Source organism: Actinocorallia populi (assembly GCF_002995495.1).
GTDB lineage: Bacteria > Actinomycetota > Actinomycetes > Streptosporangiales > Streptosporangiaceae > Actinocorallia > Actinocorallia populi.
In genome coordinates, this window is record NZ_PVZV01000009.1 from 1 (window position 1) to 355,415 (window position 355,415).

Consider the following 355,415-nt stretch of genomic DNA (forward strand, 5'->3'; position numbering starts at 1 on the left):
CGCCGCGTTCCTCACCCTCGCCGCCGCCCTGATCTGCTACAAGAGACTCTCCCGAATCACCACATAAGACGTGCTCTAAGTGATGCCTGACCGGCATGACCGTCGAAAGAGGGGACTTCGGGTGATCGGCTGGATTGTTGCTGTCGGTGGGAGTGTGGCCGCTTTTCTGGTGACCAGTGGGATCACGGCCTGGCAGACCAGGGAGACGGCGCGGCAGACGAAGATCAGCAACCGGGCGGCCTTGCAGGAGATGCGTTGGGCGTACGTCGCGGGGCTGCGTGAGGTCTCCGGGCACCTCCTGCAGTGGCCGGAGCTTCGGCAATACGTCCTCGAAGGGAAACCGTGTCCGGAAGAAGGCGATGATCGGGCCCGCGTGCTCCTGATCGCGGAGATGTACGCGGACGTTCTCCAAGTCGGGCTGAACGGGGTGGAGGAGGCGATGTCCGAAGAAGAGGCCGAGGTCTGGGTGAACTACTGCCGGGACATGCTCAAGCTCTGTCCGGCCTTGGAGGACCTCCTCCGTACGCATCCCGGCTGGTGGAAGACCCTGGACGGACTGCTCGAAGAGGTCACCGCCCTGGAGGGACCCGCGCAGGCGGCGTAGGAACGGTTCCCCGGGCGGGGTCAGGCGGTGGCGAGGCGGAGTTGTTCCTCCTCGACGATCTGGCGGGCGATGGAGGGGTCGGACAGGTCGATGGCCTCGGGGGTGGTCTCGGCTATGTCGCTGCGGCGGGCGTAGGCGTCGAAGAGGGCCTTCTTGTGGCGGAGGAGGGCGAGGACGCGTTCGTCGACGCTGTCGGGGGACAGCAGGCGGTGGACCTGGACGCGGCGGACCTGGCCCATGCGGTGGGCGCGGGCGATGGCCTGGCTCTCGACCGTCGGTTTGAGTTGCGGTTCGCAGAGGATGACGACCGAGGCGGCCTGGAGGTTCAGGCCCACGCCGCCGGCCTGGATCTGCGCCAGCAGCACGGCGTGGCCGGGGTGGGCGGCGAACAGGTCGACGATCTCCTGGCGGCGGGTGGCGGGCACGTCTCCGGCGAGCGGGCCGAACGCGTCGGGGAGTGCGGTGTGCACGGTCGTCAGCACCTCGCGGAAGAAGGAGAACACCACGACCTTGTGGCCGTTCTCCCGGGCTTCGGCGACCAGCTCCAGCAGGCGTTTCAGTTTCCCGGACGTCTTGGGGGCGGCGTAGGCGGCGCGGCGCATGGCCATGAAGTTGCCGTCCTTCACCGCTCGGCGGTAGGCGGCCAGGTCGGTGCGGCTGAACTCCTCCCATTCCTCGGTGTGCACCAGCTCGGGCAGTTCGGTGAGCACGTCGCTCTGGTTGCGCCGCAGGTAGGCGGGGCCGACGGAGCGCCGGAACGCCTGGGCTCCGGCGATCGCGTCGCTGCCGTCGATCCGCAGGCCGGGCTGGAGCATCGCGACGAGGTTCTGGAACTCCTCCACCCGGTTCTCCATGGGGGTGCCGGTCAGGAAGAGGACGTGGTCGGCGCGGTCGGCCCAGGCGGCGACGGCCTTCGCGCGGCGTGTGGCGGGGTTCTTGACGTAGTGGGCCTCGTCGACGACGAGCATCGCCACGTCGGTGACCGGCAGGGCGTGGAGGCCGTCGATGGTGGTGACGGCGACGCCGCCGGTCCGGCTCCACTCGGCGAGCGCGGCGTCGCGGTCGGGGCCGTGGGCGCGCAGGGCTCGCAGGGTGCTGCGGTGCTCGATCTCGCGGATCCAGTTGACGAGGACGCTGGCCGGGCAGGCGACGAGGAAGCGGGTGCCGCCCTCGGAGCGCAGGTGGGCGAGGGCGGCGACGGCCTGGACGGTCTTGCCCAGCCCCATCTCGTCGCCGAGGATGCAGCGGCGCTGCGCGAGCGCGAACCGGGCGCCGAACTCCTGGTAGCCGCGGAGGGAGACGCGCCGGTGGGCGTCGTCGAGGGGCTGGGCGTTGACCCGGTCGGCGATCTCGTGGGGCAGGAAGCCCTCGGCGCGGTCCCGGTCGGGGCGGGCGCCGGCGAGCTCGGTGAGCACGCCGTAGTAGGCGGGGGCCTGGAGCTCGAAATCGATCCACGCGCCGGTGCCGTCGAGGGGCGGCCGTCCCAGGTCGAGGGCGGTGTCGAAGACGAGCCGCGGGGTTTCGGGGTCGTTGCGGAGCCCGGCGAGGGCGGTGAGGGCGGCGCGGGACTCCGCGCGGCGGCGACGCCCGGCGAGGAGGCGGCGGAGCCGGCTGCGGGCGGGAGCGGCGGCGGCCAGCAGGGGTTCGAGCGTCCCGGCCACGGAACGGGCGGCGGAGATCGCCCGCGGCAGCTCGGGACCGGCGTTCACCAGCGGGTGGAGCGCGATGACCAGCGCGGTGGCCTCGGGGGTGCGGTCGTCGGCGTCGAGACGCATCGGGGCGGTCTCGGCGGCCGCGGCGGCGATCTGGCGCGCGGCGGCGTGCAGCTGGGTGGCGGTCTGGACGCCCACGCCCGGCAGCAGCTGCAGCGCGTACGGGGTGGCGTCGAGGACGTCCAGGACGGTGGCGTACCCGGCCTGCTCGACGGGGCCGAGGCGGAGCCGCCCCTCGGTGACGTCCTTGAGCCGGGCGGCCGGGATCCGGGCCAGCTCGGCACGGGCCGCGTGCTCGCGGAGGGGTTCGAGGGCGGCCCGCACGGCGGCGACGGCACGGCCGTGCTCGGCGAGGAACCCGCGGGCGATCCGATGCGTGCGGCCGGCTTTGCCGAGCAGCGCCCGTATCTCGCCCGGCGTGGGCCATTCGTCAGCCATGCGGAGATTATGACGAGGTGCACCGACACGGCGTGCGGTTCCCGCCCTGATGGGTCCCCCCCCGTCGGATCAGGGGGAAGAGGGTTCGTGGCAGGCCGCGAGGTGGTCCTGGAATTCGGCGTGGCGGAACTGGTACAGGGGCCCCACCGCACGCAGGAGGCCGAGCCGGTGGGCGTCGTCCAGGAAGGGCATCAGCCGGCGGGGGAGGCGTTCGTCGCGGGCCAGCCAGAAGGTGGCGACAAGGTAGCCCAGCCATGCGCGCTTTCCACCTATGGAGCCGGTGAGGAGGCCGCCCATCAGGCCGGTGAGGACGCCGCCCATGAGGCCGAAGGGGACGTCCACGGCGAAGCCGCTGATGAGGCCGACCACGAGGCCGAGCGCGAGGCCGAGCGAGGCCGTCTGCAGGAGGACGAGGGCGCGGTCGGCGCGCCAGACGGCGAGCGGGGAACCGGGCCGGCCGGTGCTCGCGGGCACCTCCGCCCATTGCGCGAACCCGGTCACGAGTCCCATCGTGAGGCCGAACACGAGTCCGCCCGCGATCACTTGGGGGACCCCGCCCAGGTAACTGATGACGAGCCCGATGGGGATCCCCAGCGCGACCTTGTAGGCGAGTTCGGCGAACAGCAGGGAGGTCCGGCCGCGCAGGCTCAGGTCGGCGTGGCCGGGCTCGCTGCGGAACAGGCCGGCGGCCGAGAACCAGGCGGTGGCTCCGGCGAGGAGCGTCATCACCAGGGCGACCAGGTACCCGGCGGAGACGCCGAACCGGAGGTCGCTCTTGATCGTGAAGTAGAGCCCGGCCGAGACCCCGAACGCGAGCCCGGCGGGGAGGCACACCGCGAGCCCTGCCGTGATCCTGCGGCGGGCGGGCGTGAGGGTGTCCCGGCCCAGGTGCCACCAGGTGAAGTCGCGGGTGCGGGGCCTGCCGTCGCCGGTGCGCGGGTGGGTGAGGATCCCGGCGAGATGGCCGAGCCACCGGGTGACGTCGTCGGGGTCGTGGCGTCTGCGGGGGCGGAACAGGTCGGCGGGGTCGCCGGTGGGCGGCCGGGCGGCGACGAGGACGGGGACGAGCCGGTCGAACAGGTGGGAGCGCAGTGCCGCCGCGGTGGGGTGGAGGCCGATGTCGGCGAGGGCCGCGGGGTCGGCGCCGGGCCTGTCCTGGGTGGTGCGGACCAGCCACAGCCCGAGGGGGGTGGAGCAGACCCGGGCGAGCGGTGACCTCCCGCCGGCGGCCAGGGTGTCGAGGACGACCTGCCAGGAGGGCGGGGGGACGGGCGGCAGGACGGAGACGAGGTAGGCGGCGGCGGCCTTGGGGGAGAGGGGTTCGGGCCGGATGACGGCGGCGCCGGTGAGGACGGAGGCGGCGTCGGCGATGGCGCGGTCGTACTCGCGGGTGCGGCACGTGAGGATCAGCCCGCCGGTGCCGAGCGAGGCGTTCAGGGCTTTCAGGACGGCGGCGCGGGCGGGGGCGGGCATCTCGTCCAGGCCGTCCAGGACGGGGAGCACCATCCGGTCGCGGGTCAGTTCGCGGTGGGCGTGCCCGCCGAAGTCGGGCGCCGACAGGGCCGGGTAACCGAGGTGGAGCTGCTCGGCCAGCCATTCCCACACGTCAGGCTGCGCGGCGGCGTCCCAGCCGGAGACCGACAGCAGCACCGGGACGGGTTCCCCGTCCTCGCGGACGGCCAGGAGCTCCCGTACGAGCTGGACGGCCAGCGTCGTCTTGCCCGATCCGGGTTCGCCCAGCACGACGAGCCGCGTCCGCCTCAGTCTCCGGAACCAGGCGGCGACCTCGTCGATCCGGTCGCCTCTCCCGCTCCAGTCCCGGTCCTTCGACCGGGCGACATGCCGGGGATGGTCCATCATCTCGGGTTCGGCCGACCGCCAGCGGACGGGAATCGGGTCGGGATCGTCCAGTGACCGGATCGCGGCCTCGGTCGTCCACTGCGCTTTGACCAGCCGCGCGAGCACCTCCGCCGCGCTCCTGACCGTCTCCGGTGTCACGGCCCCCGCCTGGCCGCGTGCGTCCAGATGCTCCAGCCACTGGTTCACGGCCTCCGCCGCCGCCGCGATGGCGACCGCGATCCCCAGGGCCCACAGGTTCCACTCGTCGTCGTTGAGCACCTGGTTGACCGCGATCCCGACCGCGACGGTCCCCGCCACCCCGGAGACCGTCCGCAGCAATCTCCGCCGGACCACTACAGGACCGCCCTTCTCCTTCTTGGAGCACCTGCACCCAACATCGAAGATCAAACAGCCACAAACCGCTACTTGTCCGGCGAATCGGCAATCCTCGGGAAGCCCGCCCGGGGCCCCGGCACGATCTCCCGGCCGCGGTGGAGGGGGATCGTGCCGGGGCCGCGGTCAGATCCGCAGGCGCGGCCAGGCGGCGGTGTCACGGAGCAGCTGGCGGTCGTGGGTGGCCAGGACCACCGCCGCGCTCGTGGCGGACAGGGCCTGGGTGAGTTCCTCGACCAGGGCCATGGACAAATGGTTGGTCGGCTCGTCGAGCAGGACGACCTGGGGCCGGGAGGCCAGCAGGAGGGCCAGGTCGAGCCGGCGCTGCTGGCCGATCGACAGCTCGTTCACCGGGCGGTGCGCGGCCTCGGAAGGCAGCAGGCCGAGCTGGGTGAGGCCGACGCGGTCGTTCTCGTCGAGCACACCGGAGCTGACGAGGCGGCCCACGGCGGCGTCGTAGACCTCGAAGGCCCGCCTTCGTGAGGGCGGCGGGGACTCCTGGGCGAGGAGGCCGACGCGGGCGCCTCGCCTGCGTTGCACGGTCCCCGCATCAGGCGTCAACGTCTGCGCGAGCACGGCGAGGAGGGTCGACTTGCCGGAGCCGTTGGGACCCGTCACCACGAGGCGGTCCCCGGAGCGCAGGTGCAGGGAGCAGGGTGTTTCGAGCCTGCCGTCCACCTCGACGCCGTCGGCTCGCAGGAGCGTGACCCCCGGCGTCGCCTCCAGTGCCGGCATCTGGAAGCGCAGGGGCGGCTTGGGGACGTCGAGTACGTGGGCTTCCAGGTCCTCCTGCCGCCGGTGGACGGCCCGCACCAGGGCGGGCGCCCTGGTGGCGCGGGTGTGCTTGCCGGTTCCCTTCTCCGGCCGCCATCCCGTGACCAGGCGGTTCTGGGCGGCGGACAGGTCCTGTGCGAGGCGTTGGCGTTCGTTCTGCTGGTCGCGGTACTCGGTCTCCCAGCGTTCCCGTTCGGCGCGGTGGCCTTCGCGGTAGCCGGTGTACCCGCCGCCGTAGGTGCGGGGGAGCCCGTCGCTGGTCGGGTCGAGATCGAGCACGGACGTGACGACGTCCGCCAGCAGCGCGCGGTCGTGGCTGACCAGGACGACCCCGCCCGGGTGCTCACGCAGCCGGGCGGTGAGATGGTCGAGGCCGCTCGCGTCGAGGTGGTTGGTCGGCTCGTCCAGGAGCAGCAGGTCGTGCCCGGCGCCCAGCAGGCAGGCGAGCCGGATCCGGTAGCGCTGCCCGACGGACAGGCCCCGCAGCGGCCGGTCCCGCTCGTCGACGGCGCCGAGGGCGGCGAGGGAGATGTCGACGCGGCGGTCGGCGTCCCAGGCGCCGGTGGCCTCCGCGGCCGCGAGCGCCTCGTCGTAGTCGCGTTCGGCGCCGGGACGCCCCTCGGTGAGGGCGAGCGTCGCCGACTCGAACGCGCGGAGCACGGCCCGCACCTGCGCGAGCTCGACGTCGATCAGGTCGCCGACCGTGCGGTCGTCGCCGACCGGCATCTCCTGGTCGGCGACGCCGACGGTGCCGACCCGGTTGACCGAGCCGGAGTCGGGCGGCAGGCTCCCGGCGAGCACCTGCAGCAGCGTGGTCTTGCCGCGGCCGTTCTCGCCGACCACGCCCAGCCGGTCGCCGGGGGAGACGGTGAGGTTCACGCCGGTCAGGACCGGCCGGCCGCCGCGGGCGAGGCACACGTCGACGGCGTTGAGATGGGCCCGCGCACGGGCGGGCAGGGAAATGTCGATGGACATGCTTCCTCCGAGGACCGGGCTCCCGGGCACGCCGGCGCACGCGGCGGCGTGGAGTGCGGGACACCCGTGAAAGATGAGAGACGACGTCAGAAACGTCCGGCCGCGCCCGGTGCCCGTCGATCAGGGCGGAACCGGGTCAGCATCAGCGGCCGACGTCGTCGTCCTCAGAGGAAGAAGAGGTATTGCATGTCTCCAGGCTACCGAACGGCCGCCATGGGCCGCCACGGAATATCCCTCCGCCGGGAGGGTGCGGGCGGTCCGGGACGCCGGTTCGATCATGCCGGTCTCGGGTGACTCGGGGGTGGCCGGTGTGGCGTCTCGATAGAGTTGGGGCACCGCTCGCTTGACTCCGGAAGGCCGAGATCTCCTGTGGCTGATTCGTTCGTTCACCTGCATGTCCACACCGAGTACTCCATGCTGGACGGCGCGGCGAAGATCGGGAAGATGGCCGATCGGGTGTCGCAGCTGGGGATGCCGGCGATCGCGATGTCCGACCACGGGAACATGTTCGGGTCGTACGAGTTCCACAAGAAGATCAAGGGCGCGGGGATCAAGCCGATCATCGGCATCGAGGGCTATGTCAGCCCGGAGTCCCGCTTCCACAAGAAGGCCGTCTTCTGGGGCGAGCCGCACCAGCGCAAGTTCAACGAGCAGACCGGCGTCGGCGGCGACGTGTCGGCGAGCGGGACCTACCTGCACAAGACCATGTGGGCCTACAACGCCCAGGGGCTGCGGAACCTCTTCAAGATCAGCTCGCTGGCGTCCCTCGAGGGGCACATGAAGAAGTACCCCCGCATGGACGACGAGCTGTTCGACGCCTACCACGAGGGGATCATCGCCACCACCGGCTGCCCCTCCGGCGCGGTCCAGACCCGGTTGCGGCTCGGGCAGTTCGACAAGGCGCTGGAGCACGCCGCCAAGTACCAGGAGATCTTCGGCAAGGAGAACTACTTCCTGGAGCTGATGGACCACGGCGGCATCCTGATCGAGACGGCCGTGCGCTCCCAGCTGCTGGAGATCGGCAAGAGGCTCGGCATCCCGCCGCTGGTCACCAACGACTCCCACTACGTCACCGAGGACCAGGCCTCGGCCCACGACGCGCTGCTGTGCGTCGGCACCAACTCCCAGATCGCCAACCCCGACAGGTTCCGGTTCAGCGGCAACGGCTACTACATCCGCTCCGCCGAGGAGATGCGCGAGCTCGACCACGACGAGCTGTGGAAGGCCGGCTGCGACAACACCCTGCTGATCGCCGAGCGCGTCGAGTCCTACGACGAGGTCTTCGCCCACCGCGACCTGGCGGCCAAGTTCCCGGTCCCCGAGGGGGAGACCGAGATGAGCTGGCTGCGCAAGGAGTGCCAGCGGGGGGCGGTGCGGCGGTACGGCGACCCGGTGCCCGCCGACGTGCAGGAGCGCATCGAGTACGAGCTGTCGGTCATCGAGGAGATGGGCTTCCCCGGCTACTTCCTCGTCGTCGCCGACATCTGCCAGTACGCCAGGGACAGCGGGATCTGGGTCGGTCCCGGCCGAGGGTCGGCCACCGGCTCGATGGTCGCCTACGTCACGGGGATCACCGAGCTCGACCCGATCGAGCACAGCCTGCTGTTCGAGCGCTTCCTCAACCCCGAGCGCGTCTCGATGCCCGACGTCGACCTGGACTTCGACGAGCGCCGGCGCGGTGACATGATCCGCTATGTCACCGAGAAGTACGGCGAGGACAACGTCAGCCTGATCATCACCTACATGACGATCAAGTCGAAGGCCGCCGTGAAGGACGCCGGGCGCGTCCTGGGCTACCCCTTCGCCGTCGGGGAGAAGATCACCAAGGCGTTCCCGCCCGCCGTCATGGGCAAGGAGATCCCGCTGGCGGGCATCTTCGACCCCAAGCACGAGCGGTACGCCGAGGCGACCGAGCTGCGCTCCCTGTACGAGAACGACCCCGACGTCAAGAAGATCATCGACACCGCCCTCGGCCTGGAGGGGCTGACCCGCGGCACCGGCGTGCACGCCGCCGGCGTCATCCTGTCCTCCCAGCCGCTGGTCGACGTCATGCCGATCTTCCAGCGGCCCGACGACGGCGCCCGCATCACCGGTTTCGACGGGCCCAGCTCGGAGAACATGGGCGCGCTCAAGATGGACTTCCTGGGCCTGCGCAACCTCACGGTCCTGGGCGACGCCGTGGAGAACGTCAAGCTCAACCGGGGGGTCGAGCTCGACATGCTCAAGCTCCCCCTGGACGACAAGAAGACGTACGAGGTGCTCGCCCGCGGCGAGACGCTGGGCGTCTTCCAGCTCGACTCGACGATGATGCGCGACCTCACCAAGCTCATCGCCCCGACCCGGTTCGAGGACGTCTCGTCGATCCTGGCGCTGGGCCGCCCCGGCCCGATGGGCGCCAACGCGCACGTCAACTACGCCCTGCGCAAGGAGGGCAAGCAGGAGATCAAGCCGATCCACCCCGGCCTGAAGGACGCGCTGGAGCCGATCCTGGGGACGACCTTCCACCTGGTCGTGTACCAGGAGCAGGTCATGGCCATCGCGCAGCAGCTCGCCGGGTACACCCTCGGCGGCGCCGACATCCTCCGCCGCGCGATGGGCAAGAAGAAGAAGGAGGAGATGGACAAGCAGTGGGCCACCTTCTCCTCCGGCATGGTCGACAACGGTTACACCGAAGAGATGGCCAAGGCCGTCTGGGACGTGCTGGAGCCGTTCAGCTCCTACGGCTTCAACAAGTCGCACACCGCCGGATACGGGCTGGTGTCCTACTGGACGGCCTACCTCAAGGCCAACTACCCCGCCGAGTACATGGCGGCGCTGCTCACCTCGGTCGGCAACAACAAGGACCGCATGGCGGTCTACCTCGCCGAATGCCGCCGCATGAAGATCCGCGTCCTGCCGCCCTGCGTCAACGAGTCGAACCTGCGCTTCGCCGCCGTCGGGGACGACGTGCGCTTCGGCCTGGGCGCGGTCCAGAACGTCGGCGAGGGCCCCATCCACGGGATCATCTCCGCCCGCGAGGAGCACGGGAAGTTCAACGACTTCAACGACTTCCTCACCAAGGTCCCGGCGGTGGTCTGCAACAAGCGCACCATCGAGTCCCTCATCAAGGCCGGCGCGTTCGACGGCCTGGAGCACCCCCGCTTCGGGCTGCACCAGATCCACGAGCAGGCCATCGACTCTGTCATCGACGTCAAGAAGAAGGAGGCGATGGGGCAGGACTCCCTGTTCGGCGCCTTCGAGGACAACGACGCGGGCGACGACGCCTTCACCGTCGTCGTGCCGCCCGTCGAGTGGGACAAGAAGGTCAAGCTCGCGTTCGAGCGGGAGATGCTCGGCCTGTACGTGTCCGACCACCCCCTCAACGGCGCCGAGCGCGTCCTGGAGCGCAACCGCGACTACAGCATCGCCCAGGTCCTCAACGGCGACGCCGACCGCGAACGCGGCGAGATCAGGATCGCGGGGATCATCTCCGGCGTCGACAAGAAGGTGACCAAGCAGGGCAACGTCTGGGCGATCCTCAAGATCGAGGACCACGACGGGTCGATCGAGGTGCCCTGCTTCCCCGCCACCTACCAGCTCTACGGCGACAACCTGGCGCCCGACCTCGTCGTCTCGGTCACCGGCAAGATCCGGATCCGGGACAACGGCGAGGAGTCCAGCGTCAGCTTCAACGCCGTGGCCATCGAGTTCCTCGACATCTCCAACGTCCCGCAGGACGGCGGCCGCGAGCCCATCGTCCTCGCCCTGCGCGAGGACCGGATCAACCGGGAGCTCCTCGCCGAGCTCAAGCAGATGTTCCGCACCCACCGCGGCGACACGCCCGTCCACATCCTGCTGGAGAAGCTCAACCGCCGGAAGGTCCTCCTCGACCTGCCCGACTACAAGGTCGACCTGCGCAACGGCGCCTTCGCCGGCGACCTCAAGGTCCTCCTCGGCCCGTCGGCCCTGGTCGAGCAGTGACGGGCCGCGGGGCGGCGGCGGTCTGCGCCGGCGCCCCGCGGCAGCCCGGCCGGAGGCCGGTCTCAGGCCGGTGGCGGGGCTTCGGCGAGGAGTTCGCGGACCTGGGCGGTGAGGCCGGGGGCGGTGACGATGATGGAGTCGGCGGCCAGGGTGTAGGGGGCGCCGCGGGCGTCGTGGACGCCGGCTCCGGCCTCGCGGGCGATGGCGGCGCCGGCGGTCATGTCCCACGGGTTGTTGGACAGGGTGAGGGAGGCGTCGAGCCTGCCTTCGGCCGCCCAGGCCAGGTCCAGGGCGGCCGAGCCGAGCATGCGGACGCGCTGGACGCGGGAGGCCAGGAGGCCGGTGAGCGCCAGGCGGCGGGCGTTGTCGGCGTCGGGGCCCACCGCGTAGTCGCCGATCGCGACGATGGCGTCCGTCAGGGAGGTCGCGGTGGAGGCGCGGATGCGGCGGTCGCCCAGGTAGGCGCCGGCGCCCTGCGCGGCGAAGTAGCGGGCGCCCAGGAACGGGAGGTCGATGACGCCGAGCACGGGGGTGTCGTCGCGGGCGAGGCCGAGGGAGAAGCCGCACAGCGGGATGCCGTGGACGAAGTTCGCGGTGCCGTCGACGGGGTCGGCGATCCAGGTGAGGCCGGATTCGGCGGGGCCGGTCCGTCCCTCCTCCTCGCCGAGGAAGGCGATGGACGGGGTGAGCTCCCGCAGGTGGTCGCGGACGGCGCGTTCGACGGCGTAGTCGACCTCGGACGCCATGTCCCGGTCGCCCTTGGCGGTGACGGCGCCGGGCACGCGGGTGAGGATGAGGTCGTGGGCGAGCGCGGCCGCCTCCAGCGCGACCGGCAGCAGGGAAGCCATCGAATCGGTCATGTCGGTGGTGCTCCGTTCGTCGGGGGGAGGCCTACCCATCCGGCCGCAGGGTGATCACCCGTTCGGCGGCTTGCGGCGCTGGTAGTGGCGGGCGACGCGGACGCGGTTGCCGCAACGGGCCGCGGAGCACCAGCGGCGGCGCGGGTGGGCGGGCAGGAACAGCATCACGCAGTCGTCGGCCTCGCACTGGCGGACCCTGGCGGCTGACGGGTCCGCCAGCAGCCCGGCCGCGGCTTCGGCGAGCCATGCGGCCGCCCGCGCTTCGGGCGGGCCGGTGCGGCGCCGGGTCAGGGTCACGGCTTCACCGTTCCAGCCGAGCTCGGCGACGGCGGGGGCGGCGCGTTGCGCCTGGTTGAGGGCGGCCAGGGCATCCGCCGGAGGCCGCTCGCCGTGCCGGACGCGGTCGAGGGAGCGGGCGGTGTGCTCCCTGACGGCGCGGACGGCGGCCAGGCCGGCGGCGTCCGGTCCGGCGGCGGCGAGGTCGCGCGCCTCGGGGAAACGTTCGGCCTGGAGTCCCAGCCAGATGTGCAGGTCCTGCGGGGCGGCCAGCAGGTCGCCGCCGGCCGGACGGGTGTTGACGAGGTCCAGGGCCAGGTGCTCGCCGGTCAGCGGCAGGGCGTCACTCACAACGCTAATGGTACATCGATCGGTTGACGCATTAGATCATCGCCCGCTATATCTAACGCATCAAAGCCGAAGAAAGGCATTAGTCATGTCGCTCCCCCCGGTCGCCCGCACCATCCACCGCCACCTCGACGTCGAAGGCGTCCGCGTCTTCTACCGCGAGTCGCTGCCCGCGCGCCCGGACGCCCCGGTGCTGCTCCTGCTGCACGGCTTCCCCTCGGCCTCGCACCAGTTCCGCCGCCTCATCGACGTGCTCGGCCCGTACTACCGCCTGATCGCGCCCGACTGCCCCGGCTTCGGCCGCACCGAGGCCCCGCCCGGCTTCACCTACTCGTTCGACCGCCTCGCCGACATCACCGAGGGGTTCGTCCGCCGGCTCGGCCTGACCCGCTTCGTCGCCTACCTCTTCGACTTCGGCGCACCCGTCGGCTTCCGCCTGGCCGAACGCCACCCGGAACGGATCGCCGGTCTCGTCATCCAGAACGGCAACGCCTACATCGAGGGCCTTTCCGCCGGCGCCCGCGACTTCATCGCCCTGCGCCCCGAGACGCCGGGCGCCGAGAAGACGATCCGCGACCTCTTCACCCTGGAGGGCACCCGCGGCCAGTACGAGACCGGCGTCCCCGAGCCCGCCGTGATCGCCCCCGACGGCTGGACCCTCGACCAGCACTTCCTCGACCTGCCCGGCCGCAAGGAGGCCCAGCTGGCACTGGCCTTCGACTACCGCTCCAACCTCGACCTCTACCCCCGCTGGCAGGCCTGGCTGCGCGACCGCACTCCGCCCGCCCTCCTCACCTGGGGCGCCGACGACCCGTTCTTCCCCGAGCCCGGGGCCCGCGCCTACCTCCGCGACCTCCCCGACGCCGAACTCCACCTGTTCCCCACCGGCCACTTCGCCCTGGAGACCCACCTCGCCGAGATGGCACCCCTCATCGCCGACTTCCTGGACCGCACTCACCTCTGATTCCGGGCCGCCCTCCGCACGGGAGATCCGGCACACACCGGACAGGCGTTCTCGCTGCGTGAGCAGCCGCTGCGTCGTGTCCGCGCGGTTTCTCGCGCAGCACACCCCAGATAACGGCTTTTACCTGCCAAAAAGCGGCCATAATTCTCTTATGATCTCTGGGCCCTTGCGCTTACTCGGAGTGCGAGAGGTAGTGTGATCCAAATACACAACCGGTCTTTGTGAACTTTCAATCACCTGGGAGTTGCAGGGCGCCGGGCGGACGGCGAAGAGGTCGGTCGGACGACCGTCACGTCGGGGGCCGCTGGGACGCTGGAGAGAGTGTGAAGAACGAGAGCGAAGCCGCCACGGTGACCGCCGCCGACATCGCGCGGCTCACCGGATACGGGCGGGCCGCGGTCAGCAACTGGCGGCGGCGGTATGACGATTTCCCCCAGCCTGTGGGCGGGACGGCGAGCAGTCCTCAGTTCGCGCTCTCCGAGGTCGAGGACTGGCTGGAACGGCGGGGAAAAGGGGTGCAGGTCCCGCTCGAGGAGCGGATCTGGCAGCGGCTCAGGTCGGTGGCCGACGACCTCTCGCTGGCGGAGGCCGTCGCCGACGTCGGGGATTTCCTCGCCGAGAGGAAGCGGAATGTGCGGCTCGACGGGGTCTCCGTTGACCTGTCCGAGTTGGTGAAGGACGGGAAGGCGCCGGAATTCTACGAATTCGTCGTCGACCGGTATCTGGAGGCGCATTCACGCCGGGTGGCCACCACCCGGCACGAGAGCGCGAAACTGATGGTCGCGCTCACCGGTGTGCGCGGGGCGACGGTGCTCGACCCGGCGTGCGGGACGGGGACGCTGCTGTTCGCCGCGCAGGAGGCGGGCGCGGAGCGGCTCTTCGGCCAGGAGATCGATCCGGTCGCGACGCGGATAGCCGGGACGCGGCTGGCCCTGCACGGAGGGGCGACCGACCTCCGAGCCGGCGACTCCCTGCGCGCGGACGCCTTTCCCGACCTGCGGGCGGACGTCGTCCTGTGCGATCCGCCCTTCGGGGAACGTTCCTGGGGATACGAGGAGCTGACGGGGGACGTCCGGTGGGCCTACGGGCTGCCGCCGCGCGGGGAGTCGGAACTCGCCTGGGTGCAGCACGCGCTCTGGCATACCAAGCCGGGAGGGCACGTCGCATGCCTCATGCCGGCTGCCGCGGCCGACCGGCGTTCAGGACGCCGCATCCGTTCGCAGCTGCTGCGTTCGGGCGCGTTGCGGGCGGTGTTCGAACTGCCCATGGGCATGGCGGCGGGCTCGCCCGCGGCACCGCACCTGTGGTTGCTGCGCCGCCCCGCGGAAGGCGACCCGTTGCCCACGCTGGTGCTGATGGCGGATCTGACGGAGCTCGAGGACTTCCAGGAGCCCGCTTTGGCGGCGTGGAAGGCGGTGGCACGCGAAGACCAGCCGGACGCGGAGTTCGCACGGGGCGTCCCGGTCATCGAACTGCTCGACGACACCGTCGACCTGACGCCTTCGCGGCACCTCGTCCGGCCGGTGGCGCGCGGACTGGACTTCGTGACGGCCCGCGACGGCCTCACCGGGATGATCGGCGCGGTGCGTGAGGCCGTGGACGGGCTCCGGACGCTCACCGACGACTCACGCGACCTGCCGATGACGACGATGACGGAGCTCCTGCAGAGCGGCGCGGTCTCCCTCAGGCAGCCGCCGATGCGGATGGAGACCGCTTCCGGCGAGGTCCCGGTGCTGATGGCCAAGGACGTGATGCTGGGCAGGAAGCCGTCCGGCCGCACCGCGGACGCCCCGGGGATCGTCCTGCTGGAACCGGGGGACGTGGTCGTGGCGCTGAGCCCGCACCGGCTGGAGGTCCACGTCGTCACCGAAGGCGGAACGGCGGCAGGTCCGCAGACCCAGGTGCTCCGCCCCGAACCGGACCGCTGCGACCCGTTCTTCCTGGCCTGCTTCCTGCGCGCCGCCGGTCTCGCCCGCTCCTCCACCACCACGACCTCGCGCTCGGACGTGCGGCGCGCGGCCGTCCCCCGCCTCCCCCTGGACGCGCAGCGCCCCTACGGCGCTGCGTTCCAGCGGCTCCGCGAGCTGGAGAAGGCGCTCAACGCCCTGCACGAGGCGGGCGAGACCCTCGTCAACCTGGGCTACCAGGGCCTGGCCGGAGGCGACCTGACACCCTGAGCCCGAGTTCTCCCTTGTTTTCCGTTCTGGATCTTTTCGGAGCGAGCGGAGAGCGTTACCTTCATGGGATTCGGGTGAGCTCGGGGCCGGCCGGAAGGTGCGCGGTGCAGCTGCTGTCGGGCAGGTACGAGTTGCTGGAACCGCTCGGCGAGGGCGGGATGGGGACGGTGTACCGGGCCCGGGACCGGCAGCTCGGACGGGTCGTCGCGGTCAAGACGGTGCGGGCGGAGGTGCGGCGGACCCGGGACTACCGGGTGCGCTTCGAGCGGGAGGCGCGTTCGGCGGCGGGGCTCAACCATCCCAACATCACCGTGGTGCACGACTTCGGGGAGGACGTGCTGGCGGGGGAGGCCGTTCCCTACCTGGTGATGGAGCTCCTGGAGGGCAGGACGCTCGCCGAGCTGGTCCTGCGGGAGCCGCCGGGGGCGGACGAGGCGGTGCGGATCGTCGTCGCCGTGCTGGACGCGCTGGAGCACAGCCACGGGCGCGGGCTCGTGCACCGGGACGTCAAACCCTCCAACATCATGATCCAGGACGGGGAGGGGCGGCCGGAGGTCAAGGTCATGGACTTCGGCATCGCCAAACCGGTGGGACGGGACACGACGAGGGTCACCGAACTGGGGGCGGCGGTCGGGACCCCCGCCTACATGTCGCCGGAGCAGGCCAGGGGCGAGGCCGTCGACGAGCGGTCCGACCTGTACTCCGCGGGATGCGTGCTCCACGAACTGCTCACCGGGCGGCCCCCGCCGGGTGACGGGCGGCCGTCACCGACCCGGCCGGGCCTGGACGAGAGGTGGGACGGGATCCTGGCCACCGCGCTGGCCCGCGACCCCGGGAAGCGGTACCGGACGGCGGCGGAGATGCGGACCGCGTTGCTGCGGGCCCGGACGGCTCCCGAGACGGCGCTCGACGCGACGGCGAGGAAGGGGACGTCCCGGAGGAGGTTCCTTTTCGCGGGCGGGTGCGTCGTCCTGGCCTCGGGGGGCGCCCTGGTCCCCCGGCTGCGGGACGGCCGGACCTCCCTCTCCGGCGGAGGCTGGCGGTCGTTGTTCATGGACGCGGACGTCCAGCGGATCCTTCGGGAGGAGGGTTTCGACGTGGCGGTCAACGACATCTCCGGCGGGGAGATGGCCTCCCTGCGGGGCAGGGAGCTGGACGGCTACCACTTCTTCCTCTGCCCGGACGAGGACACCGCCTCGGAGGTGGAGGGAAGTCTCCGGGCCGCCGGCCACTCGCCGCCGAAGGCCGGTCTGGTGTTCCACGACCGGATGGTGGTCCTCGTCCACCGGGCGCTGCTGGACTGCCTGGAGGAGCAGCGCCTCGTCCGGGACGACCGGGGGTACCGGATCTTCGACTCGGCCGTCTACCTGGACCGGCGGCTGGCCGAGCGGGACTGGACGTGGGGCCGGATCGGCGGGCCCGTTCAGCACACCCAGCGGGACGCCCAGGTGGAGGTGGTCTCCGGGGACCCGTGCGAGACCGGGGGCGGGAACCTCTACCTCAGCCTGCTCGCCCATGTCTACCGGACGCGGCTCGGCCTGCCCGAGGACGAGATGGCCGTCCGGTTGGAGGCGCTGTTCCGCAACGGCTGGCCGGAGAGCACCTTCAGGCTGGTGCGGGAGTTCTTCTCCGGTTTCCCGCAGTATCCGATGATCTTCGTCTACGAGCATGACGCGCTGATGTACCTCGACCGCCGGGCGAGGGAGGATCCCGGGTTCAGGCCTGGCGACTACACCCTGCTGTATCCCGATCCGGGGGTGCTCTCCCGGCACATGTTCGTGGGGCGGAAGGAGGCCGTGCGCGTCGGCGAGGTCCTCGTCAGCCCGTCCTCGGAGCTGCAGAAGGTGCTGGCGCGGTCGTTCTTCCTGCGGGGCACCGACGGGGGGACGCTGTTCGAGGAGGCGGTCCGGCGAAGGGGGCTGGCCGGGTGCATCCGGCCGGGAGGCGGTGGGTCCCTGACCGCGCCGAACCCGTCGAGCACCGCTTCGTTCCCCGGGGCGGACTCGATGGCCGGGCTGAGGAGGGCCGTCGTCGGATGCTCCGCCTGAGGAGACGGTGGGTCGGGGCGCTGTCCGCCGCGGTGCTCGTCGTGGTCGCGGCGGTCGCGGTGCTGGTGGAGAGGGCCGAACCGATCCGGATCCTGGCGGTGCCCGAGCTCGCCGACCTGCGTCCGGTGCTGGCGGATTTCACCGATGAGACGGGCATTCCGGTCGAGCTGCAGGTGGCGGAGACCGCGCGGATCACCTGGCGCGTCGCGCGGGAGCGGCCGGACGTCGACGCCGTCTGGTCGCACGCCGACCACGGGTCCGCCGGGCGCAGGCTGGCGGCCGGAGCCGTCGTCGTGTCGTCGCCCGTCCTGCTGGGGCTGCGGGAGTCGCTCGCGAAGGAGCTCGGATGGACGGGCGAGGGGGTGGGCTGGGAGGAGCTCGCCGAGGCGGCGCGGAACCGTGAGTTCACCTTCGGGATGAGCTCGCCGGAGAGCTCCTTCAGCGGGAGGGCCGTCGTGCTGGCCGCGGCGACGGGACTCGCGGGCGTCACCGACGCCCTCACCGTGCGGGACGTCCATCCGGCGGCGGGCGGGCTCGGCTCGCTCGCTTCGGCGCAGGCCTTCCGCGCGTCGACGGATGGAGGGCTGACCGGGGCCTTCCTGGCGGAACAGGGGGAGACCGCAGACGGGATCTTCACCTACGAGTCGGAGATCGCCCGGCTCAACGCCTCCGGACGGCTCGCAGAGCGGCTCGTCCCCGTCCGGCTCCGCGACGGCGTGATCGCGGCGCGGTACGCGCTCCGTCCCCTGCTGGAGCCCCGGACGGCAGGGAGCCTGAGCCGGCTCACGGAGTACCTGCTGGACGGGGAGGTGCAGGAACGGATCGCGCGGTCGACGTACCGGCGTCCGAGTTCGCCGGGCGTAGCGCTTCCCGAGGCGCTCGCCGGCCCCGTCCCCCGGCTCCGTGGCCTGCCGAAAGACGAGTATGTCGTCAACCGGCTGGTCGACGCCTATCTGGGGCGCTACCGCTATGACGTCCGCACCCTCTTCCTGCTGGACGTCTCGGGCTCCATGGGCGGGCGGGGGATGGCCGCGTTGCGCCGTGCCGCCTCGGTGCTCGCCGAGGCCCCGCTGACGGACAGTCCGCGGAGCGGGGACGTGCACTTTCTCTTCCTGCCGTTCGCGTCCCGTCCCGGCGGGGCGAAGTCGGTCCGCCTGTCGGCCGGAGAGCCGGAAAAGGGGCTGCGGGCGGTGGCGCCCCTGCTGGACGGGCTTGCTCCCGGCGGCGGGACCGCGATCTACGACGCGCTGGTGGCCGGTTACCGGGAGCTGGAGAAGCTCCCCGAGGAGGACCGCGTCGTCTCGATCGTGCTGATCACCGACGGGCGGAACGGAGAAGGGCGCGGTCCGGCGGACTTCCTGCGCTTCCACGCGGGCCTCGCACCCTGGCTCCGGGAGGTGCCGGTGTACCCGGTGCTGGTCGGCGGCTCCGGGCTGCGGGAACTCGCCGACCGCACCGGGGGGCGGGTGCTGGACGCGCGGCAGGACGACCTGGCGGCGGACTTCCTTACTTCGCTTTCTGGTCGATGAAGGCGGCGAGGGCCTCGACGGTGATGCGCTCGCTCGCCTCCTTGGTCAGGCCGGTGGAGCTGAGGGGACCGGAGCCGTTCTCGTGCTCGAGGAGCGCGAGGAGGACGTGCTCGGTGCCGATGTAGTCGTGACCCAGGCGCAGGGCCTCGCGGAAGGTGAGCTCCAGGACCTTCTTGGCGGCCGCGTCGTAGGGGGTGAGCTCGGGCGGCTCCGCGGCGGAGGGGGGCAGGGCCTCGGTCGCGGCCTGCCGGACGGCGTCCAGGAGGACGTCCTGGGCGAGGATCACGTGGGCGGCGAAGCCGTCGGACTCGTGCAGCAGGCCCAGGGCGAGGTGGGCGGGCGTCAGTTCGGCGCTGCGGGCGGCGTGCGCCTCGTTCGTCGCGGCGACGATGATGTTCTTCGCGCGGGGGGTGAAGCGCTCGAAGCTCTGGGAGGAGTCGGGGGCGAACTCGTCGGCCTTGGGCACGAAGCGCTTCTGGACCGCCTGCTTGCTGACGCCCATGCTGCGGCCGATCTCCGTCCAGGACGCGCCGGAGCGGCGGGCCTGGTCGACGAAGTGGCCGACGAGGTGGTCGGAGATCTCGCCGAGGGCGTCGGCGGCGATGACGGCGTTCGAGAGCTGGCCGAGCACGTCGGAGTCGCTCTTCCTGACCGCGTCGATGAGGTCGTCGAGCCGGAGGGGGTTGCTGAGCTTCAATGGATTCGTCATGCGTCAACCATAGGTTGACGCACTCCGATCGTCAACCCTGGGTTGACGATATTCGCCGGATGCCCCGGACGGCTCGCAAGCCGTCCGGGGCCTCGGATCACCCTTCGGCCAGCAGGGCCTCCAGTTCACGGACGGCGGTCCTGAGGTGGGCGGCGAAGTCGAACATCGCCGCGGCGACCGGTTCGGGAGTGCTGAGGTAGAGGTTGAAACGGTCGGGGAGCAGGACATAGGCGATGCCTATGCATTTGTCACTGGTGGAGCCGAAACCGAAGTACTGGATGTTGACCGAGGGCGCGGAACTGGTGCTGAGGTAGTCGTCGCGGGTGACGGTCCAGCCGGGGGTGTCGTAGAGGGCCAGGTGCTCGGTGACGCCCAGTTCGGGTCCACGGCGGCGCTGGATCCACTGCAGTTCCCACAGGTGCTGCTCGGGGGCGTCACCGGCCTGGCACTGCTTGGCGCGTTCGACGTGTTTGTCGGCGGCGGCACGGAAGGCGGCCAGACGGGTGGCCTTGTCGGCGGCGGCATCGTCCATGACGGAGACGAAGCGCAGGATCTCCGGGGTGACGACGCGCATGGCCTCGGTGCGGCCGCGACGGAAATGGCGGGTCGCGATGGACTCGTAGGTGGCGCCCGTGAGGCCCTTGGAACGCTTGTGGGCGAGCTGGTAGGCCATCTGGACGAAGGCGTCGGGGGAGATCTTCAGCTGCTTGGCACGGGTCGTGCCGAAGTCCGGGAACGACAGAGTGCTCGTCGCGGTGTCGGCGGCGTACTGGGCGAAGGCGTCGGCGGCCGCGCGCACGTCGGCGCGCAGCGTGTCGTCCAGGACGAACTCCACCGGGCGGACGGGCGGGGAGCCGAGAGAGGGCGTCTCGGGGAAGGTGGCGAGGATGTCCTCGGTGAACGACAGGATCGTGGTGCCGTCCAGGCCGCAGTGCTCGACGTTGATGCCGGCCTGACCGTCCGGGAAGACGATCAGGGAGACGGCCTTGTCGAACCAGCGGTCGCCGCTGTCGCCGTGCAGCAGCAGGTCGCAGGCCTCCAGGGAGGTGGCGGGTGCGACGTCCTCCAGGCACAGGCAGAACAGCGCCGACTCGACCTCCTCGAGCGCGGCGGGGTTCGCCGGGTCGCAGGCGATGAGGCGACGCCGGGTCCCGGCCCACTCGGCGCGGGCCATGGTCGTCAGGTGCCCGACGGACGTGTCCCGCTCCGCCCGTACCTCACCGTCCTTCAGGACGGCCTGGACGCCCGCCGCGAGGTCCTCGCGCGAGTAGGGGCGGCCCTCGGCGTCCAGGACCTCCATCCGGAACATGTTGCCCCGGTGGAACACCAGGATGTGCGTGGACTTCGAGGGGCCCGGCTCCGTCTCCGAATACGGGGCGCGGACGGTGTCCTGCTCGACGCCGGGGATGCGCGTGGTGGCGAACAGGAACTTGTTCTGGTCCATCGACAGGGCCTGCCCGCGCCGCTGGACGGGCGGGATGCGTTCGCCGTCCAGGCGCAGCTTGTAGTCGACGGCCGCCGCGACGAGCTGCGCGGCCCGCTCGACCTGCCCGAGCGGCGACTCCTCGAAGAGGAAGAAGAAGTTGGCGTTCAGCGCGATCCTGTCGCGGCGGCCCAGGTAGCGGGACGGCCAGAACAGGTCGAGCCAGCTGTGCACGTCCTCGCGGGCGTCGTACTCCTCCAGCGCCGCGTGCAGCCTGCGTCCGGGACCGTCGGGGCGCAGGAAGTCGGCGACGGCCGCCTCCGTCTCGGCGAGCTGCTCGTCGGTCAGGAGCGGCGAGCACCACTCGATGAACCGTTCGCAGGTGTGGTCGAGCGTCGGCAGAGGTACCCGCGGCAGCCCGTCCTCCAGCGCGAAGGTACGGGCGGGCGTCTCGTGGCTGCTGTTCACTTTTCCTCTATCGGAGTGGGGCGAGTTTCCTCGCGGGGACGGGAGATGAAGAGTCGCGCATGGAACCAGCCGTCGGCCTCTCTGCCACGCGGACTCAGCCCGATCGTGGCCAGCCGGTCCAGGACGAGCGTGCGCTCCTCGTCGGTGGCGAACCTGCGCTGGCGGAAGAGGCCTTCGGCGCGGACGGTCTCGTAGCCGGCGTCGGTGAGGACCTCCTCGATGGGATCGAACGGGAACATGCGCAGGACGAAATGCGCCATCCAGGGGCGCCGGTCGCCGAAGGCGTCGATCAGCCGGGAGATGCTCTTCTCGCCGACGTAGCCCAGGCAGCCGGTGGAGACGACCAGGTCGGTGTCCGCGAGCTTCGCGCGCTGGCGGTCGGTGGGGTCGGCCTCCTCGAAGTCGGCGTGGACGGCGTCGTCCAGGAACCCGGCGGCCAGGGCGTAGTCGAGCGCGGGCCGCGAGACGTCCAGCCCGACGAAACGTACGGCGCGGGGCGTGCGGGAGCCGACGAACTCCCGGTCGCGGGCGAGGACGGCCTCATGGCTCTGCGGGCCGTCGCAGTAGCGCTCGTACAGCTCGTCCATCGTCGCGTCGTACTTCACCAGCGCGGCGTTGATGCCGTACGAGCAGCCGATGTCCAGGATCCGGGGGACGGCGACTCCGGTGGCGCGGCGGTAGTCCTCGACGAGCCCTTCGAAATGGGGCTTGGCGGCCTGCGGAATCCGGTATTCCAGCCTGCGCAGGGTGCTGAAGTAGGTGAGGGGTGTGGGTTCGGTGTAGATGTGATCCAGTGAGACTTTGCCTGTGCTGTCGACGTGCACGGTCTCGTCTTCCTCCTTGAGTGGTGCGGGATGCCGGGGAGGTGAGGGCCGTCCCCCGGAGAGGCGGAGCCGGACGGACGCGGCGAACGGATCGGCCGGCCGGGGTCCGGGATCAGTCGAGCAGGAGGTCGCCCCGGACGGCGCGTCCGGCTTCCACGTGGACGGGGAGCACGCGGCCGAACAGCTGTCTCGTGCGGGAGGCGCTGCCGATCACCCCGGGGCGCCCGCTGTAGGCGAAGATCGCCGAGTGCCGTTCGGCGGCGCCCGCCACGGGACTCACGCGGTGCAGCGAGAAGCGGCCCTTGAACAGCTGGAGGTCCCTGGGCCGGAGGGCGAGGCGGCGGACGAGGTGATCACCGCGGCCGTCGATGACGGCGCGGACGTCGTCGAAGTTCTCCGACTCCGCCGATCTGATGCCGGGGCAGTACTCGAAGACGCCGCCGGATTCGGGGGCCTGCGTCAGCATGCTGACGGTGAACTCGTTGGTGTCGAAGTGCCAGGGGTGCTCCATGCCCGGACGGACGACGTTCAGGCACAGGCCCGAGAGGGGGTCGGCGAGTTCGTGCACCCGCTCCAGGCCGAAGCAGTCGGCCACGAAGCGCTGGAACACCGGGTGGGTGTAGAGCCGGTGGACGATCAGTTCCCCGGGGATGAGGTCGCGTGCGACGAAGGCGTTCCCGCGCTGGAACTCGACGCGTCCGGGATGGTCGGCGGGCAGGTCGCCGTCCACCGCGATGTTGTAGACGTTGACGGTCTCGACGTCATAGTGGGCGCGCGGGGCGACCTTGGCGCCCTCGTCCCGGAGGACCTCCTCGAGTTCCGGCCGGACGAAGTCGGTGAGCACGCAACAACCGGTATCCGCCAATTCTGCTCTGACCTGGGATATCACCGCTTTCCACTGCGGTCCGCCCGCCTCGTGGAGGGGATATCTTGCCGTGTCGACCACCTGCTCCAACATGGCAAATGATCTAACCCCGGATTCCTCCGCGGTCTCCATACCCCGCGGATGAAAAATGGCGAAAATCAACTTCCGAGAGTTTTCTCGAGAGTGTTCTCCCCGGTCGGTCCGGTCGCCGGTCACTCCAGTCCGGTGACGAGGGAGTCCCAGAAGGCCGCCTCGTACACGTGGAGCGCCTGGGCGGCCCGCAGCGCCTCGACCGGGTCCTCGCCGGCGTCCAGCCCCTCCACGACCGCCGCCTCGGCCTGCTGCGCGAACCCGGGCGGCGGTGTCGCGAAGAACCGGAAGAAGCCCACGGCCTCCTCCGCCAGGCCGTACCGGGACGTCAGGGCGTCGGCGACCCGCCCGCAGTAACCGCCCCATTCGTCGAGGTTCGCGATCATCGCCAGGGCCACCGCGCTGCGCGTTCCGTAAACGGCGCACCAGGCGAGGTAGGCCGGATAGACCTGCGCGAACGGAAGCGGCGCATACTCGTTGAGCTCCTTTTCCCCCCAGCCGAGCGCGGTGGAGAAGTCCAGCAGCAGAGAAGACGCCTGCGCCTCGCCCTGAGCGAGCCCGAGGAACAGGTCACCGGCCGATCCGTCGGGAAAACGCGACGCGAGCAGCGCGAAACTCCGCTGGTCGCTCCTGACGATCCGGAATTCCTCGCCGGCCAGCCAGTTCAGCCGTTCTCTCGGCAGTTCTCCGGATTCCAGCAGCTCGACGAAACGGTTCTCATCAGGTCGGGTGGCGATATCGTCGCGGGCCTGGCGGACCAGCTCCCCGGCGAAGAAGTCCTCACTCATCCCCCCAAGGGATCACCGCGGGGTCAACCTGTCAACGCCCCCAGATACTTCTCTATGCTCACGCGGAAGTCCGGGACGATCTCATAGCGTGACAGCTCCCCGAAGGGCACCCACCGTGCCTCCGAGATCTCCGACGGGTCGGGCGTCAGCTCCCTGCCGCGAGCCCGGAAGGCGAAGTCGAAGAAGACGAAGTGCACCGGACGGGACCTGCCGTCCGGATCGATGAGCTCGCCCCAGTGCACCAGCCGCTCCAGGGCGACCTCGAGCCCCGTCTCCTCCACGGCCTCCCGCAGCGCCGCCTCCGCGAGCGTCTCCCCGGGCTCGACGTGACCGCCGGGAGGCGTCCAGAGGTCGCCCCACTTCGGCTGCCGGATCAGCAGGACCTCGTCCTCCGGACTGACGATGAGCGCCGACACGATGACCTCGACCCCACGCGGAAAATTCACGGCACCCTCTTTCCTCCGTCGATGTCCCTCGGCGTCGTTAGTCTGGCAGCCGTGAGCCTCGTGGAGCGGATCATGAACATCCGCATGTGGCAGCAGAACGGCAGGCGCGCGCCGCACAAGCCGCTGCTCCTGCTGTACGCGCTCGCCCGCTTCCAGCGCGAGGGCGAGGGGCCGATCCTCTACTCGGCGGCCGAGAAGGAACTCGCCGAGCTCATCCGCGACTTCGGCCCGCCGGGGGCGGCCGGGCCCTACTATCCCTTCGACCGCCTCGCCAACGACGACGACCTGTGGACGGTCGCGACCGGCGACGGGCTTCCCAGCCCCGGCGACTCACCCGTCAGACTCCGCGAGACGGGCGCCGTCGGCCGTTTCACCCCCAGCGTCGTCGCCGAGCTCCGCACCCGTCCCGAGAAGCTCCTCGAGGCCGCGCGCGCCCTCCTCGACGCGAACTTCCCCGAGTCCCTCCACGAGAGCATCTGCGACGCCGTGGGCCTGGACCTCCACCGGACTCCGTACGTCCTGCGCCGGGTGACGCGCCCCCGCGACCCGGCCTTCCGCCGGGCCGTCCTGAACGCCTACGCCCACCGCTGCGCGTTCTGCGACTACGAGGGCCGCCTGGCCGGGACCACGGTCGGCCTGGACGCCGCCCACATCCGCTGGTTCGCCTTCGACGGCCCCGACACCCTCGACAACTCCCTCTGCCTCTGCTCCCTGCACCACGTCCTCTTCGACAAGGGCGTCCTCACCCTCACCCACGACCACCGCGTCCGCGTCACCGACGCCTTCACCGGCGGCACCCCCACCACCCGCGCCCAGGTCCACGCCCTGGCGGGCCGCCCCGTCGCCCCGCCCGTCCCGGCCCTCGCCTCCGCCCACCTCACCTGGCACCACGCCCAGGTCTTCCACGGCGCCGCCTGACCGGAAGGGCGGTTCCCGGACGGGCCTCGGCGGTGTGCCCGGGGCCGTGCGGGCCTCGGGTCACACGCGGGAGTACCAGGTGACGAGGACGCCGTTGTCGAAGGGGCGGCGGCGGGTGGGGGTGAAGTAGGCGGGGCTGAATCCGGTGGAGAAGAGGGGGATCCCGGTGCCGGCCACCACGGGGTAGCTCTTGATGATGAGCTCGTCGACCTCGGGGAGGAGGGAGCCGGCGAGCCTGCCGCCGCCGCACAGCCAGATGTCCAGGCCGTCCTCCTTCTTGAGGTCCCGCACCAGGGAGAGCGGGTCGCCGTCCACCAGTTCCACGGACGGGTCGGCGATCTCGCCGAGGGACGTGGAGACCACGTACTGGCGCAGGTGGGCGTAGGGGCTGGTGATGCCGATGTCGAGGGCGGGCCGGTAGGTGCCCAGGCCCATCACGAGGGTGTCGCACCGCTTGTTCGGCGCGTTCTCGAGGCCGACGGCGGCGCGGATGTGGGTCGGGACGAACTCCGGGTGCTGCTCGTTCATCCAGGCGCTGTAGTCGGCGGCCTCCTGCCCTTCGCCCTGGGGGTAGAAGTCGACCTCGCCGCCGGGCCCGGCGATGAAGCCGTCGATGGAGGCGCCGACGTAGTAGACGAGTTTGCGCATGCCTCTCCTTAGTACTGCGGTTGATGTACTCCGCTTGCAGTGGTCTGAACTTAGTACTCTGGTTGCAGTGGTGTCAACGCGCTCAAGGGAGAGGCACATGCGACAGAATCCGGCCCGCCGTACCGCGCTGCTGGACGCGGCCATCGAGGTGCTCGCACGGGAGGGCTCGCGAGGGCTGACCCTGCGGGCCATCGACGCCGAGGCCGGGGTGCCGGGCGGCACGGCGTCCAACTACTTCGCCAACCGGGGGGACCTGCTGGCCCAGGTGATGCGGCGGACCAGGGAGCGCCTCGTCCCCGATCCGGTCGTGCTGGCCAAGACGCTGCGGCGCGCGCCCGACCAGGCGCTGGCCGCGGACCTGATGCGCGACCTCCTGGCCCGGATGCGCGGCGACCGCGCGAGCAACCTCGCCATGCTGGAGCTGCGCCTGGAGGCCACCCGCCGGCCCGAACTCCACGCCGAGCTCAGCGAGTTCCTGACCGCCGAGCACCGGGAGAACATCGACTACCACGTGGAGGCGGGCCTGCCCGGCGGCCGCACCGGCGTCGCGCTCCTGTACTTCGCGATGCTCGGCATCGTCATCGACGACCTCACCGTCCCCGAGATCACGGCCGCCTACTCCACCGACGACCTGATCGGGGAACTGGCCGTCCGCCTCCTTCCCGACGGGGTCGGGACGCCCACTCCGGACGACGGACCGCCGGCCGGCACCGGGGCGTGAAACCCGGCCTCGCGGGGCTTCGTCGGCTTCGACCCTCCGGCCGGCTGCTCGCCGTGCCGGACCACTTGACCGCCGCGGTCCCGTCAGGGGTCCCGTCGACGCCTGCCGGCTGGCCGTTATGGGCCATTTCGCGGGTGGCGGCGGAGCCCCGCGCGCCGCCGGGAGGCGGCCGTCCCCGCAGGTTGCGATCCCGTCGTGGTCCGGGCCGTCGACATCCGCCACGGCGGCCGGTGTTGTTCGGCGTTATGTGGCGGCTGACGCAATACTCGTTAAATCTGTAGAGAAAGATTGGGTTAGGGTGATGCCAACGGTTAGAGTGCACATTCGCCGGAGTGATGGTGTGGAGTGGGAGGCCGTTGGCGGACGAGCCCGGAGTGGACGGGGAACATTCCCCGAACAGGGCGAATGCTAATCTTTCGGGCGGTCCTTTCGGACTTCCCCAACTGGACGTCCTGGTCGCGCGTATCCTGGCGCTCGGGGCGGGGGCATGGCGGCTCCGGACCGCGTCGTGGACGCGGCGCTCCCGGCTTGTGCGCAGGCGGGAGGGCGTGGCGCGCTTCACCCCTCCTCCCCTCCTGAGAGGGACCTTCCAGGGCTCTTCCTCCCCGGACGAAGGGGACGGCCGGAAAAGAGGAGGGGAATGACCGGGCAGTCGTCCGAGACCGAAAGAGAACGCCGGGGATTCGGGTCATTCCTGATATGGCTCTCCGGGGCCAACACCGAGATACTGCGGCTCGCCCCCTCTGAGCGCCCGAAATACCAGGGCATGGGGGGCGCGGTCCTCACCACGGCGCTGCTCGCCTCCCTCGCGATGTTCTTCGCCATGCAGATGGCGGTCAAGGCCTCCTTCCTCGGCGCGCTCGTGGTCTCCCTCGTCTGGTTCTGGGCGATCCTCAACCTGGACCGGTGGCTCGTCACCTCGCTGCAGCGCAGCTCCAGCCGCTGGGACCTGGTCAAGGTCGCCGTCCCCCGGCTCGTGCTGGCGCTGCTGCTCGGCCTCGTCATCTCCACCCCGCTCGTCCTGCAGGTCTTCGACGCGGAGATCCGGACGGAGATCAGCAAGATCCGCCAGGAGGAGAGCGAGGCGTTCCAGCGGGAGCAGTCGCAGGGGTCCATCGGCGCGCGCATCGAGGAGCTGGAGGGCCTGGAGACACGGCTGCTGGCGACCATCCGCAGCGGCGGCACGGTGCTCAACGTCGAGGACGACCCGGAGGTCAAGGCGCTGCGCGAGCGCCTGGAACCGTTCGAGAAGGAACGGTCCGAGTACGAGGACAAGGCCACCTGCGAGCTGACCGGTGACAGGTGCGAGGGCGGGAGCCGCAAGTCGGGCCCGGGACCCCGGTACGACAACTACCGCAAGAAGGCGCAGCGGGCCGCGCAGGAGATCCGGGACATCAAACAGCAGATCGACACCAAGATCGAGGCGCTGCAGGAGACGTCCCGGCAGAACAGCGGGCAGGTGCTGAACGAGGCCAAGGAGAAGCTCACCGGCGTGCAGGGCGAGCTAGGGAGGCTGAAGACCCAGCAGTCCGACCAGCAGAGCATGTTCGAGGAGAACAACGCGGCCAACACCGGCCTGCTGGTCCGCCTCGAGGCGCTCGGCCAGGCGTCCGGCGGCAACAGCACCCTGCTGTGGGCGCGGATCATGCTCTTCCTGCTGATCACCACGCTGGAATGCCTGCCGATCTTCGTCAAGGTCCTGTCGCTGGTGGGCCGCCCCAGCGCCTACGACCGGCTGCTGAAGGTCTACGAGGAGCAGTCCGTGCAGACCGGCAAGCAGACCCTGCGCACCCGGCGGGCCACCACCTTCATCCAGAACTCCGACGAGCTCTCCTACGCCAACCATCTGCGCGACGAGCGGGAGCGGACGACCCGCGCGATGGCGCAGGCGACCGCGCAGGCGGAGTACGAGATCGCCCAGCGGGCCCTGCGCCTGTGGCGGGAGCACCGGCTGCGCGAGATCGAGGAGGATCCCGGCCGGTTCGCGCAGCCGGGCAGCCCGCTCCCGCCGCCCGGCCCGTCCCCCGAGGCGCTCCCGCCGTCCCGCCCGCCGCTCCAGGCGGAACGCGCCTCCCGGGAGGAGCGGCCGGAGGAGGGCTTCGCCCACGACCCCTACTTCCTCGCCGAACCGACACGAAGGCGGCGGCGCCGTTCCAGGTGGTGGCAGCTCCGCCCCTTCTGGAGGCGGACTTGACGGTGCTGAACGTCGCGGAGACCTGCGCCGCGACGCGCGCGCTCGGGCCGGGACTGCGCGCGGTGGCCTGGGTGCAGGGCTGCCCCTTTCACTGCCGGGGGTGCCTGGCGCCCGAGTGGATCCCGCAGAGGCCCGCCCGCCGGATCACACCGCGGGAGCTCGCCGCGGAGCTGCTGCGGGACGAGGCCGTCACCGGCCTGACCTTCTCCGGCGGGGAACCGATGGCGCAGGCGGAGGGGCTCGCGGAGACCGCGCGGCTGGCGCGGCGGGAGCGCGACCTCACCCTGATCTGCTTCACGGGCTTTCGCAGGGAGGAACTCGACGGCCGGGCCGGCGCGGCCGAACTGCTGGCCGAGACCGACGTGCTCATCGACGGCCGCTACGTCGACGCCCGCAATGACGACCGGGGCCTGCGCGGCAGCGACAACCAGCGCGTCCACCACCTGACCGACAGCCTGCGCGGTTTCGACTTCGACGAGGGGCGGCGCCGGGCGGAGTTCCGGTTGCGCGGCACCGAGACGCTGCTCGTCGGCGTCCCGCCTCTGCGGGTGGCCGCAGCCTGGCAGGCCATGGAGACACCGCGGACCGTACGGGACGCGGAGGGAGAGGACGCGCAGTGAGCGGGGCGAAGCGCATCAGCGTCGACCAGGGGGCCTGGAACAGGGCCCAGAAGGCCGCGCGGCGGCTGGCCGACGTGCAACGGGACCTGCCTCGGATGCTGGAGGAGGTGCGCAGGCAGCACCAGGCCGACCTCGACCGCGCCCTGGGGGCGGTCGACCGCAGGCAGCAGCAGGTCGAGAACGACCTGGGCGGGCTCAGCCGGTACACCCGCGACCTGGAGGAGCAGACCAACCGGCGGCTGCGCGAGCAGGCATCCCGGCTGAAGAGGCTGCGCGTCGAGACGGGCGAGGAGGCCCAGCGGCTGCGCAGGGAGCTCGACGAGGAGCGCGCCGCGCGAAAGCTGCTCGACGACAAGGTCGCCGAGCTGGAGAGCGGCCGTGACCGCGCCTCCGAACGGGCGCTCGCCACCTTCTCGGACGCCGTGAAGATGAGCGAGACCGTCGGGTCCATGCCGCACGAGAAGTTCGCCCCCGGACGGCTCGACAGGATCCGGCAGCGCCTCGTCCACATCAGCGACACGCTCGAAGGGCAGGAGGCCGCCTACTCGCTGGGCCGGATACAGGAGGCCTACTTCGACCTGAGCGACCTGCGCGCCGAGGTGCAGCTCGCCGAACGGGAGTGGTGCCTGGCCCAGGCCGAGGCGCTCGGCGCGCTGCGGCTGGCCGCCGAACGCGCGGCCGCGCGCGCCGACCTGCCCGTGCCCGGCGAGGACGGCGAGCCACCGGCCGACGTCAGGCTCGTCGTCGACTTCTGGACCGACGGAGGGCTGACGGCGCTGCGCGAAGAGATCGCCGCACTGATCCGGGAGGCGGAGGTCCTCGACGGCCCGCTGACCGTCGAGGACCTCCGCCTGGCCGTCCGGGAGCACGCCCCCCGCTACGAGGCGGAACTGGACGCCCTGGTGGAGCGGGCGGCCGCGCGGCTGTACGCCTCGCAGCTGCGGGCCGAGACCGCCGACCACATCATCGACGCCCTGGAGGACCAGGGGTACGAGCTCGTCGAGGAGACCTACGAGGGAGAGGACTACCGGGAGGCCCACTACAGCAAGGTGCGCCACCTGGGGGACGGCAGCGAGGTGGTGGTGGAGGTCGCCCCCGAAGGCGACACGGGTCTGGCGATCCGGTTGTTGTCGTACGGCGACGGGCGTTCGGAGACGCGGCGCGTGCAGCGGGCCGAGAACCTCCTCGCCGCGCTGCGGCGGCAGGGCGTCCCCGTCGGGTCCCCCACCGACCTGGGCGTCGAGCCGTCCCCCGGGGAAGGAGACTTCCAGCTGATCCGCGGCCGTCGGCGGCGCCTTGACTGAGCCGATCGCGACCCGCTTGAGGCCGTTCAGCCGGGCGGCCGCGGAGGGGGAGTCGCCGCTGATCCTCTACGGGCAGGGCACGCGGGACGTGTTCGTCGACGAGGCGTACCGCCGCGCCGACCTCGGCCAGGCCGTCCACGACGCCCTGGCCGCCGCGGGTTTCCAGCGGGTGGTCTTCTTCTCGCTGAAGGGCATGCTCACCGTGCGGGACCCGGCTTCCCGCCTGCGGCCCGCGCCGGAGCCGGAGCTTGCGGAGCCGCCGCGGCGCAGGCCCAGGGTGAAGGGGCCGATGGGGGAGCACCGGATCTCCCCGCGCGCGCGGCCCCGGCACGAGCCGGCCGCCCCGCCGGGTCCGGCCATGACCGACGACGCCGCGCTGCAGATGATCGTCTCCCTGATGGGGCAGCGGGAGACGCGGACGGCGATCGTCCTGGAGAAGGTCGAGCTGATCGAGCGCTGGCTCCAGGCGGCGACGCAGCGCGACCTCGCCGTCGCGCTCGACTCCTGGCTCGGCGACCGGTCCGGCCACGGGAACGTGTGCGTGCTGGTCTTCAACAAGGACCACCTCGCGGAGGTCGAGGAGTACGCCAGGACGAGCCGGAACCTGCCGGGCCTGCTGGACTCCGCGGTCGCCGCGGAGCGCAGGCGCCCGGGGAGTCCTGGCCTCCTCGGGCCGCCGGAGGAGGGCGAGCTGGCCGGGCTCGTGCACCGGACGCGGGTGGGCCGCGGGCTGGAGATCGGCGACTGGAGCCGGCTCGCCCACCTGGTGCGGCTCATGGGGCGGGACGGGCTGCCGCTGGTCACCTGGGAGAACCGGCTGGACCGGCTCCGCGCGCGGCGGCGGCCGCTGACCCACGAGGCGCTGCGCGAGCAGGGCTGGGTGAGCGGCCCGGAGCTGCCCGAAGGGGACGTCTGGCAGCGGCTGGCACGGCTCAGGGGCCTGGACGGGGTCCGCGAGCACCTGGAGGGCCTGCGCTGGCGGCCTCCTTCGGGCCGGGAGGCGGTCACCCGCCACATGGTCTTCACCGGCAACCCCGGCACGGGCAAGACCACCGTCGCCCGCCTGGCCGGGGAGGTCTTCCTGGAGCTGGGCCTGCTGCGCCGCGGGCACGTCAAGGAGGTCGGCGCCGCGGACCTGGTCTCGCCGCACGTGGGCGAGACGGCCCTCAAGACCCACCGGGCGGTCGACGAGGCGATCGACGGGGTGCTGTTCATCGACGAGGCCTACATGCTGAGCGACCAGAGCGACGGCTTCGGCGGCGAGGCGATCGACACCCTCCTTGCCCGCATGGAGAACGACCGGTCGCGGCTCGTCGTCATCGCGGCCGGGTACCCGGCGCGGATCCGGGAGTTCCTGCGGGCCAACCCCGGCCTGAGCAGCCGCTTCCCGAAGGCCAACATCCTGGACTTCCCCGACTACCCTCCGGACGTCCTGACGGACATCGCCCGCAACGGGCTGGACGAGCTCGGCCTGACCCGGGGAGCGGGCTTCGACGCCGCCCTGGAGAAGGCCGTGCACCGCATGCACCGCCACCGGGACCCCGGTTTCGGGAACGCGCGGGCGATGCGCGAACTCGTCGAGGAGACCGGTGCGCGCTGGGCGCGCAGGGTCAAGCACCTGCGGACGGCGCCGCTGGAGCCGGAGGACCTCCCCGCTGACGCGCCGCGGGGGGAGCCTCCCGCGGCGCTGGCGGAGCTGCTCGGGCCGCTCGACGGCATGATCGGCCTGGGCCCGGTGAAGGAGGGGGTGCGGTCGCTGCTGGTGCGGCTCCAGCACAACCGCCGCCGGGGCAGGGGCGAGGTGGTCGCCCCCCACCTGCTGTTCCTCGGGCCGCCCGGCACCGGCAAGACGACGGTCGCCAGGGAGCTCGGCCGGATCCTGCGGGAGCTGGGGCTGCTCGGCCGGGGTCACGTCGTCGAGGCGGGCAGGGCGGACCTGGTCGGCGCGTACGTCGGCCACACCGCGCTCAGGACCAGGGAGCGGATCGAGGAGGCGATGGACGGGATCCTGTTCGTCGACGAGGCGTACAGCCTCTCCCGGGGCGCCGCGGAGAACGACTTCGGCCGGGAGGCCATCGACACCCTGGTGCAGGAGATGGAGAACCGGCGCGGCCGGCTCGTGGTCGTCGCCGCCGGGTACCCCGAGGAGATGTCCCGCTTCCTGGCCGCCAATCCCGGGCTTGCGTCCCGCTTCCCGGGCGTGATCGACTTCCCGCCCTACACGGTGCCCGAACTGGGGGAGATCCTGCGGACGATGGCCGAGGCCGAGGGGTACGCGCTGGGGGAGGGCGTGCCCGAGCGGGCCGCCCGGTGGCTGGAGCGGGCGAGGAGGGCACCCGACTTCGGGAACGGCCGCGGTGTGCGGGAGCTGCTCGGGCTGATGGAGGCCGGGATCGCCGAGCGCACCCAGGCCGACCCCGCAGCCGACCTCGACACCTTCCGGCCGGAGGACGTGCCCGATGCCCGTAGGTGAGGCCTCCTGCCCGGTCTGCTCGCTGCCCGCCGGGCGGCTCGACCGCTGCGCCGAGTGCGGCTGGGAGCTGCGGACGGACTGGCGGCAGGGCCGCGCCGACCGGAGCGGGTTCGCCGCCGCGCTCCAGGAGGCGGTGCTCGACCACGACCTGCGGGTGGCCGCCCGGCTGGACGAGGACTGGAAGCCGTACGCGGCCTGGCTGCGCGGCGTCCCCGACGAGGCCGCCTGGACGCGGGCGCGGACCAGGCAGGGCCCGCCCGTCCGGCCGCTGCGCCCGCTGCTGGCCAGGGTGCTGCCCGCGCTGGGCGCCGCCGACTCGCTGGCCGTGTTCGAGACGGACGCCGAAGGCGTCGCGGTGACCCTGGTCCGGGCGGGGGAGCTGGAGCAGGCCGACCGTTCGGCCCGGCACGGCGTCACCTGGCGGGAGCTCGTGCCGATGCTCGCGCAGGACCCCGCCGAGCGGAGGTTCCAGCTCGCGGGCGGGCTGGCCGGGCTCGACCGGGCCACCCTGGAGGCGGTGCTGCGCCAGCGGCTCACCCGCTGGGCCGAGGGTCTGGCCGAGGGCATGGTGCGCATCGCCGTCTGCCGCGCCCCGGGCTGGACCCTCCCGGAGCAGGCCGTGCGGTCGCTGGGTTCGATGACGGCCCGGGAGACCGGGCGGGTCCAGGACGCGCTGGACGGGATACGGGCGGAGCTGCCGCTGCGCGTGCCGTACGGGCTGCTGGTCGCCGCGGTGAACCCCGACCGGACGGTGCGCATGGCCACCAGGCCGCTGTTCGCCGCGGGGACCCGGCCCGGGACGTCCGCGCGGGCGGGCGTGCGGTGCGTCGAGGGCGGCGTGGCGCAGGACACGGTGCTCGCGGTGGTCACCGAGGAACCCGCGCGGCGGCTGGTCTCCGCCTGGTCGGGGCCGCTGGACCCGGGCGGGGCACACGAACTCGAGGTCCTGCTGGAGGCGCCCGGCCGGGTCCGCCTGGTGCGGCCGGGCGGCATGGCGGCCGACCCCCGCAGCCTCGCGGAGCTGGAACGGCTGGCGCCCGCCCGGCTCGACCTGCGGGCGGAACAGATCGAGCTGGTCTGCCTGCTCGAACTCAACGGCCGTCCGGAACCGGTCGCCCGGCGCAGGGAACTGCTGTCCGGGCTGTTCGAGCTGCTGGCGCGGGAGGCGCCCGGCCGGGTCTCCGCGGCGGTCCTCGGGTACGGGGAGCACTTCGCGGCGGGCAGGAAGCACCCGGCCGTGCTGCACGGCGACTGGCTCAGGCCGCTGCCGGAGGCCCGGGAGGTGCTCGACGCGCTGCCCGACCGTGCCACCGGCTTCTACCCGAACGCGGCGCCGCTGGAGGACGCCCTGCACGAGGTCGTGGACCGCGGCGCGCGGGACCCGTTCGCCTACTCGCGGGTCCTGCTCGTCCTGGCCGGGCGCACCGCCCACCCGCCGTCCACCCCCCTTCTCCAGGACGTGGACAGGCCCGCCCACGCCTGCCTGAACGGCCTCGACTGGCAGGACTCCGCCGCGCGCCTCGACTTCGCGGCGAAGGTGACCCGGCGCTTCGCCGTGCTCGACCGCCTGGACGAGGCCGCCCGCGCGGAACCCCTCTGGCGGGAGCTCGGCAGGGACCTGCTCGTCGAGCTCCCGAAGGCCACGCCGCGCCGGCTGGCCGTCGACATGAACCTGATCCCGGCGGATCCGGTCCGCTGCCCGTTTCCGCTCGCCGACGTCCCTGCGAGGTGACCATGTCCACGCCCCCGGCTCCCGCGACCCCCACGCCCCCGCCGCCGCCCGATCCCGCCGCGTCCCGGGGCCGGATCGGGTTGTGGGGGCCGCCCGCCAGCGGCAAGACCACCTTCCTGGCGGCGCTGGGCCTGGCCCTCGACCGCGGCGACTTCCCGTGGCTGCTCTACGGGCGGGACGAATGGTCCAACACGTTCCTGTCCTCCCACACCGACCTGCTCCGGCAGAAGACGTTCCCCCCGGCCACGACCGACCTCTCGCGGGAGCTGTCGTGGGTGTTCCGGGGCAGCCGGACGATCCGGGAGGGCAGGCTGCTGCGCAGGTCCACACGGGAGGTCGTCTCCGAGCTCGACCTCGAGCTGATCGACGCGCCGGGCGGCTACTTCATCGGCAGGTCGCAGCCGGCCGAGCCGTCCAGGGTGCGGTTCGACGACGATGACGACGAGGAGGAGAGCCAGGAGGAGCGGCTGTACCGCCACCTCGGCGCCTGCCACGGCCTCATCTACCTCTTCGACCCCACCCGGGAGCGCACCAGGAAGGACTCCTATGACTACTTCCACCACACGGTGCTGCAGATCGCGCGGCGGTCGGCGGCGCGGAGCGGGGACCGCTTCCTGCCCCAGCACCTCGCGGTGTGCATCACGAAGTTCGACCACCCGCACGTCTACGGACCGGCGTTCAAGAACGGCTTCATCGACCAGACGCTCAACCCCCAGCACTTCCCCGCGGTGCCCGACGACCTGGCCGAGGAGCTGTTCGAGTTCCTGGGCGAGGCCGACCGCGAGAGCAGCGCGGTCCTGCTCAGGAACAGCATCCGGCGGCACTTCCACCCCGACCGGACCCGCTACTTCATGACCTCGGCGGTCGGCTTCTACCTCGACCCCGACCTCGGCAGGTTCCGGCACTCCCAGTACTGGAACGTCGTCGAGGAGGAGGGCGACGAGGGGCGGACCTCCCGGATCCTGGGCGACGTCTACCCCGTCAACGTGGTGGAGCCGCTGGCATGGCTGGCCGAGACCCTGCTGCCGAGGAGCTGAGATGGTCCGCGCACGGATCGGCTGGGGACTGCGGGGCAAGCCCGCGGGCAGCCACGACGAGTACGCCGTTCTCGCCGCGGGCGGCCCGGCGTTCGGCAAGGGCGACTACGCGGGCATCTTCTCGCGGTTCTCCCCGGGCAACCCGCCGGTGGGCCGGGAGAGCCCGGGGTCGCTGCCCTGGGTGGTGCTCAGCGTGTTCCGCGACGACCACGAGCACTACCTCGGCCTGACGGTCCAGGACTGGTCGAACGACACCGACGCGGCGGGCCGCCCCATCTCGCTCAGCAGGTGCTTCGCCGTCCCGTACACGCTGGTCGCGGAGAACCGGATCTCCTACCGGGACCTCTACACGGCCCTGCACGCGGTGGACCTCCCGCCCGACGGCAGGACGCTGGACGTCGAGCTGCCCGAGACGGCGGAGGGCGCGCAGGCCGCGCTGGTGGAGCGGTTCGGCTTCGAACGGGCCGCCGCGGCGGCGGCCCTCCTCCTCGAAGGCCCGGTGACCGTCACCCGCGCGGAGGAGCTGACCCCGCGGGACAGGGTGGACTTCTTCGAGGCGGTCGCCGCCCTGCTGCCCTGCGGCTGGCGCACCCGCTTCACCGCGAGCACCTGGCACAACGACGGAAGCCGGCATCTCGGCCTGGTCTTCGCCCGGCAGCGCCGGTCCGGCTCGGTGGAACTGGACTGGCAGACGCCCCGGTTGCCGTCCGAGTCGGTGATCGCGGGCGACTACTGGGGGCAGCTCCACGAGCTGAAGGGGGTGCGGGGCATCCCTCTGTCCGTCATCGTGGCCCACCTGGCGGGCTGCGGGGAGCCGCTCGCCGGAGCCGAGCCGTCCGAGGCCGTCCACATCTTCGCGGACCTGGACAGGCCCCGCACCGTTCTGAAAGCGGCCATGGGCGGCAGGGCCTCGGCCGAGGACCTCCGCTGGGTGTTCACCTCGGGACGCTTCCGGGAACTGCGCGCCGAGGAGCGGGCCGCCCTGTTCGACCAGCTGGTCGGGCTGGGAGACGTCGAGGACATCCCGCTCGTCGAACGGCTCTGGGCGGAGGCCGGAGGCGACCTGAAGTCGCTCGTCCGGGCCGCACGGACGGATCTGCGGCGGCGGGACCCGTCGGAAGAAGGAAGCCGCTATCTGGGGGCCGCCGAGCGGCTGGGGCTCGCGGATCCCTTCCTGGCCGGGTTGGTCCGGCTTCTGGAGCCGGGAGAGGATCCCGGCGGGGAGGTCATGGTGGCGCGGCTGGTGATGGCCCGCTCCCAAAGGGACCACATTGCGACGTTCCAGGCCGTGGCCGACAACAAAGCGGTGCTGCACCAGCTGCTCTGCCACCTGGCGGTCGACAGGGGAGCGGATCTCGTCGGCTGGTTCCGGCAGCTGTCCCGTTTCGTTCCGGCGGACTTCCTCCATCCCTTCTTCCGTGTTCTCCACGGGGACGCGGAGCGGCCCCTGGACGCCGAGACCCTGTCGGGGTTCCTGGCCCACGGCTCCGCGTCGCTCCATGCGCTGCTGGTCGCGGCGGAGGTCAGGGGGCGGCTGGACCGGGTGCTTCCCGAGTTCGCGTCCCTGGTGATCACCGACGCCAGGCTCGGCCACGCCTTCTGGACCGACTGGATCTTCGAGCTCGACCCGGTCGGAGGGCACGACCGGGGAATGCTGGACGTGCTCCTCCTCTGGCGGGACCGGTCGCCTCGCCATCTGGAGAAGGCCGCGCTGGAGGACTGGCGCGGATACCGGGAGGGGTTCGTCGCGGGGTGCGCGATTCCCGGGGTGGAGGCCGGGCTCGACAGGATCCTCGCCGGGCTGGCCGCCCACCTGCGGGAATGGAACTGGTGCAAGGACCCCCGGCAGGTGGCCGTGGTGCTCGCGCTGGCCACGGCCTACCGGGAATCCCCGGTGCTGACGGCGGCGGTGCTCGCGGCCCGGGCCGCGGCACCGGAGCTGTCGGACGACGAGGGGTACCGCTCCTGGCGGGAGCAGGCGCTCCAGAGGCACGCGCCGCTGGAGGGCCAGGAGCCCGTGATCGTCCTGAAGGCGCTGCCGCGGGACGCCGCAGCGGAGAACGTGGGACGGCTCTGCGCGGAGATGCTCGGGCGCGGCGTCCTGCCGAGCAGGCTGGTGGAGTGCCTGGACCAGTCGCACTGGCGGCTCACCGGGGACCGTCTGGTCGGTCTTCTGACCGGGGCCCGGAGTTCTCTCCGCGCGAGCGGGGTGTCCGAGGCCGGAGCCAGGGAGAAGTGCCGGATCCTGACCGCCGCGATCCAGCGGAGCAGGAGCCGGCCGCATATGAGCGACGCGCATCTGAGTGATCTGCGGTACACGGCCGTCCAGAGCATCTGCACGGAGCTGGAGCACTACTCCTTCCTGCTGGAGACCATCGCGGCGGACACCGAGGACAAGAAGTCCTTCCACGTGGGCGACCAGTCCCGGCAGCGGCTGATCGAGCTCTCCGCCTGGCTGAAGGGCGTCATCGAGGCGAGCCGGTCCAGGAAGTTCTTCGGCCGATGACCGGGACCCTGGTGCTGGATCTCGACGAGTTCACGGCCACGCTCGTGCGTTCGGGCGTGCCGGAGGTGCACCGGCTGCCGCCCGGCCTCCGGCTGGACGGGCTGGCCGTGCCCGGTTGCCGTTTCGTCGTCCTCCTTCCGGACTCGGGGGACGAGCTCGGCTGGCAGGAGGCGGCGCACCGGGTGGTCGCGCCCTTCGGGCGGCCCGTCTACGCCGACCGGTTGACCGCGGTCGCCGCGGCCGCGGGGGCCGGGGGGATCTCGGGGGCGTTCCCGGTGTGCGATCTGGCGGCGGGAGGACTGCACGCGGGCTTCGCCGAGGTCGCGGAGAACCGGATCCGGGTGGACCACCGGATACGTGAACCCGAACTGGGCTGGGCGTCCTTCGTCGGCGCCGTGGTGCGCGCGCTGCCCGGCCGGAGCGGTCCTGCCGTCCACCGGGCCCTGGCCGACGGCGGGGAGCGGCTCGCGGTCACCCTGCGGCTCGCCCGGGAGGACGCCGCCTACGGGGACACGCCCGCGGTGTGGGTGGAGGGGCAGGCGGTCCCCGCGGGCCTGCTGCTGGACTGCCTCACCCCTTACGCGCAGCGGCTGCGTTCCGCGCTGGCGGAGCTGCGCGTGCCGGCCGCCGAACCGGTGCTGGCGGGGGAGTTCGTCGGTTTCCCGCTGCTGCGCGAATTCGTCTTCGACGTCTCCGGTGAGAAGCCCGGAGCGTTCTCGCCGGGGCCGCACGCGGCGGCGCACGGGGCCGTCCAGCTGGCCTCGGGCCGGTTCACCCGGCAGGAGCCCCTCCCGCTGCCGCTGAAGCTGCCTCTGCACCGGGTCAGGAACGGCCTGCTGGAGGAGGCGAACATCCCGATCCCCGTCGGGCCGGGGGAGTTCGCCTCCCTGGGGGAGCGGCCGCTGCGTCTGGGGGCGGGCCCCGGTGACGTTCCGCTGGGAGACCGCGCCGAGCTCGTCCTGGAAGCGGCGGACGGGGTGCGCAGGCTCGACCTCTCCGCGCTGCCCGCGGGCTCCTACGAGGTGGGGCTGCGCGTCTCCCGCCGGCTCGGGGCGGTGCTGGCCTTGCGCGCCGGTGACGGAGCCACTCCCGTCTTCATCCCCTTGGAGGCCAGGACATGAGCGATTCGTCCCGTACGGAGCTGCGCGCCGCGCTGGCCGCCGTGATCGAGGAGGCGCGGTCGGTCGACCTCACCGACGACACCGCCGCGCTCGTCTTCGTCACCGGTCTGCAGCGGGCGCTCGAAGACCTGCCTGAGCTGTTCGGCCTGGCCGGGACGCTCATCGAGGCGGCCATGCTGGGTTCGACCGCCCGCGAGCGCCTCGCCGGCCGGATCGCCGAGCTCGACCGGCTGCGTGCCGAGCTCGGCGAGGAGCAGCAGACCCTGCGCCGGCTGCAGCCGGTCCTCGCCGAGCTGAAGGCGGCCGCCGCCGAGCGGGAGAGGGTCGCGCAGGAGCTGGCCGAGCTCCAGCGGTTGCGGTCGTTGGCCGAGGAGCTGCCCGCACTGCGGGAGCAGCGGCTTCTGCTGGAGCGCCGGCGTGCGGAACTGGAGTCCGCCGAGGCGGCGGAAGCGGCGCTGGCCTCGGCCGCCGACGAACTCGTCCGGTCGTCCGACGCCCGGCTCGCCTTGCTGGCCCCGTTGGCCAGGGAGGCGGTCGAGCATGCGGACAGGGCCGATCGCGAACTCGCCGCCGCCAAGGCCAGGCTGCTGGAGGAACAGGTCAGGTCGAAGACCCTGACCGCTGAGCTGGCGGCGCTCACCGCGGACTTCGAGGCGCTGCGTGAGCAGAGCGAGAGGCGGATCCCCTTTCTGCAGCGCTACCGGGAGGCCGACGCAGAGCTCAGGGACGGCCTGGCCCGCGGCGCCCCGGACGGGAGAACGGGCCTGGACCAGGCCCGGACCGCCCTCGCCGAAGTCGAGGAGCGGCTCCAGGAGATCGACGGGCTGCTCCGCTCCGCCCTGCACGCGCACGACAAGTCGTATGCCGAGCTGCGGGCGGAGACGGGACTGCTCTGATTAAACTCGCTCACTGTGCGCCACTTCATGGGACTTTTGGCAACTTTGTCAATCTTGGTATGTCTATGTCCCGCCCCGGCGGTGGCCGAACCGGTGAGGAGCCGGGCGGACCTGCTGGCGGAACGGCTGAAGAAGCGGCCCGTCCAGGTGGGCGACCACGAGCTGCGGGTGGTTCCGGAGGGGGCGGCGGAGCGGATCGAGCAGACGCTCGGGGCGCTGGGGGTGCCGTTCTTCGTCGTGGTGGAGACGGCGGGCCTGTACCGGGTGGAACGGGAGGAGCCCGGAGAGCTGATCCCGCTGCTGCGAGACCGGCTCAGGAAGAAGGGCGTCTACCTGGTGACCGACCCGTCGGGAGACGGGACGGCGCGGCAGTACGGCGGGGCGTTGCCGGTGGAGCAGGCCTGGCACACGGCACGGATGGAGATGCCGTACGACGCGGACGTGACGGAGTACGTGGCGCGGTTCGTGGAGATCCTGAAGGCACCCGACGTCAACGCGCGGATCGAGGCGCGGCGGCAGGCGCCGAAGCCGGAGTACCAGGTGCGCGCCGAAGCGCGTGACCGGGCGGAGATGAAGGCTTTCACCATCGGCGCGGCGGTGGGCGGGCTGCCGCTGCTCGTGCTGCTGGCCTTCCGTTTCGTGCGGAAGGGAGCGCGGAAATGAGGGCGGCTGCGTTCTTGCTGACGGCGGTGCTGGTGCTGCTCGTCCCGGGAGGCGGCGCGTCCGCCGACGAGCCGCCGTACGCGCTCACCCGCCTGGACCGGGTGGCCACGGCGCTGGAGAAGGACCCCTTCTTCATCGACGAGGAACTCCTGGGGACGCTGGACGCCAAGGAGCGCAAACGGATCCGGACGGCGATCAGGAGGACGAGCAGGAGTCTGGGCATGCCGGTGTTCGTGCTCCTGATCCCCAACCCGTCGAGTTCGGAGGCCGACGGCCGCAACGACGTGTTCCTGCACTGGCTGCACGACGAGCTCGGCAAGGACGGCCTCTATCTGATGGCCGACCACGAGGCGGACCTGGAGGTCGTGCCGTTCGAGGTTCCGCGTGACATCGGATACATGCTCATCGGCGAGGAGCTGGTCGACTCCGCCGACCCTGGAGACCCCTTCGCCGACCTGCCCCAGCGGATCGAGGGCGCGCTCGACGAACTGGCCGGGACGCCGCCGGGAGAACCCGCCACACCCAGGCTGTACGCCACCGCCGACCCGTTCGGCCGGAAAGAGCTCCCGGTGAACGAACCGGAGACGTGGGGCTCTTTCTGGGGAGGCCTGTTCGCGGGCCTGAGCGCCGTCCTGGCGCTGTACGGGATCGCCGTGGCGATCCGGGGACGCTACCGGTCCCTGACGCGCTCTCCCCACGATTCTCCCCAGCCCCGGGTCAAGAGCCTGCGCGCGCTGGCGGACGAGGAGCTGGCAAGGCTCGCCGCGCTGATGCCGCCTCCCGACGACGCGCCGGGCCGCCTGTACGTCCAGCGGTCCTACGACGCCGCCCGGTTCCTGTCCGAAGGCGTCGGCCCCGACCCGGGCCCCCGCGACACCGGCGCGGCACTCGACCTGGTCGGGGTCATCGTGCTGGCCAGGCAGGGCCGCGAGATCCTGGAGAAGGACCTGCTCCGCCCGCTCGTCCCGTGCCGGATGAATCCGCTGCACGGTCCGGGTGTGCTGAAGCGCAAGGTGGTCGGGATGCCCACGGGCAAGGTGTGCCGGGCATGCGCGGACGTCCGGCCGAACGAGCGCGGTGACAAGGTGCTCAGGGTGCCCGGCGGCTACCGCTACCACGAGGTGGACGGCCGCTGGAAGCGCGGTTACGTCGGCCAGGACCTGGCCGAAAGGGTGCTGGAGTCCCTCAGCGCCGAACGGTTCGGAGATGAAGATCGCCCCAGGGGCTGACGTTCTCGCCGTTCGCGTTGAAGAATGGGTGGATGGACGCTGAGCGAGAACGGCCCGTGGTCGTGGTGATGGGGGTCTCGGGAAGCGGGAAGACGACCATCGGGCGGATGCTGGCGGAGCGGTTGGACGTCGAGTACGCCGAGGGCGACGAGTTCCACCCTCCGGGCAACGTCGCGAAGATGGCCGCCGGGCTGCCGCTGAACGACGAGGAGCGGTATCCGTGGCTGGCGGCCGTCGCGGAGTGGATCGGAGAACGCCTTCGGAGCGGTGAAGGCGGGGTGGTGGCCTGCTCGGCCCTGAAGCGCCGCTACCGCGACGTGCTGCGCGGGGCGGGGCCGGGGGTGAGGTTCCTGCATCTGGACGTCGACCAGGGGGCGGTCGCCGCGCGGGTCGCGGCGCGTGCCGGCCATTTCATGCCTGTTTCGCTTGTCGGGTCGCAATTCGAGGCGCTGGAGCCGCTGCATTCCGATGAGCAAGGAGCGGTGGTCGACGCGGGGCAGCCGCCGGAGGAGACAGTGGAGGACGCGGTCGAACGGCTGGAACTCGACAAGGGCTGAACCGGCGGCATGAGGCGCCTCCCGCCCTCCGGAGAATGCTCTCTTTAAACGAGCATGCTGCTGAGATCACGGCATATGATCAGCTTTGCGATATTCCATGATGCCGGGGGAGGCGTCCGTGAGCGATTCTGGATCAGAGTGGGACTTCACGTCCATCAGCAGCGACCGGGCGCCGGTGAACATCGACACCACGGTCGCGCATCCGGCGCGGATGTACGACTACTACCTCGGCGGAAAGGACAATTTCGCCGCGGACCGTGCCGCCGCCGACGCGGCGATGGCGGCCGCGCCGGGGATGGAACTGACGGCTCGGATGAACCGCGCATTTCTCGGTCGCGCTGTGCGTTTTCTGGCCGAAAGCGGCATCAAGCAGATCATTGACATCGGTACCGGCATTCCCACCGCGGGCAACACCCACCAGGTCGCCCAGGAAGTGGACCCGCAGATCCGCGTCGTCTACATCGACAACGACCCGATGGTGCTCATCCACGCGCGGGCGCTGATGGAGACGCAGAGCCAGGGCACGACCACCGTCATCCAGGCCGACCTGCGCGAACCCGAGGCGATCCTGGCGCACCCGCAGGTGCGTTCGCTCATCGACTTCACCCGGCCGATCGCCGTCAACCTCGTCGCGATCCTGCACTTCATCAAGGACGAGGAGAACCCCCGGGAGATCCTGAAGACGCTGCGGGAGGCCCTCCCGAAGGGCAGCTACCTCGTCGTCTCGCACTGCACCCTCGACTTCACCCCGCCCGAGATCGGCGCCGCCCTGCGCGAGATCTACAACAAGGCCACCGCGCCCCTGGTGCCGCGCACCCACGCCGAGATCCTCGAGTACTTCGAGGGGTTCGAGCTGGTCGAGCCGGGGCTGGTGCTGCCTCCCCTGTGGCATCCCGACCGCATCGTCTCCCAGGAGGAGGCCGAGAACGCGCACTTCTACGCGGGGGTCGGCCGCCTCCTCTGAACCGGGACGTCAGGGAGACCAGGCGAAGAGCGAGACCTTCGGCACCCTGGTCGTCCTCCCGTCGCGGGAGACGGTGAGCGTCGCGGGCACGGACAGGCCGGTGAGCCTGGCCTCGCTGCCGTCCTTGGCGAACCGGGCCGCGGAGGTGCCGCGCCCGGCGGGCGTCCAGGCTCCCGACGCCAGCCGGAACAGGGCGGGGCCGCGCGGGATGCCCGCGTCGGCGTTCGGGCACTCCTTCTCCTGCGGCAGGAAGGTGCCGTTCAGAACACCGGAGGCGTCATACCAGGTGGACTTGACGGTGACGTAGCCCGCGGGCATCTCCGGCTCGGTGACCTGCCCGGTTGCCAGGTCGCTGAGCCGGACGCTCTCGTAGTGTTCGCAGTGGCCGCCGCGCCTGGCGCCGATGTAGACGAGGGTCCGCTCGTCCGGCGAGACGGAGAACGAGTGCGGCCCGACGTTGCCCCTGCCGTCGTCGTCGAAGAGCAGGGCGGCCTGCCCGTTCTCGGAGACGCGGTAGTACGCGACCGGCCCGCCGTAGGCGCTGGTCCCCACGCCGTAGTAGACGATCAACGTGTCCCTGGTCGCGGCCTCCAGGGAGGGCCCGTTGGGTGGGAAGTCGGGGAACGGGTTCTCGGCCAGGCCGGTGATGGGGACCTTGCGGGGCGGGCCGTCCCCATGCGGGTAGAGGACCAGCTGCCGGGACGTACGTTCCGCGGTGACCAGCTGCTCGCCCCGGAAGACCGCGGTGCCGCAGGAGCCGTCCGCGCAGTCCCAGGAGTACGCCTTGCGGCCGTCGGCGGACGCGAGGTGGACCTTGTCCCCTCCTGCGTTCTTGCTCTTGGCGGTCGTCCAGGCGAGCCAGGATCCGCTCGCGGACCAGACGAGAGAGTCCCCGGGAGCCCTTCCGGACAGCGAAGCGACCTTCCTGGGCCGTCCGTCCGGACCGCTCACGATGACGGCGCTGTTCGTCATGTAGGCGAGGGACGGTTTCGTTGGAGTGGAGGCGGCCACCGCGGGCGGTGACGGCTGGTCTCCGGTGAACTTCTGCACCGCGAAGACGCTCACGCTGGCCGTGACGAGCACGCTGAGGACGGCGCTGGCGACCGTCAGGGAAGTACTGCCGAGGATGGTCGCGCTCAAGCCGGTCTTGGCGGTGGTGGCGGCGGTGGTCGCCGCGGTGCCCCCCACCATTGTGGACAGCATCGCCCCACCGAGCATTCCGGCCGCTATACCGCCGAGCACGGCACGTCCCCGGGCTTCCCAGTCCCGCCCGTACGCGGCGGTCGCGGCGGCTTCCAGTTCGATGACGAAGCTCTGCGCGGACGGGGGCCGTGCGGATGCGTCCTTGGCCATACCGCGCATGATGAGCCCGCGCAGCGGCTCGGGGACCTCTTCCACTGGGACAGGGGCGAGCCGGTGCAGGTCGGAGAGCAGCCCGTCACGGAAGGGGAGGCGTCCCGTGACGCACTCGAAGAACACGCATGTGGCGGCGTACACGTCCGTCGCGGGCGTGGCGGCTTCTCGCGTCCACTGTTCGGGCGCCATGTATGAGGGTGTCCCGGAGCCGCCGCGGCTGCCCGCGAACACCGCGACACCGAAGTCGATCAGTTTGCTCTGCCCCTCACCCGTCACGATGACGTTGGCGGGCTTGTAGTCGCGATGCACGATTCCGAGCCGGTGGGCGGCCTCCAGGCCGAGCAGCGAGCCCTTGAGCACGAGCAGCGCCGCTTCGGGAGTGAGCGCCCCGTGTTCGTCCAGGAGGGCCCGCAACGATGTTCCGTCGACCGCCTCCATGACGATCGCGGCTCCGTCGGCGAGTTCGCGGAACTCGTACAGAGCGGCCACATGCGGGCTCTCGACGCGCTGGAGCAGCACCGCCTCGTCCCGGAAGCGTGCCACGGCCGCGGCTTTTGCGCGGTGCAGGAACTTGACCGCGACGATACGCCCGGACGGGCCGTGCTGCGCCAGCACGACCCGTCCCTGGGCGCCCGAGCCCAGCTCCCGCAGTTCCCTGTATTCGGGAAGATCCCTCATGCGGGCAATTTAGCGATATCTGATCGGGTGCGGAGGATCCACACGGTCAACACGATCGCGGCCGCGGTGAGGCCCGCGCCGATGCCGAAGGCGAGCCGGAAGCCGTCGGTCAGCGCGAAGGCCTCGGACTCCCCCCGCCCGGTGAGGCTCTCGGTGCGGGAGGCCGCCAGGGTCGTCAGCACCGCGACGCCCAGGGCCGAGCCGATCTGCTGGGTGGTGTTGAACAGCCCCGAGGCCACCCCGCTGTCCTCCGGCCGTTCGACGGACATGCCCAGGCCGGTGAGGGCGGGCATGGCGAGCCCGAAACCGCCGGCCAGCAGCAGGGCCGGCAGGACGTCCACCAGGTAGGAGCCGTCGGAGGGGAGGCGGGTGAGCAGGAGGAACAGCGCGAACAGCAGGCCGAGCCCGGTCAGCAGCATCGGGCGCTGCCCGAAGCGGGTGATGAGGCGGGCGGAGAACCCGAGGGAGACGACGCTGATCGCGAGCGCGGCGGGCAGCATCGCCAGCCCGGTCTCGTAGGCCCCGTAACCCAGGACGTTCTGGAGGTACAGGGCGAGGACGACCTGGAAGCCGTACGTCGCGGCCAGCGCCAGCATCTGGACGAGGTTGGCGCCCCAGACGTTGCGGGCGCGCAGCATCCCGAGCCGCAGCAGCGGGCTGGCCGCGGTGGCCTGGCGGGCGAGGAAACCGGCGAGCAGGACGAGCGACAGGGCGGCGAGCCCCGCCGTGCGGCCGGTGGCCCAGCCGTGCTCGTCGGCCTGGACGATCGTGTACACGCCCAGCATCACGCCGCCGGTCACCAGGGCGGCGCCCAGCGCGTCGGCGCCGCCGCTCAGACCGGGGCCCCGGTCGTCCTGGAGGATCCGCAACGCGAAGAAGACGGCGGCCGCGCCGATCGGCAGGTTGATGAGGAAGACCCAGCCCCAGCCGAGCGTGTCGGTGATCACCCCGCCGAGCACCTGCCCGATCGAGGCGCCCGCCGATCCGGTGAAGGCGTAGGCGCCCAGCGCCTTGCCGCGTTCGACGGGCTCGGTGAACAGCGTCACCACCATGCCGAGGCCGACCGCCGAGACCAGCGCGCCGCCGGCGCCCTGCAGGAAGCGGGCGGCGATCAGCGCCTCGGGGCTGCCCGCGATCCCGCACAGCAGTGAGGCGAGGGTGAAGACGACCAGGCCCGCGACGAACACGCGCCGGCGTCCGAGCAGGTCGCCGAGCCGTCCGGCCAGCAGCAGGAGGCCGCCGAACGCGATCAGGTAGGCGTTGACCGTCCAGGTCAGCCCGGAGGCGGAGAAGCCCAGCTCGCGCTGGACGGCCGGCAGCGCCACGGTCACGATGCTGCCGTCCAGGATGATCATCAGCGTTCCCGCGCACAGGACGGCGAGCGCCGACCAGCGCGAGGGGGCGGTACGGGTGCGCGTCATGGTCTCTTCCGGTTCGTTGAACACGGAAGAGACTGTAACAGATAGTTCTGTTACGGACGATCCTTGATGGATCTACTTTTGGCGCTCGCGCGGCCGCCGGCTCGTGCCCGCCCCTTCCACGGGCGCGGCCAGGTGTCCCGTGGCCAGCCGTTCCAGGGCGCGCAGCAGTACCTCCCGCTCCTCCTCCGGCAGTGAGCCGAGCGCGGCCCCGTGCACGCCGTCGACGATCTCCTGGCTCCGCCGCGCCGTCTCGGCGCCCTTCTCGGTCACCGCGATGATCCGCGCCCGCCGGTCGGTGCTGGACGGCCGCCGCTCGGCCAGCCCGGCCTTCTCCAGCGCGTCGACCGTGACCACCATGGTCGTCTTGTCCATGTCCCCGAGCTCGGCGAGCTGGATCTGCGTCCGCTCCTCCTGCAGCGCGTGCACCAGCACGCAGTGCATCCGGGCCGTCAGGCCGATCTCCGCGAGCGCCGCGGCCATCCGCGTCCGGAGCACGTGGCTCGTGTGGTCCAGCAGGTAGGACAGGTCGGGCGCGGTGCGGGAGGGAACCAAGGCAGTCATGCCACCACCCTAAGTGATTCATCCAGTGCGGGATAATCCGCTAGTCATCTACCCGGCGGCGACCGGGCGCGAGCCGCGCAGGGCGGCCCACCCGCAGCCGCCGAGCAGGACGATCCCGGTGCCGACCCCGGCGGTCAGCGCGATGCCGTCGTCGGAGACCCCGGCCACGGCCATGCCCAGGCCGACCGCGCCCAGGAGCGCGACCCCGCCGCCGACCCAGCCGACCGACCGCTCGCCCCACACCCTGGCCAGCGCGACGAAGTGCACGCCGACCACGACCGCGATCCAGGCCACGACGCCCTCCGGCAGGCCGAGGGGTCCGTTGAGCAGCAGGTTGCCGCCGAAGAAGGCGATCGCCTCCACGGCCACGACCAGCCAGAAGCCCCGGCCGAAGCCGGGCCGCTGCGCCCCGCCGGCCGGCCGCGGCCCCCTGGCCCGCCACAGGGCGGCGAGTATCCCGGCGAAGACGAGGGCCCCGAGCACCCGGAGCACCAGGTCGACCGGCGACGGCGCCGCGCCCGCGTTGACCTCCACCCACACCAGCCCGAAGGTCGCGCCGATCACCAGTCCCAGACGGTCCGGGCTCATCTCTCCTCCGCTCCCCGCGGAGCGGGCCGGATCCGGTGACCCGCGCTCCCCCTGCCCGCGTGAAGTACAGCAGTATCTCCCAGCGGGGATGATCGGAAGAAATCGGGATAGGTCGCCATTTGTGCGGCCGAAGTGCACACCCTGCCCAGCCGGGGCGTGTCTTATCCCTACTTCGTGGTCTTTGTGAGCTTTTCTTGGTGTTTCATGTGGCTTGCGTGGTTAATCATTTACTTGCATATTAAAGATGTAGTGCGACTAATGACCGATTAGTCCGTATGGTGAGGGCATGGACCAGGGGCTTAGTGAACAGAGGGTCGTCGAGGTCGCCACGCGGCTGTTCGCCGGCCTCGGCTACGACATGACCTCCCTCGAACTCATCGCCGACGCCCTGGGCGTGCCGGCCGCCGAGGTGCGGGAGGTGGCCGGGAGCAAGCGCGAGCTCTACATGCTCGTGATGGAGCGCGTCTTCGAGGCCAAGCGCGTCAAGGTGCAGGAGATCGTGGACACGGTCGAGGACGGGCGGGAGGCGGCCTACCGGATCGCCGAGGCGTATCTCGACTTCTACGTCGAGCGGCCCCAGCTCCTGGCGTTGTGGACGCACCGCTGGGTGTCGGACGCGGCCGAGATCACCGATGTCGAGGACCGCTACCTGCGCCCGCTCATGCGGCTGGCGGCCCACCGGATCGACGAGGTGGTGCCGGACGACCTCGGGCCCTACGGGTTCCTCGGCGTGGTGCTGTGGTGCATCAACGGCTTCCTGGGCACGGGGCTCCTGGCCCCGGGCCGGGGCATGATGCGGGTCGACGACCCGGAGGCGGTGAAGTACTTCCGCGCCATCCTGCACACCGTCATCGAGCGGATGCTGGTCCCGCCGCCGAGCCGGGCGGCCTGACCCCGCTCAGGCGTCGGGGGCGGCGTGCACGCGCCGCCCGTCCACGTAGGTGAGCGCCACGCGGGTGCTCGCGACGGCATCGGCGGGGCCGTCGAAGGGGTCGCGGTCCAGGACGACGAGATCGGCGCGGTTCCCCGGCCGCAGGCTCCCGGTGTCGTCCAGGTGGTTCACGTAGGCGCTGCCCGCGGTGTAGGCGGCCAGCGCGGTGGCCAGGTCCAGGGACTGCCCGGGGAGGAAGGGCGGCGCGTCGTGGCCCGCCACGACCCGGTTGACCGCCACGTGGACGCCCTGCAGGGGGTCGGCGCTGCTGATGGGCCAGTCGCTGCCCGCGGCCAGGGTCGCCCCGGCGCGCAGGAGATCGCCGAAGGGGTACTGCCAGGAGGCGCGCTCGGGGTCGAGGAACGGGATCGTCAGCTCGTCCATCTGCGGCTCGTGCGCGGCCCACAGCGGCTGGATGTTGGCGGTGGCGCCCAGCTCGCGGAACCTCGGCACGTCCTCGGGGTGGACGACCTGCAGGTGCGCCAGGTGATGGCGGGTGTCGCGCCATCCGTTGGCGGCGCGGGCGGCCTGCACGGCGTCCAGCGCCTCCCGGACGGCCCGGTCGCCGAGCGCGTGGAAGTGCACCTGGAAGCCGAGCGCGTCCAGCGCGGGCACGTACTCCTTCAGCGCCTCCGGGTCGACGAAGCTGAGCCCGCTGTTGGCGGTGGCGCAACCGCAGCCGTCCAGGTACGGGCCGGTCATCGCGGCGGTGAAGTTCTCCGCGATGCCGTCCTGCATGATCTTGACGGTGTGGCAGCGCAGCCTGCCGAAGGTGAGCTGCTCGCGCAGTTTCAGCAGCTCGGGGATCTGCTCCATGCCGCGGTGGCGGGACCACCACAGCGCGCCTTCCACGCTCGCGGTGAGCAGCCCCTCGCGTGCGGCGGTCAGGTACGCGTCGGAGAAGTCGGGGTAGCCGTCCCTGCCGCCGAGCAGGGCGTCCTGCCAGGCGGTGATGCCGAGTCCGTGCAGCAGTTCCTGGGCGCGCAGCAGCCCGTCGAGCCGCTCCTGCGGCGTGGCGTCGGGGATGTGCGCGTCCACCAGGACCATGGCGCCCTCCTGGAGCGCGCCCGCGGGCTTCCCGGCGGCGTCCCGCTCGATCCGGCCGTCGGGCGGGTCGGGGGTGGCGGCGGTGATCCCGGCGATCTCCAGCGCGCGGCTGTTGACCCACGCCCCGTGGTGGTCGCGGTTGGCGAGGTAGACGGGCCGGTCGGGCACCACCGCGTCGAGCAGGTCGCGGGTGGGCACGCCGCCCTCGAAGCTCTCCATCGACCAGCCGCCCCCGGTGATCCACTCCTTCTCGGGGTGGGCGTCGGCGTAGGCGCGGATCCGGCGCAGGTACTCCCGCCGGTCGACGGTGCCGGCCAGGTTGCACTGGTTCAGCTCCATCCCGCCCATGACGGCGTGGACGTGGGCGTCCTGGAAGCCCGGCATCAGCACCCGCCCCCGCAGGCCGACGCGCTCGGTGCGCGGTCCGGCGAGCTCGGCGACCTCGCCGTGCCCCACGGCGATGATCCGCCCGCCGCGCACGGCCAGGGCGGTGGCCCGCGTGCGCGCGGAGTCCATGGTCAGGACGGGGCCACCGGTGAACAGCAGGTCGGCGGGGTGGTGCGTCATGCGTCCAAGCCTCTCAGACGAGGCGGCCGATCCCGGCGTAGACGGGCGCCTCCTCCACCGGGCGCGGCTCGGTGCCGGGCTCCGGCCGCCAGTGGACGGCGTGGACGATGCCGGGTTCGACCGGTTCGAGGCCGTCGAAGAAGGCGGCCACCTGGGCGTGGTCGCGCAGGAAGAGGCTGCTGCTCACCCGCTGGGAGTAGGCGTCGGTGAAGGTCTTGGAGTCGTCGCTGCCGATGTCGCCGGTGCCGTGGGAGAGGGCGATGTGGCCGCCGGGGGAGAGGGCGTCGCGCAGGCGGCCGACGAGCGGGTACGGGTCCTGGTCGTCGGTGAAGAAGTGCAGGACGGCGCTGAGCAGCACGGCCACCGGGCGGGTGAAGTCCAGGGTCTCGCGGGCCCGCTCCAGGACGGCGTCGACGTCCGCGAGGTCGCCCTCGAAGACGGCGACGTTCTGCGACCCGGCCAGCAGCGCCTGCCCGTGCGCCAGGACGACGGGGTCGTTGTCGACGTACACGACGCGGCAGGACGGGTCGACGGCCTGCGCGACCTGGTGCACGTTCTCCTGGGTGGGAAGCCCCGCGCCGATGTCGAGGAACTGCCGGACGCCGGCCTCCCCGGCCAGGTACCGCACGGCCCGTCCCAGCCAGGCGCGGTTCTCCCGTGCGGTGGTCGCGGCGTGCGGGTAGAGGTCGCTCAGGAGGCCCAGGACCCGGCGGTCGGACTCGTAGTTGTCCTTGCCGCCGAGCATGGCGTCGTAGATCCGGGCGGGAGAGGGAACGGTGGGGTCGACGCCCTTGGGCGCGGTTGCTTCCGTCACAGAGGTGATCTTAGGTGCGAGGCAGGCAGATCACTAGAAAATAGTGATTCTCCATTCGCGGCGCCCCGGGGCCTCCCGCCGGGCCGGTGGTAGGACGGAAGAACGAGAACGACTCTGGGGGACGAGAATGAAGATCGTGGTCATCGGCGGTACCGGGCTCATCGGCTCGAAGGTGGTGCGGGAGCTGGAGGCGCGGGGGCACGAGGCGGTGGCGGCGTCGCCGAGCTCGGGGGTGGACGTGCTCACCGGGGAGGGGCTGGCCGAGGTGCTGGAGGGGGCGTCGGCGGTCGTCGACGTGACGAACTCGCCGTCGTTCGAGCCGGACGCGGTGCTGGAGTTCTTCCGGACCTCGACCCGCAACCTGATCGCCGCGGAGAGGGCGGCCGGGGTGGGGCACCACGTGGCGCTCTCGATCGTGGGGACCAGGCGGCTGCCCGAGAACGGCTACTTCCGGGCGAAGGCCGTGCAGGAGGACATGATCCAGGAGTCGGGGATCCCCTACTCGATCGTCCACGCGACGCAGTTCTTCGAGTTCCTCCCCGGGATCGTGCAGGCGGCGGCCGACGGCGACGTCGTCCGGGTGCCGCCGGTGCTGTTCCAGCCCATCGCGGCGCAGGACGTCGCCAGGACGGTCGCCGAGGTGGCCGTCGAGGAGCCGCTGAACGGCGGGATCGAGGTGGCGGGGCCGGAGCAGTTCCGGTTCGACGAGATCATCCGGGACTTCCTGGCGGCGAACGGCGACCCGCGCGAGGTCGTCGCCGACCCGCACGCCCGCTACTTCGGCGCCGTGCCCGCCGAGCGCTCGCTCATCCCCGAGGTCGGCGCGCCGCTGGCGCAGACCCGTTACGAGGACTGGCGCAAGGCGTGACCCGACCGCGGCGGCCCCGCCTCCGGGGCCGCCGCCGGGGAAAGAGGGCTGATCAGGGAGGCCGCCGGCTGTCCTAGAGTGAACGGATGTCGACGCCACGCCGGTTGCCGAGGGGACGGAACGCGCTGCCCCCGCAGGAGGTGGCCCGCGTGCAGCGGGAGCGGCTCTGCCGGGCGATGGCCGAGGCCATGGTCGAGGAGGGCTACGTCGGCACCTCGGTGGAGGACGTCCTGAAGCGCGCCGGGGTGTCGCGGTTGAGCTTCTACCGGCTGTTCGACTCCAAGCTCGACTGCTTCATGGCCGCCCTGGAGTCCTCGACCCGGCTGCTCCTCGGACGGGTCGCGCAGGCGCTCGAGACGTCCGGCGGGGGAGGCCCGGTGGAGCGGTACGAGCGGGCCGTGACCGGCTACCTCGAGGCGCTCAAGGAGGAGTGGCCCGCCGCCCGGCTGTGCCTGGTCGAGGTCTACGCGGCCGGGCCCGAGGCCGTCGTCCGCCGCCGCGAACTCCAGGAGGCCATGACCTCCGTGCACGCCGACATCCTGGGCGCCTCAGGTGAGCGGGGCCTGCTGGCGTGCCAGATGCTCTCCGCGGCCACCGGCGCCCTCATCGCGAACCCGGTCGCGCAGAACGACCGCGACGGACTGGACGCTGTGCGGCTCCAGCTGGTCGCCCACGTCCGGGCCCTGTGGGAGTCGGGCGTCTTCGGCGCGGACACCGGCTCCGCCTGACCACCCGGGACCGTCAGAAGCGGACGGGAAGGGACTCGAGGCCGCGGACGATGGAGCCGTCGCGGTGCCACCGGAGGTCTTCGGGCGGCACGGCCAGGGCAGGAGACGGGAGGCGGGCCAGGAGGGCGCCGAGGGCGACCTGGCCTTCCAGCCGGGCCAGCGGAGCGCCGAGGCAGAAGTGCAGGCCGTGGCCGAAGGCCACATGGCGGGCGGTGGGGCGGGTGACGTCCAGGGTGTCGGGGTCGGGGAAGGCGGCGGGGTCGCGGTCGGCCGCGGCGAGGGAGACGTGCACCCAGGAGCCCCTGGGGACGGGAGTTCCGGCGATCTCCAGGTCCTCCAGGGCGACGCGCTGGCTCGCGCGCTCCAGGGGGCCGTCGTAGCGCAGAAGTTCCTCGACCGCGCCGGGGAGGAGCGAAGGGTCGCCGCGCAGCAGTTCGAGCTGGGCGGGGGAGCGCAGGAGGGCCAGGGCGCCGTTGCCGATGAGGTTCACGGTGGTGTCGTGACCGGCGATGATCAGCAGGGCGATGGTGTTGAGCAGCTCGGTCTCGGTGAGGGCGGCGTCGCCGTCGCGGGCGCGCAGGAGCGCGGTGATCAGGTCGTCGCGCGGTTCGGCGCGGCGGTCGGCGAAGACCTCGCGCAGGTAGCCGTTGAAGGCGCGGGCGGTCTCACGGCGGCGTCCGGCGGCCTCGCGGTCCAGGACGGGTGCGGTGAGGACGGACGTCCACGCGCGGAAGTCGTCGCGGTCCGCGGCGGGAACGCCCAGGAGCTCGCAGATGACCTGGACGGGCAGCGGGACGGCGAAGTCCGCGATGAGGTCGGCCTCGCCGCGCGGCGCGATCGCGTCGAGCAGCCCGTCCGCGAGTTCCCGGACGCGGGGCCGCAACGCCTCCACACGCCGTGCGGTGAACGCCTTGGCGACGAGACCGCGCAGGCGGGTGTGGTCGGGCGGGTCCACGCCCAGCATGGTGCCGCCGAAGAACAGCTCTCCCGAGACGGGCAGGGAGCTGTGCGCGGTGTCCTTGGACAGCCGGGGGTCGTTCAGCGCGGCCCGGCCGTGCTCGTGGTCGACGACGAGGAAGGCCTCGGCACCGGGCGGGAAGTCGATCCGGTGCACGGGCCCCTGTTCGCGCAGCTTCGCGTAGGCGGCGTACGGGTCGCTGCTGAACTCGCGGCTGAGCAGGAACTCCCACGACAGCATCAGGGAATCCTTCCCACGGCGGCGAGGAAGCCCGCCTTGGCCAGGTCGGGAGTGAACGGCTCGGTGTCCGGAGTCCACGCCTCCACCGGGACCAGGCCGGGCCCGAGCAGTTCGGTGCCGTCGAGGAACGCCATGATCTGCTCGGGGGTGCGGGGCACGATGTCCCCGGCGGCCGTCCCTCCGTAGGCGGAGCGGACCTGCGACTCGGCCTCCGGGGAGATCCGTCCCGCGTGGCCGTGCGAGAGGGCCACGAAGCTGCCGGACGCGAGCCGCTTCCGCAGCTGCTCGACGATCCGCGCGGGCCCGTCCTCGTCGTGGACGAAATGCAGGATGGCCAGCATCAGGAGGCCGACGGGCCGGTCGAAGTCGATCTGCGCGGCGACCTCGCGGTGGTCGAGGACGGCCTGCGGCTCGCGCAGGTCGCCCTGGACGACCGTGGTGAACGGGTCGCCGGCCAGCAGGGCCCTGCCGTGGACGAGCACGATCGGGTCGTTGTCGACGTAGACGACCCTGGCGTCGGGGACGACGCGCTGCGCCACCTGGTGCACGTTCTCCTGGGTGGGGAGCCCGGAGCCGATGTCGATGAACTGACGGACGCCCCGCCGCGCCATCAGCGTCACCGCGTGGGAGAGGAACCTCCGGTTGGCCCGGACGAACTCCGCCACGTACGGCACGGCCTCCACCGCCCGGTCCCCGGCCCTGCGGTCGGCGGCGAAGTTGTCCTTGCCGCCCAGGTAGTAGTCGTACATCCTGGCCACGCTGGGGATCTCCGGGTTGATCACCCAGGAAGGCGGCCGTTCCTCGGTGCTCATGTGCGTGGTCTCCCCCCACTCGGGTCCCGGCAACTTGATCTTAGGGACGTTCGGGTGTGCTCCGGCGGCCGCCGGCGGACCGGATGGCCGGATCCGGCCAGGCGCCGGGGAGAATTCCGCGGGAAGCCATTCGGTCTCGCTTTTCGGCTCCCTTTCACCGCACTGCCGGGGTGGCCGTAACTCGCCGGTCACCCGTCTTTCGGCAACTGTCAGAAAGGGGAGTGGATCAGTGGGGCGCCGGGGGTTAGGGTGAGAATTCATCAGGCGGTGGTTCCGGGGGCGGAGCCGAGGAGCTGAGGTGTGATCCGGGCGGAGGTGGGCTGGGCGCTGCGCGCCTGCCATGAGGAGTACACGGTCCTCGCCTCCGGCGGGCGCGTGCCCGGTCTGGCCGGGGTCTTCGCGCGTTTTCCCGCGGCGGCCCCCTCGGCCGGCCCGCGGGTGACGTTCGGCGGGGTCGTCGAGGACCGGTTCGAGGTGATGATCCAGGAGTGGTCGCGCGATATCGACGCCATAGGCCGCCCCCTTCCGCTCAGCAGATATTTCTCCGTTCCCTACGCGATTCTCTCCGAAGGGCGGATCGGTTATGGCGATCTGTATGCGGCGCTGAAGGGGAGAGAGCCTCCGCCGGACGGCAAGGAGTTGCACGTCGAACTGCCCGCGACATCGGCGCAGGAGCGGACCGCTCTGGTGGAGCGGTTCGGGCACGACCGGGCGGCCGCCGCCGCGGCGCTGCTCCTGGCCGGTCCGGTGACCGTCACCCGGGCAGGGGAGCTCTCCCTGGAGGAGCGGCTGGCGTTCTGCGACGCGGTGGGCGCGCTGCTGCCCTACGGGCTGCGGGCGGGACTCGTCGTGAGCACTGGAGAGGGCGGGGACGGCTTGTCCTTCGCCTCCCGGTGCGCCCCGGGTTCGGCGGAGCTGGACTGGCAGGAGCCCTCCCCGCCCGCCGGGAACGTGTACCTGGCACGGTTGGCCGGGCTGCCGCCGGCGAAGGTCGTGGGCCACCTCGCGGAGCAGGTGGAGCCGCTCGCCGGGCCGGGCACCGCAGCGGCACTCCAGATGCTGGACGAGCTGGACCTGCCCGGCGTGGTGTTGCGGGCGGCCAGGGAGGGGCGCCTCTCCTACGACGGGCTGCACCGGCTGTTCGCGTCCGGGCGCTTCCGGGAACTGCCCTCCGCCGAGGACCGCCGGTACCTGTTCAACGAGCTGGTGGCCCGGGGGAACGTCGAGGACCTCATGGTGGTCGAGCCGCTCTGGGCAGAGGCGGGAGGCGACTTCGAGGTGCTGGTCAAAGCAGCGCGGGCCAAGCTCTGGCAACTGGAGCCGGAGCTCGAGACGGTGCGCTACCTGTGGTCGGCCGAGCGGTTGGGTTTCGCGGACGCCTTCCTCGCCCGGCTCGTCAGATGTCCGGACCCGCAGAAGAGCCTGGAAGGAGCGCCCGGGGGAGAGAGCGCGGTGGCGCGGCTGGTGCGTACTCGCAGCAAAGGGGAGTACACGCTGACCTTCAGCGCTCTCGCGGACAACGGTCCGGTGCTGTACGAGCTGTTCCACCAGCTCGCGTGCGACCCGGAGAAGGATCTGGACGAGTGGTACGAGAGGTTGAAGCGCTTCGTACCGGCGGATCTCCTCGTGCCGTTCTCCCGCGTACTGCGTGGTGACGGGGCGTCCGTGGACACCAACGCGCTTTCCAGGATCGTGGTCCGCGGGCCCGGCTGCCTGAAGATGCTGCTGCGTACGGCGGCCGCTGCCGGGAGGCTGGAGAGCGTCCTACCCGCGTTCGCTGCGCTGCTGGCTCGCGGGACCGTGCCAGATCGTGGTTTCTGGTCCATCGAGCTGGCCGAACTGGAACCGGTCCATGCGGGTGACCAAGGCGTCGCGGACGGCCTTCTTCTGCTGCTGGACCGCCCGCCTCGGCACCTGCAGAGCGCTGCGGTGGGCGACTGGACGAGGTATCAGGAGTCTTTCGAACGGCTCTGCGCGCTTCCCGGCGTCGCGGCACCTGTCATCACGCGGCTGACCGCTCACTTGAACACCTGGTCCTGGCAGACGGATCCGCGTTGCGTGGCCGCGGTGCTCGGACTCGTCTCCGCCCGTGAGGACGTTCTGGAGCTGGCACGAGTGGTGCTCGCGGGCCGTGCCGTGGAGCCGGCGCTGATCGAGGACGAGCAGTACGCGGCCTGGCGCCACCGCGCGCTCACCCGCCTGCCGCAGCTGGCGGCCGAGGAAGTGCCGCTCACGCTGACATGCCTGCGGCCGGAAGCCGAACCCGAGCTCGTGGCGAGGCTCTGCGCCGAGGCGATCGACCGTCACGTCCCGCTGGAAGTAGTGGTGGAGCACCTCACCCGGTCCCGCTGGCACCTCACCGGCGACCGCGCCGTCCGGCTGCTGAACGGCATCCGCCACGCCTTCACGCTGCTCGGCTGGAGCAGGCGGGAGGCCGAGGAGTTCGCCCTGGCCCTCGGCCGCGCGGTCGTGCGGACGCTGCACCCCGCCCTGGTGGCGGAGATCCGCGAGCACACCGCCCGCGAGACCCTCCTGGAGATCGAGTACCAGTACCAGCTCCTGCAGAACGTCATGATGGACCCGCTGGACGACGAGGTCCTCTACCTGTCCGACCGCACCCGCGGGGAACTGGAGGAACTCGCCGCCTGGGTGCTGTCCCTCGCCCGCTCCGGCAGGTCCCGCTCCTGGTTCGGCTGAGCGCCGGTCAGTCCTTCGGTTGGGGGTTGTCCTCCAGCCACTGGTTGAACTCCGCCTTGAACTTGTCGAACTCTTCGGGGTCGTCGGTGAACTTGGTGATGCGCTTGGTCGGGTTCGTCGCCACGAAGAAGATCCACGGGCCCGGGGCGGGATTCAGGACCGCCTTGAGGGCGGTGACGCCCGGACTGCCGATCGGACCCGGCGGCAGACCCTTGTTCTGGTAGAGGTTGTAGGGCGAGTCGATCTCCAGATGCCTGTTCCGCACGTCGAGGGTGCGCTTCTGCCACGCGTAGAGGATCGCGGTGTCGAACTGGATCGGCATGTCGATCTCGAGCCGGTTGTACAGGACCCGCGAGATCTTGCGGTAGTCCCCGGGGCGCCCGGCCTCCGCCTGGATGAGGCTGGCCATGGTGACGACCTCGGAGGGGGTGAGCCCGAGCTTCGCGCCCTTGTCGAAATCGATGTCCTCGGTCTCCTCCTTGAACCGGGTGACCATCATCTTGAGCAGCTGCTGGGCGGTCGCGTCCGGCGGCAGGTCGTAGCGGCCGGGGAACAGGTAGCCCTCGACGTTGCCCTTGGCGGCGGCAGGGAGCCCGAGGGTGCGGGCATCGACCCGCTCGAACTTCCCGACGGGGATGCCGGTGGCCTTCGACAACTGCGCGTACACCTCGGCCGCCCATTTACCGGGAGGGACGTCCACGATCCCGGTACGGGACTTCGGGTCGAGCAGCAAGGCGACCGCGGCGGCCGCCGACATCTGCTTCCGCATGTCGTAGAAGCCGGGCTGGAGGCCCTTCAGCTGGTCTCCGGCGGCCTGCACGAAGGCCTTGACGGACTTGACGACGTCGGCTTCCACCAGCGTCTCGCCCACGTGGGAGGTGTACTCGCCGACCGCCACCTCGATGGTGACGCTCCCCGTGCCCTGGCCCGAGTAGTCCGGGGCGCCGAAACGGTCCCTCACCTCGAGGTAGCCGAAGTAGCCGCCTCCGCCGAGCGACGCCACGAGGATGAGCACCGCGAGCGCGGTCACCAGCCCGCTGCTCCGCCGTTTTCTTCCGGATCGCCGGGAGGCGGGCTTGGCCTGGACCGGCAGGTCGACGGTGGTCGCCTGGCTGCTGCGCCGGTCGGCACCGGGTCGTGCGGTGTCGGGCCGGTCGGCGTCGGGTCGTGTGGGGCCGGGCCGCACGGGGCCGGGCCGTGCGGGCAGGGGCCGTGCCGGGGCGGGCCGTGCGGCGGGCCGGGCGGCCGCGGATCGGGCGGCGGGCCGGGCGGGGGCGACACGTGCCGCTCCCGTCCGGGCGGGAGCGGCGGGCGGATGGGGGCTGCGGCCGGTCGCGGGCGGCGCGCCGTGGCCCCGCCGGCCGGGCCGCCTCGCTTCCTCCCCCCAGAAGCCGCCTTCCTCGTCACTCCAGAAATCCGCGTTGACCATTGCTTCCCTCGATCGGCCCTCCGGGCGGTCCCCGGTACGGCGCTCTCTCCGGTCCGCCGGCCACCGGCCCGGGACCTGGTCCCGACCGGCGACATGACCGCAGCGGCGGCTTTCTTAGCAAAAACCCCTATTGGGCCGGGAAGTATACGGCTTGTCGCGCGATCCGTCCTCTCCTCCTGCGTGACATATCAGTCGCAAATTGTTATCTGCGCCCGTCCGGCGAAAGGGGCGGCGGTGTTGACGTTCTCCGCGGCGCTGTCTAGTGTCTTCTTCGTCCGTATCGTACAGACCGGTCTGTCTGGCCGGTGAACGAACAGGAGCCCCTCCATGACCGTCCACGACTTCCAGGTGACCGCCGCCGACAACACCGTCCGCGACCTCGGGGACTTCTCCGGCAAGGTGCTGCTCATCGTGAACGTCGCGAGCAAGTGCGGCCTGACGCCCCAATATGAGGGCCTGCAGGCCCTCTACCGCGACTTCCAGGGCCGCGGCCTGGAAGTCCTCGGCTTCCCCTGCAACCAGTTCGGCGGCCAGGAGCCGGGCACCGACGCGGAAATCCAGGACTTCTGCTCCACCAATTTCGACGTCTCCTTCCCCGTCTTCGCCAAGCTCGACGTCAACGGTCCGGACGCGGCTCCGCTCTTCGCCCACCTCCGCGCCGAGGCGCCCGGTGACTTCGGCCCCGACCACGGGTTCCTCTACGAGCACGTCAAGAACACCCGTCCCGAGGCCATCGGCACCGACGAGGTCAAGTGGAACTTCACCAAGTTCCTCGTGGACGGCGCAGGCAAGGTCATCCGCCGCTACGAGCCCACCACCGCGCCCGAGGAGATCCGCGCCGACCTCGACGCCCTCCTCCCCGCCTGAAAACCCGTTTCCCGGCCGGTCGGCCGCGTGCCAGGGTCGGGCGATGAACACATCGCGACGTGACCTGATGCGCTGGCAGTTCGACCTGACCTGGTCGTTGTCCGAGTACCACCTGGAGCGGCTGGTCCCGGAGGACTTCCTGTGGGAGCCGTCCCCCCTCAGCTGGACGGTGCGCCCCGCTCCCGACGGAACGTGGGTGACAGACTGGGCCGAGACCGAACCCGACCCGGTCCCCACCCCCACCATCGCCTGGCTCACCTGGCACATCGACTGGTGGTGGTCCGTGGCCCTCGACCACGTCCGGTCCCGTGCCCCGCGCGACCGCGCCGAGATCACCTGGCCGGGCGACGGCGAAGCCGCCGTCGCCCGGCTGCGCGCCCTCCGCGAGGAGTGGCTGACGGTCCTGGAGCACCTCGACGAGCCCGCGCTGGACGCCCCCGCGACCTTCCCGTGGCAGGACGACCCCCAGTACACCGTCGCCCACACGATCGCCTGGGTGAACGCCGAACTCATGAAGAACGTCACCGAGATCGGCCAGCTCCGCCTCCTTCGCGCCGCCTCCCGCCCCGCCAGCAGTGACCGTATTGCCTAGATCGGTCAAATAGGCCTACGGTGGGGGCATGCCGAGAGCCTTCACCACCGAAGAGTCCGCACGGATACGAGAACGGCTGCTGAACGCCGGGCGGGAGGCCTTCGCGCGAAGCGGGGTCCGGGGAACGACCGTCGAGGAGCTCGCGAAGGCGGCGGCGATCTCGAAAGGCGCGTTCTACCGTTTCTTCGACGGCAAGGAGGCGCTGCTGGTGGCCCTGCTCGGCGAGCACGAGCGGGCCGAGCACGCCCGGATCGAGCAGGCGGTGCGGGCGGATCCCGCCCACGTGGTCGACGTGCTCGTCGACAGCGCCGTCTGCGCGCTCGAACGGGACCCCTTCCTCGCGGTCCTGATGAGCGAGGAAGGGCTGCGAGCGGTGCACTCCCGCCCGCTGGAGGAGCAGGAAGCGCTTCTGGAACGCGACAGCCGCCTGGTCAAACGGGTCTTCGCCGTGCTGCAGGAGGCGGGGATGGTGCTGGACGTCTCCGAGCAGGTCCTCCTCGGGTTGCTGCGCTCGCTGATCTTCACCGGATGGCACCGCACCGACATCGGGGACGAGCACGTCGAGGAACTGACGGCGTGGCTGAAAACGTCGTTGCGGCGCGACGTGCACGTAGAGGTGCGGGAATGAGCACCGCGATCCGGACACGTGGCCTGACGCACCGCTTCGGCCGGACGACGGCCGTCGACGGCGTGGACCTCACGATCGCCCCCGGTGAGATCTACGGCTTCCTCGGCCGCAACGGCGCGGGGAAGACCACCCTGATCCGCGTCCTGCTCGGCCTCATCACGCCCACCTCCGGCGAGGTCAGCCTGCTCGGCACACCCGTCCGGGGCGGCCGCACCCCCTCCGCGCTGTGGGCGCGCGTCGGATACCTCGTGGAGGGCCCCGGCCTGTACCCGGGACTCACCGTCCTGGAGCACCTGCGCATCGCGGCACGCTACCGGGGCCTGGCGGCCGCCGCGGTCGACGACGCCGTCGACCGCCTGGGCCTCCACCGGTACGCCGGTGTCCGCGCCCGCGCGCTCTCCCTGGGCAACCGGCAGCGCCTCGGCCTTGCGCTCGCCCTCCTGCACCGCCCCGACCTGCTGATCCTCGACGAACCCGTCAACGGCCTCGACCCGGCGGGCGTCGTCGACGTCCGGACGCTCCTGCACGACCTCGCCGGCGACGGCGTCACCGTCTTCATGTCCTCCCACCTCATCGACGAGGTGGCCCGCCTGGCCGACCGCATCGGCATCATCCACGACGGCGGCCTCGTCGAGGAGCTGTCGGGCGAGGACCTGGGCGCCGTCCGGCTCGTCCTGAACTTCCGCACCCCCGAACTGGCGCGCCGCGCCGCCGCCGCGCTCCGCCACCACGGCATCGACACCCGCGACGAACCGGCCGGCCTGACGGCCACCGACCCCGAGGCCGTCCGGCGCCCCGACCTCGTCGCCACCCGCCTCGTGTCCGCGGGGACCCCGCCGACCCGCCTCGCCGTCGAGGCCGAGGACCTCGAAGAACACTTCCTGCGCCTCACCGGAGGACCCCGATGACCGGCTACCGGGCCGCGCTCGCCGCCGAACTGCTGAAGGCCCGCCGTTCCAAGGCCCCGCTGCTGACGCTTCTGGCGATGACGGGGGCGGGCGCGATGGCGGCGCTGTTCATGTTCGTCCTGGCCGATCCCGTGCGGGCCCGCCGCCTCGGCATCCTCCACCAGAAAGCGCAGCTCTCCGGCCTCACCGCCGACTGGTCCGGCCTGCTGGGCCTCCTCGCCCAGATCATCGCCGTGGGCGGCCTGTTCGTCTTCGCGTTCATCACCGTCTGGATCTTCGGCCAGGAGTTCGCCACCGGCACCCTGCGCTACCTCCTGGCCCTCCCCGTCCCCCGCTCCGCCGTCGTCCTCGCCAAGTTCACCGTCGCTGCCCTGTGGTCGGCGCTCCTCACCGGCTGGCTCACCGGCGTGGTCATGATCGCCGGCCTGGCCCTGGACCTCCCCGGAGCCACCCCGGCCCTCCTGCAGGACGGCCTGGCCCGGACCGCGGCGGCCGCCGCCCTCATGCTGGCGGCCACCACCCCGGCGGCCCTGGTCACCTGCGCCACCCGCAGCCACCTGGCGGCCCTGTCCGCCGTCGTCGCGGCCCTCGTCCTGGCCCAGATCGCCGCGGCCCTCGGCCGGGGCGACCTCCTGCCGTGGTCCGTTCCGGCGGTGGCGGCGGGCCTGACCCCCGACACCCGTCTGGGCCCGGCCTCCTTCGCGATCACCCTGCTCACCGCCGCCGGCGGCGTCCTGGCCACCCTCGCCTGGTGGCGGAGCCCCCGGGCCGGCCGCTGACCGCCGCCGCCCGCGCACCGCGCCGGGAAAGGCCCGCAGGGGGAGGGGCAGGCCTATAGTGCTCGCGGGTCTCGGCTCCGATAAGGGCAGGTACGTGTGAGATATGAGGAGTACCGGCGGTTCGACGCCGTCGGACTGGCTGAGCTCGTCGCGAAGAACGAAGTGCAGCCGGACGAGGTGCTGGAAGCGGCGATCGGGCGGGCCGAGGAGGTCAACGGCCGGCTGAACGCGATCGTGTACCCGATGTACGACCTCGCCCGCGAACGGGCCCGCGCCGGGCTGTCGGGGCCGCTCGCCGGGGTGCCGTTCCTCCTCAAGGACCTGATGCAGGACTACGAGGGCTTTCCCACGGGCGGGGGCTCGCGGGCGCTGCGCGGCCACATGGCGATGGAGCACAGCGTCGTCGTGCGGCGCTGGCTGGAGGCGGGACTGGTCGTCTTCGGCAAGACGAACACACCGGAGTTCGGCACCAAGTCCGTCACCGAGCCCGAGGCGTACGGGCCGACCCGCAACCCGTGGAACCTCGACCACACGCCCGGCGGCTCGTCGGGCGGGTCGGCGGCGGCCGTCGCCGCCGGGATCGTGCCGGCCGCGGGCGCCAGCGACGGGGGAGGGTCCATCCGGATCCCCGCCGCGTGCTGCGGGCTGTTCGGCCTCAAACCCGGGCGCGGCGTGCTCTCCAGCGGCCCGCACCACGCCGAGTACTTCCACGGTGCCGCCACCGAGGGCGTCGTCACGCGGACGGTGCGGGACAGCGCGATGATGCTCGACGTGATGACGGCCGCCGACGACCTCGGCGGCCCCTACCTGCCGGCGCGCCCCGCCATGCCCTACGCGGAGCTGGCCCGGCGCGAACCGAGCAGGCTGCGCATCGGCTTCACCGCCCGCTCGCCCCTGGGCACGCCCGTCGACCCGGAGGCGGTCGCCGCCGTGGAGGGCGCGGCGAAGCTGCTCGAGGGCCTCGGCCACGCCGTCGAGCCCGCCGAACCCGACCTCGACGGCGAACAGCTCGCCCGCGACTTCCTCATGATGTGGTCCTGCGAGGCCGCCGCGACCGTCGCGCAGATCCGGCGCGACACCGGCGCGCGCCGCCGCGATTTCGAACTCGACACCCGCCTGCTCGCCGGCTCCGCCCGCTCCGTCAGGGCCGCCGACTACCTGGCCGCCCTCACCCGCTGGAACACCTACACCCGCGCCCTGGCCGCCTTCCACGAACGCTACGACCTGCTGCTCACCCCCTCCCTGGCGGGCCCTCCGGTCCGGATCGGCGCCCTGGACACCCCGCGCCCGCTCCGCGTGTTCGGCGAGCTCATGCTCCTGCTGCGCTTGGCCGGCCCCGCCGCCAGGACCCCCGTCTGGCAGGACCAGCTGATCGCCAACCTCGCCCCGGTCCCCTTCACCCAGCTCGCCAACATCACCGGCCGCCCCGCCATGTCCGTCCCCCTCCACCGCACCGCGACCGGCCTGCCCCTGGGCGTCCAGTTCGTCGCCGGCCTGGGCGGCGAACCCGCCCTCCTCTCCCTGGCCGCCCAGCTGGAGGCCGAACACCCCTGGCCCGTCCAGGACCCGCCTCTGTGACGTGCGCGCCCCGGTCACAGGAGGCGGGAGGTGTAGCCGGCGGCGACGAGCCGTTCGAAGGCGGCCTGGACCGCGGGCGGCACGACCTGGGGGACGGCGTAGCCGAGCGCGGGGTACTCGGCGATGCGCTGGGTGTCGCCCACGAGCATGTCGATGACGCGGGTGGCGTCCCCGATGTCCTGGACGTACTCGTCCAGGGGGAGGGGGCGGGAGGTGCAGACGACGTCGAGTCCGGGCCAGAGCTTCCTGGCGGTCGCGTAGGCGCGGCGCTGCTGGTAGGGGCGCGAGATCAGGACGGCGGAGCGGGCCTCGACGCCTTCGGAGGCCAGGAGGCGGCGGGTGAACTCGATGTTCTGGCCGGTGTTGGCGGCCTCGGTCTCGACGAGGACGGCCTCCGGGGGGACGCCCAGCCGCAGGGCGTGCTCCCGGTAGTGGACGGCCTCACCCCGGGGGAAGCGGGCGATCGTGGTGGGGGCGTTGGCGCCGGTGAAGACGACCAGGGGGAAGAGGCCCCGGTGGAAGAGCTCAGCGGCGCGGACGGCCACGCCCGGGTCGTGGCTGCCCAGCCCGATGCCGACGTCCACGGGGCGGAGGGGGTGGTTCAGCTGGTGGTAGTCCCACAGGGTCTCCACATCGGATCGGTAGACATCGGGCAGAGGCATGTGAATTCGGCTTCTGTGTAGAGAACGGGGCATAACGATCTTGCATCTCACGGGTGACGGTCCAGAAGAGATAGGTCCCGGACGCCGGTCGGGAAGGTAGCGTCTGCGATGCCGCCTTCCGATACCGGATGTCCCGTGCTGTTTCGGTAGGTAGTACCCCCCCCGCCCCTACCCTGACCGTGGAGAACCGTGATCCGGCGCCGCTCGTTCCCGCTTGTCGACCATGGGTGAGGGATTCTCGAGCCGCCGCCGTTTCCTGCTCGGCCTGGGGGCGCTCACCGCCGCCGCTTCGCTCCCCGGGGCCGCCCCGGTCAACGCGGACAACGCCGCCGGCCCCGGCGAGGGTCCGGGCAGGCGGACGGCACGCGCCCGCCGGGCGCCCGGCCGGCCGAACTTCGTGGTGATCGTCGCCGACGACTTCGGATACGGGCAGATCGGCGTCCAGGGGCAGAAGAAGATCAAGACCCCGCGCATCGACCGCATGGCCCGCGAGGGGCTGCGGTTCACCGACGCCTACGCGGCCGCTCCCGTCTGCGCTCCGGCGCGGGCGTCGCTGCTGACCGGGCTGCACGTGGGGCACTCCCCGGTCCGCCGCAACCCGCCCAAGGACGGCGACCTGCCGCTGCCGCCCGGCATCCCGACGATCGCGACCGTGCTCCAGGAGGCCGGCTACCGCACCGGCGTGTTCGGCAAATGGGGCTTCGGCGGGCGGATGCCCAACCCGTCCCATCCCTACCAGCACGGGTTCACCGACTTCTACGGCTACCTCACCCACTACGCGGCCAAGACCTACTACCCCGAACAGCTGTGGGACGGGGTGGAACCGGCCCGCCTGCCGGGCAACAAGGGCGACCGCGGCCCCCACTACGGCCCTGATCTCATCATGGACCGGGCCCTGGAATTCGTGCGCGACAGCGGGGACGACCCGTTCCTGCTGCTGCTCACCCTGCCGCTCCCGCACGCCCGCACCACCCCGCCGCCGAGCCTCGGCTCCTACGCGAAGAAGGACTGGCGTCGCGCCGACAAGATCCACGCCGCGCAGGTCACCCGGCTGGACACCTACGTCGGCCGCCTCCTGGACTCCCTGCGCCGGCGCGGCCTGGACGACGACACCATCGTCATCTTCACCGCCGACAACGGCCCGCACGAAGAAGGCAACGTCCGCCCCGACTTCTTCAACGCCAACGGCCCCTACCGCGGCTACAAGCGCAACCTCTACGAGGGCGGCATCCGCGTCCCCTTCGTCGTCTGGTCGCCCAAGATCATGTCCAGGACCAGGGGGAAGCGCACCGCCCACCCCACCGTCCACTACGACCTGCTCGCCACCCTCGCCGACTTCGCGGGCGTCGACACGCCCCCCGGCACCGACGGCCTGTCCCTGCGCGCGACGCTCACCGGCCGCGGAACCCAGCCCCGCCACGAGTACCTCTACTGGGCCCGCCTGCACGCAGGCGCCACCCCCTCGCACCGCGCGGAGGACGACGGCCGCGGCCGCAACGCCGCCGCCGCCGTACGGTTCGGCCACTGGAAGGCGGTCGGCTTCGCCCCCGGCCCCGCCTACACCGAGCCCGGCCCCGACTGGGACATCGAGCTCTACGACCTCAGCAAGGACCCCGGCGAAAAGCGCAACCTCGCCAAGAAGCGCCCCGACATCGCCCGCGAGGCCCAGCGCCACCTCAAGGATGCCTGGCAACCCCCGCTGGCCTGGCGCCTCATCAGCTGAATCAGTCCGTCCCTCCGGGCGAAGGTGAAGGACCCGAGCCCCGGCGGAGCCGACCACCGGGGCTCTGAACACATCACGGAAAACCTCGCCGAAGCCGTGTCCGGTGTCGGATTTTTGCGGCTCAGGGGTGCTGGGCCGCCCGGAACGGGGAGATGACGCAGGGTGGCGTGGTCGCACGCCTGCTGCGGAGGGCTTTCTTGGACACGGTCTCCGAGGCGTTTCTCGACGGCGCTGAACGTCGCCGCCCGGCCGCCGCCGAGCGCCCCGCCGTCCGCCCGCCGAAGGAGGAATCGTGGTGTCCCAGAGGCTCGACGAGCTCGACCTGAAGCTCCTGCAAGCGCTGGAACTCGACGGGCGGGCGTCGTTCAGCCGGATCGCACGCGTGCTGGGAGTCTCCGACCAGACCATCGCGCGCCGGTTCAGGCGGCTGCGCTCCACGTCCCGGCTCCGCGTGACCGGGATGACCGACGACAGCCGCCTGGGCCGCGACAACTGGATCATCCGGCTCGGCTGCATCCCCGACGTGGCCGAGCGGCTGGCCTCCACCCTCGCCGAACGCCCCGACACCCGGTACGTGGGCCTGGTCTCCGGCGGCACCGAGGTGATGTGCGCGATGGAGCCGCGCAGCCGCCGGGAACGCGACGAACCGCTCCTCGAACGCCTTCGGAGCACCCCGCGCCTCACCTCGGTCAGCGCCCACGGCATCCTGCACTCCTTCTACGGCGGCCCGTTCGGCCTGCTCCGCAAGACCGACGCCCTCGACCCGGACGAGGAAGCCGCCCTCCGCCCCCCGCCCCTCCCGCCCACCACACCCCCCACCACCCTGGACACCGTCGACGGCGCTCTCCTGTCCGCCCTGCACCACGACGGCCGCGCCACCCTCACCGAACTCCAGACCGCCACAGGCCAGTCCGAAGCCACCGTCAAACGCCGCCTGGATCGCCTACGCGCCACGGGAGTGCTCTACTTCGCCGTCGAATACGACCGCGAACACCTGGACCAGGACGTCGAAGCCATGTGCTGGCTGACCGTCGCCCCCCACGCCCTGGCCGAAGCGGGCCGAGCCCTGGCGACCCACCGCGAAGTCCGCTTCGCCGCCGCCACCACCGGCCGGACCAACCTCGTGGCCTCCGTGCTCTGCCCCACCCCCACCGACCTGTACACCTACCTGAACGAAAAGATCGGCCCCCTGCCCGGCGTCCAGACCGCAGAGACCACCCTCGTCCTCCGCCGAACCAAACCCCTCACCTACGACCGCTGACCTACGCTCGACAAGAACACCGCACAAGCCCGGACGGGAGGGAACGCATGGACGTCACGGCGGCCGACTACCAGCTTTTCGTCCTGGGAGCGATGACCAGAGCACCCGAACCAAAGGTCCGTGACGCACTCACGCGACTCGGCGCCGACCGGGCGGCCATGGTCCGGGCCGGTGAACGGATCATGGCGAAGAGATACGGGATGCGCCCGGCGTTCGAGGAACTCGACAGGCTCCTCGGTCCCGCCCGGAGCGAGGAGCCACGCGAGGCGGACGGAGAGACGTACCTGTGCCGGACCTATGCGCTTCCTCTGTGGCAGGACCTCCTTTTCGAGATCTACGGCAACGCCCAGGGAATCGTCTGGGACCGGCGTTTTGTCCGCGCCCCGGGAAGCCGACCCCCCGCGGCACCGGACGACCCTCTGGAACTGGAGCCGTGGAGCATGACGAAGACCGAGGTGGAAGCGGCCTACGGACCGCTGGCCGACGGAGAGGAATGGTCACCGTACGCGGCGTACGAACTGCGTATCGGTGCTGCCGAGTACGATGTGACCTTTTCCTGGGACCTGTTCCAGCGCATCGTCCGGCAGAGGTAACCCGAGTCCCCTCCTCAGAGATTCACCGGACATGAGGTCGAGTTGTTCGGTACTCGTGAAGCGAATGCCGATGCCCAGCGGCAGGGCTGGGAGCAGGTGCTGGTGATGCTCGCCGGGTTCGGGCGGTAGGAGCGGGGGTCTCATGATGTCTGGCGGTCGCGGACCACGAGGACCGCGGTGATGAGGGCGGTGGCCAGGGCGACGAGGAGGGCGCCTGCTCCGGCGTAGGTCTGCAGGCCCTGGGTGATGGCGTCTCGTACGGCGTTGAGGAGGGCCGGGTCGTGGGGCGCGGTCTCCTGGGCGACGGCGATGCCCTCGTGGATGCTGGTGCGTGCGGTGCGGGCGGTGGCCTCGGGGGTCTCGGGCGGCATGGTCTCGGCTAGCGACGTGCGGTAGACGAACATGCTGACCGCGCCGCCGGCCGCGATGCCGAGGGCGGTCCCCAGTTCTCCGCCGACCTCCTGCACGGCGGCCGCCGAACCCGTCTGCTCGGCCGGGGCGCTGGAGATGATCAGGTCGCTGACCAGGGCCATCGCCCCGCCGTGGCCGAGGCCGGTGACCGACGCGGCGGCCACGACGAGGGGGAGGGACGCGTCCGCGCCGGCCGCTACGACCAGCAGCACGCCGCCGAGCGCGGCGACGGCCAGGCCCGCCGCCACGACCACCGCCGGGCGGAGGCGTGCGGCGAGGGCGGGGGCGAGCATCGCCCCGGCGATGTTCACCACGATGTACGGCAGCGTCCAGAGCCCGGCCTGCAGTGCCGACAGGCCCGCGACCCACTGGAGGTACTGGGTGAACAGGTAGAACGTGCCGACGACCCCGACGCCGACGAGCAGCAGCGTCGCCAGCGAGGCGGACATGCGGCGGGCGGCCAGGAGGGAGAGGTCGAACAAGGGGTCGGGGAGCCGCAGCTGCCTGCGGACGAAGACGGCCAGGAGGACCAGTCCCCCTGCGGTGGCGGCGAGGGCGGGCCAGGCTGAGCCCGTGCCGGTCTCCTGCCCGGCGGCGAGCTCCTGCAGCCCGTAGACCGTGCCGAGCATTCCCGCCACGGAGAGCACGACGCTCGCGGGGTCGAGCCTGACGGTGGTCCGCTCGCGGCGCTCCGGGAGGAGGGCGGGCCCCGCCAGCAGGAGCAGGAACATGGGCGGCACGTTGATGAGGAAGACCGAACCCCACCAGAAGGACTCCAGCAGCGCCCCGCCCAGGAGCGGGCCGATCGCCCCGCCGACGGAGAAGGCGCTGAACATGACGGCGATGGCGAGCCGGCGCTGCCCGTCGTCGGGGAACATCGTGCGCAGCAGGGAGAAGAGCGAGGGCATCAGGGTGGCGCCGGCGATCCCCAGCAGGGCGCGGGCGATGATCAGCATCTGCGCGTCGGCGGAGAACGCCGCGACGGCGGACAGGACGGCGAACGCCGCGGAGCCGGTCAGCAGGAGCCGCCGCGGGCCGACGCGGTCGCCGAGCCGTCCCATGGTGACGAGGAAGCCGGCGATGAGGAATCCGTAGACGTGCACGATCCACAACGCCTGGGTCGCGGTGGCGTCGAGGTCCGTGCTGAGCGCGGGCAGCGCGAAGAACAGCACGGTCAGGTCGGTCGACAACATCAGCATGGGCAGCACCAGGAGGGCGAGCCCCGCCCATTCCCGCCGGGTGGCGCGTCCCGTGCCGGGCCGCGCCGTCTCGGTGTCCTCACTCATGGTGTCGCCTCCTCGGCTCGATTATGTTCCGTGCCGCAACGTAACATAACTGTAGGCTGAAGACCATGGCGAGCCGGCGCAGTTCCACCACCCGCGGGGCCGGGGGCCGCCCCCGCGACCCCCATATCGACGAAGCCGTCATAGCGGCGACGCTGGAGGTGCTCGCCGAGACGGGCTACCCCGGCCTGACGCTGGAGGAGGTCGCCCGCAGGGCCGGCACCTCGCGTCCGGCGATCTACCGCCGGTGGGCGGGCCGCGCGCGGCTCGCCCTCGCCGCGATCGCGTCACGGCTGGACGTGCCCGCGCCGCCGGACACCGGATGCACGCTGTGCGACCTGGCGGAGGGCTTCAACGTCTTCCTCGCCGCCTACCGGACGATCCGCCCGGACGTGCTCAGCTCCCTGTACGCCGAGTGCGCACCCGACCCGGAACTCCAGGCGCGCTACCTGGAGACCGTCATCGAACCGTCCCGTCGCGCGGTCGGCGAGACGCTCGACCGCGCCGTCGCCCGCGGCGACCTGCGCCCCGACACCGACCGGGAGCAGCTGCTCGACGTCTTCGGATCGCTGGTCCACTACCGAGCCCTGTTCGGCCGCCGCCACATGAGCGACACCGAGGCCGAAAAGGTCGTCGAGACCCTCCTCCACGGAGTGGCCGTGGACTACCCCGCACTCCTGGCCCGCAGCGAGGCCCTGGAGCAAGCGCATCCGGAGGCCTCGACGGCCCACCACGCCCACCCGTCGGCTTCCTGACCGCCGAAGGCCGCCCGAAGGCGCCGCCTCCTCAGCGGAGAGAGGCGAACGCGGGATGGTTCTGCAGGCCGGAGCCCGCAGACGAACCAGGCGTTCGTACTCCGCGGGTCGCGGGCGGCGGGGGTGTCGTACCGCCGTGGTCGACAGGCCGGGGAGCGGAGACAGGCCGTGCGGGGGACGCCGGGCGGGCCGGGGGTTCGTAGGCTGGCGTTCATGGTGAGCGGAGGTCTTCGGTTGCGGGGCCGGTCCTGGGGGCGGGGAGCGGATGGCGTGGTCGCGGCTCTGGTGTTCGTCCTGGTGGGGGTGGGCAGCCTGCGGTCGCTGATCGGGCCGAGGCACGAGGCCTGGGTGGTCACGATCCTGTGCTGGGTGCTGCTCGCGGCGGTGTGCGGGGCGTTGTACTTCAGCCGCCGCAGGCCCGTCGCCGTCGCCTTCTTCGTGCTGGCGGCCACGATCTGCCACTACCTCGTGAGCGCCTATGACGGGCCGCTGCTGGTCGCGTTCATCGTGGCGCTGTACTGGGTCGCGGCCGAAGGGCATCTGTGGGCGGCCATCGGGCTGGCCTCCCTGGCCGTGATCCTGACGGGCGCGGGGACGTTGTCGGGGAACGAGGACGTCAACGGCGTCGCCCTGTTCATGCTGGTCGGCTGGCTGGTGGCGGTGGTCGCGGTCGGCTGGGTGCGGTACGGCCACCAGGCGTACGCGCTGGAACGGGAGCAGCGGGCGGCCACCGAGGAGCGGCTGCGCATCGCCCGCGAGCTGCACGACGTCGTCGGCCACCACCTGTCGCTGATCAACGTCCAGTCGGCGGCGGCGCTGCGCCGGCTCACGCGGTACCCGGAACGCGGCACCGCGCAGGCCGAGGAGGCGCTGGGAGCGGTCAAGGAGGCCAGCGGGGAGGCGCTGCGCGAGCTGCGGTCCACCCTCGGCCTGCTCCGGAGGGACGGCGAGGAGGCGCCTACCGCGCCCGCCGCGGGCCTGGACAGGATCGGCGACCTGGTGGCGTCGGCACGCGTCGCGGGGCTCGAGGTGCGGACGCGCGTCACCGGCGAGCCCGTCCCGCTGCCCACCGAGGTCGACCTGGCGGCCTACCGCATCGTGCAGGAGTCCCTCACCAACGTCACCCGCCACGCCCGGGCCCGCGAGGTCGTCATCAGCGTCGAACACGCGCCCGGCCTGGTGGCGGTGGAGGTCTCCGACGACGGGCGGGGCCCTGCGGAGAACACGACCGGAACCGGCATCATGGGCATGCGTGAACGCGCCCGCGCCCTGGGCGGAGACCTGACCGCGGGCCCCCGCGAGGGCGGTGGTTTCACGGTGCGGGCCCGCTTCCCCCACGAGAACGGAGCACGTCGATGATCAGGGTGGTGCTGGCCGACGACCAGCGTCTGGTGCGTGCCGGATTCCGGTCGATCCTCGAGGACGAGGACGACGTCGAGGTGGTCGGCGAGGCCGGGGACGGCGACCAGGCGGTGGCGGCCTGCCGGGAAACGCGCCCGGACGTGGTCCTCATGGACGTGCGCATGCCCGGCACCGACGGCCTGGAGGCGACGCGGCGCATCACCGCCGACCCGCGGCTGGACGGCGTCAGGGTCGTCATCCTGACCACCTTCGACCTGGACGACTACGTCTACAGCGCGCTGCGGGCGGGCGCCAGCGGCTTCCTGCTCAAGGACACCGACCCCGACGAGCTGCTCCACGCCGTGCGGGCGGCGCACCGGGGCGACGCCCTGATCACCCCGTCGGTCACGCGCCGGCTCATCGCCGAGTTCGCCGGTCGGGTCAAGCCGCCGGCGCCCGCCCCGGCCCTCAACGCCCTCACCGCGCGGGAGCGCGAGGTCATGGAGCTCGTCGCCGCGGGGCTGACCAACGACGAGATCGCCGCCCGCCTGGTCCTCAGCCCGGCGACCGCCAAGACCCACGTCAGCCGGATCCTCACCAAGCTGGCCGTCCGCGACCGCTCCCAGCTCGTCGTCCTGGCCTACGAGTCGGGCATGGTGCGGCCCGGCTGGTTCGGCGGCTGACTCCCGGAGTACCCGCGGCCCGCGCCGTACGACCGGGGGAGTAGCGCGGGTGTCGGCTCCAGGCCGATGCCGCGGCGGGAGCCCTGCGCCGACGCTGGGCGGCATGCAGACACCACCTCATGTCCAAGTCAGGGCCGGGCTCGTCGGCCTGCTGGCCGGCGGGGCCGCCGGCTTCCTCCTGCTCGACGCGGCCGCGGCCCTCCTCGCGGTCGCCCTCGGGCGGACTCCGGCGCGGGACGGCGAACCGGTCGCCCTGATCGTCGCGGTGCCGGCGGTCTGCGCGGTGCTGGGCTGCCTGGTGTCCTTCCGCTTCGCACGGCGGAAGGGCGGCCGGTAGCCATGGCGACACGTGCGACGACGGGACTGCCGGGACGGATGGCTTCCTGGGCGCAGCGGCACCGCTGGAGCGCTCTGCTCCTGTGGGTGCTCACGGTGGCGGCGCTCACCGCCGGATCCCAGGCGGTCGGCGGCGCCTACCAGAACGACTTCTCGCTCCCGGGCACGGATTCGCAGGCGGCCCTGGAGCTGATGGAGCGGCACGGCGCGGAGCAGGCGGGCGCGAGCATCCAGATCGTCCTCCAGAACGACCGCGGGCTCGAAGGCGACCGGCCGCACGTCGAGCGGATGCTCACGGCGGTGCGCGGCCTGCCCTTCGTCACCGACGTCCGCAGCCCGTACGACGGGGCGCTGTCCGGGGACGGCACCATCGGGTACGCCTCGGTCGCCCTCGACGCCCCGTCCGAGGACGTGCCCGCGGCGGACGTCAGGGAGCTCATCGACACCGCGAGCTCGGCCGCCGGGGACGGGACGCGCGTCGAGTTCGGCGGGGGGCCCGTGCAGAACGCGGCCGAGTCGGGCGGCGGGGCGGCCGAGGGGGCGGGCATGCTCGCCGCGCTGGTCATCCTCGTCCTGCTCTTCGGTTCGCTGCTGTCGGCGGCGGTGCCGCTGATCACCGCGATCTTCGCGGTGGGCGGCGCGCTCGGCCTGATCACCCTGGCCTCGCACGTCTTCACGATCGCCGACTTCACCCCGCCGATCATGATGCTGGTGGGCCTGGGCGTCGGCGTGGACTACGCGCTGCTCATCTTCTACCGCTACCGGCACCAGCTCCTGGACGGCGACGACCCGCGGACCGCCGCCCGTACCGCCCTGGACGCCGCGGGCCGGACGGTCTTCTTCGCCGGGTGCACCGTCATCATCGCGCTGCTCGGCCTGGTCGTCCTCGGCCTCGGTTCGCTGCAGGGCGTCGCGCTGGCCGTGGCCCTGACCGTCCTGGTCACCATGGCCGCCTCGCTGACCCTGCTCCCCGCCCTGCTGGCGTTCTTCGGCGGGCGCATCGAACGCCACGTCCGCAGGAGCGCGGCCAAGGCCGAGGCCAGGGGCCGCCGGGAGGGGCGCCGCTGGCACGCGCTCGCCGGAGCCGTGCAGCGCCGCCCGCTGAGCGCACTGCTGGTCGCGGTGTCCGCGCTGCTGGCGCTGGCCGCGCCTGCGCTCGGCCTGCGCCTGGGGTTCGGGGACGCCGGCAACAACGCGCCCGAGAGCACCACGAGGCAGGCCTACGACCTGCTCGCCGAAGGCTTCGGGCCCGGCTTCAACGGCCCGCTCGTCCTGGTCGTCCAGGGCGGCGAGCCCGCGGCTCTGCGGTTGCGGACCGTGCTGGAGCGGACCGACGGCATCGCCGCGACCGTCCCGCCGTGGCCCACCGAGGACGGGAGGCTGCACACGCTGATCGCCTTCCCCGACACCGCTCCGCAGGACGAGGCCACCGCGGACCTCGTCCACCGCCTCCGCGACGACGTCCTGCCCCCGCTCGCCCGGGAGAACGGCGCCCGCTACCTCGTCGGGGGCCCGACCGCGGCCACCCAGGACTTCGCGGACGCCGTCGCGTCGCGCATGCCGCTGTTCGTGGCGGTCGTCGTCGGGCTGTCCTCGCTGCTCCTGCTGGTGGTCTTCCGGTCGCTGCTGATCCCCGTCAAGGCGGCCCTCCTCAACCTGCTCTCGGTGGCGGCCGCCCTGGGCACCATCGTCCTGGTCTTCCAGCACGGCTGGTTCGGCGTTCCCGAAGGACCCATCGAGGCCTTCCTCCCCGTCATGATCTTCGCGATCGTGTTCGGCCTCTCGATGGACTACGAGGTCTTCCTCATCTCCCGCATCCACGAGGAGTGGGAGCGCACCCGGGACCCGTCCCTGGCCGTCCGCGCCGGCCTCGCCGCCACCGGCAAGGTCATCACCGCCGCCGCGGCCATCATGATCGTGGTCTTCGCCGCCTTCGTCCTCAGCCCCGACCGCATGCTCCAGCAGTTCGGCCTGGGCCTGGCCTCCGCCGTCCTCCTGGACGCCGTGGTCATCCGCTGCCTGATCGTCCCGGCCGCGATGCAGCTCATGGGGACCCGGGCCTGGTGGCTGCCCTCCCCGCTGGCGCGCCTCCTGCCGAAGGTCGAGCTGGAGCGCCAGGAACCCGCCCCCGCCGTACGGGAGCCGGCCGCGGCCGAACCGGAGCCGAGGGCCTGAGCCCGTCGAGGCGTCCCGGCGGCGCCCGTCTCCGCGGAGACGGGCGCCGCCGGGCGGGTCAGGGCTGCTGCCAGGAGCGCTGGGCGCGGGCGACGCGCTCCAGTGCCGTCTTGAAGGTCCGGTAGGCGTCGTCGCCCAGCTCCAGGCGGTGGCGCTGCTCGATCAGGGCCAGGATGGCGCGGGCCTTGTCGATCTCGTCGAGTCCGGACTCGGTGGGGACGACGAGTTTGGCCCGCCGGTCGCGCGGATCGGGTTCGCGGCGCACGTAGCCGAGTTCGACCAGCTCGTCGACGATCACCCCGACGATCTGCTTGTGCTGGCCGGAGCGCTGGGCCAGTTCGGTGGCACGGGCGCCGTCGGGGGGCAGGAACGCCAGCACGGTGCCGTGCCGCGGCCGTACGTGGCGGTGGCCCTGCTCGGCCAGCCGCGCGAACAGCTCCTCCTGCACAGAGCGCCCGAGTTGCCCGACCAGCATGCCCAGATCCGCCTCTCGCGCGGTGTCGGCCATGGCGGCCTCCAATCTAGTCACGAAGCTTGACTATCAACAATCGTGATTATACATTGTTCTCAGTCGAACTCCCCGGACATCCCCGCCCCGAAGGAGCACCCGTGACCAGCGAAGCCGTCGACCAGTACGTCCAGGCCAAGGTCCTGCCGCAGCACCGCCCGACCGTCGAGGCGCTGCGGGCCCTGATGGCCGAATGCGCCCCGGACGCCGCGGAGGGGATCAGCTACGGATCCCCCGCCTGGCGCGGGGAGAAGATCCTGGCCATCATCAGCGCCAGCAAGACCCACATCACCTTCGCCTTCGAGCGCGGCGCCGAGTTCGCCGACGACCACGGCCACCTCCAGGGCGTGGGAAAGAAGACGCGCCACGTGAAGATCAAGACCCCCGACGCCCTCGACGCCCCCGCCCTGCGCGACTACATCGCCCAGGCCGTCGCCCTCGACCGGGCCTAGGCGCGGGCGGCGACGCCCAAGGCGTGCAGAAAGGGCCGACGGCCCTGACACGACGACAGGCCCGGCGGTCTCCGCCGGGCCCGCCGCCTGTGTCCCCCTGAAGCGCGGAGCCGCGTCACGGACCGGACCGGCGGCGCTGGTAGGAGAGCGTCCGGCCGCCCAGCAGGGGGACCCGGGACGGCACCCTCGCCGCGTTCGCCTGCGCCGCCCTCCGGCAGGACGCCCGGCCACCGGCCTGAACGGCCCGCCGCGAGCGCCCTGCGGCCCATGCGCGGCGGTGCAGGCGCTGCCGGCCCCGCGCCCGTTGTGGGGGAGGCCTCCGGGGAGCGATGTGTCCTGTGCCCGGTTCCGGGGAAGGGACAAGGCCTACAGGGGGAGAGGCACGCCGTGCCCACCGCGTTTCCTCCTGTTCCCGCGAAGGAGGAAAATGCCAGAACTGCGACAGGAAGATCGTGTTTTCGTGCTCGACCTGGGCGACGGCGAGAACCGGCTCTCCCCGGACCTGGTGAAGCACGTCAACGTCCTGCTGGACGAGGTCACCGCGCAACCGGGCCCGGTCGCGCTCGTCACCACCGCGACCGGCGAGTTCTTCTCCCAGGGGATCGACCTGGAGTGGCTCGGCGAGCACAGCGGGGAGCAGGCCTCCTACATCACCGAGATCCACGAGCTGCTGGCCCGCTTCCTCGCCCTGCCCGTCCCCACGATGGCCGCCGTCAACGGCCACGCCTTCGGTGTCGGCGCGATGCTGGCGATGGCCCACGACTTCCGGTTGATGCGGGCCGACCACGGGCACTTCTGCTTCCCCGAGGCCGACGTCAACACCCCCTTCACCCCCGGCATGGCCGCGCTCATCCAGGCCAAGATCACCCCTGCCGCGGCGATCGCCTCGATGACGACCGCACGCCGTTTCGACGGGCTCCAGGCCCGGGAGCTCGGCCTGGTCGACGGCGTCGCCGACGCGGCCGGCCTGCTCGAGACCGCCGCCGCATGGGTGCGCCCCCTGGCGGACAAGGACCGCCCCACGCTGGGCGCGATCAAGTCGACGATGTTCGCCCCCGCCCTCAACGCGCTCCGCGACCTCGGCGACATGAACCAGGCGTAGCCTCCGGAACGCGGCCCTGCGGGGCCGCGTCCGGGGCCGCCCGGGGAGGAACTCCGGGGCGGCCCCCCGTCCGGCGTGCTCGATATTTCGTTCATGCTTGCTTATGCCTGGGTTTGCAGGACTTTGGGTGCTGTTCCCACCTTGCCGAAAACTTCCTATTTCCCACGATTTCATAGGTGGGAAAGCGTCACCCCGGGGATCGGCCGAAGTGGGGAATTCGACCGTGGGGTAATTCCGGGATCCGGTATTGTGCGACAGGCGCGAAACGTCTATGGCGGCAGTTTCAGCGCCATTGTTCACCCGTGTCTCCCGCCCCCCGCCCGATTCCGCTGCTCACCCCGCTGGCGAACGCAAGGAACCCCCCGTGTCAGGCAAGAGCGTCATCCCGGACATCGACACCACGACAGCGCACTCGGCGCGCATGTACGACTACTACCTCGGCGGCAAGGACAACTACGCGGTCGACCGCAAGGCCGCCGACGGCGTCATCGCCCTGTTCCCCGACACCCCCCGGATTGCCGCGGAGAACCGGGCCTTCATGCGCAGGGCCACCGCGGCGATGGTGCGGGAGGGGGGCGTCCGCCAGTTCGTCGACCTGGGGTCCGGGCTGCCCACGGTCGACAACCTGCACGAGGTCGCCCAGCGGACGGCCCCCGGCAGCCGCGTGGTGTACGTCGACAACGACCCCATCGTGCTCGCGCACGGGCGGGCCCTGCTGGAGGGCAACGGCCTCACCCGGGTGATCACCGCGGACCTCCGCGATCCCGACGGGCTGCTCGCCGACTCCGCGCTCACCGGGCTGATCGACTTCGACCGGCCGGTCGGGCTGATGATGATCTCGGTCCTGCACTTCATCGAGGGCGACCTGGCGCCGCTCCTCGCCGGCTACCTGGACCGGCTCGCGCCGGGCTCCTACCTGGCCCTCTCCCACGTCAACGCCGAGAACGCCGACACCGGCCGCGCGGACCTCGTCAGGAACACCTACCGGAACTCGGCCTCGTCGCTGACCTACCGGACCAGAGACGAGATCGCGGGCCTGCTCGCCGGCTGCGACCTGCTGGACCCGGGGATCGTCCCCGCCTGGCGATGGCGGCCCGATTCCGCCGGCACGGCGGAGCCCGCACCGGCCGCGGGCGACGTCCGGCCGGCCAGGTCGGCGATCCTCGCCGGAGTCGGCCGCCTCGCCGGCCGGTGAGGCGGCCGCCGATCGCGGTTGCGCACGGCCCGCCTCGGCCGTGCGGCGGGTCCGCCGCACGGCCGTCGAGGCGTGCCGGTGTCCGCGGGGCCTCAGAAGCGGATGATCCCGCGGAGGATCTCGCCGTTGCGCATGTCCTCGTAGCCCTGGTTGACCTCCTCCAGGGTGTACTCCCTGGTGATCATCTCGTCGAGCTTGAGCTGGCCCGTCTTGTAGAGCTCCAGCAGGCGGGGGATCTCGTGGTGGCCGCTGGAGGAGCCGTACAGCGAGCCGCGGATCTGCTTCTCCAGCATGGTGAGCATGAAGAGGTTGCCGCTCATCTCGGCGTTGGCGAAGTTGGCGACGGCGGTGACGACGACCTTGCCGCGCTTGGTGACCAGGTCCAGGGCCGGGCCGATGTAGGCGCTCTCGGCGCGGTCGGTGGTGATGATGAACGAGTCGGCCATGTTGCCGCGGGTCAGCTCGACGACCAGGGGACCGGCCTCCTCGACGCTGGCCACGGCGTGGGTGGCGCCCAGCTCCAGGGCCTTGGTGCGCTTGAACTCCACCGGGTCGACGGCGATGATGTGGCGCGCTCCGGCGATGCGGGCGCCCTGGACGGCGCTGGCGCCGATGCCGCCGATGCCCTGCACCACGACGGTCTCGCCCGCCCGCACCTCGGCGGTCCGCACGGCGCTCCCGTAACCGGTGGGCACGCCGCAGCCGATCAGGGCCGCCTTGTCCAGCGGGGTGCCGTTGTCGACCTTGACGACCGAGGCGATCGGGACGACCGTGTACTCGGCGAAGGCGCCCAGCAGGGACATCTGCCCGATGCCCTGGCCGCGGGCGTGGAAGCGGTAGGTGCCGTCCAGCTGCGGGCCGTTGATGAGGTGCGCGCCCAGGTCGCACAGGTTCTGCATGCCCCGCGCGCAGTACGAGCAGTGGCCGCAGGACGGGATGAAGCTGAAGACGATCGAGTCGCCCTCGGCGACCTGGGTCACCCCGGGTCCGGTCTGGACGACGACGCCGGCGCCCTCGTGGCCGCCGACGACCGGGAGCGGCATCGGGATGTCACCGGTGACCAGGTGGTCGTCGGAGTGGCACAGCCCGGTGGCGACGAGCTTGACCAGGACCTCGCCCTCCTTGGGCGGGTCGAGCTCGACCTCCTCGACCTGCCACTTCTCGTTCTGTCCCCACAGGATCGCGGCCTTGGTCTTCATCGTGTTCGTCCTCTCGGGGGTGGGTCACAGCTGTCACACACCATACGAATCATGGATGATGTATGACAAGACTCGAGTCTCATTCATCCCCCGCGGACCGCGTGCGACCGCCTGCGCGGCACGCCGGAGAACGCGGCGGGCCCCGGGGAGCTACCCAGCCCCGGGGCCCTTTTGTCCGCTCTTCTGGCACGCCGGCGGCGTTTAAGGACGGGGATCATCCGTGATGACGGCGCGCTCTACGGTTGAGCTACCGCGCCATGTGGAGGCGCGGGCCGGATTTGAACCGGCAACCCGCCGTGCTCCGTCCCCGTCCGGTCGATCCGGCGATGAGCGGTGCTTGCTGAGATTGGAGCGAGAGCCTGAGATTGACCGGGCTGCCTCTACCGATTGGGCCACCCCGGCAGGAGTGCCGGGGGCAGGACTCGAACCTGCACTGTCACCACCGTTCAGACTGAGCCTCATCCTCAGCTTTCCGGGCCCTTCGGCCCGGACCCCCGCGCTCCAGCGGGGGAGTCCTCGATCAGGCGAAGAGGTAGCGGAACACCGCGTCCCCGACCTGCCGGTCGGCGACCTCGATCCCGTTCGCCTCCTCGCGGGCGTACTTCACCGCCGCCATGAGCTTCTCGACGCGCTCGCGCAGCTCGTTGACGCGCCTGGCCGGCATGGCGCCGGAGAAGCCGACCTTGGTCCAGGTGCCGACGACGATGTCCTCGGTGTAGGTCTCGACCTGGGCGGGGTGCTTGTCCGTCGCCTCGTACAGGACGTGGGCCCGCGGGACCTTCTTCGTCCGGGTCGTGCGGACCGGTTCCGTGCGCCACACGTCCGCGGACTCGTCGAAGGTCCAGGTCTCGGCGGCGTCCAGGACCGGCAGTTTCCCGATGAGGGTCTGCAGATCGGTGAGCTGCTTCTCGAGGAACAGCAGGTAGGTGACCGGAACGTCGGACAGGAGGGTCCGGCCGTCCACGGTGACGTCCGCGCGCGCCTCGCAGTTCGCCCAGTCCTTGGTGGCGACCACGTCGAACAGCCGCGACAGGGCGACACCGGCCTCCCGCAGGACGTCCTCCGCCCGGACCTGGACCCTGGCCGACTCCGGGGGCAGGGTCTCGCCCTCGTCGTCGTTGGGCTGGTAAGTCCGCGAGATTCCGGACAGGAGGGCGGGTTTCTGGAGCCGGTGGTAGGCGTCGGTCAGGTCACGCTGAGTTCGGGACTTGGTCCCCTTTTCTACCGCGATGATCTGGTTCAACTTGGACACCCGGCGAGCATACTGCCCGGCATCCGGGATTTCCTTTGAATAAAAAGACGGAAGGCGCAGGCTCCCGGAATTCAGTACAGAACGCCGAGGAAGTCCAGACCGCCCATCGTGACTCCAGGCGACCCCGGCGTGACGCCGAGGGCGCCGCGGGGTCAGAGTCGCGCTTCGGGAACGGGGGGCGCTGGGGGCATGGCGAGCCCCTCCCCGGTGCGGTGTCCCGTGGCGGATTTGCGACATCACCCCGTGCCGCGAGGGTGATGTCGCGGATCGGCCAGCTTCGGCTGTGCGGAGCCTGTTGAACTGATCGCGCAACGGCAGGCTCCCCACAGGACGGAATCCATGACCTCGACGAACACCGCCACCGCGCACCCGCCGGACGGAGCCGGCCCGCCCGCCCGAACCCCGCGCTCCGGCCGGCTCGCCGTGGTCGCGGTGATGCTGGGCATCTTCTCGATCGTCACCACCGAGATCCTGCCGATCGGCCTGCTCACCCGGATCGGTGCCGACTTCACCGTCTCCGACGGGATGGCGGGGCTGATGATGACGATGCCCGGACTCCTGGCGGCGGTCTCCGCACCGGTGGTCACCGTGGCGACCGCGCGCGCGGACCGCCGGCTGATGCTGTGCGTGTTCATGTTCCTGCTCGCGTCGGCGAACCTCCTGGCCGCGGTGGCGCAGGACTACTGGCTCGTCCTGGTCTCCCGCGTCGTCGTCGGCGTCGTCATCGGCGGCTTCTGGTCGATCGGCGCCGGGCTGGCCGAACGCCTGGTGCCCGCGGAGTCGGCGGGCCGCGCCACAGCGGTGATCTTCTCCGCGGTGCCGCTGGGCTCCGTGCTCGGCGTGCCGGCCGGCACCCTCATCGGCGACCTGGCCGGCTGGCGTGCGGCGTTCGCCGTCATGGGCGTCCTGGCGTTCGGGGTGCTGGCCATGCTGCTCCTGGTCATGCCGCCGCTGCCGCCGGTCCGTGCCACCCGCCTGAGCGTGCTGCGCGGCATGCTCCGCGGCACCGGCACGCGCTTCGCGCTGCTGCTGACCTTCCTGATCGTGCTGGCGCACTTCGGGGCCTACACCTACGTGGCCCCGTTCCTGGAGCAGGTCACCGGCGCCGGTCCCGGGTCGATCACCGTCTTCCTGCTGGTCTACGGTGCCGCGGGGATCGCCGGAAACTTCCTGGGCGGGGCGGCGGTGGCCCGCCGCCCGCGGGCCGTCTTCGGCCTCGCCGCCGGTCTGATCGCGTCCGCCGCCCTGCTGCTGCCGGTCCTGGGACGCTGGGAGGTCGGGGCCGCCGTCCTGCTGGTCGTCTGGGGCGTCGCCTACGGCGCCGTCCCCGTCTCCTCCCAGACCTGGTTCGCCAAGGCGGCCCCGGGCTCACCCGAAGCGGCCTCGGTGCTGTTCACCGCCTCCTTCCAAGCGACGATCTCGCTCGGCGCGCTGGCCGGAGGCCTGGCCGTGGACCGCGCCTCCCCGTCGGCGGTCATGGTCCTGGGCGGTGCCACCGCCGCGCTCACGGTCCTGGCCGTGTGGCTCACCGGGGCGCCGCTACGACGTCACGGGTGGGCATCTCGTTGATCGGGTGGCCGCCCGCGGCCCAGAGGTGCTGCGCCGCGTAGCCGCGCCACGGCCGCCAGGCGGCGGCGCGGTGGACCAGGGCCGCGGGGGTGGCCGGCAGGGCCAGCTCGCCGGCCGCCCGCCTGATGCCGAGGTCGGTGGCGGGAAAGGCGTCCGGATCGCCCAGCGCGCGCATCGCGATGGTCTCCACCGTCCACGGCCCCACGCCGGGCAGGTCCTCCAGTCTGGCGCGGGCTTCCCGCCAGTCGCCGCCCGCGCCCAGGTCGATGTCGTCCGAAGCCAGGGAGGCGATCAACGCGACGAGGGTGCTCCTGCGCTTTTGCGGCAGCGCCAGAGCGGCCGGATCGAGGTCGGCCAGGTCGGACGGAGCGGGGAACACGCGGGTGAGCCCGCCACCGGCGTCCGTGACGGGAACGCCGTGCGCGGCCGCCAGGCGTGCGGCGTGCGTACGAGCGGCCGCCGTGGAGACCTGCTGCCCGAGCACGGCCCGGATGGCGAACTCCGCACCGTCGACGGTCTGCGGGATGCGGCGGCCGGGGTTCTCGCGGACCAGCGGGCCGAGGACCGGGTCGCGTCCCAGCAGCTCGTCGATGGCCACCGGGTCGGCGTCCAGGTCCAGCAGGCGGCGGCAGCGGTTGATGGCGGTGGTCAGGTCGCGCAGGTCGGACAGGGCCAGCGAGCACTGGACGTACGGGGCGCCGGTGGGCCGGAGCTCGGCGATGCCGTGTCCGTGCGGCAGGCGCAGGGTGCGCCGGTAGGTCCCCGAACGCCACTCCTCCACGCCCGGCACCGAGGTGGCCACCAGGTGCCCGAACAGGTTGTCCGGGCACAGGGGGGCACGAAACGGCAACCGCAGGGAGACCGTGCCGGTGACGTCCGCCGGGCGGCCGCGGTGACGCAGCCCGGTGGGGGACAGGCCGAACACCGCGCGCACGGTGTCGTTGAAGGTGCGGACGGAGGAGAATCCCGCCATGAAGGCCACGTCGGCCATGGGCAGCGCGGTGGTCTCGATGAGCAGCCGCGCCGCCTGGGCGCGTTGCGCCCGTGCCAGCGCGGCGGGCCCGGCGCCGACCTCGTCCTGCAGCCGGCGTTCGACCTGGCGCAGGGAGTAACCCAGCCGGGCCGCCAGGCCGGTCACGCCCTCCCGGTCGACGATCCCGTCCTTGATCAGGCGCATCGCGCGGCCCGCCAGGTCCGCCCGCTCGTTCCACTGCGGCGAACCGGGAACCGCGTCGGGCCGGCACCGCTTGCAGGCCCGGAATCCGGCCCGCTGGGCGGCCGCCGCACTGGGGTAGAAGCTCATGTTCTCCGGCTTGGGCGGCATCACGGGGCAACTGGGCCGGCAGTAGATGCCGGTCGTCAGCACCGCGGTGAAGAACCATCCGTCGAACCGCGTGTCCCTGGACCGCACCGCTCGGACGCACCGCTCCACGTCTTCATGCATGCGCCCAGCATGCCCCGGCCCCCCGGCCCGGGCTGGCGGTCCCGCGACATCACCCTCACACCCCCGGGGCCCCGCACGCGATCGGCCCGCACCGCCGGCGTCAGCGGTCGCGCGGGGCGACCAGGCCGGATTCGTAGGCGAAGACCACGAGCTGGGCGCGGTCACGGGCGTGGAGCTTGGCCATGGCCCGGTTGACGTGTGTCTTCGCGGTCAGCGGGCTGATCACCATGCGTTCGGCGATCTGGTCGTTGGACAGGCCCCGGGCGACCAGGGCGACGGCCTCGCGTTCACGGTTGGTCAGCTCCTGCAGCCCGGTGCCGATGCCGGCGCAGGGCGGCTGGGAGACGTACCTGTTGATGAGCTTGCGGGTGATCGAGGGCGAGAGCAGGGCGTCCCCGCGCGCGGCGACGCGGACGGCGTGCAGGAAGTCCTCCGGCAGGACGTCCTTGACGAGGAATCCGGCGGCGCCGGCGCGCAGCGCGTCGAAGACGTACTCGTCCATGCCGTAGTTGGTCAGGATGACGACGTGCACCCGGGCCAGCGCCGGGTCCGCGGCGATGCGCCGTGTCGCCTCGATGCCGTCCATGACCGGCATCCGGATGTCGATGAGCACGATGTCGGGCAGGTGCTCCCGGACGAGGGCCAGCGCCTCCTGCCCGTCGGCGCCCTCGGCCACCACCTCGATGTCGTCCTCGAGGTCCAGGAGCGCGCGGAAGCCGCTGCGCAGGAGAGGCTGGTCGTCGACCAGCAGGACACGGATCACGACGTCCGGTCCACGGGGAGCTCGGCCTGGACGGTGAAGCCGCCCTCGCCGCGCGGTTCGGCGCGCAGCCTGCCGCCGAGGGCGGTGACCCGCTCACGCATCCCGAGCAGCCCGACGCCGGGCGCGGGGGCGGCGCCCGGCACGGCCCTGCCGTCGTCGTCGACGCGTATCGCCAGGACGTCCGGACGCCAGTCGATGCGGACCGAAGCCGTCGCCGCGTCCGCGTGGCGGGCGACGTTGGTGAGCGACTCCTGAACGATCCGGTAGGCGGTCCGGCCCACCGCGGCCGGCACGTCGTGCCGCCGCCCTTCGATCGTCAGCGTCGCGTCCAGGCCGATGGCACGGGCCTGCTCCACCAGCTCAGGGACATGATCGAGCCCGCGCGGCGCGGCGGTGTCGTCGTCGCGCAGCGCCTCCAGGGTCGCACGCAGCTCCCGGGTCGCCTCGCGTCCGGCCGCCTGGATCGCCAGCAGGGCCTCCGGCACCTGTTCGCCGCGCTTGCGGGCCACGTGGACGGCGACCTCGGCCTGCACCTTGATGATCGAGATCTGGTGGGTGAGCGAATCGTGCAGCTCCCGCGCGATGCGCAGCCGCTCCTCGGCGGCGCGGTGCCGCGCGGTCTCCTCCCGGGTGCGCTCGGCCTCGTCGGCCCGCTGCTCGGCCTGCCGCAGCGCCTCACCTGCGGCGCCGGCGGCGATCAGCCAGGCGATTTCGAGGGCGCTCCGTGCCTGCGCGAACGCCTCGCCCGTGTCGTGCAGGCCCGATGCCAGGGCCGCGAGGGGGAGGGCGGCCAGCACGGCCACGCTCACCGCCACCGTGATGGTGCGGTGCCCCGCCCGTACGGCCGCGTACACCGCGAACAGGTACGCGACGGCGGGCACGTCGAACCCGACGGCCTGGTAACCCACCGCGCACAGCCCCGCGACGGCCAGAACGAGGACCGGGGCACGGCGGCGCGCGGCCAACGCCAGCCCGCCCACCGCCAGCAGAGCAGGGCCGAGCAGGTCGAGACCCGCGACGGCGCGCTGCCCGGACAGTCCGGTGACCAGCAGGACCACCGCCACGCCGACGGCGACCGACCAGTCCCCGGCGCTGACCCGTCCCCTGTCCATGCGTGCACCCTAACCGGGCCGCCCGCCCGGGCGGCTCCTGCGCGCAGACGATCATCCGACTACCGCACACGCCGTACTTCCGCGGACCGTGCGGCACCCGCGGTAGCCCGATGCGGTACCGGCGGCAGCACGAAATGTCTGCGCTCGCCGGACGACCGGAGGGGGGCCGGGCGGGCACGATCGGGCGACGTCCAGCCGCAAGAGGAAAAGGAGCACCTCCATGCCAGTCCGATCCGCGCTCGCCGCGCACGTCCTGGCCCGACCGGCCGCCGCCGACGCCTTCGCCATGAGCGCCGGACGCCTCGGGTCCATCGTGGCCGGGCTGCTGGGGCTGGCCGGCGTGGCCGTCGCCGGACTGGCCCTGGCCCGCGCCACCGGCCGTATCGGCACCGGCCCCGGCCGGGGAGGAGCCCGCGCGGCCCTGGTGGCGGGACCCGTCGGCGCGGCCATCGGCGTGCTGGTCGTGGCCACCGCCGAAGGCGGCCTCGGCACCGGCAACGGCCTGGGCGGGGGCATCGTGGCCGCGATGCTGGGACTGGCCGGCACGCTCCTCGGCGCCCTGGCCCTGGCCCGTTTCCGCCGGACCGGCTGACCGCGGCGGCGATCCGGCAGGGGCTCACCTTCGGGTCATGAGCGGCGCTTGGACCTGGTGACCTGGAAGCGGTCGAGGTCGTTGCCCAGGGTGATGCGCCCGCGGTAGCGCGCCTTCCTGGCGCTGCGGTCGGCGGCGGCCTGCCAGGCGGCGTCGGACAGGACCGACGGGTCGGCCGGCGAGATGTGGCTGATCACGATGCGCCGGGCCCCGGACTCGGCGCCGATCGCGCCCAGCTCTCCCACCTCGGTGTGCACCGCGCCGATGTGCTCGACGACCGCGGGCGGGTAGCCGGTCGCGGCGACCGCGTCGCGGTGGTAGGCCTCGTGGACGAGGAGGTCGGCGTCGGCGGCCAGGCGCGGGATGTTGGGGGTGCGGGCGGTGTCCCCGGAGAAGGCGATCACGCCGTCCTCGGTCTCGATCCGGTAGGCGAGCGCGGGGAAGACCGGGCCGTGCGGGACGAGGACCGCGGTGACCTTGACGTCGTCGTTCTCCATCACCGGGAACGGCTCCATGTCCGGTGCGGTGTGCTGGGCGTCGGCCCCCGCGGACGCGGGCGGCTGGAGCTCGTGGACCCGGGTGTGGTCGGCCGGGTCGCTGCCCATGTGCTCGGCGATGAACCCGTTCGTGGAGTAGGCGAACGCCTGGTTCGACAGGCGCAGCAGGCCCGCCACGCCGGGCACGGGGTCGTCGGCGTCGACCCAGTGCGAACCGGGGGGCGGGCCCGGCGGCAGCTGCCCGGCCGAGCCGGGTCCGTACACGTCGATCGGCTGCGTGAAGCCCTGCTTGCCCGGCACCCCGCCGCTGAGCAGCGGGAAGGAGAACAGGTCGACGGTGTGGTCGGCGTGCAGGTGGGTGACGAAGATCGCGGCCAGGGACGGCATGGCGAGTCCGGCCCGCATGAACTGCGTGACGGCGCCGCGTCCGGCGTCGATCACATACGTGCGGCCGTTGACGACCACGGCGGAGGAGATTCCGGTGCGCGCCGCCAGGGGCGGGGGACCGCCGGCGGTGCCGAGCAGGAAGAGCTCGGTGCCCCGGTGGCCGGGCCGCCGCCCGCCGGGTGCCGCCTGCGCGGCGGCGGCCGGGGCGAGCCCGGCCAGGGCCGCCGTGCCGCCGCCGAGAACGGCGGCCTTGAGAAGTGTGCGGCGGGCCGCCCCGGATCCGGAGGCGGGGGTTTCGGAGCGGTGCGGTTCAGCGGGGTGGGAAACGCAGGTGCACACGGAACAATCCTTCGATCGCTTGATTCCTGGAATTCACTCGGACCAGGTGGCACGTCCAAGGAATCAGAACCGCCTCCGCCGGAACAGGCGTTCCGTCATCGGTATTTCGCATATCTGCCATCAATGGAATGGATCGGAGGTCGGCTTCCGCGCCCGGCCGGCACCGCGGACCGCCGCGGCGGACGGCTCGGTGACCCCCACTTGTGTGGCTAGCCACCTACCTGTAGGGTCCTTCATGTGGCTAGCCACATAATCGGATCGGAGTTCCCATGACCCTCCTCTGGAGTCCCGTCGAGCTCGGCGGCATCCCGCTCGCGCACCGTCTCGCGATGGCGCCCATGACACGCGACCGCTCCACGCCCGAAGGCGTGCCGACGGCGATGAACGCCGAGTACTACGCCCAGCGCGCGTCGATGGCGCTGATCATCACGGAGGGCGCACAGCCCTCCGAGGACGGGCAGGGCTACCTGCTGACGCCCGGCGTCCACACCGCCGAGCACGTCGAGGGCTGGCGCCGGGTCACCGACGCCGTCCACGCGGAGGGCGGGCGCATCGTCATCCAGCTGATGCACGTCGGCCGCGTCTCGCACCCCTCCAACACCCCGCACGGCCGCCGGCCGGTCGCGCCGTCGCCGGTGCGCCCCGCGGCGAGCATGTTCACCGCCACCGGCATGGAGCCGATGCCCGAGCCGCGCGAGCTGTCACCGGCGGAGATCGCGGAGACGGTCGAGGACTTCCGCCGTGCGGCGGCCGCGGCGATGCGGGCGGGTGCCGACGGCGTGGAGATCCACGGTGCCAACGGCTACCTGCTGCACCAGTTCCTGTCCGGCAACGCCAACCGGCGCACCGACCGGTACGGGGGCTCCATCGAGAACCGCATCCGCTTCGCGGTGGAGGTCGCCACCGCGGTCGCCGAGGAGATCGGGGCCGAGCGAACCGGGTTCCGCATCTCGCCCGGCAATCCCTTCAACGACATCGTCGAGGACGACGCGCCGCAGCTCTACAGAGCTCTGGTGACCGCCCTGGCGCCGCTCGGCCTCGCCTACCTCCATGTGGCACACGGCGGAGACGAGGCGCTGCTGAAGAGCATCCGCAGCGACTGGCCGGGCCCCCTGCTGCTCAACCGCGGCGGCTCCGACCTCCAGGCCCGGGTGAAGGACCTGGAGGAGGGCCTCGCCGATGTGATCACGGTGGGGACCATGGCCCTGGCCAACCCCGACCTCGTGGCCCGCATCAAGGCCGGCGCGCCTCTGAACGAACCCGACCGTGCCACGTTCTACGGGGGAGGCGAACGCGGCTACACCGACTACCCGACCCTCGCCGAGACCGCGCGAGCGCTGACCTGAGACCGGACCGCCGCCATCACGGGCGCCGTGTCCCGCTCGTAGGGCCGCGTGGCGGCGCGGCCCTACGATGAACCTGCCATGACTTCTTCCACCAGCGGTTCGCCCGAGGTCGCGGGCGACGGTCCGCTCAGCTTCGCCATCTTCAACCTCGCCCGCGTCCACCGCGCTCATGCCGCCGGGCTGCTGCGCGAACTGGGCCTGCACCCCGGCCAGGAACTGCTGCTGATGCAGCTGCTGGACCGCGACGAACAAACCCAGTCCGAACTGCTGGAAGCCGTCGGCCTGGACCACTCCACCGTCTCCAAGTCGCTGCGCCGCATGCAGGAGGCCGGACTGCTCATCCGACGCCCGGCCGAACACGACCGCCGCGTCCAGCTCGTCACCCTCACCGACGCCGGCCGCGCCCTGCGCCAACCCCTCGAACGCATGTGGGCCGACCTCGAACGCATCTCCACCCAGGGCCTGTCCCCCCAGGAGATCACCGCCTTCATCCACACCGCCGAGACCATCCGCCACTCCATGCTGAACTCCTCTTCACCCAAGAAACCCACCACTTAGCCCCCCGCAACGGGGCGGACCTACGCCGTTCACCGGAGTTCCGGCGCCATGCCGCGTGAGTTGTCGGCCCGGCTCACCGCAGGTGGCGTGCTCCGGAGGGTCTCCTTGTTCGGTGGTCAGCGGCGGGTGGCGCGTAGGAGCAGCAGGCCCGAGGCGAGTACTGCTGCGGACGTGGTGCCGTGGATGCCGAATGCCGCGGCCTTCGAGCCGTGGTGGGCGAGGATCGTCAGCATGTCGCCGGCGGCGATCGTCGCGAACGCGAGCATCACCCAGCCGAGTGCTTCGCGCTTGCCTGCGGCCAGCAGGGCGAAGACGGCGAGGCCGGTGCCGAGGTCGCGGACGCCCTTGATGTTCAGCCATGCGGTCTCGTCGCCGGTCGGCCAGGCCGGAAGGCCGAAGCCCGACGCGGTGCCCACCGGGTCGAGGAGGTAGCTGAGCCCGACGTAGGTGATGCCGACTCCGGTGAGGGCGGCGATGGCGGTGCCGGTGCGGGAGGTGCGGACGTCCTCGCGGAGCCTCCTCATCCGTGCCGCGTGGTGGCGCTCCCCGTAGAGCCGCCAGAACACACGGGCCGGGGCGGGCAGCCCGGCGAGGAACTCGGTGCGCTCCTGCGGGGTCGCGTCCTCCAGGACGACGCCGAGGAGCGTCAGGATCTTGGACTTGGGGGTGTGCTGGACGAAGTGTTCGCCCTGGGCACCCCATTCGGCCTCGGTGAGGTGGCGTTCGGCGAGCGGCAGCAGGTGCGCCTCCTCGTCGTCCAGGTGCTCGATCAGGACGGCGCGGTGTTCGGCGAGGGCGGCGGCCAGGGCGTCGCGGACGGCGGCGTCGGCCGTCCGCGTCCACGGCCCGATGAGTTCGCGGAGCCGCTCGATGGTCGCGGCGACCTTGCCGTGCTGGGCTTCCATCCGCAGGACGACGTCGGCGTCCAGGTCCACCCGCGACAGCAGGAGCGGCCAGATCAGCTCGTCCTCGCCGTGGTGGTGGTTGTGCAGGCCGAGCAGGTAGTCCGAGAGGTGCGCGGCGAGCGCGCGGGCGCGGCGGCGGTCGCCGGGCCGGGTCGCGCCGACCAGCTCGGCCAGCAGGCGCGACTCGCGGCGGAGGCCGCGGTGGATGACGACCATGGAGTGGGTGAAGGGGCGGGCGGCGCGGATCTTGTCGGTGTTCATGTCGCCAAGGTTGCTCGGGGCGTCCTGGAACCGACTTGGAGCGCGACTTGGAGACCGGGAAGGACATTACGATGAGTCCTCGATGGTGCGAATTCGGGTGTTCGGGGCGTTCGAGGTCGAGGTTTCGGGCGCGCGGGTGGCGCTGGGCGGGCCGAGGCAGCGTGCCGTGCTGGCGCTGCTGGTCGCCGCGCACGGCCGGGTCGTCTCGGTGGACCGCATGATCGAGGACCTGTGGCACGGCGAGCCCCCCGCCCAGGCCGTCACCTCCCTGCAGGCCTACATCTCCAACCTGCGCAGGCTGCTGGAGCCCGAGCGCCCGCCGCGCGCCCCGGCGAAAGTGCTCGTCTCCGTCGCGCCCGGCTACGCGCTGCGCCTTCCCGACGACGCCGTGGATGTCTGGCATTTCGGCGCGCTCGTCCAGAATCCCGGACAGGTGGCGGAGGCGTTGGCGCTGTGGCGCGGTCCGGCGTTCGCGGAGTTCGCCGACGAGCCGTGGGCGCAGGCCGAGGTCGGCCGTCTCAACGAACTGCGCCTGGCCGCCCGCGAGCAGCACGTCGCAGCCCTGTTGCGTGCGGGCGAAGCCGCCGGGGCCGTGCTCGAGGCCGAACGCCTCACCGACGACGAGCCGCTCCGCGAGGAGGGCTGGCGCATGCTGGCACTGGCGTTGTGGAATTCGGGCCGCCAGGCCGACGCCCTCGCCGCTCTCCGCAAGGCCCGCGCCACGCTCGCCGACGAACTCGGCCTCGATCCAGGCCCCGCGCTGGCCGACCTGGAGACGGCGATCCTCCAGCAGCGCACCGACGTCTTCGGACCGCCCTCGCCCGTCCCCTTGCCGACCCCCGTGCCCGTTCCCGACCGTGAACTCTTCCTCGGCCGCGACGACGAACTGGCCGCGCTGACCGGGCTGGCGGGTGAAGGCGGCCTGCGCGTGGCACTCGTCACCGGTGAGGCCGGACTGGGCAAGACCGCGCTGCTGACCCGCCTGGCCGACGCCCTGGAACGGAACGGCCGGCTCGTCGCGACCGGCCGCTGCCCGGAGAGCGAGAGCGCACCCGCGGCATGGGCGTGGACGGAGGCCCTCACCGACCTCGCCCGGCACGTCCCGGCCCCCGAGGAGGTCGCGCCGTTGCTGCGGGCCGCGTCCGCCGCCGGACCCCGCGACACCACGGCCGGCCGGTTCCGCCTCCACCGGGCCGTCTGGACCTGGCTGAACGACGCGGCCCGGCAACGCCCTCTGGCCGTCATGCTCGACGACCTGCACTGGGCCGATGCCGAGACCCTCGCGCTGCTGGCCGCCCTCTCCGGTGACGCGCCCCTGCTCCTGGTCGCCGCGTTCCGGGCCGACGAGGTCGGCACGCGCCTCACCGACACGCTGGCCGTCCTGGCCCGCCGTTCCCCGCTGCGCCTGCCCCTGCGCGGGCTGCCCGAGCAGGCGGTCGCCCGGCTCATCGCCGTCGAATGCGCCACCGGTGTGGACGCCGCCACGGTCACCGCGCTCGCAGAACGCACCGGCGGCAACCCCTTCTATGTCCGGGAGAGCGCGAGGCTGCTCAGCAGCGAGGGCGCGCTCGTGGCGACGTCGGAGGTCCCCGAGGGCGTGCGCGACGTGCTGCGCCGCCGTCTCGCACGGCTGCCCGAGTCCGCCGTCGCCGTTCTGCGCCTGGCCGCGCTCGCGGGCCGCGAGGCCGACGCGGACACGCTCGTCATGGCGGCCGACACCGACGAGAACGGGGTGCTGGACGCACTCGACGCCGGGCTCGTCGCCGGACTGCTCACCGAGCGGACGCCCGGCAGGGTCCGGTTCGCGCACGCGCTCGTCCAGGACACGATGATCGCCGATCTCAGCGCACTGCGCCGTACCCGCATGCACGCGAGGCTGGGCGCGGCCCTGGAACGCCTCACCCCCGACGACGCGCCCGCGCTGGCGTACCACTTCCACCGCGCCGCCTCCGCCGGGACCGCGGCCAAGGCGATCGAGTATGCCGTCCGGGCCGCCGACCTGGCCGAGAACCGCTATGCGCACGAAACGGCGGTCGAGCTGCTCGCCCAGGCCCTGGAGTCCTTCGAACGCCTCCCGAACCGGGACGACGCCGCCCGCATCGACCTGCTCGGCCGTCTGCTCCGTGCCCAGGCACGAGCGGGCGCCGTCCAGGACGCCCGCGCGACCCGCCAGAACGCCATCGATCTGGCGGAGAAGGCCGAGCGCGACGACCTGCTGCTGGCCGCCTTCACCGCGTGGACCGAACCCGCCCCCTGGCAACTTCGCCCCTACGGAGTCGTCGACCACCGCCTCGTCGGGCTGCTCTCCCGCCTCCTGGAGCACGACGATCTGGCTCCGGACGTCCGGTGCCGCCTCCTCGACGCCTACGCCGCCGAACTGTCGGGCACCGGAGCCGCACGTGCACGAGCCGCCGCCGAAGAGGCCGTGGAAATCGCACGGAGTCTGGGCGACCCGAAACTGCGCGTACTGACGCTCTTCACACTCTGCCGCGAACACGACCACCGCGAGACCGACCACCAGACGGAGTGCGCCCACGAGCTGCGCGCCCTGGGCGACGAACACGACATCCCCGCCGCTTCGTGGTCGGGCACGTTCAACCTCGCCGGGGTCGCCGCGCGAAGGGGGCACCCCGACCAGGCGCGCGCCATGGTCGCCGAGGCGGCGGAACTGGCCCGCCGCTACCGGATGCCCGAGGCGGCCGCCATCTGCGAGATCGCCCGAGCCGCCCTCGCCCACATCGAGGGACGCCCGGACGACGCGGAACGCCACTACGCCGTGGCGACCGGGGCGATGGCCGTGCAGGGTTCCCTGCACGCCGCCGGATTCGACCTGCTCGCGCGCGCCACGCTGGCGGTGTCACGTGGTGCGCTGGCCGCCTTCACCACCGAGATCGAGACCGTTCCGCCCGGACTGCTCCCCCTGGTCGCCGACGTCTTCGCCGCCGCGAACGCCGCCGCGGGCCGGATCGACGAGGCACGCCGTCTCCACGAGTCCGCCGCACCGATCCAGCCGGACTTCCTCTTCACGGTGTTCTGCACCTTCCGCGCCATGACCGTGATCGCGTTGGGCGACGAACGGGAGGCCGCGGAACTGTACGAGGCGCTGCTCCCGCACCGGGACGGCCCGCCCGCCGGGTTGGAGAGCCTTTCGCTCGCCCTGCAGCCGCCCGCCCGCACCCTGGGCGAACTCGCCCGCCTCCTCGGTGAGGACCCGGCCCCGCACTTCCGGCGAGCCGCCGAGATCGACGCCCTGTGGGACGCGCCCCGCTGAACGCGCGTCGCCTTGTCCTCCGCCTCGGGGCCGGGAGGGACCTCAGGTCGCCAGGCCGTTGCGGTAGGCGTAGACCACCGCCTGCACGCGGTCGCGCAGGTCGAGCTTGGTGAGGATGCGCGACACGTACGTCTTGACGGTCTCCTGGCTGATCACCAAGGTCGCGGCGATCTCGCTGTTGGACTGCCCGTCGGCGATGAGGCGCAGCACCTCCAGTTCGCGCGGGGACAGGGCGGTGCCGTCCGGCATGCCCTCGGTGGGACGGATCCGCGCCGCGTACCTGCCGACGAGCTGCCGCGTCACCTCGGGGGCCAGGAGCGCGGCGCCCGTCGCGACGGTGCGGATGCCGTGCAGCAGCTGCGCCGGCGGGGCGTCCTTGAGCAGGAACCCGCTCGCCCCCGCCCGCAGCGCCTCGTACACGTACTCGTCCAGGTTGAACGTCGTCACCACGAGCACCTTGACGGGACGCTCCACCCCGGCGCCGGCCAGCAGGCGGGTCGCCTCGATGCCGTCGAGCACCGGCATGCGCACGTCCATCACCACGATGTCCGGTTCGAGCCGGCGGGCGAGGTCGACCGCGGCGCGGCCGTCCCCGCACTCGCCCACCACCTCCAGGTCGGGCTGCGCGCCGATGATCGTGGCGAAACCGGTGCGGATCAGCGCCTGGTCGTCGCAGATCAGGACCCGGACCGGAGCGTTCACGACGGGCTCCCAGCGGGGACGCGCGCCCGCACGGCGAAGCCGCCGTCCGCCTGCCGTCCGGCGCTGAACTCGCCGCCCAGGGTCTCGACCCGTTCGCGGAGCCCGGCGAGGCCCCGCCCGCTCCCGCCGGGCGAGCCGGCCCGCGAACCGGAGCCGTCGTTGTCGACCTCCACGAGGATCTCCTTCTCGCCGTAGCGCACGCGGACCGCGGTACGGCTGCCATAGGCGTACTTGAGGGTGTTCGTCAGGGATTCCTGCACGACCCTATAGGCCACGAATTCGGCGCTGCCCGCTGATTCCGCGGGGCTTCCCTCTTCGGTGAACTCCACCGGCTGCCCGGCCTGGCGCGTCTGCTCCACGAGCGTGTGGAGGTCGCCGATGGACGGTGTCCTGACGTCGGCGTCATGGCCGGGGTTGAGCAGGTCGAGCAGGTGCCGCAGGTCGGCGATGGCCCTCCTGCCGGTGTCGGTGACGGCGCTCAGGGTCTCGTCGAGGCGGTCGGGCGCGGCGGTCAGGTAGCGTGCCGCCTCGGCCTGGACGACCATCGCCGTCACGTGGTGGGTCACGACGTCGTGGAGCTCGCGGGCGATGCGGGTGCGTTCCGCGGTGCGGGTGGCCTCGGCGATGTGGCGGCGGCGTTCGGCCTCGACGGCCCGGGAGGAGCGCAGCCAGGCTCCGACGCTCCAGGAGAGGACCAGCGCCAGGTAGAACAGCACATACCCCTCCAGCGCCTCGGTCGCGCCGAGCCGCTCCAGCGCGACCACCAGCGGCAGGTACGCCGCGGAGAGGAGGGCGGCGGTGAGGCGGCGGTGGCGTTCCAGGTGGGCGCCGGCGCTGATGAGCGCGATGGGCAGCGCGGTGCCCGCCACAGCGTGGTAGGCCTGCAGCTGGTCGAGGACGAAACCCAGTGACACCAGGACGAGGCAGACGGCCGGCCACCGCCGTCGCACGGCGAGCGGGAGGCACTGGAGGGCGACCGCCACGACGGCGAACTCGTCGAAGGGACGAGGCGGCAGGCCGCCGATCTCGGTCCCGGTGCCCTGGAGGGAGGGCAGGAACGACACGGCGGCCAGCAGCAGTGCGAACGGGGCGTCCCGGACCGTGACATCGCACCGCTGCCACAGGTCCGGGACCCGACGGAGGTCGATCACCGGGCGAGCCTGGCGACCGCTTCGACGCGGGCGGCGCGCCGGAACGGGACCAGGTTGCCGCGGCGGCGGGCCATCCGCATGAACACGACCGTCAGCAGCAGGCCGAACCCGACCGCGTACAAGCTTCCCTCCGGTCCGAAGTCGCCGCCGGTGAGCAGGGCCGAACCCGAGGTCGTCCCGGACAGCAGCCCCTGCGAGTCACCGTTGCCGGAGACCACGGTACTGAAGATGCCGGCCGCGGCGAAGTTCCAGCCGAAGTGCAGGCCGATCGGCACCCACAGGGTGCGGGTGGCGGCGTAGGCGGCGGCGAGCATGCCGCCGGCCTCGATCGCGATCGCGATCGCGCCCCACAGGCTGGCGTCCGGGTTGGCCAGGTGAATCAGGCCGAACAGCAGGCTGGTCAGCACCAGCGACACCCACGTGCCGATGCGCTCCTCGATGATCCGGAACAGGATGCCGCGGAAGAGCAGCTCCTCCGTCACCGCGGCGGCGGCCATGAAGCCGAGCAACGCGATCGCGCCCGTCATGGAGCCCAGGCCGTCGACCTGGTAGCCGCCCATGAGCATGATGTTCACGATGACGGCCGTGAACATCCCGACGCCGATCAGCGTTCCCAGGCCGATGGAGGCGGCGGAGCCCTTCGCGGCCACCTCCACCGGCTCCCGGCGCTCGGACCACCGCACGGCCCACGCGTACACGAACACCGCGAGAACGGCCGCCCCGGTCCCGAGCACCAGGGTGAAGAACGAATTCCCCCCCACCGCGTTCACAGCCGCGTTGCCGACGAAGGCGACCGCCGAGACGGCCAAGAGTTGCTTCAACAGTCGCACGACGACTCCCTTGTGAAACCCCGCGGCCAGAGCGCCGCGGCTACAACAAGAACGCTATGGAAGCGGCACTCCGGAAACATCACCGCACAGTGGACACTCGCGTGTAGCTCGCCCGGGGGACGGGCCCTGGAGGAAATCTCGCGGGAGCGCGTAAGCGAGGGGCGCCGGACGACTCCTTGAAGGCGAGAGGAGTGCCAGATGAGAGTTGTCGTGCTGGTGGCCGCCGTCATGGCGCTGGTCGCCGGGGGTGTCGTCGGCTGGGCGTCGTGGGATGGGGGAGCGGGTGTGCGGCCGGTCGCGGCCGCCACCTCCGTGCCGTCGAGTCCGGCGCGGTTCGCCTGCGACCGGAAGGACACCGCCAAGAAGGGATGGGTGCTGCCCGTCCATGTTCATCTGCCGGGGAAGAAGGCCTCGGCGGCGGACGTGCGGGAGATCCGCAGGGTGCTGTGGGAGACGGACCAGACGTTCGACGCGAGCGCGCGCCGGTTCGGGACGTCGCGGCGGATCCGGTTCATCCCGGGTTCCGGGTGCCGTCCGATGGTGGCGTCGATGGCGTTCCCCCAGGGAAGGAACCGGGCGGAGATCGGCGGAGAGTTCATCCGTGACCACTCCGGCAAGCTGCCTGCTCCGGTGCGGAAGGCGATCGCCCAGAACCGGGTGAAGCTGTTGCTGTTCGTCGCCGACGACGAGATCACCACGTCGTGCACGGGCGGCGGCGCCGACGCGGGACTCAGCAACGGCGGCGCCATCCTGCCGCGCTGGTGCTGGAGCGAGGCCGGGCTGACGCACGAGTTCGGGCATTCGTTCGGCCTGTCGCACTGCGGCCAGAACGGCAAGGGGCGGAACGGCAACGACCCGCTGTGCCGGAACCTGGGCACGCGGCCCGAGTGCGTCCGGGACGCGGCGTCGAACTACCTGCTGGACTCCTGCCGGACCGACGAGTTCCGGTACTTCGAGCCCGAGCCGCTGAAGGGCAGGAAGAAGCTGCCCCGCAACCGAAACGTCGCGTTCAGCCCGTACCTGATCTCCGGGAAGCCCACCGCCACGGTCCACACGCGGTTGAGGGTGGCGAAGACGAAGCAGTGCCTTGACGGCGGGAGGACCGCCCTGATCCTGCTTCCCTGCCGGTCGGTGGCCGTCCAGACGTGGCAGCGGCGCATCGACGGGGCCGGTTACGTGACGCTGCGCAACCTCGGCACCGGAAGGTGCCTGCAGATGGCCACCAAGCCGGACGCGCGCGTCGCGCCGGTCGTGTCCGCCGCGTGCGTCCCGGGGAAGCGGGCCCAGCAGTGGGTGCCGAGCAACGGTACGAACTTCGCCAACCGAACGGGCGGGATGAAGGGTGCGACTCTCGCCGTCCAGAACGGCGAGACGCGCGCCGGAACCCTGGTCGTGCGCGGCGGCGGCACCGAACTCGTCCAGGACTTCGCGGTTCGGAAGGGGTCGGCGGTCCGGCCCGCGCTGCGCCGGACGGCGCTGCGGAGCGTCCCGTATGACAAGTGCCTCACCGTGAAGGGCGGCAAGGTCACGCTCGGGGCGTGCTCGGCGCGCTGGCGGCGGGTGCCGACGGCGCGGCTCGGCACCGGGCTGCTGCTCGACGGGAGGTGCCTCGCGCTCGGCGCGGTCCGCAACGGGGTCAGGGCCCTGGAGATGCGGACGTGCGACGGCGGGAACCGGGACCAGCTGTGGATGTTCCGGACGGCCTCCGACGGGAGCGTGACGATCGAGAACGCGAGCCTCACGGCGGTGCGCGGCGAGGCGTCGCAGAGCGAGCAGGTCGTCGTCTACGCCGGGAATCCCGCGAAGAAGATCGCCGTCCACGCGGGGGTGCCCTATCCGGAAGAGACCCGGCAATTCCGGTTGGCCTGATAGGAAGGCGAGGTGATCGAGGACGCTGAGCTCACCGGCAGGGTCCGCGACGGTGACGAGCGGGCGGTCGAGGAGCTGTACCGGCGGCACCACGCGGCCGTCCTCGCCTTCGCCGGAAGGCTGTGCCGCCAGCCGCAGACCGCCGAGGACCTCGCCAGCGAGGCGTTCGCGCGCACCCTCCGGACGGTCCGCTCGGGAACGGGCGGACCGACCGGGGGATGGCGCCCCTACCTGTACGCGGTCGCGCGGAACACGGCGATGGCCTGGTCGCAGGCCGACGGCCGGGCGGTGCTGACCGCCGAGTTCGAGGACCTGCCCGGAGGGGACGAACTCGAGCCCGCGTCGGAAGAGGCGGCACTGGTCGTCGAAGCCTACGAATCGCTGCCCGAGCGGTGGAAGACCGTCCTGTGGCACACGCTCATCGAGAACGAAAGCCCCGACCGGGTCGCCGGCCTGCTCGGCACGACCGCCAACAACGTCAACGTGCTCGCGTTCCGCGCCCGTGAGGGGCTGCGCCGGGCCTTCCTGACCGCGCACGCCGCACGCGCGTCCGCCCCCGAGTGCCGTACGTACGCCGACCACCTCGCCAAGGCCGTCCGCAAGCCCGGCGCCCGCCGCCCCCGAGCCCTCCAGCAGCACCTGGACGTGTGCCCCTCCTGCGCCCGTACCCACGCCGGCCTGCTCGACCTCAACACGACGCTGCGGGCGTCCCTCCCGATGGCGTTGTTCCTTCCCCAGAGCTCCGCCGCACCCGTCGTCGCCGTCAAGACCACGGCGGCGATGGGGCTGACGGCGAAGCTGACGTTGGCGGGAGGCGCCCTGGCCGCCACGGGGGCCGTGACCGCCGGGCTGATCATCGGTGCGGGGGAGCCGACGAAGGCACCCCCGCCCGCGGCGTCCACCGTTCGTCCCGCGGCCACGCAGTCCCTGCCCGTACCGGAACTCCAGCCCAAGCAGGCGCTGGACGGGATCCGCATCCGGAAATCAGGCGCCGCGTGCGTCGGCGTGACCGGCCGAGCGGCCGTCCCCCTCCCGTGCGCCGACCCTCGAACGGCCTGGCGCCGCGACGGCGGAGAGCACTTCCGCCTCGTCCACGCGGCGAGTGACCGCTGCCTCGTCGTGGCCGAGCACTACAACCGCACGTCGTTCAACGGCGGCGGCATCCACGCCCTGCGCACCGGCCCGTGCTCCACCGCCGGGACCTGGTCCACCCCCCGCTTCAGCGACGGCGTCCCCCGCCTGATCGACGACGCCACCCGCGCCGCCCTCTCCATCGGCAAGTCCTTCGGCGGCACCCCCAATCCCACCGCCTACATCCTCTACGGCCCCTACACGGACTCCGAAGACCAGCACTTCACCCTCAGCTGATCCCGCCCTCCTCCGCCGAGGCCCGGGCGGGTCCACGGACCGGACCGGCCGCGTCGGACGCTCAGGCGGCGGGCCGGCCGGTGTAGTCCAGGTCGAGGGCGCTGGCCAGGTCGCGCAGGCATTCCTCGAAGACGGGTTCCAGGTCGGTGTAGGCGAAGTCCAGTTGGTGGAGGACCTCCATGCACAGCAGGCCGTACAGGCGGATCCAGCAGGACAGGAAGACGTGTGCGGCCGCGGGCGGCAGCAGGCCGTCGATGGTGGCGGAGTAGGCGGTCAGCTGCTCGAGCATGGACGCGGGCAGGTCGGCCGGGTCGGGGACGGGGAACGGGCGGGTCCGCCACAGTTCGGCGGTCAGGTCCAGCAGGACGTGTTCGAAGCGCTGTGCGGCCCGGTGGCGTGCCGAGTCCGGTCGCCGGTTCGACGGGTCGATCGGGCTGGCGAAGATCCAGCCGAACTCGGCGGGGTGGGCGACGGCCCAGGCGCGCATGGCGCGGCAGGACGCCAGGATGCGCTCGCCGACCGGCGCGCCCGCGCGGGCGTCGCGGGCCTGCTCCATCGCGGCGGCCAGCTCCTGGAAGAAGCCGGCGGTCACCGCGCCGACCAGCTCGTCGTGGCCCGAGTAGTAGTGGTACAGGGCGGGGCCGCTCATGCCGACCTGTCTGGCGACCGCGTTGATGGTCACCGCGGCCGTCCCCTGTTCGACCAGGAGCCTGCGCGCGGCCGCGTGGATCTCCTCCAGGGTGGCCTGGCGCAGTTTCTCCCGTCTGCTGGGCATACGTGCGGTCATCCTCGCCCCTCTCCTTCGCGTCGCCTCGCCGCCGTTGACATCCTAGAGCATCTATGTTTCCTTAATAGCTCTAAGCAAATTTAGAGGCATTAAGGAGGTTCGGCATGCCGCGCAACCCGCTCAACGCGGTCTTCGGCAAGTACACGATGGAGGCGGACGTCACCGTCGCCGAGCAGGTCACCCCCGCCATGCAAAGGATCCGGTTGGAGACCGACGAGCCCATCGCGTTCCCCTACACCCCCGGTCAGCACGTCAGGGTCCAGCTGAAGGACCCGCTGTCGGTGTCGGGCATCCTGCGTCCGGCCGAGACGCTGCGCACCTACACGATCTGGGACTTCGAGGAGCGGGCTCTGGAGTTGCGGATCCACCTCTACGAAGGCGATGGCATCGGCCTGAAGTGGGCGCGTACGGCCCGCCCCGGCGACCGGGTGACCTTCTGGTGGCCGCAGGGCGACTTCTTCACCCGTGAGGCGGACTTCCACGTGTTCGTCGGGGAGGAGACCGCCAGCGCCGCCTTCGGCCCGATGATCCGGGCGCTGGGTGCTTCGGCCGAGGTGTACGGGGTCCTGGAGAGCGAAGCACCCGAGCACGACCTGCCCGTCCCGGCGCCCCGCCCCCTGCTCCGCGTCCACCGCCACGGCGCCTCGGCCGCCACCTCGAAGGTGCTGCTCGAAGCCGTCGCCGGGCTCGACCTGCCGACCGGCTCCGGAGCCGCCTACGTCGCCGGTGAGGCCAGGACCTGCCAGAAGGTCCGCGACCTCCTGGTCCGCGAACGCGGCTGGCCCCGCACCTCCGTCAAGGTCAAGCCCTTCTGGACCCCCGGCAAACGCGGCCTGCACTGACGAGGCGATCCCCGGCCCCAGGTCCCCGGAAAGGCACACCCATGCCCCTCGCGCGCATCTCGATCATCACCGTCGGAGTGATCACGACGATCGGATCCGGGGAGCCGCCCGCGCCCGCCGGGAGGGTGACGTTCCTCCCCGCACGCACAGGGTGTTCTACGACTGCGTGGAGGGGCAGGACCTCTTCGGTATGACCGGCCCGGGTCAGTAGACCCGGATGCCGCCGTGGTCGACGGCTCGGGCGCTGAGCTCTGCCAGGTCGCGGATGTTGCCGAGGAGGCCGTCGGAGACTCCGTCGACGAAGTTGCAGTACTCGGAGACGACGTATTCACCCTCGCGGCCGCCGAGCAGGCGGGCGATCTCGCGGCACTCCTCGGGAGTGACGATCCAACTGTCGTTGGATTCGAACTTGTGCATCTGGATGATGTCCTCGCTCTCCGCCAGGGAGACCGCCAAACGGAGAACCTCGCGCACGTCCACCATCTCGCCGCCCGTGATGGACAGGTTGTGCCCGCTGTCATCCGCGCACCTGAACGCGTACCCCATCATGTCCCCCTTCGTCGGTGCGGAGATTCTCCCGGGGCGGGGACCCGGCCCCCAGGGACCGTGGTCCCGATCCGACCCGGGTCCTCGAACCGCCGTTTCTGCCGGTCATGCGATGATGCGCTTCTGGATGCCGCGCGCCGGTCGACGCCTCGAAGGCGAACCGTGATGGGGCAGGGCGCGTCTCATCAAGAGTGAGACTCTGGAAGCGTAAGCACCGCGCCAAGAAGCGCAAGAAGAGCCGCGGCGACCTGGGCGAGGCCGTCGCCGAAGGGATCGTCGAAGGCGGTGCCGAGCTGGCAGGGCAGGCTGCTGGCGGGTTCCTGCGGGGCCTGTTCCGCGGGATCGGAAGCCTGCTCGACGGGATTTAGCACTCCGTTCGGTTCTCGCCCGCCGATGGTGCTCCCGTCGGACGGCGGTCCATCGCCGACGGCAGGCGGTTCGGCCGTCGGGGCGGATCGCCTCACGAGGATCCCCGGCGGCAGATCAACGTGTCTAGCGGCCGATCTCGTCCAGTTCGGCGAGATCCTCGTCGGAGAGTGAGAGTCCTGCGCCGGTGACGTTCTCGCGCAGGTGCGCCACCGACGAGGTGCCGGGAATGAGCAGGATGTTCGGTGACCGCCGCAGCAGCCAGGCCAGGGCGACCGACATCGGCGTCGCGTCCAGCCGGGAGGCCACGGCCGAGAGCGCCGAGGACTGCAGCGGGGTGAAGCCGCCGAGCGGGAAGAAGGGCACGTAGGCGATGCCCTGCCCGGCGAGTTCGTCGATCAGCTCGTCGTCCCGGCGGTGGGCGAGGTTGTACATGTTCTGCACGCACACGATCGGCGCGATCGCCTGCGCCTCGGCGACCTGCTCCGCCGTCGCGTTGCTCACGCCGAGGTGCCGGATCAGGCCCTGCCGCCGGAGCTCGACGAGGGCCTCGAAGGGCTCGGCGAGCGAGCCGGGCCGCGGCCCCTGGGCGTCGCCGAGCCGGAGGTTCACCACGTCGAGCGTCTCGAGGCCGAGGTCCTGGAGGTTCTCGTGGACGGCGCGGCGCACGTCCTCGGGCCGCCGGGCGGGGGGCCAGCCGCCCTGCTGATCGCGGACCGCGCCGACCTTGGTCACGATGCGCAGCGTGCCGGGATAGGGGTGCAGCGCCTCGCGGATCAGCCGGTTGGTGACCCGCGGCCCGTAGGCGCCGGCGGTGTCGATGTGGGTGATCCCGAGCTCGGCGGCCTCGCGGAGGACGGCGAGCGCGCCGTCGTGGTCGGCGGGCGGCCCCATGACGCCGGGACCGGCGAGCTGCATGGCGCCGTAGCCGAAGCGGGTGACGGTCAGATCGCCCAGGGTCCAGGTGCCGCCGGGAAGGGAAACGGAGGGTGTGCTCATGCCTCTGTCTTTCATGAACGCGCTGGTGGTGGTGCTTTCCGGTGTTGTGTGCCAGCGTAGGCAGGGCGCTTCCCAACGGGAAGTAGGCACCTGAAAGTGCGTAAGGTACCCATGGGAGAGGGGATCGATCGATGACCACGACGGCGGCAGGGAAACGCGCCCGGGCCAAGGCGGAGTACGACGCTTTCCTGGCGGTCTGTCCAAGCCGCAGGCTGCTCGACCGCATCTCCGGCAAATGGGTCACGCTGATCCTGGCCGCCCTGGGCGGCGGCTCACCCCGGCCGGACGCCGACTGCGCCGGTGACCCCCGGCCGATGCGCTACTCGGAACTGTCGCGCCTGCTGGCCGGCGTCAGCCAGAAAATGCTCACGCAGACCCTGCGCTCCCTCGAACGCGACGGCCTGGTCACCCGCACCGTGACGCCCACCGTCCCCGTCACGGTCACCTACGAGCTGACCGAGCTCGGCCTCTCCCTGCACCACATGATGCGCGGCCTCAAAACCTGGGCCGAGACGCACATGGACGACGTCCTCGCCCACCGCGCGACATACGACACCCCCACCGACTGACCAGGGGAACCTCAAAAGGAACGATCTCGCCGCCTGATCTGGCAAGGCGCTGAATCGCTGCTTCCGGCATTCTGCCCGTGATTGATCACATGCGGCCTTTCGTTCGGGCATGCGACGGTCACGCGCAAGGGTGGGGCCGTCTGACCGGGCCGGGCGGTTCGGTCCGGTCCGGTGATCAGAGAACTGCCGGCGGTCAGGGGGATAGATTGGTCGGCATGGCTGTTCAGCCTTTGGTGTCCGTGGGGTCGCGTGATCCGGGTGAGGACCCGGCTTCGATCTTTGACGCGCTTCCGTCGTCGCATCGCGCCCGGTTCCGCGCGGAGTATGACGCGGCTTTGGATGCGGCTCATGATCGGGCGCGCTTGAAGCAGATGCAGGCGCTGTTGCGTCAGTGGCGTCTGCGGGCGATCGCCTACGCTCGTCCAGACTACGAAGAGGCTGTTCAGGACGCCGTCGAAGGCCGTACGGAAATGTTCACGCGCTACACCCCACCGGAGTGGGAAGGCCGGGTGTGAGCTACAAGTTCGACGGTTTCCCCGGACGGAACGGCCTGCCGGAGGACGTGGGGACGGTCCGTTGCTGGAGCGTCTGATCGAGCTCCTTCACGCTCCTTGGGACGCGGTGGCAGAGCGCCCTGGCCAATCCATGGTGAGGCACGCCTTCTTCGGAGAGACCAGCCAGGGGATGATGACGTTCATCCTCAATGAGGGGATACACACCTTGTGCGTCATCGACATTCTCTGGGTCGACTGATCTCGTTCGATCTGGAGGGATCGTCAGCCTGCTCCCATCCGGGCTCGCGGTCGGCGGCAGGGATGGACCGACCGCCACGCTCCCGCTCATCACGTGACGGTGTGGGGACCGAAGACGAGGGCGACAGCCGGTTGTGGTGAACGTTTCAAGGTCTTGAAGGAATGACCTTGGACGTTTTTGGAGGTCGGGGGTGCAGGGGGCGGAGCCCCTTGCCGGGGTTCGGGGGCTCGGCCCCCGATGGGCACGGCCCCGAGCGGAGCGAGGGACCACGCCGTTGAGGGGGGCTGGCGCCTGCGAAGGCCTGGGCCCTGAGCGGAGTACAGAGAGAAACGCAAAGAGCCGGGGCCTTTCGGCCTCGGCTCTTTTGATCTGCGCTGTACCCCCAACGGGAAGCGCTCCACACGGCTGCACGATCGCGGTGTCGGTTGTGTTCCCATCCGCTGCGTGACGGCGTGGGAGCCCATGCCTGAGCGCGTTGCGCAACATCCCTCTGCTCCGAGTGCCGGCATGCGGCGTTCGTGTTCGTGCTCCAGGATCACCGACGCACCGGCGTCGGAGTCTGTGAGGATCCGGTAAGTGATCGGCCGTCTCTCCAGCCGATGATCTCGGGCTCAGTCTTCGAGGGTTCCGAGGAGCGCGCCCTGGCCGGACTGCAGGATGTGCGCGGCCCGTAGAGGGATCCAGAAGCATTCGAAGCGGATCGGCTCCTGCTCTCCGTCGTGGTCTTCCTGGCCGGCCCAGCGCTCAGGGGTCTCCTCGGTGAGTTCCATGTGGAACACGTGGCGATTCTGGATCTCGTAGCGGTAGGGCGTGATGTCATAGGTCGCCTCGCCGAGCTTCCGCACGATCTTGAGGTCGGACCGGCCGGTCTCTTCGCGGGCCTCGCGGAGCGCCGCTTCTTCCGGTGTCTCATCAGGGCGGATGCTGCCGGCCGGGACCTGGATTCCGACTTCTTCGCAGGAGTGGTCGGTGTGTCGGAGGACGAGGAGCCTGCCGTCCCGCACGACGTAGCAGAGCACTTTCTCCTTGACGACCTTTTCGGACATGGCGTTCTTTCGTGGTTCGAGTGGCGGTCGTCCAAGCCTAGATTCCGCACCCTAGCCGTCCGGTCGCGGAGGCACCTCGGCGGCGGTCGGCCACACCCCTTGGCGCGGTCCGGGAAGCGACGATTGCCAAGGCATACCGGCTGCTCAAGGTGATCATGAACACTGCTGTCGGGGACGGCCTGGTCAAGCGGAACCCGTGCCAGATCAAGGGCGGCGGGACGGAGAACGCCGCTGAGCGACCAATCCTGAGCATCGCTGAGGTCTACACCCTGGCGAATGCGATCGAACCGCGGTTCCGGGCGCTGGTGCTGCTGACGGTGTTCGCCAACCTCCGGTGGGGTGAGGCCGTCGCACTGCGCCGTAAGGATCTGGACCTCGACGCTCGGATGGTGCGGATCGAACGGACGCTGGTCGAGGTCGCCGGTAGCCCGCTGCACTTCGGGCCACCGAAGACCGACGCGGATACGCGCAGACTCCCCATCCCTGAGGTGATCGCGGATGAGCTGCAAGCACATGTGGACCAGTACGCCCAGGACGGCGAGGAAGGGCTGATTTTCGTCGGGGCTAAAGGGGCGATGCTGCGGCGCGGTGGATTCCGTCGGATCTGGGCCAAGGCACTGGCAGAAGTCGGCTTGAAAGGCATCCGCTTTCACGACCTCCGGCACACGGGAAGCACCTTGGCGGCCATCGTCGGCGCCACCCTCCCAGAGCTCAAAGAACGGATGAGGCACTCCAGTGATCGCGCGGAGATGATCTACCTTCACGCCACCCAGGAGCGTCACCAGGAGATCGCCGACACCCTCAGCACCATGACCCAGGCCCAGCTCGAGGGCACGCAGGAAAAGCCAACGGGCACGCGGCGGGCACGCAGGGGAAGAAAGCAGTCCTGACATGAGAAAGGCCCAGGCAGAGTTTCGGACTCTGACCTGGGCCTTTGTTGGCTGTACCCCCAACGGGATCGCAGCCAAATGGCTGCATTTCCACTTGCGGTTCGGCCCGCCGCCAACTGGCGATGGCGCATCGATTCGGGATTGCCCGTGGCTCGCAAGAGTTTTCGTAACGGTGGGACGATCACAACCATCGACACTTGTGCCCGCCTACCCGATCGGCGACATCTGCTATATCCGTGTACACTGAACCATGTTGGTTGGTACTCAGCACCCAGGGCAGGCATCAGCCACATGAGTTTAGATCTCTAACGGGAGCGATATGTAACGGAGCGGGAAGCGTCCAAGGCGCACAAGCCATTGCCTGTTCCCTTATCGCGAGGAGGCCAGTTTGCAGAAGGACAGGCCTAGCGTCTTAGTGCTTCTATCGGTTCTATCCGGCTGGCGCGTAGTGCCGGATAGAGTCCGGCGAGAACGCCCGTCGCTGCTCCTATGAACGGTGCGGGCAGTACTGCGGCGGGTTCGAGAATCGGGGTCCAGTTCTGGAGGACTGCAGTGGCTACTACCACGATGACACCCAAGCCCGTGCCGACGAACCCGCCCAACAGCCCTAGAGTCGCCGACTCAGTGAGGAATTGTGCGGCGATATGCTGGCCTCGAGCGCCAAGACTGCGTCTGAGGCCGATTTCAGCCGTGCGTTCCATGACAGCCACGAGCGTGGTGTTGGCGATGCCTACAGCACCGATGACGAGACAGATACCAGCCAGGGCAAGGAAGAGAGTGTCGAGGTCCGTTCCCACCTCCTCTCTGAGCTGTCGAGGGTCCGGCGGAACGGTGACCTTGAACTGTTCGGGTCGTTCGGGGCGGAGCGCTAGGGCAGCCTGCGAGCCGATGAGTTGCGCCGCTCCCAGTTTGGTATCGACTAGCATCTTGGGTGGATCGCCCGCGCCGGGATCGGGACGCTCCCAGAGTTCGGCCGCCGTGGCGTCAGGGACGATAACGGAGAGCAAGGTCTCGGGATGGCGATCGACGTCGTCAATGATACCTATGACGGTCAGGGCCGTTGATCCGACGAAGATTGCAGATCGGCCGTCTACCGTGGTGATGCCCAACCGCGCAGCAGCCGCTCGACCCAGAACGCAGACCCGCTGGCGGTTGCGCTGGTGGAAGGCGTCGTAGAGCCGCCCCTGCCCCAGTCGAGCGTGGATCGCGGTGAGATAGCCGGGACTAGCCGCCAGTACGGTCAGTGGCTCGCCCTCTATTTCTTCTGCCAAATGAGGTGGGCGGGCCGACACTAGGGTGCCACCGTCGCCTGTCCGCGGTGACCAGAACACCCCGGCTGCGCGTACCCCGTTCAGCGCGGTGAGGCGCTGTTCGGCGTCGGAAGGGAATGAGGTATTACCCTTTGCCGGATCGGAGGAGACATCCTGAACCAGCACCTCGGTCGCGGCCAATGCCGTGAACCGTTTGGAGATCTGTCCAGAGGTCGTTGCGGTTAGGCCCAGTACCGCGACGAAAGCTGCCACACCGAGTAGGGTTCCCAAGACCGTCAGCGCGCATCGGGCAGGCCGGGCCAACATTGCGGCCACGGCCTCGAAGAGAGCATCCAGGACCAGAAGCCGGGTTGGTTCGACCATGCGGTTTCGGTTGCGGCGCCAAGGCATCCGGATCGTCATGGTGATTCCTTCCCCGCTGTCTGCTGCGTGGCCTCGGCTCGGAGCGCGGCAGGATTTGCCTCATGCAAGTGCCCGTCCCTGATCACCACGGCACGCTGTCCTCTGGCGGCGACTCCTGGATCATGTGTGACGACGACCAGCGTGAAGCCGTCCCGGTGTAGTGTGTCCAACAGTTCGAGAACGGTTTGAGCGGTCCGGCTGTCCAGGTTTCCAGTCGGTTCATCGCACAGCAGCAGCGAGGGCCGGTTCACCAGCGCCCGAGCGATGGCGACTCGCTGACGTTCTCCACCGGACAGCAGCCCGGCGAGAGAGTCCGCCCGGTGAGCGAGGGCGACCCGCTCCAGCATTTCGCCGGCCAAAGACCTCCTTCTCCGTCTGGGTATTCCGGTGTAGAGGAGGGACAGCATGACGTTCTCCACCGCGCTGAGGCGGGGCAGCAAATGGAACGACTGGAAGACGAATCCGATCCTGCGACCTCTGAGAGCGGTCCGGTCACGTTCGTTGAGCGATGCGGTGTCGATCCCGTCGAGTCGGTAGATTCCCGAGGAAGGACGGTCCAGCAGTCCCGCGACGTTGAGGAAAGTGGATTTTCCCGATCCAGACGGCCCGACGACTGTCACGTACTCGCCCGGCATGATCGTTAGATTGGCTGGTGACAGTGCTATCACCGGTGGCGGCCCGGGGTAAGTGCGACTTATTTCTTCGAACCGGATAACCGGGGTCACTTCGCACCTACGACGACTTGGTCGCCCTCGGCGAGCCCGGTTCCCGATATCTCCACGTATCCGGTGCCGGTAGCCCCGGTGGTCACGGTGACGCGGGTCTGCCTGCCATCCGGTGCCATCTTGATCACCTGGGTTGACCCGTCGGCCGCCGCGTAGATCGCGGATGCAGGAACCACCAGCACTGGTCCATCGGTGGGCGTCCCGTCTATCGACACCTGGACTTCCTGTCCCGTGAGCCGCGTGCTTAGCGGTTTGAGGCTCCGCACGGTGATCGGATGGCCTGGTTCTTGTTGTGGTTCTGTTTGCTCTTCGGAACCCTCCGGTGAGGTGGGCTCGGGAACGGAGTACGGGCCGATGGACCGTACTGAGGCTTTGATGGGTGTGCCGGATGCCGGTGAGGCGATCTTTGCCTGACTGCCGGCCTTGACCAACCGACGATCGGAGGGCTGTAGTGAGCCGGTTACAACCAGCTCTCCGGTGGCCAACCTCAACAAAGTTCCCTTCACTTCCGAGCCGAGAGTCGCTTTCACTTCGAGGACCCGTGCGGGGAACTCTGGTACGAACACGACCTCACTCGATCGCAGCACGACGACTTTCCGGGGTCCAATGGGTTTGCGGGTGCCCGTCGTGTGAGGGCCGTTTGGGCTTTCAAGGGCGTCAGCGGCTTCGAGGGCTGGTTCGAAGTCTTTGTCGATGAACAGCTGCTTCACCGCAGCTTGGGTCGAGGCACCGTAGACTCCGGTGGAGTCAGCTACCGAATATCCGGCTTCACGCAACCCCTGTTGCAACTGCTCGACGTCAGCCCCCTTGTAACCGTTCTTAAGGTCCCGATACGCGGGCACAGAGCCCCTCAGCGCAATGACGGGACGGCCGGAGATGACCGCCACAACGTCTCCAGGACGTATTCGTTGTCCTGAGCGGGGCGGGGGGGCCGAGACCACGAGCTTCTGCACTGAATCTGGTGCCACCGGTGAGACTTCGACGGTTCGTCCGGGGGTCACCGTCCCCCTGAAAGATACGGTCTCCCGCAGTACACGTTTTTCGACAGGAGCGGAGATGATTGAGGGATCCGGCGGCCTTGCCTCAGCTGCCACCTGTTCGGATGATTTTACCCAGGTCGCAGACCCAAGGCCAGCGATGGATATGCTCGCTGAGGCAAGCAGAACGGCTATGAGAGGCCATCGACGCTTCCGATTCGTTGGCTTATTCAATCTTGTGACACCCACATTCACCTCAGTCTAGAAAGCGGTGAGAGCAAAGGAGTACCACATGGTGGCGAGTTCAGTAGTCGCAGGTGGAGCATGCCCTCCTGTGGCGCAGGTCACATTTTAAGATTTAGGCTGGAGCTCTGCATGGATGAGCTGGGATTTTGTTCTGAGCACCATGGCTGACCTGTTGATCTACAGTTATTGACCCGAGAAAAAATCGAGTGATAATTTCGCTGCGTACTTCCTGTACCCGCTCCGGCTGAGGCCACCGATGCTTCCGACGGCTCTCTGCGGCCCCAGCCGGAGCAAAGCGAAGGGATTCTACACATGTTCTTCAAGAGGTGTGCTGCGGTCGGCGCCCTTGCCCTGGCCGGATTCGGCATCACCGCCGGAACCGCACAGGCGCTGATGACCTACCACGGCGACGACTTCACCAACGGCTCCAACTCCTCCACCATCATCCCGCGTGACATGGAGTGCGACGGTAACGGCGTCTACTCCAACACTCACAGCAAGAACTTCGGCTGGATCAAGGAGTGGGACGGGAACGGAAGCCCGTGCAACGGTGGTGATGGTGGCAACGTGCACCTCCACCCGGCAGGGGTCTACTCCTTCAACACCTGTGAGGACCACGTCGGCTGCAGCGGCCGAGCTTACTGGTAAGCAAGTCACATGTCCTTCCTTATGCGCCTTATGGCTCTCCTTGTCTTGGCTATGGGCTTGGGGTGGGCCACCGCTGCCGCAGTAGCCGTCTCTTCCGAGCAGGAACGTATTTCTACTCGGATACCCGTCCAGATAGATCATGGGGGAACGGGGCGGATCGTCATGCGTCAGGAGGTAGCGGAAGGACGTAGATTCACTATCGTGCTCACAGAGTCCCGGGGGGCGGCGTCCCCGCCCCCCGGGCTTCGAAAATGGCCTGCTGACGGCGAGGTGTTCGTGTCGCCGGCACTTCAGTCGGCAGTTCCCGGAATAGCAAAGCGTTACGGAAATCCGGCGGGGATGATCGATCCTCACGGTTTGGCGCACCCCGGAGAATGGCTTGTCTATGTGGGTGCTTCGCTTGAACGGCATGACGTGATTCGGGTGGATGGATTCGGTGGACCTTCGGGGAAGGCTTTTCCGATGGAGCTTGATTCGCAAGACGGTAGCCTCGGGTCCGAGATCTATTTTGTGATGATCATTCTATTTCTTGCCTTGGTTATCTGCTCCTTGCGGCTTATTCGTAAAAATTCGAGCCGAGGTCTGCTTGCTTCGGTGCTGGTCGCCGGTTATGCGGTACCGCTGCTGATGGCTGCGGCAGGAACCAGGATCCCTCTACCCCTGGTTGATTACGTTGTCTTCTGGAGTTGATGTGCGTAAGATTTCCGCGGTTCTGCTGGCCGGAGCGTTGGTGACGGGTTGTGCGGACTCGGAGGCGATGAAGGGTGAGAGTTCAGGAGAAGTGCGCTCTATCTCCTCGATCGATGAGATTCGGTTGCCACTGGACGCTTATCAGCCCGAACACCAGAAGATTGTGACCTTCTTGAGGGCGCAGGAACTGCTGGAGCGAGATTGCTTGAAGAGGTTCGGCATTAATCGCGTACCGCGCAGCGATGCATATTATGAGACCTTGGCTGCGAGCGCTTCCCCTTCGCTCTCTCTCTGGCTGGGAGTAACCAGTGAAGAACTGGCCGGCAGAGACGGCTACGGAGTAGATCCTGTAGAGGTTCTGGTGCAGGAGGATAGTGGAGCACCTCCAGCAGAGCAGAGGGACGTTCTTGAAGGGAGGATCGCCGAATACTCGGGACAGCCTGTGCCGGAGAGAGGCTGTACCGGAGAGGCGGTGGACAGGCTCGGATTGACCGGTACGAGCGTCGCACCGACTTCAGTGGACAATCTAGGAGAGGGGAGCCTTAGAACGCTGGCGAACACCTCGGCCCGATCAGATCCCCAAATGGAGAAGCTGAACAAAGCCTGGAATGACTGCATGAACGAGGCTGGCTATGAGGATCTCCGTGCTCCGGGGCCAAGATATCAGCGTTCTCTTGGAGAGTCGATATCGACCAAAGAGCAACAAATGGCTTTGGCGGATGTGAAATGCAAGAATAAATTGAATTATATGGGGGTCTGGTCGGCGGTTCAAGGGCGATATGAGCAGCAACTAGTAGACAAAAATTTTGAGGTGCTGGAGCAGCGTAAAAAGGTGGTCGATGACCAGATTCGACGTGCTACGCAAATTCTCGGCACTGGCTCGTGAGCGGAAGGGAAAAAACCGGGGCTTTTCTGGGCGCAGTGGGTCTGCTGGCGCTGAGTTGGACCCTACAGGGCAGGGGGTGGGCGGATGCCGTAGCGGCGGCTGCTGGAGGGCTGTTGTTGCTCAGCGGAGCCCTTCTGTGGTCGCTTCCGAACCGGATTCGTCTGCAAGCCTGGGCTTGCGGAGTCCTGGCTGCGGCGTCCATGGTGCTGCCGATCTACGCCGCACCGATTACGAAAGGGGAAGTGGCAGCCCGCGAGGCCGCGCGGATTGTTGGGGATGGCCTTGTGATGGTTCGGCCTCTTAGGACAGTGGACGGCACGGTGGACAGTGAATGGCGCCGAATGCTTGCAGAACGTCACCCGATGATCATTATTGGTGTAGGTGAATACTGGTATGCGGACTGCGACGTTCTGGAGTACCTGGGCCCCTTTCAAGAGGGATGCCCCAAGGAGCCGACGCCGTTCGAAGCTGCCTATCGGCAGACTGCGCTGGTCAGGACAGCGGTAGCCTGGCTGGGGAGAGGTGGGATGACTGTCGGCTCTGAGTATTCCCCTGATGAGATCGTTGGTTACCTCGTTTTCAACCAAACAGGAGTAGACGGATACCGAGAGATCTCGGCTGCGGCTTATGCGGCCTTCTCCGCTCCTTGGATCCAGCGTCCCGGTGATCTGTGGCTTGGCGCAGGTTATGAAAAAGACCAGTGGGCCCAGCGATTCCGGTTGTTGGGCTTGGTGACGTTGTGGAGTTTCGCTTTGGTGGCTGCAGTCTTCGGCGCGAGATGGTTGATCGTCGGCGGAACCGCAGCGGGTGTGGCGATCGGTGGCTGGGCCTGGTATTTGGCACAGACAGGACGCCCTACCGCCGACACCGGCCCCTGGACCTTTGCACTCTGGGCACTCAGCGGGGTTCTGATTCTCCAAGTGATAGTCGCCGGACTCCGAACGAACCAGCACACATGAATATTTAGCAGGGGCGAGATGAAGCGCTTCGGGTCTGATGGAGACTGGTCTGCCCCGAGATATATGGAGTCGGGTTGCTGGACTTCATGCCACGGTGGGTATTTTCTCGAACTGTATCGGGGTGGACATGTCCAGGGCGCTGTGGCGGCGTCGGCGGTTGTGCCAGATCTCCAGGTACTCGAAGATCGCGTTGGCGAGCTCCACCCAGGTGTGCCAGCACTGCCGGTCGAGGAGTTCGACCTGCATGCAGGACCAGAACGACTGACTCCATCATCGCGTTGAATCGCTTCAGGCAGCGCATGATCTCGAGTTTGACTTTCTTTCCGCGGTGCGTCGCGCGGCGTATTCGCTGGTCGGTTGGTGGAACCGCATCCGGCTGAAGGCGATGCGATGCAAAGCAGCAGCCTCGATCTTTCATAGGGTCGGTCAAGTCGCGTAGCGACCTGACCGACCGCTGTTTCCAGCGGTAGTTCAGCTTGGTTGCCCGGCTGTCGACTTGGGTGGGCGGGGTTCCATGGGCTCGGGTGGTCTCCTTCCTGATGTTGCAGGGACGGTTGGTGCTGGTCAGTGGGCCGGTAAAGCCTGTAGTCGGGTGATCGCGCTGATGATCAAGTCGGTCCAGGGTCAGGTCCGCCGCGGACGAAGCGTGCGGCGCAGGAGAGCAGCCGCAGGCGCAGGCGTTTGGCCTTCCAGCGGCAGGCCGGGTGCTCGGGCAGGGCGAGTAGTTGCGCCCGGGCCAGGAGTTTGCAGGCCAGTGCGACGAGCTCGCACCAGATCTAGTTTTGGGTGAAGTCGTGCAGGGGCAGGTTCCGCAGCCCGGTGTCCTTCGCGCATCGGATGCGGTCCTCACAACGTGCCCGCCGCCGGTGCCTCAGTTCGAGGTCGGCGAGCTGAGGCACCGGCGGGCGTTGGTGACGAACACGGTGAAACGGTGCCCGTCCACGTTGGTGAACCGCAGCTGGGCTCCGGGCGCGGGCGTTCCCGGCAGACGATGACCCGCATCCCCTGCGGTCAGCCGGACGAGTCGAGTAAGCCGGTGAACTCCGCGACCCACGCACCCTCCCAGACTTGGCGGCCGGCGTCGTAGGCGGCCTGCCACTCGGCCTAGGGGAAGGCCCCAATCGCGTTCTGGAGGTCTTCGCCGAGCGTGAACCCGACCGAGTAATCCAGACGCCGGGCGGCCAACCACGCCAGGAACTCGTGCGTGCCGCTGCCGGAATCGGCGCGCACCAGCACCCGCCGCCTGCGCGCATTCGGCAGCTGGGCGAGCGCGAGTCTCGTGGTCTCGATGTGGTCGGCGGTGTTCGGCCCCGTCCTTCCTTCGCGCAGCAACACCGCCAGAGCCTCGCTCTCGCCTGCCGGGCCGTGGTCGGCGAACGCCGTCAACGGGTGAAAACCGAACGTCTTCTTCCAGGTCGGGGTGGCCTGCTCTTTCTCCGGGTGGACGATCACGATCGTCGCGTCGGGTCGACCGGGACCAGATCGCCGTCGGTTCCGGAGTCAAGGACTATCTAATCTTTGGCCAAGACTTGCACTCTGCTCCCTCAAGGGATGGCTACTCGCCGGGCGTGATCTTCAAAGCTTGACTTTGATTCGCCCCAAGATCGACAAAAAGGAGTACCCCCAACGGGATTCGAACCCGTGCTACCGCCTTGAAAGGGCGGCGTCCTAGGCCACTAGACGATGAGGGCGCATGAGTGTGCTCAAGACCAGCATAGGGGACGGGGGCCGGAGACGTGTAATCGGTTTGGGGGTCATGGGGTGGGTGGGGGGTTTGTGGGGGTTGAGGCTGGAGTGGTGGCGGGGGCGGTGGGGGTGGCGGCGGTGGGCGGGGTGGAGGTGAGGTGGCGTTCGACCTGGACGGACTGTTCGCCGAGGCCGCCGAGGGTGAAGTCGTCCCAGGCCTGGAGGGTGAGGGTCTCGCGGTTGAAGTAGAGGAGGCTCAGTTCGATGTTGGTGGGGGTCTCGTGTTCGAGGGAGCGCAGGCCGGCGCCGCCGGTGCTGCCCTGGACGAAGAGGCGGGTGCCCTGGGGGAGGAGTTCGGTGGCGCGGCGGTGGGAGTGGCCGGAGAGGACGAGGGGGGTGGCGCCGTCGAAGGCCTTGGCCTGGTTGCCGTCGTGGATCACGGCGACGTGCGGGGGCTCGGGGGCGGTGCGCAGGGGGGCGGCGAGTTCGGTGCCCTCGGCGAAGAGGGCCTCGGGGGTGAGGGAGTCGTCGGCGGTGGTCTTGTCGGGGGTGAAGCGGGGGTCGCCGGCGCCGTAGATGCGCAGGCCCTCGACGGTCTTGGTCTCGTTGTCGAGGACGACGGCGTTCTTGTTGCGGGCGACGGCCTCCTGGGTGCCGGGGGAGTCGTGGTTGCCGCGGACGAAGACGTAGGGGACGTCGCCGAGGGTCTCGATGTTGTCGGTGAAGCGGTCTTCGGCGCGGGAGCCGTGGTCGGTGAGGTCGCCGCTGTCGATGATGACCTCGACCTTGAACTGGGTGGTGATGGAGCGGATCACGTCCCAGGCGATGGGGTTGAGGTGGATGTCGGAGACGTGCAGGACGCGCAGGGTGGACGGGTCGGGTTCGTAGATCGGCAGGGTCGAGGTGGTGGCGTACAGCTCGGAGACGTTGCCGACGAGTTTGGCGAGCATGCCGCGGTACTCGTCGAAGCGCTGGACGACGGTCTGGACGTCGCCGACGAGCTGGGGGGCGTTGGCGAGCAGGCCGGTGTAGCGGGGTTCGGCGACCGAGGACGGGCGGAACGTCAGCCACGCGGCGGCGCCGAAGGCCGAGAGGGTGACGGCGGCGGCGGTCAGGGCGGCGAGGGCGGGGCGCCAGGCCCGGTGGACGAGCAGGGCCAGGACGAAGGCCAGGACGAAGGCGGTGAGGGCGCCGCGGACGGCCATCCACACCAGGCCGTGCCGGAGCTGGTCGGTGATCTTCTGGGAGAGGGCGTCGATGGCGGACGGGTCGTTGATGAACGACTCGGTGTCGGCGGGGCGGAGCTGGCTGATCTGCGCCTTCAGGACGACCGGGCCGCTGTGGGAGTCGAGGCGGATCGAGCCGAGCGGCGGGACGTCCACGACGGTGCCGCCGTCCCAGGCCAGGGTGAAGGACAGGGAGGCGTCGGCGGGGCCCACGGGGGTCTGGATGCGGCCGCCGAGCAGCAGTCCCGCCAGGGCGCCCGCGACGCCGATGAGGACGAGGGAACTCCAGCGGGCGGTCCGGCGGTTGAAGAGGCGGTGGAGGAGGCGTTTCATGGTCGAGGTTTCCGCGGTGGAGTTCGAGGGGCTGGTGTCGGAGGCACTGGACACGATCCCTCCGGATCTGACGAGGTTGATGAAGAACGTCGTGGTCGTGGTGGTCGATCAGGCCCCCGAGGAGGGGTTGCTGGGCCTCTACACCGGTGTCCCCCTGACGGAGCGCGGCGACTGGTACGCAGGAGTCCTGCCCGACCGGATCGAGATCTACCGTGAGGAACATCTCGCTTTCTGTACGGATAGGGACCATCTGCGCGAAGAGATCGCCGTGACGGTCGTGCACGAGATCGCGCACCACTTCGGAATCGACGATAGGCGACTTCACGAACTGGGATGGTGACTCCCAGTCCAGAGAAAAGTACGTTAGGTCATCGCAAGGCGACGCTACGTGATTTGATGAGGGGGTCGGGCGACCTAGAGAGCGGGGTATGGGCAGGCACAGACGGCCGCCGGAACGGCAGGCGACATACCGCGAGGTCTTCGCCGTCGTGGAGTTCCGCCGGTTGTGGTCCGCCCAGACGCTCAGCTCGGTGGGCGACCAGTTCGCCCAGGTCGCGCTGGCCGTCCTGGTCTACGACCGCACGCAGAGCCCGCTGCTGACGGGCCTGGTCTACGCGCTGACGTACCTGCCGCCGATCATGGGCGGCCCGGTGCTCAGCGGGCTGGCCGACCACTTCCCGCGCCGCCGCGTGATGATCGTCTGCGATCTGCTGCGCGCGCTGCTCATGGGCCTGATGGCGCTGGGCGAGATGCCGTTCGCCGGCCTGTGCGTCCTGGTCTTCCTGACGGTCCTGCTGGGCTCGCCGTTCACCGCGGCCCGCGCCGCCCTGCTCCCGGACATCCTCCAGGGCGACCGCTACGTGCTGGGCGCGGCGGTCAACAACATCACCCACCAGGGGACGCAGATGCTCGGCTTCGTCGCGGGCGGCGCGCTGGTGGCGGTCGTGGGGACGCGCGAGGCGCTGGGACTCAACGCGCTCACGTTCCTGTTGTCGGCGCTCGTCCTCACCGGCATCGCGCGGCGTCCCGCGCCGGAGCGCAGGCACGGGGAGCTCCGGTTGTGGCGGAGCACGCGGGAGGGCGCGGCGCTCGTCTTCGGCGACCCCGCCCTGCGGAGCCTGGTGGGCTTCGCCTGGTTGTGCTCCTTCTCGACGATCCCCGAGGGGCTGGCCGCGCCGTACGCGGCGACGTACGGCAAGGACGCGATGTACGTCGGGGTGTTGATGGCCGCGATGCCGGCGGGGACGGTCGCGGGCAGCTTCGTCTTCTCCCGGTTCGTCCGGCCGTCCAGCCGGGTCCGCTCGATGGGCTGGATGTCGCTGCTCTCGTGCGCGCCGCTGATCGGCTGCGCGCTGGAGCCGCCGTTCGCGGCGACGGTGCTGCTGTGGGCGCTGGCGGGCGCCGGCGCCGCCTACCAGCTGGCGGCCAACACCGCGTTCGTGGCCGCCGTGCCGCCGGACGGCAGGGGGCAGGCGTTCGGGCTGGTGCAGTCGGGCATCCTCGCCGGGCAGGGCCTGGGCATCCTGGTGGGCGGCGCGCTCGCCCAGGTGATCGGCCCGCAGAAGGTGGTGGCGCTGGCGGGCGCGGTGGGGCTGGCCGCGGCGACGGTGCTGACGATGACGTGGACGAACGTCCGCGTCGGCGTGATGAAGGCGATGTTCACGCCCGCGAAGAACGGGCGGGTCGAAGCCTCTCTGTGAGGTCGCGTTCCGTTTCCCCGGCCTTCACGCCACGGCCCTTTCCGCCCAGCACGATCACGTCCGGAACTTCGAGTTTTGGAGCGTGCCATGACCCTCGACCGACGTGACCTCCTGCGGGCGGGCCTGCTGGCGGGCGGCGCCCTCGCGCTGCCGGCCGGCGTCGCCGCCCCCGCCTTCGCCCGCGCCCGGCCCGCGATCACCCACGGGGTGCAGGCCGGCGAGGTGACCGGCGGCGGGGCGCTGGTGTGGACGCGGGCGGACCGCCCGTCCCGGATGCTGGTGGACTACGGCACCCGCCCGGACTTCAGGGGGCACCGGACGGTCCGCGGCCCCTGGCTGAGTCCCGGCACCGACCTGACCGGCAAGGTCGCCCTGCGCGGGCTGCCCGACGGCCGCCGGATCCACTACCGGGTCCGGCTCGACGACGGGCGCGTCACGTCCGCCCCCGAGACCGGCTCGTTCGCCACCGCCCCGCGGCGCGGCCAGGACGTGCGGTTCGTCTGGGGCGGCGACCTCGCGGGCCAGGGCTGGGGCATCAACGAGGACTTCGGCGGCTACCGCATCTTCAACGCGATGGCCGACGTGAACCCCGACTTCTTCCTGTGCAGCGGCGACTGGGTGTACGCCGACGGCCCGCTCGCCGAGACCGTCGCGCTCCCGGACGGGACCGTCTGGAAGAACGTGCTGATCGACGAGAAGGCGAAGGTCGCTGAGACGCTCGCCGAGTACCGCGGGCAGTTCCGCTACAACCTCATGGACGCCAACCTGCGCGCGTTCAACGCCCGCGTGCCGATCGTCTACCAGTGGGACGACCACGAGGTGACCAACAACTGGTACCCGGGGGAGATCCTCGACGACGCCCGGTACACCGAGAAGAACGTCGACGTCCTGACGGCCCGCGCGCGCCGCGCCATCGACGAGTACCTGCCGATCGACCTGGACAAGCCGCTCTACCGGAAGGTCTCCTACGGGCCGCTGCTGGACGTCTTCGTCCTCGACATGCGCTCGTACAAGAACAAGAACACCCCGAACCTCGAGACGGACGGCCGCGGCCTGCTCGGAGCGGAGCAGAAGCGCTGGCTGACACGTGAGCTGCGGCGTTCCAAGGCCACCTGGAAGGTCATCGCCAACGACCTTCCGGTCGGCCTGATCGTGCCCGACGGCACCGCTCAGGAGGGCGTCGGAAACACGGACAGCGGCCTTCCGCTGGGCCGCGAACGGGAGATCGCCGAGGTCCTGCGCGACGCGTACCGCAACGACGTGACGGGCATCGTCTTCCTCACGGCGGACGTCCACTACACGGCCGCGCACTACTACGACCCCGCGAAGGCCTCCTTCAAGGACTTCGCGCCGTTCTGGGAGTTCGTGGCGGGCCCGCTCAACGCCGGTACGTTCGGCCCCAACACTCTGGACGGCACGTTCGGGCCCACTCAGGAGTTCTTCAAGGCCGGTCCTCGCGCCAACGCCAGCCCCGCCGAGGGCGCGCAGTTCTTCGGCGAGGTGGAGATCGACAGCCGGTCGAAGGCGTTCACCGTGCGGTTGCGCGACCTCGACAACAAGGTGCTCTACACCAAGACGCTGACGGCCTGAGGCCGCGCCCGGCCTCCCGCGAGGGGCCGGGCAAAGCCTTCCCTTTCTCCCGCTTGTCGCGTTGAGTCCCGCCCTCCGGTCCGCGATCTTGGCCGTGACCGCGAGCCTGGAGCGTGCCGATGACCCTCGACCGACGTGATCTCCTGCGGGCGGGCCTGCTGGCGGGCGGCCCTCTCGCGCTGCCCGCCGCCCCCGCGTTCGCCCGAAACCGGCCCGTGATCACCCATGGCGTGCAGAGCGGCGAGGTCGACGGCGGACGCGCCCTGGTGTGGGTGCGCGGGGACCGTCCGTCCCGGATGGTGCTGGAATACGGCACCCGTCCCGACTTCAAGGGCGGCCGGACGATCCGGGGACCCTGGCTGACCCCTGAGACGGACCTGACGGGCCGCATACGGCTCAAGGGGATTCCCGCCGGCAAGCGTGTGTACTACCGCGTCACGCTGGACGACGGGCGCGTGACGTCGGCGCCGGAACCGGGTGCCTTCTCGACGCCTCCGGGCAAGGAGCGGAACGTCCGCTTCGTGTGGGGCGGTGACATGGCGGGCCAGGGCTGGGGCATCAACGAGGACTTCGGCGGCTACCGCATCTTCAACGCGATGGGCGAGCTGAACCCCGACTTCTTCCTGTGCAGCGGCGACTGGGCGTACGCCGACAGCCCGCTGCGGGAGACCGTCACGCTGCCCGACGGCGGCGTGTGGCGGAACGTGATGACGCCGGAGAAGGCGAAGGTCGCCGAGACGCTCGACGAGTACCGCGGGCAGTTCCGCTACAACCTCATGGACGCCAACCTGCGCGCCTTCAATGCCCGCGTACCGATGCTCTACGACTGGGACGACCACGAGGTGCGCAACAACTGGTACCCCGAGATGATCGTCCACGACCGGCGCTACACCGAGAAGAACGTGCGCGTACTGGCGGAGCGCGCACGGCGCGCCATCCAGGAGTACCTGCCGATCAGCGCCCGCTCGACCATCTACCGCAAGGTCTCCTACGGGCCGCTGCTGGACGTCTTCGTCCTCGACATGCGTTCGTACCGCAACAAGAACGGCCCGAACCTGGAGACGGACGGTCCTGGGATTCTCGGAGAGGACCAGACGCGCTGGCTCATCCACGGCCTACGGCAGTCCAAAGCCGTCTGGAAGGTCATCGCGAACAGCATTCCGCTCGGCCTGACGGGTGCCAAAGGCAGGGACCAGGACGGCGTGGGCAACAGAGACGAGGGTCTGCCGCTCGGCCGGGAGCGGGAGTTCGCCACGATTCTGCGCGACGCCTGGCTGCACGGGGTGACGGGAATCGTCTTCCTCACGGCGGAGGTGCATTACGCCGCGGCCCTCTACTACGACCCCGCGCAGGCGGCTTTCAAGGACTTCGCGCCCTTCTGGGAGTTCATCGCGGGCCCCCTCAACGCGGGGACCTTCCGGCCCACCAGGTTCGACTCGACGTTCGGGCCGACCACGGTGTTCATCAAGGGGGCTCCCCGCCATGGCGCCGGCCCCCTCGACGGCGCCCAGTTCTTCGGCGAGGTGGAGATCGACCGCCACACGGAAGAGCTCACCGTGCGGCTGCGGGACCTCGACAACCGGGTTCTCCACACCCAGACGTTGTCGTCCCGGCTCTAACCGGGGCCTCCAGGGCGGGGGCCCGGAAGGCCGTCGTGCGGGTCACGGCTGCTGCTTCTTGGTGAAGGCGTCGGAGGCCTTGTCGATGGCGTCCTTCACCTCGGGCTTGCTGAACCAGCGCTGGGCGGGGGACTGGTCGGCGTCGTCGGCCGGGAGGAGGGCCCAGGCGACCAGGTACAGCAGGGGCACGGCCAGGCCGAGGCCGATGATCCCGCCGATGACGGAGACGCCGGCGACGGACAGGCGGACGATGTTGAGGTCGAGGTTGGTCCGGTCGGCGATCGTGGTGCAGATCCCGCCGAGCATCTTGCCGTTCATCTTGCGGTTCAGTGTGGTTGCCATGTCTTAAGAGTGCCCGTTCGCGGGCCCTGTCCACATCGGGGAGCATCCCTGGTCCGACCCTGACCCGGACCCCTGAGTAAATTAGCGGCGGTAACCAGAGGGAGGTTCGGAATGCACGTCCTACGGCTCGACGATCAGCTCTCCGACGAGGAGAGGATGGTCCGCGACAGCGTCCGGGCCTTCCGCACCGGCTCCGTCGACCCCTACGTGGCGGACTGGTTCGAGAGCGGCACCCTGCCCGTCCGGGACCTCGCCCGGGAGATCGGCAAGCTGGGGCTCTTCGGGATGCACCTGCAGGGGTACGGGTGCGCGGGACTGAACGCCGTCTCGTACGGGATCGCGTGCCGGGAGCTGGAGGCCGCCGACAGCGGGCTGCGCAGCTTCGTCTCCGTCCAGGGCTCCCTGGCGATGGCGGCGATCCACAAGTACGGCTCGGAGGAGCAGAAGCAGCGCTGGCTCCCCGGCATGGCGGCGGGCGAGCTGATCGGCTGTTTCGGGCTCACCGAGCCCGACCACGGCTCCGACCCCGGGTCGATGCGGACGTACGCGCGGCGTGACGGGCAGGACTGGGTGCTCAACGGCGCCAAGATGTGGATCACCAACGGGTCGGTGGCGGACGTCGCGGTCGTCTGGGCGCGCACAGAGGAGGGGATCAACGGCTTCCTCGTACCGGCTGGGACCCGCGGGTTCTCCCGTACGGACATCACGAAGAAGCTTTCGCTGCGCGCTTCTGTCACGTCGGAGCTGGCTTTCGACGAGGTAAGGCTGCCGCCGGACGCGATCCTCCCGGCCGCCAAGGGGCTCAAGGCGCCGCTCGGCTGCCTCTCGGAAGCACGCTTCGGGATCATCTTCGGCGCGATCGGCGCGGGCCGTACGTGCTACGAGACGGCTGTGGAGTACGCCAAGTCGCGTGAGCAGTTCGGAAGGCCGATCGCGGCCTTCCAGATGACGCAGGAGAAGCTCGCGCACATGGAGTTGGCCCTCGGGCAGGCCGGGCTGACGGCGCTGCACATCGGGCGGCTGAAGGACGCGGGGAAGGTGACCTCCCAGCAGATCTCCTTCGGCAAGCTCGCCAACGTCCGAGCCGCTCTGGACGTGGCCCGCTCGGCACGGACGATCCTCGGCGCGAACGGCGTCACGCTGGAGTATCCGGTGATCCGCCACGCCAACAACCTGGAGTCCGTCCTCACCTACGAGGGCACGGAGGAGATCCACACGCTCGTCCTCGGTGAGGCGATCACCGGGATCGCCGCCTACCGGGGCTGACGGCCTTCGACGTCAGCACGGCGTGCCTCCTCGTCGAAGGCGGGCGCGTAGTACGGCATGACACCGGGCGCGTTCGGACCGAAGAGCGGTGGCGTCACGGCCGGTTCGGGTGAGCCGGGCTCGGGGATCGGGTCGTGCGTGGACGTCACGTACTCGTCGAGGTTCTTGGGGATGCGTGCTATCTCGCGTTCTTCCCATGCGGCGAGGATCGCGGCGGCCACGCGCAGTTCGGACTCCGCCGTCATCGCTCCGAGTTTCCGCGAGGCCTCCTCACGTGCCTCCACGAGCGCTCGGGACTGGCTGAGCTGCGATGTCTGCTGCAGTTCCAACGCCTGCTCGTGCGTCTCGGCGCGGAGCTTGCCGGTCGTGACGCTGCGTTTGGCGTGCTCTTCGGCGAGCTGCTCGTAGGTATTCGGCGGTCCGTACAGCTGCAGTATCTTCACGAAAATCGGCAGGCATTCGATGACGGTGAAGAGCAGGAAGAGCAGGATGCGCCAGAGGCCGAGCGTGAAATCGCCTGCCGAAGCGCGGTTGAGCGCGTCCAAGCGCACGAGAAGTCCAGTGTTGCCTTCGTTGGCCTGCTCGAAGGCCATCTGCTCGTCCGACTGGATCTGCCGCAGGTTCTCCAGTTGGGTCTGGACGCCCGGCAGCGTCTCGTTGGCCTCGCGGAGAGTCTGCTCCCGGCTGGTCTTCGATGTCGCCGTGATGTCGTCCCGACGGTCCTGGATCTGCTGGTTGATCTCACGGATCTGCCGTTCGGCCTCACGCTGCTTGGCCCGGAAGTTCTCGTACCGCGGCCCCGCGCCGGACTTGCGGCTCCCGTCACGGCACTTGTCGCCCGTCAGCTCGCACGTCGCGGCGTCGGCGTTCTCGTCCCGCGTCTTCTCCAGCGGGGCGAGCCGCTCGCGGAGCGCGACGATCTGCGGGTCCTCCTCGGGGTTCACGACGGTGCCGCCGCCGGCGATCGTCTGGAGCAGCGCGGCCTCCTGCTTCTCCAGCGCGTCGATCTTCCGGCCGACCTCGCCGTCGTCGAGATTGCCCTGGAAGCGCTCGGTCTGCTCCTGCCGGATCTTGTTGATCTCCGTCTCGATCTCCGGCTGGAAGATCCGCAGCACCAGCGGCGTGGAGATGATGAACCCGAACAGCAGCGCCATCAGCAGCCGGGGCAGCGCCACCAGCCACGCCCGGTTCCCGCGCTGGATCGACACGACCAGCCACCGGTCCAGGTTCAGGATGGCCAGGAACCACACCAGCGAGATCGGCAGCGCCGCGTACCAGGGCGCACGCAGCGCCATCTCCAGCGCGAAGAACATCGACACCCCGGCGAGCGTCGCCGTGGTCAGCACCGCGCCGCCGATGCCCTGGTACTTGGCCCGGTCCCCGGGCGCCTGCTCCAGAAGCGCGGGCTGGGCGCCCGACAGCCAGATCAAGGGGTGTCGCTTCAAGGCCGTTCCCGTTTTCGTGGCGGACGCGGAAGGGCGAGCACGGCTCGGGGCAGGCGGGGAGACGGCAGCCGGACGGCCAGATCGCGCCACAGGCCGCGGGGCGCGGCCACCTCGACGGCGGCCCTGGGCACCGATGCGGCGACCCTCGGCACGTGCAGTGTGCCGACCCGCGGCAGTGGATAGTCGTCAGGAAGAGGCATAAAGCCATCCAGCGGTCATTTGCCACAGCAACGAACTTCAGCACCATAACAGGGCATGCCTCTCGCCGGGAGGTGCGAAAGGGAACGCTCACCGCGCGGAGACCCGGACCCGTCCGGAGGCCCCCGGGTCAGGGGAGGAAGATGCCGTACTCCCGGATCTCCGGGGTCAGGTGCGGCGGCAGCGCGGCGACCGCGGAGAGCTCCTCGGCGGAGCTGAAGCCCACGACCTGCGACCTGACCTGCACGATGTGCTCGGCCATCTCCGGCGTGACCCCGGTGATGGAGGTGAGGACCTGCGCCGGCGCGTGGTTGACGTCGATGAGCCCGCCGTCGTCGTAGTGGCGGGGCAGGTCGGGCCGGCCGATGCGCAGGTCGCGGGCGAGCACCACGTCCCGCGCGTGCTCGCGCGCCTGCTGGCGGAGCTGCCGCCGCATGTTGGCCATCGCGATGGCCTGCGCGTTGCCGTTGAACCGGTTGACCGGCGGCGGCGTGAACCCCTGGTAGGGCAGGCCGCCCTGGGAGAGCCGCCCGTGCTGGTCGACCGAGACCGCGGTGCGCTTCTCCTGCTCGACGACCGCCAGGACGATCCAGATCGGCAGCCAGAGCCCGCAGAGCAGGAACGTGATCAGCGCGTGCGCGGCATGGTTGGTCTGCCCGCCCCGCACGAACACGACCTGGTTGCCCAGCCGCGACTCCAGCCGCCAGCCCATCGCCACATGCTGGCTGATCACCGAGTGGAGAACCGCCTCGATCCGGTCCTGGGGCAGGGGGGCGGGCTGGTAACCGGTCATGCCTGTTGAGACGCACGAAAGCGACCTTTGGTTCCATGAGAGCAACAGTCGTAGCCGACGCCCACGTCCTCCTCACGCGCCCCGACGGTCCGGGAGGGGCGCCGCTTCAGCGCCCGCGACCGACGCTCAGGAGTCGCGGATCAGCAGGAGCACCTGGTTCTGGGGGAGGCCGTCGCCGGGGAGGGCGAGGGCGATGAGGGCGCCGGTGACGGCGGCCGTCTCCGTACCGAGTCCCGGGTCGGAGAGGAGCGTCCGGGCGGCCAGGAGGCAGGCGCACGCGACGAGGAGCGTCCGGGGCTCCCCGGGGGCGCCGCGGCTCAGGGCTTCGGAGGCCAGGCGGTGGGCGTGCTCCAGCAGGAGCGGCAGAGCGGGTTCGCCGGTCGGGAGGCGGGCGAGGAGGTTTCTCAGGGCCCGGACGGGTTCCTGAGGGGGCGGAGCGGGGGTGAGCAGGGCGCGGAGGAAGTCCTCGAAGGAGGTGCCGGAGTCCTGCCAGGCGCTGAGGAGGGTGCTGCAGGCGGTGGTCAGGGCGGGGAGGAGATCGCGGTGACGGTCGCCCAGGTCGAGGCCGAGGGCCTGGGAGAGCGTGCGGGTGAGGTGGAGGGTGGAGCCGACGTCGTGAGCGGGGCGCAGGGCCAGGGACAGGGCGGGGTCGAAGGCGTGGGCCAGATCGAGGTCCAGGTCGAGGGTGGCGGCGAAGTCGTGGGCGAGGGCCAGGTCCGGATCGTGAGGGCGGTCGGGGCGCAGGTCCCGGGCGAGGGCCCGGACGAGGGCGCGGGCCGTGTCCAGGGCGCGGTCGCGGGCCAGGGCGGGGTCGGGGGCGGGGAGGTCGGCCCGTGCCAGGGCCTCGGCGAGGGCGGGGGAGCCCGTCAGGTCCAGGGCGGCGGCGAGGGCGCGGGCGTGGGCCAGGAGGAGGGAGCGGGTGCGGACCAAAGTGTCGGCGTGAGCCTGCTCCCGCGCGAGCGTGCCGGTCAGGTCGTGGACGGCGCCGGGGACGATCTTCATGGCGAAGTCGTGGGTGAGGTCGTGTTCCAGGGCGTGGAGGCGGGAGAGGGAGAGCTCGTGGGCGCGAGCCAGGTCGAAGAAGAGGCTGACGGAGAGGAGGAGGTCGAGGGTGCGGGCGAAACGCCTGGTGGTGGCGGGTGAAGGGGAGCCCAGGAGGCGGTGGCTCTGCTCCAGGAAGGCCGACGGGTAGCGGACGAGCTGGGCGGAGGTGGGGGAGTAAGGCGAGGGGACGGGGCCGGGCCGGTGGAGGCGGAGTTCCCCTTGGTGCTCTGTCCAGAAGGTGTGGTCGGCGGTCTCCGGGACTTGCGTGAAGGCGGGGTGGGCGGCTTCGGCGGGGGTGGGCAGACGGTAGGAGGTGCCGTCCTCGAACAGGCCGTTCAACCAGGTGACGAAGCGGACGGCGTCAGCGGCCTGAACGCCCGTCATGGCGGTGCGGTCGGGGCGATCGAGGGAGATGGCGCGGTCGGCGGAGAGGCGGTAGAGGGCGACCATGACGGGGCGGACGCACAGAGCCGTCGTGTCGTCGAGCCAGACGGTCTCCTGGAGGTTCTCGGCGGCGAGGACAGCGGCCGGGTCGTGGTCGACATGTTCCGGGGCGGGCGCGAGGTGCTCCTGCAGAGAGAAATGGACGAACGCGTACCCGTGTTCGCGCCGCACGAGTAGGCCGCTTTCGCGGAGCTCCTCCAGGAACACCTGCGGGGCTGGAGCGTCACCGCGAAGCTGTGATTCCGCATCGGCAGGCGAGATGTCGTAGGTCCGGATACGGGTCATGTGCAGTGCCAGACGGCGTGTGAGGAGGTCTTTCTCCTCGATGGTCAGGCCGCTGTGGCCGTCCGTACGTTCCAGCAACAGAGCGTAGAACTCGTCGTACAGGTCGTGGCGCGTGCTGGGCAGCCTGCCTTGGCTCTGGTACACGAAGGCGATCCAGGTGAGCAGCATCGGGTTGGTGGCGCAGTCGTACAGTGCGGGCTGCTTACGGAGAAGCTCCGGGAGTTCTTCCGCGCTGTGCCGGCGGCGGAGGAAGTCGGTGATCTGCGTGGGGGTGAGCCGCTGGAGGTGCAGCTTCTGGGCACCGAAGAGGAACTCGACGGCGCGGTCGTGCGGGCGTGCGCTGACGACGAAGGTGAGCTCGGGGTGGCTTTCGGTCTGCGCGCGTATCCAGGAAACGATCCTCAGGCGCTGCTGGACGTCGGCGATCTCGTCCAGCCCGTCGAGGAAGACCGTGCACCTGCCCCAGCGCAGCCTGCGCCGCAACCGGCGGAGAGGCAGGTGCTCGGCCGCGAGCTCCGCCAGGTCGGGCGGATTCTCGTCCAGCAGGGCGGCGGCGCGGTCCCGGAGGGACAACAGCAGGGGAAGGCGACGGAACCGCCACGGGAGCGGGCGTTCCCGGCTCATCGCGAGTGCCTGCCGGCGGAGCAGCGTGCTCTTGCCCGAACCGGGCTCGCCGCTCACCACGAGCGTTCGGCCGGGGGCGAGGAACGCGGCCAGGGGGGCCCTGCCCGGCGGGTCCGGATACGCGGCGGGCGGGCGGTCGCTGAGGGCGGGGACCGGTGGAGGCGCGGCCCGCAGGGTGCGCGATGACCGTTTCATGTACCACCTCCGGGTCTTCGCTACCTCTGATGCCCGGAGAGGGGTGAAAGTGCGATTGGTCCTATTGAAAACCTTTGTCGGGAACAGCACGTCCTACGAGTATGGAGAGACGTGCGTTCTTGGGGGCGCTCGGTCTTGCCGGGATGGTGACCCCCTTCGACGGGGTGGCCGCGTACGCGGCGGGCGAGACCAGCGGGTACGGGAAGCTGCGGGCCGTCAAGGACCTGCGTGACGGCAGGGTGCGGCTGCTGCTTCCAGCGGGGTTCAAGTACCGGTCGTTCAACGCGGCGGGCTCGCGGCTCAGCGACGGGCACATCACGCCCGGCAAACACGACGGGATGGCGGCCTTCAAGACGGTCAAGGGGCAAGCCGTCCTGGTGCGCAACCACGAGGTGTTCGGGCCCGTGGGCGCGTTCGGGGACAAGAACAAGGCGTACGACCCGATGGCGGGTGGGGGCACGTGCACGCTGCGCGTCACCGACTACGGGAAAGTGCTCGCCGGAGCGGTCAGCCTGAACGGGACGATGGGCAACTGCTCCGGAGGAGCGATGCCGTGGGGCCGTTGGGTCACCTGCGAGGAGACCGTCAACGGCCCGGACGTCGGCAACGACCACACCGGGGGCGACAACTCCCTGCTGAAGGAGAAGCACGGCTACATCTTCGAAGTCGGGATCGGGGAGCCGATCCTCTCCGCGGGGCGGTTCGCACATGAGGCGGCCGTATGCAACCCGAAGACGGGCGCCATCTACCTCACCGAGGACGACTTCAACTTCGCCTCGGGCTTCTACAGGTATCTGCCTCCGCGGAGTCCGTTGAGCGCGGGACGCATCCTGGACGGCGGCCGCCTGCAGATGCTCGCCGTCAAGAAGAAGCCGCGCGCGAGGCTGTACAAGCACCAGAAGGCAGGCGTCGCCTACGACGTCACGTGGGTGGACATCGACGACCCGAATCCGACGTTCACCGGTCGGCCTTCCAACGACGAAGCCATCCAGTACGTGGCGAAACAGGGACTCGCGAAAGGCGGCGCCCAGTTCGCCCGGCTGGAAGGCGCGATCTTCCACAAGGGCGTCGTGTACTTCGTCTCGACCCAGGGCGGCGCCAAGGTCACCAAGAGTGCCCCGTCCGGGTTCGGAGACGGCCGCGGCCAGGTGTGGGCGTACGACACTCGAAGCGAACGCCTGAAACTGATCACCGAGTCCACCTCGCGGTCCCGTCTCGACCTCCCTGACAACATCGCCCACAGCCCCCGGGGCTCCCTGGTGCTGTGCGAGGACGGCGACGGCCGCAACTTCATCCGGGGGCTCACGAAGCAGGGCAAGGTCTTCCCCTTCGCCCGGCTGAAGCCGATCAAGGCCGATCCGGGCGCGGAGTTCGCCGGCGCCACGTTCAGCCCCGACGGGCACACCCTGTTCGTCAACGTCCAGTCCAGAGCGGGGATGACCTTCGCGATCTGGGGCCCCTGGAAGCGGGGGCCGTTCTGAGCGAAGGGCGATCCTGACTAATCTGGGGCTGTGAGCACTGAGACTGTTTCCGGCGCGGTAGCCGTCGGCCTTGCGACCCTTGCCGAAGACGGCACCGTGCTGGACACCTGGTTCCCCGAGCCCGCCCTGGCCGCGGAGCCCGGACTGTCCGGGACGGTCGTCCTGGAGGGGGACACCGCGGGCGAGCTGGCCGGCGCCGTGCGCGAGGACGCGCGGCGCGGCGTGCGGGTCGTCGCGGTCCGTACGACGATCTCGTCGCTGGACGAGAAGCCGGCCGACGCGCACGACGTGTACCTGCGGCTGCACCTGCTGAGCACGCGGCTGGTCAAGCCGCACGGGCTGAACCTGGAGGGCGTCTTCGGGCTGCTGGCCAACGTGGCCTGGACGTCCATCGGGCCCGTCCCGATCGAGAAGCTGGACGCGGCCCGGCTCGCGGTGCGGCTGGAGGGCGGCCAGCTGGCCGTCTACGGCATCGACAAGTTCCCCCGCATGACCGACTACGTCACCCCGGCCGGGGTGCGCATCGCCGACGCCGACCGGGTGCGGCTGGGCGCGCACCTGGCCTCCGGGACGACCGTCATGCACGAGGGCTTCGTCAACTTCAACGCCGGCACGCTCGGCTCGTCCATGGTCGAGGGCCGCATCAGCGCGGGCGTCGTCGTCGGGGACGGCAGCGACATCGGCGGCGGCGCGTCGATGATGGGCACGCTGTCCGGCGGCGGCAAGCAGGTGCTCTCGGTGGGCGAGCGCTGCCTGCTGGGCGCCAACGCCGGCATCGGGATCTCCCTCGGCGACGACTGCATCGTCGAGGCGGGCCTGTACGTGACGGCCGGTACGCGGGTCACGCTGCCCGACAACTCGATCGTCAAGGCGCTGGACCTGTCCGGCGCGAACAACCTGCTGTTCCGGCGCAACTCGCAGTCGGGCGCCGTCGAGGTCATCCCGCGTTCGGGCGGCTGGGGCGGGCTGAACGAGATGCTGCACGCCAACTGAGAACCGTCGGAGACGGGCGCGGGCCGCACGGCCCGCGCCCGTCTCGGCTTCACCGGTAGCACTCCAGGAAGATCGCCTCGGCGAGGGCGAGGTTCTCGATCTCGGACGGGTCGACGCTCTCGTCGGCCGCGTGGATGAGCGCGCGGGGCTCCTCGACGCCCATCAGCATGATTTCGGCGTCGGGGAAGTGCCGCTGGAACGCCCCGCACAGCGGGATGGAGCCGCCTTGGCCCTGCGTCACGACCTTCCTGCCGTACGCCTCGGAGAGCGCGGCGGTCATCGCGGTGTAGGCGGGGCCGCCCGTACGGGCGAGGAAGGGCCGGCCCAGCGACTCCAGCTCGATCTCGACGCGGGCGTGCCAGGGCGTGACGTCCGCCAGGTGGGCGGTGAGGGCGTCGTAGGCGTCCTCCGGGTCCATGTCCGGCGGGATCCGCAGGTTGAGGCGGGCCCGCGCGGTCGGCTGGACGGCGGCGACGGACCCGACGGCGGGCGGGCAGTCCAGGCCCAGGACGGTCAGCGCGGGCCGGGCCCAGAGCATGTCGGCGATCGTCCCGGTGCCCGTGACGGCGACCCCGTCGAGGATCCCGGCGTCCTGCCGGAACTGCTCGACCGGGTACTGCGCGCCGTCCCAGCGCTGGTCGCACGGCAGTCCCCGGATGGTCGTGTTGCCCGACGCGTCGCGGAGCGTCCCCAGCATGTGGACGAGCGCGGCGAGCGCGTCCGGAGCGGCCCCGCCGTACATGCCCGAGTGCAGGGCGCCCGCCATCGTCGTCACCGTGACCAGCACGTTGACCTGACCGCGCAGGCACGTCGTGAACGTCGGCACGCCCACCGCGAGGTTCCCGGTGTCGCCGATGATGATCGCGTCGGCCTCGAAGACGTCGGGATGCCGCTCCAGGAACCGCTCCAGCCCGTCCGTCCCCTGCTCCTCGGACCCCTCGACGACGACCTTGACGCCCACGGCCGGCTCGGGCACCGCCCGCAACGCCGTCAGGTGCATGACGATGTTGCCCTTGCAGTCGGCGGCCCCCCGCCCGAACCACCGCCCGTCCCGGTCGGCCAGCTCCCACGGCGACGAACTCCACCCCTCCCCGGGCGGCTGGACGTCGTAGTGCGAGTACAGCAGGACGGTGGGCGCCCCCTCGGGCCCCGGCCGGTGCCCCACCACGGCCTGGCTCCCGTCCGGCGTCTCGTACAGCTTGCAGGGCACCCCGGCCCCGGTGAACGCGTCCGCCGTCCACTGCGCCGCCCGCAGGCACTCCTCGGCGGGGAACCGCTCCGGGTCCGCCACCGACCGCATCGCCACCAGCTCACCCAGATCCCGCCGCGCCCGCCCCATCAACCCGGCAACCAGCCCACGATCCACGCCCGCTCCCCCCGAACCCGACGCCGTCCTCACCCCGCCCCTTCCCCCCCGAACCCACCCCGAAAATCCCCGACCCCCCGTGATCCACCAAAACCCACTGGACTCCCACCGGGCCGAACCGGCAGAATCCTGAGCTGTCCGCCCCGTACGGCGTTCTCCCGGCCGCCTGCGATTCGGACGACAGCCCGGCAGATGGCATGATGAAGGACGGGTCGCTAGCTCAATGGCAGAGCTCCGGACTTTTAATCCGTAGGTTGTGGGTTCGAGTCCCACGCGACCCACAGCACGGCCGGCCTCCCGTCCACGGACGGGGGGCCGGCCTCGTTCCGGGGGCGCTCGGCTCGGGTGACCGAAGGCGGCCGGGCCTTCGGGGAGCCGGGCGCGCGGGCGTTAATCGGTGTTATGGAAGGCCGTGGGCGGTTAGTCTCCGAGGGGCGCGCGGAGGGGCGGCCTCGGTGGCCGGGTTCAGGGCGGACAAAAGAGACATCTAAGATCGGCCTCCTGAGGGGGCGGCTACGGGATGGGCAGGGTGCGGACGGCCGAACGGCTGGTGCTGCTGAACCTTGCCTTTCTGGCGGTGCTCGGCGGGCTGGGGAACCTGATGTTCTCCGGGCGGGGGCTCGGGGAGACCGGGTGGCCCTTTTTGGTGTGGGGGGCGGCGGTCTTCCTCTCGCCGGTGCTGCAGGTGTTCATCTCCCTGCCGCGATTCGAGCGGCTGCGGAGGCGGCGCCGGTGGTGGCTGTACGGGCTCGACCTGCTGCTGTGCTTCGGGCCCGTGCTCACGCCGATGCACTTCCAGGCCAACACCGGCTATCCGATGGCGAGCACGCTGCTGCTGTTCCGGGGGCGGCTGCGGTGGGCCGTGGTCTTCGCGCTGTTCGCCGCCACGGTGTGCATCGACTTCTTCTTCTGGCCGGAGAACGCGTTCGGGCGGGCCCGCGGGGAGCACGTCGCCTACTGGCTGCTCAACAACGTGGGCGTGGGCGTCCAGGTGTACGTGGTGTCGCGGCTGGCGCGGGTCATGCACCGGCTGCACGCCACGCGGCAGGAGGTCTCCGAGGCGGTCGTGCAGGACGAACGGGGGCGGGTGCGGCGGGACGTGCACGACCTGCTCGGGTTCAGCCTGACGGTCATCATCATCCGCCTTGAGGTGGCGTTGCGGGCTCTTCGCAGGGGCAAGGCCGAGGCGGAGCTCCAGACGGCGTACGAACTCGTCGAGCAGGCGCTGGCCTCGGTGCGGACGGTGGCGGACGGGACGCCGATCACCTCGCTGGCGGCCGAGGCCGCCGCCGCGAAGGAGGCGCTGGAGTGGGCCGGGGTGGAGGCTCGGATCAACGTCATGGACGTCCCGGACGGAAAGGCGGACGAAGCGCTCGCCTACGTGTTGCGGGAAGGCGTCACCAACGTGCTGCGGCACAGCAAGGCGAGCGTCTGCCGGGTGGACGCGTCGGCGACGGGCGTGCGGATCGTCAACGACGGGGCGGCACCGTCGAAACGGCCGCCCGGCTCGGGCCTGAAAGGGCTGCAGGCGAGGCTCGCACCGCTCGAAGGAGGCGTCACCGCCCATCTGAGGGACGGCGAATTCACCCTCGACGCCACCCTGCCGGGCCAAAAGCGCCGCTGGCGGGAGGGCCTGTGGGGCAGGCTCGGGCCGCTGCTCACCATGAGCCTGTGCCTGAGCGGTCTCACCTACCTCTACCCGGTGACCTGGTGGCAGCTCGGCACCCCGCAACTGCTGGCCACCCTGGCGTTCGACGCGTCGGTCTACGGACTGCTGCTGTGGCTGGGGACGGCCCGCAGGCCGCCGCTGGCCGCGGGCCTGACCGCGCTGACCGTCCTGTCGACGCTCCCGCACCTGCTCGGCTGGACGCTGTGGAGCCAGACGTTCGTGGCGGGCGGCGCGATCCCGTTCTTCCTGCCGAACCCCGCCGGCCTGGCGCTCTCCGTCCTGTGCGCGGGGGCCGGGGTGGCGTCCGGCCCGGCCCCGGACGCGGTGATCCCCCTGCTGGGCGCCTTCCTGACCACCCTGTACGGCCAGATGCTGATCTTCGCGGCGCTGCTGCTGCCCCGCCTCGCCGAGCAACTGCGCAAGGCCCGCACCGACCTGACGGCCGTGAACATCGCCAAGGAGCGCACACGCTTCGGCCTGCACCTGCGCGACCGCCTCGGCTCCAGCCTCTTCCAGGTGCTGCGTGCCCTGGAGCAGGCCCGCCAGGGCGAGAACGCCGAGGAGGAGCTGGCCAAGGCCATCACCCACTCGCGGAGCACGTCCCAGGAGATCAGGGCCATCGCCCGCCGCGAGGACGAGGCCGAGAAGGATTCGGAGCCCGAAGGCGTCCACGGGTAGCGTGGAGCGGTGAGCGCGACGATCGTGGTGAAGGCCCTGGCCGCAGGTTACGGCGAGCGGGTGCTGTTCGAGGGACTGGATCTGGTGATCGCCCCCGGCGACGTGATCGGGCTGGTCGGTCCGAACGGCGCGGGGAAGTCCACCTTCCTGAAGGTCCTGGCGGGGCTGCTCGAGCCCGAGGAGGGCGGCGTCCGGGTCAATCCGGCCGACGCGGTGGTGGGGTACCTCCCGCAGGAGACGGAGCGGCGGCCCGGTGAGACCGTGCGGGGCTTCCTGGGGCGGCGGACGGGCGTGGCCGAGGCGCAGCGGGCGTTCGACCTGGCCGCCGAGCGGCTCGGCGAGGGGGCGCCCGGCGCGGACGAGGAGTACTCCACGGCGCTGGAGCGCTGGCTGGCGCTGGGCGGGGCGGACCTCGACGAGCGCGCCGAGGAGGTCGCCGCCGACCTGGGGCTGGAGGTCGGCCTCGACCAGGAGATGACCTCGCTCTCGGGAGGGCAGGCGGCCCGCGCCGGGCTGGCGAGCCTGCTGCTCAGCCGCTACGACGTCTTCCTGCTGGACGAGCCCACCAACAACCTCGACCTGGACGGCCTGGACAGGCTGGAGCGCTTCGTCAAGGGCCTGCGCGCGGCGACCGTCCTGGTCAGCCACGACCGCGAGTTCCTGGCCCGCACCGTCGACCGGATCGTCGAGCTCGACCTGCCGCAGCAGCGGGTCAACGTCTACGGCGGCGGCTACGAGGCCTACCTGGCCGAGCGGGAGATCGCCCGGCAGCACGCCAGGGCGGAGTACGACGAGTACGCCGAGAAGATCGACTCCCTGAAGGAGCGGGCGCGCACCCAGCGGGCGTGGATGGAGAAGGGCGTGCGGAACGCCCGCCGCAAGGCCCCCGACAACGACAAGAACATCAGGCACTTCCGCGGGGAGACGAGCGAGAAGCAGGCGGCCAAGGCGCGCCAGACGGAACGCGTGATCGAGCGCCTGGAGGAGGTGGCCGAGCCGCGCAAGGAGTGGGAGCTGCGCATGGAGATCGCCGCGGCCCCCCGGTCGGGCGCCGTGACGGCGACGATGCGCCAGGTCGTGGTGCGGCTCGGCGACTTCACGCTCGGCCCGGTGAACCTGGAGATCGGCTGGGCGGAGAAGGTCGCGATCACCGGCCCCAACGGCGCGGGCAAGTCCACCCTGCTCGCCGCGCTCCTGGGCCGGATCGAGCCGGACGAGGGCACCGTCAGCCGCGGTCCGGGCGTGGTCGTGGGCGAGGTGGACCAGGCCAGGCGGCTCTTCGAGTCGGACGAGCCGCTGCTGGACGCCTTCCAGCGGCACATCCCCGATCTGACGCCCGCGGACGTCCGCACGTTGCTGGCCAAGTTCGGCCTCAAGGCCGGGCACGTCATGCGTCCCGCGCTCACCCTGTCGCCGGGGGAGCGCACCCGGGCCGCCCTGGCCCTCCTCCAGGCGCGCGGAGTGAACCTGCTCGTGCTGGACGAGCCCACCAACCACCTGGATCTCTCCGCGATCGAGCAGCTGGAGTCGGCGCTCGCGCACTACCCGGGGACGCTGCTGCTGGTCACCCACGACCGGCGCATGCTGGAGGCGGTGCACACCACCCGGGGGTTCCACGTGGAGCAGGGGCAGGTCACCGAACTCGTCTAAGAATGAACCGAATTGACTAGGTTCACGTCTGAGGGGGCGTGAACGAGTTCCTGGACATCGTGCTCGCCCCGCCGACCGTGGTCTTCACCGTGCTGCTGGTGCTGGTCGTCGGTTACTGGGTGCTGACCATCCTGGGACTGGACCTGCTGGAGACCGACGTCGACCTGCTCGGCGCGATCGGCCTGCGCGGCCTCCCCTCGTCCGTCGTCATCTCGCTGTTCGTGGCGTTCACCTGGTTCCTCTGCCTGACCGGCTACGCGTTCCTGGACGAACTTCCCTGGGACGGCGGCCCGCTGGACCTGCTGGTCGCGCCCGTCGCGCTGACCGGCGGCTGGCTGGCCACCCGGCTGCTGGTCAACCCGCTGCGGTACCTGCTGCCGGAGCCCAAGGTGCCCTCGCGGGACGACTTCATCGGCCGCATGTGCGTGATCCGGACGGGCACCGTCACCGCCCACTTCGGCCAGGCCGAGGTGCACTCCGAGGACGGCTCCTCGGCGCTGCTGCAGGTGCGCAAGCCCGGTGACGAGGAGCTGACCGCAGGCGACACCGCGCTGATCTTCGAATACGACGCGGAGGGCGAGTTCTTCTGGGTGATGCCCTACGACGCCGCCCTCGACCCCCACAAGAAGGGCCTCTGAGTTGGAAACCGTGTCCATCGGCCTGTTGATCCTGGTAGGCGTCGGCCTGCTGGTCCTCATCGGCGTTCTCTTCGTCATCAGCCGGCTCTTCCGCAAGGTGGAACAGGGCAAGGCCCTGATCATCTCGAAGGTGAAGAAGGTCGACGTGACCTTCACCGGGGCGGTCGTGCTGCCGGTCCTCCACAAGGCCGAGTTCATGGACATCTCGGTGAAGACCATCGAGATCGCGCGGACCGGGCGTGAAGGGCTGATCTGCCAGGACAACATCCGCGCCGACATCCGCATCACGTTCTTCGTCCGGGTGAACAAGACCGTCGAGGACGTCGTGAAGGTCGCCCAGGCGATCGGCACCACGCGCGCCTCGTCCCAGGACACCCTGCAGGAGCTGTTCAACGCCAAGTTCTCCGAGGCGCTGAAGACCGTCGGCAAGCAGCTCGACTTCGTCGACCTCTACACCAAGCGCAACGAGTTCCGCGACCAGATCATCGAGGTCATCGGCACCGACCTCAACGGCTACAGCCTCGAGGACGCGGCGATCGACTACCTGGAGCAGACCCCGGTCGGCCAGCTCGACAGCCGCAACATCCTGGACGCCCAGGGCATCCGGAAGATCACCGAGCTCACCGCGATCGAGCACGTGCGCACCAACGAGTTCCAGCGCAGCGAGGAGAAGGAGATCACCCGGCAGGACGTCGACGCCCGGGAGGCGATCCTGGAGCTGGAGCGCCGCCAGGCCGACGCCGAGATCCGCCAGAAGCGCGAGATCGAGACCGTGCGGGCGCGCGAGGAGGCCGAGACCGCGCGGGTCGTGGCCGAGGAGCGGCTGCGGGCGCAGGCCGCGGAGCTGCGCACCGAGGAACAGCTGGGCATCCAGGAGGAGAACAAGGCGCGGGAGATCGGCGTCGCCGAGCTCAACAAGCGCCGGGTGATGGCCATCGAGGCCGAGCGCATCGAGAAGGACCGCCAGCTCGAGGTGATCGCCCGCGACCGGGCCACCGAACTGTCCAAGATCGCCAAGGACAAGGAGCTCGAGGCCGAGAAGCGCGACATCGCCGAGGTCGTCCGCGAGCGCGTCGCGGTCGAGAAGACCGTGGTCGAGCAGGAGGAGAACATCAAGCGCCTCCAGGTCGTGGAGGAGGCCGAGCGCAACCGCCAGGCCGTCATCATCGCCGCGGAGGCCGAGGCCCAGGAGAACCTGGTCAAGGACATCAAGGCGGCCGAGGCCGCCGAGCAGGCGGCCGGGTTCCGGGCCCGCGAGGAGCTGATCCTCGCCGAGGCGCGCCAGCAGGCCGCCGACCTCGACGCCCGCGCCATGATCCGGCTCGCCGAGGGCCAGCAGGCCGAGGCCGCCGCGGCGGGCCTGGCCGAGGTCCAGGTCCGCGAGCGCGACGCCGAGGCGATCGAGAAGCAGGGCCGCGCCGAGGCCGTCATCCTGCGGGAGAAGGCGCTGGCCGAGGCCGAGGCGCTGGAGAAGCAGGGCCGCGCGGAGGCCGTCGCCGAGCGGGAGAAGGGCCTGGCGCTGGCCGAGGCGACCGAGCAGCTGGGTCGCGCCGAGGCGATCGCCGACCGCGAGAAGGCGATGGCAGGCGCGGACGCGCTGCGCGAGAAGCTCAAGGGCGAGGCCGAGGGCCTCACCGAGAAGGCCGCCGCGATGGCGGCCCTCACCGAGGCCAGCCGCGGCCACGAGGAGTTCCGCCTCACCCTGGAGGCCGAGCGCGACCTGCGCCTGGCCGGCCTGGAGATGCAGCGCGACATCGCGCAGGCGCAGGCGAGCGTCGTCTCCAAGGGCCTGGAGAACGCCGACATCAACATCGTCGGCGGCGACAGCGTCTTCTTCGACAAGCTCGTCGGCTCGATCGCGCTCGGCAAGAGCGTGGACGCCGTCGTCGAGAACGCCCCGCTCACCGGAGAGCTGGTCGCCGGCCTCGTCGGCGACGTCCTCGGACGGGTCAACGGGACGGCCAAGTGAGCGAGCTGGACGCCGGGACCTACGAGGTACTGAGGTCCCGGCTGACGGCGCAGGCCGCCGAGCTCAAGGAGCGCGCCGAGGCGCTGAACGCCTCCCGGCTGGAGGTGTTCGGCGGCTCGGAGCTCCGCCTCGTCGGCACCGAGCGGATCCGGACGGCCAACAACTGCGTGCCGCGCGACGCCGTCGCGTTCGGCGGGCTGATGCTGTTCGGCTACAACGTCTTCATCGGCATGAAGCCGGAGACGACGGTCTCGGACGTGCTCTCGACGCACCGGTTCGTCCATGACGGGGACACCTTCAGCTTCACCGAGGAGAAGGCCCCGTTCCTGGAGGACCCCGCCTTCGTCAAGGACTTCGGGGACCTCTACCGGTACTACCGGGACACCCGCCTCATGCAGTTGCGGGTCGTGGACGGCAAGCTCCTGGCGGTCTTCCAGACCGGCACCGACCAGCGCGTCCTGCGCTGGTCGGTCGACGGGAGCTACCTGGACAACCGGGGGGAGCGGGACCACGTGTTCCCCCCGCCGTTCGACTTCACCTGGACCGAGACGACCCGCGCCGACCACGTGCTCGGCGAGCACCCGCACGTGTCGATCGAGGGGGAGGTGTTCGTCGAGACCGTCGGCGGCGACCTCACCATCAAGGTCGAGGACAACACGGCGACGGGCGAGGGCATCTACAGCGAGCCCGTCGACGAGCCGCTGCAGTCGCTGGCGGACGCCGACATCTCCTACGCCCGCGTCGGGGGGCTGATCCTGCTGCGGATCCGCCCCTACAACGAGACGGCCGTGCGGTACCTGGTCTTCAACACGCGGACCAAAGAAGTGCTGCGCCTGGACGGCATCGGGCAGGCATGTCGGCGGCTGCCGGAGGACCACGGGATCATCTTCCCCGGCGGCTACTACCTGGAGACGGGCGCCGCCAAGACCTTCGACACCGTCACCGACGACCTGGAGTACGAGCGGGTCATCCGTTCGGGCAACGGCGAGGACGTGCTGTACGTCTTCCACGCCCGCGCGGAGGGCCGCTGGCTGCTGCTGCCGTACAACGTGATCCGCAAGGAGGTCGCGACGCCGCTCGTCGGACACGGTTACTCGCTGTTCGACGACGGCACGCTCATCATCTTCCGTGCGGACTCGGACGAGCCCACCCGCTCGCACCCGATGCAGGTGTGGCAGACGCCGTTCAAGTCCGATGAGAGCGCTCCGGCGGGCACCGGGCCACTGGAGAAGATCGGCAACGCGGACCTGGTGCGCGGCATCTCGGACTGCCTTTCGGTGTCCCGCATGGTCGGGGAGATGGCACCGTCCGTGCCGGTCTTCGAGGCGCTGATAGCGGCTTGCAGCAGGACTTTCGACCACTACCACTGGCTGGGCGAGCACGGCTTGGCCGAGTCCCTGGCGGCCGTGCGGGACACCGCGGGGCAGGTTCTGGAGGAGTTCGAGTCCGTCCAGGTCCTCACCACTCAGGCGACGGAGGCGGTCGAGAAGGCCGCCACCGAGATCACCTCGCTGGTGCGCCGGGTGCGCGGCGAGATGCCCGCCTCTGCGGACGAGTGGGTACGGCAGTTGGCCGCCCTCCGTGCTCAGCAGGGGCACCTGGTGACGCTGCGGGAGATGCGTTACGCCGACCTCGAACGGCTCGACGGGCTGGCCGAGGGACTCGCCGAGGACATCGAGGCGGCCGCGCAGCGGGCTGTGGCCTTCCTGGCGCGCCCGGATGCCTTCGACGGCTACCGCACGACGGTCGAGGCGCTGGTCGAGGAAGCCGCAGGCATCCGCAAGGTGGCCGAGGCCGAGCCGGTGAGGGACAAGCTCGCCGAGCAGACCGGGGCGCTGGAGACCGTCACCGAAATCGTCGGTTCACTCGACATCGGCGACGCGACCGTGCGCACGGGCATCCTCGCCCGGATCGGTGAGGTGCTGGGCGGGGTCAACAGAGCCCGCGCCACCCTGGACGGCCGCCGCCGCGAGCTGCTGTCGGCCGAAGGCAGAGCCGCGTTCGCCGCGGAGTTCGCGCTGCTGGGCCAGGCCATCACCGCCGCGCTGGCCGCAGCCGGCACGCCCGAGCAGTGCGATGAGCAGCTCGGCAAGCTTCTGCTCCAAGTGGAGTCTCTGGAGTCGCGTTTCACCGAGTTCGACGACTACCTGGCAGAACTGGAGGCCAAGCGCGAGGACGTCTACGAGGCGTTCTCCTCGCGCAAGCAGGCGCTCCTGGACGAGCGGACGCGCCGCGCGGACCGGCTCGTGGCGTCCGCCGACCGGATTCTGGGCGGTGTGACGCGGCGGGTGGCCGGTCTGTCGTCGCTGGACGAGGTCAACACCTACTTCGCGACCGATCCGATGGTCGTGAAGCTCCGTGCTACAGCCGAAGAGCTGCGTGAACTGGGCGACCAGATCCGTGCCGAGGAGCTGGAAGGGCGGATCAAGACCGCCCGCCAAGAGGCCGGACGGTCCCTGCGCGACCGGCTGGACCTCTTCGACGGCGACACCATCAAGCTGGGACGGCACAGATTCATCGTCAACACCCAGCCTGCGGAACTCACCCTCGTCCCGTTCGAGGACCGCCTGGCGTTCACCGTCACGGGCACCGACTACCGCAGTCCCGTCCTGGACCCGGAATTCGAGTCAACGCGCCCGTATTGGTCGCAGTCGCTCATCTCGGAGAGTCGGGAGGTGTACCGGGCGGAGTACCTGGCGGCCATCCTTCTGGACGAGGTACGCACGACTGACGGTCTGCTGGAGATCGTGCAGAAGGCGGCTGCCGAGCGTTACGACGAGGGTTACGAGCGCGGCGTGCACGACCACGACGCCGCGGTGATCCTGGAGGTGCTCATCCGGCTGCGGGATGGCGCGGGGCTGCTGCGATACCCGTCTTCCGCACGGTCAGCGGCGCAGATCTTCTGGACGCACGGCACGGACGATCAGAGCCGTAACGCCTGGCGCACACGGGCGGCGTCGCTCTCGCGTGCCCGGGAGCTCTTCGGCACTCCTCCGGCTCTCACCGCGTTGTCCTCTGAGCTCGCGGAGGCGATCAAAGCCTTCGGGCACGGTGAAGACGCGGCGCTCGCAGGGGAGTATCTCGTCGCGGAACTGGCCTCGCCGGGCTTCATCACGAGCAAGTCGGCCCGGGATCTGGTGGAAGGCTTCCACCGTGCGCTGGGCTCGCGCCGCAGCGGTTACGACCAGGATCTGCGTGGTCTGAGCGGGCTGCGTGAGCGGACCCAGCTCGTTTCGGCCTGGCTCGCCGCCTACGCGGCCGCCCAAGGACTGCCGGACGACGACCTTCCCGAGGCCGTGGCGCTGGAACTGTGCCCGTCTTTGGACCGCCAGGATTCCTCGGCGTCCATCAAGGGCGTCGCGGAAGGACTGCTCGGCACCCACGCGCGCATCACGGACCGCCGGATGGACATCCGTCTGGACGAGCTGCTGGCACGTGTCGGGAAGTTCCACAAGGAGCGCGTGCCGGGCTTCCGCGCCTACCAGAAGCGGCGTAACGAACTCGTCGAGAAGGAGCGCGCACGGCTGCGTCTCCACGAGTTCCAGCCCAAGGTGATGTCGGCGTTCGTCCGCAACAGGCTGCTGGACGAGGTCTACCTCCCGTTGATCGGGGACAACCTGGCCAAGCAGCTGGGAGCGGCCGGGGACGCCAAGCGCACCGACCAGATGGGCATGCTGCTGCTCATCTCCCCGCCCGGTTACGGCAAGACGACGCTCATGGAGTACGTCGCCTCCCGGCTCGGCCTGGTGTTCGTGAAGGTCAACGGTCCCTCGCTGGGCCACCACGTGACCTCGCTCGACCCGGCCGAGGCGCCCGACGCGACGTCGCGCCAGGAGGTCGAAAAGATCAACTTCGCGCTGGAGATGGGCGGCAACGTCCTGCTCTACCTGGACGACATCCAGCACACGTCGCCGGAACTGCTGCAGAAGTTCATCTCCCTGTGCGACGCGCAGCGCCGGATCGAGGGCGTCTGGAACGGGCTTACCAAGACCTACGACATGCGCGGCAAGCGCTTCGCGATCTGCATGGCGGGCAACCCGTACACCGAGTCCGGGCAGCGTTTCCGCATCCCGGACATGCTCGCCAACCGGGCGGACGTGTGGAACCTCGGCGACGTGCTGTCCGGCAGGGAGGCGCTGTTCTCGCTCAGCTACATCGAGAACTCCCTCACCTCCAACCCGGTCCTGGCACCGCTGTCGACCCGGGACAGGAAGGACGTGGAGCTGCTCGTCCGCATGGCCTCGGGTGACGAGGACGTGCGGCCGGACCAGCTCTCGCACCCGTACGCGCGGGTGGAGCTCGACCAGATGCTGTCCGTCCTGCGCAAGCTGCTGCGCATCCAGCGGGTCGTCCTGGCCAACAACCAGGCCTACATCGCCTCGGCCGCGCAGTCCGACGGGAGCCGCACCGAGCCGCCGTTCCTGCTCCAGGGCAGCTACCGCAACATGAACAAGCTGGCCGAGAAGGTCGTCCCGGTAATGAACGACGTCGAACTCGAAGCGGTCATCGACGACCACTACCTGGGCGAGGCGCAGACGCTCACCAGCGGCGCGGAGGCCAACCTGCTGAAGCTCGCCGAGCTGCGCGGCACGCTCACCGACGAGCAGAAGGAGCGCTGGGGCGACGTCAAGGCCGCCTACCTGCGCACGCTGGCCCTCGGCGGAGCGGAGGACGACCCGGTCACCCGCGCGGTGGGCGCGCTGGGCCTGCTGGCCGACCGGCTGGCCGAGATTCAGCGCACCTTGGGCTCCCGGTGAGACGACTTGTCCAATAAGGTGATGCCCTGAGCTGAAAGGACAAGATCATGGCTGATCTGCGGAACGCCGGAATCGTGCTCGCCGTCACCGGGCTGGCGCACCTCGTCGCCCCGAAGCCGTTCGAGCTGATCACCCGTCCGCTGTTCCCCGAGGGCACCGGCGACTGGGTGCAGCGCAACGGCGTGACCGAACTCGCGCTCGGCACGGCCATCGCCGTTCCGCAGACCCGCAAGATCGGCCTGGCGGGCCTGGCCGTCTACGTCTCCTGGCTGGGCAAGCGAGGCGTGGACGCCTTCCGCAGGTGACGGTCCGTGCACGAGCCGCCGTGTTCGTGCACGGACCGTCGACGACGGACGCGGCGTGTTCCCAAACGTTCAAGACTCCGCCGGTCGCCCGACCGCACGATGGGCGGATGACATCGCACACCAGTCTTTCGCCGCGTCTCGTCGTGCCCGACCCGGACCTGGCTTCGGCGTTCTACCAGGACGTCCTCGGAGCCGAGCAGGTGTTCCGCGCGCCGCAGGGCGACGACGGCCGGCCGGCCATGATCGATCACCGCGTCGGCGGTTCGTCCTTCCAGCTCTCACCGGCCGTCTCCGCGTGGGGATGGCTCTCGCCCGGTGACCTCGGCGGCTCCGCGGTCCTCCTCGAGATCGTGGTCGACGACCCGGACGCGGTCGGCGAACGCATGACCGCCCGTGGCGGCGAGGTGGTCGTGCCGATCGAGAACCGGCCCTACGGCAAGCGCTCGGGCCGCGTCCGCGACCCCTTCGGCCATCTGTGGATCATCACCGGCGAACTTCGCTGAGCCGGTCCGCGGCCCGTCCGCCGTTCGACGGCGAGCCGCTCCGCGCATCCCGGAAGGTCTCGGGTCAGGGGTGCAGGTGAGCCAGATGCGCGGGCACGTGGCCGAACTGCCGCAGTGACAGGAGCGTCGCGAGGACGACGCCCAGCAGCGCCACCGCGCTCACGGCGACGGCCAGGGGACGGCGCGCCGCCCGTTCCGGCTCCGCGGCGACCGGACCGCCCCGGACGGTCAAGGCGTCGATCCGGGCCTCCTCGAAAGAGCAGAGGTCCGGATCGAAACCGTCCAGGAGGAGTTCTCGCACCACGGCCTGCGACAGGTCGGCGGGCGTACGGAGGTGGACCCGGTCCAGCACCGCGTGCCGCGCGGTGACGGCCGGGGCCCGCGCGGCGATTCTCAGCCGGCGCGAGGAACGCGCGGCGTCCAGCCCGACCCTGCCCCCCGCGGTGAGCGGGCCGATCCACGCGTCGTCGTGGAACGAAGCCCGGCCGAGCAGGAGGTTTCGCGAGACGTCGGCGTGCCGCAGGGAGACGACGGAGCGGAAACACGCCTCGTGGAAGACCGCGTCCCGTTGGAAGACCGCGCGGTCGAAGTCGGCGACGCTCTGGAAGAACGCCTCGGTGAAACCCGCGTCACGGCGCCAGAGTGCGTGGCCGAACAGGGCGTCACCGCGGAAACAGGCGCGGGAGAAGTCGGCGTGCCCGTGGAAGACGGATTCGTGGAAGGAGGCGTTGCCGGTGAAGACGGTCTCGCAGAAGGAGACGTTGCCCGCGAAGACCGTCCGGTAGAAGGACACGCCCTTGCCGAACTCGGCGCGGCAGAAGGAGACGTCTCTCTCGAAGAGGACGCCGTGGAAGGACACCCTTTCGAAGCGGGCATCCTCGAACCAGCACCGCCCCAGCCGGACCGTGCCGTCTGGAGCGGTGGCGGCTGCGCGGACCGCCGTCCACTCCTCAGGGCCGATGACACGGCCTCGCAGATCCACTTTGCCGCCCGGCGTCAGGTCCACGTTGAGGGGTCTACCCGCCTCGGCTCGCACGGAAGAGGGCCGCAATAGGACGTAACAGTGGTACTCGGGGATAGATCGGCGTACCTTCCGGACACCAGAAGGAGTGATCACGTGGTCAGGACCGCCGTTTCCCTCGTGTCCCTGTTCGTTTCTCTGCTCGTCGTGGTCCCCGCGAACGCCGCCACCACGACGCCCGGCCGGTTTCCGCCCGGGTTCCTATGGGGAGTGGCGACTTCGGGCTTCCAGTCCGAAGGGCACTTCCCGGACAGCAACTGGACGCGGTACGCCCGTGAGAACGAGGCGTACGGCGACTCCGTCGACTTCCGCCACCGTTACCCGCAGGACCTGGAACGCGCCTCGAAACTCGGCGTCAACGTGTTCCGCACGTCCGTCGAGTGGGCCCGTATAGAACCGCGCAAGGGCAAGTACGACTGGCGAGAGATCCGGTACTACGACGACCTGTTCCGGCACATCCGCGCGAACGGGATGCGGCCGATGATCACGCTGAACCACTGGGTCCACCCCGGCTGGGTGCACGACAGGGGCGCCTGGCAGAACGAGAGGACCGTTCGGGACTGGTTGGAGTTCGTGCGCTTCGTCGTCAAGAGGTACGGCGCCGAGGACGTCATGTGGATCACCTTCAACGAGGCGAGCCAGTACATCTTCCACGAGGTCACGGACGGGGGCATGCCCGTGTCGAAGGTGCCCGTCATGAGCCGCCACCTGATCCGCGCCCACCGTTCGGCCTACGACCTGATCCACCGGCTCCAGCCGGGCGCGATGGTCTCCACCAACGTCGCCTACGGGTCGATCGTCAACGGGCTCTTCGACGCCGCGGTCTTCAACGAGGTGACGGACAAGCTCGACTTCATCGGCGTCGACTACTACTACGGGGCCAACGCTGAGAACCTCACGGCGATCAACGCGGCCACGGGGGCGTACTGGAACGTCGAAGCGGAGCCCGAGGGCATCTACTTCGTCCTGAAGAACTACCAGAAGCGCCTGCCGAAACTGCCCCTCTACGTCGTGGAAGCCGGCATGGCCACCGAGAACGGCAAGCCGAGGAAGGACGGGTACACCCGCTCCCAGCACCTCCGCGACCACCTGTACTGGGTGCAGCGGGCCATAGCGGACGGGGTGAAGGTGATGGGCTTCAACTACTGGTCCCTCACCGACAACTACGAGTGGGGCTCCTACCGCGCCAGGTTCGGCCTCTACACGGTCGACGTGAAGAAGGACCGCGAGCTGCGCCGCGTCCCCACGGACGGCGTCGCGACCTACCGGTCCATCATCGAGCGTAGGGGCGTCCCCGCGGGGTACGTCCCCGTCAAGCGCCCCGGCTGGTGCTCCGTGGAGGATCCCGCCGCCACGTGCTTCGGGCGGGTCCCCACTCCTCCGGCGCCCTGATCCCGCCCGCGGGGAGGGCGGTTCCCGGTGGTGGGGGAGAGGATGGTTATCCTTCGTTCTGACCGGTGGGTAACTACCGGCCGAACGTCATTCGGTTTCCTCTAGTAAGGTGCTGCTTATGGAACTGAACGGAGCATCCGCTGTCATCTCCGGTGGCGCGAGCGGCCTTGGTGAGGCCTGCGCCCGCGACCTCGCGGCCAAGGGCGTCAAGGTCGTCATCGCCGACCTGAACGAGGCCAAGGGCAAGGCGCTGGCCGACGAGATCGGTGGCGTTTTCGTCAAGACCGACGTCTCGAACGAGACCGAGGTCCAGGCCGCGGTCCAGGCCGCGGTCGACACCGGCGCCCCGCTGCGCATCGTCATCAACAGCGCCGGCATCGGCTGGGCGACCCGGACCGTGGGCAAGGGCAACGTCCCGCACCCGCTGGACACCTTCGAGAAGGTCATCCAGATCAACCTGATCGGCACCTTCAACCTCATGCGCCTGGGCGCGGCCGCCATCGGCGCCACCGAGCCGGTGGACAAGGACGGCCTGCGCGGCGTGGTCATCAACACCGCGTCCGTCGCCGCCCTCGAGGGCCAGACCGGCCAGGTCGCCTACTCCGCCTCCAAGGGCGGCATCGTGGGCATGACCCTGCCGGCCGCGCGCGACCTGTCGGCCATCGGCGTCCGGGTCAACACCGTCTGCCCCGGCATCATCGACACCCCGATCTACGGTGAGGGCGAGGCCGCCGAGGCGTTCAAGGCGACGCTGTCCGCGCCGGTCCCGTTCCCCAAGCGCATGGGCACCGCGGCGGAGTTCGCCCACTTGGTCCGCGCGCTCATCGAGAACGACTACATGAACGGGGAGACCGTCCGTTTCGACGGCGGCATCCGCTTCCAGCCGAAGTAAGGTCATCATGAGCGACGCAGTTCTCACCGAGGAAGATGGCGGCGTTCTCGTCATCACGATCAACCGGCCCGAGGCCAAGAACGCGATCAACGCGGACGTGGCCAAGGGCGTCGCGGCGGCGCTGGACGTGCTCGACAGCCGCAAGGACCTGGCGGTCGGCATCATCACCGGCGCCGGCGGCACCTTCTGCTCCGGCATGGACCTCAAGGGCTTCCTCAAGGGCGAGATGCCCTTCGTCGAGGGCCGCGGCTTCGCGGGCATCGTCGAGCGGCCCCCGGCGACCCCGCTGATCGCGGCCATCGAGGGCTACGCCCTGGCCGGCGGCTGCGAGATCGCGCTGTCCGCCGACATGATCGTCGCCTCGTCCGAGGCCAGGTTCGGGCTCCCCGAGCCCAAGCGCGGCCTGGTGGCGGCGGCCGGCGGCCTGATGCGCCTGCCCAAGCGCATCCCGTTCCACATCGCCATGGAGATGTCCCTCACCGGTGACTTCTACGGCGCGGAGCAGCTGGCCGCCTACGGTCTGGTGAACCGGATCGCCGAGCCCGGCAAGGCCCTGGAGGCCGCCAAGGAGCTGGCCGCGAAGATCGCGGAGAACGCCCCGCTGGCGCTGGCCGCGACCAAGAAGATCATCGTGGAGTCCGCCAGCTGGGCGCCCGAGGAGATGTGGTCCAAGCAGAACGAGATCTCCGGACCGGTCTTCGTCTCCAAGGACGCGCAGGAGGGCCCCGCGGCCTTCGCCCAGAAGCGCAAGCCGAACTGGAGCGGAGAGTAGATCTTTTTTGCTCCGTGCGGAGGCCGTATCCCTTGTGGGATGCGGCCTCTGGCCGTTTTCGCGGGTGTTCCCCGGCATCCGCCCAGGTCTGGTTAAGGAATTCCTCACTTTTCACCAGCATTCTCTCTGGTGTCGGTCACGAACCGGCCGGACGGTTGAAACAGGAGAATCTGGGGGGATTCGATGGAGGCGCACGAGGGCGTTCCGCACTGGTACCGGGAGGGGCAGGCTCCTTACCAGCTGCGTCCGGAGCGGCCGAAGGGGCTTCCCACCGTCCGGCACAAGCTCGTGGCCCTCGCCGCGGCGGCCTCGCTGGCGTTCGCCGGCGGGGCCGCCGGGGCGGCGAGCGCGCTGCTCCTCGGCCAGGAGGGGTCGGCCGCGGCCGGTCCCGTGTCCGTGACCGGCGTGGCGCGCGGCGGCTCGATCGCCCGGATCGCCGCGGACGTCCAGCCCTCGGTGGTCTCCCTCAGCTCCACCGCGCCCGGCGTCCAGGCCGGCGGCTCGGGCGTGCTGATCTCCGCCGACGGCGTGATCGTCACCAACGCGCACGTGATCGAGGGCGCGGAGCGGATCACCGTCAAGTTCAGCGACAACGGCACCGCCGAGGCCGAGGTGGTCGGCACCAGCCCCGAGAACGACCTCGCGGTGATCAGGGCGCGCGGGGTGAGCGGCAAGGCCGCGATCACCCTGGGCGACAGCGGATCCCTGTCGGTCGGCGAGACCGTGGTCGCGGTGGGCAGCCCGCTGGGCCTGGACGGCTCGGTGACCGCGGGCATCGTCAGCGCGCTGGGCCGCACCATCGCCGAGACCGGCGGCACCACCATCCACGACGCGATCCAGACCGACGCGGCGATCAACCCCGGCAACTCCGGGGGAGCGCTGGTCGACGGGCGGGGCAGGCTGATCGGCATCAACACCGCCATCGCCACCACCGGAACGGACACCGGCAGCATCGGCGTCGGGTTCGCCATCCCCGTCCGGAACGTCAAGGACGTCACGGACCGTATCCTGGACCGTTCCGAATACTCGCCGGTCAGGTACTGACCGGTGCGAGCTGCGCCGGGTTCCGGAGTCACTGGGGGGTGGAACCCGGGACCCGGCGCACCATTTCAGGCGGTGGAACGCACCGAGATCCGGGCGCCGCGCTTTTTGACCCGCTCCACCTTCTTGCGGATGTTGCGGCTGTAGAACTCGCGCGGCAGCGTCCGGACGGACAGCGGCAGCCTCGGGTAGACGATCCGCAGTACGTTGACCAGCATCACGAAGCGCCGCTGCCGGGCCGCGTTCCACTTCCAGCCGTACTGCGTGCGCAGAGGCTCGGGCATCAGCCCCGCGGTGAGCAGCCGGATCGCGACCAGTCCCGGCCGCAGGTGCAGCGGCAGATCCCCGTACAGCAGCTGGTGGGCGACCTGCCTGGACGCCTCGGTGAGCTCGAAGGAGTCGAGCTGCTTGCGGTAGTAGACCTTGAACTCTGCGAAATCCTGCGGTTGCGCCTCGGCGGGGGCGCCCATCAACTGCGCGTAGACGCGTGTCTGCTGGTAGAACTCTTCGACCTCGTCGGGGCTGAGGCTGCCGAAGAGCGCCTGGTAGAAGCGCAACGCGATGTCGAAGAGCGTCGCGCCCACCCACACCTGGGCTTCGGCGTCCTGGGCGTCGTAGCCGGGGCCGTTGACGGTGTCGTGCATTCTCCGGGCGAAGGAACTGATGATCTCGGCCTCCTCCTCGGAGCCGAACTGCACCGCGTATAGCCACTCCATGGTGTTCTGCAGCCGGCCGAGGGGGTTCTTGAACGTGTAGCTGTGGTCGTAGACGCCCTGGCCGACGCCCGGATGGGAGGTCTGCAGGATGGAGGCGGCACCTCCGGAGGCGATGAGGATGCCCTCGCGCGTGATCTTCCGGATGATGTCGCCGTCGTGGAACAAGCCGGGTTCGGTCATGGGGACGAGTGTAAGTAAGTACTTCCGTACTGCGCGAGTGACTTGCCTCACCGGGGCTGCGAAAAGAAAACGACATCGGCCGGTTCTCTGTCGATAATGGGAGCATGTCCGCGACCGGCCAGATCCCGATCAGCGGCTCGGTCGCCATCCCCGAGGCCGAGCTCAGCTGGCGCTTCTCCCGCTCCTCCGGCCCCGGAGGCCAGCACGTCAACACCAGCGCCACCGCCGCCGAACTCTCCTTCGACGTGGCGAACTCCCCCTCCCTGCCCGACCCCCTGCGCGACCGCGCCCTCCAGCGCCTCGCCCACCGCCTGGTGAACGGCGTCCTCACCATCCGCGCCGAGGAGTACCGCTCCCAGCTGCGCAACCGCGACGCCGCCCGCGAACGCCTGGCCGCCCTCCTCCGCGACGCCATCGCCCCGCCCCCGCGTCGCCGCCGCCCCACCAAGCCCTCCAAGGGCATGATCGAACGCCGCCTGGAGAACAAGAAGCGCCGCTCCACCCTCAAAGAGGGCCGCCGCCGCGACTGGTAGCCACCCGGAGCGCGCCGCTTCGCGCTCGGGGAGGGCCGCCGCCGCGCTCGGCGGCCGTTCGGGGTGGGAAGCGCCGCTTCTTCCTCAAGGGGTGTTGCCACCGTGTCCGGTGGCCGTTCCGGGTCGCCGCGTTCGGCGGCCGTCGGGCGGGAAGCGCCGTTTCGCGCTCAAGGAGGGTCGCTGCCGCGTTCGGCGGCCGCTCGGGGGTTTCATTCTCGGGAGGGCTGTTGCCGCGCTCGGCGGTTCCGGGGGTGGGGTAAACCGAACCTGCGGGTTCCGTGGCCGCACGATCGATATGCCGGTCGTTTCCCGGAAGCATCGAGGTCATGAACGACAAGCTTCCCTTCTGCTCCACCCCCTGGCGGCGCAGTCTTTACGTCCTGCTCTCGGCTCCGCTGAACCTGATCTCCCTCCTGGACGGAGGGCGTCTGCGGCGGCGGCTGGGCGGCCGGCTGCTCGGCGGTGAGATCCCGGCCCGGCGGCTGCGCGGGCTGCCGGGGCTGCCGTTCGATCTGGCGGCGGCGCTGGTGGTCCTCTACGGCTGGTCGGTCGTCCCCATGAACCTGGCGTATCCGCTCCGTCCGCTGATCGGCTTCGACGGATCGCTGGAGAACGCCTGGGGCGGTCCCACGCTGCTCGGCGCCTGGGCCGTCCACGCCCTGGGCGGGCTGGTCTTCCTGTTCCTCATGCCCTGGGTGGTCGACGGCCTCGTGGCCGTGCAGCGCAGGATCCTGGGAGCATCTGCAGGATGAGGGGAAAGCGGGCAGGTGGGGAGCTTCTCTATATCTTGTCCGGAATCGTGTTCGGGGTGTTCGGCGCGGCCTTCACTGCGGGCGTCCTGCTGCTCGGCACGGCGCTGTCCGTCACCGCGATCGGGGTGCCTCTCCTGGCCGCGGGCCTCCTCGGCGCGAGAAGGCTCGCCGGAGCGCAGCGCCGGCTCGCCGCCGCGCTGCTGGGGGAGCGGATCGAGCAGCCCCCGCCCCGGCAGGATCTGCCCGGCTTCTACGGCAGGATGCAGTCCCGTCTCACGGACCCGTACGGGTGGCGGGCCGTCGCCTTCTTCCTGCTCCAGCCGCCCCAGGCGCTGCTCCAGGCCGCCACCGTCATTTTCACCTGGTGCTGGGGCGTGGTGGCCCTGACCTTCCCGATCCAGCAGGCACTCGGCTGGAACCGGGTGGAGGGCGGGTGGGAGCTCGCCGGATTCCCCCTGGAGCCCTTCCCCCGGACGCTCCTCGTCTCGCTGGCGGGCCTGTGTCTGCTGTGGCTCGCGCCGAAGGCCGTCCACGTCGTCCTGCTGCCGCACCGGCTGCTGCTGCGCCTGCTGCTCGGCCCCCGCCGCCCTGCCGCGCGCATCCGGGACCTCGAGGAGAGCCGCGCCCTGGTCGTCGACGATTCCGCGGCCGTGCTCCGGCGGATCGAACGCGACCTGCACGACGGCGCGCAGGCCCGGATGGTCTCCCTCATCATGCAGCTCACCCTGCTGCGGGAGAGCGTTCCCGAGGGGCCCGCCCGGGAACTGGCGGGCAAGGCGCAGGAGACCGCCAGCCTGGCGGTACGGGAACTGCGCGAGCTGGTCCGGGGCATCCACCCGCCGGTGCTGGACCAAGGGCTGGAGACCGCGCTGGCCGCGCTCGCCGACACCGTCCCGATCCGCACGGTGCTGCGGGTGGAGGTGCCGAGGCTGAGAGCGGCGGTCGAGTCCATCGCCTACTTCTGCGTCGCGGAACTGCTCACCAACGCGGCCAAGCACAGCGGCGCGGACGAGGTGCGGATCAGCGCGACCCTGGACGGCGGCCTGCTGCGCATCGAGGTGGCCGACGACGGTCACGGCGGCGCGACGGTGCTGGCAGGCTCGGGGCTGGTCGGCCTGCGGGACAGAGCCGGGACGGTCGACGGGCGGTTGCTCATCCACAGCCCCGCGGGCGGGCCCACGAGAATCACGGTTGAATTGCCCGCAGGCAGATGAGCAGGGGGGCACATGCGGGTGGTGATAGCCGACGACGCCGTCATCCTCAGAGACGGCCTCGCACAGCTGCTGGAACTGCGCGGCCACACCGTCGTGGCCGCGGTCAAGGACGCCGAGGCGCTGAGACACGCGGTGGCCGAGCACGGGCCGGACATCGCCGTCATCGACGTCCGCATGCCGCCGACCCACACGGACGAGGGCCTGCGCGCGGCCCTGCAGATGAGACGCGACCACCCGGGCGTCGGGATCATGTTGTTCTCGCAGTACGTCGAGACCCGGTACGTGAAGGACCTCGTCGCCGAATCCGCGGCGGGCGTCGGATACCTGCTCAAGGAGCGGGTGGCCGACCTGGACGACTTCGTGGACGCCCTGCGCCGGGTGGCCGGAGGCGGAACCGCCCTCGACCCCGAGGTGCTGCCGCACCTGCTCGGCGGCCCCCGCGGCACCCTGGACCGCCTGTCCCCCCGAGAACGGGAGGTCCTGGCGCTGATGGCGGAAGGCCGCACGAACGACGCCATAGCCCGCCGCCTCGTCGTCTCCGGCCGAGCCGTCGAGAAACACGTCGCGAACATCTTCACCAAGCTGGGGCTCCCGCCCTCCGGCGAGGACCACCGCCGAGTACTCGCGGTCCTGAGATACCTGGAAGGCACCTGACGCCCGTTCAGCCCCCAGAACCTCCCGAACAGCCCGACCCCGGCCTACCGCGTGGGTGAAGCCGGGGTCCGGGGTGCGCCGTCTTTCGAGGCGCGGCTTTCTGCTGTTGTTCTCAGGCCCGAGGGCCTCTCTGAATGGCCGGACACCGGCCTATCGCGTGGGTGAAGCCGGGGTCCGGGGTGCGCCGTCTTTCGAGGCGCGGCTTTCTGCTGTTGTTCTCAGATCCGGGGAGTCCCTGAGCGGTCCGGCATCGGCTCGCCGTGCAGTGAAACCGGTGACCGGGCGGGATGCGCTGTCTACGAGGCGGGCTTCTCGACCGATCCTCGCCGAACCGATGCGCGAGTCCTCGACGATGCCCAAGAGGGCGTTCCGGCGGTGGCGCAGATGTCGCCGTGGCCGGGGATCATCGGGGAGCGGCCGGTTTTCTCAGCCGGTCTTCTCGCGCGGGGCGAAGTGAGGGTTCTCGATGACGCCGAAGACGGTGCCCTGGGGAGTGAGGACGGTGGCGACGCGAATGCCGCCGCCGACGTCGCGTACCGGGCCGTGCTCGGTGGCGCCGTGCTCCAGGAGGCGGGCCAGGGCGGTGCCGATGTCGGGGACGCCCCAGTAGGTGATGGGGGTGTCGCCGCCGAGCAGGTGGGGCGGCTGCAGGGCGAGCTCGTATCCGCCGACGTCGAAACCGACGTAGTAGGGCTCCTCGAAGTAGGGGGCGAAACCGAGGAGGCGGGTGTACCACTCCGTCGCCGCCGCGAGGTCGGCGGCGGGGTAGACGATCGTGCGGAGGCCGAGGAGCACCGTGAGTTCCTTCGTCGTGCGGGTGAAGTGCGCCCAGTTTCCCAGGCCGGCGTATCCACCGTCTTGAACGAAAAAGACATGGTGAAGCCGCTGGGCGCGAGAAGCGCGATGAGGCCGGGTGGCGAAGCGGACGAGCGCGCGGGGATGCGGGGCGTAAGGCGAGGTGGCGCGCGTGTGGGGTGGTGCGAGTAAGGGGGTGGGTGCGCGGTGATGAGGCGGACGGGTGTGCGAGAAGGCGAGGTGGCGCACGTGTGGGTGCTGTGAGAAGCACGGTGGGGCGGGTGGAGCGGTGGTTTCGGTGGGTGCATGACGAAGGCGGCCTCCGGGGAGAGGCCGCCTTCGTGAGAGCGACTGATCGTCGGGTGCCGGGTGCCGGGTGCCGGGGCCGGGTCAGAGCACGGGGTCGGACGGCGGGGTGGGGGCCGGGATCTGGGCGGGGATGGGGTCGTCGTCGGTGGCGTAGGGGGACGACGGGGCGGGACTCAGGGGCTTCACCGGCTTGACGGGGTCGGTGGTGGGGCCGGAGATGCCGGAGATGCCGGAGGCGGCCAGGGAGGGGGAGGCGGGGGCCGCGGGGACCGGCGGGGTCGCGGACGCGGAGGCCACCGAGGGGGCCGAGGAGAGCGCGGAAGAGGGCGAGGAGGACGACGAGGACGACGACGGGGACGTCGGGGTGGCGGGGGTGGCGGGCGGCATCGAGGCGGAGGTGCTCGCCGCGGGGGCGGGCGCGCCAGCGGGGCGGGCGTGCTTGCGCGGCGGGAGCTTGCCGGCGGCGTCCTCGACCATCTTCTCCAGGGGGCCAGCCTCGTTCTCGGCGCGCAGCAGGGCGCTGAGGGTGTGGCTGATCTCGGTGAGGCGCTGCAGCGCGTTGGAGTGGTTCTTGGTGACGTGGTCGAGGCGTTCGGTGGCGTCCTCGTTGATGACGCTGGCGCGGCGCTCGGCCTGGGTGAGGGTGCGCTCGGCTTCCAGACGCGCCCCGGTCACGGTCTGCTCGGCTTCGTGCTTGGCGGCGGTGAGCACCTTCTCGGACTCGTTCTTGGCCGCGTTGAGCACCTGGGCCGCCTTCTCCTGCGCGGCGGCGACGTCCCGCTCGGCCTGCCCCCTGGCCTCGTCGATGATGCGCTTGGACTCGCGGTCGGCGTCACCGCGGATCTGCTGCCCGGTGCGCTCGGCGTCGGCGACCTTCTCCTTGGCCTCGTCCTCGGCCAGGTTGATGATCTGGCGGAGCCGCTCGCTGAGGTCGTCCCCGGTGGGGCGGCGCGCCTCGCGCACCTCCACCATCTCCCTGCGGGTGCGCTCCACATCGTCCAGGGCCCGCTGCAGCCGGGCCTCGAGGTCCCGGATCTGGTTCTGGTAGCGGATGATCATCTCGTCGACCTGACGGCGGTTGTAGCCGCGCATCACGATCTCGAACTGCTCTTCTTTGAGGAGGTTGGGAAGGATCTCTGCTTCGTTGCTCATGGTGCCTAAGGGGTCGGCCCCGTGACCGGGGGGCTGCTGATGGTTCAGAAGGGGCAGGGGTGGACCCCTGATTGCGGGACGTCAGACCCGACTCTGGTCCGGTCCGGCCTGATCGCGCAACCGGAACGACGGTTCTCGCGAGAATTAGGCAGGTGTCCGTTCACGTCGATCCCGGCCGAGACGCCGCCGCCTCAAAGAGACAGAATACGGTTCATGACGTTCTTGGGCGCACTTGGCGCATACCAGCCCGAAGTTCACCCCACCGCGTGGATCGCCCCGGGCGCCGTGGTGGTCGGCAAGGTCACCCTCGGCCGCGACTCCAGCGTCTGGTACGGCTCGGTCCTGCGGGCCGACGAGGAGGAGGTGATCGTCGGAGACGGGTGCAACATCCAGGACCTGTCGTGCATCCACGCCGACCCGGGCCTGCCCACCGTCCTGGAGGACGGGGTCACGCTCGGGCACAAGGCGATGGTCCACGGCGCGCACGTCGAGACCGGCTCGCTCATCGGCATCGGCGCGATCGTGCTCAACGGCGCGCGGATCGGGGCGCGCACCCTGGTGGCCGCCGGTGCCCTGGTCACCCCCGGCAAGCAGTTCCCCTCCGGGGTGCTGGTCGCCGGCGCGCCCGCGAAGATCAAGCGGGAGCTGAACGACGACGACCTGGCCGGTCTCGAACTCACCGCCGCCGCCTACGTGCAGAAGGCCAAGCAGCACGCCCAGGCCGAGTGGAGATGACCGGCCGGACCCTCGGGAGCCGGCCGGGCCGCCGGTAACGCACGCCCGACGGTGCGCTGCCGGCGGCCGAACGCACGTCGGCGTGCTGAACGGTCCACGCGAAACGCACGCCTGACGGCAGGCTGCCGGTGGCCGAACGCGTGCTGGCGCGTGCCGGTCGGTTCACCGCAGAACGCGTCTGGCGGCGTGCTGCCGGTGGCCGAACGCGCGTTGGCGCGCGCTGAACGGTCCACTGCAGAACCGGGTCAATTACCATGACCGGGTGGCATGGGGACCGAGTGACTCGCGGCAGGAAGACCTCTTCGACGCCGCCGAGCGCGAGATCAAGGCGGTGGTCTCCGCGAGCTGGTGGCCCACCGCACGGGCCGAGCAGCGCGAACACGCCGTCGCCGGACGTGTCGTCGAGCTGCCCGACGCCACCCAGTGGCTCTTCGGCGCCTGGGCGCGCTGGTACCGCAAGCACCCGGGCGACAACCAGTGGTACCTGTGCCCGCCGCCGTACGCCACGTCCGTCCGGCGGTCGGGCAAGACCGCGGCGGCCGTGTCCGGGCTGCCCCCGCACGTGATCCCGCTCGGGCCCGACTTCGAGGTCACCGCGCCCGCCGCGCTGCCGTTCTTCGGCGCCGACCTGGCGCCGCTGACCGCTCGGGTCCGCGCCACCGTCGAGTCGGCGGCGTCGCTGCCGCCCGGCGACTTCCCCCGGCCGGAGAACCCGCCGCGCTGGCTGGCCGACTTCTCCCCGGACGCGCCCAACACGGTGGCGGCCTGCTGGGGCGTGATGCTCTGGTGCGCCTCGGCCCCCGTCTTCGACGCGCAGCGGGACGCCGACCTGCTCGCCCTCTGGGAGCCCTACCGCGCCGCCGCGCTGCCCCGCATCGAGGGGCCGCGCTGGCTGACCCCGCCGACGCTGGAGGATCTCGTCTCCCTGTACGCCGAGCGGCTGCGCGCGCACAACGTCCAGTCCGCGGTGGTGATCCTGCGGACCATGTGGGCGACGGCCTCCGCGCTGCGCGACGAGCCCCGGTTCACCGCCCGCGCCGACGCGCTGCTGGCCATCCTCAACGTCACGCTCGCCGACCCGCAGCAGGACTACGGCGCGCTGCCGCACGGCGACGCGGCCGTCGCCCAGCTGTGGGTCACCCGCTGCCCGCCGAACCTCAGTCCGGGCCTGCGCGCCGAGAGCTCGCCGGGCGACGGGTTCCGGCACCTCTTCTACGACCTGGCCCGCTGCCTGGCGCCGGCGGCGGGGGAGCCGGGCGGGCCCACGTTCGTGGAGCCCCGGCTGATCGCCGCCGCGCTGCTCGCCGCCGACCTGGCGATCGTCCGCCAGGACCTGGTCGCCGAGGTCACCCGCTGGCTGGACCCGGAGATCCGGTACACCGTCCAGGCGATGATCGCCCAGCCGGGCCACCCGCTGCGCCGCCGCTTCTGGCCGATCGACCAGCGGCTGCCGCCGCAGCTGCGCGACGGGGCCTCGGGCAACGGCGAGGAACTGCTGGCCGTCCTGTACGCGGTGGCGCTGGGCTGGTGCCGGCTCGGCGGCGGCATCCCCGCCCGGCCGCGCGGCTTCCCCGCGCCGGTCGCGGTGCTGGCCGAGCTGGTCGGGCTGGAGCGGGCCACCGCCACCACCCCGGCCGCCCCGCCGCCCCCGCCCCAGCAGTGGGGGGCGCCGCCTCAGCAGGGCGCGCCCCAGCAGGGCGCGCCGTTCCAGCCGGGCGCGTCCCAGCAGGGCGCGCCGCTTCAGCCGGGTATGCCCCAGCCGGGGGCGCCCCAGCAGGGCGAACCACCTCAGCCCGGCATGCCCCAGCCGGGCACGCCGTTCCAGCAGGGCGCTCCCCAGCCGGGCGCGTCCCAGCAGGGCGCACCGCAGCAGTGGGGGCCGCCCCAGCAGCCGCACGTCCCGCCGGGCGCCCAGGGCGGGCAGCAGCCCGCTCAGGGGCAGCCGTGGGGCACCCAGCCGCACCAGCGCACCGCCCGTGCCGAGTTCGGCCCGGACGGGCAGCTCATCCTGCCCGGCCAGGACGCCCGGCCGGCCGAGCCGGGAGCACAGGGCGAGCAGGCGCAGTTCGGCCAGCCGGGCGCGCCGTACCAGACGGGCTCCCGGCGTCCGGCGGCCCAGCGGGGCCCCACCGCCGACGAGCTGGCCCAGCAGGCGGGCAAGGCGTTCGGCAAGGCCTGGGAGCGCGCCCGCAAGCTCGGCGGACGGCTGCTGGGCGGCGGGCCGCAGGCCGACGTGCACTCCACCGGGCCGCTGGGCTTCGACCAGCCGGACGGCCCCCGCCAGCCGCCGATGCCCTCACCCGCCGGAGCCGACCCCGGCCAGGGCGGGCAGCAGGCGCCCGAGCACGGCACCCGTGTCATGTCCGGGACGATGGTCGGCAACTTCCTGGACTACGCGCCGGTGCCGTCCCGGCCCGTCGACGACATCGCCCCGCCCGCGCGGTCGCCCGGCGAGGTGCCGACGGTGACCCGGCGCGGCGTCACGTTCGTGTACGGGGCCGAGGACGACGCCGCGGCCTTCCTCGACGCCCTGCCGGTCCCCGGCATCGCCCTGGACGCCACCCAGGTCGCCGCGCGGCCCGGTCCGAACCCCCGGGCGCCCCAGGCCCCGGCCACGATGCTGGACCAGAGCGCCGCGGCCCTGCTGGAGGCCTCAGGTGCCCCGGCGTCGTTCGACCCGCGCGCCACGATGCTCGATCCGGGCACGGGAGGCGCCGTCGAGGGCCCGACGCAACCCGACCAGGGCCAGGGCTTCGACCCGCGCGCCACGATGCTCGACCCGTCGGGCGGCCGCCCGGTGGACTCCAACGCCACGCGGCTCGACCAGGGCGCCGGGCAGCCGGCCGGCCAGGACGCCGCCCGCCCGGTGGATCCGGACGCCACGCTGCTGGACCAGGGCGCGGGGCGTCCGGTGGACTCCAACGCCACGCTGCTCGATCAGGGCGCGGGGCGTCCGGTGGACCCGAACGCCACGCTGCTGGACCAGGGCGGCGCCCGTCCCGCCGACCCGTACGCCACGATGCTCGACGGCGGCGCGGCGGCCGGTCCCGCCGCGGGCCCGGCGGCGGTCTCGGTGCTGCTGGTGGGCGCCCCGCACACCGGCCAGCGCCGGTTCGCCCGGATGATCGCGGGGATCGTCGGCGACGGGCAGCTGCGCGTCATCGACGCCGAGGAGCTGCGCGGCCTGGCGCTGGAGCGGCTGGCGACGCTGTTCGACGAGGGCGGCCAGGGCGCGCCCACCCTGCTGCTGGAGCGGCTGGACGCGGCGGTCCTGGACGCCGCCGACCCGCAGGTCTTCCTGCGGACGCTGCGCACGGTGCGGGCCAGGGCGCGCGTTCCGATGGTCACCACCTGCGACCCGCGCTCGTTCCGGCGCTTCGCCCAGGAGCACCCGGAGCTGGAGCGCGTCTTCCGGGTCTTCCACCTGCCGGAGCTGCGCGACGTCGAGGAGCGCGTCACCCTGCTGCGGGTGCTGGCCGACGAGCGGCGCGCCTCGCTGGACACCGTCGCCTGGGACGCGGCGCGCGAGGACCTCACCCGGCTGCGCGGCCCCGGCGACCTGACCGGCGCCCGGCTCGTCGAGGCCTACCTGGACCGGGCCTACCAGCGCGCGCTGGGCCGGGGCGGCGGCGCCAGGGACAGGGTCGTGCTCCAGTCCGCGGACTTCGCGGGCGTGCCCGAGACGATCGAGCCCGCGCTGCGGCCCGCCGGGGACGTGGACGGCTATCTGGACACCCTGCACCAGATGATCGGCCTGGTGGAGGTCAAGGCCGAGGTGGACCGGCTGGCCGCCGAGGCCGACGCACCGGTCAACCTGGTCTTCGAGGGGCCGCCGGGAACGGGCAAGGCCACCGTCGCCGGGATCGTCGGCGGCATCTTCGGCGCGCTGGGGGTGCTGCCGTCCGGGCACCTCATCCAGTGCCGTCCCGAGCACCTGCTGGGCCGCGACGGGCTGGAGACGGAGCTGCGCACCGCCGCGATGGTGCAGCAGGCCGAGGGCGGCCTGCTCCTGGTGCAGCAGGCCGAGGCGCTCACCCCCGAGGCGGTCGCGGAGCTGTTCCGCGGCTTCCGCGACCACCCGTACCAGCTGGTGCTGGCCGGCCGCGACCTCGGCGGCTTCCTGCGCGCCAACCCCGACATCGAGGCGACCTTCCTGAAGCTGGACTTCACCCCGCCGACCGACAGGGAGCTGGTGCAGCTGTTCGTCAAGCTCGCGGAGGCCAAGCTGTACGTGGTGGAGGAGGAGCTGCGGGTCGAGCTGATGACCCGGATCGCGGGGCTGCGGGAGAACGAGAACTTCGCCTACGGGCGGACGGTCCACCAGTGGTTCGACGAGACGGTGGCGCGCCAGGCCAGGCGGCTGGCCGGCCTGGTCGGCGCGGACGCCATGACGGCGGCCCGGCTGACCACCCGCGACCTGCCGGAGTCCAACCTGGAGCGCGTGCTGGGCGACCTCAACCAGACGCTGAGGGGCGGCCCGGAGCACTGACGGTTCCGGGTGGTCCCGCGACCCCCGTTCCGGGTGGCTCCGCGCCGTTCCGGATAGTCCTCAGGTAGCCCTCATGGGTCATGGGCACCTTTGCGACCGGCCAGTAGCCTGTACGCGGGTGTTGTGGGGCCGGATGAACGGAGGTTGACGCGTGCGCCTTTCGGAACTCGATCGACGTCTGCACGACGACGTGGCACTCGGTGAGATCGAACTCTACGCCGAGCTGCTGAGCGCGGTCGCGACCGCGGAGCGCTCGCTCACCGCGGCGGAGATCGACATCGTCCTCGGAGTGAGCCCTGAGCCGGTCTATGACTGACCGGCGCCGAACATGCCAGAAGCCCGTCCGGTGGACCGGACGGGCTTCTGCGTCTGGTGTCGCGCGGTGCCTCAGACCCCGAAGAGGCGGAGCACGGTGAAGACCAGCGCCGCCATCAGGCCGGCGGCCGGCAGCGTCAGCACCCACGCCATGAGGATGTTGCCCGCCACCCCCCAGCGCACCGCCGACAACCGCTTGGTCGCGCCCACGCCCATGATCGCCGAGGAGATCACGTGAGTGGTGGAGATCGGCGCGTGGAACCCGATGGCCGCGATGTAGAGGATGGACGAGGCGGTGGCCTCGGCCGCGAAGCCCTTCGGCGGGTCGAGTTCGATCACCTTGCGGCCCAGCGTGCGCATGATGCGCCAGCCGCCCGCGTAGGTGCCCAGCGACAGCGCCGAGGCGCTGACGAAGATCACCCAGGTCGGCACGTGGTCGGCGTGCGCCTGGTGCCCGGTGGAGACCAGCGCCAGCACGATCACGCCCATGGTCTTCTGCGCGTCCTGCAGGCCGTGCCCGAACGCCATGGCGGCGGCCGAGAGGGACTGCGCGATGCGGAAGCCGCGGCTGACCCGGGCGGGCTTGGCCCGCCGGAACAGCCACAGGATGATCACCATGAAGAGGTAGCCCAGCGCGAAGCCCGCGAAGGGGGAGACGATCATCGGGATGACGACCTTCTCCAGCACCCTGTCCCAGCCGACCGTGGTCGCCGCCGCCACGCCCGCGCCGACCAGCCCGCCGATCAGCGCGTGGGACGAGGAGGAGGGCAGCCCGAACCACCAGGTGATGAGGTTCCAGATGATCGCGCCGGCCAGCGCCGCGAACACCACGCCCAGGCCGTTGAGCCCCTCCAGGTCCGGCAGGATGTCGGCGATCGTCTTGGCGACCCCCACCCCGACGAACGCGCCGAGCAGGTTCATGACCGCGGCCATCAGCAGCGCCGCCCGCGGTGTCAGCGCCCGGGTGGACACCGAGGTGGCGATGGCGTTGGCCGCGTCGTGGAAGCCGTTGGTGTAGTCGAAGCCGAGCGCGATCCCGACCACGGCCACCAGGGCGAAGGTCTCCACGGAGGGGCCCAGCACCCAGATGGTGACGATGCCGGCGATCAGCGCGATCACCCCGCCGCCCGCCGAGACGTAGGTGCTCAGCCGGTTCTGCTTCTGCTGCGGCCGGTCCAGGTCGCGCTTGACCTGCACCGCCTCGATCAGCTTCTGCGGATCCTCCGCGGTCATGATTCCTTGACCGCGATGGTCTCGACGGTGTTGGCGACCTGCTCGAAAGCGTCGGCCGCGTCCTCCAGGCGGTCGATGACCTCCTTGAGCTTCATCACCTCCAGCGGCTCGTACTCACCGCCGAAGAGATGGGCCAGCAGCTTGCGGTAGATCCGGTCGCCCTGGTTCTCCAGCCGGTTGATCTCGATCCAGTACTCGTTGAGCTCGCGCATCGCCTTGAGCCGGGGCATCGCCTCGGCGGTCAGCTCGGCGGCACGTTCCAGGATCTCGACCTGCCGGACGACGTCCGGCGGCAACGTCTTGATCTTGTAGAGGACGACCAGCTCGGCGGCCTCCTCCATGTAGTCCATGACGTCGTCGAGGCGGGATGCCAGGTCGTAGATGTCCTCCCGGTCGAATGGAGTGATGAAGCTCTCGTTGAGCCGGTGCATGATCGCATGGGTGCACTCGTCGCCCGCGTGTTCGCAGGCGCGCATCTTCTCCGCGATGGCCTCTCGATCTGAACCGTCGCTGATGAGCTCCACGAGCAGCTGGGCTCCGGTGACGATGTTGTTCGCCGAATCGGCGAACAAGTCGTAGAAGCCGTCTTCACGCGGTGTGAGACGCAATCGCACGTTTCTCTCCTAGTGCGGGAACTATCCGCAGCGATCGTAGGTGCAGTTCACCCGTATGACGAACTTTCACCTGAGTTTTTCCGGCGAGTCATCACCCACACTTCTGATGGTTACCGGCGATCTACTCGTATACACCCCGCGCGTCCGGGGAGTCCCGCGGCCACGCGCAGGGCCCCCCACCGGCCGGTGGGGGGCCCTGCGCGAGCTCCGGAGGTCCGGGGGCGGCGGCCCCCGGACCGGCGGGTTCAGCCGAAACGGCCGGTGATGTAGTCCTCAGTGGCCTTCTCCGTGGGGTTGGTGAAGATCTTCGAGGTCTCGTCCAGTTCGATGAGCTTGCCCGGCTTGCCGGTGCCCGCGATGTTGAAGAAGGCGGTGCGGTCGGAGACGCGGGCCGCCTGCTGCATGTTGTGGGTCACGATGACGATCGTGTACTGCGACTTGAGCTGGGCGATGAGGTCCTCGATCGCCAGGGTGGAGATGGGGTCGAGCGCCGAGCAGGGCTCGTCCATCAGCAGCACCTGCGGCTGGACCGCGATGGCCCGCGCGATGCACAGCCGCTGCTGCTGCCCGCCCGACAGGCCCGCTCCGGGCTTGTCCAGCCGGTCCTTGACCTCGTTCCACAGGTTGGCGCCCTTCAGCGAGTTCTCGACGATGCCGTCGAGCTCGTTCTTGCGCTTGACCCCGTTGAGCTTCAGGCCCGCCGCCACGTTGTCGTAGATGGACATCGTGGGGAACGGGTTGGGCCGCTGGAAGACCATGCCGACGACGCGGCGGACGGCGACCGGGTCGATCCTCTCGCCGTAGAGGTCCTGCTGGTCGAGCATGACCCTGCCCTCGACCCGGGCGCCGGGGATGACCTCGTGCATGCGGTTGAGCGTGCGCAGGAACGTCGACTTGCCGCAGCCGGACGGGCCGATGAAGGCGGTGACCGAGCGGGGCTCGATCGTCATGGAGACGTTCTCGACGGCCAGGAAGCCGCCGTAGTAGGCGTTGAGGCCCGAGACCTCGATCCGCTTCGCCATGCTGTTGCTCCGTTCCTTCTCTACCGGATCGAGGTCCTGCGGGCCAGGAGCCTGGCGCCGAAGTTGAGGACCATGATGATGAAGATGAGGGCCAGCGCCGCGCCCCACGCGCGGTCGACGGCCACCTGGTTGGGGTCGCCCGCCTGCTCCCAGATGTAGGTGGGCAGCGAGGACTGGGCGCCGTCGAACGGGTTGAAGTTGATCACCTTGGTGACCCAGATGGTCAGCAGCAGGGGGGCGGTCTCGCCCATGACCCGGGCGACGGCCAGCATGATGCCGGTGATGATGCCGGTGAACGCGGTCGGCAGCACCACCCTGGTGATGGTGCGCCAGCGCGGGACGCCCAGCGCGTAGGAGGCCTCGCGCAGGTCGTTGGGCACCAGCTTGAGCATCTCCTCGGCCGAGCGCACCACCGTCGGGATCATCAGGACGGCCAGGGCCAGCGCGCCGGCGAAGCCGGAGACCTCGAAGCCCAGCACCAGGATCCAGAAGGCCAGGACGAACAGGCCGGCCACGATGGACGGGATGCCCGTCATGACGTCGACGAAGAAGCTGATGACCTTCGACAGCCGGTTGCCCTGGCCGTACTCCACCAGGTAGACGGCGGTGAGCACCGCGACCGGGATGGAGATGGCGCTGGCCAGCGCCACCTGCTCCAGGGTGCCGATCATCGCGTGGTAGATGCCGCCGCCGGCGTCCCGCCCGCCGATGCCGTTCATCGACCTGAGGAAGAAGTCGGCGCTGAGGACCTGCACGCCCTCGGAGATGATCTTGTACAGCACGCTCGCCAGCGGGATGACCGCCAGCGCGAAGGCGACGTAGACCGCGACGAGGACGATGTTGTCCTTGAGCCTGCGCATGCCCGAGGTGGCGGGGATGGCCTGGCCGCCGGGCAGGCCGCGCTTCGGGCTCAGGGTGGGGGCGCTCACACGAACTCCTTACGGCGCGCCACGATGGCCCGGGCCGCCATGTTGACCACCATCGTGATGACGAACAGCACCAGGCCCGAGGCGATGAGGGCGCTGCGGCCGATCTCCCCGGACTCCCCGAAGGTGCGGACGATGTTGGCGGCGAACGTGTTGCCGCCGGGCTCCAGGAGGTGCCAGTTGATGCCGGCCACCGTGGACAGCACCAGGGCGATCGCGACGGTCTCGCCCAGGGCGCGGCCGAGGCCGAGCATCATCGCGCTGATCATGCCGGACCGGCCGTAGGGCAGCACCGACAGCCGGATGGTCTCCCAGCGGGTGGCGCCCAGCGCCTGCGCCGCCTCGATGTGGGCGGTCGGCACCTGGAGGAAGACCTCGCGGGTGATGGACGAGATGATCGGAAGGATCATGATGGCCAGCACCACCGAGCCGATGAAGATCGACTGGCCGCCGACGCTGTCGCCCGCGAACAGCGGGATCCAGCCCAGCACGCCGTTGAGGAACTCCACCACGCCCTGGGAGTTGGTGACCAGGAAGTGCAGGCCCCACAGGCCGTAGATGATGCTCGGCACCGCGGCCAGCAGATCCACGACGAAGCCCAGGCCCTCGGCGAGCCTGCGCGGCGCGTAGAAGCCGATGAACAGCGCGATGCCGATCGCGACCGGCGTCGCCATGATCAGTGCCATGGCCGCCGACATGACGGTGCCGAAGGCCAGCTGCGCCACGCCGAAGCGCGGCGGGTCGCCGTTGGCGTTCCACTCGGTGGCGGTGAAGAAGTTCGCCTCGTTCTCCTGGAGGGCCGGAATCGCCTTCCAGACGAGGAACGCGGCGATCGCCGCCATGATCACCAGAACGAACACCCCGGAGCCCAGCGCCGCGCTGCGGAAGATCCGGTCGCCCCGCCGACCGGTACTCATCGCACGCCTCTGCCGCTGCGCCCCGACGGCCCGTGTCCGGACGTCGTCGATGCTGGTCACCCCAGCCCCTCCCTCGGGTTCTCGTGTATCGGGCCCGGAACCGGGCGTGGCCCCGCCGTCCGCTCGGACGACGGGGCTGTGGTGGTGCTCGCCGTTCAGGATCTCGCTCGGTTCTTACTTGACCTGGATGGCGTCCACGGAGGCGCGGACCTTGGTGGCGACGTCCTCGGGCAGCGGCGCGTAACCCAGGCCCGCGATGGCCTGCTGGCCCTGCGCGGAGGCGGTGTAGGACAGGAAGGCCTTGACGAACTTGCCCTCGGCGCCGGTCATGCCGGTCTCGCAGGCGATCTCGTAGGTCACCAGGACGATCGGGTAGGCGCCCGGGGTCTTGGTGTTGTAGTCGATCTCCATGGCGAGGTCGTTGCCGGTGCCGACGACCTTGGCGCCCGAGAGCGTCTTGGACGCGGTGTCGGTGGTCAGCTCGGTGTACTCGCCCGCGCCGTTCTGGATCTTGGCGGTGGACAGCCCGGCGTTCTCGGCGTAGGACATCTCGACGTAGCCGATGGAGCCCTTGGACTGCTTGACCAGGGTGGTCACGCCGTCGGACTTGGTGCCGCCCTGGCCGCCGGGGGCGGTCCACAGCTTGCCGCCCTCGAACTTCCAGACGTCGGGGGCCACCGCGGCGAGGTAGGTGGTGAAGTTGTCGGTGGTGCCGGACTCGTCGGCGCGGTGCACCGTGGTGATCTTGTCGCCGGGCAGCGTGGCGCCGGGGTTGTCCTTCTTGATGTCCGCGTGGTCCCAGGTGGTGATCTCGTTGGCGAAGATCTTGGCCAGGGTGGTGGGGGACAGCTGCAGGCCGTCCACGCCGTCCAGGTTGTAGGCGACCGCGACCGGGCCGACGACCATCGGCAGGTTCAGCGCGTTGCCGCCGGTGCACCGGGTCTTGGCCGCGGCGGCCTCCTCCTCGTCCAGCGCGGAGTCCGAGCCCGCGAAGACGGCCTGGCCGGAGTTGAAGGCCTCGATGCCGGCGCCCGAGCCGCTGGGGTTGTAGTTCAAGGTCGCACCGGCGCAGTTCGCGGTGTAGTTCTTGATCCACTCGTCCATCGCGTTCTTCTGCGCGCTGGAGCCCGCGGCGTTGACGGTCGCCTCGACGCAGTCCCCGGCGTTCGCGGGGGCGGCGGTACCGTCGGTGTTGTCGTCCGAGCCGCAAGCAGACAGCGTGAGGGCGCCTGCGAGGATGACGCCGCCCAGGGCGGACAACCGGATGCCGTTCTTCACGGGGTGTTCCTCCTGATCAGTGCGGTGTACCCCGTGTCAGGTCAGGGAGGTGGGGACACCGTCTGCATCCGAAGGTAGAAAGCCCAGGTGAACGGCTCGGAGCGGTCCAGGTGAACGGGCGGTGAACACCGCCGGTCGGACCACCGAAGAACACGTCGACAAGGCGTGGCCATCAGGTGAACGAGGTCACATCCGGCCCCTCAGGGACGGCCGTACATCACGTCCGCCCGGTAGCGGGTGAAGCCGAGGGACTCGTACAGGCGGACGGCCGAGGTGTTGCCGGCGTCGACGTAGAGGAGGACGGCCTTGAGGTTCAGCGACTGCAGGTGGTGCAGGCCCGCCAGGGTCAGGGCGCGGCCGAGGCCGACGCCCTGGGCGGAGGGGTCGACGCCCACGACGTAGACCTCGCCGAGGCCGTCGGGGTGGACCTTGGTCCAGTGGAAGCCGACCACGCGGTCGCCCTTGCAGGCCAGGAAGAAGCCCTTGGGGTCGAACCAGGGCTCGGCCATGCGCTGGCGCAGGTCCTCCATCGTCCACTGGCCCTGCTCGGGGTGGTCGGCGAAGGACAGGCCGTTGATGCGCAGCCACGCCTCGGCGTCCTTCGGCTCGAAGGTGCGCAGCGTGAAGCCGGCGTGGATGCGCTGGACGGGCAGCCGCCCGTCCAGGGGGCGGCGCATCTGCAGGAGGGTGCGCACCGGGGCGAGCCCCAGGCCCGCGGCGAGCGGCGCGGCTCCCGGCAGGTCGCCGTGCGCCCAGATCCGCACCCGCTCGTTCCCGGCGAGCAGGTCGGAGACCAGGGCCCCGCCCACCCCCCGGCGGCGGAAGTCCGGATCGACCACGACCTCCGCGGACTCCCCGTCGGTGTAGGCGTAGCCCGCCAGCCGCCCGGTGTCGTAGCGGAGATGGTGCTCACCCCCGCCGTGCCTGACGTCGAGCAGCGTCTGCTCGGAGAGCGGGGCCACCCCGTCGGCCTCGGTGGCCCGGGAGGCCAGGTCGAGAACGGCGGATGACTCTTCGGGGGACAACTCGTGCACTGCGGCCATAGATCCCCAGCTTATGCCGCCGGTCAACGGTAGGCGATCACAAGATGGGGGAGATCGTGAGGAAGAAGTTCTCACCTATCTCCAAGTGACACCCGCGATCACCGGTCCGCAGGGGCCCGGTCGCACCCTCCCGCCCCATCGACCCGTCAAGGACCGTGCAATGCCGCGTGAAACCGCCAAGGCCGCGCTCGCCGGCGCGCTGACCACCGCGATGCTCGCGGTGGCGGCCCAGGGAGTGACCGCCGCACCTCCGGACCGGGGGAAGAGCGTTCCCGTCCGCCTGCTCGCCCTCAACGACTTCCACGGCAACCTCGAACCGCCCGCCGGGTCGTCCGGCCGGATGGTCGACGAGAACGGCGCCACGGTGGAGGCGGGCGGAGCCGCCTACATCGCCGCCTGGATGAAGCGGATGACCGACCGCAACACCCTCAAGGTCGCCCAGGGCGACCTGATCGGCGCGACCCCGCTGATCTCGGCGGCCTACCACGACGAGCCCAGCGTCGAGTTCCTCGGCGACCTCGGGATCACCGCGTCCGCGGTGGGCAACCACGAGTTCGACGAGGGCTACGGCGAACTGAAGCGCATCATGAAGGGCGGCTCGCACCCCGTCGACGGCGCCTCCCCGGCAGGACCCTGGAAGGGGGCGGAGTTCACCTACCTGGGCGCGAACGTGCTGCTGGAGGACGCCGGGAAGCTGCCGGACCTGCCCGGCAACGAGATCCTGCGCCGGATCCCGCGCAAGCGGCTCGACGCGATGCTGCGCAGCCACGGGGTCCCGGCGGTGCCGCCGGTCGCGGTGCGGAAGGTCAACGGGCAGAAGATCGGCTTCATCGGCGCGGTGACCGAGAGCACCCCGGCGATCGTGACCGCCGCGGGCATCGAGGGCCTGCGGTTCGAGAGGGTCGTGAAGTCCGCGAGGTTCGGTTCGCGCCTGCTGAAGATGCTGGGCGTGGAGGCCCAGGTCCTGCTGGTGCACGAGGGCGACAACGTCACCGCGGGCCGCTCCCCGGACGCCTGCAGCACCGCCGGGGACCCCGGCGGCGGCGCCGGGGCGGGCACCGAGATCGCCACGAAGGTGGACGCGGAGATCGACCTCGTGCTGTCCGGGCACTCCCACCAGGCCTACGTCTGCGAGGTCGAGGACCCCGAGGACGGCACCCGCGTCTACAGCCAGGGCGGTTCGTTCGGGCGCGTCATCTCCAAGGTGGATCTGCGGATCGACGAACGCTCCAAGGACGTGGTGCGCTCCTCGGTGAAGGTCGACAACCGGATCGTCACCCGCGACATCGAGCCGGACGCCGAGACCGCGCGGTTCGTCCGGACCTGGAAGGACCGGGTGGCCGAGGTCGCCGACCGCAAGGTGGGCGAGATCACCGCGGACCTGACCCGGACCGCGTCCCGGTCCGGGGAGAGCGCGCTGGGCGACCTGATCGCCGACGCGCAGCTCGCGGCGACCAGGGAGGGCGGCGGCGCGCAGATCGCGCTGATGAACCCCGGCGGCGTGCGGGCCGACCTGCCGTACGCGCCCGACGGCGTGGTGACCTACGGCGAGGCCTTCGCCGTCCAGCCGTTCGGCAACCTCATGCAGGTGGTCACCCTGACCGGGGCCCGGCTCGACGCACTGCTGGAGCAGCAGTGGACGGCAGCGCGCACCGCGGTGCTCCAGCCGTCGGCGTCGTTGTCCTACACCGCGACCCTGGGGAACCCTTTCGGGGACCGGGTCTCGGGCATCGAGATCGACGGCGAGCCGGTGACCGGCACCGGCACCTACCGGGTGGCCGCCACCAGCTTCCTGGTGGGCGGCGGTGACGGGTTCTCCGTCTTCACCCAGGGCACGGCCCCGTGGAGCGGGCCGATGGACCTGGACGCCTTCACCGCCCACCTCGGCTCCGCCTCACCGGTGAGCCCTCCGGCGACCGGCCGCATCAAGCTCGGCTGAGATCGCCGGGACGACCGCTGACGGCCCCCGCGCGTCGATGCGCGGGGGCCGTCAGCGGTCGCCGGTGCCCTACTGCCGGGTAGGAACGTTCCAGGGCCGCGGGCGGCCGTCAGGACCGCCCGACCAGGGCCTCTTCCTGGTCGCCGGGCCGGTGGTCGGGAACGAACCGGTAGCCGACGTTGCGCACGGTGCCGATGAGCGACTCGTACTCGGCGCCGAGCTTGGCGCGCAGCCGCCGCACGTGGACGTCCACGGTGCGGGTGCCGCCGAAGTAGTCGTAGCCCCAGACCTCCTGCAGCAGCTGGGCGCGGGTGAAGACCCGTCCCGGGTGCTGCGCGAGGTACTTCAGCAGCTCGAACTCCTTGAAGGTGAGGTCGAGCACCCGGCCGCGCAGCCGGGCGGTGTAGGTCGCCTCGTCGATGGTCAGGTCGCCGCTGCGGATCTCGCCGGGCTGGTCCTCGGCCTCACCGGCCGCCGAGCGGCCGATGGCGAGCCGGAGCCGTGCCTCGACCTCCGCCGGCCCGGAGGCCTGCAGCAGGACGTCGTCCAGTCCCCACTCGGGGGTGAGCGCGGCCAGGCCGCCCTCGGTGACGACGGCCAGCAGCGGGGAGTCGAGACCCGTGGTGCGCAGCAGCCGGCACAGGCTCTTGGCCTGCACCAGGTCGCGGCGCGCGTCCACGAGGATCACGTCGGCTGGGGGTGCGTCGATCAGCGCGGATGCCTCCGCGGGAGCGACGCGAATCGAGTGCAAGAGCAAACCCAACGCGGGCAGAACCTCATCTGACGGTTCCAGCGCGTTGGTGAGCAACAACAAGCTGCTCAACGGCCGCCTCCCTCTGCTGCCCTTCGGGGTGAAACGTCCCCTTAAAGACGTCAAGGACCCGGGGGCCTCGTTGCCCGGATCCTTCGCTAGAAGCTTATACGAGGGGCCGAAAGGGGCAACGGGCGCCCGACTGATTCATTACGGCAGATACATGAATGAGATCCTTGGACAATGGCCAAGGGAGTGATCAGGTACTGGGCCGCGGCGAAGGCCGCGGCGGGAGTCCCCGAGGAGCCGTACCAGGCGGACACGCTCGCCGAGGTGCTGCGGAACGCCGGTAGGGCGCGGGGCGAGGAATTCCGGCGTGTCCTGGAACGCAGCTCGTTCCTGGTCGACGGGCGGCCGGTGGGCACCCGTCCGCATGCGGGAGTGGAGCTCTCCGATGGCGCGGTGGTGGAAGTATTGCCTCCGTTCGCGGGTGGCTGATCTCACAACGCGAACTTTGCCGGGTGGGCCGTTCGTCTCACACTCTGAACAGTTAGGGGTGACATGCGTAAATTCCTGATCGTCCTGCTCGTCCTCGTCGTGGCAGGCCTGATCGGCGCCGACAGGTTCGGCGAGGCCCGGGCGGAGAACGAGGTGGCACGGCAGGTGGCGGCCCAGTACCGGCTGCCGGAGCAGCCGTCGGTGGAGATCGGCGGGTTCCCGTTCCTCACCCAGGCGATCAGCGGCAACTACGGGCAGATCGACGTCTCCATCGGCGACTACACCCAGCAGGGCGTCACCGTCCAGGACGTGAACATCCGCCTGAACGACCTCAAGGCGCCGCTCGGGGACCTGCTGAACGGCGACCAGACGAACGTCCGCGCCGAACGGGCCACCGCCTCGGCCGTCATCCCGTACGCCGTCGTGCAGAAGGCGACGGCCGACAAGGGGGTGCAGAAGGTCTCGCGCAGCGGTGACAACGTCCTGCTGGAGGGCACCGTCTCGTTCCACGGGCTCAGTGCGCAGGTCGGCGTGAACGTCTCGATCAAGACGACGGAGCGGGGGGTCACCCTCACCCCCGAGTCGGTGCAGGCCTCCGGCATCCAGGTGCCGCTCGACCTCGTGAAGCAGAACTTCACCTCCACGGTGCCCGTCACCGGCCTGCCGATGGGATCGCGGATCACCTCGGTCGAGCCGGTGGACACCGGCCTGCGGATCACCGGCACCGCCCGGAACGTCGACCTCAGCGGCGCCGCCCAAGGGGCCGCGGGCTGAGGCGGCCGCACCGCGGCCGATGGCATAGGTTCGGGCCATGAGCGGTGCGGCGGCCGTGGCCGTCACCCTGGGTCTGGCCACGGTGTTCGGGCTGGTCCACCGGTGGCGGTCGGGACGGCTGAAGGAGCAGGACGTGCGCGCGGAGTGGGACTTCGAGCTGGGCGAGCGGGCGACGCTCGTCCAGTTCTCCAGCGCCTTCTGCGCGCCCTGCCGGGCCACCAGGCGCGTCCTCGCCGAGGTGGCCGCCATGGTGGAGGGCGTCCGCCACGTGGAGATCGACGCGGAGTCGCGGCTGGAGCTCGTCCGCGAGCTGAACATCCTCAAGACCCCCACCGTCCTGGTGCTCGACGCCTCGGGACGGATCGTGCAACGGGCCTCCGGACAACCCGGAAAGGCCGATGTCATCGCGGCCCTGGGCCGGGTGTGAGCGCTCTGACCTGCGGCTTGTGATCTTCGTCCCCGTCTCGGCAGGCGAGACGGGGGTGACAGGCGGCGAGAAGGGTCGTAACATCGTCTCCGTGCGTTACTGGACAGAGCAGATGCTGACGAAGCGACGGGCAGTCGACTACTGCCGCGTTTCGACCGCGCTCTGTCGCATGGCCTGAGAACAGCCGTAGCCGCTGTCGCGGGGGGTCTCCTCCGCACCTGCCAGGCGTCCGCACCTCCGCCCCGTAAGGGAGCGTGTTCTCCACATGGAAATCGACCCGCGAGGGCAGCGCTTCTCCGCTGCCGTCACATCGATCGTCCTGGTGGCGGTACTGCTCACCGGGAGCTGGGTACTGCTCGCCGCTCAGGCCGTGGTGTTCGCGATCGGAGTCTTCTTCGGGCTGCGTCACCATCCGTACGGGCTGCTCTACGCGGCCGTCGTACGACCGCGCTTGGGCCCTCCGGCCGAGCTCGAGGACGAGTCCCCGCCGCGTTTCGCGCAGGGGGTCGGGCTCGTGTTCGCGCTGGCGGGCGTGGCCGGATACAGCCTGGGGCTCGGGTGGCCGGCGATCACGGCCACCTCCTTCGCCCTCGGGGCCGCCTTCCTGAACGCCGTGTTCGGGTTCTGCCTCGGTTGCGAAATGTTTCTGATCATCAAGCGTGTCATCCCGAAGTCAATCTCCGAGGAGGTTCCCTAAATGAGCCGCAGTGACGTCCTGGTGGACGCCGCCTGGGTCGAAGCCAACCTGGACGCCCCCGGCGTGGTGCTGGTCGAGGTGGACGAGGACGTCTCCGCCTACGACAAGGGCCACATCCGTGGCGCCGTGAAGATCGACTGGCAGACCGAGCTGCAGGACCCGGTCCGCCGCGACTTCGTCGACCGGGTGGGCTTCGAGCAGCTCCTGTCCCGCAAGGGCATCGCCAACGACGACACCGTCATCCTCTACGGCGGCAACAACAACTGGTTCGCGGCCTACGCGTACTGGTACTTCAAGCTCTACGGCCACGAGAACGTCAAGCTCCTCGACGGCGGCCGCAAGAAGTGGGAGCTGGACTCCCGCGAGCTGGTGGTCGACGTCCCGTCCCGTCCGGAGACGAACTACCAGGCCAAGGAGCAGGACCTCGCGATCCGCGCCTTCCGCGACGAGGTCGTGGACGCGATCGGCTCCAAGGGCCTCATCGACGTGCGCTCCCCCGACGAGTTCACCGGCAAGCTGCTGGCCCCGGCCCACCTGCCGCAGGAGCAGGCGCAGCGCGCCGGCCACGTGCCGACCGCCCGCAGCATCCCGTGGTCCAAGGCCGCGAACGACGACGGCACCTTCAAGTCCGACGAGGACCTGCGCAAGCTCTACACCGAGGCCGGTGTGGACCTGAACAAGCCGATCATCGCCTACTGCCGCATCGGCGAGCGCTCCTCGCACACCTGGTTCGCCCTGCGCGAGCTGCTGGGCCTGCCCGACGTGAAGAACTACGACGGCTCCTGGACCGAGTACGGCTCGCTGGTGGGCGTGCCGATCGAGCTCGGCGAGCCCAAGTAAGACCGACCGGTACGACTCAACTCAAGGGAGAACAGCCATGTCCCAGGGATGCGCCGCCCCGGCCCAGACCGCTCACCTTCCGGCGACCGTCGACCTCGGCAACGAGGCCGTCATCCAGGGCACCGTCCTGCGCGGCGGCGACCCGGTCTCCGGTGCCTACGCCCGGCTGCTCGACGCCTCCGGTGAGTTCACCGCCGAGGTCGTCACCAGCGAGGAGGGCATCTTCCGCTTCTTCGCCGCCGACGGCGACTGGACCGTCCGCGTCCTGGCCCCCGGCGGGGTCAGCGTGGACAGCGCGGTGACCGCCAAGACCGGCGAGATCGCCGGCGTCGAGGTCGCCATCTGATCTGGTTGCACCGGAAAGGACCCTGTGGTTTAGCCCACAGGGTCCTTTTTGTTTTGTTCTTACTTCCTGGTAGCCGGGTGGGAAGAGCAGGGTAAAGTCACGCTTTATGGCTAACTGGACGCCGCCGCCTTCGCCGCAGCAGGGACCCGACCCCCAGAACGGGGCGGCCCAGCAGCCGGGCCACTACGACCCCTTCGCGCAGCAGCAGCCTCCACAGCAGCAGGGGCACTCCGACCACACCAACCTGGGCACGCCGCTGGTGCAGCCCGGCGCGGGCACCCCGCCGCCGTTCGCCCCGCCCCAGCAGGGCGAGGTCCCCGGCTGGCAGCCGTCCCCGGGTCAGGGGACGCCGCCTCCGTTCCAGCAGCCGGGCCAGTACGGCCAGCCGGGCCAGTACGGGCAGCCCGGACAGTTCGGCCAGCCCGGTTTCGGCCAGCCCGGGTACCCGATGCAGCCGGGCGCGCTGCACCAGCCCCGCAAGGGCGTGAACCCGCTGCCCGTCATCGCGGCGGTGCTCGCCCTGGTGGTCGTCGCCGGCGCCTTCGCGGCCTTCAAGGTGCTGGGCAAGCCGGAGAAGAAGCGCACGGTCGCCATTCCGTCGGTCGCGGTGGAGGTGCCGAGCGTGGACGTGCCGACGTTCTCCGCGCCGCCGGTTCCCGACCTCGACCCCTCGCCGACGCCCTCCGCGCCCTCGCCCACCGCGGACACCGCCAAGAAGGTCCCGGGCAACGTGCTGAAGGCGACGATGAAGACGTCCTTCGGGACGACGTTCCGCCGGGTCGGGGCGGCGTCCGGCCCGTGCAGCAAGGCGGCTCCGAGCGACCTGAAGAAGGTGCTCACCAAGTACCCGTGCATCGGCGACTTCCGGGGTGCGGTCTACAGCGACCCCAAGAAGAAGGCCGTCGTCACCGTCATCGTCATGCCGCTGAAGAACGCCGCCGCCGTCAAGGAGATGAAGAAGTCCGGCTCGTACCCGTACCTCATCAACCCCGACAAGGGCAGCGGCGCGCGGTCCATCGGCAACAAGCGGGTCTCCACCTGGAGCCGGGTCTACGAGCAGAGCAACCTGATCGTCTTCTCCATGGCCTACCGCAGCGACCTGGCCAGGAAGGACGCCGGGGACGTCGCGAGCACGGCCGCCCACCAGATCGGCTCGGAGGTCACCGCGGTCCTCATCTGGAGCTGATGGCGGAAAGGCCCGGGTTTCCCGGCACCAGGCCCCACCTGCGGGTTCTGCGGGTTTGTGTCATGAATTTTGTGGCTGTTCATCCCCTTCGTTCCCTTTGTCACTTTGGACCACTCCTGCCGAGCCCAGTAGGGTCGGCCGCGTCTTTTCCGCCGCACGGGGAGCGAAGATGAGCCAGGAACCGGGTTCCGCACCACAGTTCGGCCAGCGGCCACCGGGCCCGGGCTTCGGCGCGCCGCAGCCCGGGGGGCCGAACCACCCCGAGCAGCCCGCGCAGCCCGGCCCGCCGCCACAGCCCGGCCCGCCGAACCAGCAGTGGCAGCCGCCTCCGCCCGGCGGGCCGCAGCAGGGCCCGCCGCAGTTCGGTGGTCCTCCCGGACCCGGCCAGTTCGGTCCCGGTGCCCCCGGCGGATACGGAGGCCCCGGCTTCCCCGGACCTCCGGGAGGTCCCGGCGGTCCCGGCGGTCCGGGGTTCCCCCCGCCGCAGCGGCCCGGTGGCGGGCTCGACAAGAAGGTCCTGGCTATCGGCGGCGCGGTCGTCGGCGTGCTGCTGCTGGTCGGCGTGGTCTTCGCCGTCACCTCCGGCTCGGAGGAGCCGGTGGCCGGGCCTCCCCCGGTGCCCTCCCTCGACGTTCCCGGCGGTCCGGGCGGCCTCCCGACGGAGTCGGCGGCCCCCGCCGCGACCGGTCCCTACACCAAGGTGGCCAGCCCGTGCGGCTGGGTCGACAAGGGCACCGTCAACAAACTGGTGCCGGACCCCGAGGCCCACTCGGCGTCGTCCAAGGACGGCGCCAGCGAGGACAACGCCTTCGTCTCGTGCAACTGGAAGACCAAGTACCAAAAAGGCGCGGCCCTGCAGAAGACGCGCGACCTGAAGGTGATCATGCGTCTGCGCACCTCATCGGAGCACAAGGACGCCCCCACCCAGGCCGCCGACGACATGAAGTACGCGCTGAGCACGGCCAAGGAGGACGAGAACGGGACGGACGGCATCGGCAACAAGCACGGAGCCGTGACGGTCCCGCAGATCGGCGAAGAGGCGTTCACCGAATCCCACCTGTCGACCGGGAAGGCCCAGTACGCCAAGACGAAGTTCCGCATCGGGAACTACTACGTCGAGGTCACCTACTACGGCTACGACCATCCGACGAAGAACTTCCTGGACGACAGCAAGGACATCCCGCTGCCGGAGAACACCGCGCGCCAGGGGGCCGAGGAGGTCGCGACGCAGGTCGCCGCCGGCATCAAGGCCTGCACCGACCAGTGCACCGGCGCCGCCGCCCCGCCGCAGAGCGGTCCCGAGGACGCCCCGGTCCAGGCGGCGAAGCCGTCGTGGTCCAAGGGCGTGCTGAAGGGCCTGGTCGACCCGTGCGCGCTGGTGAAGCCCGAGACGCTCACCCGGCTGATCCCCACTGCGAGCATGCAGCGGATCGCCGACCAGGGCTACACCTCGGGCAAGGACCAGAGCACCGCCACCTGCGTCTGGTCCTCCGACAACTCGCCCGACGTGCCGACGCGGAAGATCTCGGTCAGGCTCTGGTACCGCACGGACGTCGACGGGGGCGAGCAGAGCTTCCGGCTGCAGAAGGAGCGGATGGAGAAGCAGGCGAACAAGACCGACACGATCGGCATCCAGTACGGTCCGCTGGAGGCGCTGACGGGGGTGGGGGACGACGCCTACGTGCAGTCGTCCGTCACCACGACCCCGCTCGGCAAGGCGCTGCTCTCGGTGAGGGTCGGCAACGTGATGGTCGATGTCGAGTTCTCCGGCGGGGACGGCGTCAACCCGATGGTCGCGGTGCCCGCCGACACGGCCATCGCCGAGGCGAAGGCCGTCACCCAGGACGTACTGGGCATCCTGCGCCCGTGACCGCACAGAACATCGAGCCCCTGCTCCCCGAGGACCCGCGCGTACTGGGCGGGTACCGGACGCTCGGCAGGCTCGGCGCGGGCGGTATGGGCGTCGTCTACCTGGGGGCCGGCCAGGACGGGCGGCAGGTCGCCATCAAGGTGATCCGCCGGGAGTTCGCGGCCGACCCCGGCTACCGGGCGAGGTTCGAGTCGGAGGTCGCGAACGCGAGCCGCGTCGCGTCCTTCTGCACCGCGGCCGTGCTGGCGTACGGGGAGCAGGACGGCATGCCGTTCCTGGTCACCGAGTTCGTGCCGGGCATGTCCCTGAAGGACTACGTCGAGGAGCGCGGCGCGTTCCCCCCGGCGCAGCTGCGCGGCCTCGTCATCGGCATCGCCACGGCGCTTCTGGCGATCCACACGGCGCGGCTCGTGCACCGCGACCTCAAACCGCACAACGTGCTGCTCGCCGAGGACGGGCCGCGCGTCATCGACTTCGGCATCGCACGGGCGACGGACGCGACGAGCCAGCACACCGCGACCGGCGTGGTGGTCGGCAGCCCCGGCTGGATCGCGCCGGAGCAGCTCTTCGAGAACATGGTCTCCACGGCGGGAGACATCTTCGCCTGGGGCAGCCTCGTGGCCTACGCCGCGACGGGGAGGCACCCGTACGGCACCGGCAACATGATGGTGCTGGCCGTGCGCGCCCAGCAGGGTGCGCACGACCTCTCGGGCGTCCCGATGGAACTGCTCCCGCTGGTGGAGGCCGCGCTCCACCCGGACCCGGCCCGCCGGCCCACCGGGGAGCAGATCCTCACCCGGCTGATGGGCGCCGCGGGCGAGCAGGAGGCGCACACCCAGATCAGCTCGGTGTGGACTCCTGGCTTCCTTCCGGAGGCTCCGCGCGCCTTCACGAACCTGGGCGGAACCCTCGCGCCGCACCAGCAGCCGCCGAGGCAGACGCTGCCGCCGCACCAGCGGCCTTCCGGGGCGACGTGGATGTCGGCCCCCAATGCCCCGCAGTACCAGGCCACCTATCCCGGTGCCCACGGCGTCCATACGCCTCCGCCCGTCCCGATGCCTCCCTCCGGGCCTCCCGCGCCGAGAAAGAACCGCTGGGTCGTTCCGGTGTCGGCTGTCGCGGCGGTCTCTCTGCTGGCGACGCTCGGCTACTTCGGCAGAGGGATGCTGGGAGAGAAGACCGACCCCCCGGGGAACGGGAACCAGACGGGTCTGGCTCCCTCAGGGCAGAACGGCGCATCTCTCGCCGTGCCGGAGGAGGCGGCCAAGGCACTGAGCGACGCCGCTCCCGCGGTGGAGAAGCTCTACAGCTACGACTACAAGGACCCGGCGTCCTTCAAGGACGAGGGCCTTCCCGTCCTCCCGTCCTTCCTGCAGCAGTGGAACCAGACGCACTGGACGGCCGAGGAGCTCAAGAACGCCAAGTTGGACAAGCGCGGGGCGGTACTCAAGCTCTCCTCGCTGGGCGTCATCTCCGCAGCCGGGGACCGGGTGGAGGCCGTGGTGTCGGGCGACCGGAGGAGTACTTCGGCGTACGGGCCGGTAGACGAGTCGATCGAGGCACGCGTACGGCTCGTCAAGGGGGGCGGTGGCTGGACGGTCCACGATGTCTCGAACGTCGACGAGAACCAGGAGCCGGTCCAGGACACGGGGGCGGCCTGGCCCGATGCGGAGGGGAAGGCCCTGGTGCAGGCGGCGTCCGCCTGCCTGGGCAAGTACCTCACCCTGACCTTCGAGACGAAGGACATCCACGGGAGCGACGTCCGGGGCTGCCTGGCGGACCGGGCGCTGACCGGTGACCTGCCCGCCTGGCAGAACGAGCTCAGCCAGCAGGAGTCCGTGCACGGCGTCATGCTGGACACCGCGTTCCAGACGGTTCCTGCCGTCTCGAACGGGCCCGTGCTGCTGGTGAGCACCAAGACCGTCAAGCGTTCCGGGGCGAGTTCGGAACGGGTGTACGGGATCGTCTGGCGGATGACCATGACGCAGACGGACGGAATCTGGCGGGCCGCACGCATCGAGCGGCTGAGCAAGTTCGAGTGAGACCGGCGTGAACATCGGAATGGGTTATTTTCTGAGCAGCGGGCGACCCCTGGGAGCGCTGGCCACGGCGCTCGTCCTTGCCCCTTTTCTTCCCCCGGCTGCCGCGCAGGCGGCTCCCGCGGGGTGTGAGATACCGCCGGGGAAGGCCAAGATGGGCGGGGAGCCGTGGGCGCAGCAGGTGCTGAACGTGACCGAGGCGCACCGGCTGACGACCGGGCGGGGGGTCGTGGTGGCCGTGGTGGACAGCGGCGTGGACTTCGGGAACCCGCAGCTGAAGGGGCAGTCCGCCGGGGCGGTCGACCTGACCCGGACGGAGCTGTCCGACTGCGCGGCGCACGGGACGGGAGTCGCGGGGATCATCGCGGCGAAGCAGTTGCCGGAGGTGCCGTTCGTGGGGGTGGCCCCGGGGGCGCGGATCCTGTCCATCAAGGTGGCCGCCGACGAGCGGAACAACTCTGATCTGCTGCTCGCCCAGGGGATCCTGCGGGCCGTCAAGCAGAAGGCGCGGGTCATCAACGTCTCGGCGCAGACGGCGGTGAACAGCAAGGTGCTGCGCCAGGCCGTCGAGTACGCGCAGAAGAAGGACGTGGTGGTCGTGGCGGCGGCGGGGAACGTCGACCCGAAGAACACAGGGACGGCCGTGCCCGCGTACCCCGCGCAGTATCCGGGGGTGCTCTCGGTGGGCGCGGTGGACAGCACGGGCAAGGTGACGGCCTTCTCGGACGTCGCGACGCGGGTCTCCGTCGTCGCCCCGGGGATCGGGATCACCAGCACGTGGCCGGGTTCGGGATGGTCGTTCGGGTACGAGGGCACCAGTTTCGCCGCGCCGTTCGTCTCGGGGGTGGCCGCGCTGGTGCGGGCGGCGTACCCGAAGATGGCGGCCGCGGAGGTCGTGCGGCGGATCGAGACGACCGCGGACGGCAGCAAGGGGCTCGGCAGCGGCGGCGGCCTGGTCAACCCGCTGCAGGCCGTCAGTGCTCAGATGGCCGCCGAGCAGGCGGGCATGGAGCCGCGCGACGTGCACATGCCCCGGATGCCCGAGGAGGACGACCGGCCCGGGAACATCGCGCTGGGCGTCATGGGCGCCGCCCTGGGGACGGCGGCCGTGGCGCTCGCCGTCGGGTCGGCGGTGCCGCACGGCCGCCGTCGCCGCTGGGCGGCCGGCCGGCCGCCCGGGTAGGCGGGTCCGGACCGGCCGGGCGGCGGGTCAGCCGCCCCGGTAGGCGGTCTGGATCAGCCGGACGCCCGCGCGCCGGTCCACCAGCCGGCCACGGCCGGGCGGCAGCGCCTCGGCGCGGACGTTGCCCAGCAGCGCGCCCTCGTCCTTGCTGCCCGACATGATCAGGCCGGGCGAGCTCATCTCGCGGATGCGCTGGACGACCGGGTCGTACATGGCGCGTCCCGCTCCGCCGCCCGCGCGGGCGAGGATGATGTGCAGGCCGATGTCGCGGGCCTGCGGCAGCAGTTCCACGATCGGGCTCAGCGGGTTGTTGGACGTGGCGACCAGTTCGTAGTCGTCGATGACCACGAACAGGTCGGCGCCCGACCACCAGGAGCGCTCCTTGAGCTGCACGGGGGTCAGGTCCGCGGGGGGCAGCCGGTTGATCAGCGCCCCGTGGATGCCCTTGAGCAGCGGCTCGGCCGCCGTCGAGGATGCGGCGTAGCCGATCTGGTGCTCGGTGCCGGCCTCCTCCAGCATGGAGCGCCGGTAGTCCAGGAAGATCAGCCGGGCCTCCGCGGGGGTGAACCGGCCGGTGATGCCCTCCACGATGAGGCGCATCAGGTTGGACTTGCCGCACTCGGTGTCGCCGAAGACCAGGAAGTGCGGGTCGGCGGTGAAGTCGAGCATGACCGGCGACAACGAGTCCTCGTCGATCCCGATGGGGATCTTCTTGCCGCCGTCCTTGGGCATCTCCTCGACCGACAGCAGGGACGGCAGCAGCCGGACCTTCGGCGCGCCGGGACCCTGCCAGGATCCGGCGAGGCGGTTGACGAGGTCGGGCACCCCTTCGGCGAGGTCGTCGGCGTTCTGCACGCCGTCCACGCGGGGGAGCGCGGTCAGGAAGTGCAGCCCTTCGCGGGTCAGGCCGCGGCCGGGCGCGTCCTCGGGGACGTTCGCGGCGAGCCTGCGGTCCACCTCGGACTCGTACGGGTCGCCCAGGCGCAGCTCCAGGCGGGTGCCGAAGAGGTCGCGGATGGACATCCGGAACTCCGACCACTTGTGGGTGGCGGCGACGACGTGGACGCCGTAGCCGAGACCGCGCGACGCCAGTTCGGTGACGGCCTCCTCCAGCGCCTCGTAGTCCTGGCGGAGGGTGAGCCAGCCGTCCACGACGAGGAAGACGTCGCCGAACGGGTCGTCTGCGAACTCCCCGGCGGCACGCCTGCGGCGGTAGGAGTCCATGGAGTCGACGCCGAGTTCGGCGAAGCGCCGCTCCCGCTGGTCCAGGAGCGTGGTGACCTCGGCGACGGTGCGGCGCACGCGGTCGGCGTCGAGCCGGGAGGCGACCCCGCCGACGTGGGGGAGCCCCGCCAGCTGCGCGAGGGAGCCGCCGCCGAAGTCCAGGCAGTAGAACTGCACCTCGCGGGGCGTGTGCTGGAGCGCCAGCGAGCAGATGAGCGTGCGCAGCGCGGTGGACTTGCCGCTGCGCGGCGCGCCCGCGACGCCGACGTGCCCGGCGGCTCCGGACAGGTCGAGCCAGAACGGGTCGCGGCGCTGGTCGAAGGGCCGGTCGACGATGCCGACGACGGTGTGCAGGGGGCGTCTGCCGCCGTCGCGGGGGATGAGGCCGTCCAGGGTGGGGGGCTCGGCCAGCGGCGGCAGCCAGATCTGGTGGGCGGCGGGGCCGAGCCCGTTCATCTGCTTGACGACGGCGTCGAACAGGGTCTCCTGCGACTCCTTGCGCTCGGGCTCCTGCTGTGCGGGCTCCTGCCGCTCCTGTGCGGCCAGGGGAGCGGGCGTCGCGGTGTAGGGGACGATCCTGCGCGCCTGCCCGGAGGAGTCCTGCATGCCGGAGGCCGCGGCGACCTCCTCGGAGACGGGGCCCGACACGTACGCGGCGCGGAACCGCGTCATCTGCTCGGTGCCGACCTTCAGGTAACCGTGGCCGGGAGCCTGCGGAAGCTCGTAGGCGTCCGGGACGCCCAGGACGACCCGCGACTCCATCGCCGAGAACGTGCGCAGACCTATCCGGTACGACAGGTGCGTGTCCAGGCCGCGCAGCTTGCCCTCCTCCAGGCGCTGCGACGCCAGCAGCAGGTGCACGCCGAGCGAACGGCCGAGCCGTCCGATCATCACGAACAGCTCGGCGAACTCGGGCTTGGCCGACAGGAGCTCGCTGAACTCGTCCAGGACGAGGAAGAGCGTGGGCATCGGCTTGAGGTCCACGCCCTGCTCGCGGGCCTTCTCGTAGTCGCGCAGCGAGGCGTAGTTGCCCGCGGCGCGCAGGAGCTCCTGTCGCCGGACCATCTCGCCGTGCAGCGCGTCGTACATGCGGTCGACGAGGGGGAGCTCGTCCTCGAGGTTGGTGATGACGGCGGACACGTGGTGCAGCCCGTCCATGCCCAGGAAGGTCGCGCCGCCCTTGAAGTCGACGAGGACGAAGTTGAGGACCTCCGACGAGTGCGTCATCGCCAGGCCCAGCACCAGGGTGCGCAGGAACTCCGACTTTCCGGCGCCGGTCGCGCCGATGCACAGGCCGTGCGGGCCGAAGCCGCCCTGCGCGGCCTCCTTGATGTCGAGTTCGACGGGGCGCCCGGAGGGGTCCACGCCGACGGGCACGCGCAGCCGGCTGCGGGGCGGGCGCGGCCGCCAGGAGGAGGCCAGGTCCACCCGGCGGGGGTCGGTGATGCCGAACAGCTGCGTGAGCGTCGTCGCGCCGGCCAGCGCGTCCTCGCCCGCCTCCTCGGCGGCGCTGGCGCGCAGCGGCGCGAGCTGGCGGGCGAGCGCCTCGGCCTGGGGGATCGACACCTGGTCGGGCACGCCGATGCGGGTCGCGGCCTCCCGGCCGGTGTGGTCGCGGGTGATCATCGCCATCTGCCGGGGCGCCGCCCGCAGCCGCAGCGTCAGGTCGTCGCTGACCGGCGGGAGCGTCTCGGCCAGGTCGAGGACGGTGACGCCCTCGATGCCCTCGGCGAGCTGGGTGTCGTAGGGCACCTGGCCGCCGTCGAGGACGACCACGTGGTAGGGCAGGTCGTCCAGGGACAGGCCGCGGCCGAACCGCGGGCGGTTCTGGATCTCCAGCATCTTCTCCAGGTCGCCCAGGCCGGTGGTGATGAGCCGGGCGGGTCCGGCGGCGTCCAGCTCGGTGGGGTGCAGGGCGTGCGGGAGCCACTTCACCCAGTCCCACGCGGCGAGCCGCTCGGGCGAGGCGCAGACGGAGATGCGCACGTCGTCGGGGGTGTGGAAGGCGGCCAGGTGCAGCAGCATCGCGCGGGTCAGGCCGTGGGCGGTGCGGGGGTCGCCGCCGGGCACGACCCGGGCGAAGGAGCGCAGCGCCACCGCGACGGGCAGGTCGGGGACGGTGGAGTGGGTGCGGGTGAAGCGGCCGAGCGCCCCGGCCGTCATCGGCTCCAGGTCCTCGACCGGTTTGCTGTCCGGCGGGATGAGCTCCAGCGCGAGCCGCTGCGGGCCGCGGGCGATGCGCACGTTGACGAAGTCGTCGTCGGTGGTGCGGCGCTCCCACAGCCGGTCGCTCATCACCAGGGTGGGCAGCGCGGCGGGGTCGGGGCTGCCCCACTCCAGCGCGTCGCGCTGCTCCTTGGCCGCGGTGCGCACCTTGGTCCTGACCTGGCCGAGGTAGCGCAGGTAGTCGCGGCGCTCGGCGTTCAGCTTCACCTTGCGCTCGCCGCTGCCGCGGCCCAGCTGGCCGACCATCATGCCCAGCATGGAGACGGCGAACAGGCCGCTGGCCACCCAGGTGAGGGGGCTGGAGCCGGGCTGGGCGACCATGAGGATCATCGCCCCGGACCCGGCCATCATCGGCAGGTACATCAGCGCCTGGCGGCCGCCTTCGGAGACCTGCTCCGGGATCTCCGGGGGAGATTCCAGGAGGATCTCTCCGCGTGGCATTTGGGGCGGTTTGCGACGTTCGCCGCGACGGACCAGCTCCGTGCTCATCGCTGTAAGTTCCCCCTCGTCGTCCACCTTTGGTATGAACGAGCATCCTAGAGACCCGTGATCTTATGAACTCCCCAGCGACTGGAGGAACCCGGTGGAGCTGTGCAGGATCACCGTCGCCGGTCCTGCCCGCCGTATCGACCTGTCCCTGCCTGCCGACGTCCCGTTCGGCTCGCTGCTTCCGGTACTGATCCGCAATTCCGGCCCTGACCTGGCCAATTCCGGATTGGCGCACGGCGGATGGGTGCTGCAACGGCTGGACGAGGCGCCGTTCGACCTCGGAATCTCGCCTCAGCAGGCGAATGTCAAAGACGGTGAGGTGCTCTACCTGCGGCCGCAGATGGCGCCGCTGCCCGAACCGGCGTTCGACGACGTCCCCGACGTCATCGCGACCGCCGTCCGGGAACGCCCCGACCGGTGGAAGCCCGCCCTGACCAGGGCCACGGGCCTGGGCGCGGGCGCCTTCATCCTCCTTTTCGGCGCGTACCTGATCGTCACCAGGGGCGGCGGGTGGGCGCCCTACCTGGCCGGAGCCGTCACCGTCCTGCTGCTCGGCGGGGCCGCCGCGGCGTCCCGGGCCAAGGGCGACGCCGGAGCGGGCGCCGTGCTCGGCCACCTCGCGCTGCTCTACGGCTTCCTGGCGGGCTTCCTCGCCCCCGGAGCCGAACTCGGCGCGGCCCAGCTGCTGGCGGGCGGCGCGGTCATGCTGCTGGTCGCCGTCCTGGCGGGCTTCGCGGTGAGCGACGGCCTGTCGGTCTTCGCCGGGTACGCGCTCGCCGGACTGATCGGCACGCTGGCGGGCGGAATCGGGCTGGGCTTCCCCGGCCTCGGCGGGGCGGGCACCGCGGCGATCATCGTCGCGCCCGTCCTGGCGCTCACCCCGCTCACCCCCGCGCTGGCCTTCCGATTGTCGCGGGTGACGCTGCCGCCCGTCCCGACCAGCGCCGAGGACCTGCGCTCGGACACCCTGATGGTGGACGGGCAGGCCGTGCTGGACCGCACGGCCGTCGCCGACCGGATCGTCACCGGCGTCAACGCCGGGATCGGGCTGGCCGCCGCCGTCGCCATGGTCCTGCTGATGTCCGGCGACGGCTGGTCCCCGCCGACCATGGCGGGCGTCGTCGCGCTCGTCCTGCTGCTGCGCGCCCGGGTCTTCGGCGGCCGCGGCCAGCGGTTGTGGCTGATCGTGCCGGGCCTGGCCGGGCTCGCCCTGCTGACGGCCGACCTCAGCGCCGGCCTCGACCCGGCCGTCTTCACCGGCGCGGCCCTGGCCCCGCTGGTCGTGGTGGCCGCCGCGGTCATCGGCATCGGGCTGTGGCTGCCCGGCGCCCACCCGTCCCCGGTGTGGGCCCGCATGCTCGACATCCTGGACCTCACGCTGATCGTCGCCCTGATCCCGCTGGCCTTCGGCGTGGTCGGGCTGCTGGACAAGGTGCGCGGCATGGCCGCGTCGGTGGGCTGATGCTGACCCGCAAGGACCTCGTCCAGGCGCACCGCCTGATGACCATGCGCGCCGGGCAGGCGCTCCTGCTCGGCGAACCCGACAACGCCGACCGGCCGCTGCGCCGCATCGGCATCGGCATCTTCAGCGGGCTGATGGTGGGCGTCCTGCTCATCGCCGGCTGGGGCATCGCCGGGCTCATCACCAAGGACGGCTCGATCCGCAACATGGACGAGGCGACGGTGCTCATCGCCAAGGGCACCGGCACCAAGTACGTCATGTGCCAGACGCAGAAGGACAGGCTGTGCACGGCGGCCAACTACGCCTCGGCGCGGCTGGCCGTCCAGGGCGGGGAGGTGAAGGTGCGCACCGTGGCGACCAAGTCCCTGTCGAAGTTCCAGCGCGGGCCGCTGATCGGCATCCCCGGTGCGCCGGACGCACTGCCGTCGTCGCTGGTCGGCGCCCCGTGGTCGGTCTGCGTCAGCACGGTTTCCCACAACGGGATGCGGATCCCGGCCTCGACCCTGGCCGTCGGACGGGAGCTGGGCGGCACCCCGCTGGAGGCGGGGACGGGCGTCATCGTCGCGGCGAACGGCCGCTACTGGCTGGTCGCGGACGGGACCAGGATGGAACTGCACAAGGCGTTCCTCCGCCCGCTCATCCGCGACTACCAGCTCGCCCGCGACTACCAGCCGCTCGAGGTGCCGCCGGTGTGGCTGAACGGGCTGGTGCCGGGAGCGCAGTTCAAGGCGCCCTCCATCCCCGGCTACGGCACCCGCGGCTCCGCCCCGGCCGGGGGAAAGGCGAAGATCGGTCAGGTCTACACGGTCGAGGACTCCGGCGTCTCGGCGCAGCAGTGGTTCGTGCTGCTGCGCGAGGGGCTGGCACCCCTGACCCGGACCGAGGCCTGGCTGCTGGAGAACACCCCGGGCGCCCCGGCGATCGTCCCGATCTCCCGCACGGTCGCCAACCGGGCGAAGGCCGCGCGGCTCGCCGCGACCGGCCTGCCCGCCGACCCGCCCCGCGTCGTGGCCTACGACGGCTCGCAGCCGCTGTGCGCCTCCTACGCCGATCCGGGCGAGCCCGAGGCGGGCCTGGCGCTGGGCGCGTCCCTGCCGGCCATCGCCGACCCGGCCGCCGTCGGCACCCGCGAGGGAGCGCTGGACCAGGTCATCATGCGCCCCGGCACCGGCGTCCTGGCCGCGGTCACCCAGAACGAGACGACCACCGCCCACGTCCTCATCACCGAGGACGGCCGGAAGTTCGCCATCCCCACCGCCCAGGACCTCACCAAGCTGGGATACACCCAGGCCCAGGCCCGTCCCGTCCTGTCCCACCTGATGCAGCTCATGCCCCAGGGGCCGGCGCTGGACGGCAGCGCGGCGGTGCGGCAGATCCCTTGAAATTTCACCTAAATAGCGAAGCCGGCGCCATGACGGAAGGGGCAGATGGGATAACGGTTACATAACGCAGCGTCTGGGTTTCCTATTGTCAAGTGGCAGGGCCGGGCCGATGTGCGTATCGTGATCGTCGCTTTGCGAAACGGAAATTCTGTCGCATATATGGAGGTGACGGGTGGCTCCCACTTCGGGTGCTGATAGGGCCAAAATGGCCCAGGCCGCCTCGCAGATCGAAGACGCTGCGAACGACATCCGGGGCATGCAGACCGGGCTCAACGGCCGTAAGGGCGCGATGATGGAGGGCTGGGTCGGCAACGCCTCCCTCGCCTTCAACAAGGTCTTCACCGAGTTCGACCAGGCCTTCCGTACCACGCTCGAGCAGCTGGACAAGATCCACGAGAAGCTCGTGGACAACCGGATCCGGTACGAGGCCAACGAAGACCAGACGCAGGCGGACATCCAGCGGCTGAACGCCCTGCTCAACAACTAGGGGACTGACGTGGCTCCCACGGACTACACAAAAGTCAACTTCGGCGCCCTCGCCGACGGTCAGGCCGACTTCCGCCGGGTCTACAACGACCTGAACAACCGGCTGAACAGCCTGGAGAAGTACCTCGAGTCCAACCTCACCGAGTGGGAGGGCGACGCGGTCCAGGCCTACTGGGAGGCCAAGCGCGTCTGGGACAAGGCCTGCCAGGACGTCGCGAACACCATCAACGCGATGAGTGCCGCGATCGGCAACGCCAACCAGAACTACCAGGACACCGAGAACGCCAACCGGCGTATCTGGGGCTGACGGACAAGACAGGCGCCGCCTCCCTCGCGGGGGCGGCGTTCTGCCGCTCACTAGCCATCCGAGGGCAGTACTTTGGGCGATCAGTACCACCCGAACGGCTCGGGCGTCGAGAACGACCTGAGCCGGCACACCCCCAGCACGGGCCCCATGTCGGTCTGGACGGCGCCGCGCGCCACCGGCGACATCGACGTGGAGCGCGACCGGCTCAACGACATCGCGGGCAAGCTGAAGCGCGACCTCGCCGCGCTGGAGGCCGACATCCAGAGCTTCGCGTCGGCCAACTCGGTCTCCGGCGCCTATCTCGGCATCTCCGAGGTCGCCCAGAAGCTCAAGGCGTCGTCGGGCCAGACGCACGGCGCGCTGCTGGAGGCCATGGTCCGGTTGCGCTTCGCCTACGTGGGCGTGATCAACGGGCTGCAGAACACCAGGACGAACTACGAGAACGCCGAGGACCAGATCGAGGCGTACATCCGTAGGCTCGGCGCGTAGAAGGGACACGCATGGCTGAGCAGAGCAGGCTCGACGAGCCCCAGGCCACTCCGACCGGCGCCCCCGCACCGACCCCGCAGAGCGTCGACATGGAGAGCGTCAAGTCCATCATCCGCAGCGTGGACATCGCGAGCGTGACGGGCACCGGCGACATGTACGTGAAGATGGCCGGCCGTCTCAACACGCACGCCGAGAACCTCGTCGCGCACGCCGAGGCGCTCGCCGCCGTCTGGCGCGGCCCCAACGCGGACCTGACCCTGCAGGTGTTCTCCCAGCTCCACACCGCCACCACGGGCATCAGCGCCAACGTCGCCGCGGCCGGGGAGACCTACAAGTGGCTGGGCACCACGATCCTGCCGTTCTACAAGGACAGCGCCCAGAGCATGACCGACGGGTTCATCCGCACCGAGGGGGACGACGACAACGCCCGCCAGCTCCTCGACCGGATGAACGACCGCGTCGCCGAGGCCAACAACGGCCTCCCCACCCAGCTCAGCGTGGTCTTCCCGGAGGTGCAGGGCGGGGAGGATCCGAAGATCTCCGGGCCGGGCGGTCCTGGCGGACCCGGCGGCTACTCGCCTTACGGGCCTTACGGGAACGGGAACGGGACCGGCAACGGGAGCACCGGTTCCTGGACACCGGACTACGACGACGGCCTGTACGCAGGCGGCCCCGGCGGGATCAACGGTCCCGGCGGTCCCGGCGGTCCAGGTGGGCCCGGCGGACCGGGTGGTCCTGGCGGTCCCGGCGGGATCAACGGTCCCGGTGGTCCCGGTGGACCGGGCGGTCCCGGCGGGATCCCGACTCCCGGGGGCCCCGGGGGCCCCGGCAACGGCACCGACCTGGCGGGGAGCCAGCCCTACCAGGGGCCGAACCAGAACCCCTTCAACCTGACCCCCACGGGACCGAACACCGGACCGCCCGCTCAGCCCCTCGGCCCGGGACAACTCCCCGGCCCCGGCGGGCCCGGACCGTTCGCCACCCCGCCCACCGGGTACGCCCCGACCGCTCCCACCGGACCGAACGGCCCCGGTCTCCGGTCTCCGGGAGGCACCCTCCCCCGGACCGCCTTGAGCCAGGGCCCCCACGGTCACGTCATCGGCGGGGCGCACGGGGAATCGGCTCTGTCCTCCCGCGCCGGTCAGCAGACGGCCATGCGCGGCGGCATGCCGATCGGCGGGGCCCGCGCCGGCGGTGCCGGCGGTGGCGAGGGCGAGGAGCACACCCGCACCACCTGGTTGTCGGAGGACGAGGAAGTCTGGGGAACCGATGCCGACGTTCCCCCTTCGGTGATCGGCTGAGATGTTCCGCAGGACGCTCGCAGCGGGGCTGGCGTTGTCCCTCGTGGCCGGCGCCGGCCCCGCTTTCGCTGTGCCGAAGCCACGTGGGGACCAGTGGTGGCTCTCCGCGATGGGCGTCCAGAAGGCCTGGGAGCAGAGCACGGGCCGCGGCGTCACCATCGCGCTCATCGACAGCAGGCCCAACCTCGACCTGCCGGAGTTCGACGGAGCCGACGTCCGCGAAGGCGACAAGTTCAACAAGCGCCAGAATCCGGCTTTGAAGGGCGGGATAGACAAACACCACGGAACGGGCATGCTCGCCGCCATCGCGGCGCAGGGCGGGGGAAGCGGCTACGTGGGGGTGGCGCCGGACGTCACCGTGCTCGCCGTTTCGATCACGGCCCTCGACCGCAGCGAGCTCGCCATCCGCTACGCGATCGACCAGGGGGCCGACGTGGTCAGCATGTCGTTCTCGTCGGTCAATCCCGTGATCAACGATCTCCGTTGCGACGCGGACCTGGAGGACGTCATCGCCTATGCGGCGGAACGCGACGTGGTACTGGTGGCCGCCGCGGGGAACAACCGCTCGGACTCCAACCTGACCTTCCAACCGGCCATGTGCCCCGGTGTCGTCGCCGTCGGCGGCCTGTCCAGAAAACTGAAGCCGCGGAAGAAAGCGCTCGAACAAGACTACATAGCGGTGGCGGCGCCTTCCGAGAAGGTGTTCGGCCTGTCCTACTCCGGCGCCGCGGCCCTGGACGACGGCGGCACCAGCACTGCTACCGCCTACACCAGTGCGGCCGTCGCCCTGCTCCGGGCCAAACACCCCGGCGAGAGCGCCCGCCAGATCGTCTCCCGCCTCCTGTACACCGCCCAGGACGTCCACACCCCCGGCCGCGACGATTTCACCGGCTACGGCCTCATCCGCCCCGACCGCGCCATGACCGCCGAGGTCCCCGCCGGCTTCGCCAACCCGGTCTACGACCGCCTCGACGCCTTCACCAAGAAGCAGGCCGAGCGGAAGGAACTCCTCGAGAACCCCCCGCCCTTCACCGTCGGCGGCGACCCCGAAGACCGCCGAGAGATCACCAGCGACCGGGAGCGCTACGGCCCCTGGCTCATCGGCGGACTCCTCTTCACTCTTGCCGCAGCCGTCTCGGGCCTCCTCGTCTTCCGCAGAAAACGCAGGACGCAGCAGCAACGCCCACAGCTCTGACCAAGAGGGGAGCCTGTGGCCGGCTCCACACCGAACGGATCTCCTCCTGGGCTCGACGCCCTCCTGAACACGAGGGCAACGGCGTCTTCGAGGCGCTCTCCGGGGTGAGGGAGTGCCGGAAGCCCGTCGAGGTCGAGGCCGTCGACTCCTGCTGGCAGGAGACCGCCGTAGGCGTCACCGTCCTGGTGAAGCTGAAGGAGACGGTCCTGCAGGTCTCCTGGCGGTCGCCGGGCTGGCGGAAGATGGGCGAGGAGCGCAAGACAGGGCTCGTGGACCGGCTCGCGCAGTCCGCGGCGCGGGGGCTTCAGGCGTCAGGTGGTGGCCCGGGTGAAGGCGGCTGTGGCCAGGTGGATGGCGGTGGCCTGGGAGGTCTCGGCCAGGAGGGCGGGGTCCACGGCGGTGCCCGCCGCCAGGTGGCGGTCGTAGGGGAGGTGGATGACGGGGACGCCTTCGGCGGCCAGGAGGGCGCGGGAGCGGTTCAGGTCGCCGTCCAGGTGAGGGGTGTGGGTGACCAGGACGACGAGGGTGCGCTGCAGCAGGTGCGAGTGGGGGCTGCGGAGGAACCAGTCGAGCGCGCTGCGGGTGCTGAGGGCGCCGTCGGCGGTGGCGGGGGCGATGAGGATCTGGGCGTGGGACGAGGCCAGGATCCCCTGGTGGAGGTCCGAGGTGAGACCGGGGCCGCAGTCGACGAGGCTGATGCCGAAGTAGCGGCTGAACTCGCCCTGGGCGGTCTGGAACTCCGCGAGGGTCAGCTCGTCGTCCAGGGAGCGTGAGGCCGAGGCGGACGCCACCCACAGGCGCTCCCCGGCCTGCGTCAGGTAGGACTGGGCGGCCTCCCAGTTCGGCAGCGTCGTCAGGCCGCGGTAGGCGCGTTCGGCGTCGACGCCCAGCCGCAGCGGCAGCGAGCCGAGACTCGGGTCGGCGTCCAGGACGAGCGTGCGGTCGCCGCGGTGCGCTGCGATGGTCCGTGCGACGAGCGCCGTCACCGTCGTCTTGCCGGCCCCGCCGCGCAGGCTGGTGACGGCAATCCTCCGGCAGGAGCTGACCACCTGCCCCAGGATCCCGGCGGCGGCCTCCTGCTCGCGCACCGTCTGCGCGGCCCGCGCGCCCACGGCCCGCCGCACCCCGCGCCCCATCCGCCGGGCCAGCGGATCCCCGTGCCGCATCCGCCGCACGAGCTCGTCCGCGATCGGCGTCCCCGACGAAGGAGAGCCCTGCGCCCAGGCCTCCTCTTCCGGGGTCGGGCCCCCCGGCATCCCGGCGCCCCCGTACAGGGCCGCTTCATGGCCGCCCGAATCCGGGTGAACGCCCGCTCCCGGGTCGTGCTGCACACCCGGGTACACGGGCGCGACCGTTCTTCCCTGCCCCGCCTCCGCGACGGGGGGCGTGCTCGGCTGCGGCACTCCGCCGTAAGGAGCCGGTTCGCTCCGGCCCTCTGGAACAGGAGCCGGGGGACGCGCGGCGAGGGGGTCCGGCGGCGCGGGAACGACCGGGCCTCCTCCGCCGTGGGGCGGCTCTCCCCGCATCGCCTGGGCCTCCGGGACCGGAGGGCGTGCGGTGAGGGGGTCGTGCGGTGCGGGGGCGGCCGGGGTCCCTCCGCCGTAGGGCGGCGGTTCGCTCTGGCCCGGCTGGGCCTCCGGAGCCGGGGCGGCGGGGGAAGGCGCGGTGTAGGGGGGCGGTTCGTTCTGGGGCGCGTGGGCGCTCGGAGCGGGTGCCGGTCCGGTCTGATGGCCGGAGGCGAGGGGGTCGTGCGGTGCGGGCGGAGGAGGGAAGGGGGGCGGGGTGAGCGGGGAGGGCTGGGCCGCGGCGGCGATGATGGGGGAGGGGGCGTCGCGGCGGGTGCCGAAGGGGGAGGCGAGGGGGTCGGTGGAGCCGGGCGGGACGCCGCCGGCGAGGCCGCGGGCGGACAGGCCGAGAGCGCGGAGCGTGGAGATCTGCCAGTCGGACACCGCGAGCCTTCCCCCTGAGACGGTGGGAGTGAGTTTAGTGGTGAGTTGTGGTGGTTGTGGGATTAGGATCGGCGGGCTGCCGGATCGGGGAGGGGGCGTCGGGTGTCCAAGGACTTGGTGGTTCTGGGGAGGCGGGAGCCCGACGTCGCGGGAGTGGCGGAGGCCTGCGGGAGCGTGTTCCGGGTGAACGGGACGGGCTGGCCGGTGCAGGTCTTCGACGACGCGGGCCGGCTGGTGCTGACCGTCGAGAGCCCGGTGCTGGTGGAGGCTCAGGGGGAGATCGAGCGGCTGCTGGGCGTGCGCGCCGACCCGCCGGTGTGGTGGGTGGACGTGCGCGCGGCCGGAGACCTGGAGGAGGCCGCGGCCGTCGCGCGCGAGCTCGCCTCCGAGCTGGCCGGGCGGTTCAGCGGCGTGGTCTGGAGCAGCAGATGAGCGTCTCCGACGTCCTCACGGCCAAGGCGTCCGTCCTGCTGCAGGACCGGGCCGTGGTGCCGCTGCTGGGCTGGATGGCGCCGGAGGGCAGGGCGCTGCAGGTGGTGACCCCGCCGACCTCGCGGCTGACACTGCCGCTCAGCCTCGCGCTGATGGGCGCGGACGACCGCTGGGTCGTCGCGGACGGCACGGTCTTCTACGACGGGCTCACCGGCCACTACCTGAGGTGGGACGGCGAGTGCTTCTCCCCGGACCCGCAGGCGCCGGGGCACGCCCCCGGATTCACCGCCAGGTCCGAGACGGCCGTCGGCGGCCAGCTGTTCCTCACCATGGAGAGCCGCGTGCCGCAGGGCGAGCCGCTCGCCGGCGCGCTCGCCCAGGTCTGCCAGGCGGTCCTGGGCTACCCGCCGACGGGCTGGGGCCGCACCGAGCCCGCCGGGATGCGCTGGGACAGGGCGCGCTTCACCGAGGAGCTGGGCAGCCGCCCCGGGCGCGCCGTCGTGGTCTGCTCGGCGGGCATGGTCGCCTCGACGTCCGTCATGCCCCTGCCGGACGGCTCCCACCTGGAGCAGTCGACGGTCGTCATCGGCTTCGCCGACCCCTCGACGGTCCCGGTGCCCCAGATGAGCGGCATCGTCGCCAAGCTGCCGGGCGTGACGGCCGCCTCCGCCCAGGTCCGCTTCGGCCGCCCCGACCTGACCGTCGAGCCGCGCTGGACCGGCGCGCCGGTCCCCATCCAGCTCTGAGCGCGGGTGGCCTGATGCGGTCGGCGGGCGAAGAAGTTCGCGCTAGAAGTGACTTTTCTGGTGACTTGTCATACTTAGCGAGGAGGGTGGTGGCATGTTCCTTGAACTTGGCGCGGGAAGACGGCAACCTTCTTACGCTGGGCAGGTAGGAAACCAACCGGGGAGCAGAGGGCGCTGACCTTGAGTGACGCGGCGAGGCGGACGACGCGGTGATGGACCGGGTCTATGTCGGCTGGCGCTACGACCAGGAGTACCCCGATCCGGGGCCCGAGCCGCGGCCTCCGCACCCGTACGTGGCGGGCACCCCCACCTGGCTGGAGGAGGCCGAGCAGTACCAGGGCGAGACGCTGCGCAACCGCCCGCTGAAGTACACCGCGGCCGGCGCGGCGATCGGCGGGCTGCTCTTCCTCGTGCTGGGCTTCGGGGACTGGCTGCAGTGGGCGTTCGCGCTGGTCGGCCTGCTGGCCTGCCTCAGCGTCATCGGCATCACCGGCTGGGCGGTCTGGCAGGGCGAGCAGGCGGCGCGCATCCGCAGGCGCGCCGACCGGCGGCGCCGCGAGCACGCCCAGGCCCGGATCGCGCAGCGCAGGGCCGAGGCCGAGAACGGCTACGCGCTGGCCCGCCGCAAGTGGGAGGCCGACCGCGCCGCCTACGAGAACCAGCGGGAGTGGCACCCGGTGACGGTCCCGCCCGGCGTCGACCGCGTCGACATCGCCGGCGGCACCCTGGCGGGCTGGGCCGCGGCCGTCACCATGATGGGCGCCGCCCGGCTGGAGGCCGGCTCCCAGGTCACCGTGCTCGACCTGTCGGAGGGCGCGGTCGCCCGCGACCTGCTGCGGCTGTCCGGCGAGGACCCGCTGGTGTGGGTGCTGCCCGACGACCTCAAACGGCTCGACCTCGGCACCCGGCTCAGCCCGGCCGAACTGGCGGACGTGTTGTCGGTGGTGGTCGGCGCCACCGAGACCCGCTCCTCGGTCCGGGACACCTCGATCGACAACTCCCTCCTGGAGCGGCTCATCCCGGTGCTCGGCGGCACCCCGCGCATCGCCCAGATCACCGCGGCGCTGCGGGCGCTGGCCCAGGTCGGCGACCCGCGGGACGACCTGCGGGCGGGCCTGCTCACCGAGGAGCAGCTCGACCGCGTCTCCACCCTCTTCGGGCGCGACGCCGCCGACCGCGTCGTGCTGGAACGCGCCTGGACGCTGGAGTCGCAGCTGCGCAAACTGGAGGACCTCGGCACCGACGCGGTCCACCTGCCGCCCGCCCCGCTGCGCGTCATCTCCCTGGACCGCAGGGCAGGCGTCCTGACCAACAAGGTCCTCGCCACCTACGTCACGACCGCGCTGACCCACCTGCTCCGGCAGACGCCCGCCCACCGGCCGTGGGGCCAGACCCTCTTCCTGTGCGGGGCGGAGAAACTCCGCGGCGACGTCCTGGACCGGCTGACGGACGCATGCGAGACCACCGGGACCGGCCTGGTCCTCATGTACCGCACGATTCCCTCCCACGTGCGCGAACGCCTCGGCCGCGGCAACAGCGCCGTCGGCTTCATGCGCCTGGGCAACGCCTCCGACGCGGCGGCCGCGGCCGACTACCTCGGCGCCGAGTCCCACCTCGTCCTCGCCGAGGCCACCGAGAAGGCCGCCCCCGAGGAGCCCATCGACCCCTACTTCAGCACCGTCGCCTTCGCCCGCCGCGCCATGGGCGAGCACGCCCTCACCGCCCCCCTGACGGCCCCCCGCCCCCGCCGCCCGGCCCTGATCGACCTCATCTCCACCGGCCCCTGGCCCGGCACCGTCGCCGACGCCCAGGCCCCCCAGCGCACCCGCGAACTGCGCCCCGAACGCCGCCAGCTCCAGGACCTCCCGCCCACCGCCATGGTCTTCACCCACGCCAACAGCACCCACCTGGTGGACGCCAACCCGGGCATCATGACGCTCCCCACCGCCCAGCCCCTCCCCGCCGAAGACCCCGCCGACCCCCCGCCCCCCGAAGACTGACCCGACCCGAAACGAAGCCCGCCCCCAGCGCCCATCCCGCCACTGCGGAGGAACGCCCGCCGGCGGTGCGCGTCCCGGGCGGGGCCTTGGTCCAGGGCGAAGCCCGCTTGCGGCATCCGGTTTTTCGCCGTGGTGGGGTGCCTGCTGACGGCGGGCGTCTTGGAGACCGGCCCCGGTCCAGGGCGAAGGATGCTTGCCGGGAGGGGACCGGCCACGGGCAGGGCGGGCTGTGGTTCGTGTCCTCCGGGAGGGAGATCGTTCGGGTCAGGGTGAAGGGCGGTCCGCGGGGCCGGGGTCGTCGGGGGGCGAGAGGAAGCGGTCGGGCCAGGTGAGGACGGACTCCAGCCACGGGGTGCGCAGCGTCTCGGAGAGGTGGCGCAGGCGGGCGTCGGGTTCCAGGCCGACCGAGACGAGCACGAGGTCGTCCTCGTACGGGTCGGGCGGGACGCCCAGCAGCGCGTCATGAGCCACGGGGCGGTTGGCGGGGAGGGCGGGGGACAGCGGATGACGGCTGAGGGCGCGCAGCCGGTGGCCGAGCTTCGCGTCGGGAGGCTGGCGGCGCAGGCCGGGCAGCACGTAGTCCAGCGGGGGCGCCGGAGAGTTCGGATCAGGGTCGGGGGCGTCCAGGGGGAAGAGCTTGTCCATCTCGTGCAGCCAGCGCAGCTGCGGGATCACGAAGCCCGGCCCCGGCGTGGCACGGGGGGCGTCCGAGGGACCTGCGGACAGCAGCGCCGCGGCGGTCTCGGCGACCGCGGACGTCAGGGCGGACGGGTCGAAGTCGGTGCGCAGCGCCAGCGCGCGGCGGCCGACCGAGCGGTCCAGGACGGTGGCGAGCATGCACTCGCGGGTGCGGGAGGCCAGCCGCGACCAGGCGCGCGCCAGGTCGGGCGGGACGGACGGCGGCGGCCGGTCGACCAGGTGCGCCAGCACCAGGACGTCGGCCCACAACCGCAACCAGGCGTGCTCGGCGTCGCCCGACAGGAGGTCGGCCTTGCGCAGCTCGCTCAGCGAGCAGGCGCGCCGGGAGCGGCACTCGGCGCCGCACGCCACCGAGCGGCGCCCCCGGACGGGCGGCGGCGGCCCCGGACGCGACTCCTCGCGGTCCTCGCCCCAGGGCACCCGCACCCGCAGCGGCCGGTCCATCCCGTCGGCGAAGACCGCCGCGTCCCCCGGGCGCAGCGACACCACCTCGCGCGACTGGTCGGGGTCGAGGTTCATCGCCGAACCCACCACATGCCGGTCGTCGTGCGCGGGAAGCCGGTGCACGATCTTCAGCGCGGTGTTCTTGACCACGTCGGGGATGAGCTTCACCGGGATCTGCTCGGCCACGACGATGCCCTCGCCGTAGGCGCGGATCTCGGCGAGCATCCCGGCGAACAGCTCGACCGCGTGCGCCGAGGAGCCCTCCCGGTGGCGCAGCAGCCGGTGCGCCTCCTCGATGACGATGACGTGCTGCAGCCCCCGCGTCCGCCCGGCGCGCGCCCGCATCCGCAGGTGCTCCACCACCCGGATGATGAGCGTGCCCATGAGGAACGCCTTGTCCTCGTCGTTGGCGACGTCCTCGATCGCCAGCACGACGTTCTCGCGCAGCAGCCCGCCGATGTCGGCGTCGTGCCCGCCCTCGAAGAACCGCCCCGCCGAGCCGATGCGCAACGAGCGCAGCCGCACGTCGACGAAGCCCTTCACGTCCGACATCAGCTCCTTGCCGTAGCCGACGTCGTCGATGACCTCCATCGCCGCCTGCTGGAGCTGCTCCAGCGTCGGGACGGCCGGGGGGACCCGCGCGCCGGGCCTGCCGCCGCCCGTCACCACGTCCCAGCCGCACGCCTCGTACACCCGCTGCAGCGCCTGCGCGATGATCTGCGGGAAGGGCTCCTCGGCGGCGAAGGACGCCTGGAACAGCGCGCGGATCATGTCGATGTGCGCCTGGACGGGGTAGCCCGGTTCGGGCGCCAGCGGGTTGACCGACAGCGGCACCGCCGACGGGTCCGACGGGTTGACCACCGTCACCGGGGCGTCGATCCGCCCCGCCATCGCCGCGTACTCGGACTTGGCCGGCTCGATGGCCAGCCACGGCACGCCCGCGTACGTCAGCTGCTCCAGCAGGTGCCGCACCGTCTGGGACTTGCCCGAACCCGTCGCGCCCGTCACGAACGCGTGCCTGTTCAGCGTCTCCAGCGGCACCGAGAACCGCCCGACCGCGCGGTCCTGCCCGTCGAGGATGGCGCCGAGCTCCAGCCCGCCCGGCGGGGTCTCGGAGGTGACGTCGAAGAACCCGCCGTCCAGCACCCGCACCCCCGGCACCTCGCGGCGCGGCAGCCCCGACAACGCGGCCAGCACCCCGGCGGACGAGGCGAACGGGAAGCCGTCCTCGGTGCCGCCGAGCGTCTCGGCGAGCGTGCCGAAGCCGCGGCCGGTGCGCAGCCGGTACGGGTGGTGGCCCAGCTCCAGCGAGCCCACCAGCACCGGGGCGACCTGGTCGAGCTCCGCGGGGGTCGCCGCGCCCGCCAGCACCCGCACGTGCCACAACCCGGCCTCCCGGTAGGCGTCGAGCTCCGCCATGCGCCGCTCGGCCCGCCCCGGGTCGTTCTGCTCGTCGCGGCGCAGAATGCGCAGCTCGTGCCGCAGCTCGCGCAGCTCGGCGTCCAGTTCCTGCTCGGGGCACGGCTCGGCCGCCACCAGCCAGCCGAACGGCCGCCCCAGCAGGGTCATCAGCATCGACTCGAACAACGAGGAGTGCTCGTGGCCCGTCCCGGCCAGGGGAGGCGCCTGCCGGCCCGGGCAGCGCCGCCACACCATGCGCGCCGCCGTGCGCAGCCACTCGTCGCCGCACACCCCGCCCCGCGCGCCGTTGGGGAACAGCAGCGAACCCTGGCCCGACCCCGCGTTCGTGACCAGCTCCAGCGGCGCACCGCCGCCCCTGGACAGCCAGCCCGCCACGAACGGGCGGCGCTGCTGCGCGGCCGACAACGCCGCGGGCAGCACCGTCACGAAATCCCACTCGGCCGAGGAGACCCGCTGCGCCGCAGGGATCGCCTCGATCCGGAACCAAGGCCCGTGCGAGGTCACCACCCCCTCATCATGCCGCCGAGAACCGCCGGCCGCTCACGTTGTCCACAGCCCCACCCGCGAGGGGGGACGGCGATCCCTTCGCGGCCCCGTTCCGTCCGTCCACGGCCCCGCAAGCGCGGAAGAAGGCCGACGAGCTCTCCCCGAAGTCCAGGATCGTCCCGCCTCCTGGCATACGCGGGAGCAAGGCCGTGAGGAGCCCTTTGCCCTCGATTCCGTCTCGCGACCCCGCGTGCGGGGGAGAGGGCCGACGAGTTCTGCCGGAAGTCCCGGATCGTCTCCGCCTCCTCATACGCGCGGGAGAAGGCCGTGGGGAGAAGCCCCGCGTCCTCGTTCCGTCCCGCATCCCGCACGAGCGGGGGAGGGCGTCAGATGGTCTCGCGGGTCCAGGTCTGCAGGCCCTGCTCGGTGGCGATCGGGTTCCACAGGTCGAGGAACTCCCGCTTGGTGTCGGTCGCCTTGTCGGTGACGTCCTTCAGCCGCGCGGCGGCGTCCTTGTCGCAGCCGTCCTCGTCCGCCAGCCAGGTGAGCGCCTCCTGGTTGGAGTCGATGGAGGCCTGGAGCGCGTCGACCAGCGCCTTCTTCACCGCTTCGCCGTTGTCCAGCGCGGAGAGCGACAGCTCGCCGGCGGTGGACAGCTGCCCCTCACGCTCCTCGATGGCGGTCTTGAAGGTGGCGATGTCCTGGTCCTTGTTCGCGCACGTGTAGGTGATGGTCGACAACTTCTTGCGGCTGGCCGACATGTCGCCCAGCAGGGTGTCGACCGCCTGTGCCTCGACCTGGGGGTCGCCCGCGGCGGGGTCGCCCTCCGCGGCGTCGTCGGGGGAGGTGGTGCTCCCGGGCTCTTGGGAGGTGCCGGGCGGGGAGGCCGTCCTGCCGGAACCGTCGTCGTCCTTGGTCCAGAAGACGTAGCCGACGACGATCGCGGCGGTCAGCAGCATGGCGATCAGACCGGCGATCAGCGGTCCCCGCCAGCGCGGCCCCTCGTCGGGAAGCCACTGCTCGCCGTCGTTGCGGGACGGCGGGTTCTGCTGCTCGGGGCCGGCCGACCAGGACTGCTGCTGCTGCGGCCCGCCGCCCCACTGCCGGGGTCCGGGGTCGGCGTCCCAGGGCCGTGCCTCGCCCGGCTGCTCGGCCCACGGCCGCTGGGGTTGCGGTTGGGGTTGCGGCTGCCCGGCCCACGGCCGGTCACCCGGCTGGTCCGACCACGGGCGCTCCTGCGGCCCGTCCGACCACGGCCGCTCCTGGGGTCCGTCCGACCACGGCCGCTCCGGGGGCTGCCCGCCCCAGGGGCGCTCCGGCGGCTGCCCGCCCCACTGCGGCTCCTGCGGCTGCTCGGCCCACGGCCGGTCGTCCTGCGGGGGCGGCCCGGCCTGCCGGTCCTGCCGGACGGGCTCGGGCTGCCAGGGCTCCGGCGGCCAGGGATCGTTCCCGGCAGGCGCCGAGCTCCACGGAGAGACCTCGTCGGCCTGCGGGAGCACGGCATCGCAGCGGGTGCATCGACCGAGCGAACCGGGGGTCTCACTACGGCATTCGGGACACTGCATCGGCGGCCTCGAGTCGGGGGAAACTTGCAGCCAGGACGTTCTTCGACCCACACACTACAGCGGTCACCCGATCACGACCCGTCGAGCACGCTGCACGGGGCGCGCGGGCGCCCGTCAGAAACTCTTGCGTTTGGGCAGCCCGTACTGGGGCGCGACCGGATTCCACAACTTGAGGAAGTTGCTCTTGGCCTGGGTCGCCTGAGCCGAGAGCGCGGCGCCGCGCTTGTAGTCCGCGCCCTTGGGCGGGGTCTTGCCCTTGCAGCCCTGGTTGCCGCGCGCCCAGGCGAGGTAGGCCAGGTCCACGTCGAGCGACAGCTTGAAGGAGCGGGCGAGGGAGTCGCGCAGCTTCGCGGCGTCGGGCAGCTCGGCTATGTCCAGCCGCCGCGCCCGCTGCCACTGCGACTGCCGCTGCTGGGCGACCTGCTGCATGGCGGAGATGGAGGAGGGAAGGCCCTTGCACTTGCGGGCCTGCACCAGCGCGCCGCCCAGCACGCCCCGGCTCTTGGCGCTGGCGTTGAGCAGCGCCTGCACCTTCCTGGCCTGCTTCGCCGCGGCGGATTCGGCGGCGGGCGCGTCCACCGGCTGCTGCGCGACGGGCGGCTGCGACGGTTGGAGCTTCTTCTTCTCGTCCTCGCCGTTGAGGAACACGAAGGCGACCGAGGCCACGGCGACGGTGACCAGCGCGGCCACCCCGATGAGGAGCGGCTTGTTCTTGGCGCGGCCGCCGGCGGCCGGGGAGGGGTGCGAGGGGGCCGTGGGCGGCCCGCCGGCCTCCCACCGCGGATTCTCCTCGCGAGGGGCGCCCCAGGCGGGCGGCTGCGGGAACCCTCCGGGCCCGCCCATCGGCGCGGGTGAGGGAACGGGAGCGAAGCCCTGCTGCGGCTGCTCGTAGGCGTTCTGCGGTGCGGACGCGACGTACGGCGGCCCGGAGGCGGGCGCGTGCGGCTGCGCGTACTCGGGTTGCGTGTATTCGGGTTGGACGTACTCCGGCTGCGTGTACTCGGGCTGGACGTACTCCGGCTGCGCGTGCGGAGGCCCGGCCGCGAGCCCGTTCTGCGGCACGGGCGGGACGTGGGGCGGCTCGGCGGCCAGGGCTCCGGGGTGGCCGGGCTGCGCGGTGTCGGGCGCGCCCATGGCCGCGAAGGTGGAGTCGGCGGGGAAGACGACGGGCGGGGCGGCCGGCTCGGGCGTCTCGTCGAACACCGGGACGAACGGACCGGTCTGCGTCTGCGGGGTCCCGTTCGGGGGACCGCCGGCGGGCTGCTCCTGCGCCGGACCGGCGAACCAGGAGTCGGGAACGACCGGCACGGCCGGCGTCTCGGGCACCTGCGGCGCCGCGGGCTGCGGGGCCCACGCCTGCTGCTGGGGCAGCGGGACGGGGCCGGAGGCCTCGTCCATGGCGGGCGTCCACCACTCGGTGGACTCCCCGGGCGCGGGCGCGGCGGGCACGGGGAGACCGGACCCGGGCGTCCCGGACACGGGCGCCACGGGCGTCTCGGCCGGGGACCCGGCGGGAGGCACGGGGGTCCAGGAGCCGGTCGGCTCCTCGGCCTGCGGCCACGGCGCCCGGTCGAACATGATCGTCTTCTCGGTGCTGCTCGTGGGCGCGGCATACGCGCCGGCGAGCGCGGACAGAGAGGTGTGGCAGCGGGCGCAGTGCGATTGCCCCTCGGACGCCGGCGCGGCGCAGGACGGACACTGCATGGCACTTACCCTTCTCGCAAAGTTCTCCGGTGATTCTGCCTTGTCGCTGCGCTGAGTAGGGGCGCAAGGAAGATTCCTCGGTACAAGTGGCATTTGGTGTGCTTGTCTAGCTGGGCCATCCCGGTTAATGCGGCGTTCATCACATTGATACGATTTGTAGGCGTGGCACAGCGGACCGTAGTACGGCCGGTGGTTCGGCCGAGATCAACACCGTAATGACCGGGTCACCCATTAGAGTCGAGTGCAGTCAGGCTTTAGGGAAAGAGATTCCATGAGTGATCTTCCGCTGCGGTCGCAGCTGGCGGTCGCGCTGGGCCGTACCGCGTCCAGGATGTCGCGGCTGGCCGGACGCGGCGACGGGTCGGTGATCGGGGGGAAGATCGGGCTCAAGCTCGACCCCGAGCTGCTGACGAGGCTCTCCGCCGACCGCAAGCTGGTGCTGGTGAGCGCCACGAACGGCAAGACGACGACGACCCGGCTGATCGCCAGCGCGATGAGCGGGCTCGGCGAGGTCGCCACCAACGCCTTCGGCGCGAACATGCCCACCGGCCACGTCAGCGCGCTGGCCGCCGCCCCCGGCGCCCGCTACGGCGTGCTGGAGTGCGACGAGAAGTACGTGCCGCTGGTGCTGAGGGAGACCGGCGCCAACGTCGTCCTGCTGATGAACCTCAGCCGCGACCAGATGGACCGCGCGGGCGAGATCTGGCAGCTGGCGGGCAAGTGGCGCAAGGCGCTGGAGGGCGTGGACACCCACGTCGTGGCCAACTGCGACGACCCGCTGGTCACCTGGGGCGCCTCCACCGCCAAGCAGGTCACCTGGGTCGCCGCCGGCCAGCACTGGCGCGAGGACTCCTGGTGCTGCCCCGAGTGCGGCGGCCCGCTGGACCGCGAGGCCAGCCACTGGGCCTGCCGCCAGTGCCCCTTCGCCCGCCCCAAGCCCGACTGGATCCTGCACGGCGACCGGGTGACCGCCCCCGGCGGCCGCACCTACGACCTGGACCTGCAGCTGCCCGGCCGGGCCAACCGCTCCAACGGCGCGATGTCGCTGGCCGTGGTCTCCCTGTTCGGCATCGCGCCCGAGCAGGCGCTGCCGCTGCTGGGCCGGGTCGCCTCGGTGGCCGGCCGCTACACCACGGTCCAGCACGAGGGCCGCGACATCCGGCTGCTGCTGGCCAAGAACCCGGCCGGCTGGCTGGAGGCCTTCGACGTGCTGGAGCCCGCGCCCGGCCCGGTCGCCCTGGCCATCAACGCCCAGGGCCCCGACGGTCGCGACACCTCCTGGTTGTGGGACGTGGACTACCGCGTGCTCAGGGGGCGCCCCGTGTGGGCCGCCGGCGAGCGCAGGCTCGACCTCGCCGCCCGGCTGGAGGCCGCCGAGGTCGACTTCCGGGTGGTCGACGACATCGAGCAGGCCGTCATGGCCGTCCCGCCCGGCAAGCTGGACGTGATCGCCAACTACACCGCCTTCCAGAACATCCGAACGAGGTACGGCCGTGCCCTCTGACGCCATCAAGATCGTCTGGATCTACCCCGACCTGCTCAGCACCTACGGCGACCGCGGCAACTGCATCGTCCTGGAGCGCAGGGCCAAGCTGCGCGGCATCGCCACCCGCACCGTCAACGTGCGCTCCGACGAACCGGTGCCGGTCGACGGCGACATCTACCTGCTGGGCGGCGGTGAGGACCGCCCGCAGATCCTGGCGGCCCAGCGGCTGCACGGCGACGGCGGCCTGCACAAGGCCGTGGGGTTCGGTGCCTCGGTGTTCGCCGTGTGCGCCGGCTACCAGCTGCTCGGCCACGAGTTCGGCGGCGAGGAGGGTCAGCCCGTCCAGGGCCTCGGCCTGCTCAACATCCGCAGCGGCCGCGGCGAGAACCGCGCGGTCGGCGAGCTGGCCGGCGAGGTCGACCCCGCCCTGGGCGTCCCGATGATCACCGGTTTCGAGAACCACCAGGGCGTCACCTTCCTGGGCGAGGGCGTCAAACCGCTGGCCCGGGTCGCGGTGGGCGTCGGCAACGGCGACGGCTACGAGGGCGCCTACAGCGGCAAGGTCATGGGCACCTACATGCACGGCCCCGCCCTGGTCCGCAACCCCGCGCTGGCCGACCTGCTGCTCGGCTGGGCGGTCGGGCGGCGGCTGGAGCCGGTGGACGACACCTGGTCGGGCAGGCTCCGCGAGGAGCGCCTGCGCGCGGTCCTGCCGGGCTGAGCGCACCCGGGCGAAGACGGGCGAGAGCCGCACGGAGGACTCCGTGCGGCTCTCGCTGTTTATCCGAGTTTCTGCTGATTCTGCTGTTTCTTCCTGCGTTGCCGCCGGATTCGGAATGTTCTCCGCCAAGCCGGGCAGATAAGGGAGGCGTCAGACCGTTGATCCAGTGAACGGTCCAGCACACGGGGGAGGACTGCACATGCCCGACAGGCACGAGCGCATCCCGGATCACGATCCGCAGATGGGCGACGACGAGCAGGAGTTCCAGGACGAACTGGTGCGCTCCTATGAGGAGGACCCGCCCCGGGACCTGGACTTCAACGTCGAGGTCGAGGATCAGGGCGAGATGGGCATCAGCCGCTGGGTGGAGCAGGAGACCCGCACCGGTGACCGCCCCGCGGACGACCTGCCCGCGGAGCAGGCGGCGGTGCACGTGCAGCGCCGCGCCCAGCGGACGGAGCCCGAGTAGGCCGTCAGTAGACCAGGGCCTGCGCGCCCTCCCGGGTGACCTCCTCGACGAAGGCCGGGGCGCCCGCGATGCGGACGCCCTCGATGAGGTCGGCCTCGGTGAGGTCGCGCCGGGCCGCGCACTGCGTGCAGAGGGTGACCCGGCCGCCGGAGAGGACCACCTGCAGCAGATCGGAGACCGGTGTCGCGTGGGGGAGGGCGGGGAACTCCGCCGCCTTCCCCGGCACCGCGAACCAGGCGGCCTCGCCGGTCAGCCACAGCGAGACGGCCACCCCGCTGGCGACCGCCGCCGCCGCGACGGTGAAGGCCTGATTGGTGCGCTCGGACGCCTCCGCACCCGCTGTTACTTTGATCACCAATGATCGAGTCATGGCGGCAGCCTACTTCCGTGGTTTTCGGTGTCTTCCCTTGCCCGTTCCGTAGGGAAATTTCCTTGATCTCACCATGAATGATTTGCCGTATGCAGATGCAGAAGGCAGTCTGTGACTGGTCGCGTGATATAGGCGCGACCCAGTGAGAACACCAGAACCCGGTGCTGTGAGGAGCCTACCGATGACCGAGCAGAACGGCCCGCAGTGGCCGTCGCCCGAAGAGCCGGCGTCGGCCGAACAGCCCGCCGTACCCGACCAGGACGATCCGCCCACCCGCCCCGCGGGCGAGCGCACGGTGGTCTTCGGTGCGCCGCAGCTTCGCACCCCCCGGCCGCCGGCCCAGCCGCCCGCCGAGCCCGCACAGCCTGCGCCGCAGCCGGAGCAGCCCTCCTGGCAGCCCCCGCAGGCGCCCCAGGGCTGGCAGCAGCAGCCCCAGCAGCCGGCCTACCAGCCGCCCGCGGAGCAGCAGCCCTTCGCCCCGCCGGCCGCCTACCAGCAGCCCCAGGCCGAGCAGCCCGGCGCCTTCGCGCCGCCCGCTCCGCAGCCCGGGGCGTTCGCACCCCCGCAGCCGGCCCAGCCGCCCGCGTTCCAGCCTCCGGCGTTCCAGGCCCCGGCGGAACAGCCGCCCGCGGAGCAGCCTCCCGCGTTCCAGGCCCCCGCGGAGCAGCCTCCGGCGTTCCAGCCGCCGCCCGCGGAGCAGCCCTCCGCGCCCTACCGTTCGGGTGACACCGGCGGTTTCCCCCCGGTCCGCTCCGGCGACACCGGTGGCTTCGCTCCGATCCGTTCCGGTGACACCGGTGGTTTCGCGCCGCTCCAGGAGCCCTCGGCCTTCCCGCCGCCGCAGCCGTTCCAGCCGCCCGCGCAGCAGGAGCAGCCCGCCCCGTCCCCGTACGAGACGGCGAAGGAGCCCGCGGGGAACGAGGACCCGTGGGGCACGGCCCCGGTGCCCCGCCCGGAGCTCGGACGGCACCGCGCTCCCGAGCCCCAGCCGGGCTCCCCCCAGGTGGAGGAGGCGGCGCCGACGGTCTTCGTCCAGCAGCCCGTCCGTCCCGACATCCCGCTGGTGACCGGCAGGCCCGCCGAGCCCGAGGCGCCGCAGGCCGGCGAGTCCTCCCCCTACGGCGCGCCCGCGCAGGGCGCCCCGTCCGCCCCGGTGGGCGGCGAGACCAGGATGGACTTCAGCGCCCGCGACTGGCAGCAGCAGCCGCAGCCGGTCCAGCCGCAGGCCCAGGACGAGGACGCCACCCAGGCGTTCACCCCCGGCCAGTTCGGCCAGGACCCGTACGCCCAGCAGGCGCAGCCGTCCTACGGCCAGCAGGCCGCGTACGGGCAGCCCCAGGAGCAGTACGGCCAGCAGCCCCAGGAACAGCCCTACGGTCAGCAGCCCCAGGAACAGCCCTACAGTCAGCAGCCCCAGGAACAGCCCTACGGGCAACAGCCGCAGGAGCAGCAGTCCTACGGGCAGCCCCAGCAGCCCTATGGCCAGGCGCAGGAGCAGTACGGCCAGCAGGCGCAGCAGCAGTCCTACGGGCAGCAGTCCCAGCAGCCCTACGGCCAGCCCGAGCAGTACGGCCAGCAGCCCTACGGCCAGCAGGCCGCCTACGGGCAGCAGCAGGATCAGCAGCCCCAGCAGCAGTACGGCCAGCAGCAGGACCAGCCCTACGGCCAGCAGCCCGCCTACGGGCAGCAGCCTTACGGCCAGCCCGAGCAGTACGGGCAGCAGAAGCCCCAGCAGGCGGAGGCGGCCGAGGAGGGCGGCTCCAACAAGATCTGGATCTGGCTCGGTCTGGTCGCCCTGGTGGCGGTCATCGTGATAGTGGCGGCGTTCCTCATCTAGCCCGGCCGACACGCCCGGCACCGGCCGTGCCGGAGGCCGAAGCGCGGGGACCCGTATGATCTTCATGACATACGGGTCTCTTCTCTTTTCCCGGACAGACGGGAACTTTCATCTCGGAGACCTGCGTTCTTCATGTCGATGGGTCCGTGTGCGAGCAGCGGGGGAACGGACCCGAGCCCTGGAACCCGTCCCGCCAAGGTTGCGCGAGAGGCCTTCCAACCGGTAATGCCCATTCGCTTTGACCTCGGGTGAGGCGTTGGGTACTCTCTTCCTTCGTGCCCGCGCTGCGCGGGCTCGCATGCGTGCTCTCGTAAGGCGGCCGGAGGCAGCCGGGAGAGCGGCGTAGATCACTCCCCCGGCTCGGTGGGCTCCTGCTATGGAGCCGGACGGGTCACGGACGGCGCGACACGCCCGACCACGGGGGTCGGTGAAGCAAGTAAACCTGCAGGTCAGAGACGTGCGAACGTGGCTGATCAGGGTTATGCGCGGACGAAAAATTCCGGGTGTGACTCGCGCATACAAAACAGAGCGTGGACCGACCATGCTCACCCGGTCGCGGAGGCCGGGCCCGGTACGACGAAGGAAGACGGAGAAGCGGTGCCCACAATCCAGCAGCTGGTCCGCAAGGGCCGCCAGGACAAGGTGACCAAGAACAAGACACCCGCGCTGAAGGGGAGCCCTCAGCGCCGCGGTGTTTGCACGCGTGTTTACACGACGACGCCCAAGAAGCCGAACTCGGCTCTGCGCAAGGTCGCCCGTGTCCGCCTGACCAGTGGCATCGAGGTCACCGCGTACATCCCCGGTGTCGGGCACAACCTGCAGGAGCACTCCATCGTGCTCGTGCGCGGCGGTCGTGTTAAGGACCTGCCCGGTGTTCGCTACAAGATCATCCGCGGTTCGCTGGACACCCAGGGCGTCCGCAACCGCAAGCAGGCGCGCAGCCGCTACGGCGCGAAGAAGGAGAAGAGCTAATGCCGCGTAAGGGCCCTGCGGGCAAGCGCGTACTGGTCGCTGACCCGGTGTACAACTCCCCGCTGGTCACCAGCCTGGTCAACAAGATCCTGCTGGACGGCAAGCGCTCCATCGCCGAGCGCATCGTCTACAACGCCCTCGAAGGCTGCCGCGAGAAGACCGGCAACGACCCGGTCGTCACGCTCAAGCGCGCTCTCGACAACGTCAAGCCGACCATCGAGGTCAAGTCCCGCCGCGTCGGTGGCGCCACCTACCAGGTCCCGGTCGAGGTCCGCCCGGCCCGCAGCACCACCCTGGCGCTGCGCTGGCTGGTCACCTACTCCCGCGCCCGCCGCGAGAAGACCATGACCGAGCGTCTGATGAACGAGCTGCTCGACGCCTCCAACGGCCTCGGCGCCTCGGTCAAGAAGCGCGAGGACACCCACAAGATGGCCGACTCCAACAAGGCCTTCGCCCACTACCGCTGGTAGCAGCGGCCGGCCGAACCCACGAGAGCAAGGACGCGAGCACCATGGCTGCTAAGACCGGTGTGGACCTCTCCAAGGTCCGCAACATCGGGATCATGGCCCACATCGATGCCGGCAAGACCACGACGACCGAGCGCATCCTGTACTACACGGGCATGAGCTACAAGATCGGCGAGGTCCACGACGGCGCTGCGACCACCGACTGGATGGAGCAGGAGCAGGAGCGCGGCATCACGATCACCTCCGCCGCGGTGACCTGCAAGTGGCCGGTCGAGAACGTCGAGCACACCATCAACATCATCGACACTCCGGGCCACGTCGACTTCACCGTCGAGGTGGAGCGCTCGCTGCGCGTCCTGGACGGCGCCGTCACCGTCTTCGACGGTGTGGCCGGTGTCGAGCCGCAGTCCGAGACCGTGTGGCGTCAGGCCGACCGCTACGGCGTTCCGCGCATCTGCTTCGTCAACAAGCTGGACCGCACCGGCGCCGACTTCCACCGCTGCGTGGACATGATCGTGAACCGCCTCAACGCGATTCCGCTGGTCATGCAGCTGCCGATCGGCGCCGAGGCGGACTTCCTGGGCGTCATCGACCTGGTCAAGATGAAGGCCCTGGTGTGGAACGCCGAGGCCAAGCTGGGCGAGATGTACAACGAGGCGGACATCCCGGCCGACATGGCCGACGCCGCCGAGGAGGCCCGCGCCCAGCTCATCGAGACGCTCTCCGAGAACGACGACGAGCTCATGGAGCTGTACCTGGAGGGCGAGGAGCCCTCCATCGAGCAGCTCATGGCCGGCATCCGCCGGGCGACCCTGGCCGCCAAGCTGACCCCCGTGTTCTGCGGCACCGCCTTCAAGAACAAGGGTGTGCAGCCGCTGCTGGACGCCATCATCCGGTACCTGCCGTCGCCGCTGGACATCGAGGCGATCGAGGGCCACAAGATGGGCGACGAGGACACCGTCATCGCCCGTCAGCCGAGCGAGGACGAGCCCTTCTCCGGCCTGGCCTTCAAGATCATGTCCGACCCGCACCTGGGCAAGCTGACCTTCGTGCGCGTCTACTCCGGCGTGCTGGAGTCCGGCTCCTCCGTCCTGAACTCCGTTCGGGACAAGAAGGAGCGCATCGGCAAGATCTACCGCATGCACGCCAACAAGCGTGAGGAGATCGACCGCGTGGGCGCCGGCGACATCGTCGCCGTCATGGGTCTCAAGCAGACCACCACGGGCGAGACGCTCTGCGACGACAAGAACCCCGTGGTCCTGGAGTCGATGAGCTTCCCGAACCCGGTCATCGACGTGGCGATCGAGCCCAAGACCAAGGCCGACCAGCAGAAGCTGGGCACCGCCATCCAGCGGCTGGCCGAGGAGGACCCGTCCTTCCGGGTCCACACCGATGAGGAGACCGGCCAGACCGTCATCTCCGGCATGGGCGAGCTCCACCTGGAGATCCTCGTCGACCGGATGAAGCGCGAGTTCAAGGTCGACGCCAACATCGGCCGTCCGCAGGTCGCCTACCGCGAGACGATCACCAAGAAGGTCGAGAAGGTCGAGTACACCCACAAGAAGCAGACGGGTGGCTCCGGCCAGTTCGGCCGAGTGATCATCACGCTGGAGCCGATCGGCGGCGGCAGCGACGGCTACGAGTTCGTCAACAAGGTCACCGGTGGCCGCATCCCCCGGGAGTACATCCCGTCGGTGGACGCCGGCTGCCAGGAGGCCGCGGAGTTCGGCGTCCTCGCGGGCTACCCGATGGTGGGCGTGAAGGTCACCCTCCTCGACGGTGCCTACCACGAGGTCGACTCCTCGGAGATGGCCTTCAAGGTCGCCGGTTCGATGGCGTTCAAGGAGGCCGCCCGCCGGGCGACCCCCGCGCTGCTCGAGCCGGTCATGGCGGTCGAGGTCACCACGCCCGAGGACAACATGGGCGACGTGATCGGCGACCTGAACAGCCGCCGCGGCCAGATCCAGGCCATGGACGAGTCGCACGGCGCCCGTATCGTCCGAGCGCTCGTACCGCTCTCGGAGATGTTCGGCTACGTGGGTGACCTGCGCAGCAAGACCCAGGGCCGGGCTGTTTTCAGCATGCAGTTCGACTCCTACGCCGAGGTTCCCTCGAACGTCGCGCAGGAGATCATCGCCAAGGCCAAGGGCGAATAGCCCGCGGCCTGGGCACCACCAAGCCAGACAGACCTGCACCCCACGCCAGTGGGGGATGGACCAAGTCAGAATCACTGAGGAGAACCTCGTGGCGAAGGCCAAGTTCGAGCGGACGAAGCCGCACGTAAACATCGGCACCATCGGTCACATCGACCACGGTAAGACCACCCTTACCGCGGCGATCACCAAGGTGCTGCACGACGCCTACCCGGACGTCAACCCGTTCACGCCGTTCGAGGACATCGACAAGGCTCCCGAGGAGCGCGAGCGCGGTATCACCATCTCGATCGCGCACGTCGAGTACCAGACCGAGTCCCGGCACTACGCCCACGTCGACTGCCCGGGTCACGCGGACTACGTCAAGAACATGATCACCGGTGCCGCCCAGATGGACGGCGCGATCCTGGTCGTGGCGGCCACCGACGGCCCGATGCCGCAGACCCGCGAGCACGTGCTGCTCGCCCGCCAGGTCGGCGTGCCCTACATCGTCGTCGCGCTGAACAAGTGCGACATGGTGGACGACGAGGAGATCCTGGAGCTCGTCGAGCTCGAGGTCCGTGAGCTGCTGAGCGACCAGGAGTTCCCGGGCGACGACCTGCCGGTCGTGCGCATCTCCGCCTACCAGGCGCTGCAGGGCGACGAGAAGTGGACCCAGTCCATCCTCGAGCTCATGAAGGCCGTGGACGAGAACGTCCCGCAGCCCGAGCGCGACACCGAGAAGCCGTTCCTGATGCCGATCGAGGACGTCTTCTCGATCACCGGCCGCGGCACCGTCGTCACCGGCCGCATCGAGCGCGGTGTCGTCAACGTCAACGAGGTCGTCGACATCATCGGCATCAAGGAGAAGAGCACCTCCACCACCGTCACCGGTGTGGAGATGTTCCGCAAGCTCCTCGACCAGGGCCAGGCGGGCGACAACGTCGGCCTCCTGCTGCGCGGCATCAAGCGCGAGGACGTCGAGCGCGGCCAGTGTGTCATCAAGCCGGGCACCAACACCCCGCACACCGAGTTCGAGGCCCAGGTCTACATCCTGGGCAAGGACGAGGGCGGCCGCCACACCCCGTTCTTCAACAACTACCGCCCGCAGTTCTACTTCCGCACCACCGACGTGACCGGTGTGGTGAACCTCCCCGAGGGCACCGAGATGGTCATGCCGGGCGACAACACCGAGATGCGCGTCGAGCTCATCCAGCCGGTCGCCATGGAAGAGGGCCTGAAGTTCGCCATCCGTGAGGGTGGCCGGACGGTCGGCGCGGGTCGCGTCACCAAGATCCTCAAGTAGGCAGCACCACATATGTGACCGCGGGGGAGTGCCCCGTTCGGCGGAAGGTACCCCCGCGGTTGCATATGATTGAACCTTGTCCCTGGACAGGGATACGCGCGAGTGCGAGAGCACTCGCTTTGACACGTCAGCCCGCCTCTCGTGAGAGCGGGAGGTATAAGCGGGGAGTCCACGCTCCTCGCTTGAGCAGCAAAGGATACCGAGGGCACCATGGCGGGACAGAAGATCCGCATCCGGCTCAAGGCCTACGACCACGAGGTCATTGACAGCTCGGCGAAGAAGATCGTTGAGACGGTGACGCGGACGGGCGCCAAGGTCGCCGGCCCGGTACCGCTGCCGACCGAGAAGAACGTGTACTGCGTCATCCGCTCGCCGCACAAGTACAAGGACAGCCGCGAGCACTTCGAGATGCGCACGCACAAGCGGCTGATCGACATCATCGACCCCACCCCCAAGACGGTCGACTCGCTCATGCGGCTCGACCTCCCCGCGGGTGTGGACATCGAGATCAAGCTCTGAGGATCACAACACCATGAGCACCAACAGGAAGGGCGTCCTGGGCGAGAAGCTCGGGATGACCCAGGTCTACGACGATGAGGGCCGGATCGTTCCGGTGACCGTCGTCCTCGCCGGACCGAACGTCGTCACGCAGGTCCGCTCGAGCGAGACGGACGGCTACAGCGCCGTTCAGCTCGGCTTCGGGCAGATCGACCCGCGTAAGGTCAACAAGCCGCTGGCAGGGCACTTCGAGAAGGCCGGCGTCACGCCGCGCCGCTACCTCGTCGAGCTGCGCACCGACGATGCCGCCGAGTACACCCTCGGTCAGGAAGTCCTCGTCTCGACCTTCGAGGCCGGGCAGAAGATCGACGTGACCGGCACGAGCAAGGGCAAGGGCTTCGCCGGCGTCATGAAGCGCCACGGCTTCGCCGGCCTGGGCGCCGGTCACGGCGTCCAGCGCAAGCACCGCTCGCCGGGCTCCATCGGCGGCTGCGCGACCCCGGGCCGCGTCTTCAAGGGCCTGCGCATGGCCGGCCGCATGGGCTCCGCGCGCAAGACCATCCAGAACCTCACCGTGCACTCCGTGGACGCCGAGAAGAACCTCATCCTGATCAAGGGTGCGGTCCCCGGCCCCAACGGCGGCCTGGTCCTGGTCCGCAACGCTGTGAAGAAGATGGAGGCCCAGTCATGACGAAGGCCAACGTCGAACTGGCTCCGGAGATCTTCGAGGCCAAGGTCAACGTCCCGCTGATCCACCAGGTCGTGGTGGCCCAGCTCGCCGCCGCCCGCCAGGGTACGCACAAGACGAAGACCCGTGGCGAGGTCCGCGGCGGCGGCAGGAAGCCGTACCGCCAGAAGGGCACCGGCCGCGCCCGCCAGGGCTCGACCCGCGCGCCGCAGTTCGCCGGCGGTGGCGTCGTCCACGGCCCGCAGCCGCGCGACTACAGCCAGAAGACGCCCAAGAAGATGAAGGCGGCCGCGCTGCGCGGCGCGCTCAGCGACCGCGCCCGCGTCGGCCAGGTCCACGTCGTCGACGCCCTGGTCGAGGGGGAGACCCCCAAGACCAGCGCCGCGCTGAAGGCCCTGCGCGAGGTCACCCAGGCCGTGCGCGTCCTGGTGGTCCTGGACCGCGAGGACGACCTCACCTGGAAGTCGCTGCGCAACGAGCCGAGCGTGCACGTCATCGTCGCCGACCAGCTGAACACCTACGACGTCATGGTCAATGACGACATCGTGTTCACCGAGAAGGGCTACGAGGAGTTCCTCGCCCACGCCAAGGGGAGTGCGAAGTGAGCAGGATCTACGACCCTCGGGACATCCTTCTCGCGCCGGTCGTGTCCGAGAAGTCCTACGGGCTGCTGGACGAGGGCAAGTACACGTTCCTCGTCGACCCCAACGCCGACAAGGTCCAGATCCGCCAGGCGGTGGAGCAGATCTTCGGCGTCAAGGTCGTCGGCGTGAACACCATCAACCGGCAGGGCAAGCGCAAGCGGACCCGCTTCGGCTACGGCAAGCGCAAGGACACCAAGCGCGCCATCGTCAGCCTGGCGGAAGGCGAGCGGATCGACATTTTCGGGCCGCAGGCGTAAGGCCGCAGGCACCGAACTGGATGGGATGAACGAAAAAGATGGGCATCCGTAAGTACAAGCCGACGACTCCGGGTCGTCGTGGCTCCAGCGTGGCCGACTTCGTCGAGGTCACGCGCAGCGAGCCGGAGAAGTCGCTGCTGCGACCGCTCCCCAAGAAGGGCGGCCGTAACAACCACGGCCGCATCACCACCCGCCACCACGGTGGCGGCCACAAGCGCGCCTACCGCCTCATCGACTTCCGTCGGGCGGACAAGGACGGCGTCCCCGCCAAGGTCGCGCACATCGAGTACGACCCCAACCGCACCGCGCGCATCGCGCTGCTGCACTACGCGGACGGTGAGAAGCGCTACATCCTCGCGCCGCAGGGCCTCGGCCAGGGCGACGTGGTGGAGAACGGCGTCGGCGCCGACATCAAGCCCGGCAACTGCCTCCCGCTGCGCAACATCCCGGCGGGTACCGTCGTGCACGCCATCGAGCTGCGTCCGGGCGGCGGGGCCAAGCTGGCCCGCTCCGCGGGTTCCGGCGCCCAGCTGCTGGCCAAGGAGGGCATGTACGCCACCCTGCGCATGCCGTCCGGCGAGATGCGCAAGGTCGACGTCCGCTGCCGCGCGACGGTGGGCGAGGTCGGCAACGCCGAGCAGTCCAACATCAACTGGGGCAAGGCCGGCCGTATGCGCTGGAAGGGCAAGCGCCCGACCGTCCGCGGTGTGGCCATGAACCCGATCGACCACCCGCACGGTGGTGGTGAGGGCAAGACCTCCGGTGGACGCCACCCGGTCAGCCCGTGGGGCCAGAAGGAAGGCCGGACCCGCAAGTCCGGCAAGCCCAGCGACAAGCTGATCGTCCGTCGTCGCAGCAACAAGAAGCGGTAGGAGTCGTCATGCCACGTAGCCTTAAGAAGGGCCCCTTCGTGGACGACCACCTGATGAAAAAGGTGGAAGCCCAGAACGAGAAGGGGACTCACAGCGTCATCAAGACGTGGTCGCGGCGCTCCATGATCGTGCCGGAGATGATCGGTCACACGATCGCCGTGCACGACGGCCGCAAGCACGTCCCGGTGTTCATCAGCGATTCGATGGTCGGGCACAAGCTGGGCGAGTTCGCGCTCACCCGCACGTTCCGCAGCCACGTCAAGGAAGACCGCCGCAGCCGCCGAGGCTGAGCGCAGCAATCAGATGAGAGGAACAGTCATGGAAGCCAGGGCCCAGGCGCGGTTCGTCCGCGTCACGCCCAGGAAGGCCCGCCGTGTGGTGGACCTCATCCGTGGCCTGCCGGCCGCGGAGGCTCAGGCTGTGCTGCGCTTCGCCCCCCAGGCAGCCAGCGAGCCGGTCGGCAAGGTGCTCAACAGCGCCGTCGCCAACGCCACCCACAACTTCAACCTCGCCGAGGACACGCTGGTCGTGGCCCGGACCTGGGTTGACGAGGGTCCGACCCTCAAGCGGTTCCGTCCGCGTGCGCAGGGTCGCGCGTACCGCATCAACAAGCGCACCAGCCACATCACCGTGGTCCTCGAATCCGTCGAGGACGGCGCGCCGGTCAAGAAGACAAGGAGGGCCCGGTAGTGGGGCAGAAGATCAACCCGCACGGGTTCCGCCTGGGCATCACGACCGACTTCAAGAGCCGTTGGTACGCCGACAAGCTCTACAAGGACTACATCAAGGAAGACGTCGCGATCCGTCGCATGCTCACCAAGGGCATGGACCGGGCCGGCATCTCCAAGGTGGAGATCGAGCGCACCCGTGACCGCGTCCGCGTGGACATCCACACCGCCCGGCCGGGCATCGTCATCGGCCGCCGCGGCGCGGAGGCCGACCGCATCCGGGGCGACCTGGAGAAGCTGACCGGCAAGCAGGTCCAGCTGAACATCCTCGAGGTCAAGAACCCCGAGATGGACGCGCAGCTGGTCGCCCAGGGCGTGGCCGAGCAGCTGTCCAGCCGTGTCGCGTTCCGTCGCGCCATGCGCAAGGCGATCCAGTCCACGATGAAGTCCGGCGCCAAGGGCATCAAGGTCCAGTGCTCCGGTCGTCTCGGCGGCGCGGAGATGTCCCGCTCGGAGTTCTACCGCGAGGGCCAGGTGCCGCTGCACACCCTGCGCGCGGACATCGACTACGGCTTCTACGAGGCCCGCACCACCTTCGGCCGCATCGGCGTGAAGGTCTGGATCTACAAGGGTGACGCCGCGCCGACCCGCGCCGAGCGCGAGCAGCGGGCCGCGGCCCAGCGCGCCGGTGCCGGCGGCGGTGGCGAGCGCCGTGGCGGCGAGCGCCGCGGCCGTGGCGGCGAGCGTCCGAGCCGTGGCGGTGCGCGCCGCGGCGGCGGCGAGCGCGCCCCCCGTCAGCAGAACGCAGAGAACACCGCGCCGGCCGCCCCCGAGGCGACCCAGGCGCCTGAGGGGAGCTGAATTCAATGCTGATCCCTCGCAGGGTCAAGCACCGTAAGCAGCACCACCCGAAGCGCCGTGGAATGGCCAAGGGCGGTACGAAGGTGACCTTCGGCGAGTACGGCATCCAGGCTGTCGAGGGTCACTACGTGACCAACCGGCAGATCGAGTCCGCCCGTATCGCCATGACGCGTCACATCAAGCGCGGTGGCAAGGTCTGGATCAACATCTTCCCGGACCGTCCGCTGACCAAGAAGCCCGCCGAGACCCGCATGGGTTCCGGTAAGGGTTCCCCCGAGTGGTGGATCGCCAACGTCAAGCCCGGCCGGGTGATGTTCGAGCTGTCCTACCCGAACGAAGAAATCGCTCGTGAGGCGCTCACCCGCGCCATCCACAAGCTGCCCATGAAGTGCCGGATCGTGAAGAGGGAGGTGGGCGAGTAATGGCGAGCAAGACCGTCGACGACCTGCGCACCCAGCCCGAGGACGAGCTGGTGACCAAGCTGAAGGAATTCAAGGAGGAGCTTTTCAACCTCCGGTTCCAGGCGGCTACCGGTCAGCTGGAGAACCACGGGCGGCTGCGGACGGTCAAGCGTGAGATCGCCCGCATCTACACCGTGATGCGGGAGCGAGAGCTCGGCATCGTCACCGTTGCCGAGGAGGACGAGAAGTGAGCGAGACGACCGAGAGCACCGAGGTGCGGGGCAACCGGAAGGTCCGTGAGGGCCTGGTCGTCAGCGACAAGATGGACAAGACCGTCGTCGTCGCCGTCGAGGACCGCGTCAAGCACCGGCTGTACGGCAAGATCATCCGCCGTACGACCAAGTACAAGGCTCACGACGAGGCCAACGCCTGCGGCGTCGGCGACCGGGTCCGCCTGATGGAGACCCGTCCGCTGTCGGCCACCAAGCGCTGGCGCGTCGTCGAGATCCTCGAGAAGGCCAAGTAACAACCGGCCACATGAAACTGGAGACCGCGGGGGGATTCCTTCCCCCCGCACTCCCCCCCGGGCCTGGCGCCCGGGGGCAAATCCACCAGGCTCCACCGCTGGGTGGAGAACCGGTGAGAACCCACAGGAGTTAGAAGTGATCCAGCAGGAGTCGCGACTCAAGGTCGCCGACAACACCGGTGCGAAGGAGATCCTTTGCATCCGTGTTCTCGGCGGCTCTGGTCGGCGCTATGCGGGCATCGGCGACATCATCGTCGCCACGGTGAAGGACGCCCTTCCCGCGGCCGGTGTGAAGAAGGGCGACGTGGTCAAGGCCGTCGTCGTCCGTACGCGTAAGGAAGTCCGTCGTCCCGACGGTTCCTACATTCGTTTCGACGAGAACGCGGCCGTACTCATCAAGGACGGCGGGGACCCGCGCGGCACCCGCATCTTCGGCCCGGTCGGCCGCGAGCTGCGTGACAAGAAGTTCATGCGCATCGTCTCGCTCGCGCCGGAGGTGCTGTGATGAAGATCAAGAAGGGCGACGAGGTCGTCGTCATCGCCGGCAAGTCCAAGGGCGCGACCGGCAAGGTCATCGCCGTCGACCTCAAGCGCGAACGCGTGACGGTCGAGGGCGCCAACCTCATCAAGAAGAACACCAAGGTGGACGCCCAGGGCAAGGGCGGCGGGATCGTCACCGTCGAGGCGCCGCTGCACGTGAGCAACGTCGCGCTGGCCGAGGACGGCAAGCCGACCCGCGTGGGCTACCGCATCGACGAAGACGGCAAGAAGGTCCGGATCTCGCGTCGCACCGGCAAGGAGATCTGAGATGACCGAGACTTCCGTCGAGATCCCGCAGCCGCGGCTCAAGCTGCGGTACCGCGAAGAGATCAAGCAGGCCATGCAGGAGCAGTTCGGTTACGCGAACGTCATGCAGATCCCCGGCCTGACCAAGATCGTGGTGAACATGGGCGTCGGCGAGGCGGCCCGTGACGCCAAGCTGATCGAGGGTGCCGTCAAGGACCTCACCGCCATCACCGGCCAGAAGCCGGCCGTGGCCCGGGCCAAGAAGTCCATCGCGCAGTTCAAGCTGCGCGAGGGCATGCCGATCGGCGCGCACGTCACGCTGCGCGGCGACCGCATGTGGGAGTTCCTGGACCGGCTGCTGACCCTGGCGCTGCCGCGTATCCGTGACTTCCGCGGCCTGTCGCCCAAGCAGTTCGACGGCAACGGCAACTACACCTTCGGTCTGACCGAGCAGGTCATGTTCCACGAGGTGGACGTCGACAAGGTCGACCGTCAGCGCGGTATGGACATCACCATCGTGACGACCGCGAAGAACGACGATGAGGGCCGGGCGCTGCTGAAGCTCCTCGGCTTCCCGTTCAAGGAGGCCTGAGAATGGCGAAGACCGCTCTGATCGCCAAGGCTGCTCGCAAGCCGAAGTTCAAGGTGCGCGGCTACACCCGCTGCTCCCGCTGCGGCCGCCCGCACTCCGTCTACCGCAAGTTCGGCCTGTGCCGTGTCTGCTTCCGGGAGATGGCGCACCGGGGCGAGCTGCCCGGCATCACCAAGTCGAGCTGGTAGAACACGCTGGTCCCGCACGGCGGCCGCCGATTCGGCGGTCGCGGTGCGGATCGCGTACCGTACGTACAACAAGTCCGGGCGCCGCTTTCTGAAGGCGCCCATGACCACGCTGAAGGTCCGTAGGGTCCCGGTACCCGCACAGGGTGCGCCGGGGCAGCTGGAAACCGCAGTGAGGAAGGGCCAGCAGGCCATGACGATGACCGACCCGATCGCAGACATGCTCACGCGTCTGCGTAACGCGAACTCGGCTTACCACGACACCGTGGGGATGCCGTACTCGAAGATCAAGGCGCACATCTCCGAGATCCTCCAGCAGGAGGGCTACATCTCGGGATGGCACGTCGAGGATGCCGAAGTGGGCAAGAAGCTCGTGATCGACCTGAAGTTCGGGCCGACCCGCGAGCGTTCCATCGCCGGCATCAAGCGCGTCTCCAAGCCCGGTCTCCGGGTTTACGCGAAGAAGGACAACCTGCCGAAGGTCCTGGGCGGACTGGGCGTCGCGATCATCTCGACGTCCTCCGGTCTGATGACCGACAAGCAGGCGGGCAAGCGCGGCGTGGGCGGCGAAGTCCTCGCCTACGTCTGGTAACGGAAGGAGGAACAGACATGTCTCGCATTGGACGTCTGCCCATCTCCGTTCCCAGCGGAGTCGAGGTCAAGATCGATGGCCAGCAGGTCACGGTCAAGGGTTCGAAGGGCACGCTCGAGCACACGATCGCAGAGCCGATCAAGGCCGAGCTGGAGAACGGCGTGATCACGGTCACCCGTCCCAACGACATCAACACCGTCCGAGGGCTGCACGGCCTGACCCGGACGCTCATCTCCAACATGGTCGAGGGTGTCACCCAGGGCTATGTCAAGACCCTCGAGATCCAGGGCGTCGGCTACCGCGTCGTGGCCAAGGGCAAGGACCTGGAGTTCTCGCTGGGCTACAGCCACCCGATCCTGGTGAAGGCGCCCGACGGCATCACCTTCACGGTCGAGAAGCCGACCCTGTTCAAGGTCGAGGGCATCGACAAGCAGAAGGTCGGCGAGGTCGCGGCGAACATTCGCAAGCTGCGCAAGCCCGACCCGTACAAGGGCAAGGGTGTGCGCTACCAGGGCGAGCACATCCGCCGCAAGGTCGGAAAGGCTGGTAAGTAGTCATGGCTGGCACCAAGGGCCTGTTCCGGAAGGGAACGAGCAAGCGGGCCTCCTCCCGCAAGCGTCGTCACCTTCGGGTCCGCAAGAAGGTCGTCGGCACGGCTACGCGCCCGCGGCTCATCGTGACCCGTTCGACCAAGCACGTCTTCGTCCAGGTCGTGGACGACACGGTCGGCAAGACCGTCGCGTCCGCCTCGACCATGGAGGCCGCGCTGCGCGCCGCCGAGGGCGACAAGACCGCCAAGTCGCATGAGGTCGGCAAGCTCGTCGCCGAGCGCGCCAAGGCCGTGGGCGTCGAGGCGGTCGTCTTCGACCGCGCCGGCAACAAGTACCACGGCCGCGTGGCCGCCGTCGCGGACGGCGCTCGCGAAGGGGGTCTCGCACTGTGACCCCCACGATCACGTCTGAGAAGAGGAACCACTAATGGCAGCTGCTCCCAGTCGCGGAGGCGGCCAGGGCGGCGAGCGTCGTCAGGGTGGCCGCGACGGACGCCGTGACGACCGCCGCGGTGGCGCCGACAAGGGCACGTCGTACATCGAGCGCGTCGTCGCGATCAACCGTGTCGCCAAGGTCGTGAAGGGCGGTCGTCGCTTCAGCTTCACCGCCCTGGTGATCGTGGGCGACGGCAACGGCACCGTCGGCGTCGGTTACGGCAAGGCGAAGGAAGTTCCGGCCGCGATCGCCAAGGGCGTCGAAGAGGCCAAGAAGAACTTCTTCAAGGTCCCCAGGATCCAGGGCACCATCCCGCACCGGGTCCAGGGCGAGGCCGCCGCGGGCGTCGTGCTGCTCAAGCCGGCCAGCCCCGGTACCGGTGTCATCGCCGGTGGCCCGGTGCGCGCCGTGCTGGAGGCCGCCGGCATCCAGGACGTCCTGTCCAAGTCGCTCGGCTCCTCGAACGCCATCAACATCGTCCACGCGACGGTGACGGCGCTCAAGCAGCTGAAGCGTCCGGAGGAGATCGCCGCCAAGCGCGGCCTGCCTCTGGAGGACGTGGCTCCCGCGGCTCTGCTGCGGGCCCGCGCCGCCGGCCTGGAGGCCGCGAAGGCCGAGGTGACGTCATGACCCAGCTCAAGATCACGCAGATCAAGTCTGTGATCAGTGAGAAGCAGAACCAGCGGGACTCGCTGCGGACCCTGGGCCTCAAGAAGATCGGCCAGAGCGTCGTTCGCGAGGACAAGCCCGAGGTCGTCGGCCTGATCCGCACCGTTGCCCACCTGGTGAAGGTGGAGGAGGTCCAGTCATGAGCGAGGCTCTGAAGGTCCACGACCTCAAGCCGGCTCCGGGCGCCAACAAGAAGAAGACCCGCAAGGGTCGGGGCGAGGCGTCCAAGGGCAAGACCGCCGGCCGCGGTACCAAGGGCACCAAGGCCCGCAACACCGTGCCGGTCGGCTTCGAGGGCGGCCAGATGCCGCTGATCCGGCGGGTTCCGAAGCTCAAGGGCTTCAAGAACCCGAACCGGGTCGAGTTCCAGGTGGTCAACCTGGACAAGCTGTCCGAGCTCTACCCCTCGGGCGGCGAGGTCACCGCCGAGGACCTGGCGGCCAAGGGCGCTGTGCGCTCCGGCCGTCCGGTCAAGATCCTCGGCACCGGTGAGATCTCCGTGGCGGTCCAGGTGAAGGTCAACGCCTTCTCCGGATCCGCCCAGGAGAAGATCATCGCTGCCGGCGGGTCCGTCGAGCAGGTCTGATTCATGCGGAACCGGGGCTGGCCGTCCATCGTTGGAGGGTCGGCCCCGGCTTCGTCTGCTGTTAGCATTCGACGGGCTCCGACTGTGAGCCGCGTCATCCTAGGCTTGGGTTCCCATGCTGTCTGACCAGGTACACACGCGCAGGAGGAATGGTGCTCACCGCTATCGCTAGGGCGTTCAAGACGCCTGACCTGCGCAAGAAGATACTCTTCACGCTTCTGATCATCGTCGTCTTCCGGATCGGGTCGCTGCTCCCGACGCCCGGCGTCGATGTCGGCGCGGTCAAGGCGGCGCTGGACGCCGCCGAGAGCGGAGAGAACAAGAACCTCTACTCGCTCATCAACCTGTTCAGCGGCGGAGCGCTGCTGCAGCTGTCGGTGTTCGCGCTGGGCATCATGCCCTACATCACCGCGAGCATCATCATCCAGCTGCTCACCGTGGTGATCCCGCGGCTGGAGGCCCTCAAGAAGGAGGGCCAGTCCGGCACCACCAAGATCACGCAGTACACCCGGTACCTGACGATCGGGCTGGCGATCCTGCAGTCGACCGGCATCGTGGCCATGGCCGCCACCGGCAACCTGTTCCAGGGCCAGAACACCGGGGACCTGCTCTACAACACCGACCTGTTCACCATCATCTCGATGGTGATCGTGATGACCGCCGGTACGGCCGTCATCATGTGGCTGGGCGAGCTCGTCACCGACCGCGGCATCGGCAACGGCATGTCGATCCTCATCTTCACGCAGGTCGTCGCGACGTTCCCGCAGCAGTTCGCGAACATCTTCCGCACCAAGGGCGGCTTCATCTTCACGATCGTGATCCTGGTGGGTCTGGCGATCGTGGCCTCGGTGGTGTTCGTCGAGCAGGCGCAGCGCCGCGTCCCCGTGCAGTACGCCAAGCGCATGGTCGGCCGCCGGATGTACGGCGGGACCTCGACCTACATCCCGCTGAAGGTCAACCAGGCCGGCATCATCCCTGTGATCTTCGCCTCGTCGCTGCTGTACCTGCCGCAGCTGGCGGGTCAGCTCTGGCCGAACAACGAGTTCCTCGCCAAGTACATCCTGGCCTACATGGCGCAGGACAACCCGGTGAACATGGCCGTCACGTTCGCCCTGATCATCTTCTTCACCTACTTCTACGTGGCCATCACGTTCAACCCCACTGAAGTAGCCGACAACATGAAGAAGTACGGTGGTTTCATCCCGGGTATCCGTCCGGGGCGGCCCACGGCCGAGTACCTCGACTTCGTACTCAGCAGGATCACCGCTCCCGGCGCGCTCTACCTGGGTCTGGTCGCCCTCATCCCGATGGTGGCGTTCGCGCTCGTCGGCGCAGCGCAGGACTTCCCCTTCGGTGGCACCAGCATCCTGATCATCGTCGGCGTTGGGTTGGACACCGTGAAGCAGATCGAATCGCAGCTCCAGCAGCGTAGCTATGAAGGATTCCTCCGCTAGTGCGCATCGTGCTGGTGGGCCCCCCCGGAGCGGGCAAGGGAACTCAGGCCCAGTTCATCGCATCCCATCTGTCGATCCCGAAAATCTCGACAGGTGACATCTTCCGCGCCAACGTGAGCGGCGGAACCGAGCTCGGCATCCTCGCCAAGCAGTACATGGACAAGGGCGACCTGGTCCCGGACGAGGTGACGGTCGCCATGGTCCGCGACCGGATCGCCCAGCCGGACGCCGTGAGCGGCTTCCTGCTCGACGGCTTCCCGCGCAACGTCCCCCAGGCGGAGACGCTGCGCGACATGCTGGCCGACAACGGCCAGGCCGTGGACAAGGTCCTCGAACTCGTCGTGGACGAGGAGGAGGTCGTCCGCCGGCTGTCGGGCCGCCGCACCTGCGGACAGTGCGGCCGGATCTGGCACGTCGACTTCGACGAGGGCCGCGACGACGTCTGCGACGACTGCGGCGGCAGGCTCTTCCAGCGGGACGACGACAAGGAAGAGGTCGTCCGGCACCGGCTCGAGGTCTACAAGGAACAGACCGAGCCGCTCGTGGAGTTCTACGAGAAGGAAGGCGTGCTCGCGGGGATCGACGCCACCGGTTCGGTGGAGGACGTCACCGCTCGCGCGCTCGCCGCGCTCCGTCCGGCGTAGGCAAGACAGCAGCAGGGGGGGACGGGTGTTCAGAAGACGGATGCGCATCCAGGTGAAGACGCCTGAGCAGATCGAGCTCATGCGGGTCGCCGGCCGGCTGGTCGGCGAGACCCTGGAACTGGTGGCCGCGGCGGTCAAGCCGGGAGTCACCACCAAGGACCTGGACCGGCTGGCCGAGGACAACATCCGAGGCGGCGGTGGCATCCCGTCCTTCATCGGCGTACCAGGGCCGATCACCCCCTTCCCGGCGACGCTGTGCACCTCGGTCAACGAGGAGATCGTCCACTGCATCCCCAGCGACGAGAAGGTCCTCAAGGAAGGGGACATCGTCTCGATCGACTGCGGCGCGATCGTGGACGGCTGGCACGGCGACGCGGCCGTCACCGTCCCGGTGGGCGAGGTCGCCCCGGACGTGGCGGAGCTGCTGACGGTGACCGAGGAGTCCCTGTGGCGGGGTATGGCCGCCTGCAGGGCCGGGGGCAACCTGGGGGACATCGGGCACGCGGTCGCCTCTTACGTGCGCGCTCAGGGCCGCTACGGCATCGTCGAGGGCTACGGCGGGCACGGGATCGGCACCGAGATGCACATGGAGCCCTTCATCCCCAACGTGGGGCGCCGCGGCAGCGGGCTGAAGCTGATCCCCGGCATGGTGTTCGCGATCGAGCCGATGATCAACCTCGGCGCGCCCGGCACCCACGAACTCGAGGACGGCTGGACGGTCGTCACGGTCGACGCCAGCCCCTCGGCGCACTTCGAGCACACGGTGGCGATCACCCCGGAGGGGCCGCAGGTGCTGACCGCGCTTGAAGGCTGGCAGGAACGCATCGCACAATTGCCCTGACGGTGAAGACGTTGAGGAGGGACTCGGATGCCGCAGAATCCGGAGATGCGGGCGTCCGACCGCGACCGTGACCAGTGCGCGGAGATCCTCCGGGAGAACTACGCGCAGGGCCGCCTCACCCAGGAGGAGCTCAACGAGCGCCTGGACGCGGTGTATGAGGCGCGGACGATGGGCGGGCTGCAGCAGCTCACCGCGGACCTCCCCGAGCAGGACCTCTACGACCTTCCGCTGCCGGCCGCCAAGGACTCCGTCCCCGCGGTGCGCACCCCCGCCGATCTGCAGAAGCGGGAGGACGGCGGCCTGCGGGCGGGCTGGGCGGCCTGGGGCACGACCAACCTGATCATCTTCACGATCTGGCTGCTCTCCAGCGTGGCCGGCGGCGACTGGACGAACCTCTGGTTCCTGTGGGTGGCCGGGCCGTGGGGCGCGGGGCTGCTGGCGTGGACCCTCTTCGGCAGGCCCCGCTCGGACGGGGACTGACCGGCGCGGCCGCGGGCGTCCGTCAGGCGGTGGCGCGGATCGCGCGGGTGAGCGCGGAGACCAGGGCGCGCGGGTCGGGCGCCAGTTCCGGCACCACCTCGCGCAGGGCGAGCCAGCCGTTGACCGCCCGGATGGTGGGGCCCGCCTCGTCCAGGACGTGGTCCTCGACCCCGTACCAGGCCGCGACATGGGACCAGCGCCACAACCGGTGGGTCTCGGGCTTGGGGAAGCCGCCGGGGCCGCGCTGGCCGGTACTCGCCAGGCGGACCGACTCGAAGGTGCGGCCCACCCGCTCGGCGATCTCCCGCAGGGCCAGCAGCGGATCGGCCTCCGCCCGCCGGATGACGATGCCGGGGACCGCCGCCTCCACCTGGTTGATCACCTCGATCACCGCGGCGGCCAGGGAGGGCGCGTCCCAGTGGCATCTGGCCTGGCCCGGTCCGGTCACCTCGGCGGCGGACCGCACACAGGCGACGGTGACGTATCCTTGGGTGCGTTCGAACAATGGATCGAGCTCATGCTCGAACACTGGTCTGCTGAGGACCAGTTCGAAGTCATAAGCCGCCATGGTTGAAACGTACAGCGCCCGAGCGTGGTGTGAAAGCCGGTAAGGGCGTGGCGGCGGTGAGACGCTGCTACGTGTCCGGTTGATTTCGCAAACGCGGGCGCGTCGCGTAGACTCATCATTCGGTCCAGTGTCGGATCATCATGCTCGCGTGAAGCGGGGCAAGGTGAACTTGTCTCGCATTGCTGCGGCGGATCCTGCATCCACCCTCGGCGCAGTGCCAGGGATGGGCTGGACGTCCCGGAGAACTCCTCGTCACATCGGTGAGAGCCGTGTGGGACGGGGCTTCCGGGAAGGCAGACGAAACCGATCAGCGAAGCGCGGAGGCCATGGCCAAGAAGGAAGGCGCCATCGAGATCGAGGGCGTTGTCATCGAGTCTCTCCCGAACGCGATGTTCAAGGTAGAGCTCGACAACGGGCACAAGGTCCTCGCGCACATCAGCGGCAAGATGCGGATGCACTACATCCGGATCCTGCCCGACGACCGGGTCGTGGTGGAGCTCTCTCCCTACGACCTGACTCGGGGTCGGATCGTCTACCGCTACAAGTAGACAAGCAAGCCGACTGGGGTTGCCTTTTCCGCTGTGGCAGGCGGGAATGACCCTGCGCAACAAGCTAGGAGACCCAGTGAAGGTCAAGCCGAGTGTCAAGAAGATCTGCTCCAAGTGCCGCGTCATCCGCCGGCACGGCCGCGTCATGGTGATCTGCCAGGACCCGCGCCACAAGCAGCGTCAGGGCTGAGACTCGTTTTCACGCACCGCCACAACTGAGAACATGCCGCAATTCGCCACGTCCGTGCCCACGGCACGGATACGGGCGAGTGACCCCCGGTCGGAGGCCGGGGCCCGACCTGGGCAGGGACGGGGCAGCGGCAGGTAGGACCTCCGCCGACTGAAAGGACACTGCCCGACATGGCACGTCTCCTTGGTGTCGACCTCCCGCGCGAAAAGCGCCTCGAGGTCGCGCTGACCTACATCTACGGCATCGGCCGCACCCGCGCGCTGGAGACCCTCAAGGCCACCGGTGTCTCCGGGGACCTGCGGGTGCACCAGCTCAGCGACGCCGAGCTGATCCCGCTGCGGGACTACATCGACGCCAACTTCAAGATCGAGGGCGACCTGCGCCGCGAGGTGCAGGCGGACATCCGCCGCAAGATCGAGATCGGGTGCTACCAGGGCATCCGGCACCGCAAGGGTCTTCCCGTGCACGGTCAGCGCACGCAGACCAACGCGCGTACCCGCAAGGGCAAGAAGAAGACCGTGGCCGGCAAGAAGAAGGCCGGCAAGAAGTAGACCGGCCGGGGCGTGAAGAGCCCCGCCGCCACCGGTCCGATGACCTCTGGAGTGAAGAAGAGCAATGCCTCCTAAGAGCCGCCAGGGCGCGCCGAAGAAGCTGCGCCGCAAGGAAAAGAAGAACGTCGCTCACGGGCACGCCCACATCAAGAGCACGTTCAACAACACCATCGTGTCGATCACCGACCCGAACGGGAATGTGATCTCCTGGGCCTCCTCCGGCCACGTGGGTTTCAAGGGCTCCCGCAAGTCCACCCCGTACGCCGCCCAGCAGGCCGCCGAGAACGCCGCCCGCCGCGCCATGGAGCACGGCATGCGCAAGGTCGACGTCTTCGTGAAGGGCCCGGGTTCGGGCCGCGAGACCGCCATCCGTTCGCTGCAGGCGACCGGCCTCGAGGTGGGCTCGATCCAGGACGTGACCCCCGTCCCGCACAACGGCTGCCGCCCGCCGAAGCGGCGCCGGGTCTGACGGACGCGGAAATTCAGGTCTGGGGATCGAGGAGATAGAGAGACATGGCTCGTTACACCGGTCCCGACTGCAAGCTCTGCCGTCGGGAGAAGACCAAGCTGTTCCTCAAGGGCAGCAAGTGCCTGGGCGCCAAGTGCCCGATCGAGAGCCGGCCCTACCCTCCGGGTGAGCACGGCCGCGGTCGGACCAAGGAGTCCGAGTACCAGCTCCAGCTGCGGGAGAAGCAGAAGACCCGCCGTATCTACGGCGTGCTCGAGAAGCAGTTCCGCAACTACTACGAAGAGGCCAACCGCAAGACCGGCAAGACGGGTGAGAACCTGCTCTCGCTGCTCGAGCGCCGCCTCGACAACGTCGTCTACCGGGGCGGCTTCGCCAAGTCCCGTGACGCCGCCCGTCAGGCGATCCGCCACAACCACATCCTGGTGAACGGCAAGCGGGTGAACATCCCGTCGTTCCTCGTGTCCGAGAAGGACATCATCGAGGTGCGCGGCAAGTCCACCGAGATGACCCCGTTCGTGGTGGCCCGCGCCGAGTCCGAGGCCCACCAGGTCCCGGCCTGGATCGAGGTCGTCGCCGACAAGATGCGCATCCTGGTGCACTCGCTGCCGGTCCGCCAGCAGATCGACACGCAGGTCCAGGAGCAGCTGATCGTCGAGCTCTACTCCAAGTAAGAGCTCTGCAGCCCCCGAAGAGGTCCATCGGCCTCTTCGGGGGTATGTCCGTTATGTCACGGCCGTCAAATAGCGGGCGGCCCGACAGAAAGCGAGCATCACATGCTCATCGCACAGCGTCCGTCCCTCACCGAAGAGCAGGTGGACGAGTACCGCAGCCGGTTCGTCATCGAGCCGCTGGAGCCGGGCTTCGGCTACACCATCGGTAACTCGCTCCGCCGCACGCTCCTGTCCTCCATCCCCGGCGCCGCGGTCACCAGCATCCGCGTCGAGGGCGTCCTGCACGAGTTCTCCACCGTGCCGGGCGTCAAGGAGGACCTGACCGACGTCATCCTCAACCTCAAGCAGCTGGTCGTCTCCTCCGAGCACGACGAGCCGGTCGTCATGTACCTGCGCAAGCAGGGCCCGGGCGACGTCACCGCCGCGGACATCGCGCCGCCGGCCGGCGTCGAGGTGCACAACCCCGACCTGAAGATCGCCACGCTGAACAGCAAGGCGAAGCTGGAGATGGAGCTGACGGTCGAGCGCGGCCGCGGCTACGTCTCGGCGACCCAGAACAAGCAGCCGGGCCAGGAGATCGGCCGGATCCCGATCGACTCCATCTACTCCCCGGTGCTCAAGGTCACCTACAAGGTCGAGGCGACCCGTGTCGAGCAGCGCACCGACTTCGACCGTCTGATCCTGGACGTCGAGACCAAGCACTGCATGCTGCCGCGCGACGCCGTCGCGTCCGCCGGCAAGACGCTGGTCGAGCTGTTCGGCCTCGCCCGCGAGCTGAACGTCGAGGCCGAGGGCATCGACATGGGCCCGTCCCCCACGGACGCCGCGCTCGCCGCGGACCTGGCCCTGCCGATCGAGGAGCTGAACCTCACGGTCCGCTCCTACAACTGCCTCAAGCGCGAGGGCATCCACTCGGTGGGCGAGCTGGTGGCCCGCTCCGAGCAGGACCTGCTGGACATCCGCAACTTCGGTGCCAAGTCCATCGAAGAGGTCAAGCAGAAGCTGCACGACATGGGGCTGTCCCTCAAGGACTCCCCTCCCGGTTTCGACCCGACCGCCGCCGCCGACGCCTACGGCGACGACGGCGACGAGTCGTTCGCCGAGACCGAGCAGTACTGAGCACCACCGCCGGGCGCCGCGGCGCCCGGCGGCATCCATCAAGCTGACCCCAGTACCTGACACGGCTGGGGCAGGAAGGAAGAACCATGCCCAAGCCCGCCAAGGGAGCCCGTCTCGGCGGCAGCCCGGCCCACGAGAAGCTGATCCTGGCGAACCTCGCCACCCAGCTCTTCGAGTACGGCCGCATCACCACCACCGAGGCCAAGGCCCGCCGCCTGCGCCCGGTGGCCGAGAAGCTGATCACCAAGGCGAAGAAGGGCGACATCGCCAACCGCCGCATGGTGCTGCAGACCATCCGGGACAAGGGTGTGGTGCACAAGCTGTTCGCCGAGATCGGCCCGCACTTCGCCGAGCGGCCGGGCGGCTACACCCGGATCACCAAGATCGGCCCCCGCAAGGGCGACAACGCGCCGATGGCCGTGATCGAGCTCGTGGCCGAGCAGGTCTCCGGGGTGACGGTCCGCAAGACCGCCGCCGAGGAGCCCGTGGTGGAGTCCGACGCCGCCGAGGCCACCGCCGAGGAGCCGAAGGCCGAGGCCGCCGAGGCCGAGACCACCGAGGCCCCGGCCGAGAAGTAAAGGCAACGCCTCGATTCGGGCCCGCCGTCCTCTTCGGAGGACGACGGGCCCGTCTCTTCTTGGGACACTGCTTCCCGTAACGTTCTTCTTCGCACGTGGGGACGGAAAGACACATGACGGCCTTGGTGAGGCTCCGGCTGGACATCAGCTATGACGGGGCGGACTTCGCGGGCTGGGCGCGCCAGCCCGAGCAGCGCACCGTCCAGGGGGTCGTCGAGGAGGCGCTGGCCCGCATCATGCGGCTGGACCCGCCGCCCGTCCTGACCGTGGCGGGCCGTACCGACGCCGGGGTGCACGCCACGGGCCAGGTCGCGCACGTGGTCGTCCCCGCGGCGGCCTACCAGCAGATCAGCAGGGCGATGCCGCGCCGGCTGGCCGCGGTGCTCCCGCCGGACGTGCGGGTGCGCGAGGTGACCCTGGCCCCTGAGGGGTTCGACGCCCGCTTCTCGGCGCTGCGCCGCCGCTACGAGTACCGCGTCGGCGACGAGCCGACGGGTGTCGCGCCGCTGCGCCGCCGGGACACCGTCTGGCACCCGCGGCCCCTGGACGTGGGCCGGATGAACGAGGCGGCGGCGCTGCTGGTCGGCGAGCACGACTTCGCCGCGTACTGCCGCAAGCGCGAGGGCGCCACCACGATCCGCAGGCTGCTGCGCTACGAGTGGGAGCGCAGGGAGGAGCGCCTGGCGGTGGCGACGGTCGAGGCCGACGCGTTCTGCCACTCGATGGTCCGCGCCCTCGTCGGGGCGGTGCTGTCGGTCGGCGACGGGCGCCGCCCGGTGGAGTGGCCGCGCGAGGTGCTGCTGGCCGGGGTGCGCGACTCGGCGGTGAAGGTGGCTCCGGCCCACGGCCTGATCCTGGTGGAGGTCTCCTACCCGGAGGACCGCCTGCTGGCCGACCGCGCCCTGGAGACCCGCAGGGTGCGGACGCTGCCCGCGCCGGCCGTCCCCTCGCCTACCGCTTCCTGAGCGGCTCGCTGACGTAGCCGAGGAAGGACCGGGCGGCCGCGGCGAGCTCCTCGGGCCGCTTGGCCGGCTTGGTGCCGTCGAGGTACTGCGCGTAGGCGTACAGCACGTAGCGGCCGTAGGTGTCCAGGGCGGTGTGGCCGCCCGTCCGGGTGATGGCCTTGGAGTTCTTGCCGGGCAGCGCCGTGAACCAGTTGCCCTTGCGGACGGGGGTCCCGGTCCTGCGGATGGCGAGCGCGACCTTCTTGGTGGGCATGGCCACGACGCCGACGGTGACGCCGATCTTCTTGTTGCCGGTGACGTAGGTGGAGCGCACCAGGCCCTGGCACTTCTGCTTCACCAGGGCCTTGGCCATGGCGCCCCCGGCGGCGTAGTCGCAGCGCAGGTTGAGCGACTTGCGGTCCAGGACGAAGTCCCGCCCGTCCAGCTGGATCTTCTTCGAGGGGAAGATCTCCTCCATGGTCAGCGGCCTGGGGTCGGTCTTGGCGCTGTCCACGGCGGGGGCGGAGGGCTTGGCCGGGGACTTCTCGGGCGACGGCGGCGGCGTGGTCGCCTGCGGCCGGGCGGAGCTCCGGGCGACCACCGGGGTGCCGGAGGGCTTGGGGTCCTTGTCGGCGCCGGGTCCGGAGAGCACCACGTAGGCGGCGCCCGCGACGGCCAGGGTGGGCACGAGCGCCAGCGCGACGTACAGCGTGGTGCGCTTCTTCCTGGGCTCCTCGGCCGGGGGCAGGGGAGCCAGGGCGCGGGAGGTGGATTCGGCGGGCGGCCCGAGGGGTCTGGCGGCCATGCCCACGATGGTCTGGCCGGCGCCGGGGTGGCCTTCGGCCGGGGGGGAGCTCCAGACCCCGGGGGAGTCCAGCAGCCGCTGCTCGGCCTGCCTCTTGTCGCCGGCGGCGCCCGCGGGCAGGTCGGTCACGGTCTGGAGGGAGGGAGAGGCGAAGGCCACGGCATGGGGGTCCTCCCGTGGAAGATCGTTGACGGTGACCGTGGTGTCGGCCCCCGGGGAGGGGCGCAGGGACGGCGGTACCGCGCGGCGGGTGTCGACCGACGGCACGCCGGGGCCCGCGACCAGGACACCCGGGGGTTCGGACTCGCCGCCCGGGACGGAGGACGTGCTCCACCAGGGGGCGCTGGGCGGACCCTGCACCGGTGGCCCGCCGGGTGCGGCGGGCTGCTCGAAGCCCGGCGGAGCCGGGGGAACCGGGGCGGTCTCGGCGGCCTCGGTGGTCTCGGCCCCAGATGGGCCATCGTCAGGACCGGACATGGACGTACAGCGTAGTCAAACCCCTAGGTATCTGGAGCCTTCGCCAAATAATTCAGCGTCCCGGCTTACCCGTCTCATCCCGGATGTGCAGGGCGGGGCCGAGGTTGCTGCCGGTGACCGTGCTCTGCGCGAACGTCTGCGCGGCCTTCTTGTGCTTGGCGGGAATGGCCTTGCCGTCCGGCAGCTGCACCCAGGTCATGATGAGGTAGTGGCCGCGGCTCCACGCCGCGCCCAGCGCGTCGCCCTGGCCGATCTTGCTGGTGACGCCCTTGCCCGGCACCGCGATGACGTAGGCGTCCTTGGCCGTCGCGGCCTTGGCGGCCTTGGCGGCGGCCGAGGCGCTGGCGAGGTTGGCCACGCCGACCGTGCCGATCATCTTGCCGCCCGCGGTGGCGAAGGTCGCGCGCAGGAACTGGGTGCACTTGCCCTTGGTCAGTGCGGCCTGCAGCGCCGTTCCGTGGACGCTCTCCTTGCAGGAGGCCTTCTTGCGGGTGGACATCACATAGCTGATGCCCTTCTCGGTGAACTTCTTCTTGCGGAAGACCTCGCCGAGGGACAGCGGCTTCGGGTCGGTCTTGCGGCTCCGCAGCAGGCCGCCCTCGGCCACTGGCGCGTCGCTCGGCTGCGCGGACGCCGTGGGTTCGCCGCCGTCGCCGGCCTTGGGGTCGGTGGTCACCTGCGACGAGGAGTTCGAGGCGTTCTTCTTTGGCTCGTCCTCGCCCTGGAGCAGCACGACGCCGGCGGCCAGCGCCACCGCGACGACCAGGGCGCCGCCGATGATCAGGGGCTTGCGGCCGCCCTTGCCGCGGCCCTCGCCGCCGGGCGGGGTCCCGTCACCGTTCCACTGCTCGCCCGGCCCGAAGCCGTCGTTGCCCTGCGGCTGCCACGGGACGGCCGGCTGCGGGCCGGTGTAGCCGCCGTGAGGGGGCTGGGCCGCGAGGCCGCCGGGCATCTGCTGGGGGCCGCTGCGCCCGTCGTAGGGCTGCTGCTGGTCGTAGGGCTGCTGCTCGAAGCCCTGCGGCTGCTGGTCGTGCGGCTGCTCGAAGCCCTGCTGTTCCGGCCAGGCGGCCGGCTGTGGGGAGAGGGACTGCGCGCCGGTGAAGGGCTGTGACGCCAGGGAGCCCTCCGGCGCTTCATAGGGGGAAGGCTCGTAGGCCGGCGGCTCATAGGGAGGGAATGCCTGGGTTCCGCCAGGAGCCTCGTAGGGCTGCGCGGAAAGCGGGCCGGAGGGCGTCTCGAAACCGCCGGTGCCGGGCTTGGAGAAGTCCTGCGGGGAGAAGTCCTGGGGCTCGTGCGCGTCATAGGACTGCGGGTCGTAGACGGGCAGCGCGTGGGTGCCCGTGGGAGGCTGCTCGAAGGCCTGCTGGGGGGCGTCCTCCCAGGGGGTGGCCTGCGGCCCGCTCGGGCTCTCCGGCCAGCCGGCCTGCCCCGGCTCGGGGAAGCCGCCGGAGGAGTCGGTGAAGGTGGCGTTGGCTCCGGTGCCCGGTCCGGGGAAGCCGTCGGAGGAGTCGGTGAAGGTGGCGTTGGCCCCCGTGCCCTGCCCGGGGAAGGAGGCCGGGGCCGAGAGGGGGTCGTCGCCCCAGGAGGGCTGTGATTCGGCCCACTCGGGTGCGGCCGGGGGCTGCGGCGGGGCCGCAGCGCTCTCCAGCCAGGATCCGGGCTGCTCCGCCGCGGGGGGCTGCGGCTCGGAGCCCCAGCCGGTGACGCCGGACTCGCCGCCGTGCCAGGAGGCCTTCTCCTGGTCCTCGGAAGGCTGCTGAGGCACCGGCGCGCTCAACGGGTGCCGGGACCAGGGGTCGGTCTCCAGCGGAGTGTTGTCCCATGGCGGCTGGTCGTTGTCACCCGGATAACCCATGTTGCGGAGCCTATCGGTCGTTTCGAGGTGCCCTTCGGCCCGAATTCGTCCCACCATGACATGGCCGGAGCCTCCGTGCAGCTCATTCGGCCCAGCGGGGGAGAGTTCTCGGGCATACTGGGGGCATACTGTCAGAGGCAGGATCGGCACCCGTGACCGCCGTCCCGTTTGCTCGAACGGTGCGCCGTCCGAGGGTGCTGCTTTGCCCGCGCTCCAGAGCTTGGGTATCCTGCTCCTTTGTATGTGTCGGGTTGCCAGTCAGGCATGCACACCGGCACCCGGTCCGGATCTTCCGAAGGGCCGATCCCAACAGTCGACAGAAACGAAGGCTTACGCCGTGCGCACGTACACCCCTAAGCCCGCTGACGTGCAGCGTCAGTGGCACGTCATCGACGCGACCGATGTCGTGCTGGGTCGCCTTGCCAGCCAGGTCGCGATCCTGCTTCGGGGCAAGCACAAGCCGATCTACGCACCGCACGTTGACACCGGTGACTACGTCATCATCATCAACGCCGACAAGGTCTCGCTCAGCGGCAAGAAGCTCGAGCAGAAGAAGGCCTACCGTCACTCGGGTTACCCGGGTGGTCTGCGTTCCACCCTCTACAAGGACCTGCTCGAGAAGCACCCCGAGCGGGCCGTGGAGAAGGCGATCAAGGGCATGCTGCCGAAGAACAAGCTCGGCCGCGCCATGTTCGGCAAGGTGAAGGTCTACGCGGGCGCGAACCACCCGCACTCGGCCCAGCAGCCCGTGCCGTTCGAGATCACGCAGATCGCTCAGTAGTAGATCTGGCCTTTGTGCCGGCTCCACCGTCCGAAAAAGAGGCCGCTGGGGCGCCCTGGGAGCTCGAGTCAGGGTCCGCCGCCCCGGTTAGAAGACCAACGAGGAGAATTGTGGCTGAGACCACCGAGACGTTCGACGAGTACGGCTCCACCGAGGAGACCCCGTCGGAGTACACCACCGAGTCCGTGGTGGTGGACGAGGAGAACGCGGTCCGCGTCCCCGCCGCCACGGGACCGGCGTCCGCGACCGGCCGCCGCAAGGAGGCGATCGCCCGCGTTCGCATCATCCCCGGCTCCGGCAACTGGACGATCAACGGCCGCACCCTCGAGGGCTACTTCCCGAACAAGGTGCACCAGCAGCTCATCAACGAGCCCTTCGTCACGCTCGGCCTCGAGGGCCAGTGGGACGTCATCGCCCGCATCAACGGCGGCGGTGTGACCGGTCAGGCCGGCGCCCTGCGCATGGGGATCTCCCGGGCGCTGCAGATCTCCGACCCGGACAACCGCCCCGCCCTGAAGAAGGCGGGCTTCCTCACCCGTGACCCGCGGGCCAAGGAACGCAAGAAGGCCGGTCTCAAGAAGGCCCGTAAGGCTCCGCAGTACAGCAAGCGTTGATTCGCGGGCTTGCTTGACCAGGCGGCGGGCACCACACAGTGGTGTCCGCCGTTTTGGCATTTCCCCCGACTATGAAAGTGAACTGCTGTGGGTCGTTTGTTCGGAACTGACGGCGTGCGGGGCCTGGCGAACCGGGACCTCACCGCGCGCCTGGCGATGGAGCTGTCCATGGCCGCCGCCCGGGTGCTGGGCGACGCAGGGGCGTTCGAGGGGCACCGCCCGGTCGCGGTGGTGGGCAGGGATCCGCGGGCCTCGGGCGAGTTCCTGGAGGCCGCGGTGGTGGCGGGACTGGCGGGCGCGGGCGTCGACGTGCGGCGCCTGGGCGTGCTGCCGACACCGGCGGTGGCCTACCTGACCAGGGAGCTGGGCGCGGACCTGGGCGTGATGTTGTCGGCGTCGCACAACCCGGCTCCCGACAACGGCATCAAGTTCTTCGACCGCAGCGGCTACAAACTCCCCGACGAGCTCGAGGACCGCATCGAGGCGAAGCTCGGCAGGCTCGACGAGGGCTGGGAGGCCCCGACGGGCGCGGGCGTCGGGCGGGTCGTCGAGGCGCACGGCGAGCTGGACAGGTACGCCGAGCACCTGCTGTCCACCCTGGAGGTGCCGCTGTCGGGGCTGCGCGTCGTGGTGGACTGCGCGCACGGCGCCGCGGCGGAGCTGGCGCCGGGGCTGCTGCGCCGGGCGGGGGCCGAGGTCTTCGAGATCGGCACCGAGCCGGACGGGCTCAACATCAACGACGGGGTGGGCTCCACCCATCTGGGCACGCTGCGCGAGGCGGTGCTGCGGCACGGCGCCGACGCCGGCGTCGCCTTCGACGGGGACGCCGACCGGTGCCTGGCGGTCACGTCCGGCGGCGAGGTGGTGGACGGCGACCAGATCATGGCGATCCTGGCGCTGGAGCTGCACGAGGCGGGCCGGCTGCCGGCCGGGACGGTCGTGGCCACGGTCATGTCGAACCTGGGCTTCAAGCTGGCGCTGCAGGGCCACGGGCTGAAGATCCTGGAGACGTCGGTGGGGGACCGCTACGTCCTGGAGGCGATGCGCGAGGGCGGCTACGGCTTCGGCGGCGAGCAGTCCGGACATGTGATCATGCTGGAGCACGGCACCACCGGGGACGGCCTGCTGACCGGCCTGCACCTGCTGGGCGCGGTGGCGCGGCGCGGGCGGCCGCTGGACGAGCTGGCCAAGTGCATGACCCGGCTGCCGCAGGTGCTCATCAACGTGCGGGGCGTGGACAAGGCCAGGGCCAGGACGTCCGTGGAGCTGCTGGCGGCGATCGAGGCGGCGGAACTGGAGCTGGGCGCCTCGGGCCGGGTGCTGATCCGCCCGTCGGGCACCGAGCCGATGGTGCGGGTGATGGTGGAGGCGGCGGCCGAGGAGCAGGCCCACGACATCGCGGAGCGCCTGGCGGACGTGGTCCGCACGCACCTCTGACCTCTCCTTCGGGAATTCGTTTCTCTCGGACGGCGGTCTTCATTAGGCTTCTCGGTTCGCCCATCTTTCAAGGAGAGCCGAAGCATGCCCGGGGAAGCCGACGTAGCCGACACGCAGCAGGTACTGGAGGCGGAGCGCGCCCATCTGCGGGGGGCGCGCGAGGCGCTTCGCAGGATGCGCGAGCACGCGGAGTCGCTGTCGGCCGACGCGGCGGGTGACTGGGTGTCCAGGCAGGTGCTGGAGTCGCTGCTGGACCAGCGGGTCAGGGCGCTGGCCGACCATCCGGACACGCCGCTGTTCTTCGGCCGGCTCGACCATCTCGGGGGCGCGGGGTCCGGCGACGGCGGGGACCTGCCGGGGACGGTCCACGTCGGGCGGCGGCACGTGCACGACGAGGAGGGGCTGGCGCTCGTCCTGGACTGGCGGGCGCCGGTGGCGCGGGCCTTCTACCAGGCGGGGCCGCGGGACCCGATGGGGGTGGCGCGGCGCAGGCGGTTCGGTTTCGCCCGGGGGGAGCTGACCGGTTTCGAGGACGAGCCGCTGGACGGGCGCGACCTGGGGCCGTCGCGGCTGCTGACCGAGGAGGTCGAGCGCCCGCGTACCGGCCCGATGCGCGACATCGTGGCGACGATCCAGCCGGAGCAGGACGTCATCGTGCGGGCGGCGCTGCCGGACACGGTGTGCGTCCAGGGCGCGCCGGGCACCGGGAAGACCGCGGTGGGCCTGCACCGGGCGGCCTACCTGCTGTTCACCCACCGGGAGCGGCTGGGCCGTTCCGGAGTGCTCATCGTCGGGCCGAACCGGGCGTTCCTCTCCTACATCGCGAGCGTTCTTCCGGCGCTGGGCGAGGTGCGGGTGGACCAGGCGACCGTCGACGACCTCCTGGGCGTCCCCGCGGGAACGGAAGCCCTTTCCGTGGCCGCGTTGAAGGGCGACGTACGTTTGGCGCAGGTGCTGCGGAAATCGCTGTGGATGCATTTGAACAAGCCGGAGACGGGCCTGCTGTTCGTGAAGGGCGGCTCGCGCTACCGCATTCCCGGTGACGAGATCCGGGAGCTGGTGTCCTCCCTGCGCGGAACGACGCGTTACGCGGCGGGACGCCACACTCTCGCGCAGCGGCTCGCGCACCGCGTACTGGTGCAGATGGAGCAGCGCGGAGAGGCGCCTGACGACCGCGTCCACGACGTCGTCGCGCGGTCCAAGGCGGTCAAGGCGGTCGTCGATCAGGTGTGGCCGAAGGTGACGCCGCAGCAGGTCCTCCACCGGCTGCTCGGCGACGCGGAGTTCCTCGCGCGGGCCGCCAAGGGAGTGCTGGACGAGGAGGAGCAGGCGCTGCTGCTGTGGCGCAAGGCGCCCCGCTCGGCGCGGTCGGCCAAGTGGACCTCGGCGGACCTCGCGCTGCTGGACGAGCTCGCCGACCTCATCGAACGCACCGGTTCGCTCGGCCATCTGATCGTGGACGAGGCGCAGGACCTGTCGCCGATGCAGCTGCGCGCGCTGGGACGGCGCTGCGCCACCGGTTCGGCGACCATCCTGGGGGACCTGGCGCAGGGCACGACGCCCTGGGCGGTGCGGTCGTGGGAGGAGGTGCTGACCCATCTGGGCAAGGAGGGCGAGGTCACCGAGCTGACCCTCGGCTTCCGGGTGCCGATGGAGGTGCTGGACTACGCGGCGCGGCTGCTCCCGTCCGTCGCGCCGGGCCTGGCGGCCCCCCGGTCACTGCGCGCCGGCGCGGGAGCCCTCTCGGTGCGCCGGGTGCGGGACGCGCACGACGCGGCCGTCACGGCGGTCCTGGAGGCTCAGGCCAGGGACGGGTCCATCGGGGTCATCGTCGCGGACGGGCGCCTGGCGGAGCTCTCGGGGACACTGGAGGACAACGGGGTGGACCACGCCGTGCTCACTCCCGACGGGGTCGAGGGCGAGCGCGTGCACCTCGTCCCGGCGACCCTCGCCAAGGGCCTGGAGTACGACCACGTCGTGGTCGTCGAGCCCGCCGAGATCGTCGCGGCCGAAGAGCGGGGCCTGGCCCGCCTGTACGTGGTGCTCACCCGCGCGGTCACCTCCCTGACCGTCCTGCACCACGCGCCCCTTCCCGACGTCCTCGCCTGAGCCGCGCCGTCTCGCCTGAGCCGCGGCCTCAGGCGTCGATCTCCAGCCTGCCGACCTTCAGGTGGGCTATCTCGACGGTGCCGGCCCGCAGGTGGGTGACGACCGCCCTCTTGACGGCGAGCCTGCCGATGGCCAGCGCGCCGATCGCGAGGGCGCCGACGGCGGCCGCGCCGACGAGGGCGGCCCCGACCGCCAGCGAGCCGCGCGCGGCCGCGCCTATCGCCTGGGCGCCCATTGCGTCTGCCCTTATCTCGTCCTTCGGCGTGACCTTTTCACGGCACTGTTCGTTCTCCATGCGGAACATTCTCCCGCGGGGAATCCGTGCGTAACGATTTGAGCCTCGCCTGTTCCGGGAAGGCGCCGGAGCAGGCGACGATGAGGGCATGGACGTCGGCGTGAACGTGGCGAGTCCCTTCTCCCAACGAGTGTTGACGCTCACCCGTCCGTGGCCGGGTGTCACGGTCCAGGCGGCGGACTGCGGCGGCGGCGCGGCCCTGGTGTTCGCCGGGTGCCAGGTGGCGCACCTGCACGGGGGCGACGAGGCCGAGCTGCTGCTCGGGCACCGGAGCGCGGCCAGGCTGGGCCCGCTGCTCGCCGGGTCGGGGAGGGCCTGGGTCGACGGCAGGACGGTGCGGCTCCGGCTGGGCGGGGAGAGCGACGTGCGGACGCTGCTGTCGCTGCTCAGCCTCGCCATGAAGACGTGTGCCGACGATGGTTGCCGTGGGAACGCTCCATGGTGCCGGATAGGGCGCGGCGCGGCGGTCTGCTGAGTGTTCAGCAGGTCTTCAGGAAGTTCCCGAGGGCGGTGTGGTCGGCGCGTGTCGCCGGAAGGTCGTACTTCTTGGCGACGGTGACGAACAACCCCGCGTAGGTGCACTGGTAGTCGGCGGGGGGCTTCCACTCGGCAGGCCCCGAGTCGCCCTTCTGCTGGTTGGGGCGGCCCGAGACGGCCAGCAGGTTGAGGGGGTCGTTGGCGAACTCCGTACGCCGCTCCTCCGGCCAGCCGTCCGCGCCCATCCGCCAGGCCAGGGCCAGGGGGTAGACGTGGTCGATCTGCACCTGGGAGGGCCGGGAGCGGGTGAAGGAGACCTTTCCGCCGCTGTAGGGGTCGTCCTCCAGGACGCCGGTGAGGACGAGGCAGCCGTCGTCGTCCCGGGTCACCGAGGCGAGGTCGCGCGCGAGGATGTCGTTGCGGGTGTCGCAGCCGTTGCCGTCGACGTCCTTCCAGGGGGTGCCGAAGGCCCTGCGGTCGTAGCCGTCCCCGTCCCCTTCGCCGGTGATGCGCAACGAGCCGAGGTCCTCCAGCGCGCCCCTGGACTCGGTGCCGGAGGTGCCGGGGGAGCGGGTCGAGGAGTCGGGGGGATCGGTGCCCGGTTCGGCGCTGCAACCGCCGAGCAGCAGGACGGCGCCGACCGCCAGGGCGAGGGGCCGGAACATCGCCGCTCCTCTTCTTCAGGGGATATGCCGAGATTGGGAGGTTTTAGATTATCGGCGGAAGACGGTGCCGGGGCACTCTCCGATCCGCCACCATGGCGGGATGATCCATCTGCGCTCGATCGTGCCGGTCGAACGGACCGAGGAGGTCGTGGCCGGCCTCACCGCCGACCCGGGTGTCACCAACCTCGTGGTGCTGCCCGGGGCGGCCCGCGACCCCGCCGGGGACGTGGTGCTGTGCGACGTGGCGCGCGAGGCCGCGGACGGCGTCATCGAGGAGCTCAAGCTGCACGGCCTGGCCGCCCACGGCTCGATCTCCATGGACCAGATCGAGCTGTCGATCTCCAAGGCGGCCGAGGAGGCCGAACGGCGCGCGCCCGGACACGGCGACGACGCGGTGATCTGGGACCACCTGCGCCGGGAGCTGCTGGAGGGCACCCGGCTCACCTGGACGTTCCTGGCCTTCCTCACCCTGGCCACCATGCTCGCCGGGATCGCCGCGCTGCTGGACTCCCCGATCCTCATCGTCGGCGCGATGGTGCTCGGACCGGAGTTCGGGGCGATCGCCATGATCTCCTACGGCCTGCTCTTCCGCCGCTGGAGGGAGATCGGCCGGGCGCTGGGCACCCTGGTGATCGGCTTCGCCTTCGCCGTCGCGGTGACGTTCGTCTGCACCTGGGCCGGCGAGCTGCTGGGCATCGTGGACGTCGCGCGGCTGCCCGAGGAACGGCCGCTGACCGGCTTCGTGTACTCGCCCGACCGCTGGTCGTTCATCGTGGCGGTGCTGGCGGGCGCGGCCGGGGTGCTGTCGCTGACGTCGGACAAGTCCTCCTCCCTGGTGGGGGTGTTCATCTCGGTGACCACCGTCCCCGCCGCGGGGAACCTGGCGGTGGCGCTGGCGCTGGGCCACCTCACGGAGGTGCGCGGCTCGATCCTGCAGCTCCTGGTCAACGTCCTGGGCATGATCGTCGCCGGGGTGGTGACGCTGCTCGTCCAATGGTGCGGCACCAGAATCCTCCTGAAGAGGACGCCACGTGGCTCTCATGGGGGATGACGGGGGAACGGGGGGCTTCTAGCCTGGCGTCATGCCGATCATCGCCACCCAGGACCTCACGATGAGGTTCCCCGGGGTGACCGCGCTGGACGCGTTGAGCTTCACCGTCGAACCCGGGGTCACCGGGCTCGTCGGAGCCAACGGCGCGGGCAAGTCCACCCTCATCAAGATCCTGCTCGGTCTGCTGCCCCCGACGTCGGGCGGGGCCCGGGTGCTCGAGCACGACATCGCCGCGGACGGTGCGCGGATCCGGGAACTGGTCGGGTTCATGCCCGAGTACGACTGCCTGCCCCCGGACGTGTCGGCGACCGAGTTCGTCGTCCACCTCGGGCGGGTGTCGGGGCTGCCCGCCACCGCCGCCCGGGAGCGCGCCGCCGACGTGCTGCGCCACGTCGGCCTGTACGAGGAGCGCTACCGCCCGATGGGCGGCTACTCCACCGGCATGCGGCAGAAGGTCAAGCTCGCCCAGGCGCTCGTCCACGACCCGCGGCTGGTCTTCCTCGACGAGCCCACCAACGGCCTGGACCCGCGGGGGCGCGACGAGATGCTCGCGCTCATCCGGCGGATCGGCGCCGAGTTCGGCATCAGCGTGCTGGTCACCTCCCACCTGCTCGGCGAGCTGGAACGGGTCTGCGACCAGGTCGTGATCATCGACGGGGGCCGGCTGCTGAGCGCCCAGTCCGTCTCGGCCTACACCGAGGCCAGCGGGCGGCTGCTGGTGGAGGTCGAGGACGGCCGGGAGGCGCTCGAACGGCTCCTGGCCGAGCAGGGCGCGTCGGTCCGGCCGGACGGGCGGTACCTCGTCGTCGACCTCGCCGGCGAGGAGACCTACGACCTGGTCCGCGACGGGGTCGCCGACCTCGGGCTCGCGCTCGTGCGCATGGAACAGGCACGCCACCACATCGAGGAGGTGTTCCGGTGAGCACCGCGATCCACGACATCGGCTACCGGCACTACGACGGACCGCGGCTGGGCCGCTCCCACGTGGCCCGCTCCCTCTACCTGTACAACCTCAGGGCGGTGTTCGGGCTCGGCCGCGGCGTGCGGGCCAAGCTCATCCCCCTGGCGCTGGCGGCGTTCATGATCCTGCCCGCGGCGGGCGACATCGCGGTCCTGTCGTTCACCAAGACCCCCGAAGCGCTCATCGACTACACGATGTACGCGATCTACCTGCAGCCGATCATCGCGATCTTCCTGGCCACCCAGGCGCCCGTGATCGCCTCCCGCGACCTGCGGTTCCGCACCGTCCCGCTGTACTTCTCCCGGCCGGTCGAGACGACGGACTTCGTCCTGGCCAAGTTCGCCGCCTTCGTCACCGCCCTGCTGGCGCTCATGGCCGTCCCGGTGACGCTGCTGCACCTGGGCTTCCTGGCGGTGCGCGGGTCGATGGTCGACGCCGGCGCCCCCGACGTGCCGTCGGTGGCCGACCAGAGCGTCTACTACCTCGCCGCGCTCGCCGGCTGCCTGCTGTTCGCGCTGGTGCTCTCGTCGTTCGCGCTGCTCATCGCCACCTACACGCCGCGGCGCGGGTTCGGGGTCGCGGCGGTCATGGCCGTCTACCTCATCTCCAACGTGGTGGTGCTGATCGTCCAGGGGGCGAGCATCTCCAACGGCAACTACGACCTCGCGGGCTGGGCGGGCCTGTTCACCCCGTTCAACCTCGTCGACGGGGTGCAGGCCCGGCTGCTGGGCGGGGATCTGGGCGTCCGGAGCGGCGCCGCGGCGCCCGCGGGCTCGGGCCCGGTGTTCCTGCTGGCCTGCCTGGCCGTGGTCGGCGTCTCGCTGCTGCTGCTCATGAAACGGTTCCGGAAGGCGGGTGCGTGATGAGCACCATCCAGATCGAGGACGTCTCCCGCTGGTACGGCAACGTGGTGGCCGTCAACGGCGTCACGATGACGATCGGCCCGGGCGTCACGGGCCTGCTCGGCCCCAACGGCGCGGGCAAGTCCACGCTGATCCACATGATGGGCGGCTTCCTGGAGCCGTCCTCGGGCGGGCTGTCCCTCGACGGGGAGCCGATCTGGCGCAACCCGTCGGTGTACCGGCACATCGGGCTGGTGCCCGAGCGGGAGAGCGGCTACGACTTCCTGACCGGCGAGCAGTTCATCGTCTCGATGGCCAAGCTGCACCGGCTGCCCGACCCCGAGGCCGCGGCCCGCCGGGCGATCGGCCGCGTCGAGATGGACTACGCGGCGGCCCGGACCATCGGCACCTACTCCAAGGGCATGAAGCAGCGCATCAAGATGGCCTCCGCGCTGGTGCACGACCCGGCCGTGCTGCTGCTGGACGAGCCCTTCAACGGCATGGACCCGCGCCAGCGGCTCCAGCTCATGGACCTGATCAGGCAGATGGCCGCCGAGGGGCGCACCATCTTGTTCAGCTCCCACATCCTGGAGGAGGTCGAGCGGCTCGCCACCCACATCGAGGTGATCGTCGCCGGCCGGCACGCGGCCTCGGGCGACTTCCGGCAGATCCGGCGGCTGATGACCGACCGGCCGCACGTCTTCGCGCTGCGCTCCTCCGACGACCGCGCGCTGGCCGCGGCGATCATCGCCGACGGCTCGGCCCGCTCGGTCCGCCTGACCGAGCAGGGGCTGGAGGTGGAGACCACCGACTTCGAGCGGTTCACCCGGCTGGTCCCGCAACTGGCCAGGAAGGCGGAGATCCGCCTGCGGGAGGTCTCGCCCGCCGACGAGTCCCTGGAAAGCGTCTTCAGCTACCTGGTGGGAAATTGAACACGACCATCGCTTACATCACGTTCCGCGGCATGCTGGGACGCAGGCGCGCGCTGCTCCTGTTCTTCCTGCCGGCCATCCTGATCCTGCTGGCGCTGGCGCTGCGGCTCACCGGGAACGACACCCAGGACGACGGCGCGGCGATCCTGTGGACGTTCGGGCTCGCGGTCCTGCTGCCGCTGCTGTCCCTCATCGCCGGGACGGGCGTCATCGGACCGGAGATCGACGACGGCCAGATCATGTACGTCCTGACCAAGCCGATCTCCCGCACCTCGGTGATCGTCACCAAGTACCTCTGCGCGGTCGTCCTGATCGTCGCCTTCGCGGTGCTGCCCCTCTGGCTGGCCGGGGCGATCATGCTGGGTCCGGACTCCGACCTGCCGTGGGCCTTCGCCGTCGGCGCCTTCCTGGGCGGCCTGGCCTACTGCTCGATCTTCACCGCCCTGGCCGTCGCCACCCGCCAGGCCGTCACCGTCGGCCTCATCTACGCGCTGGTCTGGGAGAGCCTGCTCGGCAACTTCGCCCCCGGCACGCAGACCCTGTCGGTCCAGCAGTGGGCCCTGACCGTCGTCGACCGCCTCACCTCCAGCAGCACGATCACCGCCTCGGTGGGCCTCCCGCTCTCCGCGGTCCTGCTGGTCCTGGTCACCGCCGCCGGCCTGGCCCTGGCCACCGCCCGCCTGCGCACCCTCACCCTCGCCTCGGCCGACTGACCGGCCGAAGAACAGCCGAACCCTCCGCCGCGGACCCGCCCGGGCCCGCGGCGGTTTCGGCTCAGTGCTCGGCCGCCGACAACCGGTTTTCCTCCAGGCTTTGACCGGTCGTCAGGAGATCCGCTCGAAGCGGGGCCGGTCGTCCCACGAAGTTCCGTACGGCCTCCTGCAAACGGAGCGGAAGCCGCCGAGCGGCGGGCGCGCCCTGCCGGATCCCCCCGGTCCTCCCCTGCGCCGGTATCGCCTCGGAAGCTCCTATAGGAGGAGGCGAATGCCCTTCGAGGATCGCAGACCGCAACCGCGTCCAGGTGGCCGAGGACAGCCGCAGGGCCCCGTGGTCGGGGTTGCGCGAGTCCCGGACCAGCACCGTCTCTCCGTTTCCGGCGACTTCTACGCAGGTATCTTGGTCGGCCGAACGGGTGCTCTTGCGCCAGTGAAGATCCTCGTGGCGAGTCGGCTGAGCGACCATCCAGTGCCCCTCCTATTTTCTTGTGGTGGGCCCTGTTCGCAAGCCAGAACGGCAGGTCGTCCAGTCGTGAAATGAGTCAGGGCGCACGACAACTCATCCCGTGATTGATTGTCCAAGAAACTGGGGCTTTTGGCCAGAATCATTCACGGGATCATGAGAGCGGAGGCTCGGGGCCCTAGAGACGGTCGAGTTCTTCTGCTACCTCCAGCATGAACTCCAGTGACTTGTCGGGCGTCATGGCCTCGTCCATCACCTCCTGGTAGTAGGCGCGGTAGTCGCTGACCGGATCCAGCCCGCCGGTGATCAGCTGGCTGGCGTCGCGGCCCGCCTCGATGTAGAGCACGTCGTCGAGCGGCCCGTCGAACTCCAGGAGCGTGAAGCCCGCGACGTAGAGGCCGGCGTGGAAGCCGACGCCGAACGGGACCACCTGGATCTCGACGCGGGGGTCGGTGCGCGCGATTTCGACGGCGTGGCGGATCTGCCGCTGCTGGACACCGGGATCGCGCCGGACGCCGATCTGCCGCCGGAGCACCGATTCGTCGAGCAGGAACTGCATCTTCGGAGGGTCGGCCCGTTCGGCCAGATGCCGCTGGCGCTCCAGTCGGAGCTTGACGGCGGGGCGTGTGGCCGCGGTCGTCTCCTCGCCGGGGCGCGTCGAGAGCACCGCGGCGTAGTCCTCGAGCTGGAGGAGGCCGGGGAACACGCTGCTGTGGTAGTGGCGCAGGTAGGAGGCGCCCGCCTCGTAGCCCACGAAGGTGAGATAGGCGTCGCGCAGGAGGCCGCGGTAACCGGACCACCAGGGGCGTTCGCGCGCGCCGCGGGCGAGCTCCTGCAGCCGCTGCTGCCGTGACTCGGAGGTGACGCCGTAGTGGTTCAGCAGTGCCGAGAGGTCGGTGCGGGTGATGCCGCTCTTGCCGCCCTCGATCCGGAGCAGTTTCGAAGGACTCCATTCGAGGGCCGCGGCGACCTGCTCCTGCGTGAATCCGGCGTCTTTCCTGGCGCGTACGATCTCCTCCCGCAGGAGGGCGCTCTCCACGACCGGACCTTGCCCGCTGGGCACTCTCTCACCTCTTTGTCGTCGAACCCTTCTCTATACGCTCCGTCATCTTGATGGACGGCGTACTGCTTGGTGGCAATCCGCCATCCCTTCCGTCCGGGCAGGTCATGCCGGGCGGAGTGGTGCCTGCGTCTCCTGTGTCGGGAGACTCACGGTCTCGCCCCGCAGGCTTCCGGGCCGTGCTGGGGATCACTATGTCGGGTTATGATTCGGGTTGTGGTGGTATGCTGACATGCAAGTTGCCGGGTAGCAAGTAGCCGCCCAGCACCATGCACCACCATACACCTACCCACGGTGGTGAAGGCCAAGATCCAGAACGTGCGAGGAACCCGCGTGCGGACCGGGGAACCGGGGAGTGGGCGGGTTCGTCAGAAAAGCAGAATCGCCCCACCCTCCTGATGAATTCCCCGTCGCCAAACTGAGATTCAAAAGGAGAAAAGCAGGGCGATCCACTTACTCAGCACCAGAGCGGATGTCCACATGCGCCCAGAAACAGTCTTCCGAACGGGGGAATCGTCCCCTCCGACCCTGCCCATTCTACGTGCGGTCAAGCTCTTCCTGCCAGTGCCTCCCGGGCGTCCGGCGCACGCTGGGCGCCTCTTTCCCCGGAACGGGGGAGAAGCCGCGAACAAGGACGCGAACCGCTGGTCCGGGGGCCGAGATGGCCGGGGCTGACGGCGGTCCACCCCGGTTTCGCACGACGGCCCTGGGTGCGGTGTACCTCGCGACGGTCCTCGTGGGGGCGGGTTTCGGCGGGGTTTACGGCTCGCTGGCGGGCGGTTTCGTGGGAATCTTCGCGATTCCCCTCATCGGTTTCACCCGCGGGCTCATGTCCCTCATGGACCAGGCCCGCCCTCTGATGAAGGAGCCCGAGGACGCCGCGCGCCTCATGCAGCAGTTCGCGGGCGCCTATCTGGGCCTGTTCGCGCTCCTGATCCCCTACCGTCCGCGGCGGCCCGCGGCGGTGGAAGAGCTGCCCGAAATGAGAAAACAACCCGAATGGCCAGAAAAGGACACCAAGGCGATCGGGGACGGGAGGGAGCGCGGATCCGCGCCGGAGGGGCACGGCGACTTCTGGTCGCGGCTCACCCTGGAGGAGCAGGACGACCTGACCCGGCGCGGGCGCACCGTGCACTTCGCGGACGGCGCGTCCATCTGCCGCCAGGGCGAGCGGGGCGACCGGGTCTACGTGCTGCGCTCGGGCCGGGTCGAGATCCGCCACGACGACGGCTCCGGTCCCCGCACGGTCGCCGAGCGCGGCACCGGGGACCTGGTCGGGGAGCGCGCCGCGTTCGAGCTGAGGGAGCGCTCCGCGACGATGGTCGCGATCGGCCCGGTCGACGCGCTCGTCGTGGAGACCCCGGCGTTCACGGAGTTCGTCGAGCGCCACCCGGCGGTCCTGGAGAAGGTGGAGCGGGGGCTGTACGAGCGGCTGACCGAACGGCGTCCGGCCGCCCCCTTCCGGTACGCGGGGCAGACCTGCACCATCCTCATGACCGACATCTGCTCCTTCAACGACCCCGGCCGCACCGACGTCGACCGCCTCGTCGTCCGCGAGGTCATGTACGGGGCGCTGCGCCGCTCCCTGGAGGGCTCCGGCGTGCCCTGGGACGGCTGCCACCGGGAGGACCGCGGCGACGGCGCGCTGGTCATCGTCCCGCCGGCCCTGCCGACGCACGCCGTCCTGCACCCCATGGCCGAGCTGCTGGCCGAGGAGATCGCCGCCCACGGCCGCCGCGCGTCGCCGGGCGAGCGCCTGGTGCTGCGCCTGGCGGTGGGGGCGGGGCCGGTCGTCCAGGACGGGCAGGGCATGGTCGGCGAGTCGATCAACGGCACCGCCAGGCTCCTGGACGCCCCGGCCTTCAAGGCCCGCATGCGCGGAGGCGTCGGCGTCGCGGTCTCCCCCTTCGTCCACGAGAACTTCGTGCGGCACCTGCCGTTCCGCGAGGAGTACGAGCAGGTCGAGGTGAAGGTGAAGGAGACCAGCACGACCGGCTGGGTCCGCCTCCTGTGACCCGGCGCCGCGCCCGGCCGGGCGCGGTCAGATGCGGCGGAGGCGGATGCGCTGGATGGAGTGGTCGGGCGCCTTGTGGAGGACCAGGGTGGCGCGGGCGCGGGTCGGGAGGATGTTCTCGTGGAGGTTGCGCTCGTTGACCTCGTACCAGATGTGGCGGGCGAAGGCGATGGCCTCCTCGTCGTTCTGGGAGCGCGCCTGGGCGTGGAAGTAGGAGCGGGGGTCGGAGAAGCGGGTCTGGCGCAGGGCCAGGAAGCGCTCCAGGTACCACTGGCGGATGTGCTCGACCTTGGCGTCGACGTAGATGGAGAAGTCGAAGTAGTCGGAGACCGACAGCGCGCCCGTGGGCGGCACCTGGAGGACGTTGATGCCCTCCAGGATGAGGATGTCGGGGGTGCGGACGGTCTGCCGCTCGCCCGGCAGGATGTCGTACTGCAGGTGGGAGTAGACGGGGATCGTCTGCTCCTTGGCCCCGGCCTTGATCCGTGAGATGAACCGCAGCAGGGCCCGCCGGTCGTAGGACTCGGGGAAGCCCTTGCGGTTCATCAGGCCGCGGCGCTCGAGTTCGGCGTTGGGGTACAGGAAGTTGTCGGTGGTGACCAGCTCCACCCTGGGGTGCTCCGGCCAGCGGGCCAGCAGGGCCCGCAGGAGGCGGGCCACGGTGGACTTGCCGACCGCGACGCTGCCCGCCACCCCGATGATGAACGGGGTGGGGCGCACCGACTCGTTCAGGAAGGTGCTGAGGGTGTCGCGCAGGCCGCTGTCGCCGGTGAAGAAGAGGTTCAGCAGCCGCGTCATCGGCAGGTAGACGTCCTCCACCTCGTCGATGCTGAGGGGATCGCCCAGGCCGCGGAGGTCGTCGAGGTCGGCCTCGGTGAGGGTCAGGGGGGTGTTGGCCCTCAGCTGCCGCCAGGAGTCGCGGGAGAACTCGACGTAGGGGCTGGGAGTGGGCTCCCAGGGCGTGGTCATGGAAAACGAGGGTATCCAGGGGGTCGTGAGTCGGTTTCGGCCACCCCTCTAGCAGATAGTCTGGCCGCCATGTGCGGAATCGTGGGTTACATCGGCGGAAAGCAGGCCCAGCAGGTCGTGGTGGACGGTCTGGCCAGGCTGGAGTACCGCGGGTACGACTCGGCGGGCCTGGCACTGGTGGTGGACGGCAAGCTCGCCACCGCCAAGAAGGCCGGGAAGCTGGTCAACCTGCGCAAGGTGCTGGAGGAGGAGCCGCCTCCGGCCTCCACCATCGGGCTGGGGCACACCCGGTGGGCCACCCACGGCGCGCCCAACGATCCCAACGCCCACCCGCACGTGGACTGCGGCGGCCGGGTCGCGGTGATCCACAACGGGATCATCGAGAACTTCGCCGCGCTCAAGGCGGGTCTGCTGGAGAAGGGGCACGTCTTCGGCTCCGAGACCGACACCGAGGTCGTCGCGCACCTGCTGGAGGAGGAGGTCGGCGCCGGGCACGAGCTGCCCGAGGCGATGCGCCGGGTCTGCCGCCGGCTGGAGGGCGCCTACACCCTGGTGGCCGTGGACGCCCAGGACCCGGACGTCGTCGTCGGAGCGCGCCGCAACTCGCCGCTGGTCGTCGGCAAGGGCGACGGGGAGAACTTCCTGGCCTCGGACGTCGCGGCGTTCATCGAGCACACCCGCGACGCCGTCGAGCTGGGCCAGGACCAGGTGGTGGAGCTGCGCCGCGACGGCGTGACGGTCACCGACTACGAGGGCCGCCCCGCCGAGGTGCACGAGTACCACGTCGACTGGGACGTCTCGGCCGCCGAGAAGGGCGGCTACGACTACTTCATGCTCAAGGAGATCGCCGAGCAGCCGCGGGCCGTGGCCGACACGCTGCTGGGCCGCATCGGCTCCGACGGGCGGCTGCACCTGGACGAGATGCGCATCACCGACCAGCAGCTGCGCGAGATCGACAAGATCATCATCATCGCCTGCGGCACGTCCTACCACGCGGGCCTGATCGCCAAGTACGCCATCGAGCACTGGGCCGGGCTGCCGTGCGAGGTGGAGGTGGCCAGCGAGTTCCGCTACCGCGACCCGATCCTCACCCGCTCCACCCTGGTCATCGCGATCTCCCAGTCCGGCGAGTCCATGGACACGCTGATGGCCGTCCGGCACGCCCGCGAGCAGAAGGCCCGCGTGCTGTGCATCTGCAACGTCAACGGCTCGACGATGCCGCGCGAGTGCGACGGCGTCCTGTACACGCACGCGGGCCCCGAGGTGGGCGTGGCGGCGACCAAGACGTTCCTCACCCAGCTGGTGGCCGTCTACCTGATCGCCCTGTACATCGCCCAGGTGCGCGGCACCAAGTGGGGCGACGAGGTCTTCGCCATGGTCCAGCTGCTGGCGACCATGCCGGAGAAGGTGGAGAAGGTCCTGGAGACCATGGGGCCGGTGCGCGAGCTGGCCCGCTCCCTGGCGAACGAGCGGTCCGTGCTGTTCCTGGGCCGCCACGTGGGCTTCCCGGTGGCGCTGGAGGGCGCGCTGAAGCTCAAGGAGCTGGCCTACATGCACGCCGAGGGCTTCGCGGCGGGCGAGCTGAAGCACGGCCCGATCGCGCTGATCGAGGAGGGCCTGCCGGTCATCGTCGTGGTGCCGCCCCGTGCCCGCGAGGTGCTGCACGACAAGATCGTCTCCAACATCCAGGAGATCAGGGCGCGCGGGGCGCGGACCATCGTCATCGCCGAGGAGGGCGACGACACCGTGGTGCCCTACTCCGACACCCTGATCGAGGTCCCGGCCGTGCCGACGCTGCTGCAGCCGCTGGTGGCGACGGTGCCGCTGCAGGTGTTCTCCTGCGAGCTGGCCACCGCCAAGGGCCACGACGTGGACCAGCCGCGCAACCTGGCCAAGTCCGTCACGGTCGAATAGATCGCCACGAACCACCTCCACGCCCTCGTCGTCGGATCCTGCACGAGGGCGTGGAGGTGGACCGGTGGAAGATGAAGCAGGTGTGTACGCGCGCGGTGTGACGCGCGCGTTCGGGCCCGTGCAGGCGTTGCGCGGGCTCGATCTGACCGTTCCGTACGGTCGGGTGACGGCGCTGGTGGGCGCCAACGGAGCGGGTAAGACGACCCTTCTTCTGATTCTCGCGACCCTGCTGGCCCCTGACGCGGGAGAGATCCGGGTCGCCGGGCACGACCTGAGGACGCATCCCGAGGCGGCCCGCTCGGCGCTCGGATGGATGCCCGACACCTTCGGGGCGTACGACCAGCTGACCGTCGCCGAGTACCTTCAGTTCTTCGCGGACGCCTACGGGCTGACGCCCCCGGAGGGCGCCGAGCGGACCCGGGAGCTGCTGGTCCGCGTACACCTCCTGGAGCTGGCCCACCAGCCCGTCCACGTGCTGTCGCGCGGGCAGAAGCAGCGCCTGGGCCTCGCCCGCGCCCTGGTGCACCGGCCGAAGGTGCTGCTGCTGGACGAACCCGCCTCCGGCCTGGACCCGCGCTCCCGCGTGGAGCTGCGCGACCTCCTGCGCTCCCTGGCCGCCGAAGGCGTGGCGGTACTGATCTCCAGCCACATCCTGAGCGAACTGGAGGAGATCGCCGACCGGGTCGTCCTGGTGGAGCGGGGCGCCACGGCCGGCGAGCACGAGATCGCGACGCTCATGGCCGAGGCGCGGGGCCTGTGGCGGGTGCGCGCCCTGGAGGAGGAGCCCCTCGCCTCGGCCCTGGACGTCCGGCAGATGCCCTACCGGCGCCAGGAGACGGGCGGGCTGGACATCGGGCCGCTCACCGAACGGGAGGCGGCCGTGCTGCTGGGCGAGCTGGTGGGGGCCGGCGCCCGGATCTTCTCCTACGCGCCGGTCGGCGGTGCGCTCGAATCGGTGTACCTGGCGATGACGGAGGACCGCACATGACGGTTCGGGGCATGCTTCTGGTGGCGCGTCTGGAGTTCCGCACCCGGCTCCGCACCGGGCGCTGGAAGGTCCTCTTCGGCGTCTGGTTCCTCGTCGTGCTGGTGGTCAGCCTTCTTCTGCGCGGAGCCGTGACCACCGAGGACCCGAGCGAGGACGGCGTCGAGATGTTCGGCACGCTGCTGTTCTTCGTGCTGCTGCTGATGATGCTGATCAGCCCGGCGCTGACCGCCCAGACGATCAACGGGGACCGGGAGCGGGGAACGCTCGCCCCGCTCCAGACGACCCGGCTGACCCCGCTGGAGATCGCCTCGGGCAAGCTCCTCGCGGCCTGGGCCGTCGGGCTGGCGGTGCTGGGCCTGACCCTGCCGTTCGTCGCCTGGCCCGTCCTGGAGGGAGACGTGGACCCGCTGCGGGGCGTCGTCTGCGTGGCGGTGACGGCGCTGCTGATCGGGTCCGCCTGCGCCGTCTCCCAGGCGCTGTCGGCCCTGGTCGCGCGCAGCGTGACCTCGGCGCTGCTGTCGTACCTGACGGTCTTCGCGCTGATGTTCGGCACGCTCCTCCTGTTCGTCCTGACGATGCCGCTCGTCACCGCCGAACGGCACTACGGGACCGGTGAGGACGCCTACACCCAGGAGGTGACCGACACGAGGCGCACGTGGTGGCTCCTCGCGCCGAGCCCCTTCGTCATCCTGGCGGACGCCGCGCCGGCGCTTCCCCGCAGGCAGGTCTGCTCGGTGGACGACTCCAGGCCGGACGACTGCTACTACGAGAACGACGACGCCGACGTGCTCGGGTGGATCGGCCGAGAGGTCCGGCAGGCCCGGGTGGGGCCCCAGAACGTCCGGGAGTCGTACGAGGAGCACGAGTGGCGCGAGGAGTCCGCGCCCGCCGTCTGGCCGTACGGGCTGGGCGCCCATCTGCTGCTGGCCGGAGGTTCGCTGGCGGTCACCGCGAGGCGGCTGAGGGTTCCGGCGGCCCGGCTGCCGCGAGGGGTCCGGGTGGCCTGACCGGCGTACGATCGGGAAGGTGATCGTGGGAGTGGGCATCGACGTGGTGGACGTGGCCCGGTTCAAGGATTCGCTGGAGCGGACGCCGCGGCTGCGCGAGCGCCTGTTCACCGAGGAGGAGCGCCGGCTTCCGCCGCTGTCGCTGGCCGCGCGGTTCGCGGCCAAGGAGGCGCTGGCCAAGGCGCTGGGGGCGCCGCCCGGGATGCGGTGGACCGACGCGGAAATCCGCAAGGAGCCCTCAGGGCGGCCCACGCTACATGTCAAGGGCACGGTCGCCGACGTCGCGATGCTGCTGGGGGTCACCTCCTGGCATGTGTCGCTCAGCCACGACGGGGGTATCGCCACCGCCGTCGTCATCGCGGAGGCTCCATGAGACACGCGCATTCCGTGGCCGAGGTCCGCGCCGCCGAGGCCGAGCTGATGGCCCGGCTTCCGGAGGGCGCGCTGATGCAGCGGGCCGCCGCCGGGCTGGCGTCGGTCTGCGCCCGGCTGCTGGACGGGGTCTACGGCACGCGGGTGCTGCTGCTGGTCGGCGGCGGCGACAACGGCGGTGACGCCCTGTACGCGGGTGCCCGGCTGGCCCGCCGGGGGGCGCGGGTCACCGCGGCCCTGGCCTCGCCCCGGGCGCACGAGGAGGGGCTGGCCGCGCTGCGCGAGGCGGGCGGCCGGGTGCTGCCCTCCGCGCGGCTGGAGGAGCTGCTGTCCGGTGGCGGCGTCCCCGAGGCGTTCGCCGGCACCGACCTGGTGATCGACGGGCTGACGGGCATCGGGGGGCGGGGCGCGCTGCGCGGCCTCTACGCGCCCCTCGTCCGCGCCCTGCCTCCGGACGCGGCGGTGGTGGCCTGCGACGTGCCCAGCGGGGTGGACGCCGACACCGGAGAGGTCGAGGGCGAGGCCGTCCGCGCGGACGTGACGGTGACCTTCGGGACGTTCAAGCCCGGTCTGCTCATCGATCCGGGTGCCGCGCACGCCGGTGTCGTGGAGCTGGTCGACATCGGCCTCGACCTGCCCGCGCCCGAGGTGATCGCCGACGCCACCGCCGACGTGCGGCTGCCCCGCCCCGGGCCGGAGAGCGACAAGTACCGGCGCGGCGTCGTCGGCGTCCTGGCCGGCGGCGCCGACTACACGGGCGCCGCGGTGCTGGCGGTCGGCTCCGCGCTGCACGGCGGCGCGGGCATGGTGCGCTTCGCCTCGTCCGCGCCGGTCGTCGACCTGGTGCGGCAGCGCTGGCCCGAGGCCGTCACCGCGGTCCTGCCGCCCGATGAGGCTCCCGACCTGGCGGAGGTCGGCCGCGTCCAGGCCTGGGTGGTCGGCCCCGGCCTCGGCACGGACGCCCGCGCCCACCGCCTGGTGCGCGCCGCCCTGGAGACGGAGGTCCCCGTCCTGGTCGACGCCGACGGCCTGAACGTCCTGGCCGGGCTGCCCGCCGGGCGGCGCCGCGCGCTCCTGGACCGTCCGGCCCCCACCGTCCTGACCCCGCACGCCGGGGAGCTCGCCCGCCTCCTGGACGCCGACCGCGCGGGCATCGAGGCCCGCCGCCTCGCCCACGTGCGCCGCGCCGCCGAGGAGCTGAACGCCACCGTCCTCCTCAAGGGCTCCACGACCCTGGTCGCCGCTCCCGGCGGCCGTCCCGTCCGCGCCAATCTCACCGGCACCCCGCGGCTGGCGGCCGCGGGCACCGGCGACGTCCTCTCCGGCCTGATCGGCGCCCTCCTGGCGACCGGCCTCCCGGCCCCCGAGGCCGCCGCCCACGGCGCCCACCTCCACGGCCTCGCCGCCCGGCTGGCCTCCGCGCCGGACCCGGCCCTGTCCGCGTCCCCGATCACCGCCTTCGACGTCCTCACCGCCCTGCCCGCCGCCTTCCGCCGGCTCCCTTGAACGAGGACTCCGCGCCCGGCCGGGCCCGTCCGGGGGACCGGGGGCAGCGCGGCCCCCGCCTCCGCGGCTCCCGCGCCCGGGCCGTTGTGCCGGAGTGCGCCGATACGGGCCCGGCGGTGAGGGAGATCTCACGGAAAGGGGTCGTGAGCTGCAAGGGAGGGCGGGGGAGGGGCGGAGGTGAGGCAGACTGGGGGACCATGAGGTATCCGACGCGGGCGCTGGTGGAGCTGTCGGCGATCCGCGAGAACGTGCGGTCGATCCGCGAGACGGCGGGCGGCGCCGAGGTGATGGCCATGATCAAGGCCGACGGCTACGGGCACGGGGCGGCGGCCGTCGCGAAGGCCGCGCTCGCGGGCGGGGCCGGACGGCTCGGAGTGGCCTACGTCGAGGAGGCGCTGGCACTGCGCGAGGCGGGCGTCGACGTCCCCGTCATGGCGATGGTGTGCACCAAGGGCGACGAGTACGAGCGGGCCGTCGAGCGGGGCGTGGACCTCGGGGTCGGCGGGCTCCGGCTGCTGGAGGAGGTCGCCGCGGCGGCGGGGCGCGCCGGGCGGGCGGCCCGCGTCCACCTGGCGGTCGACACCGGCATGACCAGGGAGGGGGCCGCCGCCGAGGGCTGGCCCGAGCTGGTGGAGCGGGCGCTCAAGGAGCAGGCCGCGGGCCGGGTGGAGATCGTCGGGATCTGGTCGCACCTGGCGTGCGCGGACGAGCCGGACCACCCCTCGGTCGCCGGGCAGGCCAAGGTGTTCCGCGAGGCGGTGGAGCTGGCCGAGCGGGCCGGGGTGCGGCCCGAGGTGCGGCATCTGGCGAACTCGGCGGCGGCGCTGTACCTCCCCGACACCCGCTGGGACCTGGTGCGGCCCGGCATCGCCCTCTACGGGCTGCACCCCGCCCCCGGGCTCCCCGACCCGGGGCTGCGTCCGGCCATGACCGTGGTCTCCCAGGTCGCCTTCGCCAAGCGGGTCGCCGCGGGCAGCGGGGTCTCCTACGGCCACGCCTACACCACGGCCGGGGACGTGAACGTGGCGCTGGTGCCGGCCGGTTACGCCGACGGGGTGCCGCGCAACGGCGGCAACGTGCTGGAGCTGCTGGTGGGCGGGGCGCGCCGCAGGATCGCCGGCCGCGTGTGCATGGACCAGTTCGTCGTCGACCTCGGCGACGACGTGGTGCAAGAGGGAGACGAGGTGATCCTCTTCGGTCCGGGCGACCGGGGCGAGCCCACGGCCCAGGACTGGGCCGAGGCGCTCGGGACCATCTCCTACGAGATCGTGACGAGGATCGGCGGCAGGGTGCCGCGGACGCATCTGGACTGAGACCCCCCGGAGGCTAGGTTGGACGTCAGGAGCAGACGCAGGCTGGGCATCGCGGGCGCCGCGGCGGCGCTGGGCGCGGCCGGCGTGGGAGCGGCGGTCGCGGCGCGCCGGGTGGCTGTCGGCAGGGTCCGGCTGCAGCCCGACCCGTACGCGGGCGAGCCCTTCGGGGTGCGGTGCGGCGAGCCGCTGACGGTGCTGGCCGACGACGGGCTGCCGCTGTACGTGGAGGTCGACGAGCCGGCCGAGCGGCGTCCCGGGCTGCCGACGCTGGTCTTCTGCCACGGCTACTGCCTGACCCAGGACACCTGGCACTTCCAGCGCCGCGACCTGGCGGAGTTCCGCAGGGTCTTCTGGGACCAGCGCAGCCACGGCGCTTCGGGGCGCAGCAAGCCCGGCAACGCCACCATCGACCAGACCGGCGCCGACCTGGCGGCGGTGCTGCGCGCCACGGTCCGCCCGGACGAGCCGGTCGTGCTGGTCGGCCACTCCATGGGCGGGATGTCGATCATGGCGCTGGCCGACCGGGATCCCGGCCTGTTCGGCACCCGGGTCCTGGGCGTCGGCCTGGTCAACACCTCCACCGGCGACGTCCACGAGATGACGCTCGGGTTCCCGCTGGTGCTGGCCAAGCTGGTGCGCCCGTTCGCGCCGCGGGTGGTGCAGGGGCTGGGCCGCCGCAAGCAGATCGTGGACCCGGCCCGGGAGATCGGCGCCGATCTGGCGTTCTTCGTGATCCGCCGGATGGGCTTCGCCGACCGCCGGATCAGCCCCGCGATCGTGGACTTCGTGGAGCAGATGATCCGCGCCACCCCCATCGACGTGATCGCCGAGTTCTACCCCTCGCTCATGCGGCACGACAAGCGCGCGGCGCTGGAGGTGCTGACCAAGGTGCCGGTCCTGGTCATGTCGGGCGGCGCGGACCTGCTCACGCCGAAGGTGCACGGCGAACTGATCGCCGAGCTGCTGGACGACGCGGAGTTCGTCGGAGTCGAGGAGGCGGGGCACCTGCTGCCGCTGGAGCATCCGGACGCGGTGACCGCCGCGCTGCGCCGGCTGGTGGAGCGGGCGGCGGGCGGCTCCGGGGGGCGGGGCGGCGCGCAGGGGCACGGCAGGCGGGACGGGCAGGGCAGGCAGGGCAGGCAGGGTGGACGCGGCAGGTTCGGAAGGCGGGAGGGCTAGTGCGGATCGAGACGGCCGAGGAGATGCACCGCTTCGGCAGGGAGCTGGCGGGGCGGTTGCGCCCCGGTGACCTGGTCGTGCTGTCGGGCGGGCTGGGCGCGGGCAAGACCACGCTGACCCAGGGCATCGGCGCGGGCCTGGACGTGCGGGGGCCGATCACCTCGCCGACGTTCGTGATCGCCCGGGTGCACCCGTCGTTGTCGGGCGGCCCCGCGCTGGTGCACGTGGACGCCTACCGCCTGGGCGGTCTGGCCGAGGTGGACGACCTGGACCTGGACGCCTCGCTGGAGGAGGCGGTCACCGTCGTGGAGTGGGGCGAGGGGATGGTCGAGGAACTCGCCGAGGACCGGCTGGAGATCCGGCTGGAGCGGGCGGGCGGGGACGAGGAGCGCGAGGTGACGGTCACCGGGGTGGGTGAACGGTGGTCCGGGAGCGTTCCATGGTGAAAAAAGGTGTTTCTTCTGGTTGAGAAGCTTCTAGGGGGTACTCCCTAAGTTGCAGTTAGATGTCGTAATCTCTTCAGCGCAGTAACGGGTTACTTCTCCTGATATCTCGGCAACGGGCATGGGAGCCTCCATGGGTGGTCAGAGACGCAGATCCAGCGGCTCGGAGCGGAGCATGGCGATCCTGCTCGCAGGCGCCCTGACCGTCGTCCTCGCGGTCTGCGCCGTGGCGGGCCTCTTCATCCTGCGCAGCGCCGGCGGCACGCCGCAGGAGCGCATCGAGCCGGCGCGCAGCCAGCAGAACGCCCAGGCGCAGCCCGGCGCCACCTTCACCCCGCTCAGGGTCGTGCCCTCGGCCTGCGACACCGTGCCCGAGGAGGCCGCCGTGCGGCTGGCGCCCGGCAGCACGGCGCGGCCGCACCAGGGCACCGAGACCGACGAGTACTCCAAGTGCAACTGGGGCGGTGTGGGCACGTCCTCCAGCAGGGAGCTGTCCGTCGAGCTGCGCGGCCTCCCCGGCGGCCAGTCCGTCCAGCAGGCCACGGCCACGTTCCAGCAGGAGGCCGCCGCCGACAAGGAGGGCGAGGGACTGCTCCAGGGCCAGCGGCTGAAGCACTTCCAGAAGGTCGAGGACATCGGCGAGCAGGCCTACGAGCTGTTCATCACCGAGAGGTTCCAGGGCCAGGGCATCGTCCGCGCCCAGGTAGGCAACGTGCTCATCACGGTGAGTTACGGCGGCGGCGCCTCGAACGACACCCCGCTCGGGGCGGACACGTGCCTGGAGGGCGCCCGCCAGGTGGCCGGGGCCGTGGTGGAGGCGGTGCGAGTGGCCGCCGCCTGACCGGCGAGCGGATAAGCTTGACGGCCGTGCTGGTTCTGGCTTTCGACACCGCGACCTCGGCGGTCACCGTCGCCCTCTACGAGTGGCGGCCGGGTGACACCGTCTACGCCCGCGGCAGTGTGCGCGGGGTGGGCAGGCAGCGCCACGCCGAGGTCCTGACGCCCTCGATCTCCCAGGTCCTGGCCGAGGCCGGGGCCTCCCCCGCGGACCTGAGGGTGATCGCGGTGGGCGTCGGCCCCGGGCCCTACACCGGGCTGCGGGTGGGGCTGGCCACCGCCTACGCGCTGGGCGACGCGCTGAAGATCCCCGTCCACGGGGTCTGCACCCTGGACGCCGTCGCCTGGGCCACCGGCAGCGCCGACCCCTTCGTCGTGGCCACCGACGCCCGGCGCAAGGAGGTCTACTGGGCCCGGTACGACTCCTACGCCCGCCGGGTCACCGAACCGGCCGTCGGCCCGCCCGCCGACGCCGCCGAGCCCGGCCTGCCCGTGTACGGCGAGGGCGCCGCGCTGTACCCGGCGGTCCTGGGCGAGCCGCGCGAGCCGCTAACGCCGTCCGCCGCGGCGATCGCCGAGATCGCGATCATCCGCCTGTCGGGCCGCCCCGGACTGCCGCTGCTGCCGCCCGAACCGCTCTACCTGCGACGGCCCGACGCCCAGGAGATCGGGCCGAGGAAGCGGGCGGCCCAGTGATCCGGCCGATGACCGAGGCCGACCTGCCCGCCGCGATGGAGATCGAGCACGAGCTCTTCGCCGACGAGGCGTGGACCGAGGGCATGCTGCTGGGCGAGCTGGCCGAGCAGCCCCGCACCCGGCACTACGTGGTGCTGGAGCGGGACGGGAGGATCGTCGGCTACGGCGGCCTGGCCGCCGCGGCCGACGAGGGGGACATCCAGACGATCGGCGTCCGCACCGCCCACCAGGGCGAGGGCCTGGGCGCGGCGCTGCTGACCGAGCTGCTCGACGAGGCAGGGCGCCGCGGCTGCCGCGCGGTGTTCCTGGAGGTCAGGGCCGACAACGAACCGGCGCAGCGGCTGTACGAGAAATTCGGGTTCGTCCGGATCGGTGTCCGCAAGCGCTACTACCAGCCGTCCGGAGCGGACGCGATCGTCATGAGGAGGGACAGGCAGTGAGCGAACCCCTGGTACTGGGCATCGAGACCTCCTGCGACGAGACGGGCATCGGCATCGTCCGGGGCCACACCCTGCTCGCCGACACCGTCGCCTCCAGCGTCGACCTGCACGCCAGGTTCGGCGGGGTGGTGCCCGAGGTGGCCTCCCGCGCCCACCTGGAGGCGATGACCCCGACGATCGAGCGGGCGCTGAAGACCGCGGGCGTGAGCCTGGACGACCTGGACGCCATCGCGGTCACCGCGGGCCCCGGCCTGGCCGGCACGCTCATGGTCGGCGTCGCCGCGGCCAAGGCCTACGCGCTGGCCCTGGGCAAGCCCCTGTACGGGGTGAACCACCTGGCCGCGCACGTGGCCGTCGACCAGCTGGAGCACGGCCCGCTGCCCAAGCCGTGCGTGTCGCTGCTGGTCTCCGGCGGCCACTCCTCGCTGCTGCTGGTGCCCGACGTCGCCACCGACGTGCGCTCCCTCGGCTCGACCGTGGACGACGCCGCGGGCGAGGCGTTCGACAAGGTGGCACGGATGCTCGACCTCGGCTTCCCCGGCGGCCCGATCATCGACCGGACGGCCAGGGCGGGCGACCCCGCGGCGATCACCTTCCCCCGCGGCAAGCTCGACGACGGCACCTACGACTTCTCCTTCTCCGGCCTGAAGTCGGCGGTGGCCCGCTGGGTGGAGGCCAAGGAGCGCGCCGGGGAGCCCGTCCCGATCGCGGACGTGGCCGCCTCGTTCCAGGAGGCCGTCGTGGACGTCCTCACCCGCAAGGCCGTCGCGGTGTGCAAGGCGCACGACGTCGACCACCTCCAGATCGGCGGCGGCGTCGCGGCCAACTCCCGGCTGCGGGAGATGGCCAAGCAGCGCTGCGACAAGGCGGGGATCCGGTTGCGGGTGCCCCGGCCCGGCCTGTGCACCGACAACGGCGCGATGGTCGCCGCACTCGGCGCCGAACTGGTCTCCTCCGGGGTCGCCGACTCGCGCCTGGACCTCCCGGCCGACTCCTCCCTGCCGGTGACGACCGTGCGGGTCTGACCGTGCGGGTCTAGGGGCCTTCGGACTGGGTGTTCAGCCGGAACCAGACGATCTTGCCGGTGGCGGTGCGGGTCGCGCCCCACTGGTGGGCCAGCCGGGAGACCAGCTGGATGCCGCGCCCGCCCTCGTCGTCGGCGTCGGCGTGGCGCAGCACCGGCAGCCCGTGCTCGTCGTCGCTGACCTCCACCAGCAGCCCGTCGGTGTGCAGCAGGCGCAGCTCGATGGGCCGGGTGGCGTAGCGGACGGCGTTGGTGACCAGTTCGGTGGCGAGCAGCTCGGCGTGCTCGCTGTGGTCCGACAGCCCCCAGGAGGCGAGGGTGACGCGGATCAGCCGCCGCACCCGGGCGGGGGTGATGGGCCGCGGCCGCAACATCCAGCGGGCGATGCGCGTGGCGGGGATGCCGTTCAGGTCGGCCATGAGCAGCGCGACGTCGTCGTCCTGCCGGCCGCGCAGGGTGCGCAGCACCTCCTCGCACTGGGCGTCCAGCGGCAGCCGCCGGGCGTCGAGCACGCCGCACAGCTCCGTCAGCCCGTCCATGAGGTCGCGGCCGCGCACCTCCACGAGGCCGTCGGTGCACAGCACCAGCCGGTCGCCGTCGCGCACGGAGAACTCGATCGGCTCGAAGGCCACCCCGCCGACCCCGATCGGCACGCCGGGGGGCACCTGCAGCAGTTCGGCGGAGCCGTCGCGGCGGACCAGGACGGGCGGGATGTGCCCGGCGTTGGCGAAGGTGACCCGCCGGGCCACCGGGTCGTACACCGCGTACAGGCAGGTGGCCAGATGGTTCTCGCCCAGCTCCTGGGCGAGCCCGTCGAGCTGGCGCAGCAGCTGGCCGGGCGGCAGGTCCAGAGCGGCCAGGGTGTGCACGGACGTGCGGAGCTGGCCCATGATCGCCGCCGAGCGCATGCCGTGGCCCATGACGTCGCCGACGACCAGCGCGACACGGCTGCCGGGCAGCGCGATCGCGTCGAACCAGTCGCCGCCGACCCGGGCGTGGTCGCTGGCCGGCAGGTAGCGGTGGGTCAGCTCGATGCCGGTGAACCGGGGCAGCACGGAGGGCAGCATGCTGCGCTGGAGGGTGTCGGCGGCCGCGGCCTCGACCCGGTAGCGGTGGGCGTTGTCGGCGGCGAGCGCGGCCTGCCCTGCGAGTTGCTCGGCCATCATCACGTCGATCTCGTCGTGCGGTCCCCGCTCGCGCTCCAGAAGGACGGCGCCCAGGGTCCTGCCGCGCACCTTCATGGGGACGGCCAGCAGCCTGCCGTCCTGCAGCGGGGCGTCGAGCCGCATGACCTCGTGGGCGAGCTCCTCGGGCTGCCGGGGGCCGGTCACCCGGCGCAGCCCGTCCGAGCCGTCCAGGCGCTCGCCGGTGAACAGGCCCTCCAGCAGGTAGACGGTGACGGTGTCGGCCAGCTGCGGCACCAGGGCGGAGGCCAGGGCGCGGGCGCTGGCCCCGGGATCGAGCCTGGTGCCGATCCGGGTGGCCGCCTCGCCCAGATAGGACAGCCGGTCGCGCAGGGACTCGGTGGCGTTCATGGGCGGCGGCAGGACAGGAAGAGCTGGACCTCGGGGACGGCCTGGGTGGAGGCGGGCGCGTAGCTGAGCACCTGCTCCTCCTCGATGGCGAACCCGGCCGCCTCCACCTCGGCGCGCAGGTCGTCCCGCAGCAGGGCGGAGACGCGCACCTCCTGGCCGAGGAAGGCGAGCGGGTGGTCGTCGAGGTCGGCCTCGACCATCGACAGGCAGAACAGGCCGCCGGGCCGCACCAGCCGGTGCATGCGCGAGAGGGCGCCGGGGAACTCGTCCAGCGGGAACATCAGCAGGACGAAGAACGCGACGACGGCGTCGTACCGGCCTTCGGCCTCGTACAGGTCGCCCTGGAGGAACACGCCCTGGGGGACGTTCCGCCGGGCCAGGCGGACCATCTCGGCGGAGTAGTCGACACCGGTGACGCGGTGACCGGCTCCGGCCAGTTGCGCCGCGGTCGGCAGGCCGGTGCCGCAGCCGAGATCGAGCACGGCGGACTCGGGAGGGAGCCGGTCGAGCAGCCACTCGCCGGCCGAAATCTGCCCGTCCTTGTGGGGGAACGCCTCGTCGTAACGATCGCCTATATGGTCGAAGGCCGCCGCCTGGCGGCTCTCCCGCGCTGCCTGCATGCTCCCGTTCCTCCGGTGGTCCCGTGGGCGCAGTGCCGCAAATTTACAATCTCGGACATTCTGTAGTGGGATTCTTGCGAAGATCCTTTCAGGTGGTCTGAACGGATCTTGCAGGAGGTGCCACTGTGTCGGAACCCGGCCGCCGCTCCGTCATCACCGGACTCATGACGGGCGCCCTCGTCCTCGGTCTCGATCCCGTGTCCAGAACCTGGGTCACCGCCGCGCACGCGGGCGGGCCCTTCGACCGGCTGCCCCCGCTGGACGGGCGGCTCCGGCTCGACGACGCCGCGCTCGACGCGGCCGCCGACGACTTCGGCCACATCGTCGGCAGACGGCCCCGGGCGGTCCTGGAACCGGGTTCGGTCCGCGACGTGGTCGCCATGATGAAGTACTGCCGCCGCCACGGCGTCCAGGTGGCCGGACGCGGCCAGGGCCACAGCGTGCACGGGCAGTGCCAGGTGGAGGGCGGCCTGGTCGTCGACCTCCGGCCGCTGGACTCCGTCGAGATCGCCGGCGACCGGGCCGCCGTAGGCGCGGGCGCCACCTGGCTGGAGCTGGTGCGGGCCGCGCTGGCCGAGGGCCTGACCCCGCCCGTCCTCACCGACTACCTGGGCCTGTCGGTCGGCGGGACCCTGTCGCTCGGCGGGTTCGGCGGCGCGGTCGGCCACCACGGCGCACAGGTCGACAACGTGCTGGAGCTGACGGTCGTGACCGGCAGGGGCGAGCTGGTCACCTGCTCGCCGAACCGGCGGCGCGACCTCTTCGACGCGGTGCGCGGCGGCCTGGGCCAGGTCGGGATCATCGTCGGGGCCGTCGTCCGGCTGCTCCCGGCGCCCGCGGCCGTCCGGCGCTACAACCTCACCTACCCGACGCTGGAGGCGCTCACCGCAGCCCAGCGGCGCATGGTCGACGAGGGCAGGTTCGGGTACCTGGAGGGCTCGCTCAGCCGCGCCGAGGACGGCTCCTGGACGTTCGTGATGGAGGCGGTGGCCTTCGACGCGACGCCCGCCGACGACGAGCGTCTCACCGGCGACCTCGGCCACGCCTCCGCGGCGATCGACGACCTGCCCTACTTCGACTTCCTCAACCGGATCGCCCCGGTCGTGGAGATCCTCATCGAGCTCGGCGAGTGGGCCCGCCCCCACCCGTGGATCGACGCCTTCCTGCCCGGCTCGAAGGCCGAGGAGCTGGTCGCCGGGACGCTGCCGGAGCTGACCCCGGAGATGATCGGGCAGAGCGCCGTCATCCTGCTCTACCCGATCCCCACCGCCAAGGTCCGGGCGCCGCTGCTGCGGCTGGCGAAGGAGAAGCACACCTTCCTGTTCGGGCTGCTGCGCACCTCCTCGCCGGGGTCGGCAGGGCCCGCCGCGATGATCGCCGCCAACCGCGCGCTCTACGAGCGGGTCCGGGCCGCCGGGGGAGGCCGGTACCCGACCGGGGCGGTCCCGTTCAGCCGCGACGACTGGCGGCGGCACTTCGGCGACGCCTGGCCGGCCTTCCGCGCCGCCAAGCGCACCTACGACCCGGCGAACATCCTCACGCCGGGACAGGGGATTTTCTGAGCGGGGGCCTGGTGCGGAGGTTGGCGGAGACGAACGCCGCGGCGATGCAGAGGACGCCGGCCCCGTACCAGGCCACGTCGTAGCTGCCCTGCTCGTCGCGGAGGAACCCCGCGACGGCCGAGGCGAAGGCGGCTCCGATCATGTGGGAGGCGAAGACCCAGCCGAACACGATCGAGCCGTCCTTGCCGAACAACCGCCGGCACAGCGCCACCGTCGGCGGGACCGTCGCCACCCAGTCCAGGCCGTAGAAGACGATGAACAAGAGCATCGTCGGCTCGACGGTCGAGGCGAACAGCTGCGGCAGCACCAGCAGGGACATGCCGCGCAGGCCGTAGTAGGCGACCAGCAGCTTGCCGGGGTCCACGCGGTCGCTGAGCCAGCCGCTGAAGATGGTGCCGACGATGTCGAAGACGCCGATGACCGCCAGCAGGCCCGCCGCGGTGGGCTCGCTCATGCCGTGGTCGTGGGCGGCGGGGATGAAGTGGGTGCCGACCAGGCCGTTGGTGGTGGCCCCGCAGACGAAGAACCCCGCCATCAGATACCAGAAGCCGCGGCTGCGGGAGGCCTCGCGCAACGTCCGCATCGCCCGTCCCGCGGCGCCCGGCTGCCGCTCGTGCTCGGCGGGAACGTCGGTGCCCAGGGCGGTGAGCCCGACCTCCTCGGGGGTGTCGCGGAGCAGGAACCACACCAGCGGGACGACGGCCAGCGCGGCCACCGCGACCGTCACCGAGGCGAAGCGCCAGCTCTGCTGCTCGGCCAGGTAGGCCAGGACCGGGAGGAAGACCAGCTGCCCGGCGGCGCTGCCCGCGGTCAGCACGCCCATGACGAGGCTCTGGTGCCGGGCGAACCACCGGCTGGTGAGGGTGGCGGCGAAGACCAGCGCCATGGAGCCCGTTCCCAGTCCGACCAGGACGCCCCACAACGCCACCAGCTGCCAGCTCGCGGTCATCCAGACGGTGAGGCCGCTGCCCGCCGCTATCAGCGCCAGCGCCGCGGTGACGACCCGGCGCATGCCGAACCGGTCCATCAGGGCGGCGGCGAACGGCGCGGTCAGCCCGTACAGCAGGAGGTTGACCGAGACGGCCAGCGAGATCGTGCCGGTGGACCAGCCGAACTCCTCGCGGAGCGGGTTGATCATGACGCCCGGAGTGGCGCGGAACCCCGCGGCGCCGACGATCGCCACGAGCGCGACGCCCGCGACGATCCATGCCCTGTGCAGCTTCATGTGCAGAATTCTTGGGGCGCCCGGGGGGCCCGACGAGTGGCTCAAAAGTCAACTATCGCAAGATTTCGGCCAATGTCCGGCGTACCGTGTCCGGTATGCCGCACCGGATCGCCGTCCTGGTCCTGGACGACTTCGCCACGCTCGACCTGGGGATACCCGGCCACGTCTTCCGGGTGGCCGAGCCGCCCGCCGACTACGAGGTGCTCACCTGCAGCCCCGGCGGCGAGCCGGTGCGCTGCCGGGTCGGCTACGGCGTGACGCCCGACCACGACCTCTCCCTCCTGGAGACCGCCGACACGGTCGTCGTGCCCGGGATCCACGGCGGCTCGCCCCTGCGTGACGGGACCCTGCGCGAGGACGTCAGGGGGGCTCTCCGGGCCACCTCGGCCCGGTTGGTGTCCATCTGCACGGGAGCCTTCGTGCTGGCGGCGGCGGGCCTCCTGGACGGCCGCCCCGCCACGACGCACTGGCGCAACGCCGAGAGGTTCGCGCGCCTCTTCCCGGCGGTGAAGCTGAACCCCGACGTCCTGTTCGTCGACGACGGCGACGTCCTCACCTCGGCCGGGGTGGTCTCGGGCATCGACCTCTGCCTCCACGTGATCCGCAAGGACCACGGGAGCGAGGTGGCCAACCGCACGGCACGCCGCTGCGTGGCCGCCCCGTACCGGGCCGGCGGCCAGGCCCAGTTCATCGAACGCCCCGTGCCCGCCCCCGGAGGGGAGGGCACGGCACCGGCCCGCGCCTGGGCGCTGGCCCGCCTCGCCGAGCCGATCGCCGTGGCCGACCTCGCCGCCCGCGCCGGAATGAGCTCCCGCACGTTCACCCGCCGCTTCCGCGAGGAGACCGGCTCCAGCCCCGCCAAATGGCTGAACCAGCAGCGCGTGGAGTACGCCCGCCACCTGCTGGAGGCCACCGACCTGCCCGTGGACGAGGTCGCCCGGCGCAGCGGCCTGGGCAGCGCGGTCTCCCTGCGCCAGCACCTGCGCACCGCGCTGGGCGTGGCCCCGACCGCGTACCGGAGCACCTTCCGGAACCGGTGAGAGGGGACGTCTTGGTCGTTTCGGACGGCTTTAACCTTTGTTAAGGTTAGCTTTACCTAAGTAAACTCCCCGCGTCACGTTCGGGGCCTTCCCAGTGTTGCCCGAGAGGTCACTCCCCATGTCCAGAATCCTCAACCGCCGCAACGCGATGGCCGTACTCGCGGCCGCCGCGCTGGCCGTCACCACCGCCTGCGGCTCCTCCGACGACACGAAGGCGCCGTCTCAGGATGACGCGAAGCGCACGGTGACCACGGTCATGGGCGACGTGCAGGTCCCGGGAAGCCCCCGGCGCGTCGTCGTGCTGGACACCGACGCGCTGGACTCGGCCGTCACGCTGGGCGTCACCCCGGTCGGTGCCACGAAGGCCTTCGCCGACGCGCCGCTCTCCACCTACCTGCCCGGGGACGAGTTGGCGGGCGTCAAGGAGGTCGGGCTCATCGGCCAGCCGAACCTCGAGGCGATCGCCGCCCTGAAGCCCGACCTGATCCTGAGCAACAAGGTCCGCGACGAGAAGAACTACACGGCGCTGACCGCCATCGCGCCGACCGTCCTCACCGAGACCACCGGACCGGCGTGGCGCGAGAACTTCGAGCTGCACGCCGACGCGCTGGGCAGGAAGGACGAGGCGAAGAAGGTCGTCGCCGGTTACGAGACCCGCGTTGGGGAGGTGACCGAGGCCCTCGGCGGCGCCGAGAAGGCCAAGGCCACCGAGGTCGGTTTCGTGCGCTTCGTCGAGGGCGCCGACACGCGCCTCTACCTCAACGACACCTTCGTCGGCTCGATCTTCGCCGACCTGGGCGTCGGGCGTCCCGCCAACCAGGACACCACGGGCTTCTCGCTCGACATCAGCCCCGAGCAGGTCGACAAGGCCAACGCGGACATCATCTTCTACTCCACCTACGGCTCCCCGGAGGCCGCCAAGGAGACCGGCATCACCGCCGGACCGCTGTGGAAGAAGCTCGACGCGGTGAGGAACGGCAAGGTCTTCAAGGTCGACGACACCCTGTGGATGCTCGGCATCGGCTACACCGGCGCGGGCGCGATCCTGGACGAGATCCAGAAGGACCTCCCGGCCGCGGAGTGACGAAGAAGACGGCACGGCGCCCGGTCCGGCAGACCGGGCGCCGCCTCGGATGGCTGGCGGCGGGCGCGCTCCTGCTGCTGCTCGCCATGCTGCTCAGCCTCATGGTCGGCAGCCGCTCGATCGGACCGGCCGAGGCGCTGGACGCCCTGCTGCACGGCGGCACCACCGACGACGCCTACGTCGTGCGGTCGCTGCGCGTGCCGCGCACGGTCATCGGCGTCATGGTCGGCGTCGCGCTGGCCCTGGCCGGCGCGGTGCTGCAGGGCGTCACCCGCAACCCCATCGCCGAGCCGGGGATCCTGGGGATCAGCCAGGGGGCGTCGCTCGGCGTCATCTGCGCGATCGCCTTCGCCGGAGTGCACACGCTGACCGGGTACGTGGGGTTCGCCTTCGCCGGAGCCGCCGTCGCGGCCGCGGCCGTCTACCTCTTCGCGGGCACCGGGCGCGGCGGCGCGACCCCCGTCAGACTGGCGCTGGCCGGTGCGGCGATGAACGCCTTCCTCGCCGCGCTGGTCTCGGGCATCATGATCACCAACGGGCGTGCCCTGGACGAGTTCCGGTTCTGGCAGGTCGGCTCGATCAGCGGCCGCGGGCCCGAGGTCGCCGCGCAGACCTGGCCGTTCCTGCTCGCCGGGCTGCTGCTGGTGGCCGTGATGGCGCGCAGCCTGGACGCGCTGGCCCTGGGCGACGACGCCGCCAAGGGGCTCGGCCACAACGTGCCCCTGATGCGGATCCTGGGCGCGCTGGGCGCCACCGTCCTGACCGGCGTGGCCGTCGCCGCGGCAGGACCCATCGTCTTCGCGGGCCTGGCCGTCCCCCACATGGCGCGCGCGGCGGTCGGCACCGACCACCGCTGGCTGCTGCCCATGGCCGCCCTGCTCGGGCCCGCGCTCATCCTGATCCCGGACGTCGTCGGCCGCGTCCTCTTCCCGCCCTCGGAGGTGCCGGTGGGCGTCATGACGGCGCTGCTGGGCGTGCCCTTCCTGGTCGCCATCGTGCGTCGCAGGTCGGCGGTCGCGGCATGAGGCCCGCCGGATACGCCGCCGTCACGGCGGGACGGGCGGCCTTCCTGGTGCACCGCCGCTCCGCCGTCGTGGCGTTCGCGCTGGCCGTCGCGCTGGGGGCGGCCGTCGTCGCGTCCCTGTGCGTCGGGGAGTCCTTCGTCTCCCCGGTGGAGGTCGTGCGCGTGCTGCTCGGGCAGCCGAGCCCCGACGAACTCGTGGTGGGCACGCTGCGGCTGCCGCGCCTGGTCGTCGGCCTGCTGGTCGGCGCGGCCTTCGGCCTGGCCGGTGCCCTGATCCAGACGGTGGCGCGCAACCCGCTCGCCAGTCCCGACATCATCGGCGTGTCGCACGGCGCGGGCGCGGCGACGGTCGCCGCGTTCACCTTCGGGATCACCTCCTACGCCATGCTGCCGCTGGTGTCCCTGGGCGGCGGCGTCGCCGCCGCGCTCCTGGTCTACGTCTTCGCCTGGCGGAACGGGCTGCGGGCCACCCACTTCGTGCTGATCGGCATCGGGTTCTCGGCGGCCATGTCGTCCCTGACCCGGCTGTTCATGACCAAGGGCGACTTCCTCGCCGCCGAGCAGGCCAAGGTCTGGCTCACCGGATCGCTCAACGGCCGCGGCTACGACCAGGCCGCGCCCCTCGCGGCGGTCCTGCTGCTGCTCTTCGTGCCGCTGCTGTGGGCCGCGCGCGCCCAGCGCGACATGTCCCTCGACGACGACACCGCGACGGCCCTGGGCGTGCGCCTCGGCCGTGTCAGGCTCGGGCTCGTCGCGCTCGGCGTCGTCCTCGCGTCCGTGGCGACCGCCACCGCGGGGCCCATCGACTTCGTGGCGCTGCTCGCCCCGCAGATCGTCCGCCGCCTGACCCGCGGCGCCCAGATCCCCCTGCTGTGCTCGGCGCTGACGGGCGCGCTCATCGTCGTCCTGGCGGACCTGCTGGCCCGCAGGCTGTTCGCGCCGATCGAGCTGCCGGTCGGCGTGCTCACCGCCGTGGTGGGCGCCCCCTACTTGTTGTGGCTGATCGTCCGAAGCCGTTCCGGAGGCAGAGTATGACCGGCAATCGCCTGAAGGCGCAGGGCCTCACCCTGTCGTACGAGAGCCGCACCGTCGTCGACGGCCTCGACCTGGAGATACCGCAGGGGAAGGTGACGGTCGTCGTCGGCCCCAACGCCTGCGGCAAGTCCACCCTGCTGCGCGCCCTCGGGCGGCTGCTCAAGCCCCGCCGCGGCGCGGTCCTCCTGGACGGCGTCGAGCTGTCGCGCATCCCGACCAAGCAGATCGCCCGCACGATCGGGCTGCTGCCGCAGACGCCGGTGCCCCCGGAGGGGATCACCGTCGCGGACCTCGTCGCGCGCGGGCGGCAGCCGCACCAGAAGTGGTGGCGGCAGTGGTCGGACGACGACGAGCGGGCCGTCACCGAGGCCATGGAGCGCACGGACGTCGCCGGGCTCGCCGAACGGCCCGTCGACGAGCTGTCCGGCGGCCAGCGCCAGCGGGTCTGGATCGCCCTGGCCCTCGCCCAGGACACCGACCTCCTCCTGCTCGACGAGCCGACCACCTACCTCGACATCGCCCACCAGGTCGAGGTCCTGGACCTGGTCCGGCGGCTCAACCGCGAACGCGCCCGCACCGTCGTCGCCGTCCTGCACGACCTCAACCAGGCGGCCCGCTACGCCGACCACCTGGTCGCGATGAAGGCCGGCCGCGTCATCGCCCAGGGCGCCCCCCGCGACATCGTCACCGCCGACCTCGTCCACGAGGTCTTCGGCCTCACCTGCGTGGTCGTCCCCGACCCGGTGACCGGCGACCCCCTCGTCGTGCCCGGCGCCCCCTGGGGAGCAGCCGGCTAGGCCGCTCCCGGCCCCCGTCGCCGGAGGTCCGCGGCGTGTCCCGCGCGGTGGCGGCGGACGGCCTCCGCCCGGACCCGCTCGCGGCGGTCGGCGGCCAGGGCGTGGGCCATCCAGGGGAGCACGGACAGGGACATGCCGAGCACCCATGCCGCGAGGGCGTGCAGGGTCTCCTGGATCATCCCCGGACCCCCGGGACGGGCGGACGGGCACCGGCGCCTTGTGGGGCGGCGTTCCGGTGGGTCAGAACCTCGCCCATACGACCTTCCCCTCCCGGCCGGCCCGCCAGCCCATGGCGCGGGCCGCGTCCTCGATGAGGATCAGGCCGCGCCCGCGCAGGTCCTCGATGCCCGGCCGCCGCCGTTCGGGCATCCGCCGCGAGCGGTCGGCGACCTCCACCAGCAGGCCGTCGTCGTCCAGGAGGAGGCTGAGGCGGACGGGCGGCTCGCCGTGGCAGTAGGCGTTGGTCACCATCTCGTGGATGGCGGTGATCCTGTCGTCGACGAAACCGGGGTCGATCTCCCAGTCGAGCAGGAGAGCGGCGACGCGGTGCCGGGTGTCGTTGACGTCCTCCAGGGTCCAGGGAACGGCGAAGTTCTGGAAATAGAACTTCGTACGGTCCGGACGTTGTGGAATATATGTCGCATCGATGTCGGAAGCCACGTCTCGTCTCCGCAGGGTTCGGGGAATCGGTGGCACCAGGCTCAGGCCTCGGGTTAACGTTTTCCAGTTCTCGCGAGAAACGCGAGAACGGCCGATAATCCGGAGGGCGCATGCCCAAACTCGTCTCGCCCCCTGAGCCGACCATCGACCTGTGGGCGCTCATCGCCCACCACCTGCGGTTTCTCCGCCTCCAGAAGGGCAGGTCGCAGGCCAATGTGGGTGCCGTCATCAACGCGTCCGTCGCCTCGGTTTCTCGTATCGAGCGAGGTGAGGAGAGGCTCGACGAGAAGCAGGCAGCGCTTCTCGATAAGGAGTGGGATACGGGCGGTTTGTTCGGTTTTCTTATTTATCACGCGACTCGCAGCCACAATTCCGCCTGGCGCGAGCAGTGCTTGCATCTTGAGGCATCCGCCCATTTCCTGCGCGTCTATGAGGCGCTGATCGTTCCCGGAATCTTCCAGACCCCCGAGTACGCGCAGGCGCTCATCCTCTCCGGGCGTTACGCCTCCCGGGCGGACGAGCTGGTGGCCGATCGAATGAGGCGCGCCGCCATCTTCCGGCGCGATCCGCCTCCGGAAGTGTGGGCGATTCTGTCGGAGAACGCCCTGGACTGGCCTATCGGAGGGCCGGAGGTCATGCGCGGCCAACTGGAGCGCCTGCTCGCCCTCGCACGACTCGACACCGTCGGAATCAGAGTCGTCCCCCGCTCCTCCGGAGCGTCACCGGCCATGGACGGAAGCTTCATGATCATGACCTTGGGGGCGGGGGACACGGTCTTCTCCGATTCCCCCGGCGGCGGACGTCTCGTCAGCGAACCGGCCGAGGTGCGCGGGTACCTTGGGCGCTACGAGCGGATCGGGTCCCGGGCGCTCTCCGGTCCCGACAGCCTTGCGCTGATCCACCGATATCTGGAGAACATCGAATGACCACCACTCATGTTTGGCGCAAGTCCAGTCACAGCGGTGCCGAGAACCTGTGCGTCGAGTTGGCTGCGCTTCCGGCCGAGCTGGGGATCCGGGACGGCAAGAATCCGGAGCGGGGACACCTGGCGCTGTCCGGGCGCCGGGCCGCCGCGTTCCTGGCGCGGGTGAAGTCCGGCCGCTAGCGCGGCTTGACCTTGATCTCGCCGTCGGCGTGCGGGGCGCCGATCCGGCGCATTTCGACCTCCGTGTCCTCCGGGGCGTCCCGCAGGGCCCTGGCGGCGAGGGCCGCGAGGACGCCGCCCACGAGCGGGGCCAGGATGAACAGCCAGAGCTGGCCGATCGCCTCGCCGCCCGCGAAGAGGGCGGGGCCGATGGAGCGGGCCGGGTTCACCGAGGTCCCGTGCAGGGGGACGCCGACCAGGTGGACGACGGCCAGGGTGAAGCCGATGGCCACTCCGGCCGCGGTCGCCGCGGCCTTGCGGCGGACCACCAGCAGCACCACGAAGACGAACACGAAGGTCAGCACGACCTCGAGGACGAAGGTGCCGGCCGCGTTGATCCCCTCGTCCGGACCGTAGGCGTTCGCGCCGTCGACGGCGGTCTCGACCCCGCCCACCGAGGACACCAGCTTGATCAGGGCCGCGCCGGCGATGCCGCCGAGGACCTGGGCGACGATGTAGCAGACCGCGTCGGTGCCCGAGATCTGACGCATGATCCAGGCGCCGGCGGTGACCGCCGGGTTGACATGGCAGCCCGAGATCGGCCCGATGGCGTAGACCAGGCCAAGAAGGACCAGACCGAAGGCGAGCGCCACCCCGACCGCGCCGATCTCGGGCAGCCCGAGCACCGCGCTGCCCACGGCGATGAACACCAGGAGCGCCGTGCCCAGGAATTCGGCGACATAACGATCCGTGCGCACAGCCGGTCCTCCGATCCGACTCCAGAAAAGACACTCCACTAAAACACCCTGGTCACAGGCGTGGCCTCAGGGAATGATCCACTTTCGGCAAAGACTCGGCGCGCCCCGGGCGGCCGGTCCCGAAGGGGCAGAGGAAAGGCGGCCCCCCTGGTGGGAGGCCGCCTTCTCGGGTGTCGCGGATCAGACGTCGTCGGCGTCGACGATGCGGTAGGCGTAGCCCTGCTCGGCCAGGAAGCGCTGGCGGTGGGCGGCGAAGTCCTGGTCGAGGGTGTCGCGGGCGACGACGCTGTAGAAGCGGGCGCTGCCCTTGTCGGCCTTGGGGCGCAGGACGCGGCCCAGGCGCTGCGCCTCCTCCTGGCGGGAGCCGAAGGAGCCCGAGACCTGGACGGCCACGGACGCCTCGGGCAGGTCGATGGAGAAGTTGGCGACCTTGGAGACGACCAGGCAGTGGATCTCGCCGCTGCGGAAGCCGTCGAAGAGGCGCTCCCGTTCCTTGATCTTGGTCTCGCCCTTGATGACGGGGGCGCCCAGGCGCTCGCCCAGCTCGTCCAGCTGGTCGATGTACTGGCCGATGACCAGGGTCTGCTCGCCCCGGTGGCGCTCCACCAGGCGCTGCACCACCTGGGTCTTGGTCTCGGTGGTGGCGCAGAAGCGGTAGCGCTCCTCCGGCTCGGCGGTGGCGTAGGCCAGCCGCTCGGAGTCGGTCAGTGTCACCCGCACCTCGACGCAGTCGGCGGGGGCGATCCAGCCCTGGTTCTCCATCTCCTTCCAGGGCGCGTCGTAGCGCTTGGGGCCGATGAGGGAGAAGACGTCGCCCTCCCGGCCGTCCTCGCGCACCAGCGTGGCCGTCAGGCCCAGCCGGCGCCGCGCCTGCAGGTCGGCGGTCATCCGGAAGATCGGCGCGGGCAGCAGGTGCACCTCGTCGTACAGGACCAGGCCCCAGTCACGGGCGTCGAACAGCTCCAGGTGCGCGTAGACGCCCTTCCTGCGGGCCGTCATGACCTGGTAGGTGGCGATGGTGACCGGGCGGATCTCCTTCTTGGTGCCCGAGTACTCGCCGATCTCGTCCTCGGTGAGGCTGGTGCGGCGCAGCAGCTCCTGCTTCCACTGGTGCACGCTGACGGTGTTGGTGACCAGGATCAGCGTGGTCGCCCCCGCGTGCGCCATGGCGGCGGCGCCCACGGTGGTCTTGCCCGCCCCGCAGGGCAGCACCACGACCCCGGAGCCGCCCGCCCAGAACGCCTCGGCGGCGTCCTTCTGGTAGGGCCGCAGCGACCAGCCCGTCTCCACGAGGTCGATCGGGTGGGCCTCGCCGTCCACGTACCCGGCGAGGTCCTCGGCGGGCCAGCCGAGCTTGAGCAGCGCCTGCTTGAGCGTGCCCCGCTCCGAGGGGTGCACGACCACGGTGTCGTCGGTGACGCGGTCCCCGAGCAGCGGCTTGATCTTCTTGGCGCGCAGCACCTCCTCCAGCACGGCGCGGTCGCTGGAGACCAGGACCAGCCCGTAACCGGGGTGCTTCTCCAGCCGCAGCCGCCCGTACCGCCCCATGGTGTCGGCGACGTCCACCAGCAGGGCGTGCGGCACCGGGTAGCGCGAGTACTCGATCAGCGCGTCCACGACCTGCTCGGCGTCGTGCCCCGCGGCGCGCGCGTTCCACAACGCCAGCGGCGTCACCCGGTAGGTGTGCACGTGCTCGGGAGCCCGCTCCAGCTCGCAGAAGGGCGCGATGGCCCGACGGCACTCACCCGCACGCTCATGATCGACTTCCAGCAGCAGCGTCTTGTCCGACTGCACGATCAACGGACCATCATTCATAGCCATCGAGTCTGCAACACCGGAGGGGGTGCCGGTGTTCCTGCGCGCCGATGTGAGCGAGACCTCCCGGGGAGGACCGGGTCAGATGCGGATGCCGTCGTCTCCCGTGGGCGCGGTGCCGGTTTCGTCCAGCTCGCCGGAGAGGCCCAGGGCGAAGAAGAGCACCAGCAGCACGACGCCCACGAGGACGGCGAGGCCGAAGATCACCCAGCTCCAGTTGGTGAGGTTCTTGGCCGAGACGGGATCGGTGTTGACGCGGCTCATCGCGACCGCGGCGGTGACGATCCCCGGGACGGCCAGCAGCCCGCAGCAGGTGATGGTCAGCAGGATGTTGGCGATCAGCGCGGCGACGGCCGGGCCGTTGCTCGCGGGCGGGGGCGGCGGGTACTGCCCGTACTGCCCGTACTGGTTGGGGTGGCCGGGGATGCCGTACCCCGGTCCGAAGTAGGGGTCGTGGGGAGAGTGGCTCACGGGAAGACCTTTTCGTCCATACCTGTGGGACTGTGCAGGGTACCGAGGGGTTCAGATCTTGCGCACACCGGTGATCCGGTGCAGCGCGAAGCGCTGGATGGAGGCTCTGGTCTGGTCATACGCCGTCAGGAAGCCGCCGTCCACCCGAACCGGCTCGATGATCCGGCTGGAGGCGCGGCCCTGCTGGTCCAGGTAGCCGATCCACAACCGGGTGCCCAGGGCGGCGCGCAGCTCCTCGATCAGGGAGATCGACGGGGTGCGCGGCGGCTCGCCCTCCGGGGCGCCGACCGAGGCCGCCTCCTCGCCCGCCCGCAGCGCCCGGATCGCCGCGGCGGCGACCCGCTCGTCCACGACGTGCTCGTGCTCCACCGGCGGCCGGGCCGGCGGCTCGGCGCGCCGGGCGTCCGTCCGGGTGACCACCAGGCCGCCCTCGGGCGACTCCGGCACGGGCGAGAAGCCGACGGAGCGCAACGACTCCAGCAGGTCCTGGCGGGACAATCGGGAGGCCAGCACCGTCGGCGCCAGCCGGTACAGGCGCAGGGTGGCGGCCCTGCGGTCGGCGAGGATCTCGTCCAGGGCCGCGGGGTCGTCGCAGCGCACGTACGACAGGGCGGTGCCGACCCGGAGCCTGCCGTGCCTGCGGCCGACGTCCTCGACCAGGTAGGACAGGGGCTGCGGCACGGGGGTGCTGCTGTGGCGGGCCAAGAGGTCCAGCAGCTCCGAGACGGTGCGCCCGGCGTCCAGCGCCCGCCGCACCGACTCGGGGGTGAAGCGGTAGACGGTCGCCCCGCCCTTGGACTCCACGTCGGCGGTCAGCGCCAGCTCCCGCGCCAGGTCGGGCACGAGCGGGCCGGGCGCGACCGCCGTCAGGTCGGCCTGGAGCACCACCTGGTCGACGGGCTCGGGCAGCAGCGCGCCGAGCTCCCCGGCGACGTCGCCGCCGGACAGGAGCGCCCCGGCGTAGGAGGCGCGGGCGCCGAACCCGGTGACGCCCAGGAAGGCCGCCTCGTGCAGCGTCCAGGAGACGAGCCGGTCGTGCAGGCCCGACGCGCGCCTGGGGTTCCGCCAGGCCAGCGCGCGCAGGACGGACTCCTCGTCGGGCGCGACGCCCTCGGGGAGCACCGCCAGCGTCTCGCGCCTGACCCGGGGCGCGGAGGAGCGGATGTTCCCGTCGGTCAGGGCGTTGATCGTCCGGTCCCGGTCGTCGCGCTCGCCGACCAGGCCGGGCACCCGGTCGGTCTCCAGCCAGGCGCCCGCCAGTTCGGTCCAGCGGGCGGCGGCGTCGCGCAGCAGCCACAGGTCGTAGGAGCGGGTGGGCAGCCACTCCGAGGAGCCGCCGTCCCGGTCCAGCAGGCCCGCGGCGTGGGCGACCTCGACGACGATCGCGGCGTCGCGTTCGGTCAGGTCGAGCCTGCCCGCGGCCGCCCGGAGCTCCCGGACGCCCAGACCGCCGCCGCGCAGCACCGGGGGCGGGCGCACCCCCCAGTGCTCCAGCAGCTCCTCGGTCAGGCGCAGCAGGGTGAAGGCCTGCCCGGAGGCGATCTGGTCGGTCAGCCTCTGGGGGCGCCTGGTCCCGGACGGCACGGGCGCGGTGATCACGTCCTCCCGGAAGAGCACGCCGCCGCGCAGGTACAGGCCCACCTCGCGGGGCAGGGTCACCGTCCGGTCGTCCGTGGCGATCAGCAGCCCCCTGGCCAGCAGCCGGTCGACGGGGCTGCGCGCCTCGGCCAGGCCCACCCGCCGCCGCGCGTTGTCGATCCGGCCAGTGGGCGGGCCCCAGGCCAGGTGCTCCAGCGCCGCCCGCGCCTCGGGCCCGGCGTCCTCCACGAGCGGTCCCGGGTCGGCCAGCCGTTCGGCGAGGGACTCGGCCAGCCCCGGGGCGCTGGCGAAGGCGGTGGAGACCCCCAGGTCCTCGGCCAGCTCCAGCAGCCGCTCCAGGGGGAGGGCGGCCAGCGTCTCGCGGGCGGACGGCCCGAGCCCCGCGGGGTGGGTGAGGGCGGCCCGCACGCCGGGGGCCAGGCGCAGGGAGCGGGAGGGCCCCGGCCACAGCAGGCCCAGGTCCCGCAGCCGCTCCACGACCTCGGCGGAGCGCGCGCCCAGCGCCTTCTTCAACGCGGTGAGGGTGGGGGAGGGCAGCACGGCGACCGCCTCCAGGACGGCCAGCGCCGCGCGGTCCAGCCGGTCCAGGGCCCGGCTCACCGCCGATGGGGCGGCCGCGCGGGCGGCCAGGGCACCGAGGTCGGCGGGGACGGGGGTGATCAGCTCGGGCCGTGCGGAGACGAGGGCGCACAGCTGGTCGTCGGTGCGTCCGCGGAGCCAGTCCCCGTAACTGTCCAACGGCCCTTCAGTCCCGGCCGAGCAGGCCCATGGCGAGCCGTGCCCAGGCGGCTGCGAAACGTTTCTCGTCGGTCTTGACGGGGGTCTCGTACAGCGACTCGTTGGCCAGCCAGTAGTTGACCACGGAGCCGCCGAGGATCGCCGCGATGGCCTCCCAGTCCTCGTCCCGCTCCTTGAACTCGGGCTGGGTGGACAGCCAGGCGGCGATGCTCTCGTACAGCGGGTTGACCACGCCGTCACGCAGGTCGGCCACCAGGTGGGGGAACTGGTCGAGGTCGCGGAAGAGCACCCGGATGAGGTCCTGCTCCTCGCGCATCTTGGCGATGCCCGCGTGGCAGGTCATCCGCAGCCGCAGGTCCAGCGGCTTGGACTTGAAGTGCTCGGACTCGGCGAGGGTCGCGTTGACCTGGTCGCGGGTGTGCTCGATGCGCTCGCGCACCGCCGCTGCGAGCACTTCCTGCTTGGAAGGAAAATGCCGGTAGAGACCGCCCGCGCCGGGAGAGAGCCCGGCGGCGGCCTCGATCTCGGCGACGGACGTCGCGGCGTAACCGCGCTCGGCGAAAAGCCGCAGCGCCTCGGCCACGATCCGCTCGCGCGTCGTTCTGCTCATTGGTGTGATCCTCCCCCAGAAGCCTAAGGCCTGTCCCCGGGTCCGGTGCTCGCTGAGGGCGGCTTGCGCCCTGCAGGCTACCGCAGTGGTTTCACCGGGGGAGGAGGAAGGCCCGGCGACTCCACGCGCCGGCCCCGGGGACCGCACCGGACACCGGACCGTCCCCTGTCGCGCGACGGGCCTCGGGGCGGGTCAGATGTCGATGTCGTCGGCCACCGCGCGCAGGACCGTCGCGATCTTGCGGGCTTCGGCGCTGGAGGGGTGCTTGCCGCGGCGGTAGGTCTCCGAGACGTGGTCGAGGAGCTTGATGAGGTCCTCGGTGATGAGGACCATGTCGTCGGGGCGCTTGCGCTTGGCCTTGGCGATGGTCTTCTCGACCGAGGGCGGGGTGTCGACGACCTTCACGGACAGGGCCTGCTGGCCGCGGCGGCCCTCCACCACACCGAACTCGACTCGTTGGCCCTGTTTCAAGGCTTTCGTTCCAGCGGGCAGGGCGGAGGAATGCACGAAGACCTCACCCCCGTCGTCGCGGGTGAGAAAACCGAAACCTTTGTCGGTGTCGTACCACTTGACCTTGCCACTGGGCACGGTGGACCTCTGTCTGGCTGCGCGTTCGGGTGATCCGTACAAGGCTAATGCCTTACGGCAAAACGGCGATACTCCTTATCGCCCTTCATCGCGCGGCCGGTCCCCCCGTTCCCGGGGCGAACGGGGTTGACATGTCCGGTCAAAGGCGTCAAGCCACTGCGGAAACGACGTGAGGTCGTCAAGGACGTGGTCGGCGCCGTGGCCGAGCAGGTCCGAGGCGGTGAAACCGCCGGTGGCGACGGCCAGGCTGAAGGCGTCCGCCGCGCGGGCCGCCGCGATGTCGCCGGGGTGGTCGCCGACGTAGGTGTGCGCGCCGTGCTCGCGCAGCGCGGCGCCCTTGCCGGCCGCCCACAGGCCGCCCACCAGCAGGTCGACGTCCAGCCCGAGGAAGGCCAGGGTGGCCCTGGCGTGGGGTTCGTTCTTGGCGGTGACGACCATGACGCGCTCGCCCGCGGCGCGGACGGCGGCGACCGCCTCGGCGGCGCCGCTCATGAGCAGGGTGGCGGGAATGGCCAGTTCCGGATAGAGCGCCCGGAAACGCAGGACCATCTCGGGGATGTGCGGCTCGGGGAACCAGTTCGCCAGCTCCATCTCCAGCGGCGGGCCCAGCCGCCCGACGACGAGAGGCACGTCGATGAAGGCGCCGGTCTCGGCGGCGAGCGCCGCGTAGACGGCGCCGATGCCCCGGCGGGTGTCCGCGAGGGTCAGGTCCAGGTCGAAGCCCACCATCATGACCGTCATTTTAAGGAAGGGGAACGGGGATCGACCTCCCTTTGGGCACCGCCCGTAACCTCTGTTCCACCGGTCCGGAACGGCTTTCCCGGGTCGGCCGCCGCCGGTTTCCCCGGCCGCGCGGGCGGGGAGGGGTGCACGGTCATCCCCCGGCATGGGCGACAATCTGTATGTGACGTCACTCCGTTCCGCCCCAGTCCGCCGAGGCCGTTCCGTCGCGGATCCGGCCTGCGTCGAAGCCGTCGACCTGGCGCTGGAGGCCGCGAAGGAGACGGCGAGGCCCTCCGAGGTGGGCGAGCACCTCGGCTACGCCGTCGAAGGCGACCGGGTCGTGACCCATTTCTTCGCCTGCACGGACTTCGGCTACCGGGGCTGGCGCTGGGCCGTCACGGTGGCCCGCGCCGCCCGCGCCAAGGTCGTCACCGTCTCCGAGACGGCCCTGCTGCCCGGGGAGGAGGCGGTCCTGCCGCCGGCCTGGGTGCCGTGGCTGGACCGGCTGCGCCCCGGCGACCTGGGCCCCGGCGACCTGCTGCCCACCGCGCCCGACGACGTGCGGCTGGCGCCCGGTTTCGCCCAGCCCCAGGAGGACCTCGACGAGCAGGCCCAGTGGGAGACCGGCCTGGGCCGCACCAGGGTGCTGTCGGCCGAGGGCCGCGACCAGGCGGCCGAGCGCTGGTACGAGGGGGCCGGCGGCCCGCAGGCGCCGATCGCGGTGGCGGCCCCCGCCCAGTGCAGCACCTGCGGCTTCTACCTCCCGCTGGCGGGCAAGCTGCGCCGGCTCTTCGGGGTCTGCGCCAACGAGCACGCGCCCGACGACGGCCGCGCCGTCTCGGCCGACCACGGCTGCGGCGCCCACTCCGAGGCGGTCGTGGTGCCCTCGGCCGCCGAGGCGCCGCCGCTGATCCTGGACGAGATGGCGCTCGACCGGCTGCCCGAGGAGTCCCCCGCCGAGCCCGCGGAGCCGGGGGAGGCCGGGGAGGAGACGCCCGGCCGCGGCTGACCATGGACGATCCCTTCGGCACCGCCGCGCTGCGGGCCCGGGTCCTGGACGCCTGGGCCGCGGCGCCCGCCCGGTTCCGGGAGGACGCCAACGCCGAGGAGGACTACGCGCTCGGCGCCTACCGCGACCGCGTCCTGATCGAACTGGCGCAGAACGCCGCGGACGCCGCCCAGCGGGCCGGGGTGCCCGGCCATCTGCGGCTGGAGCTGCGGGACGGGACGCTGACGGCCGACAACACCGGGGCGCCGCTCACCGCGGAGGGCGTGGAGTCGCTGTCCTCGCTGCGCGCCTCCACCAAGCGCGGCGCCGACTCGGCGGGCCGGTTCGGCGTCGGGTTCACCGCCGTCGTCTCGGTGAGCGACGCCCCGTCCGCGGCCTCCCTGACCGGGGCCGTCGCCTGGTCGGCGGAGCGCACCCGCGCCCTGGTCGAAGGTGTTCCGGAGCTGGCCGGCGAGCTGGCGGCCCGGCACGGCCACGTTCCGGTCCTGCGGCTGCCCTTCCCCTCCGCGGACGTTCCGCCGGAGGGCTTCGCCACCCGGGTCGTGCTGCCGCTGCGCGACGAGGCCGCCGAGCGGTCGCTGCGCGCCCAGCTCGCCGGGGTGGGGGCGCCCCTCCTGCTCGCGTTGCCGGCCCTGGCCACCCTGGCCGTCACCGTGGACGGCGGGACGCGTCTGCTGCGCGCCGCCCGTCCCGAGCCCGGCACCGTCATCGTCACCGAGACCGGGGACGCCGCCGGGCTCCCCGCGGAGGGCGCGGTCTCGCGCTGGCGGACGGTGGAGGCGCACGGCCGGATCCCCGAGGAGCTGCTGGCCGACCGGCCCGCCGAGGAGCGCAACCGCCCGTTCTGGTCGGTGCGCTGGGCGGTGCGCGCGGAGCCGCGCGGGCCGCTGGACGCGCCGCCGACCGGCGGCGGGGTGCTGTACGCGCCCACACCGACCGACGAGCCGCTGGACTTCCCCGCCCTGCTGATCGCGAGCGTGCCGCTCGCCTCCGACCGCAGGCGGGTGGAGCCGGGCCCGCTGACCGACTTCCTGGTGGAGCGCGCGGCGGGCGCCTACCTCGACCTGCTCGCCGGGACGGCGGGCACGGCCCTGCTCGATCTGGTGCCGGGCCCCGTCCCCGCGGGCGTCCTGGACGGCGCGCTGCGCCACGCCGTGCTCCGGGCGCTGCCCGAGGCTCCGCTGCTGCCGCTCGCCGAGGACTCCGCGGCCCGGGTCAGGGGCCGTGACGCGGTGGCGGTGGACGGGCCCGCCCCGCTGGTGGCGGCGCTGAGCGGGGTGGTCCCCGGCCTGCTGCCCGCCGCCTGGCCCGCCGGGCACCGGGCGCTGCGGGCGCTGGGCGTGCGGCGCATGGCTCCGGCGGACGTGGTGGACGCGCTCGCCGGCCTGGACCGCGAACCCGCCTGGTGGCGGGCGGTCTACGACGCGCTGGCCGGGGTGGACTCCGGGGAGCTGGGCGCGCTGCCGGTCCCGCTGGCCGACGGGCGGCTGGTGCGCGGCCCGCGCGGGGTGCTGCTGGCCAGGGACCTGCCCGCGCCGGAGCGGCTGTCCGCGCTGGGCCTGCGGGTCGCCGACCCGGCCGCCGACCATCCGCTGCTGGTCCGGCTCGGCGCGGTGGAGGCCGGCCCCCGCCAGGTGCTCGCCGATCCCGCGGTGCGGGCCGCCGTCGAGGGCTCCCTGGATCTGGAGGACCCGCAGGAGCGCGCCGACCTGGCGGACGCCGTGCTGACGCTGACCGGCGCGTTGTCGGGTCCGGCCGACTCCTGGCTGGCCGAGCTGGCCCTCCCCGGCGCGGACGGCGAGCCGTACCCGGCGGGGGAGCTCTTGTTCGAGGACTCCCCGCTGCGCCGGGTGATGGGGGAGGACTCGCCCTTCGGGATCGTCGATCCGGGGCTGGTCGAGCGGTACGGGGCCTCGGCGCTGGAGAACGCCGGGGTGCTGCGGGGGTTCGCCCTGCTGCGCGCGCAGGACGTGGACCTGAACGATCCCGACACCCTGGACGAGCTGAGCCTGGACGGCCTGGAGGACTGGGACGTCCCGTCGGCGCACCTGCCGGAGCTGACGGCCGTCCGCGACCTGGAACTGGTCGAGGACTGGGAGGCGGCGCTGCGGCTGCTGGCCCTCCCGCCGTGGCGCGAGGCGGTCGTGGCGCCGGTGGTGCTGCCGGACGGCGCCCGGGTGCCGTCCTACACCTCCTGGTGGCTGGCCCGCCGCGAGGTCCTCGGCGGGGCGCGCCGCGCCCGTGACGCCGACCCGCTGCTGGAGGGCCTCTACGATCCGGCGCCTGAGTTCCTCGACCCGGAGTTCGCCCGTGCGCTGGGCGTGCGGCGCTCGCTGGCGGACGTCCCGCCGGACGAGCTGCTGGAGCTGCTGGCCGACCCGGCGAGGCCGGTGCGGCGCGACCAGCTCAGGGCGTTGTGGACCTGGTTGTCGCACGCGTCCGAGCTCGTCCCGCCGGACGAGGTGCGCGCGGTGGCGGGGGCGGTGGTCGAGGTCGTCCCGGCCGAGGACGCCATCGTGGTGGACGTCCCGTACGCGCTGCCGCTGCTGGCCGACCAGCCGCTGGTGCTGCTTCCGCACGACCGCGCCGAGGACCTGGCCGAGCTGCTGGAACTGCCTCTGGCCTCGGACGAGGTCCCGGCCGGACCGGACGCCCCGGGCACGGAGCGCGAGGTGCCGGGGATCGTGCGGGAGCTGTTCCCCGAGGCGCCCGAGAGCTACCTGCACCATGACAGGCTGGTCGTGCAGGGCCGGGAGGTGTCCTGGTGGTACGACGGGCGCCCGCACGCCTCGGGTCCGGCGGGCCTGGCCAGGGCCGTCGCCTGGGAGCTGGGCCGGTGGGGCGACCGGCAGGCGCTGCAGGCGCTGCTGGCCGAGCCGGGCGCCGCGGTCCTCCTGCTGGCCGAGGCCGATCTCAGCTGATCGGGGGCAGGTCCGGTTCGGTCTCCTCGGCCCGTGCCGGGCCCTCCTGGTCGCGCTTGCGCTGCAGGCGCGGGATGTACAGGCAGGCGAAGGCGCCGATGATCGCGCCGGTCAGGCACACCCACAACCACCAGCGCTGGTCGGAGGGCAGTCCGACGAGCAGCAGCACCACCAGCGCGATGAGCCAGACGGCGGTGCCTCCGGCCGCGACGAGCACATCGTTGGTCTTCAGCGGTTCCGGTTGGGGCCGGCCGGGGTGTGTCGGCATGCCGACACACTATCCGGAGCCCGCCACGCGGCCGCGGCCGCGGGTCGATACCCCCGTCCCGTATACGGTGCGGAAGGATTCCCGGTCGGCGGGGGAATTCGGTGAGCGCGGGAGGTTGTTAGCAAGGGTAATGACTCTTGCTAACGAAAATGATGATGAACGAGACGACGAAGGCGCCGGGCTCGCGCCTGGCCGAGGAACTGCGGATCTCGGTGGCGAGGCTGTCGCGGAGACTGCGGGCGCAGGCGGGAGACGACCTGTCGGTCACGCAGTTCTCGGCGCTGGCGGTGCTGGAACGGCACGGCGAGATGACACCCGGCGAACTGGCCGAGCACGAGCACGTCAGGCCGCCCTCCATGACCCGGACGGTCGCGGCGCTCGAAGCCGCGCGGCTGGTCGCCCGCAGGGCCCATCCGACCGACCGGCGGCAGGTGGTGCTCGCGGTCACGGAGGCGGGAAGCACGCTGCTGCGCGAGCACCGCAGGCGCAAGGAGGCATGGCTGGCGCGGCGGGTGGCGGACCTGACCGACGAGGAGCGGGCCGTGCTGGAGAGCGCGGTGCCGATACTGGAGAGGCTCAGCAGAAGCTGAACGGGGGCATGTTCCGCAGCCTGCGCAACCGCAACTACCGCCTCTTCATGTCCGGCCAGGTGATCTCCAACATCGGCACCTGGATGCAGCGCATCGCCCAGGACTGGCTGGTCCTGGAGCTCACCCACGGCAGCGGCATAGCCCTGGGCGTCACCACGGGCCTGCAGTTCCTGCCCATGCTGCTGTTCGGCCTGTGGGGCGGCGTCATCACCGACCGCTACCCGCGGCGCCGGCTGCTCATGCTCACCCAGGTGGGCCTCGGCCTGCCCGCCCTGGTCCTGGGGCTGCTGGCGGTCGGCGGCGCCGCCGAGGTCTGGCACGTGTACCTGCTGGCGTTCGCCCTGGGCATGGTCACGGTCGTCGACAACCCCGCCCGGCAGACCTTCGCCGTGGAGATGGTCGGCAAGGAGGACCTGCCGAACGCGATCGCGCTCAACAGCGCCACCTTCAACGGCGCCCGCGTGGTCGGGCCCGCCGTCGCCGGGGTGCTGATCGCGCTGGTCGGCACCGGCCCGGTGTTCCTGATCAACGCCGCCTCGTTCGGCGCGGTGGTCCTGGGCCTGGCCCTGATGCGCGAGCACGAGCTGCGGACCCTGCCGCCGGTACCCCGCGCGAAGGGGCAGCTGCGGGAGGGGCTGCGTTACGTCCGCGGGCGACCGGAGCTGGTCACCGTGCTGGTGACGATCGCGCTGGTGGCGGGCTTCTCGATGAACTTCCAGGTCACGACGTCGCTGATGGCCACCGAGGTCTTCGGGCGCGGCGCCTCGGAGTTCGGCCTGGCCAGCACCCTGATGGCGGTCGGCTCGGTGAGCGGGGCGCTGCTGGCGGCCCGGCGCCTCGCGCCCACCAGGCGCCTGCTGTACGGCGCGGTGCTGGTCTTCGGCGTGCTGGAGGTGCTGGTCGGGCTGATGCCCACCTGGCCGACCTTCCTGCTCATGCTGGTGCCGGCCGGGCTGCTGCTGATGACCTTCACCACCGCGGCCAACGCCACGGTCCAGCTGAGCGTCTCGCCGGAGATGCGCGGCCGGGTGATGGCCCTGTACATGCTGGTGTTCATGGGCACCAACCCGGTCTGCGCGCCGCTCGTCGGCTGGGTGGCCGAGGCCTTCGGCGCCAGGTCCGCGATCGTGCTGGGCGGGGTGGTGGCGATCGCCACCGCGGGCGCCGTGATCGCTTATCCCCGGATACGCCGCGAAACCGTCGTGCCTTCCGCATAGGCTCATGCCAGATGACAACCTGCGGCCCTGCTGCAAAGCTGGATACCCGGACCGACAGAACGTGGAGGGGCACGTCGTGACCGTTTCATTGCAGAAGGGGCAGCGCATCTCGCTGCAGAAGCCCGGCGGCGGCGGGCTCGCCGTGGTCCGGATGGGCCTGGGCTGGGACGCGGTCAAGAAGAAGAGCTTCTTCGGCTCCCGCGAGCAGGACATCGACCTGGACGCCTCGGTGGTGCTCTTCGCCGACCACCAGGTCGCCGACGTCGTCTACTTCGGCCAGCTGACCAGCCGCGACGGCTCGGTCCGCCACACCGGCGACAACCTCACCGGCGCGGGCGACGGCGACGACGAGTCGATCATCGTGGACCTGAGCCGGGTGCCCGTCCACGTCACCTCGCTGGTCTTCACCGTCAGCTCCTTCCAGGGCCAGACGTTCAACGAGGTGCAGAACGCCTTCTGCCGCCTGGTGGACGAGGCCAGCGGCCAGGAACTGGCCCGCTACACCCTCACCGGCGGCGGCGCGCACACCGGCATGGTGATGTCCCGGCTCTACCGACACGGCCAGGAGTGGAAGCTCGGCGCCATCGGCGAGCCCAGCCAGGGGCGGACCTTCCAGGACATGCTCCCGGCGATCGCCGCCCACGCCTGATCCGTGGCCGAGCTCATCCGGGGGGCCAACGCCCCGCTGGACGCCGTCCGGCTCACCGTCACCTGCTCCTGCGCGGCCCCGGTCGACCTGAGCGCCCTGCTGGTCGGCCGGGACCTCAGGGTGCGCTCGGACGCCGACCTGGTCTTCTACAACGCGCCGGAGGGTCCCGGCGTGCGCTGGTCGCCCGGCGGTATCGACCTCGACCTCGCGGCCGTGCCCGCCGACGTCCACGCCGTGCTGATCGCGCTCAGCCTGGCCGACCACGCGCCCCTGTCGACGGTCCCGCCGCCGACCGTGCGGGCCGGGGACCACGGCTTCACCATCGACCGCCTCGCCGACGAGACCGCGCTGATCGCCCTGGAGGTGTACCGGCGGCAGGACGCCTGGAAGGTCAGGGCGGTCGGCCAGGGGTACGCCGCCGGGCTCGCGGCCCTGGTCACCGCGCACGGCGTCGAGGTCGACGACCCCGGGCCCCCGCCGCCCGCCCCGCCCCGCGTCCAGCCGGAGCCGGCGGCCCCCGCCTCCCTGTACGGCGCGCAGGGCGTCCCCGCCGTGCCGCCGCCGTCCCCGGCACCGGCCGGCGAGGGCGCGCGGTCCGGGGCCGGACGGGTGCCGTTCACCGACCGGGCCTGGCTGGTCTGGGAGGACGCCAGCCGTTCGCTCGCCTCCTACCGGGCGTCGATGGACCACGCCCTGTCGATCAGGGACGACGAGGTCAGCGGCCGTACCGCCCCCGGGCGCTCCCAGCAGCTCATGCAGGCCGCGACCGAGCGGCTGACCACCGACATGACCCAGCTCGCCGGGGAGCTGGCCGCGCACGAGGGCTCGGCCGGAGCCGAGCTGGCGCCCTTCGACGACCCCGCCTGGCTGACCTGGGAGCCGGGCGAGGAGCTCGGCGAGGGACTGCTGCTGGGCCATCTGGGCGCCGACGAGGTCACCACCCTGCGGATCCCGCTCATCCTGCGCATGCCCTGGCGGCGCATGGTCTGGATCAACCGGGGCCTGACCCCGCACGAACCGGTGGCCTTCGCCTGGTCGCTGGTCACCCGGTTCTTCGCCGCGGTGCCCCCCGGCGTCTGCGGGCTGGACGTCGTGGACGCCACCGGCATGTCGGGCGCGGGCTGGATCCACGGCCTGCCGCCCGCCACGGTCAACCTGCTGTGCGGCGGCGGGGTCGCCACCGGCCGCGCCGCCGCCGACAGGCTCGGCAGGCTGGTCGACCTCGTGGACCTGCGGGCGGTCGGCGGCGACGACACCGCGCTGCTGCCCGGCCAGCCGCCGGTGCGGCTGCTGGTGGTCTTCGACGCGGGCGCCGCCCTGGAGGAGCACGGGGACCGGCTGATGCGGCTGGTCGAGGACGGGCCGCGGCTGGGCGTCCCGGTGATCTGCGTGGAGACCGAGACCCCCACCGACGACTCGGTGCGGGCCCTGCGGATCAAGCAGTCCGGCCACACCCTGCCGTCCGGCGAGGGGGTGCTGTCGGACGCCTGGGTCGGCGGCGACTGGGCGCTCACCCCCGACGTGCTGTTCGACGGCGCGGGCACCCGCCCGCCCGCGCTGCTGTCCCACGTCCTGAACGTCCACTCGCGGATCATCGAACGCGCCTGACCCGGCGGCGGGTCGCCTCCGCCGCCGGGACGGACCCGCGGGCCGGCGTCAGCGGCCGCCGCCGATCGCCGCGACGCCGGCCTGGGCGAACTTCTCGTCCAGGTCGCCGGAGGGGGCTCCCGCGACGCCGATGCCCGCGATCGGCGCGTTCCCGTGCGTCACCGGGGCGCCGCCCGCCAGGAACAGGGTGTTCGGGATGTCCTTCAGGTTCGGGGCGGACTTCAGGCGCTCGGCCAGCCGGGAGGTGGGCGCGTTCCAGGCGACCGAGGTGTAGGCCTTCCTGACCGCGGACTCGTAGGACTGCGGTCCGGCGCCGTCGCCGCGCAGGGTGACGATCGTGTTGCCGTTGCGGTCCACCACCGCGACGGTCACCCGCTGGCCCTCCTTCTCCGCGGCGTCCAGCGCGGCCCGCGCGGCGTCCACGGCGGAGTCGATCGCGAGGTGGTGGGTGGTGGTCGTGGCCTTGGACTCCGGCCCGCCGGGGGCGGCGGCCGCGGGCCCGGCGGACACCGCGCCGAGCAGGCCGGCGCCGGCCGCCGCGAGGGCGGCGGCGGAGACGGCGATCCCGGCGCGGGTGGGGGACTTCTTGACCTTGTGCCGCATGGTGGACAGCTCCTCGTCGTGTCGGGTGGTGTGCCTCCAGCATCGGCCCGCGCACCGCTCGCGGCCGTCGTCGCATCGGCTGCTCCCGGCGGGCGGTACGGCTGACGGGAGGGTCGTCCGATCGGTTGACGCTCCCCGCCCGCCCGTGGGCGATAATGGGATGTTCGCCCAGCTCAGGGTGCTTCGGCCGGATAGTCGTGGACGCTCCCGGCCGCCGCGGAGAGGAGCAGCCATGCCGCCCAGCGCCCGGCCCGACGGATCCCCGGCCGCCGCGCGCGACGCCCGCCTGCTGGAGCTCGTCGTCCACCTGGCGTTCTTCCTGCTGCTGGGCTCCGCCCTGATCCGCTACGTGCAGCGGCACGGCACCGCCCCGCAGGCGCCCGCCGTCCTCGGCCTGGCGGCGGCCCTCGCCCTGCTGTACGTCCTGGGCCCCGCCCTCGGCGGCCGCTCGGCCCTCGGCCGCGCGGAGACCGGCCCGGATGCGGGCGCGGAGGCGGTTGCGGAGATCGGCCCGGATGCGGTTGCGGTCGCGGAGACTGGCCCCGGCGCGGGCGCGGAGGCGGGTGCGGGTGCGGTTGCGAAGACCGGCTCGGATGCGGTTGCGGTCGCGGAGACTGGCCCCGGCGCGGAGGCGGGTGCGGGTGCGGAGACCGGTGGTGCGGGGGGTCTTCCCGCGGGTTCCGGCCGGGTCCGGCTCTCCGGCCCGCTCTGGCTGTGCGGGTCGGTCGCGGTCTGGATCCTGCTGGTGGGTCTGGCGCCCAGCTTCTCCTGGTGCGCGGTGCCGCTGTTCTACACCGCGCTGCGCGTCCTGCCGCCGCGCGCCGCGCACCTGCTGGTGGCGCTCCTCACCGGGTTCGTGATCTTCGCGCAGCTGCGGCTGGCCGGGCGCTTCGACCTGGACCTGGCGGTCGGCCCGACCGCCGTCGCGGTCCTGGCCGTCGCGGTCTTCACGTACATGGACCGCCAGTCCGCCCGCCAGGCCGTTCTGATCGGCGACCTGATCCGCGCCCGTCGCGAACTGGCCGCCACCGGGCGCCGCGAAGGAGCCCTCGCCGAACGCCAGCGGCTGGCCATGGAGATCCACGACACCCTCGCCCAGGGCCTGTCCAGCCAGCAGATGCTCCTCCAGGCCGCCGACCGGCTGTGGGACGCCGATCCGCGGCGCGCCCGGGAGCACGCCCGCGCCGCCGCCTCGATCGCCGAGCACGGCCTCGCCGAGGCCCGCCGCCTCGTCCAGGACCTGGCTCCCGCCGACCTCGCCGCAGGCGGCGGCCTGGAGGCGGCCCTGCGCGGGCTGGCGGCCCGCGAGACGACCGCGGAGCGCACCGTGGAATGCCGCGTCGACGGCGTACCAGGGCCGCATCCGCTGCCCGAGCGCGTGCAGTCCGCGCTGCTGCGCATCGCCCAGGGCGCCCTTGCCAACGTCCGTGAGCACTCCGGCGCCACCCGCGCAGCCCTCACCCTCACCCATCTCGACGACCAGGTCCGCCTGGACATCGCCGACAACGGCCGCGGCTTCGACGCGGCGGCCCCGCCCGAGCGCGCCGACGGGAACCGCGGCCACGGCCTGCCCGGGAGCCGCGTCAGGGCCGACCGGCTCGGCGGCACCCTCACCGTCGAGTCCGCGCCCGGCGAGGGCACCGTCGTCTCCGCGGCCGTCCCGCTCCGTCCCGCTCCCGCGGAGGTCCGCTCGCCATGACCCGCACCGATCACCAGGAAGGGCCCGTCCCCGTGCGGGTCGTGCTCTGCGACGACCACGCCGTGGTCCGCGCCGGGCTGCTGGCCCTGCTCGGCAGCGCCCCCGGCATCGAGGTGGTCGGCGAGGCGGGCGGCGGGGAGGAGGCGGTCGCGCTCGCCGCCAAGACCACGCCCGACGTCGTCCTGATGGACCTGCAGCTCGGCGGGGGCATGGACGGCGTCGAGGCCACCCGCCGGATCACCGCGGACTCCGGTGGCGCGGTCCACGTCCTGGTCCTCACCACCTACGACACCGATGCCGACATCACCCGCGCCGTCGAGGCGGGCGCCACCGGCTACCTGCTCAAGGCCGAGCGCCCCGACGGGCTGTTCGCCGCCGTCCGCGACGCCGCCGTGGGCCGCACCGTCCTGTCCGCCCCGGTCGCGCACCGCGTCATGGCCCGCATGCGCAGCCCGCGCCCCGTCCTCACCGACCGCCAGCTCGACATCCTCGGCCGGCTGGCCCAGGGCCTGTCCAACCGCGAGATCGCCAGGGCGCTCTTCCTCAGCGAGGCCACGGTCAAAACCCACCTGGGCCGTATCTACGCCAAACTCGGTGTCGAGACCCGCGCCGGCGCCGTCGCCGTCGCCAAGGAGCAGCGCCTCCTGCCATGACCGCGGGCGGGAGAAGACCAGGTCCTCCCGGGAACAGGTCCTCCCGGGGAGAGGAGGACGCCCATGCGGCTTTTCGCGGCCCTCATTCCGCCTGAAGAGGCCCTGGACGAGCTGGCCGAGGCTCTCGCTCCGGTCAGGGCGTCCTGGCCCGGCCTGCGCTGGCTGAGCCGCGGGCTGTGGCATGTGACGCTCGCCTTCTACGGGGAACTCGACGAGGAGGCCCTCCAGCGGCTGCTGCCGGGCCTGGAGCAGGCGGCCCGCGGCCACGCCCTCGACCTCTCCCTCGCCGGAGCGGGCGCCTTCCCCCGGGGCTCGGCCCGCTCACGGGTGGTGTGGGCCGGAGTCGAAGGCGAACTCCGGGCCCTGGCGGAGCTCGCCGAGGCCGCCGTCGCGGCGGGCGAGGCGGCGGGCGCCCGGCAGGACCCGCACCGTGACTACCACGCGCACCTGACCGTGGCCCGCTCCCGCGTCCCGCGCGACCTGAGCCGCCTCACCGGGCACCTGTCCGGCTTCGCGGGCGCCCCCTGGACCGCGGGAGAGCTCCACCTCGTCCGCAGCCACCACGGCACCCCGCGCTACGAGTCCCTGGAACGCCTGCCCCTGGGCCGCCCGAAGGCACCCCGGAGCGAAGGGCCCGCCCGGACGAACGCCCCTAGGTCCGAGTGATCTGACCGTCACGTCCACGGGGCACCGGCCACCCCGTGCGAACGCCCCTAGATCTCCGGCGGCGGCGCGGAGCCCGCCCCGTCCGGCGGCCCCCAGGGCAGCCCGTACTTCTCGCAGGCGCGGCGCAGCTCGGTCAGGTCGGGCGCGAACGTCACCCGGCGCAGCACCCGCCCGCCCGGACTCCACACCACCAGCCGGGGGACCCCCTCGCCGGAGTGGTCGATGCCGACGCCCCCGACGGTCTCCCGGCGCAGGCTCCAGTCGGTGCGGCCCAGCCGGGTCACCGAGGCGATGCCGTGGATCGACACCCGCAGCTGGGAGCGGTCGCGGTCGTAGAACCAGGCGCCGGCCAGACCGGCCAGCAGCCCGCCCGGCACCGACCAGGCCATCAGCGCGCCGAACCCGGCGAACAGCCAGGCCACGGTCATGGCCACCAGCAGGCAGACCGACGCGCTGACCCCGTACCCCCAGACCCGCGAGCGCGGGGTGGCGTCCAGCAGGGCGCCGGGCCCCGCCTCCGGAGCGGGCCGCGGCGCCGGGTCCTCGGCGGCGAGGGTGGAGACCGCTCCGTGGAAGGCGGCGCTCAGGTACGCCTCGTACTCGGCGTCCGTCACCGGCAGGCCGGCGCTGCGGGCCTTCTCCCGCAGCTCGGTGCGGGCGATGCGCAGCGCCTTGAGCGGTGCGGTCAGGAACTCCTCGCCGTCGTTGTCGTACACCCGCAGCCAGGCGTGCCCGTCGACGGTCAGCAGCTCGATGACGCCGATCCGGTCGGCCGGCATCTTGAGCATGACGTCCCCGGCCATGTCGGCCCAGCCCAGGCCGTCCTCGCCGACGACCAGCCGGCCGCCCGGCACCTGGGAGAAGATCTCCGGCAGCCCCTCCAGGCCGTACTCCGACGGCCGGGGCGAGGCGGGCGCCGTCGAGACCACCCGGTAGCCGTGCTCGTCGAGGGTGTGCGCGAGCTGGAACTCGTCGACGCCCCTGGCGTGCAGGTGCCGCAGCACCCGCAGCCGGTGGTCGAAGACCACGGCGGTCAGCGGCGCGTAGTCCGGTTCGCCGGTCATCACGTCGAGTTCGGGTCCGGGACCCAGCAGGATCGCGCCGATCGAGGAGGCGGGCATCCCCTGCACCTCCTCGGCGGAGATCGTCCAGTGCACCGGGGCGCTGCGGCGCAGCCTGCGCCGCACCGCCAGCAGCACGACCGACCCGGCCAGCGCCCACACGCCCGCGCCGAACCGCGCGGCCAGGGTGGGGGCGCCCTGCACCGCGGCGAGCACCACCATCAGCCAGGCCAGCACGGTCGCGGCGCCGCCCAGCAGCACCAGGCGCAGCCGCGCCGAGCGCCGGGCCGGCGAGGCGAGCACGACCGGCTCGCCCCTCGTCTCGGCCGGCTCCACCACCGCGGCCATCAGGGACGCCTCGACGTCCAGGTAGTCCTGCTCCTCGTCGGGGTCGGGCGCGAAGTCGCCGTCGACCACCCGGATGACCAGGCCGAGCCGGCGCGCGGTCACGAAGAACGCGTGCGGCTCGAAACCCATCTCCGGCAGCGTCCCCAGCTGGGTGGTGCCGAACTTGTGGTGCACGGTCAGCACCAGTTCGTCGGCGCTGATCGACAGCTCCTGGATGCGGCGCGGGGAGTAGCCCTGCAGGACCTCGCCGTCGCGGTCGAGCAGTTCGAGGCCGGACGCCGACAGCCGCCAGGACGGACCGGACCGGGCTCCGGGGACGGCCAGGGGCAGCGCCGCGCAGCTCAGGACGAGGGCGGCCCACAACCAGGGCGGGTTCAACGGGACGAGGGCGAGGGCGAGCGCGAGCAGGGCGAAGGGGGCGCCGCCCGGAGGGCGCCTGCCCTCAGCCCTCAGGCCGGAGAGCTCGTGGTCCACAGGAGGAATAGTGACACGCTCCACTCACTTTCGTCTGCGGCTGTAGGCGATGGCCGCCACCACCGCACCCACGACGACGAACAATCCAAGTCCCCGGTTAGTTCCGGAACTTTCCGTTTTGTTATCGGGCTGCTCTCGGGACGGCTCCGCATCCCGTCCGGGCGGCGGGGACGGCAGCGCCTCCTCGGGCAGCGGCACCCGCCAGACCTTGCGGTCGGCCCCCTCGGAACTGACGAGCAGGGCGCGCCCGTCCGGGGTGTAGGTGACAGCCTCGCCCTGCTCCTGCGACGGCAGGGAGATCACCCTGATCTGCTCGCCGGGGGAGCGGTAGAGCGTGGCCGAGAAGTAGCCGCGGATCACGAAGGAGCTCCCGTCCGGCGCCCAGGCGCCGTCGGTGGCGAAGGAGTGCGCGGATCCGGCCGGCCGCAGGACGTTGGTGCGGGCGGTGCTGAGCTTGCGGGGGGCCCGGTAGAGGCGCCCGCCCCCGAACGCCTTGGAGGCGACGTAGAGCCGGCCGTCCCGCGGGTCGACGAGGATCGACTCGGCGTCGCGGGCGCCGTCGGAGTAGGTGAAGCGGAAGGCGGTGGCCTTCAGCGGCCGGGAGGAGATCCGGGACGGCTCGCGCACCCGGTAGACGGTCACGTACGGCCAGGCGCCCTTGAGGTTGTCGCCGATGTCGGCGATGTAGAGGGCGGGCCGGCCCGCCTCGTCGCGGCCGAGGGCGATGCCCTCCCAGTCTCGGGCCGTGGCCCCGGAGATGGTGAAGACGGCCTTGGTGCGGCCCGTGGCGGAGTCCACCGCGAAGATCTGCGGTGCCCCGTCGGAGTCGTTGTGGGTGTAGACGATGCCGGGATGCCTCGCGGAGGCGGCCAGCCCGGAGGACTCGCTGATCGCGGGATCCTTGAGGGAGAAGGCCACCTGCGCGTCGCCGCCGCCCCCCAGGGGGAGGGCGGCGGCGAGCGTCAGCGAGATCGTCCGGCTCACTGCAGCAACGTTCCCACGATCACGGCCACGACGAGCAGGATCAGGATCGCGGGCAGCAGCCAGTTGGTCGGGCGGTACACGCTCACGAGCCTATTGCGGGGTCCGGAATGCCCGCACCGGGGTGGGCGGTGGGGAACCTCACCCGTTCAGGCGCTCGACCACGTGGTCGACGCAGGCGGTGAGCGCCTCGACGTCGGCCGGGTCGATCGCCGGGAACATGCCGACGCGCAGCTGGTTGCGGCCCAGCTTGCGGTACGGCTCGGTGTCGACGATGCCGTTGGCGCGCAGCGTCTTGGCGATCGCGGCGGCGTCGATGCCCTCGGCGAAGTCGATCGTGCCGACCACCTGGGAGCGCTGCGCCGGGTCGGCGACGAACGGAGTGGCGAACTCGGACTTCTCGGCCCAGCCGTACAGCCGGGAGGCCGAGTCGGCGGTGCGCGAGGTGGTCCAGGCCAGCCCGCCGTTCTTGTTCATCCACTCGATCTGCTCGGCGAAGAGCAGCGCGGTGGACACGGCCGGGGTGTTGTACGTCTGGTCCTTGGCGGAGTTGTCCACCACGGTCGTGAGGTTGAAGAACTCCGGGATGTAGCGGCCGGAGGAGGCGATCTCGTCGATGCGGGCGAGCGCCTTGGGCGAGACCAGGGCCACCCACAGGCCGCCGTCGGCGGCGAAGCACTTCTGCGGGGCGAAGTAGTACACGTCGGTCTCGGAGACGTCGACCGGCAGGCCGCCCGCGCCGGAGGTGGCGTCGACCATGACCAGCGAGTCGTCCTCGACGACCCGCCTGATCGGCATCGCGACGCCGGTGGAGGTCTCGTTGTGGGTGAGCGCGTAGACGTCCACGCCCTCCTCGGCGACCGGCACCGGGTGGCTGCCCGGCTCGGCGGAGACCTTGGTGGGCTCGTCCAGCCACGGGGCGCCGGCGACGACCTTGGCGAACTTGGAGGAGAACTCGCCGAAGGTCGCGTGCTGCGACTTCTGGCGCACCAGCCCGAAGGCGGCGGCGTCCCAGAAGGCGGTCGTGCCGCCGTTGCTGATCAGGACCTCGTACCCGTCCGGCAGCTGGAACAGCTCGCTCAGACCGGCCCGGACCCGCCCGAACAGCGACTTCACCGGCTTCTGCCGGTGCGAGGTGCCCAGGTAGGTGCTGCCCGAGTCGTACAGCGCCTGCAGCTGCTCGGGGCGGACCTTGGACGGACCGCAACCGAAACGGCCGTCGGCTGGCTTGATCTCTGCGGGGATGACGATGTCGCTCACGGTACGGAAGCCTACGTGACCTGCTTGGGAGAAGGCCCCTTCGGTCCGGAATTCGAGACGCCGGGGCGGTAGCGGAGCAGGGCGGGGGAGGCCAGGCCGACGAGGGCGACCAGGACGGCGCAGGCCAGGCCGCCGAAGACCCAGGAGACGCCGGCGCCGAAGGCGACGGCCATCACGCCGGCGCGCAGGTCGCCCAGGCGGGGGCCGCCGGCGACGACCACGGTGAAGACGCCCTGGATGCGGCCGCGCATCTCGTCGGGGGCGTAGGTCTGCAGGATCGTCTGGCGGAACACCGCCGACACCAGGTCGGCGGCGCCGCCGACGGCCAGCAGGGCGACCGCGGCCCACAGGGAGTGCTGGAGCCCGGCCGCCGCCACCGCCAGGCCCCACACCGCGATGGAGACGACCAGGGCCAGGCCCTGGCGCCTGACCCGGCCGATCCAGCCGGAGAACAGGCCGCCCAGCACCGCCCCGATGCCGATGGCGGCGAACAGCCAGCCGACCGCGGCGTCGCCGCCGAAGCGGGTGTCGGCCAGTTCGGGGAAGAGGGCGCGGGGCATCGCGACGCCCATCGCGATGATGTCGACGACGAACGACATGAGCAGGACCGGCTGGGTCCACAGGAAGCGCAGGCCGTCCAGGACCGAGCGCAGGCCGGGGGAGCCCTGGGCCTCCTCGCCGGTGAGCGGGGGGATGGGCGGCAGCCGGAAGGCGGCCCAGAGCATGACGGTGAACAGCACCACGTCGAGCGCGTAGGCCCAGGAGTAGTCCCAGCGGGCCAGCACCAGGCCGGCCAGCAGCGGCCCGCCGAGGGTGGCGGCCTGGCTGAAGGTGTAGCTGAGGGTGTTGGCGGCGGGGATCTCCTCGAGGCTGAACAGCCGGGGGATGATCGCGCCGCGGGTCGGCGAGGAGATCGCGAACCCGGTGGCCTGGAGCGCCACCACGACCATGATCAGCCAGAGCAGGTCGAGGTGCAGGACGGCCTGGGCGAACAGGCCGAGGGTGGCGATCCAGGTCAGCACCGAGGAGGCCAGCAGCAGCCTGCGCCGGTCCATGTGGTCGGCGATCGCGCCGCCCCACAGCCCGAAGACGATCAGCGGTACCAGGTTGACCATGCCGAGCACGCCGACCCAGAACGAGGATCCCGTCATCTCGTACACCTGCACGGGCACGGCCACGGCGGTGATCTGGAAGCCGGTGAAGGAGACCCCGTGCCCGATCCACAACCGCCGGTAGGCCGGGTTGCGCAGGGGAGCGGTGTCCAGGAGGAGGCGGTTGCTCACGGGGCCAGGCGCTCCCGCAGCCAGCGGCCTCCGGGGGACTCCTCGCGGGTGTAGCGCAGCCGGTCGTGCAGCCTGTCGGGCCTGCCCTGCCAGAACTCCACCGAGTCGGGGACCACCAGGTAGCCGCCCCAGAAGTCGGGGACAGGGACTCCGTCCGGTTCCGGCCACCGGGCGGCCAGCCGCGTGAAGCGCTCCTCCAGCACCCGCCTGCCGGGGATCACCGTGGACTGCCGGGACGTCCAGGCACCGAGCTGCGAACCGTAGGGCCGGGTGCGGAAGTAGGCGGCGTCCTCCTCCGGGGTCAGCCGTTCGGCACGGCCCATGACGATCACCTGCCGCTGCAGCGGGTGCCAGGGGAAGAGGAGGCTCGCCCAGGGGTTCTCGGCCAGGTCGGCGCCCTTGCGGGAGGTGTGGTTGGTGAAGAACCGGAAGCCGCCCTCCCCGAACCCCTTGAGCAGGACGGTGCGGTTGCGCGGCCTGCCCTCGGCCGAGGCGGTGGCCAGCACCATGGCGTTGGGGTCGGGCAGTCCCGCGTCCACGGCGTCGGCGAACCAGTCGGCGAAGAGGGAGAACGGATCGGCGGGCGCCGTTTCTTCGGTGAGGACCCCCCGGTCGTATGAGATTCTCAAGCCTGAAGGGTCGGCGGGAAGGCGTTGCACAGTCCACAAGCCTCCCACCAGCCCCTGGAACGGGGGACGCCCCCCTGGGATACTGGCGGGTAGCAGAACGAGAGGCGGGCCGCATGTCCGAGTTCAAGCCGGGTCTCGAAGGAGTCGTCGCCTTCGAGACCGAGATCGCCGAGCCCGACAAGGAGGGCGGCGCCCTGCGCTACCGGGGCGTGGACATCGAGGACCTGGTGGGGAAGGTCTCCTTCGACCGGGTCTGGGGCCTGCTGGTGGACGACGCGTTCGACCCCGGCCTGGCCCCCGCCGAGCCCCACCTGCTGCCCGTGCGCTCCGGTGACGTCCGGGTGGACGTGCAGGCCTCGCTGCCGACCCTGGCCACCGTCCACGGCATGCGCCCGCTGCTGGACATCTCCGACGCCGAGGCCCGCGCCGACCTCGCCCGCGTCTCGGCGCAGGCATTGTCCTTCGCCGCGCAGAGCGCCCGCGGCCTGGGCGTGCCGGCCGTGCCGCAGTCGCGGGTCGACGAGGGGCGGACGGTCACCGAGCGGTTCATGATCCGCTGGCGCGGCGAGCCCGACCCCCGGCACGTCCAGGCGATCGACGCCTACTGGGTCTCGGCGGCCGAGCACGGCATGAACGCCTCCACCTTCACCGGCCGGGTGATCGCCTCCACCGGCGCCGACGTGGCCGCCGCGGTCTCCGGCGCGATCGGCGCGATGTCCGGACCGCTGCACGGCGGCGCCCCGGCCCGCGTCCTGCCGATGATCGAGCGGGTCGAGCGGCTCGGCGACGCGCGCAAGGTCGTCGCCGACATCCTCGACGGCGGCGAGCGGCTCATGGGTTTCGGTCACCGGGTCTACCGGGCCGAGGACCCGCGCGCCCGGGTGCTGCGCCGCACCGCCAGGCAGTTGGGGGCCACCCGGTACGAGGCGGCCAAGGCGCTGGAGGACGCCGCCCTGAGCGAGCTGCGCGAGCGCCGCCCGGACCGCCCGATCGAGACCAACGTCGAGTTCTGGGCGGCGGTCGTCCTGGACTTCGCCGAGGTGCCGACCGCGATGATGCCCGCGATGTTCACCTGCGGGCGCACCGCGGGCTGGGCGGCGCATATCCTGGAGCAGAAGCGCACCGGACGCCTGGTGCGCCCCAGCGCCCGCTACACCGGCCCGGGCTCGCGGCCCCTCTCGGACGTGGCGGGACACGAAAGCCTGTAACGAAAGTCACAAGGGCCGCCCCGAAGGGCGGCCTTTTGTAGTTGAGTGGAATATGGAGCATCCGCAAAACGCTTGACCGAGCACCGGTATCCGGGCATCTGGAAGGCGGCCGAAGACGTAAACTCTGAGGCAGAGACTGGAGGAACCTTGACCTCACACGGCCTGATCGACACCACGGAGATGTATCTCCGCACGGTGTTCGAGCTTGAGGAGGAGGGGATCGTTCCGCTGCGCGCGCGCATCGCCGAACGGCTCTCCCAGAGCGGGCCGACTGTCAGTCAGACGGTCGCCCGGATGGAACGCGACGGCCTGCTGCGGGTCGAGGGGGACCGCCACCTGGCGCTGACCAGATCCGGCCGCGATCTGGCGGTGCGGGTGATGCGCAAGCACCGCCTCGCCGAGTGCCTGCTCGTGAACGTCATCGGCCTGCCGTGGGAGGAAGTGCACTCCGAGGCCTGCCGGTGGGAGCACGTGATGTCCGAGTCGGTGGAGCGGCGGCTGCTGGTGCTGCTGGACAACCCCACCGCCTGCCCGCACGGCAACCCGATCCCCGGTCTGGAGGAGCTCGGCGGCCAGAGCGCCGGCGCGGCGGAGCTCGCGGACGAGAACATGACGACGGCCGCCACCCGGGACGGCCAGTCCGCGGTGATCCGGCGGATCAGCGAGCAGATCCAGAACGATCAAGACCTTATGCTGAAGCTCAAGCAGGTCGGGATTCAGCCCGGACGTGAGGTCACGCTCGCGGTCGGCGACGATGGTGTGCGAGTGACCAGTGACGACTCCGGGGACGGTCCTGAGACAGAGCTTCCGCGCCGTATCGCAGAGCATGTCTTCGTGGCGAAGATCTGAGATCTTGGCCGACGATCTCCACGCTTTCCCGCCCACGCGCGCGGCGTTCGTCGTTGAATGGGCGCCGGAGGTGAGGGGATGAGGCACTGGGGCGAATCCCCCTTCGAGCCCGAACTGGCCGCAGAGGCGGTGCTGGGCCAGATGGAGATGGCGGTCATCGTCTGCGACCGCTTCAGCAACATCATCCATATCAACGCTTTCGCCAAGAAGCTGTTCGGCTTCGAGGGGAGCGAGTACATCGGCCAGAGCGTGCTGTCGCTGGGCATCGCCGAGGAGGACCACGAGCAGGCCACCGAGCTGGCCCGGCACGTGCTGAAGGGCGGTGTCTGGGAGGGCACCTTCTGCAACCTGCGCGCCGACGGCAGCACCATCTACACCCGCGCGCAGGCGGTGCCGCTGCGCCACCCGTCGGGAGCCATCGACGGGGTGGCGATCCTGGCCAGGGAGGCGCTGCGCAGCAACCAGCGCGACCAGGACAGGTACGGGCTGCTGGACCGCATCGGCACCCGGCTGGCCGGCTCGCTGGAGCTGGAGGTCACGCTGCGGGCGGTGGCCGACACCCTGATCCCGCAGTTCGCCGACCACGTCTTCATCGACCTGGCCGCCTCGGACAAGCTCGTGCGCCGCGTCTCGCGGCACACCGGCGACTGGACGCCGCCGCCCGGCACCTGGGCCGAGGTCGGCGAGCAGGTCGTCCACCCGCCCGACCACCACGCGGCCAAGGCGATGAGCCGCCGCGACGCGGTGCTGGTCGACCTGACCACCGGGCTCGACGGCGAGCTGGGCCTCACCTCGATGATCTCCGCCCCGCTGGTGGCGCGCGGCCAGGTGCTGGGCGTGATGAGCCTCGGGCTGTCGCACCTGGGCCGCCGGGCCGACCCGCACTACGACGGCTTCGACCGCGACCTCGTCGGCGCGATCGCCGGCCGGGTGGCGCTGTCCATCGACAACGCCATGCTCTTCGAGGAGGAGCGCCAGACGGCCCTGGCCTTCCAGCGACACCTGCTGCCGGGCGAGCGCCCGCCCCGGCTCGACGGGCTGCAGATCGCCTGGCGCTACGAGCCGGCCAGGCCGCTGGAGTCCCACGGCCACGGCATCCAGACCCAGGTCGGCGGCGACTGGTACGACGTGATCCCGCTGTCGGCGGGCCGGGTCGGCATCGTCATCGGCGACGTGGAGGGCCGCGGCGCCCGTGCCGCGGCGGTGATGGGCCAGCTGCGCGCCGCGCTGCGCGCCTTCGCCCAGGACGACAAGTCGCCCGCCGACATCATGCGCAAGCTGGACGAGTGGGTGCGCACGATGAGCCCGGCCGACGCGCCCCGCCCGTCCCTGGTCTCCTGCACCTACTTCGTCTACGACGCCTGGTCGCGGGAGCTGACGTTCTCCAACGCCGGGCACAGCCCGCCGCTGACGGTGGTCGACGGCAGGGTGGGCGAGCTGGACTTCCACTCCGCCGCCGGGGCGATGCTCGGCGTGCGCTCGCCCGGCCTGGGCGGCGACATCATCTACAACGAGGAGACGGTCACGCTGCCCCCCGGCAGCACCCTGGTGCTCTACACCGACGGCCTGGTGGAGCGCCGCCCCCGCGAGGACGGCACCTACTACAGCGGCGAGCAGGCGCGCTCCCTGATCCAGGAGTCCCTCGCCCGGGTCGCCCGCGGCGGCGTGGAGGCGGTCGCCAACACCGTGTTCTCCGCGGTGCCCGGCGACATCGACGACGACGTGGCGCTGGTGGTGATGCGCACCGCCCCCGAGGAGCTGCCGGTCGAGGAGCGCACCTTCCCCAGCGAGCCGATCATGGTGTCGGAGGCGCGCAGGCTGGCGGCCGAGACCTTCGCCGCCTGGGGGCTGCACGAGGACGAGGCCGAGATGGCCTGCCTGCTGGTCTCCGAGATCGTCACCAACGTGGTGCTGCACGCCACCAACGTCCCGGCGCAGAAGCGCGCGCTGGTGGGGGCGCCGGAGCTGTCGTTCGACGAGGACGACTGGGACCTGAGCAGCGTCGGCCTGGGGCTGGGCCGTCCGGAGCCGGTCAAGCAGGAGTTCCGGCTGCGGTTGCGCAAGGGCGCGGGCGCGTTGTGGGTGGAGGTCTTCGACCCGGACCTGCGGCTGCCGCGCATCCGCAACGCGGGCGAGACCGACGAGGGCGGCCGCGGCCTCTACCTGGTCGACCAGATCGCGGCCCGCTGGGGTTCGCGCCCCACCCCCGACGGCAAGGCCGTCTGGTTCGAGCTGCCCCTCGCCTGAGGGCCGCGGGCCGCCGGGTCAGGCGGGCGCGGCGCGGACGGGTTCGGCGGCCAGGTGGGCCCAGGTCTGGGTGAACCACAGCTCGCCGCCGATGATGCGGGGCTTGGCGCCGGTCTTCGGGCCGCCGTCGACCTCGGCGAGCAGCACGTCGCGCAGCCGTTCGGCGATCCGCGGGTCGCGGGCGGCGGCCAGCCACGGCTCGGCCGGGCGCTCGACGGTGAGCAGGTCGAGCCGGCGGATGCGGGCGCCCGCGGACTCCACCATCGCGATGAGGTCGCCGATCGGCGGGGTGGCGCGGAAACTGGGGTCGCGCACCCGCTCCAGCGCGTCCCGGTGGTCGCTGGAGCAGTTGGTGCGGGCCAGTTCGGCCAGGACGATCCGGCCCGAGGGGCGGCAGACCCGCAGCATCTCGCGCAGCGAGGCGGCAGGATCGGCCATGCGCAGCAGGGTGAAGCGCGTGGTGACCAGGGAGAAGGCCGCGTCCCCGTAGGGCAGCTCGACCGGTTCGACGCCGTTCCCCTGGCCGAGGTCGACGGAGGTGAGCGCGCCGACCCGCGGGGTGAGCGCGGAGGCCAGCGGGCTGGCCCCGTAGCACAGGTCCAGCGCCTCGTCCCCCGGGCGCGGCTCGGCGAAGTCGGCGAGCCGGGTGAGGAAGGTGGAGAGAGTGCCCACGGCGCTCGTCACGGCACTACCTCCCCTCGCAGTGGACAACCAAATGAGACGGCGGGAAGCGCCGGATGGTTCATCCCCGGAGCGGTCAATTCAGCGTCTGCCCCCACAACGCGAGCACCACGAGCACGAAGACGATGACGACCGCGCTGGTCGTGGGCGCGGGGAACCGGAGCCGTACGGCCGCCCAGCGGACGCAGAAGGCGGCGAGGAGCGCGAGCAGTACGAGCGTGACGATCCCGTCCATGGGGCTCACCCTAAACCGTTCTTGGCGCGGTGTTTGGATTCCGCCGCCCCCGGTCTCGGGTAGGCGTTCCGGGGAGGGTGCGGATGGGTCGGGAGGGCGGCGCGCAAAGCCGGGGGATCGGCCTGATCCTGACGGCGCTGCTGCTGGGGATGCTGCTGGGCGCCCTGGACCAGACGATCGTCTCGACGGCGCTGCCGACCATCGTGAGCGAGTTCGGCGGCCTGAACCACCTGTCGTGGGTGGTCACCGCCTACATGCTGGCGAGCACCGCCTCGACGCCGCTGTGGGGCAAGCTCGGCGACCAGTACGGGCGCAAGCCCCTGTACGTCACCGCGATCGTCGTCTTCCTGGTCGGCTCGGCGCTGTGCGGGCTGGCGTGGGACATGCTCTCGCTGATCGGCTTTCGCGCGCTGCAGGGGCTGGGCGGCGGCGGGCTGATGGCGCTGGGCATGGGGATCATCGCCGACGTGGTCTCGCCCCGCGAGCGGGGTCGCTACCAGGGCTACTTCGGCGGGGTCTTCGGGGTGGCGAGCGTGACGGGCCCGCTGCTGGGCGGGTTCTTCGTCGACACGCTGAGCTGGCGCTGGGTCTTCTACGTCAACCTGCCGATCGGCGCGGTCGCGCTGGCGGTGATCGTGACGGTGCTGCAGGGCAAGGGGGAGCAGACCCGGCACCGGATCGACTACGCCGGCACCTTCGCCCTGGGCGGGGCCGCGGTGTGCCTGGTGCTGGGCACCACGTGGGGCGGCACCGAGTACTCCTGGGGCTCGCCGGTGGTGCTCGGCCTGTTCGCCGGCGCCGTGCTGCTGCTGGGCGGCTGGTGGCTGGCGGAGCGGCGGGCGGCCGAGCCGGTGCTGCCGCTGCACCTGTTCGGCAATCCCGTCTTCTCCATCTGCGGCCTGATCGCGTTCGTCATCGGTTTCGCCATGTTCGGCGCGCTCACCTACCTGGCCGTCTACTTCCAGGTGGTGGAGGGCGTCTCCCCGACGCTGTCGGGGCTGAGCCTGCTGCCGATGACGGCGGGGACGCTGACCATGTCGATCCTCTCGGGCCACCTGATCACCCGGACCGGCAGGTACAAGGTCTGGCCGGTCCTGGGCACCGGGATCACCACGCTGGCGCTGGCCCTGTGCTCCCGGCTCGACGTGGGCACCGGCGTCCTGGAGCGGAGCGCGTACCTGGTGCTGCTGGGCGCCGGCCTCGGCTGCGTCATGCAGGTCCTGATCATCGCGGTGCAGAACACCAGCCCGTACCGCGACCTGGGCGCGGCGACCTCGGGCAACACCTTCTTCCGGTCCATCGGCGGCTCGTTCGGGGTCGCGGCCTTCGGCGCGATCTTCAGCAACCACCTGGCCTCCGGCATGGCGGACCTCCTGCGGGAGGGGCGGCTGCCGCCGGGGACGGACGCGGCGGGCCTGCAGGAGAACTCGGCGCTCATCAGGCGGCTGCCGCCGGAGGCCGCGGACGCGGTGCTCGGGTCCTACGCCCAGGCGATCCAGACCGTCTTCGTCTACGCGACGCCGGTGGCGGCCGTCGCGTTCGTCGCCAGCTGGTTCCTGCGCGAGGTGCCGCTGCGGACGGCGACCAGGGACGCGGCGATGGGCGAGTCGATGGGGGCGCCGACGGCGCGCACGTCCAAGGCCGAGCTGGAGCTGGCGCTGGCGCGGCTGCTGTACCACGACCGGGACGCCCGCGCGCTCTACGGCCGCCTGGCCGCCCATGCGGGAGCGGACCTGCCGGCGGGGAGCGTGTGGGCGCTGTGCCGGATCGCGTCCGAGGGTCCGGACGGCTCGATCGGCGCCGCCGAGCTGGCCGCGCGCGCCCGCACCACGCGGGAGCGGGGCAGGCCCTACATCGACGAGCTGGTCTCCCGGGGGCTGGTCGTGCGCGAGGGAGCGGGGGGCGCGCGGCTGGCGGTCACCGCCGCGGGGCGCGACCTGGCCGAGCGGATCTTCCTGGTCCGCCGCCTGGCGCTGGACCGCATGGTGGAGGACTGGCAGCCGGAGCTGCATCCGGAACTGGCGGGGCTGCTGGAGCGCATCTGCCGGGAGTCGCTGGGCGCCGACGCCGATTCCCGCGTCTTCGCGGGGTGAGTGTTCACGGTCACTCTTGGGTTGTCGCATACTGGCGGGTAAGCTCATACTGACCGAACCCCATTCGGTTTAATGGGACGGAACCCACACCTAGATTCTTTGGAGGCGTTGTGGCCGAGGCGTACATCGTCGGCGCGGTCCGTACCCCCGTCGGCACCAAGAAGGGCGCGCTGGCCGGAGTCCACTCCGCCGACCTCGGCGCGCACGTCCTGAAGGCCCTCATCGAGCGCACCGGCATCGACCCGGCCGCCGTCGAGGACGTGATCATGGGCTGTGTGTCCCAGGCCGGCATGCAGGCCCTGGACGTCGCCCGCACCGCGTGGCTGTCCGCGGGCCTGCCCGAGAGCGTCCCCGGCGTCACCATCGACCGCCAGTGCGGCTCCTCGCAGCAGGCGATCCACTTCGCCGCGCAGGGCGTCCTGTCGGGCACCCAGGACCTCGTCGTCGCGGGCGGCATCGAGAACATGGCCGCCGTGCCGATGGGCTCCAACGTGCCGTTCGGGCCCGAGGGCGTCAAGGCCGGCATGCCCTACGGCGACGGCTGGGCCGCGCGCTACGGCATGCAGGAGATCTCCCAGTTCCGCGGCGCCGAGCTCATGGCCGAGAAGTGGGACCTGAGCCGCGAGGACCTGGAGCGGTTCGCGCTGGAGTCCAACGTCCGCGCCGGCAAGGCCATCGCGGCCGGCTACTTCGACCGCGAGATCGCCCCGCTGAACGGCGCCGAGCGCGACGAGTGCGCCCGCCCGGACACCACCATGGAGAAGATGGCGGGCCTCAAGCCGCTGCGCGAGGGCGGCCGGATCACCGCGGCGGTCTCCTCCCAGATCGCGGTCGGCTCGTCCGCGCTGCTCATCGCCTCCGAGGAGGCCGTGCGCACGCACAACCTGACCCCGCGCGCCCGCATCCACACCCTGGCGCTGGCCGGCTCCGACCCGGTCTACATGCTGACCGGTCCGATCCCGGCCACCGAGAAGGCCCTCAAGAAGTCCGGCCTGAAGATGGACGACATCGACGTCACCGAGATCAACGAGGCGTTCGCCCCGGTCGTCCTCGGCTGGCAGAAGGACCTCGGCGCCGACCCGGCCAAGGTCAACCCCAACGGCGGCGCCATCGCCCTGGGCCACCCGCTGGGCGCGACCGGCGGCATCCTCATGGCCAAGCTGCTGCACGAGCTGGAGCGCACCGGCGGCCGCTACGGCCTGCAGACGATGTGCGAGGGCGGCGGCCAGGCCAACGCCACCATCATCGAGCGCCTCTGACACGACTGACGGCCTCCCGGTCTGCGGGAAAAGTGCTTTCGGGGCCGGAACGGGCCGCGGCGGAACACGCCGCGGCCCGTTCCGTCTCCCCGAGAGCTGGATGAAGCATGCCCCTGGCTTCACCCGGAGCTGGAAGACCCGCGGCTAGGGTCGTGCGCATGCCGACGACCGACGACGTCCAGCAGCCGGAACACTCCCTCCACGACGCCGTGGAGGCGGAGGAGGCGCCCGCTCCGCCGGAGGCCGCGGCGCACCGGCCGGCCGGCCGCCCCAAGAAGCGGCTCCCCATTCCTCCCCTGATGGGGGCGCCGGGCGAACCTTCCGTTTAGCAACTTGTCGAAACGGCTTGACCTGACTTCCCGCGCAGTGTTCGCTTTCCGTGATGGACGGTACACGCAGACCGACGCTGATCGCCTCAGTGCAACGTGCGCTGCACCTGATGGAGACGGTGGTGGCGCATCCCTCGGGCGCGCCGGCCAAGCAGCTCGCCCGGCTGGCCGGGCTGCCCCTGGCCACCACGTACCACCTGCTGCGCACCCTGGCGTACGAGGGTTACGTCACCAAGCTGCCCGACGGCGGCTGGGTGCTGGGCGAGCGGCTCGAGGGCCTGTACGCCCAGGGCCGCACCCAGATGACGCTGGCCCGGGTGCGCCCGGTCCTGGCCGCGCTGCGCGACGAGCTGGGCGTGGCCGTCTACTTCGCGGTGCACCAGGAGGGCGAGATCCGGCTGGTCGACGTGGTCGACGGGCCGCGCGAGCGCCGGGTGGACCTGTACGTCGGCTTCGACGAGGCGGCGCACGCCACCGCCATCGGCAAGTGCCTCCTGGGCCAGCTCGACGAGCCCGCGCGGGGCGAGTACCTGACCCGCCACCCGCTGCTCGACCTCACCCCGCACACCATCACCGACCGCAGGGCGCTGGCCAGGGGCCTGGCCGGGCGGGACGGGTTCTTCTACGACCGCGAGGAGTACACGCTCGGCACGGTCTGCGTGGCGGTCCCCGTGGCGGACGCCGGCGGCCTGACCGGCGCGCTGGCCGTCTCCTGCCGGGCCGAGCGGCTGCCCCGCCTCCAGGGCGCCGGGACCCGGCTGCACGAGACCGCGGCCCGCCTGGCCAGGCTGGCCGCCCTGAGCTGAAATACCGGACTCCCGACGGTGCGTGGTACCAGCCGGTAAACTCCCCGTGATCCCGGAACCGAGCACGAGTGGAACCCATGTCTGAGAACTTCCAGCCGGTCCAGCCCGCGGCCGGCGAAGGCGCACTGGAGAACCACCTCGGTGGCGACGAGGCGCGCAACTACCGCAAGTACGAGTACGACATGGTGGCTCCGCACGTCGGCCGCTCCCTGCTGGAGATCGGCTCGGGACTCGGCCACTTCTCCGAGCAGTTCGCCGGCCGCCTGGACTACCTGGCCGTCAGCGACAACGACCCGTACTGCGTCGAGCAGCTGGAGAAGCGCTACGCCGAGGACCCCGACGTCGAGGTGCTGTCGCTGGCGCTGCCGGCGAAGGTGGAGATCCGCCAGAAGGTCGACACCGTCGTGATGATGAACGTCCTGGAGCACATCGCCGAGGACGCCCAGGCGCTCCGGGACCTGGCCGCGGTGGTCGAGCCCGGCGGGCGCATCGTCATCTGGGTGCCGGGCTACATGCAGCTCTACGGGGACTTCGACCGCAAGGTCGGGCATGTCACCCGCTACACGCCCAAGACGCTGGGCACCACCATCGCCGCGGCGGGCCTGGAGGCCGAGGTGCTCAAGCCGATCAACTTCCTGGGCGGCATCGCCTGGTGGGCGGCGGTGCGCCGGGGCGGCGTGGGCTACCCCGACCCCCGGCTGGTGAAGATCTACGACCGGACCGTGATCCCGACCACCCGGTTCCTGGAGCGGCTCTTCCGGCCCCCGTTCGGCCAGACGGTCTTCGCCGTCGCCCGGGTGCCCGAATAGGCGCCGCGAAAAGTTCAGGTACTGAAAACTGCGGCCGTCGCATCGGGAAGTCTCCCCGTGCCGGAGGCGGGTACGGGCCGACAATGAGGGTGGCCGCTGAAGCGCTCGCTCGCCTCTCCGCCCCGGACGGGGCGGGTGCGCCCCGAGCAGGCGTCGACCGGGGCCAGCCACAAATTCCCGTGTGGTCCGACGGCCCGGTGGCAGGGGGGTGGAGAGGATTCTCCGGCCATCGGGTCCGGCACCGACCATGATCGCTGAGGGCGATAATGGCTGGGTTATGTCCGGTTCACCTGTCATCCTGGATATATGCCCCCACCCTCTCCGCTGATCGGCCGGACCGGGGAACTGGCGCGCCTGCGCGAGGCGCACCGCCGGCTGCCCGGCGTCGTGCTGGTGGGCGGCGAGGCGGGCGTCGGCAAGACCCGCCTGGTCCGCGAGTTCACCGCCGGCTGCACCGGGACCAGGGTGCTGACCGGCGGCTGCGTGGAGCTCTCGGCCGAGCTGCTGCCGTTCGCGCCCTTCACCGCCGCGCTGCGCGGGCTGGTGCGCGAACTGGGGACCGGCGGGATCGAGGAGCTGCTGCCCGGCGCGCGGGGCCTGGCCCGGCTGCTGCCGGAGTTCGGCGACCCCGACGAGGCGCCCGCCGACGAGGCCAGGGCACGGCTGTTCGAGCTGGTGCTGACCCTGCTGGACCGGCTGGCCGAAAGCGGTCCGCTGATCCTGGTGATCGAGGACGCGCACTGGGCCGACCGCTCCAGCCGCGACCTGCTGGACTTCCTCATCCGCAACCTGGCCGGCTCGGTGCTGGTGCTGGTCACCTACCGCAGTGAGGCCCTGCACCGCGACCACCCGCTGCGGCCGCTGCTGGCCGAGCTCGACCGGGTGGACCGGGTGGAGCGGCTGGAACTGGGCAGGCTCACCCGGGCCGAGACCCGCCGGATGCTCGGCGAGGGCGTGGACGCGCGGCGCGCGGCGGAGGTCTTCCGGCGCAGCGAGGGCAACCCCCTGTTCGTGGAGGCACTGGCGGGCGAGGAGTCGGCGGAGCTCCCGGAGTCGTTGCGGGACCTGGTGCTGGCCGGGGTGCGGCGGCTGCCCGGCGCGTCGCAGGAGCTGCTGCGGATCGCCGCGGCGGGCGGACAGAGCCTGGAGGACGGCCTGCTGGCCGCCGTGGCCGGGCGGGAGGGGGCGGCGCTCGACGAGGCGCTGCGCCCCGCCGTGGAGGCGAACGTGCTCGCCGTGGACGGCGAGGGCTATGTCTTCCGGCACGCGCTGATCCGCGAGGCCGTCCGCGACGACCTGCTGCCGGGGGAGCTGAGGCGGCTGCACCTGGCCTACGCCCGGACGCTGGAGGAACGGCCGTGGCTGGTGCCGCCGGGCCGGGCCGCGTCCGAACGCGCCTACCACTGGTATGCGGCACGCGACCTCCCCCGCGCCCTGGAGAGCGCCTGGCTGGCCTCGGGCGAGGCGATGAGGTCGGCCGCGTACGCCGAGGCGCTCGCGCTCTCCGAACGGGTCCTGGAGCTCTCCGAGCAGGTGCCCTCGGATCTCGACCGGACGGAGGTCCTGCGCCGGGCGGTGACGGCCGCGGAGCTGTCCGGGGAGCTGGACCGGGGGATCGAGCTGGCGGGCGTCGCGCTGGAACGCGTGGACGAACCGGTGGCGCGGACGGAGCTGCTGAGCTGCCGCGGCCGGATGAACCTGCATCTGCACAGGGTCGAGGGCGCGGCGGACCTGCGGGAGGCCGCGGCGCTGCTGGCCGACCGCCCGCCGTCCGCGACCCGGGCCAGGGCGCTGGCCACACTCGCCAAGTACCTCTTCAAGATCCCCGACTCCCTGGACGAGACCTGGCGCGCGGCGCGGGAGGCGGTGCGCGCCGCCCGCGAGGTGGACGACGCGACCGCGCTGACCAGCGCGCTGATGACCCTGGCGCTGCACGACGACGAGCCGGACGAGACGCGGCTGGCCATGCTCGAGGAGGTCGAGCCGCTGCTGGGGCGCTGCGAGGACTACAACGAGGTGCTCCGGTACAAGCTGAGCGTCTCGCACGTGCTGGAGTCCGCGGGCCGGCACGAGGAGGCCCACCGGGTCGCCCGCTCGGGGCAGGAGGATGCCGTCGCCCGCGGGCTCGGCCGCATCATGGGCACGATCCTGGCCTACAACGCGGCGGAGCCGCTGGTCTCCCTGGGCCGCTGGGACGAGGCGCTCCAGATCATCGAGGAAGTGACCGAACGGCTCCCGCTGAGCCGCCACATGGGCAGCCTGCGCGGCCTGGCCGGGGAGATCCACACGGCGCGGGGCGACCTGCGCAGGGCGGCGGCCGACCTCGGCTTCTCCCTCAAGGCCGTCAGGCGGGGACCGGTGCGCCGGGCCGAGGACCTCTTCGCGGTGGTCCGCCTGGAGGTCTCCCTGCGGCTGGCGGAAGGAGACCACGAGGGGGCGCGCAAGGCGGCGGAGCCGCTGCTGGATCCCGGGGAGATGGCGGACGCCGCACGGTACTCCTGGCCGGTGCTGATGCTGGTGGCCCGCGCCTGCCGCGACGAGAGGGAACTGGATCCCTACCTGCGGCGGGCCGCGGCGCTGCGCGTCGTCGGCCCGGTCATGGCCGCGCACCGGCTGTCCTTCGAGGCCGAGTGCGCACCCGTCACCGGCTCGGGCGCGTCCTGGACGGAGGCCGCCGAGGCGTGGCGGGAGGTCGGCCAGCCCTACCGGGAGGCCTACGCCCTGCTGCGCGCGGCCGCGGCGGACCGGAACGGTGCCGCGGAGCGGCTGGAACGTGCCCGGAAGCTGGCCGCGGACCTGGGCGCCGCCCCGCTGCTGGCCGAGATCGAGGAGGCGCACTCCCGGCTGGGCGGCACGACGGCGGTGCGCGGGCTGACCGCGCGGGAGGTCGAGGTCCTGCGGGAGCTGGCCGAGGGCAGGGCCAACCGGGAGATAGCGCATCTGCTGTCCATCTCGGCCAAGACGGTCAGCGTGCATGTGAGCAACATCCTGGGCAAGCTCGGGGTCTCCTCCCGGGGCGAGGCCGCGGCGATGGCGCGGAGGCTCGGCCTGTGAACGGAAACTTCTATGGGGAATGTCCGGTCGTGCTGGCATTCTGGGGAGCGTGAGCGTGGGTATGGGCGGGGTGAGCCCGGTGCTGGTCGGGCGCGAGACCGAACTCGGCGCGCTGGACGGCGCGTTCGCCGGCGTCCTGACGGGGACGGCGCGGGCGGTGCTGCTGGGCGGCGAGGCCGGGGTCGGCAAGTCCCGCCTGGTGGAGGAGTTCTCGGCCAGGGCCCGCGCCCAGGGCGCGCGGCTGCTGCTGGGCGGCTGCCTGGAACTGGGCGTCGACGGCTTCCCGTTCGCGCCGTTCACCGCGGTGCTGCGCCAGCTCGTCCGGGAACTGGGCACCGACGGGGTGGCCGAGCTGGTCGGCGGGCGCACCTCGGAGCTGGCCCGGCTGCTGCCGGAGTTCGGCGAGCCGGAGGGCGACGGCTCCGGCCACCACCAGGCCCGGCTGTTCGAGCTGGTGCTGACCCTGCTGGACCGGCTCGCCCAGCGCGGCCCCGTCGTGCTGGTGATCGAGGACGCGCACTGGGCCGACCGCTCCAGCCGCGACCTGCTGGCCTTCCTCATCCGCAACCTCGGCGCGGTGGCCGCGCTGATGGTCGTCGTCACCTACCGGACGGACGAGCTGCACCGCGGCCATCCGCTGCGCCCCCTGCTGGCCGAACTGGACCGGCTGGAGCGGGTCGCCAGGCACGAGCTGGACCGGCTGACCCGCCAGGAGGTCGGCGAGCTGATGACCCGCCTGCGCGGCACCGAGCCCGACGGCGGCCGCGTCGAGAAGTTCTTCACCCGCAGCGAGGGCAACCCCTTGTTCGTCGAGGCGCTGATGGAGGCGGACGGCCGCATCGCCTGCGAGCTGCCCGAGTCGCTGCGCGACCTGCTGCTGGCCGGTGTCGAGCGGCTGCCGGAGGAGACGGGGGAGCTGCTGCGGGTGGCCGGCGCGGGAGGCGTCCGCATCGAGCACCGGCTGCTGGCCGCCGTCAGCGGCCTGGACGAGCGCGCCCTCACCCGCAGCCTGCGGCCCGCCGTGGAGAACAACGTCCTGGTGGTCGAGGGCGAGGGCTACCGGTTCCGGCACGCGCTGATCCGCGAGGCCATCCACGACGACCTGCTGCCCGGCGAGCACACCCGCCTGCACACCCGGTACGCCGAAGCCCTGGAGGACGACGTCACCCTGGTGCCGCCGGGCCGCGCGGCCGCCGAGCTGGCCCACCACTGGTACGCCGCGCACAACCTGGAATGGGCGCTGATCAGCGCCTGGAAGGCGGCGCAGGAGGCCGACCGCGCCGCCGCGTACGCCGAGGAGCTGCGGATGCGCGAACGCGTCCTGGAGCTGTGGGAGCGCGTACCGGACGCGGAGCAGAAGATCGGCGCCACCCGGCAGGAGGCACTGCGGCAGGCGGTCTGGGCGGCGGAGTGGGCGGGGGACGGCGAACGCGGCATCAAGCTGGCCTCGGCCGCGCTGCGGGAGGCGGACGACCCGCTGAGCCGGGCCTGGCTGCTGGAGCGGCGCGGCCGGATGCGCCACCAGCTGGGCCGCAGGGACTGGCTGGAGGACCTGCAGGAGGCCGTCCGGCTGGTGCCGGCCGAGCCGCCGTCCGCCGCACGGGCCCAGGCCCTGGCCGCGCTGGCGCAGCACCTGTTCCTGGGGGTGGGGGTCAAGGAGGCCAAGCGCACGGCCGACGAGGCGCTGGAGGCGGCGCGGGCGGCCGGCGACCGCAAGTCCGAGGCGCACGTGCTGCTCAGCCTGATCTGCCTGATGGACGAGCCCGACTACGAGAAGGGCGTCGGCGAGGAGGGAGAGGGCTGGTACCTGCTGGACCAGGCGGAGCGCATCGCCGAGGAGATGGGCGCGGGCCAGCTGATGCTGCGCGGCGCGATCAACCGCTCCCACCTCCTGGAGGGCTCGGGACGGCACGCCGAGGCGGTCGAGGTGGCCGCACGCGGGATCGAACGGGCCAAGGAGATCGGGCTCTTCTGCATCCAGGGCTCCTTCCTCAGCATCAACCACGCCGAGTCGCTGCACTCCCTGGGCCGCTGGGACGAGGCGGTGGAGGTGATCGAACGGGCGCTGGAGGCCGACCCCCCGCGGGCGCACAGGGCCTGCCTCGTGCTGCTGCGCGGCGAGCTCGGCCTTGCCCGCGGCGACCACCCGCTCGCCGAACGGGGGCTGGAGGTGGCCTACCAGTTCAGCCGCTGGGAGGTGGACCGGCGCCTCCAGGAGCACTACCCGGTGCTGCGGCTGGAGGCGGGGCTCCGCCTCGCCGAAGGCGACCCCCGGGCGGCGCTGGCGGCGCTGGAGCCGGTCCTGAAGGCCACGGGGCGCCCCGACGACAGCCGGTACGCCTGGCCCGTCCTGGCGATCGGCGCGGCGGCGTGCCACACGGTCGCGGAGCTGGAGCCGCTGGCCGCCCGCGCCGCGGGCCTGGCCGTCCAGGGACCGGTCCAGCGGGCGTGGTCGCTGACCTTCCGCGCGGAGTCCGCCAGGTGCCGGGGACGGGACCCCCGCTGGGACTCCGTCGCCGACGCCTGGGCGGAACTCGGCCAGCCCTACCCGCGCGCCCAGGCGCTCTACCGGGCGGCCGAGCACGACGCGGCGGAGGGGCGGCGCGCACGGGCCGTGGAACGGCTGGCCGAGGCGGCCGTCCTGGCCCGCGACCTGGGCGCGGCGCCGCTGCTGGCGGACGTCGAGGACCTCAGGCAGAGGCTGGGCTCGGGAGCGCGCGCGTCCTCGTCGCACGGGCTGACCGCACGGGAACTCGAGGTGCTGGCGCGACTCGTCGACGGCGGATCCAACAAGGAGATCGCCGAGGCCCTGTTCATCTCGGCGAAGACCGCCAGCGTCCACGTCAGCAACATCCTCGCCAAGCTCGGCGTCTCCTCCCGCACCGAGGCCGCCGCCGCGGCCCGCCGGCTGGGCCTGCTCGCGGGCGACCGCTCCTCGGTGGCCTGAGCGCGTCTTAGGCGTCCTCGCCGGGTCTTAGCCCCGGGGTCACCTGGATTTCCTCCTGGAATAAGGCATCTGCCTCATGTGCGGGGGAGGGTCTTAGCGCGAGATTGAAGGTGTCGGAAGCGGCGTCGAGGAAAGCCGAGGACACCATGCTGCACCACGATTTCAGCCGGGCGGTCATCAAGGACCGGGTCGCGCGCTACCGCGAGGAGGCGCAGGCCGACCAGGTCGAGCAGGAACGCGAGGAGCCCTCCAAGCGTTCTGGAAAGACCGGGGCCAAGTCGGTCTTCCTGCGGGTAGCGCGGTCGTTACCGCGCCTGCTGTAGGCGGAGACGGGGAACATGCCATGTCCCAGATGGCGTGTTCCCCGTCTCCGTATCCGGCGTCAGACGCCCAGGGCGGCGATCGAGTCGTCGTCGCAGGTCTCCCAGAAGCCGCCCGCGACGTCCTCGAGGTGGCTCAGGGACTCGGCGCGGAACAGGACCGTCTGGTACTTGGTGATGTCGTAGTCGGTGAGACCCATGGCACGGATGTCCAGCGGCAGGACGTCCATGGCGCGGAACTCCTCGATCTCCCCGTAGGAGGAGAGGATGCCCGCCCCGTAGGCCTTCAGCTCCCCGCCCTCCAGGAGCACCCCGAACTCCAGGGTGAACCAGAAGACCCGGGAGACGAACTCCAGGGCCTGCCTGCTCTCGACCCGGCGGGCCGCCTCCCCCGCCGTCCGGTACAGGGCGGCGAACCGGTCGGAGGCCAGCGCGTTGGCGTGCCCGATGACCTCGTGGACGACGTCCGGCTCGGGCGTGTAGAGCGGCATGCTGTGGTGCCGCAGGTACTGGGTCGAGTGGAAGAGCCCGTCGGCCAGGGAGCCGTAGAACTCCCGCAGCGGCACCAGCCCGGCGGCGGGCAGGTAGCGGAAGCCGGTCAGGGGCTCCAGCAGGTCCGAGACCTCCTGGAGCTGCGGGACGCGGTCCGCCGGCAGTTTCAGGCGGTCCTTGGCGTCCAGGAACTCCTGGGCCGCGTAGCGCCGGTGCCGTGACGCCAGCTCCGCCGAGACCAGCCGCCACACCTCCTGCTCCTCCTCGGTGTAGGCGACCTCGGGGAGCGGGTCGCCCCGCCGGTGGCCGACGGCCAGACCGGCGATCAGATCGCGGCGCTCGCGGTAGGCCGGGTCGGCGAAACCCGGATGGTCACGCGCCAGCCGCACCGTCACCCTGCCGTGCTCGTCCTCGTTGACGGGCGAGAAGTACTGGGCTTCCTCGAACACGTCCGCGCCTCCTCGTCGAAGCGTCGTCTGTTCCTGTGAATGTGCCCACTCCGCGCTTGATCGACCGGTCTGGAGGCACGTCACCGCAGGTCCACGCGCCGGTTTGGCGAAACGTCCGAAGGACCGCCGCGGCCGCCCGGCCGGGTTGTGACTATGTCCGCAGTTCAGGGGGCGGTTTGGCGGGGGGCGGGACCATGGCGGATGCTTTGTCGGTGACATCTGTGAACGAGCTGCGGGGAATCCTGCACGGGTTGCCCGGGGTCGACCAGGTCGGCGTCGAGGCGCGTGCGGCCCGGCTGGGCACCCGGTCGGTCAAGAACGAGAGCAAGGCCAGGGCGGTCGACCTGGCGATCTCCATGGTCGACCTGACCTCGCTGGAGGGCGCCGACACCCCCGGCAAGGTCCGCGCGCTGTGCGCCAAGGCCGTGCACACCGCTCCCGGCGCGCCGACGGTCGGCGCGGTGTGCGTCTACCCCGACCTGGTGAAGGTCGCCGTGGATGCCCTGCGCGGCTCCGGAGTCGGCGTGGCGTCGGTGGCGACGGCCTTCCCGGCGGGCAGGGCGCCGCTGGCGGTCAAGCTGGAGGACACCCGGCAGGCGGTCGCCGACGGGGCGAGCGAGATCGACATGGTCATCGACCGCGGCGCGTTCCTGACGGGGGACTACGCCAAGGTGTACGACGAGATCACCGCGGTGAAGGAGGCGTGCGGGGCGGCCCACCTCAAGGTGATCCTGGAGACCGGCGAGCTGGCCACCTACGACAACGTGCGCCGCGCGTCCTGGCTGGCGATGCTGGCCGGAGCCGACTTCATCAAGACCTCCACGGGCAAGATCCAGCCCGCGGCCACCGCGCCGGTCGTCCTGCTCATGCTGCAGGCCGTCCGCGACTTCCGGGAGCGGCACGGGCGCACGGTCGGGGTCAAGCCCGCGGGCGGCATACGTACCACCAAGGACGCGATCAGGATGCTGGTCCTGGTGAACGAGGTCGCCGGACCCGACTGGCTGGACCCCCGCCTGTTCCGCATCGGCGCCTCCAGCCTGCTCAACGACCTGCTCATGCAGCGGGAGAAGTTCGCCACCGGCGTCTACTCCGGCCCCGACTACTTCACACTGGACTGACGCGATGATGAGCGAGATGTTCGAGTACGCGCCCGCGCCCGAGTCCCGGAGCGCCGTACGGATCGAGGACTCCTACGGGTTGTTCGTCGACGGGGAGTTCGTCTCCGCCAAGCGGACGTTCCCCACGATCGACCCGGCCACCGAGGAGGTGCTCGCCGAGGTCGCCGAGGCCGGCGCCGAGGAGGTCGACCTGGCGGTGGCCGCGGCCCGCACCGCGTTCGAGCGGGTGTGGGGCCCGATGTCCGGCCGGGAGCGCGCCAAGTACCTCTACCGGATCGCGCGGATCATCCAGGAGCGCTCGCGGGAGCTGGCCGTCCTGGAGTCCATCGACAACGGCAAGCCGATCCGGGAGACCCGCGACTTCGACCTGCCCCAGGCCGCGGCGCACTTCTTCTACCACGCGGGCTGGGCCGACAAGCTGGAGTACGCCGGGTACGGCACCACCCCGATCGGGGTCGCCGGGCAGATCATCCCGTGGAACTTCCCGCTGCTCATGCTGGCCTGGAAGATCGCACCGGCGCTGGCCTGCGGCAACACCGTGGTGCTCAAGCCCGCCGAGACCACCCCGCTGACCGCGCTGGCCTTCGCCGACATCTGCCGCCAGGCCGAGCTGCCGCCCGGCGTCGTCAACATCGTCACCGGCGGCCCGCAGACCGGGCGGCTGCTGGTGGAGCACCCGGGCGTCGACAAGATCGCCTTCACCGGCTCCACCGAGGTCGGCCGCGCCATCGCCCGCGCCGTGGTCGGCACCGGCAAGCGCCTCGGCCTGGAGCTGGGCGGCAAGGGCGCCAACATCGTCTTCGACGACGCCCCGCTGGACCAGGCGGTCGAGGGGATCGTCGACTCCATCTTCTTCAACCAGGGCCAGGTGTGCTGCGCCGGATCGCGGCTGCTGGTCCAGGAGTCGGTGGCCGAGGAGCTGCTGGCCCGGCTGAAGGAGCGGACGGCCACGCTGCGGCTCGGCGACCCGCTGGACAAGAACACCGACGTCGGGGCGATCAACTCCGCCGCGCAGCTGGCCCGGATCAGCGAGCTGACCGCCTCGGGGGAGGCGGAGGGCGCCGAGCGCTGGTCCCCCGAGTGCGCGCTGCCCGAGCGCGGGTTCTGGTTCGCGCCCACGATCCTCACCGGGGTGGCGCTCAGCCACCGCGTCGCCCGGGAGGAGATCTTCGGTCCCGTGCTGTCGGTGCTCACCTTCCGCACCCCCGCTGAGGCCGTCGAGAAGGCGAACAACACGCCCTACGGCCTCTCGGCGGGAGTGTGGACGGAGAAGGGCTCCCGCATCCTGTCCATGGCCCAGAAGCTGCGCGCGGGCGTGGTGTGGGCCAACACGTTCAATCGGTTCGACCCGGCCTCGCCGTTCGGCGGCTACAAGGAGTCGGGTTTCGGCCGCGAGGGCGGCCGTCAGGGTCTGGAGGCATACCTTGCCCAGTAAGTCCAAGAAGCCCGGGAGCGCCGGGCGGCCCGAGCCCAGGGGCGCCGCGGCGGCCGGGGGCGCGGCGCGGCTGCGGGTGCGCAAGACCTACAAGCTTTTCATCGGCGGGGCGTTCCCGCGTTCGGAGTCCGGCAGGTCCTACGTCGTGAACGACAGCAGGGGAGAATTCCTCGCCAACGCCTCCTGGGCCTCCCGCAAGGATGTGCGGGACGCGGTCGTCGCCGCCCGCAGGGCGTTCGGGGGCTGGTCCGGGAAGACCCCTTACAACCGGGGTCAGATTCTCTACCGGATCGCGGAAATGCTGGAGGGCAGAGGACGGCAGTTCGTCGAGGAACTGCGCGACGGCGGCCTTTCCCGGGAAGCGGCGGAAGCCGAAGTGGACGCGGCGGTGGACCGGTGGGTCTGGTACGCCGGATGGGCCGACAAAATCGCGCAGGTGGCCGGCGCGGTCAATCCCGTCGCGGGGCCGTTCCTGAATGTCTCGACGCCGGAGCCGACCGGCGTGGTCGGGATGCTCGCGCCGCGCGAATCCCCGCTGCTGGGACTGGTGTCGGTGCTGGCCCCGGCCATCGTGACCGGCAACACCGCGGTGGTCGTCGCGGACTCGCCCCTGGTGGCCGTCACCTTCGCCGAAGTGCTGGCGACCAGCGACCTGCCCGCAGGGGTCGTCAACATCCTCACCGGCCCGCGCGAGGAACTCGCGCCGTGGCTGGCGGGCCATATGGACGTCAACGCCGTCGACCTCGCGGGCGCCTCCGAAGAACTCGCGAACGCCTGCGAGACGGCGGCCGCGGGAAATCTGAAGCGCGTGCTGCGCCCCGCCGCGACGGACTGGTCGGCCGACCCCGGAACGGAACGGATGACCGCACTCCTGGAGACGAAAACCGTGTGGCATCCCATTGGGGTGTAACAGCGCGTAAAGGGTTCTGGTCAAGATGGGTGTAGCAAGAAGGTAAGTGTGGAATATCTCCCCCCGTAGCTGATCACTACGGGGGGATGGATCAGTGCCTACCAAAACGACAACGCGTGCGGCCGCTCGCCGTAGTACCGCGAAGAGCCGCACCCCGGCCGCCAAGAAGACGACCGGCAGGAAGTCCACGACAACCGCGAAGAGCACGGGCGCCAAGCGCGCGCCCGCCAAGCGGACCAGCGCCGCGGCCACGACCGCGACCCGGGTCACCTCGCGGACGGCGGCGTCGAAGACCCGTCCGGCCGCGCGCAGGACCACCACGGCCAAGCCCGCCACCCGCGCCTCGTCACGCACGGCGGCGTCACGGACGGGCACCACGAGCCGCACGGCGGGGAGCACGGGGACGACCTCTCGTGCCACCACCCGGACGGCGGCGGCCAAGGGCACGACCCCGGCCGCGGCGGCGACCAAGGTCAACTCGGCGGCGAGCAAGATGACGACCGCCACCACCAAGATGACCGCGGCCGCCACCAAGGCGGGGACCTCGGCCAAGTCCATGAACGCGGCGATGACCGCGATGAAGAACGCGACCAAGTCGATGGCGACCGCGGCCAAGGCGATGTCGGACGCGGCCAAGGCGCTCAAGACGGTGAAGCAGCCGTCGGCGGCCGCGGCCAAACCGGCGGCCCGGCGCACCACCGCGAGCCGGACGACCACCGGGACCGCAGCGCGCAAGCCCGCCACCCGGCGGGCGGCCGGCACCGCGACGGGCACCCGCGCCGCGACGGGCACGCGCACCAGCGCGGCCCGCAAGCCGGCCACCGGCAGGACCACCGCGACCACCAGGGCCAAGAGCACCGGGACCGGCCGTTCCACCGGCACCCGGGCGGCCGCGGCGAAGCCGTCCGGCACCCGTGCCACGAGCACGCGCGCGACGGGCACCCGGTCGACGGGCACCCGGGCGACCGGCTCCCGCGCGACGGGCACCCGCTCCACCGGCACCCGGGCGGCCGCGGCGAAGCCGTCCGGCACCCGTGCCACGAGCACGCGCGCCACGGGCACCCGGTCCACCGGCACCGCCCGCAAGACGGCGGCCAAGCCCGCGACCCGCAGGACGGCCGCCGGCCGCACCACGGGGAAGGCGGCGGCCGAACCCGTCGGCGAGAGCCCGGCGGTGCGCAGGCCCGCGGAACGGGGCACCGTCCCGTCCCCGCAGCGCGGTCCAGAGCCGTACGCGGGTGCGGAACGCCAGTCCGAGACCGGCTCGTCCCGCAGCGAGGAGCCGGAGCACAAGTCGGGTCTGGCCGGACTGTTCAGCCGGCTTTGACCGCGGCGGCCCGGGCCCCTTCCCCGTCTTCGGGGGAAGGGGCCCGGCGCATGTCGATCAGTGTTCACAGGCCGGGTAATCGTTCCCCGATACCGCCGGGTCGCGGCGGACCGCACGGCGGCCGGACGGCTACCGTGCGCAACCATGCGCCTCGCACTCGCCGTCACCGGTTCCGCGACCCTGCTGCTGCCCCTCGTGCCCGGCCCGGCCGTGGCACGGGACGAACTGCTGCCCGCCCTCACCCGCACGGTGCGCTACAAGGACTACAACCAGGACGTCCAGATCCTCCAGGAGCACCTGAGGCGGTGGGGGTACTCACCGGGGCCCGTCAACGGCCACTACGGGGACGAGACCAGGGCCGCGGTCTGGACGTTCCAGAAGGTCAACGGGCTCAGGCCCCGCATGTACGTGGACGAGCGGACCCGTGACGCCCTCTTCGCCCCCGTCCGGGTCCGGCCGCTGGTCAAGGGCGCGCCGGGCCGCAGGATCGAGATCGACCTGCGCCGCAGGCTGCTCGTGGTGTGGAAGCGCCACCGGCCGGTGGTGGTCACCCACGTCTCGACCGGTGCCGACACCCACTACTGCGACCACGGCCTGTGCGGCTACGCCCGCACCCCGGTGGGGAACTTCCGCGTCACCCGCAGGATCAAGGGCTGGCACACCGGCCGGCTGGGGGCGATGTACTACCCGGCCTTCTTCCACGGCGGCGTGGCCCTGCACGGCTCGTTGAGCGTCCCCCGGCGCAAGGCCTCCCACGGCTGCGTCCGCATCCCCATGCACCTGGCGCGCAAGATCTACCGGCAGGCCAAGGTCGGCACACCCGTCTACGTGCGCAAGCCCGCCAAGCCCGCCAAGGCGTCCAAGCCCACCCGACCCGCCGAGAAGCCAAGGACCGCCAAGCCCGCGAAGACGTCCAAGCCCGCCAGGTCCGCCAGGTCGTGAAGACGGCCGTCCCCACCGGGTCCGTCAGGACCGCCGGGTCCGCTGGGTCCGTGCGGGCGGCCAGGTCTGCCAGGTCCGCTGGGTTCGTGTAGGTGGTCAGGTGCGCTGAGTCGTGAAGGCGGCCGAGCCTGCCGGGTTCGTCAAGCCTGCCAGGCCCGCTGGGTCCGTGCGGGTGGCCGAGTCCGCCAGGTCCGCTGGGTTCGTGAAGGCGGCCGAGCCTGCCGGGTTCGTCAAGCCTGCCAGGCCCGCTGGGTCCGTGCGGGTGGCCGAGTCCGCCAGGTCCGCTGGGTTCGTGAAGGCGGCCGAGCCTGCCGGGTTCGTCAAGCCTGCCAGGCCCGCTGGGTCCGTGCGGGTGGCCGAGTCCGCCAGGTCCGCTGGGTTCGTGAAGGCGGCCGAGCCCGCCGGGTTCGCCAAGCCTGCCAGGACCCGCCAGGTCGTGAAAGCGGCCGAGCCCGCCGGGCCTGCCGGGGACGGGGGGCGGCTCAACGGGCGAGGGGGAGGCGGACGATGAACCGGGCGCCTTCGGTGCTGTCGGCGACGCGCACGTCCCCCCGGTGCGAGTGGGCGATCTCCCGGACGATCGCCAGGCCGAGCCCGGTGCCGCCGGTGTCCTTGTTGCGGGAGGCGTCCAGCCGGGTGAACCGGTCGAAGATCGCCTCGCGCATGGGGGGCGGGATGCCGTCCCCGTCGTTGTAGACCTCCAGGACGGCACGGTCGCCCTCGGTGCGCACCCGCACGTCGATGGTCTTCTCCGCGTGCCGCTGCGCGTTGTCGAGCAGGTTGTTGATCAGCCGGCTCAGGTGCAGGGCGTGGCAGTACACCTCGGCGGGGCGGGCCTCGACGGTGATCCGCGGGTCCTCCGGCCGCCGCGCGATCTCCGTCCGCACCAGCTCGGCCAGGTCGACCCGCTTGCCCCGCGCCGACGCGCCGGCGTCCAGGCGGGCCAGCTGCAGCAGGTCGTCCACCAGCGCCTGCAGCCGGTCCAGGCTGCCCGACAACTTCTCGGCGGTGGCGGGCCAGTCGGCCTCGTCCGGGTACATCATGGCCTCGTCCAGTTCGGCGCGCATCGCGGTGATCGGGGCGCGCAGGTCGTGGGAGGCGTTGGAGGTGAACTCCTTCTCCTTGCGCAGGGACTCGTCGAGCCGGTCGAGGGCCTCGTTGGCGGAGACGGCCAGGGCGCGCAGTTCGTCGTCGTGCCTGGGCAGCGCTATACGGCGTCCGGAGACGTCGCCGCCGGTCGCCTTCAGCCCGATCCGCATCGCCTCCCTGCGGATGTCGTTGACGGGTTTGAGGGCGCGGGAGACGGTACGTGCGGTGCCGACCGCGGTGAGCCCGATGAGGAGCCCGCAGGCGGCCAGCAGCAGCAGGAAGAACCGGATGTCGACGTACCAGGGGATGACGGGGGCGAAGGCGTAGACGAACCAGTCGCCCTCCGGCTCGTAGACCCGGAACACGACGATGATCTCGCAGCCGGGGAAGGTCGCCAGCGTGCACTCGATCCGGCCGACCCGGGTGCTCTCCTCGGGCGGGGTCAGCGTGGAGATGCGGGGCGCCGATCCGAGGTTGCCGGTCCCGGAGACGGCCCTGCCCCTGGCGTCGACCACCTGGATGCCGTCCAGCCAGGCCAGCTCGTCGGTCCGGTGGATCTGCTGGGGCAGGACGTCGCGCTTGATGTCGCGCACGACCCGCAGCGCGGCGGTGGTGGTGCGCTCGATCTGGTAGTTCGTCGCCTGGGTGCGGATCGCCATCAGCGCCAGGAGCGAGGAGCCCAGGAGCAGGAAGGCCATGACCGAGGTGGCGATCACGGTCAGCCGGGTCCTGATGGACCAGCCTTGGAACACCACACCCCCCAGGTCGCCTGCAGCGTCCGGGGGGTGTCAGCGATTCTAGGGCCTGTCTCCGGGATCTTGTCGATGATCGCGGAGGCGGGCCCGGCGTCGGGAGCCGCCGGCGGGGGACCGGCGGCTCACATGCGTTCGGGCACCTCGATGCCGAGCAGCCCCAGGCCGGTGACCAGGGTGTTCAGCGCCAGCGCGCAGATCGCCAGCCGGGGCGCGCGCACCTCGTCGGGCACCGGCCCGTCCGGGCCCTTGACCACCGGGCAGTTCTCGTAGAAGCCGGTGAGCGCGTCGGCCACCCCGTAGAGGTAGGCGGCGAGCTTGTGCGGGGCCACGTCCTCGATGAGGGCGTCGATCGCCGCGCCGAAGCCCAGCAGGTGCAGCACCAGCGCACGCTCGGCCGGGTGCGTGATCGTGATCGGTCCGGTGGCCTGCGCCGGGTCGCTGCCTGCCAGCCGGAAGATCGACCGGATCCGGGCGGCGGCGTACTGCAGGTACGGGCCGGTGTTGCCGGTCAGCGCGATCATGCGGTCGAAGTCGAAGACGTACTCGCTGTCGCGCGCCACCGACAGGTCGGCGTACTTGATCGCGCCGATGCCCACCGCGTGCGCGATCTCCGCCCGGGTCCGCTCGTCGTACCCGCGGTCGGCGATGACCTGCGCGGCCCGCTCCACGCCCTCGGCGAGCAGCTCGGCCAGCTTGACCGGCTTGCCCGACCGGGTGCGCAGGATCCTGCCGTCAGGGCCCAGCACGTTGCCGATGCCGGCGTGGAACGGCTCGGTGTGGCCCAGCCAGCCCGCCTTGCGCGCGGTCTCGTAGACCATCTTCAGGTGCAGCGACTGCGGGATGCCGATCACGTAGACGACCCGGTCGGCGTGCAGCTTCTGCGCCCGGTAGCGCAGCGCCGCCAGGTCGGTGGTGGCGTAGCCGTAGCCGCCGTCGCTCTTGCGGATGATCAGCGGCAGCGGCTTGCCCTCGCGGCCGGTGAAGCCGTCGAGGAAGACGCACAGCGCGCCGTCGTCGACCACCGCGAGGCCCTTGGCCTCCAGCTCGTCGCACACGTCGGCGAGCATGTCGTTGTACATGCTCTCGCCGGCCAGGTCGGCGTCGGTGAGCGTCACGTCCAGCTGGCGGTAGACCTTGTTGAAGTAGGCCTTGGACATGTCGACCAGGCGCTGCCAGATGGCCAGCGTCCCGGCGTCGCCGGCCTGCAGCGCCACGACCCGCGCGCGGGCCCGGGTGGCGAAGTCGCCGTGCCCCTCGCCCTTCTCGGAGGCCTCGAACTTGGCGCGCGCCGCCTGGTAGAAGGCGTTCGGGTCGGTCTGCAGCTCGGCCTCGGCCTCGGCCTCGCCGACCTCCAGCAGGTGCTCGATGAGCATGCCGAAGGGGGTGCCCCAGTCGCCGATGTGGTTCTGCCGGATGACCTTGTGGCCGCGGAACTCGGCGGTGCGGGCGAAGGCGTCGCCCACCACGGTGGTGCGCAGGTGGCCGACGTGCATCTCCTTGGCCACGTTGGGCGCGGAGTAGTCGACCGGGATGGTCTGCGGCCGGTCGGTCACCGGCACGCCCACCCGCTCGTCGTCCAGCAGCAGGGACGCCTGGTGGGCGATCCACTCGTCGGACAGGGTGAGGTTGACGAAGCCGGGCCCGGAGACCTCGACCTTCGCGCAGATGCCCTCGACGTCGAGCCGGGCCACCAGGTCCTGGGCCACGTCGCGCGGGGGCCGTCGCAGCTTCTTCGACAGCGGCAGGGCCACGTTGGCCTGCAGGTCGGCGAACTGGGACGGCCTGATCACCGGGTCGGTGCCGGCGAACTCGGCGCCGAAAGCGGCGACGATCGCGGCCTGCACCCGGGCGGCGAGCACGAGTTGTGGGTCGGACATGCACCAAGGTTATCGGTCGTCCCACCTCCGCTCGACTCGTTATCCACAGCGGGCACACGCGCCTGACAGCACGCTGCCTGCGGCTGAGCGCGCTGAGCGTTCCAGGGGGCGCGTGCTCCTGATGGCGCGCTGCCTGCGGCTGGGCGCGCGCTGAGCGTTCCAGGCGGCATGCGCTCCTGATGGCGCGCATGCCTGCGGCTGGGCGTTCCGCAGGCGGTACGCCCGGTGCCGGGCCGCGGGGGTCCCGGTCCGCCGGGCGGTCCGCGGTCTCGGCGGATCAGCCGGGGATGCCGCCTCCGGACGGTTCGGGTTGCGGCTTGCGGGCGAAGATCGACGGTTTCGACGAGGCGCCCAGCTGCTCCTTCACCCGGTCGATCAGCCTGCCCCTGGAGAGGTCGTAGGCGAGCTTGCAGGCCGCCGCGACACCCCGTGCCCGGGACGCGCCGTGCGCGATGACCACGGCCCCGTTCAGCCCCAGCAGCACGCCGCCGCCGTAGGTCTCGCTGTCGAACCGGGCGGTCAGCGCGGTCAGCTCCCTGCGCTGCAGGGCCGCGCCGAGCTTGGCGGTGCGGCTGGAGGTCAGGGCCTGGCGCAGTTCGGCGGCGGCGACCCGCAGGGCGCCCTCCATGGTCTTCAGCGCGACGTTGCCGGTGAACCCGTCGGTGACGACCACCTCGGCCCGGCCGAGCAGCAGGTCGTGGCCCTCGATGTTGCCGGTGAACTCCAGCGGCGAGGAGGCGAGCAGCTCGTGCGCCTTCTTCACCAGCTTGTTGCCCTTGCCGGACTCCGAGCCGATGCTCAGCAGGCCCACCCGGGGCCGGGGGACGTCCAGCAGGATCTGGGCGTAGGCGGTGCCGAGCATCGCGAACTGCAGCAGCATCTCGGGTTTGGCGTCGGCGGTCGCGCCCGCGTCCAGCAGGACCGTCGGGCGCGGCAGGGTCGGCAGGGTCACCGCGATCGCCGGCCGCATGATGCCGTGCTGGCCCTTCAGCCGCACCGCCGAGGTGGCCACCACCCCCGCGGTCGAGCCCGCCGACACCAGCGCCCCCGCCTTGCCGTGCTTGATCAGCTCGCACGCGATCGCCACCGTGGAGCGGGGCTTGCGCCAGGACGCCAGCGCCCCCTCGCCCATCTCCAGCGCCTGGTCGGTGTGCACGATGGGGATCCGGCCCGCCGCGTCGTGCTCGGCCAGCAGGGTCCGCAGCCGCCGGGCCGGGCCGACCAGGATGAGCGGCACGTCGTGGTCGCGGACCGCGCTGACCGCGCCCGCCACCGTCTCCCGCGGCGCGTGGTCGCCCCCCATGCAGTCCAGCACCACCGGCAGCAACGGATCTCCTTCTCCTGACGGTCACTCGCCCTTGCAGTCTGCACCCAGGCAGCGGGCGTTCTTCACCAGAGGCTCGCCGGCCACCAGGATCGTGTAGTACTCGGCCTTCCGCTCGGTCAGCGCGGTGCCGAACACCTGGACCTGCTGCCGGTCGGTGGTGGTGCCGGTGCAGCGCACCAGCAGCCTGTCCAGGCCGGCCTCGGGCATGTTCTGGCACGTCAGCGGCTGCGCCAGCCGCTTGCCGCGCGCGTCCAGCTCGGCCTTGGCCGCGGCGGGAAGGCCCTTCAACAGCTCGGCCTGCGTCTCGTAGCGCGTTCCTCCGCCCCGCGACAGGACGACCGCGATGGCGGCTCCCAGGCCGGCGACGATCGCGACGGCGATGGCGGCGACGAGGATCTTCTTGTTCTTCACGCACTGAACGTCACCTGCGGTGATGTCGACCACACGCGACGCCGGGCGGGTTTCCCGGATTTTGACTCCCGCACCGCCCCGTTTTGGCGGGCGGCGGGCAGGCACCGGCCGATAGCGGATCAGTAGCGGCGCGGTGCATGGTGTGGTGACCTGTTTCGTCACCTTGCAGCCGGGTCGGAAGAGGAAGGTTCACGGGCGCGCGCCTCGGGGGTGAACAGCTGACCGCATGGGCCGGGGCGGGCGCCCGTGGACGAGAGCCGGATCAGACGCCGTAGGTGGCCACGATGGAGGCGCGGGCCAGGGTGTGCCCGGTGATGTTGAATCCCACCTGGGCCGCGGGCGCGTCGGCCGGCACCCCCAGGGTCGGGACGTCCAGGGCGTGCACGGCGAACACGTAGCGGTGGGGGGCCCCGGGCGGCGGCCCGGCCCCGCCGAAGGCGTTGTCGCCGTAGTCGTTGCGCCCCTGGACGCCGATCTCGTCCCCGGCGCCGATCCCGGAGGGCAGCTCCGTCACGTGCGCGGGGACGTCCCACAACAACCAGTGCCAGAAGCCGCTGCCGGTGGGCGCGTCCGGGTCGTAGACGGTGACCGCGAAGCTCCGGGTCCCGGCGGGGAAGCCCGACCAGGCCAGGTGCGGCGAGATGTTCTGCCCGGAGTGCCCCCAGCTGTCGAACACCTGGGCCTGGGAGAGCGTGCCGCCGTCGGTCACGTCCCTGCTGGTGAGGGTGAACGAGGGGACTTCCGGGAGGAAGTCGTACGGAAGAGGTGCGGGCATGAAAGTGGCCTCCATCGACCGACCGGTGATGGAGGCCACTCTAGTGACTCACTTGTTGATCGCCTCGTTGTACGCGGCGATCACTTCCTTGGGGTCCCCGTCCATGACGAGCCTGCCGTCGTCCAGCCACAGCACCCGGTTGCAGGTCTCCTCGACCACGTCGAGCTGGTGGGCGACGAGGAAGACCGCGCCGGCGTCCTTGCGCAGCTGCTCGATCTTGGCCTTGCTGCGCCGCCGGAACTTGGCGTCGCCGGTGGCCAGCGCCTCGTCGATGAGCAGCACGTCGTGGGTGCGCGCCGAGGCGATCGCGAAGCGCAGCCGGGCGCCCATGCCCGACGAGTAGGTGCGCATCGGGTACTTGATGAAGCCCTTCTTCAGGCCCGAGAAGTTGACGATCTGCTGGTACTTGGCCTTGACCTCCTCGGGCGACATGCCCATGGCCAGGCAGCCGAGGACGATGTTGCGCTCGCCGGTGAGGTCCTTCATCAGCGCGGCGCCCACGCCCAGCAGGGCGGGCTGGCCGTCGGTGAAGACCCCGCCCGAGTGCGGCGGCAGCAGGCCCGCGATCGCCTTGAGCAGGGTGGACTTGCCCGAGCCGTTGGTGCCGATGACACCGATGGCGTCGCCCTTGTAGGCGACGAACGACACGCCCTTGACCGCGTGGACCGTGGTGGTCTGCGGCCGGTCCTTGCGGCGCAGGACGCGGGCCAGCGCGGTCGCGCCCGAGCCCTTCTCCCTGGCCGCCCCGTACACCTTGTAGACGATGTGGAGGTCGTCGACGACCACGATCGGCTGCCGGGTGTAGTCGATGATGACGGGAGGCGGCGTCATGGCGCGTATCTGCTCCTGCGTCTCAGCCACGTCCGTACCTCTCCTCGGCGCGGTAGAACCAGTAGAAGCCGCCGGCGAAGACGACCACGGCCCAGGCCACGGCGTAGACCCACAGCAGGCCGGGGTTGGCCATGGCCACCTGCGGGTTCGTCTGCGTCACGTACGAGGGGATCATCGCCTGCCGGGCCAGCTCGACGTAGACGAAGCCGGGGTTGGCCTCCATCAGCGTCAGGATCCACTGGTTGTCCCGCACCGTCTCCGAACGGTTGGCCAGGCTGGCCACGGGGAAGATCACGCCGGACACGTAGAGCCAGGTGCGCAGCACGAAGGGCAGCAGCTGGGTGATGTCCCGGGTGAACGCGCCGAGCCGGGCCACGATCATGCTGAGGCCGACGTTGAACAGCAGCTGGAGCAGCACCACCGGGATCAGCAGCAGCCAGGTGGCGGCGGGGGCGACACCGCAGGCCAGCACCAGCGCCACCAGCACGACCAGGGAGATCAGCAGCTGCTGCAGCTCCACCGAGGTGTAGGCCAGCGGCAGCGTGGCCCTGGGGAAGTGCAGCGCCCGCACCAGCGGCAGGTGCCCGCCGACCGCCTTGGCGCTGGTGGTGAGCGACCGCTGGGTGAAGGTGAAGACGAAGACCCCGGTGATCAGCCAGGGGACGTAGTCGTCGATGCCCTTGTGGAGCTCCAGCAGGAGCCCGAAGATGACGAAGTAGACACCCGCGTTGAGCAACGGGGTGAGTACCTGCCAGATCTGGCCCAGCTTGGACGAGGTGTACATCGCCGCCCGCTTGGAGGAGGCGAACGTCCAGATGAAATGCCGACGGTCCCAGACTTTTCTGATGTACTGCCCGAGCGGAGGGCGGGCAGAACTCTGGGTCAGGCCGTGCCGAGCGGCGAAGGCAGCCAGTGACTCGCCGGACTTCCCTTGCGGTGCGGGGGGTGCGGTGAGACTGCCGGCCGGGCCGCTTCCGGGCCGTTCCGGGTGACTCATGGCGCTGAGCTTATTGCAGGCGCAGCCGCGCACGGGACATTCAACGACATGTGATCAGTTCCTATTCGATCTCTCTTCGGGCCTCTCCCCGCACTCCCATATCCTACTATGGAGGTAGGTTTATCGGGGAACGTTCGGCGGGCCCGTTCCGCCACATGAAACCACCGCCCGACGTCGTCATGCCCCGGAGGCCGCCCGGGCACCCCCGCGGGCGGTAGCCTTTGGCGCGTGAGTCGAGAAGGTGTAACTCCTCAGTCTGAAGATTTCTCCGCCTGGTACAACGAGGTCGTCGTCCGGGCGCAGCTCGTCGACCGCGGCCCGGTGCGCGGGACGATGGTGATCCGGCCGTACGGCTACCGGATCTGGGAGCTGCTCCAGAGCGACCTCGACGGCAAGATCAAGGACGCCGGGCACGAGAACGCCTGCTTCCCGATGTTCATCCCCGAGTCGTACCTCAAGCGCGAGGCCGAGCACGTCGAGGGCTTCTCGCCGGAACTGGCCGTGGTCACCCACGCCGGCGGCAAGGAGCTGGAGGAGCCGCTGGTCGTGCGGCCCACCTCCGAGACGGTCATCGGCGAGTACATGGCCAAGTGGATCGACTCACACCGCGACCTGCCGCTGCTGCTCAACCAGTGGGCCAACGTCGTGCGCTGGGAGATGCGCCCGCGCATGTTCCTGCGCACCACCGAGTTCCTCTGGCAGGAGGGCCACACCGCGCACGTCGACGAGGACGACGCCATGCGCGAGACCCTCTGGGCGCTGGACGCCTACGAGAAGGTCGCCCGCGACCTGGCCGCCATGCCCGTCGTCCCCGGCGAGAAGACACCGGGCGAGCGGTTCGCCGGCGCCGAGCGCACCTACACGATCGAGGGCATGATGCGCGACGGGCGCGCCCTTCAGGCGGGCACGTCGCACTACCTCGGCACCAACTTCGCCAAGGCCTTCGAGATCGACTACCAGGACGCCGACGGCAACTTGGTGCTGGCGCACACCACCTCCTGGGGTATGAGCACCCGCATGATCGGCGGCGTCATCATGACGCACGGCGATGACAAGGGCCTGGTGCTGCCCCCGCGGCTCGCCCCCTACCAGGTGGTGATCGTCCCGCTGGGCCGCAAGGAGCAGGCCGAGACCACCGCCGCCAAGGCGCACGAGGTCGCCGCTCAGCTGAAGGCGGCGGGCGTGCGCGTCCACGTCGACGACAAGCGGCCCCAGCTGTCGCCGGGCTTCAAGTTCAACGACTGGGAGATGCGCGGCGTCCCGGTCCGCCTGGAGCTGGGCATGCGCGACATCGACAACGGCGTCGTCACCCTCGCCCGGCGCCTGCCCACCGAGGAGGGCCAGGGCAAGGAGACGATCCCGTTCGACGAGGTCGCCGCCCGCATCCCCGGCATCCTGGAGGACTTCCAGGCGTTCCTGCTGCGCCGCGCCGAGGAGTTCCGCGACTCCCACACCCGCCCTGTGGACTCCTGGGACGACTTCACGGCCCAGATCTCCCAGGGGTGGGCCCTGGCCCTCCACTGCGGCCGTACGGCCTGCGAGGACGAGATCAAGGCCGAGACGGCGGCCACCCCGCGCTGCATCCCGGCGGCGGGAGAGGCCGACTCCGGCGCCTGCGTGCGCTGCGGCGAGCCCTCGGCCTACGGCAAGCGCGTGATCTTCAGCAAGTCGTACTGATCCGGACACGTCGAGAGGGGCCCGCGAAGCGGGCCCCTCTCTGTATTCCGGCAGGGTCAGCCGCGCCCGGCCTCGGCCAGCTCCGCGGCGCGCAGGACGGGATTGACGGGCCGGTCGCGCTCGCGCGTCTCGCGGAGGGGGGTGGGCATCGGCCTGCCCGAGCAGGACAGGTCCTTCTTCGGGTAGACGCCGTCGATGAGGTACTTCTCGACGACGGCGTTCACGCAGGGGTTGTCACCCGCGTAGATGGCGTGGTCGCCCTCGTTCCTGACGGTGACCAGGCGTGAGTTCCTGTATGCCTTGTGGGCCTGGACGGCGCCGCCGTACCAGGTCGCGGGATCGCCTACGGAATGGATCATGAGCACCTTGGGCAGGCCGCGCCCGACCGGCAGAGGCAGCTTGAGCTGTCCGGAAGGCCGCTTCCAGTACACGCACGAGTCGAAGAGCCTGGCGTAACCCATCAACGGATATTTCGGCCCCGCCTGCCCGGAGTAGGTGACGAGCTCCTCCGGCGTGCGCTTGGTCGGTGTGTCGTTGCAGCCGATGTTCATGAAGGTGGGTGTCTGCCCGGCGTACGGGTTGTGTGCTCTCCGCGCGGCCCGGGCTTCTCGGGCATTCGAGGCTTCGGAGAGATCTGCAAGGAACCCCGCCAGGTATTCGAAGAAGTACTTGGAGTACAACGAGGTGACGATTTCCTGGTCCACGTCCTGCGGATAGAGGTCCCAGCTGTTGCCGTCGTAGTCCAGGTATTCGACCGTGCCCGCCTTGACGACGTCGGCGCGGATCCTTTCGTAGGACGCGGTGACGGCCTTCTGGGACGTCCCCAGGCCGTAGGAGCCGTTGTGGCGGGCGGCCCAGCGGGCGAACGTTCCGAACCGCTTCTGGAACGCCTCCGGCTGGGCGTCCCAGGTGGCCTCCCAGGTGCTGGCGAAGTTGACGACGGAGTCGAGGACGAAGCGTCCGGTGTGCTTGGGCCACTTGCGGGCGTAGTAGGCGCCGAGCCAGGTGCCGGCGGAGTAGCCGATCCAGTGGATCTTGTTGACCTTGCGGTTGTCGGAGGTCTTGAGGTTGCGGCGGATCCATTCCAGGTCGTAGACGGTCTGCGCGGTCGTCACGTACTTGGAGGGGAGCTTCTTGTTGCCGCTGTTCTGGCAGGACTTCGCGAACTTCGCGCTTTGGGCGAGGGCCGCCTTGATGTTGCCCGCACTGCGGTTGCGGGGGTCCAGGTTCCGGCTGGAGAACCTCTTGCAGGACGCCTGGGTGCTGTAGCCGGTGCCGCGGACGTCGATGCCGATGATGTCCATGGTGTCGAGCAGCCGGTTGCGGCCTGCGTCGATGAAGACCAAAGGAAGCGTCCAGCCGAGATCGCCGGGGCCTCCGGGGTTGGTGAACACCACGCCCCGGGGCTTCTTGCGAGCCTTGAGGCGGCTGATGTGCAGGGTGATCTTCTTGCCGTTCGGCTTTTTCCAGTCCAGCGGGGACTTGAGCGTGGTGCATTCCACGCGCCGGTAGGCCGCCTTCACCTTTCGTTCGAAGCAGGGTTCCCACTTCAGGTTTTTGACGGCCAACCGCTGGACCGCGGTCCGTGCGGGGTCCTCAGTACGGCCGGGAAGGGCCGACGAAGAGGGGACGAAGGAGACGAGGGAGAGCAGCGTCACCGTGGCCATGACCAGGGCGGGACGGCGCATGGGGGGTCCTCCGGAAAAGAAAGGGAGGGCCCTTGCGGGCCCTCCCACCAGGTGAAGCGGAACTCAGTTTCGGGTGAGCTCGCCGAGCTCCTGGAGGCGCTGCAGCGGGTCGAACTGCTGGGCGGTGCGGGCGTTGGCCCCACCGGGCACGGGGAGCGGCAGGCCCTGGCAGGAGCTGTCGCGCTTGGGGTAGACCCCGTCGATCAGGTACCTGTCGACGGTGTTGTCCACGCAGGCGTTGCCTCTGCCGTAGATGGCGTGGTCGCCCTCGTTCCTGACGGTGACCAGGCGGGAGTTCTTGTACCTCTTGCGCGCCCTGACGGCCTCACCGTAAGGAGTGGCCGGGTCGCCGACGGACTGGATCAGGAGCAGCTTGGGCAGGCCGCGGCCGACGGGACGGGGCAGCTTGAGCTGGCCGGAAGAACGCTTCCACTGCGAGCAGGGGTTGCCGATCTGGGCATAACCGGCCAACGGGTAGCGGGCGCCGTTCTTCTTGGTCCAAGCGGCGTGCTTGGCGGGCGTACGGCCGAACGCGGTGTCGTTGCAGGTGATGTTGAAGTACGTCGGCGTCTGGCCCGCGTCGGGGTCGACGGCCAGGGCGAGACGCTGCGAACGGGAACGGGCCTGCGCTTCGAGGGTGACCGCGCTCAGGAAGTCCAGGGTCTGCGCCAAGGGGATGAAGTTGTTCTTGGAGTAGATGGCCTGGCCGATGAGACTGTCGAGCTCGGTGGCGTAGAGATCTTCGCTCATGCCGTTGGCATCGGTGATGCGGATCTTGCCCGACTTGGCGATCGCGGCCCGGATCCGCTCGTACCGGTTGACGACGGCCTGCTGCGAGGCGCCGAGCCCGTACAGGGCGTTGTACTCGGCGGCCCAGCGGGCGAACGTCCCGAAGCGCTTCTGGAACGCCTTGGGCTGGGAGTCGTCAGAGACCCGCCAGCTCGACGTGAAGTCCACCACGGAGTCGAGGACGAAGCGTCCGGTGCGCTTGGGCCACTTGCGGGCGTAGTAGGCGCCGAGCCAGGTGCCGGCGGAGTAACCGACCCAGTGGATCTTGTTGACCTTGCGGTTGTCGGAGGTCTTGAGGTTGCGGCGGATCCATTCCAGGTCGTAGACGGTCTGCGCGGTCGTCACGTACTTGGAGGGGAGCCGCTTGTTCCCGCTGTTCTGGCAGGCCTTGGCGAACTTCTTCGCCTCGGCGAGCAGCCGCTTGGTGTTGGCGGCGCTGCGGTTCCTGGGTTCCAGGTACGGGCCGTAGACGTTCTTGCAGGTGGCCTGGGTGCTGTAGCCGGTGCCGCGGACGTCGATGCCGATGATGTCCATGGTGTCGAGCAGCCGGTTGCGTTCCCCGTCGATGAACATCAGGGGAGTCGCCCAGCCGGGTCCGCCGGGTCCGCCGGGGTTGGTGAACACCACGCCCTTGGCCTGCTTGAGGGCCTTGAGGCGGCTGATGTGCAGGGTGATCTTCTTGCCGTTCGGCTTCTTCCAGTCCAGCGGCGCCTTGAGGGCGGCGCACTCCAGACGTGCGTACTCGGGGGCGGGGGGCTGCTGGAAACAGGGCTCCCACTTGATGTTCTTGACGGCGATTCGCTGCGTCGGGTCCGGGTCGCTGGACTCTCGGGGGAGTGCCGACGAGGCCGGGGTGAAGGCCACCAGCGAGAGCATCGTCACCGTGGCCGTGACCAGGGCACGACGGCGCATGTGTTCCTCCTCGGAACATGGAGAGAGGCTCCGGGCGATACGGCCGGAGCCTCTCTACTCACAGGATCGTGAGGAGGATCTTACGGGTAAAACGGGCATAAATGAGCAGTTCTTGAAATCTTATGAAGTGGCCAACCTGCCCCTTTTCCCGGGCGGGGCGCCCCTTCATGAAGGAGATCTTGTCCTTCGCGGCGGGGCGCCGGTGGGACGGATCACGCGGCGCGGGCGGTCGGGACGCGCGGGCGGTGATCGGCGAGCGCCTCGCGCAGCTGCTTGCGGCCGCGGTGCAGGCGGGACATCACCGTCCCGATGGGGGTGCCCATCATCTCGGCGATCTCCTTGTAGGCGTAGCCCTCGACGTCGGCGAGGTAGACCGCGTTGCGGAACTCCTCGGGCAGGGCGCGCAGGGCGGCCACGACGTCGTCGTCGGGGATGTGGTCCAGCGCCTCGTGCTCGGCCGACCGCAGGCCGGAGACCGCCGACTCGGCCTGGGCGAGCTGCCACTCCTCCAGCTCGTCGGAGCCGGTGCGCTGCGGTTCCCGCTGCTTCTTGCGGTAGGCGTTGATGAAGTTGTTCGTGAGGATGCGGTGCAGCCAGGCCTTGAGGTTGGTGCCCTCCTGGAACTGGTGGAAGTTCACGTACGCCTTGGTGAGGGTCTCCTGGACGAGATCCTCGGCGTCGGCGCTGTTGCGCGTCATGCGGACGGCGCTGGCGTAGAGCGGGTCGGCCAGGGGCAGGACCTCTCGCTCGTAGCGCGCCGTGGCCGTGACCCGCTCGGCGGCCGCGGTCTTCCCGGTCGACTCGATGGTGGTCATCTTCCCTCCTCCGCACCGTCTGCCGGTCGCTTGTGGCAGGAGTCAAATCCAGTTCAGCACGAGCTAGAGTGGTTTCCTACAAACAGGTGGTAAAACCCTGAAGTGTGTGACCTAACAGTCAAACCGGTACAGTCATGGCCGGTTCTCTCCTGATAACGAATGGCGGACGAATACGGGTTCCATGGACTCGATCACACTCCGTTCGCTACGCTTACCTGCTGACCGTGCACCTGCACGTGCAGTTCGCAGGAGGGTTCTGATACCGATGAGTTCCGGCTCGATGACCGGCCGGATGCAACTGGGTTCCCAGCTGCGCGGGCTGAGGGAGGCCAGGGGCATCACGCGTGCCGACGCCGGCTACGCCATCCGCGCCTCCGAGTCCAAGATCAGCCGTCTGGAGCTGGGACGGGTCGGCTCCAAGATCCGTGACATCGAGGACCTCCTGGCCCTGTACGGCGTCACCGACGCCGCGCAGATCGCCGAGATCATGAAGCTGGCGGCCGAGGCCAACCGCCCCGGCTGGTGGCAGTCCTACAACGACCTGCTCCCCGCCTGGTTCGCCACCTACCTGGGCCTGGAGGAGGCGGTCTCCCGGCTGCGCTCCTACAGCGTCCAGTTCGTCCCCGAACTGCTGCAGACCGAGGAGTACGCCCGCGCCCTCCTGTCGTCGGCCTACCCCGGCATCCACGCCGAGGAGCTCGACCGCCGCGTCGAGGTCACCCTCTGCCGCCAGCGCGCCTTCTTCCGCTCCGGCGGCCCCCACCTGTGGGCCGTCCTGGACGAGTCCGTCCTGCACCGCGTCGTCGGCGACCAGGGCGTGCACCGCCGCCAGCTGGAGCACCTGCTCGCCCTGAAGGGCGTCACCCTCCAGGTGCTTCCCTTCGCCGCGGGCGAGCACCCCGCCCAGTCCGGCGCCTTCTGCCTGCTCCGCTTCCCCCAGGCCGAACTGGGCGACATCGCCTACGTGCAGTCCCTGGCCGGCTCGACCCACCACGAAAAGCGCGAAGAGGTCGACGTCCACCTCCAGGCCATGGAGCACCTCTGCGTGGCCGCCCACCCACCGGACACCTCCGCCAAACTCATCTCCGCCCTGGCCCGCCCCCGCCTCTGACCTCCGCCCGCCTCCGGCGGTCTCCCAGGCTCCGCCGGCCTGCTCCCGGTCTCCGGTCGCTCCGCCCGCCGCCGGCCGTCTCCCAAGCCCCGCGGGCCCGCTCCCGGCCCCCGACCGCACTTCTGAGCCCGCCCGCCGTGCCGGAACGCCCTCTGTGCTCCTCGAACGAGGCCGAAAAGGCGGAGGCCCCCAGGCATGCGAAAAGGCCGGTCGCTGAACGCGACCGGCCTTCCTCACTGCGGCCCCGAGAGGATTCGAACCTCCGACACACGGTTTAGGAAACCGTTGCTCTATCCCCTGAGCTACGGGGCCTCACCGCCGCCAAATCCTACTGGACCCGGACCCGTCACGTCCTCTCCACGGAGCTCACTCCGCGAACCTCCCGCGACGCACCGTCCGGTACCCGGCTCGGCGACCCCGTTAGATTACCGCTTCCCGCGCCCCGATGCCCTCCCGATGACCCGCCGCCCGCCGTCCGCGGCCCCTGCCGCACGCCCCGCCCCCGCCCCTGGACCGCTCCGGAACCTGTCACCGACAGTGTCCGAATGGCAGGACAGCTCGACCGGCCGTCCTACCTCCCTGTCAAATGCCTTTGTCAAAATGGCCCTGAGATCCGCCCTTCCCGTCAGCGCTGAACCCGCTTCGACAACTCCCGGGGGTCGCGAACAAACCCGAGGGGACACCCTCCTCGCAGCCCGGAAGCCGTCCACCTGGCTGCCGGGCACCGTCTACCAGGCTGCCGGGCGCCTGGGCGCCTGGGTGTCGACCGGCACACGACACCGAGCCCGCACCGTCCCGTTCCCGCAGAGAGACCGCGTTTGATGCACATCTGCCCGGTGGTTGCGCCTGGCGGACGTCGCCCACGGATTTCAGACGGCAGGGAGACGGGGGTGGCGGGGTAGGGAGGGCGCGTGGGTGGGCGTGGCGCGGCGAGCGGCCGACATGGGGGTGGTGGCGGTGGCCGGTAGGCATGTGGGCGGGGCGGGCTGTTCCGGTAGGTGAGCGGCTTGCCGGGGGTATGCGGGTGCGGGGTGCGTGGTGGGGGAGGGGCGGAGGATGCGCGGGGCGGGACTTTGCGTGGGGATGGGGGAAGATCTGTGTCTTTGTGTAGTTGAATGATCGTTTTTGGTGGTGGTTTGGGGCTTCTTTGGTGGTTGGGGGGGTTAAGCGGGATCGGACATTGAGTCAGGTGTAGTACCGTTCGAGCGCTGCCCTGTTCCTGTATCGCCCCGGAGGACCGCACGTGCCGACCCCTCGGTCAGCGAAGCTGGCCGCGGTGCTCCTGATGATGGTTTCACTCGTGGTGACGGGTGTGCCCCCGGAGGTCGCGGCTCTGGCCCCTGGGATCGAAGAGGTCGAGGAGCTGCGGCGCAAGGCGAACGACGCGCGGGACGAGCTGGAGAAGCTCGACAAGTCGTGGAAGGACCAGCAGACCGAGCTCAAGAAGTCGAAGAAGCGGCTGCGGGAGACGCTGGAGCAGCTGGCGGTGGCCGACGCCGAGTTCGAGAAGATGCGGGAGCCCCTCGCGGAGCTGGCGAACTCCGCCTACCAGGCGCCGACGGCCTCCGGAACCCTGTCGTTGTTCGGGATGGCCGCCCCCGGGGAGGCGCTGCGCGGCTCGGCCGACGTGTCGTTCCTGGCGAACAACAACAACGGCATGCTCAAGACCGCCAAGGAGCTGCGGGAGCGGCGGGAGACCCTGGCCAACCAGGCGCAGGACCTGCAGTCCAGCACGGCGGTCGACCAGGCGAAGATCGCCAAGCAGAAGAAGACGCTCTTCAACCGTATCAACCAGCTGACCAACCAGCTCAACAAGATGCTGAAGAACCTCGACCTGGACCGCGACACCCGGCTCACCCTGACCTGCGACACCGCGCTGGCCGAGGAGGCCTCCCAGTTCCCCAACGGGCTGATCCCCAGCAAGTACCTGTGCAAGCTGCCGCAGAAGGGCTTCATGCTCCGCGCTGACGCCGCCCTGGGCTTCTACAAGCTGAACGCCGCCTACAAGAAGCAGTTCGGCCGCGACATGTGCGTCCGCGACGCCTACCGCGACCTGGCCGAGCAGCGCCGCATCTACTACCAGCGCCCCGGCTTCGCCGCCATCCCCGGCCGCAGCAACCACGGCCTCGGCCAGGCGCTCGACCTGTGCGGCGGCATCGAGAGCCAGGGCACCAGCCAGTTCAACTGGCTGGAGGCCAACTCCAGGAAGTACGGCTGGTTCCACCCCTCCTGGGCCTACGTCAGCCCCTTCGAGCCCTGGCACTGGGAATTCGGCACCGAAGCCGACCGCGAGTAGCCTCCCGGCCCCCGCCGCCTTCACACCACCCCGGCCCCGCCTCCCGACGTCCGGAAACCCGAGAACACCTCGGCCCCCGCAGGCACCCCAGGTCCCGGGACACCGCAGGCCCCGAGGTGCTTCAGGTCCTGAGGGCGCCTCAGCCCGAGGTCACTCCAGGCCCCTGGGTATTCCAGGTCCTAGAGCACTCCAAGCCCTTGGGCACTCCAGGTCCCGAGGTGCTTCAGGTCCTGAGGGCGCCTCAGCCCGAGGTCACTCCAGGCCCCTGGGTATTCCAGGTCCTAGAGCACTCCAAGCCCTTGGGCACTCCAGGTCCCGAGGTGCTTCAGGTCCTGAGGGCACCTCAGCTCGAGGGCGCTTCAGGTCCCGGGGCACCGCAGGTCCCGGGGCGCTTCAGTTTCCGAGGTGCTCCAGGTCTCTGGGCACCTCAGATCCTCGGGCACTGCAGGCCCCGAAGTGCTTCAGGTCTCTGGGGGAGCGCCTCAGGTTCTCCGGGCCCCGCAGGTACCCGGGGAACCTGAGGCACTGCGGGTTCGAGGCACTCCGGGCTCCCGAAGGCGCCCAGGGGCGCGGGCGGGGCTCAGGGGGCGGGCGGGTGCAGGGTGAGGGTCAGGTGGGGGGCGGCGGCCAGGGCCGTGGCCTCGGGGCGGGTGACGGCCAGGAGTAAGAGCGCGCCGGTGGTCTCGTCGGACGGGGGGACGGCGAGGACGGGAGCCGCGGTGACCAGGGGGCCGGTCGGGGGAGCGGCGGAGCCCGGCGCGGTGAGCCCGTCGTGCGGGACGGGCAGGACGTCGACCCGGTCGCCGGGGTGGACCAGGGCGGCCAGGGCCCGGTCGGGGACGCGGACGGGGGCGGCCACCAGGCCGGGGCCGTGGGCGGCCAGGAGCGCGGTGCCCAGGAGGCGGAGGTCGGTCAGGGGTTCGCCGCGGCGTACGGGTGCGGCGAGCGTCGCGTTCTCGGGAAGCCGGACGAGGGCTCCGGCCGGAGGGGGCCGCAGCCGGACCGTCCGGACGTCGCTGGCGGTGAGGCGGATACCGCCCGGCAGATCCCGGGCGGCGGCCAGGGCGGGGCTTCCCGACAGGGATCGCGGAGCCGAGGGCAGCCGGACCAGTAACACCGCCAGAACGGCGCAGAGCACGGCGAGAGGGCGGCGGTAGCGGATGAGCTGCGGTTTCATGAGCCCGACGCTAACCGCCGGACCGCCCCCTCGCGCTCAGGCCTGTGGACAACCGACCGGCACCCCGTGGAGGCCGCCGGGCCGGGCGCCCTGCACCGGAGCGGGCTCCCTGCTCCGGCCGGGCCGGAGCAGGGACGCGGAGCGCGTCAGGAGGAGGCGGCGGTGGTGGTGCTCGCCGAAGAGGACGCGGAGGCCGAGGAGGCCGTCGAGGTCGAGGAGGAGTCCGACTTGGTGGAGCCGGAGTCGGAACCCGAGCCCGAGCTGTCGGACTTCTTCTCCGTCGAGGAGGTGGTGACCGGGGTGGTCGACTTGCCGGAGCCCCGGCTGTCGTTGCGGTAGAACCCGGAGCCCTTGAAGACGATCCCCACCGCGGAGAAGACCTTGCGGAGCGTGCCACTGCAGGCAGGGCACTCGGTCAACGCGTCGTCACTGAACTTCTGGACGACTTCCAGGCCCTCACCGCAGGCGGTGCACGCATACTGGTACGTGGGCACTGGCCCCTCCTTCAAAAGAAAACAACACGGCAAGAGTCGGCGACTGGATTGGCACTCGGCAATGCCGACTGCCAATAGTACGTCTAGTCTCCACGCTCTCCGAACCAGCCTGCCAGCTTGCCCTGCCTGCTCACGGCTCGCAGCCGCCGCTCGGCCACCTCCCGGTCGACCGCGGTGGTGACGACCAGCAGCTCGTCACCGGCCTGCAGGACGGTGGTGGGCGCGGGCACGAAGCTCTTCTTCTCCACGGCCTTGCCGGCCCCGACGATCTCGCGGAGCACCAGGGTGATCTGGGCGCCGGGCGGCAGCCGCAGCTCGAAGATCTCCACGCCCGCCAGCCGCGAGTTCTCCGGGATCTTGATCTGCAGCAGGTCGGCCTTGAGCTCCTCCAGCGGCGCGGCCTCCACCCCGAGCTCGGTCGCCCTGCCCTCCTCGGTGATCTGGAGCTTGCGCGCGAACCACGGCAGCGTCGGCCCCTGGATCACGGTGAAGACGACGACGAGCACGAAGACCGCGGCGAACAGCTGGTCGGCTCCGGGCAGGTCCACCGTCATCGGCACGGTGGCCAGGATGATCGGCACCGCGCCGCGCAGCCCCGCCCATGACAGGAAGGCGCGTTCCTTCCAGCTCACCCCGAACCCGGTGGTGGCGATGATCACCGAGAGCGGGCGGGCCACGAACGACAGGACGAGCCCGGCGACCAGCCCGTAGACGAGCTGTCCCGGCAGGTCGGCGGGGCTGGCCAGCAGCCCCAGCATGATGAACAACCCGATCTGCGACAGCCAGGCGATGCCCTCGGCGAATCCGAGGGTCGCCGGCCGGTGCGGCAGCCGGGCGTTGCCCAGCACCAGCCCGGCCAGGTAGCAGGCCATGAATCCGGAGGCGTGCAGCAGGATCGCCCCGCCGTAGGCGCCGACGGCCAGCGACATCACCGCCAGCGGGTAGAGGCCGGAGGCCGGGAGCGCGACCTGCCGCAGCACCCAGGCGCCGCCCCAGCTGATGGCCAGGCCGACGACGGCCCCGACGGACAGCTCGTAGGCGATGGTGCCGAACAGCGCAGCGTTGCCGATGGTGTGGTGGCTTCCGCTGAGCGCCAGCACGAGGATGACGACGGGCGCGTCGTTGAATCCGGACTCGGCCTCCAGCATTCCGGCGAGCCGGTTGGGCAGCGGCAGCCGCCGCAGGACGGAGAAGATCGCGGCGGAGTCGGTGGGCGCGAGGATCGCCCCGAGCAGCAGGGCTAGCTGCCAGTCGGTGCCCAGCAGGTAGTGGGCGGCGCCGCCGACGATCACGATGCTCAGGGAGGTGCCGATGACCGCCAGCGACAGCGCGACCGGGACGCTGCCCTTGACGTGCCGCCAGTTGGTGCTCAGGCCGCCCTCGACCAGGATGATCATCAGGGCGAGCCAGCCCAGGGTCTTGGCGAGTTCCGCGTTGTCGAACTGGATGCCGAAGCCGGATTCCCCCAGCAGCAGGCCGAGGCCCAGATAGGCGAGAAGGCTGGGCAGGCCGAGCCGGTAGGACATCCGGACCGCCACGATCGCCACCAGGACCATCGCCGCACCGAGCGCAAGCCACGCTTCCAGTTGCAATCGATCACCTCCGGGGACGATTATCCCGAACGGAACGGTACGGCCGTGACCGCCGGAGCCCTCACCTCCGGTGGATCAGCGGCGGCAGACCGTTGACGACGTGCTCGACAGGCCTCCCGTCGAGGACGGCTGTGAGGTTCGCCATGACCTGGCCGATGACGTTCAGCTGGGCCTGCGCGCTGGCGCCCGCGGCGTGCGGGGACAGCAGCACCTGCTCGTGGGAGCGCAGCGGGTGCTCCGGCGGCAGGGGCTCGCGTTCGAAGACGTCCAGGGCGGCCCCGGCGAGCCGTCCGGAGTCCAGTGCGGCCAGTACCGCCTCGTCCGGGACGATCCCGCCGCGCGCCACGTTCACCAGCAGCGCGTCCTGGGGGAGCAGCGCGAGCCGTTCGGGACCGATCAGCCCGGCCGTCTCCGGGGCGAGTGCCACGGCCACGACCAGCACGTCGCTGGTGGCCAGCAGCTCGTCGAGTTCGAGCTGAGTGCCGACGGCACCGGTCTTGGGCGTCCGGCTCCAGTAGGAGACGCGGCAACCGAGCGCCTCGAAGAGCCGTGCGGCTTCGGCTCCGATCGCCCCGTACCCGAGGATCCCGACGCGTTGGGCGTGCAGTTCGCGTCCCCGGACGTCGAGCTGAGGCCAGCCGCCTTTGCGCATGCGCCGGTCGGTCCAGGCGAACTTGCGGCACAGCGCGAAGGCCGCCCCGACCGCCCATTCGGCGACGGAGCGGGTGTTGGCGCCCGCGGTGTTGGCCACCGCGACGCCCGAGGCCGTCAGCGCGTCCAGGTCGCAGGTGTCGACGCCCACCTGCGGTTGCTGGTGGAAGACGAGCCTGGGCGCGGCGGCGACGGCCTCGGCGTCCATCGGCAGTTCGCCGGTGAAGTCCCCGACGACGAGATCGGCCTCGGCCAACGCGGCGTGCTGCCCGGCCCGGTCGCGGGTGGGCGGCAAGACGACCTCCGCGCGGTCCTTCAGCGGCGCGAAAATCAGCTCGATGACTTCGGGGGGCAGCGGCAGCAGCACCGCGATCTTCCACACGGGGCGAGTCTACGAACCTCCCGAAGGCAGCCGGTGGAAGCCCGAGGGCGTGACGACCGCGCGGACGGGCCGGTCGTGGGGCTCGGCGGGGAGCTCCGGCACGAACTCCGTGTCGTAGACCACGCCGATGGTGAGGATGGCGGGGCTCACCCGGGCCAGCACCCGGTCGTAGGAGCCGCCGCCCTGCCCGAGCCTGTTCCCCTGCCTGTCGACGGCCAGGGCGGGCACCAGGACGACGTCCGCGGCCTTGATCGCCGCGATGCCGCGGGGAGGTTCGGTGGGCTCCAGGAGGCCGCGCGGGGATTCGACCAGCGAATCGGGTCCCTCGTACGAGGCCCAATCCAGGTCGCAATCCGGCAACAATCTGGGTAGAAGCACATAAGAGCCGCGCTTCCATAGGGCGAACAGCAGACTCCGTGTGCCTGGTTCGTTACCTTTTGAGGCGTATGCTGCGATTGAGGACGCCATCTCAAGCTCCGGGAGGCTCAGTAGAACATCCCGTATCGCGGAACTTGCTCCTGCTCGATCCGTGTCCGTCATCTCTTGCCGCGCTTGCCGTATATGGGTTCGCAACGAGGGCTTCACGTCTTCCTGCACCCGAGACTCCCGGAGTTGACTAGGGTTTTTCTTATGGCCGACATCTCACCCGTAACCAAGGCAGTGGTTCCCGCCGCCGGGCTAGGAACCCGATTCTTGCCCGCCACCAAGGCGACGCCCAAGGAAATGCTGCCGATCGTCGACAAGCCCGCGATCCAGTACGTCGTGGAGGAGGCCGTCTCGGCCGGCCTCTCCGACGTCCTGATGATCACCGGGCGGTCGAAACGTTCCATTGAAGACCACTTCGACCGCGCCTACGAACTGGAGGAGGCGCTACGCAACAAGGGTGACTCCGCCAGGCTCGCCTCGATCCAGGAATCGGCCGAACTCGCTCGGATCCACTATGTCCGCCAAGGCGAGCCCAAGGGCCTCGGCCACGCCGTGAGCTGCGCCTCCCAGCACGTGGGCGACGAGCCGTTCGCGGTGCTGCTCGGCGACGACCTCATCGGCTCGAACGACCTGCTGCTCAAGCGCATGATCGAGGTCCGCCAGCAGTACGGCGGCAGCGTCATTGCCCTGATGGAGGTCGAGCGCGACCAGATCTCCAAGTTCGGTTGCGCGGCGATCAACCCGTCCGACGAGGCGGACGTCGTGGAGGTCACCGACCTGATCGAGAAGCCGGCCGTCGAGGACGCGCCCAGCAACTGGATCATCATCGGCCGCTACGTGCTCGACCCGGCGGTCTTCGAGGTGCTGGAGAAGACCCCGCCCGGCCGCGGCAACGAGATCCAGCTGACCGACGCGCTGCGCACCCTGGCCACGATGCCCGCCGAGCACGGCGGCGGCGTGCGGGGCGTGCTGTTCCGCGGCAACCGCTTCGACACCGGCGACAAGCTGGACTACCTGCGCACCGTCGTGCAGTTCGCCAGCGAGCGTGAGGACCTGGGCGCGGAGTTCCGCGGCTGGCTGAAGGAGTTCGTGGAGGAGAACGGTTCGTGAGATACATGGGTGCATGAGACGCGTCTCCGAACATCTGTCTGAGATCCTCTCCCGGCTCACGCCGCTGACCCCGGTGCGGCTGCCCCTTCTGGAGGCGGCCGGAACGGTACTCGCGGAACCGGTCACCGCACCCGTGGACCTCCCCCCGTTCGACAACTCGGCGATGGACGGCTACGCCGTCCGCGCCGCGGACCTCGGGGCCCTGCCCGCCGTACTGCCCGTCACGGGCGACGTCGCGGCGGGCGACCTCGGACGGGCCGAGATTCCCCCCGGCCGGGCCGTCCGCATCATGACCGGCGCGCCGCTGCCCCCCGGGGCCGACACCGTGATCCCCGTCGAATGGACGGACGGGGGCGCGGAGGTCGTCCGGATCACCAGGGGCGCGCCGGAAGGCAACTACATCCGCCGGGCGGGGGAGGACGTGCGCGCAGGCGCGGTGGTCCTCCCCGCCGGCACCCGGCTGGGCGCCGCCCAACTCGGCATGGCCGCCGCGGTCGGCTACCCGGATCTGCCGGTGCGGCCCCGGCCGCGGGTGGCCGTGCTCTCCACCGGCGACGAGCTGCGCGACCCGGGCGACACCCTGGAACACGGCCAGATCTGGGACTCCAACAGCTTCATGTTGGCCACCGCCGTCCGTGAAGCGGGCGGAGAGCCGCTCCGGCAGTCCTTCCTGGGCGACGACCCGAAGACCGTTCGGGAAGCCCTCCAGGAGGAATTGGCGCACGCGGACGCCATCATCACCACCGGCGGCGTCTCCATGGGCGTGTACGACGTGGTGAAGGCGGCCTTCTCCGGCGGCGGAGAAGTCGACTTCCACAAGGTCGCGATGCGACCGGGCAAACCCCAGGGCTTCGGCCTCCTGGACGGGCGGTGCCCGATCTTCACCCTCCCCGGCAACCCCGTGAGCGCGTACGTGTCGTTCCAGGTATTCGTCCTGCCGGCCCTGCGCTACTTGCAGGGACTCGAACCAGAGGGCCTTCCGAGCGTGACGGCACGCTGCGCGAGCACTCTCACGTCGCCTTCCGGACTCCAGCACTACCTGCGAGCCGAGCTGACGTTCACCGACGACGCCTACACCGTGCGTCCCGCGTCCGCGCAGGGCTCCCACCAGATGGCCGCCCTCGCCGGGGCGAACGGGCTGATCGTCATCCCGCCGGACGTGACGGAGGTGCCGGAGGGGGCGTTCGTCGAAGTCCTTAGGCTGCCTTCGTGAAGTTCTCGCATCTGGATGAGTCCGGCGCGGCACGGATGGTCGACGTGTCCGCCAAAGAAATCACCGCCCGTACGGCCACCGCGCGCGGCTTCGTCCGCCTCAGTACCGAGTGCGTCACGGCCCTGCGCGACGGCACGGTACCCAAGGGGGACGCGCTCGCCGTCGCGCGGATCGCCGGGATCATGGGCGCCAAGAAGACCCCCGACCTTGTGCCGATGTGCCATCCGATCGCCCTGCACGGGGTGAAGGTGGAGCTGACCGTCGTCGACGGCGGCGTCGAGATCACGGCCACCACCAAGACCGCCGACCGCACCGGCATCGAGATGGAGGCGCTCACCTCGGTCACCGTGGCGGCACTGGCACTGATCGATATGGTCAAAGCCGTCGACCCCGCGGCTGTCATCACCGATGTACGGGTAGTAGAGAAGACCGGTGGCAAGACCGGAAACTGGACCCGTCCCGGGGAGGACACATGAGCATGCGCGCCCTGGCGGTGACCGTCTCTACCAGGGCCGCGAGCGGCGTCTATGAGGACCGTTCGGGGCCGGTACTGGCCGAGTTGCTGCGCGAATGGGGCTGCCAGGTGGACGGCCCCCGCGTCGTCCCCGACGGCGAGGCCGTCCTGGACGTCCTGCGGGAGGCCGTGGCGGAGGGCTACGACATCGTCGTGACGTCCGGAGGCACCGGCCTGACGCCGACCGACCGCACACCCGAGATGACGCGCCAGGTGATAGACCGCGAGGTGCCGGGCATCGCCGAGGCCATCCGGGGCGTCGGGACGGTGAAGACGGCGATCCTCTCCCGCGGCCTGGCGGGACTCGCCGGAGACACCCTGATCGTCAACCTCCCCGGCTCCACCGGGGGAGTGCGCGACGGCATCTCCATCCTCGGACCGGTGCTGGAACACGCCGTCTCACAGATACGCGGCGGCGACCATCCTCGCGTTCCGGATGGCGTGTAAGGGTTCTGTCAGGCAATCATGGAGACGTGGAACGCATGAGAGGGTGGCCGGTCACCCTGAACGAGGGACCGGTCGGTCTTCGCCCCATCCGGATGCGGGACTCCGCCATCTGGCGTGACGTCCGCGTCCGCAACGCCGAATGGCTGCGCCCATGGGAACCGACGAATCCCGAGACGCCATTGTTCCGCACCGGTCTGGGCCCGTACGTCAGCATGGTGCACACCATGCGGAAAGAGGCCCGCAACGGCATGGCGCTGCCGTGGGTCGTCACCTACGACGGCCAATTCGTCGGCCAGCTGACCATCGGAGCCATCGTCTGGGGCTCGGCACGCAGCGCGCAGCTCGGTTACTGGATCGACCGCGACTACGCCGGCCGGGGTGTGACCCCCACCGCAGTCGCCCTCGCCGTCGACCACTGCTTCTTCAACGTCGGCCTCCACCGCGTGGAGGCGTCCATCCGTCCCGAGAACACCGCGTCCCGGCGCGTGGTGGAGAAGCTGGGCTTCCGCGACGAGGGCACACGACGCCGTCACCTGCACATAGACGGCGCCTGGCGCGACCACATCTGCTACGCCCTCACGGCCGAGGACGTCCCAGACGGCCTTCGCGCCCGCTGGCGCGCCCGTAGCGCCCGCCACTGACATCTAACCCCCCGACCCGTTTAATGATCAAGAAAACTTCCCCCAACAACGGGTCATAGCCACAGAGATCTCACGACACACCGCCCCGTATGCTCGTCAAGCGCAGACAGTGGGTCCTACCGTGCGGGACGTGAGCATGTATTCGTCCCGGAGCCATCCCGCTCCCGAACGTGCTCGCGACCGGCCGACGCGGGAGGGACGTAAGTGAGCAGCACCCTCCTGTATCTGGCGATAGTCGCCGTATGGGCCGTCGTCCTGGTGCCCATGTGGCTCCGCCGCGAGCCCGAGAACCCCGCCTCGACCGGCCTCAACCGCCTCATCCCCCGCCGCCAGACCACCGAGGAGGAGGACGACTTCGACGACTCCGCCACCGAGGACCTCACCCCCGACACCGAGGACCTCGGCACCCCCGCCCGCGCCGACTTCCCCCCGCCGCTGACCTCCCCCCGCCCCGCCACCTCCATCCGCCGCGCCGCCATCATCGCCCGCCGCCGCCGCAGGACCGCCGCCCTCATCCTCCTGACCTTCACGGCCCTCCTCACCGCCGCCCTGTCCGCCGCCCCCTGGTGGATCACCCTCCCCCCCTTCGCCCTCCTCCTGGGCCACCTCACCCTCCTGCGCACCGCCACCAAGATCGACCAGTCCCGCCGCCAGGAGGCCCTCACCGCCCGCCGAGCGGCCGCCGACCTCGAGCCCACCCTCGAAGAAGACCCCCTCCCCACCGCCGAGATCATCACCTTCACCCCGTCCCCCGAGGTCTTCGACCAGTACGCCGACCCCGACACCCCCCGGGCCGTCGGCGACTGACCGACCCGCCCTGCACGAACACCCCCCAAAGTTTGCTAAGGTTGACCCGTTCCTCGGGGATGTAGCGCAGTCCGGTAGCGCACTTCGTTCGCATCGAAGGGGTCAGGGGTTCGAATCCCCTCATCTCCACCCAGGACAGGGGCCGGTTCCGTTCGCGGGACCGGCCCTTTTGTCGTCTGTGGCCGGCGGGGGTCCCTTGTTCGGCTGCCGCCTCTCGCAGGCTCGGCCCCTCGCTACGCTCGGTCTGTGTCCACCGGGGCTCTGCCCCGGACCCCGGGCGAGGGGCTGCGCCCCTCCCGCACCCCGCCGTCCGAGCCCTCTCCTCTGCTCCGTCCAGGAGCGTTGGATCGTGCTCCGTCCAGGAACGTCGGGTCGCTTCGGCGGGGCTCCGAGCCTGGCGGCTCGTACGCTCCGCCTTCGTCCCGTCGGCGCCGGATCGTTCTTGGTCTCAGTCCCCGTCGGCCTCTTCGCAGGCGCAGCTGTCGTGCAGCCTCCACCGCATCACCGTGCGATCGGCGTACTGCTCGATTTCCACTTCACCATCGCAGAGCCCGACCACCACGGCCAACCCACGGCCCGTCTCCTCCAGCTGCTCGATGACCGGGACCTCGAGCACTCCCGGCGCAGGAAGCCGCACTCGAGCCGTGGGGGCGGCATGATGCACCAGCATCCCCGTCACTCGCCCCCACACATGCGTCACGACCACGCTCACCTGCCCGCCGCCACCGTGCTCGGCGCAGTTCGCGAGCAACTCCGACAGCACTGTCACGCAGTCATCCCGCAGCAGGCACGCGGGCGAGAACACTTCCCGTAGCCACGCTCGCGCTGCTCGCACCTGCACCAGTTCGGCGGCGAACGCCTGCTCAAAGCGCCAGCCCTCCTGCCACGCCGGTGAAGCAGCCTCGCTTTCCCGCTGCGCCGTCCCGTCACCACTCATCCGATCCCCCGTCAGTGGAGCGATTCCCGTGCATGCAGTGGCCGCTTGCTGACAGAGTGCTACCGGCCATGCGGATGCAGACTAGATTGCATCTTGCAGATTGGCCAGCAAGATGCAGAGATAGGAAGCACTCAGACTCGGAGGCCCCTCATGCCCCCACGCTCCAGCCCCACCGCCCGACGCCGCCGCCTGGCCAACGCCCTGCGTCAACTCCGCGAGGAGCACGGCCTGAGCTGCGCTGAACTCGGCAGGAGACTCGGCTGGTCAGAAGCCAAGGTCAGCCGTATCGAGACCGCACGAGTAGGAGTGAAAGCCGACGACCTCGACAGGCTCCTGGAGCACTTCCACGTGCCGGAGGACCTCAAGGAAAAACTGACGCTTCTGCGCAGGCAGGCCGGCCACCGGGGCTGGTGGCACTCCTACACCGACGCCTTCCCCAACTGGTTCCACAACTACGTCGGTCTCGAAGACGGAGCCCGCTCGCTGATCACCTACCAGAACCAGCTCGTCCACGGCCTCCTGCAGACCGACGACTACGCGAACGCCGTGATCCGGGCCCACCAACCGGCCATAGGCCCCGAGGAAATCGACCGCCAACTGACGGCCAGAGCCACCCGCCGAGCGACCCTCACCCGCACGGACCCCCTGCTCTACTGGGCGATCCTGGACGAAGCAGCCCTTCGCCGGACCGTCGGCTCAACAGACATCATGCGAGCGCAACTCACCCACCTGCGCCAGATGGCCGCCCTGCCGAACGTCACCTTGCAGGTCCTCCCGCTCGACGCCGGCGCCCATGCCTCCATGGGCACCTCGTTCAACATCATGAAGTTCCCCGACGCCGGAGACCCCGACATCGTCTACATCGAAGACCTCACCACAAGCCAATATCTCGAAGAGCCGCACGATATAGAGCGGTATACGGTGGTAATCGACCATCTACGTGCATCGGCCCTGTCTCCCGAGGCTTCGGACTCCTTCATCACCCGTCTCGCCGATGACATGGCCTAGCCCCGCACGAGAAGGAGAAGGCCAGCCATGCTCGCTCCCGACCCCCCGTCTCCGTCCACCTGGCGCAAGAGCACCCACAGCAACGGAGCCGGCGGGGACTGCATCGAAGTAGCCCGCACACGCCAGCTCATCGCCCTCAGGGACAGCAAGTCCCCGAACATCCCATATCTCACTTTCAGTCCGAAGCTGTGGAAAACCTTCCTTGCCAACGTGAAACAGGGAAGGCACGACGTCGACCGCTGACCGAAGCGTTCCAGGTGGCCAGCCTCAACGGTTCACCCACCGACCCGGCTGCCCAAGGCTCCTGACGCTGAGTGGATCAACAAGCGACGAGTGCGTACTGGCCTGAAGACGGCTCTCGCAGGCTCCGGAACAGGCCATTCAGTGGTCTGCCGTGCCCGTAGGCCGGTATGAATATCAGGCCACAGGCGAGAGCGTCGGTGGCCGTCAACTTCTGTCACACCTTGACGGGGGAGTTCATGGTTGTGCGGTTGCGTCATGTGGGAACCGATCCCACGAGTACGAACAACGGATCGCCGACGTTGTGGATCGACGAAGAGCGGCGCAGGCTGGTCGCTCAGGGCTGGATCGCGGGGGAGGAGACCCGTGCCGCCTGCCGGGAGACGGGCCCGATACCTGTTCATGAGCAGGTGGTGGAGCTTCCGGAGTCGATGATGCCGTTCCTGGCGGAGGTCGTGGATGAGTGGCGCAGGCGTGGAACCCTCGGCGGAAGTTGAGTTCGTCGCATACTCCTCGGAGTTCGACCGGGCTCTGTCGGAGTGTGTGAGGTCGTGCGTCCACTGGGAATGCCGGGACGTCTACACCCCGACGGATCCGGCGTTCCTGCGCTGGAAGGCCGGGGTGAAGCCCGATCCGCTCGTCGACTACGCGGACTGGATCGAACAGGTCGGAACGGCAACGGCCCGGGGCGTCGAGGTCCGTCGGCTGCGGGTGGTGAGCGAGCCGGTCACCGAATACGTGAGGTTCGAGCACTTCGTCACCGCGATGAACCTTGCCGCCGGGGAACAGGTCCGCTGGCTCTCCAGGAGTCGTGCGGCCGGTCTGCTTCTGCCCGTGGTGGAGGGGTGGGTGTTCGATGACGATGTCATCGTGCTGAACCATTTCGCCGGCGAAGGCGATTGGCTGGGAGAGGAACGCCTGGAGGATGCGGCGATGGCCTCTGTCTACCGCGAGGCCTTCGAGACGGCCTGGGACAGGGGAATCCCGCACGACCGGTATGAGATCCAATAAGGCGCGGATACGTTCTCTTCATGGCGGCTTCTTCCTCTTCCTCGGCTCAGGCCGCCCGTGAAGCCCTGGCCCGGCGCCTGCGCGGAATTCGGGAGGACGCCGGGTTCCGGACGGCTTCGGCGTTCGCAGCGGCGGCCGGCTGGGACCGCACGCGCGTCTCGCACATCGAGCGTGCCGCCCGATGGCCGTCCGCCGACGACCTGAGGACCTGGGGGCGACTGTGCGGCCTGGGACAACCGGAGACCGAGGAGCTGGTCGAGCAACTCCGGTCAGCACAATCCCTGTGGAATGAGTGGCGCGAGGTCGAGAAGGCCGGGCTTGGCAAGGTCGCACGAGGCATGCTGCCGCTGTACGAACGCACTCGGCAGTTTCGCGCCTACTCCTCATGGCTGCTGCCGGGCATGGTGCAGACCCCGGCGTACACCCGCGCGATTCTTACCGCGATCCAACGCCGCCGCGGTCTGTTCGACGATGTGGAAGCCGCCTTGACGGCGAGGGCGGAGAGGACCCGGCTACTGCGCCATGGCGGAAAGACCTTCGCCTTCCTCATCGAGGAGCCCGTGCTCCGCTCCGGCCTCGGAGGCCCCGAGGCGATGGCGGCGCAACTCGCGCACCTGAGCAAGATCGCCGCTCTGCCGGCGGTGTCGCTGGGCATCGTCCGAGCCGGACCGAGCCGGGACAGTGCCTGGCCGGTGGAAGACTTCTGGATCTTCGACTCCACACTGGTCGCAGTCGAACTGGTCTCCGGCTACCTGAACATCACCTCCACCAGGGAGATCGCCATGTACTCCCAGGTCTTCTCCGAGCTGACCGAGCAAGCGGTCTTCGGTGAGAAAGCCCACCGGCTGATCGATTCCATCCGTTTGGAGCTGTGACGCCACACCTGGTCACATCCCTTCTCGCAACCGGAGAGGTCGCTTCAGGATCGGGCCAGGAGCAGCGCGGAGCAGCCGCCTGCAAAGGCTCTTCAAGGAGGAGCCGCATGAACGTCACCGAAAGCACCCGCCGGGAGGCGATCAGCGTCGAGTTGCCCGAGGCGTTCGACGCACGATGGAACCGCATCCCCGGCATCGCGGTGGACGGCCACCGGGTCACCGTCGACCCGGAGAAGTACTTCTTCAACAGGATCTAGCAAGGAATCCCGGCCGTTCACGGCCGGGATTCCTTGCTCCCCGCGGAGCGGGGCCGAGTGCCGCGCAACGGTCAGCCGGGGCGTTCCTGCTGCCCGAGGCACAACGAACATGCAGGTCATAGACGTAGCTTCACCCCGGTTATGCATGCCGGAAACGAGAAACACTCTCGGTGCCGGAAAGGAGACGTTACGTTGTGCGGATGAAGCTCGTGGTGCAAGTGAAGCTACTCCCGGACGAGGCCACCCAGGTGGTTCTCCGGGAGACGCTGCACGCCTGCAACCGGGCCGCCAACCATGCCTCCCGACGCGCGTTCGAGGCCAGGACTACGGGCAAGCAGTCGCTTCAGCGGCTGGTGTACGCAGAAGTGAAGGCGATGGGCCTGTCCGCCCAGCCCGCCCTGCACGCGATCCGCAAGACCGCCGGGGCCTACGCCACCTTGAAAGCGAACCTGAAAGCCGGGAACTACGGGCGGGAGGGCTCCAAACGGCGCAAGGCGGTGGAGTCCAAACCGGTCCGCTTCCGCAAGGAAGCCGCCCAGCCGTTCGACGACCGCTGCCTGTCCTGGCAGATCCAGGCCCGTACCGTCTCGATCTGGACCGTCCACGGCCGCGTGAAGGGCATCCCGTTCCAGTGCTCGCCCGCCCAGCTGAAGATGCTCACCGAGCACCGGCAAGGGGAGTCCGATCTGGTGCTGCGGGGAGGGAACTGGTATCTGTACGCGGTCTGCGACGTCCCCGAGCCCGAGCAGTTCGATCCGGCTGCCTTCCTGGGTCTGGATCTGGGCATCGTGAACATCGCCACCACCAGCGACGGCACCCGGCACGCAGGCAGGCACCTCAACCAGGTCCGCCACCGGCATCGTCGGCTGCGCGCCAGGCTGCAGAAGAAGGGCACCAAGTCCGCCAAACGCCTCCTGCGCAAGCTGTCGGGCCGGGAGGCGCGGTTCGCAGCCGACACCAACCATCGCATCGCCAAGCAGCTGGTGACCGAGGCTCAACGCACCTGCCGCGGCATCGCCCTGGAAGA

329 protein-coding genes, 4 tRNA genes and 3 pseudogenes are annotated in these 355,415 nt (G+C 71.1%); 221 read left to right on the top strand and 115 right to left on the bottom strand.

Translation table 11 applies throughout. From position 1 onward, the window contains the following. Nucleotides 1-121: 121 nt before the first annotated feature. Nucleotides 122-604: a hypothetical protein gene (locus C2865_RS31220; protein WP_106402227.1), complete on the top strand. Its 483-nt coding sequence runs from the start codon at nucleotides 122-124 to the stop codon at nucleotides 602-604. A 20-nt stretch (nucleotides 605-624) separates the two neighbouring features. Here the strand turns inward: C2865_RS31220 and C2865_RS31225 are convergent, their stop codons facing one another. From C2865_RS31225 to C2865_RS31235, 3 genes are all read right to left on the bottom strand, one after another. Continuing rightward, nucleotides 625-2,754: a DEAD/DEAH box helicase gene (locus tag C2865_RS31225; RefSeq protein ID WP_106402228.1), complete on the bottom strand. Its 2,130-nt coding sequence runs from the start codon at nucleotides 2,752-2,754 to the stop codon at nucleotides 625-627. Between the two features lie 69 nt (nucleotides 2,755-2,823). Then, nucleotides 2,824-4,911, bottom strand: coding sequence for an NACHT domain-containing protein (locus C2865_RS41585; protein WP_157963967.1), 2,088 nt, complete (start codon nucleotides 4,909-4,911; stop codon nucleotides 2,824-2,826). 201 nt (nucleotides 4,912-5,112) lie between these two features. After that, nucleotides 5,113-6,735: an ABC-F family ATP-binding cassette domain-containing protein gene (locus C2865_RS31235; protein ID WP_106402230.1), complete on the bottom strand. Its 1,623-nt coding sequence runs from the start codon at nucleotides 6,733-6,735 to the stop codon at nucleotides 5,113-5,115. A gap of 369 nt (nucleotides 6,736-7,104) precedes the next feature. On the opposite strand from C2865_RS31235, the gene dnaE reads away from it, so the two are divergent. After that, nucleotides 7,105-10,695 (top strand): DNA polymerase III subunit alpha, encoded by a 3,591-nt coding sequence (gene dnaE, locus C2865_RS31240; RefSeq protein WP_106402231.1) that lies wholly within the window; start codon nucleotides 7,105-7,107, stop codon nucleotides 10,693-10,695. A 62-nt stretch (nucleotides 10,696-10,757) separates the two neighbouring features. Here the strand turns inward: dnaE and C2865_RS31245 are convergent, their stop codons facing one another. Then, nucleotides 10,758-11,555, bottom strand: a complete 798-nt coding sequence (locus C2865_RS31245; protein WP_106402232.1) for an inositol monophosphatase family protein — start codon at nucleotides 11,553-11,555, stop codon at nucleotides 10,758-10,760. 54 nt (nucleotides 11,556-11,609) lie between these two features. After that, nucleotides 11,610-12,182 carry a CGNR zinc finger domain-containing protein gene (locus C2865_RS31250; RefSeq protein WP_106402233.1) on the bottom strand — a complete coding sequence of 191 codons (573 nt, stop codon included), beginning with the start codon at nucleotides 12,180-12,182 and terminating at the stop codon, nucleotides 11,610-11,612. Nucleotides 12,183-12,267: 85 nt separating this feature from the next. Between C2865_RS31250 and C2865_RS31255 the strand changes: the two genes are divergently transcribed. The 4 genes from C2865_RS31255 (at nucleotide 12,268) to C2865_RS31270 (ending at nucleotide 18,897) form a co-directional block, all read left to right on the top strand. Continuing rightward, complete coding sequence (locus C2865_RS31255; protein WP_106402234.1) at nucleotides 12,268-13,143, top strand: alpha/beta fold hydrolase; 876 nt, start codon at nucleotides 12,268-12,270, stop codon at nucleotides 13,141-13,143. A gap of 323 nt (nucleotides 13,144-13,466) precedes the next feature. Beyond that, nucleotides 13,467-15,320 carry an N-6 DNA methylase gene (locus C2865_RS31260; RefSeq protein ID WP_106402235.1) on the top strand — a complete coding sequence of 618 codons (1,854 nt, stop codon included), beginning with the start codon at nucleotides 13,467-13,469 and terminating at the stop codon, nucleotides 15,318-15,320. Between the two features lie 104 nt (nucleotides 15,321-15,424). After that, complete coding sequence (locus tag C2865_RS31265) at nucleotides 15,425-17,368, top strand: protein kinase domain-containing protein (protein WP_106402236.1); 1,944 nt, start codon at nucleotides 15,425-15,427, stop codon at nucleotides 17,366-17,368. Next, nucleotides 17,356-18,897 carry a VWA domain-containing protein gene (locus tag C2865_RS31270; protein ID WP_106402237.1) on the top strand — a complete coding sequence of 514 codons (1,542 nt, stop codon included), beginning with the start codon at nucleotides 17,356-17,358 and terminating at the stop codon, nucleotides 18,895-18,897. Before C2865_RS31265 ends, C2865_RS31270 begins: the two co-directional genes overlap by 13 nt. On the opposite strand, the gene C2865_RS31275 is transcribed toward C2865_RS31270, so the two are convergent. From C2865_RS31275 to C2865_RS31300, 6 genes are all read right to left on the bottom strand, one after another. Next, entirely contained in the window at nucleotides 18,875-19,606 is a 732-nt protein-coding gene (locus C2865_RS31275; RefSeq protein ID WP_106402238.1) for a Clp protease N-terminal domain-containing protein, read from the bottom strand. The genes C2865_RS31270 and C2865_RS31275 overlap by 23 nt on opposite strands. A gap of 97 nt (nucleotides 19,607-19,703) precedes the next feature. After that, nucleotides 19,704-21,497: a choline/carnitine O-acyltransferase gene (locus C2865_RS31280; protein WP_106402239.1), complete on the bottom strand. Its 1,794-nt coding sequence runs from the start codon at nucleotides 21,495-21,497 to the stop codon at nucleotides 19,704-19,706. Then, nucleotides 21,494-22,321 (bottom strand): class I SAM-dependent methyltransferase, encoded by an 828-nt coding sequence (locus C2865_RS31285; RefSeq protein WP_106402240.1) that lies wholly within the window; start codon nucleotides 22,319-22,321, stop codon nucleotides 21,494-21,496. The genes C2865_RS31280 and C2865_RS31285 overlap by 4 nt, the downstream gene beginning before the upstream one ends. 112 nt (nucleotides 22,322-22,433) lie before the next feature. After that, nucleotides 22,434-23,318, bottom strand: coding sequence for a HalD/BesD family halogenase (locus C2865_RS31290; RefSeq protein WP_198653759.1), 885 nt, complete (start codon nucleotides 23,316-23,318; stop codon nucleotides 22,434-22,436). 80 nt (nucleotides 23,319-23,398) lie between these two features. Next, nucleotides 23,399-24,064: a thiaminase II/PqqC family protein gene (locus C2865_RS31295; RefSeq protein ID WP_106402242.1), complete on the bottom strand. Its 666-nt coding sequence runs from the start codon at nucleotides 24,062-24,064 to the stop codon at nucleotides 23,399-23,401. A 23-nt stretch (nucleotides 24,065-24,087) separates the two neighbouring features. Further along, nucleotides 24,088-24,510 carry an NUDIX domain-containing protein gene (locus tag C2865_RS31300; protein ID WP_157963968.1) on the bottom strand — a complete coding sequence of 141 codons (423 nt, stop codon included), beginning with the start codon at nucleotides 24,508-24,510 and terminating at the stop codon, nucleotides 24,088-24,090. A gap of 51 nt (nucleotides 24,511-24,561) precedes the next feature. Between C2865_RS31300 and C2865_RS31305 the strand changes: the two genes are divergently transcribed. Further along, the gene (locus C2865_RS31305; RefSeq protein ID WP_106402243.1) at nucleotides 24,562-25,428 is read left to right on the top strand and encodes a phosphorothioated DNA-binding restriction endonuclease; all 867 of its coding nucleotides are present in this window, start codon (nucleotides 24,562-24,564) and stop codon (nucleotides 25,426-25,428) included. A 60-nt stretch (nucleotides 25,429-25,488) separates the two neighbouring features. Here C2865_RS31305 and C2865_RS31310 read toward each other — a convergent pair whose 3' ends face one another. Then, complete coding sequence (locus C2865_RS31310) at nucleotides 25,489-26,076, bottom strand: dihydrofolate reductase family protein (RefSeq protein WP_106402244.1); 588 nt, start codon at nucleotides 26,074-26,076, stop codon at nucleotides 25,489-25,491. A gap of 97 nt (nucleotides 26,077-26,173) precedes the next feature. Between C2865_RS31310 and C2865_RS31315 the strand changes: the two genes are divergently transcribed. The 15 genes and pseudogenes from C2865_RS31315 to C2865_RS31380 all read left to right on the top strand — a co-directional run bounded on the left by C2865_RS31315 (nucleotide 26,174) and on the right by C2865_RS31380 (nucleotide 44,093). Then, nucleotides 26,174-26,797, top strand: coding sequence for a TetR/AcrR family transcriptional regulator (locus C2865_RS31315; RefSeq protein WP_106402245.1), 624 nt, complete (start codon nucleotides 26,174-26,176; stop codon nucleotides 26,795-26,797). A 79-nt stretch (nucleotides 26,798-26,876) separates the two neighbouring features. Beyond that, a pseudogene (locus C2865_RS42005) lies at nucleotides 26,877-27,209 on the top strand (hypothetical protein); the annotation flags it as partial. Between the two features lie 228 nt (nucleotides 27,210-27,437). After that, nucleotides 27,438-28,991 carry a DUF4407 domain-containing protein gene (locus tag C2865_RS31320; RefSeq protein ID WP_157963969.1) on the top strand — a complete coding sequence of 518 codons (1,554 nt, stop codon included), beginning with the start codon at nucleotides 27,438-27,440 and terminating at the stop codon, nucleotides 28,989-28,991. Between the two features lie 2 nt (nucleotides 28,992-28,993). Then, nucleotides 28,994-29,611, top strand: a complete 618-nt coding sequence (locus C2865_RS40305) for a 4Fe-4S single cluster domain-containing protein (protein ID WP_232835928.1) — start codon at nucleotides 28,994-28,996, stop codon at nucleotides 29,609-29,611. Next, the gene (locus C2865_RS31330; RefSeq protein WP_106402248.1) at nucleotides 29,608-30,915 is read left to right on the top strand and encodes a coiled-coil domain-containing protein; all 1,308 of its coding nucleotides are present in this window, start codon (nucleotides 29,608-29,610) and stop codon (nucleotides 30,913-30,915) included. Before C2865_RS40305 ends, C2865_RS31330 begins: the two co-directional genes overlap by 4 nt. After that, entirely contained in the window at nucleotides 30,908-33,388 is a 2,481-nt protein-coding gene (locus C2865_RS31335; RefSeq protein ID WP_106402249.1) for an AAA family ATPase, read from the top strand. The genes C2865_RS31330 and C2865_RS31335 overlap by 8 nt, the downstream gene beginning before the upstream one ends. Then, nucleotides 33,375-35,120 (top strand): hypothetical protein, encoded by a 1,746-nt coding sequence (locus C2865_RS31340; protein WP_157963970.1) that lies wholly within the window; start codon nucleotides 33,375-33,377, stop codon nucleotides 35,118-35,120. The genes C2865_RS31335 and C2865_RS31340 overlap by 14 nt, the downstream gene beginning before the upstream one ends. A gap of 2 nt (nucleotides 35,121-35,122) precedes the next feature. Next, nucleotides 35,123-36,157 carry a hypothetical protein gene (locus tag C2865_RS31345; protein ID WP_157963971.1) on the top strand — a complete coding sequence of 345 codons (1,035 nt, stop codon included), beginning with the start codon at nucleotides 35,123-35,125 and terminating at the stop codon, nucleotides 36,155-36,157. A 1-nt stretch (nucleotide 36,158) separates the two neighbouring features. Next, nucleotides 36,159-38,663: a hypothetical protein gene (locus C2865_RS31350; protein ID WP_106402252.1), complete on the top strand. Its 2,505-nt coding sequence runs from the start codon at nucleotides 36,159-36,161 to the stop codon at nucleotides 38,661-38,663. Then, complete coding sequence (locus tag C2865_RS31355; protein ID WP_106402253.1) at nucleotides 38,660-39,784, top strand: hypothetical protein; 1,125 nt, start codon at nucleotides 38,660-38,662, stop codon at nucleotides 39,782-39,784. The genes C2865_RS31350 and C2865_RS31355 overlap by 4 nt, the downstream gene beginning before the upstream one ends. Further along, complete coding sequence (locus C2865_RS31360; RefSeq protein WP_106402254.1) at nucleotides 39,781-40,680, top strand: coiled-coil domain-containing protein; 900 nt, start codon at nucleotides 39,781-39,783, stop codon at nucleotides 40,678-40,680. The genes C2865_RS31355 and C2865_RS31360 overlap by 4 nt, the downstream gene beginning before the upstream one ends. 81 nt (nucleotides 40,681-40,761) lie before the next feature. Next, complete coding sequence (locus C2865_RS31365) at nucleotides 40,762-41,343, top strand: hypothetical protein (protein WP_198653744.1); 582 nt, start codon at nucleotides 40,762-40,764, stop codon at nucleotides 41,341-41,343. Beyond that, nucleotides 41,340-42,572, top strand: coding sequence for a hypothetical protein (locus C2865_RS31370; RefSeq protein WP_157963972.1), 1,233 nt, complete (start codon nucleotides 41,340-41,342; stop codon nucleotides 42,570-42,572). Before C2865_RS31365 ends, C2865_RS31370 begins: the two co-directional genes overlap by 4 nt. A gap of 32 nt (nucleotides 42,573-42,604) precedes the next feature. Next, nucleotides 42,605-43,129, top strand: coding sequence for a gluconokinase (locus C2865_RS31375; protein ID WP_106402257.1), 525 nt, complete (start codon nucleotides 42,605-42,607; stop codon nucleotides 43,127-43,129). A gap of 118 nt (nucleotides 43,130-43,247) precedes the next feature. Beyond that, nucleotides 43,248-44,093 carry an SAM-dependent methyltransferase gene (locus tag C2865_RS31380; protein WP_198653745.1) on the top strand — a complete coding sequence of 282 codons (846 nt, stop codon included), beginning with the start codon at nucleotides 43,248-43,250 and terminating at the stop codon, nucleotides 44,091-44,093. 9 nt (nucleotides 44,094-44,102) lie between these two features. On the opposite strand, the gene C2865_RS31385 is transcribed toward C2865_RS31380, so the two are convergent. The 4 genes from C2865_RS31385 to C2865_RS31400 are packed head-to-tail and all read right to left on the bottom strand — an operon-like array spanning nucleotide 44,103 to nucleotide 48,697. Next, nucleotides 44,103-46,127, bottom strand: a complete 2,025-nt coding sequence (locus tag C2865_RS31385) for a serine/threonine-protein kinase (protein WP_106402258.1) — start codon at nucleotides 46,125-46,127, stop codon at nucleotides 44,103-44,105. Further along, on the bottom strand, nucleotides 46,124-47,572 hold the full coding sequence (locus tag C2865_RS31390; RefSeq protein WP_232835907.1) for an MFS transporter: 1,449 nt from the start codon (nucleotides 47,570-47,572) through the stop codon (nucleotides 46,124-46,126). Before C2865_RS31390 ends, C2865_RS31385 begins: the two co-directional genes overlap by 4 nt. Before the next feature lie 48 nt (nucleotides 47,573-47,620). Continuing rightward, nucleotides 47,621-48,109: a MarR family winged helix-turn-helix transcriptional regulator gene (locus C2865_RS31395; RefSeq protein WP_106402259.1), complete on the bottom strand. Its 489-nt coding sequence runs from the start codon at nucleotides 48,107-48,109 to the stop codon at nucleotides 47,621-47,623. A 48-nt stretch (nucleotides 48,110-48,157) separates the two neighbouring features. Further along, nucleotides 48,158-48,697, bottom strand: a complete 540-nt coding sequence (locus tag C2865_RS31400; protein WP_106402260.1) for a hypothetical protein — start codon at nucleotides 48,695-48,697, stop codon at nucleotides 48,158-48,160. 286 nt (nucleotides 48,698-48,983) lie between these two features. Here C2865_RS31400 and C2865_RS31405 point away from each other — a divergent pair, with 286 nt between their 5' ends. Then, nucleotides 48,984-49,589 (top strand): TetR/AcrR family transcriptional regulator, encoded by a 606-nt coding sequence (locus C2865_RS31405; RefSeq protein WP_106402261.1) that lies wholly within the window; start codon nucleotides 48,984-48,986, stop codon nucleotides 49,587-49,589. 6 nt (nucleotides 49,590-49,595) lie between these two features. Here the strand turns inward: C2865_RS31405 and C2865_RS31410 are convergent, their stop codons facing one another. Together C2865_RS31410 and C2865_RS31415 are read right to left on the bottom strand one after the other, a co-directional pair. Then, the gene (locus C2865_RS31410) at nucleotides 49,596-51,242 is read right to left on the bottom strand and encodes an amidohydrolase (protein WP_106402262.1); all 1,647 of its coding nucleotides are present in this window, start codon (nucleotides 51,240-51,242) and stop codon (nucleotides 49,596-49,598) included. Between the two features lie 13 nt (nucleotides 51,243-51,255). Continuing rightward, nucleotides 51,256-52,056: an SAM-dependent methyltransferase gene (locus tag C2865_RS31415; protein ID WP_157963973.1), complete on the bottom strand. Its 801-nt coding sequence runs from the start codon at nucleotides 52,054-52,056 to the stop codon at nucleotides 51,256-51,258. Between the two features lie 127 nt (nucleotides 52,057-52,183). Here C2865_RS31415 and C2865_RS31420 point away from each other — a divergent pair, with 127 nt between their 5' ends. After that, a complete protein-coding gene (locus tag C2865_RS31420; RefSeq protein ID WP_106402264.1) occupies nucleotides 52,184-52,924 on the top strand; it encodes an SDR family oxidoreductase in 741 nt (246 codons plus the stop codon). 86 nt (nucleotides 52,925-53,010) lie between these two features. Further along, nucleotides 53,011-53,652: a TetR/AcrR family transcriptional regulator gene (locus C2865_RS31425; protein WP_106402265.1), complete on the top strand. Its 642-nt coding sequence runs from the start codon at nucleotides 53,011-53,013 to the stop codon at nucleotides 53,650-53,652. 13 nt (nucleotides 53,653-53,665) lie between these two features. On the opposite strand, the gene C2865_RS31430 is transcribed toward C2865_RS31425, so the two are convergent. Both C2865_RS31430 and C2865_RS31435 read right to left on the bottom strand, forming a co-directional pair. Beyond that, nucleotides 53,666-54,850, bottom strand: a complete 1,185-nt coding sequence (locus C2865_RS31430) for a cytochrome P450 family protein (protein ID WP_106402266.1) — start codon at nucleotides 54,848-54,850, stop codon at nucleotides 53,666-53,668. Further along, nucleotides 54,850-55,662, bottom strand: coding sequence for an SAM-dependent methyltransferase (locus tag C2865_RS31435; RefSeq protein WP_106402267.1), 813 nt, complete (start codon nucleotides 55,660-55,662; stop codon nucleotides 54,850-54,852). Before C2865_RS31435 ends, C2865_RS31430 begins: the two co-directional genes overlap by 1 nt. A 300-nt stretch (nucleotides 55,663-55,962) precedes the next feature. On the opposite strand from C2865_RS31435, the gene C2865_RS31440 reads away from it, so the two are divergent. Further along, complete coding sequence (locus C2865_RS31440) at nucleotides 55,963-58,359, top strand: hypothetical protein (RefSeq protein ID WP_106402268.1); 2,397 nt, start codon at nucleotides 55,963-55,965, stop codon at nucleotides 58,357-58,359. A 7-nt stretch (nucleotides 58,360-58,366) separates the two neighbouring features. On the opposite strand, the gene mltG is transcribed toward C2865_RS31440, so the two are convergent. Then, entirely contained in the window at nucleotides 58,367-59,788 is a 1,422-nt protein-coding gene (mltG, locus tag C2865_RS31445) for an endolytic transglycosylase MltG (protein WP_106402269.1), read from the bottom strand. A 327-nt stretch (nucleotides 59,789-60,115) separates the two neighbouring features. Here mltG and C2865_RS31450 point away from each other — a divergent pair, with 327 nt between their 5' ends. From C2865_RS31450 to C2865_RS31475, 6 genes are all read left to right on the top strand, one after another. Next, entirely contained in the window at nucleotides 60,116-60,655 is a 540-nt protein-coding gene (locus C2865_RS31450) for a glutathione peroxidase (RefSeq protein WP_106402270.1), read from the top strand. Between the two features lie 43 nt (nucleotides 60,656-60,698). Further along, nucleotides 60,699-61,247 (top strand): DinB family protein, encoded by a 549-nt coding sequence (locus tag C2865_RS31455; protein WP_106402271.1) that lies wholly within the window; start codon nucleotides 60,699-60,701, stop codon nucleotides 61,245-61,247. Nucleotides 61,248-61,275: 28 nt separating this feature from the next. Beyond that, the gene (locus tag C2865_RS31460) at nucleotides 61,276-61,875 is read left to right on the top strand and encodes a TetR/AcrR family transcriptional regulator (protein WP_106402272.1); all 600 of its coding nucleotides are present in this window, start codon (nucleotides 61,276-61,278) and stop codon (nucleotides 61,873-61,875) included. Further along, the gene (locus tag C2865_RS31465) at nucleotides 61,872-62,783 is read left to right on the top strand and encodes an ABC transporter ATP-binding protein (RefSeq protein WP_106402273.1); all 912 of its coding nucleotides are present in this window, start codon (nucleotides 61,872-61,874) and stop codon (nucleotides 62,781-62,783) included. The genes C2865_RS31460 and C2865_RS31465 overlap by 4 nt, the downstream gene beginning before the upstream one ends. Next, nucleotides 62,780-63,562, top strand: coding sequence for an ABC transporter permease (locus C2865_RS31470; protein ID WP_106402274.1), 783 nt, complete (start codon nucleotides 62,780-62,782; stop codon nucleotides 63,560-63,562). Before C2865_RS31465 ends, C2865_RS31470 begins: the two co-directional genes overlap by 4 nt. Nucleotides 63,563-63,658: 96 nt before the next feature. Beyond that, nucleotides 63,659-65,140, top strand: a complete 1,482-nt coding sequence (locus C2865_RS31475) for an amidase (protein WP_106402275.1) — start codon at nucleotides 63,659-63,661, stop codon at nucleotides 65,138-65,140. A gap of 14 nt (nucleotides 65,141-65,154) precedes the next feature. Here the strand turns inward: C2865_RS31475 and C2865_RS31480 are convergent, their stop codons facing one another. Continuing rightward, nucleotides 65,155-65,802 (bottom strand): YdcF family protein, encoded by a 648-nt coding sequence (locus C2865_RS31480; RefSeq protein ID WP_106402276.1) that lies wholly within the window; start codon nucleotides 65,800-65,802, stop codon nucleotides 65,155-65,157. A 223-nt stretch (nucleotides 65,803-66,025) separates the two neighbouring features. On the opposite strand from C2865_RS31480, the gene C2865_RS31485 reads away from it, so the two are divergent. The 3 genes from C2865_RS31485 (at nucleotide 66,026) to C2865_RS31495 (ending at nucleotide 69,379) form a co-directional block, all read left to right on the top strand. Further along, on the top strand, nucleotides 66,026-67,525 hold the full coding sequence (locus tag C2865_RS31485) for a sulfatase-like hydrolase/transferase (protein WP_157963974.1): 1,500 nt from the start codon (nucleotides 66,026-66,028) through the stop codon (nucleotides 67,523-67,525). 292 nt (nucleotides 67,526-67,817) lie between these two features. Next, nucleotides 67,818-68,786 (top strand): Lrp/AsnC family transcriptional regulator, encoded by a 969-nt coding sequence (locus C2865_RS31490; RefSeq protein WP_106402278.1) that lies wholly within the window; start codon nucleotides 67,818-67,820, stop codon nucleotides 68,784-68,786. A 47-nt stretch (nucleotides 68,787-68,833) separates the two neighbouring features. After that, nucleotides 68,834-69,379 (top strand): hypothetical protein, encoded by a 546-nt coding sequence (locus C2865_RS31495; protein ID WP_106402279.1) that lies wholly within the window; start codon nucleotides 68,834-68,836, stop codon nucleotides 69,377-69,379. Nucleotides 69,380-69,519: 140 nt separating this feature from the next. Here the strand turns inward: C2865_RS31495 and C2865_RS31500 are convergent, their stop codons facing one another. After that, complete coding sequence (locus C2865_RS31500) at nucleotides 69,520-71,076, bottom strand: MFS transporter (protein ID WP_106402280.1); 1,557 nt, start codon at nucleotides 71,074-71,076, stop codon at nucleotides 69,520-69,522. Between the two features lie 65 nt (nucleotides 71,077-71,141). Here C2865_RS31500 and C2865_RS31505 point away from each other — a divergent pair, with 65 nt between their 5' ends. The 5 genes from C2865_RS31505 to C2865_RS31525 all read left to right on the top strand — a co-directional run bounded on the left by C2865_RS31505 (nucleotide 71,142) and on the right by C2865_RS31525 (nucleotide 76,363). After that, a complete protein-coding gene (locus C2865_RS31505) occupies nucleotides 71,142-71,828 on the top strand; it encodes a TetR/AcrR family transcriptional regulator (RefSeq protein ID WP_106402281.1) in 687 nt (228 codons plus the stop codon). A gap of 270 nt (nucleotides 71,829-72,098) precedes the next feature. Beyond that, the gene (locus C2865_RS31510; protein WP_232835908.1) at nucleotides 72,099-73,187 is read left to right on the top strand and encodes a sensor histidine kinase; all 1,089 of its coding nucleotides are present in this window, start codon (nucleotides 72,099-72,101) and stop codon (nucleotides 73,185-73,187) included. Beyond that, nucleotides 73,184-73,852: a response regulator transcription factor gene (locus tag C2865_RS31515; RefSeq protein ID WP_106402283.1), complete on the top strand. Its 669-nt coding sequence runs from the start codon at nucleotides 73,184-73,186 to the stop codon at nucleotides 73,850-73,852. Before C2865_RS31510 ends, C2865_RS31515 begins: the two co-directional genes overlap by 4 nt. A 103-nt stretch (nucleotides 73,853-73,955) precedes the next feature. Then, a complete protein-coding gene (locus tag C2865_RS31520; RefSeq protein WP_106402284.1) occupies nucleotides 73,956-74,189 on the top strand; it encodes a hypothetical protein in 234 nt (77 codons plus the stop codon). 2 nt (nucleotides 74,190-74,191) lie between these two features. Further along, entirely contained in the window at nucleotides 74,192-76,363 is a 2,172-nt protein-coding gene (locus C2865_RS31525) for an MMPL family transporter (RefSeq protein WP_106402285.1), read from the top strand. Nucleotides 76,364-76,421: 58 nt separating this feature from the next. Here the strand turns inward: C2865_RS31525 and C2865_RS31530 are convergent, their stop codons facing one another. Further along, nucleotides 76,422-76,892 (bottom strand): MarR family winged helix-turn-helix transcriptional regulator, encoded by a 471-nt coding sequence (locus tag C2865_RS31530; RefSeq protein ID WP_232835909.1) that lies wholly within the window; start codon nucleotides 76,890-76,892, stop codon nucleotides 76,422-76,424. Between the two features lie 80 nt (nucleotides 76,893-76,972). Here C2865_RS31530 and C2865_RS31535 point away from each other — a divergent pair, with 80 nt between their 5' ends. The 3 genes from C2865_RS31535 to C2865_RS31545 all read left to right on the top strand — a co-directional run bounded on the left by C2865_RS31535 (nucleotide 76,973) and on the right by C2865_RS31545 (nucleotide 79,620). Next, nucleotides 76,973-77,323 (top strand): DUF1801 domain-containing protein, encoded by a 351-nt coding sequence (locus C2865_RS31535; RefSeq protein ID WP_106402286.1) that lies wholly within the window; start codon nucleotides 76,973-76,975, stop codon nucleotides 77,321-77,323. Between the two features lie 427 nt (nucleotides 77,324-77,750). Continuing rightward, on the top strand, nucleotides 77,751-78,425 hold the full coding sequence (locus tag C2865_RS31540; protein ID WP_106402287.1) for an enoyl-CoA hydratase-related protein: 675 nt from the start codon (nucleotides 77,751-77,753) through the stop codon (nucleotides 78,423-78,425). Nucleotides 78,426-78,789: 364 nt separating this feature from the next. After that, entirely contained in the window at nucleotides 78,790-79,620 is an 831-nt protein-coding gene (locus C2865_RS31545; RefSeq protein WP_198653746.1) for an SAM-dependent methyltransferase, read from the top strand. Nucleotides 79,621-79,712: 92 nt separating this feature from the next. On the opposite strand, the gene C2865_RS31550 is transcribed toward C2865_RS31545, so the two are convergent. Both C2865_RS31550 and C2865_RS31555 read right to left on the bottom strand, forming a co-directional pair. Further along, nucleotides 79,713-80,819 carry an NDMA-dependent alcohol dehydrogenase gene (locus C2865_RS31550; RefSeq protein WP_106402289.1) on the bottom strand — a complete coding sequence of 369 codons (1,107 nt, stop codon included), beginning with the start codon at nucleotides 80,817-80,819 and terminating at the stop codon, nucleotides 79,713-79,715. A gap of 520 nt (nucleotides 80,820-81,339) precedes the next feature. Further along, nucleotides 81,340-82,071 (bottom strand): DUF7873 family protein, encoded by a 732-nt coding sequence (locus tag C2865_RS31555; RefSeq protein WP_106402290.1) that lies wholly within the window; start codon nucleotides 82,069-82,071, stop codon nucleotides 81,340-81,342. Between the two features lie 339 nt (nucleotides 82,072-82,410). On the opposite strand from C2865_RS31555, the gene C2865_RS31560 reads away from it, so the two are divergent. Beyond that, a complete protein-coding gene (locus C2865_RS31560) occupies nucleotides 82,411-83,640 on the top strand; it encodes an MFS transporter (protein ID WP_106402291.1) in 1,230 nt (409 codons plus the stop codon). Here the strand turns inward: C2865_RS31560 and C2865_RS31565 are convergent. The 3 genes from C2865_RS31565 to C2865_RS31575 all read right to left on the bottom strand — a co-directional run bounded on the left by C2865_RS31565 (nucleotide 83,597) and on the right by C2865_RS31575 (nucleotide 86,959). Next, a complete protein-coding gene (locus C2865_RS31565) occupies nucleotides 83,597-85,084 on the bottom strand; it encodes a DNA-3-methyladenine glycosylase 2 family protein (protein WP_106402292.1) in 1,488 nt (495 codons plus the stop codon). The genes C2865_RS31560 and C2865_RS31565 overlap by 44 nt on opposite strands. A gap of 100 nt (nucleotides 85,085-85,184) precedes the next feature. Then, complete coding sequence (locus tag C2865_RS31570; protein WP_106402293.1) at nucleotides 85,185-85,847, bottom strand: response regulator; 663 nt, start codon at nucleotides 85,845-85,847, stop codon at nucleotides 85,185-85,187. Next, nucleotides 85,844-86,959: a sensor histidine kinase gene (locus tag C2865_RS31575; RefSeq protein WP_106402294.1), complete on the bottom strand. Its 1,116-nt coding sequence runs from the start codon at nucleotides 86,957-86,959 to the stop codon at nucleotides 85,844-85,846. The genes C2865_RS31570 and C2865_RS31575 overlap by 4 nt, the downstream gene beginning before the upstream one ends. 220 nt (nucleotides 86,960-87,179) lie before the next feature. Here C2865_RS31575 and C2865_RS31580 point away from each other — a divergent pair, with 220 nt between their 5' ends. Continuing rightward, entirely contained in the window at nucleotides 87,180-87,551 is a 372-nt protein-coding gene (locus C2865_RS31580) for a DUF6223 family protein (RefSeq protein WP_106402295.1), read from the top strand. A gap of 35 nt (nucleotides 87,552-87,586) precedes the next feature. On the opposite strand, the gene C2865_RS31585 is transcribed toward C2865_RS31580, so the two are convergent. Further along, complete coding sequence (locus C2865_RS31585; RefSeq protein WP_106402296.1) at nucleotides 87,587-88,774, bottom strand: MBL fold metallo-hydrolase; 1,188 nt, start codon at nucleotides 88,772-88,774, stop codon at nucleotides 87,587-87,589. A gap of 269 nt (nucleotides 88,775-89,043) precedes the next feature. On the opposite strand from C2865_RS31585, the gene C2865_RS31590 reads away from it, so the two are divergent. Next, nucleotides 89,044-90,120, top strand: a complete 1,077-nt coding sequence (locus C2865_RS31590; RefSeq protein ID WP_106402297.1) for an alkene reductase — start codon at nucleotides 89,044-89,046, stop codon at nucleotides 90,118-90,120. Nucleotides 90,121-90,198: 78 nt separating this feature from the next. Continuing rightward, nucleotides 90,199-90,678, top strand: coding sequence for a MarR family winged helix-turn-helix transcriptional regulator (locus tag C2865_RS31595; protein WP_106402298.1), 480 nt, complete (start codon nucleotides 90,199-90,201; stop codon nucleotides 90,676-90,678). 116 nt (nucleotides 90,679-90,794) lie between these two features. Here C2865_RS31595 and C2865_RS31600 read toward each other — a convergent pair whose 3' ends face one another. After that, entirely contained in the window at nucleotides 90,795-91,844 is a 1,050-nt protein-coding gene (locus tag C2865_RS31600) for a DUF4267 domain-containing protein (RefSeq protein ID WP_232835910.1), read from the bottom strand. Nucleotides 91,845-91,926: 82 nt separating this feature from the next. Between C2865_RS31600 and C2865_RS31605 the strand changes: the two genes are divergently transcribed. Next, nucleotides 91,927-95,115 carry an ATP-binding protein gene (locus C2865_RS31605; protein ID WP_106402299.1) on the top strand — a complete coding sequence of 1,063 codons (3,189 nt, stop codon included), beginning with the start codon at nucleotides 91,927-91,929 and terminating at the stop codon, nucleotides 95,113-95,115. A gap of 42 nt (nucleotides 95,116-95,157) precedes the next feature. Here the strand turns inward: C2865_RS31605 and C2865_RS31610 are convergent, their stop codons facing one another. From C2865_RS31610 to C2865_RS31620, 3 genes are read right to left on the bottom strand one after another with little or no spacing between them, the layout of a single operon-like run. Next, complete coding sequence (locus C2865_RS31610) at nucleotides 95,158-95,817, bottom strand: response regulator (protein WP_106402300.1); 660 nt, start codon at nucleotides 95,815-95,817, stop codon at nucleotides 95,158-95,160. Then, nucleotides 95,814-96,968 (bottom strand): sensor histidine kinase, encoded by a 1,155-nt coding sequence (locus C2865_RS31615; RefSeq protein ID WP_106402301.1) that lies wholly within the window; start codon nucleotides 96,966-96,968, stop codon nucleotides 95,814-95,816. Before C2865_RS31615 ends, C2865_RS31610 begins: the two co-directional genes overlap by 4 nt. Next, on the bottom strand, nucleotides 96,965-97,798 hold the full coding sequence (locus C2865_RS31620; protein ID WP_106402302.1) for a CPBP family intramembrane glutamic endopeptidase: 834 nt from the start codon (nucleotides 97,796-97,798) through the stop codon (nucleotides 96,965-96,967). Before C2865_RS31620 ends, C2865_RS31615 begins: the two co-directional genes overlap by 4 nt. 198 nt (nucleotides 97,799-97,996) lie before the next feature. On the opposite strand from C2865_RS31620, the gene C2865_RS31625 reads away from it, so the two are divergent. Continuing rightward, nucleotides 97,997-99,667 (top strand): ricin-type beta-trefoil lectin domain protein, encoded by a 1,671-nt coding sequence (locus C2865_RS31625; protein ID WP_110554899.1) that lies wholly within the window; start codon nucleotides 97,997-97,999, stop codon nucleotides 99,665-99,667. Nucleotides 99,668-99,679: 12 nt separating this feature from the next. Beyond that, nucleotides 99,680-101,035, top strand: coding sequence for a sigma-70 family RNA polymerase sigma factor (locus C2865_RS31630; RefSeq protein WP_106402304.1), 1,356 nt, complete (start codon nucleotides 99,680-99,682; stop codon nucleotides 101,033-101,035). 61 nt (nucleotides 101,036-101,096) lie between these two features. Here the strand turns inward: C2865_RS31630 and C2865_RS31635 are convergent, their stop codons facing one another. After that, nucleotides 101,097-101,822, bottom strand: a complete 726-nt coding sequence (locus C2865_RS31635; protein WP_106402305.1) for a TetR/AcrR family transcriptional regulator — start codon at nucleotides 101,820-101,822, stop codon at nucleotides 101,097-101,099. A 104-nt stretch (nucleotides 101,823-101,926) separates the two neighbouring features. On the opposite strand from C2865_RS31635, the gene C2865_RS31640 reads away from it, so the two are divergent. Continuing rightward, the gene (locus C2865_RS31640) at nucleotides 101,927-102,664 is read left to right on the top strand and encodes a siderophore-interacting protein (protein WP_106402306.1); all 738 of its coding nucleotides are present in this window, start codon (nucleotides 101,927-101,929) and stop codon (nucleotides 102,662-102,664) included. 204 nt (nucleotides 102,665-102,868) lie between these two features. Here the strand turns inward: C2865_RS31640 and C2865_RS31645 are convergent, their stop codons facing one another. Beyond that, the gene (locus C2865_RS31645; RefSeq protein WP_157963975.1) at nucleotides 102,869-103,210 is read right to left on the bottom strand and encodes a hypothetical protein; all 342 of its coding nucleotides are present in this window, start codon (nucleotides 103,208-103,210) and stop codon (nucleotides 102,869-102,871) included. A 191-nt stretch (nucleotides 103,211-103,401) separates the two neighbouring features. Here C2865_RS31645 and C2865_RS39640 point away from each other — a divergent pair, with 191 nt between their 5' ends. Then, nucleotides 103,402-103,578, top strand: a complete 177-nt coding sequence (locus tag C2865_RS39640) for a hypothetical protein (RefSeq protein WP_157963976.1) — start codon at nucleotides 103,402-103,404, stop codon at nucleotides 103,576-103,578. A 124-nt stretch (nucleotides 103,579-103,702) separates the two neighbouring features. Here C2865_RS39640 and C2865_RS31650 read toward each other — a convergent pair whose 3' ends face one another. Then, nucleotides 103,703-104,575, bottom strand: a complete 873-nt coding sequence (locus tag C2865_RS31650; protein ID WP_106402308.1) for an aldo/keto reductase family oxidoreductase — start codon at nucleotides 104,573-104,575, stop codon at nucleotides 103,703-103,705. A gap of 131 nt (nucleotides 104,576-104,706) precedes the next feature. Between C2865_RS31650 and C2865_RS31655 the strand changes: the two genes are divergently transcribed. Both C2865_RS31655 and C2865_RS31660 read left to right on the top strand, forming a co-directional pair. Further along, nucleotides 104,707-105,144, top strand: a complete 438-nt coding sequence (locus C2865_RS31655; protein WP_106402309.1) for a winged helix-turn-helix transcriptional regulator — start codon at nucleotides 104,707-104,709, stop codon at nucleotides 105,142-105,144. A 215-nt stretch (nucleotides 105,145-105,359) separates the two neighbouring features. Further along, nucleotides 105,360-105,659: a DUF6247 family protein gene (locus tag C2865_RS31660; protein WP_106402310.1), complete on the top strand. Its 300-nt coding sequence runs from the start codon at nucleotides 105,360-105,362 to the stop codon at nucleotides 105,657-105,659. An 849-nt stretch (nucleotides 105,660-106,508) separates the two neighbouring features. Here the strand turns inward: C2865_RS31660 and C2865_RS31665 are convergent. After that, the gene (locus tag C2865_RS31665; protein ID WP_106402311.1) at nucleotides 106,509-106,943 is read right to left on the bottom strand and encodes an NUDIX hydrolase; all 435 of its coding nucleotides are present in this window, start codon (nucleotides 106,941-106,943) and stop codon (nucleotides 106,509-106,511) included. 155 nt (nucleotides 106,944-107,098) lie between these two features. Between C2865_RS31665 and C2865_RS31670 the strand changes: the two genes are divergently transcribed. Continuing rightward, nucleotides 107,099-107,833 (top strand): tyrosine-type recombinase/integrase, encoded by a 735-nt coding sequence (locus C2865_RS31670; RefSeq protein ID WP_157963977.1) that lies wholly within the window; start codon nucleotides 107,099-107,101, stop codon nucleotides 107,831-107,833. Nucleotides 107,834-108,237: 404 nt separating this feature from the next. Here the strand turns inward: C2865_RS31670 and C2865_RS31675 are convergent, their stop codons facing one another. Genes C2865_RS31675 through C2865_RS31685 form a run of 3 tightly spaced genes read right to left on the bottom strand, consistent with a single transcriptional unit; the run spans nucleotide 108,238 to nucleotide 111,118 of the window. Continuing rightward, the gene (locus tag C2865_RS31675; RefSeq protein WP_106402313.1) at nucleotides 108,238-109,506 is read right to left on the bottom strand and encodes an ABC transporter permease; all 1,269 of its coding nucleotides are present in this window, start codon (nucleotides 109,504-109,506) and stop codon (nucleotides 108,238-108,240) included. Further along, nucleotides 109,503-110,231 carry an ABC transporter ATP-binding protein gene (locus tag C2865_RS31680; RefSeq protein WP_106402314.1) on the bottom strand — a complete coding sequence of 243 codons (729 nt, stop codon included), beginning with the start codon at nucleotides 110,229-110,231 and terminating at the stop codon, nucleotides 109,503-109,505. The genes C2865_RS31675 and C2865_RS31680 overlap by 4 nt, the downstream gene beginning before the upstream one ends. Next, nucleotides 110,228-111,118, bottom strand: coding sequence for a peptidoglycan-binding domain-containing protein (locus C2865_RS31685; protein WP_157963978.1), 891 nt, complete (start codon nucleotides 111,116-111,118; stop codon nucleotides 110,228-110,230). Before C2865_RS31685 ends, C2865_RS31680 begins: the two co-directional genes overlap by 4 nt. Before the next feature lie 648 nt (nucleotides 111,119-111,766). Here C2865_RS31685 and C2865_RS31690 point away from each other — a divergent pair. The 4 genes from C2865_RS31690 (at nucleotide 111,767) to C2865_RS39655 (ending at nucleotide 114,637) form a co-directional block, all read left to right on the top strand. Beyond that, nucleotides 111,767-112,102, top strand: coding sequence for a hypothetical protein (locus C2865_RS31690; protein ID WP_106402316.1), 336 nt, complete (start codon nucleotides 111,767-111,769; stop codon nucleotides 112,100-112,102). A gap of 201 nt (nucleotides 112,103-112,303) precedes the next feature. Beyond that, the gene (locus tag C2865_RS39645; RefSeq protein ID WP_157963979.1) at nucleotides 112,304-112,792 is read left to right on the top strand and encodes a hypothetical protein; all 489 of its coding nucleotides are present in this window, start codon (nucleotides 112,304-112,306) and stop codon (nucleotides 112,790-112,792) included. Between the two features lies 1 nt (nucleotide 112,793). Beyond that, a complete protein-coding gene (locus C2865_RS39650; protein WP_157963980.1) occupies nucleotides 112,794-113,678 on the top strand; it encodes a hypothetical protein in 885 nt (294 codons plus the stop codon). Between the two features lie 35 nt (nucleotides 113,679-113,713). Further along, nucleotides 113,714-114,637: a hypothetical protein gene (locus tag C2865_RS39655; protein ID WP_157963981.1), complete on the top strand. Its 924-nt coding sequence runs from the start codon at nucleotides 113,714-113,716 to the stop codon at nucleotides 114,635-114,637. A gap of 84 nt (nucleotides 114,638-114,721) precedes the next feature. Here C2865_RS39655 and C2865_RS31695 read toward each other — a convergent pair. The 4 genes and pseudogenes from C2865_RS31695 to C2865_RS31710 form a co-directional block, all read right to left on the bottom strand. After that, nucleotides 114,722-114,901, bottom strand: a pseudogene (locus tag C2865_RS31695) (IS3 family transposase); the annotation flags it as partial. 300 nt (nucleotides 114,902-115,201) lie between these two features. Then, a pseudogene (locus C2865_RS41085) lies at nucleotides 115,202-116,101 on the bottom strand (IS1380 family transposase); the annotation flags it as partial. A 154-nt stretch (nucleotides 116,102-116,255) separates the two neighbouring features. Next, a tRNA-Glu gene (locus C2865_RS31705) sits at nucleotides 116,256-116,328 on the bottom strand. A gap of 63 nt (nucleotides 116,329-116,391) precedes the next feature. Continuing rightward, on the bottom strand, nucleotides 116,392-117,882 hold the full coding sequence (locus tag C2865_RS31710; protein WP_106402319.1) for a metallophosphoesterase family protein: 1,491 nt from the start codon (nucleotides 117,880-117,882) through the stop codon (nucleotides 116,392-116,394). On the opposite strand from C2865_RS31710, the gene C2865_RS31715 reads away from it, so the two are divergent. The 4 genes from C2865_RS31715 (at nucleotide 117,881) to C2865_RS31730 (ending at nucleotide 122,791) form a co-directional block, all read left to right on the top strand. Continuing rightward, entirely contained in the window at nucleotides 117,881-118,222 is a 342-nt protein-coding gene (locus tag C2865_RS31715; RefSeq protein WP_106402320.1) for a metallopeptidase family protein, read from the top strand. The genes C2865_RS31710 and C2865_RS31715 overlap by 2 nt on opposite strands. An 88-nt stretch (nucleotides 118,223-118,310) precedes the next feature. Next, nucleotides 118,311-119,582, top strand: a complete 1,272-nt coding sequence (locus C2865_RS31720) for an MFS transporter (RefSeq protein ID WP_106402321.1) — start codon at nucleotides 118,311-118,313, stop codon at nucleotides 119,580-119,582. Between the two features lie 87 nt (nucleotides 119,583-119,669). Further along, a complete protein-coding gene (locus C2865_RS31725) occupies nucleotides 119,670-121,172 on the top strand; it encodes an alkaline phosphatase D family protein (protein ID WP_106402322.1) in 1,503 nt (500 codons plus the stop codon). A gap of 119 nt (nucleotides 121,173-121,291) precedes the next feature. Beyond that, nucleotides 121,292-122,791 carry an alkaline phosphatase D family protein gene (locus C2865_RS31730; RefSeq protein ID WP_106402323.1) on the top strand — a complete coding sequence of 500 codons (1,500 nt, stop codon included), beginning with the start codon at nucleotides 121,292-121,294 and terminating at the stop codon, nucleotides 122,789-122,791. A gap of 42 nt (nucleotides 122,792-122,833) precedes the next feature. Here C2865_RS31730 and C2865_RS31735 read toward each other — a convergent pair whose 3' ends face one another. Further along, complete coding sequence (locus tag C2865_RS31735) at nucleotides 122,834-123,133, bottom strand: PspC domain-containing protein (RefSeq protein ID WP_106402324.1); 300 nt, start codon at nucleotides 123,131-123,133, stop codon at nucleotides 122,834-122,836. Between the two features lie 111 nt (nucleotides 123,134-123,244). Here C2865_RS31735 and C2865_RS31740 point away from each other — a divergent pair, with 111 nt between their 5' ends. After that, nucleotides 123,245-124,399, top strand: a complete 1,155-nt coding sequence (locus C2865_RS31740; RefSeq protein WP_106402325.1) for an acyl-CoA dehydrogenase family protein — start codon at nucleotides 123,245-123,247, stop codon at nucleotides 124,397-124,399. Here the strand turns inward: C2865_RS31740 and C2865_RS31745 are convergent. From C2865_RS31745 to C2865_RS41590, 3 genes are all read right to left on the bottom strand, one after another. Next, the gene (locus tag C2865_RS31745; RefSeq protein ID WP_157963983.1) at nucleotides 124,387-125,844 is read right to left on the bottom strand and encodes a DUF4407 domain-containing protein; all 1,458 of its coding nucleotides are present in this window, start codon (nucleotides 125,842-125,844) and stop codon (nucleotides 124,387-124,389) included. The two genes, C2865_RS31740 and C2865_RS31745, sit on opposite strands and share 13 nt — an antisense overlap. A 328-nt stretch (nucleotides 125,845-126,172) precedes the next feature. After that, nucleotides 126,173-126,835: a ComEA family DNA-binding protein gene (locus C2865_RS40310; protein ID WP_198653747.1), complete on the bottom strand. Its 663-nt coding sequence runs from the start codon at nucleotides 126,833-126,835 to the stop codon at nucleotides 126,173-126,175. 126 nt (nucleotides 126,836-126,961) lie between these two features. Next, nucleotides 126,962-129,427, bottom strand: a complete 2,466-nt coding sequence (locus tag C2865_RS41590; protein WP_106402327.1) for an NACHT domain-containing protein — start codon at nucleotides 129,425-129,427, stop codon at nucleotides 126,962-126,964. Nucleotides 129,428-129,528: 101 nt separating this feature from the next. Here C2865_RS41590 and C2865_RS31760 point away from each other — a divergent pair, with 101 nt between their 5' ends. Then, the gene (locus C2865_RS31760) at nucleotides 129,529-130,908 is read left to right on the top strand and encodes an alkaline phosphatase PhoX (protein ID WP_106402328.1); all 1,380 of its coding nucleotides are present in this window, start codon (nucleotides 129,529-129,531) and stop codon (nucleotides 130,906-130,908) included. 30 nt (nucleotides 130,909-130,938) lie between these two features. Next, nucleotides 130,939-131,901, top strand: coding sequence for a 2,3,4,5-tetrahydropyridine-2,6-dicarboxylate N-succinyltransferase (dapD, locus tag C2865_RS31765; RefSeq protein ID WP_106402329.1), 963 nt, complete (start codon nucleotides 130,939-130,941; stop codon nucleotides 131,899-131,901). Between the two features lie 49 nt (nucleotides 131,902-131,950). Here the strand turns inward: dapD and C2865_RS31770 are convergent, their stop codons facing one another. After that, nucleotides 131,951-133,267, bottom strand: coding sequence for a dipeptidase (locus C2865_RS31770; protein ID WP_232835913.1), 1,317 nt, complete (start codon nucleotides 133,265-133,267; stop codon nucleotides 131,951-131,953). Between the two features lie 209 nt (nucleotides 133,268-133,476). Here C2865_RS31770 and C2865_RS31775 point away from each other — a divergent pair. The 8 genes from C2865_RS31775 to C2865_RS31810 all read left to right on the top strand — a co-directional run bounded on the left by C2865_RS31775 (nucleotide 133,477) and on the right by C2865_RS31810 (nucleotide 145,436). After that, nucleotides 133,477-133,548: transfer RNA gene (locus C2865_RS31775), tRNA-Lys, on the top strand. 239 nt (nucleotides 133,549-133,787) lie between these two features. After that, complete coding sequence (locus C2865_RS31780; protein ID WP_106402331.1) at nucleotides 133,788-135,614, top strand: sensor histidine kinase; 1,827 nt, start codon at nucleotides 133,788-133,790, stop codon at nucleotides 135,612-135,614. A 9-nt stretch (nucleotides 135,615-135,623) separates the two neighbouring features. After that, nucleotides 135,624-137,264, top strand: a complete 1,641-nt coding sequence (locus C2865_RS31785) for an ABC-F family ATP-binding cassette domain-containing protein (RefSeq protein ID WP_106402332.1) — start codon at nucleotides 135,624-135,626, stop codon at nucleotides 137,262-137,264. Nucleotides 137,265-137,302: 38 nt separating this feature from the next. Then, nucleotides 137,303-137,902, top strand: coding sequence for a DUF1449 family protein (locus C2865_RS31790; RefSeq protein WP_106402333.1), 600 nt, complete (start codon nucleotides 137,303-137,305; stop codon nucleotides 137,900-137,902). A gap of 1 nt (nucleotide 137,903) precedes the next feature. Then, entirely contained in the window at nucleotides 137,904-139,871 is a 1,968-nt protein-coding gene (locus C2865_RS31795) for an SPFH domain-containing protein (protein ID WP_232835914.1), read from the top strand. Beyond that, complete coding sequence (locus tag C2865_RS31800; RefSeq protein ID WP_106402334.1) at nucleotides 139,868-144,628, top strand: DNA repair ATPase; 4,761 nt, start codon at nucleotides 139,868-139,870, stop codon at nucleotides 144,626-144,628. The genes C2865_RS31795 and C2865_RS31800 overlap by 4 nt, the downstream gene beginning before the upstream one ends. A 47-nt stretch (nucleotides 144,629-144,675) precedes the next feature. After that, complete coding sequence (locus C2865_RS31805; protein ID WP_106402335.1) at nucleotides 144,676-144,933, top strand: hypothetical protein; 258 nt, start codon at nucleotides 144,676-144,678, stop codon at nucleotides 144,931-144,933. A 107-nt stretch (nucleotides 144,934-145,040) separates the two neighbouring features. Next, nucleotides 145,041-145,436 carry a VOC family protein gene (locus C2865_RS31810; RefSeq protein ID WP_106402336.1) on the top strand — a complete coding sequence of 132 codons (396 nt, stop codon included), beginning with the start codon at nucleotides 145,041-145,043 and terminating at the stop codon, nucleotides 145,434-145,436. Nucleotides 145,437-145,500: 64 nt separating this feature from the next. Here C2865_RS31810 and C2865_RS31815 read toward each other — a convergent pair whose 3' ends face one another. Further along, nucleotides 145,501-146,442 carry a pentapeptide repeat-containing protein gene (locus C2865_RS31815; protein ID WP_198653748.1) on the bottom strand — a complete coding sequence of 314 codons (942 nt, stop codon included), beginning with the start codon at nucleotides 146,440-146,442 and terminating at the stop codon, nucleotides 145,501-145,503. Nucleotides 146,443-146,553: 111 nt separating this feature from the next. Between C2865_RS31815 and C2865_RS31820 the strand changes: the two genes are divergently transcribed. The 4 genes from C2865_RS31820 (at nucleotide 146,554) to C2865_RS31835 (ending at nucleotide 150,557) form a co-directional block, all read left to right on the top strand. Further along, nucleotides 146,554-147,849, top strand: coding sequence for a glycoside hydrolase family 1 protein (locus C2865_RS31820; RefSeq protein ID WP_106402338.1), 1,296 nt, complete (start codon nucleotides 146,554-146,556; stop codon nucleotides 147,847-147,849). A 118-nt stretch (nucleotides 147,850-147,967) separates the two neighbouring features. Continuing rightward, entirely contained in the window at nucleotides 147,968-148,741 is a 774-nt protein-coding gene (locus C2865_RS31825; RefSeq protein WP_106402339.1) for an SDR family oxidoreductase, read from the top strand. Nucleotides 148,742-148,748: 7 nt separating this feature from the next. After that, a complete protein-coding gene (locus C2865_RS31830) occupies nucleotides 148,749-149,513 on the top strand; it encodes a crotonase/enoyl-CoA hydratase family protein (RefSeq protein ID WP_106402340.1) in 765 nt (254 codons plus the stop codon). A 183-nt stretch (nucleotides 149,514-149,696) separates the two neighbouring features. Then, a complete protein-coding gene (locus tag C2865_RS31835) occupies nucleotides 149,697-150,557 on the top strand; it encodes a S1C family serine protease (RefSeq protein ID WP_106402341.1) in 861 nt (286 codons plus the stop codon). A 65-nt stretch (nucleotides 150,558-150,622) separates the two neighbouring features. Here the strand turns inward: C2865_RS31835 and C2865_RS31840 are convergent, their stop codons facing one another. Beyond that, the gene (locus tag C2865_RS31840; RefSeq protein WP_106402342.1) at nucleotides 150,623-151,450 is read right to left on the bottom strand and encodes an oxygenase MpaB family protein; all 828 of its coding nucleotides are present in this window, start codon (nucleotides 151,448-151,450) and stop codon (nucleotides 150,623-150,625) included. A 104-nt stretch (nucleotides 151,451-151,554) separates the two neighbouring features. On the opposite strand from C2865_RS31840, the gene arfB reads away from it, so the two are divergent. The 4 genes from arfB (at nucleotide 151,555) to C2865_RS31860 (ending at nucleotide 154,603) form a co-directional block, all read left to right on the top strand. After that, nucleotides 151,555-151,983 (top strand): alternative ribosome rescue aminoacyl-tRNA hydrolase ArfB, encoded by a 429-nt coding sequence (gene arfB / locus C2865_RS31845; protein WP_106402343.1) that lies wholly within the window; start codon nucleotides 151,555-151,557, stop codon nucleotides 151,981-151,983. A gap of 326 nt (nucleotides 151,984-152,309) precedes the next feature. Then, nucleotides 152,310-152,735: a hypothetical protein gene (locus C2865_RS31850; RefSeq protein ID WP_106402344.1), complete on the top strand. Its 426-nt coding sequence runs from the start codon at nucleotides 152,310-152,312 to the stop codon at nucleotides 152,733-152,735. A 35-nt stretch (nucleotides 152,736-152,770) separates the two neighbouring features. After that, complete coding sequence (locus tag C2865_RS41595) at nucleotides 152,771-153,949, top strand: sensor histidine kinase (protein ID WP_198653749.1); 1,179 nt, start codon at nucleotides 152,771-152,773, stop codon at nucleotides 153,947-153,949. A gap of 12 nt (nucleotides 153,950-153,961) precedes the next feature. After that, a complete protein-coding gene (locus tag C2865_RS31860) occupies nucleotides 153,962-154,603 on the top strand; it encodes a response regulator transcription factor (RefSeq protein WP_106402346.1) in 642 nt (213 codons plus the stop codon). A 426-nt stretch (nucleotides 154,604-155,029) separates the two neighbouring features. Here C2865_RS31860 and C2865_RS31865 read toward each other — a convergent pair whose 3' ends face one another. Together C2865_RS31865 and C2865_RS39660 are read right to left on the bottom strand one after the other, a co-directional pair. After that, nucleotides 155,030-155,398, bottom strand: a complete 369-nt coding sequence (locus tag C2865_RS31865; RefSeq protein WP_106402347.1) for a VOC family protein — start codon at nucleotides 155,396-155,398, stop codon at nucleotides 155,030-155,032. A gap of 390 nt (nucleotides 155,399-155,788) precedes the next feature. Further along, nucleotides 155,789-156,859: a hypothetical protein gene (locus C2865_RS39660; protein WP_157963984.1), complete on the bottom strand. Its 1,071-nt coding sequence runs from the start codon at nucleotides 156,857-156,859 to the stop codon at nucleotides 155,789-155,791. Between the two features lie 213 nt (nucleotides 156,860-157,072). Between C2865_RS39660 and C2865_RS31875 the strand changes: the two genes are divergently transcribed. The 3 genes from C2865_RS31875 (at nucleotide 157,073) to C2865_RS40315 (ending at nucleotide 162,399) form a co-directional block, all read left to right on the top strand. After that, a complete protein-coding gene (locus C2865_RS31875) occupies nucleotides 157,073-157,594 on the top strand; it encodes a gamma carbonic anhydrase family protein (RefSeq protein WP_106402348.1) in 522 nt (173 codons plus the stop codon). Nucleotides 157,595-157,856: 262 nt separating this feature from the next. Further along, a complete protein-coding gene (locus tag C2865_RS31880) occupies nucleotides 157,857-162,083 on the top strand; it encodes a hypothetical protein (protein WP_106402349.1) in 4,227 nt (1,408 codons plus the stop codon). Nucleotides 162,084-162,234: 151 nt separating this feature from the next. Next, nucleotides 162,235-162,399 (top strand): hypothetical protein, encoded by a 165-nt coding sequence (locus tag C2865_RS40315; RefSeq protein WP_198653750.1) that lies wholly within the window; start codon nucleotides 162,235-162,237, stop codon nucleotides 162,397-162,399. 71 nt (nucleotides 162,400-162,470) lie between these two features. Here the strand turns inward: C2865_RS40315 and C2865_RS31885 are convergent, their stop codons facing one another. The 7 genes from C2865_RS31885 to mshD form a co-directional block, all read right to left on the bottom strand. After that, nucleotides 162,471-163,631: an inorganic phosphate transporter gene (locus tag C2865_RS31885; RefSeq protein ID WP_269802756.1), complete on the bottom strand. Its 1,161-nt coding sequence runs from the start codon at nucleotides 163,629-163,631 to the stop codon at nucleotides 162,471-162,473. Next, the gene (locus tag C2865_RS31890) at nucleotides 163,628-164,245 is read right to left on the bottom strand and encodes a DUF47 domain-containing protein (protein WP_106402350.1); all 618 of its coding nucleotides are present in this window, start codon (nucleotides 164,243-164,245) and stop codon (nucleotides 163,628-163,630) included. Before C2865_RS31890 ends, C2865_RS31885 begins: the two co-directional genes overlap by 4 nt. 245 nt (nucleotides 164,246-164,490) lie before the next feature. Beyond that, the gene (gene pstB / locus C2865_RS31895) at nucleotides 164,491-165,267 is read right to left on the bottom strand and encodes a phosphate ABC transporter ATP-binding protein PstB (protein WP_106402351.1); all 777 of its coding nucleotides are present in this window, start codon (nucleotides 165,265-165,267) and stop codon (nucleotides 164,491-164,493) included. Nucleotides 165,268-165,287: 20 nt separating this feature from the next. Next, a complete protein-coding gene (pstA, locus tag C2865_RS31900) occupies nucleotides 165,288-166,196 on the bottom strand; it encodes a phosphate ABC transporter permease PstA (RefSeq protein ID WP_332873403.1) in 909 nt (302 codons plus the stop codon). Then, the gene (gene pstC, locus C2865_RS31905; RefSeq protein ID WP_106402523.1) at nucleotides 166,193-167,110 is read right to left on the bottom strand and encodes a phosphate ABC transporter permease subunit PstC; all 918 of its coding nucleotides are present in this window, start codon (nucleotides 167,108-167,110) and stop codon (nucleotides 166,193-166,195) included. Before pstC ends, pstA begins: the two co-directional genes overlap by 4 nt. Nucleotides 167,111-167,284: 174 nt before the next feature. Then, nucleotides 167,285-168,388 (bottom strand): phosphate ABC transporter substrate-binding protein PstS, encoded by a 1,104-nt coding sequence (gene pstS / locus C2865_RS31910; protein ID WP_106402352.1) that lies wholly within the window; start codon nucleotides 168,386-168,388, stop codon nucleotides 167,285-167,287. Between the two features lie 200 nt (nucleotides 168,389-168,588). Beyond that, nucleotides 168,589-169,431 carry a mycothiol synthase gene (gene mshD, locus C2865_RS31915; protein ID WP_106402353.1) on the bottom strand — a complete coding sequence of 281 codons (843 nt, stop codon included), beginning with the start codon at nucleotides 169,429-169,431 and terminating at the stop codon, nucleotides 168,589-168,591. A 160-nt stretch (nucleotides 169,432-169,591) separates the two neighbouring features. Here mshD and C2865_RS31920 point away from each other — a divergent pair, with 160 nt between their 5' ends. Next, a complete protein-coding gene (locus C2865_RS31920; RefSeq protein ID WP_106402354.1) occupies nucleotides 169,592-171,370 on the top strand; it encodes a bifunctional metallophosphatase/5'-nucleotidase in 1,779 nt (592 codons plus the stop codon). Between the two features lie 109 nt (nucleotides 171,371-171,479). On the opposite strand, the gene C2865_RS31925 is transcribed toward C2865_RS31920, so the two are convergent. Further along, a complete protein-coding gene (locus tag C2865_RS31925; RefSeq protein WP_106402355.1) occupies nucleotides 171,480-172,193 on the bottom strand; it encodes a winged helix-turn-helix transcriptional regulator in 714 nt (237 codons plus the stop codon). Between the two features lie 171 nt (nucleotides 172,194-172,364). Here C2865_RS31925 and C2865_RS31930 point away from each other — a divergent pair, with 171 nt between their 5' ends. The 11 genes from C2865_RS31930 (at nucleotide 172,365) to C2865_RS31980 (ending at nucleotide 181,981) form a co-directional block, all read left to right on the top strand. Further along, nucleotides 172,365-172,619, top strand: coding sequence for a MoaD/ThiS family protein (locus C2865_RS31930; protein ID WP_106402356.1), 255 nt, complete (start codon nucleotides 172,365-172,367; stop codon nucleotides 172,617-172,619). A gap of 63 nt (nucleotides 172,620-172,682) precedes the next feature. Continuing rightward, nucleotides 172,683-173,393, top strand: coding sequence for an LmeA family phospholipid-binding protein (locus C2865_RS31935; RefSeq protein ID WP_106402357.1), 711 nt, complete (start codon nucleotides 172,683-172,685; stop codon nucleotides 173,391-173,393). A gap of 37 nt (nucleotides 173,394-173,430) precedes the next feature. Continuing rightward, the gene (locus tag C2865_RS31940; RefSeq protein ID WP_106402358.1) at nucleotides 173,431-173,820 is read left to right on the top strand and encodes a TlpA family protein disulfide reductase; all 390 of its coding nucleotides are present in this window, start codon (nucleotides 173,431-173,433) and stop codon (nucleotides 173,818-173,820) included. 112 nt (nucleotides 173,821-173,932) lie between these two features. After that, nucleotides 173,933-173,998: a putative leader peptide gene (locus tag C2865_RS41920; RefSeq protein WP_408608342.1), complete on the top strand. Its 66-nt coding sequence runs from the start codon at nucleotides 173,933-173,935 to the stop codon at nucleotides 173,996-173,998. An 87-nt stretch (nucleotides 173,999-174,085) separates the two neighbouring features. Further along, nucleotides 174,086-174,517: a DUF4395 domain-containing protein gene (locus C2865_RS31945; RefSeq protein WP_106402359.1), complete on the top strand. Its 432-nt coding sequence runs from the start codon at nucleotides 174,086-174,088 to the stop codon at nucleotides 174,515-174,517. Continuing rightward, complete coding sequence (locus C2865_RS31950) at nucleotides 174,518-175,357, top strand: sulfurtransferase (protein WP_106402360.1); 840 nt, start codon at nucleotides 174,518-174,520, stop codon at nucleotides 175,355-175,357. 37 nt (nucleotides 175,358-175,394) lie between these two features. Then, nucleotides 175,395-175,703, top strand: a complete 309-nt coding sequence (locus C2865_RS31955; RefSeq protein ID WP_106402361.1) for a DUF1416 domain-containing protein — start codon at nucleotides 175,395-175,397, stop codon at nucleotides 175,701-175,703. A 106-nt stretch (nucleotides 175,704-175,809) separates the two neighbouring features. After that, nucleotides 175,810-176,889 carry a hypothetical protein gene (locus C2865_RS31960; protein ID WP_106402362.1) on the top strand — a complete coding sequence of 360 codons (1,080 nt, stop codon included), beginning with the start codon at nucleotides 175,810-175,812 and terminating at the stop codon, nucleotides 176,887-176,889. Nucleotides 176,890-177,058: 169 nt separating this feature from the next. Then, complete coding sequence (locus tag C2865_RS31970; RefSeq protein WP_157963985.1) at nucleotides 177,059-178,759, top strand: hypothetical protein; 1,701 nt, start codon at nucleotides 177,059-177,061, stop codon at nucleotides 178,757-178,759. Next, complete coding sequence (locus tag C2865_RS31975) at nucleotides 178,756-180,801, top strand: serine/threonine-protein kinase (RefSeq protein WP_106402365.1); 2,046 nt, start codon at nucleotides 178,756-178,758, stop codon at nucleotides 180,799-180,801. The genes C2865_RS31970 and C2865_RS31975 overlap by 4 nt, the downstream gene beginning before the upstream one ends. Nucleotides 180,802-180,952: 151 nt before the next feature. Further along, on the top strand, nucleotides 180,953-181,981 hold the full coding sequence (locus C2865_RS31980; RefSeq protein WP_157963986.1) for a S8 family serine peptidase: 1,029 nt from the start codon (nucleotides 180,953-180,955) through the stop codon (nucleotides 181,979-181,981). Nucleotides 181,982-182,008: 27 nt separating this feature from the next. Here the strand turns inward: C2865_RS31980 and eccCa are convergent, their stop codons facing one another. Beyond that, nucleotides 182,009-185,872 (bottom strand): type VII secretion protein EccCa, encoded by a 3,864-nt coding sequence (gene eccCa / locus C2865_RS31985; RefSeq protein WP_332873405.1) that lies wholly within the window; start codon nucleotides 185,870-185,872, stop codon nucleotides 182,009-182,011. A gap of 142 nt (nucleotides 185,873-186,014) precedes the next feature. Here eccCa and eccD point away from each other — a divergent pair, with 142 nt between their 5' ends. From eccD to C2865_RS32020, 7 genes are all read left to right on the top strand, one after another. After that, complete coding sequence (gene eccD / locus C2865_RS31990; RefSeq protein ID WP_106402368.1) at nucleotides 186,015-187,382, top strand: type VII secretion integral membrane protein EccD; 1,368 nt, start codon at nucleotides 186,015-186,017, stop codon at nucleotides 187,380-187,382. Beyond that, the gene (eccB, locus tag C2865_RS31995) at nucleotides 187,382-188,764 is read left to right on the top strand and encodes a type VII secretion protein EccB (RefSeq protein WP_106402369.1); all 1,383 of its coding nucleotides are present in this window, start codon (nucleotides 187,382-187,384) and stop codon (nucleotides 188,762-188,764) included. Before eccD ends, eccB begins: the two co-directional genes overlap by 1 nt. 172 nt (nucleotides 188,765-188,936) lie before the next feature. Further along, entirely contained in the window at nucleotides 188,937-189,251 is a 315-nt protein-coding gene (locus C2865_RS32000; protein ID WP_157963987.1) for a WXG100 family type VII secretion target, read from the top strand. 9 nt (nucleotides 189,252-189,260) lie between these two features. Then, a complete protein-coding gene (locus tag C2865_RS32005; RefSeq protein WP_106402371.1) occupies nucleotides 189,261-189,557 on the top strand; it encodes a WXG100 family type VII secretion target in 297 nt (98 codons plus the stop codon). 72 nt (nucleotides 189,558-189,629) lie between these two features. Then, nucleotides 189,630-190,046, top strand: a complete 417-nt coding sequence (locus tag C2865_RS32010; protein ID WP_106402372.1) for a hypothetical protein — start codon at nucleotides 189,630-189,632, stop codon at nucleotides 190,044-190,046. Nucleotides 190,047-190,057: 11 nt separating this feature from the next. Continuing rightward, nucleotides 190,058-191,347, top strand: a complete 1,290-nt coding sequence (locus tag C2865_RS41100) for a hypothetical protein (RefSeq protein WP_232835915.1) — start codon at nucleotides 190,058-190,060, stop codon at nucleotides 191,345-191,347. Between the two features lie 70 nt (nucleotides 191,348-191,417). Then, nucleotides 191,418-192,542: a S8 family serine peptidase gene (locus C2865_RS32020; RefSeq protein WP_157963988.1), complete on the top strand. Its 1,125-nt coding sequence runs from the start codon at nucleotides 191,418-191,420 to the stop codon at nucleotides 192,540-192,542. Nucleotides 192,543-192,853: 311 nt separating this feature from the next. Here C2865_RS32020 and C2865_RS32025 read toward each other — a convergent pair whose 3' ends face one another. Continuing rightward, nucleotides 192,854-194,491 carry a MinD/ParA family ATP-binding protein gene (locus C2865_RS32025; RefSeq protein WP_106402374.1) on the bottom strand — a complete coding sequence of 546 codons (1,638 nt, stop codon included), beginning with the start codon at nucleotides 194,489-194,491 and terminating at the stop codon, nucleotides 192,854-192,856. Between the two features lie 102 nt (nucleotides 194,492-194,593). On the opposite strand from C2865_RS32025, the gene C2865_RS32030 reads away from it, so the two are divergent. The 3 genes from C2865_RS32030 to C2865_RS32040 all read left to right on the top strand — a co-directional run bounded on the left by C2865_RS32030 (nucleotide 194,594) and on the right by C2865_RS32040 (nucleotide 197,669). Continuing rightward, a complete protein-coding gene (locus tag C2865_RS32030; RefSeq protein WP_106402375.1) occupies nucleotides 194,594-194,923 on the top strand; it encodes a hypothetical protein in 330 nt (109 codons plus the stop codon). After that, nucleotides 194,920-195,669 (top strand): DUF6177 family protein, encoded by a 750-nt coding sequence (locus tag C2865_RS32035; protein ID WP_106402376.1) that lies wholly within the window; start codon nucleotides 194,920-194,922, stop codon nucleotides 195,667-195,669. The genes C2865_RS32030 and C2865_RS32035 overlap by 4 nt, the downstream gene beginning before the upstream one ends. A gap of 212 nt (nucleotides 195,670-195,881) precedes the next feature. After that, nucleotides 195,882-197,669: a hypothetical protein gene (locus tag C2865_RS32040; protein WP_106402377.1), complete on the top strand. Its 1,788-nt coding sequence runs from the start codon at nucleotides 195,882-195,884 to the stop codon at nucleotides 197,667-197,669. A gap of 264 nt (nucleotides 197,670-197,933) precedes the next feature. Here C2865_RS32040 and C2865_RS32045 read toward each other — a convergent pair whose 3' ends face one another. From C2865_RS32045 to C2865_RS32055, 3 genes are all read right to left on the bottom strand, one after another. Beyond that, complete coding sequence (locus tag C2865_RS32045; protein ID WP_106402378.1) at nucleotides 197,934-200,741, bottom strand: ATP-binding protein; 2,808 nt, start codon at nucleotides 200,739-200,741, stop codon at nucleotides 197,934-197,936. Between the two features lie 365 nt (nucleotides 200,742-201,106). Further along, complete coding sequence (locus C2865_RS32050) at nucleotides 201,107-202,219, bottom strand: hypothetical protein (protein WP_106402379.1); 1,113 nt, start codon at nucleotides 202,217-202,219, stop codon at nucleotides 201,107-201,109. A gap of 180 nt (nucleotides 202,220-202,399) precedes the next feature. Then, entirely contained in the window at nucleotides 202,400-203,989 is a 1,590-nt protein-coding gene (locus tag C2865_RS32055; RefSeq protein WP_157963989.1) for a hypothetical protein, read from the bottom strand. Nucleotides 203,990-204,260: 271 nt separating this feature from the next. Here C2865_RS32055 and C2865_RS32065 point away from each other — a divergent pair, with 271 nt between their 5' ends. From C2865_RS32065 to C2865_RS32075, 3 genes are all read left to right on the top strand, one after another. Beyond that, on the top strand, nucleotides 204,261-205,493 hold the full coding sequence (locus tag C2865_RS32065) for a Mur ligase family protein (RefSeq protein WP_106402382.1): 1,233 nt from the start codon (nucleotides 204,261-204,263) through the stop codon (nucleotides 205,491-205,493). Continuing rightward, on the top strand, nucleotides 205,483-206,196 hold the full coding sequence (locus C2865_RS32070; RefSeq protein ID WP_106402383.1) for a type 1 glutamine amidotransferase: 714 nt from the start codon (nucleotides 205,483-205,485) through the stop codon (nucleotides 206,194-206,196). The genes C2865_RS32065 and C2865_RS32070 overlap by 11 nt, the downstream gene beginning before the upstream one ends. A 199-nt stretch (nucleotides 206,197-206,395) precedes the next feature. Continuing rightward, the gene (locus tag C2865_RS32075; RefSeq protein ID WP_106402384.1) at nucleotides 206,396-206,665 is read left to right on the top strand and encodes a hypothetical protein; all 270 of its coding nucleotides are present in this window, start codon (nucleotides 206,396-206,398) and stop codon (nucleotides 206,663-206,665) included. A gap of 4 nt (nucleotides 206,666-206,669) precedes the next feature. On the opposite strand, the gene C2865_RS32080 is transcribed toward C2865_RS32075, so the two are convergent. Then, the gene (locus C2865_RS32080; RefSeq protein ID WP_106402385.1) at nucleotides 206,670-207,035 is read right to left on the bottom strand and encodes a DsrE family protein; all 366 of its coding nucleotides are present in this window, start codon (nucleotides 207,033-207,035) and stop codon (nucleotides 206,670-206,672) included. Between the two features lie 181 nt (nucleotides 207,036-207,216). Here C2865_RS32080 and C2865_RS40320 point away from each other — a divergent pair, with 181 nt between their 5' ends. The 30 genes from C2865_RS40320 (at nucleotide 207,217) to C2865_RS32230 (ending at nucleotide 226,979) form a co-directional block, all read left to right on the top strand. Next, nucleotides 207,217-208,872, top strand: a complete 1,656-nt coding sequence (locus C2865_RS40320; protein WP_106402386.1) for a hypothetical protein — start codon at nucleotides 207,217-207,219, stop codon at nucleotides 208,870-208,872. Nucleotides 208,873-209,469: 597 nt separating this feature from the next. After that, nucleotides 209,470-209,844, top strand: a complete 375-nt coding sequence (rpsL, locus tag C2865_RS32090; protein WP_019632621.1) for a 30S ribosomal protein S12 — start codon at nucleotides 209,470-209,472, stop codon at nucleotides 209,842-209,844. Next, nucleotides 209,844-210,314: a 30S ribosomal protein S7 gene (gene rpsG / locus C2865_RS32095; RefSeq protein WP_106402387.1), complete on the top strand. Its 471-nt coding sequence runs from the start codon at nucleotides 209,844-209,846 to the stop codon at nucleotides 210,312-210,314. Before rpsL ends, rpsG begins: the two co-directional genes overlap by 1 nt. A 41-nt stretch (nucleotides 210,315-210,355) precedes the next feature. After that, nucleotides 210,356-212,467: an elongation factor G gene (gene fusA, locus C2865_RS32100; protein ID WP_106402388.1), complete on the top strand. Its 2,112-nt coding sequence runs from the start codon at nucleotides 210,356-210,358 to the stop codon at nucleotides 212,465-212,467. A gap of 88 nt (nucleotides 212,468-212,555) precedes the next feature. Continuing rightward, nucleotides 212,556-213,749, top strand: a complete 1,194-nt coding sequence (gene tuf / locus C2865_RS32105; protein WP_106402389.1) for an elongation factor Tu — start codon at nucleotides 212,556-212,558, stop codon at nucleotides 213,747-213,749. A 210-nt stretch (nucleotides 213,750-213,959) separates the two neighbouring features. Further along, nucleotides 213,960-214,268, top strand: a complete 309-nt coding sequence (rpsJ, locus tag C2865_RS32110) for a 30S ribosomal protein S10 (RefSeq protein ID WP_012854632.1) — start codon at nucleotides 213,960-213,962, stop codon at nucleotides 214,266-214,268. Nucleotides 214,269-214,281: 13 nt separating this feature from the next. After that, a complete protein-coding gene (gene rplC / locus C2865_RS32115; protein WP_106402390.1) occupies nucleotides 214,282-214,938 on the top strand; it encodes a 50S ribosomal protein L3 in 657 nt (218 codons plus the stop codon). Beyond that, nucleotides 214,935-215,540, top strand: coding sequence for a 50S ribosomal protein L4 (gene rplD, locus C2865_RS32120; protein ID WP_106402391.1), 606 nt, complete (start codon nucleotides 214,935-214,937; stop codon nucleotides 215,538-215,540). Before rplC ends, rplD begins: the two co-directional genes overlap by 4 nt. Further along, on the top strand, nucleotides 215,537-215,836 hold the full coding sequence (gene rplW / locus C2865_RS32125) for a 50S ribosomal protein L23 (protein ID WP_106402392.1): 300 nt from the start codon (nucleotides 215,537-215,539) through the stop codon (nucleotides 215,834-215,836). Before rplD ends, rplW begins: the two co-directional genes overlap by 4 nt. A 38-nt stretch (nucleotides 215,837-215,874) precedes the next feature. Continuing rightward, nucleotides 215,875-216,708: a 50S ribosomal protein L2 gene (gene rplB, locus C2865_RS32130; RefSeq protein ID WP_106402393.1), complete on the top strand. Its 834-nt coding sequence runs from the start codon at nucleotides 215,875-215,877 to the stop codon at nucleotides 216,706-216,708. Nucleotides 216,709-216,716: 8 nt separating this feature from the next. Beyond that, a complete protein-coding gene (rpsS, locus tag C2865_RS32135) occupies nucleotides 216,717-216,998 on the top strand; it encodes a 30S ribosomal protein S19 (protein ID WP_106402394.1) in 282 nt (93 codons plus the stop codon). Nucleotides 216,999-217,026: 28 nt separating this feature from the next. Beyond that, nucleotides 217,027-217,398 (top strand): 50S ribosomal protein L22, encoded by a 372-nt coding sequence (rplV, locus tag C2865_RS32140; RefSeq protein ID WP_106402395.1) that lies wholly within the window; start codon nucleotides 217,027-217,029, stop codon nucleotides 217,396-217,398. Continuing rightward, the gene (rpsC, locus tag C2865_RS32145) at nucleotides 217,398-218,237 is read left to right on the top strand and encodes a 30S ribosomal protein S3 (RefSeq protein WP_106402396.1); all 840 of its coding nucleotides are present in this window, start codon (nucleotides 217,398-217,400) and stop codon (nucleotides 218,235-218,237) included. The genes rplV and rpsC overlap by 1 nt, the downstream gene beginning before the upstream one ends. Before the next feature lie 5 nt (nucleotides 218,238-218,242). After that, nucleotides 218,243-218,659, top strand: coding sequence for a 50S ribosomal protein L16 (rplP, locus tag C2865_RS32150; protein ID WP_106402397.1), 417 nt, complete (start codon nucleotides 218,243-218,245; stop codon nucleotides 218,657-218,659). Next, on the top strand, nucleotides 218,659-218,889 hold the full coding sequence (gene rpmC, locus C2865_RS32155) for a 50S ribosomal protein L29 (RefSeq protein ID WP_106402398.1): 231 nt from the start codon (nucleotides 218,659-218,661) through the stop codon (nucleotides 218,887-218,889). Before rplP ends, rpmC begins: the two co-directional genes overlap by 1 nt. Next, a complete protein-coding gene (gene rpsQ / locus C2865_RS32160; protein WP_106402399.1) occupies nucleotides 218,886-219,164 on the top strand; it encodes a 30S ribosomal protein S17 in 279 nt (92 codons plus the stop codon). Before rpmC ends, rpsQ begins: the two co-directional genes overlap by 4 nt. 136 nt (nucleotides 219,165-219,300) lie before the next feature. Beyond that, nucleotides 219,301-219,669 carry a 50S ribosomal protein L14 gene (gene rplN, locus C2865_RS32165; protein ID WP_106402400.1) on the top strand — a complete coding sequence of 123 codons (369 nt, stop codon included), beginning with the start codon at nucleotides 219,301-219,303 and terminating at the stop codon, nucleotides 219,667-219,669. Continuing rightward, nucleotides 219,669-219,971 (top strand): 50S ribosomal protein L24, encoded by a 303-nt coding sequence (gene rplX, locus C2865_RS32170; RefSeq protein WP_106402401.1) that lies wholly within the window; start codon nucleotides 219,669-219,671, stop codon nucleotides 219,969-219,971. Before rplN ends, rplX begins: the two co-directional genes overlap by 1 nt. A gap of 1 nt (nucleotide 219,972) precedes the next feature. After that, entirely contained in the window at nucleotides 219,973-220,542 is a 570-nt protein-coding gene (gene rplE, locus C2865_RS32175; RefSeq protein WP_106402402.1) for a 50S ribosomal protein L5, read from the top strand. A 2-nt stretch (nucleotides 220,543-220,544) separates the two neighbouring features. Next, nucleotides 220,545-220,730, top strand: coding sequence for a type Z 30S ribosomal protein S14 (locus tag C2865_RS32180; protein ID WP_106402403.1), 186 nt, complete (start codon nucleotides 220,545-220,547; stop codon nucleotides 220,728-220,730). A gap of 190 nt (nucleotides 220,731-220,920) precedes the next feature. Further along, nucleotides 220,921-221,319, top strand: a complete 399-nt coding sequence (gene rpsH, locus C2865_RS32185) for a 30S ribosomal protein S8 (protein ID WP_106402404.1) — start codon at nucleotides 220,921-220,923, stop codon at nucleotides 221,317-221,319. Between the two features lie 17 nt (nucleotides 221,320-221,336). Beyond that, a complete protein-coding gene (gene rplF, locus C2865_RS32190; protein ID WP_106402405.1) occupies nucleotides 221,337-221,873 on the top strand; it encodes a 50S ribosomal protein L6 in 537 nt (178 codons plus the stop codon). A 2-nt stretch (nucleotides 221,874-221,875) separates the two neighbouring features. Next, a complete protein-coding gene (gene rplR, locus C2865_RS32195) occupies nucleotides 221,876-222,262 on the top strand; it encodes a 50S ribosomal protein L18 (RefSeq protein WP_106402406.1) in 387 nt (128 codons plus the stop codon). Between the two features lie 34 nt (nucleotides 222,263-222,296). Next, entirely contained in the window at nucleotides 222,297-222,935 is a 639-nt protein-coding gene (gene rpsE / locus C2865_RS32200) for a 30S ribosomal protein S5 (protein WP_106402407.1), read from the top strand. Next, nucleotides 222,932-223,117, top strand: a complete 186-nt coding sequence (gene rpmD / locus C2865_RS32205; RefSeq protein ID WP_106402408.1) for a 50S ribosomal protein L30 — start codon at nucleotides 222,932-222,934, stop codon at nucleotides 223,115-223,117. Before rpsE ends, rpmD begins: the two co-directional genes overlap by 4 nt. After that, the gene (gene rplO, locus C2865_RS32210) at nucleotides 223,114-223,560 is read left to right on the top strand and encodes a 50S ribosomal protein L15 (RefSeq protein WP_106402409.1); all 447 of its coding nucleotides are present in this window, start codon (nucleotides 223,114-223,116) and stop codon (nucleotides 223,558-223,560) included. The genes rpmD and rplO overlap by 4 nt, the downstream gene beginning before the upstream one ends. A gap of 152 nt (nucleotides 223,561-223,712) precedes the next feature. Further along, the gene (secY, locus tag C2865_RS32215) at nucleotides 223,713-225,014 is read left to right on the top strand and encodes a preprotein translocase subunit SecY (protein ID WP_106402524.1); all 1,302 of its coding nucleotides are present in this window, start codon (nucleotides 223,713-223,715) and stop codon (nucleotides 225,012-225,014) included. Further along, nucleotides 225,014-225,658, top strand: a complete 645-nt coding sequence (locus C2865_RS32220) for an adenylate kinase (protein WP_106402410.1) — start codon at nucleotides 225,014-225,016, stop codon at nucleotides 225,656-225,658. The genes secY and C2865_RS32220 overlap by 1 nt, the downstream gene beginning before the upstream one ends. Nucleotides 225,659-225,698: 40 nt before the next feature. Beyond that, a complete protein-coding gene (gene map / locus C2865_RS32225; protein ID WP_232835916.1) occupies nucleotides 225,699-226,499 on the top strand; it encodes a type I methionyl aminopeptidase in 801 nt (266 codons plus the stop codon). 27 nt (nucleotides 226,500-226,526) lie between these two features. Further along, complete coding sequence (locus C2865_RS32230; RefSeq protein ID WP_106402412.1) at nucleotides 226,527-226,979, top strand: DUF1707 SHOCT-like domain-containing protein; 453 nt, start codon at nucleotides 226,527-226,529, stop codon at nucleotides 226,977-226,979. Between the two features lie 22 nt (nucleotides 226,980-227,001). On the opposite strand, the gene C2865_RS32235 is transcribed toward C2865_RS32230, so the two are convergent. Then, nucleotides 227,002-227,547 (bottom strand): hypothetical protein, encoded by a 546-nt coding sequence (locus C2865_RS32235; RefSeq protein ID WP_106402413.1) that lies wholly within the window; start codon nucleotides 227,545-227,547, stop codon nucleotides 227,002-227,004. 326 nt (nucleotides 227,548-227,873) lie between these two features. Here C2865_RS32235 and infA point away from each other — a divergent pair, with 326 nt between their 5' ends. The 8 genes from infA (at nucleotide 227,874) to truA (ending at nucleotide 232,638) form a co-directional block, all read left to right on the top strand. Further along, a complete protein-coding gene (infA, locus tag C2865_RS32240) occupies nucleotides 227,874-228,095 on the top strand; it encodes a translation initiation factor IF-1 (RefSeq protein ID WP_106402414.1) in 222 nt (73 codons plus the stop codon). Nucleotides 228,096-228,171: 76 nt separating this feature from the next. Continuing rightward, nucleotides 228,172-228,285: a 50S ribosomal protein L36 gene (gene rpmJ / locus C2865_RS32245; protein WP_106402415.1), complete on the top strand. Its 114-nt coding sequence runs from the start codon at nucleotides 228,172-228,174 to the stop codon at nucleotides 228,283-228,285. A 170-nt stretch (nucleotides 228,286-228,455) separates the two neighbouring features. Then, nucleotides 228,456-228,836, top strand: coding sequence for a 30S ribosomal protein S13 (rpsM, locus tag C2865_RS32250; RefSeq protein WP_106402416.1), 381 nt, complete (start codon nucleotides 228,456-228,458; stop codon nucleotides 228,834-228,836). Between the two features lie 64 nt (nucleotides 228,837-228,900). After that, nucleotides 228,901-229,305, top strand: coding sequence for a 30S ribosomal protein S11 (rpsK, locus tag C2865_RS32255; protein ID WP_106402417.1), 405 nt, complete (start codon nucleotides 228,901-228,903; stop codon nucleotides 229,303-229,305). Between the two features lie 44 nt (nucleotides 229,306-229,349). After that, nucleotides 229,350-229,976, top strand: coding sequence for a 30S ribosomal protein S4 (gene rpsD, locus C2865_RS32260; RefSeq protein ID WP_106402418.1), 627 nt, complete (start codon nucleotides 229,350-229,352; stop codon nucleotides 229,974-229,976). Nucleotides 229,977-230,078: 102 nt separating this feature from the next. Further along, nucleotides 230,079-231,095 (top strand): DNA-directed RNA polymerase subunit alpha, encoded by a 1,017-nt coding sequence (locus C2865_RS32265; protein ID WP_106402419.1) that lies wholly within the window; start codon nucleotides 230,079-230,081, stop codon nucleotides 231,093-231,095. A gap of 86 nt (nucleotides 231,096-231,181) precedes the next feature. After that, nucleotides 231,182-231,673 (top strand): 50S ribosomal protein L17, encoded by a 492-nt coding sequence (gene rplQ, locus C2865_RS32270; RefSeq protein WP_106402420.1) that lies wholly within the window; start codon nucleotides 231,182-231,184, stop codon nucleotides 231,671-231,673. A 113-nt stretch (nucleotides 231,674-231,786) separates the two neighbouring features. After that, complete coding sequence (truA, locus tag C2865_RS32275; RefSeq protein ID WP_106402421.1) at nucleotides 231,787-232,638, top strand: tRNA pseudouridine(38-40) synthase TruA; 852 nt, start codon at nucleotides 231,787-231,789, stop codon at nucleotides 232,636-232,638. Here the strand turns inward: truA and C2865_RS32280 are convergent. Further along, nucleotides 232,625-233,899 (bottom strand): hypothetical protein, encoded by a 1,275-nt coding sequence (locus C2865_RS32280; protein ID WP_157963990.1) that lies wholly within the window; start codon nucleotides 233,897-233,899, stop codon nucleotides 232,625-232,627. The genes truA and C2865_RS32280 overlap by 14 nt on opposite strands. Nucleotides 233,900-233,951: 52 nt before the next feature. Beyond that, nucleotides 233,952-235,754 carry a hypothetical protein gene (locus C2865_RS32285; RefSeq protein WP_157963991.1) on the bottom strand — a complete coding sequence of 601 codons (1,803 nt, stop codon included), beginning with the start codon at nucleotides 235,752-235,754 and terminating at the stop codon, nucleotides 233,952-233,954. A gap of 337 nt (nucleotides 235,755-236,091) precedes the next feature. On the opposite strand from C2865_RS32285, the gene rplM reads away from it, so the two are divergent. From rplM to C2865_RS32305, 4 genes are all read left to right on the top strand, one after another. Next, on the top strand, nucleotides 236,092-236,535 hold the full coding sequence (rplM, locus tag C2865_RS32290) for a 50S ribosomal protein L13 (RefSeq protein ID WP_106402424.1): 444 nt from the start codon (nucleotides 236,092-236,094) through the stop codon (nucleotides 236,533-236,535). A gap of 110 nt (nucleotides 236,536-236,645) precedes the next feature. Beyond that, nucleotides 236,646-237,149: a 30S ribosomal protein S9 gene (rpsI, locus tag C2865_RS32295; protein ID WP_106402425.1), complete on the top strand. Its 504-nt coding sequence runs from the start codon at nucleotides 236,646-236,648 to the stop codon at nucleotides 237,147-237,149. An 87-nt stretch (nucleotides 237,150-237,236) separates the two neighbouring features. Then, nucleotides 237,237-238,586 carry a phosphoglucosamine mutase gene (glmM, locus tag C2865_RS32300; protein WP_106402426.1) on the top strand — a complete coding sequence of 450 codons (1,350 nt, stop codon included), beginning with the start codon at nucleotides 237,237-237,239 and terminating at the stop codon, nucleotides 238,584-238,586. A gap of 84 nt (nucleotides 238,587-238,670) precedes the next feature. After that, the gene (locus C2865_RS32305; protein ID WP_106402427.1) at nucleotides 238,671-240,695 is read left to right on the top strand and encodes a HelD family protein; all 2,025 of its coding nucleotides are present in this window, start codon (nucleotides 238,671-238,673) and stop codon (nucleotides 240,693-240,695) included. A gap of 28 nt (nucleotides 240,696-240,723) precedes the next feature. On the opposite strand, the gene C2865_RS32310 is transcribed toward C2865_RS32305, so the two are convergent. Continuing rightward, nucleotides 240,724-240,990 carry a hypothetical protein gene (locus C2865_RS32310; protein WP_106402525.1) on the bottom strand — a complete coding sequence of 89 codons (267 nt, stop codon included), beginning with the start codon at nucleotides 240,988-240,990 and terminating at the stop codon, nucleotides 240,724-240,726. 88 nt (nucleotides 240,991-241,078) lie between these two features. On the opposite strand from C2865_RS32310, the gene C2865_RS32315 reads away from it, so the two are divergent. Beyond that, complete coding sequence (locus C2865_RS32315) at nucleotides 241,079-241,465, top strand: luciferase family protein (protein WP_106402428.1); 387 nt, start codon at nucleotides 241,079-241,081, stop codon at nucleotides 241,463-241,465. Nucleotides 241,466-241,469: 4 nt separating this feature from the next. On the opposite strand, the gene C2865_RS32320 is transcribed toward C2865_RS32315, so the two are convergent. Continuing rightward, a complete protein-coding gene (locus C2865_RS32320; RefSeq protein ID WP_106402429.1) occupies nucleotides 241,470-242,132 on the bottom strand; it encodes an HNH endonuclease family protein in 663 nt (220 codons plus the stop codon). A 100-nt stretch (nucleotides 242,133-242,232) separates the two neighbouring features. Here C2865_RS32320 and C2865_RS32325 point away from each other — a divergent pair, with 100 nt between their 5' ends. The 5 genes from C2865_RS32325 to C2865_RS32345 are packed head-to-tail and all read left to right on the top strand — an operon-like array spanning nucleotide 242,233 to nucleotide 246,631. Further along, nucleotides 242,233-243,183: a DUF389 domain-containing protein gene (locus C2865_RS32325; RefSeq protein ID WP_106402430.1), complete on the top strand. Its 951-nt coding sequence runs from the start codon at nucleotides 242,233-242,235 to the stop codon at nucleotides 243,181-243,183. A 31-nt stretch (nucleotides 243,184-243,214) separates the two neighbouring features. Continuing rightward, nucleotides 243,215-244,105, top strand: coding sequence for an ABC transporter ATP-binding protein (locus tag C2865_RS32330; RefSeq protein ID WP_106402431.1), 891 nt, complete (start codon nucleotides 243,215-243,217; stop codon nucleotides 244,103-244,105). After that, nucleotides 244,102-245,007: an ABC transporter permease gene (locus tag C2865_RS32335; RefSeq protein ID WP_106402432.1), complete on the top strand. Its 906-nt coding sequence runs from the start codon at nucleotides 244,102-244,104 to the stop codon at nucleotides 245,005-245,007. Before C2865_RS32330 ends, C2865_RS32335 begins: the two co-directional genes overlap by 4 nt. Beyond that, a complete protein-coding gene (locus C2865_RS32340) occupies nucleotides 245,007-245,918 on the top strand; it encodes an ABC transporter ATP-binding protein (RefSeq protein WP_106402433.1) in 912 nt (303 codons plus the stop codon). The genes C2865_RS32335 and C2865_RS32340 overlap by 1 nt, the downstream gene beginning before the upstream one ends. Further along, nucleotides 245,915-246,631 carry an ABC transporter permease gene (locus C2865_RS32345; protein ID WP_106402434.1) on the top strand — a complete coding sequence of 239 codons (717 nt, stop codon included), beginning with the start codon at nucleotides 245,915-245,917 and terminating at the stop codon, nucleotides 246,629-246,631. The genes C2865_RS32340 and C2865_RS32345 overlap by 4 nt, the downstream gene beginning before the upstream one ends. Before the next feature lie 61 nt (nucleotides 246,632-246,692). Here the strand turns inward: C2865_RS32345 and C2865_RS32350 are convergent, their stop codons facing one another. Beyond that, nucleotides 246,693-247,100 carry a DUF397 domain-containing protein gene (locus C2865_RS32350; protein ID WP_106402435.1) on the bottom strand — a complete coding sequence of 136 codons (408 nt, stop codon included), beginning with the start codon at nucleotides 247,098-247,100 and terminating at the stop codon, nucleotides 246,693-246,695. A gap of 175 nt (nucleotides 247,101-247,275) precedes the next feature. Next, nucleotides 247,276-248,136, bottom strand: a complete 861-nt coding sequence (locus C2865_RS32355) for a helix-turn-helix domain-containing protein (protein WP_232835917.1) — start codon at nucleotides 248,134-248,136, stop codon at nucleotides 247,276-247,278. 736 nt (nucleotides 248,137-248,872) lie between these two features. Between C2865_RS32355 and C2865_RS32360 the strand changes: the two genes are divergently transcribed. Beyond that, the gene (locus tag C2865_RS32360) at nucleotides 248,873-250,171 is read left to right on the top strand and encodes a cyclic nucleotide-binding domain-containing protein (protein WP_157963992.1); all 1,299 of its coding nucleotides are present in this window, start codon (nucleotides 248,873-248,875) and stop codon (nucleotides 250,169-250,171) included. A 27-nt stretch (nucleotides 250,172-250,198) separates the two neighbouring features. Here C2865_RS32360 and coaA read toward each other — a convergent pair whose 3' ends face one another. Then, complete coding sequence (gene coaA, locus C2865_RS32365; RefSeq protein WP_106402438.1) at nucleotides 250,199-251,140, bottom strand: type I pantothenate kinase; 942 nt, start codon at nucleotides 251,138-251,140, stop codon at nucleotides 250,199-250,201. A gap of 69 nt (nucleotides 251,141-251,209) precedes the next feature. Between coaA and glmS the strand changes: the two genes are divergently transcribed. The 12 genes from glmS (at nucleotide 251,210) to tsaD (ending at nucleotide 262,860) form a co-directional block, all read left to right on the top strand. Next, nucleotides 251,210-253,054: a glutamine--fructose-6-phosphate transaminase (isomerizing) gene (gene glmS / locus C2865_RS32370; protein ID WP_106402439.1), complete on the top strand. Its 1,845-nt coding sequence runs from the start codon at nucleotides 251,210-251,212 to the stop codon at nucleotides 253,052-253,054. Nucleotides 253,055-253,118: 64 nt separating this feature from the next. After that, complete coding sequence (locus C2865_RS32375) at nucleotides 253,119-254,042, top strand: ABC transporter ATP-binding protein (protein ID WP_198653751.1); 924 nt, start codon at nucleotides 253,119-253,121, stop codon at nucleotides 254,040-254,042. After that, complete coding sequence (locus tag C2865_RS32380) at nucleotides 254,039-255,049, top strand: ABC transporter permease (protein ID WP_106402440.1); 1,011 nt, start codon at nucleotides 254,039-254,041, stop codon at nucleotides 255,047-255,049. The genes C2865_RS32375 and C2865_RS32380 overlap by 4 nt, the downstream gene beginning before the upstream one ends. Before the next feature lie 19 nt (nucleotides 255,050-255,068). After that, on the top strand, nucleotides 255,069-255,422 hold the full coding sequence (locus C2865_RS32385) for a holo-ACP synthase (RefSeq protein ID WP_106402441.1): 354 nt from the start codon (nucleotides 255,069-255,071) through the stop codon (nucleotides 255,420-255,422). Beyond that, the gene (locus tag C2865_RS32390; protein ID WP_106402442.1) at nucleotides 255,419-256,927 is read left to right on the top strand and encodes an NAD(P)H-hydrate dehydratase; all 1,509 of its coding nucleotides are present in this window, start codon (nucleotides 255,419-255,421) and stop codon (nucleotides 256,925-256,927) included. The genes C2865_RS32385 and C2865_RS32390 overlap by 4 nt, the downstream gene beginning before the upstream one ends. A 197-nt stretch (nucleotides 256,928-257,124) precedes the next feature. Further along, a complete protein-coding gene (alr, locus tag C2865_RS32395; RefSeq protein WP_106402443.1) occupies nucleotides 257,125-258,240 on the top strand; it encodes an alanine racemase in 1,116 nt (371 codons plus the stop codon). An 18-nt stretch (nucleotides 258,241-258,258) separates the two neighbouring features. Continuing rightward, a complete protein-coding gene (locus C2865_RS32400; RefSeq protein WP_106402444.1) occupies nucleotides 258,259-259,419 on the top strand; it encodes an alpha/beta fold hydrolase in 1,161 nt (386 codons plus the stop codon). Continuing rightward, the gene (tsaE, locus tag C2865_RS32405) at nucleotides 259,419-259,865 is read left to right on the top strand and encodes a tRNA (adenosine(37)-N6)-threonylcarbamoyltransferase complex ATPase subunit type 1 TsaE (protein ID WP_408608339.1); all 447 of its coding nucleotides are present in this window, start codon (nucleotides 259,419-259,421) and stop codon (nucleotides 259,863-259,865) included. Before C2865_RS32400 ends, tsaE begins: the two co-directional genes overlap by 1 nt. 172 nt (nucleotides 259,866-260,037) lie before the next feature. Next, nucleotides 260,038-260,703 (top strand): hypothetical protein, encoded by a 666-nt coding sequence (locus C2865_RS32410; protein WP_106402445.1) that lies wholly within the window; start codon nucleotides 260,038-260,040, stop codon nucleotides 260,701-260,703. A 26-nt stretch (nucleotides 260,704-260,729) separates the two neighbouring features. Further along, the gene (tsaB, locus tag C2865_RS32415) at nucleotides 260,730-261,395 is read left to right on the top strand and encodes a tRNA (adenosine(37)-N6)-threonylcarbamoyltransferase complex dimerization subunit type 1 TsaB (protein WP_106402529.1); all 666 of its coding nucleotides are present in this window, start codon (nucleotides 260,730-260,732) and stop codon (nucleotides 261,393-261,395) included. Nucleotides 261,396-261,403: 8 nt separating this feature from the next. Then, entirely contained in the window at nucleotides 261,404-261,835 is a 432-nt protein-coding gene (gene rimI, locus C2865_RS32420; protein ID WP_106402528.1) for a ribosomal protein S18-alanine N-acetyltransferase, read from the top strand. After that, nucleotides 261,832-262,860, top strand: coding sequence for a tRNA (adenosine(37)-N6)-threonylcarbamoyltransferase complex transferase subunit TsaD (gene tsaD, locus C2865_RS32425; RefSeq protein ID WP_106402446.1), 1,029 nt, complete (start codon nucleotides 261,832-261,834; stop codon nucleotides 262,858-262,860). Before rimI ends, tsaD begins: the two co-directional genes overlap by 4 nt. 10 nt (nucleotides 262,861-262,870) lie before the next feature. Here tsaD and C2865_RS32430 read toward each other — a convergent pair whose 3' ends face one another. Both C2865_RS32430 and C2865_RS32435 read right to left on the bottom strand, forming a co-directional pair. Further along, nucleotides 262,871-264,394: an ATP-binding SpoIIE family protein phosphatase gene (locus tag C2865_RS32430; protein WP_106402447.1), complete on the bottom strand. Its 1,524-nt coding sequence runs from the start codon at nucleotides 264,392-264,394 to the stop codon at nucleotides 262,871-262,873. Further along, complete coding sequence (locus C2865_RS32435; RefSeq protein ID WP_106402448.1) at nucleotides 264,391-265,014, bottom strand: class I SAM-dependent DNA methyltransferase; 624 nt, start codon at nucleotides 265,012-265,014, stop codon at nucleotides 264,391-264,393. Before C2865_RS32435 ends, C2865_RS32430 begins: the two co-directional genes overlap by 4 nt. 125 nt (nucleotides 265,015-265,139) lie before the next feature. On the opposite strand from C2865_RS32435, the gene C2865_RS32440 reads away from it, so the two are divergent. Continuing rightward, nucleotides 265,140-266,576: an FAD-binding protein gene (locus C2865_RS32440; protein ID WP_232835918.1), complete on the top strand. Its 1,437-nt coding sequence runs from the start codon at nucleotides 265,140-265,142 to the stop codon at nucleotides 266,574-266,576. Here C2865_RS32440 and C2865_RS32445 read toward each other — a convergent pair. After that, nucleotides 266,551-267,801 carry an MFS transporter gene (locus C2865_RS32445; protein WP_198653752.1) on the bottom strand — a complete coding sequence of 417 codons (1,251 nt, stop codon included), beginning with the start codon at nucleotides 267,799-267,801 and terminating at the stop codon, nucleotides 266,551-266,553. The genes C2865_RS32440 and C2865_RS32445 overlap by 26 nt on opposite strands. A gap of 95 nt (nucleotides 267,802-267,896) precedes the next feature. Between C2865_RS32445 and C2865_RS32450 the strand changes: the two genes are divergently transcribed. The 5 genes from C2865_RS32450 to C2865_RS32470 all read left to right on the top strand — a co-directional run bounded on the left by C2865_RS32450 (nucleotide 267,897) and on the right by C2865_RS32470 (nucleotide 272,781). Continuing rightward, entirely contained in the window at nucleotides 267,897-268,841 is a 945-nt protein-coding gene (locus C2865_RS32450) for a GlxA family transcriptional regulator (RefSeq protein ID WP_106402449.1), read from the top strand. Nucleotides 268,842-268,959: 118 nt separating this feature from the next. Continuing rightward, nucleotides 268,960-269,925: an ABC transporter substrate-binding protein gene (locus tag C2865_RS32455; protein ID WP_106402450.1), complete on the top strand. Its 966-nt coding sequence runs from the start codon at nucleotides 268,960-268,962 to the stop codon at nucleotides 269,923-269,925. Beyond that, nucleotides 269,922-270,950, top strand: a complete 1,029-nt coding sequence (locus tag C2865_RS32460) for a FecCD family ABC transporter permease (RefSeq protein ID WP_232835919.1) — start codon at nucleotides 269,922-269,924, stop codon at nucleotides 270,948-270,950. The genes C2865_RS32455 and C2865_RS32460 overlap by 4 nt, the downstream gene beginning before the upstream one ends. Continuing rightward, nucleotides 270,947-271,984, top strand: coding sequence for a FecCD family ABC transporter permease (locus C2865_RS32465; RefSeq protein WP_106402451.1), 1,038 nt, complete (start codon nucleotides 270,947-270,949; stop codon nucleotides 271,982-271,984). Before C2865_RS32460 ends, C2865_RS32465 begins: the two co-directional genes overlap by 4 nt. Next, complete coding sequence (locus C2865_RS32470; RefSeq protein WP_106402452.1) at nucleotides 271,981-272,781, top strand: ABC transporter ATP-binding protein; 801 nt, start codon at nucleotides 271,981-271,983, stop codon at nucleotides 272,779-272,781. The genes C2865_RS32465 and C2865_RS32470 overlap by 4 nt, the downstream gene beginning before the upstream one ends. Here the strand turns inward: C2865_RS32470 and C2865_RS32475 are convergent. Next, entirely contained in the window at nucleotides 272,778-272,960 is a 183-nt protein-coding gene (locus C2865_RS32475) for a hypothetical protein (RefSeq protein WP_106402453.1), read from the bottom strand. The two genes, C2865_RS32470 and C2865_RS32475, sit on opposite strands and share 4 nt — an antisense overlap. 61 nt (nucleotides 272,961-273,021) lie before the next feature. Further along, nucleotides 273,022-273,441: an ATP-binding protein gene (locus C2865_RS32480; protein WP_157963993.1), complete on the bottom strand. Its 420-nt coding sequence runs from the start codon at nucleotides 273,439-273,441 to the stop codon at nucleotides 273,022-273,024. Nucleotides 273,442-273,551: 110 nt separating this feature from the next. Here C2865_RS32480 and C2865_RS32485 point away from each other — a divergent pair, with 110 nt between their 5' ends. Then, nucleotides 273,552-274,367: a helix-turn-helix domain-containing protein gene (locus C2865_RS32485; RefSeq protein WP_106402455.1), complete on the top strand. Its 816-nt coding sequence runs from the start codon at nucleotides 273,552-273,554 to the stop codon at nucleotides 274,365-274,367. Further along, nucleotides 274,364-274,546 carry a DUF397 domain-containing protein gene (locus tag C2865_RS32490; protein ID WP_106402456.1) on the top strand — a complete coding sequence of 61 codons (183 nt, stop codon included), beginning with the start codon at nucleotides 274,364-274,366 and terminating at the stop codon, nucleotides 274,544-274,546. Before C2865_RS32485 ends, C2865_RS32490 begins: the two co-directional genes overlap by 4 nt. Here the strand turns inward: C2865_RS32490 and C2865_RS32495 are convergent. The 7 genes from C2865_RS32495 to C2865_RS32525 form a co-directional block, all read right to left on the bottom strand. Continuing rightward, nucleotides 274,543-275,283 carry an aquaporin gene (locus C2865_RS32495; protein WP_106402457.1) on the bottom strand — a complete coding sequence of 247 codons (741 nt, stop codon included), beginning with the start codon at nucleotides 275,281-275,283 and terminating at the stop codon, nucleotides 274,543-274,545. The genes C2865_RS32490 and C2865_RS32495 overlap by 4 nt on opposite strands. Nucleotides 275,284-275,463: 180 nt before the next feature. Beyond that, the gene (locus C2865_RS32500) at nucleotides 275,464-277,098 is read right to left on the bottom strand and encodes a DNA repair helicase XPB (RefSeq protein WP_106402458.1); all 1,635 of its coding nucleotides are present in this window, start codon (nucleotides 277,096-277,098) and stop codon (nucleotides 275,464-275,466) included. 81 nt (nucleotides 277,099-277,179) lie between these two features. After that, nucleotides 277,180-277,569 carry a hypothetical protein gene (locus tag C2865_RS32505; protein ID WP_198653753.1) on the bottom strand — a complete coding sequence of 130 codons (390 nt, stop codon included), beginning with the start codon at nucleotides 277,567-277,569 and terminating at the stop codon, nucleotides 277,180-277,182. 51 nt (nucleotides 277,570-277,620) lie between these two features. Next, a complete protein-coding gene (locus C2865_RS32510) occupies nucleotides 277,621-279,906 on the bottom strand; it encodes a helicase-associated domain-containing protein (RefSeq protein ID WP_106402459.1) in 2,286 nt (761 codons plus the stop codon). Between the two features lie 7 nt (nucleotides 279,907-279,913). Continuing rightward, entirely contained in the window at nucleotides 279,914-280,516 is a 603-nt protein-coding gene (locus C2865_RS32515; RefSeq protein WP_198653754.1) for a TetR/AcrR family transcriptional regulator, read from the bottom strand. A 192-nt stretch (nucleotides 280,517-280,708) separates the two neighbouring features. After that, nucleotides 280,709-281,104, bottom strand: coding sequence for a cold-shock protein (locus C2865_RS32520; protein WP_106402460.1), 396 nt, complete (start codon nucleotides 281,102-281,104; stop codon nucleotides 280,709-280,711). A 75-nt stretch (nucleotides 281,105-281,179) separates the two neighbouring features. After that, complete coding sequence (locus tag C2865_RS32525; protein ID WP_232835920.1) at nucleotides 281,180-281,836, bottom strand: HAD family hydrolase; 657 nt, start codon at nucleotides 281,834-281,836, stop codon at nucleotides 281,180-281,182. A gap of 172 nt (nucleotides 281,837-282,008) precedes the next feature. Between C2865_RS32525 and C2865_RS32530 the strand changes: the two genes are divergently transcribed. Together C2865_RS32530 and C2865_RS32535 are read left to right on the top strand one after the other, a co-directional pair. Then, on the top strand, nucleotides 282,009-282,836 hold the full coding sequence (locus C2865_RS32530) for a DUF3027 domain-containing protein (RefSeq protein WP_232835921.1): 828 nt from the start codon (nucleotides 282,009-282,011) through the stop codon (nucleotides 282,834-282,836). A gap of 2 nt (nucleotides 282,837-282,838) precedes the next feature. Further along, nucleotides 282,839-285,757 carry a sacsin N-terminal ATP-binding-like domain-containing protein gene (locus C2865_RS32535; RefSeq protein ID WP_106402463.1) on the top strand — a complete coding sequence of 973 codons (2,919 nt, stop codon included), beginning with the start codon at nucleotides 282,839-282,841 and terminating at the stop codon, nucleotides 285,755-285,757. On the opposite strand, the gene C2865_RS32540 is transcribed toward C2865_RS32535, so the two are convergent. Beyond that, on the bottom strand, nucleotides 285,750-286,025 hold the full coding sequence (locus C2865_RS32540; protein ID WP_106402464.1) for a DUF2530 domain-containing protein: 276 nt from the start codon (nucleotides 286,023-286,025) through the stop codon (nucleotides 285,750-285,752). The two genes, C2865_RS32535 and C2865_RS32540, sit on opposite strands and share 8 nt — an antisense overlap. 155 nt (nucleotides 286,026-286,180) lie before the next feature. Here C2865_RS32540 and C2865_RS32545 point away from each other — a divergent pair, with 155 nt between their 5' ends. From C2865_RS32545 to C2865_RS32560, 4 genes are all read left to right on the top strand, one after another. Continuing rightward, nucleotides 286,181-286,615, top strand: a complete 435-nt coding sequence (locus tag C2865_RS32545) for a MarR family winged helix-turn-helix transcriptional regulator (RefSeq protein WP_332873406.1) — start codon at nucleotides 286,181-286,183, stop codon at nucleotides 286,613-286,615. 8 nt (nucleotides 286,616-286,623) lie between these two features. Next, nucleotides 286,624-287,832, top strand: coding sequence for an MFS transporter (locus C2865_RS32550; protein WP_106402465.1), 1,209 nt, complete (start codon nucleotides 286,624-286,626; stop codon nucleotides 287,830-287,832). Between the two features lie 76 nt (nucleotides 287,833-287,908). Next, on the top strand, nucleotides 287,909-288,481 hold the full coding sequence (locus C2865_RS32555) for a TerD family protein (protein WP_106402466.1): 573 nt from the start codon (nucleotides 287,909-287,911) through the stop codon (nucleotides 288,479-288,481). Nucleotides 288,482-288,484: 3 nt separating this feature from the next. Next, the gene (locus C2865_RS32560) at nucleotides 288,485-290,089 is read left to right on the top strand and encodes a TerD family protein (RefSeq protein WP_106402467.1); all 1,605 of its coding nucleotides are present in this window, start codon (nucleotides 288,485-288,487) and stop codon (nucleotides 290,087-290,089) included. 48 nt (nucleotides 290,090-290,137) lie between these two features. Here the strand turns inward: C2865_RS32560 and C2865_RS32565 are convergent, their stop codons facing one another. Continuing rightward, nucleotides 290,138-290,692, bottom strand: coding sequence for a GlcG/HbpS family heme-binding protein (locus C2865_RS32565; RefSeq protein WP_106402468.1), 555 nt, complete (start codon nucleotides 290,690-290,692; stop codon nucleotides 290,138-290,140). Nucleotides 290,693-290,924: 232 nt separating this feature from the next. On the opposite strand from C2865_RS32565, the gene C2865_RS32570 reads away from it, so the two are divergent. The 3 genes from C2865_RS32570 to thpR all read left to right on the top strand — a co-directional run bounded on the left by C2865_RS32570 (nucleotide 290,925) and on the right by thpR (nucleotide 293,710). Next, nucleotides 290,925-292,391, top strand: coding sequence for a sensor histidine kinase (locus C2865_RS32570; RefSeq protein WP_106402469.1), 1,467 nt, complete (start codon nucleotides 290,925-290,927; stop codon nucleotides 292,389-292,391). Beyond that, complete coding sequence (locus C2865_RS32575) at nucleotides 292,388-293,044, top strand: response regulator (RefSeq protein ID WP_106402470.1); 657 nt, start codon at nucleotides 292,388-292,390, stop codon at nucleotides 293,042-293,044. Before C2865_RS32570 ends, C2865_RS32575 begins: the two co-directional genes overlap by 4 nt. A gap of 63 nt (nucleotides 293,045-293,107) precedes the next feature. Continuing rightward, a complete protein-coding gene (gene thpR, locus C2865_RS32580; RefSeq protein WP_106402471.1) occupies nucleotides 293,108-293,710 on the top strand; it encodes an RNA 2',3'-cyclic phosphodiesterase in 603 nt (200 codons plus the stop codon). 47 nt (nucleotides 293,711-293,757) lie between these two features. On the opposite strand, the gene C2865_RS32585 is transcribed toward thpR, so the two are convergent. The 5 genes from C2865_RS32585 to pdxH form a co-directional block, all read right to left on the bottom strand. Beyond that, nucleotides 293,758-295,593, bottom strand: coding sequence for a hypothetical protein (locus C2865_RS32585; protein ID WP_106402472.1), 1,836 nt, complete (start codon nucleotides 295,591-295,593; stop codon nucleotides 293,758-293,760). Between the two features lie 24 nt (nucleotides 295,594-295,617). Further along, nucleotides 295,618-296,577 (bottom strand): hypothetical protein, encoded by a 960-nt coding sequence (locus tag C2865_RS32590; protein WP_232835922.1) that lies wholly within the window; start codon nucleotides 296,575-296,577, stop codon nucleotides 295,618-295,620. Between the two features lie 138 nt (nucleotides 296,578-296,715). Further along, nucleotides 296,716-297,834, bottom strand: coding sequence for a phosphoserine transaminase (gene serC, locus C2865_RS32595; RefSeq protein WP_106402474.1), 1,119 nt, complete (start codon nucleotides 297,832-297,834; stop codon nucleotides 296,716-296,718). 11 nt (nucleotides 297,835-297,845) lie between these two features. Then, nucleotides 297,846-299,117, bottom strand: coding sequence for an MFS transporter (locus tag C2865_RS32600; protein WP_232835923.1), 1,272 nt, complete (start codon nucleotides 299,115-299,117; stop codon nucleotides 297,846-297,848). Beyond that, nucleotides 299,114-299,740, bottom strand: a complete 627-nt coding sequence (pdxH, locus tag C2865_RS32605) for a pyridoxamine 5'-phosphate oxidase (RefSeq protein WP_232835929.1) — start codon at nucleotides 299,738-299,740, stop codon at nucleotides 299,114-299,116. The genes C2865_RS32600 and pdxH overlap by 4 nt, the downstream gene beginning before the upstream one ends. 119 nt (nucleotides 299,741-299,859) lie before the next feature. On the opposite strand from pdxH, the gene C2865_RS32610 reads away from it, so the two are divergent. The 3 genes from C2865_RS32610 to C2865_RS32620 all read left to right on the top strand — a co-directional run bounded on the left by C2865_RS32610 (nucleotide 299,860) and on the right by C2865_RS32620 (nucleotide 304,050). Then, complete coding sequence (locus C2865_RS32610; RefSeq protein WP_106402476.1) at nucleotides 299,860-300,954, top strand: citrate synthase 2; 1,095 nt, start codon at nucleotides 299,860-299,862, stop codon at nucleotides 300,952-300,954. A gap of 147 nt (nucleotides 300,955-301,101) precedes the next feature. Next, complete coding sequence (locus C2865_RS32615) at nucleotides 301,102-301,803, top strand: iron-dependent transcriptional repressor DtxR (RefSeq protein ID WP_106402477.1); 702 nt, start codon at nucleotides 301,102-301,104, stop codon at nucleotides 301,801-301,803. 78 nt (nucleotides 301,804-301,881) lie between these two features. After that, nucleotides 301,882-304,050, top strand: coding sequence for a SpoIIE family protein phosphatase (locus C2865_RS32620; protein WP_106402478.1), 2,169 nt, complete (start codon nucleotides 301,882-301,884; stop codon nucleotides 304,048-304,050). 18 nt (nucleotides 304,051-304,068) lie between these two features. Here the strand turns inward: C2865_RS32620 and C2865_RS32625 are convergent, their stop codons facing one another. Further along, on the bottom strand, nucleotides 304,069-304,734 hold the full coding sequence (locus tag C2865_RS32625) for a class I SAM-dependent methyltransferase (RefSeq protein WP_106402479.1): 666 nt from the start codon (nucleotides 304,732-304,734) through the stop codon (nucleotides 304,069-304,071). Between the two features lie 73 nt (nucleotides 304,735-304,807). Next, nucleotides 304,808-304,966 carry a hypothetical protein gene (locus tag C2865_RS40325; protein ID WP_198653757.1) on the bottom strand — a complete coding sequence of 53 codons (159 nt, stop codon included), beginning with the start codon at nucleotides 304,964-304,966 and terminating at the stop codon, nucleotides 304,808-304,810. Nucleotides 304,967-305,049: 83 nt separating this feature from the next. On the opposite strand from C2865_RS40325, the gene C2865_RS32630 reads away from it, so the two are divergent. The 8 genes from C2865_RS32630 to C2865_RS39675 all read left to right on the top strand — a co-directional run bounded on the left by C2865_RS32630 (nucleotide 305,050) and on the right by C2865_RS39675 (nucleotide 316,586). Continuing rightward, entirely contained in the window at nucleotides 305,050-307,059 is a 2,010-nt protein-coding gene (locus tag C2865_RS32630; protein WP_106402480.1) for an MFS transporter, read from the top strand. Between the two features lie 110 nt (nucleotides 307,060-307,169). After that, nucleotides 307,170-308,318: an acetyl-CoA C-acetyltransferase gene (locus tag C2865_RS32635; RefSeq protein WP_106402481.1), complete on the top strand. Its 1,149-nt coding sequence runs from the start codon at nucleotides 307,170-307,172 to the stop codon at nucleotides 308,316-308,318. 158 nt (nucleotides 308,319-308,476) lie between these two features. Next, nucleotides 308,477-308,647, top strand: a complete 171-nt coding sequence (locus tag C2865_RS39670) for a hypothetical protein (protein WP_157963994.1) — start codon at nucleotides 308,477-308,479, stop codon at nucleotides 308,645-308,647. Between the two features lie 53 nt (nucleotides 308,648-308,700). Further along, the gene (locus C2865_RS32640) at nucleotides 308,701-309,453 is read left to right on the top strand and encodes an IclR family transcriptional regulator (protein WP_106402482.1); all 753 of its coding nucleotides are present in this window, start codon (nucleotides 308,701-308,703) and stop codon (nucleotides 309,451-309,453) included. A gap of 77 nt (nucleotides 309,454-309,530) precedes the next feature. After that, nucleotides 309,531-310,262, top strand: a complete 732-nt coding sequence (locus C2865_RS32645) for a class I SAM-dependent methyltransferase (protein WP_106402483.1) — start codon at nucleotides 309,531-309,533, stop codon at nucleotides 310,260-310,262. 306 nt (nucleotides 310,263-310,568) lie between these two features. Then, entirely contained in the window at nucleotides 310,569-313,316 is a 2,748-nt protein-coding gene (locus tag C2865_RS41600) for a helix-turn-helix transcriptional regulator (protein WP_106402484.1), read from the top strand. 49 nt (nucleotides 313,317-313,365) lie between these two features. After that, complete coding sequence (locus C2865_RS41605; protein ID WP_269802757.1) at nucleotides 313,366-316,263, top strand: ATP-binding protein; 2,898 nt, start codon at nucleotides 313,366-313,368, stop codon at nucleotides 316,261-316,263. Nucleotides 316,264-316,409: 146 nt separating this feature from the next. Then, a complete protein-coding gene (locus tag C2865_RS39675) occupies nucleotides 316,410-316,586 on the top strand; it encodes a hypothetical protein (RefSeq protein WP_157963995.1) in 177 nt (58 codons plus the stop codon). Nucleotides 316,587-316,645: 59 nt separating this feature from the next. Here C2865_RS39675 and C2865_RS32660 read toward each other — a convergent pair whose 3' ends face one another. Continuing rightward, on the bottom strand, nucleotides 316,646-317,524 hold the full coding sequence (locus C2865_RS32660) for a phenylalanine 4-monooxygenase (protein WP_106402486.1): 879 nt from the start codon (nucleotides 317,522-317,524) through the stop codon (nucleotides 316,646-316,648). A gap of 212 nt (nucleotides 317,525-317,736) precedes the next feature. On the opposite strand from C2865_RS32660, the gene deoC reads away from it, so the two are divergent. The 5 genes from deoC (at nucleotide 317,737) to C2865_RS39680 (ending at nucleotide 323,256) form a co-directional block, all read left to right on the top strand. Beyond that, nucleotides 317,737-318,642 carry a deoxyribose-phosphate aldolase gene (deoC, locus tag C2865_RS32665; RefSeq protein ID WP_232835924.1) on the top strand — a complete coding sequence of 302 codons (906 nt, stop codon included), beginning with the start codon at nucleotides 317,737-317,739 and terminating at the stop codon, nucleotides 318,640-318,642. 7 nt (nucleotides 318,643-318,649) lie between these two features. Beyond that, complete coding sequence (locus tag C2865_RS32670) at nucleotides 318,650-320,077, top strand: aldehyde dehydrogenase family protein (RefSeq protein ID WP_198653767.1); 1,428 nt, start codon at nucleotides 318,650-318,652, stop codon at nucleotides 320,075-320,077. After that, nucleotides 320,067-320,987: an aldehyde dehydrogenase family protein gene (locus C2865_RS32675; RefSeq protein ID WP_408608341.1), complete on the top strand. Its 921-nt coding sequence runs from the start codon at nucleotides 320,067-320,069 to the stop codon at nucleotides 320,985-320,987. Before C2865_RS32670 ends, C2865_RS32675 begins: the two co-directional genes overlap by 11 nt. A gap of 94 nt (nucleotides 320,988-321,081) precedes the next feature. After that, nucleotides 321,082-322,314, top strand: coding sequence for a hypothetical protein (locus C2865_RS32680; protein ID WP_157963996.1), 1,233 nt, complete (start codon nucleotides 321,082-321,084; stop codon nucleotides 322,312-322,314). Between the two features lie 144 nt (nucleotides 322,315-322,458). Then, nucleotides 322,459-323,256, top strand: coding sequence for a L,D-transpeptidase family protein (locus tag C2865_RS39680; RefSeq protein WP_157963997.1), 798 nt, complete (start codon nucleotides 322,459-322,461; stop codon nucleotides 323,254-323,256). Between the two features lie 482 nt (nucleotides 323,257-323,738). On the opposite strand, the gene C2865_RS32700 is transcribed toward C2865_RS39680, so the two are convergent. From C2865_RS32700 to C2865_RS32730, 7 genes are all read right to left on the bottom strand, one after another. Then, nucleotides 323,739-325,097: a sensor histidine kinase gene (locus C2865_RS32700; protein ID WP_157963998.1), complete on the bottom strand. Its 1,359-nt coding sequence runs from the start codon at nucleotides 325,095-325,097 to the stop codon at nucleotides 323,739-323,741. Between the two features lie 125 nt (nucleotides 325,098-325,222). Next, entirely contained in the window at nucleotides 325,223-326,977 is a 1,755-nt protein-coding gene (gene argS, locus C2865_RS32705) for an arginine--tRNA ligase (RefSeq protein ID WP_106402492.1), read from the bottom strand. A 277-nt stretch (nucleotides 326,978-327,254) separates the two neighbouring features. Then, complete coding sequence (plsX, locus tag C2865_RS32710; RefSeq protein ID WP_106402537.1) at nucleotides 327,255-328,280, bottom strand: phosphate acyltransferase PlsX; 1,026 nt, start codon at nucleotides 328,278-328,280, stop codon at nucleotides 327,255-327,257. Nucleotides 328,281-328,325: 45 nt separating this feature from the next. Continuing rightward, nucleotides 328,326-328,715 carry a hypothetical protein gene (locus tag C2865_RS32715; RefSeq protein ID WP_157963999.1) on the bottom strand — a complete coding sequence of 130 codons (390 nt, stop codon included), beginning with the start codon at nucleotides 328,713-328,715 and terminating at the stop codon, nucleotides 328,326-328,328. Between the two features lie 262 nt (nucleotides 328,716-328,977). Further along, nucleotides 328,978-329,490, bottom strand: a complete 513-nt coding sequence (locus C2865_RS32720) for a YbhB/YbcL family Raf kinase inhibitor-like protein (protein WP_106402538.1) — start codon at nucleotides 329,488-329,490, stop codon at nucleotides 328,978-328,980. 48 nt (nucleotides 329,491-329,538) lie between these two features. After that, nucleotides 329,539-330,321, bottom strand: coding sequence for an ABC transporter ATP-binding protein (locus tag C2865_RS32725; protein WP_106402539.1), 783 nt, complete (start codon nucleotides 330,319-330,321; stop codon nucleotides 329,539-329,541). A gap of 22 nt (nucleotides 330,322-330,343) precedes the next feature. Then, on the bottom strand, nucleotides 330,344-331,234 hold the full coding sequence (locus C2865_RS32730; protein WP_408608343.1) for an ABC transporter permease: 891 nt from the start codon (nucleotides 331,232-331,234) through the stop codon (nucleotides 330,344-330,346). A 312-nt stretch (nucleotides 331,235-331,546) separates the two neighbouring features. On the opposite strand from C2865_RS32730, the gene proS reads away from it, so the two are divergent. Further along, nucleotides 331,547-332,995, top strand: coding sequence for a proline--tRNA ligase (gene proS, locus C2865_RS32735; protein ID WP_106402495.1), 1,449 nt, complete (start codon nucleotides 331,547-331,549; stop codon nucleotides 332,993-332,995). A 56-nt stretch (nucleotides 332,996-333,051) separates the two neighbouring features. Here proS and C2865_RS32740 read toward each other — a convergent pair whose 3' ends face one another. The 3 genes from C2865_RS32740 to C2865_RS32750 all read right to left on the bottom strand — a co-directional run bounded on the left by C2865_RS32740 (nucleotide 333,052) and on the right by C2865_RS32750 (nucleotide 337,199). After that, nucleotides 333,052-334,683, bottom strand: a complete 1,632-nt coding sequence (locus C2865_RS32740; RefSeq protein ID WP_106402496.1) for an alpha/beta hydrolase — start codon at nucleotides 334,681-334,683, stop codon at nucleotides 333,052-333,054. A gap of 63 nt (nucleotides 334,684-334,746) precedes the next feature. Beyond that, the gene (locus C2865_RS32745; protein WP_106402497.1) at nucleotides 334,747-336,384 is read right to left on the bottom strand and encodes an alpha/beta hydrolase; all 1,638 of its coding nucleotides are present in this window, start codon (nucleotides 336,382-336,384) and stop codon (nucleotides 334,747-334,749) included. 212 nt (nucleotides 336,385-336,596) lie between these two features. Beyond that, nucleotides 336,597-337,199 carry a sigma-70 family RNA polymerase sigma factor gene (locus C2865_RS32750; RefSeq protein ID WP_106402498.1) on the bottom strand — a complete coding sequence of 201 codons (603 nt, stop codon included), beginning with the start codon at nucleotides 337,197-337,199 and terminating at the stop codon, nucleotides 336,597-336,599. Nucleotides 337,200-337,464: 265 nt separating this feature from the next. Here C2865_RS32750 and C2865_RS32755 point away from each other — a divergent pair, with 265 nt between their 5' ends. After that, complete coding sequence (locus C2865_RS32755; RefSeq protein WP_106402499.1) at nucleotides 337,465-338,310, top strand: helix-turn-helix domain-containing protein; 846 nt, start codon at nucleotides 337,465-337,467, stop codon at nucleotides 338,308-338,310. 239 nt (nucleotides 338,311-338,549) lie between these two features. Here C2865_RS32755 and C2865_RS32760 read toward each other — a convergent pair. Beyond that, nucleotides 338,550-338,622, bottom strand: a tRNA-Arg gene (locus tag C2865_RS32760). Between the two features lie 973 nt (nucleotides 338,623-339,595). On the opposite strand from C2865_RS32760, the gene C2865_RS32765 reads away from it, so the two are divergent. Then, nucleotides 339,596-340,606 (top strand): D-alanyl-D-alanine carboxypeptidase family protein, encoded by a 1,011-nt coding sequence (locus C2865_RS32765; protein WP_232835926.1) that lies wholly within the window; start codon nucleotides 339,596-339,598, stop codon nucleotides 340,604-340,606. A gap of 580 nt (nucleotides 340,607-341,186) precedes the next feature. Here the strand turns inward: C2865_RS32765 and C2865_RS32770 are convergent. The 5 genes from C2865_RS32770 to C2865_RS32790 all read right to left on the bottom strand — a co-directional run bounded on the left by C2865_RS32770 (nucleotide 341,187) and on the right by C2865_RS32790 (nucleotide 345,499). Further along, on the bottom strand, nucleotides 341,187-341,783 hold the full coding sequence (locus tag C2865_RS32770; RefSeq protein WP_106402501.1) for an SAF domain-containing protein: 597 nt from the start codon (nucleotides 341,781-341,783) through the stop codon (nucleotides 341,187-341,189). A 146-nt stretch (nucleotides 341,784-341,929) separates the two neighbouring features. Next, nucleotides 341,930-342,277 carry an FmdB family zinc ribbon protein gene (locus C2865_RS32775; protein WP_106402502.1) on the bottom strand — a complete coding sequence of 116 codons (348 nt, stop codon included), beginning with the start codon at nucleotides 342,275-342,277 and terminating at the stop codon, nucleotides 341,930-341,932. A gap of 83 nt (nucleotides 342,278-342,360) precedes the next feature. Continuing rightward, nucleotides 342,361-343,869, bottom strand: a complete 1,509-nt coding sequence (locus tag C2865_RS32780) for a potassium/proton antiporter (protein WP_106402503.1) — start codon at nucleotides 343,867-343,869, stop codon at nucleotides 342,361-342,363. A 61-nt stretch (nucleotides 343,870-343,930) separates the two neighbouring features. Next, nucleotides 343,931-344,902, bottom strand: a complete 972-nt coding sequence (locus tag C2865_RS32785) for an NAD(P)-dependent oxidoreductase (protein ID WP_106402504.1) — start codon at nucleotides 344,900-344,902, stop codon at nucleotides 343,931-343,933. Nucleotides 344,903-344,911: 9 nt separating this feature from the next. After that, complete coding sequence (locus C2865_RS32790) at nucleotides 344,912-345,499, bottom strand: 5-formyltetrahydrofolate cyclo-ligase (RefSeq protein ID WP_332873408.1); 588 nt, start codon at nucleotides 345,497-345,499, stop codon at nucleotides 344,912-344,914. 33 nt (nucleotides 345,500-345,532) lie between these two features. Here C2865_RS32790 and galU point away from each other — a divergent pair, with 33 nt between their 5' ends. From galU to C2865_RS32825, 7 genes are all read left to right on the top strand, one after another. Next, entirely contained in the window at nucleotides 345,533-346,438 is a 906-nt protein-coding gene (galU, locus tag C2865_RS32795) for a UTP--glucose-1-phosphate uridylyltransferase GalU (protein WP_106402505.1), read from the top strand. A 13-nt stretch (nucleotides 346,439-346,451) separates the two neighbouring features. Continuing rightward, nucleotides 346,452-347,651 (top strand): molybdotransferase-like divisome protein Glp, encoded by a 1,200-nt coding sequence (glp, locus tag C2865_RS32800; protein WP_106402506.1) that lies wholly within the window; start codon nucleotides 346,452-346,454, stop codon nucleotides 347,649-347,651. Beyond that, nucleotides 347,648-348,127, top strand: a complete 480-nt coding sequence (gene moaC / locus C2865_RS32805) for a cyclic pyranopterin monophosphate synthase MoaC (protein ID WP_106402507.1) — start codon at nucleotides 347,648-347,650, stop codon at nucleotides 348,125-348,127. The genes glp and moaC overlap by 4 nt, the downstream gene beginning before the upstream one ends. A gap of 2 nt (nucleotides 348,128-348,129) precedes the next feature. Further along, complete coding sequence (locus C2865_RS32810) at nucleotides 348,130-348,612, top strand: MogA/MoaB family molybdenum cofactor biosynthesis protein (RefSeq protein WP_408608344.1); 483 nt, start codon at nucleotides 348,130-348,132, stop codon at nucleotides 348,610-348,612. 35 nt (nucleotides 348,613-348,647) lie between these two features. Then, on the top strand, nucleotides 348,648-349,253 hold the full coding sequence (locus C2865_RS32815) for a GNAT family N-acetyltransferase (RefSeq protein WP_198653770.1): 606 nt from the start codon (nucleotides 348,648-348,650) through the stop codon (nucleotides 349,251-349,253). A 204-nt stretch (nucleotides 349,254-349,457) separates the two neighbouring features. Beyond that, on the top strand, nucleotides 349,458-350,060 hold the full coding sequence (gene sepX / locus C2865_RS39685) for a divisome protein SepX/GlpR (protein ID WP_157964000.1): 603 nt from the start codon (nucleotides 349,458-349,460) through the stop codon (nucleotides 350,058-350,060). Between the two features lie 55 nt (nucleotides 350,061-350,115). Next, nucleotides 350,116-350,189: transfer RNA gene (locus C2865_RS32825), tRNA-Ala, on the top strand. A gap of 319 nt (nucleotides 350,190-350,508) precedes the next feature. Here C2865_RS32825 and C2865_RS32830 read toward each other — a convergent pair. Beyond that, nucleotides 350,509-350,997 (bottom strand): ATP-binding protein, encoded by a 489-nt coding sequence (locus C2865_RS32830; RefSeq protein ID WP_106402510.1) that lies wholly within the window; start codon nucleotides 350,995-350,997, stop codon nucleotides 350,509-350,511. A 150-nt stretch (nucleotides 350,998-351,147) separates the two neighbouring features. Between C2865_RS32830 and C2865_RS32835 the strand changes: the two genes are divergently transcribed. From C2865_RS32835 to C2865_RS32860, 7 genes are all read left to right on the top strand, one after another. Next, nucleotides 351,148-352,005 (top strand): helix-turn-helix domain-containing protein, encoded by an 858-nt coding sequence (locus C2865_RS32835; protein ID WP_106402511.1) that lies wholly within the window; start codon nucleotides 351,148-351,150, stop codon nucleotides 352,003-352,005. Between the two features lie 27 nt (nucleotides 352,006-352,032). Then, nucleotides 352,033-352,248, top strand: coding sequence for a DUF397 domain-containing protein (locus C2865_RS32840; protein ID WP_106402512.1), 216 nt, complete (start codon nucleotides 352,033-352,035; stop codon nucleotides 352,246-352,248). A gap of 299 nt (nucleotides 352,249-352,547) precedes the next feature. Continuing rightward, entirely contained in the window at nucleotides 352,548-352,742 is a 195-nt protein-coding gene (locus C2865_RS32845; protein WP_232835927.1) for a hypothetical protein, read from the top strand. After that, nucleotides 352,720-353,256, top strand: a complete 537-nt coding sequence (locus C2865_RS32850; protein WP_198653758.1) for a DUF6879 family protein — start codon at nucleotides 352,720-352,722, stop codon at nucleotides 353,254-353,256. Before C2865_RS32845 ends, C2865_RS32850 begins: the two co-directional genes overlap by 23 nt. 20 nt (nucleotides 353,257-353,276) lie before the next feature. Further along, entirely contained in the window at nucleotides 353,277-354,131 is an 855-nt protein-coding gene (locus tag C2865_RS32855; RefSeq protein ID WP_106402513.1) for a DUF5753 domain-containing protein, read from the top strand. 107 nt (nucleotides 354,132-354,238) lie between these two features. Then, nucleotides 354,239-354,388, top strand: coding sequence for a hypothetical protein (locus C2865_RS39690; protein WP_157964001.1), 150 nt, complete (start codon nucleotides 354,239-354,241; stop codon nucleotides 354,386-354,388). Between the two features lie 200 nt (nucleotides 354,389-354,588). Continuing rightward, nucleotides 354,589-355,415 (top strand): transposase (locus C2865_RS32860; RefSeq protein WP_106402514.1); only part of this gene is annotated, 827 nt, incomplete at its 3' end.

What these genes read in the sequence shown, in the direction of transcription:
- C2865_RS31225 (WP_106402228.1), bottom strand. Translation starts at nt 2,754, where the DNA reads ATGGCTGACGAATGGCCCACGCCGGGCGAGATACGGGCGCTGCTCGGC.
- C2865_RS31235 (WP_106402230.1), bottom strand. Translation starts at nt 6,735, where the DNA reads ATGTCCATCGACATTTCCCTGCCCGCCCGTGCGCGGGCCCATCTCAAC.
- C2865_RS31245 (WP_106402232.1), bottom strand. Translation starts at nt 11,555, where the DNA reads ATGACCGATTCGATGGCTTCCCTGCTGCCGGTCGCGCTGGAGGCGGCC.
- C2865_RS31255 (WP_106402234.1), top strand. Translation starts at nt 12,268, where the DNA reads ATGTCGCTCCCCCCGGTCGCCCGCACCATCCACCGCCACCTCGACGTC.
- C2865_RS31270 (WP_106402237.1), top strand. Translation starts at nt 17,356, where the DNA reads ATGCTCCGCCTGAGGAGACGGTGGGTCGGGGCGCTGTCCGCCGCGGTG.
- C2865_RS31275 (WP_106402238.1), bottom strand. Translation starts at nt 19,606, where the DNA reads ATGACGAATCCATTGAAGCTCAGCAACCCCCTCCGGCTCGACGACCTC.
- C2865_RS31290 (WP_198653759.1), bottom strand. Translation starts at nt 23,318, where the DNA reads ATGGAGACCGCGGAGGAATCCGGGGTTAGATCATTTGCCATGTTGGAG.
- C2865_RS31295 (WP_106402242.1), bottom strand. Translation starts at nt 24,064, where the DNA reads ATGAGTGAGGACTTCTTCGCCGGGGAGCTGGTCCGCCAGGCCCGCGAC.
- C2865_RS31310 (WP_106402244.1), bottom strand. Translation starts at nt 26,076, where the DNA reads ATGCGCAAACTCGTCTACTACGTCGGCGCCTCCATCGACGGCTTCATC.
- C2865_RS31315 (WP_106402245.1), top strand. Translation starts at nt 26,174, where the DNA reads ATGCGACAGAATCCGGCCCGCCGTACCGCGCTGCTGGACGCGGCCATC.
- C2865_RS31320 (WP_157963969.1), top strand. Translation starts at nt 27,438, where the DNA reads ATGACCGGGCAGTCGTCCGAGACCGAAAGAGAACGCCGGGGATTCGGG.
- C2865_RS31340 (WP_157963970.1), top strand. Translation starts at nt 33,375, where the DNA reads ATGCCCGTAGGTGAGGCCTCCTGCCCGGTCTGCTCGCTGCCCGCCGGG.
- C2865_RS31345 (WP_157963971.1), top strand. Translation starts at nt 35,123, where the DNA reads ATGTCCACGCCCCCGGCTCCCGCGACCCCCACGCCCCCGCCGCCGCCC.
- C2865_RS31350 (WP_106402252.1), top strand. Translation starts at nt 36,159, where the DNA reads ATGGTCCGCGCACGGATCGGCTGGGGACTGCGGGGCAAGCCCGCGGGC.
- C2865_RS31355 (WP_106402253.1), top strand. Translation starts at nt 38,660, where the DNA reads ATGACCGGGACCCTGGTGCTGGATCTCGACGAGTTCACGGCCACGCTC.
- C2865_RS31360 (WP_106402254.1), top strand. Translation starts at nt 39,781, where the DNA reads ATGAGCGATTCGTCCCGTACGGAGCTGCGCGCCGCGCTGGCCGCCGTG.
- C2865_RS31370 (WP_157963972.1), top strand. Translation starts at nt 41,340, where the DNA reads ATGAGGGCGGCTGCGTTCTTGCTGACGGCGGTGCTGGTGCTGCTCGTC.
- C2865_RS31375 (WP_106402257.1), top strand. Translation starts at nt 42,605, where the DNA reads ATGGACGCTGAGCGAGAACGGCCCGTGGTCGTGGTGATGGGGGTCTCG.
- C2865_RS31385 (WP_106402258.1), bottom strand. Translation starts at nt 46,127, where the DNA reads ATGAGGGATCTTCCCGAATACAGGGAACTGCGGGAGCTGGGCTCGGGC.
- C2865_RS31395 (WP_106402259.1), bottom strand. Translation starts at nt 48,109, where the DNA reads ATGACTGCCTTGGTTCCCTCCCGCACCGCGCCCGACCTGTCCTACCTG.
- C2865_RS31400 (WP_106402260.1), bottom strand. Translation starts at nt 48,697, where the DNA reads ATGAGCCCGGACCGTCTGGGACTGGTGATCGGCGCGACCTTCGGGCTG.
- C2865_RS31405 (WP_106402261.1), top strand. Translation starts at nt 48,984, where the DNA reads ATGGACCAGGGGCTTAGTGAACAGAGGGTCGTCGAGGTCGCCACGCGG.
- C2865_RS31410 (WP_106402262.1), bottom strand. Translation starts at nt 51,242, where the DNA reads ATGACGCACCACCCCGCCGACCTGCTGTTCACCGGTGGCCCCGTCCTG.
- C2865_RS31420 (WP_106402264.1), top strand. Translation starts at nt 52,184, where the DNA reads ATGAAGATCGTGGTCATCGGCGGTACCGGGCTCATCGGCTCGAAGGTG.
- C2865_RS31425 (WP_106402265.1), top strand. Translation starts at nt 53,011, where the DNA reads ATGTCGACGCCACGCCGGTTGCCGAGGGGACGGAACGCGCTGCCCCCG.
- C2865_RS31430 (WP_106402266.1), bottom strand. Translation starts at nt 54,850, where the DNA reads ATGCTGTCGTGGGAGTTCCTGCTCAGCCGCGAGTTCAGCAGCGACCCG.
- C2865_RS31435 (WP_106402267.1), bottom strand. Translation starts at nt 55,662, where the DNA reads ATGAGCACCGAGGAACGGCCGCCTTCCTGGGTGATCAACCCGGAGATC.
- mltG (WP_106402269.1), bottom strand. Translation starts at nt 59,788, where the DNA reads ATGGTCAACGCGGATTTCTGGAGTGACGAGGAAGGCGGCTTCTGGGGG.
- C2865_RS31450 (WP_106402270.1), top strand. Translation starts at nt 60,116, where the DNA reads ATGACCGTCCACGACTTCCAGGTGACCGCCGCCGACAACACCGTCCGC.
- C2865_RS31455 (WP_106402271.1), top strand. Translation starts at nt 60,699, where the DNA reads ATGAACACATCGCGACGTGACCTGATGCGCTGGCAGTTCGACCTGACC.
- C2865_RS31460 (WP_106402272.1), top strand. Translation starts at nt 61,276, where the DNA reads ATGCCGAGAGCCTTCACCACCGAAGAGTCCGCACGGATACGAGAACGG.
- C2865_RS31465 (WP_106402273.1), top strand. Translation starts at nt 61,872, where the DNA reads ATGAGCACCGCGATCCGGACACGTGGCCTGACGCACCGCTTCGGCCGG.
- C2865_RS31470 (WP_106402274.1), top strand. Translation starts at nt 62,780, where the DNA reads ATGACCGGCTACCGGGCCGCGCTCGCCGCCGAACTGCTGAAGGCCCGC.
- C2865_RS31480 (WP_106402276.1), bottom strand. Translation starts at nt 65,802, where the DNA reads ATGCCTCTGCCCGATGTCTACCGATCCGATGTGGAGACCCTGTGGGAC.
- C2865_RS31485 (WP_157963974.1), top strand. Translation starts at nt 66,026, where the DNA reads ATGGGTGAGGGATTCTCGAGCCGCCGCCGTTTCCTGCTCGGCCTGGGG.
- C2865_RS31495 (WP_106402279.1), top strand. Translation starts at nt 68,834, where the DNA reads ATGGACGTCACGGCGGCCGACTACCAGCTTTTCGTCCTGGGAGCGATG.
- C2865_RS31500 (WP_106402280.1), bottom strand. Translation starts at nt 71,076, where the DNA reads ATGAGTGAGGACACCGAGACGGCGCGGCCCGGCACGGGACGCGCCACC.
- C2865_RS31505 (WP_106402281.1), top strand. Translation starts at nt 71,142, where the DNA reads ATGGCGAGCCGGCGCAGTTCCACCACCCGCGGGGCCGGGGGCCGCCCC.
- C2865_RS31515 (WP_106402283.1), top strand. Translation starts at nt 73,184, where the DNA reads ATGATCAGGGTGGTGCTGGCCGACGACCAGCGTCTGGTGCGTGCCGGA.
- C2865_RS31520 (WP_106402284.1), top strand. Translation starts at nt 73,956, where the DNA reads ATGCAGACACCACCTCATGTCCAAGTCAGGGCCGGGCTCGTCGGCCTG.
- C2865_RS31525 (WP_106402285.1), top strand. Translation starts at nt 74,192, where the DNA reads ATGGCGACACGTGCGACGACGGGACTGCCGGGACGGATGGCTTCCTGG.
- C2865_RS31540 (WP_106402287.1), top strand. Translation starts at nt 77,751, where the DNA reads ATGCCAGAACTGCGACAGGAAGATCGTGTTTTCGTGCTCGACCTGGGC.
- C2865_RS31550 (WP_106402289.1), bottom strand. Translation starts at nt 80,819, where the DNA reads ATGAAGACCAAGGCCGCGATCCTGTGGGGACAGAACGAGAAGTGGCAG.
- C2865_RS31560 (WP_106402291.1), top strand. Translation starts at nt 82,411, where the DNA reads ATGACCTCGACGAACACCGCCACCGCGCACCCGCCGGACGGAGCCGGC.
- C2865_RS31565 (WP_106402292.1), bottom strand. Translation starts at nt 85,084, where the DNA reads ATGCATGAAGACGTGGAGCGGTGCGTCCGAGCGGTGCGGTCCAGGGAC.
- C2865_RS31575 (WP_106402294.1), bottom strand. Translation starts at nt 86,959, where the DNA reads ATGGACAGGGGACGGGTCAGCGCCGGGGACTGGTCGGTCGCCGTCGGC.
- C2865_RS31580 (WP_106402295.1), top strand. Translation starts at nt 87,180, where the DNA reads ATGCCAGTCCGATCCGCGCTCGCCGCGCACGTCCTGGCCCGACCGGCC.
- C2865_RS31590 (WP_106402297.1), top strand. Translation starts at nt 89,044, where the DNA reads ATGACCCTCCTCTGGAGTCCCGTCGAGCTCGGCGGCATCCCGCTCGCG.
- C2865_RS31595 (WP_106402298.1), top strand. Translation starts at nt 90,199, where the DNA reads ATGACTTCTTCCACCAGCGGTTCGCCCGAGGTCGCGGGCGACGGTCCG.
- C2865_RS31600 (WP_232835910.1), bottom strand. Translation starts at nt 91,844, where the DNA reads ATGAACACCGACAAGATCCGCGCCGCCCGCCCCTTCACCCACTCCATG.
- C2865_RS31605 (WP_106402299.1), top strand. Translation starts at nt 91,927, where the DNA reads ATGGTGCGAATTCGGGTGTTCGGGGCGTTCGAGGTCGAGGTTTCGGGC.
- C2865_RS31625 (WP_110554899.1), top strand. Translation starts at nt 97,997, where the DNA reads ATGAGAGTTGTCGTGCTGGTGGCCGCCGTCATGGCGCTGGTCGCCGGG.
- C2865_RS31635 (WP_106402305.1), bottom strand. Translation starts at nt 101,822, where the DNA reads ATGACCGCACGTATGCCCAGCAGACGGGAGAAACTGCGCCAGGCCACC.
- C2865_RS31640 (WP_106402306.1), top strand. Translation starts at nt 101,927, where the DNA reads ATGCCGCGCAACCCGCTCAACGCGGTCTTCGGCAAGTACACGATGGAG.
- C2865_RS31645 (WP_157963975.1), bottom strand. Translation starts at nt 103,210, where the DNA reads ATGGGGTACGCGTTCAGGTGCGCGGATGACAGCGGGCACAACCTGTCC.
- C2865_RS31650 (WP_106402308.1), bottom strand. Translation starts at nt 104,575, where the DNA reads ATGAGCACACCCTCCGTTTCCCTTCCCGGCGGCACCTGGACCCTGGGC.
- C2865_RS31655 (WP_106402309.1), top strand. Translation starts at nt 104,707, where the DNA reads ATGACCACGACGGCGGCAGGGAAACGCGCCCGGGCCAAGGCGGAGTAC.
- C2865_RS31660 (WP_106402310.1), top strand. Translation starts at nt 105,360, where the DNA reads ATGGCTGTTCAGCCTTTGGTGTCCGTGGGGTCGCGTGATCCGGGTGAG.
- C2865_RS31665 (WP_106402311.1), bottom strand. Translation starts at nt 106,943, where the DNA reads ATGTCCGAAAAGGTCGTCAAGGAGAAAGTGCTCTGCTACGTCGTGCGG.
- C2865_RS31670 (WP_157963977.1), top strand. Translation starts at nt 107,099, where the DNA reads ATGAACACTGCTGTCGGGGACGGCCTGGTCAAGCGGAACCCGTGCCAG.
- C2865_RS31675 (WP_106402313.1), bottom strand. Translation starts at nt 109,506, where the DNA reads ATGACGATCCGGATGCCTTGGCGCCGCAACCGAAACCGCATGGTCGAA.
- C2865_RS31690 (WP_106402316.1), top strand. Translation starts at nt 111,767, where the DNA reads ATGTTCTTCAAGAGGTGTGCTGCGGTCGGCGCCCTTGCCCTGGCCGGA.
- C2865_RS31715 (WP_106402320.1), top strand. Translation starts at nt 117,881, where the DNA reads ATGGTCGAGGTTTCCGCGGTGGAGTTCGAGGGGCTGGTGTCGGAGGCA.
- C2865_RS31710 (WP_106402319.1), bottom strand. Translation starts at nt 117,882, where the DNA reads ATGAAACGCCTCCTCCACCGCCTCTTCAACCGCCGGACCGCCCGCTGG.
- C2865_RS31720 (WP_106402321.1), top strand. Translation starts at nt 118,311, where the DNA reads ATGGGCAGGCACAGACGGCCGCCGGAACGGCAGGCGACATACCGCGAG.
- C2865_RS31725 (WP_106402322.1), top strand. Translation starts at nt 119,670, where the DNA reads ATGACCCTCGACCGACGTGACCTCCTGCGGGCGGGCCTGCTGGCGGGC.
- C2865_RS31730 (WP_106402323.1), top strand. Translation starts at nt 121,292, where the DNA reads ATGACCCTCGACCGACGTGATCTCCTGCGGGCGGGCCTGCTGGCGGGC.
- C2865_RS31735 (WP_106402324.1), bottom strand. Translation starts at nt 123,133, where the DNA reads ATGGCAACCACACTGAACCGCAAGATGAACGGCAAGATGCTCGGCGGG.
- C2865_RS31740 (WP_106402325.1), top strand. Translation starts at nt 123,245, where the DNA reads ATGCACGTCCTACGGCTCGACGATCAGCTCTCCGACGAGGAGAGGATG.
- C2865_RS40310 (WP_198653747.1), bottom strand. Translation starts at nt 126,835, where the DNA reads ATGACCGGTTACCAGCCCGCCCCCCTGCCCCAGGACCGGATCGAGGCG.
- C2865_RS41590 (WP_106402327.1), bottom strand. Translation starts at nt 129,427, where the DNA reads ATGAAACGGTCATCGCGCACCCTGCGGGCCGCGCCTCCACCGGTCCCC.
- C2865_RS31760 (WP_106402328.1), top strand. Translation starts at nt 129,529, where the DNA reads ATGGAGAGACGTGCGTTCTTGGGGGCGCTCGGTCTTGCCGGGATGGTG.
- C2865_RS31780 (WP_106402331.1), top strand. Translation starts at nt 133,788, where the DNA reads ATGGGCAGGGTGCGGACGGCCGAACGGCTGGTGCTGCTGAACCTTGCC.
- C2865_RS31805 (WP_106402335.1), top strand. Translation starts at nt 144,676, where the DNA reads ATGGCTGATCTGCGGAACGCCGGAATCGTGCTCGCCGTCACCGGGCTG.
- C2865_RS31810 (WP_106402336.1), top strand. Translation starts at nt 145,041, where the DNA reads ATGACATCGCACACCAGTCTTTCGCCGCGTCTCGTCGTGCCCGACCCG.
- C2865_RS31825 (WP_106402339.1), top strand. Translation starts at nt 147,968, where the DNA reads ATGGAACTGAACGGAGCATCCGCTGTCATCTCCGGTGGCGCGAGCGGC.
- C2865_RS31830 (WP_106402340.1), top strand. Translation starts at nt 148,749, where the DNA reads ATGAGCGACGCAGTTCTCACCGAGGAAGATGGCGGCGTTCTCGTCATC.
- C2865_RS31835 (WP_106402341.1), top strand. Translation starts at nt 149,697, where the DNA reads ATGGAGGCGCACGAGGGCGTTCCGCACTGGTACCGGGAGGGGCAGGCT.
- C2865_RS31840 (WP_106402342.1), bottom strand. Translation starts at nt 151,450, where the DNA reads ATGACCGAACCCGGCTTGTTCCACGACGGCGACATCATCCGGAAGATC.
- arfB (WP_106402343.1), top strand. Translation starts at nt 151,555, where the DNA reads ATGTCCGCGACCGGCCAGATCCCGATCAGCGGCTCGGTCGCCATCCCC.
- C2865_RS31850 (WP_106402344.1), top strand. Translation starts at nt 152,310, where the DNA reads ATGAACGACAAGCTTCCCTTCTGCTCCACCCCCTGGCGGCGCAGTCTT.
- C2865_RS31860 (WP_106402346.1), top strand. Translation starts at nt 153,962, where the DNA reads ATGCGGGTGGTGATAGCCGACGACGCCGTCATCCTCAGAGACGGCCTC.
- C2865_RS39660 (WP_157963984.1), bottom strand. Translation starts at nt 156,859, where the DNA reads ATGAGCAACGAAGCAGAGATCCTTCCCAACCTCCTCAAAGAAGAGCAG.
- C2865_RS31875 (WP_106402348.1), top strand. Translation starts at nt 157,073, where the DNA reads ATGACGTTCTTGGGCGCACTTGGCGCATACCAGCCCGAAGTTCACCCC.
- C2865_RS31885 (WP_269802756.1), bottom strand. Translation starts at nt 163,631, where the DNA reads ATGACCGCGGAGGATCCGCAGAAGCTGATCGAGGCGGTGCAGGTCAAG.
- pstB (WP_106402351.1), bottom strand. Translation starts at nt 165,267, where the DNA reads ATGGCGAAGCGGATCGAGGTCTCGGGCCTCAACGCCTACTACGGCGGC.
- pstC (WP_106402523.1), bottom strand. Translation starts at nt 167,110, where the DNA reads ATGAGTACCGGTCGGCGGGGCGACCGGATCTTCCGCAGCGCGGCGCTG.
- mshD (WP_106402353.1), bottom strand. Translation starts at nt 169,431, where the DNA reads ATGGCCGCAGTGCACGAGTTGTCCCCCGAAGAGTCATCCGCCGTTCTC.
- C2865_RS31920 (WP_106402354.1), top strand. Translation starts at nt 169,592, where the DNA reads ATGCCGCGTGAAACCGCCAAGGCCGCGCTCGCCGGCGCGCTGACCACC.
- C2865_RS31930 (WP_106402356.1), top strand. Translation starts at nt 172,365, where the DNA reads ATGGCCAAGGGAGTGATCAGGTACTGGGCCGCGGCGAAGGCCGCGGCG.
- C2865_RS31935 (WP_106402357.1), top strand. Translation starts at nt 172,683, where the DNA reads ATGCGTAAATTCCTGATCGTCCTGCTCGTCCTCGTCGTGGCAGGCCTG.
- C2865_RS31940 (WP_106402358.1), top strand. Translation starts at nt 173,431, where the DNA reads ATGAGCGGTGCGGCGGCCGTGGCCGTCACCCTGGGTCTGGCCACGGTG.
- C2865_RS31945 (WP_106402359.1), top strand. Translation starts at nt 174,086, where the DNA reads ATGGAAATCGACCCGCGAGGGCAGCGCTTCTCCGCTGCCGTCACATCG.
- C2865_RS31950 (WP_106402360.1), top strand. Translation starts at nt 174,518, where the DNA reads ATGAGCCGCAGTGACGTCCTGGTGGACGCCGCCTGGGTCGAAGCCAAC.
- C2865_RS31955 (WP_106402361.1), top strand. Translation starts at nt 175,395, where the DNA reads ATGTCCCAGGGATGCGCCGCCCCGGCCCAGACCGCTCACCTTCCGGCG.
- C2865_RS31960 (WP_106402362.1), top strand. Translation starts at nt 175,810, where the DNA reads ATGGCTAACTGGACGCCGCCGCCTTCGCCGCAGCAGGGACCCGACCCC.
- C2865_RS31970 (WP_157963985.1), top strand. Translation starts at nt 177,059, where the DNA reads ATGAGCCAGGAACCGGGTTCCGCACCACAGTTCGGCCAGCGGCCACCG.
- C2865_RS31980 (WP_157963986.1), top strand. Translation starts at nt 180,953, where the DNA reads ATGGGCGGGGAGCCGTGGGCGCAGCAGGTGCTGAACGTGACCGAGGCG.
- eccCa (WP_332873405.1), bottom strand. Translation starts at nt 185,872, where the DNA reads ATGCCACGCGGAGAGATCCTCCTGGAATCTCCCCCGGAGATCCCGGAG.
- eccB (WP_106402369.1), top strand. Translation starts at nt 187,382, where the DNA reads ATGCTGACCCGCAAGGACCTCGTCCAGGCGCACCGCCTGATGACCATG.
- C2865_RS41100 (WP_232835915.1), top strand. Translation starts at nt 190,058, where the DNA reads ATGGCTGAGCAGAGCAGGCTCGACGAGCCCCAGGCCACTCCGACCGGC.
- C2865_RS32035 (WP_106402376.1), top strand. Translation starts at nt 194,920, where the DNA reads ATGAGCGTCTCCGACGTCCTCACGGCCAAGGCGTCCGTCCTGCTGCAG.
- C2865_RS32040 (WP_106402377.1), top strand. Translation starts at nt 195,882, where the DNA reads ATGGACCGGGTCTATGTCGGCTGGCGCTACGACCAGGAGTACCCCGAT.
- C2865_RS32055 (WP_157963989.1), bottom strand. Translation starts at nt 203,989, where the DNA reads ATGCAGTGTCCGTCCTGCGCCGCGCCGGCGTCCGAGGGGCAATCGCAC.
- C2865_RS32065 (WP_106402382.1), top strand. Translation starts at nt 204,261, where the DNA reads ATGAGTGATCTTCCGCTGCGGTCGCAGCTGGCGGTCGCGCTGGGCCGT.
- C2865_RS32075 (WP_106402384.1), top strand. Translation starts at nt 206,396, where the DNA reads ATGCCCGACAGGCACGAGCGCATCCCGGATCACGATCCGCAGATGGGC.
- C2865_RS32080 (WP_106402385.1), bottom strand. Translation starts at nt 207,035, where the DNA reads ATGACTCGATCATTGGTGATCAAAGTAACAGCGGGTGCGGAGGCGTCC.
- C2865_RS40320 (WP_106402386.1), top strand. Translation starts at nt 207,217, where the DNA reads ATGACCGAGCAGAACGGCCCGCAGTGGCCGTCGCCCGAAGAGCCGGCG.
- rpsG (WP_106402387.1), top strand. Translation starts at nt 209,844, where the DNA reads ATGCCGCGTAAGGGCCCTGCGGGCAAGCGCGTACTGGTCGCTGACCCG.
- fusA (WP_106402388.1), top strand. Translation starts at nt 210,356, where the DNA reads ATGGCTGCTAAGACCGGTGTGGACCTCTCCAAGGTCCGCAACATCGGG.
- rpsJ (WP_012854632.1), top strand. Translation starts at nt 213,960, where the DNA reads ATGGCGGGACAGAAGATCCGCATCCGGCTCAAGGCCTACGACCACGAG.
- rplC (WP_106402390.1), top strand. Translation starts at nt 214,282, where the DNA reads ATGAGCACCAACAGGAAGGGCGTCCTGGGCGAGAAGCTCGGGATGACC.
- rplD (WP_106402391.1), top strand. Translation starts at nt 214,935, where the DNA reads ATGACGAAGGCCAACGTCGAACTGGCTCCGGAGATCTTCGAGGCCAAG.
- rplB (WP_106402393.1), top strand. Translation starts at nt 215,875, where the DNA reads ATGGGCATCCGTAAGTACAAGCCGACGACTCCGGGTCGTCGTGGCTCC.
- rpsS (WP_106402394.1), top strand. Translation starts at nt 216,717, where the DNA reads ATGCCACGTAGCCTTAAGAAGGGCCCCTTCGTGGACGACCACCTGATG.
- rplV (WP_106402395.1), top strand. Translation starts at nt 217,027, where the DNA reads ATGGAAGCCAGGGCCCAGGCGCGGTTCGTCCGCGTCACGCCCAGGAAG.
- rplP (WP_106402397.1), top strand. Translation starts at nt 218,243, where the DNA reads ATGCTGATCCCTCGCAGGGTCAAGCACCGTAAGCAGCACCACCCGAAG.
- rpmC (WP_106402398.1), top strand. Translation starts at nt 218,659, where the DNA reads ATGGCGAGCAAGACCGTCGACGACCTGCGCACCCAGCCCGAGGACGAG.
- rplX (WP_106402401.1), top strand. Translation starts at nt 219,669, where the DNA reads ATGAAGATCAAGAAGGGCGACGAGGTCGTCGTCATCGCCGGCAAGTCC.
- rplE (WP_106402402.1), top strand. Translation starts at nt 219,973, where the DNA reads ATGACCGAGACTTCCGTCGAGATCCCGCAGCCGCGGCTCAAGCTGCGG.
- C2865_RS32180 (WP_106402403.1), top strand. Translation starts at nt 220,545, where the DNA reads ATGGCGAAGACCGCTCTGATCGCCAAGGCTGCTCGCAAGCCGAAGTTC.
- rpsH (WP_106402404.1), top strand. Translation starts at nt 220,921, where the DNA reads ATGACGATGACCGACCCGATCGCAGACATGCTCACGCGTCTGCGTAAC.
- rplF (WP_106402405.1), top strand. Translation starts at nt 221,337, where the DNA reads ATGTCTCGCATTGGACGTCTGCCCATCTCCGTTCCCAGCGGAGTCGAG.
- rplR (WP_106402406.1), top strand. Translation starts at nt 221,876, where the DNA reads ATGGCTGGCACCAAGGGCCTGTTCCGGAAGGGAACGAGCAAGCGGGCC.
- rpsE (WP_106402407.1), top strand. Translation starts at nt 222,297, where the DNA reads ATGGCAGCTGCTCCCAGTCGCGGAGGCGGCCAGGGCGGCGAGCGTCGT.
- rpmD (WP_106402408.1), top strand. Translation starts at nt 222,932, where the DNA reads ATGACCCAGCTCAAGATCACGCAGATCAAGTCTGTGATCAGTGAGAAG.
- rplO (WP_106402409.1), top strand. Translation starts at nt 223,114, where the DNA reads ATGAGCGAGGCTCTGAAGGTCCACGACCTCAAGCCGGCTCCGGGCGCC.
- map (WP_232835916.1), top strand. Translation starts at nt 225,699, where the DNA reads ATGCGCATCCAGGTGAAGACGCCTGAGCAGATCGAGCTCATGCGGGTC.
- C2865_RS32230 (WP_106402412.1), top strand. Translation starts at nt 226,527, where the DNA reads ATGCCGCAGAATCCGGAGATGCGGGCGTCCGACCGCGACCGTGACCAG.
- C2865_RS32235 (WP_106402413.1), bottom strand. Translation starts at nt 227,547, where the DNA reads ATGGCGGCTTATGACTTCGAACTGGTCCTCAGCAGACCAGTGTTCGAG.
- infA (WP_106402414.1), top strand. Translation starts at nt 227,874, where the DNA reads ATGGCCAAGAAGGAAGGCGCCATCGAGATCGAGGGCGTTGTCATCGAG.
- rpsM (WP_106402416.1), top strand. Translation starts at nt 228,456, where the DNA reads ATGGCACGTCTCCTTGGTGTCGACCTCCCGCGCGAAAAGCGCCTCGAG.
- rpsK (WP_106402417.1), top strand. Translation starts at nt 228,901, where the DNA reads ATGCCTCCTAAGAGCCGCCAGGGCGCGCCGAAGAAGCTGCGCCGCAAG.
- rpsD (WP_106402418.1), top strand. Translation starts at nt 229,350, where the DNA reads ATGGCTCGTTACACCGGTCCCGACTGCAAGCTCTGCCGTCGGGAGAAG.
- C2865_RS32265 (WP_106402419.1), top strand. Translation starts at nt 230,079, where the DNA reads ATGCTCATCGCACAGCGTCCGTCCCTCACCGAAGAGCAGGTGGACGAG.
- rplQ (WP_106402420.1), top strand. Translation starts at nt 231,182, where the DNA reads ATGCCCAAGCCCGCCAAGGGAGCCCGTCTCGGCGGCAGCCCGGCCCAC.
- truA (WP_106402421.1), top strand. Translation starts at nt 231,787, where the DNA reads ATGACGGCCTTGGTGAGGCTCCGGCTGGACATCAGCTATGACGGGGCG.
- C2865_RS32280 (WP_157963990.1), bottom strand. Translation starts at nt 233,899, where the DNA reads ATGTCCGGTCCTGACGATGGCCCATCTGGGGCCGAGACCACCGAGGCC.
- C2865_RS32285 (WP_157963991.1), bottom strand. Translation starts at nt 235,754, where the DNA reads ATGGGTTATCCGGGTGACAACGACCAGCCGCCATGGGACAACACTCCG.
- C2865_RS32305 (WP_106402427.1), top strand. Translation starts at nt 238,671, where the DNA reads ATGCCCGGGGAAGCCGACGTAGCCGACACGCAGCAGGTACTGGAGGCG.
- C2865_RS32310 (WP_106402525.1), bottom strand. Translation starts at nt 240,990, where the DNA reads ATGGAGAACGAACAGTGCCGTGAAAAGGTCACGCCGAAGGACGAGATA.
- C2865_RS32315 (WP_106402428.1), top strand. Translation starts at nt 241,079, where the DNA reads ATGGACGTCGGCGTGAACGTGGCGAGTCCCTTCTCCCAACGAGTGTTG.
- C2865_RS32320 (WP_106402429.1), bottom strand. Translation starts at nt 242,132, where the DNA reads ATGTTCCGGCCCCTCGCCCTGGCGGTCGGCGCCGTCCTGCTGCTCGGC.
- C2865_RS32325 (WP_106402430.1), top strand. Translation starts at nt 242,233, where the DNA reads ATGATCCATCTGCGCTCGATCGTGCCGGTCGAACGGACCGAGGAGGTC.
- C2865_RS32330 (WP_106402431.1), top strand. Translation starts at nt 243,215, where the DNA reads ATGCCGATCATCGCCACCCAGGACCTCACGATGAGGTTCCCCGGGGTG.
- C2865_RS32340 (WP_106402433.1), top strand. Translation starts at nt 245,007, where the DNA reads ATGAGCACCATCCAGATCGAGGACGTCTCCCGCTGGTACGGCAACGTG.
- C2865_RS32350 (WP_106402435.1), bottom strand. Translation starts at nt 247,100, where the DNA reads ATGGTCGCTCAGCCGACTCGCCACGAGGATCTTCACTGGCGCAAGAGC.
- coaA (WP_106402438.1), bottom strand. Translation starts at nt 251,140, where the DNA reads ATGACCACGCCCTGGGAGCCCACTCCCAGCCCCTACGTCGAGTTCTCC.
- glmS (WP_106402439.1), top strand. Translation starts at nt 251,210, where the DNA reads ATGTGCGGAATCGTGGGTTACATCGGCGGAAAGCAGGCCCAGCAGGTC.
- C2865_RS32380 (WP_106402440.1), top strand. Translation starts at nt 254,039, where the DNA reads ATGACGGTTCGGGGCATGCTTCTGGTGGCGCGTCTGGAGTTCCGCACC.
- C2865_RS32390 (WP_106402442.1), top strand. Translation starts at nt 255,419, where the DNA reads ATGAGACACGCGCATTCCGTGGCCGAGGTCCGCGCCGCCGAGGCCGAG.
- alr (WP_106402443.1), top strand. Translation starts at nt 257,125, where the DNA reads ATGAGGTATCCGACGCGGGCGCTGGTGGAGCTGTCGGCGATCCGCGAG.
- C2865_RS32410 (WP_106402445.1), top strand. Translation starts at nt 260,038, where the DNA reads ATGGCGATCCTGCTCGCAGGCGCCCTGACCGTCGTCCTCGCGGTCTGC.
- rimI (WP_106402528.1), top strand. Translation starts at nt 261,404, where the DNA reads ATGACCGAGGCCGACCTGCCCGCCGCGATGGAGATCGAGCACGAGCTC.
- C2865_RS32430 (WP_106402447.1), bottom strand. Translation starts at nt 264,394, where the DNA reads ATGAACGCCACCGAGTCCCTGCGCGACCGGCTGTCCTATCTGGGCGAG.
- C2865_RS32435 (WP_106402448.1), bottom strand. Translation starts at nt 265,014, where the DNA reads ATGCAGGCAGCGCGGGAGAGCCGCCAGGCGGCGGCCTTCGACCATATA.
- C2865_RS32445 (WP_198653752.1), bottom strand. Translation starts at nt 267,801, where the DNA reads ATGAAGCTGCACAGGGCATGGATCGTCGCGGGCGTCGCGCTCGTGGCG.
- C2865_RS32450 (WP_106402449.1), top strand. Translation starts at nt 267,897, where the DNA reads ATGCCGCACCGGATCGCCGTCCTGGTCCTGGACGACTTCGCCACGCTC.
- C2865_RS32455 (WP_106402450.1), top strand. Translation starts at nt 268,960, where the DNA reads ATGTCCAGAATCCTCAACCGCCGCAACGCGATGGCCGTACTCGCGGCC.
- C2865_RS32465 (WP_106402451.1), top strand. Translation starts at nt 270,947, where the DNA reads ATGAGGCCCGCCGGATACGCCGCCGTCACGGCGGGACGGGCGGCCTTC.
- C2865_RS32470 (WP_106402452.1), top strand. Translation starts at nt 271,981, where the DNA reads ATGACCGGCAATCGCCTGAAGGCGCAGGGCCTCACCCTGTCGTACGAG.
- C2865_RS32475 (WP_106402453.1), bottom strand. Translation starts at nt 272,960, where the DNA reads ATGATCCAGGAGACCCTGCACGCCCTCGCGGCATGGGTGCTCGGCATG.
- C2865_RS32485 (WP_106402455.1), top strand. Translation starts at nt 273,552, where the DNA reads ATGCCCAAACTCGTCTCGCCCCCTGAGCCGACCATCGACCTGTGGGCG.
- C2865_RS32490 (WP_106402456.1), top strand. Translation starts at nt 274,364, where the DNA reads ATGACCACCACTCATGTTTGGCGCAAGTCCAGTCACAGCGGTGCCGAG.
- C2865_RS32500 (WP_106402458.1), bottom strand. Translation starts at nt 277,098, where the DNA reads ATGAATGATGGTCCGTTGATCGTGCAGTCGGACAAGACGCTGCTGCTG.
- C2865_RS32515 (WP_198653754.1), bottom strand. Translation starts at nt 280,516, where the DNA reads ATGAGCAGAACGACGCGCGAGCGGATCGTGGCCGAGGCGCTGCGGCTT.
- C2865_RS32525 (WP_232835920.1), bottom strand. Translation starts at nt 281,836, where the DNA reads ATGATGGTGGGCTTCGACCTGGACCTGACCCTCGCGGACACCCGCCGG.
- C2865_RS32535 (WP_106402463.1), top strand. Translation starts at nt 282,839, where the DNA reads ATGGACGATCCCTTCGGCACCGCCGCGCTGCGGGCCCGGGTCCTGGAC.
- C2865_RS32540 (WP_106402464.1), bottom strand. Translation starts at nt 286,025, where the DNA reads ATGCCGACACACCCCGGCCGGCCCCAACCGGAACCGCTGAAGACCAAC.
- C2865_RS32545 (WP_332873406.1), top strand. Translation starts at nt 286,181, where the DNA reads ATGAACGAGACGACGAAGGCGCCGGGCTCGCGCCTGGCCGAGGAACTG.
- C2865_RS32550 (WP_106402465.1), top strand. Translation starts at nt 286,624, where the DNA reads ATGTTCCGCAGCCTGCGCAACCGCAACTACCGCCTCTTCATGTCCGGC.
- C2865_RS32565 (WP_106402468.1), bottom strand. Translation starts at nt 290,692, where the DNA reads ATGCGGCACAAGGTCAAGAAGTCCCCCACCCGCGCCGGGATCGCCGTC.
- C2865_RS32570 (WP_106402469.1), top strand. Translation starts at nt 290,925, where the DNA reads ATGCCGCCCAGCGCCCGGCCCGACGGATCCCCGGCCGCCGCGCGCGAC.
- C2865_RS32575 (WP_106402470.1), top strand. Translation starts at nt 292,388, where the DNA reads ATGACCCGCACCGATCACCAGGAAGGGCCCGTCCCCGTGCGGGTCGTG.
- thpR (WP_106402471.1), top strand. Translation starts at nt 293,108, where the DNA reads ATGCGGCTTTTCGCGGCCCTCATTCCGCCTGAAGAGGCCCTGGACGAG.
- C2865_RS32610 (WP_106402476.1), top strand. Translation starts at nt 299,860, where the DNA reads ATGTCCGAGTTCAAGCCGGGTCTCGAAGGAGTCGTCGCCTTCGAGACC.
- C2865_RS32620 (WP_106402478.1), top strand. Translation starts at nt 301,882, where the DNA reads ATGAGGCACTGGGGCGAATCCCCCTTCGAGCCCGAACTGGCCGCAGAG.
- C2865_RS40325 (WP_198653757.1), bottom strand. Translation starts at nt 304,966, where the DNA reads ATGGACGGGATCGTCACGCTCGTACTGCTCGCGCTCCTCGCCGCCTTC.
- C2865_RS32630 (WP_106402480.1), top strand. Translation starts at nt 305,050, where the DNA reads ATGGGTCGGGAGGGCGGCGCGCAAAGCCGGGGGATCGGCCTGATCCTG.
- C2865_RS39670 (WP_157963994.1), top strand. Translation starts at nt 308,477, where the DNA reads ATGCCGACGACCGACGACGTCCAGCAGCCGGAACACTCCCTCCACGAC.
- C2865_RS32640 (WP_106402482.1), top strand. Translation starts at nt 308,701, where the DNA reads ATGGACGGTACACGCAGACCGACGCTGATCGCCTCAGTGCAACGTGCG.
- C2865_RS32645 (WP_106402483.1), top strand. Translation starts at nt 309,531, where the DNA reads ATGTCTGAGAACTTCCAGCCGGTCCAGCCCGCGGCCGGCGAAGGCGCA.
- C2865_RS41600 (WP_106402484.1), top strand. Translation starts at nt 310,569, where the DNA reads ATGCCCCCACCCTCTCCGCTGATCGGCCGGACCGGGGAACTGGCGCGC.
- C2865_RS39675 (WP_157963995.1), top strand. Translation starts at nt 316,410, where the DNA reads ATGCTGCACCACGATTTCAGCCGGGCGGTCATCAAGGACCGGGTCGCG.
- C2865_RS32670 (WP_198653767.1), top strand. Translation starts at nt 318,650, where the DNA reads ATGAGCGAGATGTTCGAGTACGCGCCCGCGCCCGAGTCCCGGAGCGCC.
- C2865_RS39680 (WP_157963997.1), top strand. Translation starts at nt 322,459, where the DNA reads ATGCGCCTCGCACTCGCCGTCACCGGTTCCGCGACCCTGCTGCTGCCC.
- argS (WP_106402492.1), bottom strand. Translation starts at nt 326,977, where the DNA reads ATGTCCGACCCACAACTCGTGCTCGCCGCCCGGGTGCAGGCCGCGATC.
- plsX (WP_106402537.1), bottom strand. Translation starts at nt 328,280, where the DNA reads ATGGGGGGCGACCACGCGCCGCGGGAGACGGTGGCGGGCGCGGTCAGC.
- C2865_RS32720 (WP_106402538.1), bottom strand. Translation starts at nt 329,490, where the DNA reads ATGCCCGCACCTCTTCCGTACGACTTCCTCCCGGAAGTCCCCTCGTTC.
- C2865_RS32725 (WP_106402539.1), bottom strand. Translation starts at nt 330,321, where the DNA reads ATGACGCCGCCTCCCGTCATCATCGACTACACCCGGCAGCCGATCGTG.
- C2865_RS32740 (WP_106402496.1), bottom strand. Translation starts at nt 334,683, where the DNA reads ATGCGCCGTCCCGCCCTGGTCATGGCCACGGTGACGCTGCTCTCCCTC.
- C2865_RS32745 (WP_106402497.1), bottom strand. Translation starts at nt 336,384, where the DNA reads ATGCGCCGTCGTGCCCTGGTCACGGCCACGGTGACGATGCTCTCGCTG.
- C2865_RS32750 (WP_106402498.1), bottom strand. Translation starts at nt 337,199, where the DNA reads ATGACCACCATCGAGTCGACCGGGAAGACCGCGGCCGCCGAGCGGGTC.
- C2865_RS32755 (WP_106402499.1), top strand. Translation starts at nt 337,465, where the DNA reads ATGAGTTCCGGCTCGATGACCGGCCGGATGCAACTGGGTTCCCAGCTG.
- C2865_RS32765 (WP_232835926.1), top strand. Translation starts at nt 339,596, where the DNA reads ATGATGGTTTCACTCGTGGTGACGGGTGTGCCCCCGGAGGTCGCGGCT.
- C2865_RS32770 (WP_106402501.1), bottom strand. Translation starts at nt 341,783, where the DNA reads ATGAAACCGCAGCTCATCCGCTACCGCCGCCCTCTCGCCGTGCTCTGC.
- galU (WP_106402505.1), top strand. Translation starts at nt 345,533, where the DNA reads ATGGCCGACATCTCACCCGTAACCAAGGCAGTGGTTCCCGCCGCCGGG.
- glp (WP_106402506.1), top strand. Translation starts at nt 346,452, where the DNA reads ATGAGACGCGTCTCCGAACATCTGTCTGAGATCCTCTCCCGGCTCACG.
- C2865_RS32810 (WP_408608344.1), top strand. Translation starts at nt 348,130, where the DNA reads ATGCGCGCCCTGGCGGTGACCGTCTCTACCAGGGCCGCGAGCGGCGTC.
- C2865_RS32815 (WP_198653770.1), top strand. Translation starts at nt 348,648, where the DNA reads ATGAGAGGGTGGCCGGTCACCCTGAACGAGGGACCGGTCGGTCTTCGC.
- C2865_RS32830 (WP_106402510.1), bottom strand. Translation starts at nt 350,997, where the DNA reads ATGAGTGGTGACGGGACGGCGCAGCGGGAAAGCGAGGCTGCTTCACCG.
- C2865_RS32835 (WP_106402511.1), top strand. Translation starts at nt 351,148, where the DNA reads ATGCCCCCACGCTCCAGCCCCACCGCCCGACGCCGCCGCCTGGCCAAC.
- C2865_RS32840 (WP_106402512.1), top strand. Translation starts at nt 352,033, where the DNA reads ATGCTCGCTCCCGACCCCCCGTCTCCGTCCACCTGGCGCAAGAGCACC.
- C2865_RS32855 (WP_106402513.1), top strand. Translation starts at nt 353,277, where the DNA reads ATGGCGGCTTCTTCCTCTTCCTCGGCTCAGGCCGCCCGTGAAGCCCTG.
- C2865_RS39690 (WP_157964001.1), top strand. Translation starts at nt 354,239, where the DNA reads ATGAACGTCACCGAAAGCACCCGCCGGGAGGCGATCAGCGTCGAGTTG.